This window comes from Pseudomonas sp. B37(2017), from assembly GCF_002112885.1.
Classification (GTDB): Bacteria; Pseudomonadota; Gammaproteobacteria; order Pseudomonadales; family Pseudomonadaceae; genus Aquipseudomonas; species Aquipseudomonas paraglycinae.
On the sequence record NZ_NEIX01000006.1, the window covers coordinates 1 to 406,246 of the forward strand.

Here is a 406,246-nt window from a genome sequence, read left to right on the forward strand (position 1 = left end):
AAAGGACTCAGGCAAGAAACACAGTCCTCGCCACTTGAGCAAAAAAGGTGACGGGGAATTACGGCGTCTTGCACACAATGCAGCTATGGCAGCTTGTCGGTCCCCTGTTTGGAAACCGTTCTATGAATCCTATCTGGCAAGAGGTCTAGCCAGAACCCAGGCTTTGGTCATCCTCGCCCGTAAGCTTTGCCGGGTGGCATTCGCCCTTATGAAAAATCAGAGCGAATACCAACCCAATTTAAGGTTGCAGGGTTCCCCTGCAACATAGAATCTCCCACAGGTATCGAGTCGCGCCACAGATCTGTGAGCGCCACAAAACACTGTGGGAGCGAGCTTGCTCGCGAAGGGGCCGGAACGGTCATCGACCAAGCCAATCACTGCATCGGAACAAGCGATTGGACGCAATTTTCCCTGCCCCGTAGCCTGAACTCACTTCAGCGCTTCGGGGACTTTTCAAGATGCTGTGCCAAGTTGAACAACTCATCGAACCGGGCGACGCCAACGCCCCCGCGCCACAACCGGCGCAAGTGGCCTACCGCGAATACCTCGACGACGCGCCGGTGTCCCACGCGGCGCTGGCGGCCGAAATCGCTTTGGCCATCAGCTACAACGGACTGAATCAGGCCGTGATGATGGTCTCGCCAGGCAACATCGAGGACTTCATTCGCGGCTTCAGCCTGAGCAACGCCATCGTCGACCGCCTCGACGATATCCACGACATCCGCCTGACCCATTTCGACCAGGCCTGCCAGGCCGACGTACAGATTTCCAGCCGTGCGTTCTGGGCCCTGAAGGATCATCGCCGGCAAATGGCGGGCACCAGCGGCTGCGGCCTCTGCGGCGTGGAAGCCCTTGAGCAGGCGCTGCCGCAACTGGAGATCCTGACCCCGACACCGTTGCCACCCGCCGCGCACTTCGACGGTATCCGCCAGCGCATCGAACAGGCCCAGCAACTGGCCCGCAGCAGCGGCGCCCTGCACGCGGCGTTGTACTTCGACGCCGACGGCGAAGCGCTGCTGTGCCGCGAAGACATCGGCCGCCACAACGCCCTCGACAAACTGATCGGCGCTTTGCAATTCGAAGGCCTCGATGCGCGTCAGGGCTTCGTCGTGGTCACCAGCCGTTGCAGCCTCGAACTGATCCACAAAGCCGTGCGCGCCCGCCTCGGCACCCTCGTCAGCCTGTCCGCCCCCACCGCGCTGACCGTGCGCTGGGCGCTCAAACACCACTTGAACCTGATCCACGTCCCGCACCGCAACGCCCCGCGAATCTACAGCCCGATCCAGGAGCCCACCGCATGAGCAACACCCTCACCCACCTCGACGATCAGGGCCGCGCCAACATGGTCGACGTCAGCGAAAAAGCCGCGACCCGCCGTGAAGCCACCGCTCAGGCCTGGGTGCAGATGCGCCCGGAAACCCTGCAAATGATCCAGTCCAACGGCCACCCCAAGGGCGACGTGTTCGCCGTGGCGCGGATCGCCGGGATCCAGGCGGCCAAGCGCACCCACGAGTTGATTCCACTGTGTCATGCGCTGCTGCTCAGCTCGATCCACGTCGAGCTCAAGGCCTGCGAACCGGACCGCGTGCAGATCACCAGCACCTGCCGCCTCACCGGCCAGACCGGCGTCGAACTCGAAGCCCTGACCGCAGCCAGCGTCGCCGCACTGACCATCTACGACATGTGCAAAGCGGTGGACCGGGCGATGGTCATCGGCGACATCCGCCTGCTGAGCAAACAGGGCGGCCGCTCCGGCCACTTTCAATGGGAGAACCCGCAATGATTCTGATCAACTACTTCGCCAGCTACCGTGACCGGCTCAATCTGGGCGGTGAAAAGATTCCGGCCAGCGACACCCTTGCTTGTGTCGAGGACGTGCGGCAGATGCTGATGCAACGCGGCGATGTGTGGCGTGAAGTGCTTGGTGCCGGCAACCTGATGTGCGCGGTGAATCAGGAGCTGTGTCAGCCGGATCAGGTGATCGAGGATTTCGACGAGATCGCGTTTTTTCCACCGGTCACGGGGGGTTGAGGCATGGGCGTTCGAGTCCAGCGTAAAGGCTTCGATGCCGGTCAGTTGATTGCCGACCTGCATGCGCGCAATCCACGGGTCGGTGCAGTAGTGAATTTCATTGGTTATGTGCGGGATCTGAACGTCGGCCAAACCGTAAACGAACTGTTTCTGGAGCACTATCCGGGCATGACCGAGAAGGCTCTGGAGCAGATTGCCGAGCAGGCCCGCGAACGTTGGCCGCTGATGGCGGTGGAGATTGTGCATCGGGTCGGCGCGCTGTCGGTGACCGAGCCGATCGTGTTTGTTGGCGTGAGCAGCAAGCATCGGCATGCGGCGTTCGAGGCCTGCGCGTTCATCATGGACGTGCTGAAGACGCGTGCGCCGTTCTGGAAGCGGGAGACCACGCCTGAGGGTTCGCATTGGGTCGAGGCGCGGGAGAGTGATCAGGATGCGGCGGTTCGCTGGAGTCTGGCGCATGCCTGACCGGGTACTGTCGAATGCGACAAAAGCCTGATTAGATAGCAGCTCCCGCCGATTCGAACGTGGAGCCACACTTGAGCCAGACGCCAAAAGACTTGCCCCGTCCTCAATCCATCACCTTGCGCCAGGCCTGGCCGTTCTGGCTCAAACTCGGCTGCATCGGCTTCGGCGGCCCCGCCGGGCAGATCGCGATCATGCATCAGGAACTGGTGGAGCGTCGGCGCTGGATCTCCGAGCGACGCTTCCTGCATGCGCTCAACTACTGCATGTTGCTGCCCGGCCCGGAGGCCCAGCAACTGGCGACTTACATCGGCTGGCTGCTGCACCGAACCCGTGGCGGGGTGCTGGCCGGTGCACTGTTTGTGTTGCCTTCGCTGCTGATCCTGATCGCTTTGTCCTGGGTGTACATCGCGTTCGGCGACGTGCCAGCGGTGGCCGGGGTGTTTTACGGGATCAAACCGGCGGTGACCGCGATTGTGTTGCACGCGGCCCATCGCATCGGCTCGCGAGCGTTGAAGAACAGCTGGCTATGGGCAATTGCCGGGGCCGCGTTCGTGGCAATTTTCGCCTTCAACGTGCCGTTCCCGCTGATCGTACTCGGCGCGGCATTGATCGGCTATTTCGGCGGACGCTGGGCGCCGCAGCGGTTCAGCAACAGCGGTCATCGCGGCAGCGAAAAGTCCTTCGGCCCGGCCCTGATCGATGACGACACCCCGCCGCCCGAGCATGCGCGGTTCAGCCTCCCGAGGCTGCTGCGTCTGCTGCTGATCGGTGCGTTACTGTGGAGTCTGCCGATGGCGCTGCTGACGGCGCTGTTCGGCTGGGGCGGCACTTTTACGCAGATGGGCTGGTTCTTCACCAAAGCGGCGCTGCTCACCTTCGGCGGCGCTTACGCTGTGCTGCCTTACGTGTATCAAGGCGCGGTCGGGCAATACGGCTGGCTGACGCCGACGCAGATGATCGACGGCCTGGCCCTGGGCGAGACCACGCCGGGGCCGTTGATCATGGTGGTGGCGTTTGTCGGGTTTGTCGGCGCTTACGTGCAACCGACATTCGGACCGGAACACGCGTTCGCCGCCGGCGCGCTGGCCGCGACGCTGGTGACCTGGTTCACCTTCCTGCCTTCGTTCCTGTTCATCCTCGCCGGTGGACCGTTGGTGGAGTCGACGCACAACGAACTGAAATTCACCGCACCGCTGACGGCGATCACGGCAGCGGTGGTCGGGGTGATCCTCAATCTGGCGTGTTTCTTTGCTTACCACGTGTTCTGGCCCGACGGTTTTGCCGGTCAGCCCGATGCTTTCTCGATCCTGCTGGCGTTGGTGGCCGCCCTCGCCCTGTTCTTTTTCAAGCGCGGCGTGATCGAGGTGTTGATCGTTTGCGCCCTCGTCGGGCTGGGGTTTTACCTGCTGCGCTGAACCGGGGGGCACGCCACCGCTCGCGGAATCAGGCGTTTACTTATCCGGGGATTCCCCCTTACTATCCAGCCACACCGGCATGGCGGGACTCTCCCGCCGCCGACGTTTTCCGCCAACGGAAACACGCGTCATGAGCACGTCACTACAACAATCAGAATCGTTGAACGTCTCTGCACTGTGCGCCCTCCTTCACAGGGGCCGCGCATGAATCGCATCGTCAATCTCCCCATGGCCTTGAGCCGTTCCAAGCTGCGTCACTCCGCACGCCCGCCGGATATCTGCCTGCCCGTCTGATCGCGCCGTTAAAAACCGCGACAGCTCCCCCTCTTTTTTCGATATCCCTGCCAGGACGCCCGCGCCTTTTGCCGAGCTGCGTCCGGCCCGAATCTGCGCGCCTGTGCGGCGCCATCGTGAGTGATTGATTATGAAATTCGCAGCCATTGAAGACGCCCGTCATTTCCTCGAGCAGAACCCCGACATCGACATGATCGAGCTGTTCATCCTCGACGCCAACGGCGTGCCGCGCGGCAAGCTGTTGCACCGCGAAGAACTGCTCGCCGTGTACGAAAGCGGCCGCCCGCTGCCGAGCACCATTCTCGGCCTGACCGTGCACGGCGAGGACGTGGAAAACTCCGGTCTGGTCTGGGACGTCGGCGACATCGACTGCCGCGCCTACCCGCTGGAAGGCAGTCTGGTGCGCCTGCCGTGGCGGCAGATTCCGACCGCGGCGGTGCAGGTCAGCATGCATCCGGAACAAGGCATGCCGGCGAGCATCGCCGACCCGCGCCACCTGTTGATCAAGATCATCGACCGCTTGAAAGCCGAGGGTTACCACCCGGTGATGGCCTGCGAGCTGGAGTTCTATCTGCTCGACGCCAAACGCGATCACAACGGTCGCCCGCAACCGGCGCTGGATGCCGACGGCGGTCGACCGAGACACACCCAGGTCTACGGTTTGCGTGAGCTGGAGCAGATCGAACCGTTCCTCGCCGATCTTTATAGCGCCTGCAAACTGCACGGCATTCCGGCACGCACGGCGATCTCGGAATACGCACCGGGCCAGGTGGAAATCACCCTCGAACACGGCGATGCGCTGGAGGCGATGGACCAGGCCGTACGCTACAAACGGCTGGTCAAAGCCGTGGCGCACAAGCACGGGATGCAGGCGACGTTCATGGCCAAGCCGTTCGATCACCTGGCCGGCACCGGCATGCACATGCACGTCAGCCTCGCCGATACCGAAGGGCGCAATCTGTTTGCCTCCGAGGACCCGGCAGGCACCCCGCTGCTGCGCACGGCGATTGGCGGGATGCTCGCTTCCCTGCTCGATTCGCTGCTGTTGTTCTGCCCGAACGCCAACTCCTACCGGCGTTTCCAGGCCAATAGCTACGCGCCGCTGGCGCCGACCTGGGGCGTCGACAACCGCACCGTCAGCCTGCGCGTGCCCGGCGGCCCGGCCAACACCCGGCACATCGAACACCGCATCTGCGGCGCCGATGCCAACCCGTACCTGGCAGCGGCGGCGATCCTGGCGGGCATTCATCGCGGGATAAAAGACGACATCGATCCGGGCGAGCCGGTGGAAGGCAACGGCTATGCCCAAGCGAAAGAATTGCTGCCGACCGACTGGCTGACCTCGCTGACCGCGTTGGAAAATTCGGTGTGGGCGCGGGATGCGCTGGGACAGGAATTTCTTGGGGTGTATCTGGCGGTGAAACGCGCGGAATACCGGCAGTTCATGGCCGAAGTGGGCGAGCAGGACTGGCGCTGGTACCTCACAGAAGCCTGATAAATCACTCCGCCCCCTTGTGGGAGCGGGCTTGCCCGCGAAGGCGTCGTCACATTCAACACTTCAGGTGACTGACACATCGCTTTCGCGAGCAAGCCCGCTCCCACAGGGTCCGTGCACCGACTCCCGAATCTGGACACTGAAATGACTGAACGCAGCAATTCCTACTACACCGCTACCCTCAACCGCGACACCGATTACCCGACCCTGGAAGGTCGGCACAAGGTTGATGTGGTGATCATCGGCGGAGGTTTCACCGGCGTCGCCACAGCCGTCGAGCTGGCCGAAAAAGGCCTGAAAGTCGCCATCGTCGAAAGCCACAAGATCGGCTGGGGCGCCACCGGGCGCAATGGCGGTCAGGTCACCGGCAGCCTGTCCGGCGACGGTGCGATGCGCAAACAGATGCGCAACACCTTGGGCGATGAGGTCGACGATTTCATCTGGCACCTGCGCTGGCGCGGCCACGAAATCATCAAGCAGCGGGTCGAGAAATACGCCATCGATTGCGACCTCAAGCACGGCCATTTGCACGCCGCGTACAAGCCGAGCCACATGGCCGGTTTGCGCAGCGACTACGATGAAGCCGTGCGTCGCGGCATGGGTGATGAAGTCAGCCTGCTCGACCGCAGCCAGGTGCGCGACCTGTTGCAAAGCGAGCTCTATCACGGCGCAATCAAGAACACCCGCAACATGCACCTGCACCCGCTCAACCTGTGCATCGGCGAGGCGCGGGCGGCGGAAAGCCTCGGCGCGCTGATCTTCGAAAACAGTGAAGTGCTGGAGATCATTCACGGCGACAGCCCCGGCGTGCGCACGGCCCATGGCCGGATCGACGCCAATCAGGTGCTGCTGGCCGGCGACGTCTACCACAAGCTCGAACCGGGTCAACTCAAGGGCAAGATTTTCCCGGCCATGGGCGGCATCGTCACCACCGAACCGCTGGGGGATCTGGCAAAGCAGATCAACCCCGAAGACCTCGCCGTTTACGACTGCCGCTTCGTCCTCGATTACTACCGCCTCACCGCCGACGGCCGCCTGCTGTTCGGCGGCGGCGCCAACTACAGCGGCAAGGATTCACGGGACATCGCTGGCGAACTGCGGCCGTGCATCGAACAGACCTTCCCGGCGCTCAAAGGGGTGAAGATCGATTACCAGTGGAGCTGCGCGATGGGCATCGTCATCAACCGCATTCCGCAACTGGGCAAGCTCTCGGACAACGTCTGGTATTGCCAGGGCTACTCCGGCCACGGCATCGCCACGACCCACATCATGGGCGAGATCATGAGCCGGGCGATTACCGGGCAGATGCAGCAGTTCGACACGTTCGCCGCGTGCTCGCACATTCGCGTGCCGATGGGCGATCTGCTGGGGAATCCGATGCTAGCGGCCGGTATGTGGTACTACCAGATGCTGGAAAAACTGCGCTAATTAATCCCTCAGCCGCATGCCGGTTTATGCATTGGGGCGACTGGCCTCTTCGCGGGCAAGCCCGCTCCCACAGGTTTTGGGGTGTACCTGAGTTTTGAGTACGCCTCGGACACTGTGGGAGCGAGCTTGCTCGCGAAGAGGCCTTTAAATTCACCACAAAACTCAATCCTGCAGTTGTTCGACCTCAATCCCCAACCGCCGATAATCCTCGACACTCCCCGACGCCACATGCCGTTCGGTGATCAGCGTGTGCAAGCGCTCGCACGGCGCCACCACAAACGGTTCGACCGCGCCAAGCTTGTCCGCCGTGGTCACGGCTATCACCCGCGCCGCACAGTCCAGCAGCGCCTGCTTGACCGGCACTTCATCGAAATGCAGCGAGGTGATGCCCACCTCCGGATGAATCGCACAGACGCCGGTGATCGCCAGATCCGCCTTGATCCCCGACAGCAGCCGCAGTGCCTCATGACCACCGGCGGACATGGTTTTCGGGTTCAACTGCCCGCCCGCCAGAATCACCTTGATGCCCGGATATTCGGACAACGCAATCGCCGTCATCGGCGACGCCGTGACCGCCGTGAGGCTGATATCCCTGGGCAACGACCGCGCCACTTGCAACGTGGTCGAGCCGGAGTCGAACATCACCGTCTGCCCGTTCTGTACCTGCTGCGCCGCCAACTGCGCCAGACGAATCTTCACCTCGTCGATCTCGTCCAGCCGGGTGAAGTAATCCTTGCCGGTGTCCTTGGGCCTCGGCAGCGCGCCGCCGTGCACCCGCTGCACCAGTCCGGCGTTATCCAGCTCGGCGAGATCACGGCGGATGGTGTCTTCCGACACCGCAAAATGCTGGCTCAACTCGGACGCCATGACCTTGCCGTCACGTTCGAGGATCAGAAGGATTTTCTGCCGGCGCAGGGAAGGAAGCTCGGAAGCGGAATGATCGTGCATGGTTTTGCCTGTTTGTGCTTTTAATTGCAGGTTTGCGCGAGCTTAGCCAAGCAAACCTGCAAACACAACGCCGGTATCAATGGCTTCGATCATTGGAATCACGAAGCCGAATTTTTTCTTTTGACCCGCCCCCGGCAGAATGGCCCCACTTTCAAAAGGACCAGGATGAACACCCCATGAACCTCAATTTCGCTTTCGCCTGCATGGTCGTTGTGTCGTTTGCCATCGCGCTTGGGCATGCCTGATCGAAATCAATGCTCGATCGGCGATCACTCCGCCACCACCCGCGCCTTGCGCACGAACAGCGCATGCACCTTGTCCCAGAAATTGCCGCCCAGCACGAAAAAGCTGCCGACGAACATCAAGTCGCCCAGCGCCTGCATCTGCCAGAGGTTGGGCCGCACGCCCGGGAAGAAGTTGTCGAAATACGGTTCCAGGAAGGACGACAGCAGCGGCAGGCAGAACATCACCACGCCGATCTTGTGGCGCATCGGGCTGACTTCGGCCACCGGGGTCGGAATCACGCCGGAAATATAGTGGCCGATCGTGCGCTTGAGTTCGGCGAACCCGGCCTTGCCCATCACCGCGATCACCAGCAGCAACAGCACTTTATTGCTGATGAACAACACCCCGGTGAGCGCCGCGACTTTCGAGCCCGGCACATCGAGGGCGGCGGCAATCGGCACCATCAGCCACGAACCGAGCATCAGGCAGATGATTGCCACGCCGACCTTGAAACGCCAGCTGGCGCTGGTGGGGGCAAGCGGTTCTTGAGCAGTGTCCATGGCTTCCTACCTTTTCGTCGGGGGCGGTTCAGGGGAGTTCGCCTGAAAAAGCGTAGCAGCTGATTGCTTCGATCAACCCGCAATCTGCGGTCTATGCTCCAGTGACATTTCCCGCTGGGGCCTCCCGGTATGCCTGCAACGCCAGCCCTGCTGATCCGTCCCGGCCACCTGCTGCTGCTCGGTGTGCTGAGCCTTGGCGGCTGCCTGCGGCTGGGCCCGGATTTCCAGCCGCCGGCGGAGGACTGGAGCAAGCAATGGCAAAGTCCGGCACTGGAGCAGGCCAGCGAACGCGGCACGCTGCCGGACCTGCGCCAGTGGTGGCAGGTATTTTCCGATCCGGTGCTCGACCGCTTGATCAGCGACGCCGAAGCCCGCAACAGCAGCCTGAAGATCGCCGGCCTGCGGGTGCTCGAAGCCCGCGCGCAACTGGGCATCGCCGACAGCGGTCGCTACCCGCAACTGCAACAGGCCAGCGCCGACAGCCTGTACATCGACCGCCATCAGTCCGGCGGCAGCAATCCGCAGGACTTGCACTTCTGGCAGCACAGCGCTGCGTTCGATGTCGGCTGGGAGCTGGATTTCTGGGGCCGTTTCAGCCGCGCCATCGAATCCGCCGACGCCAGCTACTTCGCCGCCCAGGCCAACTACGAAGACGCCCTCGTGCTGCTGCGCGCTCAAGTGGCCGACACCTACTTTGCCCTGCGCACCACCGAAGCCCGGCTGCGAGTCGCACGGGAAAACGCCGCCCAGCAAAAACGCAATTTCGAGATCACCGAAAAACTCTTTCGCAGCGGCCAGACCGCCGAACTCGACCTGCAACAGGCCAGAACCCAGTACCTCGGCACCCTGAGCAGCATTCCGGCGTTCGAAGACCAATTGCTGCGCACCCGCAATGCGCTGGCGGTGCTGGTCGGCCAGCCACCCGGTGGTGCGGCGTTTCTGGCCGAACAACCGGGGCTGATTCCACTGGTGGATCGCGCCGTGTTGCAGGACGTCCCGGCCAACCTGCTGCTGCGCCGTCCCGATGTGCGCGCGGCGGAGCTGAACGTGGCCGCGCAATCGGCGCTGGTCGGCGTGGCCGAAACCGATCTGTACCCCTCGCTGACCTTGCTCGGCAGCATCGTCTGGTCCAGCGACACCCTCGGCGCCACCCCGCGCAGCCTCGACCTGATCGGCGGCCCGAGCCTGCGCTGGAACCTGTTCGACTACGGCCGCATTCACAACAACATTCGCGTGCAGGATGCGCGCTTGCAGCAACTGATCGAAGCCTATCGCGACAAGGTCCGCCAGGCTGCCCGCGAGGCCGACGATGCCGCCAGCGGCCTGACCAAAGCGCTGGAACGCGAACGCATTCTCGGCGAGGCCGAAGGTGCAGCGCGGCGTTCGCTGGTGCTGGCCAACACTCAATATCGCGAAGGCTATTCGGATTTTCAGCGGGTGCTCGACGCCCAGCGTGCGTTGCTGGAGCTACAGGACAACTATCTGGTCAGCCGCAGCAACGCCGTGAGCAACCTGATCGCGCTTTACCGCGCCGTGGGCGGCGGCTGGCAAAGCGCCGGGCCGCAGATTGATTCAGCGACCCGGCAACAGATGCAGCAGCGCACCGATTGGGGCGATCTGCTGAGCGCCCCGCCGCCCCAACCGACTTATCCGATTCCCTCGCAGGTAGACCGCCATGAGTGATGAAGCGCCGCCGGATCCGGCGAAAAAAGGCATCCGCTGGGTGCTGCTGGTGATTGTGCTGAGCCTGGTCTGGTATCTGCTGGCCGACCGCTTTACGCCGTATACCCAGCAGGCGCGGGTCGGCGCATTCGTGATCCCGGTGGCGGCAGAGGTCGCGGGCCGGGTGATCAAGGTCAACGTGCGCAACAATCAGGATGTGCAGGCCGGCGACATCCTCTTCGAGCTCGATCCGCAGCCGCTGCAGATCGCCGTCGACCGGGCCCGCGCCGATCTGGAAAACACCCGGCGCACGGTCGGCGCCAGCACCGCCGGCATCGCTTCGGCCCAGGCGTCGTTGCGGGCCGCGCAAGCCAATGAACTCAAGGCGCGCCAGGACAATCGACGGCTGGAAGGTTTATATAAAGAAGATCCGGGCACGGTGTCCGTACGGCTTCTGGAAGTCTCCCGGGCCAACCACGAAGCGGCGGTCAGCAAGGTCGCCGCCGCCAAGGCCGAAGTGCTGCGCGCGCAGGAGCAGGAAGGCGGCAACACCGACACCAACGCCAAACTGCTCAGCGCCGCCGCCACGCTGGCCAAGGCCGAACTGGATCTGGCCAACACCCGCATCGGCGCGCGTTCGGCGGGCCTGATCACCGACCTGCGCACCGACGTCGGCCAGTTCGCCGCTGTCGGCAGTCCGGTGATGACACTGATCACGATCCAGGATGTGTGGGTCAGCGCCGACCTCACCGAAAACAACCTCGGCCGGATCAAGCCCGGCACGCCGGTGTCGATCATCCTCGACGCCCTGCCCGGCGAAGTGCTCGACGGCCGGGTGCGCAGCGTCGGGTATGGCGTCAGCGTCGGCCAGACGTCGCCGCCCGGCACCCTGCCGACGATCCAGAACAGCCGCGACTGGCTGCGTCCGGCCCAGCGTTTTCCGGTGATCATCGAGTTCAGCGAAGAGGCGAAGAAACGTCTGTTCGAGAGCCGTTCGATTCGCGCCGGTGGGCAGGCGGAAGTCATGGCGTTTCCCAGTGAGGGCAATCTGCTCAATCCGTTGGGCCGGGTGTTTGTCTGGCTGATGAGTTGGCTGTCGTATGCCTATTGAGCGCAGTGTCCCGGCGCAACGGGCCTTGCGCCTGGCCTGCGGCACGGCGTTGTGCACCGCCGCCAGTTACGGCCTCGCCTTGCCGCTGTCGTTTTTGTCGCCGGTGCTCGCAGTGTTGCTGCTGGCCAGCATGCCTCGACCGTTGCCAGTCAAAATGGCGCTGGTACTGACGTTGGTCGCCGCATTCACCACCAGCATCGGCCTGCTGCTGGTGCCGTTGCTGCGTTATTACCCGGTGTGCGGCGTGCTGCTGATCGGTGTCGGACTGTTTCTGGTGTTCACCTACGGCTTGCGCGGCGGCAACGTGCTGATCATGACGTTTCTGGTGATCGGCATGACCATGATTTCCGCCGCAGGCTTCGCCTCATTCGAGCTGGCGATGGCGGTGATCGGCGCGCTGGTCAAAGGCCTGTTGCTGGCCGTCGTCATGGTCGGCCTGAGCCACGTCCTGTTCCCGGAATCGGCCAACAGCCCCGCGCCACCACCCGCTCCCGCCCTGCCCGCCGAAGACGTGCCCCGCGTAGCGATGCGCGCAACATTGATCGTGTTGCCGACCTTCCTGCTGGTGCTGATCGACCCGGTCAGCTACCTGCCGATCATCCTCAAAGCCGTCAGCCTCGGCCAGCAAAGCACCACCACCCGCACCCATCACGCCGGACGCGAACTGCTCGGCTCGACCTTATTGGGCGGACTGCTGGCGGTGCTGTTCTGGTGTGCGTTGAGTCTGTTCGTGCACCTGTGGATGTTCTTTCTGTGGATGCTGCTGTTCGGGCTGTTTGTAGCGCGCAAACTCTATCGGCTGCACCCGACGCAACTGACGCCGGGGTTCTGGCTCAACACCCTGATCACCATGATCATCCTGCTCGGCCAGTCCGTTGAGGACAGCGCGGCGGGCAAGGACGTCTACACCGCGTTCGCGGTGCGCATGGGCTTGTTCATACTGGTGACGCTCTACAGCGGCGTGATGATGCACCTGCTCGTCGCGCACCGGGAAAACCTCAGGGCGTGACCTGATAACCCCGCCCTTGCAGGCAACCGGTGTAGGCGCTTGAACTGGCTGAAGCATCGGTCCGCCGCTGCTCGCGCCGATCCTGCCGCTGCCGCGCACCGCCGACTACCGCACCGGCGGCAGCGGTCTCTTTGGCTCGGTTCTGGCGATAATCCTGCTTGCGATCATCGTCCACAGCTTCGTAGAACTCGTCGTGCTGACGACCGCGCACTTCCGCGGCGGTGGCGCCGGCAGCGGCACCCACGGCAGCGCCCTTCAACCGACCGCCGGCCTGGGGTGTCGACGTGGTTGAAGTGGACGCGATGGAATGGCAGTCGTTGATGTCGATCTGGGTTTGCTGGGAAGTCTGGCCCTTGAGCGGGACGACGGATTCAGCGCTGGCCTGTGTGGCGCACAGGCACGCTGCGATGAACAGTGAATGGCGGAACATGATGACCTCCGACGCGGCGGGGTTGCCTGTGGGGCGGGGTAATCTGGGAGTGTAGTTCACGACCGATCCAGCAACGCCCAGCGAATGATGGCCAAGAGATATCAAATTAAGTATAAACGTTCGGTTCTGTCATTCATTCGGAATGCAGCGCTGGAAAGGATGAGCAAGGATGTACGTATATAAAATGGTTCAAGTCCCGCCAAACATTGAAGTTCGTGCCAAAGAGCACCGTGGGAATGAAGCCGCAGTCTATCTTCAGAACGTAGTGAACTCCCACGCAGAAGACGGTTGGGAGTTCTACCGAATCGATACCATTGGGGTTTCTGTCAAACCAGGGTGCTTCGATGCGCTGCTCGGTAAGAAAAACGTGCTGACCGAGTATTACGTCATTTCCCTACGCAAGCCTGCATGATGGTCCCCATCGCCATATTGGCAATCCGTTGCTATCAGAAAATGGCGCCTGAAAGGCTGAGATCGGCATGTAGATTCGAACCTAGCTGTTCGAACTACTCGATTTTGGCCTTTCAGAAATATGGCTTTTTCAAAGGGGTCGATCTAACCGCCCGGCGAATTTGCAGATGCCGTTATCCAAACGGTGGCACTGATTATCCATAAAAGTCAGTACCACCTGGATCACGCCCCTTCCCGCACCCGCCGTACCTGCACCAGCAACGCCGGCGCAAAGTGCAGCACCACCATTCGCGCCAGATGGTGAGTCAGGATAAACACCACATTCAGCCCGCCGGCGAACGCGACAATGGCGATGGTTTCGATGGCCCCCGGCATGTACGCCAGCCACAGCGACAACGCATCGCTGCCCAGCAACCGTGCCGCCGCCAATGCAAAAACCGCCGCGACCAGAATCATCAAACCGACCGATACCAACGCCGTGCGGCCATGACGTCCCAGTTCCGCGAGGCCAAGTCCCTGGAATCGCGAACCGATCCGCACACCGAGAATCAGCGCCGCCAGATTCAAACTCCAGTCCGGCATGTGAAAGCCCTGCAGCCACCCTGATTTTACAAACACGGCGGTGATGATGATTGCCGTCAACATGAACGGCGCCGGCACGCCAACAACCGGCAGCAAACGCCCGACCACCACGCTCAAACCGATCACCGACAGCACGGTCAACGCCATGCCCGTCGACAGCGGCTCGACCTCGGCCACCGCAACCGGCGCCGTTCCGGGAATCAGCAAACTCACCAGCACCGTGATCAGCAGCAGCCGCATCAAGTGCACGATGATCACCTTGCTTGAAGCCTGATGTGATTCCAGCAAATCGAACACCGCCGCCAGCGCGCCCGGATACACCGCCAGCAAGGCATCCGTGCGATTCCATCCCGCCCCGCGCGACAGCCACCAAGCAGCCAGCGCGACCTGCACTGCCAGGCACAGCAACAACACGCCAAGGCTCGGCAACATTGTCGAGACCGTCGCGCTGTCCCACGCTTCGAACATCAACCCGGTGGCGATGCCCAGCGTAACCTGGATGTAGCCCAGGCCATAGGGCGTCGCTGGCGCGAATTTGAATTTGGTGACGACCAGTGCCGTCACAAGAATCGAGCCCAACAGCAACCCGTGGGGCACACCTTCGAACTGCAACAGCGCGCCGAATCCGGCAGCAATCAACAAACACAGAATGGATTTCATGGTCGCCTTCCTGGCTATTCAAGGTGCTTTTCAGTTAAGTCAGGCGCGCAACCGTCCAATCGCCCGCCGATATTTTTCGATCCGCTCCAGATCCTCCCAACTCGGCGAGGCAATCCGCGACAGGTCGCTGTTTTCTTCCAGATCCGCCAGCTTCACCACCCGCCCGATCGGGTTCTGTGCCGCACGCTCGACGAAATCCTCGTAGGATTCGCCGGGCACTTTGGTCACCGATTCGATGGCCGACAAAACGGCTTCGCTGAAGCCTTCCTTGCGCAAATCATCCAGGCTGATGCCGCAGTCCTCGACCACATCGTGCAGCACCGCGACGATGCGTTCTTCCAGGCTGCTCATGCGCAACATGACCTTTAGCGGATGCAAAATATACGGCGCGCCGCCCTTGTCCACCTGCCCCGCGTGGGCTGTGGCGGCAATCGCGATGGCGCGTTCCAGAGTCTGAGTCATGGGGGTTTCCTCGGGTCAGACGCCGTACCGGCCGCCAATATAGAAGTGGCGCTTGAACCAGCGCCCAATCGCCTGAAAACGCCCGGTCGGCTGCGCCGGCTCGGCGTACCGCTGGAGAATCAGCGAGACCAGATCAGCCTGACTCTCCCCCGAACGCGCGTCCAGCAACTCGCCCACCCAGGCACATCCGGCCTTCTTCAAATGCTCACGCCATTCACCGGGCCAGCCATCCAGCTCATCCAGTGCCAACCACCGCGCACCGCCCTGCTCGACATGCCCGCCGCCAATCGATTGCTCGAAACAGAACGGCGTCGCCGGGCGGGACAGGTCGATGCTGAAGATGTAGATGTCCTGGGTTTTGTGCTGCGGCGTGGGGGCGTTGTTGCGGCTGCCGATGTGAATCATGAGCACTGCTCCAATCCCTGGGTGCTAAGTGTGTCCGATTGTTTCTCACTCTGTGCGCCAGGCGCAAATCAAAATCCTGATGGAACCTCCCGAGCCCGCCCAATCTCGAAACCATAAGCGCCCCGCTCACGATCAAACACGGGGCCATGGGAGAGTTCCGCGATGAACATCCGACTGTTGCTCCTGATCGCCACCTTCAGCGTCATCCCCACCTGCGTCATGGCCGAGGGCTGCGACGTCAAGACCCGCTCCTCCAGCACCTCGGTGCCCGCCGTCGAGACGCACAGCTGCTATGAATACGAAGGCATGCCGGTCAACGCTATCGACTGGTCATGCAGCAACGAAAGCAAGGACATGCTCAACAGCAGCAAAACCAAAGTCGAACACTGCGCCGACCACTATCAGGCCTCGTGTATCGCCACCCTCACCCAGGAATCCCTGGCCAATCCACACTCCACCAGCAAGGACAAAAACGCCAAGGCCCTGAACATTCCGGACAGCGCGCAAGTGACCACGTATTACTATGACGTAGAGCATCTGGCGCAGGCGCGGATTGATTGCGAGAACGGGGGTGGGCATTGGAAGGCGAAATAGCGGCGTTCAAGCGCGCATGAAAAAGGGACATCGATGAGTGTCCCTTTTGGTTCTAGATGGCGGGTGGATTCAGCGCTTCATGGCTTCACACTGACTGCGCAGATCATGATCGCCGATTGACGAACAACTACTGCCCTTTTTGGCTTCGCAAAAGGCACGTTGGTCATGATCACCGATGCTTGAACATGAACTGCCCTTCTCCGCTTCACAGGCCGCGCGCAGGTCGTGATCGCCGATGGAGGAACAACTGCTGCCCTTTTTGGCTTCGCAATAAGCGCGCTGGTCATGATCGCCAATGCTTGAGCACGAACTGCCTTTCTCCGCTTCGCAGGCCGAACGCAAATCGTGGTCGCCGATGGAAGAACAACTGCTGCCTTCCTCCCTGGCCTGGCAGTAACTGCGTTTGTCGTGATCACTGATGCTGGAACAACTGGCGGAAACGTAACCGCTGAACAGCAACAACATCGCAAGAATCAGTTTCATCTCACACTTCCTTGGGCTTGCCGGGAAACAGCCTGGCACTGGGTGACTCGTTAGACATGAGCGTCGCGACACGCCATCAAATTGACATCGGCCTTGAGGAAAGTTCCGGAGTGGGGATGGGTGCTGGATTTTGGGATCTGAAAACCGCGTAGGAAATGACTGCGCGTAATGAGAGAGATTGTTTCTACTGGACTGAGAAGCTGCACCAAACTCGGCAGGTCATTCTTTCCAGACACATCGCAAGCCTTGATTTACGTCGGTTCCGCCGCCGAACTGAAGTCAAGTCTTTGGCCAAACGTGGTGGTTTCGCGTCCTACAGGCTGATTGCGGCGGTGGAGATCGGTGCCTAGAGTGGGTCTGTCGCTGAGCGAATTTGGCGATAGGGTTTCGCAGCCCTAGCGAGCGAAGTCCACACCCGGCACAATGCGGCCCGGCAACTTGCCTGTGCTTCATTTTCATGGCGGTTGTGCGTGGGAGATCTTCGGGTCTGCCGGGTCTTAGCTCCTCGGTCTGCGAACCCGCGCATAACTGCCACCCAACTCGTTTCGCAGCAAGCGGTGGTTATTAATTTTCCGAGCTAAGGATCTTTACCCATGACAAGTAAGTCACCGCAGTGCAACTACGCTCCAATGTCCCACCCCGCCGCTGACCACCCCGTTCTGTTCACCGATGCCGACGCGCCACTGAGTGACCTCCACGCCTGCGCCAACGAACGCTTGAGCGCAGTGCTTAAATACCTCGACCTCATGGCCTGCATCCAACTCCCCGACCACGCCGAACAAGACATCAACACAGTTACCACTACAGCCACAATCCTGGTTCAGGACGTGCGCGATGTATTTAGAGTATTTGAACGACGCAGAGTAGCGATCACGTAATCAACTACGAAACGCATCAGTTAGATAGTTTAAAACCCAAATTTTCCCGCATAGATCCAAACCCAATATGCAGCCGACCAAAAACAATTCCGATTCAAACATCATGAATACTATTTCCTTAAACCTGGCAACTTCCATACTGACTGCGATAGTCACAGCATCCCTGGGCGCGTATTACACTGCTTCAGAATCAGCGAAAGCCAACGAACGGTCTGATCGGCAACGGTTTGTAGATGGCGCTCAGCAAACTGCCCAAGAAACGACACAACTTCTTATAAAAAGCTATGAGGAGCTTCAACGTTTTAATGATGCGGCGAGAAAGTCCGAGAAAGGCTGGGATGATTTTCTGGCGTCCGAGGGTTTCACAAAATTCTCGGCCTTTGAACAAGAATGGCACAAAAACCTTATAGCCCTTTACTTCAAAGTTAGTCGGTATTACGGAAAAGCAACAGCCCAACAACTTTTATTACTTGCAAATTTCAAACTTAACTCACCTGACAGCCAATCCAAAGAAAGTCGCGATCAAGAAAGCAGTTTGATGCTAGCTTGGGGTGAAGCCTTTAGAGCAAATGCGTCAACCGTTATGCTACAAGGGGAAGCAACCAAGTTCTTCAATAACAAAAGCAGCGTATTTGATAATCTTGGCTCAGTCATGAAAGAAACTAACGAGGCAAAAACAAACTCACAGAGAGCGACTGAAATCTATGGGCAGCAGGTTATCAACTTTCTTGGAATACTCGACTCAAACCTGACGCAGCTAGGAGCTCTTGAAGTCAAAGTAGCCTCCACTCCCTCCACCACAGTCGAAAAATAGAGTTCTCAAGTGGACGGCGCTTCAGTCGAGAAACGCCCTCCATCAAAAATACTTAATCTCCAGCGGCTGCACGCTAAAAATTCGCCGGCGTATTCGCACTGATAATCTCCGCCTCATCCGCCCCGATATTCCGGAACTTGTGCGGCAGCGTCGTCGGAAAATAATACCCGTCCCCCGCACTCAACACGCTCACTTGCCCGTCCACCGTCAACTCCACGGTGCCGCGTGTCACCAGCCCACACTCCTCACCTTCCGAGTGAACAATCGGCTCTTCCCCCGAACTCGCGCCCGGCGCGTATTGTTCGCGCAGCAAGCGCATCTGGCGGCTGGGAACCGAGGCGCCGATCAGCAGCAGGCGCAGGCCGTGGCGGCCGAGGTCGGGTTGTTCGTTGGCGCGGAAGACGTATTGGTGTTCGCGAGGGGGCTGGTCGAAGGTGAAGAAGTCGGCCAGGGACATCGGGATGCCTTCGAGCAGCTTTTTCAGTGAGCTGACGGAAGGACTGACACGATTCTGTTCGATCAGGGAGATGGTGGCATTGGTCACGCCGCTACGCCGGGCCAGCTCGCGCTGGGAGAGTTTGTAGCTTTCGCGTACTAGTTTGAGTCGAGAACCCGTATCCATGACAGCCTTATGTGAGAACGACTTAAGGGTAATGGGGGTGGGTGGCGGGTGCCGCGCAGGTCGCGCGGATCACGTTGCTCCCGTGTCCCGGAACCGTGAAAGGCGGCTATTAAATCACGTTTGTTGGTGTTGCTCAGCAGGTTCGATGGACGGCACATGAAAAAGCCGGCAGCGCCCTTTTTGGGGGCGCCGCCGGCGAGGTTAATCAGATGCCGAAACGGTCGCGCAGCGAGTAGTACACGGCGCCGAGGGCGGTCAGTGGCGCGGAGAAGGTGCGGCCGCCGAGCATCGGCATGTGTGGCAGGGAGGCGAAGGCGTCGAAGCGTTCGGCGTCGCCGCGGATCATTTCCGAGATCAGTTTGCCGGCCAGGTGCGAACAGGTGACGCCGTGGCCGCTGTAGCCCTGCATGTAGTAGGCGTTTTTCTCGATGCGGCCGAATTGCGGCATGCGTGACATGGTCAGCAGGAAGTTGCCGGTCCAGCGGTAGTCGATTTTCACGTCCTTGAGCTGCGGGAAGGTCTTGAGGATCTTCGGGCGGATCAGGGTTTCGATGTCGTCCGGTTCACGGGCGCCGTAGACCACGCCGCCGCCGTAGAGCAGACGGTTGTCGGCGGTGAGGCGGTAGTAGTCGAGCAGGTAGTTGCAGTCTTCGACGCAGTAGTTGTTGGTGATCAGGCTGCGGGCCTGCTTCTCGGTCAACGGTTCGGTGACGCAGATCTGCGAGCCGCACGGCATGCTCTTGGCCGTCACGCGGTTGTCGAGGCCTTGTGGCAGGTAGGCGTTGCCGGCGATCAGCAGGTACTTGGCGCGGACCTGGCCCTTGGCGGTGCGCACGACATTGGGCTCGCCGTATTTGATTTCCACCGCAGCAGACTGCTCGTAGATCTTGCCGCCCAGACGCACGATGGCCGCGGCTTCGCCGAGAGCCAGGTTCAGCGGGTGAATGTGGCCGCCCTGCATGTCCAGCAGACCGCCGACGTAGGCGTCGGAACCGACTTCGCGGCGAATGTCCGCAGCGTCGAGCATCTTCAGGTTTTTATTGCCGTAGCGTTCCCAGCTACGTTTTTGTTCGGCCAGGCCGTTCAATTGTTTCTTGTTCATCGCCGCGAAAATGCCGCCCGGGCGGTAGTCGCATTTGATGTCGTATTCCTTGATGCGCGAACGGATGATGTCGGCGCCTTCGAAGATCATGCTGCCGAGGATTTCGGCGGTCTTGTCGCCGTAGCGCGCTTCGATCACGTCGACGTCGCGGCTGTAGGAGTTGACCAGTTGGCCGCCATTGCGACCACTGGCACCGTAGCCGACTTTCGCCGCTTCCAGCACCGTCACCTTGTAGCCGGCTTCGCTCAGGAACAGTGCCGAGGACAGACCGGTGTAGCCGGCGCCGATGATGCAGACATCGCACTCCACCGACTCTTCGAGGATCGGAAAATCGATCACTTCGTTGCGGGTGGCGGCGTAGTAGCTGTTCACGTGTTGTTGTTTCATTTTTTTATTCTCCGAGGGTCGCCGGTTGCAGGCGACCACCGCTGTAAAAGAGTCAGAGCTTGATCCAGGTCGCTTTCAGCTCGGTGTACTTGTCGAACGCGTGCAGCGATTTGTCGCGACCGTTGCCCGACTGTTTGAAGCCACCGAACGGCGCGGTCATGTCGCCACCGTCATACTGGTTGACCCACACGCTGCCGGCGCGCAAACCACGGGCGAAGGTGTGGGCCTTGCTCAGGTTGCTGGTCCAGACCCCGGCGGCGAGGCCGAAGATGCTGTCGTTGGCGATGTGCAGCGCTTCTTCAACGGTGTCGAAGGTGATCAGCGACAGCACCGGGCCGAATATTTCTTCCTTGGCGATGGTCATCGCGTTGGTCACGCCGTCGAAAATCGTCGGCTCGATGTAGGTGCCGCCGGTTTCTTCGAGAGTGCGTCGGCCGCCGGCGATCAGCTCGGCGCCCTGCTCCCGGCCGATGCTGATGTAGCGCAGCACGTTGTCCAGTTGACGCTGATCGACCACGGCACCGACGGTGGTCGCCGGATCCAGGGCGTGACCCGGTTTCCACGCTTGCAGCGCTTCCACCAGCAGCGGGATGAATTGCTCGCGGATCGAACGCTCCACCAGCAGGCGCGAGCCGGCGGTGCAGACTTCGCCCTGGTTGAACGCAATGGCGCCGGCCGCCGCTTGTGCTGCCGCGCGCAAGTCCGGTGCGTCGGCAAACACCACGTTCGGGCTCTTGCCCCCTGCTTCGAGCCAGACGCGTTTCATGTTGCTTTGGCCGGCATAAATCATCAGTTGCTTGGCAATCGCCGTGGAGCCGGTGAAGGCCAGCACGTCGACGTCCATGTGCAGCGCCAGCGCCTTGCCGACGGTGTGGCCGAAGCCTGGCAGGACGTTGAACACGCCTTTCGGAATGCCCGCGTCGAGCGCCAGCTGAGCGATGCGGATCGCGGTCAGCGGGGATTTTTCCGAAGGCTTGAGGATGAACGAGTTACCCGCCGCCAGCGCCGGGGCGAATTTCCAGCTGGCCATGATCAGCGGGAAGTTCCACGGCACGATCGCAGCAACTACGCCGGACGGCTCGCGGGTGACCAGACCGAGTTGATCGTGCGGGGTGGCGGCGACTTCGTCGTAGATCTTGTCGATCGCTTCGGCGCTCCAGCGGATCGCGTTGGCGGTCGCCGGAATGTCGATGCTCATCGAGTCGCTGATCGGTTTGCCCATGTCGAGGGTTTCGAGCAGCGCCAGTTCTTCCTGGTGTTGCAGGATCAGATCGGCGAAGCGGATCAGGATGCGCTTGCGCTCGGCCGGGGCCTTGTTGGCCCACACGCCGGAGTTGAAGGATTGGCGTGCGGCTTCGACGGCGAGATTGGCGTCGGCTTCATCGGTGCTGGCGACGGAGGCCAGGAAACGGCCGTCGACGGGGCTCAGGCATTCGAAGGTTTCGCCGCTGATGGCCGGGCGGTATTCGCCGTTGATGAAGGCACGGGATTCGAGGGTCAGGGACTGGAAGCGTTGTTCCCAGTCGTTGCGGGTCATGGTCATGGGGGTGACTCACACAGAATAATTGGTGAAAGGCGAGCAGATGCCCGCCCATCAAAACTTTGGTAATACGACCCCCTGTGGGAGCGAGCCTGCTCGCGATAGCGGTGCATCAGATAACAACGATGTCGGCTGACACTCCGTAATCGCGAGCAGGCTCGCTCCCACAAGGTTTTCAATTAGCCCTTAGACGGTATGCAGATACCAGTTGTACTCAAGATCAGAGATCGAGTTTTCGAACTCGGCCAGTTCGCTTTCCTTGCACGCGACGAACACGTCGATGTACATCGGGTCGATGTAGCGGGCCATGACTTCGCTGTCGTCCAGCTCACGCAGGGCGTCGCGCAGGTTGTTCGGCAGGCTCTGTTCGTTCTGCTCGTAGCTGTTGCCTTCGACCGGGGCGCCCGGCTCGATTTCGTTGGTCAGGCCGTGGTGAATACCGGCCAGCACGGAAGCCATCAGCAGGTACGGGTTGGCGTCGGCACCGGCTACGCGATGCTCGATGCGCACGGCATCCGGCGAACCGGTCGGCACGCGGACGGCCACGGTACGGTTGTCGATACCCCAGCTCGGCGAGTTCGGCACGTAGAACTGTGCGCCGAAGCGGCGGTACGAGTTGACGTTCGGGCACAGGAAGGCCATTTGCGCAGGCAGGGTCTCCAGCACACCGCCGATCGCGTGGCGTAGCGCGGCGTTCTGCTCGGGATCCTCGCTGGCGAAGATGTTGTTGCCTTCTTTGTCCAGAATCGAAATGTGCACGTGCAGACCGTTGCCCGCCTGGCCCGGATACGGCTTGGCCATGAAGGTGGTGTCCATCTCGTGGTCGTAGGCGATGTTCTTCACCAGACGCTTGAGCAGGACGGCGTAGTCGCACGCCTTGATCGGGTCGGACACGTGGTGCAGGTTGACTTCGAACTGCGCCGGGGCGCTTTCCTTGACGATGGCGTCGGCAGGAATGCCCTGCTCTTTCGCGCCTTCGAGGATGTCTTGCAGGCAGTCGACGTACTCGTCGAGGTCGTCGATCAGATAAACCTGGGTCGACACCGGACGCTTGCCCGAAACCGGCGAACGCGGCGATTGCGGACGGCCGTTCACGTTGTCCTGGTCGATCAGGTAGAACTCGAGTTCGAACGCGGCGCAGATGGTCAGGCCCATTTCGTCGAACTTGCGCACCACGTTGGCCAACACTTCACGCGGGTCGGCAAAGAACGGCTCGCCTTCCAGTTCGTGCATGGTCATCAGCAGTTGTGCGGTCGGGCGCTTCTGCCAAGGCTCGATGCTCAGGGTGCCCGGGATCGGGTAGCAGATACGGTCGGAGTCGCCGATGTCCAGGCCCAGACCGGTGCTTTCCACCGTGGAGCCATTGATGTCGAGGGCAAAGAGCGAGGCCGGCAGATTGATGCCTTTCTCGTAAACCTTATGAAGACTGGTGCGCTCGATGCGCTTGCCGCGCACCACACCGTTCATGTCTGCAATCAGAAGGTCGACGTACAAAACCTCAGGATGTTTCTTAAGGAATGCGTTTGCTTCGTTGAGTTGAACGGCACGCAGAGGGACCGACATGATGCACCTATTTAGCTGTTAATTATTATGTTCACTGCTGTTTCGCCGAGCCAGTCAACCCGAACGGCAAAGTGAAGTCAATAGCGAACACAGGGCCGCTCAGCGTTTATTTTTCGGGCTTTTTTTAACACTCTCGTGCCAATGCAGACGCCAGAGCCCCGGTCTTGATGAAGATTTGATGAACGGCGTTTAGAATTTTTTACATGGGAGTTGTTAATTAAAATCAACGAGGCTAAGCTCCGGAAAAGCTCGTTCAAGTGTCAAACTTCGAGGTGAATAAAAATGGCATTCAAGCCATTGATCGGCGTTACTGCGTGCGTCAAACAGATTGGCCTGCACCCCTATCACATCAGCGGCGACAAGTACGTTCGCGCTGTCAGCGTTGCGGCGCTGGGGTTGCCCGTCGTCATTCCTTCCCTTGGCAAACTGACTGAAATCGAAGACCTGCTGGGTCAGCTCGACGGTCTGTTGCTGACCGGCTCGCCGTCCAACGTGGAACCTTTCCACTATCAGGGCCCGGACAGCGCTCCCGGCACGGATCACGATCCGGCGCGGGATGCCACCACCCTTCCTCTATTGCGTGCAGCCATCGCGGCGGGCGTTCCGGTACTCGGCATTTGCCGCGGCTTCCAGGAAATGAACGTGGCGTTCGGCGGCAGCCTGCACCAGAAGGTGCATGAGCTGCCGGGCATGCTCGATCACCGCGAAGCCGACAGCCCGGATGTCGCCGTGCAGTACGCCCCGGCCCATGCCGTGACGGTGCTGGCCGGTGGCGTATTCGAAGCGCTGGAGCTGCCGGGTGAATTCCAGGTCAACTCGATTCACAGTCAGGGCATCGACCGCCTCGCTCCCGGCCTGCGCGCCGAAGCCGTGGCGCCGGACGGCCTGATCGAGGCGGTCTCGGTGGAGCACAGCCCGACCTTCGCCCTCGGCGTGCAATGGCACCCGGAATGGCAAGTGCTGGACAACCCGAACTACCTGCGGATTTTCCAGGCATTCGGCGAGGCTTGCCGCCAACGTGCGGCGCGACGCAACCAGCGCTGACGCCACCCAACGATTGCAAAACCATTTACTGCCCACGCGGGGTCGGCGGCTGCGCGTTTGCGCATCCGTCATCCGCGATCAGCAACACACCGCGAAAACAAAAAGCACCACCCGGCAGCCAGGACGGCGGCGCCGAACAACCCGCACGGTGCGGGTCTGCAATCCACTCTTAAGCCAGGCCGCGTTGGCCCGGCGACTGAAACCTGTTGGGAGTTTCACATGGCAAACGCCTCCAGCACTTACAGGAAGGCTCTTGAAGGTCATCAGCAACCGAAAAAGGTTCTGGTGAAGGTCGATCGAGTCACCAAGAAGTTCGACGAAACCACTGCGGTGGACGATGTGTCCCTGGAGATCCATCAGGGCGAAATCTTCGCCCTGCTCGGCGGCTCCGGCTCGGGCAAATCGACCCTGCTGCGCATGCTCGCCGGTTTCGAACGGCCGACTGAAGGACGCATTCTGCTTGACGGTGTCGATATCACCGACATGCCGCCGTACGAGCGGCCGATCAACATGATGTTCCAGTCCTACGCCCTGTTCCCGCACATGACTGTCGCGCAGAACATCGCCTTCGGCCTCAAGCAGGACCGTTTGCCGGCCAGCGAAATCGACGCCCGTGTCGAAGAAATGCTGCGCCTCGTCCACATGACCCAATACGCCAAGCGCCGCCCGCATCAACTGTCCGGCGGCCAGCGTCAGCGCGTGGCCCTCGCCCGCTCCCTGGCCAAGCGTCCGAAGCTGTTGCTGCTCGACGAACCGATGGGCGCACTGGATAAAAAGCTACGCTCGCAGATGCAGCTGGAACTGGTGGAAATCATCGAGCGCGTCGGCGTGACCTGCGTGATGGTGACCCACGACCAGGAAGAGGCCATGACCATGGCCGAGCGCATCGCGATCATGCACCTGGGCTGGATCGCCCAGATCGGCAGCCCGGTCGACATCTATGAAGCGCCGGTCAGCCGCATGGTCTGCGAATTCATCGGCAACGTGAACGCCTTCGACGGCACCGTGGTCGAGGACCTTGAAGGTCACGCGATCATCCACAGCCCGGACTTGCAGCAAAAGATCTACGTCGGTCATGGCGTCAGCACTTCGGTGCAGGACAAGTCGATCACCTACGCGATCCGCCCGGAAAAAATGCTCGTCAGCACGATCAAGCCGGAGACCCGCTACAACTGGTCCGAAGGCAAGGTGCATGACATCGCCTACCTCGGCGGTCACTCGGTGTTCTACGTCGAATTGCCGAGCGGCAAGATCGTCCAGTCGTTCATGGCCAACGCCGAACGCCGTGGCGCGCGGCCGACCTGGGACGACAAGGTCTACGTCTGGTGGGAAGACGACAGCGGCGTGGTACTGCGCTCATGAGAACCTTCAATCAGCAATTCCTGCGCCTGGTGCCCAGCGGGCGAAAGTTCGTCATCGGCATCCCGTTCATCTGGCTGTTCCTGTTCTTCATGCTGCCGTTCTTTTTGGTGATGAAGATCAGCTTCTCGGAAGCCGCGCTGTCGATCCCGCCGTACTCGGAGATCTACACCTACGCCGAACAGAAATTTCAGCTGTTCCTGAACATCGGCAACTACACCATGCTCGGCGAAGACGAGCTGTACCTGTCGGCCTACCTCGGTTCGCTGAAAGTGGCGCTGCTCAGCACGCTGATGTGCCTGGTGATCGGTTTCCCGATGGCCTACGCGATCACCAAGACCGGCAAGGAAACGCAAAACGTCCTGCTGCTGTTGATCATGATGCCGACCTGGACCGCGATCCTGATCCGCGTTTACGCGTGGATGGGCATCCTCAGCAACAACGGTCTGCTCAATGCGTTCCTGATGTGGACCGGGCTCACCGATCACCCGATCGAGATCCTCAACACCAACACGGCCGTGTATATCGGCGTGGTCTACGCCTACCTGCCGTTCATGGTGCTGCCGCTCTACGCCAACCTGGTGAAGCACGACGGCAGCCTGCTGGAAGCCGCGCAGGACCTGGGTTCGAGCAACTTCAACAACTTCTGGAAAATCACCGTGCCGCTGGCCAAGAACGGCATCATCGCCGGCTGCATGCTGGTGTTCATTCCGGTGGTGGGCGAGTTCGTGATTCCGGAACTGCTGGGTGGCCCGGAGACCCTGATGATCGGTCGCGTGCTGTGGCAAGAGTTCTTCAATAACCGCGACTGGCCGGTGGCGTCTGCTCTGGCGGTGGTGATGCTGTTGATCCTGATTGTGCCGATTCTGCTGTTCAACCGCAGCCAGGCCAAAGAGATGGAGGCACGGGGATGAAACGCTTCGGTTTTGCAAAGTTCATGTTGATCTTCGGCCTGACGTTCATTTATCTGCCGATGCTGATTCTGGTGATCTACTCGTTCAACGCATCCAAACTGGTGACGGTCTGGGGCGGCTGGTCGGTGAAATGGTACGTCGGCCTGCTCGACAACACTCAACTGATGGGCTCGGTGGTGCGCTCGCTGGAAATTGCCTGCTACACCGCGATTGCCGCCGTGGCGCTGGGCACCCTCGCCGCCTTCGTGCTGACTCGTGTAACGCGCTTCAAGGGTCGCACGCTGTTCGGTGGTCTGGTCACGGCGCCGCTGGTGATGCCTGAGGTGATCACCGGTCTGTCGCTGTTGCTGCTGTTCGTGGCGATGGCGCAACTGATCGGCTGGCCGCAGGAGCGTGGCATCGTCACGATCTGGATCGCTCACACCACGTTTTGTGCCGCTTATGTGGCGGTGGTAGTCTCCGCCCGCTTGCGCGAGCTGGACCTGTCGATCGAAGAAGCGGCGATGGATCTGGGCGCGAAACCGTTCAAGGTGTTTTTCCTGATCACCATCCCGATGATCGCGCCGTCGCTGGCGGCGGGCGGCATGATGTCGTTCGCCCTGTCGCTGGACGATCTGGTGCTGGCGAGCTTCGTGTCCGGGCCGGGCTCCACCACCCTGCCGATGGAAGTGTTCTCGGCCGTGCGTCTGGGCGTGAAGCCCGAGATCAACGCCGTGGCCAGCCTGATTCTGCTGGCAGTGTCGCTGGTGACCTTCCTGGTCTGGTACTTCGGCCGCAAGGCAGAAGCCAACCGCAAGCGTGCGATTCAGGAAGCGATGGATCAGACCGCCAACGAATCGTGGCAGCAACCGCAACCTCAACGAGTGGCAGCGACGGCCTAGGGCCGTCGCGTTTTACGGCTTTGCGCTTTGCTTAAAAGCTTTTGAATAAAAAGAATGGAGTTTCACCGATGAAAATGTTTGGCAGGACTCTGCTGACACTGTCCTTATTGGGCGCAATCGCCACGGGCGCCCAGGCCAACGACAAGGTACTGCGCGTTTACAACTGGTCGGATTACATCGCTCCGGACACCGTCAAGAAGTTCGAGGACGAGACCGGCATCCGCGTGACCTATGATGTGTTCGACAGCAATGAAACCCTCGAAGCACGTTTGCTCGCGGGTAAATCCGGCTACGACATCGTGGTGCCGTCCAACAGTTTCCTGGCCAAGCAGATCAAGGCCGGGGTCTATCAGACCCTGGACAAATCGAAGCTGCCAAACTGGAAAAACCTCAACCCGGTGCTGCTGAAAAACGCCTCCGCCAGTGATCCGGACAACGCCCACGCGTTCCCGTATATGTGGGGCTCGATCGGCATCGGCTTCAACCCGGACAAGGTTCGCGAAGTGCTCGGCAAGAATGCGCCGACCAATTCCTGGGACCTGCTGTTCAAACCGGAGAACGCCGAGAAGCTGAAGGCTTGCGGTATCAGCTTCCTCGATTCGCCGACCGAAATGCTCCCGGCCGCCCTGCACTACCTGGGCTACCCTGTGAACGACAAGGACGTGAAGCACATCGCCGAAGCCGAAGCGCTGTTCATGAAGATCCGGCCGTCGGTGGCGTATTTCCATTCGTCCAAGTACATCTCCGATCTGGCCAACGGCAACATCTGCGTGGCGGTCGGTTACTCGGGTGACGTGCTGCAGGCCAAGGCCCGCGCGGTGGAATCGGGCAACAAGGTCGAGATCGACTACAGCATTCCCAAGGAAGGCGCCGGCAGTTTCTACGACATGGTCGCCATCCCGCGCGATGCCGCCAACGTCGAGAACGCCTACCTGTTCATGAACTTCCTGATGCGCCCGGACATCATCGCCGAAGTCACCAACAGCATCGGTTACAGCAACGCCAACGAAGCCGCGACGCCGCTGGTAGACGAAGCGATCCGCAACGACCCGGGCTCATACCCGCCGCAAGCGGTGATGGCCACGCTGTATGCGGTGCCGGATCAGCCGATTGCCACGCAACGGATCATGACCCGGGGCTGGACACGCGTGAAACTCGGCAAATAAACCTGGAGTACTCGCGGTGATCGTTCCCACGTCGAGGCGTCGAACCGTCCGCGTGGGAATGCCTCAATGGACGCTCTGCGTCCGCTTTGGGACGCGGAGCGTCCCGGGCTGCATTCCCACGCAGAGCGTGGGAACGATCAGGCAGTCAGCGATCAGAATCACAAGTTTCCGTTCATGCAGCGCCTTACCACCGCTGCCCCCTGCTCTGAACGGCCTCACCTGGCTTCCTCGGTTCAGGTGAATTCAGGCGCCCTCGGGCGCCTTTTTTTGTGGGCTCAGATCAGTGGCCAGTCGGCCAGCGAGCGATAGCGGCCCTTGTGGGACTCGAACAGCGCAAAGCGTTCAGCCCGCAGGAAGAATTCCGGCGGCGTGGCGGATTCCGGTTCCGGCGCGCGATAGTCCCGGGCCAGCGTCAGGTGCGGACGATACTCACGCGTCGCCTCTTCAAACCCGAACGGCAACATCGCCTGTTCCAGCGCATACACCAGCCGCAACAATCCCTGCGGTGCCTGCTCAGGCGCCAGCGACAATACCCCGGCGCGCCGCCAGACCTGCAACCGATCCAGTGAAATCCTCAGCGCCTCACCCGGCGTGCGCACTTTCGCCGCCGCCTCGCAGACTTCGCCAATCTGCGCCAACGGCACCGCACCGAGAAACAGCAGCGTCAGGTGAAAGTTGTCCGCCGGCACCGGTTTGCCGGTACGCAAACCCAGTTCGCTGCGCCACTGGGCAATCGCCTTGCGCTGCGCCGGCGGGCAGTCCAGGGCGAAAAACAGGCGCTTGACCGGTTGATCCCCGCGCGTTTCGTCCGTCATGGCCACGCTCCTTCGTTCGTCGAGATCCCTGGATTCTACACGCCCGTTTCTGGCGACTCTCGGCATGGGGTTTATAGTTCAACGATTGCCATCAACCGGAGGACGTCATGCGCGAGATCCTCAGCAAAGAACCCTGGTGGGCCCGACCGCCGAATCCCGGACAGGATGAGAGCGAACTGGAATGGGGCTGGCTGGTGCATTACAGCGAAGGTGAGCCGCGTTTCGAATTCGTCCGCGAGCGGCCGACGGACGAGCAGATCCGCAACCGCAAAGGCTGCCGGATCACCCCGTCGGCGGAGTGACCCGGCAACGCGGCATCAAGGCTCGAGAATGTCCTTGAAGCCACCGAAGATCATCCGCTGCCCATCGAACGGCATCGGATTGACGTCCGGCTGCATGCGCGGGTCTTCCATCATTTTCCCCATGCCGGCGTCGCGGGAGTCCTTGTCCGGCCAGACCAGCCAACCAGCCGATACGGTTTCGCCTTCCTTGAGTTTTACGGCCATCGGGAATGAAGTGACCTTGCCGTCCGGCACGTCATCGCCCCAGCCCTGAATCACCTCCAGCGCGCCGTATTCCTTGAACAGCTTCGCGGCGATTTCGCAGTGTTTTTTGTACTGTTCGCGGTTGGCATTCGGCACGGGCGCCACGAAAACATCGATGTAAGCCATGATCATTCTCCTTGCAGGGTGGGTTCGATCTGCTGAGTAGTCGACTCGGGCGGCCGCCATTCGACACGGTTGACGCCCAACCCGACCGACGGCTCGTCCCGCCCGCCCAGATTGCCCTCGACCTGCGCCGCCATGTGCAGCGTGCCGGCCATCACGCCGGTGGTCGGGTTCTGCAGCAGTTTCAGCCAGGCCTTGTCGAAGGTGTTGCCCAGGCTGCTGCGGATCAGGGCTTCGCTGTCGGGGCGGTCGTTGGCCTGAATGATCGCGCGGATACCCGCCACACCGACCGAAATCAGCGCCCCGGCCAGTTTGCCGGCCGCTGCCGCCACCGCGCTCGCGGCGCCGCGCGGGGCCATTTCCGCCTCCATGCGCTGACTGGCGCGCTTGGCCACCGGCGCCATCGCCGTATCGGTCGAGGCCACGCCTTTCGAGCCGCCGTCGGTATGGATCTTGTCGATCAGCGCGGCGTAGGCCGGCAGAGTGTTCAACGGTTCAGTGCTGACAACCTGGTACAACGAGGCATCCCGGGCTGGCGGCGGGCCAAGGGCGATGGCGGGGATTTTCTGCAACCGCCCGTTGAGCTGGGCGATGGGCACGCCGTGGCGCTGGGCGATGACCGGCATCTGCTGCGCCATCAGCTGCGCGTAGAACGCGGTGGACTGGCCGAGGATCGCGTCCGGGTCGATCTCCACCGCCACCGGCGCCAGCACCCGTTCCTGATATTGCTCCAGCAGATAGGCCGCCAGGCGTTTGGCCGAGGCATCCTGCTCACCGCTGGCACTGATCGTGTACCAGCTGACCTTCATCGACAGCCATTCCTGGGTCCAGTAACTGCTGAACCACGGGATGAAATTTTCTTCAGTTTGCTCATAGACCCGAATGCGCCAATGTTCCATCGAGCCACGGGCGAATAGCTTGACCTGCTCGGTGGCCTGCTTCGAGGCGCTGACGATTTCCCGGTCGATCTGCTGCCAGGTAGCCGGCGAGACCACCACTGCCGGCGCGGTCACCGGGGCCCGCGCCGTGGTGGCGCAGCCGGCCAGCAACACCAGTGCGGCGACGAGCAGCGCACGCAGGTTCACGGTGGCGGTCCTTATCTGTTCCTCGGTCGCAAGACCGGAAGAATCCGGGGGAGATGACATGAGTATAGGTGCGTGCGGTGCGCCGTTTATCCGCTGGTCAGGGCTGCGTCAGTCCAACCATCAATGGCGTCGATATTCACCATCGCGACGATTGCCTTCCGCCGACCGCTCGTCAAAGGCACGATTAACCCATCCGAAACACACAGCACGAGGAGTTCACATCATGATCAGTACCGTCACCCTCGCCGTGAGTTTCCCGGTCTTCGGCAGCAACTACTACGATCAGCACGCCGTGTCGCGCAAGACACAAGCGCTGGTGTTCGACGAAGCCTTCGAAGATCTGTTGATGCCCGCCGCCAGCAATCATTTCAGCAATGAAGTGGTCGGCCTCAACGATCAGTTCCGTTTTCTGAGCGACATTCTCGCCACCCATTTGCTGGACATCGAGGCCTCTGTGCCTGCGCGATCCAGCGTCCGGGCGAGCGCTCATTTTTAATGCCAGAGGGCGTTCCCGTCGGGGAACGCCCTCTTCGTTTCAATCAGTCATCATCCCGGTCGCGGTGATAACGACGCCCGTCGCGGCGATCGTCGTCGCGGTCGTCCCAGCGTCGGTCATGATCGTAATAACGGCCATGATCGCGGTCGTAATGCCGGCCATGGCGATGGTCATCATCGAAATCCGCCACACAGCCGCCCAGCAATACGGCGGCGGAAACAGTCAGCAGCAGGCTTGTTGCACGCATCATTCAGAATTTCCCTAAAACCAAGGTCTTGACGTCGGAAACGGTCAGCGCGGGTGCGCGCTGGCGCAGATACGACCGGGGAAAACGACGATGATTCACCGACCGCCGATGACCGTTGATCGCCTCGCCCGCCTCGCCCGAGCGGCGGCCAAATGCCACCTATACTGCTTGCAACGCGCAAAGGATCTGCCCCTCAAAAACAACAAGTAGAGGTGCGACATGGTCTGGCAACAAGTCTATGACCCGTTCGGCAATCCGGTGATTTCCACGATCATGGCCGCCGTTCCAGTGGTGGTGATGCTGGCGGCGCTGGCCTTCTTTCATGTGAAGGCGCATCTGGCCGCACTGCTGGCGCTGGCCTCGGCGCTGCTGATCTCGATCTTCGCCTTCGGCATGCCTGCGAACATGGCCGGTTCTGCGGCGCTGTTCGGGGCGGCCAACGGGCTGCTGCCGATTGGCTGGATCGTGCTCAACATCATTTTTCTGCATCGCCTGACCACCGAGAACGGCTCGTTCAAGGTGTTGCAGGACTCGCTCGCCCGCATCACCGACGACCGGCGCCTGCAATTGCTGCTGATCGCCTTCTGTTTTGGCGCCTTCTTTGAAGGTGCCGCCGGATTCGGTACCCCGGTGGCAGTGACTGGCGCCATTCTGATCGGTCTTGGTTTTTCGCCACTGGCAGCGTCCGGTCTGGCGCTGATCGCCAACACTGCGCCCGTGGCCTTCGGCGCCCTGGGCACGCCGATCATTACGCTGGCCAAGGTCACCGGGCTGGATGAAATGGAGCTCTCGATGATGGTGGGACGGCAGCTGCCGTTTTTTTCGGTACTGGTGCCGTTCTGGCTGATCTGGGCATTCGCCGGGTGGCGCAAGATGCTGGAAGTATGGCCGGCGATTCTGGTGGCTGGCGTCAGTTTCGCCATCCCGCAGTTTCTGGTTTCGAACTACCACGGGCCGATGCTGGTGGACGTGATCGCCGCGCTGATTTCCATGGCCTGCCTGACGTTGTTCCTCAAAGTCTGGAAACCGGCAACCGTCCACACCTCGGCCGCGCTGTCGGGGCGGCATGACGACTCGAAGGTAGACGAAGAAAAGGTCACGGCCAGCGCCGCATTCAGCGATCAGGCGCGCCCGGCAGTGATGCGCGCGTGGATGCCGTGGATCATCCTCACGGTGTTCGTGTTTGCGTGGGGCACCCAGGGTTTCAAGAACATGTTCGACACTCGTCCGGCGTTTGATCCCGTTACCCAATCGGCCAAGCTTGATCCGCAGGGCAAACCGCTGCGCGAGGCCAATCCGGTGTTCGCCCCGGCCGTGACTTTCAGCTCCCTGCATCTGCAGATCGAAAAAGTCCCGCCGGTGGTCGCCGCGCCGAAAGCTGAAGAGGCGGTGTACAAGTTCACCTGGTTCACTGCCACCGGCAGCGGCATCCTGCTCGCGGCGATTGTCGGTGGATTGCTGATGGGCTACTCGATCCCGCAACTGATCAAACAGTACCTTCGCACACTGTGGGTGGTGCGCTTCTCGCTGATCACAATTGCCGCGATGCTGGCGCTGGGATTCCTGACCCGCTACTCGGGGCTGGACGCGACCATGGGCCTGGCATTCGCTGCCACGGGGATTTTCTACCCGATGTTCGGCACCTTGCTCGGCTGGCTTGGCGTAGCACTGACCGGGTCGGATACCGCGTCCAACGTGCTGTTTGGCGGCCTGCAACGGGTGACGTCGGAGCAGCTGGGCATCAGCCCGGTCCTGATGGCGGCGGCCAACAGCTCCGGCGGAGTGATGGGCAAAATGGTCGACGCGCAGTCGATCGTGGTCGCCTCGACCGCGACTCGCTGGTACGGGCATGAAGGGGAAATCCTGCGTTACGTGTTCTTCCATTCCATCGTGCTGGCAATCCTGGTCGGCGGCCTGGTGACGTTGCAGGCATATGTGGCGCCGTTTACGTCCATGGTGGTCGGCGCGCATTGAGATCGCGGGTGCCTCGGTTGTGAGAGCGATCTGACTCACAGCCAAGGCACCCGCGTTCCTTCTGTCGATTCATGAACCGGCGCGCATGAGGCCATGCGCAAATCAAAGAAAACCTTTTCCTCTCCAGCGTGGTCACTCCTAGAACAGAGCGAGACTGGCAACCACGCCAGCGTACCCGTGCGGGTCTTTCACACCCTGCCGACCTGATAGAGGAAGCCAAGCCAATGAACGACCATCCGCCAATGGCGATCTCCCGACGCCGTTTCCTGATTCTCGGTGCCGTGACCGCAACCGCGTTCGCGATGCCCCCTTTCATCAGCCTCAAGGCCTACGCGGCCAGCCTGGAGCAACCGGCCATGGCCAAAGTAACCATCGAAGTCAACGGCAAGCCACAGGCGCTGGAGGTTGATACTCGCACCACCCTGCTCGACGCCCTGCGCGAACACCTGCAGCTGACCGGCAGCAAAAAGGGCTGCGACCACGGCCAGTGCGGCGCCTGCACGGTGATCGTCGATGGCCGGCGAATCAATTCCTGCCTGACCCTGGCGGTAATGCAGGACGGCGCCAAAGTCACCACCATCGAAGGCCTCGGCATGCCGGACCACCTGCACCCGATGCAGGCCGCGTTCATCAAGCATGACGGCTATCAATGCGGCTACTGCACGCCGGGGCAGATCTGCTCGGCGGTCGCCGTGCTCCAGGAAATCCGCGACGGCATCCCCAGCCACGCCAGCGCCAGCCTCACCGACGCACCGCAACTGATCGCCAGCGAATTGCAGGAACGCATGAGCGGCAACATCTGCCGATGCGGCGCCTATTCGAACATCATCGAAGCCATCAGCGAAGTCGCGGAGGTGCCAGCATGAGAGCGTTCAATTACAGCCGCGCCGACTCTCCCGCCGCAGCCGCCGCTCAAGCTGCACAAATCGAAGGTGCGCGTTTCATCGCCGGCGGCACCAACCTGCTGGACTTGATGAAACTCGACATCGAAACGCCGCAGCAGTTGATCGACGTCAATCACCTGGGCCTCGACCGGATCGAAGCCACCGAAGACGGCGGCTTGCGCATCGGCGCACTGGTGCGCAACACCGATCTGGCCGCCGACAGCCGCGTCCGGAAAGACTATGCGCTGCTGTCCCGCGCCTTGCTCGCCGGTGCATCGGGCCAGTTGCGCAACATGGCGACCACCGCCGGCAATCTGCTCCAACGCACGCGCTGCCCGTATTTCTACGACACCAATCAGGCCTGCAATAAACGCAAACCCGGCAGTGGCTGCGCGGCGATTGGCGGGGTCAGTCGACAACTCGGCATTATCGGCGTCAGCGATGCTTGCATCGCGACCCATCCGAGTGACATGGCGATTGCGATGCGGGCGCTGGATGCCCAGGTCGAAACGCTCAAAGCCGACGGCAGCACCCGGCGCATCGCCATGGCGGATTTCCATCAATTACCCGGCACCACGCCGAATGTCGAAACCAGTCTGACACCCGGCGAGCTGATTACCGCCGTCACCCTGCCCGCGCCAGTGGGCGGCACCCATGTCTATCACAAGGTGCGCGACCGCTCGTCGTACGCCTTCGCGCTGGTCTCCGTCGGCCTGATCCTGCAGAAGGATGGCAGCGGCCGCATCGCCGTCGGTGGCATCGCGCCGAAACCCTGGCGGGTCGAAGCGGCGGAAGCGCTGCTGCCGCAAGGCGCGAAAGCCGTCACCGCACGCCTGCTCGACGGCGCCACGCCTACTTCTGACAACCAGTTCAAAGTGACATTGGTCGAGCGCACGATTGCCTCGGTGCTGGCCCAAGCGAGGGACGAAGCATGAAATTCGACACGCCCGCCACGACCAACCCGATTGATCAGTTGAACGTCATCGGCAAACCCACCGACCGCATCGAAGGCCCGCTGAAAACCAGCGGCCAGGCGCCTTACGCCTACGAGCAACATGAGGCGGTCAAGAATCAGGCCTATGGCGTGATGGTCGGTTCGGCCATTGCCAAGGGTCGCATCACCCGCATCGATCTGGAGGCCGCCCGCGCCGCGCCGGGCGTGCTGACCATCGTCACCGCCGCCAATGCCGGCAAGCTCGGCAAAGGCCAATACAACGCCGCGCACCTGCTGGCCGGGCCGCAAGTGCAGCACTATCACCAGGCAGTAGCGCTGGTGGTCGCCGAAACCTTCGAACAGGCGCGGGCTGCCGCGCAACTGGTCAACGTCGAATACGCGCAAGACAAAGGCCAGTTTGATCTGGCCAGCGTGCGCGACCAGGGCGTGGAACCGAAAGACGATCTGCCGGACGTCAAGCACGGCGATTTCGCCAGCGCCTTCGCCGCCGCACCCGTGCAGTTCGATCAGACCTACACCACGCCGGATCAATCCCACGCGATGATGGAGCCCCACGCGACACTTGCCGCGTGGAAAGGCGATCAACTGACGCTCTGGACCTCCAACCAGATGATCGCCTGGAGCGTCGGCGACATTGCCGCCACCCTCGGCCTGCCCAAGGAAAACGTGCGGCTGATCTCGCCTTATATTGGCGGCGGTTTCGGCGGCAAGCTGTTCATTCGTGCCGACGCGATCCTCGCCGCCCTTGGCGCACGGCTGGCGAACCGGCCAGTGAAGGTCGCCCTCGCCCGCCCGCAGATCGCCAACAACACCACCCACCGACCCGCCACCATTCAACGCATTCGCATGGGCGCCACGGCTGACGGCAAACTCACCGCCATCGCCCATGAAGGCTGGTCGGGCAACCTCGCCGACGGCAAGGTCGAAGTCGCGGCGCAGCCGAGTCAGTTGCTCTACGCCGCAGAAAATCGCCTGGTGACCATGCGCCTGGCGCCGCTCGATCTGCCGGAAGGCAACGCCATGCGCGCACCGGGTGAAACGCCGGGGCTGATGGCGCTGGAGATCGCCATGGACGAGATGGCCGAACAGCTCAAACTCGATCCGATCCAGTTCCGCATCCTCAACGACACGCAGGTCGATCCGGTGAAAACCGAGCGGCCGTTCTCCCAGCGGCGACTGATCGAATGCCTGCAAACCGGCGCCGAACGTTTTGGCTGGGATAAGCGCAATGCGACGCCCGGCACCCGTCGCGAAGGTCGCTGGCTGATCGGCATGGGCGTTGCGGCAGCGATTCGCAACAACCTGCTGGTGAAGTCCGGCGCACGGGTACGACTGGAGCGCGACGGCAAGATCACCGTTGAAACCGACATGACCGACATTGGCACCGGCAGCTATACGATCATTGGTCAGACTGCAGCGGAAATGATGGGGGTCAGCCTGGACGATGTGGTGGTGCGACTCGGCGATTCGAATTTCCCAGTGTCGGCCGGCTCCGGCGGCCAGTTCGGCGCCAACTGCTCGACCGCCGGGGTCTACGCAGCTTGCATGAAGATGCGCGAAGCGGTCGCGGCCAAACTGGGCATGAACGCGGGTGAAGCGCAGTTTGTCGACGGCCACGTGCGGTTGGGCAACCAGAACGTGCCGTTGCGTGACGCCGCGCAACACGCCGCGATCGAAGCCGAGGACAGCATCGAATTCGCCGACCTCGCCAAGCAGTACCAGCAATCGACCTTCGGCGCGCACTTCGTCGAAGTCGCCGTCGATGCCGCCACCGGCGAAGTCCGCGTAAGGCGCATGCTCGCGGTCTGTGCCGCCGGGCGGATTCTCAATCCGAAATCGGCCCGCAGCCAGGTGATCGGCGCCATGACCATGGGCGTCGGCGCAGCATTGATGGAAGAACTCGCGGTGGACAAGCGCCAGGGCTTTTTCGTCAACCATGACCTGGCAGGCTACGAGGTGCCGGTGCATGCCGACATCCCGCATCAGGAGGTGATTTTCCTCGATGAAACCGACCCGATTTCCTCGCCGATGAAAGCCAAGGGGGTCGGTGAACTGGGGATTTGCGGCGTGAGTGCGGCGGTGGCGAATGCGATCTACAACGCCACGGGCGCGCGGGTGCGGGAGTACCCGATTACCCTGGACAAGATTCTCGCGTCACTGCCGGAGATGATTTGATTTGTGGACTGGCCCCACGGTGAAGACGTTCGGTCTCACCGTGGGCGACTTGTTGATTATCGGACGTCGGGATACTCCGACTCTCCCACCTGCTCCATCCAGTCCACCACTTTGCCATCCAGCATTTCAGCAATGGCGATATGCGTCATGGCCGTGGTCGGCGCCGCACCGTGCCAATGCTTCACGTCGGGCGCGATCCACACGGTGTCGCCTGGCCGAATCACCCGCACCGGCTGCCCCCATTCCTGCACGAAGCCTGACCCAGCGGTAACAATCAGCGTTTGCCCCAACGGATGGGTGTGCCACGCCGTACGCGCTCCCGGCTCAAAGGTCACGGTGGCGCCGCTTATCCGCGCCGCATCGCTGCCCTTGAACGGCGCATCGACCCGTACCGTCCCGGTAAACCAGTCGCTCGGGCCTTTGGCCGACGGTTGTGAGCCGTTGAGGGTAACGGTCACGCGAGATGTTTCGCTGGCCTGGACTTCGCCCGCCAGCAGGGAAAGGGTCAGCGCCGAAGCGGCGATCGGATTCATGTTGAGGCTCTCCAGAAAAGGGACAGCCTCCACTTTAACCAGCCCGACTCTTCAGATAATCGACTAGAATTCAAAAAAACTTATGCAGGTTACTCATTAATGCTTCGGGAAAATGCCAGTGATCTGCTCGCTTTCCTCGCCGTGGCGCGTGAGCGCAGTTTCACCAAAGCAGCTGCCAAACTTGGCGTTTCGCAGTCGGCGCTCAGTCATACGATCCGCAGCCTTGAAACCCGGCTGGGCCTGCGCCTGCTGATCCGCACCACCCGTAGTGTCTCTCCCACCGAGGCTGGTGAGCACTTGCTGCAAACCATCGGCCCGCGCTTCGAAGAGATCGAATCGGAACTGGCCGCCCTCAGCAACCTGCGGGAAACGCCCGCCGGCAAGATCCGTCTCAGCGCCACCGATCACTCGCTGAACTGGCTGTTGCGACCGGTCCTCAAAGAATTTCTTATGCAATACCCGGACATCTCCGTCGAAGTCAGCTGCGACTACAGTTTCGTCGACATCGCAGGTCAGGGTTTCGATGCCGGCGTACGGCTGGGCGAGGATGTCGCACAAGGCATGATCGCCACTCGTATCGGCCCGGACATGCGCATGGCGGTGGTCGGCTCGCCCGCCTATTTCGCCAGACGTTCCGTACCGAAAACCCCGCGTGATCTGACCGACCACGCTTGCAATAACTTGCGCCTGCCTACCAACGGCGGTCTATACGCCTGGGAGTTCGAGAAGAATGGCGAACGCTTGAAGGTGCGAGTCTGCGGACAGGTCACCCTCAACGGCGTCTATCCATTACTGGACGCCGCACTCGACGGTTTCGGCCTGAGTTACATCCCGGAGAACATCGTCGCCCCCTGTCTGGCTGAAGGTCGCCTGATACAAGTACTGGAGGATTGGTGCCCGGTGTTTTCCGGATATCACCTCTACTACCCGAGCCGGCGCCAGACAGCGCCGGCTTTTGCATTGTTGCTGGCGGCGCTGCGCTATCAAGGCTGAAACCGTCTAGTCCACCAGCGCAATCAACTGCTGACGCTGCGCATCGGTGAGCATCAGCCCGAACCCGGCGCCGGCATTGTCGGCCATGTACAACGGGTTGCTGGTTCCGGGAATCACACAAGTCACCGCCGGGTGCGCCAGCAGGAATTTCAGCGCCAGTTGCGGCCAGCTCTTCGCCCCCACCTGAGCCGCCCAGCCCGGCAGCGGTTTGCCCTTGAGCCGCGCGAGCAGGTCGCCGCCGCCGAACGGCCGATTGCAGATCACCGCCACCCCGCGTTCGCGGCACAGCGGCAGGATGCGCTTCTCGACCCCGCGATCATCCAGGGCGTAATTGATTTGCAGGAAATCCAGCGGCTCGGCCTTGAGCACCGCCTCCACCTCCTCATAGGCCGACGGCGTGTAGTGGGTGATGCCGATGTAGCGGATGCGGCCCCGCTCTTTCCAGTCGCGCAGGGTCGGCAGATGGGTTTGCCAGTCGAGCAGGTTGTGGATTTGCATCAGGTCGATGCGCTCGGTGCGCAGCAGGCTGAAGGACTGCTCCATCTGCGCGATACCCTCCTCGCGGCCACGGGTCCAGACCTTGGTCGCCAGAAACGCCGGCGAGCGCGGTTCGTGGATCGACAGCAATTCACCGGTGGTTTCTTCCGCTCGGCCGTACATGGGCGAGCTGTCGATTACCGTGCCGCCCTTTTTGAACAGCTCGCCGAGCACCGCCGGCAATTGTTTGTAGACCGGATCGCCGGGGGCGACGTCGAAACCGCGATAAGTGCCCAACCCCACCAGCGGCAGTGGCTCGGAGCTCGAAGGGATGGCGCGGGTCTGCATGGTCTGGGCTCCTGTGGCGTTCGGCGACGTAATGGCGGCCAGCGCCCGGTCAAAGGTGAAAACCGCTGACACCCCGGCTGCCAGTGTCAGCAACCGGCGGCGGGAATATCCCTCAGTGTGGTTCATGCTGGCGCCCTTGCCCTGTGGATCTGTTGCACCTTGTGTTTTGACGCAGCCCGCAAAACCGTTGGACTACACTGCGACAGCCAACCTGCGCGCCCGGTTAAAGTTAGTCGAATGTCCAGAACCCTGTTGTCACTCGTCGCATTGATCGTCGCCGTGTACCTGATCCTGTGCGCGGCGCTGTTCGTGTTTCAGCGGGCGCTGATCTATTTTCCCCAGCCCGCCAGCGTGGAATCACCGGACACACGGATGACGCTGGCCATGCCCGACGCCGAGATCCGCGTGACGGTGCGCGAGCGCGCCGGGCCCAGAGCGCTGATCTATTTCGGCGGCAATGCCGAGGACGTTTCGCGCAATCTGCCGGAGTTTTCCGAGGCGTTTCCCGAGTATTCTTTGTATTTGCTGCATTACCGGGGCTTTGGCGGCAGCGGTGGTTCGCCCTCCGAAGAAGCGATTGCCGAGGACGCGCTGGCGCTGTTCGATCAGGTATATGCCAGTCATCCGCAGGTCGCACTGCTGGGGCGCAGCCTTGGTTCCGGGGTCGCGGTGCGGCTGGCCAGCCAGCGTCCGGTGGCGCGGCTGATTCTGGTCACGCCCTACAACAGCCTCGAAGAAATCGCCGCTCGCCAGTACCCGTGGGTGCCGGTGCAGTGGTTGCTCAAGGATCGTTTCCGGTCCGGCCAGTACGCGGCGCACATCCGCGTCCCTACGCTGCTGCTGGCGGCGAGCGATGATGAGGTGATTCCACGGGCCAGCACCGAACGCTTGCTGCACAGTTTTCCCGACGGTGTGGCCACGCTCAAAGTGGTGAACGACTCGGCACACAATTCGATTTCCGAGCGGCCGCAATATCTGCAATGGATCGAAGATGTGTTGAATCGCTGAGCACTTCGTCGGCGACCGTTGAAACCCGGCGCTGCTTCGTGAACCAAGTGCAAAAAGGCCAGTCCTACCCGCGCCGCGTTCTGCGGTTCACTCCCCTTCTGTGTTGTCCTTTTTCAGAGCTTTGCGTCCCATGCGCCACGCCGTTCGTTCGTCTCGCCTCGTTTCGCTGTGCCTGCTGATCCTTTCTCCCCTGCTCTCTCCCTCTGCCCACGCCGGCGCCGAGCGGCAACTGGTGGCCGCCATCAACGACTACCGCGCCCATCCGCAACGCTGCGACCGACGCCCGGCCCAACGGCTGGCGCCGCTGACGCTGAAGTCGAACCTGGCGTTGCCGGTCGGCTATGGCTACGGCGGTGGATTGCGCGAACGATTGAAAGATTCCGGCTATGCGGCCGTGGCGGTGCGCAGCATCCGGATCGTCGGCGCGCAGGACGCCGAAGAGGCGTTCGAAATGCTGCAAGACGATTACTGCGGTGCGCTGCTCGACGGTCAATACGCCGACATCGGCATCAGCCGCGCCCGCAGCGAATGGCAAGTGGTGCTGGCGCGGCCAGTGCTCGACAGTCGCGTCGGCGACAACCGCAGTGTCGGCAAGGCCTTGCTGGCCGAGGTCAACGCCGCCCGCGCCCGACCGCGCATGTGCGGTCGCCAGCGCTTTGCCGCCGCCCCGCCCTTGAGCTGGAACCCGGCGCTCGGCGCCGCCGCTCAGGGGCACAGCAAGGCCATGGCCTACGGCAATTATTTCGCCCACCGCGACCCGGACGGCGACGGCCCGGCCGATCGCGCCCGTGCGGCCGGCTACCGTGGCCGGCAAATCGGCGAAAACATCGCCGCCGGGCAAAGCTCACCGGGCAAAGCCATGGCCGGCTGGCTGGCCAGCCCCGGACACTGCGCCAACCTGATGAACCCGATGTTCACCCAGGTCGGCGCCGGGTTTGCCAGTGAGGCGCGCAGTGATGAAGGGGTTTACTGGACGATGCTGTTCGGGGCGCAATGACCCCGGCCGTCAGCCCAGCATCTTGACGCTCTCGAGCAGCGCCGCCAGACCGACAGGCACCAGCGGCGACTGCTCCGTGAAGCTTGAACTGTCCTGCCAGCTCACGGTGAACGGTGAACCATCGCTTTCGTGGCCGTCGATCTGCAGTTGCTCGTAAACCTGCGCGTCTTCGAAGTGGGCGTCATACACCTGGACAATTTCATGCCCCGGCTTGCCGTTGTAGACGAAGAGGCTTTCAAGCGTGCCGAGCAGGCGCAGATCCTTCATTGCAAGACCCAGCTCCTCCTGCACTTCGCGCACGATTGCCTCGCGGCTGGTTTCGCCAAACTCTATGCCGCCACCGATAGGCCGGTAGAAGGATTTGTCTGCGACCGGGTCGTGGAACCGGTTAACCAGAATCTTGCCCTGGTGGTGAAAGACACACAGTGCAAGTGCGCGAATACGCTGCTCGGCCATGGGGTGAAATCCGTTTGCTGGAAAAAAGGCCGGCGATTAGATCACACCCCACAGGGATCGCGCTTGCGCTGGTCTCAGACCGGAGAAATCGTGGCAAGGACGCCAATCATGATGGTCAACACAAGAAAGCCGCCGAGGAAAATCGCCATCTTAGCCATGAAGGCCTCCTGAATACTGAATGTCCGGCGCACCGGGCGCTCCGGAATGAAGCGCGTCGCGTATGGCCGAACGGCAGGGGTATTTTGGGCGCATGGCTGAGATGGTTACAGATGCAGATTCGACAGGAAAAAGCGGATCAGATGGATCGGGCTGGCGCATGGGTCGATATTCAGATCGGTACAGATGGTTTCCATTGCGCCGCTTTGATCTAGAGTCATGGGCGCCGCGCAAAGAACAACAAAAATACAGGAGTGAAACCATGTCCGACCTGAACCTGCACCCCAACGCCGCCGAATCCCTGAACCGCTGGCACGAGATGATCCGCACCGGCAACCTCAAGGCCCTGCCCGAACTGCTCGATTCCAAAGCGGTATTCCGCTCACCGATGGCCCACACGCCTTACCCGGGCGCGCCGGTGGTCTCGATGATCCTCAACACCGTGTTCGAAGTGTTTGAAGACTTCAAATACCACCGTGAATTGGGGACGGCCGATGGCTTGAATGTGGTGCTGGAATTCAGCGCCAAAGTGGGGGCGAAAGAGCTCAAGGGTATCGACATGATCCGGTTCGATGAACAGGGGAAAATTGTCGAGTTTGAGGTGATGGTAAGGCCGTTGAGTGGGTTGCAGGCGTTGGGGGAGGAAATGGGGCGGCGGCTTGGAAAATATCTCGCAGCTGCTAAAGCTTGATAGAAGCGCCTCTTGATTAACAGTGACCAATCTTACGTGAGGGGCATAGGATTTTTTTACCGCAGACCAAGTGATGGCATTTTGATTTTTCGCAGTGTACAGTTTCCTGTATCAAAATCACGGCTGATTGATGAGACTCAAATGAACAACTACTTCCAAAAAACAATATCAAAAATTTATGGTGACGATGATGACTTTATCGTCATCGGACTAACCGGGCGAACCGGAAGTGGATGCTCCACAGTATCAAATATACTATCAAGCAAAAAACCGGAAATAAAACATTCGCTATACAGCGGCAACACCCCCACAACAAACAACGAGCGAAAACAAAAAGTAATTCTAAAGTGCTTTGAGAAAAACTGGACTCCTTTTATAACCATTCAAGCCAGCACTATACTAACGCTAATGCTTGCGGAGTTAGGAGTCGAAAAATACTCTACATTCATAGGAAGCATCGAAGGATTAGACACGGATAGAAAACCTGAGATAAACAACGTACTCAAAACAATTCAAGAAAAAAGGGTTTGTAAACAGGACATTGAAGCACTAAGGTTGTTTTATACCAAATTTTTGCCTGAAAAAAACACGGAACTTAAAGAAATAATCGGCAGCGCTGGTTACGTAAAACTGTTCCAGAAGCTTGGGAACAATTTAAGAGACTCAGGAAGCGTCGACTCAGACAAAGTTGAAAGCGGTAGCTTCTTCTCTCTTGCCGAAAAAATAAATCAAATTATAAAAGACGTACGCGACGCGAGAAAGCCCGGCGACAAAACATTTATAGTCATCGATGCGATAAGAAACCCATTTGAAGCTATCTACTTCCAAGACCGCTACTCCTCTTTTTATCTGATGGCCGTCTCTTGCAATGACGATGAGCGCAAGCGGAGATTGAGGGGATTGGGTTACACTGACACAGAGATAGACAAAATAGATTCGGAAGAGTACGGCGACCTAAAGTTAACCGAACAAAAAACATACGTAAAACAGGACATCCAAGCCTGTCTCCAACGTGCTGACTTGCATTTAAGCAATCCAGACTCCGGCAATGCTGTTTCACACTTTAAGTACCTAGCCGACCAACTACTCACCTTTGTCTCTCTAATGATTCGACCAGGCTTGGTAACACCCACACCACTAGAAAGATGTATGCAAATAGCATACACCGCAAAACTTAATTCTGGCTGTATTTCAAGACAAGTTGGAGCCGTGGTTACGGATAACAATTTCTCTGTCCAAGCGGTCGGCTGGAACGACACACCGTTTGGGCAAGTACCATGCAGCCTCCGAAACAGATTTGACCTCGTAAACGGATTTGATCAGATTGCTTACTCGGCATATGAAAAAACCGATCCGAAGTACCTTGAAGCCTTCAGCTCGGAAAATAGTAAATTTATAAAAATAGTTGAATCCGGCAGAAACATCTCCTATTGCTTTAAAGATGAATACAAACGTCTCACTGGAGATAAAAACCAAATCCACACTCGCTCACTTCACGCAGAAGAAAATGCCTTCTTACAACTATCTAAATACGGAAGCAGAGGCATTGAACACGGTAAGCTTTTTACAACTGCCAGTCCATGTGAGCTATGTTCAAAAAAAGCTTACCAACTTGGAATAAAAGAGATCTACTACATAGATCCTTACCCTGGAATTGCAATGAGCCATATTTTAATGGGCGGAAGCAGAAACCCAGAGCTTATTATTTTCTCTGGTGCAATTGGCAAGGCATTCCATAATCTGTACTCACCCAAAATGTCTTACAAAGACGAATTAAACGCTTTAATCTCATAGCACTTAAGAGAAGCAGCTCACTACTCCCAAGCCTGAGCATTGAGCTGCAAAACAACAACCTTGACACAAACCAGAAAACTCAAACTCACATCTTAATTAAAAATAAAACCACATTACACTTTTAGCACTGCGTAACAAACCACTATACCTTCGAGACAAATCATGACGGCCAACACCCCAACTACCTGCGTGGGCTGCGGAGTTCCCATACAAGAATCAATCGCCCACATCGAACATTTCCATCCAAAACACTATTCAAGTCGCTTCCAAAATAACAATCTATTTCTCTGGTGCAACAACTGCAACTCTATAAATAACGCACAACCGCCAGAAACAGAGTTTGTTGCATTCCTCACACAGCTAATAAACAACAACAAGCATTACACCAAGGTCATGGAGAATGCGGTTCTTGGCCGTGAAGTACGGCATAGAGCAGATATCATTGCCACCCGCATAAACAGCACCAAAACTACGACATTGCTGATTGAGTGCAAATCATCTCGCTTCGCTTCGTTCAATCGAATCGAATCCGTCATCGATCAACTTAAAAAATATAAAAACCTGTATGGCGAATGTCAAATGGTATTCGCAATCATGGCATCGCTGAACACTAAAGAAAAAGCCTTATTGAAAGCAGAAAACATTGAACTTTGGGATTTGGATTTCCTGGTGCAAAATTTTTCCGCTCAAATAGAACAATCTCCGAGCAGCCACTTCAAATCGCTTTTATCATCAAGAATACAAAGGGGAAATAAAAGAACAAGAGAAGATGAGTTGCGCGAATCTCTAAAGGCTTGTGAACCTGGCAAGCGTGACTGGAGTATCTATCAGAGTCTTGTTGGTGACATCCTCGAACATTTATTCTGCCCCATTCTAGCCAAACCTCTTCCAGAGCACTCTGACAGTACAAAAACCAATCGAAGAGACTTCATACTTCCAAATTACGCAGAATCAGGCTTCTGGAGTTTCATACGCCATAAATACATAGCGGACTACCTAGTGGTTGACGCTAAAAATTACAGTCGAAAAGTTAGTAAAGCTGAAATTCTACAAGTATCAAACTACTTAAAACCTCATGGCGCCGGTTGTTTTGGAGCAATTTTTTCGAGAAAAGGTGGAGATTCCGCAGGCTGCGCCCATACGCTTCGAGAACAATGGCTAATCAACCAAAAAATGATTCTCGTTTTTGATGACGAAGAAGTCTATTCCATGTTGACTGCTAAAGAAGATGAAAGATCACCCGAAGAGCTAATTGGAAAAAAAATTGAACAGTTTCGACTATCAATGTAGAAAGCTCATATCATCTGCTGTTCAAAAAACTCTATCCTTTTCAACTTTCCACAAAAAAGCCCACTGACCGTCGCCGGTTCAGTGGGCTTAGTGTGTCAGGCGTCTAGTTACAGAGCCATGTCACGTGCAGCGCTTTCTTTCGGAGCCGGGGCTTTTTCAGCCGAGGCGTCCGCCGCTGGAGCTGCAACCTGACCAATCACCGGAGGGGTTGGCAGTTGCAGGATCTTGGCGGTGTAAGCCCACTCTTCAGCCACTTTGGCTGGATCGTTGTTCAGCTGGGTGCCGTAGCTTGGAACGATCTGGTGCAGCTTGGCTTGCCACTCTGGGCTGGCGACTTTGTCTTTGAAGACTTTCTGCAGCACGCTCAGCATGATCGGTGCAGCGGTCGATGCGCCTGGGGATGCGCCCAGCAGACCGGCGATGGAGCCGTCTTTCGAAGCAACGATTTCGGTACCCAGTTTCAGCACGCCGCCAGCGGCTTCATCACGCTTGATGATTTGCACGCGCTGGCCGGCTTGCCACAGGCGCCAGTCTTCGGCCTTGGCGTTCGGGAAGTATTCCTTCAGCGCGTTCAGACGGTCTTCATCCGACAGCATCAGTTGACCGGCCAGGTACTCGACCAGCGGGTATTCCTTGATGCCGACCTTGGTCATAGGCCAGATGTTGTGGGTGGTGGTGCTGGTCAGCAGGTCCAGGTACGAACCTTCTTTCAGGAACTTGGTGCTGAAAGTCGCGAACGGGCCAAACAGGATGACGCGCTTGCCGTCCAGGACACGGGTGTCCAGGTGCGGAACGGACATCGGAGGCGCGCCAACCGAAGCTTTACCGTAGGCCTTAGCCAGGTGCTGTTCGGCGATGGCCGGGTTATCGGTCACCAGGAACGAGCCGCCTACCGGGAAGCCAGCGTATTCCTTGGCTTCTTCGATACCGGATTTCTGCAGCAGGTGCAGTGCACCGCCGCCGGCGCCGATGAACACAAACTTGGCGTCGGTTTCAGTCTTGGTGCCGTCTTTCAGGTTCTTGTAGCTGACGCGCCAGGTGCCATCGGCATTCTTGGTGATGTCCTGTACTTCGCTGGACAGCTTCATGCTGAAGTTAGGCTTGGTCTGCAGGTAACCGGCGAACTGGCGGGTGATTTCGCCGAAGTTCATGTCGGTACCCAGCGGGCTCCAGGTGGCCGCGATTTTCTGGTTCGGGTCACGCCCTTCCATCATCAGCGGGACCCACTTCTTGATCACAGCCGGGTCTTCGGAGTACTGCATGCCGGCGAACAGCGGGCTCGCTTGCAGGGCTTCGTAGCGTTTTTTCAGGAACTTGATGTTGTCATCGCCCCACACGAAGCTCATGTGCGGAGTGGTGTTGATGAACGAACGAGGGTCCTTCAGGACGCCTTGACGAACCTGCCAGGCCCAGAACTGACGGGAGACCTGGAACGCTTCGTTGATCTCGACCGCTTTCGGGATCGTGACGTTGCCCTTGTCGTCTTCCGGGGTGTAGTTCAGCTCGGCCAGGGCGGAGTGACCGGTACCGGCGTTGTTCCAGCCGTTGGAGCTTTCCAGGGCGACGCCGTCGAGGCGCTCGACCATTTCCATCGACCAGGTCGGTTCCAGCTCATTGATCCACACACCCAGGGTGGTGCTCATGATGCCGCCGCCGATCAGCAGGACGTCGACTTTCTTTGCTTCTTCGGCATTGGCGGAAGACATCCCCATCGCCAAAGCCAGCCCCAACAAGGCTGTGTTCACTTTTTTAAACATCTGTTGCACCTATGATAAAACGCCTTCCGCCCGCCGCTGTTGTACGTATGAGGTCCCCTTTTTCGCGACACTCAGGCCAGCGTCGCGGGTTCCGGCACACTTCAATTTTGACGGGTGGGCACACAAGGCCGACAGGCTGCGTCGACCTCAGTTATATGTCCCTTCTGAACTGACTTCTTATCATTATTGGCTTCAGCTACTTGAGCGACAGGGGTTCTGTCTGGCCCGCCGAAAAGCGCGCCAGACTGAATTAGGTCAAACCAAGTGGGGCGAAGAATATCACGTCATGGCAAACCCGCGCGTCTGTTCGCGACCGGATAGTTTTCAATAGGTTCCTCGAGCACTTTCTAACTCCAGCGCATTCCTGCTAAGTTGTACGACGACTGACAAATCAATCAGTCGTCTTCAATACCTACAACAACAAGGAATACTCATGAACAAATCCAGACTGCTGCTCGGTCTCGCCTGCCTCTTCAGCGCGTACGTCACCGCCGCCCCCGCGGAACAGGACGTCGCCCAGGCCGTCGACCACCTGACCCAGGCGATGCTGCACAAGGACATCGCCGAACTGAACGCGCTGACCGCAGACAACCTCACCTACGGCCACTCCAGCGGCAAGATCCAGGACAAGAAAGCCTTCATTGCCGATATCGAAACCGGCAAGAGCGCGTTCAAGACCCTGGAGATGCAAAACCAGACCATCACCCTGTCCGGGGACACCGCGCTGGTGCGCCATCATTTTTCAGCACAGGCCCTCAAAGGCACCGAGGTCGTGCCGACGGAAATCGAGAACTTCCAGATCTGGCAGAAGCAGGCTGGCAAGTGGTTGCTGGTGGGGCGTCAGGCGTACAAGTTCTGATGCATGAGCTCTGCCGCCAATGCGGCGGCAGAGCTTGTTTTCACAACCGAAATCGATCCACCGACTGCGCCAGCCGCCCCGCCAGACTCGACAGCTCATCCGTGGTATTGGCCGTCTGACCGATCACCTTGCTGTTGCCCTCCGACATGCCCGCGATCATCTCCACCTGATGGGCAATCTCGTTGCTCGCCTGGCTCTGTTCGCCGATGGTACGGGTGATGTCGTTGACCAGTTGCGTGGTGCTGAGGGTGGCGTCGAGGATTTCGCGGATGGCGCGTTCGACGTCGGCGGTGACCGCCATGCCCTTGTCGACCTGGGCGACACCGGCTTCCATGCTGCTGACGGCCTCGCGGGTGCTGTTCTGGATGCGCGCGACCATCGCGGCGATTTCCTGAGTCGAGGCGCTGGTGCGCGCCGCCAGGCTACGCACCTCATCGGCCACCACCGCGAAGCCCCTGCCCTGTTCGCCCGCCCGGGCTGCCTCGATGGCTGCATTGAGCGCCAGCAGGTTGGTCTGGTCGGCGATGCTCTTGATCACCTGAATGATGTTGAAGATGCCCTCGGACTCCTGATCCAGGGTACGTATCACCTGCGCCGACTGCTGGGCGGAACGGGCGATGTCGTCCATGTCGCTGACCACCTGATGGATCACCTGTCCGCCGTTTTTCGCCAGTGACTCGGCCTGGCTGGCCATGTTCAGTGCACGCTCGGCATGACGGGTGATTTCCTCGATGCTCGCGGTCATCTGGCTCGCGGCGGCGGCCATGGTGCCGGCGGCGGTGCTTTGCTGCTGACTGCTGTCGGCCACCTGATGGCAGCCGTGGCTCAGTTGTTCGCTCATGCCGCTGACGCCATGGGCGTTGCGTCGCACCACGTCGATCATGTCCCGCAGGTCGCGCTGCATGGTGGCCAGCGTGCGGATCAGCGCACTGGCTTCGTCCTTGCCGGACGGTTCGGCGATCGGTTCGCTGAGGTTGCCGTGGGCGATGCTTTCGGCGATGCGGCTGGCGGATTTCAGCGGCCCCATGATGCTCAGGATCACCCAGCGACCCTGGGCCAACAGCAGCAACAGGCTGGCGATCAGAACGATGCCGAGCGCGACATTGGCGTTGTGGATCGCCGCTTCTGTGCCTTCGCTGGTCTGCCGGGTATTGGTTTCGATCAGCTCGCTGAGGGCGGCCATCTGTTCTTCGAGCTGGCTGAACGCGGTGCTGAAGGTGCCAAGATGCTGCTGGGCGCTGTCCGGATTTTCCAGTGCAAGACCGACGATCTGCTCGCCGGCGCTGATGTAGGTATCGAGGCTTGGCTTGATCTGCTCGAGCGCGGACCTGATCGTCGGGTTCACCGGCAGCTTGAGGTTTTCACCCAGCACCTCGCGAAAATGCGCCGCATGCTCTTCGACCGAACGGCGCACCTCGTCCGCCGTGCTCGTGCTTTTGCCCAGCCCCACCAGCATTGCCGAATACACGTCGGCACGCAGGGCGTCGTGCATCATGTCGGCTTCCATGTGGTTGCGCAGCGCGCTCATGCTGACCGCGTTATCACTGACCGCCGAAGCCATCCGCTGGTTGCCCACATAACTGACTAGGCTCACGATCAGCGCCGTCAGCAGGCTGGTCGCAATCAGCAACACCAAACGCAGTTTGATCGACACCGTGATTTCCTCCCAGGTCGCGCCACGCGGCGCCATTCAACGCTTCAGTTAAGCCTATTTCCATGAACCCGTTGCGTTAGAGCGTCTCAGCGTGTTTCGTTACATCCAGTAAAAATGCCGCACTGTGCGGCGGTTCTCATTCCGCCCCCTACCGCCTGAGCCGACTTATGGAACTCCCGTGCCCGCCGACACCTCTCACATTATGTGGTACTTCCTTTTCGCTTTACGCTGCTGGAGGAACACCGTCATGCGCCGTTTATTACTCGTTTCGTCTCTCATGCTGTGCCTGCCGTTCGGCTCGGCCCTTGCCCGCGTGGACGCAGGGGATGTCGCCACTTCGGCGGGGGTTTCGGCCTCGCTGTACTCGACCTTCAAGGATCACAAAATGGTGATTCCGGCCCGTGACGACTTGTCCGCATTCGTCGCCAGCGGCGGAACGATCCGTGGCGTGTACCTGGAATCGGTGCTGCAACAGGTGCGTCAGGAAAATCCCGGCCTGAACGCCAGCGATGAAGAGTTGGCCAATGCCATCCTGGTTCACTACGAAGGTCTGTCGCAGTAACCACGGCACGTTCGATGATGGTGGCTGACGGACTCGCCACCGTTGTGCCCTGCCGATGGACGGCTGGCGAACGACCATGGGCAAAACCGTCGAACGGCCTCTATGATGGAGGCCATGACGATTTCCGCCTCCCTTCGCTCCCCTTGCCCGCCGGGTCTTTGCATCTGCGGGCGTGATCCGCTGCTGGATACACCCGGCGCGGACGTGCGCATCCTGCTGCTGACCCGCGAGGAGGAAAAGCGTCTGCTCGAGCGTCTGGAAAACCTGAAAGACCTCGCCGACCTCGAGCGTCTGCAAGGCAAGATGTTCGATCAACTAGGGATTCGCGTGCTGATCGCCCCGAAGTTCGGTGAAGTGCGGACCGTGCGCGGAGGCATCGAAATCGAGGTTCAGGACCTGCCGGGACTCTGCCGCAAAACCCGCAAAACCATCCCGGCTGCCATCCGCCGTGGCCTGGAAAACAACCCGCAAGTCGCCTTCGACCTGCTCAACGCCCACGACTTGCTGCGCGGCACCTGATCATTTCTTCATGCCCACCCGCTTGCGCATCTCGGCTGTGATGCTCTGCCGGGTTTTCTTCATGTCCGCCCAAGGCTCATCGCCCACTTCCGCCAGCCGTTCGTGAACGTTGTGCACGTTCCATTGATCGGCGCCTTTGATCTCGCCGACCTCTTCCCGAAACAACGGCACCGACACCGGTAACCCTTCGCGGGTACGCGCTGCGTAGGCACAAATGGTGGTGGCGCCCAGACCGTTGCGCAGGTAATCGATGAAGATCCGCCCCACCCGATTTTTCGGCCCGGACACCGCAGAAAAACGCTCCGGCAAAAGTTTCGCCATGTGAGTGACGATGGCGTGGCTGAAATCCTTGACCTCGTCCCAGCCATGCTTGCGGGTCAGCGGCACCACCAGATGAATGCCCTTGCCGCCGCTGGTCTTGAGAAACGCCTTCAGTCCCAACTCGTCCAGCACGGTCAGGGTCAGCGCCGTGGCTTCGACCATGCTTTTCCAGGGCAGCGCCGGATCCGGGTCGAGGTCGAGGACAAAGCGGTCGGGCTTGTCCAGATCCGTCGTGGTGGCGTTCCAGGTGTGCAGTTCGACCGTGCTCATCTGCACCGCGCCGATCAAGGCTTCGGCGTTGTTGATCAGCATCACCGGCTGGCCGGTCAGCTCCTTGTCGAGCGTGCGGATGCCGGGGATCGCCAGGTTTTCGGCGTTCTTCTGGAAGAACAAATCACCGGCGATTCCGTCCGGCGCGCGCACCAGCGCCACCGGGCGATCCTTGAGCTGCGGCAGAATCCATTCGGCGACACTGGCGTAATACTCGGCCAGCTGCATTTTGGTGGTGCCACTGCTGGCGTCGATCACTCGGTCGGGATGAGTGATCCGCACCTTGCCGTCGGCCAGATCGGTTTGGGACGGCGCAGTAGTTTGAGCCTTTGAAGTCTTCATCGGTTTGGCACGCTCCTCGGTGATGTCCTTGGCCGGTTTGTCCTCGCGCAGGCCATGGAACACGGCGTGGCGCACCGAGCCGTCCTGGGTCATTTCGGCAAACGCCACTTCCGCCAGCAGACTCGGCTTGAGCCAGTGCACACCCTTGGCCTCGAACCCCGTGGGAGGATTGACCACCGCCGGTTTCTTCACCCGCAACGGTTTGAGCTGCGCGAGGATGCTCTTGAGGGTGGTTTCATTGAATCCGGTGCCGACCTTGCCGGCGTAACGCAACTCGCCGCTGTCACGATCATGCAGGCCCAACAACAGCGCGCCGAACGAACTGCGCGCGCCTTTCGGATCGGTGTAGCCGACGATCACGAATTCCTGGCGATGCTTGCACTTGAGCTTGATCCAGTCGCTGCTGCGGCGCGACACGTAAGGCGAGCCGAGGCGTTTGCCGATCAGCCCCTCCATGCGCATCTGGCAGGCGCTGTTGAGGAGTGCCTGCGGGGTTTCGTCGAACGCTTCGGAAAAACGCAGCAGCGGATCTTCATGGGCTTTCAACACCGTGGCCAGCGCCGCGCGCCGTTCCTGCACAGGGACTTCACGCAGATCGACACCGTTGAGATATGGCAGATCGAACAGGTAATAGAGGATGTTTTCACTGCGGCCCGCATCAAACGTGTTTTGCAGGGCCTGGAAATCCGGCACGCCGTCCGCGTCGGCGACGACCATCTCACCGTCAAGCCACGCCGACTCCAGGCCCAGTGCCGCCAAGGCTTGCGCCTGCTTCGGCAATTTGTGCGTCCAGTCATGACCATTGCGGGTGAACAACTGCACCTCGTCCTGATCGATGCGCGCCATGATCCGATAGCCGTCGAACTTGATTTCGTATTGCCAATCCCCTGCCGGCGCACTCTCCACCAGGGTGGCCAGTTGCGGTTTGAGTTGCGCGGGAATCCTGGCCTTGTGCGCCCCGGCAAGTTTGCCCGAGGCCGGCTTGCGCGGTGCTTTCGGCGAGGCTTTCAGCGGTTTGACTTGCTTCGCACTGAGGCTGGGTTTGTCGACGATAGTACGTTCACTGAGCACGCTGTCGGGCTCGGCGACCAGCACGTCGTAATCGCTTTGCGGGCGCGCGGCGCTGTCCTGATGCTTGATCAGAAACCACTGCTCTTTCTTGCCCGGCATGTGGGTGCGCACCAGATTCCACACCCCGGCGAGCTTCTCGCCTTGCAGTTCGAATTTGAGTTTGCCCTTGGCGTAGGCTTTCTCCGGGTCTTCCAACGGAATCCACACGCCGCGATCCCAGACGATCACATCGCCGGCGCCGTAATGCCCCTCGGGAATGCTGCCCTCGAACGTTGCGTAGTCCAGCGGATGGTCTTCGACGTGCACGGCCAGGCGCTTGACCTTGGGATCCAGCGACGGGCCCTTGGGCACCGCCCAGCTCTTGAGCGCGCCGTCGAGTTCCAGGCGAAAGTCATAGTGCAGGTGCGAGGCATCGTGTTTTTGAATGCAGAACTGCAGGGCGTGGTCGCCGGCGGATTTCTTGCCCCGACGGCGTTCTGCCGCCGGTTCAGAGGTGGCCGAAAAGTCGCGCATCCGGTTGTAGTCGTCGAGATTCCTGCTCATCCTGCACCTGCCTTGTTTCAGCCTGTTCGAGTCACAGTCAGTGCGACCACGGCAATCCGGTCGACGCGCTGATAACCTGGATTCAGCAACTCCTCACCAAACACATCGGGGTCGAGTTCTCGGTAGGTCCAGCCGAAGCGTTTTTCATCCAGCCGTGGCAATACCGTATCGAGGAAGGGATCGCGGCCATCGACCATCGCCACGCCGGTGTACAGCAGCAACGAGCCGCCGGGTGTCAGGCGATTGAGCGCCTGTTCGACGATCCGCAGCGACAGCCCCGCTCCCAGCGTCCCGCCACCGTGGCGGTAAGCTCGCCCGGCCGGATCGGCCATGTAGGGCGGGTTGGCGACGATCAGGTCGAATTCGCCGTCGACGCCTTGGAGCACATCACTGGCACTCACTTCGACATTGGCCACTTCAGCCAACGCCGCGTTGATCGTGGTCAGGCGCAACGCGGCGGGATTGATATCCACCGCCAGCACTTGCGCATCTCGCCTGGCACGGCCAATCAGGATCGCGCCCACTCCGGCGCCACAACCGATGTCCACCGCCCGGTGGATGGGCGCAAAGTTCTGCTGCAAATGGCTGTGTATCAGTTGAGCAAAGCGATAGGTGTCCGGGCCGAAGAACACCGAATCGGCCGCATCGGTGGGAAATCCGGAATGCACGAAAAGCAGGTCATCCAGGCTCGACCAGCGCACCCGGCTCTTCAAGCGCCCGTCGAACTCATCGATCACCTGGGCTTCCTGCAATTGCCGCTGTTCATCGGCAGACAGCAGGCCCGGTTCGAACGGCCGCGACCATCCGAACACATCCCGGAGACAATCTGCAGCCTGCCCTTCGTCGCGCTGGTTGACCCGTTGATGGGTCAGCGGCGTCGGGGTGATGAAACGATAGCCGTCGGCCTGCAAGCGCCGCCCCAGTTGCAGCAGCACGAGATCGTTGGCAGACAGTTGTTCTTCCTGATTCATTGATGACTTCCTTAGCGCAGGCCGGATTTGAGTTGGATGAATCGGCGAGTGGCGAGCAGCCCGGCCGGATGCGCATGGCGTGCCGGTGCGAGCCAAGGGATCAACGTTGCGATTTGGGTGTGAGCGTCCTGCCGTTGCAGTGCCGCATTCAGGCGCTGCACATCGGGGTCCTGTTCGGGCACCTCGATCGGTGCAGGGTCCGAGGGGCGGCGGCGGAACGCGACGGGTTTGTCTGCAGAAACCCAGTCGCCGGCAATCCAGTCGTGCACCAGTTGCTTTTCATAGGCGCTGAACACGCCGAACATCGCCGCACCATCGCCATCGATCAATTGCCAAAAGCGGCTGCCCTGCGGGTCTGCGTTGCGCTTGATCCAGCCCTTGTCCTGCAGGGCTTGCAGGAACCCGGGCAACTGCTGCGGATCGGCCAGCCATTGATTGACGGTCTTGCCTTCGAAGCGGCAATAGTCGGAGTGCATGTGCTGAGCGAACGGACACTTGCGTTCAAGCATCGCCAACAATTCGCGCTCCAGATCGAACCCCTCGATGATTGCGCGGCTGCCCTGCCCCAGGTCATTGAGCCGATAACCCAGCGATACCCGGCGCAGAAAATCGCTGCGATCGGCCTCCAGAGGCAGAAGATCAAGAACGGCCTGAACGGCTTTTTGCGCATGGCCCGTACTGGCGTTGTCGATGGTCACGTGCAGGGTGAAATAGTAAGGATCGATCCCCAGCTCACTCAGCTCGTAACTGCTGATCAGCAGGTGCAAGGGCAGTTGCTCGTAACCCAGGTTGTAACCGATCACCTCCGGCAAAAAATCCATGCCGCCGGCACCGAGGGCCAATTGCAGCGCACCTTGCAGATAGCGCTCATCGGGCAGCGGGCTGCCGGGCTCCAGACCGTGTTCGGCGAGCAGTTGTCGGTAAATCACGACGTGGTTCTGCGCCGGATTGCCCTCGCCCAGTTCTTCCAGATAGGTGCTGATCAGACTGCTGAAGCGCGGATCGCGCCATTGGGCCAGCAAGCCGTAAAGCCAGGCGCCATCAACCAGTTTGGTGGGCGCCACCGCTTGCAGGAAATACAACGCATGAGCCTTGCAACTGAAGAACTGCCGCGCTCCTCCCGCCTTGCGTTGTTGCAGGTAGTCGGCATATTGCCGGGCGACGTCGGCGCAGTGCTGTGCCACCCAGGCATGCCACAGCGCTGGATTTGACGGCAGTTCTTCCTTCAATTGCGCGGCGTGCTGGAGATGGTGTTGCAGAAAGGCGCTTGCCAGCGGTTGCGGATGCTCGTCGGATAAAAGCGCTGCATGTATGCGCCTCAACTCACCGAGTGAATCGAGCGGTTGCGATTGGGCAGGTGCACCTTGCAGGCGTGTCAGGACAGTCATGGCAATATTCTCGGTCGATTGGCAGGACGCTCAGTCCCTCGCCTCTAATGCAGCAGAGAGGCGGCGCCTGCCGAAAATTCAATCGACGTTAAATTTGCCCGGACGGACGGAGCCTTCGGCACGCCGGTGCCGTAAGTACAAGCGGTCGAAGGCTGCGAGGTTTTGCGGTCAGGCCGTGCCCTTGGCCTGCTGCTCGAGGTGAACCTGCAAGTCGGGGTCGATCTGCAACGCTGCCGCCAGTTCATCCAGATAACTGCGCTCCGCGTCCTGCTGATCGTCCACCAGCATCACGCTGGCCAGGTACATTTCGGCGGCCATGGCCGGATCGTTCTGCGCCGCCTGGGCCACTTCTGTGGGATCCAGCGGTTTGGCGACTTCATCGTCGAGCCATTGCTGCAGGTTCGGGTCATTGGTGTGCTTGCCGATTTCGCTGCTGATCAGGTGTTTTTCCGACTCGTCGATCCGACCGTCAGCCTTGGCCGCCGCGATCAATGCCCGCAGGACAGCGTGGCTGTGTTCTTCGACTTGCGGGCCGGACAGCAGATCCGCGGTTTGCGGGGTTTGCTGCGGCGCGGCGGACGCCTGACTGCGTTGCCAGGCTTGATACGCCTGGAAAGCCATCATGCCCAGCGAGGCCAATGCCGCGTAATTGGTACCGCCGGAACGACGCTGCGTACCGCCACCCAGCGCCCCGCCACCGCCGAGCAATCCGCCGAGCAGCCCGCCCAGACCACCGAGCCCGCCAGCGGGAGAACCGCCGCCGCTGGTGCCGCCACCGCCCAGCAGCCCCCCGAGCAATCCACCCAGCCCGCCCAGTCCCCCGCCGGCCGACGCGCCACCTTGTTGTCCCGCCGAGGCCTGGCCTCGCAGCAGTTGTTCGAGCAGATCACTGGTGTTCATGACGTCGTCCTCAGGCAAAGGGGTATGACTGCGTCAGGCAACGATAGTCCTCTTGATGCGATGTGCCAGCACCGTTGGGCTGACGTGGCGATGGGCGAGTGATTCTCCAGAGAAATTTTTCCCCGGCCAGCTAATCTTCACGAATGGGTGAACCTTGACCCGGCCCGACCGGTCGATAGCTGCAACCCCGACCCGGTTGGTCGCCGCCCTTGCTGCCCAAGGGTTTACGCGGCTTGCTGCACTTTCTGGAGAACGCCTTCGTGATATCGACCGTCCACATCGCCAGGCTCAAGGCCTGGGGCGCCCATGGTTTCACCGCGACCGGCGTGGTCACCGCCTTCCTGGCCACCCTTGCCCTGCTGGAAAACCAGCCAATCCACTGCCTGATGTGGCTGGGCGTGGCGCTGATCGTCGACGGCCTCGACGGGGCGCTGGCGCGCAAGGTCAACGTGCAGTCGGTGCTGCCGAGTTTCGACGGATCGATCCTCGATCTGGTGATCGATTACCTGACCTACGTGTTCATCCCGGCGCTGTTCATCTATCGCTACATTCCCCTGCCCGACTACACCCTGCTGCTGACCGTGTCGCTGATTCTGGTGTCATCGCTGTTCTGCTTCTGCAACGTCAACATGAAGAGCAAGGACAACTATTTCGTAGGCTTCCCTGCTGCCTGGAACGTGGTCGCGTTGTGTCTGTACATCATCGATCCGGGGCCGTGGCTCACCTTCCTGACGGTGATTGGCCTGGCGCTGCTGACCGTGACCCGCATGAAATTCCTGCACCCGTTCCGGGTACGCCGGTTCATGCCGATCAACATTGCGGTAACGGCGATCTGGCTGCTGTGCAGTCTGTCGCTGGTGCTGAACCACCCGGTGATCAACCCGCTGGTGATGGGCCTTTGGCTGCTGGCGTCGGCGTACTTCCTCGGCATCTGCATCTGGCGCACGGCGCTGGAGTGGTTTGACAGTGCGCACCTGAAATAGAAAAACCTGTGGGAGCGAGCCTGCTCGCGATAGCGGTCGCCCGGCCACCGAACATAGTGACTGGAAAACCGCCATCGCGAGCAGGCTCGCTCCCACAGTTGATTTTGCATGACGCTTAACGTTTGGTAATCACCACCTCCAGATACTCACTCGGCAGCACCATCGATTCCGCCCCCGCACGATTCAGCCCGTCGATCAGTAGCGTCAAATCCCCTTCCAGCGCCAACCCGCTCTCCGGCGGCAACGCCGCGAACGCCTTGTGCACCGGGCCGTACCAGTGGCGAAACACATCAATGAAATGCGCCGCCGAGCGATAGCGAAAGTTGAAGTGGCGGCGAGTCACCTGCACCTGGAACTGGCGATCGTCGAAGTGCGAATGCAGCCAGGCTTCCGCGCCCCAGTTCGAGGGGGGTTGCGCAACGGGTGGCGGTGGCAGGTAGCGACCGAGGGTCTTGAACATCTGGCCGACGAAACCTTCCGGTGTCCAGTTGGCCAGGCCGATCCGTCCGCCACGGCGGCAGACCCGCGCCAGCTCCTTGGCCGCCTTCGCCTGATCCGGGGCGAACATCACGCCGAAGGTCGACAGCACCGCGTCGAAACTGGAATCGGCAAACGGCAGCGCTTCGGCATCGGCGACCTGAAAGGTCACCTCCAGATGCTCGGCGCGCGCCCGGTCCTGGCCGCGTTCCAGCAACGCCGCGACATAGTCGGTGGACGTCACCAGACAACCACGGCGTGCCGCCGCCAGCGTGGCATTGCCGTTGCCGGCGGCGACATCCAGCACTTCTTCATCGCAGCGCAGGTCGCAGGCTTCGGCGAGGGTTTCGCCGACGATCTGCAGCGTGGTGCCGATCACGGCGTAGTCGCCACTGGCCCAGGCGACTTTCTGGCGTTCCTTCAGGGCAGTGAGATCAATGGGGGTACTCATGAACGGGTGCTCCACGGCAAAGGGTCAAGCATCAATCGGCGGTCGTCGGGTCGATGATGCTCGTCACCCGGGACACGCTGTTGGCCGGAAATCCCCCACGCTTGGCGTGTTCGCGCACCAGCTCTTCGTTGGGTGCGATGTACACGCAATAGATCTTGTCGGCCGTCACATAACTCTCCAGCCACTGCACCTCTGGCCCGAGCTCACGCAGCACGTTGCAGGACGTTTGCGATACGGCCTTGAGTTCTTGCTCCGATAGCTTTCCGGCTCCTGGAATCTCGCGTTCAATCACGAACTTCGGCATGGCAACCTCGCTTTCTTTTTATGGATGTCAGGGCCGTGGCGGCCCTGCTCGCCCACTATCGCGCGGGCGCTGTGCGGCGTCCCTGCCAATCGTCCGGAGAGCCCGTAAAACCGGGCGCTGGCCGATGAATGGCGGGATTATGTAAAGCCCCCGAAACACTGTCGGGGGGTTGCCAACGCGCCGGCTGATCGGCTCTCATGCAGGCCCTCCCCCGGAACGGAATTCGATCATGTCCTTGCGCTTCGAATGGCTCGCCGATCACATGCAACACAGCGACACTTACGCGGCGTGGATCCACCGTCAGTTTCACTACGAATATGCCGAGCAACCCCTGCCCGAATGGCAGCGCGAATTTGCCGAGGGCCAGACCAATGGCGACTGGCGTTGCCTGATTGCGCTGGACGGGGATCGACTGCTGGGCGGTGCGGCACTGGCCCGGGCGGACCTTGCCCTTCGACCGGATCTGGGGCCGTGGCTGGCCTGTGTGCTGGTCAGCCCTGAGTCACGCGGCCAGGGTCTGGCAGAAAGGCTGATCGAGGGAGTTGCTGAAGAAGCGAAACATCGGGGCCTGCCGCGTTTCTACCTGCACACCCAAAGCAAACAGGACTATTACGCCAAACGCGGCTGGACGGTGCTGGAGCGTTTTCACGCCTGGGGCAACGAACAATGGCTCATGGTGCGCGACCTGTGAGCCATTGAGTTTCGCGGTTTACGCAGCAGGTGCCTTGGCCTCTTTGAGCAGCTGTTGAATCATCTGCTCCTGCGCCTGATAACTGCCTTCGCCAAAGTGGGTGTAACGCACCTGCCCCTTGGCGTCGACCAGGTAATGCGCCGGCCAGTACTGGTTATCGAAGTTGCGCCAGATCGCGTAGTTATTGTCGATGGCCACCGGGTAAGTGATGCCGAGCTTCTTCACCTGATCCTTGACGTTGTCGATGATCCGCTCGTAACCGTATTCCGGGGTGTGCACGCCGATCACCACCAGACCGTCCTTGCCGTACTTTTTCTCCCACTCCTTCACATACGGCAGGGTGTGCTGGCAGTTGATGCAGTCGTAGGTCCAGAAGTCTACCAGCACCACTTTGCCGCGCAGGGACTCAGCCGTCAGTTCCGGCGAGTTCAGCCATTGCACCGCGCCGGACAGCGACGGCATCGCGCCTTTGCCGGCCTCATCTTCGGTCGAGTCCGCACGGACTTTGCTGACGAAGTAGTCCACCACCTTCGGCACGTTTTCCAGCACGCTTTTCTCGACCGACGCCACGCCTTGCGACGAGGTGTTGGCCAGCAGCAGGTTGTCGGCACCGGTGGCGATCACCGCCGCCGTCGCCAGCACCGCGACGCCCGCACCGCGACGGAACCAGCCGGTGAACGGAATCGACGGTTTCAGCCGATTGACCAGGCCGCGACCGGCGAAGATCAGCGTCCCCAGCGACAGCGCACTGCCCGCGCCGTAGGCCAGCAGCAACAGACTGGTCTGGGCGTTGGCGCCTTGCAGCATGGCGCCGGTAAGGATCACGCCGAGGATCGGCCCGGCGCACGGCGCCCACAACAGACCGGTGGCGACACCGATCATGATCGACGCCATCGGGCCGGCCTTTTTCCGGCTGTCCGGGTCGAGGCGATTGCCCAGCAGCACGAAGGGCCGGGCCAGCCAGTCACCGATGCGCGCAGAAATCAGCGACAGCGCAAACAGCACCATCACCGCCAGCGCAATGTGGCGACCGGTGTTGCTGGCCTCGATCACCCACTCGCTGCTGACCACCGCCAGGCTGGAGATCAGAGCAAAGGTCAGGGCCATGCCGCCGAGGGTCAGCAGGATCGAAGAACGGGTGCGGTCGGCACCGGCGAACAGAAACGGCACCACCGGCAGAATGCACGGACTGAGGACAGTCAACAGACCGCCCAGGAAAGCGATGAGAAACATGAGGTTCACCTTTTGAATGAGGGGTGGTCTGTCGACTGGATCGGGGGCCGTCTGTTACAGGCAGCCCCCTTCGATCCTCAAGCCGTCTGGCTGTCCAGCCATTGGCTTTGTGGCGTACGGCTGGCACCGTTTTCAGCCACCATCTGGCCTTGCGGCGTATGGCTGGAACCGTCGGCGGCCAGTGTCTGGCCCTGTGGCGTGCGGCTGGAGCCGTCGGCAGCCAGTGTTTGGCCTTGTGGCGTACGATTGGAACCGTCGGCGGCGATTAGGCCGTCGCTGCCCGGCTTGGCCACCGGAGCCAGTTGGAAGCAGGTGCTGCTGCCACAGCTGTTCTGTTCGACGGCAGCGTTGGCGTGGGCTGCGACGCCGGCGAGGGAGAAGGCAACAGCGGTCAGATAGCGCGATACGTTGTTCATGGCGATGTTCCTTTTATAGAGGTGGGTAATCAGTTGTCTTCGTTGCAGCCGTCGGCGAATTTGCGGTAGTCGAGCACCTGGGTCTTGCCGGCCGAGTCGAGGTAGGTCAGGCGGGCGTCGACGATGCCGCAGGTCATCGAGTTGTCCTGTTTCAGCGACACCACTTTCTGGATGTCCAGGTGGCTGCCGTAGGAGTAGGTTTGCGGGGTGACATCGGCTTCGGCGCGGGCCGACAGGGTGCAGATGTTCAAAGCGGCAAACAGGCAAGCGGCAGCGATCGATTTGGTCTTGGTGTTCATGGCGTTTTCCTCGGGGCTTCAATGGTTGAATCGTTGATTTGGCCGAGGCGTTCTGTGTGTGCCTCGATGGAGCTCATTTAAAGCTCGCGAGGTATCGCGCATGTGTCGGCAAATGCCGTGTATAAATCGCTACGTATCCGCACGCGCCCGGGATACACAGCGATACAAAACCCTGTAAAAATCCGCTTTTTGCGTCGGCGTGTATCCGTCACAGCGCTGGATACACTGCAATACAAAGGCAGGCAGGCGGCCTCGCGCAGGCTCGATAGACTGCCCGGCAATCCCCTTTGATTGAGGTTTGGCCCCATGGAACATGTCGATCACATCCTGATCGTCGACGACGACCGCGAGATTCGCGAACTGGTCGGCAATTACCTGAAGAAGAACGGCCTGCGCACCACAGTGGTTGCCGATGGCCGGCAGATGCGCAGTTTTCTGGAAGCCAACACCGTCGACCTGATCGTGCTCGACATCATGATGCCCGGCGACGACGGCTTGCTGCTGTGCCGCGAATTACGCTCGGGCAAACACAGGGCCACGCCGATCCTGATGCTCACCGCGCGCAACGATGAAACCGACCGCATCCTCGGTCTGGAAATGGGCGCCGACGACTACCTGACCAAACCCTTCGCCGCACGCGAGCTGCTCGCGCGGATCAATGCCGTGCTGCGGCGCACACGGATGCTGCCGCCGAATCTGGTGGTCACCGAAAGCGGTCGGCTGCTGGCGTTCGGTCGCTGGCAGCTCGACACGTCGGCCCGGCATCTGCTGGACACCGACGGCACCATGGTCGCGCTCAGTGGCGCGGAATACCGTTTGTTGCGGGTGTTCCTCGACCATCCGCAACGGGTGCTGAGCCGCGATCAGTTGCTCAACCTGACCCAGGGCCGCGACGCCGATCTGTTCGACCGTTCCATCGATCTGCTGGTCAGCCGTCTGCGCCAGCGCCTGCTGGATGACGCCCGCGAACCGGCCTACATCAAGACCGTGCGCAGCGAAGGCTATGTGTTTTCGCTGCCGGTCGAAGTCCTCGGAGCCCCCGCATGAATGTCGCCCTGCGCTGGCCGCGCACCCTCGCCTCCCGCTTGTCGCTGATTTTCCTGATCGGCCTGATCCTCGCTCAGGCGCTGTCGTTCGGCGCGCAATATTACGAGCGCTACGAAAGCGCGAAGAACACCATGCTCGGCAACCTCGAAACCGACGTCTCGACCTCGATTGCCATCCTCGACCGCCTGCCCGCCGAAGAGCGCCCGATGTGGCTCAAGCGCCTGGCCCGCAAGAATTACGGCTATCTGCTGAGCGAGGGTGAACCGGGCACACCGCTGGATCCGCAGGACGTGCCGATTGCCGTCACCTCGATCACCGATGCGATCGGCGAAGCGTACCCGCTGACCTTTACCGACATTCCCGGCCCGAAAAAACACTTTCAGGGCCACCTGCGCCTGAGCGACGGCAGCCCGGTGACCATCGATGTACGTCCGTCGATGGTGCCGCTGTCGCCATGGCTGCCGGTGGTATTGCTCGGGCAACTGGCGCTGATGCTCGCCTGCACCTGGCTGGCGGTGCGCATCGCCATCCGCCCCCTCACCCGCCTCGCCAACGCGGTGGAAACCCTCGACCCCAACGCCCACCCGATCAACCTCGACGAAAAAGGCCCGAACGAAGTGGCCTACGCCGCCCGCGCCTTCAACTCGATGCAGGCGCGCATCGCCGCGTACCTGAAAGAGCGCATGCAACTGCTCGCAGCGATCTCCCACGACCTGCAAACCCCGATCACCCGCATGAAGCTGCGGGCGGAGTTCATGGACGATTCGGTCGAGAAAGACAAACTGTGGAACGACCTCGGCGAGATGGAACATCTGGTGCGCGAGGGCGTGGCCTATGCCCGCAGCATCCACGGTTCGACCGAAGAAAGCCGGCGCACCAATCTGGATTCGTTCCTCGACAGCCTGGTGTTCGACTACCAGGACATGGGCAAGGAAGTGCAGTTGAGCGGCAAGAGTGAGGCGGTCATCGACACCCGCCCCCACGCCTTGCGCCGGGTGCTGGTCAACCTGACCGACAACGCGCTGAAGTTCGCCGGGGCTGCCGAGCTGCTGATTCAACGGGACAAAAGCGGCCTGTCGATCAAGGTCATGGATCGCGGCCCGGGCATCGCCGAAGAAGAACTGGCCCAGGTGATGGAGCCGTTCTACCGCGTGGAAAACTCGCGCAACCGCAGCACCGGCGGCACCGGGCTGGGGCTGGCGATTGCCCAGCAACTGGCGATGGCGTTGGGCGGTTCGTTGACGCTGAGCAATCGCGACGGTGGCGGGTTGTGTGCTGAACTGAAGCTGCCACTGCACACCTAAAGCAAACATAAATTCCTGTGGGAGCGGGCTTGCCCGCGAAGGCGTCTGTTCAGTCGATGAATACATTGACTGTACCGGCCTCTTCGTCGGATCGCCGCCCGGACCAAGCCCGCTCCCACAGGATTTGCGGTGTTTGCGAAATCAGGTAATGCCTAACACACCGTCCTCATGCATCTGCCGCAACAACGCCAGACCGCTGTCCATGAACGATGCCGTTACCGGCAAACCCGCCTCCATCGCCAGCCCTTCCAGTTGTTCATGACCGTTCAGCGCAGGGAACTCGCCAATGCGCTGCAACAACCGCCAGGCCAGCGGACTCAGCTCGGAAAACTTCACGTTCCAGTCCGTCGTGCGCCGTACCAACAAAAGCGTCGGCTGGGCTGGTGGCGTGGCCGGTTGATGATCCGGCCCGAGCATTTGCACCGGCCAGGTGTACGCCAAGGGCCAGGCGAGTGCCGAAACCTGCAACGGCCGCTCCAGCAACTGCGCCGGATCGCTCGCGGGCAAGGCTTCGGCGTCGGACTGCTGCAACACCATTTCCACCCATTCGTAATGCGCCAACTCCACCAGAAAAGCCGGCCATTTAAGGTCGCCCAATACGGCCGGCTCCGAGGCGAGGTAACCGACGAACTCCTCGGCGATCTCGCCGAATTTCGGCGTCTGCGCGCGGTAGTCCCGCAGGAAGCCGCGGATCAACGTGCGCCAGCGTTCCTGGCCGATGATCCGGATCAGCACCGGAAACGTACCGCCCAGCAGTTGCGAGACATTGTTGAACACCAGGTCGCGATAGACATTGACCCGCGCAGCGTTCATGTCGGCGGGTGGCGCTTCATGTTCTGGATCGCGCAAATAGCGGGTCAGGGCCTGTTGTTGCAGTAGCAGATTATCCACGCGGGCCTCCTTCGGTTTGCAGGCGGCGGATGGTTTGCAGCTCGGCTACCAGCTCAGAAAACGCCGGGAAATTGAAATCCCGTTCCAGCAAGGTTGGCTGCGCACCGAATCGGCCATAAGCGTCGGCCAGCAACGACCAGACCACCGGTTTGACCGAGGCACCATGGGTGTCGATCTTCAACGTGTCGGACTCGTCGAAATGCCCCGCCACGTGCATCCCGACCACCCGGCCCGGCTCGATGGCAGCCAGAAATGTCTGCGGATCGAAACCGTGGTTGATCGAATTGACGTAGACGTTGTTGACGTCCAGCAGCAGATCGCAATCGGCCTCGCGCAGCACGGCGTTGGTGAAGGTCACTTCGTCCATGTCCTGCCGGGGCGCGGCGTAGTAGGAAACGTTTTCCACCGCCAGCCGCCGGCCGAGAATGTCCTGGGCCTGGCGGATCCGCGCGGCGACGTGGTGTACCGCCTCTTCGGTGAACGGCAACGGCAGCAGGTCGTAGAGATGACCGTCGTCGCTGCAATAACTCAGGTGCTCGCTGTACAGCGGCACTTTGTGATGATCGAGAAAAGCCCGCACTTCCCGGAGGAAACCAACGTCCAGCGGCGCCGAGCCACCGAGCGACAACGACAGCCCGTGGCAGGACAACGGATATCGCTCGGCCAGCTCGCGCAACGCAGCGCCATGGGCACCGCCGACGCCGATCCAGTTTTCCGGGGCGACTTCCAGAAAATCGAAATCGCCGGTGCGGGCGGCTTGCAGGTCTTTCATCAGGCCGCGACGCAGGCCGAGCCCGACACTGGCCTGCAAGGTGGGGTGGGGAATCTGCATGGGCAAGATCTCTGCTGAGGAGCCGCCGGGTGTGGCGACTGACAGGCTCAGTTAAACCGGCGGGTGTATCGCGGCTATGTGGCCAATGCGCGGGAAGTGGCGGGTTTTGTATCGGCGGTGAGCCTGTACACAGTGGGATACAGACTCGCTGCCTCCTTCCTGAACGGCGAGTTCATCGGTTTAAACCAACTCAAAAACTGCACATACAACCCTGTATATCCAGAGCTTACGGATGACACCTACAGATGCAGACGAAATGCCCTACCTTCGCACGAGAACCAGCTGCGACATCAGGTACTGAAAACACTGCCCAAGATCTCAAACTCACCTGCTCATGGTGGGTAAAAATTGCATTGCAAGGACAGAAAAAGCTCAATAACATGCCTTCCACGCCAGTGCTTCCGGTCAGACGCACTAAGCCTCAGCCGCAATCTGAGGCTTGCTAAAAAACCGCCCCGCAAAGCGGTTTTTTTTCGCCCATCATTTGCTCCAGGCGGACATGGGCCGGCGCTTTGTCTTGGCCTCTTGGCGGAATCAAATTCGGGAGCCCACGCTAAGGTGGAAGAGCGCACCGTCGCGATACACAACGATTCACAGCCTCGAAATCAACGCAACCCGCTCCCACCGGCGCCAACAGCGGCTAGACTCAATCAGTACCCAGTCGAGGGGGACGCAGGACAGCAGTGTCGCCCTGCCCGTTTCCACGACCACCGCCCGGTGGTGAATGCCTCGACCCCCAACGCCACCGGACTGTGATCCTGTCAAAGGAGCACATGAAATGGACGAGGCCAGACTCAACGAGTTCATGGGCAAACTGGTCAACGACATGGGCGGCGCGGCGATGCTGGCCAATGTCATTGTCGGCGAAGAACTCGGCCTGTATCGGGCGATGGCCGACAGCCAGCCGGTCAGCCCCGAATCCCTCGCAGCAAAAACCACCTGCAACCCGCGACTGGTGCGCGAATGGCTGAGCGCCCACGCGGCGTCCGGCTACATGGAACACCACGACGGCAAGTTTCGTCTGCCGGAAGAACAGGCGCTGGCCCTGGCCAAGGAAGATTCGCCGGTGTACGTGGCCGGCGGCCTCGGGGTGGTGGCGTCGTTTTTCCATGACAAGGACAAACTGGTCAAAGCCATGCGCGGCAACGGCGCCCTGCCCTGGGGCGATCACCATCCGTGCATGTTCACCGGCACCGAACGATTCTTCCGCCCCGGCTACAAGGGGCATTTGATCGCCGAGTGGCTGCCGGCGCTGGACGGTGTGGTGGCCAAACTCGAAGAAGGCGCCAAGGTCGCCGACATCGGCTGCGGTCACGGTGCGTCCACGGTGATCATGGCTCAGGCCTATCCCAACTCGCGGTTCGTCGGCTTCGACTATCACGCGCCTTCGATCACCGTCGCCACCCAACGGGCCGAAGAAGGCGGCGTTAGCAGTCGCGCGCGGTTCTTCCAGGGCACCGCGAAAAGCTATCCCGGCGATGACTATGACCTGATTTGCTATTTCGACTGTCTGCACGACATGGGCGATCCGGTCGGTGCGGCGAAGCATGCGTTTGAATCATTGAAAGACGACGGCACGGTGCTGCTGGTCGAACCCTTTGCCAACGACACCCTGGACGAAAACATCACGCCGGTCGGGCGCTTGTTCTATGCCGCGTCGACGTTCATCTGCACGCCAAACTCGCTGTCCCAGGAAGTGGGACTCGGTCTCGGTGCCCAGGCGGGCGAGTCGCGCTTGCGCAAAGTGTTTACCGAAGCGGGTTTCAAACACTTTCGGCGGGCGACGCAGACGCCGTTCAACCTGATCCTGGAGGCTCGCAAGTAACCTCGGGCAGCGGACGCCTCTGAAAAGAGGCGTCCGTCGGTGCTAACCTGCAAGGCACTTACAGCCTGCGGAGCGCTGATCATGCTCGACCGTCCCCTCCCCGACCCGCTCGACTATCTGCAACAGGTCATGGCCGACGGCGACTTCATTGTGCTGACCGGCGCCGGCATCAGCACGCCGTCAGGCATCCCGGACTACCGCGACACCGACGGCGTACGCCGTGGCCGGCAGCCGATGATGTACCAGGAATTCCTCGCTGCCCCGGAATCGCGCCGCCGCTATTGGGCCCGGGCCATGCTCGGCTGGACGCGCGTACGTCAGGCGCGGCCGAACGCCGCCCATGAGGCGCTGGCCAGTCTGCAAAGCCACGGGCGGATTGGCGGCCTGATTACCCAGAATGTCGACACCCTGCACGATCAGGCCGGCAGTCACGACGTCATCGAACTGCACGGCAGCCTGCACCGGGTGCTGTGTCTGGATTGCGGCCAGCGCAGCGAGCGGGATTCGATCCAGCACTTGATGGAAACGCAGAATCCGTATCTGGCGGGTGTCGATGCCGTGCAGGCACCGGACGGCGACACTCTGCTCGACCCGGCCTTCGAAGCACGCTTTCAGGTGCCGCATTGCCCGCATTGCGCTGGCGAGCGGATGAAACCGGATGTGGTGTTTTTTGGTGAGAACGTGGCGCAACCGACGGCGGCGCGGGCCATGGCGCTGGCGGAAAATGCCGCCGGGATGCTGGTGGTCGGTTCGTCGTTGATGGCGTATTCGGCGTTTCGCCTGTGCCGGGTGATTGCGGATCGGGGCAAGCCGCTGATTGCGATCAATCTGGGGAAGACGCGGGCGGATGAGTTGCTGGATTTGAAGATTGAGGGGTCGTGCGAACAGCTATTGCCGCTACTGACACAACGCCTGACCTCATGACCTGCCGAGGTCAGTGTTCAGCCTTGAGAATGTCAAAAAGCGCCTGCGCCGCCGCCGACAATTCATTCCCCGGATCCGTCAGCACGCCAATCGCCCGCTCCACCACCGGCTCGTGCAAGGTCAGGCAATGCGCGCCCAGTTCGCGCATCTGCCCGGCACACAACGCCGGCACCGCACTCACGCCCAGCCCGCTCGCCACCATCCGCCCGACCGTCGCCAGTTGATGGCTTTCAAATTCCACCGGCAGTTTCATCCCTCGGGCCTGCAAGTGTTCCTCCAGCATCACCCGCACCGTGGACGGTCGTTGCAGGGTGATGAACGGTTCCTGCAGCAAGGTCTGCCAATCGATGTCGCTACGGGCGGCCAGCGGCGAATCCTGCGGCACCACCGCAACGAAGCGATCCTTATAAAGAGGCGTGAAGGTCAGCGAGGTGTTCTGCATCGGCTCGAAGGCCACGCCGAGTTCGACCTGGCGATCGCGGACCATCTCCAGCACTTGCTCATTGATCACGTCATTGACCGTGACGTTGACGTTCGGATAACGCGCGCGGAAGGTCTTGAGGATCGGCGGCAGCAGGTTGCCGGCAAACGATGGCATCGCCGCCAGCGTCACCCGCCCGCGCTGAAGGCTGAAGCGCTGGCGCATTTCGTCTTCGGCGTTGTCCCAGTCGGCGATCAGGCGCCGGGCCAGCGGCAGCAGCGATTCGCCCTCCGGGGTCAACGCCACGTTGCGCGTGTTGCGGCTGAACAGGCGCCCGCCCAGGCCTTCTTCCAGCGCCTTGATGGTCAGGCTCAGCGCCGATTGCGAGAGGTGCAGGCGCTCGCAGGCCACGGCGAAGCTCAGGCTCTGGGCCACGGCAAGAAAGGCGCGGATCTGCTTGATGGTCATGAACGATTCACTCAAGGGACTAAGCTGAACACCTCATTGATCGTTCCCACGCTCTGCGTGGTAACGCAGCCCGTGACGCTCCGCGTCACTGGGACGCGGAGCGTCCCTAGAGGCATTCCCACGCAGAGCGTGGGAACGATCAACGAGGTCAATTATTGAGCTTTATCAATCAATCAACCTTAAAAATCAACTTAACAAATATATCCTTCAGCGCGACACTCCAGTCATTCGGCTAGCCAGCCGCCCGACAAACAATAAAAGAGGTGCATATGGCAGGTTTCGACAAGCGCGTGTATTCCTACGAGGAAGCCATGGCAGGTCTTGAAGACGGCATGACCGTGATCGCCGGCGGCTTCGGCCTGTGCGGCATTCCGGAAAACCTGATCGCCGAGATCAAGCGCAAGGGCACCCGCGACCTCACCGTCGTCTCCAACAACTGCGGCGTTGATGGCTTCGGCCTCGGCGTGCTGCTGACCGACCGCCAGATCAGCAAGGTGGTCGCCTCCTACGTCGGCGAAAACAAACTGTTCGAAGAGCAACTGCTCAAAGGCGACATCGAAGTCGTCCTGACTCCGCAAGGCACCCTCGCCGAAAAAATGCGCGCAGGCGGCGCCGGCATCCCGGCCTTTTTCACCGCAACCGGCGTCGGCACTCCGGTTGCCGAAGGCAAGGAAGTGCGTGAATTCCACGGTCGCAAGTACCTGATGGAAGAGTCCATCACCGGCGACTTCGCCATCGTCAAAGGCTGGAAAGCCGACCACTTCGGCAACGTCATCTACCGCCACACCGCCCAGAACTTCAACCCGCTGGCCGCCACCGCCGGCAAGATCACCGTGGTCGAAGTCGAAGAAATCGTCGAACCCGGCGAGCTGGATCCGGCACACATCCACACGCCCGGCATCTACGTCGACCGGGTCATTTGCGGCACGTTCGAAAAACGCATCGAACAACGCACCATCCGCAAATAATCCAGGCTGACGGAGAACAAGAACATGGCACTTACCCGCGAACAAATGGCTCAACGCGTCGCCCGCGAAATGCAGGACGGCTACTACGTGAACCTCGGCATCGGCATTCCGACCCTGGTCGCCAACTACATCCCCGAAGGCATGGAAGTCATGCTGCAATCGGAAAACGGCCTGCTCGGCATGGGCCCTTTCCCGACTGAAGACACCATCGATGCCGACATGATCAACGCCGGCAAGCAGACCGTGACCGCGCGTATCGGCGCTTCGATCTTCAGCTCCGCCGAATCATTCGCAATGATCCGCGGCGGCCACGTCGACCTGACCGTACTTGGCGCCTTCGAAGTGGACGTGCAAGGCAACATCGCCTCATGGATGATCCCCGGCAAACTGGTCAAGGGCATGGGCGGTGCGATGGACCTCGTAGCCGGCGCCGACAACATCATCGTCATCATGACCCACGCCTCCAAGGACGGTGAGTCCAAGTTGCTGAGCCAGTGCAGCCTGCCGCTGACCGGCGCCGGTTGCATCAAGCGCGTCCTGACCGACCTCGCCTACCTGGAAATCGAAAATGGCGCTTTTGTCCTCAAGGAACGCGCACCTGGCGTCAGCGTCGAGGAAATCGTCGCCAAAACCGCTGGTAAACTGATCGTCCCGGATCACGTACCGGAAATGCAGTTCGCTGCCGAGTGAGGAATTCGAAAATGCAAGACGTCGTCATTGTTGCCGCCACGCGTACCGCGATCGGCAGTTTCCAGGGATCGCTGGCCACCGTCTCCGCCGTGGATCTGGGCGCAGCGGTCATCCGCCAGTTGCTTGAGCAGACCGGTCTGGACGGTGCTCAGGTCGATGAAGTGATCATGGGCCAGGTGCTGACCGCCGGCGCCGGCCAGAACCCGGCGCGCCAGTCGGCGATCAAGGCCGGCCTGCCCCACGCCGTACCGGCCATGACCCTGAACAAGGTTTGCGGTTCGGGCCTCAAGGCCCTGCACCTCGGTGCCCAGGCAATCCGTTGCGGCGACGCGGACGTGATCATCGCTGGCGGCCAGGAAAACATGAGCCTGGCCAATTACGTGATGCCGGGCGCGCGCACCGGTCTGCGCATGGGTCACGCACAAATCGTCGACACCATGATCAGCGATGGCCTGTGGGATGCGTTCAACGATTACCACATGGGCATCACCGCCGAGAATCTGGTCGAGAAGTACGAGATCAGCCGCGAGCAGCAGGACGCCTTCGCTGCCGCGTCGCAACAGAAAGCTGCCGCTGCCATCGAGGCCGGTCGTTTTGTCGATGAGATCACCCCGATCCTGATCCCGCAGCGCAAAGGCGATCCGGTGGCGTTCAAGGTCGACGAGCTGCCACGCGGCGACACTACCGCCGAATCCCTGGCCAAACTGCGCCCTGCTTTCAAAAAGGACGGCAGCGTCACCGCTGGCAACGCTTCTTCGCTGAATGACGGCGCGGCTGCCGTGATTCTGATGAGCGCCGAAAAAGCCAAGGCCCTGGGCCTGCCGGTTCTGGCGAAAATCGCCGCTTACGCCAACGCGGGCGTTGACCCGGCAATCATGGGCATCGGCCCGGTGTCAGCCACTCGCCGCTGCCTGGACAAGGCCGGCTGGAGCATCGGCCAGCTGGATCTGATCGAAGCCAACGAAGCTTTCGCTGCGCAATCGCTGGCGGTGGCCAAGGATCTGCAATGGGATCTGGACAAGGTCAACGTCAACGGCGGCGCCATCGCTCTCGGTCATCCGATCGGTGCATCGGGCTGCCGTGTGCTGGTGACTCTGCTGCATGAAATGATCAAGCGTGACGCGAAAAAGGGTCTGGCGACCCTGTGCATCGGCGGCGGTCAAGGCGTGGCCCTGGCGCTGGAACGCGCTTAAGAGCAAAGAGGTTCAACAGCGGGCGGCGGATCCACGACATCCACTGCCCGTTGGCAACAAACCCGGTACGACTCACGTCGCACCGGGTATTTTTTTGCCTGAAGGTCAGGCGAACTTCACCAGATTCAGCACCGGCAACGGGCCGCCCGGGAACTGCACCAATCGTGCCCCCACGCTCAACTCGCCCAGATCGATACCGAAGAAGCCGAGCTGATCAATCAGCGCGCCGACTTCTGCCTTGGCCTGCGCATCATCCCCGGACAGGAACAACACACGCTTGCCGCCCTCCGACGCCGGATCCGCTTCCAGCAAACGCGCCAGCAAGTGGTTGAACGCCTTGACCACCCGCGCGCCCGGCACCCATTCGGCGAACACTTCGCTGGACGGCCGCCCCTGCAAATCCACCGGTTTGAACGATGGCGCTTCAATCGAGTTGTTGGCATCGATGACGATCCGCCCGGTAAAGTCCGGCAGCCCGGCCAGTGCCGTCGGCAATTTCGACCAGTTCACCGCGACCAGCACAATGTCCTGGGCGGCGGCTTCTTCACGGGTAACGGCGCGGGCGGTCGGGCCGAGTTCTGCGACCAGTTCCGACAAGGTGTCCGGCCCGCGACTGTTGGCGATGACCAACGGGATGCCCTGACGTGACAAGGCTTTGGCAAACGCTGAACCGATGGCGCCAGCGCCGATGATTCCGATAGTGCTCATGGTGCTCTCCTCAAAGTGGGGTAAGACTCGAAACGAATCTTGCGCTTGCCATTCCCACTTGATTAGCCGGTAATGCCTTGAATTATCTTCAAGCATCGCTATCAGGTCGACCCCATGGAAACCCTCGCCAATCTTGAATCCTTCGTCAGCAGCGCCGAGACCGGCAGCTTCTCGGCCGCCGCTCGGTTGCTGGCGCTGACTCCGGCGGCGGTCAGCCGCAACGTGGCGATTCTTGAACGCAACCTCGGCGTGCGGCTGTTTCAGCGCTCGACCCGCAAGCTGTCGCTAACCGAGGCCGGTGAAGGCTTTCTGGCAAGTATCGGCGGCAATCTCGATGCCTTGCAGGCAGCGATTGCGACGGTGGCGACCGAGCGCGGCGAGCCGGCGGGTGTGCTCAAGATCAGCCTGCCGCCGACGTTTGGCATCGATCATATGCTGCCGCTGCTGCCGGAGTTTCTGGCGCGCTATCCGCTGATTCGCCCGGAATGGCACTTCGAGAATCGTCAGGTGGATTTGATCGCCGAGGGCTACGACGTGGCGATCGGCGGCGGATTCGAACTGACACCCGGCGTGGTCGCCCGGCCATTGTCGTCCGCCGAAGTGCTGGCGGTGGCGTCACCGGCGTATCTGGCCGGACGCGCCCTGCCGCAACATCCGGCCGATCTCGCCGATCACCACGGCATCGTCATGCGCGGCCTGCGCACCGGGCGCCTGCGCCAATGGCAGATGCACAACGAAACAGGCGAACAGGCCAGCGCCCTGCTCAACCCGAACATCGTGCTGAATGACCCGATGGCCATGCGCACCGCTGCGCTGCTGGGTCTGGGCGTGACGATGCTGGTGCTGCCGGATGTCAGCGCGCAGATCGAACGCGGTGAGCTGGTGCGGCTGCTGCCCGACTGGCAGTGCGATGCCGGGGCGATTTCGCTGTACTACCCGAGCCGCACTTTGCTTCCGGCCAAGACCCGGGTGTTCATTGATTTTGTGGTTGAGGCGTTTGGCTCATGATCGTAATGATCGCCCCACGCTTCATGCATGATCGTTCCCACGCTCTGCGTGGGAATGCAGCCGGGGACGCTCTGCGTCCCATTGGAGCGCGGAGTGTCGGGCCGATCACACCGGCTACGCGGCCAGTTGCAGAATCAGCCAGGCATTCGCCCCACTGATCACTACAAACAACCCCCACGCGAGAACCTTGGTTGGCAACCGATTCACAAACGGCCCCATCAGCCGATTGTCGTTGGTCATGCGAATCAGCGGATACAGCGCAAACGGCAGTTGCAGGCTCAACACCACCTGGCTCAGCACCAGCAACTTGCCCACCGCGCCGTCGCCCATCAGCCACACGCCGATGAATGCCGGGATCAGCGCCAGCCCGCGGGTGATCAGGCGCCGCTGCCAGCAAGGGATTCGCAGGTTCAGATAGCCTTCCATGATCACTTGCCCGGCGATGGTGCCGGTGAAGGTCGAACTCTGCCCCGACGCCAGCAGCGCCACGCCGAACAGCACGCTGGCCAGCGCGCCGCCCACCAGTGGGTCGAGCAAGTGATAGGCGTCCTGGATGTCGACCACGTCGGTGTGTCCGGACTGATGAAAGGCTGCCGCCGCGAGAATCAGGATCGCCGCGTTGACCAGCAACGCCAGCGCCAGCGAACCAATGGTGTCGATGCGCGCCAGTTTCACCGCGTCTTGCTTGCTGGCCAGATCCTTGCCGATCAGTCGCGTCTGTACGATCGAAGTGTGCAGGTAAAGATTGTGCGGCATCACCGTGGCCCCGAGGATGCCAATGGCCAGATACAACGGCGCGGCATCGCTGATCGCCGACAGCGACGGTTTGAAGCCTTGGGCGACGTCCGGCCAGTACGGTTTGATCAGCAACAGCTCGACGAAGAAACACGCGCCGATGGTGCCCACCAGCACCAGCATGATCGCCTCGAGCCGGCGGAAACCACGGTTTTGCAGGGCCAGCACCAGCAACGTATCGAATGCGGTCAGGGCGATGCCGAACGTCAGCGAACAGCCCAGCAACAGGTGAAACGCCAGCGCACAGCCGAGCACTTCAGCCAGGTCAGTGGCAATGATCGAGATTTCCGCCAGCACCCATTGCAGCCGCGCCGTCGGAGTGCTGTAGCGTTCGCGGGACAACTGCGCCAGATCGCGTCCGGTGGCGATGCCCAATCGCGAGCACAGGCATTGCACGACCATGCCCGCCAGACTCGCCAGCAACACCACGAACAACAGGCTGTAGCCGAAGCGCGAACCGGCCTCGATGGCGGTGGCCCAGTTGCCCGGATCCATGTAGCCGATCGACACCAGCAAACCGGGGCCGGCAAAGCGCAGCACGCGTTTGAAGAACGAGGCGTTGGGATCGACCGGGACACTGCCGGCCACCTCCGGCGGGCAGAACGGCGCCGTGGCAATTTTGGGCAAGCTGAATTTCACGCACACATCCAGAAACAAGTCGAAAGACGCAGCTTAGACGTTTCAGTCGACGTGCCCAAGCGCAGATGTGCTGCGATCAGGGTTTGGCAGTACCCAGCAGTTGCTGGCGCAGCTCGGGACTGCGCGTGCGCGGGTCGAGCCAGATGTCGAAAAACGCCCGGGCAAACTGCGGATCATCGATTTCATGCTGCAACTGTTGGCCGACAAAGAACCGCGCGCCTTGCCCCGGCAGAAACACCCCGGTGATCCGTGTGCCGGCCTGCACGTCGACGAACGATTGCTGCATCTGGGTTTGCCACACGGCCAGTTGCACCGGGCTGAGGGAAGCACCGGCCAGACGCCTGATCTCATCGACGCTGGCCTTCACCAGGTCATCGCGGGAAATGGAGCGCCGGTAGATCAGCTCAAGGGCAAAGGGCTGTCCGTCGGCCAGCGGTCGCGCCGCGCTCCACAACCGGGCGTTGTAGACGTCGAAACCGAACACGCTGAAATCGCCGGTGCCGATGATCTGTGCGCCGGGCACCGCGTCCTGCCAACTGGCCCAGGTGGGGGTCAGCAACAAGGCCCACAAGCCGATCCCGCAGCATCCACGCAACACCTTCGGTGTACTGCTCATCGCGGCATCGACTCCGGTAAACCCTGAGACTCAGAGCATAGTCCGCTATCGCTCCCGGCATTTTGTATACATGTTTTGCATGCATATGCAGCAATCCGCTAACGACAATGCTAACGTGGCCCTCATTCAACCCCACGGAGACACCTGCGTGCTGATCCTCAAACTGCTGCTGATTCCCGGTTTTTTGCTGCTGATTTCCCTGGCCGGGAAGCGTTGGGGCCCCAGCGTTGCCGGTTGGCTGTCGGGATTGCCGGTGGTGGTCGGGCCGATTCTGTTTTTCCTCGCCATCGAGCAAGGGCCGGCGTTTGCCGCGCAATCGGCGGTCGCGGCGCTGTCGGCCATGTTTGCGATGATCGCGTTTTGCGTCACTTATGCGCAGGTGGCGCAGCGGGCGAACTGGCCGCTGGCATTGGTGGTTTCCTTATCGGTCTGGGCCGTGCTGGCGCTGATTCTGTCGCTGATTCCGGCCTCTCTGCCGTTCTCGATTGCCGCCGCTGCGACTGCCCTTCTTGCTGCGCCGTACCTGTTTCCCAAGGTCCAACCGGTGGTCAGCGGCCCGGCGCCGAAGTCCGACAAACTGGTGTGGCGGATGATCGCCGGGGCGGCGTTGACGCTGGTGGTAACCATGCTGGCCAGCACCGTCGGCGAGCGCTGGAGTGGATTGCTCGCGGTATTCCCGGTTCTGGGCAGCGTGATGGCGGTGTTTTCCCAACAGACCCGTGGTCCGGCGTTCACCGCTGCGTTGTTGCGGGCAACGGCGACGGGGATGTATTCGTTTTCGGCGTTCTGCCTGGTGTTGGCGCTGACAGTCCCAAGCCTGGGCTTCGGCGGTTTCGTGGTGGCCGTGGCCGTTTCGGTGGCGATGCTGGGCGTCACCAGGCAGTTGCTGGCCAAACCCGCGCCGGCACCGTCGCCGAACTGAGCCCGCCCGGACAAACCGCTCTGGAGTGCCGGGTGTGCTCCGTGGGATGATCGCCGCCCAAGCGCGACCATCCCTCGGAGATTCGAATGTCATTGCTTAGCAAGAAAGTCATCGTCCTGTTGCTGGCGGCGGTGGCCGGTTTCGGCGCCATCAATGCTCAGGCAGCCAAGGCCAAAGAGAAGGCTGTCACCGAGAAAGTCTCGATGCTCGACGGCAAATTCAGTTTTGTCCTGCCCAAGGGCTTTGTCGGCGACCCGCTAGCGGCCGGCCCGACCGGTGCCAAGGGCACCATGTACAGCAACGATGCCACCAAGACTGTGGTCATCGTCGCCGAAAACCAGATTCCCGAAGGCAACAACGTCAAGGACAACGACAGTACGTTCCTCGACGGCACCGTCTCCGATTTCATCGACGCCCAGCGCAAAGCCCTGCCGGACTTCAACAAACTCAGCGAAAAGAGCCTGACCCAGAAAGGCAATGGCCTGGGCCTGCGTCAGGTCGACAGCACCGCCACCCAGGGCGGCGGCCAGACTCTCAATACCACGTTGCTGGCCGGTTCCGGCACGCGCATGGCGCTGGTCCAGGTGATTTCCCGGGCCAGCGACAAGAGCGGTCACGAGGCATTGGTGAAAACCATCCTCAAGGAAAAGTGATTTTCAGGGATTGAGTTTCTGCAACCAGTCGTTCAAATCCCGAAGCTCGGCCGCGCTGATGCTGTGGCCGACGCCGGGATAGGCATGAAATTGCGGTTTGTACGACAGCTTCTGCAACAACGCATCGGCCTCGGTGCCACCGCTGTACGGCACCCGGTCATCCGCCGTGCCGTGACCGATGAAGATTTCCAGCGGCGGATGCTGTTGCTCTGACTTCAGCTCGCCCTTGAGCACCGGCAACACCCGCCCGCTCAACGCGGCAATGCCACCCACTGCCGCCGGCTGCCGCAGCCCGACCTCGTAGGTCATCATCGCGCCCTGGCTGAAACCGATCAGGTACACCTTCTCCGGTTGCGCGTGATATTTCTGCGCCGCAGCGGCGATAAAGGCCCGCAGTTTCTGGCTGCTGGCCTTCAGATCGTCGGTCTCGCCGTTGTAGGCCCCTTCGCCTTTCTTGCGAAACCACTGAAAACGCCCTTCCCCCAACGCCATCGGTGCCTGCACCGACAGGTAGTTGTACTGCTTGGGCAGCTGAAATTTCATACCGATCAAGTCTGCTTCGTTGCTGCCATAGCCATGCAGGAAAATCACCAGCGGACGCTGTTCGGCGTCCGGGTGCACCTGGGCCAGGTAGTTGAGCGGCAGATCGTTTTGCAACGAGGTCTGAGCCTGAACGGCAGTGGACGCGAGCAGCGTCAACAGCGCAAACACCTTCAACATAAGCTTTCCTTCACACTGTGCAGGGTTCGGGGCAGAGCCTAACACTGTGATCCGGAGGATGGGGTGTCAGTCGTTGATCAGCTTTCCAACTCGAATCGGCTCGCGCCCCGCCACTTTCGCCTGCCAGATACCCGGCTGGGTGTAGCGTCCGCGATCGATGGCGAACAACACACCGCTGGTGCCGGCACGCACGGTGGTCACGCGGTCGTTCAGCGGATCGACCACTTCGAACAGCGCATCGCCGCGCTCGACCCATTCACCGGCATCGCGCAGGAAACTCACCACGCCATGATGCGGTGCGAACAGGTATTCGGTGCCTTCGAACGGCATGCCTTCACAGCATTCGTCCGGCGCTTTCGGCCAATCGCCGCTGATGAAACCCTGCTCGGCCAAAAAGCCCAGGATCGCCTCGCAATTGGCCTGGGCCTGATCGACGCGGGTGTCGCCCATGCTGCCCAACTCAAGGGTGGTGGCGAGGTTGGCCGGCGGAATCGCCGCGTTCGGGAAGGCCCGAGCCAGGCGCAACCACGGCGAGGAGCAGGATTCGTCGAACGAGCTGCCGCCGGAATCTTCACACAGCAGCGCCACGCCAGCCTTCAGGCGTGCGGCGAGGGATTGCCACTGCGGCCAGTGCTGCGGCAGTGCGTAAATATGAATCGCGGCGTCGAAATCGCAATGCAGATCGAGGGTGAAGTCGGCCTCGCAGGCGTGGCGCAGCAACAGGCGGTGCAGCGCTTCCAGTTGCGAGGCCGGGGCTGGCAGTTCGTCGAGGACCTGGCCCATGGTCTGGCGGATCAACGCAATGTTGGCTTGGGCATCACCACCCAACTGACTCCCGATGCGCTCGGCCACCGGCGCACTGAGTTCGACGAAGGAGCGGTTGAAGTTCTTGCCGCTGCCCAGCTCGAAACGCCCCATGTGGCTGCCTTGCAGGTGCTGATCGAGGCCGATCGGGTTGGCCACCGGCACCAGTTCGATCACGCCTTGCAACTGACCGTTGCTTTCCAGCTCGGCCAGGCGCTTTTTCAGTTCCCACGCGGTGCGCATGCCCGGCAGTTCATCGGCGTGCAGGCTGGCCTGGATGTAGACCTTGCGCGGGCCGGCGCCGTAACGGAACACGCTCAGGGAACGTTCGCTGCCCAAGTGGCTCCAGGGCAGAAGATGGTCGATGCGTTGCATGGGGTACTCCGGGAATTCTGTGGTCGTTGCCGGGGCAATGACTGCATTGAAAATGTGCTGACAGGATAAATCACGGGCGAAAAAAAAGTGGCCACCGCGCAAACGGGGCCACTTTTTTCTACGGCGTATTAATGGCCGTACACGTCAAAGTCGAAGTACTTGTCCTGCACTTGCTTGTACTTGCCGTTGGCGCGGATTTCGTTGATGGCGGTGTTGAATTTCTCCGCCAGCTCGGTATCGCCTTTACGCACCGCAATACCGGCGCCACCGCCGAAGTACTTGGCGTCTTCGTAGGTCGGGCCGACGAATTCGAAGCCTTTGCCGGCGTCGGTTTTCAGGAAACCGTCGCTCAGGTTGACCGAGTCGGCCAGCATCGCGTCGATACGACCGGACACCATGTCCAGGTTGGCTTCCTGCTGCGAGCCGTAACGCACCAGTTCGATCCCGGCCGGCACCAGCACTTCGGTGGCGTAACGGTCGTGGGTACTGGCACGCAGCACGCCGACTTTCTTGCCTTTGAGTTCGACCAGCGGGTCTTTCACGCCCGAGCCTGCCTTCATCACGAAGCGCGCCGGGGTATGGTAGTACTTGATGGTGAAATCGACGTTTTTCTTGCGGTCGTCAGTGATGGTCATCGAGGACAGGATCGCGTCGATCTTCTTCACTTTCAGCGCCGGGATCAGGCCGTCGAATTCTTGCTCGACCCAGGTGCATTTGACTTTCATCTGCTCACACAGCGCATCGCCGATGTCCACGTCGAAACCGGCCAGTTTGCCGTCAGGGGTTTTCATCGAGAATGGCGGGTAACCGGCTTCGATACCGATACGGATCGGTTTGGCGTCTTCGGCCACGGCGGTCAGGGACAACATCGACAGTGCCAGGGCACCGAACATAACCAGCTTTTTCATTTATTACTCCCGTGTGCGGAGGCTTTTATTGGCAGCTTTCGATTGTCAGGTTCGGCCTTGGGCTGTGTAGCGCAAAGAAACCGAAGTGGCCGGCAGTCTATGGCGGCGCGCACGGGGCAAATTGTGTTTAAGCGACAAATACTTACAGAAAATCGGCGAGTGCCATCACGTGCGAAGAGTGTGCGCCAGAGCGGTGCAAGGGTTGTAGGACAAAGCCGACAAAAGGTGCCGCCGAAGCGGCAACCCTCCGGCTATCAGCAATCGCAGGCGATCGGCGCGGCGGCGACGCGCGGTGTCGCAACACTCAGCTGAAAGCCTTCATCGAGCCAGCCGGTCACCCCGCCGATCATCTCCTTGACCGGATAACCCAGCGCCGCCAGCTTCACCGCGGCCTTGTTGGCGCCATTGCAGTGAGGGCCGGCGCAATAGACCACGAACAGGGTGTTTTTCGGGTAGTCCGCCAGCCCTTCCGCCGTCAGCAACCGCCCCGGAATATTGATCGCCCCCGGCACGTGACCGCGCTCGAAGGCCAGCGGCCCGCGCACGTCCACCAGCACAAAGTCGACTTCGCCGGATTCCTGGCTGCTGAAGACGTCGGAACAATCGGTTTCGAAGGTCAGACGGTTGCTGAAATGCATCAGGGCAATCGCCGAAGGGGCGGCAGGAATTTCGCGAACCAGGCTGGGCATGTTGAATCACTCCTTTGTCTGTGGGGATGAACAGACTTTATCGAGCCGCCGCTTGCCGCTACAGTGGCGCACAAGACACTCACCGGGAATTTTCCGCCAAATGCCTGATTCACCTGGATTGGTCGCGATTCTGGCCTACGACGGCCTCTGCACATTCGAGTTCGGCATCGCCGTGGAGATCTTCGGCCTGGCCCGGCCGGAGTTTGATTTCCCGTGGTACGAGCACTGCATCGCCGCCGTCGATCAAGGCCCGATGCGCGCCATGGGCGGGATTCAGGTGCTGGCCGATGGCGGTCTTGAGCTGTTGGCGGATGCACGCACCATCATCATTCCCGGCTGGCGCGACCGCAGTGCGCCAGTGCCGGAGGCCTTGCTCGAAGCATTGCGTGATGCCCATTCACGCGGTGCCCGGTTGCTGTCGATCTGCTCGGGCGTGTTTGTGCTGGCGGCCAGCGGCCTGCTCGACGGGCACGGCGCCACCACTCACTGGCGCTACACCTCGGAGCTGGCCGAGCGCTTCCCGGCCATCGATGTCGACCCGGACGTGCTTTACGTCGATTCCGGCCAATTGATTACTTCGGCCGGCAGCGCGGCCGGGATCGACGCCTGCCTGCACCTGGTGGCGCGGGACTTCGGCACCCAGATCGCCAACTCGGTCGCGCGACGGCTGGTGATGTCGCCGCAGCGCACCGGCGGTCAGGCGCAATTCATTCCGACACCGGTCAGCCCAACGCCGCGCAGCGACCTGTCGCGCGTGATGCAGTGGGCCCGCGAGCGCCTGCACGAACCGCTGGAAGTGCGCGATCTGGCCAGCGAAGCGGCGATGAGCGAACGCACCTTCCTGCGCAAATTTACCGAAGCCAGCGGCCAGTCACCCAAGGCCTGGCTGCAACACGAGCGTCTGGCCCGGGCCCGGGAATTACTGGAAAGCACACCGCAGAACACCGAGCAGATCGCCCTGCGCTGTGGCTATCGCTCGGTGGAAAGCTTTCGTGTGGCGTTTCGCAGCGTGGTCGGGGTGCCGCCGTCGGTGTATCGCGAGCGCTTCGGTCGCGAGATCAAGGCTTGCGCAACAGATAAGTGTCCATGATCCAGCCATGCTCGGCCCGGGCAGCCTTGCGCACCCGTTCGATCTCATCGGCAACGTCGCCGAGCTTGCCATGGATGAGGATTTCGTCCGGCGTGCCGAGGTAGGCACCCCAGTAAATCTCTGTCTCCTGATCCGCCACCTGGTGGTAGGAATCTTCAGCGTCGAGCATCACCACCAGACTGTCCGTGTCACTCACCTGCCCCGCCGCCAGGCGCCGGCCGGTGGTGATTTCAATCGAGCGGCCGATGGTGTTCAACGGCACCTTGTGTTGTGCCGCCAGGGCCTGAACGCTGGTGATGCCGGGAATGACTTCGAATTCAAACGCACATCGCCCCGAGGCCAGAATCGCCTGCAGAATACGAATCGTGCTGTCGTACAACGCAGGATCCCCCCACACCAGAAAACCGCCGCACTGCCCGTCAGCCAATTCGTCATTGATCAGCCGTTCGAAGGTTTGTTGCTTGGCGCGGTTCAGATCATCGACGCTTGCGCTGTAGTCCACACCGCGCTCGCGCTCAGGGCTGTGGGCTTCGGCGAAACGGTAGGTACGATCGGTGATGTAGCGCTCACAGATTTCTCGCCGCAGGTCGATCAGCTTGTCCTTGCTCTGGCCCTTGTCCATCAGGAAAAACACGTCCACCCGGTTCAACGCCTTCACCGCCTGCATCGTGATGTAGTCCGGGTTGCCGGCACCGATGCCGATCACCAGCAATCGCTTCATTACTCTGCTCCTTCCAGATTCATGCCGGACAAGCGTAGCCGCCAGCGCCCGGTAAACCGCAGATCGACCACCGCCAGCGGCTCGACGTCGATGCTGTGAAACGCCTCGCCCTGCACGACCTGCATCAACGCAGCACGAATCACGAACGGATGGGTGATCGCCACCACGTGTCCCTGCGTGGCTTGCAGTGAAACCAGCCACGCAGCCACCCGTTCACGCAGTTGCGCCACCGACTCACCGCCATGGGGTGCGGCGTGCGGATCTTCGAGCCAGGCTTGCAATGCCTCGGGTTCGTTTCGTTGCAAATCCTTGATCGACTGACCCTGCCAGCGTCCCCAGTCGCAATCACGCAGGGCCTCGTCGATGCGTACCTCAGGGCCAAACCACGCCGCCGTCTGGCGGGTGCGCAGCTCCGGGCCGCAAATCAGGCGCGAAGCGGAGTCGAAACGCGAAGCCAGCGAGCAGGACGCCAGCGCCGTTTCTTCAACAGCTTCGTTCGTAGGAAAACACGCCAATTTTTGTGCGACTGTTCTGGCATGGCAGATCAATGTCAAACGGGTGGTCTGCACGGGAAGTCACTCGGCTGGAAAACAGGACGGTCATCGGCGTAATCGCGGATAGAGCGGCAATTGTGCCGTAAACCGGGATGCTCCGGGCAAGTCGATTGGGTGATCCGAGCGTGTGAAAGCGGCAATGTCTGACACCGTAATGGGCAATGGACTACAAGACTGATCGACATCCGTGTAACCCTTGCGTTACGGGCTTCCCGCCCCATTTTGGGGCTTGGTTTAAACGCCGAAAAATTCGCTAGACATGTAGCGTCAGTTACATAAATACTGTTTTAACGGATTGTGAAGCGAATTCAACACCCCATCCAGCAGGATCCCGGATGCCCCCTTTAAGAGACCTGATCACCGACCCCGGCCTTGACCTGACGCCGTCGGAGCGCAAAGTCGTTCGCGCCTTGCTCGATCAGTATCCACGCAATGGGCTTGGCCCGATGGCGCGCCTGGCCGAACATGCCGGCGTCAGCGATCCGACCATCGTGCGGCTTGTGAAAAAGCTCGGCTTCGGTGGTTACGCCGAATTCCAGGACGCCCTGCTCAGCGACATGGACCATCGCCTGCGCTCGCCTCGCACGCTGTTGCAGCCACGCTCGCATCAGAATAAAGACGATGCCTGGAGCCATTATCTGGCTCACAGCCACAACCTGCTGGCCGAAACCCAGGCCCTGACCCAACCGGAAGACGTGCGAATTCTGGCCGACTGGCTGCTCGACACCCGGCATCAGGTCTACTGCTTCGGCGGGCGCTTCAGCAGTCTGATGGCGACTTACCTGCTCAATCATTTGCGCTTGCTGCGCCCCGGTTGCTTTGCACTGGAAGACAACGCGCAACTGCCGGATCGCCTGTTCGACCTGCAACGCCAGGACGTGGTGCTGGTGTTCGACTATCGCCGCTACCAGACCCAGGCCTTGCGCGTGGCGAGCGCGGCGAAGAACAGCAACGCTCGCGTCGTGTTGTTCACCGACATCTATGCCTCGCCGCTGCGCGAACTGGCCGACATGATCATCAGCGCTCCGGTGGAGTCGGCCTCGCCGTTCGACACCATGGTCCCGGCGCTGGCCCAGGTCGAGGCATTGATTGCCTGCCTGACCCTGCGTTGCCCGGACCTGGCCGATCGCCTGGAAGGCATCGATGCCCTGCGCAACGACTTCGACACCCATTTGCTGGAGGATAAATAAGGATGTTCAGCCTTCCCCATCGCTCGCCACGGGACCTGCCGTTTGTCACCGATCACACCGCCCTGTTGCTGGTGGACATGCAGCGCGCCTGGCTCGAACCACAGTTCGACCCGCACCTCGAAGGCCCGGATGCCGCGTACTTCCTCAACCGCACGCGCTCGCAAGTGGTGCCCAATCAAGTCCGACTGCTCAACGCCTTCCGCGATGCACGGCAGAACGTGCTGCACACCCTGATCGAAAGCCTGACCGCCGACGGCCGTGACCGCTCGCTGGATCACAAGCTGTCGGACATGCACCTGCCCAAGGGCAGCCCGCAGGCACAGGTCATCGCCGAACTGACCCCGGTGGAAAACGAAATCGTGCTGCCGAAGACTTCGTCCGGGGTCTTCAACTCGACCAACATCGACTACGTGCTGCGCAACCTTGAAACCCGTCACCTGATCATCGCCGGCATCGTCACCGACCAATGCGTGGACATGGCCGTGCGTGACGCCGCTGACCGTGGCTACCTCGTCACTCTGGTGGCGGACGCCTGCGCGACCTACACCGAAGCACGCCACGACGCCTGTCTGAATGCGATCAAGGGCTACTGCTGGATCACCGACACCGACACCGTGCTCGGCCGGTTGCAGGAGATGCAGCCATGAGCGAACGCCTGTCGCCGTTGCCGATGACCACCATCGTCACAACCGACCTGATCGGCATCACCCGTGGCCGTTCGTTTCCCACCGATGAGCTGGAGCATTATCAGGCCGCCGGTTGTGGTTGGGTGCCGGCCAACAGCGCGCTGACGCCGCAGGACATCATCGCTTCGACCAGTCCGTGGGGCGCTTATGGCGACCTGCGGCTGATTCCCGATCTGGCCAGCCGCGTCACCGTCGGCAACGGTCCGGACGCCGCAGCGCCAGCGCTGGATTTCATCCACGGTGACATCCGCGAGACCGATGGCCGGCCATGGGCAGCCTGCCCGCGCACCCTGTTGCGCAACGAGGTCGAGCGCTATCGTGATGAACTCGGCTTGCAGGTCAACGCCGCGTTCGAACACGAATTCAATCTGCACGCCGGGTTTGCCGAACACCTGGCGTTTTCGCTGGAAGCCCAGCGCCAGGGCGCCGAATTCGGTGGCTGGCTGCTCAGCGCGTTGCGCGCCGGTGGCGTCGAGCCGGAAATGTTCCTGCCCGAATACGGCAAGCATCAATACGAAATCACCTGCCGCCCAACCCTAGGCGTGGCGGCGGCGGATCGCGCGGTCAACGTGCGCGAGATCACCCGCGAAATCGCCCGGCAGATGGGTCTGGATCTGAGCTTTGCGCCAAAAACCGCTGCCGACGCGGTGTGCAACGGCGTGCACCTGCACATCAGCCTCCTCGATCTGGCCGGTCAGCCAATGCTTTACGACGCCGGCACCAGCAATGGTCTGTCGACCCTCGGCCAGCACTGGGCGGCGGGCGTGCTGCATTACTTGCCGGCACTGTGTGCGTTCACTGCACCGACGCCGGTGTCGTATGAGCGTTTGCAACCGCATCACTGGAGCGCGTCCTACGCCTGCCTCGGACAACAGAATCGCGAAGCGGCGCTGCGCATCTGCCCGACCGTGAGCCTGGGCAACAAGCCCGTGGCGAAGCAATACAACCTGGAATTCCGCGCCATGGACGCCACCGCCTCGCCGCATCTGGCAATGGCCGCGCTGCTGATCGCCGGACGCCTGGGGATCGAGCAACGTCTGGCGCTGAACGCGATCACCGATGAAATCCCTGATTCACTCAACGACGAACAACGCAAGGCCCGGGGCATCGTTGCCCTGCCCGCCTCCCTGGCCCAGGCACTGGATTGCCTGCGTCGCAGTGAAGCGCTGGTCGAAGCGCTGCCAAGCGCGTTGCTCGAAACCTTTTTCGCCCTTAAAACCGAGGAACTGGCGCTGACGGAACAGCTCTCGCCCGCTGATCTATGTGAGCACTATGCACGCCTGTACTGAATCCGCCGAGCTTGGGTTGTACACCCGACCGGTCTACAACCTGAGCCGTGAAGATTCGACGCACCCGCTGATTCTGGTGTGCGAACACGCCAGCCGCTACATCCCCGAGGCCCTGAACAATCTGGGCCTGGATGACACGGCCGCGCGCGAACACATCGCCTGGGACATCGGTGCCCTGGCGCTGGCCGAGCAACTGTCGGAGCAACTGGGTGCGACGCTGCTGAGCGCCAACTATTCGCGCTTGCTGATCGACCTCAACCGCCCCCGGCATGCGCCCGACAGCATCCCGGCCCAGAGCGAGATCTATCAGGTGCCGGGCAACCGCGAGCTCGACGAAGCCACCCGCGAATACCGTCGCCAGTGCCTGTTCAAGCCGTTTCACACGCGGCTGCAACAACTGATCGATGCACGTCTGGCCGAAGGTCGGCCGGTGCGGGTGGTAGGGATTCACAGTTTTACCCCGGTGTACTACGGCCAGCCACGTGAGCTGGAAGTCGGCGTGCTGTTCGGTCAGGCCCGGGCCTACGCCCAGCGGATGCTCGACGGTCTGGAACGACACCCGCTGAAAGTCGCCGGCAACCAGCCGTACAAGATCGACCCGCTGGGCGACATGACCGTGCCGGTGCACGGCGATGCCCGGGGCCTGGAGTCGGTGTTGATCGAAGTGCGCAACGACCTGTTGCGTAGCCCGGAAGCGGTAACCCGCTGGGCGGATTATCTGGCTCCATTGCTGTAAGGATTGTTGTAACCACTGCTGACGCTGTAAACGACGGACCGATATAACAACTAAAACGACCGATTGGCTGACAAGGAGTTGCGCTTCATGGAAATAGAAGAGTTCGGCTACAAACAGGAGTTGAAACGTAGCCTGACACTGACCGATCTGGTGGTGTACGGGATGATCTTCATGATCCCCATCGCCCCGTTCGGCGTGTATGGCTACGTCAACGCGGAGGCACCGGGGATGGTGCCTCTGGCGTACATCATCGGCATGGTGGCGATGGTCTTCACCGCGCTGAGTTACGGCAGCATGGCCCGGGCCTTTCCGATTGCCGGATCGGTGTATTCCTACGCGCAACGGGGCCTGAATCAACACGTCGGTTTCATCGCCGGCTGGCTGATGCTGCTCGATTACCTGCTGATTCCGCCGCTGCTTTATGTATATGCGGCGATGGCGCTCAACCATTTGTATCCGGACATCCCGAAAGTCGGATTCATCCTGGCGTTCCTGGTCAGCGCGACCTTCGTCAACCTGCGTGGCATCACCTTTACCGCTCGCATGAACATTGTGTTCCTGCTGGCGCAGCTTGTTGTCCTGGGGATTTTCCTGTTCTACGCCTGGAATGCCCTGCACAACGGTGGCGGCAACGGCCAACTGACCTTGGCGCCGCTGTATCACCCGGAAACCTTCAACTTCGCCCTGCTGATGCAAGCGGTGTCGATTGCGGTGCTGTCGTTCCTCGGTTTCGATGCAATCTCCACCCTCGCCGAAGAGATCAAGGGTGATCCGGGCCGCAGCGTCGGCAAAGCGGCACTGATCACGCTGGTGGTGATGGGTGTGATTTTCGTCGCGCAAACCTGGATCGCTACCGATCTGGCAGCCGGCATGGGCTTCAAGTCCGCCGACACCGCGTTCTATGAAATTGCCGAAATCGCCGCTGGCAGCTGGCTGGCAACCTTGACCGGCGTGGCCACGGCTCTGGCCTGGGGCGTGGCGGTGGCGATCACTTCACAAGCGGCGGTCTCGCGCCTGCTGTTCGGCATGGCCCGCGACGGCAAGCTGCCGAAAGTGCTGGCCAAGGTGCACCCGAAACACAACACGCCGTACCTGAGCATTTATCTGGTGGCCGTGCTGTCGCTGGTGATCTGCTACCTGTTCATCAATTCGGTGGACACCCTGACTTCGCTGGTCAACTTCGGCGCCCTGAGCGGCTTCATGCTGCTGCACCTGACCGTGATCAACTACTACTGGCGTCGGCAGAAGTCCGGCCAGGTGATCCGTCACCTGATCTGCCCGGTGATCGGCTTCATCATCGTCGCGGCCATCATGTACAACATGGGCGTCGATGCACAGAAACTCGGCCTGATCTGGATCGCACTGGGTCTGGTGTACCTGTTCTTCCTGAACAAGCTCGGCGCCAGTACCGCGCTGCCTGACCCGAGCAATGGCTGACAAGAAAAAGAGCGGCGTCTGACAACAAATCAGGCGACCGCCGCTTTAACGCGTGGAAACCGACAGTGATAGTCAGGTTCGGCGAATGGGCCGAACCTTTTGATACAGGAGTGCATCCATGCTGGTCTTACGTCCAGTCGAGCCAAACGACCTGCCTCAATTGCAACAATTGGCGCGCGACAGCCTGGTGGGCGTCACATCCCTGCCGGACGACAGCGAACGCCTGGGCGAAAAAATCGCCGCGTCCTGCGCCTCGTTCGACAGCGATGCGGCGGCTCAGGGCCCGGAGAACTACTTCTTCGTGCTGGAAGACATCGACAGCCATCGACTGGTCGGCTGCTCGGAAATCCTCGCCACCGCAGGTTTCAACGAGCCGTTCTACAGCCTGCGCAACCGCCACTTCACCAGCGCCTCGCGGGAGCTGAACATCGAGCACGGCGTGCCGGCGCTGTCGCTGTGCCACGACCTCAGCGGGCATACGCTGCTGCGCGGTTTTCACATCGACGCAGCGCTGGTGCGCACGCCGTTTTCCGAATTGCTGTCGCGGGCACGGCTGCTGTTCATCGCCGCCCACGCGCCGCGATTTGCCGAAGCGGTGATCACCGAAATCGTCGGTTACAGCGACGAGCAAGGGCATTCACCGTTCTGGGATGCGCTGGGCAAACATTTCTTCGACCTGCCCTACGTCGAGGCCGAACGCCTGTGCGGTTTGCAGAGCCGTACGTTTCTCGCCGAACTGATGCCGCAATACCCGATCTACGTGCCGATGCTGCCGCAAGCCGCGCAGGACTGCATCGGTCGCATCCACCCGGACGGCCAGGAAGCCTTCGACATCCTTGAGCGCGAGGGTTTTGAAACCAACAGCTACATCGATCTGTTCGATGCCGGCCCGACCTTGTATGCACGCACCGCCAACATCCGTTCGATCGCGCAGAGCCAGACAGTCACGGTTCAGGAGGAACCCCTGATCGATGCTCGCGGTCGCTATCTGGTGAGCAACGATGCTCTGCATGGCTTTCGGGCGGTGGTCACCGAGCTGGATTTCCAGCCCGGTCAGCCCCTGGGGCTTGACCCGGCCCTATGCGCGGCGCTCAACGTCCGCGCTGGCGGCACGATCCGGTTGATCGCCCTGTGAACCGCGCCCCTACCCAACGACAGTGCCCGAGCAGGCGCGCAAAAGGAGTTGCAGCATGATTGTCCGTCCGGTTCAAGTCAGCGACCTGCCAGCGTTGATGACGCTGGTGCAACAGGCCGGGCCGGGGTTCACCACCCTGCCCGCCAACGAAGATCGCCTGGCCCACCGGGTACGCTGGGCTCAACGCGCCTTCGCCGAACAGGTCGAGCGGGCCGATGCCGATTACCTGTTCGTGCTTGAAGACGACGAGCAGCGAGTGGTCGGGGTCAGCGCCCTGGCCGGGGCCGTCGGCCTGCGTGAGCCCTGGTACAACTATCGGGTCGGGCTGACCGTCAGCTCGGCGCCGGACCTGGGTATTCAACGGCAGATCCCGACGCTGTTCCTCAACAACGAACTGACCGGCCAATCGGAACTGTGCTCGCTGTTCCTGCGCCACGACCAGCGCCACGGCAGCAATGGGCGTCTGCTATCGCTGGGGCGTTTGCTGTTTGTTGCCGAATTCCCGCACCTGTTCGGCGAGAAGATGATCGCCGAACTGCGCGGCAGTGCCGACGAGCAAGGCTGTTCACCGTTCTGGGACAGTCTGGGCCGGCACTTCTTCCAGATGGATTTCAGCCATGCTGACCATCTGTCCGGGCTGGGCAATAAAGCGTTTATCGCCGAACTGATGCCACGTCAGCCGCTGTACACCTGCCTGCTCACCGAACAGGCCCAGGCCGTGATCGGCCAGGCCCATCCCAACACCGAACCGGCCCTGAAAATTCTTCAGTCCGAGGGTTTCGCTCACAAAGGCTACATCGACATCTTCGACGGCGGCCCGGTGATCGAAGCACCGATCCGCAGCATCCGCACCGTGCGCGACAGCCTGGAACTGACCCTGAGCATCGGCACCCCGGACGATCAGGCGCCGCTGTGGTTGATCCACAATCGGCGCCTGGAAAACTGCCGCATCACCGTCGCGCCGGGCCGTCGGGTCGGCAGCAGTCTGGTGATCGACCGCCTCACCGCCAAACGCCTGCAATTGCAGCCGGGCAACTCGGTGCGGGCGGTGCCGCTGCCCAATCAACAGCAGCAGGCGGTGGCGGCCTGAGCGCCTCTGCCTGCAACAAGAAAGCCTGAACAGGATTTTCCTGGTTAACTTCCTCGTTAATTCGTCATGATCCTTGACCCATTGGCGTGATAGCCTTTTCACCTTCGGCGTTGACACCTTTGCTCAAGCCTTTCCATTCCTTTGTATTGGTGGAACTCGTATGACCAGGCTTTCTCATCAAGATTTGCGCCGTAACTTCCGTCAGCTGCTGGCTTCCGACACCTGCTATCACACCGCCTCGGTGTTCGATCCGATGTCCGCCCGCATCGCCGCTGACCTGGGTTTTGAAGTAGGGATTCTCGGCGGCTCGGTCGCCTCGTTGCAGGTCCTGGGCGCTCCGGACTTTGCCCTGATCACCCTCAGCGAATTCGCTGAACAGGCCACCCGCATCGGCCGCGTGGCCCAATTGCCGGTGATCGCCGACGCCGACCACGGCTACGGCAACGCGCTCAACGTGATGCGCACCATCGTCGAACTGGAACGCGCCGGCGTCGCCGCGCTGACCATCGAAGACACCCTGCTGCCGGCACAATTCGGCCGTAAATCCACCGACCTGATCACCGTCGCCGAAGGCGTCGGCAAGATCCGCGCGGCACTGGAAGCACGGGTCGATTCGGAGATGGCAATCATCGCCCGGACTAACGCCGGCATCCTGCCGAACCAGGAAATCATCAGCCGCACCAAGCAATACCAGGCCGCCGGTGCCGACGGTATCTGCATGGTCGGGATTCAGGATTTCGATCAGCTCGAGCAGATCGCCGAACACCTGACCGTCCCGCTGATGCTGGTGACCTACGGCAACCCGGCGCTGCGCGACGACAAACGCCTGGCCGAACTGGGTGTGCGCGTGACCATCGACGGCCACGGTGCTTATTTCGCGGCGATCAAGGCGACTTACGACAGCCTGCGCGAACAACGCCAGATCTTCACCCAGGCCTCGGACCTGAGCGCCACCGAACTGACCCACACTTACACCCAGCCTGAGGAATACATCCTCTGGGCCAAGGAATACATGAGCGTCAAAGAGTAACCTCGCAACACGCTACAAAGAGGCAGAGCGGCCCGACGCCATCACGAGTCCACTCGCATGGCGCCCGCCGCGAAACCGCTACACCGCTGCCTTGAAGCCTTCCTCCCGCTGTAATGCTCGCGTCTGAATCACGTTCAGAATGGCGCAGCCCTCTCGCATCAGCAGATGCACCGCGCTGGTAATGCGCGTCAGATCACAATCGGAAATGCCCTTGAGGTCGAGACTGGAAAACGTGTCTGCCAGATCGCGCACGACCACAAAACGGTGCATCGCACACGCGGCCATGTCGCTGAGTTCTTTTTGAGTATTGATGAAGAGCACCGGGGATTCGGCGTCGTAGGTGTCGATGGGGAGGTAGCGGGGGATTACTTGATCGGTCATGGTGTAACTCCAATAGAGCAACCACCGTTCGCGGCCAAGCGAAGAAGGTGGCGGCTGTGTGCGGGTTGGCCGACCGGGCAGACCACATCCGGCACACCCGAAGGTGTCCCGCGCACAGCTGCCATAAAGCGAATCCAGGCACGAGAATGTCTGGACGATGACGCTGTAGCGTTTTGCCTGCCCGACCGGCCAAGGTCGTTCGCGGAGTTTTTCCGCGAGCCCAGACTATAGGGGTCGGCACCGAAACGCGGCAACAGGGTACGTTGTAGGAAAGGTCTTGGAAAGTTGTGCGCAAAAAAGACAAGGGCTTAAGGGTTCGAAGAGCCCAAAGCACCTACATCCACGACCGCTCAGACTACGCACCAATTCACACCTTGTTTTCCAAGACTCCTTGATCTACAGTCCGAGTCATGCCAGTGACTAGGAGCATCTCCAGTCATCAAATCTGGCCTCTACAGGTGTCTAGTCTCCTTTTACGTTTGTGTGCCTTTTAGCGTTGAGCTAAGAGGCACACAAATAGTAAAACCTCCTACGCAAGCAGACAGTTTCTTGTCGTCTCATCCTCTGTCGTCAAAATAGATACGTACTTCTTTTGATCGATTACAGCTACAGATCGATTCTTTTCATCCGTACCTGATCCGAAATTTCCTACCCATCACGTCCTTAGGAAACATTTTTCCTACGTCAGGAACTCCTTCTTCTCTTTTTTTAGAAACGATTGTTTCACACGATACTTTGCGGCATATTTTGTCGAAGTCGTATTCTCGCTGCGGCAGTCTTCCCAAGGCGTAAAAAATGAACAAAAGACCTCTAAAAGAGCTGTTAGTCGCAATGCATCAGGGGAAATTCGAATTTCCTGAGTTAGACACAGGCGAGATAACCAGTCTTTACGAAACAAAAAAATACAATGATCGAGAAGTACACGTACCAAACAAAAAACTAAGAACCTTTCACTCCTTCATAAAACTGATACTTCTTGATCATCTAGATACAAATGAAGACGTTGTTTTTTCATACAGAAAAGGGGTAAATGCCGTAGATGCAGTATCTAAGCATTCCCGTAGCAAATATTTCTTTCAGACCGACATAAAAAACTTCTTCAACAGCATTGACGAAGACATGGTAAAAGAAACAATTCTCAAAAATATCGAACAATGTCCAATATCTGATATTCAAGATCACATTGAAAAAATAGTAAAAACCTTGACAGTCAACAACTCAGTACCTGTGGGTTTCTCAACCTCACCAACTCTCAGCAATGCATGCCTTATTACTTTCGACAACACTCTTCAAGAATACTGCAAAAACAACTCATTAGTTTTTTCTAGATACTCTGACGACATAATCATTTCCTCCATGGAAAAAAGCTCAATATTTGAGGCTGAAAAATACATATCGCAAAAGTTATCCGAAATTACAAAAAACAAACTCTCGATCAATGATGCAAAAAGCAAACACACTCAGACAGGGAACAAAATCAAGCTACTAGGAATGGTAATCCTTCCAAACGGAAAAGTATCCATAGACATAAAATTCAAAAAAGATACAGAAATCAAACTTCACTATTACCTCACCAACAAAGAGACATTCAAAAAAATCGTAGGATCAGACTTCGATGGCGCTATAGAAAAAATATCGGGACATCTTAACTACTACAACACAGTCGACCCCAGCTATCTCGACAAGTTAAGAAAGAAATACGGCACAACTACCGTGGATATGTTCCTTCATAAGTCGGACAAACTATAATGCTACTATCAGTCGAGCTAAAAAACATACAGCATGTTAAGAGTTTGACTTTTGGCGTTGACTTGAGTGAAAACAAGCTCACATGCATTGTAGGAAAGAACGGAATAGGAAAAACAACGCTCATCAAAGCAATCCTTAATTTCCGATCTGCGGACACCTTCTCCAAGACCACCTCATCAGGCATATTCAAAGCCGATAGCGAGGTAACATACAGGTTCGGCACTAACGAATTTCAGTTCACTTTCGACACATCGATCAACAGCCTTAACTGTAAATCAGCCATCCCTGAAGAAATAAAAAAAACTATCGATGTCGAGCTGCCAATGCCGTGTGGCCAACGATTCAACCATTTCCAAAGTATCAGCACTGCGGACAAGGACATACGAACAGCGATCATATTAGGAAGGTTTACGTACCCTCACGAACTCATTGAGTTTCTAAGCGACATCTATTCCAGTGACAAATTCAAAAATCTTGTTGAAATAAAAATAAAAAACACGAAATATTACTGCATACCACTTGAGGGTGACAGATATGTTAGAGAAGACCACCTAAGCTCAGGTGAATTCTTCCTGATCAGTTTGTACAGAAAAATCACCAACCACTGTAAGCTAATCGTAATTGATGAGATAGATATTTCGCTAGATGCGGCGACCCAAGCCCATTTAATACGGCGACTCCGCGCATTCTGCGAAACATACAAAGTAAATATTGTATGTACTACCCATTCACTCGCCCTAATGAGAACATTAAAAAACAAAGAGCTTTTCTACATGACAAACATTCATGGTGAAGGCGATATCACACCCGCCTCCTACAACTATATTAAAAGCATAATGTTTGGATTTATTGGCTGGGACAAATACATCCTGACAGAAGATGAGATGCTAAAAAATTTTCTCATCTTCATGATTTCAAAGTACTGCCCAGCTAATTTTTCCCAGTACAAAATCGTACCAATTGGAGGGGGATCAAATGTAATAAAACTACTATTGCTCAACGCAAAAGAACATTTTCTTTCCAGTCCAGAAAACGTAATCTCAATCCTGGACGGGGATCAAAAAATATACAAACACATCAAAAACTGCCCTAACACTTACTTCTTACCCTTCGATAGCGTTGAGAAGAAAATTTTCGAAGACCATAAAATCTCTGAGTTTCTACCGGACTTTAAATGTGCTGATCATATCACCACAGACAAGCACTTCTACAAAGCTATCACAGAAAACAAGTTTATTAACGACCTTGCTATATTTGAGTACCTGTGTAACACATCGGAAGAAAACATAATTCTTCTAAGCAAAGAAATTGCTTGCTTCCTATCTCAAAAACCTGACTAACATGAACACTTTATGATTCGGCTTATTACAAACAAAGCAAGCAGCCTACGTTCACGACGACTGCTTAACTCTGATATATCAAACTACTATTTCGCCAACTCCATAATCATCCGCGACAACAGATAAATCCGCGGTGCCACACTCTCCACCTCCGCGTATTCCTCCGGCGTATGAATGTTGCCGCCAACAATCCCGAACCCATCCAGCGTCGGCGTCCCAACCCCGGCCGACAAACTCGCATCCGCCGCCCCACCGCTGCCTTCTTCGGTCAACTTGCGGCCAATCTCACCGTAAATCCCCTGGGCCATCGCCATCAAACGATCCGACTCCGCCGTCTGCGGCATCGGCGGCAAGCCGCGCTGCAATGAAGTTTTCACCTCGGTGTCAGGAATCAACTTGTCCTGCGACACCCGCGCCAGATCCTTCTCGATCCGGTCGAACTCTTCCGGCACTGCCGCCCGCACGTCAGCCTTGGCCGTGGCCTGATCCGGGATCACGTTGGTGCGGTCGCCGGCCTTGAGCACGGTGAAGTTGATGGTGGTTTTCTTGGCCTCGTCGCCGAGCTTGCCCAGTTGCAGGATCTGGTGCGCCGCCTCCATCGCCGCGTTGCGCCCCAGTTCCGGTGCGACGCCGGCGTGGGCCGCCTTGCCCTTGACCTCGACCAGCGCGGTCGCGCTGCCCTTGCGCCACACCACCAGACCATCGGCCGGGCGGCCCGGTTCGAGGTTGAGGGTAACGTCATGAAGCTTGGCGGTTTTCTTGATCAGGTCGGTGGCGACGTCCGAGCCGGTTTCCTCGCTGGCATCGAGCAGGAAGGTGATTTGCGCGTAGTCCTTGAAATCGAGGTTCTTGAGGATTTTCAGCGCGTAGATGCTGGCGACGATCCCGCCCTTGTCGTCCATCACGCCCGGCCCGTAGGCGCGGCCGTCCTTGATGTGGAACGGTCGCTCGGCGGCGGAGCCTTCCTTGAACACCGTGTCCATGTGTGCCATCAGCAGGATTTTCGCCTTGCCGGTGCCTTTGAGCGTAGCGAGTACGTGGTTGGTTTTTTCCGGGGTGTTGGGCACCAGCTCGATGGTGGCGCCGAGCTTTTTCAGCTCATCGATGGCGATGTCGCTGACTTGCTTGAGCCCCGGCTCATAGCCGGAACCGGAGTCGATATTGACCAGGCGTTCGAGCAGCTTCAGGGCTTCGGGTTTGTACTGTTCTGCGTAGGCCAGCACCTGTTTGTGCGGTTCGGCGAACGCGCCAGCGGTGGCGAAAGACAGGGTCAGGCCGAGACCGGCGGCCAGCAGGGAACGAGGGAATTTGAACGTCATGAATCAATCCTTGTTTCGTGTCGGGTACTGAACCGTACCTGACATCGCGCCAAGGCTCTATCCCGGATGCGACACCCAATCCGTTCAAACCGAATCGAATACCTCGCGCCGTGGCTTGTCGTCGCTGCAGCAGATCACCCGGTTACGCCCGCCGGCCTTGGCTTCGTACAGCGCCTGATCGGCGTCATCCAGCCAGCGTGTCGCGTCGCCGTGAGCCGGATCGAGCGCCGCCAGACCAATGCTCAGGCTGACTTTCAGCGCCGGGTTCTGTTCGTACACCAGAAAGGAAAAACGCTCACGCAACGCTTCCATCGCCTGCGCCGCGTTGAACAGCGGCAAGTCCGGCAGGATCACGCAAAACTCGTCGCCGCCGTAGCGCCCCGCCACATCGGCCATACGCAGGTTCTGCTTGAGCATCTTGCTCAGCTGGCGCAGGACGATATCGCCGGCCACGTGGCCGTAGGTGTCGTTGATTGCCTTGAAGTGGTCGATGTCGATCAGCGCAATCGCCGCGCCTGTCTGCTGGCGTTTGCAGCGTTCGAATTCGACTTCCAGTTGATCCTTCCAGGCGCCGTGATTGAGCAGACCGGTGAGGCTGTCGGTGCGGCTCAGGGCCAGCAATTCGCGTTTATGCAGGCCGAGGGTGTAGGCCTGGCGAAAGCAGATCCAGCCCAGCGCCAGCGGATACAGCATCAACAACGGCAGACAGGCATAGAGTTGCGCCGGTGTGGTCATCGGGACAAACGCGGGGGCAAACACCACCAGTCCAACGCCGACGCCGAGCAACTGCGCCGCCGCCCCGGCCAGCAGAAAACGCAGGCCGCCGATGGCGACGTTGTTCATCGCCATCATCGAAATGGTCGTGGCGCTGGGCAAGGGATTGAAGTGCATGGCGGCGACCCAGAAGCCACCGAGGAAGGCGTCGATCAACAGGTTGCGGTGTTCGGCGTGGTACGGAACCTTCGCCCGGCGGGCCCATTGATACGCGAGGTGCGGCCAGACCAGACCGTTAAACAGCATCAGCGCCCAGACCCAGGCCGGCGGGTCGAGCGGATACATCGCGACGCTCACGCACAAAAGCCCCAAGACCAAGCCGAGGGTTCGCGATGTATAAAGCCTCCTGGCCAGTGAAAGTCCCTTTCCTCCCGTTCTTCCCATAGGGGCCTCGACCACTCAACGGCACTGCGCAGGCCGCAGACCGGATGTGCTGAGAGTCTATCAGGGCGACGTTAAATAGCCATCACCGGCCAGCGGGCCGAATACCCCGTCATTACCGCCATACGGCAGGCAAATGTTTGGCTATACATGAAAGTAGGAAAATGGAAAAAAGACTCTAAGAAGGAGGCCCATGCAAACCTACCAAGTGTTGATCATCGGCAGCGGTTTTGGCGGCCAGTGCGCGGCGGTCAATCTGCTCAAGGCCGGTATCGACGACTTTCGCTTGCTGGAACGCCGGGACTTTTTCGGCGGCACCTGGTGCCAGAACACCTACCCCGGTGCAGCGGTGGATGTACCGTCGCCGCTGTATTCCCTGTCCTTTGCGCCTTACCGCTGGACCCAGATGTTCGCCGAACAGGCTGAACTGCACCGCTACACCGACCATGTGGTCGAACGCTTCGGCCTGCGTGATCGGGTGGAACTGCAGGCCAACGTCGAACGCGTCGAATGGGACGACACCGAAAAACGCTGGGCCGTACACACCGGCACCAAAGGTATTTTTTATGCGCAGTTCCTGATCAATGCCACCGGGCCACTGAGCCAACCGGTTATCCCACACTTCCCCGGCCAGGATCGCTTTCAGGGCAAGACCTTTCATACAAACAATTGGGACCACAGCTACGACTATCACAGTAAACGGGTGGCGATTGTCGGCAGCGGTGCCAGTGCGGCCCAGGTGATTCCGGCGATTGCACCGAAGGTCGCCCGATTGCACGTGTTTCAGCGCACCGCGCACTGGGTGCTGCCCCGGGCCGACCGTACGTTCGGTCGGTTCCAGCGCTGGCTGCTGGGTCTGAAACCCGCCTACAAACTGCTGCGCTGGATGATCTACTGGCAATTCGAAACCCGGGTCATCGCCTTCAAATACTCGAAACCGGCGATTCACATGGTGCAGAGCCAGGCCCTGAAGTTTCTCAAACGCCAGGTGACTGACCCTGAGTTGCGGAAAAAACTGACACCGGACTTCACCATCGGCTGCAAACGGGTGCTGCTCTCCAGCACCTATTACCCGGCGCTGACCCTGCCCAACGTCACGCTGCACAGCCGCGAACAGGGAATCGCCAGCCTCGACGAAACCGGCATCGTCACCACAGACGGCCGGCACATCGACGTCGATCTGATCGTCTGGTCGACCGGTTACGACGCCACCGACGGCGTGATTTCCTACCCGGTCAGCGGAAAAAACGCCGTACAACTGCGCGACATCTGGGCGCAATACCCGCGCGCCTACCTCGGCACCAGCCTGCCGGACTTTCCCAACCTGTTTATCGTCACCGGGCCGAACACCGGCATCGGCCACACCTCGGCGCTGTTCATCATCGAATCGCAGATGAACTACATCCTCGACTGCATCCGCACCTTGCAGGCCAAAGGTCTGCGCAGCATCGAAGTTCGCCCCGAAGCAGAACGTACCTACACTCAGATGATTCACCGGGAGATGGAACGCACGGTCTGGAAAACCGGCGGCTGCCACAGTTGGTATCAAAGCAGGAGCGGTCACGTGATCGCGATGTTCCCCGGCTTCAGTTTCAGCTACCACCGGTTGACCCGGACGCTGAAACCGGCTGACCACATTCTGTCTTGAACAAGGAAGACCCACGATGCTTTTGCTGTTTGTCGCCCTCGCGGTTTTCGTGGCCTGGAGCTGGTTGAGTTACCCGGCGGTCGGCCATTGGCTCTACGATCTGAGCGCGGCCCTGGAGGCCAGGCTGTACCGGTTGCACAAGATTGAAGTTCCGATTGCCGAAATGACCGTGTCGACCTGGCAAGGCGGGCCTTATGAAGCGTCAAGCAGCATTTTGATGCTGCACGGCTACAGTGCCGAAAAGAACTTGTGGCTACGCTTTGCCCGGCATTTTGTCGGGCAGTATCGGGTGATCATCCCGGACCTGGCCGGCCACGGCGAGACCGGCTTCAAGGCCGGCGGTGGCTACGACATTCCGGTGCAGGCCAAGCGCATGATTCAGTTGCTCGACGTCTGCGGCGTCGAGAAGGTCCATGTGATCGGCAACTCCATGGGCGGTTACATCGCCGCGTGGCTGGCGGCGACCTACCCGGACCGCATCGCTTCGGTGGCGCTGATCGACCCGGCCGGCGTCACTGCGCCCGAAGCCAGCGACATGGAGCGCCACCTGGCCCGCGGGCACAATCCGTTTCTGATCAACTCCCGGGAAGAATTCCGACGCTTCTATGCGATGACCATGGCCTCACCACCGTGGGTACCCGGTCTGGTGCTCGACGCGATCGCCCAGCGATACGAGCAATGTCGCGATGAACTGGAAGAGATCTTCCGGGATTTTCGCGCCAGCCCGCCGATGGAGCCGAAACTGCCGGACATCAAATGCCCGGCGCTGTTGCTCTGGGGCCGCAAGGACCGGTTGATCGACGTCAGCAGCGTGCCGGTCTGGAGCAAAGGCATCAGCAATTTGCGAGTCGATGTCTGGGACGGCGTCGGCCATATGCCGATGGTCGAGCAACCGTCGAATACGGCACGTCTGTATCGGGAATTTCTGGGGGAGAATTCGCGTCAGGACAGGTAAACGGTCAGTCGTTGGCAGAATGAAGTTCGTAGGATTCTTCGTTTGCCCGCGTCGGCGAAGGCTGCGATCTTTTCCGACATCCTTTACGTGACCGTGCCAGGAATTTTTTTCATGACCGTGCAGCCTTTCGTCAGCCCCGACCTGATCCGCCAACGCTTCTCCAAAGCGATGTCCGACATGTACCGCGAAGAAGTGCCGCTGTACGGCGCGTTGATGGAACTGGTGGAACAGACCAACCGCGACGTGCTGGCACGCGAACCGCAGATCGCCAGTCAACTGCACAGCACCGGCGAAATCGAACGGCTGGACATGGAGCGCCACGGCGCAATCCGCGTCGGCACCGCCGCTGAACTGGCCACCCTCGCCCGCCTGTTCGCGGTGATGGGCATGCAACCGGTAGGCTATTACGACCTGACACCTGCCGGGGTGCCGGTGCATTCCACGGCATTTCGCGCGGTGCATGAAGAGGCGCTGCAGGTCAGCCCGTTCCGGGTGTTCACTTCGTTGCTGCGACTGGAATTGATTGAAGACCCCGAGCTGCGAGCCTTTGCTCAATCAGTGCTGGATAAGCGTTCGATCTTTACGCCTTCGGCGCTAAGGCTGATCGAACAGGCAGAAGCCGCTGGCGGCCTGAATGAATCCGAGGCCGGGGAATTTGTCCTGCAAGCGCTGGAGACTTTTCGCTGGCACCACAGCGCCACCGTCACCGCTGCGCAATACCAGACCCTCAGCGCTCAGCATCGCTTGATCGCCGATGTCGTGGCCTTCAAGGGTCCGCATATCAACCACCTGACCCCGCGCACGCTGGACATCGACATCGTCCAGGCGCAGATGCCGCAGCACGGCATCACGCCCAAGGCGGTGATCGAAGGCCCACCGCGTCGGCAGCACCCGATCCTGTTGCGTCAGACCAGTTTCAAGGCGCTGGACGAGCCGATCGCCTTCACCGACCAGACGCAAACCCGAGGCAGCCACAGCGCACGCTTCGGTGAAATCGAACAACGCGGCGCGGCGCTGACACCCAAAGGCCGCGCGCTGTACGACCGCCTGCTGAACGCGGCGCGCGATGAACTCGGCGATTTCTCCAACGAAGCCAATGCCTCACGCTACAACGCGCTGATGACCCAGCATTTCAGCGAATTCCCTGACAGCCTCGAGGGCATGCGCGAGCAGGAACTGGCGTACTTCCGTTATTTCCTGACAGACAAAGGGCTGGCGGCGGGTCATCCCGCTGATGTTTCGCTGCAGGCATTGTTGCGCGACGGCTATGTGAAAGCCGAACCGCTGGTGTACGAAGACTTCCTGCCGGTGAGTGCAGCGGGGATTTTTCAGTCGAACCTGGGAGACGCAGCGCAGACGCACTATGGCGAGCATTCCAACCGACAGGCGTTCGAGCTGGCGTTGGGGCGTTCGACCATTGATGAGTTGGGGTTGTATGCCGAAACCCAGCAACGCTCGATCGAGGAATGCCTCGCTTCAATCGCCCGCTCCGCGTGAAAAGCGGCGATTGGCCATACTGCGCAAGAAGTTGCGCACTTGCTCCCTGAAAACGCTCACCGATTCCGCTGGAGGCCATGTGTTTCAAGGCCTCCAGCCAAGTGCGCAAGAAGTTGCGCAGTACTGCGCAACTTCTTGCGCACTTCCAGCCACGTCGCTGTTTAAAAAACGCTCAAAACCGCGAAGCAGAGCGGCGAAGTCCCCAGCTCCCGGGTATGTGCCAAAAGCTGGCACGCTCCTTGATAACAGTCAGGCACCCACCGGGCGATTTCGCCTCCCGGGCACCCTAACTTTATCCGCAAGGAGCACCTCCCATGGCAACACCAGCGTACATGTCGGTTACCGGCGAAAAACAAGGCCTGATCACTGCCGGCGCCTTCACCGCCGACTCCGTTGGCAACACCTACCAGGAAGGTCACGAAGACCAGGTCATGGTTCAGGCGTTCAGCCACGACGTGATCATCCCGCGTGACCCGCAATCCGGTCAGCCAACCGGTCAGCGCGTTCACAAGCCAGTGATCATCACCAAGGTCTACGACAAGGCTTCGCCACTGCTGCAAGCTGCTCTGACCTCCGGCGAGCGCATGAGCGAAATCGTTATCCAGTGGTACCGCACTTCGGCTCAAGGTACCCAAGAGCACTACTACACCACCAAACTGGAAGACGCGATCATCGTCGCCATCAACAACAAAATGCACAACTGCCAGGATCCAGGCAACTCGCACTTCACCCACCTGGAAGAAGTGCAGTTCACCTACCGCAAAATCACCTGGACCCACGAAGTCTCCGGTACTTCGGGTTCCGATGACTGGCGTGCTCCAGTCGTTTAATTACGGCTGATCGTTTCAAGCATCGGCCAGCTCTGCTGGTCGATGTTGTTTACGCCCCTCCAGAATTTCGCGTGCGTTGAACCGCCTGGCGGTCGTCGACACACGCCGCATGCAGCACGAGGAACAAGGGATGTTCGCGCCGGCCAATGAAACCCACTTTGCCCTGACCATCGAAGGTCTTTCCGCCGATTTCCAGGTGTTTACCCTTACCGGTCGGGAAGCCGTCAGCCAGCCTTTCGTATTCGAGGTGGAGCTGGTCAGTGAGCAGCCGTCGCTGGACCTCGAAACCCTGCTGCACAAACCGGCCTTCCTGCAACTGTCGCCCGACGGCAGCGGCATCCACGCCCTGATCTACCGCGCCGCGCAAGGCGATTCCGGCAAGCGCCTGACGCGCTACTCCGTGACCCTGCGCCCGCAACTCGCGTACCTCGCCCACCGGATCAACCAGCGGATCTTCCAGAACCTCAGCGTGCCGAAAATCATCGGCAAGGTGCTCGAAGAACACGGCATCCAGGGCAACGCCTATGAGTTTCAGACCGGTTCGATCTACCCCGATCGCATCTACTGCGTGCAGTACGACGAATCGGACCTGCATTTCATCCAGCGCCTGTGCGAAGAAGAAGGCATTCACTACCACTTCCAGCACACCGCGACGGCGCACAAACTGGTGTTCGGCGATGACCAGACGGTGTTTAAGAAACTGGCGCCGGTGGCCTATCAGCAGGACTCCGGCATGGTCGCCAGCGACCCGGTGATCAAGCGCTTCGACCTTCGCCTGGAAACCCGCACCAGCCGCACCACCCGCCGCGATTACGACTTCGAAAAACCGCGGATCACCCTCGAAAGCGAAAACCGTGGCGACGCCCTGCCCGACCTCGAGGACTACGATTACCCGGGCCGTTTCGTCGACCGCGAACGCGGCAAACACCTGGCCAAACGCGCCCTCGAACGTCATCGCAGCGACTTCCAGCTCGCCGAAGGCAAGAGCGACCAGCCGTTGCTGGTCAGCGGCCATTTCCTCGCGCTGAAAGAACACCCGAAGGCCAAGTGGAATGACCTGTGGCTGCTCACCGAAGTCCATCACGAAGGCAAGCAGCCGCAAGTGCTGGAAGAGTCGGTCACCAGTGACACCACCGCGCTCAAAGACGATTTCCATCAGGGTTACCGCAACCGCTTCCAGGCCACCCCGTGGGACGTGCCGAACCGCCCGCCCCTCAATCATCCAAAGCCGCGCATCCTCGGCAGCCAGAGCGCCGTGGTCACCGGCCCGAAAGGTGAAGAAATCCACTGCGACGAATACGGCCGCGTGAAAGTCCAGTTCTACTGGGACCGCGACGGCCTCGCCGACGACAAGACCAGTTGCTGGCTGCGCGTCTCCAGCGCCTGGGCCGGCGCCCAGTACGGCGGCATCGCCATCCCGCGCATCGGCATGGAAGTGCTGGTCACCTTCCTCGAAGGCGACCCCGACCAGCCGCTGATCAGCGGCTGCCTGTACCACAAGGAAAACACCGTCCCCTACGCCCTGCCGGCGAACAAGACGCGCACCACCTTCAAGACCCTGAGCTCGATGGGTGGCGGCGGCTTCAACGAACTGCGCATCGAAGACAAGAAAGGCCAGGAACAGATCTTCCTCCACGCCCAGCGCGACTGGGACGAGAACATCGAACACGACCAGAAAATCCGCGTAGGCAACGAACGCCACGACGTTGTGGAAAAGAACAGCTACACGGAATTCAAGGCCGAAGAACACCACACCGTTTACGCAGACCGCAAAGTCGAAGCACGCGCCAACGACCACCTGACCGTGGGCGTGAACCAGCACATCAAGATCGGCACCGGGCAATTCATCGACGCCGGCCAGGAAATTCACCTGAGCAGTGGCATGAAGGTGGTGCTGGAGGCTGGGGCTGAACTGACGCTGGTCGGCGGTGGCAGCTTCATAAAGATCGATGGCGGCGGCGTGACCATGAGCGGGCCGGCGATCAACATCAACTCAGGCGGCGGACCGGGCAGCGGCACTGGTGCTGCGCCATTGATGCCGGGCGTGCTGAAACAGGCGGATGCCGACAAGGCTGGCGCCGTACTGACGCCGGCGCAAATCAACACCCTCAAACGTAATGCGCCGTTCTGCGAAGAGTGTGAAAAATGCAAGGCAGGTGCCTGTGCCATCTAATCGACTGACACCCAAAGACTGGCTGGGGCAACAGCCGCTGCAGAAAGACGAGCGGCTGTATCTGGTCATCAGCGCCGCCAGCGATGCCGAAGCGCTCAAAGCCCTGTATCAGAGCGAACCGTCCGTACAGGCCATTCCCGTCTGGGGCGGAACGCCCTACTCCACCTGGCAACCGGTGATGCCTTACGTCGCCGAACTCAAGGCCAACTCGGCCTTCCTGCCCTGGATCACCGAAACCGACGCCCTCGACTGGGGCTGGCTGGCGGTCTCCCGCTCGGACCCCAACGAAGTTTTCGAACATCTGCGCAGTTTGACCCAAGTGAAGATGCCGGACGGGACCGAAGTGTTTTTCCGGTTTTGGGATGGGCGGCATATCTATCCGATTCTTGAGGGGTTGGGTGAGACGGCGGGGGAAGTGTTGCCGGTTTTTGAGCGGTATCTGATTAATGGGCGAAGCCTGGAAGTCGGGCCGAGGGTGGTGCCGAAGGCGAAGGATTGGCCGTGGTGGGAGGTGCCGAAGAAGTTGCTGGATCAGTTGGCGAAAGAGGATCACACGACCCTGATCGGCAACTTGATGCAATGGCTCGAAGAAGCACGCCCGGACCTCTACAGCGCGTGGCCCGAGAACAACCTGAAACTGAAAATCACCCGTTTCGTGCGTCGCCCGGATGCTCCGGACAACCTTAAAGAAGCACTGTTAAACCACCTGATTCTGGAGCAAGGCTAAATGATCGCGAAGGAACGCATTGCTTTCATTGACAAACAACTCAACACCTTCAAAGACAGCTTGACGCTTTATCAGGAGCAAACAAAAACCTGGTATGCACAACTTGCTGACAAAGGCAGCCGAACTGCAGACTTGCCTTCACTGTTGGGCATGGAACGCATCATAAAGGTCGGAAGTACCAGCAAATCGGTGAGCATGACCGACGGCGACTTCACGTCGAACGTGGCTCGGTGCCCGCTGAAAGGCCCCCTGCTGATCGAAAGCAAATTCGAATCGGTTTATGACATTCCACTGGGCAATATCGACGTTGAAATCATTGCTGTGGAAGGTGGGGCAATCAGCAAGGTCAAGCTCGACGCCCAAGGTAAGGCAAGCTGGACTGGCGGCATTCCCGGCAAGTTTTACAAAATCCGCGTTCACAACGAAGTGACGCCTGGCCAGATCGATACATTGTTCAATTCCTACAAAGGAATCACGGCTGATCTGGAAGGCTTCCTGCGCAAAGAATGGGCCGGGTTCAAACCGCAATGGTCGAATTTGTCCGCATCCGGCATGGCTATGGCTGTTGGCAGCGGGATTCTTGAGGGTGGCTGGGAAGCCATCAAAGGGGTGTGGGATGGCATCAGCCTAGTGCTCGACATCCTTCAGGATCCGGGAAAGTTTGCCAAAGATTTGGGAGCGGGCACCCAAAAGTTGATTGATCTGGCCAAACAATCTCCAGACGTCATGAAAAAGGCGATGTTACTGGCCAGCGACGAAGCTGCATTGTTCTTGATGGTACGCAGTGCCGTGATCTGGTTGGCAGGTTTACCACCAACGAAACTGGCAGGTGAATCAGCAAAGATGACAACTGCGGTGGTGGTCGGCATCGCCATCGACATCGTGATTGGTATCGTGCTGACCATTGCTGCCGAAGGTACGGGCGTAATCTATCTCGCCGCCCGCCTGAAAAAATACGGCCAAATCATCATCAAGGCTGTCACTGGTTTTGTGGAGTCGGTATTCAAGATCATCAAAGGATTCATGGAATACGTCGCCAAATACACCGCCGTTGCGGCGCGTGGGGTGACGGCAAAGGTGAGAAACGGCATCTCGGAATTGCGTTTTGACGGTAAGCGAGTGACAACCGTCGAAGCACCAAAAGCCCATCACGACGCGCCTGCACAATCCAAGACGCCTGACGAAAAAAGTGCAACTTGCGCTAAAAACACATGCACGAATGGTTGCCCGGTTTCGATGGTGACCGGCGAAGAACTGCTGACACTGACTGATGGGGAACTGGATGGTACTTTGCCTTTTTCCTGGACTCGTCTTTATCGCACTAGCGCAGCAGAAATCGATTGCGGCCTTGGCTATGGCTGGAGTCATGCGCTGGCACAACGGGTTGACGTCAACAATGATGAAGTAGTCTGGACTGACCACGAAAATCGAGTTATCACATTCCCGCTGCCGAGCCTGCAACGTCCAGCAATAACAAACAGCCTTTCTGAAGCCGCAATTTTTATTGGTGATGATCCCTCTGAGCTCATCCTTGCTCAGGCTGGCGAACGCTCCCAGTTTTATCATTTCCGCTACAACCGTACCGGCGCAACACTGATTGCTGTCAGCGACGCGTATGGCAACAGGCTGCATATCACTCGCGATATCCATGGCCGCATCAAGCGAGTCGATAACGGCGCAGGTCGTGCGTTGCTTCTGAGGTATGACCGCAAACACATCGTAGCCATCGAATATCAGCAATTCATCCCAGCAGACACTCTGGAAGATGCATGGAGCACAATCCAGACCATAGTTGCTTATAGCTACGACTCAGAACATCGACTGATCGCGGCAAAAAACGCAGCAGGTGAAACGGAGCACTACGCATACAACGCTCAGAACGTAATCCTAGAACGGCGCCTGGCTGGTGGTGCCATCTTTTACTGGGAATGGGAGAAGGAAGGTAAATCTGCCAGGTGCATCCATCACTGGGCTAACTTTTCGCAAATGGACACGCACTACGCTTGGGATGATAAAGGTAGTGTCACTGTCACCAATGCGGACGGCAGTGAAGAGGTCTACACCCACGATGACAAAGCACGACTGGTCGCCAAAGTTGACCCTGACGGTGCTGAAAATCTCAAAGCCTATGATGACAAGGGTCGTTTGGTCGCAGAGCAAGATCCTTTAGGTGCAATTACTGAATTCCATTACAACGAAACCGGGCGACTGATTGCGGTTATTCCACCAGAAGACGAACCCACCGGCTATGAGTACAGCCGTGGATTCGTGAGCAAGGTCAGTCGCGGAAAAGCCACTTGGAAGTACCAACGCAACAACCAGGGCGATGTAACGCAGCAGACTGATCCAGATGGCAACACGACCCACTACAGCTACGACAACCGGGGACGACTGCTGGAAATCAGTTACGCCGACGGTGGCCGTCATCAATTGGGCTGGAACAACCTTGGCCAATTGTTGGAGGAGCGCCTCCCCGACGGCGGTAAGCGTAAATATCGCTACGACGCACTCGGCCGGCAAATCACGCGCCAAGATGAGTCCGGCCAGATTACCCAGTATCAGTGGGATGCCGCTAACCGTCTCTCGCAAATCACCCTGCCAGGCGGAGCCACTCGCGCTTACACCTACAACCCATATGGGCGCGTGACTGCCGAACGCGACGAACTCGGCCGCGTCACCCGTTACGAATATGCCGACAACCTGCACCTTGTCAGCCGTCGCATCAATCCTGACGGCAGCCAGCTGCGCTATCGCTACGACAACTCGCGCCTGCTGCTGACCGAAATCGAAAACGAACGCGGCGAGCATTACCACCTCGATTACTTCCCGAATGGCCTGATCCAGCAAGAAACCGGCTTCGACGGTCGTCGCACTGCATACGAATACGACCTAAATGGCCAGTTGCTGAAGAAAACCGAATTCGGCGATGACGGCAGCGAGTTGGTGACTGAATACCAACGCGATGCCGCAGGCAGGCTTCTGGTGAAAACTCTTCCCGATGGCGAAGAAATTCACTACAGCTACGACGCCCTCGGCCGCCTGGTCAACGTCGACGACGGACACTGGCCGCTCGCCTACGAATACGACCTGCAAGATCGCCTCGTCACCGAACACCAAGGCTGGGGCACCTTGCGCTATGAGTACGACAGCGTCGGCCAGCTCAAGCACTGTCGCTTGCCCGATGGCAGCAAACTCGATTACCGCCATCAACCCGGCGGCCTGCTCAGCGGCATCGATCTCAACGGCTCGCGCCTGACGTCTCACCAGTTCAGCGGTGGTCGCGAACAGCAGCGCCAGCAGGGCCTGCTGCTCAGCCAGTATCAATATGACGAACAGGGCCGCTTGCAGGCTCACAGTGTCAGCCAACGCGACAAAAACCTGCTCCAGCGCCGCTACAACTACGACGCAAACGGCAACCTCGCCGGTATCGACGACAGCCGCAAAGGTAGCCGCAGCTACCACTACGACCCGCTTGATCGCTTGATCAGCGTTCGTGGCTCGACACCGGAAAGCTTTGCTCATGATCCGGCCGGTAACCTGCTCGGCCAGAACAACGAAGGCACAGCCAACCTCGCCAACGTCAAAGGCAACCGTCTGCTGATGCAGGGCGACCGCCACTACGACTACGACGCCTTTGGCAACCTGATTCGCGAACGCCGTGGCGCTGGCCAGAAACTCGTCACTGAATACCGCTACGACTCCCAGCATCGACTGATCGGCGCGAGCCTGCCGGGTGGCAGCACCGCGTCCTACAAGTACGACGCTTTCGGTCGTCGCATCGAGAAAACTGTCGATGGCCATACCACCGAATTCTTGTGGCAAGGCGAACGTCTGATTGCCGAAAGCGGTGACAATCGTTATCGCACTTATATCTACGAACCCGGCAGCTTCCGCCCGCTGGCAATGCTCGACGGCGAAGGCCCGCGCAAGGCAACGCCGTTCTACTACCAGCTCGACCATCTCGGCACACCGCAGGAGCTCACCGACTACAGTGGCGAGATCATGTGGTCCGCGAAGTACCGCGCCTACGGCAACCTCGCGGCGCTGGACGTCAGTGAAATCGATAACCCGTTGCGCTTCCAGGGTCAGTACTTCGATGCGGAGACAGGCCTACACTACAACCGTCATCGCTACTACAATCCAGAGTCTGGACGTTTTCTGACCCCTGACCCGATCAAGCTTGCGGGTGGGTTGAACAGCTATCAGTATGTGCCCAACCCTACCGGATGGGTCGATCCATTAGGTCTGAGCTGCACACCTGGCGCTTGTCCAAAAGTTCAATCCATAGACCCTAATGAGATACGCTTCTCCCAAAATAGCGTTTCCTATAACAAAGTGGATAGAGGAACCGGTGCAAACTTCAACTATGATGATCTTGTCAGCTCGATGAAGAAAAATGGATGGCAGGGCGATCCTATTGATGTAGTCCGCATGCCAGATGGAAAGCTTACCAGCATGGATAACACCCGTGTTAGAGCTGCACGAGAGGCAGGTATAAAAGTTGAGGCGAGAGAGTGGAAGCCAAACGATCCACTATCAGAAAGTAACAGAGAGCGATTTGAGGTAAACGATGTGATGCCCGACACGTGGGGTGAGGCATTGCAACTTAGAATTCAAAAACAAAAGCCGAAAAGATTTGGCAATGAAAACCCACATGGCTCTGACGACTTGCCAAAACTAACAGGAAAAAAATGAAGATCTTTCTCGATATTGAACAAATAGAAAACTATAACTTCCCAAGCGAATTTATAGAATTCGCAACCATGGAGCCTAAACCAGACATTGAGCCTTGGTGGCTATTAGTATACAAAGAAGGAAAAATAAACAATTGGCACAACACACTAAAAAAACTTTACCCAAAACGCACTCTAGTGCCTTTCGCAAAATTCAGCGCGAATGATGACATTGCTTGTTTTGAGGGCGAAGATTTATCTGGAAATCCAAAAGTTTTAATAATACACGCCTATGCTTCGGAAGGATGGGAGCTTCATGGAGAATATCCTGATTTTTGCACTTGGCTAAAAACAGCCATTGAGACCCATGCAGAATGGAACGAAGAAAATTGAAAAAATAACTATTAAATTTTATCTAAATACTCAGGGGGCACTGAGGATATCAACCAAACATTATTCTCTGCCCTAAAAAAAACGAACCCATCAAGAAACATTTCATGACTTTTCACGCGTAGAACAACGGATGACCCATACCGCTGACCAACGTCAAAAGCTAAGTCCTTATTTTCAGTCAAGTGCACGTAATGCCTAGCCCCAGCTTGCAACCCTTCTTTAAAAATTGAGTCAACAAAGCGATAGGCAGTACCATGATATAAATAACAAGGAGGCTGAACGACAGGGTAATCACGAGTTACCAATTTTGACGAATGCCCTTGTACAGCACGAACATACACCCCATCCTCTGAGATCTCAAATCGTCGCTTATCGCTTCCCAACACTACCCTCTTCACAACCTCATCATCCGCCACCACCCCTAACTTTTGCATCCCTATCAGAAGACTGTCGAGCCTTGCCCAACCCTCTGAATCTAAATGCAGCCCAACAGATTCAGGTTTATGACGCAGCAGAAAACTCATGGTTTTACTTAGACGATCAACTTCACCAGTCATAACAATTTCCTAATAGCAAAGAGCACGAATAACAACCATACAAAAATATATAACAATTAAAACATGAAAACAAATCACCAATTAAAGGCTACAAATTTATTTTCCGCCAAAGAAAACAAATCCAACCTTTCTCACCAGCCAATTTTTCATGACAAAAATAATCGTCTGACTTTCGGAAAGATCAATGTTAGAAAACAATAAAACAATAGAAATCAATGGAGAGGACGCCCTTGAGGTTCTAGAGGAAATTGAATTTATCTTGATTTCGCTGCACAAAATGGGAAGCTACTATTGCGACAAGCCTGTCAACGATTATCAAAAAGCGACTACCGATTTTATTGACAACGAGAAGGTGACTCAAAGACTTGCGAAGGTGAGAAAAATCATCTCTACAAAATTTGATTCAACCCTCGGAGAGGATGACATGGACGATATTGAGCGTCATATGGAAGGAATCCAATTTTGGAAGCCTTAGACAACCTTTCTCTGCTATTCCAATAATTCGGGATTAACTCTAAAAACCATTTGGCATTTTTTTAGATTTTCCAATCAAAGAAAAACCTCATCAAAAACCCTCCGACTAATAATCTCATGAAAACCACTATATCGCGCATAGTTAAAATCCACACAGAAAAGACCCTTGTTGAATTCTCCACCCTTTATGGAGAAGGTCTTTCAAGCTTATTCACTCTAGAGGCAAGAGAAAACCGTCCCTATGACGTCGAAATAAATATTGATGATGATTTTTATTGGGGTAAAAACATCTTCACCTCAATGAGCAACACACCCTCAATTCGCCACGAAGCCGAAATAACCTATATAACAGCAGAGCTAATTTCTATTACCGAAGATGGATGCGGTTCGCTGAGACTTGGCAATTCCATCATCTTCATCTCACTAAAAAACGACAATAAAGATCTTATATTTCCGAGTTTTGTTGAGATCTTAGCTATTCAAATCACCCTTTACCCAACTAACATCTGAGCAGTGCTCAACCCCCCCTCAAATACCTCTGGATATAACTAAATGAACACAAGCAAAATCATCACCCTCGGAGGCAAAATAACTCTCGATGACATTTCCCAGCTTGATCAAACAATCGACATTTCTCTCGAAATAGAAAACTTGAAGGAAGACCTTTTTCAAGCGACTTTCCCATGCGGCCAAATACTCGATATCGGATGGTATCCAGAATTCAGCACATACGGTTCCTTTGTAATCTCTCTAATCCGCAATCAAGACTGGCAAAATCCTACTCATTGTGAAAAAGCCAAAAACTGGGCAGAGCTGAAAATCGCGCTAGAGAACATATTAAAAAACCTGGAAAGCTAGAATCGACAAACGCTTCCGATATATGGAGTAAACCAACTGTCCGAGACAACATGACCGCTATCCCCCCTCAATCATCCCCTCCAAAACCTCATACTTAACCACCACCCGATTCCCATACAACCGCTCCCTCTCCATCAACGCTCCCACCTGCCCCTTCTCCCTCACCTCCCGCCAAATCTCATTCTCCCGATACACCCGCTCCCCCTCCCGCACAAACCGGTGCCCCACTTCAAACACGTGATACCGATACGCCCGCTCCCGATCGCACAACAACTCCCCCTCCAACTGCGTCTCCCCCACCTTCAACTTCAGCTGAAAGCTGCGATCCGTCGGGTTGTGCAGTACCAGGTCGATGTAGTTGTAGAAGATCGCCGCGCCGGAGCCGAATGGCAGGACGCGGCCGTCGTCCGGGAAGGGGTCGAAGCTGTGGTTGGCGCGTTCGATGACGACCAGGGGTGAGTGAATGGCCATCCAGTGGATGAGGTTGCTGAGTTGGCAGATGCCGCCGCCGATGCCGGTGCGGGCTTCGCCGAATGAGAGTTCCATGCCTTCGACATAGCCGCGTTGGCGGCTCGGGCGGCCGACGAGGCGGCAGAAGGAGAAATATTCGCCGGGGGCGATGGTGACGCCATCGATGGCGGCGACGGCGAGTTTGAGGTTGATGACTTTGTTGTGTTGCAGCGCGAGGTCGGAGTCGCCGAGTTTGCGGATCAGTTTTGAGGTGTGTTTGAGGTAGCGGTAAGGCAAGCGCTCGGACGTCGCGGCAGGCCGCGCGTAGCGCTTGCTCGAGCAGTGCCAGGCGATGTGGCGGAACAGTCTTTTTTGCCACACGCGCAGCCAGTAAAGGGCCGGGTGGTAGAGGGAAAGTGGTTTCATCCGTGGCGAACGGCGCGGGCCGTTGTCTTCCTTGAGCTTTAAAGGGCGGCGCATCTTACCGTGGAACCGCGCTTGATCGCCAAGCGCCTCGGCGGTGTCGCAAGCCGTAACAAGTCGCACGGCCCGGGCGCTTAGAAATTAAGCTTGAACTAAGGTTGCGTCCCTACCATCCGGGCCACAAAGCAGCGGTTCTGTGTGCTGATTGCCGTCAGCAGAACCCTTCAACTTGAAGTGAGCCCGGACCATGAGTGCGATCGATTCCACCTCTAAACAACTGCCCGCCTTCAGTCTTGTATTGGTCAATTACAAGACGCCGGAAATAACCCGGATGTGCCTGGAGTTTCTCCAGCAGTACGTCAAGGAGCATCAAGTTCCGGTGTGGGTGGTGGACAACGATTCCGCCGATGAAAGCCTTATCTACTTGCGGTCTCTGGACTGGATCAACTTGATCGAGCGCCCTTCACCCGGCAAGGAAGCGGGGCATATCGCTCATGGCAAGGCACTTGATCTGGCACTTGCGAAAGTTGAAACCGATTACCTGTTTTTGCTGCACACCGACACTTTCGTTTTTGACAGTACTGTCTTTTCGATGATGATGAATGAGTGCATGCAATCTTTGGATACAGCGGCGGTAGGTTGCGTCGAGCAATTGGATCGCGGCGTGCTTAGAGACACCTGGCGTTTGTCTTCGCGTTACTTCAAACACTATTTCCGCCGGGCAAAACAGCAATTGGGATTGCCGTCCAGAGATCCAAAACCCTACCGGGAAACTCACCTGAAAAGCTTCTGCACCTTGTGGAATGCACGGCTGATCAAGGTTCACGGGCTGCATTTTTCGATGGACGACCGGGTCCCGGGATACACGCTGCAGGATCGTTTAAGCAGCCTTGGCTACGGCATCAAATGTCTCCCGCCGCGGACGATCTTCCGCTACCTCGATCACATCCAGGCCGGCACCGTGGCAGCTATCGGTGGATACGGCACACAGCACCGCCGCACCACCATGTATCAGGAAACGCTCAAGCGCCTGCAGTTACAACAAGGCATGCGACCTGCAAAATAGTAAGACAATAAAAAAGGGCGACTTCAAAGTCGCCCTTTTTGCATCTGAATTCTTTGGCCTCCACTCCGAGGAGGTGTTCGCCCAGTGTAATGGCCTGGCAATCCATGCACCGGTAAAGAGCCCTGACACTGGGCGAACGCGAAGGATTTTAATGGAAATTGGCGGATATGTCGTCCTGCTTCAACATGAAATTTATGTACTGAAAAGTTAAAGAAAATATTCGTCGATATTTCCCGACAAACTTTCTGACATCACCACCTCGAATACTTCATATGACTGTTCTCATACAATTACTTGTACAAGAACAGTCATTATGTAGAGTCAATACTCAACTTTCATGCTGACTGGTCACTTTTAATACATCGGTGTAAGTGACTACGACGCTCTGTCCGACTTTCAGGTTTTTCAGTTTGGCCTGAATCTCGGGCTTTTCGACGTTGAGGGTTTTCGACTGGCCCGACGGGTTTTCCAGGGTGACCTGGTTTTTCGCCAAATCAATTTTGGTGATTTTCAGTTGTACCTGAACCTGGCGAAAGGCCTCGCCACCGGGGTTGCTGCTGCCCACGGCGTTGCGCAGTTCACCGGTGCGCTCGGTGGAGCCAGGCAGACCTTTATCCACGTCGGTGTCCAGATAAGCGGCGACCGAACGTGTCACCTCGATCTGGACCAGATCCCCCACCTTGAGATTTCCGAGGTTTTTCGCCTTGTCGCTGAGCTGAATGTGCACCTGGCGACCTTCCGCGCCTTCCAGAACCACTTGATGATTGGCCGGGTCAACCGCCAGCACTTTGGTGGTGACCCGGTCGGCCTCGACAGCGGCCGAAAGCGGTATATCGGCGGCCACCGCCGAAAAGCTGGCAGTAGAAAGGACAGTGGCAAGTGCAATGGCGTGCGTCAGTGCTTGGAGCTTCATAAGCGGTACTTTCCCTGTGATGGATGGCAACACCCGGCGCCAACGTGGTCAGCGACGGATGTGCCAGTGAGCATAGACGCGCTTCAGGGTTTGTTCCGCGATCGTTGCGCAGTGTCCTGCGCCGTGGACTCGCCACTGGGGGTGCCTTTACCGGAGCTCTGCCGCTGTTTGGGATCGGTGGGGCGCAGCGCGTCGTTGTCGCGCTCGGTTTCACCCGGCGGACGAGGCTCGTCGGGGTGCTCGTTATCAGGGACAGTGTTCATTCCAGGCCTCCTCAGGCTTCCGGATCATCGAGTTCCCGCGCAACGTTCACAGCAGGTGAGTCCTTGTGCAGGTCATCGGCTTTGGCTCTGAGGATCTGCCACTGCTCAAGATCGATTGCACCTTGACCAAGCAAATCGTCAGCAATGCGCTGCAGATCGAAGTAATGGGCATCCGGGGATTGTTGCCAGTACGTCTGATCGTCAAACATTTGCTGCCAAGTCGTCAGGTCTGGAGATTTCAGTTCCTCGCTCATGGATCGGATCCTCGGCCATGTTCCTCGGTAGAGGTGGCATCCCAGACAGAGTTCCAATCGATTCCTTCGCGGCACGGCGCGCGGAATCAATACCCGGTCATCTCCAGATAACCCTGCCCGCTCCGATTGCCGCTCAGGCGCACCGGCCCTTCCCAATAGGGGATGCGCAGGTTCATCCAGGCGTCGGGGTTGATTGCATTGAGGGTGATCTGCAGGTTTTTTTCCGGAATGTCGATCGACCAGCGCACCGGCATCGAACGTCCGGCCACCTTCGCAGTGTCCTGCGAGGTCAGCTTGATCTGCTCGGCGTGCAGGGTTTCGGTCTGGCCATCGGCAGCAATCCACGTGCCGGTGAGATACGGCGCCCCTTCCTTCTGGCGCATGCGGTAGAGCATGACGTGTTCGCCGCTGTCCAGATGCAAGGAGAACCAGTCCCAGCCCGTCTGATTGGCGGTCAGAGGTTGACTGCTCCATTCGCGGTCGAGCCATGCCGGGCCGTTGACGGTGTAGGTCTGGCCATCGATCTGCAGGGTGCCGCTGGCCTGGAAAAACGGTTGGCTGTAGTAATACGACGCCTGGCCCTGTTCGGATTTCTGGCTGAAACCCTTGTCGCCTTGCAACACCAGCGGGCGGCTGGAGGTCAGGCGCAGTTGATAGCTGAAGTTCTTGTCCCGGGCGCTGAGTTGCAGGTCGGCCAGCGGATCGCTCGCCTGACTGACGAAACGCCAGTCATCGATCCACGCCTCGAACGGCGCTGCATGCACGCCGGCCTGCCCGACGCCGCCACGAGCGTAACGCTCGGCGGCGTGGTGGACGCTGGCCGAAGTCACCGCCGCATGCCCGAGCCAGATCGTCTGGTTTGCCCAGCCCGGCTGCTGCGGTGAGGCGTTCAGAGCGCTGCGAAACAACGTCCACTGCACGCCGAAATCGTTACCCTGCGCATCCTTGAGATTGGCCGTCACGTACCACCATTCAATGCGAAAACCGTCATGGGCGCCGTGATCCGCCGGAAAGCTGAATACCCGTCCCGGCACCACCGGCGTGAAGGCCTGTGCCTGAGCGCCCATCCCGGCGAAACCCTTCTGCTCCGGTGCGGGGTTGTCGCAACCACTCAACAACAACGCCAGAAACACCAGCGCAAACCTAGTCCTCATGGGCAAACGTCCTCAGCAGGTCCGCCGGTTGCGTGCGGTACAGCGAATACAGCGGCCACGCCGAGGCCAGCAACGTCGCCAGCAGCGCCAGCCCCATCAGTTGCAGCAACTGCAATGGAAACACCCGCAGCGGCAGACGCCAGCCAAAGGCCTGAACGTTAATAACCGCGTCCAGGCACCACGCCAGGCCGATGCCCAACGGCAAGGCCAGCACCAGCGTCAGCAGCGCCAACAGCCACGTTTGCCCGAGATTGAGCAACATCAACTGCCGTCGCGTCACGCCCAGGGCCCACAACGGTGCGAGCTGGCCGAGACGGCTCTGGCTCTGGGTCAGCAGGCTGATGAACAGCGCCACGCCGGCGACGGCAAGCGTCAGGCTATTCAGCGCGGCGGTCGCGGCGAAGGTGCGTTCGAAGACTTGCACCGACCAACCCTTGAGCCGCGCCTGATCGACGATCCGGCTGTCATCGAGTTGGAAACGTGCCTGCAAGGCCGTGAGCAACGCCGGGATGTTCGGGGGGTCGATGCGCAGGTTGAAGCGGTTCGGCGTCAGCTGCGGCCAGCCGCGCAACAGGTGATTGCTGTTGACCAGCACATGACCCTTGGGATTGCCGTAATCGGCGTAGATCCCGACGATGCGCGGCGACCACGACCCGCCCGGCGTGGGAATCGTCAGGTGATCGCCCGGCGTCACTTTCAAGCGCCGCGCCAGTTGTTCGCTGAGCATCACCGCATCGTCCTTGGCCAGCGCCGCCCACGGGTCGTCTCCTCGAGATTCGAGCAACGGCCAGTGCTGGCGATAGTGCGGATGATCGATGATCCCGAACACGTCCGCCGGCCAGCCTTGCAGCGTCACCGAAACCTGCCAGTTGGGCATGATCGCGGTGACGCTCGGTTGCTGTTTGAGCCACGTGTACAGCTCTCGCGCCTGCGCCGGGTTGCTCGGGTTCAGATAAAGCTCGGCTGTGAGCCGTTGTTCGAGCCAGTCGTTGAAGGTCTGGCGAAAACCGGCGGTCATGCTGCCGGCGCCGATGTTCGCCGCCATCGCCAGCAGCAGCGCCATCAAGGCCAGGCTCAGCGCCGGCAATTGCTGGCGGCAATCGGCGAGAAACCATTGCCCGAGCACCGAGCGGCTGCGCCCGAGCAAACCGTTGAGCAGCGCGCTGAGCAACACCGGCAACGCCAGTGCGGCGCCGAGCAACAGCCCCGCCATCAACACAAAACCGCTGGCCAGGCTGTTGCCCCACACCAGCGCGGCCAAGGCAATCACTGCACATACGCCGGCCACCCAACCCTGACGCCGCAACCAGCGCGCATGTTGCTGATGCCAGGCCTGCGGATCCGCCACCGCCAGCAATGGCAGTCGCGCTGCACGCAGCAAACTGTTGGCCCCGGCCAGCAACGCGCCGAGCAGGCTCAAGCCGATACCGCTGAACCACCACCAAGGACTCAGGCGCAACTGCCCCGCCACTTCCGCGCCGTACAGACCGCGCAGGCTGGCCGCGACGTCCGGCAACAGCACGCTCGCCAGCCAGTAACCGCTGACCACGCCGAACAATCCGCCGATCAACGCCAACGCGCCAAGCTCAACGATCAGGCAAGCGATCAGCATCCGCGCGCTGACCCCGCAGGCCCTCAAGGTGCGCAGCAATCCCCGGCGTTGCTCCAGCGCGAGACCGATAGCCGCGTGAACAATGAACAAGCCGACGATGAACGAGAGAAACCCGAGCGCATCAAGGTTGAGGTGGAAGCTTTCCGTCAGTCGCGCAAGGTTGTTTTCTTCGCCACTGCTTTTGAGCTGTAACTGGCCTTTGAACGCGGCCGGCACCTCGGCGTGAAAATCCTTCGGCAACAGCAGACGTGACAGTTGATCGGGCTGTTCGAGCACGCGCTGAGCGACGCCAATGTCCACTAGCAGCACGCCGGGTGCCATGTCGGTTTGCGCGCGCAGCGGCGGCAGCGTCTGAGCGGTTTCGGTGGCCGGGGTCGCGCCCTCGGCGAGGTTCAGCGCCCGCAAGGTTTCGGGAGAAATCCAGGTGCTGCCCGGCGGACTGAAGAACTCGACGATGCGCTCGATCGGCATCGCCTGCCCGGCCACCGCGCTGTCGCCGGGTAACGACACCGGCTCGATGCCCATCAATTGCAGACGCTGGTTTTCGTGGCCTTTAAGAATCAGGCGCCCTTGCAGCACCGGCGACACCGGCCAGCCCAGGCGCCGCAGATCAACGAACCATTGTTGCGGGAACGTCGCGCCGTTTGGCGTGCTGAGGCTGGCCTGGGGTTCGCCGCCAACCAACTGGCTGGCCCGGGCGTAACTGTCCCGCGCCTGACTGTTGAGCGCTTCGACTCCGGTCAACAGACTGGTGGCCAACCACAACCCGGTCAGCACGCTGAAAAACTGCACCGGATGGCGCCGCCAGTGACTGAGCAGCGCCATCAACGCGTGGCGGAAAACCTTCACGTCAAGCGACCGCTGGACAGCACCACGCGCTCCGCCAGCCGCGCCGCCACGCGTTGACTGTGGGTGACCATCAGCAAGGTGGTCGGAGTGTCATCGAGCAATTCCAGCAACAGCCGCAACACTTCGTCGCTGGTGGCTTCGTCGAGGCTGCCCGTGGGCTCGTCGGCCAGCAACAGTTTCGGTTGCGCCGCCAGCGCCCGGCCGAGCGCAACCCGCTGTTGCTGGCCGCCGGAGAGTTGTTCGGGATAGCGCTTGAGTAATTCGCCCAGCCCCAGACGCTGCACCAGATGATGCTGCCAGCGCGGGTCATGCCGCCCGGCCAGCCGCGCCTGAAACGCCAGGTTGTCTTCGATGCGCAGGCTGCCGATCAGGTTGTACTGCTGGAACACCAGACCGATTTCGGTGCGCCGCCAGTTGGCCAGTTGCGCCTCGTTCATCCGGTCCAGCCGATGTTCGCCGCTGCTGATGCTGCCGCTGTCGACTTTGTCGAGCCCGGCGATCAGGTGCAGCAGCGTGCTCTTGCCGCTGCCCGACTCGCCCATCAGCGCCAGACTGCTGCCGGGCTTGAGCGTCAGGTCGATGCCTTGCAGCACCGGCAACGGGCCTTGCGGGGTGAGGTAGCTTTTGAAGACGTTTTGAACCTGGAGCATGCCGCCATCCGATCGATCCGTGTCGGCCAAGGATAGCGGATACCGACGCGTTACTGACCTACCGCCACACTCGTCGGCGCCTCACCCGGCGTGACGATGCTGTTCAGGTCGATGTGTTTCCACTCGGGTTTGGCCCCCAGCCGTGCGTTGAAGCGGTAGTTGAAGGTGAATTCATCTGCCGTCGCCACGCTCAGCGGTTTGCCGTACACCGACTCGATTCCCGGCAGGTCGTAGCCCATCAACTGCAACAGGGTCGGGAAGATGTTGTAGTGACTGGAGCGATCCTTGTTGGCCGCCAGTTGCGCCGACCAGTCGAGCGTCTGCAACTGATCGCCCTGAATCACCACCAGTGGCACCAGCCCCTCTTCCTCCACCGGGTCGCCGCCGCAGTGGGTGTTGAGTCCCGGATTACCGCGCTCGTGCAAATCCTGGCCGTGATCCGAGGTGTAGATCAGCAGCGCGTTGTTCAGATTGGCCTGGGCAAACACCCGCGAGAAGAACTCGCCGACGTTCCACAGCACGGTGTTCTTGTAGGCATTGCGATACAGCACCCAGTCATCCGGCTGGCCGTTGAAACCGGTGCGTTCACCGGTGTCGGCGACTTCCGTGAACTGTCCGCGGGGCAAGGTCGGGCGGTAGGCTATGAAGGCGTCCGGGTATTTGTCGTGCACCGGAAAATGCGCGCCGACCTTGTTGATCAGCACCAGCTCCGGTTTGTCGTCGTTGAGCAGTTCGATCAGCTTGGCGGCGGCGGCCATGTCGCGGTCGCGCACGCTGGTCTGGTCGAATTGCACGAATTCGTCGATGTCCTTTTTCTCGGCATCGTTCATCAGGTTCTGCAGGTTGCCGCCGGTGCGCTGAGCGTCGATGTAGACCGTGCGCATGCCGGCCTTCTTGGCGTACTGCCAGATCGACGGCAGCGTGCTGTTGATCCGCATGTAGTCGGCGCGGGTGCCGCCGTAGCGCAGGGTGATGTTGGTGTCGGCGCTGCAATTGGCGATGGACGCCGCGTAGCCGTAATTGAAGATTTCGACGCCCGGACGGGCCTGCTTGAGGTTGCTGTGCACGCCGAACGGCGCGTTGATGTCCAGGTAATTGCCGGAAATGCTTTCGTCGATGATCAGCACAATGTCGTGGCCGACCGCCGGACCATTGCGCGCCAGGGTCACCGGCTCACGCGGGCCGACGGTGTTGTGCAGTGCTTCGTAACCGAACAGGTTCAGATAGGCCAGCGGCGTGTACATGATCGGCAACCCGCGTGCGCCCTCGCCGGCGCGCACGAACAACACGGCGCTGAGCAGCAACACACCGCACAACGGCGCGGCGATCCGCAAGGCATTCGGTATCGGGATCGCGTGTCGTGGCTTGAGACCGATCCCGAACAGCAGCAACAACCCGTTGAGCAGCCCGTGGATGATCGCCCCCCGGTACTGATACGCCGCCTCCTGGATGAAGCCGCCGGAGTACACCAGCGAGACGAAACTGCTGTAGGTCAGGTAATCGGCGGTCACCCTCGTATAAACATCGAAGAACACTGCCGAAACAAACAGGGTTAATGCGAACAAATGCCGAATGAAAGTCTGACGTATATAGGCTGTTAGTAATAATGCGAAAGTCAGCGTCAAAAACATCGCGCCAAAAAGAAGTACTGCCAACCCCATACCCATCGCATTTAAGCGGTCAAGGTAATATTCGAAATAAAGCAGCAGATAAATAATTAAAAGCAGTTCTTTCAGGTATCGAAACATGGCAATTCCGGGGCGCGTCCGACGAGACATGGTCAATCATTTGTCGGTCAAAATCTGACACTAGCACCGGGCCATCAAAGCGCAAGAAATGTCGGACATAATGCAAAAGCGTCAAAAAACTGTTGACTCAAATCTGACACACCCAAGTCGTTAAAACCCTTGAATTTCGCGGCCTACGACCGTTTATCGTTTTCTTCGGAATGTGAAAAACCCGTCAAGAACGGGACAAATCCATCTACAGCAAGCACTTGATGGCCTTTCGCCCCCAAAAATGGGGGTGTTATACCCTTGCAACATGTCATTTTGCTGACACGCTTTCCCCACGCTGCGCTATACCCCTTTTGACAGTTCCATTTCGATCTTCCATCACCGTCTTACGAGGCACGCCAATATGGACGTGAGCGTATTTGGTACGGGCTATGTTGGCCTGATACAAGCAGCCGCACTTGCCGATGTCGGACATCGCGTATTGTGCGTCGATATTGACCCGAACAAGATTAAACAACTGCAACAGGCAGTACCGCCTATTAGCGAACCGGGTCTTTCTGCAACTTTGGAAGAAAACATCAAGGCCGGGCGTTTGTTGTTCAGCACCCAGGCCAGCGATGCGGTGGAACATGCCGCACTGATCTTCATCGCCGTGGGCACGCCGGCCGACGAAGACGGCTCCGCCGACCTCAGCCATGTACTCAACGTGGCGCGGCAGATCGCCAGCTTCATGGAGGACGATCGCACGCTGATCATCAAATCCACGGTGCCGGTCGGCACGGCGGATCAGGTGCTGCACACCGCTGAAGAAGAACTGCAGCGGCGCGGCAAAAGCGCCCTGGCGGTGCGGGTGGTGTCCAACCCCGAGTTTCTCAAGGAGGGCAGCGCCCTCGCCGACTGCATGCGGCCGGACCGGATCATCGTCGGCACTCAGGACGATGAGGCACGGGCGCAGATGAGCGAGCTGTACGCGCCGTTCTGCCGCAACCACGAAAAACTGATGTTCATGGACAACCGCAGCGCCGAGCTGACCAAGTACGCGGCCAACGCGATGCTCGCCACCCGCATCAGTTTCATGAACGAGCTGGCCAACCTCACCGAACTGCTCGGCGCCGACATCGAAGCGGTGCGCAAGGGTATCGGTTCCGACCCGCGCATCGGCTATCACTTCATCTACCCGGGCTGCGGCTTCGGTGGCTCGTGCTTTCCCAAGGACCTGCGCGCCCTGCTGCACACCGCCGAACACAACGGCATGCCGCTGAAACTGCTGCGCAGCGTCACCGACGTCAACGACGCGCAGCGGCACATCCTGTTCAGCAAACTCAGGGCGCAATTCCCCCAAGGCCTGGCCGGCAAGTCGATCGCGATCTGGGGCCTGGCGTTCAAGCCGAACACCGATGACATGCGCGAAGCCCCCAGCCGCTATCTGATGGATGCGCTGTGGGCCGAAGGCGCCAGCGTGCAGGCCTACGATCCGGAAGCCATGTCCGAGTGCCGGCGCATTTACGGTTACCGCAATGACCTGCACCTGTGCGCCACCCGCGACGACACCCTGGAAGACGCCGACGCCCTGGTGATCTGCACCGAGTGGAAGAATTTCCGCGTGGTGGATTTCGAGCTGCTGGCCAGCAAGCTGCGCTCGAAAGTCATCATCGACGGACGCAACCTCTACAACCCGGAACAAGTGGCGGCCGCCGGCCTGCACTACAGCGGCATCGGTCTGCGCCACATCGCGCCTGACGGGTTGCGGCCATGAAAATCCTCGTCACCGGTGCGGCCGGCTTCATTGGTGCTCATGGCGTGCTGCGGCTGGTGCGCGACGGGCATCAGGTGATCGGCCTGGACAACTTCAACGGCTACTACGACCCGCAGCTCAAGCACGATCGGGTGGACTGGGTGCGCGAGCAGGTCGGGGATTTCCAGCTCGCCACGATTGATCTGGCAGACGCCTCGGCGCTGGAAGCGTTGTTCGTTCGCGAACGGCCGCAAGTCGTGGTGCACCTCGCGGCGCAAGCCGGGGTGCGCTACTCGCTGGAAAATCCACGGGCCTATCTGCACAGCAACCTCGATGGTTTCCTCAACATTCTGGAGTGCTGCCGCCAGTACCCGGTCGCGCACCTTATCTACGCCTCGTCCAGTTCGGTGTACGGCGCCAACCAGCGCACACCGTATTCGGTGCAGGACGGCGTCAATCACCCGCTGTCGCTGTACGCCGCGACCAAGAAAGCCAATGAATTGATGGCCCACAGCTACAGCCACCTGTTCGGCATCCCTTGCACCGGGCTGCGGTTTTTCACGGTCTACGGGCCGTGGGGCCGGCCGGACATGTCGCCGATCCAGTTCGCCAAGGCGATCAGCGAAGGCTCGCCACTGAAGCTGTTCAACTACGGCGAGCATCAGCGCGATTTCACCTACATCGACGACATCATCGAAAGCATCGCACGCCTGATCGAGCGGGCGCCCCGGGCCAGTCCCGAGTGGAACCGCGAACAACCCGACCCGGCCAGCAGCATGGCGCCGTGGCGCTTGTTCAACATCGGCGGCCAGCACCCGGTGGCGCTGAAAACCTATCTCGCCCTGCTGGAAAAACACCTCGGCCAGAAAGCCGTGGTCGAGCTGCTGCCGCTGCAGCCGGGCGACGTACTCAATACCTGCGCCGAGGCCAGCGACCTGGCCCAGGCCACCGGGTTTCAGCCCCGGATAGAGCTGGATGAGGGACTGGGGCGGTTCATCGCCTGGTTCCGCGATTACTACCCCACTGCCTATCGCCCACGCGCCGTTCGCGGCTGAACATCAGCGGAGGACTCCATGACTGGACTTGAGAAAGGTATACCGATCCAACAACTGGTGCGTGACAAACGCATGGATCCGGAACAGCGAATGCGCCTGGACGCGGCAATCCACCGCCAGGGCCAGGGCTGGATGACCGGTCGAGAAGGTGGCCGGCCGTGGCAACTGTCGCGCACCAATCGGGTGGTGGCCTGTCTCGGCGCCCTGATGATTCTGCTGATGATTTCGCCGCTGCTGATCGGTCTGGCGCTGGCCATCAAGTTCACCAGCAAAGGCCCGGTGATGTTCGTGCAGAAACGCACCGGCTATCGCGGCCGCAAGTTCGGCATGTACAAGTTCCGGACCATGGTCGCCAACGCCGAAGAGCTCAAGGAGTCGCTGCGCCACCTGAACAAGCACGGTGCCGACGCCATCGACTTCAAGATCGACCAGGACCCGCGCATCACCGGGATCGGCGGCTTCCTGCGGCGCACCAGCCTCGACGAGTTGCCCAACCTGATCAACGTAGTGACCGGCGACATGCGCCTGGTCGGCCCTCGTCCGACCTCGTTCAACACCTACCGCTACAAGGACAGTCACCTCGCGCGTCTGGCGATCTACCCCGGCATGACCGGCCTGTGGCAGATCTCCGGACGCAGCAATATCGACTTCGACCAGCGCGTTGAGTTGGACCTCAGCTACATCGCCGAGCAGAGCCTTCTGCTTGATCTGAAGATTCTGTTGAAAACCCCCTTCAAAGTATTCAGCGGCCACGGAGCAAGCTAATGGACGGTTCAACCAACAAAAGCCTGAGCATTGCCAGCCCCAGCGAGTCGAACCTGACCTCGACCGTGCTGGACCTGGATCTGCGGATCCTGTTTCTGACCGCCGCCAACCCCGGCGCCGGCACCACCACCAGCGCCCTGGCCATGGCCAGCCAACTGGCACAGATGAGCAGCGGCCAGGTGCTGTATGTCGACGCCAGCCAGTCGGCGAGCAACCTCACCCAGCAACTGAACCTGAGCAAGGAGCGCGGCCTGCGCGACCTGTTGTTCAACCAGGAAACCCCGCCGCTGTTGCAGGACTGCGTGGTGCAGGTGTCGAGCCTGCCGTTTCATGTGCTGCCCAACGGCCGGCCGATCCGCACTACTGAACACCTGACTGCCGAGCGTCTGAGCCCACTGCTGGATCAACTGGGCGCTCAGTACCGCTTTGTGGTGATCGATGGCGACGCGGTGTATTCGGCCGCCGACACGTTGGTCATCAGCACCCAGGTCGACGGTGTGGTGTTCGTGGTACGTGCCGAAGACACCCGCTGGGAAGTCGCGCAGGCAGCCGTGCAGCGGTTGACCCAGGCCGGGGCCAAAGTGGTCGGCAGCGTGTTCAACCGACGCAAGTACTACATGCCTAAATGGCTCTACAAAAACCTGTAAGCAACCGCAAAGGATGACGCCATGAACGCCAGGATTCTTGTGCTGCTGATGCTGCCGCTTGCAGGCTGCTCGAGCACCTCCGAAACCCAGAACATGCCGGTGAACATTCTCACCGCCACCCCGGCCAACGCCCAGGCCACCGACATGCCGAAGGTCGAGCAGACCCTGCGCCCGCAGGATGTGCTGGACGTGATCTTCCACATCAGCACCAGCGGCTCGGACGCTTACCGCGTGCAGTCGGGTGACCAGATCGGCCTGAACTTCACCGCCGCCAGCCAGCTAAACGGCAATCAGTTGGTGCTGCCGGACGGCACCATCGAACTGCCGGGTGCCAATACCTCGGTGAAAATCGCCGGGCTGACCAGCGAAGAAGCGCGCCAGGAAATCCAGCGCGCCTACCAGCGCAAACAACTGTTCCAGCCCAACCGCAATCAGTTGACGGTGCAAATCATCAGCCCGCTGACCAACGAGCAGAACCTGAAAAGCGCCCTCAACCACCCGGCCACCGGCATGAGCCGCGAGATCACCGTCGGTACCGACGGCTACGCGAGCTTCCCGGAAATCGGCGCGGTGCCGCTGCAAGGCATGACCATCAACCAGCTCGAAACCTTCCTCAACAAGAAGTACGCGCAACTGCCGGGCCGGATGACCGTGGACGTGCTGCTCAAGTCCACCGCCGGCAACGAGATCTACGTGCTGGGCGAAGTCGGTCAGCCGGGTTCCTACCCGATCCGCCGGCCGGTGTCGGTGCTTGAGGCGCTGACCCTGGCGCGCGGCACCAACGTCAAGGCGCGGCTCGATTCGGTGGTGATCATGCGGCGCAACGGCAATCAGGTGCAGGCCGTGCGTTATGACGTCGAGAAAGCGTTGTCGGGCGAGGCGCCGCAAATCGCCTACCTGCAACCGGACGACATGCTGTACGTGCCGAAAACCAAACTGGCCAGCGCCGGCGAACTCGCCCGGCAACTGGCCGACGTGGTGCTGTTCCAGGGCGTGGGCTTCAGCTTCGGCTACCGCGTCGACAACAAAGACAGTGACAGCAACTGACTCTCAGGTGACCGACATGAATCCAAAGGAAAACTACCTGCATGAGTTCTTCAGGATCTTCTTCGCCAACAAGCAACTGGTGAAACGGGTCTTCCTGATCTTTGCAGTGATCGCGCTGGTGCTGCCGCTGTTGCTCAAACAGAGCTTCGATATCACCGCTCAGGTGATCGTGCAGTCGAAAAAACTTTCACAGGGCGACGCCACCACGTCGCTCACCGTGGACAACGCCACCTTCATCCCGCCGTCGCTGGCGGACATGGAAACCGAGAGCAACATCCTGCGCTCGCCGGCGCTGATCCGTCAGACCATCAGCGAGCTGCGCGACAAGGGCGAATACACCCCGTCACCCGGGATGTTCAGCAAACTGGTGAGCGAGCCGTTCAAACGCTACATCAGCTCGCCGCTGCGCCAGTATGTGATCAACCCCGTGCGCAACGCTCTGGGGCTTGAGACCGATCCGGTGCGCGACACCGCGCTCGATGCACTGACCCAGCAAGCCATCGACAGCCTGAAAATCGAGACCCTGCCCGGCTCCAACGTGATCTCGATCGTCTACAGCTTCCCCGATCCGCATCAAGGCACGACCTTCGTCGCCGCCCTGTTGCAGAACTATCTGGTGAGCCGTCAGGCGCTGCAATCGATCGACCTGCCGCAATCGTTCTACGAGTCCAAGAAACAGCTTTATCAAGTGCGCCTCGATGGCCTGGAAGGCAACCGTCAGGCACTGCTGGAAAGTGTCGGCTCGTCGGATCCGAAGGAGGAAATCACCTTCCGCCTGAACGCGATCAACACCGAAGAACAGGCACTGAACCTGTACCAGGATCGCCTGCTGCAAAGCCAACGCTGGCTGGAGTACCTGAAAACCAGCCTGGCCGCCGCCAGCAACAACAAGCTCAATGACTACACCTTCCCCTACACCTTCACCACCACCGTCGACAACGTGGCGTTCGAGGACCGGGAAATCAAACAGCTCGGCGAGCAACTGACCACTCAGGTCAGCCGCTACATGAACGATCTGGCGGTGTTCCAGCCCGGCAGCGAGCCGATGCTGCTGACCCGCGAGCAGATCGCCCGCACCCGCCAGCAGTTCCTCAAAGTGGTCAGCAACCGCATCCAGGAACGCACCAACGACCTGGCCGTGGTGAAACAGGTGATCGATCAGAAAACCGCGCGCATCGCCGAGTTCAAGAACCGCATCCACGAGCTGCAGCAAACCCAGAGCAAGCTGCGGCAGATGGACACCGAGATCGACGCCATGCACGCCGCGTTCTCGACCTACGCCCAGCGTTTTGCCGAAAGCAGCACCACCCGCTCGCTGAACGACGACTTGTCCAACGCCCGGGTCTTGAGCCCGCCGTTCGAACCGACCGAAGCGGCGTTCCCCAAACCGATGCTGATCATTCCGTTCGGGCTGTTCACCGGTCTGTTGCTGGCGATTGCACTGGTCTATGTGCGTGAGTTCTTCGATCACCGCTTCAAACACCCGGCGCAAATCAGCCACGAGCTGGGCCTGCCGGTGCTGCTGGTGATCAACGACCAGAACGCGCTGCCGAGCAACCCGCACAAGAACTGGACCGTACCGAGCTTCCTGCACTGGGTGCGCAATTGAACACGCCCTCCACCCAGAACGCCGCGCTGCCGATCATGCATTTGCTCAGCAGTGGCGGGTTCTACGGGGCCGAGCGGATGTTGCTCGATCATTGCCTGGCGACGCCGGGGCAGCACCAGGTGCTGTTCCTCGATGCGCCGCCGGAACTGATCGCGCGCTTTCGCGAGGCCGGCGTCGATGCACAAGGCTGCGCAGGGCTTGCTGCCCTGCTGCGGCACTTGGGTCATCGGCGCGGTGAACGGCCATTGATCAACACCCACAATTTCAAAGGCCTGTTGTTCGGCTGGGTCGGCGCCACGCTGTTGCGCCTGCCGCTGGTGATCACTCAACACGGTTTCACCCCGCGCAGCCGCAAGCAGAAGTTCTACACCTGGCTGAGCCTGCAACTGTGCCGCACGGCGTCGGTGGATCGAGTGGTGTGCGTCGCCGAGAGCATCGCGGTGTTGCACCGTCAGGCCAGCGTACGTGCGGAAAAATTGCAGGTGATCCCCAACGGATTGCCGGCCGCCGCCGCGCTGCTTTCCGATGCGCCAAGACAACGCTGGCTCGCCGGCTACGTCGGGCGCTTGAGCAGTGAGAAAGGCCCGGATCTGTTTCTCGACGCGCTGATCCCGCTGTGTCACCAGCACCCGCAACTCGACGCGGTAATGCTCGGCGACGGCCCGGAACGCGAAGACTTGCAGGCACGGATCGACGCCGCCGGTTTGCAGCAGCGCATCCGCTTGCCGGGTTATCAGACCGACATGCGTCACTGGTGGCAGCAACTTGATGCGCTGGTGATCAGCTCGCGCACCGAAGGCACGCCAATGATCCTGCTGGAAGCGATGCAGGCCGGGGTGCCGGTGGTGGCATTCGGTGTCGGCGGCATTCCCGATGTGCTGGAGAACCGTCACAACGGCTTGCTCGCCGCCCCGACCGACAGCGCCGCCCTCGCCCATCAGCTCGACACGTTGCTGTCAGAGCCGGGACTGGCGCGGCAACTGCGCGACAACGCAAAACGCACGCAACAGGACCGCTACGACCTCAAGGCCCTGGCCGAACGCTGGTCGCAGCTGTACATCCGCACGGCACGGGAGGCACGCGCATGATTTTCCCGCTCTCGATCGTCAGTCTGCTGGGCCTGGCCTGCATCGCTCTGCTGGCCAGTCCCTGGCCCTACCTCGCGCCGGGTGCAGTGCTCGGTCTGGTGGGGTTCGCGGTGCTGTACCGCAAACCGACCTGGGGCCTGCTCGGCATTGCCGCGCTGGTGCCGTTCGAGGGCTTCTTCAAGGACAGTTCGCTGTCAGGCAGCAAACTGATCGGCGCTTCGCTGGCGGTAATCCTGATGCTGCAACTGGCGATGCACCAGATTCCCTCGGATCGCCTGCGCAGCAATATCTGGCGCTTTCTGATCGCCTTCATGACCCTGTACTTTCTGAGCCTGCTGAACACCGATGACATGGGCATGTCGCTCGGTCACCTGCGGGAAATCAGCGTCGGCCTGATCCTGTTTGTCATCACCCTGCTGATCGGCCGCGAACTGAACCTCGACCTGTTCGCCCGGCTGGTGACCCTTGCCGTCAGCACGACCTGCGCCATGGCCATGTTCTCCACCAAATTCCAGGATCAGGGCCGCGCCGCCGGCCTGCTCGAAGACCCCAACGCCTTCGCCCTGCTGATCGCGTTCGCCATTCCGCTGGGCCTGCTGCTGGTGATCCGCAGCCCGAACCTGTTGCATCGGCTGTTCTGGGGCGGTTGCTGCCTGCTGTTGCTCGGCGGCATGACCAAGACCGAATCACGCTCCGGGCTGGTGGTGCTGGCCTTGAGTCTGGTGATCGGTTGCTGGCACTACCGCGCGCAACTGGCGCGGATTCGTCCGCGTCACCTCGGCTTTGCCATGCTCGGCGCGGCGATCGTGATTCCGCTGGCGATCTACGCGATGCCTGCCGGTTACATCGCCCGTATCCAGTCGCTCAGCGTATTGAGCGCCGGCGCCAAGGGGCACAACGACGAATCCCTCGGCCGCCGCGCTTCGTACATCGTGGTCGGCAGCCAGATGATCCGCGAGAACCCGCTGCTCGGCTCCGGCCCCGGCACCTTCCCGCTGCACTACGCCACCACCGGCTACGCCAAGGCGTTTTCCGCCAACCGCAAGATCGGCGACCTGTACCGTCGGGCGCACAACACCTACCTGGAAATCTTCAGCGAACTGGGGGTTCCCGCCGGTTTGATGTTCGTCGGCATGCTTGGGTTGGGCCTGTACAACCTGGCGCGCGCGCGCAAGGAATGGATGCTGCGCCGCAACTGGCAGCAGGCGGATCTGATGACCCACCTTGGGGTGAGTTTTCTGTCGCTGACATTGTTCCTGATGTTCCTCAGCGCGCCGAACCAGAAATACCTGTGGATCATGCTCGCGCTGACCAGCGTTCTGCGCCTGAAAGCCGAGCAGGCGCCGATGACGGAGGCCAAAGCATGAGCCGGATCAGTATCGTCATCCCGATGTACAACGAGGCCCGGCACATTGGCCGCACCCTGCTGGCCGCGCAAAAAGCGGCGCATGCGGCGGATGTCGAATGTGAGCTGATCGTGGTCGACAACGGCTCGAGTGACGAAGGTCCGCAGATCGCCCGGCAGTTCGGCGCCCAGGTGCTGGTGATGCCCGGCCTGCTGATCGGCGCCCTGCGCAACCGCGGCACGGCGATCGCCACCGGGGAATGGCTGGCATTCATCGACGCCGACATCGAAATGCCCGAAGACTGGCTCACCCAACTGTTCACTCTGGAAGCCGAAGGCCAGGCCGATGTCTTCGGGCTCGACCTGCACACCCCCGCCGCCGCGCCGTGGTACGCCACCGCCTGGCAGCGCCGCACCTTGCGGCCGACCACCCATACCAGCCATGTCGTCGACTGGCTGCCCAGTGCCAACCTGTTGATGCGCAAGCGCTGGTTCGACAAGGTCGGCGGTTTCAACGAAACCCTGCGCACCGGCGAGGACAAGGAGTTCACCTTGCGCCTGAGAGAACACGGCGCGCGGCTGCTCTCGATCAATGAAAGCGTGGCCCTGCACTGGGGCTACGAAATGAACTGGCGCGAGTGGATGGGCAAGGAACTGTGGCGCCAGGGCAGTCATCTGCAATTGCTGCGCAGCCACGGTTTCAGCCTGCGGCTGCTGCGATTTCCAATGTTGTCGATCTTCGTCTGGATTCTCGATTTCCTGGCGATTTCCGCCCTGCTCGACGGTTTTCCCCATCACGCCGCGATCATGGTGATGTTGACGCTGGTGCCGGGGCTGGTGCTCAGCGTGCGTCAGAGCGCCAAGCACCACAACGTCTGCCTGACCCTGCAACTGTGGGGCCTGCACTGGGTGCGCCTGCACCTGGCGGGGGCCGCGTTCATTCTCAGTCTGTGTCATTGGAACGCCAGGAGGCCTGCCCGTGGCTGAATTCATTTTCTGGATGTGCCTGCTGCTGCCGGCGTACGCCTATGTCGGCTACCCGCTGCTACTGACGCTGCTGGCGCCGCTGTTCCCGGCGTGGCGCCACAGCCCGGCACCGCCGCTGAACATCAGCATCGTCATCGCCGCTCACAACGAAGCGCGGCACATCGAGCACAAGCTGCGCTCGCTGCTGTCCCAGGATTATCAGCCGGCGACCCTGCAAATCATCCTGGCCAGCGACGGTTCCACCGACGACACCGTGGCCTGTGCGCACAAGGTCGACGACCCGCGCATCACCGTGCTCGACCTGCCCCGCCAGGGCAAGGCCGCCACGCTGAACGCAGGTACGGCGCTGGCCACGGGCGACATTCTGGTGTTTACCGACGCCGACAACCAATGGTCGCGGGAAACCCTCGGCTACCTGCTGGCGCCGCTGAGCGATCCGCAGGTCGGCGCCTGCGCCGGGCACATGGTGATCCCGGTCACCGGCGGCGGTTTGAGCATCGGCGACAGCCTTTATCGACACTACGAAGGCTGGCTGCGCCGGGTCGAAAATCGCACCGGTTGCATGGTCTCCGCCGACGGCGCCCTGCTTGCCCTGCGCCGGGAACTGTTCGAGAACGTGCCGGCCGAGGTCAACGACGATTTCTTCATCAGCACCTGCGCGCCAGTGAAATTCAAACGCATCGTCTACGTGCCCGAAGCGCAAGTGATCGACCACGGCGTGGACGAAGCGGACAAGCAATTCCGCCGTCGCCAGCGGGTCACCGTCGGCGGCCTGCAAAGCCTGGCGCAACGTAGCGAACTGCTCAATCCGTTCAAGCATGGCCTGTATTCGATAGCGTTGATCAGCCACAAGCTGATCCGCCGCCTGGCGCCGATCCTGTTGCTGCCGCTGCTGCTGAGCAATTTCTGGCTGTGGGAAGAACACGGTTTCTATCGCCTCTGCCTGATCGCGCAACTGATCGGCTACGCCATCGCGATTGCCGGCCTGCTGGATTCGCAACACCGCTTACCCAAACCGTTCCGCCTTGCGGCATTCCTGCTGGTGACACTGGCGGGCATGAGCATCGGCCTGTGGCAGTTCCTGCGCGGCCAGCGTTACGCCCAGTGGAACCCTGACCAAAACCGTTGAGAGGGACAGAGCCATGGCGATCAAACAACTGATTAAACGCACCAGCGGCTGGCTCTATCTCAACTCGTCCGTGGGACGAAACCAGTTACACGGCGCCGGCGTGATCCTGATGTTGCACCGGGTGCTGGCCAACGACCGCGCCGCCGACCTGCCGCACCGCAACGAACTGTGCGTCGGGCCCAAGGCCTTCGAGCATCTGCTGGTGTGGCTGCGCAAGCATTTCGATTGCGTGCCGCTGATGGAAATCCTCCAGCCCAACGCCTTGCGCACCGAGCGCCCGCGAGTGGCACTGACCTTCGACGACGGCTGGCGCGACAACGCCGCCAACGCCTTCCCGTTGCTGCAGAAGCATCAGGTGCCGGCGAGCATTTTTCTCTCCACCGATTTCATCGGCAGCCGTCAGCGCTTCTGGTGGGAAAGCATCGGCGAAACCCTGTGGGGCAGCCATGGCGAAAAACCGCGCATGCACCTGATCGAATATTTGCAATCGATCCATCATCCCGTGCCGGTGCTGCTGGATGACATCGACGTGGACCGGCGCAGTCTGACCCTGTTGCATTACCTGCAAGGGCTCAAAGCGCTTGACCCGATGATGCTCGAACGCCTGACCGACGAGTGCCCGCAAGAGTCGCAGCCTCAGGCACTGGACTGGCATCAGGTGCGGGCAATGGAGTCTTCCGGCCTGGTGCGGTTCGGCCCCCACGGCGCCAGTCACGCCATCCTCACCGGCCTTGACGATGTGCGCCTGGGCGAAGAAATCAGCCGCAGTCGCGATGCCATGCTCAACGGCTGCAACCGGCCGCTGCCGGTGTATTGCTACCCCAACGGCGACAACGACGAGCGGGTGCGCGAACAGATCGCCCATCACGATTACCCCTTCGCGCTCGGCACTGGCAGCGGCATCTATCGCTGCACCGGTGATCCGCTGAACCTGCCACGCTTCGGCGTCAGCCAGCGCACCGCGCGCAATCCGCAACTGCTGTCGTGGCGGATCTATCGCGGGGCGCGACCATGAGTCGAGGCAGTTACCTCAAGCATCTGGCGCTGAGCATGGGCACCAAACTGGCGATGATCGCCCTGCGCCTGCTGAGGAATGTGCTGCTGGCGCGAATTCTCGGGCCCAGTGAGCGCGGGCTGTTCGCCCTGCTCAGCACCCTGCCCGATCTGATCAGCGCGGCCACCAGCGGCGGCTTGAATTCTGCTGTTGGTTATCAAGCGGCCAAGCAACGGCCGATGGGTTTGTTACTCGCGCAGGTGCTGGTGTTCGGTTGTCTGCTGGCGGGTCTGCTGACCTTGTTGGTTGTGGCGCTGGTGCGCGAGTTCGGCAGTGAACTGGACGTGACGATGCAACTCGGGCTGCTGGCGTGGCTGTTGCTGCTGGCGGTGCCGTTGACTGTGCTCAAAAGCGGTCTGCTGACCTTGCACAATGCGTCCGGCGGCGTGGTCGCGTTCAATGCCTTGCGGCTGGTGGAATCCCTGGCGCCGCTGTTGCTGTTTCTCGCGTTGTTCTGGATGTGGAAAGAAGCGGCCCTCGAAGCCGCGCTGATCAGTTGGCTAGCCGGCATCAGTCTGGTGGTGCTGGTCGGCTGGTTGTGGCTCAAACGCGCGCAGCCGTTGCAGCTGCAATGGGATCGCGCCAGCCAGAACGAACTGCTGCGCTTCAGTGCGCGCAGCCATCCGGATCTGCTGTTCCAGCAAGTGATCCTGCGTTCCGATTACCTGTTCATTGGCGCCCTGCTCGGCAGCACCGCCCTCGGGCATTACGCGATGGCCAGCGCCGCCGCCGAGTTGCTGCTGATCGTTCCGGAAGCGGTGACCACGCCGCTGATGAAACGCCTGCTGCAACAGGACGAAGGCATGGACAAGGTCACGCCGCTGGCCCTGCGCCTGACCGCCACGGTGATGCTCGGCGCCTGCCTGACCATGGCCGTGATCGGCGAATGGCTGATCGTCACCCTGTTCGGCGTCGCCTACCAACCGGCGTATCCGGCGCTGCTCGCATTGCTGCCGGGGCTGCTGGGCCTGTGCTACGCGAGCATCCTGCGCCTGGACCTGATCGGCAAGAATCGTCCCGGCACGGTGTCGCTGCTGATGGGGATCGGCGCCCTGCTCAATCTTGCGCTGAACCTGCTGCTGATTCCGGCCTACGGCATCGTCGGCGCGGCGGCTGTTTCGTCGATTGCCTATCTGGCGGTGACCGTGGCGATGCTGGTGCTGTACTGCCGGTTGAGCGGCGTGGCGTTCTGGCAAACCCTGATCATTCTGCCCAGCGACCTCACGCCGATGTGGCTAATGTTGCAGCGTCGCTTTTTACAACGGAAGTCCGCATGAAAGGCCTGGCCCTGCTGTTCGGTCTCGGCCTGTCGCTGGACGCCTTCGCGGCGTCGATGCGCTGGGGCGACATTCGCGACGGCAGCCTGTACCTGCAAGCGGATCGCCCCGACACGGTGACCGTGCGCTGGGCGCCGGCGTGGCAGGCGGAGGCCAACGAAGAGCACATCTTCCTGCTCGACGGCCGGGGTAAATTGCAGGGCGAGCGCTTCATCAAGGCCAGTGAAACCCGTGGCAGTCAGAGCTGGCCATTGGCGCCGGGGGCCGCGAGTTATCAGCTGGAAATCCCCGGCTACAGCTTCCGCAGTTATCGGATCGAGCACGACGAAAACACCGTGGCCCTGTTCGCCCCGGCCAAGGTGCATTTCAGTGCAGAAACCCGTAACGGCGATGAGCTGTATTTCAAGGTCGCCGCCGGTGAGCACGCGATATTGGCGGGCAAGTTCCACGGCGGGGTCAGCGCCCTGCAAGCGCAACGGGTTGGTGACGGGCAGCCCCTGACATTGGCGCTGAAACCCTATCGCGCCTATTGGCAGTTCGATCAGGTGGCGTTGCCGGTCAGCGAACGCGAACAGGTCTGGTGCCTGCGTCTGCAAGGCAGCGGCAAAGCGGCGTTCTGGCTCGACGGCACGGCCAATCTGTTCGCACAGACCCCGCAACAGCTCAAACCGCTGCGCGAAGACGACGGCCAGACGCGCCTGACCCTGCACGACAAAGTCCTCGGCCGCACCCCGGATCTGGGCATCGCCCTGCCCTACGTGATGCCGCCGCCCGCCAGCCATCCGGTGCTCGACGCGCTGAAACCGACGGCTGCCAGTTACTACAGTTTCGTCGACGTGACGGCGAAGAAGCCGCACTTCGAAGATGCGTTTCGCCAGGTCTATCAGGATCGCTTCGGCATTCGTCAGGACATCACCTTGCTCGCCGGCAGCCAGCGTCAGGCCGATCTGCGCGCCGACGTGCAAAGCAACAGCGGCCTCGACGCCTGGCTCGCCGGCACCCGTGCACTCGGCGGCAAAGGCACGCACTACATCGGGTTCGCCGACGAGCCCAACCTGAATTATTCGAGTTACGAGCAATACCGTTCGATCTTCACCAGCATGGCCCGGCAAGTGCGCAGCGATCCGGCCAATGCCAAGGCCGGCGTGCGCATCGCAATGCCGGCCAGTTCGCGATTGGTCAACGGGCCGTTCGCCGACAACGCGGCGAACAAGCGTGGCATCGACTGGGCCCGGCGCCTGCTCAGCGAATCCGCCGATCAGGTCGATGCGCTGGCCTGGCACGAGTGGATGATTCGCGACCTGCTCGCCACTCGCGTGTACCGCGACAGCGTGCGCCGCGCTGCCGATCTGGTCGGCCTCGATGCCAAGGGTCAGCCGCGCAAGGCGTTGCTGCTGGACCAGACCAACCTGTCCAGCGGTTCGAGCCTGAGCCCCTACGATCAGGAAACCCATTTCACCTCGCTGTGGTGGGCCTCGGTGGTGATCAACGCCTCCCAGGACGGTTTGTTGACCATGCTCAACTGGTTCCAGGCCGCCGATGAGCCGCAATACCCCAAAGGCATGTTGCGGGTGCTGGGCGATGACCGCTTCGAATTGAAACCGGTGGGCCTGGCCCAGCAGTTCATCCAGCAGCACTGGCTGCAAAAGGTGCTGTGGCTGGAGAACGATGCGTTCGAAGTCGATGTGCTGGCAATGGCCGGCGACGATCAGCGTAGCCTGCTCGGCGTGAACAAGGGCACGCGCTTGCAGCGTGTCGATCTGGCGGGCGCCAAATGCCCATTGAACAACGGCGCGCTGCGCTACTTCGGCGCCGACAACCGCAGCCGCGACGCGCCTTTTCGCTGTCAGGACGGTCGCGTGCGCTTCGAGCTGCCGGGACAGACCCTGTTTGCCCTGAGCTGGAGTGCCTCATGACCGCCCTGTTGATGTCCGGCCGCGCTGGCCTTTGGCTGCGCGATGACTCGTCATCAGGAGCAACGACCATGAACATGCTGCGCAAACTGACTGAAAACCTACGGCAGAAAGGACTCACTGCCACCGTGAAAAAGATCTGGAAGCACTGCATTTTTTCTCACCAGGAACTGCTGTGGATGGAGCGCGATCTGGTCAGTCCGGTGCCACCTCACAGCCTCAAACCCTACCCGCCGCTGCGGGTGGTGAAGATCACCCCGGACAAAGTCAGCGCCTTCGCCCGCCACTTCGGTGACCGCGTCGGCACCATGGCGGAACTGGCTCGGGAAAATCACACCGGGCACATGCACCTGGACGACCAGGGTCATGCGGTGGCCTTCATCTGGGGCAGCGCCCGGGACTACTTCGACCGCCACTATTACGGCTGCATGTTCCCGGTGAAACCCGGCGAGTTCTTCGAGTTCGGCGGCGAGTTGACCCGCTCGTACTGGGGCACCGAACTGTCGGTGGATCTGCAACTGGAACTGTGGAAAGCCATGGCCGCCCAGGGCTGCGACAAGGTCGTGGACGTCTGCGAGTTCCACAACATCCCGGCGCTCAAGCTGCACTTGCGCATGGGCTATACCGAACAGGGCCGGATCATGAACATCTACAAACTGTTCGGTCGCTGGCGCTTCTACCGCGAAACCCGCTACAGCGGATCGCGCCTGGAGGCGCTGCGCAAACCTTCCCGTCCACCTGTCACAGCAACGGCGACCTGAGCCTATGGCGCGATTCGAATGGCGCACCTCGTTGTGCGCACCTGACTTCCCGGCGGCGGCCTATGAAGCGCTGCGCCTGCGGGTGACGGATCACACGCCGTTCAACAGCCTCGACTGGCTGTGTGCGGCAGAGCAGGCGCTCGACGCGCACGAGCGGCTGCATGTATTGCTGGGTTGGGAAGCAGACGAATTGCGCCTGTGCCTGCCACTGGTGGCGAGCCGTGAACGGTTTTTCGGTTTGCCGTTCCGGGTGGTGCATCACCTGGGTTATCCGCTGGCCGATCGCCTGGCGTTGTTATCACAGCTTGACGCCGAAGACATGCGCCAGGCCCTGCGGCTGATTCGCCAGCGAGTGCCCCACGCCCTGCTGCAACTCAACGAAATCGCCGAGCCGGTCGGCGACGAAAGCGTGCTCACCGAATGGATGGCCCACAGTTCCACCGGCGAACGTCGCTTGAGCTGTCGGGTGCCGGTGCACCTGATCAGCGACGCCGACCGCCAGGAAGTCTCGGGCGATCCCCGCTACAAACTGCGCCGAGCCCGCAAGCGGATTGCCGCGTGCGGTGCCGAAGTCCGGCGGATCATTCCCGACGCAGCCACCATGGGCCCGTTGCTGCAGGCCATCAGCGAAGTCGAAGCAGTCAGCTGGAAAGGCGACGAAGGCGTCGGGATCTTTGCCAGTGAAGGCAGCCGCCGCTGCATGGAAAACGCCTTCACCGCCCTCGCCGCTTCGGATCGGGTGCGCGTGGTGATGCTGGAACTGGACGGGCGTTGCATCAGCTATCGGCTCGGCCTGTTCGAACAGGGCCGGCTCTACGATTACAACCTCGCTTTCCTGCCGCAATACGCCGATCTGGGCAGCGGCCGGGTGTTGCTGGAGGAATGGATTCGCTGGGGGCTGGATGACAACTGGCGCTGGATCGATGCCTCCCGGGTCAGCCTGGAAAACTCCAGCCATCAACTGCACGAACGCATGACCGGGCAACTGGAACACTGGCGCTGGAGTTTCTACTCGTGGCGCCCCAGCGGTCTGTTGCTGGGGCTGGGATTGCGCGTCTGGCACCGGCTCAAGCCTGGGTTGCAACAATGGCGGGCGAAGCGTGCGGCGGCCAAAGCGGCAGTCATTGCGACACCTGTGATCAACCCCACCAAGGAGGGCGAACATGCCTCGCCAAGTCATAGTCAACGCTGACGATTTCGGCCTGAGCCCGAACGAAAACGCGGTGATCCTCGGTGCGTTCCAGGCCGGGGTCATCAGTTCCGCCACCGCCATGGCCAACATGCCGGCGTTCGAAGCGGCCTGCGCCATGGCCCGGCTGCCGCTGCTGGAAGGCCGGATCGGCCTGCACTTCAACCTGACCTACGGCCGGCCGTTGAGCCGGGCCATTCTCGAACGTCGCACCTTCTGCGACAGCCACGGCGTGTTCGACCTCAGCCTGCCTCGCCACAGCCTGTGGCTGGGCCGCGAAGATCGCGAGGCGGTACAGGAAGAATTGCAGGCGCAGTGGCAGCGCTGCGTCGATCACGGCGTGCGTCCCAGCCACCTCGATTCGCATCAGCACGTGCACAACATCTGGCCGATCGGCGAGATCGTCGCGCGCTTCGCTGCCCATCAAGGTGTGCCGGTGCGGCTGGCGCGCAATCTGGGGCAAAACCTCAGCCTGCCCAAACGCGTGTTCAAGGGTTTGCTCAACCGTCGGTTGCAAGGTCTGGCCGGGGCCACGGCGGATTACGTCTGCACGCCGGTGGACCTGCGCAACGCTGCTGCGCCGACCGACGGCGTGCTGGAAATCGTCGCCCATCCGAACCAGCTCGGTGCGGATTTCGGCGACGCGTATCTGCAACCGGGAGAGTCCCTGAGCCGCGTGCTAGAGCAGCGGCTGGCGGGCGTCCCACGGGTTTCCTATGCCGATCTGAACAAGGATTTTCTACGCGGTGCTGAGGCACTCTGAACCGTTACACAACTTGCAATACATTCAAAGCTGGCGCTTTGACATGGACTTGCAGGGGTGATCTATACCCACAAAAGCGTCATCCACAACACCCGGGCTTCGGCCACGGAGGGCATCATGAGCGTCATTGAAAAGCTGCGCGAACGTATCAAGCAAAAAGGCCTGGGCCGCACCCTCGGCACGTTGTGGAAACGCTACGTGTTCTTCCATTGGGAACTGTTGTGGATGGAGCGCGACCTGGTCAGCCCGATACCGCCGCACAAGCTGCGCCCCTACGACGGCCTGCGCAAAGTCGACATCACCGCCGAGAATGCCGGCGCGTTCGCCAAGCACTTCGGGGATCGCGTTGAGACCATGGCCGAACTGGCCAACGAGGGCCACACCGGGCACATGTACCTGGACGCCGACGGCCATGCGGTCGGGTTTATCTGGGGCAGCATTCGCGACTACCACGACCGCCACTATTACGGCTGCACCTTCCCGGTCAAACCCGGCGAGTTCTTCGAATTCGGCGGCGAAATGATTCGCGCCTACTTCGGCAGCAGCCTGTCGGTGGACGTCCAGGTCGCCCTCTGGGAAGCCATGGCCGCCCAGGGTTGCAACAAAGTGGTGGACGTCTGCGAGACCCACAACATCCCGGCGCTGAAACTGCACATCCGCATGGGCTACCACGAACAGGGCCGCGTCATGCACGTCTATTGCCTGTTCGGCAAATGGCGCTTCTTCCGCGAAACCCGCTACGAAGGCTCACGCCTGGACCCACTGCGCAAACCGGGACGGCCGGTGGTGACGGCGGCTGCGCAGGCTTGAGGGGTTTAACCTGCGGCGGCCGGGACGGCGCCGCAGAATCTTCCTACGCTCGTACAGGAACCAGCGACATTCAGTTTCGGCTCCATCTGGCTGCTCGCAATCATGTGAATGAATACATTCATGCAGAAACGCAGAGACAAACCGATGGAACAAAACACATCCGATTTTGAAATGACGGCACTTCTGGTTGATCTGAATACCATCCGTGAGTACCTCTCTCAGGTACTGGCAGAAGGTGACGATGAAGAGTTGTTTCGAGCAATCGGATACGTGACGCAAGCCCGTATCCGACTCACCGAAAAAGAGACAGCGCCTCTCGCCTCCCCCTCTTGTACTTGCCTCAGCGTTTCACCCCCACCCACGTAAAACACATCGGCATCTGCGCCCCGCGGTTCTGGTACTGGTCATAGACTTCTTCCCGGTTCGAGTGCGGGTATTCCTTGAAGTGCGTGATGTTCAGGCCGGCCTCGATGGCGGCGGTGAAGATCGCGCCGAGGTTGTGCACGAACCAGTAGGACTTCGCCGCTGGCTGTTCGATCTTGCCGACGTAGACGATCGGTTTTTCCAGCACGAAAGGTTCTTCCCGGAAGTAAGAGGTGGCGAGGCGAAAAGGGTCTTCGGCCTCGGGGTCGACCATTTCCAGGAACGGGTGGGTTTCGTAGATCACCAGTTGACCGCCCGGTTTCAGGGTCGAGGCGACGTGGCGAAAGAACTCGCCGATGTCGGGCATCCAGCCAAAGACGCCGATGGTGATCAGCGCGACGTCGAAACGGGCGCGCAGTGATTCGGGCAAATGATAAATATCGGCTTCTATGAATTCGGCGTTGTGCGGCGAACGCTTGTTCAGTTCGCGGGCCTGTTCGAGAAACGCCCTCGACTGATCGATGCCAACCACGCTCCGTGCGCCGAGGGCAAACAGCGATAGGCTTTCGCGGCCGTTGTTGCAACACAGCTGCGCGACGTCTTTGCCATCGACACCGACCTGCTCGAGCAAGCCGCGAAGGGTGTCGTCGAGGCAGGAAAAGTCAGCCTGCGTGACTTCGGTCAGCAAGGCCTGCCAGTCGGGCGAATCCTGGTGATGACGGGCGGAATCATTCCACGCCTGACGATTGCTCTCGACGGCGTTTTTATTATTTGGCACTTCCATGGCGCACTCCGGGCGATGCTCACAATTGAGCGGGCCCGAGTCTAGTTCAGCCTCGCGCAACAGGTTGTTGCGAACTTGTAAGCCGACGACACTTGCACCAACGCCTGCACCAACGCCTGCACCGCGGGCAGCTATAGTTAATAGCCTTGGGGAAATCCGCTTCCACAGGTGCTGCCATGGGAATGTTCAATCGACTGCTGTTGTCCGCCTGTCTGCTCGCCGCCGCCCAGGCGCAGGCGCTGGACAGCAACTTCAACTACTACGGGGCGGACCAGCCTTTTGCCCACCCTGCTCCGCCGTCGCTGTCCGCTCAGCCGCCCCGGCCGTTCGATGACACGGCGCCGCAGGATTTCATCGTCATCCCGGATCGCCACGTGTTCCATGACTCGCAACTGCCCACTGTGGCCGATGCGACGGTGCGGGTGTTTATCCGCACCTACGATGCCGAACGCGGCATCTACGTCAACGACGAAGTGCTGGACCCGACGTGCGTGCTGGAATGCCTCGGCACACCGAGTCCGCGCAGCAACGCGGTCTACCACTGACGCTTGTCCGGACGGGCCAGGCCGAGCTTTTCGATGCGGTAGCGCAGCATGTCGCGGCTCAGGCCCAGCAGGCGCGCCGATTTGGTGACGTTCCAGTCGGTCTTGTCGAGCATCTTGCGCACCATGTCGCGCTCGACCTCCGGCAGGTTCATCGATTCGGTGTTGCTCGCCGGGCGCGGTTCGAAGTGCGTGTGCGGCACCTCGTGCTGATGCTGCGGTGGCAGCTCATCGCACAGGCTCATGCACACGTTCAGTTGATGCGCGGCGATGGTGTCGCTCGGCGCCAGCAGCACGGTCTGTTCGAGCATGTTGCGCAGTTCGCGCACGTTGCCCGGCCAGGTGTAGCTGAGCAGCAGCTCTTCGGCCTGATCGCTGAAATGCAGGTTCGGTTTGCCGTAGCGCTTGCCGTGGCTGGCGAGGAAGTGCCGGGCCAGCAGCAAGATGTCTTCGCCACGGGCGTACAGGCGCGGCACCTTGATCGAGATGATCCGCAAACGGAAAAACAGATCGCGGCGGAACTTGCCCTGCTGGACCATCTGCTCAAGGTTGCAATTGGTGGCGCTGATCACCCGCAGGTTGACCTTGCGTTCCTTCACCGAGCCGACCCGGCGAATAGTGCGATCTTCCAATAGCTTGAGCAGTTTGGCCTGCAACAGCAGGTCCATTTCGCCGATCTCGTCGAGAAACAACGTGCCGCCGTCCGCCGCTTCCACCAGCCCGACCCGGCGATCCTTGGCGTCGGTGAATGCGCCTTTCTCGTGGCCGAACAATTCCGATTCCACGAGGTTGGACGGAATCGACGCGCAGTTGAATTCAATGAACGGGCCTTTGCTGCGCGGGCCGTCGAAGTGCAGCGCGCGGGCCACCAGTTCCTTGCCGGTTCCGGTTTCGCCCTCCACCAGTACGGGCGGCAGATCGGTGTTGGCCATGCGCCGCTCGGCGTCGAGCAACTGGCCGATGGTGTTTTTCAGGTACTGCATCGGCGACGACTCGCCGATCAGCGCCTGCACCCCGGACTTCTGCGCCTCGCGCTCCTGATAGAACGACAGCGTGCGTTCCATCCGTTCGGTGGCCAGGGCCTTGTCCAGCAGCAGTTTGAGTTCCGGCAGCGCGACCGGTTTGGTGACGTAATGAAAGGCGCCCTCCTTCATTGCGACCACCGCGTCTTCGACGTTGCCGTAGCCGGTCATCATGATCACTTTCAGTTCCGGCGCGCTGATGCGCAGCTTCTGGATCAGATCGTGACCGCTCATGCCCGGCAGCGAGTTGTCGGTCAGGACGATGTCCGGCATGAAGCTTTCCAGTTGCCCCAGCGCGTCCTCGGCCGAGTGGCAGACCGTCACCTCGAAGTCTTTGCGCTCCAGGTAGGTCTGAATATTCTCGGCCAGCAGTTCGTCATCCTCGACCAGCAGAATGCTGTGTTCCATATTCCCCTCCCGATGCCACTCTAAAGTTGAGACTGACGCGGGTTCCTTCCTGCTCCCGGCTGGTCAGAATGACCGAACCCTGAAACCGCTCCATGATTCTTTTGACCAGCGCGAGGCCAACCCCGAGGCCGCCCTGCTTGGTGGTGAAAAACGGTTTGAACACCAGCTGTTGCTGCTGCGCGCTCATGCCTTTGCCGGTGTCGCTCAGAGTCATGCGCACATGACCGGTGTGCGGTGTTTCAATCTCGACACTCAGTACGCCCCCCTTGGGCATCGCTTCCAGGGCGTTGGCAAACAGGCTATTGAGTATTTGCGTCAGCAGCACCTTTTGACTGACGACCGGCGGGCAATTTTGTGGCGTGAATCGCACTTCGACGCCATTGCGCCGGATCAGCGCGTCAAACGCCCCCAGGGTGTCCTCGACCGCCGCCAGCAATTCCACCGCCTCGCCGTCGTCACTCATCGGGCGCAACGACACCAGCAGCTCGCGCACCCAGCGCGACATCCGGTCAACCTGGCTGATGATGTCGCCGATATTGCGCTGCGCACCCGGGCTGGCAATTTCCTGGGCCAGTTCGGCGCTGGAGCGAACGGTAGCCAACGGATTGCGCAGGCTGTGGGCCACCGCCGAGGACATCTCGCCCAGGGCGACAAAGGTTTCGTTGCTGATCAATTGCTGTTGCTGGCTCTGCAGCAGGGTCGAGGCGCGCCGCACGATCCAGAACAAGCCGAGATAAATCGCCGCACCACCGAGGATCGTTGCGGCCCAGATCGAGGCGAACCCGCGGTCGATGCGGTCCACCAGATCCGCCGGTTCCTTGTAAACCTCGACCATGGCGACGACTTTGCTTTTGTCGGCGTTGAACATCGGAATGTAGTTTTCGATGAACAGGTATTTCGGTTCGCGGGACAGCCGCTGCTCGGGTTTTTCGTCGTCGATCTTGTGGTAGCTGGAGGACACCGGCACCTTCATTTCGAACGACTCGTCCAGCTCGTCGTCGTCTTCGATCCTGACGTTGATCAGCTCTGGGTTGGTCGACCAGATAATCGTGCGGTCCAGGGCGTACACCGTGGCCAGCAACACGTCGGGCAAGTGTTCGACATGATCGAGAAACTCGGCGCGGGCCGACGCATGGGCCAGCGGGTCGACGTCGGGGTAGTTCCCGTCCTGGCGCGGGTCGAGCATCTCGCCCATGGTTCGTTGCGGCGTGATGTTGGCGTGGCGCATTTCCGCATCGCCGATGGCCTGCACGAATTGCGCGGTGAGCAGCGCATCGCGCTCCACGCTTTCGGTGACCACGAAGCGCGTGGAGATATACCCCAACCCCAGCGCCACGGCCGCGATGATGAAAAAACTGGCCAGCGAGAACCAGCGCAGCAGATTGAACTGCCCGCCCCAACTCTTGATGGCTGCCAACGCCACGTTCGGCGCTGCTGTTTTTTGTTCTTCCAGTCGCTGCATGGGAATGCCCTGGCGTTTTTGTGTCGAGCCCGTAACAGCCGCCTTCTCGAATGAGTGTAGGTGGCAATGACCGTGACACACGGTTCAATGATGCTATTTAGCCGCTACTGCATACGACTCACCGCGTCGCTCGCAGAACCCGGTTTTACTGGCGTCAACGCCCCGTCGGCCAAGGGTTGCACCGACGGATGCTGACGTTCGGTTTCGGCACTCAAAAAGTCGATGATCGATTGCGCTGAAGCTTCATCCAGACGCAGATTCGGCATCGGGATGTGCTCGTATTGCTCGAACAGCTGCAATGCGATCGGGTCTTTCTCCGCCAGCACCCGATCCGGTTCGCGGATCCAGCGATTGAGCCAGGCTGGGTCACGCTGGCGGGTCACGCCGATCAGATCCGGGCCGATGTTGCGCATGCCGATGCCTTCGCCATCCTGCGGGCCGAGGCTGTGACATGAGGCGCAGCGGGTACGGAACAGTTCTTCGCCATTGCTCGGCGGACGAATCTGCGGAGCGTCGGCGTAGCTTTCTTCGGTGCTGGCCTGTTTCCAGTTCTGCAGCGTGTTGGCGAGCTGGTCGGCGAGGATCCACGGGTTCTCGAACGGCGAGGCTTTCATCCAGCGCCCGGTGCTCTGGTTGCCGACGATCAGGCTCAGGTTGTGATCCTTGGTGCGGCCGTTGTCGACGCCTTCGATAAACAGCCCGAGCTTCTTGCGCAAGTCGGTGACGTCTTCGAACTCGCCGGTAAGGAATTTCCAGCCGGGGCCGACCTTGAAGCGTTGCGCATAGGCCTTGAGCACCTCGGGGGTGTCGCTCAGCGGATCGATGGTGATCGAGTAGAAGAAGATGTCTTTCCCGACCCGGTCTCCCAGCAGTTTCTGCACCTGGCGCAGGCGCGCGGTTTCCAGCGGGCAGGAGTCGCTGCACGAGGTGAAGATGAAGTTGATCACCACCACCTTGTCTTTGATCAGGTCATCGAAAAAACGCACCTGCCGACCGTCCTGATCGGTCAGCAGGGTGTTGGGGAAATAGTCGCCACCCCACGGGGTGGCGGATTCGCTGGCGCCTTCGGGCTGCGCCTGATGGGCGATGAGCACCTGACTGCCGAGCAGGCAGGTGACCAGCACCAGAATCAGGTGCATGCCCAGGGCGCGGGAGCGCGGCGTTGGCTGGGTCATGTCGGCTCCCTCCCTGCTCATGGTTTCACGGTCACTTGCGGGCCGAAGCCGTCGCCAGTGCGGAAGGTTGGCAGTGCGGCGGAGTTGACGTAGCGCACGCCATCCCAGCTCGGCAGCGGTGTCGGCATCAACTGCAGTTGCCCGGGTTTTTCCAGGTCCCAACGCAGCAGCATCGAGTTGTCCTCATGCTGGGTGTTGTGGCAGTGCTCCATGTAAGTCCCGGCAAACTCGCGGAAGTTGATCGCCATCTCGACGCTGTCCAGCCCGTCTGCTTCCGAGCCGATGCGGTAGACGTCCTTGCGCGCCCATTTTTCCCACTCTGGCGGGGCCTTGCCGCCACGGCTGAGGATGATCCCCTCCTCGAAGTGCACGTGTACCGGATGGCTCCAGCCCGTGCCGCCGGCCTTGATGTTCCACACCTCCAGGGTGCCGATGCCGCTGACCCCGGCGTCGGTCGGACCGCTGGCCAGTTTGGTCGAGGCATTCAACCGGCGCGGGTCCATGTGGAAACCGAAGCCGCCATCGGTCTTGATCGTCCACGGCGCTTCATCGGTGCCGTCGGAGCGGCCGAAGATGAAGGTCCGGTGCAGCGCTTTGGCGAGCAAGGCCTTGTCGGCAGCGTTGTCGCGGTGAATCTTCAGCGGAATCATCACCATGCCTTCGGCCTTGCCCGGTTTGGCCGGTTCGTAGGCCGCCGGGTTCATCGACAGATCCTGACCGGTATAAGCCTTGACGTTGAGTTGCAGAACCTTGCCTACCACCGGGTCGCCCCGGTCCCATTGCGGGCCTTTGCTGGTCTGCTTGATGACCGCCAGGTATTTCTCCGACAGCACGTCGGCCAGCGGGATCACTTCTTTCGGGCCCTTGCCGTCGTCCTGGGCCTGCAGGTTGACGAAGAACAGCTTGTCGCCCGGTTTGATGCCGTTTTTCGCAAAGTTGACGATGATGTCGAACCGCTCGGCGATGCCCTGAGTCGGCAGAATCGCGTTGTGGTTCTGTTTGTCGCCGTCGGCATCCAGGTCCATAGAGCCGTCGAACGGCACGCTGTGTTCCATGATGTTGCCGTCGTTGGCAATCATGTGGAACGGCACGCGGCTGTAGGACACACCGGAGTTTCTCGGTCCCTGGAACTCACCACTGGTGCCTTTGACTTCACGCACCAGCGCAAGCTTGAAGTAGCGCGACACCGAACCATTGAGGAGGCGGAAGCGATAACTGCGCGCCCGCACGTCGAGGGTCGGTTTCCACTGCCAGTTGACCAGCACCTGATCGCCGATGAAGCCGTCGGTGTTGAACGGGTTGAACCACAGCTGACCTTGCTGATCCCAGGCCTTGTCGGCGAACACCAGGTTGACGTCGTAGTCGCGATTGCCCCACGGCAAGGCGCTGCCACTGGGGAAACGCAGGTTGACGCCGTCGTTCACCGATTCGTTGCCACGGTCCAGGGCGCTGTAGTAATTCATCATCGCCGCGTTGCCCTTGTAGACGTTCTGCGCGGTGAAATCGAGCATGTGGTCGTGGAACCAGTGGGTGCTCATGGTTTCGCGCCAGTCGCCGCGAATCTTGATGGTGCCGTGGTCGCAGGTCTTTTTCGCAGGCTGCAGGTCGTTGACCCACAGGGTTTCCCCCGGTGCGCACGGGAATGCGGCGCGCGGATCTTCGGCCTTGGTGTTGATGCTGTCGTAACCGGCGAGCTGGATCGGCCAGCGATAGTCGTAAAACTGGCCGGGGAAGAAGAACGCGTTGGCATAACCGTCGCTTTCCGCTGGCGCATGGCCGTTGTGCTCGTGGGTGGTGATGGTGTGCAGACCGAAACCGCGGTTGGCCGAAGGGTCGATCGGCAAACCGTTGTAGTGACGCATCAGCACCGGCTGGCCGTAGCGCACCATCAACAGTTTCGGCGGCAGCGTGCCGTCGAAGGTCCACACCGAATTGTGGTCCTGCACCGGCATCGCCGGGTGGAACCGTGGGTCGACACCCTTGGCCGTGCCATCGGTCGCCGGCACGCCCGCGACGTTGTGGTACAGACCACCAGGGCCGAACTCGCCGACGGCATAACCGTGCATCTGCCGACTGTCACGCAGGCCGCCGTTCAGCCGCGCACCGGTCTGCACGGTCTTGTAGGCGACTTGCGGGTAGAACTCGTTCCAGCGCTGATGGGCCCAGCCTTTTCCCGGTGGGCGGCCTTCGGCGGAGGAACCGATATGACGGTTGAGAAACAGTTCGATCTGCGCCTGCCAAGGGTTGCGGTCAACCACGTTGGCGTACTGGCTCGGAAATGGCGTGAGCCCCGGTTGACGCAGGAATGCATCCAGCGCCGTGCCGGGTGGCGCGCTGCGGGCGATGTTGTTCGGGTCTTGCGCCGGCGCCGGGCCGATGGCCGCAGGCGGGAAGCTCAACGGCGCGGCCGGTGTGGTCGGGTCGAGTTTTTCCGGGCCGAACTCTTCGAACAGCACCAGTTGCTGAGTGAACGGCTGCGCACCGTACAGCGGGCTCGGCTTGCCGTTGGTGGGGTAATTGAAACTGGTCTGGACGGTGGGCGGCAGGATGTTTTCCGTGCGCGTCGTGTTGCGCGTGCCTTTGACCCCGTCGGGCAGATCGAAAGAGTCTTCGTTGGCCTCGGGCATGGTCAGGATGGCGTTGAGCGCGCCGGCGCGGTCTGCGGGCTCGTCGTAATAGGCCGACGGGTCGGAGGCCTCCGGCTGATTTTCGTCGTCGATCGGGCTCGCTCGGACCGCGGTCATCTGGCCGAGGGTCAACATCAGAAAGACGCTCAGGGGCGTCAACAGGAACAGCTTTTTGGGGTCACGCATTGCTCTGTCCATCACCAGCCGCCTCATCTAAGGAAGGGGTGATGGTGTTTTGCAATTACCTCGCCAAAAAATCATTTCCAGTTGTAACAGGGACTTGGGAGCGCTGTTGCATTCCCCACTCCCCGGTGACCGGGGCCTGACACCCACTGCTGGGGGAAAGTTCACCCCAATTTACTGAATGAGCTGAAACGCCAGACGAACGGTGGTGCCCTCGCCTTCGCGGCTGTCCAGGCTCACGCCCCCGCCGAAGCGTTCCATGATCCGTTTGACCAGCACCAGCCCCACGCCGAGGCCGCCCTGCTTGGTGGTGAAGAACGGCCGGAAGGCCATGCTGCGCTGTTCCTCGTTCATGCCTTTACCGGTGTCGCTGAGCATCACGCTCACGCCACGGCTGTCGCTCGGTTCGAGGGTGATGGTCAGCGTGCCGCCCTTGTCCATGGCCTCCAGCGCGTTGGCCAGCAGGCTGTTGAGGATTTGCGTGAGCTGGATGGGCTGGCTCAGCACCATCGGCGTCTGCTGGGGATGAAACACCACATGCACGCCGGCCTTGGCGATCTGCTGCTCGAAGGCCATCAGGCTGTCGTGCAGCGCCGCCACCAGGTTCACCGGTTCCGGGTCGTCATTGAGCGGTCGCAACGATTGCAGCAGTTCGCGCACCCACTTCGACATGCGGTCGACCTGGCCGATGATGTCCTTGATGTTCTTCTGCGCCGGCCCCGCATCGAATTCCAGCGCCAGCTCGGCGCTGGAACGGATGGTCGCCAGCGGGTTGCGCAGGCTGTGAGCCACCGCCGATGACATCTCGCCCAGCGCGACAAAGGTTTCGTTGGCGATCAGTTGTTTTTGCTGGGCCGCCAGCAGAATCGCTGCCCGCCGCACGATCCAGTACAGCCCCAAATAAATCAGCCCGCCGCCCAGCGCGGTGGCCAGCCAGATCAGCGTCAGCCCGCGCTCCATGCGGGCGATCAGGTCTTTGGGCTCTTTATAGATCTCGACCATCGCCGTGACATTCTTGCCCTCGGCGTCGAAGAGCGGGATGTAGTTTTCGATGAAGATGTATTCCGGCGGCACCACGAACTTCTGTTCTTCACGGCCCTTGTCCACATCGTGATAACTCGCCGACACCGGAATCTTTTCATCGAACGCCCGGTCGAGGTCTTCGTCGGCATGAATACGCGTGTTGACCAGCGCGGGGTTGGTCGACCAGATCACGGTACGATCCGGCGCATAAATGTTGGCGAGGATCACGTCCGGCAAATGCTCGATGTGATCGAGAAATTCGCCCCGGGCGCTGGCTCGGGCTTGCGGGTCGACGTCGGGAAAGTTCTTGTCCTGGCGCGGGTCGAGCAATTCGCCCATGGTGCGGATATTGGGGATCGAGACGTGGCGCACTTCCGCCGACGCGATGGCCTGAATGAACTGCGCGGTCAGCAAGGCATCACGCTGCACGCTTTCTTCGATCACGAACCGTGTCGACACCGCCCCGAGCGCCACGGCCACGGTGCCGATCACTGCCATGCTGATCAATGAAAACCAGCGCAACAGGTTGAACGGCTGCTTGCGCGAGTTCAGCCGCTGGCTGCTCTCCTCGATCGGTAGCGATTTTGACTGCATGTTCATGGCGGCGACTTCCCGATACGTCCCTATAGGGTTATAGCCCACGGTTGGGTGTTTGCCCGGATCCGGGGGGTGAACGGCCCCACGCTCGGCCGATTTCCCGGTCAGGCAAAAACCGCCAGGCGTTCATGCCCCCACAATCCCCAATGCTGGGGACAGTCGCCCTATCCGGGCTTGCGCCCTTTCCCCCCACGCCAAGCCGCGAACCCTTGCGCCACGGGCGTTTGCGGCCGGTTGGCCCGTCGTTGGTATGGAAGTTGTAAAGCCCTCTGCAACTGACCCATCCCCAAGGGGCAGGTACTTTGATAGAGGGATTAACTCATGCACCCTTTACTGTCCAAAACCGCGACCGTCCTGGTCGTGAGCGCCTTGGCCCAGGGCATTGCCCAGGCCGCTCTGTTCGCCGTCGATCCGGGTCCCTACACACCGGCCAATGGCGGTTTCGCCAGCTGGTATCAGGACACCCACGGTCGCACCCTGGATCTGTGCCTGTCCAAAGCGCTCAGCTCCCGCGTGCCGAGCACACCGGGCGCCCCGTCGTACATGTGCTCGCTGCTGCCGACCCCCGGCGTGTTCGATGACACGCAGCCGATCGTGTTCCCCACCAACTTCCCCGATGAAGCGTTCTGGTTCACCGGCGAGACCTCGCTGGTGGATGCCGCGCGCGGAATCAACCTCGGTTACGTGAGCGCCGTCGAAGCCGCGTTCGCCGCCGAAGAGCCGGTGGAAGGCGATCAGGTGAGCTTTGCGCGGATTCGCATTCGCGTGGATGTGCCCACCGCTGGCACCTACGTCATCACCCACCCGTACGGCGTCGATGTGTTCAACGTCGATACCCCCGGTCGCCGCGCCATCAACATGACCCGCGACATCGGCATCGGCACTCCGAAAACCTACGACGGCGCGCTCAAGGGCGACATCGGTCCGTTCCTGCGCAGCGTCAACGGGCCGTACACCGAGACCAACCCGGTGAGTGGCGCGGCCGAGCAGTTTGTCGGCGACCCGAACCTCAACGAAGCCGTGACCGGCAGCCCGTTCAACACCAACTACGTGCGCATCGAAGGCCCGGGCGGCATTGACCTGCGCACCACGACCTTCGCCGTGTCCGGCAAGTTGTCGACGGTGGTGCGGCCAACGCCTCTGATCACCGAGCGCAGCACCTACTCGCGCAAGCCCGGCGAAAGCGCACCAGTGGCCCAACAAGACGTGTTCGTCAAAGCCCCGCCCGCGCCGGGCACCGCCGCCATCACCAGCAGCACGCCCGTGGTGAACATGACAGAAGCCGACAGTACCGGCAGCTGGTACGCGCAATCGGCGGTCAACCCGACCCTGCCGACCGTGCTGCAAGTGACCGCCGACAACCACCTGGCGATCGCCACCAGCTCGCCGACCACCCTGCCCATGACCCTGACCGACCTGGTGGTGATCCAGCGCGCCGAGTACAGCCTCAGTTCCGGGCAATTGACTGTGGTGGCCTCAACCAGTGACGAAACCTCGCCACCGGTGCTCACCGCCACCTCCGGTACCGGCGCCGCCATTGGTGCGCTGGGCGGTGACGGCGCGGTGAAAACCCTGGCCACCGGGATCACGCCGATTCCACCGGCCAAGGTTCGGGTGACGTCGTCCAACGGCGGCAGCGATACCGAAGAAGTGGTCATCGTGCAATGAACGCTCACATGCCCAGATCCGCATCAGGAGGCATCATGAACAAGTGGCCACGCTTCGCGCTCAACGCGCTCGGGCTGACAATCTCGCTGACCGGCAGTGCGTTCGCGCAACTGGCCGCCGTCGATCCCGGCCCCTACACCTTCGCCACCGGGAAATTCCCGATGTGGTACCAGGACAACAACCTGCTGTCGATGGAGCTCTGCCAATCGCGCGCCGCCAGTTCGCGGGTGCCGGTCAGCACCCCGCCGGCGTACATGTGCACCCTGCTGCCGGAGCCGGGCGTGTTCGATGACAGCCTGCCGATGGTGTTCCCCGACAACTGGCCGCCGGAAGCTTTCTGGTTCCTGGCTGAAACCGCGATCCCAAACAACGGTGCCGGTTTCGGCGTAGACGCCTACGTCGCAGGCATCGAAGCGGCGTTCGCCTCGGAGAATCCGGTCGATGGCGATCAGCAAAGCTTCGCGCGGATTCGTATCCGGGTGAACGTCCCGGTGGCCGGCACCTACACCATCACCCACCCGTATGGTGTTGAAACCGTCAACGTCACCACACCGGGGCGGCGGGCGATCAACATCACCAAGGACATCGGCATCGGCGCGCCGGGCAACTTCAGCGGTGCGCTCAACGGCGCCATCGGCCCGTTCCTGCGCAGCATCAACGGCCCGTACACCGAAGTGAACCCGGACACCGGCGGCATCGAAACCTTCGTCGGCGACCCGAACCTCACCGAAGCGGTGACCGGCAGCCCGTTCAACACCAACTTCCTGCGGATCGATGGTCCGTCGGGTGCCGGCTCGATTCAGACCAACCTGTTCACCGTCGCCGGCAAGGTCCTCGACAACCGTCAACAGACCCACGTCGCCATCGACCGCGCCACCTATCGCCGGACGTCGGCCGGTGTGCGTGCCGAGGTGTTCGCCAAGGCTGACAGCAGCACGACCCTGTGCTTCCGCGAAACCCTGGCGTTGCTGCCCGGCCCACCGCCAACGCCGTGCCAGACCAGTCTGCTGGGTGACAACAACGGGCTGTTCTTCGGCCAGCGCCTGGGCAACGGCACCCTGCCGTCGGTGGTGGTCGTGACCGCGACCAACCCGGCCGGCACCACCCGTCCGACCGCCGTCTCGGCCAAGCTCACCGACGTGGTGAAAATCCAGACCGCCCGCTACAGCTGGGCCAACCACAGCATGCTGATCGAAGCCACCTCGACCGATGAAGTCGCGGTGCCGGACATGGTTGCCCAGGGCTACGGACGTCTGTCGAAAACCGGCACCCTGCAAAAAATCACCGTCGCCGACCTGACTCAGCCTCCAGCCACCGTCACGGTGAAATCCGCCGCCGGCGGCAGCGATACCGAGCCCGTCGTAGTGGTCGGTGCTGCACCGGACACCGGTGAGAACCAGGCGCCACTGGCCGTCGCCGACACCGGCAGCACCAGCTTCGGTGTGCCGATCACCCTCAGCCTGTTGACCAACGACAGCGACCCGGACAACAACGTGCCGCTGACGATCACCGCGCTGACTCAACCGGCCGCCGGCCAAGGCACCGTCGCGCTGAGCGGCACCACTTCGGTGGTCTACACCCCGCCAGCCGTGGTGACCACACCGTTGACCACGACCTTTACCTACAAGGCGCAAGACAGCAAAGGTCTGGCCTCGGCCAACCCGGCGACCGTGACGGTAACCGTCGCGCCTAACCGGCCACCGACCGCCGTCGCCGACAGCGTCGCCACTCTGGGTGTTGCAATACCGATCAACGTCCTGGCCAACGACACCGATCCGGAAGGCAACACACCGCTGGGCGTCGCCAGCCTGACCCAACCGCCGGCAGGACGCGGCACGGTCAGCACTGACGGCACGGTGATCACCTACACCCCACCGGCCACCGTGACCACGGCCTTCACCACGACCTTCACCTACATCGCCCGGGACAGCTTCAACGCCCAGTCGACGCCGGCGACCGTCACGGTGCAAGTATCGCCACGGCCAGCGGCGGAAACCTTCACGATCACCACCTCGACCGTGCAGGCCCGTTCCGGCGGCCGCTTCAACTGGGACTTCGCCGGCACCTCGTCGGTGACCACCGGCAACACCATCACCGTGCAGGTCACCACCCCGACCGGGCTGGTAACGCTGGGCACCACCACGGTACCGGTGACCGGACGCTGGCGGCTGACGCTGAATAACACGCTGGTCGTGCCATCAGCCAACCCGACCGCCACCATCCGTTCGTCCCAGGGCACCGTTCGCACCATCTCGGTGACCACGCTCTGAGCCCACGCCCCACCCAACCCACACCGCCAGGCGCGGGGTGGGTGGGGCTGACTCAGCCGCGATTCCGGATTTGAGCAACACACAACACAGGACAACGCCATGAACACGCCGACCGCCGCCCTGCTTTGCCTGCTCGCCCTGTGCGTCAGTGCGGGCGTGCGCGCCGACGACCTGATGGAAAACGATGACCTGGCGCCCAACAGCGCCGACCTCGGCGAACTGCCGCCCCCCGTGGGCCAGCAAGCCCTGATCGACCAGAACGGCCAGGTCAACCTCGCCCTGCTCTCGCAGAACGGTCAGTCGCTGCTGGGCAAGATCGTGCAGTCGGGCAGCAATCAGGAGGCGTACATCCTGCAACAAGGCAGCGACCTGATGGCCTTGATCACACAAAACGGCTCCGGCAACGCCGCGTCCATCACGCAAACCGGCAGCCACAACCGTGCGCAGATTTCGCAAAACGGCAACAACAACGACGCCAGCATCGAGCAGGCCGGCACGGGGCTGCAAAGCGCCGTGACCCAGTCGGGCAACGGCATGAGCGTTTCGGTCAAGCAATATCGCTAAGCACTGCAATCATCGGAGAGTTCATCATGTTCAAACTGACGCCCCTCACCGCCGCCATCCTGGTCATGATCAGTGCCCAGGCCATGGCCGACGACAGCATTTCCACCCAGAGCCAGCTCGGCACCGCCAACATCGCCAACGTCAAGCAGACGCAGGCGCCGTTCAGCACCGCCACCCAGACCCAACTGGGCCAGGGCAACGACGCCGCCGCCGTGCAAGACACCGCCACCAGCGTCATCACCCAGGACGCGGTCGGCGACTACAACGCCGGTTACGCCGAGCAGCTTTACGAAGACAACAGCACCATCACCCAGCAACAGGTCGGTGCCTTCAACACCACCCATGCCAGCCAGTCCCTCGGCTTCGGCGCCGGCAATCAGGCCCTGCAACAACAGCAAGGCACCGGCAACTTCTCGTTCGTCTATCAAGACTCGCAGAACGGCAGCGAAGGCAAGACCTTCCAGTTCGGCGACAGCAACGAAGCCAACATCGAGCAACTGTACGAAGGCACCGGCAACAGCTCGGTGATCACCCAGTACGGCACCGCCAACTACGGCACCGCCGAACAGGTACTGCACAACGGCGGCCAGATCGGTATCAACCAGGCCGGCGAAAACAACTACGCCTACGGCGACCAGCGCAACGGCACTGGCGGCAACATCACCATCAACCAGTTCGGCAACCTCAACGGCACCGAAATCTGGCAAGACTCGCAACTGGCCAGCCAGGCCACCGTCAACCAGTACGGCGACAGCAACGAAACCGTGGTCGACCAGAGCTTCGGCGAAAACAACACCGCCGCCGTCACCCAGGTCGGCAACACCAACGCCATCTATGCCGACCAGTTCGAATCGGTCAACTCGACCCTGGCGCTGTACCAGGTCGGCAACGGCAACGTGCACTTCACCTACCAGAACGGCGACAGCCACACCCTCAACGCCACCTCGGTGGGCAATGACAACAAGGTCTACGCCAGCAACTGGAAAGGCCCGCAACTGGGCGGCCAGTTCGGCAGCAGCCAGCGCGCCACCGTCACCCAGGCCGGCAACGGCAACATCGCCAGCTTCAAACAGGACGGCATCGGCCACATCATGACCACCAACCAGACCGGCACTGGCAACAAGACCACGGTCAGCCAGGTGGATTCCTACAACGAGCTGTACTTCGATCAGAACGGCAGCGACAACATCCTCATCGCCGACCAACGCGGCACCACCAACCTGGTTCAGGGCTCCTCGAACGGCTCGGGCAACAGCGCCGAATTCGATCAATCCGGCACCGGCAACCAGGCCTACACCGCGCAGTTGTATGGCAGCGACAACATGATCACCGTGAAACAGGCTGACACCATGAACGTGGCGTATGTAACCCAGGGCGGCACCGGGAACATTGCCAATGTGGATCAGAGCGGGATGACGCAGACTGCGACCATTCAACAGTTCGGGTCGGCTAACCAGGCGACGGTGTTGCAGCAGTAAGTGTTGGGTAAAAAAAACCGCGATCCCCGGGTGAGGGATCGCGGCTTTTTTATGCCAGCAGGACGATTCAGCCTTCGCTGCTCTTCACGACAGAAAACATCATGCCTGTGTGATCACCCGTCCTCGCCGAGTATTTGAGGTCGCCTACCCGACGCTCGACTGAATCTTCAGAATTGAACTTCACAATGGATTCATGGAATACCTCCATCACCATCTTTTTGTTCTCCTCCACCGGAATGTCAGGATTGAGTGCCTCGGTGGTCGCCAACAGAACAGTCAACATACGAAGCTGCTCCGCCTCCTCCTCGTTTGGAGAGATATTGATGATGATCAAGTCGACGTTGCCGTCATCCTTGTCAAGGGTTCCCATCATCGTCAGGTCCTGGCTGAAAATGTAATTGAACACTCCCGTAACGCCGGTTGTGTCGACATCAAAGTCGGCGGCTTTGTATTCTTTTTTGTATCGACCAATAGCGGCGTTGAACGCGTCATGAAACTCGTCGACGCTCAATCCCATGGAAGTCGCAGAAGGTGAAGCGTCGCGGTTGGCGCTGGCGGAGACGCCGCCCGACCCGCCAAAGCCTGCGGCCTGCTGAACCTTGGTGGAGGTATAGGTGAGAAGAGCGAAAGACGCTCCACTCATGACCAACCCTGCCAGGAACAGGCTGAACCGGCTGGGGATCCGACCGGTTTTTCTGTCCCTGAAAAGCTTCGGCGCTATCACACCAACCACCCCAATCAAGGCGAACGTCACGGTAAACAACAGCGCCAGCGCGAACAGTATGAGCACTTATTCATTCCTTTTGATTTGCACACTGAAAGTGATGGCATTCTAACGTCACTCATGGGTAAAAGCCCATGGTCGCGTCCTACGGAAAAACGGAACGTTTTCAGAAGCTTCGGGAATTTTCTGACGAGTTCTGGCGGTTGGCCGTCGGAAGTGCAGGCTCTAGGATTTGCCGGGACAACTTGATCCCCATGGAGCTTGGCCCACATGCAATTCATCCAGACAGCGACGACAGCGATACCTTTCGACCCACTGTGCCCGGTGGTTTCGGATCTTGATCCCGAGGAGCAGGCTGCGAGTTATGACCGTTGGTTTCGGGCCGAAGTACAGGCTTCTCTCGATGATCCGCGTCCGAGCATTCCGCATGACCAGGTGATGGCCGAGATATATGCCTTGATGGAATCGATGCGCAAAAGGGCTGATGCTAATTGAGATGAAATATACGACTTATAGCGGCTCGAGCCTTCTTGCCGTCCGCCTCGTACAGCCCCTGTAACAAAGCCTGATCGGTTAACCGATGGAGGCGAAAGTGGTTGTAGAAGGCTTGCCCCAATCGCTGGTTATCAAAAGAGCCCATTTCCCACAGACCCAAGAATTCTGCATAAGCTGTGCTGTCGATTTCCAGTGGTGGTGAAAGGTCCATGCGCTTCTCAAAAATAGTTAGTCGTCAGGAAGCAGTAGAGTAGCCAAAATCGGCATTGCGCTTTTCTACTTTTCACCTTGCCAACGCAAAGCACTCACCCCGCCTCATGCTTTCTTCGTTTGTCCTCCATCAGGGCCGACATTTCAGCCATCACCTGGTCATGCGGAATGCTCGGACGCGGGTCATCGATTGAAGCCTGTATTTTGGCAATCAACCAGCGGTCGTAGCTGGCGGCCTGCTCTTCGCTTTCAAAGTCTGAAACGATTGTGGATATCAGGGGATCCATGGTGACTCCAGTTTGAATGTGAAAAACGCGACCCGTTGCTGGGCCGCGTTTTTTATTGGGGATGTGCTGGATCAGCCCTTCAGTTCGACGTGATCCAAGGCCTGATTTACGGCCAATTCACCCAGCATGAGGATCTGTGCGATGCCCAGGGCGGTCTTGCGGTGGGCGGGGTCTAGGGTGGCGGCGAAGTTGTTGAGCATTTCGCTGGCCGAGCCCAGAGATTCGCAGGCGTTGGCGAGCAGGGATTCGGTGTTGTAGGCCGGGTTGGCGAGGTACATCGGGGCGGGTTCGTTGGCGCTGCCCATGATGTGGGCGCCGGGGCAGAGGTAATGATCGAGGGCGCGTTCGGCGGCTTCGTGGAGTTTTTTGGAGTGGGTGGAGGTGTATGGGGAGGTTGGGTCGGTTTCGGGGTTGGCTTGGGTTTCGGGTGGGTTGGGTGTTGGTTTTTTCATGGTCATTTCGTCCTCATTGATGGTTGCAGCCGGCCCAATCGACTTCCAGGAAGAATGGGTGGCAGCTGTACGCGGGCTGGAAATCCGGGGAGAACGCGACCCGGCAGACATAAATGTCTCCCGCGCACAGCCGCCATAACAGCGTGCACACAATGAAGGTGCGCAAGCATACGTTATGAAAAGCGATTTCGCTTTCTCACACATCCGGGTTTCCAGACCCGATCGCTGAATTGGCAGCGACCGAAACAGGCTAGAGCCCGCGCTTCCGACGGACAACCTGAAAACCTTGTGGGAAGGATCGGCAAAACAGACACAACTTTTAAACATTCGAGAATGGAACGCGGAGCGTCCCGGGCTGCATTCCCACGCGGAGCGTGGGAACGATCAAAGCAAAAGCAGTCCGCTTTTCGCTTTTCGCTTTTCGCTTTTCGCTTTTCGCTTCTCACCACTCAACACAATGAGCGTTAGCTCGAGTAAAGCTTTTGACGTGCCGGCCCCTTCGGCAGGCTGAGTGGAGGGATTTATCCGGGGGTGGGAGCGAAGCGACCGTTTGGCGAAGCCAAACACATCGAGAGGAGGTGCAGCGAAGCAAACCGGAGGCGATGCCCCCGGATGAATCCCGGAGCGAAGGAACCCCGAGCCCCAGCGAGGGGCCGAACGCCGGGGCCCAGACCTTTGGTTACTTTGGGGCGTTTGCCAAAGTGACCCGCCGTAAGGGCGGAACCGTCAGCGGCCGCATCCAAAGAAACGGATATTCACACCCCCCCAAAGGAACCTGGTCGGCCCAAAGGCCGCCAAGTTCACTCAGCCTCCGGATCCACCTTGTTCTGAGTCAGGTACCGATTCAAAACATCATCCTGCGAAGGCGTAGAAGCATCCCCCGCCACCTGCCACAACCGCCGCTCAATCCCCTGCGCCACCATATGCCCCACCGCCGCCTCAATCGCCGACAACACACACAACTGCGCCGGCTCATTAGTCGTATACCCGACCTCAGCCTCAAGCAACTTCTTGAACTCGATAAACTTGAAAATCCCCGCACTGCGCGCCACCGAATAAATCGTCTTGCTCGTCATCACATTCGCCAACACCTGCCCGCTACGCACATCCACCGCGCGCAAATTCACCGTCACCTGATCCACCCGGTACTCACGGGACAAATCAATCCCCAGATACCGCGCCCCTTCCCCACCGCTACGCACGTTGGTGTCATAAGCGATGATCCCGCCCTCGAGCATCATGTTCGCCGCCTGCAACGGCGGCAGCTCACCCTGAATGTTCACCGGCGTATTCGGCTTCTTCTGCGAAGCCCGAATGATCTTGCGTTCAGTCAGCAGGTTCTGCAGCCCTTCCCGCTCGAGCACCACAAACCAGCCGCTGGCCTGCATCGCGTCCATCAACATCGACGCCGCGCCCTGGGTGACGCTGGTGGAAAAGGAACTGGCCGGCGTCGGTTTGTACTGTCCGGTCTGGTCACGGAAACCGTACACCACCGCCATCAGCCGGCCCTTGGGTCGCGGCATTTTCAGCAAGTCGTAGTAGGTCGAGGCCCTGGGGGTCAGGGTCGGGGTATCGGTGTCCTGCTCGGCCGGCATCGGCTCGCGCAGACTGCACCCTTGTAATGCTGCCAACATCAGCCCTAGCGCTATTATTTTTTTCATGTCCATCACTCCCCGGAACCGTCATCCCGTCATGGGTTGAGGCCGTTCACCTGAATTTCGGAAACTTCGCCGCTCGCTCGGTCGGTCACTTCAATCGTGAGTGCCCCCGAGTCATCAACGACGTTGACGATAAAAGCGTCGGTGGACAGGCTCCCCGTGTTGCCGGTGGAGATGTTGTCCAGCAGTTGCCCCAGCAGCCGCGACTGCAATTGACTGGTGAAACGTTCGAGCGCCGAAGTGCCGGCCACCGTCGAGCGTTTCTTGAGATCCGGATCGTCGTGGTCGTTTTGCGCCTGGGCGTTGTTGAGCAGCCAGGTGCCGTTGAGCGGGTTGCCGCCGAACGACGGGTTGACCGGCGTGTAGACCAGTTCGGTGGCCTGGACGGCAGCGGCGCTGGCAAGCCCGATCAACAACCCCGAAATCCAGAATCCGCTGCGCCGTGAGAACGTTGTCGTGTTCATAGTTCGTCCTTCTCAAGGTCGGTGGTGTCCTGCAACAAGGCTTCCAGCTTGCGCCGGACGACCTCCAGTCGAACCGAATCGGCGGCCTCGTAGGCCTCGTCCTTCAGTTCCACGGTGTTCGGCGGCAGGAAGCGCCGATACACCAGGCGTTGTTGATATTCGACGGTCACAAGGCTGCCCCAGCGTGCGTCGGGGCGCTCGCGCACCACCAGGTTGAAATCCATGCGGCTGGTGTCGCGCAGGCGCTCGCTGAACGAGTAGTAAAAGTCGTGGCCGATGTGCGAGATCGTGTCGTCGACGATGAAGCCCATCATTTCGTCTTCTTCGCTGGCGCTGGCGAAAGACGCCACGGCCGCGAAGATCAACGCGCACCACACGTGGCGGCTCATGGCTGCAACGCCTGTGGCAGCGCTGACTGGCCTTTTGCAGGGCCGTTGGTGCCATCGAGAAAGGCTTTTTCGGCCACGAACTGCCAGTCCGAATACCGCTGCATGCCTTCGAAATCCGACCACTGCGACGGGAAGTCCGCCTGCTTCAACGGCACCTCGGTGGAGGCACTGTTGATGCCGGTGATGCGTCCGTCGAAACCTCGTTGCAGCGCCCATTCGCCACCGCCGATCGGGTCCGGGTAGAGCTGACGCAAATGGTGGCGGGCTTCCGGAAAACGCTCGTCCTGCAGCAGGTCGACCAGCTCTTTCGGGTACTGCGCCAGCCCCGGCGAACTGCGGTAGTAGCTGCGCAGCGCCTGGGCGTACTGGGTGCCGACCCACAGCAGTTGCTTCTCGCGATCGCGGCGCGACACGGTCGACCACAGCTCGCCGGCGCTGGCCAGGCCCATGCCCATGATCACGATCAGGAACAGCACGCCCAGGTAGGTGAACCCACCCTGCTCCACGTGCTTACCACTCGGAATACTGGCTGCCATCACGCGCCCTCCCGGTAGCTCCGCTCTTGATGTCGGCAACGCCGCCCGCCACGCCGTCCGGCGGAGCGATCAGCACCCATTGGTCATTGCGTTCGGTGATCGGGTCCAGTGGCGCGTTGCGCAGGTAACGGGTTTCCACCAGTTGTTCGATGGAATCGGGATAGCGCCCGGTGTCGCCGTAGTAGTGATCCAGCGCCTCGCGCATGGCCGACAGGCTCTGGTGCAACGTGGTCTCTTTCGAGGCCTCGAGGCTGTTGAAGTAGCGTGGCAAGGCGATGGTCATCAGCGTCGCGATGATCGCCATCACCACCATCAGCTCGAGCAAGGTAAAACCCTTTTCCCGGCGCATGAGAATCACCACTCGCGGTACGCGATGCCGTTGAGGCCCTTGCCCCGGGCATGGGAGTAGACGTCGAACACGTCCTCGCCATCGCGCGGGTTCTGGGCCGAACTGTTGTAGGCCCGCAGGCCCCAACCGCCGTTGTCGTCACGTTTTGCCGGCACCAGCGGATCCCGCGGTATCCGGCGCAGAAAGTAGAACTTCGCACCCTTGGCACTGCGCACGTCGCGCACGCCTTCGACCAGCACTTTCAGGTTCGGCGGATAGCCGCTGCTGTTCAGGGATTTCTCGATGTAGCCGGCATCGAAGGCACGCTTGTAGGCGTCGATGCCATCGCGAATCTGATACAGCGCGGTGCGCAGTTCCTGCTCCTTGCCACGCCGTACCAGGGTCTCGGTCAGCGGCGCGGCCATGCCGGCCAGCAGGCCGATCAGGGCCAGCGTCACTACGACTTCGATCAAGGTAAAACCGCGCTGGGAGGCGTTCATGATCAAGGCTTCTCGACGGTAACGTGAGTGGTTGCCACGGCCGCTTCACCGACTGCACGAGGCTGCGCGGCAGGCGCTGGCATCGTGTAGTTCTGCGAACGGTCCGGCGCCTGGATGTGCATGCTGGTTTCGGTGCCGGTCGGGAATTCCATGTCCGACGGGCTCTGGTACGGCAGGTTGCGCACGATCCGTGGGGTGATCGAGAGCACCAGTTCCGATTTGCCGATGGTGTCCTTGTTGCTGCCGAACAACCGGCCCAGACCCGGAATGTCGCCGAGGCCCGGGATCTTGTTGCCGGTAGCGCCGTGGTCGTTGCGCATCAGGCCGGCGAGGATCTGGGTTTCGCCGTCATGCAGGCGCAGCGAGGTCTGGGCGTTGCGGGTGTCGACCTGCACCGGAATCGTCCCTTGGCGAGTCGGCTCCAGCGGCGTGGCGTTACTCACTTCCAGGGCGATCTTGATCGCCACTTCGTTGTTCAGGTGTACGGTCGGTTGCACTTCGAGCTTCAGACCGACGTCGAGGTAGGTCACGCTTTCAGTGATCACCGGGCCCTGGGTCGAAGGCACCGAGGTGGCGCTGATGATCGGCACCCGCTGACCGATGTGGATGCGCGCCTGTTCGCGGTTGCTGACGCGGATCACCGGGCTGGCCAGGGTGTTGATGTCGTTGTCCTGCGCGTTGATCTTGGCCTGCGGCGACGGCGAGATCGAAATCCGGCTGGAGTTGATGCCTTTCAGTTGATCGAGAATGGTCACCGCCGAACCGTCGCTGTTGACCACACCGAAGGTGTTCGGCCATTGCAGGCCGAGGTCGAGAATGCGCTGGGTGGCGACTTCCATCACTTCCACTTCCAGCACCACTTCGGGGTTGGACTGATCTTGCGATTGCAGGAGTTTCTCGGCCATGCGCACGGCGTCTTCGGTATCGCGCATGGTCAGGGTGTTCAGGCGCTCGTCGACGAACACGTCGCGGGTCTTGAGCATGGTCTTGATCATGTTCAGCGCGGTGTTGGCGTCGATGCTGGTCAAGTAGAAGGTGCGCATCACCAGCTCTTGATAATCCTTCAGCTTCTGCGGCGAGTCCGGAAAGATCAGCAAGGTGTTTTCGTTCACCACTTTCTGGTGCAGCTGGTTCTGTTGCAGCAGCAGTTGCACGGCGTCTTCGATGCGCACGTCACGCACGAAGATCGTGGCTTTCATGTCTGGGCGCAGATCCTTGTCGAAGATGAAATTCAGGCCGGCGACCTGCGACAGCACTTCGAAAATGGTCTTGAGGTTGGCGTCGCGAAATTCCAGGGTCACCGGGCGGTCGAGCCGGGTGCGCAGTTGCGGGTACTGGATCACGTTGCGGCTCTGCACCAGACGGATGTTGCCTTGCAGTTCCAGCGCGCCGTCGTTTTTCGGGTCGAGTTCGAGGATCTGCTTGACCTGGCGGTCGGCGCCGTAGATGTCGCCCCGGCGCAGGTCGCCACGGGCCAGCTCCAGTTTCTCGTCCATGCTGCGCAGGTAGTCGAGCTGGCGCAGGGCATCCTGGGCACGGCGGTTGTTCGGCTCGATGGTCAGCACCCGGCTGTAGGCGGTGCGGGCCGAAGCGAAATCGCGGCGGGCGCGGTCGGTGTCACCGGAGGTCAGCAGCGCGGTGATCGCCTTGGCCCGGCCACTGTTGAGCAGCAGGTGCAGCTCGGTGTCGCGCGGATTTTCCCGCAAGCCTTCCTCGATCCGGGCCAGGCCCGCCTCGTACTGCCCCTGATCGATCAGGTCGGCGGCTTCCTTGTTGGCGACCTGCGCGGAACTGCACGCGGCCAGCCCGGCACACAGGCCGAGGCTCATCAGCAAACGGGATCTGTTCATTGCGTACTCCCCACAGACAAGGTCTGCGACAAATGCAAAGGCAGGTAGACCAGGCTCAGTTCCACATCGGAAATCGCCGCAATCTTCCAGGTGTCGTCGATCACATCCCCGCTGCGCACGACGTAGATTTTCTCGCCGTCCTGCAAGAAAACCTGCAGATCGCTGCGGTCATGCAGCCTGCCGACGAACTGAAACGGCACCGGTGGCAGGCTCGGGGCTTGCACCACCGGGGTCGGGTTGATCGCTTGTTCGGTGACCGTCGCCAAGGTCGGCGCGGCCTTCCAGGATTTGCTCGCAAACAGGTCGCCGGCCGGGCTCAGGTCCTTGATCGGCGCCGCATTCGCCTTGGCGCTGCTGGCGGGCAAGGCGCCACGGGCGCTGGCTTTGGCCGGGCTGGCCACGGCGACCTCGGTCGAGTCCGCCTCGTCGCTCGGCGAGAAATATTCCGGCAACCAGGCCAGCGCCGCCGCCACGCCGAAGAACGCCACCCAGCCGGTTATGCGTTTGGTGTCCATCACGACCTCGACAGGTAGAGGGTCATACGGATCCGGCCGCTGAGGTCGGTGTCGGCAATCTTCTTGCGTTGAAACTCGACGTCTTCCACCACCACCGCCGGCAACTGGCCGAGCAAGGCGTGCAGGAAACGGCGCAGTTGCGGGTAGCTGCCGCGCACCGGCAACAGGATCTGGTAGCGCGCCAGATGGGTCTTGGGATCGACGCCGAGGGCGTATTCGCCGCGCGCCAGGGTGATGTGCTCCTGCGCAGCCAACGCATAGATGCGATCGATGGCGACGGTGGCTTGCGGCTGGGCCGGCAGCTTGTTGCGGAAATCATCGAGCTGACGCTGCGGCACCACCGGCGGCGCGATGCTGCCGTCCTCGACCTTGGTCAGGTATTCGGTGGCTTCCTGGGTTTGTTGGCTGAGCTGTTGCAGCGATTGCCAGCCCGGCAGCAAACCGCCGAGTGCCCAGGCAACCGTGACCAGCAGCAGCGCCAGACCGGCCAGGCCCGGAACACCGAGGCCTTGCAGGTATTCGTGAACGATCAGTCTAGGGATTCGCATCGCCTATCTCCCAGGTCGCCGACAGGTTGAATTGCACCGGTTGCTCCGGCGATTTGACGACGATTTCGTGGCTCAGCAGCGACACGTCGGACAGCTCGTCACTGGCCTCCAGCCGTTTGTGGAAATCCAGCATCGCTTGCAGATCCCGCGCCTCGGCGCTGATCCGCACCTGGCCCTTGCGGGCATCCGGGGTCAGGGTCAGCAAGGCTATGTCGTCGCGCGGCATGGCTTCGAGCATGGCGAACAGGCGTTCCCAGGGGCGGCGCAGTTGCTGCGAGACCTTGCGCATTTCGGCGAGGTTCTGCGCCTGCTCGCGGGTTTCCGCCGGGCTCAGCGTTGTCTTGCTGCCGCTGTCGCCGGTGAGCTGGCGCTGGGTGTGCTGCAAGTGACCTTGCTGTTGTTCGGCCTGATCGCCGAGGTGCTGCTGCACGCCGAAGCACACCAGCGCGAGCAACACACCGCCGCCGAGCAGGCTCCAGCCCAACGGGCCGGAACGCGGGCGTGGCTGGAAGTCGAGGTTCAAGGCGCGCATGTCAGGCCACCGCCCGGGACATGACGTACAAGGCGTCACGCACGGTCATCGAGTTGTCTTCGAGGGTGCGCAGGTGCACCCCCGCTACATCCGGTTGCGCATCGAGGCGCGCCGGGGCGTGCAGATAAACGTTGAAGGCGCGTTCGCTGGTGGAGGCCTGCAGTTGCCGCTCACGACCGATCAGCGCGCTGAGTGCCGCGTCGCTGTCGCTGCCGCCCACCGAACGCACCGACGACCAGCGCCCTTCCCTTGCCAGCAGCAACACGCTGCGTTGCGGTTCGGCGACGATGAACAGGAAGTCGCCGGCATCGAGGCTTTTGTCGAAGCGGTTGAACGCGGTCATCAGGTACGGCTGCACCGAGCGCAGGCGCAGGCCGCGACCCGTGACCAGCGTGCGCAGGCGTTCCAGCAAATCCTGCGGCAAGGCACTGGCGATCCGGTCATGCCCGGCCGGCTCGGCCGAAAGCACCAGGCTCCACGGTTGGGTCGGGGCGCCGAACAGGTCTTCGAAGCACAGTTGGGCGAAACCGCGCAGTTCGTCAGGGCTGCTGATCTGCTCGCTCCATGGCACCAGACAGAAGCGGCTGAAGTGGCCGGAGATCACCACGCTCAGCTCGGCACCGGCACGGGTGTGTTCGCCGAGCAGGCGGTCGAGGGTGTCCAGCGCCACCGCGTAGCTCTGGAAGCCTTCGTCGATGTAGCCGACGCTGCCCAGCCACAGGGTGTCGCTGCCCCGGCGCTGGCCGAGGCCGACACCGCTGGCGCCGAGCACGGCGATAAATTGATCACGCGATAAAAGTGACACGATTGATCTCCTCCAGCGTGGTCCGACCGTGCTCCACCAGCTCCAGCGCCGATTCGCGCAACAGGCGCAAACCACGGGCGCAGGCCAGGGCTTTGATCTGGGTGATGGGTTGGCGCTCGACGATCATCTGCCGCAGTTCGTCGTCCAGGTGCAGCAGCTCGGCAATCGCCGTGCGTCCGCGATAGCCGCTGCCCCGGCAGTGGCCGCAGCCCTTGCCGTGGACGAAGTGGTAGTGATCGACTTTCTGTGGATCGAGGCCCGAAGCGCGCAGCTCTTCATCGCTCGGGTTGACCGGCGTGCTGCAACTGCTGCACACCAGCCGGATCAGGCGCTGGGCGAGAATCGCGTTGAGCGCCGAGACCAGGCTGTAGGGGTCGATTTCCATCTGGGTGAAGCGGCCGATCACGTCGAACACGTTGTTGGCGTGAATGGTGGTGAATACGAGGTGACCGGTGAGCGCCGATTGCACGGCGATCTGCGCGGTGTCCGGGTCACGGATCTCGCCGACCATGATCTTGTCCGGGTCGTGGCGCAGGATCGAGCGCAGGCCACGGGCGAAGGTCAGGCCTTTTTTCTCGTTGACCGGGATTTGCAGCACGCCGGGCAGCTGATATTCCACCGGGTCTTCGATGGTGATGATCTTGTCCACGCCGTGGTTGATCTCGGTGATCATCGCGTACAGCGTGGTGGTCTTGCCGCTGCCGGTGGGGCCGGTCACCAGCACCATGCCATAGGGTTCGGCGGCGAGGCGACGCAGTTGACGCAGGGTTTCGTCTTCAAAGCCCAGCGCTTGCAGTTGCACGCCGCAGACCTTGTCGGCCAGGTCCTGTTTGTCCAGCACCCGCAGCACCGCGTCTTCGCCGAAGATGCTCGGCATGATCGACACCCGGAAGTCGATCTGCCGGCCGCTGATGCCGATCTTGAAGCGACCGTCCTGCGGTACGCGTTTTTCGCCGATGTCCAGTTCGGCCATGACCTTGACTCGCGAGATCACCTGCTCGGCGAACTCGCTGCCCTGGATCTTGCCGATGTTGTTCAGCACGCCGTCGATCCGGTACTTGATCACCAGACCCTGGCCGGTGGTGCCGAGGTGGATGTCGCTGGCGTGCATTTTCAGCGCGTCGTACAGGGTCGAGTTGACCAGTTTCACCACCACGCTCGAGTCTTCGCTGATGCTGGTCAGCGACAGGCTTTGCAGGGTATCGGTCTCGCTGCCGGCGTCGGCCTGGGCGTTGAGCGATTCGACGGCGTGGAAGCTTTCTTCGTGGCGGGCCAGATAGGCCTTGAGGTCATCGGCGTGTACCAGATACAGCGGCGCGCCGTGCAGGCATTCGTCGATCCAGGCCAGACGCGACGTGTCGAAGGGGTCGGCGAACACGCCGATGACTTCGTCGTTGTGGCGCAGCAGGATGAATTCACGTTTGAGGCATTGCGCGAGGGTGACCCGGTCAAACACCGGGGTCGCCAGAAACAGCGTGTCGGTGTCGAGCACCGGGTAATGCAGGGTCGCGCCGAGGCTGGCAATGAACGGCATCGGCGCCAGTTCGCAGAGCACGGCCAGTGCATCGAGCACCCGTTCCCCGGAAGTGGTAGCCCGTGCCCGAGCCTGGGCCAGTTGCTCACTGGAAAAGCGTGGCGGGGTCTGTGCCTCCTGTGGAGGATTGACCGACAGCGGTTCGACGACAACGGACAGACGATCCATGGCTTGCTCTCCAACACCCGGGGCTTGAGGCCCTGACGGCGCGGGAGGCGAATTCGGCGAATGCCGGAACGTCTATCGCGCCATTACTCCCCGGTGAGCATTTGATCGTCGTCCGGTGCCATGGCCTCCGACCTGTTTCGTCGGCGGTCCGCCAGCACCCAACTGCCATCGTACAACTGCAACGGGAAGCTCTCGGTCCTGCTCTGGCGTCGTTCGACAAAGCCTTCGGATGGGCTCGCACCGGGTTTCGCTTCGCGCTGGATCCCCAGAAGGTCGCAGACAGCTCGGGCAAGTTCCGCCAAAGGAAACGGTTTGAACAGGATGTGACTGACCCCCAGTTGCCGCGCCCGCTCACAGACTTCAGCGGTCGGGTGACCCGTTATCAGCACGAAATGACACGTCCTGTTCTGGCGAACCGCGTCGAGCACCTCGAACCCTTCCATATCGGGCAAGCGGTAATCGAACACCAGCACGTCGGGGGCGAAAGTCTCGGCCTGGCCGATTCCGTCTGCGCCGTCATGTGCAATCCGGACTTCCAGCCCTTGCGCCGACAGATAATCCTGAAGGTTCTGTGCAAGCAGCTGTTCGTCTTCGACAACCAGTACTTTGTTAACCAAGGTGAACTCCTTGCAGCTACAGATCCCGAAAGCGGAGCCTGCTGGAGTGCGCCTCACAAGAGGTAACGCACACTTCATGCCAGGCTGAGTGCCGGTAATTTTTTGTCTTCATGTCCTTGAATTGAATGGTAATGCCCGCTCGTCCCGGTACCCCGTTCCCCAGAAACGGGGAAGCACCTGAATGGGCATCGAAGCCATTCCCCACTATTGGGGGGGAACCTTCAGTCGTCGTCAATTCGTTCGATCCTGTTCTCTGCCCGTAATTGCGCGAGCACCTGACGACGAGCCTGGGTCTGTTGCTGTCGGGCGAGGTACGCCCTGACTGTTTCCAGCCCTTGCTCCTCTGGGACATCGGCCGCCTCCTTGTGGTTCTCGACAAAAATCAAATGCCAGCCGAACGGTGTGCGCACCGCCGCACTGACTTCGCCAGGCTTGAGAGCAAAGGCCGCCGTTTCGAAGGCCGGCACCATTTGCCCACGGGCGAAATACCCCAGGTCCCCGCCCTGGCTGGCGGTGACATCTTCCGATCCCGATTGAGCGACGCTAGCAAAGGTTTGCCCCCCTGCGATAGCCGCACGCATCTGCATCAAGCGTAGTCGCGCCGCTTCAACCGTGGCGGCATCGGCATCGCCGGCAACCTTGATCAGAATGTGCCGGGCCTGCACCTGCTCCGGCGCGCCCATTTCAGCACGGTGTTCTGCAAAAAACGCCCGCACCGTTTGCTCGTCCGGGGCCTGGACTTTAGTCAGCTCGGCGAACATCCGCTGCGCCGCCAGTTCGCGGTGGGTGTACTCGGTGAACGAGGCCTCATCGAAACCGGCGTCCTGCAGACGCTGGAGGAATTTATCGGTGCCGCCGATGGCGGTGCGGGTCTGCTCGACCTGTTCGCGCACGGCTTGCGCATCGATTTTCACCCCGCGCTTGCGCGATTCCTGCCAGAGCAGTTCCTTGTCGATCAGCGTGTCCAGTGCGGCCTGACGCAGTTGCTTATAGGCCTTGGGGTTGCGGATGCTCGCCACGGCGCGGCCCTGATCTTCCAGGTATTCGGCGAAAAAGCGTTCCAGGCGAAACTCGGAAATCGCCTCGCCGTTGACCCGGGCGGCCACCGGTTCATTGTTCGCCAGCGCCAGCGCCACCGGCAACCAGCATGTCAGCAGCAAACACAGGGTTTTGAGCTTCATGATCAGGGCCTCCGGTCAGGGCGTGGCAATAATCGGTTTGTAGGGAGCGACCAGATAAAAACGCTGGTCGGGCAAGTCAACGGTGACCACGTGCGCCCCGCTCAGGCCCAATCGTCGGCCGGGACCGAAGCTCAGGCGCGGGGTCAGGCCGGTGTCGAAGTCGTGCAGGCCTTCGAGCGCCGCCACCAGTTTTTCGCGGCTGGCGTCGCGGCCCGCCTGCTTCATGCCTTCGCTGAACAACAGCATCGAGGCGTAGGCGCCGACTTGCAGCACCGCGTGCTGGGCGCCGAGGCCTTGATGCTCGCGCAACAGCGTCAGCGCCATGCGCCCGGCCTGGGTCCAGTCGCTGGGCACGAACGGATACGCCAGAAACACCCGCCGGGAAAAACCCTCCGGCACCTGCAACAGATCCCCCGCCACCTGGCTCGATGCGGCAAACAGGTACGGCACCTGCCCGGCATTCTGCAACCCGGTCGCCAGCCGGCTGAAACCACCGCCGTTGCCCAGGTAGAACACCGAGCGCGAGCCCAGCGGCAAGCTGTCCGCCGTCGGGTCGTAGGCCTGCAAATGGACTTTTTGCCAGCCGTGATCCTGCAGATAGCGGCCAAGGGTCTGTGCCGCCAGCACCTGGGCCGGGTCATCGGGATAGGCAATCAGCGTCGGCCCTTGCAGCACCCGCAAACTGGCGGTGGCGTAGTCGGCCAGCGCGATCAGTTGCTCGCGCAGGCCCGGCAGCGGTTCGAAAATCTGCGGGCTGGCCTGCACCGGGCCGAGCAGCGACATGGCCCCGATCAGCGGCACGCCGGACTGCTCCAGACGCGGCGCCAGTTCGCTGTCCAGCGCCGGGGCCAGCGGTGCGATCAGGGCGAAGACTTGCTCTTCCTCGATCAGCTGTTGCAGGGCCTGTTCGGCGCTGGCGCGATCCGGGCCGGGATCGGCCACGGTCAGGCGCAACTGCCGGCCGTGAATGCCGCCGGCCTGATTGATCCGCGCAACACTGCCGTTGAGCACCGCCGCGATGGTGGCGCCCTCCTCGGCCAGCGGCCCCTGGCTGGGCAGCAAGGTGCCCAGGTGCAAGGTCTGGTCATCGAGCCCCGGATCGCGGTCATCGGCCAGACGCTTGAGGTACGCGGTGAGGTTGCGCTGATCCTTCATCGACAGCAGGAAGCGCGGCATGCTCGGGTCGAGGCGATTGTTGCCGGGGTCGCGCCCCTGCTGGATCACCCGCGCCAGACTGCTTTCGGTGTAGGCCGGATAGTTGCGGCCGTTGACCTGTTGCTGCCCATGGATGCTGGTCAGCCGCGACCAGTTGAGCTGCGGCGGACGCACCCCGCCTTCGGGCCGTCCAAGGCCATCGGCGCCGTGGCAGTTGGCGCACGGCAGGCTGGTGGCCGGCAGCAACACATCCGCCGCGCCGACCCGCGCCATGATCGGCTCGCCGCTGGCGGACAGGCCTTCGCGGTACAGGCGCTTGCCGGCGCTTTCTTCATCAGTCAGCGGCAACGCGGCTGCGCCGAGGCTGACGCCAGCGAGCAGGATCAGGGCGAGGACGCGGCCGAGGTTCATGGCGCGGACTCAGCGGCCGGCCACGGGCATTGTCAGCAGCTGCAAGCGCTGGGCAATGGCGGCGGCCGGGGCGTCGGGACGGATTTTGCTCCAGCGTTTGTTGGCCACATCGCCGACGATCAACTGGGTCGAGTGCTGCTCGGGCGTCGGCACGATCTGGCCGATCCGGCCCAGCACCAGGTCCATCTGCGCCTTGTCGCCGGTGAGGAAAAGCCAGTGAGGGTCATCGGCACCCTGCTTCAAGGTGTAAGCCTTGAGCACCGCCGGCGTGTCGCGCAGCGGATCACTGGTAAGGGAAATGAAGGTGATGCCGTCGGCCTTGTCGCCCAGCAGCTCGCGGACTTCCTTGAGCTTGCGGGTGATCAGCGGGCAGGCGTCATTGCAACTGGTGAAGATCACGTTGAGCAGCACCACGCGGTTGTGCAGCGCATCGCTGTAGAAACGCTGGACGTCGCCGTGCTGGTCGAGCAACGGGGTGTCGGTGAACCAGGTTTTCGCGTCGTGAGTGCCTTTGGCCGGTGCGGGCGCAGTGCTGGTCGTTGTCGTTGCTGGTGCCGGTTGTTCGTGGCCTTCGTGAGCCAGGGCCATGGCGCTGAAAATCCAGAAACAAACCGTCAGGGTGATCCAGTCCAGGGTTCTCATGGTTGTTGCTCCATGGCAATCGCGGTGTGTTTGGCGTGGGTACGCAGGCCGCTGAGCTTCTCGACTTCCTTGGCCAGCAGTGCCGGATCGGTGAAGCCGTAATAACGCGTCCAGTGGCGACTGTTGCCGTCACCGACGAGGATCAGCGGCTGGTGATTCTTGAAGTCGCCGCTGAAACTGCCGAGGCCCTTGAGGGTGGCGGTGATCGATTGCGGCGAACCGGTCAGCCAGCTCCAGCCCGGGCCTTTCTGGAAGGTGCGGGCGTAATCCTGCAAGCGTTTCGGGTCGTCGCGCTGCGGGTCGATGCTGATCGATACCAGTTGCACTTCCGCGCCGACCCGGGCACCGAGCTGTTTCTGCACCTTGCCCATGATCGACGAGACCACCGGGCAGACCGTGGTGCAGCTGGTGTAGATGAAACTCATGACCACGATTTTGTTGTGCACCAGATCCTGCTCCAGATGCACGGTCTTGCCGTTCTGGTCGAGCAGCGGCACGTCGGCGAATTTGACCTGGGCATGCTCCTGGCTGTTGGCGGCCGGTGCCGTGTGCCCGGCATGCTCATCCGCCGAGTGGGCGCTGGCCTGCTGGATACCAACGGCCAACAGGCACAGGGTCAGCAGGCCACGGGATGCAAATCGGTTCATGGTCTTTTCCTCGTCACTGAGTCTGGCCGGGCAGCACCCGGACACTGGCAAATGTCTTGTCGTCGAAACCGGCGCCCAGCGATGCCGCGCGCACATGCAGGTACCAGGCGCCGCTGCGGTCGAGAGTCACCGGCGCTTCGTACACGCCGTCGGCGACTTCCCGTGCGGCCACTTCGCGGGGGCGGGAAGTCGGCGCGAGGAAGTAGCGCAACTGCACGTCGGTCACGCCGCTGCGCTGGATCTTCTGTTTGCCCTGGACGATGCGAAAGCGCACCACGTACGGGTCGTTGAGGGCCACGGCGGTCTTGTCCAGCAGGAACTCGACTTTTGCCGCGCCCAGGTGTTTTTCCGGCGCGCCATCGGACACCACCTGGGCGCTGAAGCAATGAATGATGTTCGGCTGGTTGAGCAGGAATGCCACGTCGAAGCGCCCCGCCGCCGGCAGCTTGACCCGGGCGCTGTAGAGCCCCGGCGACACTTCGCGCAGGCTGCGGTCGATCACCAGCGCAGCGCGGGCGATCTGCCCGCGGTTGGGGTAACCGGACATCGGCGCGTTCATGCCTTCGGCGTAGAAATAGGTGGTGTTGTCCACCGGGTTGACCACGAACACCGCGTTGTCGTCGCGCGATACCGCGAGGCTTGACGCCAGCGGCAGGTCCCCGGCCAGCCGTGGCGGCTGCGGCCCGGCCTCGAAACCCTGGGTAATCGGCTGACGCCCTTCGCCGAGCGAAGACAGGTTGATCATGGTGACTTTCGGCGAGGCCAGTCCGCGCACGTAGGCATAGGCCTGGGTGAACACCACTTGATAGGGTTCGGCTGAAACCTCCAGGTCATGGATCGCCGAATCGTTGGCCGCGTCGATGACCGTGGCGCGGTTTTCCACCGTGTTCAGCACCACGCCAAAACGGCCGTCGGCGCTGAAGCCCATCGGGCCGAGGCCCTGTTGCAGCTTGATCACCCGGCGTACGGCGCGGCTGTTGCTGTCGATCACCGTGACGGTGCCGTCCTTGCCATCGGCCACGTACACCGCGCCGGACAGCGGCGAGTACGCCACCGACAACGGGCTGGCACCGGTTTTGACCTGTTGCAGCAGGCTCAGGCTGGCGATGTCGATAACGCTCAGAGTGCCGTCGTCGCGGTTGCTGACGAAGGCGAAACGGCTGTCCTTGCTGAAGGTGATTTCGTGGTGGCCGCGCCCGGTTGCCAGGTGTTTGAGCGGTTTGAGGCTCTGGGTGTCGATCACCGTTACGCCGGATTCTTCAGCCTTGCTCGCGTTGTTGCCGACCCACAGCAGGCGCTCGTCCGGTTGCAGCGCGACCCGCACCGGTTGGCTGCCAGCGGCCACCGAGTCGATCACCTTGAATTGCTCGCTGTCGATCACCGCCACTTCCCCCGCCGTCGGCATCGACACAAAGACCTTTTTATTGTCCCTGGGCGTGACCCAGTCCATCGGCGACTGCTTGAGTTCGATCCGCGCCAAAGTACTGGTAATGCCGCCGACCGACACTGACGGATCGACCACCGAAACGCTGGCATCGCGGTTCATCACCAGCAGGAAATAGCTGTTGAGGTCGAGCAACGGCCGCGCGCCGATATTGGATTTGAGGAACGTGCCGACCCGCGACTTGCAGCTCTGGTCACGGCCCTGGGCCTGGTCGGCGGCAACGGCTTGCGGATCGATCCACGCCCCCGGCGCTACACCGGACAACGGCTGGCCGGACGCACCGTCGGTGACGCGAAACTGCACGTCGGCGAACTCGCCCTCACGCAGCTGGCCGTCGCTGGCCAGCGGCTTCAGATCGAAGGCGATCGACACGCCGTCGCGGGTCAGCACCTGCCCGGCGCCGGTTTGCGCCAGGGCAATCTCGCTCAGCGTGAGCAGCGCGCCGGCCATCGCCAGCAGGCAGACGCCAATGATGTTGATGATCCTGTTCATACCTCTCTCCCCTGACACGTTTTCCGAAACACCACCGCCCCTGTGGGAGCGAGCTTGGTCCGGGCGGCGTTCCGACGAAGGCGTCAGACGCCTCACCCCTCGAAACCGAGTTGCTTTCATTCGCGAGCAAGCTCGCTCCCACAGTTTTTGCATCCACCGATCCATCGCATTTCAGCTACTGAGCAGGCGGCGCCGGCTCCGGCTCATTGGTCACCCGCAGCAATCCCCACAGTCCCGAGGTGTTGCCATAGGCGGCGTAATCGCGGAACAGGTAGTCCCCCGGTATCGCGTTGCTGCCCCCGGCGCTCGGGATCATGAAGCTGAAGTGCGCCGCCGGCAGGATGCTTTCGTGAGCGCCGATGTACATCGACATCGGGTTGTAGCCGAAGCGCACCGAACCCACGCCCGGCGTACCCATCGGGTAGCCGCCGGTGTCGCTCTTCTCGGCCTGGAACGGGTTGAGCGACCAGACGTGCCCGTCAAGCTGGAACGTCGTGCCGCGACTGCCGCCGCTCGGCATCAGGATGTGCGTACGGAATGGCTGACCCGGTTTGGCATACAGCACCGGCGTCTGCGGATCGCCTCCCACCAGCGCATTGCTGTAGGCCATGTGCGCGTTGGTCATGTCGCCGTAACCCGCGCCATCGGCACGACCGAACGGCGCATCCGGGGCGAGGCCGAAGCGATACCACAGCGGTTCGGTCTTGTAGTTGATCGCCATGCTCGAGTTGTCCTGCGGATCGGTCGGCACGCCGAAGCCCTCCGCAGCGATGCCTTCGACCGGCCGGCCATTGGCCCAGCGGGTGTTCAGCGCCTTGTGCCAGACCATCGCGAAGTCGCGGTAAGTCGTCTGCCCCGGTGCGGTGACCGTTGCGTTGACCTTGCGCGCATCGTCGACCCAGGTCGCGCCGATCGGCAGGATGCTCATCGCACCACCCAGGCCTTTTTGCGGTTGCTTGATCACATCCGCCGGGGTGAAGTTCAGGCCACCGAACTCCACGGCCGTGGCGTTGATGTTGTCGACACTGCGGCCCAGTTGCGTGACCGGTTTGCCTTCACGCTCCAGGTGCCCGGCGTAGTACTGATAGGTACGGGTCGGGTAGGCGCCGCTGCTGCCAACCCGTGGTGGCACGGTCTGGGTCGGGTTGGCGCCGACGTTGGTGCCGTCGGATTTGGTGATGTCGTAGGCCAGCAGTTGGGCGTGCAGCCCCACGTGGCTGGACGGCCGCATCAGGTTGTTGCTGAAGGTGGTCGAGCCCAGGCCGCTGTTGCGGTCGCGCTTGACCATGCCTTGCATCACCGCGGTCTGGGTCAGGTCCGGCATCACGCTCGGCAGACGGTTTTCCAGGGTGATGTTGATGCAGTCCCCGGCCGCTGCGCGCAGCACCAGCGGTTCGACCGGAATGCCGGGTTTGAGCTTGCCGCTGACCGGATCGAGGTCGGATTTGCGCACATAGAGGATCGCCGTCGGATCATGCAGCGGCCCGCTCTGGCCACCAATGGTGATGGTCTCGCCGTCCTCAGGATCAGTGACCGTGACCTGCGGAATGCTGACCGTGCGCGAGTTCAGCACCAGGGTGCCGCCCGCCGGATTCAGCGGCCCGCCGACATGCTGACCGAGCCCGGCCGAATCGCCGATGCTCAAGCCCAGCGAATTGCCAAGGATGTCGTTGGCCAGCGCCGCCACCACGTCATAGTTGCGCTGCACCGTTGGCCGGGTGCCGATGCCGTTGGGGTTGGCGCTGATCCGTGGGCAACTGCCTTCGAACGCCACGGTGTTGCGCATTCCCGCCGGACTCGGGTTGTTGGGGATGGCGAACAGGTCATTGCGTTTGGCCGTGTAGTTGCGCATCACGCCCCAGATCCCGCTCCAGTAGCCTTCGATCGAAGCGTCCATCGAGTACAGATAGTCACCGGTGGTCGCCGCAGAGCTGGACAGCATCGACACAGGTGCGATGAAGCCCATCTGTTCGGAGATGCCGATCATCTGCGAGGCGCGCCAGCCTGAGTTGGAGCTGTTGCCGAAACCGGAACCGCTCTGCAGCCATTTCACGCCGTGCAGGGTGACGTTGTGCTCTTCCTCGTGGCCGCCGGCATGCACCCGCAGCCGCACGTTGTCGCCGGTATAGGTACGCAGCATCGGGGTGAACGGGTCGCCCGGCTCGCTGCCGCCCTTGTTGATGTGCGGCGGGAACAGCGTGGTGCCGCCAGTCGGGCCGGTGGCGGCCGTGACCAGGTTCGGCGCCAGGTTCATCGCCGGAATCGCGCGGTCGGTACGGCTTTGCATGGCATAGGCCAGATCGCCGCCGAGGCCGTCAGCCTGCATGCCGCGCTTGCCGTCAGGGCCGACCTTGTTCGGGTCGTAGACCCGCAGGGCCAGCGGCTCGTTGCGATAGTTGACGACGAACATGCCCGGATCATCCACGGAGATCGCTTGCGGGCAAGGCCGGCTCGGGCAGCCCGGCACCTGACCGCCCTGCACTTCCAGCACGCCTTCGAGCAGGGTGCTGGCGTTGTTGCGCACCGGCGGGTTGATCGCGTAGCGGAAGCTGTCGGCGGTGGCCGGGAAGGCTTGCGGATTAGGCACGCCGTTAGGGCCGGCGCCCACGTACACACCGGCTTCATAGGCGTGCTGGAAGTCGCTGTATTCGAGGAAGAACTCACGGAAGCTGTCGTTCTTGCCGTCGCCGTCGAGGTCGCCGGTGTTGATCACCGCCTGCCATGAAGTCGGCCCGCCGTCCTGGCGCGCGCCGCTGTACAGAGGCTCGCCGGTTTCGGCGTGGAACCAGGTGGAACCGGCCGGTTCCGCCAGCACCGTGGCATACAGCCCGATCTGCTGGTGAGTCGATGGGCCGAGGTGGTCGTGGGTGAAGATGGTGCCCAGCCCACGATCCACGCCCTTGGCGTTGACCACCGGGTCGACGAACCAGCGTTGCATGGCCGTGCGCGCGCCCATCCAGTCACTGCGCCCGAACTGACCGAAGAACGGATGCGCCTTGGCTTTCGGGCACGCCTGGGTACCGTCGCGCGGGTCGGTGCCCTCGCACTGGTTGAATTCGCGGATCGCGTGAATACGTTCCTGAACGGCACCCGGGGAGAGCACGCCGTCCTCGTAGTTCCAGCCGTTGGAAGAACCGTCGGCAGCTGTCAGGTCCCACTTCGGCAGGTGAATGTGCTGGCCGATCACGTCGGTCGGCGTGCGCACCTGATAGTCATCCATCTCGTAGGTGGCGGGTACCAGGTTGGTTTGCTGGTATTGCACGCAGTCGAAGGTGTTCATGCGCATCACCAGAGGCTCTGGCGGACGCTGCTTGGTGATCACCGGCCAGGCGTCTTCCCACAGTGCCAGAATCCGGGCTTGCGGGAAGTGATAGCCGACCTTGTTGTAGACCGCGTCGAACTGAATGTTGGCGGCTTTGTAGATCCGTGGCCGGTCGGCGGTGAAGGTCGAGGCGCCGACGAAGGACATGCCGTCCAGCCGGTCGCCGCTGGCGAATTCACCGGTGCCGGCGCTGCTGGTCAGGCGTTTTTGCCGGTCGTCCATGCACGGTTCGTAGTACGGTGCGCCGGCAATCGGCAAGGCGCCGTTGGTGCGGAAGGCCTTGGCCACGATCTGGTTGCCGGGCAGCAAGGCAAAACTTGGGTGATCCTTTTTCGCGTGGAACGCCATCGCGGCCTGTTCCACTTCAGTGCCCTCTTCGGGCAGGTAAATCGGTTTGGCGCGGGTGACTTCCTTGGAGAAGTCCAGCGAGGTGGTCACGGTGTGCGCCGCGCCTCCGGCCGACACCCCGTCGAGGGTGTGACGCTGCAAGCCACCGTCCCAGCCGCCGGACTGATTCGGGTCGAGGTTCGCCCACAGCGCTTTGCCGCTGGCTTTCAACGATTGCGCGGTGGCGGCGTCGAGCATGTCCAGCGGTGGGGTTGGCGGACGCTGACCGACCGAACTTTCCATGCCGCCGATCCAGAATGGATAGCCAGGGTTTTTCAGGCTGCCGTCGGCGTTGCGGTTGGCTTCGCTGCGATCGACCAGTGCCAGGGAACCGATGGCTTGCGATCCACCGTTACCGCCATGGTGTTCGCCGTCGTCATCGCCCTCTTCTTCCTCATCGTCGTCATCGTGGCCGGCGACCAGGGTTTCGCCGATTTTCGGCACCACCACCACTTTGCCCGGCATCGGCGCCATGGCTTTGCCGGGCAGCGGCACCACGGCAGGAATCGGCGTGCCGGCGATGATCTCGCCATCCGGCAAGGCGCGGGCACCGGCGGCGGGTTTGCCGCTGCGCAGGGCGTAAGGTTCGCTGTGATAACCATCGGCGCCCTGTTGCGAGACTTCCAGCCGGGTGCCTTCCTCGAACACATCGTGCACCCGCCACATGGACCACATGCCCTGGGCGAAATGCGGGTAGAAGTGGCAGTGATAGATCGCATCACCGGCCACCCGGTTGCGGTTGCCGGAGCCGCCGTTGGCGATTTCGTAGGTATAGCCGGCGCCCGGACCGATGCCTTGGGCATCGACGTAATCGGAGTTGTCGTCGTTGGGGTTGAACAGCCACTGATGACCGTGCAGGTGGAAGATGTGCTGCTCATGCCCGTTGTGGGTGTTGCGAAATTTGACGAAGTCACCGATGTAGCTGTGGTTGACGTTCGACGGCTCCGACGGATACAGAGCCATGGTGGCCTTGACGCCGATTTGATCGGCGCTCGGTGTCTGGCCGGGGGCGATGTTCTCGAGCCCGGTGTTGGCCGGCACGTCCACCAGCATCGCCACGTCGCCGACGGTGTGCGAGCTGAGGAAGAATTCTTCGTAGGCGCACGACAGGCAGTCGTGCATCGGGCCCACGCCGAGACGGTTGGCGACCACTTCAGCGCCCATGCCGCCGGAACCGTAGTTGATCATGAACGAGTCGCGGGTTGGCTCCAGCACATGGGCCATGACCGGGTCAGCCCAGTAGGCGGGGAATGCCTGGGTGGCGGCGGTTTCGTCCTGGAACTGCGAGGCGAAATCGCGAAACGGCTCGAGGCGGTTGGGGATCGCCGGGTTGCGTTTGCCCACCGATTCCAGCGGATAGGTGCTGGGCGCAAAACTGCCATCGGCGTTGCTGCCCATGACGATCGCGTCGCTTTCGCTGGAGATGATTTCGTTGCCGTCGACCATGCTGATGATCGGCGTGCCGGCCTTGCCTTCACGCAACCACGGTTCGCGCTGCGGGTAACGGGCCTGGTAATCGACGATGGGGTGACCGGCCGGTGTGCGGCCGGTGGTTGCCAGGCGCATTTCTTCTTCGGTGAGGGTGTTGCGATAGGTGCGTCCCGATTTCGGCACCACCACGACCTGGCCGAACAGGCCATTGGCGACGTTGCCGGCCGCGCCCTCCCCGCCGAATGTCGCGCCACGGCTGCTGACGGCAAACGCCCCTTCGCGCTCGGCGTACAGCACATACGAACGACTCGCGCCCGGCGGTACCAGGGTGTTGGCGTTACGCCCGGTGTAGGAGGAAATGTCGTCGATGCTGTTCACCGCTTGCAGGCCGTTGACCTGGAAACCGACATGGCGGTCGGCGACCTGCTCGTCGACCTTGAAGTCTTCCGCGCCGCCGGCGTTCTCGATGCCCTCCTCGCCTTCTTCTTCGCCCTCAGGCCCTTCGAAGTGCTTGTTGGGGTTGGCCTGGTAATCGAGCAGGTTCTGCAGATTGATCGTCAGGCAATCACCGGCGGCCACCCGCAGCACCAATGGCCGTGGACGCTTGTCAGCACGCAGCGACACTTTGCCCGGCACCGCACTGCCGCCATAGGCCAGCGAGACGTCATGGTCATCGACCACATCGCGGCGCAACGCGAACATCATCCCGTTGACGTTCTGCGCACCGAGGCGGTTGAACATCAGCGGTTGATCGAAGGCGACCACATTGGCCACCAGATTGCGCTCGCAGCGCACGGCGGCGCTGGCCAGTTCGACGCTAAGCATCGAAGCCAGCAACAGCAGCCAGTTCAACAGGGACGGTGCGTGGTGAATGCCAACCATGATCGGAAACCTCGTAGTGGGTGCTCACAGGGAACGATTCTCGATAAACCCCTTGGAGCAATCCGCGTGCCACAAAAAATTTCTTTCCATCTCAACCAGTTACACAAACCACTTGAGAATCCGGGGGATATTCCCCACCCGATTCCCCACTTTTTCCGGGGCCATCGGTTTGCCCCGATAGTGGGGAAACCGGGGACATCCTTTACAACGGCGCGTCCACCGCCAGCCCCTGCAGGCGCCGGTACTGACGCAGCACGCTCGGGACATAACGCTGGGTTTCGGCGAACGGCGGGATCACCCGGCCCCGGCTGAGCACCGCGTCAGGCCCGGCGTTGTAAGCGGCCACGGCCAGGGCGATGTCGTTGTCGAACATCGTCATCAGGCGTTTGAGGTACTTGGCCCCGCCCTGGATGTTGGCCTTGGGGTCGTAGACGTCGGTGACGCCCATGTCCCGCGCGGTGCCGGGCATCAACTGCATCAGGCCGCCGGCACCCTTGGGTGAGGTGGCGCCGGGGTTGTAGTTGGATTCGGACTTGATCACCGCATGCAGCAAAGCTTCGGGCAGCTGATTGGCGGTGGCGGCGGCTGACACCAGCTCGGCGTAGGGCTGGTTGGCGATCAATTGCGGTTGCCGGTCAAGGCTGACCAGCGGCGCATCGGCTTCGCGGATCACCCGCTCGTAGGTGCGTCCGGGACGGTGGACGTTGGACAGCACGTAGCTGCCCTTGGCGTCCACGGATACGAAGACATCGGCTTGCGCGACACCGCTTAACAGCACGCAGCCGAGCAGTCCTGCAGTGAATGAATGGATCATTGGGCCTCCCCTGACAGGCCCCGAAAAATTGGGGGAAATGCCCCACTGACCCGTCGTCAATCAGCCGTACGCAAGCACTGTGCCGACTCTTGAAAAGCCCGTAATACAAGGGCTTCAGCCTGACCGCCGAAATTATCGGGGGCTGAGCATGGCAATTGCATAAGCCCTTTCGGCGACACGGCTGCCACTCACGGGAGGTCATCATGAAGCTGCATTTTCGTCCGCGTGCCCAACGCGGTTTCACCCTGCTCGAATTGCTCGTGGTGCTGGTGGTGCTCGGCCTGTTGGCCGGGATCGTCGCGCCTAAATATTTCGCCCAGCTGGGGCGTTCCGAGGTGAAGGTCGCCAAGGCGCAGATCGAAGGCCTGAGCAAAGCACTGGATCTGTATCGGCTGGAAGTCGGCCATTACCCGTCCACCGAACAGGGCTTGCAGGCGCTGGTGACCGCACCGAGCGACGAAGCCAAATGGACCGGCCCGTACTTGCAGAAAAAACTGCCGCAGGATCCGTGGGGGCGTAACTACACCTACCGCTATCCCGGCGAAAACAGCGAGTACGACCTGCTCTCGATGGGCAAGGACGGCCAGCCTGGCGGCGAAGGCGAAAACGCCGAAGTCACCAACTGGCAATAAGCGGAGCACACGGCATGCGATTTCAACTCAAAGCAGTGGGCAAGGCCGGAGTGGTGTCGCTGAGCGTCGAGGCGCCGGGTCAGAGCGAAGCGCGGCGCATCGCCGAGGATCAGGGCTTGCGCGTGGTCAGCCTGCACGCCGAGAGGCACTGGCGTTCGTTGCGCCTGAGCAAGCGTGAAACCTTCAACCTGGTGTTGTTCAGCCAGGAACTGACCACCCTGCTCAACGCCGGCCTGCCGCTGATCGATGCGCTGGAAAGCCTCGCCGAAAAAGAAACCGCCCCCGCCGCCCGCAAAACCTTGAGCGAGCTGGTGCGACTGCTGTACGAGGGCAAATCCTTCTCCCAGGCGTTGGGCCAGTTGTCGGCGGTTTTCCCGCCCTTGTACGTTGCGCTGGTACAGTCCAGCGAGAAGACCGGCGCGGTCGGCGATGCACTGGGCCGTTACGTGAGCTATCGCCAGCGCATGGACGAGGTGCGGCAGAAGATCGTCAGCGCCTCGATCTACCCGCTGTTGCTGCTGGTAGTCGGCGGTGGCGTGGTGCTGTTTTTGATGGGCTACGTAGTGCCGCGCTTCAGTCTGGTATTCGAAGGACTGGGCTCGAACCTGCCGTGGCTGTCGCAGATCCTGATGAGCAGCGGCATGTTTCTGCACGCCCATCAGGGTGAGTTTTTCGGCCTGTTGGCGGTGATCGTCACTGCCCTTGCCGTGTTGCAGAAACAACCGGCGTTTCGCCGTGGGCTGGATCGGCTGGTGGAGAAACTGCCCGCCGTGCACCAGCGGATTTTCATGTATGAGCTGGCGCGGTTTTACCGGTCTCTGGGGATTCTGCTGCAAGGCGGGATTCCGCTGGTGACAGCCATGGGCATGGTGCGCGGCCTGCTCACCGTGGCCTCGCGAGCACGCCTTGATCAGGCCTGCGAGCGGGTGCGCGAGGGGCAGTCGCTGTCCACTGCGCTGGAGCTCAACCGTCTGGTGACACCCGTGTCCCTGCGACTGCTGCGCGCCGGCGAACAGTCCGGCAACCTGGGGCAAATGATGGAACGCAGCGCCGATTTCTACGACGAGGAAATCAGCCGCTGGATCGAGTGGTTCGTGCGTCTGTTCGAACCGCTGCTCATGACCTTCATCGGCCTGTTGATCGGGGTGATCGTGATCCTGATGTACATCCCGATCTTCGAACTGGCTTCGAGTATCCACTGACCTCGGGAACGGGTCGGATCACACGCAAAAACAAGGCACATCCACGTTCCCAATCAAGACAACAAAGACGGAGAACGATATGCACATTAAAAAGCTCGTGCTCGCAATGGCCATCGGCGCAGTCCTGTCGGCGTCTACCGTATTGATTCCGGACAGCCTGTCCGGGGTGTCGAGTGTTCAGGCCAAGGATGGGGGAAGTGGTGGTGGCGGCGGTGGTGGAGGTAGTGGCGGAGGCGGAGGCGGTAACGGCGGGGGCGGCAATGGAGGCGGCGGTGGCGGCAATGGAGGCGGCGGCAGCGGTGGTGGCGGCGGTAATGGAGGTGGCGGCGGCAGCGGTGGCAATGGTGGTGGTCACGGCGGCAGCGGCAGTGGCGGCAACAGTGGCAGTGGCGGCGGTGGCAACAGTGGCCACAGCGGCAGTGACCACGGCTCGGGCCATTCCGGCAACACGGCGTCATCGGGCCGCAGCGGCACGCATTCGGAGCCTGGCGACGACCATGGTGTGCATCGGTCCGGAGAGATCGGTGATGACCACGGTGTGCATCGCGCCGGTGAAATCGGTGATGACCATGGCGTACATCGTGCCGGTGAGATCGGTGATGACCGAGGCCTGCATGCCGCGGGCGAACCGGGTGATGATCGCGGCGTACATGTCGGTGGCGAGCCTGGCGATGACAAGCGCGCCAACTGATTCAGCCTGAAATACATTTCCCCTGTGGGAGCTAGCCTGCTAGCGATTGCGATATGCCAGTCACCTTCTTCATTGACTGCCCCACCGCAATCGCTAGCAGGCTAGCTCCCACAATGTTTTTCAGTGACTACAAAATCGCTTGTGCCTTATCCAGCCGCTCCCGCAAAAACTCGATCAACGCCTGCACCGGCCGCGACGCCTGACGATGCTGCGGATACACCGCCGACAACGTCAGCGGTTCCGGCCGAAACTCATCCAGCACCGGCACCAGCCGCCCATCCTTCAGCGCCGCGCCGACAATGAACGTCGGCAGATAGGTAATCCCCATTCCCGCTACCGCCGCATCCCGCAGCAACTCACCGTTGTTGACGCGCATCCGCCCGGTGACATTCACCAGCAGCGGCTTGCCCTGCCCCGCGTTGAACCGCCACTGCACCGAACGCCCATGGCCGTAAGGCAGGCAGTCGTGGCCGAGCAAGTCTTCCGGTTTGACCGGCGTACCGCGTTCGGCCAGATACGCCGGACTGGCGCAATACACCCGCTCGATTGACGCAATCCGTCGGGCGATCAGGGTCGAGTCCTCCAGCACACCGATGCGCAGCGCCAGGTCGTAACCCTCGCCCAGCAGATCCACTGGCCGGTCGCTCAGGTCCACCTCCACCGTGACCTCGCGATAACGCTGCAGAAACGGCGGCAGCAAGCAGCCCAGATGCGCCAGCGCAAACGACAGCGGCGCACTCACGCGAATCGCCCCGCGCGGCTCGGCGGTCTGCCCGGCAATGCCCTGCTCCACCGATTCCACTTCGCCGAGCAAGCGCAGCGCCGATTCGTAATAACTCTGGCCCAGCGGCGTAACGTCCAGGCGCCGGGTTGAACGGTTGAGCAATCGCACGCCGAGGCGCTCCTCCAGTTGCATCAACCGACGGCTGACGAACTGTTTGGACAGCCCCAACTGATCGGCCGCCGCCGTGAAGCTGCCGGAGTCCATCACCTGGCAAAAAATACGCATGTCTTCGAACGGGTTCATTGTCACTCTCTGGTTGACAGTTAAACGCTTTATAGCCGCTTTTTCACTTTCCGGCACCTCATTAATCTGTGCTCACGGTGTTGCTGAGGCCTGAAGCCCAGCGCCACAGCAGCCCGATCCCAAGGCATACAAAAACTCAAACGACTTAAAAAGGAATTGCACATGAACATCAAGAAAACCCTCGCCGCTTCCCTCCTCGCCCTGTCCATCGGCAACGCATTCGCCGCCGAGGGCACTGGGGTCGAACACAACACTCAGGCCTTCCTCGACGCCCTCGCCGCCGGCGGTGGCAAACCGCTTGAGCAACTGAGCCCGAAAGACGCCCGTGCATTGCTGACCGGCGCTCAGGCTTCGGTGAAGGTTGACCTGTCCGGCGTTGAAGTCAGCGACAAGGCAATCAAGGTCGATGGCCAGACGATCAACCTGAAAGTGGTGCGTCCGGCCAAGGTCAAGGGTGAGCTGCCGGTGTTCATGTTCTTCCACGGTGGCGGCTGGGTGCTGGGTGACTTCCCGACGCACCAACGCTTGATTCGTGATCTGGTGGTGGGTTCTGGCGCGGTCGCGGTGTATGTCGATTACACGCCGTCGCCGGAAGCGCAGTACCCGACTGCGATCAATCAGGCTTACGCGGCAACCAAATGGGTGGCCGAGCACGGCAAGGACATCGGAGTCGACGGCAAACGTCTGGCGGTGGCCGGCAACAGCGTCGGCGGCAACATGGCGGCAGTCGTGGCGTTGATGGCCAAGGAACAGAAAACCCCGGCCCTGCGCTTCCAGTTGCTGATGTGGCCGGTGACCAACGCCGGGTTCGATAACGGCTCGTACCAGCAATTTGCCGAGGGCCATTTCCTGACCAAAGGCATGATGCAGTGGTTCTGGGACAACTACACCACCAACCCGGCCGAGCGTGCGCAGATCCATGCCTCGCCGCTCAACGCCAGCGCCGAACAGCTCAAGGGCCTGCCCGCCGCGCTGGTGCAGACCGCCGAGTTCGACGTGCTGCGTGACGAAGGCGAAGGCTACGCCCGCCACCTCGACGCGGCCGGTGTACCGGTGACCTCGGTGCGCTACAACGGGATGATTCACGACTTCGGCCTGCTCAACCCGCTGAACGGAATTCCTGAAGTGAAAGCCGCCGTGCGCCAGGCAGCGGCAGAACTCAAGACCCATCTGAACTGAGTGCAACCCCTCGCCACACCTTCGGGTGTGGCGTTTTCTTTTGTGCCCGCCGGAGTTCACCTCATGAGCCTTTTTTCTGCCCACCTGCTGTCCTGGAGTGCCCTGCTGCTGGTGCTCGATACCCTGCTCTGGCATCTCGCGCCGTTCAAACATCGCGCGCAACGGGTCGCTGTGCGACTGGTGTTGTTTCTGGCCTTCAACGCGCTGGCCATCAACGCCGGTGTCAGCCCGTTGCAGGCGCCGTTGTTCGCCGATGACCCGGTGGCGCAACTCGGGGCGACGGCACTGGGGATTCTCTGGTGGCTGTACGCCGCGCGGGTGCTGACCGAAGTCATCGGCCTGATCCTGATGCGTCGCATCGGCCACAGTGGCCGGCTGTTGCAGGACGTGATCGGGGCGCTGGTGTTTCTCGCGGCCATCGTCGCGGCGGCCGGTTATGTGCTGGATCTGCCGGTCAAAGGTCTGCTCGCGACTTCCGGCGTGGTGGCGATCGTCATCGGTCTCGCGCTGCAAAGCACCTTGGCCGACGTGTTTTCCGGCATCGTGCTGAACACCACCAAGCCGTATCAGGTGGATGATCTGGTGGTCATCGACGGCGTCGAGGGCAAGGTGCTCGACATCAACTGGCGCGCCACGCACCTGCTGACCAGCACCGGCACCCTGGCCGTGGTGCCGAATTCGGTGGCGGCCAAGGCCAAGATCGTCAACCTCAGCCGGCCGAACAACCTGCACGGCGTGTCGATCAGCATCAAGGTGCCGAACCACATCCGCCCGCGCCGGGTACTCGACGCCCTCGACCGCACGCTGCAAGGCAGCAGCAGCCTGTTGCTGTCGCCTGCGCCGAAAGCGGTGCTGAAAGAGGCCGGCGACGAGATGTCGGAATACGTGGCCAGCGGTTTCATCGCCGAATTGGGCAAGAAAAGCGACGTGCGCAATCAACTGTTTGACCTCGCCCACCGCCATCTCGAAGCGGCCGGCATTTCTCGGCACCCGGACGGCGTGATCGAACCTTCGACCCGCGCCCGTACGTTGCTCGATGAAGTGAAAATCTTCCGCTCGCTGAGCCATGAGGAACGCGATCGTCTCGCCGAGTCGATGGTCGCGCAGCAGTACAGCGCCGGGCAAGTGGTGCTCGATCTGGAGGAAGTCCCGGACAGCCTGTTCGTGATCGCCACCGGCGTGGTCAGCGCCAGCGTGCCGGACGGCAACGGCTTCACCGAGGCCGGGCGCATGGGGCCGAGTGAGGTCATGGGTGAGCAGAGCATCCTCGCGGATACGCCTTCGCAGGCGACGTTCACAGCACTCACCTCTTCGATCATTTATCGCCTCGACAAGAACCTGACTCGCGCTTGTATGGAGCAGCGCAGTGAAGTGGGTCGGGCGTTGAACAAGTTGCAGGCGGTGCGTCAGCAGAACAGTCGGTTGGCGTTGATGGCCAAGCCTGTGCCGGTTCGCAAGGGTGGTTTTCTGGGGTGGTTGCAAAAGCGCTGAGCCCTTTGTGACAGGCAAAAAAATGCCCGCTCTTCAGCGGGCATTTTTTCAACCAATCACTGGGCAGTGAACTTGGTGTAGCTGTTGATCAGGTTGCGATAGTTAGGCAGACGCTGCGACAGCAGATTCGCCAACCCTTCCATATCGTTGCGCCAGTCACCCTGCAGCTCACAAGCCACAGCAAACCAGTTCAGCAAGTGCGCGCCGGCAGCCGACATACGCGCCCACGCCGCTTGTTGCACGGTGGTGTTGAAAGTGCCGGAAGCGTCAGTCACCACGAACACTTCAAAACCTTCAGCGATGGCCGACAGGGTCGGGAACGCCACACACACGTCAGTCACCACACCGGCGATGATCAGTTGCTTGCGGCCGGTGGCCTTGATGGCCTTGACGAAGTCTTCGTTGTCCCAGGCGTTGATCTGGCCTGGACGGGCAATGAACGGTGCGTCCGGAAATTGCTCTTTCAGCTCAGGCACGATCGGGCCGTTCGGGCCGGAATCGAAGCTGGTGGTGAGGATAGTTGGCAGGTTGAAGAACTTGGCGATGTCGCCCAGCGCCAGCACGTTGTTCTTGAATTCGTTCGGCGAGAAATCCTGTACCAGCGAGATCAGACCGGTCTGGTGGTCGACCAACAGTACAACGGCATCGTCTTTGTTCAGGCGGCTGTAAGGAACGTTGCTCATGTGAAACTCCTCGATGGATGGTTGTTGCGGGGAGCGCCGCTCACACAGAGCGGCGCTTTTTCAAAAGCATCAGAACGCGAAGCAGGAGCAACCGAACGCGCCCCAGAAACCGGCGAAATCGCTGACCGGCGCATTCGACATCCGCGCTTTTTCATGGCTGTGGGTATGCACTGCGCACGGGCCGCTGCACTGGTGAACCTGGGCCTGCAAGGGCGAATTCGGGCGCCAGTGGCCCGGGACTTTCACCACTGGCGACCAGTCCGGCAGCACCGGCACGCTGGCCGGCCCGAGTTTTTCGAAGTCACCGGCGGCGTAAACGATCTTGCCGCCGACCACGGTCAGCACCGACTCGATCCACTTGATCGCTTCTTCCTCGACATGGAAGAAGTCCGCGCTCAGCGCTGCCAGATCCGCCAATTGCCCGACCTTGATCTGGCCCTTCTTGCCCTGCTCGGACGAGAACCAGGCGCTGCCGTGGGTGAACAGTTCCAGCGCGGTGGTACGCGGCAAACCTTCTTCGTACAGCGCCAGACCGCCGACGGTGCGACCGCTGACCATCCAGTACAGCGAGGTCCACGGGTTGTAGCTCGACACCCGCGTGGCATCGGTGCCCGCGCCGACCGGCACGCCTTCGGCGAGCATGCGCTTGATCGGTGGCGTGGCTTCGGCGGCCTGCTTGCCGTAGCGGTCGACGAAGTATTCACCCTGGAACGCCATGCGATCCTGAATCGCGATGCCGCCGCCCAGCGCTTTCACCCGCTCGATGTTCTGCGGGGTGATGGTTTCGGCGTGGTCGAAGAACCACGGCAAGCCGTTGAACGGGATGTCGCGGTTGACCTTCTCGAACACATCCAGCATGCGGCTGATCGATTCGTTATAGGTGGCGTGCAGACGGAACGGCCAGCGCTGCTCGACCAGGTGGCGCACCACCGGCTCCAGCTCCTGTTCCATGGTCTGCGGCAGGTCCGGGCGCGGTTCGAGGAAGTCTTCGAAGTCCGCCGCCGAGAACACCAGCATTTCGCCGGCGCCGTTGTGACGCAGGAAGTCATCGCCCTGATGCAACTTGACGCTGCCGGTCCAGTTCTGGAAATCGGTCAGTTCTTCTTTCGGCTTCTGGGTGAACAGGTTGTAGGCGATGCGCACGGTCAACTGGTCGTCTTTGGCCAGTTGTTCGATCACCTGATAATCGTCCGGGTAGTTCTGGAAACCGCCGCCGGCATCGATGGCGCTGGTCAGGCCCAGGCGGTTGAGTTCGCGCATGAACTGGCGGGTCGAGTTGACCTGATATTCCAGCGGCAGCTTCGGCCCCTTGGCCAGTGTCGAGTACAGAATCATCGCGTTCGGTCGCGCCACCAGCATGCCGGTCGGGTTGCCGTTGGCATCGCGAACGATCTCGCCACCCGGCGGGTTCGGCGTGTCGCGGGTGTAGCCGGCGACGCGCAACGCGGCGCGGTTGAGCAACGCACGGTCATACAGGTGCAGGATGAACACCGGGGTGTCCGGCGCGGCCTGGTTGATTTCTTCGAGGGTCGGCATGCGTTTTTCGGCGAACTGGAATTCGTTCCAGCCACCGACCACGCGCACCCATTGCGGGGTTGGCGTGCGGTCGGCCTGATCCTTGAGCATGCGCAGCGCATCGGCCAGCGACGGCACGCCTTCCCAACGCAGTTCGAGGTTGTAGTTCAGACCGCCACGGATCAAGTGCAAGTGCGAGTCATTGAGGCCGGGAATCACGCAGCGGCCCTTGAGGTCGACCACTTGCGTACCGGCGCCGCGCAGGGCCATGGCTTGCGTATCGTTGCCGACGACGACAAAGCGGCCGTCCTTGATCGCCACGGCACTGGCGAGGGGTTTTTCGCGGTCTACCGTATGAAATTGGCCATTGAACAGAATCAGATCGGCGTTCATCGCAGTTCCTTCGAGATAAGTGAAACGGAGCGAAACCCGCCGGCTCAGCGCGGCGGGTTGGCGTTGGATTCGGGGTGTTTGTGTGACTGACCGGCTTCCAGCCACGGCGCGAACAGACGGGTCACCGGCGGCATGAACACGTAGACCACCGACACCACGATGGTCAGGGTGATCAGGAACGTGGCGACCACGTAGTTGGAGAGAAAGGCGTTGAGTTGCAGCAACGGCCCCCAGATCAGCGGCACCAGCAAGGTGTGCGGCAGGATCACCAGCAGCGTGACCACGGCCTGCTTCCAGCGCGGTGGCGGCGAACCGGCCTCGGCCGTCGGTGTGAACCAGAATTCGTTGGCCGCGTTGACTTCGGTCTGGTCGCCATCGGCGAGCATCGGCGCCGCTTCATCGATCAGCTTCTGACGCTGCGGCGAATCGAGCCAGCGCTGCATCGCGTCGGTCGAGCAATAACGCAGCACGCAGGTGAACAGCGCGAGCCCGCCCTGCTGGCTGCGCATCACGTCCACACCCAGATGCCCTTCTTCGCGCCCCGCCACGCTGACGATATTGCGCAGCCAGGCTTCGTAAGGCGCTTCAAAACCGGCCTTGACCCGGTGCTTGACGATCAGCGTCACGGTTTCTTCGGGTCCCGGTTTTTTCAGGGTCTGGGCATCAGGCATAACGGAATACTCCGGGCAAACGAACATTGAGCGCCAGCCGTCCGGGCCCGGCGATCAGAACAGTGGTGAATAGGATCAACAGCAACCAGCCGAACTGCCCTTCGGCCACACTCCATTGCGGATGCACAAGCAGCAGCGCCACCAGCAGCACAAAGAGAATAGGCAAGCACGCCAGACGCGCCAGCACCCCGGCGACGATCATCAGCGGACAGAGGACTTCGGCGAAGATCGCCAGAATCAAAGTGAGGTGGGCCCCGAGGTGGAACGGGTCTTCGATCAGTTGCAACTGCGCGGTGAAATCCAGCAGCTTGGGCAAGCCGTGGACGAACAGCAGGAACAACCCGCCGGTCACCCGCAGGAACAGCAGGCCGAGGTTTTGCGCCTGGTCATCGCGTTGTACAGCGTTCATGGACCCACCCTTGATCAATCATTGCAGGGAATAGTGCAATGATTGATCGGGGGGAAATTGGATGGGTGTGCTCTTTTTGGGAGAGCCTGATCAGGAAGGAACCGAGGTGATGACTCGCATTTTTTGTACGGTGCTTCCCCAAGGCGAGTACGCACCCGCCAATGCCTTGCCCTCCCAAATCCTGAACGCCATGCCCAACTGTTGGATTTCGTTAAATCGATAACTAAGCGGATCAGGATAAATTCGGTTATCGAAAACATCTCGAGCCCAATTCGCCAAGTAAACGATCTGCATAATTGCGACGGTAGCGTCGACATTGCCATTGACAGCGAGTGTCCATGCCCTGGCCTCATCGGCAGTCATCAACGTGTTGTTGATCACCGTTTGATAAACACCGGAGACCCGAACAGTGTAGAAACCACTCCGACCCGTAGCGTCCGTCACCGTGATGGTAGTCGTCCCGCTCCTTACGGCAATCACCTTGCCGTTTCCGTCAACCGTTGCGATATTCAGATTTCCCGAAACGTAGCTATGTGGAGTTACGCCACCGGTCGCGGGACGAGTCTCACTGCTCTCATTCTCGGGTCCGTAGGGCCAGCCATAGTTGTTGAAAAATGTTGGTTTATCGAGGGTCATCGGTGATGGATCGATCACCGGCGCAGGCGCCCCGGCCGCCTGAATATTCATAAACGTCGTTGCCGACTGGTTACGGTTGCCTAACTGGTCGGTCACGACGCATCTGACCGGCGTGTTGGGGTTGTCACCTATCAGCTTGAAATCGGCGGCTGTCAGGGTGACCGTGATGGGTTTGGTTGGATCAGTGACCTTGATCGTTGTTTTCCACACCCCAACAGTCAAAACAACCTCGTCGTGCTGTCGTGCAAAGCTGACGTTGAAGAGAAACACCACCCCCGCCGCCGCTTCCGTCGGACCGACAAAGGCCGGATGGGCGGTGGTAATACCGGCCGGCGCCGGATAACCGGGGGCCGGGTCGTGATACAGCACATTCAGTATCGGAGCCGAATCTTCGTAATTACCGCTGGGGCGAGTTACCCGATAAAACAGATCGTTCTGGCCGTCCACCAGCCATCCCAGCGGCAAATCCATTTCAATCCGGTCGTTCTCTTCTCCCTTCTTGATGTTCTTGATTACCCCTGTTGGCTGGCCGTTGTGCCACAGCTCCACAGAGTCACCAACGGCCAGCGTGGTGGACAACGTTGTGAACGGGTCGATCACCATGTACAGGCCACTGGGTGGCTGATAGATCGACCGGGGAATTCCCCCGTGGAAGAATCCGGCGGGAAGAACAGGCGTTCTCCATCCCGGGATAAACATGGGTACCAACAAAAGTCCCGCCGTGACCTGCGGAGAATAAGGATTGATCTGCATTATTTAACCCCTCGGTTGCCGGACCTGAGCCGTTTCTGAAGAGACCCCATCACACCGCGAAAGGACAAATGTGTCACCTGTCAGATCTGACAGGTTAACGTGACTTAAAGACCAACGGTCGCTGCTAGAGAGGCATTCAGTGATTTCACCCGGGCACAAAAAAACGGCCCTTTAAAGGGCCGTTCTGATTGCTCTCGCTCAAACGCTCGCATCAGCCTTCAGTTCAAGATTATCCAGCGCCCGATTCACCGCCAGTTCACCCAGCATGATTAGCTGCGCAATCCCCAGCAGCACATGCCGATGCGAACCGTCCACCAGCCCGGCGAAATCAGTGGCCATAGTTTTGGCACAGGTCAGGGTTTCAGAAGCGTCGGCCAGCAGTTCTTCGCTATCGATACCGGGAGCGATGAGGTATCGGGTATTGGGTTTGAGCAGAGGTTATCTGGGGAGCAGCGGGTTGAGGTAATGATCGAGGGCGCGCTCGGCGGCTTCGTGGAATTTCTTGGAGTCGAGAGTTTCGTAAGGCGAGGTTGTATCGGTTTCAGGTGGGTTTGGCGTTGGTTTGATCATGGTTGCATCTCCAGAGTCATTGAGCTGCCACGATTCGCTGCGATACGAAGGGGTGGCAGCCATACGCAGGTCGCAGACCGGGACTCTAGAACCGGCAGACCCGAAGGTCTCCCACGTACAGCCGCCATAAAACCGGAGGATGTTGTGCGTCCAGAGATCGCGGGCTGCGAGACCCGATCGCTGATTCGTCAGCGACCCGGAAACGATAAGACCCAGCCCCAAGGCGCACAAGCCGGCGGATTCTGGCTTATGCGTAGGCAACGGCGCAAGGCACTGTAGCTTTCATCAAATAACGATCAACGCCTTTAAACACCTCACGTTAAACCTAAGACCTTACCCCCTCCTCCGGTCACCGCGTGTCCACGATGGTGTACCGACGCGGTTCGAAAACCGTGACTGCCGTCGAGCTTGGCACTTGATCCGTTCTCACTGTGAACAGGATGCTCACCAATGTCCCGACCCTAAGTGACAGCAGATAGTCGACCGGGAGTCGGAAGGTGTAGCCTCGATTCGTGACCCAGGCCTGATGAACCGCATTGCGATCGGGTGTCCAGATACTTCGATTGTTCACGGCGCCATTGGCCGCGAAGCCCTCTAGGGTGAGTTCCAGCCGTTGGCCTCTCGCCATGTGTATCCAGCCGCCGAACGTCAGATTCGCTCCGGCCACGATGTCCTTCTTGTCCAGTTCAAGGGTGCCTTTTGCCTCGTCGATGACGGGGGATATGAGCAAGTTGCTCGGGATCGGCAGCACGGATAGCGCCAAGGGTTGCAACTGCACCGCAGGTGCACCGCCGCGTACGTAGGAGGCGGTGGCTTCAACGGTTTTACCGATACTGAAAGCCACCAGAGAGACAGGCGCCGATAGTTCTCTGGGCGTGGCACCCACCGCGACAGGCAGCGATATATAAGAACCCGCCGTCGGCGTGCCCGGCGCCGCGGTCCAACTCACGATAACCAGGTCGGCAGACTGACTCGAATAATTAAGCACAAATGTCAGCGCATCAGTCGCTGCAGGCGGATTCAATTGGATGTTGCCGGTTGATTCCTTGATCCGCACTTCGCGGTTTTCCAGAACGTCGATCGTCCAGGGTCTGGAGACCCCTCCAGCGGCGTACCGACATGTGAAGACGTGAAGGCCCGTGGTCAATCCTCTGACCGAGTATTCCCACGCCCCCGTAATCACCGGGGCCGTACCAAGCCGTGTTTCCCCATCAAAAACAATCACTGGCTCTGTAGCTACGCCGGACAAGCTGACGCGGGTGAACAGCGTGTCAGCGCCATCGCCGATCTCCTGATCGTCCGGACCTTTGACCAACAATATCCTCGGCGCACGTGGGGGCGGTCCGAACGATGTAGTTACGATGAGCGAAAGCTTGGGCAAGAGACAAATCCTGACTGCCTTGCAACCCGACCATCAGAATCAGGCTCAGTACGCTGTTGTCCTTGAGGCCCAGCAAATCCGTGACGAGCTCAATCGTCTCGTAGAAACCAAAACGGTTGAACTCATTGGCTATCACATTTCCCGGTGGACGCCAGTACGGCTTGTTGAAAATACTGCCGTCGGCATTGACCCCAAGTAACCACAACCATAGGAACTGACCTGGAGTGTTTAGAGTCCATGCGTCGATGTGCAGAGTAAAATTGCTGAGGCCATCAAGTTTCAGAAACCGACCCTGGCCAATCTGATCTGCCTCAGCAATCAAAGGCACGGATAGTTCACGTTGCGCCAACGTCAAGACATACAGCACCAGCGGATCGGAAGTCACCGGGGCAGTGCTGCCGCGAGTGATCGTGTAAGTCACGGTTACCGTGTGACCCAGATTGAAGGTTGTCAGCGTGAACGGCAGTCGAATCAGCATTGGCCGAACGGTGCCGGCGCTGACGCCAGAGGTGGTATGCGAGCCATTGCTTCCGGTAGCCGGGTCGCCGGTAAACGTCACACTCACGATGTCGCCGGATTACAGCGACGGGTCCGTCACCTCGACCGTCAGTGTGTTGCGCACATTTTGCGGGTCCAGCAGGAATGTGCTCGGGTTTTCCTGAATGGTCGGAGGCGGTGGAGCGGCGGCATTTGCGTTGGGGCTGTTGGCGGTCATCGTTCTGTCCCGGTGCGGGTGTGACATGGCCCTCGAAAGGCATTGGATCAATCACACACCCACACACGGGCCAGCGCTACTGTCAGAACTTACAGGTGGAGCGATATTCCGGACAAACGGCGCATTTACACCGCCGGAATATCCAGCGACACCGACATGAACTGACTGATCCGCGAACGCAGCCATTTCTCCGCCGGATCGTTGTCATGCACCCCGCTCCAGGCCATCGACAGTTGCGCCGCATCAATCGGAAACGGCGGATCCTCAGCTCGCAACGCACAGCCATCGACCAACGCACACGCCGCGTAATCCGGCACAGTCGCGATCATCTCGGTGCCCGCCAGCAGCGCGCGCAAACCACTGAATTGCGGCACGCCAAGCACCACCCGGCGGCTGCGACCGACCTTGGCCAGGTCCACGTCGATGTTGCCGCTCAGATCCCCCGAGAACGACACCATCGCATGAGGCCGCTCACAGTACTCGTCGAGGGTCAGCGGATCCGGGCGGCTGTCACCGCGCAGGACCTTGCAGGGAATGTCGCGCAGTTTCTTGCGTTTGGCGTTGGCCGGCAGATCGGTGGTGTAACTCACGCCGACGGAGATTTCCCCCGACGCCAACAAGGTCGGCATCAGCAGGTAGTTGGCGCGGCGCACCACGACCACGATCCCCGGCGCCTCTTCCTGCAACTGGCGCAATAGCGGCGGGAACAGGCCGAACTCCGCGTCATCCGACAGGCCGATGCGGAACACGTCGCAACTGGTGGCCGGATCGAATTCCTTGGCCCGGCTGACCGCGCCGGAAATCACGTCCATCGCCGGTTGCAGTTCCCGCAGAATCGCCAGCGCCCGCGCCGTCGGTTCCATGCCGCGACCGTTGCGCAGCAACAGCGGGTCGTCGAACAGATCGCGCAAGCGGCCCAGCGCCGCGCTCACCGCCGGTTGGCCCATGAACAGTTTTTCGGCGACGCGGGTCAGGTTCTTTTCGAACATCAGCGCTTCGAAAATCACCAGCAGGTTCATGTCGACGCGGCGCAGATCGTTTCGGTTCATGGGGCACGTTTTCCTTGTTTGAGCCTGACGTGAAAGGTGGGCACTTTACTCGATGAGCGGTACTTTGGCCGCGCGTTTGTAGGGACCGTATTCGACCGGCACCCACTGGAAGTGTTTGTCGACCGCGGTGATATGGCCGATGCCCGGGAACGGCAAGTGCGCAGCCGTTACCCAGGTCTTGCTGGCCGCCGCTGCACTGAACACCGCATTACGACTCTTGATCGCTTGCTGGCTGTTGACGTCGAAGCTGATCGCTACCTCAGGATGATCGAACTGCACCGCGAGGTTGTGCACCAGATCCCCCATAAACACGATGCTCTGATTCTGTGAAGTAAAACGGTAAGTGGTACTGCCCGGCGTGTGCCCGGCTTCCAGCGTGGCTTCGACCAAGCCCGGCAACGGCGACTGGCCCGCCGCGAATGTCTTGAAGCGCCCGGCGGAGACGTATGGCGCGGTAGAGTCCTGAGCGATCTTGAAGAACTCCCGCGCGCCGGCTGGTGCCTTGGCGAGGGCCTTCGGGTCGAGCCAGTAATCGGCTTCTGCCTTGGCGGCGTAAACCGTCGCATTGGCGAAGATCGGTTGTTGCTGGCCGTCGACCAGTCCACAGACGTGATCCAGGTGCAGGTGAGTCAGCAGAATCGCATCGACCTGTTCCGGCTTGTAGCCCGCCGCCCGCATGTTCGCCGAGAGCTGGCCGGCAGTGGCGCCGATGCACTGGCCCGCGCCGGTATCCACCAGAATCAATTGTTTGCCGGTGTTGACCAGGAACGCATTGAACGCGGTCTGCACACCCGGCGTTTCAATCGAGCGGCGGGCCAGCAAGGCGCGAATCTGGCTCTGGCTCATGCCCTGCAGCAGCTTCGGCGACAAATCGTTGTAGCCGTCGAACAGCGCCGTCACTTCGTAATCGCCCATCGCCAGTCGAAAATAGCCTGGCGCCTGCGTGCCGACCTGCGGCGCCTGCGCCATGGCGGTGGACATCACACCGACCAACGCCACGCCGATTGCGCCGTTGAACAAACCTTTCATATTCATCCCCTCGAACGAGCCCGATTCTGCGGCCCTTATGGCCCGCTCCCCATCGTCGCCATCCTGCCCGGTTCCCGTCATGGGGACTTGCAGCGGTGTGCTGAGTTGGAGCTGACAGTGGAATTAACAACGTTTAACTCGTCAGCCTTCGCCCCTCGCCAAACAATGAATCCCTCTGCGCAGCGTTGTTTTATTGACCTGAGGGAAAGCGCTGACCGTGCGTTCCCCACCGACACGGACCTTGGCCATGGCTCACTTACAGCAAACCGTCGCCCGCGCCCCTGCCAGCGAACCCCGCAAGACCAACACCGGCGGCCTCAGCCCGCAACGTGAGCGGCTGGTGAAACAGCTGATCCTCGAACGCCTCGGCGACAGCCTTGAAGTCACCGAACTGGCCAGCGCCTGCTCACTCTCACGCAGCCATTTTTCCCGGGCGTTCAAGTGCAGCACCGGGTACTCGCCGCAAGACTGGATCCGCACTCAGCGCATTGCCCGGGCCAAGCTGTTGATCCAGCACACCAACCACAGCCTCACGCAGATCAGCCTCGAATGCGGCTTCTGCGATCAGGCGCACTTCTGCCACATCTTCACCCGCAGCGAAGGGATCAATCCGTTTGCGTGGCGTTGTCAGGTCATGAAAAACCGCTGAGGCGGTTCATCCGCGAGCCATCCGCTGAGCCAATCGTGCCACCCGCTCGCCCAGGTGCGCGGCGGTTTGCTGGTCTTCCAAAGGAGGTGCCTGTTCGGGCGGTTGCTCGACGCAGGATTGGGACATGGCGCCGAGGGAGCTGCCGAGGCGATTCAACTGGCCGTCGAACACACCTTCACACGCACGGGCCGGCAGCAGATCGAGCCCGACCCAAATCATCGAGTGCTGGGCAGCGAACACTGCCATTTGCAGCAAGGTATTGAGCTTGTCGCCGCACAGGCTGCCGGAGTTGGTGAAGCCCGCCGCAAGTTTGTCGCGCCACGGCCGGGCGAGGTAGAACGAGGCCGTGGCCTCCATGAATTGCTTGAACGCCGCCGAGGCGCTGCCCATGTAGGTCGGCGCGCCGAAGATGATGGCGTCGGCGCGGTGCAAGTCATCCCAGTGGGCTTCCACGTCTTCCACCGCCAGCAACAGGCAAGTGCTGCCCAAATGGCGTTCCACACCTTGGGCCACTGCCTGCGCAATGACGCGGGTGTGCCCGTAGCCACTGTGATAGACCACCACTACCTTGCTCATCGCAGCGTCCTCCGGACGTATGCATTCCATTGCCCCGGAGTTTTGGCTCTGACGCGGGCGCGGACGAGTTAATCGTTGTTAATTTTTCCCGGCTGTCGGGTGAACCGGCACAGGTTCCGGCCTTTAAATACAGTGGTGACGGCACTGGATGCCGAGCGATGCCGGGGCGCGTGCATTGCGCGCACGTTGCACTGGCGACAAATCCTGAGGAATATGCCCGGATACTGCGGATTAGACGGCTTGCGTGACCCTCGAGTCGCTCCCCGCCCTGCCCGTCACGGATTCTTCACCGAGGCGGACCAGGATCATAAAAAACGTCGAAGGAGTGAGCGGTTGAGTCTTTCCCCGAATCAGGCCATCGGTTTCGGCCCCTATCGGATCCACCCCGGCCAGCGGCTGGTGCTTGAAGGCGACCAGCCTTTGCGCCTGGGCCGCCGCGCCATGGACATTCTGCTGATCCTGCTGGCCCACGCCGGCGAGGTGGTGAGCAAGCAGCAGTTGATCGCCGGGGTCTGGCCGGACAGCGTGGTGGAAGACATCAATCTGCGGGTACACATGGCCGCGCTGCGCAAGGCCCTCGGCGACGGTCAGGCCGGGCAACGCTACATCGTCACGGTGGCGCAGCGCGGCTACAGTTTCGTCGCGCCGGTCGTGCTGCAATCGATTGAGCAACGCCCCACCGCCGCCAACCTCGGCCGGCATAACTTGCCATTGCGCCGTACGCGGATGATCGGGCGCCAGTCGGTGGTCGACAGCCTGATGACGCAGCTGCCGCGCCAGCGCTGCATCACCCTGGTCGGCCCGGGCGGCATAGGCAAGACCACCGTGGCCCTGCGCGTTGCCGAACAGTTGATTGGCCGTTATCGCGACGGGATTCGTCTGCTGGATCTGGCACCGCTCAACGATCCGGGCTCGATCTGCTCGCACCTCGCCGCCCTGCTGGACCTTTCGCTGCACGACAGTGAACCGATGGCCTGCCTGATCAACAGCCTGCGCGAGCGGCAGATGCTGCTGGTGATCGATAACTGCGAGCACTTGATCGACGCCGTCGCGCTGCTCAGCGAAAGCATTCTGCGTGGCGCGCCGCAAGTGCACATTCTGGCCACCAGCCGCGAAAGCCTGCGCGCCGAGGGCGAGTATGTGCAGCGTCTGGAATCTCTTGATTGTCCGCCACCGATTGCAGTGCTCGACCGCGATCAGGCGATGGGATTCTCTGCGCTGCAACTGTTCGTCGAACGGGCGATGGCGGCCCACGAACACTTTGAGCCGGGCAACGCTGATCTGCCGTTGATCATCGACATCTGTCGACGGCTGGACGGCATCCCGCTGGCACTGGAACTGGCCGCCGCGCAGGTCGCGGGCCTCGGGCTGGACGGTTTGCTGAGTCAGCTTCAGGGGCGTTTGCCGGCGGGCAATCAGACTCGCCTCGGTCGGCATGAAACCTTGCGCGCTACGCTGGACTGGAGTTTCAATCTGCTCAACGCCTGCGAACAGACCGGCCTGCGCCGACTGGGCGTGTTTCGTGGCGCATTCACGCTGGAATCTGCGGCGGCGGTTATCGTCGGTCAGCACATCGAGTCGAACGAAGTGTTTGCCTCGATCACGCAACTGGTCGCCAAGTCGCTGCTCAACGTCGAGGTTGGCGATGAAGAAGTGTTTTATCGCCTGCTCGACACGACTCGTCGCTATGCATTGGAAAAACTCGACCAGGCCGCCGAGCTCGGCGAAACCCGCGAGCGTCATGCCGAACGCAGCCTGGCGCTGATGCATCAGGCTCAGGCCGATTGGGAGAACACGGCGACCGAAGTCTGGATCGAGCGTTACGCCCGTGGTCTTGAAGACCTGCGCGCGGCGCTGGACTGGACGCTGAACGACGAAGGCTCGCGCGCGCTCGGCGTGCGCCTGACGGCGACGTCGGCGCCGTTGTGGCAGGAGCTGTCCTTGCTGAAAGAGTACGGCGTGCATGTGCGCCGGGCACTCGCGTTGCTGGCGTCATCCGACGCGCCCTGCCCGCGACTGGAAATCGCCTTGAAACTGGCCCTCGGCAGCGCCTGCTACCACACCTGGGGTGGCACACCGGAAACCATCGAAGCCTTTGCCAGTGCCCGTCTCTTGGCGCAAAGGCACGACGACAAGGCCGGACAATTGCGCGCCGTGTCGGGGCACATGGCGGTCAATCTCAGTTGCGGGCATTACCAGATGGCGCTGGAGCAGAGCGAGCAATTCGAAAGCCTCGGCGTGCACGGCGATGCGCAGCTGTCCCTGAGTACCCATCGCTTGCGGGTGCTCGCGCTGCATTACGCCGGCGATCAGCATCAGGCGCGAATCCACGCCGAGCAGGTCATTCAGCGCATGGCCCACAGCGGCCACCTCAACCGCTTCACTCACGGTTTCGGCGTGCAATACGATCAGAGCGTCGCCTCGCTGACCGTTCTCGCCCGAGTGCTGTGGCTGCAAGGTTTTCCCGAGCAGGCCTGGCGCACGGCGCGGCAAGCACTGGACATCGCGGTGCAGATCAACCACGGCACCTCGATCTGCTACACGTTGGCACTCGCCTCGTGCCTGATCGCCCATTACAACGGCGACGTACAGAACGCCCGCGCGCTGCTGCAACTGCTGCTCGAACAGGCGCAGAAGCATTCGGTGCTGCTGTTCTACACGTGGGCGCGGCACTACGCGCAGGTGATCGACGCCGACAAGGCCCCCGCCATCCCGCCCGCCGACAGCGGTCTGGTCAGGGAAATCATGGTCACGCTGGATCCGGGTTTCGTCGATGATGCTTTGCTCGAACGAGCGGAAAGTGGTGCGGCCGGCTGGAGCACGGCGGAGATCTTGCGGGCTCGGGCCGAGCGATTGCTGGCGGCTGAATCGCCCTGTCATCACACGGTCGAAAGCGCTTTGCAGCAATCGCTTGAAATTGCGCGGACACAAGGCGCCCTGGCCTGGGAACTGCGCAGCGCGACGTCGCTGGCGCAGTTGTGGCAGCGTCAGTCGCGCTACCGTGAGGCACTCGAATTGCTGACACCGATCTACCAGCGCTTCACCGAAGGCTATGCCACCCCGGACTTGCGCAAGGTGCGGTTACTGCTCGACGAACTGCGCGGTCAATCGGCCGCTTGAGGCTGGCCGGGTGCGGCCCAGGTAACGCGCGTGCCGACGCTCGACATCACTCAGTTCGCCGCCCTGCTCCAGCTGTTCGCGGGCATAGCGGCGTGTGGTGTTGAGCATTCGATAGCGCAGTGTTCCGCTGGATCGGTCCGTTGTCAGCAATGACCTGGCCGCCAACTGTTCAACCACTGCCACCAGTGTCGAGGGTGGTAGTTGCGCGCAACTGATCACACCGATGGCGGCGTCGAGGGTGAATGCCATCTTGAACACCGACAAGCGTTGCAGCACGCGTTGTTCCTGCTCGCTCAAGCGCTGATAGCTCCAGTCCAGCGCAGCCTTCATCGACTGGTGGCGTGTCACGGCAGTGCGGCGACCGTGACTCAGGACTTGCAGGCCTTGGTCCAGCTGGGTCTGAAGGCCGACCAGCGCCAGCGCATCGATCTGCGCGGCTGCCAGTTCGATCGCCAATGGCAGACCGTCGAGCCGCCGACAGATATCGCGCACCGTTTCCAGATCCTGCTCACGCAGACTGAAGCCGTGTTGACGCGCACGGGCGCGACTGACAAACAGCTGCACCGCCGAATAGCCCATGACCTCGGCGACACTGTTGAGGGCCGAGGCTTTGGGAAGGGTCAGGGGCGGCAGCGGCTGGAGGACTTCCAGACCGAGACGCAACGGTTCGCGGCTGGTGGCCAGGATCGAAAGACGGGGCGCGGCGTCGAGGAGTGTTTGCAGCAGGTTCCGGCAGGCTTCGTGCAGATGCTCGCAGTTGTCCAGCACCAGCAAGGCGTGGCGCGCTGCCAAGGTGGGGAAATCGATATCGAGGGTTTTCAGCAGGTGATTGAGGAGCGGAGTGTCTCCGTCGATAAGCGACAGATCCACCTGCCACACGCCGTCACGGAAATGTTGCAGCAGCAGTTCTGCTGCGCGCAGTGCCACGGTGCTTTTGCCGACACCGGCAGGCCCGGTCACCGTCAGGAGCCGGGACAGCGGCAGTTGCCGCACCAGACCACCGACCAGTGAGTCGCGCCCGGTGACCGGCGTCAGCCGCGCGGGCAAATTGTGTTGGGGCGCTTGCAGGTTTTCGAACACCACGTGAGCAGCGCTGTCGCCCTGCACCGGGGCCACGAAGCTGTACCCGCGCTGCGGCACATTGACGATGTAGCGCTGGCCTTTTTCGCCGTCGCCAAGGGCCCGGCGCAGCGCGGCGATGTGCACCCGCAGGTTGATCTCCTCGACCACCGACGTCGGCCACACCAGCGAAATCAGTTGCTCTTTGCTGACCACCCGCCCGGCGCGCTCGACCAGCACTTGCAGAATGTCCAGCGCACGACCGCCCATGCGCAATTGCCGATCCCCTTCGAGGATCAGCCGTTGACGCAAATGGAACGCGTACGGTCCGAAACGCAGGACCGACGCCGAGTTCAATTCGTTGAGGCTGTTCATGTCCGTTATCTTCGCAGGCCTCGATGACGATACAACCACCACGCGGGGTCCAGCACGGACATCCGGATGCCCGTAACGGACAGAACCGCTCTAGCTGAACTGTTCGCGATATTGCGTCGGGGTCAGCCCGAGCTTTTCGCCGAACAGAAAACGCATGTGCCGCACGCTGCCGAAACCGCTTTTGTAGGCGACGGTTTTCAGCGGCAGATCGCTGGTTTCCAGCAGATTTCGCGCGCAATCGATACGCGCACTTTGCAGGAATTCCATGGGCGTCATGTTGACCTCGCGAGCGAACACCCGGGCGAAGTGCCGTGCACTCATGTTCGCAAGACCTGCCATGCGCTCGACGGTGAAGGCTTCCTCCAGATGCTCCAGCACATGATTCTGCACCCGGGTGATCGGGGTTTCCTGGGGCGCCACTGCCGCCATCAACGGGCTGAACTGCGCTTGCCCGCCCTGACGTTTCATCACCACCAGCAACACCTTGGCCACGTCCTGGGCAACCTTTTTGCCATGATCGCGGGCGACCACCGCCAACGCCATATCGATGCCGGCCGTGACGCCTCCGGAGGTGATCAGGTTGCGATCCTCGACAAAAATCTGGTCGGTGGCGACGTTTGCCTTCGGAAAACCCTTGATCAGGCGCTCGGTGTAATTCCAGTGAGTGGTCACACGATAGCCGTCGAGCAAGCCGGCGTGACCCAGCACGAAGGCGCCGGTACAGATCGAGCCGTATTGCCCGGCACGCGTGACCGCGCCTTGCAGCCAGGCGAGCAACGGCGGGTGTTTTTCGTTGTAGGCGCCAGGGCCGCCCGGCACCAGCAGCAAGTCGTAGCGCTCATCGGCTTCGTCGATATGCCGATCGGTGTGCACGAGGACGCCATTGGACGCACGCAATGGCCCGCGCTCGGTGCCCAGGGTGGTCAGGTGATAGTGGGCTTGCGGTTTCAGGTAGCGGTTGGCAACCGAAAAGACCTCCAGCGGCCCGGCCATGTCGAGCAGCAGAAATTCCGGAAACAGCACCATTGCCACGGTCTTCATGGGGGTATCACCAAAATCTATGTGGAATCATAAGTCTGCGCATTATGGCCAGATACGGTGGAACCGTTGGAAAAGAATGCGTGATCCAGTGCTCACAACTGTCAACTAAAAACGGACAGTATTTCAATTTTCATCTACTTATTGCATCGCAGGGTAACCAGTAACCTTCTCCTCACTCGGACGAATCAACGTCCTGAAAGGAGATTTCATCATGCTGACCCTTCGTAAAGCTTCCGACCGTGGTCTGGCCAATCATGGCTGGTTGAAGTCGTTCCACACCTTTTCCTTCGCCAGCTACCGTGACCCGCGTGAACAGGGTTTTTCCGACCTGCTGGTGATCAACGATGACCGCGTTGCCGCCGGCAAGGGCTTCGGCCAGCACCCGCACCGTGACATGGAGATTTTCTCCTATGTGCTCGAAGGCGCCCTGGAACACAAGGACACCCTCGGCACCGGTTCGGTGATCCGCCCCGGCGACGTGCAACTGATGAGCGCTGGTAGTGGCGTGGCCCACAGTGAGTTCAACCATTCGGCGACCAAGCCTGTGCACTTCCTGCAGATCTGGATCGTGCCGGACGTCAGCGGCGCGAAACCGCGTTACCAGCAAGAGCACTTCAGCGAACAGAAAAAACGCGGTCGCCTGCAACTGATCATTTCGCCCGAAGGTAGCCACGGCTCGCTGAAAGTACGCCAGGATGCACGAGTGTATGCCGGACTGTTCGATGGTGAGGAAAGCGCCACCCTCAAGCTGCCTGCCAACCGCTATGCCTACGTGCACGTTGCTCGCGGCAGCGTTGAACTGAACGGCGTGCAGTTGAAGGAAGGCGACGGCGTGCGGGTTCGTGAAGAACAGGCACTGACCCTGAGCAATGGCCATGATGCCGAGGTCCTGGTGTTTGACCTGCGCCCGCAGGAATTGCCGGAAATGCCATAAGCCCGTGGTTTTCATCGCTCGAAAAAACGGCCTTCGTTGAAGGCCGTTTTTCATTCAGCAGGCAAGGTCATCAGCACTGCCGGCGCAGGGTTTCCAGCCTCTTTCACCGATTGAATCATGGCCAGGGTGGTCTGCATCGTGACAAGCACGTTTGACTGGTTCGCGTAGTAGGAGCCGACGAGAATGGCAACCATCCCCAGAAAATGTACGGTGGTCGCGGCCCAGTAGTTCGCCTTGTTCGTCGAGACCATTCTCATTGCTTCGTCTATACGCTCCAGGGATCGATCCATACGAGCCGTCATCAACGCATAACGCTTGTCGCGCTCCTGATGAACCTTTTCCTGTGCCAGACGAATTCTTCGCTCAATCTTCTCTCGCTCCAGCCAGGCTTTTTCATTGGCCTTTTCCCTTCCCAACCGAATCCTTTCTTGCTCCTGGCGAAGGTTCTCCAGATACCGCTCCCGAGTCAGGCGGACTTCTTCCTGAGCCCTCTCTCGCTCCAGCCGAGCCTCTTTCCGAGCCTTCTCCTGTTCCAGTCGAACCTTTTCCTGAGAGCGCTCTCGCTCCAGCCGAGCGGCTTCCTGAGACCGCTCTCGCTCCAGTCGAGCCTCTTCCTGAGAGCGCTCTCGCTCCAGTCGAGTTGCTTCCAACTCCAATCGAGCAGCTTCCTGAGACTGCTCCTGCTCCAGCCTCACCTTGTCCCGCTCGGCCTGCTGGGTCAGAAAGCCATCGATCTTGGCGGACATGGATTCGATCCGTGCATCGATTCTTGTCTCGATGACCTCGATCCTGGCGCTGAATTCGTCTCGCGTTATGTAGGTCATAGACTCAGTTCTATCCGTTTGCCCGGCCATGTCGCTTGCTTGAAATTGGCTGACTTCCCTTGCAATCAATTCCACACCTCTGACGTTTATCAATACTTCCCTGGATTGATCACCTCGGAGCATTTCACCTTTTCACTCCGGGCGTGAGAAACGATAGGGCCCGGCCAAAAAACTCACAAGCCAGCGGATTCTGGCGCTGTTGTAGGCAAGATCGTCAGCTGATGTAGCCGTCCTACACGGCATCAAGGACTACTCATTCTCCAGCGCAAACGCTTCGACAATCTGCTCGATCACCGCCCTGACCCGCGCGGTATGGCGCAGATCCGCGTGGGTCACAAGCCACACTTCATAAGGCAACGGCCGCGTACGCTCCGGCCACAGTCTGAGCAGACCATCGCGCTCGCCCATGTAGACCGGAATTTCTCCTACACCCAGACCGGCGGCAATCGAGCGTCGGACCAGCAGACTGGAGCTCAGACCGGCGACGATCCGCCCGCGAGTCACGGGCTCGGTCACCAGGGTCAGGTCCTTGTTGCCTTGCAGATATGGCTGGTACACCACCAGATCATGGCCCTCAAACGCACTGCCCGGCGCCGGCACACCATGCCTGTCGACATAGTCCTGCGAGGCAAACAGCCCCACGGGCCAACGCGCGATGCGCCGGGCGATCAGGTCCGGGTTGTCCGGGCGGGTATTGCGTACGGCGATGTCAGCTTCGCGTTTGGCCAGGCTGAGGATCTGCGTGGAGGCGTCCAGTTGCACGCGCACGTCCGGATGCCGTTCGTGCAACTGCGCGATGGCCGGGATCAGGAAATCGATGGCCAGCGAATCGGTGGTGCTGACCCGCACACTGCCGGTCAGACGGTCGTCCAGGCCCTGGATTCGCCGCTCCAGCTCCAGCGCCGAATGCTCCATTTTTTCCACCGACTTGAGCGCCGCTTCGCCGACGGCCGTCAGTGCATAGCCCTCGGAGGTGCGCAGGAACAAGGTCGCGCCCAGCGACTTTTCCAGTGCGGTGATGCGTCGCCCGACTGTCGCCTGATCCACGCCCAGCACGCGCGCGGCGCCGCGTAACGTCGACTCGCGACAAACCGCAAGAAACACCCGTGCGTCATCCCAATTCATACCGTTCTCCATTGATGCATAAACGCATCACTACAACGCAAACTTGCTGCATTAACGCAGCAACAATAGCCGATATGCTGGACGCCATAAACCTTTCCACAGGATTGCCGTCATGCGCACTTCAACTGCTTCGCCCGAACGTCCGGACACGAGTGTCTGGCTGGCGATCTTCGCCGGACTCTGCGCCAGCCTGGTCAGCATCGGTCTGGCGCGTTTCGCCTACACGCCGCTGATCCCTTCGCTGATTCAGGCGCAGTGGTTTTCCGCCCATGATGTGGTCTATCTCGGCGCGGCCAACCTGGTCGGTTACCTGATCGGCGCCCTCCTCGGCCGACCGCTGGCACGCCGGCTTACCCAGAGAAACGCCTTGCGGCTGATGATGCTGGCGGTGACCGTGGCGTTTTTCGCCTGTGCGTACCCGGTGTCGGTGAGCTGGTATTTCGGTTGGCGCCTGCTGTCCGGCATCGCGGGCGGCGCGATCATGGTGCTGGTGGCCGCGACGGTGCTGCCCCACGTACCGGCCGCGCGCAAAGGCCTGGCCAGCGGGGCAATTTTCCTCGGCATCGGTCTGGGTATCGCCGGCTCGGGCACGATTGTTCCGCTGCTGTTAAGTCTGGGTTTGGAGGCGACCTGGCTGGGATTGGGCGTATTGTCGCTTGCACTGACGGCTTTGAGCTGGTTCGGCTGGCCCTCGGAATTGCCCCATGCAACCACCGCAACGGCTCAGGTGGATCCGGTCGAATCGACACCGCCTGCTGTTTATCTGCTGTTTGCCCAGTACGCGTTCATGGCCGCCGGGCTGGTACCGGCCATGGTTTTCCTGGTGGATTACGTCGCCCGTGGACTGGGCGCCGGGGCGCACGTCGGCGCGCTGGTCTGGATCATGTACGGTCTGGGCGCCATCGTCGGCCCGGTGAGTTATGGCTTCCTCGCCGATCATCTCGGCGCGCGGACCGGCATTCGTCTGGTGCTGGTGGTGCAGGCGATCACCCTTGGCTTGCTGGCCATTTCGCATTCGTTCCTCGCCTTGGCGCTGCTGGCGGTGATCCTCGGTTCGTTTCCACCGGGCATTGTCCCGCTGGCATTGGCCCGGGTGCATGAGCTGGTGCCGGATCATCATCGCCAACAGGTGGCGTGGAGCCGCGCCACGGTGTCGTTCGCCACGTTTCAGGCACTGGCCGGCTTCGCCTATTCGGCGCTGTTCAACGCCACGGGCGGACAGCATGTCCTGCTCTTTGTGATTGCCGGCGGTGCCATCGTGATCGCGCTGATACTTGAGCACGCCATGAAACTGCTGTCCTCCTCCGTCGAACAACGCTGCTGCGCCCAATGAGGGGAATCATTGCGCCCTGCCTGTGCTCCCATCTACTGATCACTTGTTTCAAGAGGAATCGAAAATGACACTGCCCATCGAAATGACCCGAATCGAAATCACCAAACCGGGCGGGCCCGAGGTTCTGCAACCCCGACGTGTGCCGCTGCCAATCGCCGCAGAAGGCGAAATACTGATCCGCGTGCACGCCGCCGGCATCAATCGCCCCGACGCCCTGCAACGCGCCGGCAAATACCCGATGAAGCCCGGCATGAACCCGATTCCGGGCCTTGAAGTGGCCGGCGAGGTCGTGGCAACTGGCAGCGGCGTCAGCACATTCGCGGTCGGTGACCGGGTCTGCGCGCTGACCAATGGCGGAGGTTACGCCGAATACTGCACGGTCCCGGCCGGCCAGGCCCTGCCGATTCCCGATGGGCTGGACTGGATTCAGGCTGCGGCCATTCCGGAAACCTTTTTCACGGTGTGGGCCAACCTGTTCGGACTCGGCGGCGCCAGCCGTGGCCAGCGCGCCTTGATTCACGGCGGTACCAGCGGCATCGGCACCACCGCATTGATGCTGTGCCGCGAGTTTGGCATCGAAGCCTTTGCCACCGCCGGCAGCGCCGATAAATGCGCAGCGATCCGCAAACTGGGCGGCGAAGCGATCAACTACCGGGAACAGGATTTCGTGGCTGTCATCGCCGAGAAAACCGCCGGCCAAGGCGTCAATGTGATCCTCGACATCATGGGCGGCTCGTACCTCAACGGGAACATCAGCGCCTTGGGGATGGATGGTCGGTTGGTGATGCTCGGGTTCCTCGGTGGCGCGCGGGCCAATGACATCGATCTGCTGGCGATCCTAGGCAAGCGCGCGGTGGTTACCGGTTCCCTGCTTCGCGCCCGTACCTCGGTGGAAAAAGCCGCCATCGCCGATCATTTGCGCGAACACGTCTGGCCGGTGCTGGCCGCCGGGCGCTGCCTGCCGATCATCGACAAGGTCTATCCGCTCACCGACGCAGCCAAGGCCCATGCGCACATGGAAGCGGGCGACCACATCGGCAAGATCGTGCTGAAGATCGACTGAGTCGTTGCAGCATTTTGTAATCGTTGCAGGCGTGCGGTGGTCGAAAATGTCACGCACGGGTCAAGGCATCTGGTAAAAAGCTTTCTTTGTCCGCGCCGTGGTGAAACGTTTAATGTTCCTTGCCTTCATGACCCGACTTCGACGCCGCCGTCTGGCGTTCGCCTGCATGGCCGCCCTGATTATCGGCGTGCCGGCGAGTTGTGCCGTGCTGGAACACACCGAACGCAAGCTGTTGTTTCGCATCGAACCGGGCACCGCCGGCTGGTATCACGGATTGCCCGGCAGCGTGCAGGAACTCGACCTGCAACCGAAAAGCTTCAAGGCCGGGCAAAACATTCACGCCTGGTGGTGGCCGGCGGAGCGCGCCGATGCACCGGCCATTCTTTATCTGCACGGCGTACGCTGGAACCTCACCGGGCAACTGTTTCGTATCGAGCAATTGCGCGCAGCAGGTTATTCGGTACTGGCCATCGACTATCGCGGCTTCGGCCAGAGCCATGGCGACCTGCCGTCGGAAAGCACGGTGTACGAGGATGCGCGGGTGGCCTGGGAACGCTTCCAGCTGTTGCAACCGGCCCCGAACAAACGCCTGATCTACGGGCATTCGCTGGGGGGCGCGGTCGCCATCGATCTGGCTGCCGAACTCGGCCGCGATGCTGCCAGAAATCACACCCCACTGCCGGTGCGGGGACTGGTTATCGAATCTACATTCACCTCATTGGCGGATGTCGCGGCTGCCGTAGCCAACACCTCTCTTCCGGTGCGTTGGTTGCTGTCGCAGAAATTCGATTCCATCGACAAGATCGCCGAGATCCACATGCCGCTGCTGGTGGTGCACGGCCTGGCCGACGCATTCGTGCCGTCACGCTTCAGCGAGCAACTGTTCGCCGCTGCCCGACAACCGAAACGCCTGTTGCTGGTGCCGGGCGCAACGCACAACAACAGCATGGCGCTGGGCGGACAGAACTATCGCAAGGCCATCGATGCGCTGATGCAAACCCGACCTGCCGCCCGGGTGGCGGGCGCCGCGGTACAGAAGAACCCGCGCGACTCCTGACGCCCCTCCCCGCAGACCATCGGTCACCCCGAAAGGAAATTCTTGCAGCATCGGCTGGCAATCCGGCGTTCTAACGCTTTGCTGGATGGAGTCAATCCATGACGCTGCTTCGGCACACCCGGCCGCGCCGCGTCTAACTGCCTATTCGGGAGCACCCCCATGAAAATCAACCCGTACCTGATCTTCAACGGCGACTGCCGCGCAGCCTTCACGTTTTACGAGCAATGCCTGCAAGGCAAACTCGAAGCGATGATGACCTTCGGCGAAACCCCAGCCGCCGAACATGTCCCCAAAGAGCATCACAACCTGATCATCCATACCTGCCTGAAAGTCGGCGATCAGATGCTCATGGCGTCGGACACCACCCCCGACCGCCCGACCCAAGGCATGAGCGGTTGCTCGATTTCCCTGAATGTCGACAGCATCGCTGAGGCCGAACGGGTGTTTAACGCCCTGGCCAGGGACGGTCGTGTCGACATGCCGCTGGAAACCACCTTCTGGGCCGCGCGCTTCGGCATGCTGGTGGATCGTTTTGGCGTGTCGTGGATGGTCAATTGCGAAAGTGACAAGTGACGCTCTCATTGCACCGGACATGAAAAAGCCCGACCTCTTCAGGTAGGGCTTTTTCATTCAACGCTGGGCCAGCTCGTGCCGAACGCACTGTTCGTAGTAGGTCTGCTTGACGGCCGCCGGCTTGAGCCGCGAGGCGCTGTCGTAGGTCTGCTCGGTGATGCCCATGGCGGTCATGCGCATCCACGGTTGCTGGAACTTGCGCGCCTGCAAGCGCTTTCGCGCACCATAAAGAGAAATGCCCGAAAACTTCGATTGTTGCGCACCGGCGGCAATATCCGAACCCCAGGTACACGCAAAACGATGGCTCTTGCTCAGTTCCCTGGCCTGGGCCTCCAACGCGAACAGAGCGAGGGAAAGCGTTGCTACGGTGATGACAATCGTCCGCATATAGCCCACCTAACCTTTTGAAAAAAGGCGAGTTTGCCGGGACTTGAAACATTCGGGGGCCAGCAATTTGCCGCCTGTTGCAGCCATGCTCGACCGGAGGCTCTCCACACAGATGCGCGGCTACACAGCCACCCGTCTCCCACCTCTCCCGCCCGTCAGCCGCTCGGCACTTTGTTTCGCCTCTGATTTTCCAAGGTAAATCCACCCGACGCGGAAGCCCCGACGATGAACAGAACCATTGCAGCCCTCATGCTTGGAAGTCTTTTGTCTGCCACCGCACCGCTTGCAATGGCGGGAAGCAGCGTCCCGCCAACCGGCATTCCTGGAGTCAATCAGGGAGGCACCGAATCCAAGGAAGACAAGGCCGACAAAAAGGGTGAGGAAGCCTCGGGGTCGAACTCCGGTGCAGAGACCCATGAGACAGAGAAGGATGCGCAAACATCCAGCGAATCAAAGAATGGGATGGAAGAAAAGAAACCCTGAACGACTTTGCCGCCTCTGCAGTTTTCGCAGACACAAAAAAGCCGATCTTCCGATCGGCTTGACTGTTTTACGCGCATCCCTTTTCCAAGGCCGGGATGATGGACTTCAGCGTTTGAGCTTGCGCTTGTTGCGGTATTGGTCGATCACCACCGCGACCACGATGATCAGTCCCTTGATGATGTCCTGGATGTAAGCATCGACCCCGACAAACGTGAACCCGCTGGCCATCACCCCCAGGATCAGTGCGCCGATTACCGTGCCGGTGATGCGCCCCACCCCGCCCGCCAGACTGGTACCACCGATAACTGCGGCGGCAATCGCATCCAGCTCATAGGACATGCCCATCCCGGCCTGTCCGGTGGCGGCGCGAGCCGAAGCCACCACGCCGGCCAGCCCCGCCAGCAACCCGGCGATGCTGTAGACGATGACCAGATGGCGTTTGACGTTGATGCCTGAGGTGCGCGCCGCCTGCATGTTGCCGCCGATGGCGTAGGTGTATTTGCCGTACTTGGTGTAGCGCAGCGCAATGTGGAAGATCACCGCCACCACCAGAAAGATGATCACCGGCATCGCGCCGTGGCCGATCGCCGTGTAGGAATCCGAGAGCATGCTCACCGGCTGGCCTTCGGTGTAGTAACGCGCCAGGCCACGGGCCGAAACCATCATGCCCAGCGTGGCAATGAACGGCGGAATCCCGGTGATGGCGATGATACTGCCGTTGATCGCCCCCGCCAGCAGCCCGACGCCGAGCCCGGCAATCACCGGAATCCAGACCGGCAAATCGGTCAGTGACGGGAACACCGCCCGGGCGAAATCCGAGGTCTGCGCCAGACTGGCCGCGATCATCGCCGACAACGCGAGTACCGAGCCCGACGACAGGTCGATACCGGTGGTGATGATCACCTGGGTCACGCCAATCGCCAGCAGGCCGATGATCGACACTTGCAGGATCATCAACACCAGCCGCTGGGAGTTCATCAGAAAGCTCTGATCGCGCACGATCCAGCCGAACAGTTCGAATACCAGGCCAATGCCGATCAGCACCAGGAAAATACTCAGCTCCGTCGGAAAGCGCCGGCGACTCTTGACCGGTGCCGTGGCCGGTTTGTTTTCCAGTATCGCGTTCATAACCACTCACCTTTCTATCGCATCATCGACGGCGGCCTCGGCCACCAGCGGTATCCATTAATGAACCGAGGACAGGCCCGAAGCCAGTTGCATCACCCGCTCCTGAGTCGCCTCGCTGCGGTCGAGGGTGCCCATCAGGTCGCCCTCGTGCATGACCATCACACGGTCGCTCATGCCGAGCACTTCCGGCAGCTCCGAAGAAATCATGATCACCGCCATGCCCTCGCTGGCGAGGTAGGCGATGAGCCGGTAAATCTCGGCCTTGGCGCCGACGTCGATGCCACGGGTCGGCTCGTCGAGAATCAGGATTCGCGGGTTGGTCATCAGCCAGCGAGCCAGCAAGGCTTTCTGCTGATTGCCACCCGACAGGGTGTCGATGCACTGCTCCAGCGACGGGGTTTTCACCCGCAGCTTCTTGCACATGTCTTCGCACAAGGCGCGCAAGGCTTTTTGCTGGATGAACCCGTGGCCGGCGTAATGCGGCAGGACCGCCATTTCCATGTTCTCCAGCACCGAGAGACACGGGAACAGACCACTGAGCTTGCGATCCTCGGTCAACAGCGCGAAGCCCTTCTCGATCGCCATGTGCGGATCACTGATGCGCACCACCTCGCCATCGAGGCGGATCTCGCCACCGTCGCTGGGCGTGATGCCGAAGATCGCCTCAGCCACATTGGTCCGGCCCGAGCCCATCAACCCGGCGATGCCCAGGATTTCCCCGGCGTGCAGGTCGAAGGACACACCCTTGAAAATGCCATCGAGCTTGAGGTCGCGCACCGACAGCAACAGATCGCCGATCGGCTTTTCCCGCACCGGAAACAACTGGCTCAACTCGCGACCGACCATCATCGAAATCAGGCTGTCGCTGTCCATGGAATCGGCCCGCTGCAGGCCGATGTAGGCCCCGTCGCGAAACACCGCCACTTCATCGGCGATCGCGAACACTTCGTTCATTTTGTGGGTGATGTAGATGATGCCTTTGCCCTGGTTTTTCAGGTCGGCAATGATCGAGAACAGATGGGCGACTTCCTTGTCGGTGATGGCCGACGTCGGTTCGTCCATGATCAGGATGTCGGAGTCGTAAGACACGGCTTTGGCGATCTCGACCATCTGCCGCTCGGCGATACTCAGGTTGCCGACCAGTTCTTCGGGGTCAAGGTTGATCCGCAGGCGCTCCAGCAGTTTCGCCGTGCAGCGGTGCATTTCCCGGTGGTCGATCATGTGAAAGCCGTTGAGCTGCTCGCGGCCGATCCAGATGTTTTCGGCGATGCTCATGTGCGGCATCAGGTTGAGTTCCTGGTGGATCATCGCGATCCCGGCCTGAAGCGCTGCCAGTGGCGTTTCGAACACCACCGGCTTGCCCCGCAGGCGCAGCTCGCCGGCGTCTGGCTGGTAAATGCCGGCGATGATTTTCATCAGGGTAGATTTGCCCGCGCCATTCTCGCCCATGAGCGCCAGCACGGAACCGGGGCGTACCCGCAGTTGCACATCGGACAACGCCACCACACCGGGGAAACCCTTGCTGACGTTGAGGATCTCCAGCAGGTACGGCTCTTCGACAGGTAGTGCAGTGGGCGGGCTCCCCGTCACAGGGGTGCTCGAAGCAGTCGCTGAAGCGAACATGATCAGGTACTCCATCAGCAAGGTCGCGGTCGCCACCTTGCGGGCTTATTGTTGTTATTGAACGGACGGACTATTTGAACTGGTCAACGTTTTGCGGCGTGATCAGGCGGAACGGCACCCAGACCGCCGGCTCGACCGGCTCGTTCTTCGCCATTCTCACCGCCGTATCGATGGAACCGTCGGCCTGACCCTTGGCGTCCTGGAACACGGAAGCGGCCAGCGAGCCCTTCTTCACAGCGTTCAAGCCGTCCGGCGTGCCGTCGACACCCGCGATCAACACGCTGCCTTTGGCGACGCCGGCCTGTTGCAGGGCCATGGCGGCACCGATGGCCATTTCGTCGTTGTTGGAGACGACCGCGTCGAACTTGCGGCCCTGGGTCAGCCAGTCATTGACCAGGGTCATGCCCTTATCCCGCAGCCAGACGCCGCTCTGCTCCTGCTCGACCTTGATGTCCGGGTATTTGGCCAGCACCTCTTTGACGCCCTTGGTGCGGTTGGTGGTGGAGTTGTTCGCCAGATCGCCCAGCAAAATCACGATGTCGCCCTTGCCGCCCATTTTGTCGGCGAGGTACTGCATCTGCATCTCGCCGGCTTCCAGGTCGTTGGAAGCAACGGTTACCACGCCTTTGGGCAGGTTCAGGTCATCGGGGCGGCGGTTGACGTAGACCAGCGGAATGCCTGCCTTCACTGCGGCTTCGGTGATCTTTTTGGTGGCGGCGGTATCCACCGGATTGACCACGATGGCGTCGACCTTCTGGCTGATGAAGCTTTCGACCTGGCTCAGTTGCTTGACCACGTCGCTACGGGCGTCTTCGAACTGCAGCTTGACGCCGTCGGGATAGGACTTGGCTTTCTTGTCCATGGATTCGCGCAGGTAGGTCAGCCAGGTGTCATCGAACTGGGACATGCTGACGCCGATCTTCATATCGGCCAGCGCAGCGCCGCTGGCGAACATCAGGGACAAGGCCAGTGAGGCAAAACGGGTCTTGGTCTTCATGAAAAGTCTTTCTCCACATTCTTGTTGGTTTTATGGATGAGGCATGACGATTTCAGTAAGCGGACAAGCAGTCGAAGCGTTGAAACTGTATCCCGAGACAGTGAATCTGGAATCGACTTTATTGGAAAATATTTTCCATATCAACCTGTTTTAGAATTTTATTATGATTTTATTCCATGACTTGCAAACTCGCTCAGCTCCACCACCTGATGACGCTTGAAACTCAGGCGCGCAGCGTCTAGCACGCGGGTTGTCGCCAGTGCATCACGGGCGTCCACGGGCAGTGGGCCACCGTTTTGCAACGCGATTTGTAGCTGCAAATAGAACTGACTCCAGCAGCCGCGCTCAGACGGAACCCGCTCACGCTCGTCTCCGTGTTCGAACCAGCCCCAACGGCGATGCTCCTCGACGCCCCAGCGCTCGCCTTCGGTTTTCGGCGAGAGCCCGGCCAGTGCCTGGGCCTCTTGCCCGTCCAGTCCCTCGACGCTGTAACAACCCAGCGTGCCGCTCACCCGAAAACGCGGGCCGGGGCTGTTTTGCAGGCAACTGCCACCCAGGTGCGAGGTCACGCCGTTGGCGTGGGTCAGGGACATGAAGAAGCCGTGATCGAAGGTCTGGTCTTTTTCCAGGTAATCCAGTTCGGCGTAAACCCGTGTCACCGGGCCGAACAGCAACAACGCCTGGTCGACCAGATGACTGCCCAGATCACGCAGGAAGCCACCACCGCTGCCGTTGTTAACCGACGACGGCGAGTAACGCTCGATCCGCGACTCGAACCGGCTGACCTGGCCCAGCGCGCCGGATTCGATGAGTTTGCGCACGGTTAAAAAGTCCGAGTCCCAGCGCCGGTTCTGATAGACGCTGAGCGGTACGTTCTGGCGCTCGGCCATGGTGATCAGGGTTTGCGCCTGCTGCCGGTCGGCGGCGAACGGCTTGTCGCTGACCACCGCTACGCCGTGTTCGATGCCGTCGAGCACCAGTGCCGGTCGGCCCTTGAGGGGCGTCGATACCACCAGCACATCGATTCCGGCTTCCACCAACTGGCCGATGCTGTCGAAGGCCGGCACACCCGGATGCTCCGCCGCCAGCAACTGTCGGCGCTCCGCTGAACGGGTGACCACGCCGACGAACGTCGCCGCCGGCAGGCTGCTGATCTGCGGAGCATGAAAAAACCGGCCGCCATGGCCGTAACCGACAAGTCCGATGCGCATGTTTGAACTCCTTCTTATTGTTATGTCACCGCGTCTCGGGAAAAGCGGTGGTTGTGGGAGCAGCGTTAACCGTAGAACCTCGGGCGATCAGGCAGTGCAACGTTGACGATCGCTCCGCTGTTCTGCGCTTCGATGCACGCATCGGCGGCAACAGCAGCGGCGAAGCCATCCCACGCCGAAGGCCCACCGACCTGCCCTGCCCGCACGCCATCGATGAACGCCTGCAACTCGACGTCATAGGCCGCGATAAAGCGATCCTTCCAGTCCATCAAAATCGCGTTGGACAGCTTGGCCCCACTGCGCAATTGAACCTGGGACGGCTCCGGCAGTTTGGCGATGCCGGTCTCCCCCACCACTTCGCACTGGATGTCGTAGCCATACTGGCAATTGACGAAAACCTCCACGTCGATGCGCGTGCCCTTGGCGGTTTCCAACAGCACGATCTGCGGATCCTTCAGGTGAGCGAGGGCTTTGCTGCTCTTGCGCGGGAACACCACCTGCACCGAGACGTAATCGTCGTCGAGCAACCAGCGCAGCACGTCCAGCTCATGGATCAGCGTGTCGGTGATCGCCATGTCGGTCTTGTAGTTTTCACCCACGCTCGGATTACGGTGGGCGCAGTGCAGCATCAACGGTTCGCCGATCTGGCCGCTGTCGATCACCGACTTCAACGCGCGATAACCTTCATCGTACGGACGCATGAAACCGACCTGCACCAGCCGTTTGCCGTGGGCTACTTCAGCCTCGACGATCTTGCGGCAGCCTTCGGCGGTGACCGCAAGTGGTTTCTCGCAGAACACCGGTTTGCCCGCCGCAATCGCGGCCAGCACGAACTCTTCGTGGCTCGGGCCCCAGGAGGTGACGAGGATCGCGTCGACGTCCGGCGCCTGGATCAGCGCGTGGCCGTCGGGATAGACCTCGGCGGTCAGTTTCAGGTCAGCGACGACTTTGGCCGCCTGCTGCAGATTGATGTCGGTGACCGCCACGACCTGACTGTTGAGCAAGGTCTGGCTGCAACGACGGATGTGGTCCTGGCCGATGGCCCCGGTGCCGATGACGCCTAGCCGCAACGCTTGGGAAAGCAGTGACATGAAAGGATTCCTTGTGGTTGTTCAATTCAGGGCAATCAGTACTGACGGGCCTTGGCCAGTCGTTCGTTCAGGGTTTTGGCCACCGCGTCGGTGCGGGCGCTGGTGGAGACTTGCGCCACGCCGACCCGCCACCACGACAGGTAACCGTGAATCATGGTCTTGGGCAGAACCTTGATGTCGATCAGGGTCGAGACCGTCTGCCAGCGCGCATCGGCCAGCGCCGCCTGCAGCTCTTCAACGGTGTTCACCTTGTAGGTCTTGCAGCCGTAGGCCGCCGCGCTCATGGCGAAATCCACCGGCACGAAAGCGCCGTCGAGCTTGCCGCTCTGCGGGTTGCGGAAGCGGAACTCCGTGGCAAAGCTGTCCATGCCGTTGCCCATCTGCAGGTTGTTGATGCAACCGAAGGTCATGTTGTCGAACAGCACCACGTTGATCTTGCGTCGCTCCTGGATCGAGGTGGCGAGCTCCGAGTGCAGCATCATGTAAGAGCCGTCGCCTACCAGCGCATAGACCTCGCGCTCAGGCTCGGCGAGCTTCACGCCCAGCGCGGCATTCACCTCATAGCCCATGCACGAATAGCCGTACTCGACGTGATAGGTGTTAACGCCATTGCTGCGCCAGCTGCGCTGCAAGTCGCCGGGCAGACTGCCGGCGGCGGCGACGATCACTGCGTCATCGGCAAGAGTTTCATTGAGCACGCCGAGCACGCGACTCTGGGTCAGGCAGGAACCGGTCAGCTCGATGAATTCGCGCAACACCGCCGGATCGAGGTGGTCGTTGATTTCCGGGATGAAATCCCGGGCCTGGTAGTCGATCTGATACAGGCGATCCACTTCCTCATCCAGTTGCGCCCGTGCCTGACGGGGTTGATCGCCCCAGCCGGAACGGTAGTCACCCAGCGCTTCGGCCAGCGCCGACAAACCTGTCCGGGCATCCGCCAGCAGTTGCACGCCGTCGAGTTTCAGTGCATCGCACGGGCTGATGTTGAGGTTGAGAAATTGCACGTCAGGGTGCTGGAACAAGGATTTCGACGCCGTGGTGAAATCGCTGTAGCGAGTGCCGACCCCGATGACCAGATCCGCCTCCCTGGCCAGCAGGTTTGCCGCCAGGCAACCGGTTTCGCCAATGCCGCCGACGTTCAGCGGATGGCTGGACACCAGCGCGCTCTTGCCGGCCTGTGTTTCGGCGAAGGGAATATCGAAGCGCTCGGCAAACGCCTGCAACGCCGCGTTGGCGCCCGAGTATTTGACGCCGCCGCCACAGATGATCAGCGGTTTGCGTTTGCCTTTGAACAACGCCACGGCATCGCCGAGCATCGCTTCAGTGGCCGGGCGACGCTCGATGCGGTGCACGCGTTTTTGCAGGAAGTAATCGGGATAGTCGTACGCCTCGGCCTGCACGTCCTGCGGCAAGGCCAGGGTCACGGCGCCCGTTTCGGCGGGGTCGGTGAGCACGCGCATGGCGTGGATCGCTGCGGTCATCAATTGTTCGGGACGGTTGATGCGATCCCAGTATTTGCTCACGGCCTTGAACGCATCGTTGGTGCTGATGCTCAGGTCGTGGAACTGCTCGATCTGTTGCAACACCGGGTCCGGTTGACGGCAGGCATAGACGTCACCCGGCAACAGCAGCAAGGGAATCCGGTTGGCGGTCGCGGTGGCGGCAGCGGTCAGCATGTTCGCCGCGCCCGGCCCCACGGACGAGGTGCAGGCGTAGATCTTGCGCCGCAGATGCTGCTTGGCGAAACCGATCGCCGCATGGGCCATGCCTTGTTCGTTGCGGCCCTGATGGACGATCAGGTCACCGCTGTCCTGCTCCAGCGCCTGCCCCAGACCCAGCACGTTGCCGTGGCCAAAAATGGTAAAGATCCCGGCGATGAATTTGCTCTGAACGCCATCGACCTCGATGTACTGGTTGTCGAGGAATTTCACCAGGGCCTGGGCCATGGTCAGTCTTGTTGTGGTCATAACCGCACCTTTCAAATTCAGATCCGATCCCTGCGAGGGGCACTGTCAACTCAGGGATTTGCTCAGGTGGTCCATGCTCGCGCCGATCGCCGTCTGGATATCCGCCAGGCCATGGACGCTGTCGGCGAACGGCTCAAACGACAGGTATCCGCTATAGCCGCCAGCGAGCAGGCTGTTGATTTGTGCCGCGTTGCCGAGAATGTCGTCCGCGCCCACCAGCACCCGGTGGCCGTCGCCAAGGGTCGCCAGCGGCGTTTCGGTTTCCTCGACACCGGAGATGTGCACCAGCCCGGTCAGCTCGGGGAAAAACTCTTGTTCACCGGCCAGGTGGTGGTGAAAGGTGTCGTGCACCAGGCGAAACACATCCAGCCCGCCGACCGCCTTGATCGCCTCCACCGCCGTGCGTTTGCGGCGCAGCGAGCAGGCTTTGAAACCCAGCGGTTCGATGAATCCGAGAAGGCCGTGATCACGCAGGATCGGCGCCAGCTCACTCAACGCGGTGCGCAGGCCCGACGCACGTTCGGCGACGCTGCGCGGATCGGCGCGATCGTTCAACGGGCACATCACCAGCCCCCGCGCACCACAATCGCGGGCATAGACAGCCAGCTTCAAGGCCTGCGCGCGGCGCTCGTCATTCCACACATCAAACGGATACAGCGCGTTGATCGACAGCACGCTGATCCCGTGGGCCGCGCACAACTCACGCACGTGTCCGGGTGCGGTGCCGTCCTCGATCTCGATGCCTTTGAGGTCGTTGCGGATCTCGATGGCGTCGGCCTTGAGGGTCACCGCCAATTCGATGAACGCCGGCAGGGACAAACGTGGAGCGACCATTCGGTTCAGGGCAAAACGCAGTGGAGTACTCATTCTTGTTGTTCTCCGCGCAGATGATTTATTTGGCCGTCGGCATGCTGAATTCCGGGCCCTTGGCAATGCTGTCGGGCCAGCGCTGCATCACGCTTTTGTAGCGACTGTAGAAACGAATGCCTTCCTCCCCGTAGGCGTGGTGATCGCCGAACAGCGAGCGCTTCCAGCCTCCGAACGAATGCCAGGCCATGGGCACCGGAATCGGCACGTTGATGCCGACCATGCCGACCTTGATGCTGCGGGCGAAGGCGCGGGCGATCCCGCCATCGCTGGTAAAGCACGACACGCCATTGCCGAATTCATGGGCGTTGATCAACACCACGGCACTGGCGAAATCCGGCACGCGCACGATGCCCAGCACCGGGCCGAAGATTTCCTGCTGATAGATGCTCATGTCGGTGGTGACGTGATCGAACAGCGTCGCGCCGACGAAAAAGCCCGCCTCGGCCCCCGGCACCTTGAAGTGGCGGCCGTCGACAATCAGCTGCGCGCCCTGTGCCACGCCCTGATCGATAAAGCCTTCCACCCTGGCCTTGTGTTCGGCGGTGACCAGCGGCCCCATGTCGCTGTCGCCTTGCAGACCGTTGCCGACTTTCAACTGATCGATGCGCGGCAACAGTTTGGCGATCAACTGATCGCCGACTTCACCGACCGCGACCGCAATCGAAATCGCCATGCAGCGCTCACCGGCCGAACCGTAAGCCGCGCCGATCAAGGCATCCGCCGCCTGATCCAGATCCGCGTCAGGCATGACGATCATGTGATTCTTCGCGCCGCCCAGCGCCTGCACCCGCTTGCCGCGCGCGGTGGCCTGCTGGTGGATGTACTCGGCAATCGGCGTCGAACCGACAAACGAAATCGCCTCGATGTCCGGGTGCTGCAGCAAGGCGTCGACCGCCGTCTTGTCACCCTGCACCACGTTGAACACGCCGTCCGGCAAACCGGCTTCGGTCAACAAGCGAGCCATCAGCAAACTGGCGGACGGATCGCGCTCGGACGGTTTGAGGATGAAGCAGTTGCCGGTGACCAGCGCCAGCGGAATCATCCACAGCGGCACCATCACCGGGAAGTTGAACGGCGTGACCCCGGCGCAGACGCCGAGTGGCTGACGCAGGTTCCAGTTGTCGATGCCACCGCCGATGTTGTCGCTGAACTCGGTCTTCAACAGGTTCGGCGCACCACAGGCGTACTCGACGATTTCAATGCCTCGGGTGACTTCGCCCTTGGCGTCGGAAAACACCTTGCCGTGTTCGCGGCTGATGATTTCAGCCAGTTCGTCGTGATGACGATCGAGCAACTCCTTGAACTTGAACATCACCCGCGAACGGCGCAGGGACGATTGCTCGGACCAGGCCGGGAATGCCTTCAACGCCGATGCGACGGCAGTGTCCACGGTCTTCTGACTGGCCAGCCCGACCCGCGCCTGAACGCCGCCAGTGGCCGGATTGAAGACATCGCTGAATCGTTCGCTACCGCTGTCCTGCACCTGACCATCGATGTAGTGGCCTATGACCGGGGCGTCGCTCATTGTTCTTGTTCTCCGTGCGAAAGTTGGAATTCAGAGATCCAGCAGCCAGCTGTGCTGCGGGTCGTTATGGAACTGCCAGACGCGTTTCGGCCCGGCCATCACGTTCAGGTAATAAGACTCGTAGCCATACGGCACGCTGACCGGGTGATAGCCCTTGGGCACGACGACGAGGTCGCTGTTTTCCACGGCCATGGCCTGATCGATGCTGCGGTCGTCGGTGTAGACCCGCTGGAACACGAAGCCCTGGGGCGGGTTGATCTGGTGGTAGTAGGTTTCTTCGAGAAAGCTCTGGTGCGGCAGGTCGTCGGTGTCGTGCTTGTGCGGCGGGTAGCTCGACGAGTGCCCTGACGGCGTGCGCACTTCCACCACCAGCAGCGAATGCGCCGGCTCGCTGTCCGGCAGGATGTCGCAGACATAGCGGGTGTTGGCGCCCTTGCCGCGCACGCTGCGCTTCATGGTTTCAGGCCTGATCAGGCGCGGGCCGAGGTCCGTGGTGGTCGAACCGGGAGCGGCGCAAACCGCCACTTGCGCATCACTCAATGCCACCACCTGCGCCTGACTGCCGGGTGGCAGGTACGCGGCGAACGGGGATTTGTCTTCGAACACCGACTGGCGATCACCGAGGTTGTCCCAGTTGAATGCCCCCTGCCCCGGCGCTTCGCCGTGGATGCCGACCCGACCGCTGAGCAGCACCAGGCACAACTCTTTGTCACCCGCTGCGACTGGCAAGGTTTCACCCAGGCTCAATCGGTAGGCGGCGAAACCCACGTATTGCAGTTCACCTTCAGCCAGCTCGACCATGGTCCGGCCACGGGCATTGCTTTTGACCAGCAGGCTCATCGCGCAGTCCTCTCGTCGAGCAACGCACGCAAGGTGTCGAAGCCTTTTTTCGCGTAGACATAACTCGGCGCCACTGCTGGATCCTGCTCGGCCTCGACCACCAGCCAGCCGTGGTAGTCGGCCGCCAGCAGCACGTCCAGCAACTCGGCGAAGTCGATGTCACCATCCCCTGGCACGGTGAAGGTGCCGTTGATGATGCAGTCGGGGAAGCTCCACAGGTTGTTGCGCGCCAGTTGCACCACCGGTTTGCGCACGTCCTTGAAATGCACGTGGCAGATGCGCGACAGGTGTTTGCGCAGCACCTGCAAGGGCTCGCCGCCGCCCATGTAGCAATGGCCCGAATCGAACAACAGCCCGACTTCATTACCGGTCAACGCCATCAGGGTGTCGATGTCCGACGGCGATTCGACGTAGGCGCCCATATGGTGGTGATACGCCAAACGCACGCCTTGGGACAGAGTGAAGCGCGCCAGTTCGGTCAGCTTGTCGGCGTATTGCTGCCACGCCTGCTCGGTGTGAAAACGCGGGCGCTCGACCAGCGGAATTCGCTGGCCCTGAATGGAGTCGGCCACTTCACCGTAAACCAGCACGTTCGCGCCGTTCTTCGCCAGCAGCTCGACATGGCTGGCAATCGCGTCGATTTCCTCGGCCACCGAACGCCGCGCCAGGCGACTGGAATACCAGCCGGACACCAGCGCCAGGTCATACGGACGCAGCACGTCGCCAACGCCTTTGGCGTCCTTGGGAAACTTGCCGTTGAGTTCGAAGCCTTCATAACCGATGGCCTTGCCTTCGCTGAGGGCGGTGCTCAGCGGTGTTTCACCGCCGAGGGACGGCAGGTCGTCGTTGCTCCAGGAAATCGGGTTGATGCCAATTCGGATAGCGGGCATGGCTGCACCTTTTATTGTTATTTCTAGAATGTTCAACCGCGGCTCAGGCCCGGGCCGTACGCCAGGCATCGATCAGTTCGACAAAGGTGCTCTGTACCTGGCGGATCAGCGTCTCGTCGTCGATTTCCCCGGCCAGCCAGGCGCGGCTCGGCTCCTGGAAAATCGTCCGGCCCACGGCGAACCCGCGGCAGGTCTGGCTCTGACTGGCCTGTTGAAAGCCTTCGGCCAACGCTGACGCCGGGGCATTCAGGCCCAGAAGCACCACGCCTCGGCAATAGGGATCGCGTGCCTGGATCAGTTCGTCGAGCTGTTGCCATTCCTCGGCGCTTTGCGCTTCGATCTTCCACCACGCCGGATAGATGCCCAGGTTGTAGAGGCGTTTGAGCGCGCGATACAACACGTCGGGATGCGGTGAGGGGTGATCCTTGGGCGGGATGATTTCCAGCAGCAGTTCGTGACCGCTGACTTGTGACGCCTGATACAGCGCCTTGATCTGCGCTTCCTGCTCCAGCCGCAGCATCGGTTCGTCGTCCGGGTGGAATTGCACCAGGCATTTGATGATTTGTTCTTGCGGCCAGGCGATCAGGTTGCTGCCGATCGAGCGCCCGTGTTCGAAGGCCAGCGGCCGCGAACCCTGCACCTCGACCGGCCGCGCCACCCACCAGCCACGGCCGGTCGCGGCGTTCAGCGAGTCCTGGCCGAAACGCTGATCCGCCAGCAGCCCGACATCGGCTTCGATGCCCTGCTCGCGCAAATCGCTTTCGACCCGCTCCACGGCCTTGATGAACAGTTGCTTGAGTTCGCCGATGGCGCCGAGGTCGCGTCCGCCCTTCTGGGCCAGTTCCACCAATTGCCCGCGATGGTCGAAGGCAAAGATGAACAATTGCTTCCACTGTTTGCGCGGCACACTGACCTGATGCAGGCGTTGCAGGGTGACGTCCTGATCCGGACGGGTAATCGGCACCGGGCTGCTGAACAGGTAATCCAGTTCGGCACGGGTCGGCATCGCCGGCGCGCAGGCATGACGCGACACCACCAGTCCACCGCAGGCATTGGCCAACTGGCAGCAACGCTCGTCGCTTGCGTCCTCCAGCCAACCGCTGAGGAAACCCGACATGAACGCATCGCCGGCGCCCAGCACGTTCAGCACTTCGACTCGCACGCCGGGATAAATCGCGCCGTCTTCAAGACGTTGTGGAATCTCCCCGTGGATCACTGTGCAACCTTGCGGGCCGAGCTTGACCACCAGGGTTGCCGCGCTCAATCGTCGGACATTGCGCAGCGCGGTGAGCAAATCCTCTGAACCGCCGGCCATCAGAAACTCTTCCTCCGTCCCGACCACAAGGTCGAAGCGCGGGAGGATTTGTTGCACATGTTGGGTGACGTTCTGATCGGCAACGAAACGGGTTTCGCCGTCCGCCTTGCCGGCGAGCCCCCACAGGACCGGACGGTAGTCGATGTCCAGCACCCGTTTGACGTTGTGCTTTTCGGCGTAGTCCAGCGCCTGGGTGCTCGCCTTGTAGACGCCGTCGGCGGAGAAATGGGTGCCGGTGATCAGCAAGGCTTTGCTGGAGGCGATAAAGGCTTCGCTGATGTCTTCGGCCCGCAACGCCATGTCGGCGCAATTTTCACGGTAGAAAACCAGGGGAAAGGTTTCCCGATCCTTGAGACCGAGCAGCACCATGGCGGTCAGACGCTCCGGATCGACCTTGATGCCGCTGACATCACAGCCTTCACGGGCCAGCGACTCGATCAGGAAACGCCCCATGTGATCGTCGCCGGTCCGGCTCAGCATCGCCGACCTGAGCCCCAGCCGGGCGGTGCCGAACGCGATGTTGGCGGAGGAGCCGCCAAGGTATTTGGCGAAGCTGCTCACATCCTCCAGCCGTGCCCCGACTTGCTGCGCATAGAGGTCGACGCCGAGGCGCCCGAGGCAAATCAGATCCAATTGACGTCCACTGGCAAAACGAGTCTGGCCCATGCTGGCTCCTGTTATTTTTATCAGCCCGTGCCCAACGCGATGACCGCGCCGGACACTCTTGGTGGATGCAGACTAAAACGAGCCGGATCGAACAATCAATAAATATTCCAATTATTTTTCACGTGGAATATTTTTTCCAATAAGCTTCAGTGCGGGCGCTCCAGACGCAGTGCATCGTTTCAGCAGGCATCGCGCTGGCGCAAGCCCAAGATTTTGTCGGGGCCGAGCCTGTAGACTGCGCACAGCCAAACTATTGTCAGGGGACGAGACGTAACCGTTCCTATAAGAACAAGCCAGAAGGATTATTTATGTCCCGCACCGATCAGCCGGCTACCGCCGAGAGCACGCCCGAGAGCGATCTTGCCAGCCCCCCGATCAATGCCGAGCGTCTGCTGCAGCTCATCACCACTGAATACGAAAGCCTGCCGCGCCAGCTCAAACGCATCGCCAGTTACATGAGCCAGCAAAGCGACCGGATCATGGTCGACCGCATCAGCGACATCGCCCGCGAGTGCGAAGTGCATCCGTCGGCCATCGTGCGGTTTTCCCAGCGTTTCGGTTTCAGCGGATTCAGTGAAATGCAGGCGCTGTTCCGCGAGGCGTATACCCACAAAGCCACGCCGGTACAGAACTACCAGCAGCGCATTCGCAGCATGATCGCCAACAAGTCGCAGAAAGCCAGCGGCGGCGACCTGGCCCGCGAGTGCATCGACGCCACCCTGTCGGGCATCGAACGCCTGGGCCAGGAACTGGATGACCAGGCCTTCGAAAAAGCCGTGGATCTGGTGGTCAATGCCGACAATATCTACGTGGTCGGCGTGCGCCGCTCGTTCGCGGTGGCTGATTATCTGGTCTACAACCTGCAACATACCAACAAGCGCATCCACCTGGTCTCGGGCCTCGGCGGCAGCTATCGCGAGCAGATGCGCAGCGTGCGTGCCAATGACCTGGTGATCGCCATCAGCTTCACGCCGTATGGCAAGGAAACCCAGCACTGCCTGCGCATCGCCCAACACCATCAGGCGAAAACCCTGATCATCACTGACAGCAATCTCTCGCCCTTGGCCAAACGCGCCAACACCCTGCTGCTGGTCAACGAAGGCAGTTCGTTTGCGTTCCGTTCTCTGAGTGCGACCTTGTGCCTGTGCCAGGCGCTGTTTATCGCCGTGGCCTATCGACTGGAGTTGAAGGTGGACGAGATTCACGAGCAAGTCGGGTTCGAGGACTGACCGGAACACCGTCATCCCCGCAAACGCGCAATTCAAAATATTTATTCCATTATTTGAACGCAGGGAATATTTATTCTATAAACAGGATCTCTGAAAACAAGAACTCAAAGGATCCTGTCATGCGTGAACTCGGAATCGGCCTTATCGGCACGGGCTTCATGGGGCGCGCCCACGCCCTGGCCTTTCGCAATGTCGGCGGGGCATTCGAACTGCCCTTCACCCTTCGCCTGGCCGCCCTGGCTGACGCCGATCCCGCACGCGCACAAGCCTGCGCCACCGCCTGGGGTTTTGAGCAGGCCCATGGCGACTGGCAGCGATTGATCGATGACCCCAAGGTCAACCTCATCGCCATCACCACACCCAATCACCTGCACTACCCGATGGCCATGGCCGCTCTTGCTGCCGGCAAACCGGTTTACTGCGAAAAGCCATTGGCGGTGAATCTTGAACAAGCTCATGCCATGCACGTGGCGGCGAAGCATGCCGGCGTCGTCACCCGGGTCGGCTACAACTACCAACACAACCCGCTCATCGGCCTGGCACGCGAGCTGATCCTGAGTGGCGAACTCGGCGAGATCATCAGCTTTCAAGGTGAATTCAGCGAAGATTTCATGGCGGATCCAGCCTCCCCCTGGTCGTGGCGCTGCGAACCCGAACATGCCGGTGGAGCCCTGGCAGATCTGGGCAGTCACCTGCTCGCCATGGCGCGCTATCTAATGGGTGATGTCGAAGCGGTGTGTGCCGACTCCCAGACCGTCCATGGCCAACGCCCGGCCACAACCGGCAGCCAGGAACAACGCCGCATTGCGGTCGACGATCAGGCCCATGCGTTGCTGCGCTTTGCCAGCGGCGCGCGCGGCACCTTCAGCAGCAGTTGGCTCAAGCATGGCTACAAGAATCATCTGAGCTTCGAAATCAGCGGCACCCGAGGCACCCTGGCGTTCGATCAGGAGCGTTTGAACGAGCTACGCCTGTGTCGCGCCGGCCAGGGTGGTTTCCAGCGTTTACTCGCAGGACCGGACTTGCCCGGCTACGCAGCATTCAGCCCGGCGCCGGGACATCAGCTGGGTTACAACGAGCTGAAAACGCTGGAAGCGCATGAGCTGATCATGGCGTTGGCCGGGAACGGGCGAACGGGGACTGATTTCGAGGAGGCGTTTGAAGTTGAGAGGCTGGCGACGGCGATTCGGGTCGCGGCTGAGGAGCGGCGCTGGGTGTCTGTCAGTGAAATCAGCGGGTAGTTTTGTGCGGGCGCAAAAAAGCCGATCGGGGTGATCGGCTTGAGTGTCTGACTTTATTGAAGAGGAAATGTGAGTTAGCAGCGGATTTGGCACCAACCGGGCCACGGTAAAAGGTTTGGGATCAGACCGCTGGAGCCAAGGCTGGTGAGCCTTTCCTGGGACCAGGTCAATCAAGAAGGTGCCAACTACCTGCAAAATGGTTTGTCACCAAAACAGCAAGAAGTCGGGTGAATTTGCGGTCTGTTTGGCACTGCGGTTTGGGCCCAAAAACGTCGAATTTGGAGGTATGAGGCAAGCTCTCGGACGCGATGGTTTGATTCCAAATCGGCCCCTGGGCCTTGTAATCAACGGGTCTTCAGGAGGCCCACAGCCCGTCAGCAATCAATTCGAATAGATGCGCCCTCCCCGCGCTCTGTTCCGTTTCCCTAGCGCACATTCGGAAGTCCGGCTTTCGCTGCTTCCGTTTGTCTTCAAAGGCACGGCCCGCGTGACTTACAGCCGGTTTCGCTGATTTGGGATGGTGACCTTTAAGAACGAATAATCGGAACTGAGCTTCCAGGATTTAGCGCCGCGGCGCGGGTGAGGGAAAACGCCCTAATTCCCCGGGAACAAGGCATTAGGCAAGGCTATCTGACATGCGAAAAAGCTGAGAAAGAAGATAAATATCAAACAGGATTGGTGCCAAAGGCAGCGCGAAAAAGGGCCAAAAACGGCGTGAACTCACAGGAAACTGGATCCCCCTGCAAAATTCACTGCGCATGAAAAAGCCCAACTCGCTAAAGTTGGGCTAAGTCATTGAATTATATGGTCGGGACGGAGTGATTCGAACACTCGCCCCCTAGCACCCCATCTCTTTTTTCGTACTTCTTGAAAGCTTTCAAAATTTTACTCTGGAATATTCAGAGCTAGTATTTACTTGAATTTCAGCGGAGTTCTGCTCCACAAAGGTCCAGTAACGTCCATAAGAGCCGACGTTTTTGTTGGGGGGAAAAGTACGGGGAACCGATTTTATGGCCAAAATCACCATAAAAGAACTCGAGTCGCTGACCGCCAATGATGCCGGCCGGATTCTCCGGGAGGATGGCAATCTCGCCGGTCGAGTTTCCGTGCTTAGAGACGGCGTTTCGGTCAGCTTTTTCTATCGCTATCGGTGGGGCGACCAGAACAAAGAATACGCCTGCGGGTCCTGGGCAAACAAATCCCTGACGGACATCCGCAAGGCGCGTAACCAAGCTCGGGCGCTCATCGCTCAGCAAATCAATCCCAACGAGCAAAAGAAAACCGCCAAGGCACAGGCACGTGGTAAATCGCGGCGCTCACCGGCAAGCCATCAGTTTCTTCGCCGACCTCACTCAGATGTTCAGCTGGGCCAGAAAGCATAAGCCTTGGCGGGCCTGATTGATCGAGGGTGACTCAACCTCCTCCCTTCGCCGCTGCAGCTTGCCGCAGGTGAAGGTGCGATCGCGGTTGTTGATCACGGAGGCCACAAGCGCTTCAGAGAAAGGCCAGCTGCTGACACAGCACCACGACCTGCCTACAACGGTTCAAGGAAATTTATATAAGGTCTGAGCAATGAAGCTACGCTGGAAAGGGCTGCACCCCATGAACAGATTCGTAGCGCTCAAACCTGCATGCCCTGGAGGGACCCATGATTTTTTTAGCATCGAACCTACAACTTTTTTTAGTCAGAAACCCGCGCAGCGGACTCTTTATCAGTGCCACAGCTGGGTTTATCGTAAGTTTATCTGGCTGTGGGTCTTTGCCTGACGCTCACGTTTCTTACTACCAGGCTAAATCGCAAGTAACAGTTAAGGTGACCCGCACTGTGCTTTGCGATGCGAAGAAGCAGCCGCTCGTTGCAAACACCGTCGCTCCCAACGTGTTGCATAGCGCCGACTTAGCAAAACCACAATCGGTGGACCTAGCTGACTTGCGCGGTACTTTCACCGACTCAGATATCAAATTTGACCTTTACGAGGACGGTCGATTGAAAGGCGTCAACACGACCCAGACGGGCCAAGGGGAGGCGGTATTAAAAGCAGCGACCGTCCTCGCGTCTACGCTGGCCGCTTTCGCCACAGCTCCGGACTACTCTACGGAATGCGACTACATCAAAGATGCAGGAGGAGGCAAGCCGCTAACCCTTACATACGAAGGCCCGGTTGACCCCTCGACAACGGACCCACAATCGATTGCACCTGATGCCGCGAGTAACGGATATGCGAAGAAACTCGAACGTGCGCTCGGAAACATTTGCGTGGTGGCGAAAGGTGTCGACAATCCGGTATTGCCGGTCAAATACGATTCGGAAGAGGGAGATGTGCTCATCACTGCCCGCCAGCCTGCACTGCTCAAACTTGAAGTTGGCATATCGACTATTGGAAATGGGTGCGGAGGCCAACTTTGGCAGGGACGGGTACCGGTTGCTCAATTGGGCAATGAGTATCAGCTACCCGTCCCACGGCCTGCTGTATTCGGCAAACAGACCTTTGGTGCAACATTTAGCGAGTCTGGAGCCCTTACAAGCATCCAGTATGTCAGTGGATCCGGCGCCTCAGGTGCTCTAGCAGCGACCAACTCGCTTGCCACGATTGTTCAAGGCGAGACCGCATCTGCAAAAATTGCTGAGGTAAAAAACGAGGCAGATTTGATCCTACAGCAGCAGCGTTTAATTCAATGCAAGGCTGACCGAAGTCCTGCAAATAGATCATGACCATCGCTCCAGGAGGCCACGTGCATGACAGCTGGCGCAACGTCTCTGGTTTCAATACTCGGTTTAGTCTCAGCAGTCGTACAGGCGAGTCAGGTCGAGCTGAACCTAATACCAGACGGATCCGATACGGCTCAATCTGGAGCTGGGTCGGCAATAGTTGTTCGCTGGGGAAACCCCTCCCCTCCAGCGCAGGCAACAGACAGCAAGCAAATTAAAACCTGTCAGGCTTACAACAGGTGGTGCTCTTGCAGTGGCCACCCTACCGCCACGGCATGGACGGCAAATCCGCTGGCTACGTTGAGTTATCGATTAGACATATTCGCCGCAGGTTATGGTGCGCCCCATACATCCGGAAAGTGCCTGAATAGTCCCCACATCAACCTCACCAGAAATAGTATTGAGACTGCAATTCAGAAGACTACAACCTCAGTGGTCAGAATCCACTTCAACGGAGGCAGGCCTAATGTGCCGTACTTCGTCAAAATATCGCAATCGAGAAATGGCGTGCTTCGCGACAACGAGCTTACAGGTCCAGACGGAAAAAAAATCCCGCTTGGCCATCCGGACTCCCCTTATCCAGTAATCCTGAGTACGCCAGGACAGGACTATTTTCTCCGCACGAGAATTGCCACCGCTACTGGTAACACGGGCGACTGGCGCAGTGACCTGTCGTCGGTGAGTTCAGACTTGAGCGTTTCGGTGGAGTTAGCACCGCTGTTGTACTCGGGCCTCATGAAACCATACATATCAGGAGGAGTAAGAACCGAGAGCTATTTGAATGTGGCTGTGATACTGCTTGATGGATTGCCGCACTGCACCGCTACGCTCGTATCTCCTAATGTCCTTGTGACCGCCGCCCATTGCGTAGATGGCTATATGACCAAAGATAGGCTGTCTTCCGAAAAAGTAACCGCAGCGTTTGGCTCTGATTACTCAAAGCCGTTGTTCCAAACGATAGTGATCACGCATGCAGCCTATCCCAATGACGAGGAGCGGGCCTTCGACCCCGTAACGTTGCGCCATGACATCGCAGTACTCTATTTGAAAAATCCTGTGAGCTTCCGAGGGATATTGCCAGCGGAACTGCATGATGGAACGCCGAGCTGGCAGCAAATCAAATCGCTAGGAACGATTCTTGTCTTCGTAGGATTCGGATACGACGCTTTGGCCGGAGAGAAGAAGGTACTCGGTATTAAACGAAGAGCATCTTGGGCAATTTCTGGTTACGACAAGTATGCTGTTTCATTCTCCACACCTGGGACAAACACCTGCAATGGAGACTCCGGTGGGCCAGCATTTTTAGAGGACAGCAAATCGCGCGTTTTAGCTGCTATCACCTCCGGAGGAGATGACCTGGCATGCACCTATGGATTTGACACGCGCATAGATGCCTATCTCGATTGGCTAAAGCCTCGTATCTCTCAGTAGGACGTCCCACTAAAGACCAGTTTCTAAACTTCTCTCACGTATAACTGCCCGTCAGGTAAAATTTCTCTCCATGTAACGACTGAATCGTCCCATGCTTCGTGGAGGCCTCAACTCTTGAGAAGATGAGGCCATGAAGAATAACGACCTACTCCCTTGAAGTCCGTTTGCTCGCCTATAGCATGGAACGAGTCATTAAAATATCGGGTAGCAAAGCGCTGCTGGGCGCGATAACAGCCTAAGGCGTAATGCCTAGATTCTCCGTAGTATGTGAGTACCGTTAATGGCTGGCTGAAAGTTTTACCCGAGCACAGAGGCTTTGCCCGCAAATTCTCTCTGCAACTCCAAAAGACGAATGCGGGAAGCTTCGCGATTTGCAGATAAGTGTCGGGCACGCGTCCACAGACCGTCTTCGATAACTGCACTGAAATCACCGAAATCACTGACTTCCGAAAGATTGAGGTCTGCCGGGAGAAGTGAGCGCTTTGCTACCAGCAGAACGAAACTCGACAGGATCACATCCTGAGCTGTACGTTCCCCAAATACTGCGTCCAGCAAATTCTCTCTGTGAGCGATCGGCTGATTCGGATCGTAGATGATGGCATAAACCGGTAGGTTGCTGCTTTTCGATAGATCCAGCGCATCTTCCACAGAATGCGTAAGCCGATCCTTCAACACATGACGTCCTAAAAACTCCGGGGTGAGATCAAGGGGTTCATTGCGTAACACTCTTACCATATCAGGCTCTACAGCCTGCTCGATGAACGCAGTGCCGGATTGTTCGCTCAAATTGGTACCGATTGCCGTGCGATATACCTCCCCCAAACTGGTATACCAAACCAGCTCGCCGCCAATTTCCTCCACCCAAACGTAGGTGCACAAGCGGTACTGACTGTATAAGTCCCATCGAATCCGAACGAACCCAGGTTCAGATCCGCTATCAATGAAAACCTGCTGTGCAAGCACATTTCCATTGGTCTTTTCTCGAACACTCCCATACCACCGCACGGCCCAGCTCAGCGCCTCTTGCACTCGAGATGATCGCTCACCACGCATTTTGAATATAGGATCTTCAAGCATGTCATGGAGAAGCCCCTTCACATCGGTAACCTCTGGCGGCGAGCGATCGGACAGGATTTTCAAAAGCTCAGACCTCATGCTTTGCGGAGTCTGAAACCGGTCATGAGTTCTCGCTTGGAAAGCCCTGTCAAAGAATCTCAGAAGACCGCTTAGTTCAAAACCGACCAATCGAGTTTTTGCTTTCTCTCTCTGATGTGGGTGGTTGCCATCACCGTCCCGCAGCTGAGTTGGATTAAGTTTCGTCACGAGGTAAAAAAAGATACCTGCAATCGAGGTAAGATCAGCGACGGGACTGCGCTTATCCGCACTTCCCGCATAAAGCTCCGGCAGATTCAGGAATCTGTTCCCCAATTGATTCCCGTCATTGGTGATAGACTTGGGAAGATCGTGATTGTGGTTGAAGGCAATGCCAAAATCGACCAGAACAGGGCACGGTGCATCGCCGTCGCGCATAATGATGTTTTCTGGCTTGATATCCCTATGCAGAACACCTGCTGCGTGAGCCTGAGCTACAGTATCCAGTAGCTTGAGGGTGATATCGATAGCAGCTTCAAGGCTCACATGACCAGCAGCGCTACGCCAGTCTCGCAAGTTCTTCCCTTCAATGAACTCCGTCGCGATGTAAAGCTCTACGGCACCGTCACGGTGTTGGCGTGCGTTGGATTCGATCAACCTAGGGACATTCAGGCCTTCCAGCGACGCGTAAGCCATAGCTTCTCCGTAGCATCGCGCACGTCTCTCTGATGTGAGTCCCTCGAACACTTTTACAAAAGCTATCTTCTGGTCGCACTTGCGCTGGCCTTTATGCCCATATCCTTGCCCTCCAACCCCAACTCTGTTGGCGATGACATCCCAACGCTCGTGGTAGCTCACAGCGTAAACCCACGGCTTGCTCGACAACTCAGACATCACTCTCAATGCTCCTGACGTACATAGCGCTATGGTACTCGACACAGTAGGAGGCGGGCTGCCAAAGTTCTCAACCCAAAGCTGACGCCGCGACAGGCAAAAAATCGGCCGAAAGCAGTCAGTCGCGCCCTGCAGGCAAGGTTGTATGTCATTGCCGGATACCGCTTGGGCAGAGGGCCTAGAAATCAGTAGAGCGAGTCGACATATTATTACTGCGTGTGAGGACACAATCTACATGGCCAAGGAAGCTAAACAATGAGTATCGACGTAACTGTGCCAGCGCTGGGGGCTTTTTCAGAAAGCGACACGCGTACGATTGAGATTTCACCCTCCGTCTACCTAGAGCAGATACTTGATCGAGAGCTCAAGCTCACGCTCCACGGCATCGAACTGGGGTCCGAGCGAGATGACTCCATGCGTCAACTCACCGACACTGCAGCGACGCTTTACGATGGCCGCATTCTGCGCGAGCTCATACAGAACGCTTACGACGGAGCTGGTGGAGGTCTCGATGCCCATATCCTGGTGAAGCTTGATCTTTCCACCGCGCCGCACGCTATGCTGGACGTCTGCAACACTGGCAGCGGTTTCTCCCGGGCCGATGTCGATTCAATCGTGAATCCGGCAAGAAGCAGAAAGCAACCGGGAAACTCCATTGGCCACAAAGGGCTTGGATTTCGCAGTGTTACATTGATCAGCCATGATCCCCAGATCTACTCCATCTACTCCTCACAGGCTGACAATTCGGCAGCAAAATTCGATGGGTTCTGTTTTCGATTTGCTGATGAGCAGGCCCAACGCGAACGACTGCTGCAACTGGCGGAACCTGACCTTGCGGAAAGGGCCGTCGGCAAGACTCACAGCTTGCAACTCCCACTCGTAATAAATAACTTCCCCGACGACATACAGAGCTATGCATCGGACGGGTTTGCGACAGTGATAAGACTGCCGTTAACCAATAATATGGCCGTCTCTCGCATGGAAAAGGAATGGCAGTCACTTTTCGATGAGCGCGCCCCGCTAAATCTCTTTTTACCTAAGCTTACGAAGCTCGTGTTCGAAAAAATTGACCCGGACGGCACTGCTTCGCGTCGCGTGCTGACACGTCGTCGGTACTCTCTGAATCGCCCGCTGAAAATTGACAATCTTGAGATAGAAGAAATCGTTGCTGACGATCGCTCGTACTTATTCATCAGCCGAGCCGTTGATCAGCCGCGGTTTTTAAGGGCGGTGGACGCAGCTGTCGAACAACGCCACAAGGTAGAGAGGTGGCGCAATTGGACGGGAGCGCCCACGGTCAGCATCGCGATTCCCCTAGGGTTCGAGGTTCCCGAAGGTCGCTACTATGCTTTTTTGCCAATGGAAACCCCCTGCCCTTTTAACGGTCATTTGGATGCTCCGTTTTTTCCAGACCCCGACCGTAAGGGCTTAAGTCTGGATAACGCCCTCAATCAAGAGTTGGTCAAGGTTGCAGCGGAGATGTGCCTTGACCTGATATATGGTGTAGCTGCTGCCAATATCAATCTTTCCTCATACGTACACGCCGCTGTAGACGCCATCACATGGGGACCCGCAGACCATGTCTTGACTGCATTTCGGGCTAAAGGGCTGGCATATAAAACGCTCCCACTTCCAACGATGAGCGCGCCTGGCAGCGATGCAAGATGGGCAACCCTTGATCATGTTTTTGACTGGCAAGACGACCAATACAAATCTCTGCGTGCGACTTGGATTGCCAAGGTTACAGGCGAATTTTTGCTGCGACGCAAACTGGGAGCCAGGCGAGTTGCCGCCTTGCGCAGCCTTGCTGATGATGTGGGGCTTCCGCTTGAGCCGGAGAACGACCGCCTCGCAAAGTGGGTACCGTTACTCGCTGCCGACCTTGAACGCCAACGCAAAGCAACAGCCGCGAATTGGGAGGATTTCTATACCGACCTGAGCGAGCGCAAGGACATCCTCGAGCAGCTTCGAGGCAAACCCATTTTTAGAAACGAAGCTCGCAAACTCGTACGAGCCGAAGGCGCTAAATCCGTAGCAGGCGAACCGCTTCAGTTTTTCATCAATGCCGATCCAGGGCGTGTCACCAAGAAGAAAAAACGCCTGGATGACGCAGGTGTTTTTCCTCCGAGCTGCATAACCAAGGGGCTCGAATTCGCTGACCCGACGCTTGCTTGGTCCGCTGATGTGGTCGCGGCGTTCGTCAACGCAGGGCTCGCTTCCGAGTTTCGCCTCATTAACTTGGTTTCAAGATTGGGGACGCTCCTCGGAACACGACCTCGCACACGCGACGCTTTGTCAGTACTCACGTGGGCATTCAGAACATGGAAGCAAAATCGCACCCCGGACTTCGACGAGGCCCTTCAGACTGCGGGACTCTGGGTTCCCTTGGCCAGCGGCGGAATTGGCAAAGCGAGCCTTGCTTATTTCTCAGCAGGATGGCGCGACACGCTAGGTAATTTGCTCACTGACCTCTGTAAAGAGGCAAGCCACGACAAGCAGATTGCCGGGATCGCAAAGACGATGCTTCCTGATTGGAACGAATGGAATACCGGCCCGGGGCAAAGTGCTCAAGACTGGCGGGACTTTTTGAAAATCGCTGGCGTACGGGACGGACTTCCCTGGAGCAAAGGCGCCGCTGTACGAATGGACTCACCAGCCTGGCAAAGCTTGAGGTATGGTTTTTTACCAACACAGAATTTCGAGCTGGAGCTGGGTATTTGCTGGCGCAAAGCCGTCGCTCGGTCACGAGACCTCGGCTACCAAAGCGGTGACTACGTTACGAATGGCGTACCCTACCTATACGGCCAGGCGAGCTACGACACAATGAACGGGGCTGCCCGCTTGGCATACGGGCGACTGATTATCCACGCGCTCACAAAGATCCCAGCAGAAGCTATGGTGACAACGCTCTCTCGCCGCGGCGCCCGTTCCGACTACATTAACTGGCCTAGCGCCATCACCGCTTTTCTGAAGTCGACTGCTTGGATTCCCGCGTCGGCGGGCGACGATTTCGAAGGGTTAACTTTAGGCCAGTGCTGGTTAGGCAGCAGGAGTGACATACCTCGTTTCGTACCGCGGCCGGAGCGCATGGTTCGAGAGCTGATAGAAAACAACCGCTACCTTCAAGAGATGTTGTCCGGCAAATTGAATGTACCTGCTTGGTCGGACCCAAAAAGTGCACCCCGACGTATTGCCGCACTTGGCGAGCTATTAGAGCGCGGTATATCAGAGGCCTTTCTTGATGACTTTCGAAAAGCCTACCGCGAAGCATGGACAGAGTACGCTCAGCTCGACTTGCGCCCGGCTCTGCCTTCGACACTCGTAATCCCTAAAGACTCTATTGATGGCTTGACGGCCGTGACGCTTCACAAAAGCGCTCCACTCGTTGAAACGATCTACATTGACGACGGTTCGCGGCCAACTTTTCAACAAATTTTGGCTTCTTTTGGTCGCATCACAATTGATGTGGGCGGTACAGCGACTGCAAGCTGCATCAGAGCGCTAGCAACGTATCTGGGTTGTAAGGCCCAGCCAATGCATGAGGACTCGATATCCGTCACCACAGACGGCGTTCCTTTTTTTCCGAGTGCAGCGGATGAGCTGCTCGTAAGCAAAGATTGTGAATGGATCGCCGACCTCGCTGTTCTGGTACTGGAAGTAAGCTCAAATCTAAGCAACCAAAACACCCTTCGAGCTCGCCAGGCGCTGGGAGGGGCTATCCGTCGAGTACGGCTGCGTTTTGTCCGAGAAATCACGGTCTCGATAGATGGAAGCTCAAGCACTCTGCCAGAGGAGCTTGACGGCATACTTCCGGTTGCCAACGAAGAATATCCAACAGTCCTGTGTGAGGGGCAGTTTTTGAATTGGTCTACCCTGTCCATGATCGCGTCGGCCGTGCCCGCGGCGATAGGCAGACCGGGATTAACGGACGCTTTTCGCCTGACATTTTCTGCGTTTGGAAACGAGATGTCGCGGGACGGTCATGAGCTGAAAGCACCCTCGGATTTGCAACTCGCTCGAGCACTTGGACGACCCGTCTCTCGGATCACCGAGCTGAGGCGATCGCTTCGTGCGACCACACCGCGTTTATTGGAGTATTTGATCCCGTCCGTCCACGCCATGGGGCATACCGACCTGGCTGCAATATTGATCGAGCGGACCGACGAATTCAGAGATGATTCCGACGTGATGGCCGTTATTTCTGGTTACGGTATACCCTCCGACCAAGCAGAAAGAATCGTCAGCGCCTGCCGAGACGCCGACACACTTAGCAGCCTACGGCATGAACTAGGGCTTGAGTTCAACGTACTGAACGCGAGCCTAGTTGCGCTGGGTCGGTCTCCACTGCAGTTCAAGAAAAGGTTAACGGAGCGTTTCTCCTCCCGCGTTGAGCATCGGCGTGCTGAAGTTGAGCGAGCCGTACGGGATGCGTGCACTCAATCCATTGAAGCAGACGGAGCCCTTCAGGCCTATCGCGAAGCAGTCGCTTTGAAATGGCTCCACCTGCCAGATGATTGGTTTGAACGATTCGATGATATTGATACACAGCAGGTAGATGAGGAAATCGATAGACAAGTAACCCTCCGCCTTGGTGCAGGCCCTTTTCCCAACGGCAGTCCCATCGACGGCGTCCGCCAGCACAACCGCCAGCTACTCACGCGGATTGCGGAACATTTGCAACGTTTGGTCAGAGCTTGGGCGAAGCGCAATTCGGCGCCACTTGATGAACTCTGGTTGCAAGGACCTGAACGCCTGATTCGAGCTGCACTGTCATCCGGTACGCTTGACTTCGAGTCCCTCGACGAGAGATCAGTCCCCCCCGCACTTCGCCGAGCGAGCCTCTGGCCAAATCAAATGCCGGAAAGCATGAATACTGTTGCGCTCGGCCTTTCGGACAGTGATCTGGCATTCGAAGCATTAGAGGAGCGTGAACGCGAAACGCGCAGACAGACAGAACGTCGTAGCCTGCAGTTTGGGGAATTAGAAATCGATGGTGGTGCTCAGGGTTGGCATGATGCAGTTGCGCAAGCCATGCAAGAGACACTTGCGAGTGGAGGATTCAAAACGCGGTCCGGTCCTGCGGCATTGCAAGTCTTTGGCCCCCGAACTGCCCCTAGACCGACTAAGCGCGGTACAAGCAATCGAGGTGATGATCCTCAGTATTTGAGTCAAGAACAACGCGACCTCATCGGTTTCGCCGGGGAGCTCGCCGCCTATCAATATTTGCGCAATAAACATCGAAATATGCGGCCCGAATATTGGGTATCTTCGATGGGCCGCAGGTATCTAGGGCTTCCGCCAGAAAGTGATCAAGGATTCGATTTCAAAGTATCGGACGCGAAAGGCTTCATTCATTACGAGGTTAAGGCGCATGTCGCAGATCCAGGACACATCGACTTAGAGCGCTCTCAGGTAACTGCGGCGGTAACGATGCGCCATGACGGAACCAACCGCTGGCGTATTCTCTATGTCGCGTACGTACGAGGTCCAAGCGTCGGAGTTTATGAGCTGCCTAATCCATACTCCCTAGGTGCAAGTCGGCTATTCCGAGAAAGTCATCAGCAGGGTGTCCGTTTCACTGTCATGCGTGAATAGCAATTGCCCGTCAGCAGCAGGAATTTCTCATCCAGGGCCCTCTGGATCGAAACCAGCGCCAACGCGGTGTAAGGTGGCATTGAATGCCCCGGTGCAGTCTCCCAATAGCTCACATAACGGACGTCCTCCACCTCGCTGCCGCTCAACCCCAGACCGCCATACCATCGGGCCTCAATAGCCCGGCGTCGACAAGATAGCGTTTGAGTATGAGCAACGACGGCGTGCACTCGGGCTGTGCGAGAAACTCATTGCCCAGCGCGGACGTGTACAGGCGCAGCCAATTGCGGGCGGGCACCCTTGGCAAGAATGCGGCCAAACCAGCGAAATTATCGCTGGAAAACACCAGACGCAGCGTACGCAGGATCGGCTGGTAATCCGGCGCGGAAAGCAGCGCAGCGAGGGTGTCGTCGAGCAGGTGGGTAATCACGACTTTATTCAGCCGCTCCTCGACCTTGGCGTCCGCGAGCGCCACCCGTGGGTCAATTGCCACCGGGTAAATCGACTGAAACGACTTCGCGCCACTGAGCATGGACTCGTAGAGCACCTTGTCCGCCGTCGAACCGGTTACCAATACATCGTCGCCAAAGATCACATGCACCCCACTCCAGCGGTAGAAGTTCTCTGCGGGGATGACATGGTCCTGGACCAGGTTGACGCGCTCACGTTCTTCGGTGCTCAAGCTGGCGTAGTTCTCACAAGGCGGCGCGATCCGTGGAAGCTTGACGTTGATGATCGTGGGCAAATGCATATGAGCCAGTTTGACATTGATCTCGCTGACCACGATCTCATAGAGCACGTTCGCCGTGGACGGCACGTTGCGCCAGCCGGTGGTCATCAACACCACGTTGTCACCACTGGCCTTGGCGCTGAGAAACAGCCGGGCCCAATGGGAGTAGGGGTCGTCCAATTGCGTGCACCAGTAGTCAATGACCAACCAGGCCAGGTGGCGAATATCCTCAATGCTTCCATACTTGGCGCGGCTGTAGATCGCCACCAGCGCCGAGGCATCCGTCCCGGTCGTCATGTCGCGGAACGAGCCCGCGCCATCCTGCGTCAGGCAGTGCAAAGCATGACCGCCAAGTACCGAGACATAGCGGGGCATGCTGATCAGCCCGCGGGCCAGCAGGTCGGCAGCGAAAGCGCGGAAACCCCGTTTCGCATCCTCGAAGCGGGTCGATGCCAGCGCCTGTTCAAACTGATCCAACTGGGTTTCTACGGGAGCGCTGGCTATCTCACGCCAGCAGGTCGGGAGCGGTGCTTCGGTCATCATGTTCACGGTTGAATCAATCCATCGGAAATAGCCACGGTCGCAGTCAAGGTTCCCAGGGGGACATCGACTCGGCGGCGGCTCTCGTAGTAGCAAATGCTCTGTAAGCCAAGCGGTTGCAGGCTCTGGAGTAGTTCACGGATGCCAGCACCGGCATCTCGCGGGTCATGGGTATCAGAGCCGACGGTGAACGCCGCCTGGTGCTCGATCAGGTGAGGCAACAGGGCGCGCGACGGATAGGACCAGCGCCCATGCACCTCACGCCCCGATGCGTTGTCCAGGCTCGATTTGCGGATGCCCGAAGCGTTTAGCTCATACGCCACGCCATTGCGCGCAAACAGCGGCAGTAAAGGCTCGAAATGGCGCAGTACGACCTCTTCGTCGACACCGCGCAACAGGGTGTCCGCATGCCCCACGGCATCAAACAGGCCGCTCCTCAGCAGTGCTTCCAGGTCCGCGAAATAACGATCCAGGAAGTTTTTGGCAGCCAGGCGCGGCAGCTCCCACACCTTTACCATTGGTTCGCCGGGCACTTCGACGTAGTGAATGGAGCCAATCACAAAGTCCAGTTCGTGGCGCGCCAGCAAGGCCCGGTTATAGATATCGGAGCCCGGCATATAGTCGAACTCAAGGCCACGCAAGATCTTGATTTCACCCCGGTACGCCGCCTGCGCCCGCTGGATATCGGCAAAGTAACTGTCGAGTTCGGACTCCAGCAGACGGTTATCGGAGTCCACCGGAAAAGGTGCGTGGTCGGTGATGGTCAATACCCTCACACCGGCTTTGATTGAAGCCCGGACAAGTTCGTCGACCGTGCCAATGGCATGTTTGGAATAGAAGGTATGGCTGTGGGAGTCGATCATGGGCACACCATCTGTTCAAGCAGGCCATCATGGTTCGCCAACTCCTTGACCAGCCAGTAAGGGTTGTTCGCTTTCGCCATAATCGCCTGCACCAACTCGCGGTCATCAAACCGTGCCAGCAGGTCGGTCAGCGGCTGGGTATACAGCGCCCGGGCCAAAGGGGTTTCACTGATATGGCTGGCCAGGTGCTCCCAGCGTACGTGATCAAAATGGATGTTGCCCAGACGCTGATTCTCAATACCGTAGAGATATAAATCACCGTTGGGCTTTACCGTCAGGTCCATGCCATTGGCAAGCGGCGGTTTGTTCAGGCTGCCAAAGGTAAAGCGCTTTTTGACCTTGATCTCGATGGCCTGGATGTAGTCGAGCAGATCCAGATAGCCTTCGGGTGTGCCTGGCGCGGGATGGACGAGGTTTTTGTAGTCGATGCCGAATGATTCGCCGTCCACCTTCAACACATCCTCCAGCGCATTGCAGGGTTCAATGGTTGCGTGAATACCCCAGCGCGCCAATTCGGCGACCAGAAAGTCACGGGTGAATACCCGGTCCGTGTCGATGGAGCGAAACGAAAAGCTCAAGCCCCCCGGACGCCGCGTGCGCAGGTAATCCAGACTCAGCCCATGGGCGCGCCATTTGACTTTCTCGATGTGGTGACTGTCGGCGCTCAAGCGGATGTTGCAGGTGTCGCCGTGGCTCAACACGATCTGGTCGGTGGTGTCATAAAAATCGAGCATTTTGTCATGGGGAAAGAACCCGCTGGTGATGAACTCGAACGCCTTCCCACCATTAGAAAGGTGCAGGATTTCGTGGAATACCTTGATGTTATTGAGCGGCTCGCCTTCCCCGCTGATAGAGATGCGCTTGACCTGCGGGGCATTGATTAGGGCCGCCAGGTTCTCCCGGGCGAGCGTCGAAAGTTCCATGTCGATGCCGGTCTTGTGCTTGTCGGCATACATGCAGAATGCACAGCCGATTCCGCATATCTGGGTGATGTCGATGTAAAGGAGATGACCTTGCAGATCCATGCCTGAATTGCCTTATACGTATGAAGAGCAAAATGAAGTCAAGGGCGCCGTGGCCCCTGGATGTGTGTCGCCCGGCGCCCGACCTTGCGGAAATCTATCTCTGCGTTGAGTTTCTGCTCATACACCCACTGGCTTGTCTGGTGGCGCAGGTAGCGCTCGGTTGCACAGTCGCCACAGTTGGCCTTGAAGCCGGCCGGCTGCTGGAATACCAGCCGCACGGACGACCCGCAGACCGGGCAGGCCTGCAGCGCCACGAGTTCCTGCTGACGCAGCCCCAGGGCCTCGGCCTGCTGACCGGCGTTCGCAGCGGTCAGTGCCTGTTGCAACTGAGCCAGGTGTTTTTCCGACAAGACCTCGCGAAGCACCATCTGGGCCGACCCCGTCTCCAGGCTGAGGGCGCTCATCGCCCCCCCCGCCCCGCGCATCACGGTGCCCGGCACCTTGGTAATCGGCGTGCCATAGGCCTGCAGCAGCGGCTGCCAGAGAATCGCATCAACCAGATGGCCAAAGCGCTCCACGCCGTAGAGATCAAAGGGCGAAAGCGCTATCCAACCCGCCTCCAGCGCCGCCTCGTTGTTCACCTGCCCCAATGCGGGCCAGGCAATGACCCTCTGGGGCAGGCCAGGAGTATGGTCCGGGCGCTCGGTAAAGCTGAACCAGGGCACCACCGTCAGCAACACCTTGGCGTCCGTACCCATGATGGAACTCACCAGTTCCCACTCCAGGCCTGAACTGCGAAGGCTCAGGATTCGTCCCGCCCATTGCGCCTCATCCTTGCCATCCAGGTAAGGGGCCAGGGCGTGGCGCAACATTAGCCCCGCATAGCGTGAGTAAGCACTCGCCAACTGGCGATTTTGCTGAAGGCGCTCCTGGGGGGGCTTGCCTGCACGCCCCTGTACCTTGCGTAGTTCCTCCCACAAGACCGCCACATGACGATAGTGCGCGTCGTGACTGAGGATATTGGTCAAGTGCAGGCCACCGCTGGCTTGCGCCGACCGAGGCACCAGCGGATACAACCCAGTCTGTTTCAACCCGGCTATCGCCTTGGAGGCCGCCTTCAATTGCCGCAGGGTTTCACCCAGTAAATGTGAAGCTTCGCTGGTCATTTCCTGGTTACTGAAGGTTTGCCCCCAGAGTGCGCAAATGGCAATGGCCAGGCGATGATCAAGGCCATCGGCCCCATAGAATTCCAGCGCCTTGCTCAGGGTGCCCTGGATCTGCTCCAAGGTCGCGATGCGTCGCCACAGATGCCGCTCGATACGGTCCAGCAGGCGCGCATACACACGGTTTTCGTAAGTGTTGTAGTCGTCCTCGCTGAAACGCGCCAACACTTTCCTTGGGATGACACCGCTCAAGGTCTGCCGCTGCCAGCACTCCGAGTGAGACGCCAGGTGCACCAGCGCGCCTTTGGCCATGCGCTTGGCTCGGGCTACATCCGTGACCTCATCTTCGTAGTGAAGATCCAGGCGCGGGCGCAGTGATACCTGGTGCAAGTGGCCCTTGCTGATCACGTCCAGCAGCGACACCTCGAACGGCAACAGATGGCTTTGCTCATTGATCACCTCGGCCGGCATCAACGGCGACCTCAAGGTTGCCTGCCGCGAAAACTCTGCATCTAGGGACTCAAGCGCACTGGCAAACAGCTCGGCCTGAGGAGACAGCAGGGCGTTCGACGGCACGAACCCATGCAGCGCTTCGTCCAGCAGGCAGCGGTCGCTGCCATCGGGCACCAGGATGTCTTGCCGCAGTAGGGTGTGGCCGTTGATCGTCACGCCGGATTTGCCGGCCCAGCAGAAGCGCCCGGGCTCGACCAGCCCGGGCAGCGTGGCCACGGGCTCGCCCAGCAGTCGGTCAAACCAGTTCAACGATGCCCTTCCCGGCGTTTGATGTCCGCCGTCAGCAGGTCCAGGGATTTGACCGGGTCGCCCTTGAGGTTCGCCTTGATCCAGAAGCTTTCAAGCGCGCTCATCAACTCCGTTACATCTGTGGTGCCAACGTCATAGCGCCCAGTCACCTTGCCCTTGCGCATCACACGGGTGGACAGCAGATGGTCTAGGGCCTGCCCCTCACTCGCTCCGGTCTCCAGCATGACCGGAATAAACCGCAGTGCCTGTTTCTCAAAGCGGTTGCCCCAACCTAGGTCAAAATGGCTGGCCAGTTGCTGGGTAAATTCATCGCGGGTCAGCCTACCGAGCAGGTCCTTTACAGGCATCTCATGGAGCAAGCACGCCCGATTGAAGGCTTTTTGCAACGAAAAGAATGAGTACCGCTTCTTCTCGTATGGCTGGATGACAAACCCCGCATCCTGCTTGGGCAGGGTCATCACGTGGGCACGGTCGTAGGTCTTGTCGGCCAACTCGCTGGTGGATTCATCATGGTTGGCGGTACCGATAAACCAGACGTTATTCGGCACCAGTATTTCCCGGCCGTTCTTGAGGTTGAGCGGCGCACCCGACAGCGCGACTTCCGACAGGCTGATCAGGCGCTCCCTTGGATCATTCTTCTCCAGCGCCGAAAGGAACTCGGAGAAATACTGCTCGGGTCTGGACAGGTTCATCTCGTCCAACAGCACCACGTTGCAGGCGTCGTCCCAGCGAGGGGTCTGCGCCTTGTACAAGGCTTGCAGACAATCCTTCTCATAGAAACGCCGCTCAAAGGCGTTGTAATGGCCCAGCAGGTCATCCCGGTCACGCCAACCCGCTTGTACGGCGATATCCGTGCAGAAGCCGCCCATGGCCTTGGCGAACGCCTTGGCCAAGCTAGTCTTGCCTGTGCCGCTAATGCCCTGGAACACATGAAGCTGGCTCATGGCCAAGCCGCCCAACAACACCCGGATGTCTTCAATGGGATAGTACAGTTTGACCGAGGCTTCTGCAGTGGCGATGCGGTGCTGCAATTCAACCGCGAACAGCCCGAGGTCCTGCACCTCCTCCAACTCAGCGCCAGCACGGTAGTCCTTGTGAGTGTCCATCAAGGACATGGCAGGGAATGGCGTCTGGGTTTTCTGTGCGTTGGTCAGTTGCTCAACGGTGGTGGCCAGGTCATTGATCCTGGCGTCCAGGACGGTTGCATGAGTCTCCAGCACGCGTCTTTTTCGCTCGCTCCATTCAAGGTCAGTGGCCGCGACACGCGTCATGCCAACTTCGCGATTGGCCTTCTCGTATTTGGGCATGATGTCGGCAATCTGCATGCCCAGGTCCGCCACCTGCTGGCGAAGCTTATCGTTTTCGCCCTGCAGCTCTGCGACATCGGATTGTTCCAGCCGGGTAAGCAGCGCCCTGTTGTCTTCACGCAGTGCACTCAGTTCGTCGAGCAGGACCGTCGCCGGCTGATCCCCCAACTGAGCTTTCAACAACTGCAACTCGGACAGCTCGTTTGCACTCTTATCAACCATTGCCCAGGCCTTGCGCTCGCGCGTTTCCACGCGTTCCACCTCGCGTGCGAAGCCGTTGCGCTCCTGCTCCATCTCGCGCGCAACCTGATCCTGCTGGGTCGCCTTGGCCTCCTTGACGGCGGCCCACTCCCGGTCTAGGCGGCGCGTGCGGTCCTCCACCTGCTGCTCGCGTTGTGCAAGCGCATCTTCACGGGTATCCAACACATCGGCACGGGCAGCCTCGGCTTCAGTGCAACGGAATTTCACATCGGCGAGCTGCCTGGCGAGCTGGCGCAATTCCTGGTTCAGGGCCTGTTTTTCTTCCTGAAGCAGCCCAATTTCGCTGTCATGCTGTTCGCCCAACATGCGCTGGCGCTCTTCGAGGACCACCAGCGCCTGGCGGTTCTGCTCGGCAAACCCGGCCTCGGCATTGACCTCACGCAGCTTGACCTCACGCTCGCGCTGCGCCAATTCGCCATCGGCTTGCGCCTGTCGCTGCCGCACGCGTTCAAACTCGGCCTGGCGAAGAGCCTGGGCCTCATGCTGTACCTCAAGGACGGCCTGGCGTTCATCCAGCTGTTGCATCCGCGCATCACATTCCCGGCCGGCCTGGTTGGTCAGTTCCCAGCGCTCCTCATACTCTTCGAGCAGTGTATCTGCGCGCTTGCCCAGGTCCTTGCAGAACTGGGCGAAGCGCTCGATCCAGGTCGAAAACGCCTTGCTGTCGTCATCGCTGATGTGGGCGACCAGCTTGCTCAAGAAGGCTTCATCCACCGAAAAATCAGGGGCCAGGGACACACCGGAATACAGCTTGGAGGCATTCCCGAAGGAGGCGCTCCACATTGGCACCTGCTTCTCCAATTGCACGCGATTGGCAGTCTTGGCAGGTGCGGATACGCCGCCTATTGGGGCGCTGTAAGGGGCGTTGCGATTATTTTTGGCCATTACATCCATTCCTTGAAACGTTCGGTAAAGCCCAGGGCGTATTGAATATGTTGCTGCGCCATCGGCACGGTCACGGGGGTGACTTTCTTGCCGGTAAATTTGCTGTGGGCGTGGCTGCCCTGGTTACGCAGGGTGGCCAGCGCTAGGAGCTGTTCCAGTTGCAGCTGCTCTTCGGTCAGCGTCTTGAAGGGATGCCCGGCATGGCTGCTGGCGCCCCAACCGGCGGCAAAGAGCAGTGCCTTGAGGGAGCTGCTGGGGCTGGAGCACGCCGAGATGACCTGATCCAATTTTTGCCGGGCCAATTGCCCAACGACCTCGGCGTTGAACGCGGGCAACCGAAACGACGTCAGGATTTGGCGAGTGACGCGATAGTCAGCACGCTGCTCTCCCCTGGGCATCAGGGCAGGATCGACCGGGAACGTGCCGATCAGCCATTGCATCACCACCTCCAACAGTTTCTGGCACTCGGTCATGGCTGCTTCAAGCTCATTCTCGGCGGTATCGCCCTGGGCCAGTTTTTCCTGGCGGGACAGCAGCGCTGCCAGGTAACGTTTGATATCCGTCTGGCGCTCGACCCAGGGAAACTCGGTTAACACCCGAAGATCCGCCTGCTTTTGCAGATCGGCCAGCCACTGTTCGACGCTCTGCTCGTCGCCGCGAGGTGCCTCCACCAGGCTGGACAGGTACTTGAGCAGCCCCTGGTTTGCCTTCACCAACGGCAACAAGCGGCTGTCCATCCACCAGGCCTGGTCACGCAGGTCGAACGGGTCCCTGATTGCCCACAACTGCCCACCATCCGGGTCTGGCGTAATCCACACCAGTACATGAGCGAGCCGGGCCTGGGCGTCCTGGCGCTCCACCCCTTGCAGCTTGATCTGCTCGGGCAGGTCGGCCTTGCCATACAGCTGCAGCGTTGCCCGGTAGTCCTCGCGATAATCCCGATAGGCTTTCATCAACGCTGGCGTGCTGCAGGCCGGCTGCACACACTGGTTGGGCAGAAGCAGAAAAGGTGCAGTCGTTTGACCGGTTTTCCTGTTCAGGGCAAAGACCGGGAACTGTCCACGTGTTTCGATCGGGACGATGTCCTTGAGCTGTGCCTCGAAGCGCGGCCATAGTTCACCGCCGAGCGCGTCCTGGAAGAGGTACCCGGATTTGAGATTGGCACTGGCCTCCTCCTCGTCCAGCAGCATGCGCAAGCCCTTAGGGGTAACGGCATCCGCACGGGTCACCAGCCAGCCATTGCTGACAGCTTGGGCGAGGATCAGCTTGACCAGGTCTTCATGCAGGTTGGTCAGCTCGGCAATCGCCTCTGCCCGCACCACTTGGGCCCTGATCAGGCCCAATACGGCACGTTGGAACAGGTTCAACCGTGCACGCGTGACTTCGGGGTACAGCACCCGATGCACCCACACCGGCCACAACACGGCGCGAGCGCTGCCATGGGGCCTTTCGCCGAACTTGAGGTAGGTTCCCGATTCACCGAAGGCTGCCATGCGCACCTCCACAGAGTTGGTGCAGTGCCACCAGGGCAGGCACGGCTTCCTCTGCATCGACATGGGTCGCCAGCGCCGCATCACCGACGCAGATCAGCATCTGGCGCTGGCGACTCATGGCCACGTTCATCCGGTTGGGTAACCGCAGGAAGCCGTATCGCTCATTGAGCAGGGTCTCCCGGGACTTCTCCGGGCTATCTTCGGCACGCCCGGCCGGCCCGCGCCGACCTTGCGGGCCGGTGCGTACACAGGACAACAGCACCACATCAAACTCCTTGCCCTGGAAGGCATCCACCGAACCAACCCGTAGCCGCTCTTCTGAGTACTCAGACCCATCACTGCGGACTTTTTTCGCCCACTTGAATTGCTCATGGGGCTCGATGCCGGTGCTCTTGCGTTCCATCAAGGGCACACCATCGATCTGCACCTGGGTCAGTTTTTCCATGATCAGGTCACGCTGTGCGGCATAAAACGTGATCACCCCCACGGAGAGGGCTTCACCGCCCGCGATCATCAAACGCTTAACCTCTTCCACGACCCGCTCGGCTTCGGCCTCGCGCATGGGGCTAGTCCCTCCGAGACGTTGCGCAAGGCCCGCGCTGGCCGGCACATCGATCCACTGGCAGACCTTGTTTTCGTAATGCCCACTGTCGTTGCTCAAGGCCCGGATAAAGTCCGGCGCAAACGCAAACTCATCATCCTTGCGCGTGGTCTTGACCGCCTCTAACCCGACTTTTTCATAAAACTGTGCACTGACAAAATCCCCCAGCACGCGGTGCATGCGAAACTGTGTGTCGAGCATCACCACGCGGCGAATGCCGTCTTTTTTCTCCAGGTCCTGCAACATCAGGCGCATCCTCTGGAAAAGACTCGAGTGCAAGGCCTCCAGCTGCAACGCGGTGAGTGCATGCTCCTCCTGCAACTGGCTCTCGACTTCTGGCTCCAGCATGTGCGGCAACTGGCGGTCATCGCCGACCAGCACGATGCGCCGCTTGGCCATGGCCATGGGCACGAACAGGTCCAGCGGGTTGGCACGCGCGGCCTCATCAACGATGACGGTGTCGAACTCGATGTCCATGCTGTCCAGGTCTGACACGGCCTTGAGGCTGGCCATCTGGCGACCGGCCGCCTGCTGGCAGGTGGCGCCCACCACCATGGAGTATTCCTGGGCCGCCGCCATGGCGGCGGCACGGTCCATTTCCAAACTGCCAGCCAGTTGCTCCAGTACCCAGGCCACCCCCAGCTTGCGCTGGGAAATCTTGTCTTGCAGATGCTGTTCCAATTGGTCGATCAAGCTGACGCCCAGGGCATCGAGTTGGTGCTTGAGTTGCGCAGGTCGGTAATCCGGCAGGAAGCGATCCAACAAGCGGTTCTTGCCCTCGACCAGGCGCTGCAATAAATCCTGCGAGGCCTGCCGGCAATCGGCGGCTTGTTCCAGCAACTCGCGCATTCCCTCACCGAGGGCTACATCGTGGCGCTTCAACCAACTGAGCAAGTCCCACGCACGGTCGGCACCGTCATCACTGAAGGCGCCAGGCTTAACCCGCAGGGCGCGAATGCGGCGCAGGGTTGCGCTGTCGACTGCGTCGGTGCCGCTTCCGGGAGGCAAAGGGTTGATCTGATCGATATAGTCCTGCAACGCCTGTTCCAGCCGCGCAGGCAGGAGCAGGCCGTGTTGCGCCATTGAACGGGCCGTCGCCAACATGCCCTTGAATGCATCGGCCCGTTCTGCTGGTGAAAGGCTTGAGACACGGGTCATCAACAAGGCCTGTGACAAGCGGCTGACGGGCTCCAATTCCGGATAGCGTTCGTACTCCTGGGCAATTTTGCCCTGGACATGCTCGACTTGGCGTTCAAGCCAGGGATCGATGCGATTGTCTTCTTCAACATCTCGACGCCTGCCGCCGATGCGTGTGGCCGGCAACTTGAACACGTCGCTGCGCTCCAGGGCGTTGTCCACGGCATCATGCTGATAGCTGCTGATCAGCACCTGTCCGGCAATGTTCTGCTCGCGCGTTTCTTCCGCCAGCCTGCGCTGCAAGGCCGCGATCACCTGGGTTTTGCCGGTACCGGGAGGGCCGATGATGATCGCCAGTTCCGGCGTATTGAGTGCCTTGTCCAACGCATCGATCTGTTTGTCGGTGGGTTGACCACCTTTAAACGACTCCTTGGCGTAGGCTGTTAGGCCCTTGAGCGTGCGGCGCCGCTCCGCCGGTATGGCCAAACCTTCGAGCAACCACCTGAGTGACGGCAGGCGCCTGCCGGAATCAATGGACTGCTTGGCGATAAGGCGTCGTTTGCCAACTGTGCGGTTACCGGCAACGGACAGGTACAGCCAGCCATCGGGGCTCTTGGGTTTAACGTCGTTATGGGTCGACACCGGCGTGAACACCAGACACTGTGCTTCAAAGCGGATCCGCCCACGGGGTGTCGGGGCAAACGAGGCGGACGGCGCTTCATTGCTCAATTCTTCCGACCAGTCCGGCGGCGCGTCTCCCAGGTCGAACTGGGTATCGCGGGACAAGTCCAGGCCCTTGTGACGCTCGCAGAACAGTTGGTAAGCCTCTGGGGACTTGGGCCACAAGCGCCAGGCGTTTTCTCGGCCGTTCTGGAAACTTTCATAGCGCACGAACCGCAACGCCTTGAGGGTCTGGGCCTGCTGCAGCGCGCGTTGCCACTCCTTGTCGTTGTACAGGTTCCACAATTCCAGGTAGCCCGCATTGTCGCGCAGCATAGCGTTGAGCAACACTTGCTGGGCGGGGCTATTGAGCTGCGCCGCGACCGACGCATCCCGAAAGGCAAAGTCACCCACCAGTAACGAAAACGAATCGCTGCGCCGCACATGGCGAGCCACGCGTTTTACCAGCAGCGCACCGTCGGCGGTGCGCTCGATATCAGCGCGCCACCCCATGCCCAACACCTGGAAGCTGCCCTTGGCTGCGGTGTTGTTGAAACGCGAAAGGGCCAGCCAATCACCTTCGAGCGCACCTTTGACGACAAACTGCTCCTGCATCCACTGGCAGGCCTGTTCGACATCGTTCTGGCCGATTTCCTGATGGGTATACAGGCCGTCAGCAATCAGCCCGTCGACCCTGAACTCCAGGTTCATGGCCGATACATCGGCAGGTGCGCAGTACTGCACCTGCAATTGGTTTTTTTTGCACGCTGCCAGCATCCAGCGCACCTGGTCCCGTGACGCCAAAGGGCCGAACAGGGTGCTTTGCGACGGATTGCAGGTCACCACGATACGTTCGTCGCCCTGCACCACCAGCCAATCATCCTGGTAGCGCTGAACGGTGATCGCTTCGTTCACGCGCAAAGACTGGGTTTCCTCAGTCGTCGAGAGGCTCAACACATCCGCGCAAAACAATGGGAATTCTTGAATGTTCATCGTTCATCACCACCGGAATTGCCAGACGACATGAGTTTCCCCGGGAGGGCCGATATGCAACTGGTACGGCTGGTCATACTGGCCACGACGTGCCGCCTTGAGCCCCTGGAATTTCCCCAGTTGCTTGGGATCACCCTCGCCTTGCAGGTACAGCTCGCCGTCTGGCAACTGGTGGATCTCCAGGCCCTTGCCGGTGTATTCGAGGCGTACATGGTCGGTGGGCCAACGGTCATAACTGAACGAGGGCAACAACCGCTTGAGCTCTTGGTTTGCCCCCGGTTGCAGGTACACACGGCGGCCGGTAGCGATGCGGTGGTCAGGCAGTTCGGCGTCCCTTTCTTCCGGCGACAGGCAGATGAACTCCTCGAACACCACCAGGTTGGCGTCGACCGGTGCATCGCAAAAAAAGCAGGCCATGTGCGCAGGGTCAACGCCAGTGCCCGGCATTAACGAGGTGGCGGTGCATTCGGCGCACTCAACCATGCGTTCGTCGATCTCCACCAGGGCTTCCAACCATTCGGCGATACCCGGGCGGGCGATTGCATCGTGCTTGCCCTGCTCGAAGCAGCGTCTGAACAGCGCGGGCAAGCGGCTGTGTTCGGCCAATTGCAACGGCAAGTTGGCAAAGCAGACATTGTCGGGGTTATCCGAATCATTGATCCATGGATGTTCCCCCCGCAATGCCGCGTCCTCTTCCTCCGGCTCACCCAGTTCGACCAGTTCGCCCTTAAAGGGATGGTTGTGGGTCAACACGCGATAGGCGATGACGGCAAAGCTCCAGCAGTCCGTCAGGCTCGACAGCATGGCCTCGCCGCGTACAACTTCCGGCGCGCCATAGTCGGGGGTGTGAAGGGTCAGGCCGCTGTGGGCCTGCGGGCTGATGTTGTCGCAGTCGATCAGCCAGATTTCGGCAAACCCGGGATCATCCGACACAAAAATATTGGCCGGGGACAGGTCTCCGTAGAGCATGCCGCGCCCATGCAGCTGGTTCAAGGTCCTGGCCAACTGGCACAGAATACGCACCCGCCGACGCAGGCCGCCCTGGGCCAGGTAATCACTGGCGGCATCGTCCTCGGCGGCGACAAAACTGTCCAACAGGCTTTGCAATGGAACCAGCCCGTCCATCAGCTCCATGACATAGCCAAAGCGCGGCGGCTTGAGCAGTGCCAGCGGTCGCGCCAGTTTCAGGTCGCTGAGGTCCTGTCGGATCAACCATTCCATATGACGATGCCAGCGTTGCTTGGCATCGAGGTCAGTATGGATAAAGCCCTTGACCAGGACAGTGGGCAATTGTGTGCGATACACCACACCTTGCCCGCCACGGCTCATCTCGCTCACCAAGTCGTAGCGAGTGCCCTTCTCATCCAGGACATGCTTGGTACTGCGCTGGGTAGCGGTCATTGTTTGTGATCCGTTCGAAAGATACCGGCGATGCTCTTGTCATCACCGTGAAGTGGCGTGGACCAGGCGTGCATTTCTCGCTCCAGCCAGGTGCGCATGCGGCGTCTGTTGCTGCGGGCAAGGCGGCGGTAAACCACATCGAAAAAAGGTTCCAACTGCTCGGGGATCAGATCGTCACTGATGCCGTCCGTCATCAGCAACACGCCATCGCCGGGCAGTACCAGTTCGAATTCGCAGGTCTGCCACAGCCCCTCGCCTGCCTGGGCCAGGGTGTCGGTCTGGTTGCCGAACCCCTGGCGCGCCGCGCTGACCACTCGGAAGGCACCTCGGCTCTTGAGCAGCAGCAGCCCATCCCCTACCTGCCCGGCCTGCCCGCGGCCGCGGGCATCGACCCGGGCCCACAGACAGGTGGTTTCGTAATCGCGATAGCGGGTGCCGAAATGCTCAAGCCAGGACAAGCGAATGGCCTGGCCCAGTGTTTGTGCAGACACGGCGAAGGCCTGCCTGGCATGTTGCTTGACCAGGCGTACCGCCTTGCTGGAGCCGATGTGGCTCAGGCGCCGGCTGCCCAGGCCGTCGCAGACCGCGATGCACCACCCCTGACTCACGCCATAGACCCCCATGGCATCCTGGTTGACCACGCCGTCCTGCAGGTGCCCCGGCCCGATGACCCTGGCACCCGACGCTGCCAGGCGCATCAGAATTCCCAGTCTTGATCGTCGGCAGGCGGCAGCTCCAACGGGAGCGTTTGATTGGGGGTCGACGACTGGCTACGGGCGCTGACGCTCATGGTCACGGCACGGAAGAAGCGATGAATATCCCGTGCCTCGGAGGCTTGAAACAGCGGCGCTTCCGGATCATTGGCGAAGTCGGCCAGCATGCTCACATCTGCATCGGCACCGATGCCCATGGCGAAGCGCGTGGCCTTGGAGGAGCGCTCACCATTTTGCAATTGCGCAAAAGGTGTCTCCCACTCGTCATTGGGGTAACCATCGGAGACCAACACAATCACGGGTTTGTAGGCGCGGGACGGTACGATGTCTTTATCTTCGATCAGTTGGCTGGCCAGGCGCAATGCGCCGCCCAACGGCGTGGCGCCATCCGCCGTGAGCTGGCTGAAACTTTGGATTTGATGGGCCGGGGTCAAGGGCAGGTTCAACTCTGCGCTGCGACCGCCAAAGGTGATCACGCTCACCTGGATTTCAGCGCGCAGGCGGCTTTCATGGGCAAAGGTGGCGATCATGTCCTGGAGCGCGCTGTTCAACGCCTCGATCTTGCCGCCCTCCGACATGCTGCCACTGGTGTCCGCCAGCACAATCACAGGCAAAGGGCGGGCAGCTTGGATCTGGAATTTCTTGAGCTCTGACATTTCAACGGTTCCTTGGTAATCAGTAAGTGACGTCCTGGTTATAGCGAGCTTCGTGCCAGAATAATTTATTTGTTTAAAAACAATAACTTACGAAATACAAGGATCAATAACGCCCGACAAAAAATAATATTCATTACTTCAAAGTAATTTTTCTTACCCTCGCTTGTTATTCGACACAGTGCTTTTCGATCCACTTGCTCAGGGTCTGCTGGCTCTTGAGCCCCAGGAGCAAGGCGGCTCTGGTTTTGTTCTGGCCCGTTGCGGCCAATGCGCCACGCACGTAGTGGCTCACGACTTTGGAAATGATGTGGTTGATGTCCACCCCTTGGGACACATCCATCGCCATCAGGTCGTTGTCCTGCGCCGGCAGTTTGAACAACGCCTGGTCAATATCGCCCCGGGTAATCAGCGAGTCCTGGCACCAGAGCGCAGCGCGCAGCAAGGTGGCGTGTAACTCCCTAACGTTGCCGCGCCACGGGTGCCGTTGGATGAGTTCCCTGGCCTCCAGCGAAACCTTTTTGTCCTTCAGGCTGGAATCTTGGCTGCCGATACCGGCCAGCAGCGCGTCGGTCAAGAGCCACAGGTCACCCTCGCGCTCGCGCAGCGCCGGCAGATGCAGGACACCTACAGCGATGCGATAAAACAGGTCCTCACGGAAACTGCCCTGTGCGACGTCTGCCATCAGATTGCGGTGAGTGGCGGTGATCAGGCGCACATTCACCTGCACTTCACGACTGGCACCGACCGGCGTGAAGGTGCCCTCTTGCAGTACACGCAATAGCCGCACCTGCACGGCCAAGGTCAGTTCACCGAACTCATCAAGAAATAGCGTCCCGCCATGAGCCTGCTCGAACACCCCAAGCCGATCTGCAATCGCGCCGGTAAACGCACCTTTTTTGTGGCCGAAGAGCACGGAATCAACCAGTTCAGAGGGAATTGCACCGCAGTTGACAGTGACGAACGGCTGGCTAGCGCGCGTTCCTGCGTTGTGGATGGCTCGGGCAAACAACTCTTTGCCGGTACCCGTCTCTCCATAGATAAGGACCGGCACGCCTTTCTCAGCAAGCACGTGGGCCTGTGCCTTGATGGCCAGCATGCGACCACTTTCCGCGACGATGCTGTCAAACGCGGCATCCACCGGCACTTGCTGCTCAGCCAGTTTGGCCAACTGGTTGCCGCTGATTGCGCTGGCCGCTGGAATATACTCGGCAGCGATTTCGAAGGGGATATCAACCTGCTGGACACCTTGTTCCAACGAAGATTGATAGAACACTGCGGGGTAACGGGTTTTGCCCAACAGGATCCACACCGCCTGCATCGCAGGTGTTCCGGGGCTCAGCAAGATGGAAAGCTGTACCCCTTCTCCCACCAACCGCTGCAGATGCCGATTGGCCGCGTGATAAATCTCGCCGAAATGCACAGGGGAAGATAACGGCTCGACATAGGCCGTGACGGGAATATCGACTTGCTCGCGGAGCCAGCGAAGATAACGCTCAACCTGCTCCGCAGGGTACGCACATAAGAGTTCGACGCCATCGAAATCGACAGTAGCGAGGGCCGAACGGACAGGCCCCGCCGCCTCGCCGATCACCGCTTTCAAATCGTTAGCGCCGATCCAACTGACCAAAACCTTATGCTTTACCGCAACCATCCCAGGGCTCCAACAAATCCTTTTGCTAACGAAGGCCCTCATCACGATCAAGGACTATCGCTACCAGATATCAAATCAAATGCCTTTATACTTAAAAAGTGGCCATTTAACATCTATCCGTTAGTAGGCACCCACGTGATCCTATTTACTTCGATTTAGCATCAGGCTGATGCGGCAGGCTACACACACTCTCCACCACGATGGAGGCGGCTCCAATCAGTGCTTATGCAATCCGCCAGATTTTGAATCTTGAATGCCTTGGAAGCAGAGCTACGTGCAAGAGTCGATTAACGAAATGACCAATCTTCTCGTTCGAGATGCGAAACTCGCCTAGCACAGGTATGACGCTCTGGAAATTTACCAGCTGCAATTCGCCACTAAGGTGGCAAGGTTTTTACTTCTTTGGGCTGGGCTTCTTCTTGGAGCGTGAGGGATTGAACGATGTCGTCCATGCGCACCCATCCTTTGTCGTTATGCCCAATGGAGTGCCGGAATTGGTAAGCCAGGAGGACACTCTCGAGCTGATAGCAGGATGAAAGCTCTTCTAGTGAGAGCCGCAATGTCCCTTTGTCGTTACTGATTTCTCGTCTCATCATCGAATGGCCGCTACGTAAACCGAAGCGAGCCGCCTGCTAAAAGCTCCTAGAGCAAAATTCGATATTGGTAACACATGCGAAAAATCCACTCAGCGCTGACCGTTTTGTGGGGGTAAAAACGCGGAAAAATAAAAAAGGGTCGCGAGATAAAATCTCGCAACCCTTTGAATTATATGGTCGGGACGGAGTGATTCGAACACTCGACCCCTAGCACCCCATGCTAGTGCGCTACCGGACTGCGCTACGCCCCGACTAGGTTTGAAACTCGTTCTCCATCTCGAAGAACGCTCAAGAATATATCGCAAGCTTTTGAAAACTGGAAGTATTTAAAAGCAGGAAATTATTTCTTGAGAACCACCAGAACATCTTCGAGCTCGGCGATCATCTGGCGGATCATTTGCTTGTATTGAGTGGTGTCGTCTTTGGCTTCATCGCCGGACAGGCGCAGGCGCGCGCCGCCGATGGTGAACCCCTGATCGTAAAGGAGCGCGCGGATCTGCCGGATCATCAGCACGTCCTGGCGCTGATAATACCGGCGGTTTCCGCGGCGTTTGACGGGGTTGAGTTGAGGAAACTCCTGCTCCCAGTAGCGCAGCACGTGTGGTTTTACCGCACACAGCTCGCTGACTTCACCGATGGTGAAGTAGCGTTTGCCCGGGATAACGGGTAGTTCGTCGTTATGACTTGGTTCCAGCATAAGCCTCAACTCGGGCCTTCAACTTCTGCCCTGGACGAAAGGTGACCACACGGCGAGCCGTGATCGGGATTTCTTCCCCCGTTTTCGGGTTGCGGCCAGGCCGCTGGCGTTTGTCCCGAAGGTCGAAATTGCCGAAACCCGACAATTTGACCTGCTCGTTGTCTTCAAGAGCGTGCCTGATTTCCTCGAAAAACAGTTCAACCAATTCCTTGGCTTCCCGCTTGTTCAGGCCCAGCTCTTCATACAGACGTTCCGCCATCTCAGCTTTCGTCAAAGCCCCCATACGTCACTTCCTTAACGTGGCGTTCAACCTTTGTTCGAGCGAGGTGAGGATATTTTGCGTCGTCGAATTCACCTCATCGTCATTAAGAGTGCGCGATGGATGCTGCCAGGTCAAGCCGACTGCGAGGCTTTTTCTATCAGGATCAATGCCTTTACCCTGATACACGTCAAATAGCCTGAGGTCTGTCAGCCATTCGCCTGCATTTTCACGGATTACGTCCAGTACAGCCGAGGCTGCAACGTCTTTGTGCGCAATCAGTGCCAGGTCACGACGCACTTCAGGAAAGCGCGACAACTCGTGGAATTTCGGCATTTTACCCAGAGCGACTTCAGCCAGGACCAGCTCAAAGACGAAGACCGGACGGTCCAGACCCAGGGATTTCGACAGCTCAGGGTGAATCGCGCCGATAAAGCCGACTTCACGCCCTTCCCGTTCGATGCGCGCGGTCTGACCCGGATGCAGTGCAGGGTGTTTGCCCGGTGCAAAAGTGAACTGATCCAGCGCACCGGCAAAGCCCAGCACCGCTTCTACGTCAGCCTTGACGTCGAAGAAGTCCACGGTATCGCGACCTTGCGCCCAGCCTTCCGGCAGACGGCTGCCGCATACCACACCGGCGATCATCGGCTCTTGCTTCAGACCTTCCAGCTGACCGACAAAGCGCAGACCGCTCTCGAACAGACGAACACGATCCTGCTGACGGTTGAGGTTGTGCTGCAACGCCTTGACCAGACCCGGCCACAGCGACGAACGCATGGCGGCCATGTCATTGGAGATAGGGTTCGCCAACAGCAGCGGCTCCACGCCCGGGTTGAACAGCTCGAACTGCTTCGGATCGATGAAACTGTAAGTGATCGCTTCCTGGTAACCACGAGCAACCAGCAGACGACGCAGTTCCGGCAGATCGCTGCGCGCTTCGGCCTTGGCCTGTGGCGCCAGACGAGCTTGCGGGTAACGAACCGGCAAGCGGTTGTAACCGTACAGACGTGCCAGCTCTTCGATCAGATCGACTTCCAGGCTGATATCGAAGCGATGGCTCGGCACTTCTACGCGCCACTGTCCTGCTCCGTCGGCGGAAACTTTCAGACCCAAAGCGTTGAGCAGACGCTCGACTTCGGCCGAATCCATTTCCATGCCCAGCATCTGGGTAATGCGCTGAGCACGCAGGGTGATCGGCGCGATCGACGGCAAGTGCTGCTCGCTGACGGTCTCGATGATCGGGCCGGCTTCGCCGCCGGTGATTTCCAGCAGCAGGCCAGTGGCGCGCTCCATGGCTTCACGAGCCAGTTGCCAGTCCACGCCACGCTCGTAGCGGTGCGAAGCGTCGGTGTGCAGACCGTAGGAACGAGCCTTGCCCGCGACAGCGATCTGGTCGAAGAACGCACTTTCAAGGAATACGTCGCGAGTGGTCGCGGAAACACCGCTGTGCTCGCCACCCATCACGCCTGCAATGGCCAAAGCGCGAGTGTGGTCGGCGATCACCAGCGTATCGCTACGCAGGCTGACTTCCTGACCGTCGAGCAGTACGAGCTTCTCGCCCTCTTCCGCCATGCGCACACGGATGCCACCATTGATTTCGGCGAGATCGAAGGCGTGCAGCGGCTGGCCCAGCTCGAGCATCACGTAGTTAGTGATGTCGACGGCGGCGTCGATGCTGCGGACTTCGGCGCGACGCAGACGCTCAACCATCCACAGCGGCGTCGGCCTGGACAGGTCAACGTTACGGATGACACGGCCCAGGTAACGCGGGCAGGCAGCAGGTGCCAGGACTTCTACCGAGCGCACTTCATCGTGCACAGCCGGAACGGTCATCACTACCGGGCGAGTGACCGGAGCGTCGTACAGCGCGCCGACTTCACGGGCCAGACCGGCCAGGGACAGGCAATCGCCGCGGTTCGGAGTCAGATCGACTTCGATGCTGGCGTCTTCCAGGTCCAGATAAACACGGAAATCTTCACCTACCGGCGCATCGGCCGGCAGCTCCATCAGACCGTCATTGCCTTCACCGACCTGCAGCTCGGATTGCGAGCACAGCATGCCGTTGGACTCGACGCCGCGCAGCTTGGCCTTCTTGATCTTGAAGTCGCCCGGCAGCTCGGCACCGATCATCGCGAACGGAATCTTCAGGCCCGGACGCACGTTTGGCGCACCGCACACGACCTGGAAGGTTTCCGCGCCGTTGCTGACCTGGCATACGCGCAATTTGTCGGCATCGGGGTGCTGCTCGGTGCTCAGCACCTCGCCCACGACCACGCCACTGAAAACACCGGCGGCCGGCGTAACGCTATCGACCTCAAGACCGGCCATCGACAGACGTGCAACCAGCGCGTCGCGATCTACCTGCGGGCTGACCCAGCCACGCAGCCATTGTTCACTGAATTTCATCCTGCTCTCCTAAGAATTCGTTACGACTAGCGAAATTGCGCGAGGAACCGCAAGTCGTTGTCGAAGAACAGACGCAAGTCGTTCACGCCGTAACGCAGCATGGCCAGACGCTCAACGCCCATGCCGAAGGCAAAGCCCGAGAACTCTTCCGGATCGATCCCGGACATGCGCAGCACGTTCGGATGAACCATGCCGCAGCCCATCACTTCCAGCCAGCCAGTCTGTTTGCAGACACGGCAGCCTTTACCGCTGCACATGACGCATTCCATGTCGACTTCGGCGGAAGGCTCGGTGAACGGGAAGTACGAAGGACGGAAACGCACGGCCAGTTCTTTTTCGAAGAACACCCGCAGGAACTCTTCGATCGTGCCTTTGAGGTCGGCGAAGTTGATATCGCGATCGACCAGCAGGCCTTCGACCTGGTGGAACATCGGCGAATGGGTGATATCGGAGTCGCTGCGGTACACACGGCCTGGGCAGACGATGCGGATCGGCGGCTTTTTCGATTCCATGGTGCGGACCTGTACCGGCGAGGTATGGGTGCGCAGCAACATGTTGGCGTTGAAATAGAAGGTGTCATGCATCGACCGGGCCGGGTGGTGGCCTGGGATGTTGAGCGCCTCGAAGTTGTGATAGTCGTCTTCGACCTCAGGGCCTTCGGCAATGCCGTAGCCGATATGAGTGAAGAACTGTTCGATACGTTCCAGAGTCCGGGTTACCGGATGCAGACCACCGGAGGTCTGACCACGGCCCGGCAGGGTCACGTCAATGGATTCGGCAGACAGTTTGGCAGCCAGTTCGGCTTCCTCAAACAGAGCCATGCGCGCATTGAGAACGCCTGTAACACGTTCCTTGGCAACGTTGATCAGGGCGCCGACCTGCGGACGCTCTTCTGCCGGCAAATTCCCCAGGGTCTTCATCACCTGAGTCAATTCACCCTTTTTGCCAAGGTATTGAACCCGGATTTGCTCCAGGGCATTGATATCTTCAGCGCTTTGCACAGCCTCTAGTGCTTGAGAGACCAGCGCATCCAGGTTTTCCATGTACAGACTCCAGATACAAAATAGGGGAAGAGCTTGAAGGCTCTTCCCCTATTTAAGACGTTTACCACCTGGCCCCACGGAGGTGGGGCCGGGTGATTGTCGGGGGTACTTAAGCCAAGGTGGCTTTAGCTTTCTCGACAATCGCAGCAAACACCGCTTTTTCGTTCACTGCCAGATCAGCCAGAACCTTACGGTCGATCTCGATGGACGCTTTTTTCAGGCCAGCGATGAAACGGCTGTAGGACAGACCGTTAACACGAGCACCAGCGTTGATACGAGCGATCCACAGAGCGCGGAACTGACGTTTTTTCTGACGACGGTCACGGTAGGCGTATTGGCCTGCCTTGATTACCGCTTGCTTGGCAACACGGAATACGCGGGAGCGTGCGCCGTAGTAGCCTTTAGCAAGTTTCAGAATTTTTTTGTGACGTTTACGGGCAATGACGCCACGCTTTACACGAGCCATGAGTTACTTCCTCTATTCTTGATCCAAAAATTAACGAAGGCGCAGCATGCGCTCGACTTTTGCCACGTCAGACGGATGCAGCAAGCTGCTACCGCGCAGTTGACGCTTACGCTTGGTCGACATTTTGGTCAGGATGTGGCTCTTGAAAGCGTGCTTGTGCTTGATACCGTTAGCAGTTTTCAGAAACCGCTTAGCAGCACCACTTTTGGTTTTCATCTTTGGCATGTTCGGATACTCCGCATTCAGTTGATAAACATAATCAGAAGGCCTGCCGTGCCCTGTTGATTACTTCTTCTTTTTCGGGGCGATGACCATGATCAGCTGGCGTCCTTCCATCTTAGGATGCTGTTCGACCGAACCGTACTCGAGCAGGTCAGCTTCAACCCGCTTGAGGAGTTCCATCCCCAGCTCCTGGTGGGCCATCTCACGGCCGCGGAATCGCAAGGATACCTTGGCCCTGTCCCCGTCACTCAGGAAACGTACCAGGTTGCGCAGTTTTACCTGGTAATCCCCTTCCTCCGTCCCTGGACGAAACTTGATTTCTTTTACCTGAATCTGCTTCTGGTTTTTCTTCGCCGCAGCAATCTGCTTCTTCTTTTCGAAGATCGATTTGCCGTAGTCCATCACCCGGCAAACCGGTGGGACTGCGTCTGCAGAGATTTCTACCAGATCAAGCTTTGCTTCTTCAGCAATACGAAGCGCTTCATCAATCGAGACGATGCCAATCTGCTCGCCATCAGCGCCAATTAACCGAACCTCGCGTGCCGAGATATTCTCGTTGATCGGGGCTTTCGGTGCAGCTCGTTTATCTTGTCTCATTTCACGCTTAATAATAATTACTCCGAATCTGGGCGACCACGCCGGGAAACCGCTTGCGCGAGAAACTCAGCGAACTGGGCGACGGGCATCGAGCCCAGGTCAGCACCTTCACGAGTACGCACAGCGACAGTCTGCATCTCGACTTCCTTATCCCCAATAACCAAGAGATATGGAACCTTGAGCAAAGTATGCTCGCGGATTTTAAAGCCGATCTTTTCATTTCTCAAGTCGGACTTGGCACGAAACCCGCTTTCGTTGAGAGTTTTTTCGACCTGAGCGACGAAATCTGCCTGTTTATCAGTGATATTCATGATCACTGCCTGGGTTGGCGCCAGCCACGCAGGGAATGCACCTTCGTAGTGCTCGATCAGAATCCCGACGAAACGCTCGAACGAACCGAGTATCGCACGGTGCAACATCACCGGATGCTTGCGGCTGTTGTCTTCGGAGACGTATTCGACCCCCAGACGCACAGGCAGGTTGAAATCGAGCTGCAAGGTACCACACTGCCACACGCGGCCGAGGCAATCTTTCAGCGAGAATTCAATCTTCGGACCGTAGAACGCACCCTCACCCGGCTGCAGATCGTACGGCAGGCCAGCGCTATCAAGGGCTGCAGCCAGGGCTGCTTCGGCGCGATCCCACAGCTCGTCGGAACCGACGCGCTTTTCCGGACGAGTGGACAGTTTCATCTCGACATCGGTAAAGCCGAAGTCGCGGTAAACATCCATGGTCAGCTTGATGAACGCAGCGGATTCAGCCTGCATCTGCTCTTCGGTACAGAAGATGTGGGCGTCGTCCTGAGTGAACGCGCGCACACGCATGATGCCGTGCAACGCACCCGACGGCTCGTTACGGTGGCAGGCACCGAACTCAGCCAGACGCATCGGCAGCTCACGGTAGCTCTTCAGGCCCTGGTTGAACACTTGCACGTGGCAAGGGCAGTTCATCGGCTTGATGGCGTAGTCGCGACTTTCCGACTCAGTGGTGAACATGTTGTCGGCGTAGTTGGCCCAGTGCCCGGATTTCTCCCACAGGCTGCGGTCAACGACTTGCGGCGTCTTGATCTCGAGATAGCCGTTGTCGCGCTGCACCTTGCGCATGTACTGCTCGAGTACCTGGTACAGCGTCCAGCCATTCGGGTGCCAGAACACCATGCCCGGCGCTTCTTCCTGAGTGTGAAACAGGCCCAGGCGCTTGCCGATCTTACGGTGATCGCGCTTTTCAGCTTCTTCGATACGCTGGATGTAAGCAGCCAGTTGCTTCTTGTCCGCCCACGCGGTGCCGTAAACGCGCTGCAATTGCTCGTTCTTGGCATCACCGCGCCAGTAGGCACCGGACAGCTTGGTCAGCTTGAAAGATTTCAGGAAGCGGGTGTTCGGCACGTGCGGACCGCGGCACATGTCGACGTATTCTTCGTGATAGTACAGGCCCATGGCCTGCTCGTTCGGCATGTCTTCGACCAGACGCAGCTTGTAGTCTTCGCCACGGGCCTTGAACACTTCGATCACTTCGGCACGCGGAGTGACTTTCTTGATGACGTCATATTCTGTATCGATCAGCTGTTGCATGCGCTGTTCGATGGCCGCCATGTCGTCCGGAGTAAAAGGACGCTCGAAGGCGATGTCGTAATAGAAGCCTTCGTCGATAACCGGCCCGATGACCATTTTTGCAGTCGGATACAACTGTTTGACCGCATGGCCGACCAGGTGGGCGCAAGAGTGGCGAATGATCTCCAGCCCCTCTTCATCCTTTGGCGTGATGATTTGCAGCGTCGCGTCGCTGTCGATGATGTCGCAGGCGTCGACCAGCTTGCCGTTGACCTTGCCGGCCACGGTGGCCTTGGCCAGACCTGCACCAATGGATGCGGCGACCTCGGCTACGGAAACCGGGTGATCGAATGAACGTTGACTGCCGTCGGGAAGAGTAATAGTTGGCATGGCGCCTCCTCTCCTAGTGGTGACCCCTACCAAAGGTCACGTGGGTTGGGATGAGCCAGTACAAGATCCGATCCAGGCCATTCAATGACGAACGCCTGCCTTACAGCGGCAGGAGCCTTGCGGCCAACCGGAAAACCGAACCAGAGTGACTGGGATTCAAATCAGAAAATTCGTGCACTGCCGCTACCGGGACTGAAGGTCATCCGGAGCCTGCGAACGCCCGAGCCAGGCATGCTAGCACAGATGAACGGTCACCGATGCACTCTGGTTTTTACCGAGAGGCAAATCGTCTGTTTTATGCCAGAGTGCTGAACTTGATCGGCCTTTGAGCCCTCAGATAACAAGACATTGACCCACAAGGAGCATCCTCGCATGCGTCTTAATACCCTGCTTGCTGCAGTCGTCCCCCTCGTTTTGCTGCTGCCGCTGAGCGCCCACGCTGACTGGCCAAAGGGCGAGCGTGAGAAATACATGGCTCAGTGCACCCAGGCGGCCACTCCGCAAATCGGTGCCGCTGCCGCAAAATCCCACTGCGCGTGCGGTGCCGATGCCATCAAGTCCTACCCGGCCAGCGACATTCAGGCATTGATGGACAACAAGGCCACGCCTGAACTGCAACAGAAAGCCTTGGGGCAAATTGCCAAATGCAAGGCCAATACCCCGGCGAAAAAATGATGAAACAGGCCTTTTCACTGCCCCCAGCACTGCTGAAAAGCATCTGAATCAGGCCTTTTCGTACGATTTATGCAGGTTTTACAGGTTTTTTTGTTGTCTTTATTTTTCGCTCGAGGCCTTATAAACCGGGGCCTCCAGCCGAAACAGGCAGTAAAGAAAACACGACTGATTGGCAAACAGCACGTCCGGGGGGCTACCAAAGCGAACATTTCGACTATGATACCCCGGTGTGCCCAGTTGGCCTGAGCAGCACAGTACTACTGAAAATATATGTTTCTTGGAGATACACCATGTCTAATCGCCAAACCGGCACCGTTAAATGGTTCAACGATGAAAAAGGCTTCGGCTTCATCACTCCTCAAGGTGGCGGTGACGACCTGTTCGTACACTTCAAAGCTATCGAAACTGACGGTTTCAAAAGCCTGAAAGAAGGCCAGACCGTTTCCTTCGTGGCTGAGAAAGGCCAAAAGGGTATGCAAGCTGCACAAGTTCGCCCAGAGTAATTTCCCGGCGCACTAAAAAAACCCCGTCCATGTGACGGGGTTTTTTATGGGTGAAACAAAAGCCCGAAGGCTCAGCCGCAGTTGACGCGGGTGATCACCAGGTTCTGATCGGTATTCAGGTTAAGGCGATCGGAACGGTACTCCAAAGTAATCATGTCATTAGGCTTGAGGAAGCGGGCGTTCTGCGCACCGGCTTTCTTGCGTGCCTGCTCCAACAGCTCCGGCGAAGCTTTCTTGCCGAGAGCGAACTCCGCTGCCGATGCTTCACAACGACCATGTCCGGCCTCAGTCGCCACGGGTTCCTTCTGCGACTCGCTGGAGGTCGTAGAGCAACCAGCCAACAGAGCAACGGCCATCAGTGCACCCAGTGACGCGAACTTCCAAGGCATTGAAGCCTCCTTATTTCAATTTTGAGCAGAAATCGTGCGACCGCCAATACGGCGTTTGGTTTCACGGTGAGTGCTATCGCCCTGCCCCACGATCGGAAAAACGCCGAGTGTGCCTGAGCAACACCTGAAGCATCACCCCGTAAAACGTCACTGAATATTAATGACGCTCAGTAGACATCAATGTAGTCGTAAGGCGGATTCGGCCAGTTGTCCTTGAGCGCATTAAAAATCTGCATGACCCAGACTTCGTCGCTGGCTGCGACATTTCCCACGTATCCCGAGCCTTTTGCCCAGGTCTCCAGACGAAACAGCAGGCCATCGATGTCCTGACCGCCAGTGACACCCGAAGAGATATAGGCAATCCCGCCCTTGGTCACGCGCAGTTGGGTGTGTTCGTCATCACTGGCCGACGCCAGCATCCGGCGGACAGCATCAAGGGTCAGGCCGTCGGGACTATTCAAATCGATCTGCACAGCGCAATCCTTGTTTTTTTTGCGGAAACGACCAAGTGTCGCATAGCCCTGCGCTCATGCCTAAGTCGCAGTGCCAAACGCTCGGCAAAGTGGTTAACTCAAAACTCCGATCCCGCGACCGAGCCTTGCCATGACCACCGTAAGCATTACCGCCGACATCAAGGCCACCTGGCCACAAGGGCACAGTTCTTACAGTCCGGGCAGTCCGGAGGAATTGGCATTGATCAGCATTGACTTGCTGGTGAAGACGCTGGGAACGCAAGGCGCGCAGTCATTCATCGCCCAGTTGTTCGAGAAGTATCCAGATGACTTCAAAGGAACATCGGACACCGAGAGGGAGTAAAAGCCCGCAAGCTGGCACCTGCGGGCATATGGCTTACTTCAGACGTTTGAGACGTTCGGTCAGCAGATCGAAGAAGCCCTGGGCATCGCCGTTCTCCACCCAGAAGGCGTTCTTCGGCGCCTTGAGGCCGTCATACCAGTCGACAATGGTCTGGCCGAAGGTCGGGCCTTCGCGGCTGTCGACCACCACATTTACCGACCGGCCAGTGAACAGCTCAGGCTTGAGCAGATAAGCCACGACGGTGGCGTCATGCACCGGGCCACCCGGAATGCCGTAGTGCTCCATATCGCCTTTGATGTACTCGTTGAGGATGTCGCCGACAATCTTGCTCGCATTGTTGTTCAGCGCCGCAATCTGCTTCAGGCGCGCATCGCTGGTCAGGATCTTGTGGGTCACGTCCAGCGGCAGGTAAGTCAGTTTCACGCCACTTTTGAGCACCACTTCCGCTGCTTGCGGATCGGCGTACAGGTTGAATTCGGCCACTGGCGTGATGTTGCCGCCATTGAAGTGGGCGCCACCCATGATCACCACTTCCTTGATCCCCTGAACGATCTCCGGCTCCTGGATCAGCGCCAGAGCCAGATTGGTCTGCGGGCCGAGCATCGCGATGGTGATGCTGTGCGGCTTGGCTTTTTTCAGGGTGTCGATCAGGTAGTTGACCGCATTGCCTTTGGCCAGGCCTTTTTTCGGCTCGTGCACGGTGACACCCGACAGGCCTTCCTTGCCATGGATGTTTTCGGCGTAGATCGGCGTGCGCATCAGCGGTTTCGGCGCGCCGGCGTACACCGGAATCTCTTCCCGCCCTGCCCACTCACGGGCCAACCGCGCATTGCGCGAAGTCTTGTCCAGACGCACATTGCCGGCCACGGTGGTCAACGCGCGAATGTTCAGTTCTTCCGGTGAGGCCAGGGCAAACAACAGGGCGACCACGTCGTCGGCGCCCGGATCGGTGTCGATGATCAGGTCGATTTTTTCCGCCGCCTGGGCGCCGGTCGCGGTTATTACGGACAAAAGCAGCAGACTCCGAATCAATTGATGCATTTTTTGAGCATAGCGGTGCATGGCGCATTCCTTGTGCAGATGAAATCAAAAGGGGCGAACCCTGTTTAGAACGTAACTCCAGACACCAGCACGATGTTGCAGTACGGCTGGCATTCGCCCGTACGAACAATCGCTCGTGCCTGTCGACTGAGTACTTTGAATTGCTCGTGACTGAGCAGGTCACGCCGCCCCAGTGAGCCTTCGTCATTCAGCTCGTCCAGCGTGGAAAGCGCGGTCGGTTGCTTGTCGAAAATCTCCTTGGCCAGTGCGTGGCTTTCCACCTGCATCTCGCTGAGCACGACTTTCAGGGTGCTGACGAAATCCGGAACGCCGTGCGTCAACGCCAGGTCGATCAACTCGACACCCGGCGGTACCGGCAGGCCGGCATCGCCGATCACGACCATGTCGCCGTGGCCGAGGGAAGCAATCAGCCGCGACAGGGCGACATTGAGCAAAGGAGTCTTTTTCATGCGGGTTTGAATGCCTGTACGTCGGAGGTAGTGGGAATGGACGGCTGGGCACCTGCCCGGGTAACCGACAGGGCCGCAGCGACCTGCCCGAAACGAATGGCCTCGGCCTCGGTTTTGCCGGCCGCCAGTGCCGCCGCAAATCCGCCGACAAAGGTATCCCCGGCGGCAGTGGTATCGACAGCCTTCACTTTGGGTGCAGGAAAATGCTGGTAACCCGTGCCGTTGGCGAACAATGAGCCTTGAGCCCCCAGCGTGATGATGACCTTGCCGGCGCCCAGTGAAATCAGGTGCGCAGCGGCTTTTTCAGCGCTCTCCAGCGAATCCACCGGCAAACCGCTTAGGGCGGCGGCCTCGCTCTCGTTGGGAATCAGGTAATCGATGGAGGCAAACCAGTCCGCCGGCAGCGGGCGACTGGCCGGCGCCGGGTTGAGGATGACCGTCTTGCCCAGTTCACGTCCGCGTTTCAACGCATGGCCTACCGTGGCATCGGGGATTTCCAGCTGGCAGATGATCACGTCGGCCGCTTGCAGCACGGCGTCGAACCGGTCGATGACCGCCGGAGTCATCGAACCATTGGCACCGGCCACGATGACAATCGCGTTCTGACTGTTGTCATCGACCACGATCAGCGCCACGCCACTGGAATCCTCCACCACGCTGACCGCCCGACAATCGATCTGCTCGGCCAGCAACGCGTCGCGCAACTGCACGCCATAGTCATCGTTGCCGACACAGCCGACCATCGACACCTTCGCACCCAGCCGCGCAGCAGCCACCGCCTGATTGGCACCCTTGCCACCGGACACGGTTGCGAAGGAATGGCCGATCAGCGTCTCACCACCCCGGGGCAAGCGCGGCGCCCGGGTGACCAGATCCATGTTCAGGCTGCCTATTACCACTACATTTGCGGACATACATCACTACTCTTCAATTCGTTTCAGCGGTATTCGGTGAACACGCCGGACAGCGGTGCAGTCGATTCGCGCAGGACAATACTCGGGGTCACGATCCGCTGATCCGTCGCCAGACCCGGCGTAGCAATTCTTCGCAACAAGACTTCCGCCGCCATCTCACCCAACTGAAGGATCGACTGGCCCACAGTCGTCAGCGCTGGATACACGTAACGACTCATCTGGATATCGTCGAAGCCGATCACCGACAGTTCGGCGGGCACGCGCACGTTGCGTTCCGCAGCGGCCCGCAACACACCTATGCCAATCATGTCGTTACCGGCGAAGATCGCGCTCGGAGGGTTACGTTCAAGCAGGATGGAAGCAGCGTTGTAACCACCAGTGCTGGTGAAGTCGCTTTCCAGCATGCGCGACGGGGACACTTCAACACCCGCCTCTTTCAGCGCTCGAGCAAAACCGGCCTGACGCATTTGCGCAACACTGGTGCTGGCCGGACCACCGATCGTGGCGATGTCGCGATGACCAAGCTCAAGCAGATGCCGCGTCGCGAGGTACGCGCCATATTCGTGATCGATGCGCACCAGGTCGGCGTCCACGCCTTCGAGTCCACGGTCGACGATCACCATCGGCGTCTTTACGCCCGCCAGTCCTTGCGCCAGACCGCTGTCGCCACCCGCCGAGGCAACGATCAAGCCGTCGATGCGCTTTTCCAGCAGGACCCGCAGGTAGCTGCGCTGCTTGTCCGGGTTGTCGTCGGAGTTGCAGAGAATCACGCAGTAGCCGTTACGCTCGCAGTAATCCTCGATCCCGCGCGCCAGTTCGGCGAAGTACGGGTTGAGGCTGTTGGGCACCAGCAAGCCAATGGTGGCGGTGGTTTTCGCTTTCAGCGAACGGGCCACCGCGCTCGGCACATAGTCGAGGCTCTTGATTGCCGCCTCGACCTTGAGCCGCACCTCTTCACTCACCGGTCGGGTCTTGTTTACTACATGGGACACGGTCGTGTAGGAAATTCCTGCAAGTGCCGCCACATCCTTGATCGTTGCCATTTATCAGCCCCGTCGGCTTGCGCGTTGACTGCGATAGGTGTCGAGCACCACGGCGATCACGATCACCGCACCGGTGATGATGCGCTTGGTCGGCTCGGTCGCGCCAATCTGCGCCAGACCCGCCGCCAGCACGGAGATGATCAACACACCGAAAAAGGTGCTGATCACCGAACCACGCCCCCCCATCAGGCTGGTGCCGCCGATCACCACGGCAGCGATGACTTGCAGCTCAAGGCCGGAACCAGCATTCGGGTCGGCCGCTTCCAGTCGGGAAATCTGGAACAGCGCTGCGATGCCGGCAAGCAGACCCATGAGGCTGAACACCAGGATCTTGTAGGGCTTTGGATTGATCCCCGCCAGACGCACCGCTTCTTCGTTGGTGCCAATGCCGATCAGGTAGCGACCGAACACGGTACGGGTCAAAACGGCCTGGGCAATGAAGATGACCAGCAAGGCAATGATGAACGACGGCGAAATACCGAAGGCGATCGGGTTCGACAGCCAGGCGAAGGAATCACCGATGTAGGCGGTACGCGAACCGGTCATCTGATAGGCCAGACCACGGGCCATCTCCAGCACACCCAGAGACACGATGAACGACGGAATTCGCCACGCCACGGTAATCGAGCCGGTAACCGTGCCGGCCAACGCGGCAACGGCCATACCCAACAAAGCAGCCGGCAATACGCTCCAGCCCCAGCCGAGGATTGCAACGCTGACAGTGGATGCTGCGAGCGCCAGTACCGAGCCTACCGACAGGTCGATCCCGCCGATGATCAGGACAAACGTCATGCCCACCGCCAGAACCATCAGGTCGGGAATCTGGTTGGCCAGGGTGCTGAAGGTGTTATACGACAGGAAATGGCTGCTCATGACCGAGAACAGCGCAATCATTGCCAGCAACGCGCCGGCCAGGCCCAGGTAAGTGCCGAGGCCGTAGAAATTGCCGCTGGATTTGCCTGCGGAAGATGCAGTTTTCATGGGAGGTCCCTAGGCGCTGCTTCGTTGAGCAACGCATCACGTTTCTGGTAGCCGGCGAACGCGGCGGCAAGCAAGTCATCCTGGGTCCAGCTGTCGCGCTCGAACGTGTCGATCAGGCGCCCTGCCGACAACACACCGATGCGGTCGCAGATCAGCATCAGCTCGCGCAAATCGCTGGACACCACGACCAGCGCCTTGCCCTGACGGGTCAGTTCGCCAAGCAAGGCATAAATATCGAACTTGGCGCCGACATCGATACCGCGAGTCGGCTCGTCGAACAGCAGCACCGAACAGTCGCGCTCGAGCCAGCGACCGATCACGACCTTTTGCTGGTTACCGCCGGACAGCTCGGACACCAACTGCGTCGGGCTGGAACTGCGGATGCGCATGGCATCGATCTGGCGCTGCGCGAGCTTTGTTTCATCGCCGTTGTTGACGAACCCGCCGCTGGAAATTTCCGGCATGTTGCCCAACGCAATGTTGGCACTGATCGACTGGCTCAGCAGCAGGCCTTCGCCCTTGCGATCCTCGGTGATCAAGGCGATGCCGTTGCGCACGGCGTCGACTGGCGAACGGATGCTCACCGTTTTTGCCGGCGAACCGAGTGCCACCGTGCCGCTGTCCGCGACATCGGCGCCGAAGATCAGCCGCAAAAGTTCGGTGCGCCCTGCCCCGATCAGACCCGAGATGCCAAAAATCTCACCGGCGCGAACCTCAAAGGACACGTCGCGCACCTTGTCGGAGCGGGTCAGGCCTTTGACCGTCAGGGCCGGCGCGCCGATATTACGAGCCCCGAGATCGATATGCTCGCCCAGCTCGCGACCGACCATCAGGGTGACCAGTTGCTCGCTGTTGTAATTGGCCATCGGCTCGACGCACACTAGGTTGCCGTCACGCAGCACGGCAATGCGCTGAGCGACCCGGGCCAGTTCTTCGAGGCGATGGGAGATGTAGATGATCGAGACGCCACGCGCCTGCAGCCGGGTGATCTGCTCAAAGAGCATCTCGACCTCACGGGCGGTCAGCATCGCGGTCGGTTCGTCGAGGATCAGCACGTGGCAATCGCCGATCAGGTTACGGGCGATTTCGACCATTTGCTGGTGACCGATACCCAGCTCGCCGACCAGTGTGTCCGGATCGATGGCATCGAGGCCGACTTGAGCCATGGCTTCGATCGCGGCCTTGCGCAGCTGCTTGCGGCTGATCCAGCCACCGTTGCTCGGCAGATTGTCGAGGAACAGGTTCTCGGCCACCGACAGCGTCGGCAGCAGATTGAGCTCTTGCATGACCATGCGCACACCCAGCTCTTCAGCCTGCGTGCGACTGCCGGGGCGATACTCCTTGCCCTGGAATTGCATCTGGCCGGTGGTGGGTGTGACCAGCCCGCCGATGATCTTCGACAGGGTGCTTTTGCCGGCACCGTTCTCACCGGTCAGCGCCAGCACTTCACCGCGCATCAACGTCAGGTCGATGCCGGTCAGAACCGGTTGCGCATAGGTCTTGCCGATACCGCTGACCGAGAGGACAGCGTTCGGAGCGGAAACTGACATAAAAATCTCCATGCGCTCGCCCGGACGGACGAGCGCCATTGTGTCGCCAGTGGACTTACTTGGTGACCAGCTCGACCGGCGTTTCGATCACACCGTTCGCACCACTGTCGACTTTCTCGCCCTTGATGATTTTCAGCGCGGTCTCGATGCCAAACACCGCTTGCTTCGCGGCGAACTGGTCAGCAGTCGCCAGAACACGGCCGTCCTTCAGCATGGGTTTGATGGCATTTATGTTGTCGTAACCGACAACCTTCACCTGACCGGCCTTGCCGGCAGCGCGCACGGCGGAAACGGCGCCCACGGCCATGCTGTCGTTACCGGCCAGCAGCGCCTTGACGTCCGGGTATTCGCTGAGAATCGAAGCGGCCACCTTGTTGCCCTTGTCGATTTCCCAGTCACCGGACTGCAGGGAGACAACCTTGATCTGTGCAGCCTCCATCGCATCCTTGAAGCCAGCGGTACGCTGCTGGGCGTTGGTCGTCGTGGAGACACCTTCAATGATGCCGACTTCGTCACCGGCCTTCAGTTGCTTGGCCAGGTACTCACCCACCAGACGCGCGCCTTTGCGGTTGTCCGGGCCTACGAACGGAACGCTGATGTTCTTGCTTTTGATCACAGCCGGATCGAGTTGGTTATCGATGTTGATCACGGTGATACCGGCATCGACCGCCTTCTTGATCACTGGCACCATCGCCTTGGAATCAGACGGTGCGATGACCAGTGCGTTGACCTTCGCCAGAATCATCTGCTCGACGATGCGCGTCTGCCCCGCCGTGTCGGTTTCGTCCTTGATGCCGTTGGAGATCAGGTCGAAATCGGCGGAATGTTCTTTCTGGTAGGCCTTGGCGCCATCTTCCATGGTCAGGAAGAACTCGTTGGCCAGGGATTTCATGACCAGGGCGACTTTTGGTTTTTCAGGGGATTCGGCGAAAGCCGAAGAGACAGGCAGTGCGGCGGATGCGGCAGCCAGCATGGCGACAGCAAGAAGACGTCCAGCGAATGGCAGCTTCATGGGTTCACTCCGATCTTATGATTATTGTGAGCAACGCTTGCACTGGCGTAAGCTCGCTGCACCCCACGACAATTCAATCTATCGCGAAGGCCGCGCAAACGTTTGCGTAGACCGAACTATGCGAATCCTGCCGACATTTGTCAACGACTGAAGATCTGCTTTTTTTGTAGGGCGAATAACCGTCATCGCCCCTTTTCCTACGCGGTCGTGTTGATCACACCGCCGCTGCCAGAACCCTTGGCCATCTCACGAACCAGGTTGCCGGCCACTTCCATGAGGGCTGCGTTGGTGTCTGCGATCTGCCCCTGAATCGACATCACAACAGTCGTCTTGGCTTCTTCGGTCGGATAACTCGCTGCCTGCGCGGCAGCCAATTGCTGCTGCTGCTCCTGCAATTGCTGCTGCAATTCCTTCATGCGCTTGAGCAGTATTTTTATCGTGATGCTTTGATTGCCACTGCTCTCGGCCGGCGCCTCTTCCTGCACGGGGCCGCCACCGGTTCTGACTTCCTTGGTTTCGCCCGCGTCTTTACCCAGCGCCTCGGCCGATGCTTGCTCGTTCGCCTCGCTCAGGGCATTGATCGTCGCGGCCGTTTTTCCGCCGATAGTGACCGCGCCGGGATTTGGCAAACCGATAGTCAATGACATTTGAACTCCTGAAAAATTGGATCCCTATCAAGGCGCATCGGCCAGCGCGCCGTTTTCTTTAGCAGAGATCTGGAAAGCGGCCAGTTCAGTTTACGGACGAGGTGCGTAGTCCTTTTCGGTGAGCCGAACGAGAAAACATCCCGTGTTCGGAAACCCGGATGAGCGAGGGAAGCTCACAGCCACTCTTCGAATAAATCTTGATTTAAATCATAAGGTTAAACATTTCTCTCAAGCACAGTACGACTGGTACAGATCCTGCTCCCTCCCTGCACCCCTGGCATTCAGATCGGCCCGGGGCGCATCTAGATGAACCTGCATCAGCACCGTCTCACTACTAGAGAGAAAAATAATGACATCTGCTTTGAAGAGTTTCGTTCCGGGCGCTTTGGCCCTCCTCCTGCTCCTGCCAACCGCCCTCCAGGCAAAAGAAGCTGAAACCCAGGCCAAACTGGCCAACGTGGTGGTCTTGGCCACCGGCGGCACCATTGCTGGCGCGGGCGCCAGCGCTGCCAACAGCGCGACCTATCAGGCCGCGAAAGTGGGCATCGAGCAATTGATCGCCGGCATTCCCGAGCTGAGCACGCTGGCCAATGTGCGTGGCGAACAGGTCATGCAAATCGCCTCGGAAAGCATCACCAACGAAAACCTCCTGCAACTGGGTCGTCGTGTTTCCGAACTGGCCGACAGCAAAGACGTCGATGGCATCGTCATTACCCACGGCACCGACACCCTGGAAGAGACCGCGTACTTCCTGAACCTGGTGGAAAAAACCGACAAGCCGATCATCGTCGTCGGCTCCATGCGCCCGGGCACCGCCATGTCGGCGGACGGCATGCTGAACCTGTACAACGCCGTGGCCGTCGCCAGCAGCAAAGAAGCTCGCGGCAAAGGCGTACTGGTCACCCTGAACGATGAAATCCAGTCGGGTCGCGATGTCAGCAAGATGATCAACATCAAGACCGAAGCCTTCAAAAGCGCCTGGGGCCCGCTCGGCATGGTGGTAGAAGGCAAATCCTACTGGTTCCGCCTGCCAGCCAAGCGCCACACCATGGATTCGGAGTTCGACATCAAAAACATCAAGAGCCTTCCTGATGTAGAAATCGCCTATTCCTACGGCAATGTCAGCGACACGGCCTACAAGGCCCTCGCCCAGTCCGGCGCCAAGGCGATCATCCATGCCGGTACCGGCAACGGTTCTGTTTCCTCCCGCGTGGTTCCGACCCTGCAAGCGCTGCGCAAGGACGGCGTGCAGATCATTCGCTCGTCTCACGTCAATGCCGGTGGTTTTGTCCTGCGCAACGCCGAACAGCCTGACGACAAATACGACTGGGTGGTTGCTCACGACTTGAACCCACAGAAAGCCCGCATCCTGGCCATGGTCGCGTTGACCAAGACTAACGACAGCAAAGAGCTGCAACGGATGTTCTGGGAATACTGATTTGACCTCGCCTGATCTTTTCCTGATCGGGCACTGACTTCACCCTTCGTCAACTTGACGAAGGGTGAAGCTTGCGCCTCCTCCAAAGAAAAATTTCACCTGAGTGACATCAAAACCGGAAAACCGCTGTCAGAGGATTTTCTTGAATTTTAAGCAGTTGCGAAAATGCCTACAGTTAAATACTGTATGCACGTACAGCTTAATAAGGATAACCTCGTGGCCACTTCCCCTGATGCTCCTGACGCTTACGAACGCATGGGCATGCGCGTTCAAAAAATCATCAACTCCCCCACCGCACAAAAAGCCAAAGCCGCACTGATCTTCCGCCTTCCGGACGAGCCGGTGGATGACTGGGAGCGCTTGCTGGAAGAGATCGACGAGAACGACAACGTCACCCTCGCCTACCGCGACGATGGCGGCGTACAGATTTTCTGGGTTGTGCCGAAGGAAGATTGATTCAATGATTCTGCGTTTTGCTGCTGTACTGTTGCTTTTCATTTCCCTGGGTGCGCACGCCGGCGCACCGCGTACATTCACCGAGGCCAAGAAGGTCGCCTGGAAGCTGTACGCACCACAATCCACCGAGTTCTATTGCGGGTGCAAATACACCGGCAACAAGGTCGATCTAGCCGCGTGCGGCTATGTCCCACGCAAGAACGCCAAGCGGGCGTCCCGCATCGAATGGGAGCACATCGTTCCCGCGTGGCAGTTCGGCCATCAGCGTCAATGCTGGCAGGAAGGCGGTCGCAAGAATTGCACCCGCTACGACCCGAGTTATCAGAAAGCCGAAGCCGACCTTCACAACCTGGTGCCGAGCATCGGCGAGGTGAATGGCGACCGCAGCAATTTCAGCTACGGCTGGCTGCCGGTCGAAAAGGGTCAGTACGGCTCCTGCCTGACTCAAGTCGACTTCAAGGCGAAGAAGGTCATGCCCCGCCCTTCGATCCGCGGCATGATCGCCCGCACCTACTTTTACATGAGCAAACAATACGGCTTGCGCTTGTCGAAGCAGGATCGGCAACTGTACGAAGCCTGGGACAAGACTTATCCGGTGCAAGACTGGGAACGTCAGCGTAACCAGAGCGTGGCGTGCGTGATGGGACGCGGCAACGAATTTGTCGGCCCGGTGAACCTGAAAGCCTGCGGTTGATATCCTGATCAAAAGAAAAGGCCTTGAGCGACAAACTCAAGGCCTTTTTTGTGCTCAGCCGCCGGACTTGTTGTAACGCCAGTAGCCCATCAGATTGAGCGACTCGCGCGGGATGCCACGCTCCTTGATCAAGTACTTGCGCAGACTCATGACAGCGGTGGATTCTCCAGCGATCCAGCCATAGAATCCCTCGCTGGCCGTTTCGGCGATCTCCCACAGAATCTCTTCTTCAATGTCGACATCCGCCAGCTCGACCGCCTGCCCCGCCGGCGATGCATCGACAGGCAACGTCGCCTGCCGCACGGCTTCCACCATCAACGTGCCGGCAGCTGCGTGATCGCGGATCAGCCATTGCACCGAAAGCCCGGGCCAGTCAGGAACCGCCAATATGTCTTCACGACTGTCGACCTCAAAAAACGCCTGAGCCTGCGGCGGTTCAGCCAGTGCCGCCAGTTCTTCCAGAATTCCCATGGCGGCCGGCAACGCTGTGGCATCGGCGACCAGAAGAAGTTGCTTGAGCGTTTGCGGAGGTTTCCATTCAAATCCCCCCGCCTCTTGTGCAGAGAATCGGCTGTCGGGCGCCAGAATCTGCATCGACTCGCCAGGTTGCGCTCGCAACGCCCAACGGGAGGCGGGGCCGGTTTCGCCATGCAGGACAAAATCGATATCGACTTCACCTGACTCTGCGCGCAAATGACGGATGGTGTAGGTGCGCATCGCCGGGCGACGATCGATCAGCATCGAGCGGAAACGGGCGTACCACCCCTCGCCCTGAGAAAGCTTGGCGGGTGAGCCGTCTGCGGCAGGAAAAAACAGCTTCACTCGCTGATCCGGCGCCCAGGTCGCCATCTCGGTGACCGTGGGGCTTGAGAGCGTGATCCGCATGAGATGCGGGCTCAACTGCTGCTTGTGACGCAAAACGACGTCGAACAATTTGTAAGGATTGGCGGAGGCCATGCGGAGCTCCTTCTGGCTATCTTCAGTGACTCCTTGAAAAACGAATCACGCGGGACACCCTTTAGTCAGCTCCGCCGAATGGATCCTTATTGTGTCGCCGTGCGCTCGATCACCAGCGTTTCGATGTTCTGCTTCTTCGCCTTGACCAGCGCCGCATTCACATCCGCCTGACGCGCCTCGGCGTCAGCCTTCGAATTGAAAGGGCCGAGCAGGATCCGGGTCTTGCCGCTGGCGTCCTTGATGACACTGGCCACAAAACCATGCTCGATCAGCCAGCCGCTGAGGTCGCTGACGGCCTGAGGGGTTTCACCGCGCACTTCCAGATCCCACTGCGGGCCCACCGCAGCAGGCGCCGTTACCACCGCCGGTTTCGGCTTTTGCGCATCCACGCTCTTGCCTTCGCCACATCCTGCCAATGCCAGTGCCGCGACTACCCAGACCAATTTGCGCACAACGCTTCCCTCTGAATTCTCAAAGCGGCGATCTTAACATTCGAGAATACTTTCCGAGCCCCGCAAATTGCGGCATAAAACTACGAGATTGATGCCGACGGCCCCTGTATAGTTACGCGCTGGGAATTAATGCCGCTGCTGCGCGTCAGAAAGAGGCACCCAAACTGTAAGACTTCGCACTAATCTATACGTACCACCGACCTCTGCACTGTCTGAATCAGGTGCCCTACAAAGCAATCAAGGAGAAGACCATGCTGATACTCACCCGCAAAGTCGGTGAAAGCATAAACATTGGTGATGACATCACGATCACCATTCTCGGCGTCAGCGGCCAGCAAGTTCGAATCGGCATCAATGCTCCGAAGAACGTTGCAGTGCATCGTGAAGAAATCTACCAGCGCATCCAGGCTGGCCTGACCGCACCGGACAAGCCACAAACGCCCTGAGCCCTATCGCAGTCAGTAGCCAGTTCGTTTGCCTGCGCGCAATGACTGGCTAAAGATTCAAGCGCCGTATTGCCATTCCCCCACCTCCCTGGTGACGGCGCGTGCCACGCCCCTTCCTGCCTCAACCCTTCTCGCAACCGATACTAACCGTCATTCAACGGGCTGGCTGTCGGACGTTTCCGAATAGCGGCCGGGAATCTCGCCCGCCTAGCCGAATGTAACGCCACGCGCCATCCCGGTGGCCGCCACGACCATCAATATCAACAGCAGCGCTTCGGCATGACTGATCCGCGCGAATACCTTCGCACGTCCTGTATCAGGAGCAGCGCCACGCGCCTTGGCCATGCGCCACTTGATCAGGGTGATCATCGGCACGAGCTCCAGAAGCAGAATCAACACAAACAGCGTCATCTTCAGATGAAACAGTGGCTGATGCAGGTAATAGTCGGTTCCCTTCTCATAGCCTCCGAAGGCGCGCATGCCGCCGGTGATGAGCAAGACCAGCGCCGAAAGCCCCCAAAGATTGTCGGCAAGCAATACGCGCCCGACCTCACCGGAGCCGGACGCCAGGCGGCTGAAGGCCGTTCCGCGCGTCAACACCGCCCAGAAGCCTATGGCAAACGCCAGTAAATGAATCGCTGCAAGAAACCAATGAACCAGCATCGATGAACTCCTGTCCGGCAGAGTTGAAATCAGCCAAACAGTAGTAGTCGAAAAAATGTGGGGTTGCCTGCCACCCTTCCCGTAAAACAGAAGCGGGCGAGACGAGAGAGTGGGCAGAGGTGCGGGAAAGGCAAATCGCGGGCAAAAAAAATCCCAAGCAGCTGATGGAAGCTTGGGATTTAAAAATGCATAAACCGTGGTGGTGAACGCGGGGCGGATATTACTGATTTTTCCAGTATGTAACAACGTATTTTTGATAACCGGATGGTTAATAAAATCCGTAACCCCTTAAATATCCACACTATTTAAAAGGTCGCTCGCGACGGTCGGCGACGAATGGATCAAAATCCATCACGATCAATACGCGCCTGGCTCAAGAATTTTACAAAAATGAGCTCAGGATCCCCCGGATCAAGATTCTCCACCATGCCGCTGTGCTGATATCCAAGATTGGTCAGCATCTGTCGCATCGGCGAGTTGGACGTATTGGTCGACGTGAAGATCTTTTCTGCACCGGCATGCTGCTCCAGACCGCTCACGATCTGCCGTCCCACGCCGGAACGCCTGTTCGCACTGGAAACGACCACGAGAGGTATGAACCACTCTCCAAAAAAGCTTCGATCCAGACATCCGTAGCCGAGGGGAGCGCCAGGATCGTCCGCCTCGCAGACAACCCAGCACGCCTCTGCCCTAACGGCCCTCGTGATGTACTCGCGACGGCAGCTATCTTTTTCAGCGACAGGATCAATCTTCAACAGGCTTTCGATATCGCCTGGACCGGCGCGCCTGAATTGGCGCCTCATGAATACACCCCTGCAAATGTACCGAAGTGTAGCTGCGGTCGACCAAACCGAAATTTTGCAAAGGTTCTGAAATCGCAGACAACAAAAAAGGGCTCACCTTTCGGTGAGCCCTTCCAGACCGCCCAGCAGAGCGGATTTTGTTTGGTAGGCGCGATTGGACTCGAACCAACGACCCCCACCATGTCAAGGTGGTGCTCTAACCAACTGAGCTACGTGCCTGCTGTGAGGCGGCATTCTACGGAATTCCGGAGGGGTGTCAACACCTTTTTTTCACCTAACCCTATGAATATGCAAAATATTTAATTTCGACCCGACGCAAGAAGATTTCCCGGTGGCTGGCGGAGGTTTTTCAACTGGGGTAGGATCGCTGCACTCGTAAAATATATTAAACAGAGGCTGCAGGATGGCGAACACCCCTTACCCAGAGTCTTATTACGCTGCGTCGGCCAACGCCGTACCACCACGCCCTGCCCTTCAGGATGACGTGGAGACGGATGTCTGTGTGATCGGCGCTGGTTATACGGGACTTTCCTCGGCCCTGTTCCTGCTGGAGAACGGTTTTCGCGTGACCGTGCTGGAAGCCGCCAAGGTCGGCTTCGGCGCTTCGGGGCGCAATGGCGGGCAGATCGTCAACAGCTACAGCCGTGACATCGACGTGATCGAACGCAGCGTCGGCCCGAAACAGGCGCAACTGCTCGGACAGATGGCGTTCGAGGGCGGCCGGATCATTCGTGAGCGCGTCAGCAAGTACAACATTCAGTGCGACTTGAAAGACGGCGGTGTATTCGCTGCCATTACTGCCAGGCAGATGGGTCACCTGGAATCGCAGAAGCGCCTGTGGGAGCGCTTCGGCCATACCCAACTGGAACTGCTCGATCAACGCCGCATCCGCGAAGTGGTCGCCTGCGATCAATACGTCGGCGGCATGCTCGACATGAGCGGCGGCCACATCCACCCGCTCAACCTGGCGCTGGGCGAAGCCGCCGCCGTGGAATCCCTGGGCGGCACCATCTATGAACAGTCACCGGCGGTGCGCATCGAACGCGGCGCCAACCCGGTCGTGCATACGCCGCAGGGCAAGGTCAGGGCCAAATTCATCATCGTTGCCGGCAACGCCTATCTCGGCAATCTGGTGCCAGAACTGGCGGCCAAATCGATGCCATGCGGCACACAGGTCATCACCACCGAGCCACTGGGCGATGAGCTGGCGAAATCCCTGCTGCCGCAGGACTACTGCGTCGAAGACTGCAATTACCTGCTCGACTACTACCGCCTCACTGGCGACAAGCGTCTGATCTTCGGCGGCGGCGTGGTGTATGGCGCGCGGGATCCGGCAAACATCGAAGCAATCATCCGCCCGAAAATGCTCAAGGCCTTCCCGCAACTCAAGGATGTGAAAATCGACTACGCCTGGACCGGCAATTTCCTGCTGACCCTGTCGCGCCTGCCTCAGGTCGGACGCCTGGGCGACAACATCTATTACTCCCAGGGCTGCAGCGGCCACGGCGTGACTTACACGCATCTGGCCGGCAAGGTATTGGCCGAGGCACTGCGCGGACAAGCCGAGCGCTTCGATGCGTTTGCCGACCTGCCGCACTACCCGTTCCCTGGCGGGCAACTGCTGCGCACACCGTTTGCCGCGCTCGGCGCGTGGTACTACGGACTGCGCGACAAGCTCGGTTTCTGATGAGCGAAAAAAAGGGCCGCTGAAAAGCGGCCCTTTTTACATCCAGCATCAATCACAACTGATCCCGCGCAATCCCGCTGCGAATCCGCAGGATATCCGCGAGCACTGCCAAAGCAATTTCCGACGGTGTCTTGCTGCCCAGGTTAAGGCCGATCGGTGCATGAATCCGCGCCAGCTCGCTCTCCCCCAGACCACCAATCCGACGCAAACGCTCGAAGCGCTTCTGTGACGTCTGTAACGACCCCATCACGCCGATGTAGAACGCCTCGGTGCGCACGGCTTCCATCATCGCCAGATCGTCGATACGCGGATCGTGGGTCAACGCCACCACCGCCGTATCACGGTGGCAACCGCCATCGGCGATAAACACCGACGGCAATTGCCGGCGGATCTCCACGCCATTGAGCACCACGCCTTCCAGCACCTCATCGCGCGGGTCGCAGAGAATGACTTCGAAGCCGAGACCGACCGCGAATTCCGCACAGGCCTGCGCCACGCTGGAATACCCCGCCAGCAACAAACGTTGGGCGGCGCCGATGCGAATCCGTACCCGGTCGATCTCACGCTCGATCCGGGCACCTTGTTCGCGATCGGCAAACAGGCTGCGCGCTCCGGTGGTCAGATCGACCTCGCGAATCAACCGGCGCTGCCCCAGCAACGCCGATTCGAGTTCACGCAGGTGCGCCTGCACATCGCAGCCGGCGTCAAATTTCTCTACCAGCACATCGAGAATGCCGCCGCACGGCAGGCTGACCCGCGAACGCGGATCATCACCTTCGCCATAACGCACCACGTTGATCGCATCGAGAAACGCACCTTCGGCGACACGCTCGAGAAAGTCTTCCTCGACGCAACCACCGGACAGCGACCCGATCCACTGCCCGCCATCGTTCACCGCCAGCAGCGAACCCGGCGCGCGCGGCGCCGAGCCGTAGGTGGTCAGCACGGTGCAGAGCCAGATGCGCTGCCCCGCCGTCGACCACTCCAATGCCCGCCGAACCACTTGCAGATCGAGATGCTGCATGATCAGTGCGCCTTGTGCTCGATGGACGGGGCATCAGCCTGAAGCTTCTGCACATCGCCGACCGCCAGCTCGGCCGACTGACCACCCCAACCCTGACGCAGGTAGTTCAGCAGATCGGTCAGTTGTTCGGCACTGAGCTTGTCGGCAAAACCCGGCATCGGCTGCATGTGTTCGAACCCGGCGAATTTCTGTTCGCCGATGCCATCCTCGATCACTCGCAACAGGTTGCGCGGGTCTTCCAGACGCAGCGTGGTGTTGCCACGCATGGCCACCGCAATGTGCGGCTTACCCTCGCCACCGGCCGCGTGACAACCGGCGCAGACGTTCAAGTATTCCTGACGGCCGCGTTGAGCGCTGGCACTGAGTTTTTCCACCGGCACTTCGGTCAGCTCTTTCGCCGCCGGAGGCTTGTCGCCCAGCAGGAAAGTCGCCATCGCCGCCAGATCCGGATCATTCAGGCCCTGGGTGCTGTTGTGGAACACCGGGAACATCTCGTTGAACATCGTGCCCTGGGCGCTCATGCCGTGCTTGAGGAACGTGCTCAGGTCCTGATGATTCCAGCCGCGCGCCGCCAGATCCGTCGCCAGCAGGCTCGGCGCCAGATAGCCGTTGAGGATGCCGCCGGTCAGGCGTTTGTCCAACTGCATCGCGCCCGGCAGGCCGCGTGGCGTATGGCATTCGCCGCAATGGCCGAGCACTTCGACCATGTACTGGCCGCGTTTCCAGGCCTCGCTTTTGCCTTCGGCAGATTCGAGCTTCAAGGCTTTGCCGTACATCATGTTCCAGCCGATCAGGCCCGGACGCACGTTGAACGGAAAGCTCAGGCTCGTCACCGGCGCGGCACGCTCGATTGGCTCGATGGTTTTCAGATACGCGTGAATCGCATCCGAATCCGCACGCGGCATCAAGTGATACGAGGTGTACGGCATCGCCGGATAGAGGTTCGCGCCGTCACGACGCTTGCCTTCAGTCAGCGCAGCGAAAAACTCGTCGTCGTTGTACAAACCGATGCCGTGCTCTTTGCTTGGAGTGATGTTGGTGCCATAGATCGTGCCGAACGGCGACACGATCGGCAGGCCGCCGGCAAACGGCGCGCCGCCTGGTGCCGTGTGGCACGCCATGCAGTCAGCCGCGCGGGCGAGGTATTCGCCGCGCTTGACCTGATCATCCGCGTGCACCGCCAACACAGGCGCAGCCAGCCCGACCGCCAGGGTCAGGCGGGTCAGTAATTGCTTCATGCTTAGCCCTCCTTGACCAGGCCGAGATCGGTCAGCACGTTGCGGGTGGCGTTGTAGTAACGCACGTACCCGGTACAACGGCAGACGTGATGGCCGAGGCTGTCCTCGATGACTTGCTCCAGTTTGCTTTTGACGATTGGCTGGCGTTGCAGCTTTTCCACCAGCACGGTCGCGGCGTTGACGAAGCCCGGCGCGCAGTAGCTGCACTGGAAGGCGAATTCGTCGACGAAACGCTGCTGGATCGGGTTCAGCTCGGTGACCTGGCCTTGCTCGTCACGCTTGGCGTGGCCTTCGATGGTGCGGACATTCTTGCCCTCGAAGTAATGCGCGCCAGTGATGCAGGTGCGCACTTCTTCGCTGGTGCCGTCCGGGTTGTCGACGATCACCACACATGCGTGGCAGATGCCTTGGCCGCAGCCCAGGCGCGAGCCCGTGAGGTTCTTGTATTCGTGCAGGTAATCGATCATCGGCAGGTCATCAGGGATGTCCACCGGACCGACGGATTGACCGTTGAGGGTCAGTTGAAGCGGACGGTTAGCCATTGAGGGCCTCCTTGATGCGCGCAGCAGTGATTGGCAGATCGCGAACACGTTTACCGATGGCGTGGGCCACGGCGTTACCGATGGCACCGACCACCGGGATCATCACCACTTCGGCGATGCCTTTGGACGGGTCGCTTGGGGACAGCGGCGGCAGGATTTCCGACGTCTGTTTCCACACCGCCACATGCCGCGCCATCGGCAGGCGATAACGGTTGAAGTTCCAGTCACCCTCCCCCGGCCCGCCTTCGTACAGCGGCATCTCTTCCATCAAGGCGTGACCGATGCCCATGGCGATTCCGCCTTCGAGCTGGCCACGAACCAGTTCTTCGACCAGCACCCGGCCGCATTCCAGCCACGAGTGATGGTTGAGCACTTCGACTTCTGCCGAACCTTTGTTGACCTTCAACTCGACCAGCGTTGCGACCGGGCTGTAGTAAGTCACGGCGGCGTTGTTCAACTGAACTACCGGATAGGCGATATTCTGCCGATCCAGCAGGTGGAAACCGGCGCTGGTCATCTGCGCTTTCTTCGCCTTAGGGGCGCCGTCACCGTACTTCACCGCCAGACCGTCGAGCGGCAGACGCTCGCGCACGCCGTCGATGCTGTATTCGGCTTCGGCCCAGCTCCAGCGGTTAAAACCGTGAACCGTGGCGCCAGTGACCAGACCGCGGTCGTGAGCACGCTTGGCCAGCTCTTCGAAGGTCAGTGGCTGCATGCCATTGGCGGTCAGTTTGCCGTCGACCCAATGCGCATCTTCGCGACGCACCACGTAAGGGTTGGCCTGGCCGCCGTAAGGGCCCTGACGCCAGATCTCCAGCGCCGCCGGCCACAGACCGTGGTTGAACAACACGCGCGCCGCTTCACGGGTGGCGTGGCTGAAGTAATAGGCGGAGTTGGTCGCGGACGAGGCCGATGCCAGCTTGCCGACCCAGCGTGGGTTGCGCAGGAAGTTGTCCTGCTCGGCCTGGCTCATGATGTAAGGGTTGCCGGCGGTCACCAGCTGCATCTCATCCCACTCGGTTTCGCCGGTCTTCACGTCGTGAGCCGCGCTGCCGAGGAAATCAGCCACCACCAACGCTTGCGAGGTGGACATGCCGGTGCCGATCTCGATGCCGATGTGACGCAGGGAGATGCGCCCGTCAGCGGTGAACTCGATGCTGGCCATCGGCGCTTCGGAACCGGTGCCGAAGTCTTTCTGGCAAATGGCGAAACCCACGCCATACCAGTTGTCCGGGTCTGCTGCTTCGCGCTGCTTCTTGATCGCGTCGCGGTTTTTCCACACTTCGTGCAGCGAAGCCTTGTCGAGAATCTCGTGCAGGCGCAACGCACCGGCCGGGATCGCGCCCTGGGTGTTTTTCATCCCCGAGCGCAGCGCGTTCTTGCGGCGCAGATCGATGGCATCGACACCAAGGCGATCGGCGATTTCGTCGACCATCATCTCGGTGGATGCCATGCTCTGCAGCGTGCCGTAGCCGCGCATCGAACCCGCTTCAACGGCGCGGGAATGGTAAGCGGTGACCTGCAGGTCGTTCTGCGGCATGTAGTAGATCGACTGCGCCGCAGTAGCGCCAACGGCGGCCACCGACGGGCTGTAGTTGATCCGACCGCCACCGTCGACGCTCATCTCGGCACGGAAAATCTTGAAGCTGTGATCGGTCTTGTCCACCGCCAACTGATAGCGGATGTCGAACGGGTGGCGCTTGATGCCGCTCTGAAATTGCTCGTAACGGTCGTTGGCCAGGCGAATCGGCACACCTGCGCCGTACAACGCCGCCAGGGCCGCGTAGTAGACGAAAATATTGTGGTCCTTGGAACCGTAACCGACGGTATAACCCGGGTGCATGTTCAGGTTCGCCAGGCCGAAACGCGACGGCCCGATCATCTTCGCGGTCTCGGTGGCGGTTTCCAGCGGGCACTGAGTGGCGACGACGAAATGCAGGGTCTTGGTCGCCGGGTCGTACCAGCCGTTGCCGTTGTCCGGCTCCATCGCAGCAGGTTCGATCGACGGAGTTTTGTAGCGCTCGTCGAACACCAGCCAGTTGTCCGGCGGGGTGTCGATCTCTTTTTTCATGCGGTCGGCGTAGAACAGGCCGCGTTCGGTCAGGTTGCCGTGCAGGTTCGGTTGGGAATTCCACACCGGACGACGGTTCTTCAGCATCGGGAACAGGATCGAGTCCTTGAGGCTGGCGAACTCGTCTTCGTCCGCCGACGTCGGGCCACCGACGCGCACGTAGCGGAAGCTGCCATAGGGATCGCCTTCGTAGAACGGAACTTGCGCACCGTAACGAATCGCTTTGTCATTGAATTTGAGTTTGTTCTTGGCCTGACGGAAACGCTCGAAGTCGTTCCAGATCAGGATCGCGACCGGGTGGCCGATGAACATCGGCACTTTGCCTTCCGGCAGCAGAGGATCCGGTGCGTGCTCTTCAGGGAACACGATGCCGTCCTTGTCCAGGTCGGCGGCGGTAACGATACGATCAGGCTGCAGATCGGCGCCGAGCCACGACAGGTCGTAACCGTCGTAGATGCGGTCGGCCTTGATGGTTTTCAGCAACATGGCGTGGCCTTGCTGCTGGGGCCAGCCCGGCATGTCCTTGGAACGGATGTCGCGGGCAAACACTTTGCTGCCGCAGACCTTGGACAAGGCATCGTTACGCTGGCGCGCCTTGCCGTTGTTGCCGAGCCACTGCTCGGACGGCACAGTCACGCTGTTTTCCATCAAGGCAGCCAGCGCCTGACTGCTGAGCGGCGTGAGCGTAACGCTCACACCCGCCACCAGCCCGCCCTGAAGGAACGAGCGCCGGGATATTTCACGGTTGGACATGGATCATCCTCTGGGCGGTTATGGATCCGCCCTTCTGGTTATCTACTGGGAATCTCGAGTCTTGCAGAAGCCCTTTTTGGCTAAACAAAGGGCATGATGACAGTGCAAAGCTGACCGAAAGGTTAACTTTAAAGGTTTCTGCGCTCGCAGCAAACAACCAGTTACAAAAATTTGACCAAAGAATCAAAAATCAATGCGGCATCGCATCGCAGCGACCCATGGACGCAGGGGAGATTGCCGGGCGGCATCGAACGAGCCACGACTGACGATCATCGCTGGATTTCAGAGGAGGAATGTGGGGAAGGTCAAATTTCAGACACAAAAAACCCCGGTCTTTCGACCAGGGTCTTTGCTATCGATGCCGAATCAACCAGAGGTTGCTTTCGGTGTTTCAAGGCGTTCAGTGGTCCTTGAAACAGATATGGCGCAGCGGACGGGACTCGAACCCGCGACCCCCGGCGTGACAGGCCGGTATTCTAACCGACTGAACTACCGCTGCGTATCGCTTTGAGCTGACGCTCAAGTAACTCGTTTGACTGAAAGCTTCGGTGCTTTTCAATCGCGAACCAAACAGTGTCTGACTCGTTAAATATGGCGCAGCGGACGGGACTCGAACCCGCGACCCCCGGCGTGACAGGCCGGTATTCTAACCGACTGAACTACCGCTGCGCGTCGGTGCAGGCACTTTCAGCCTACGTTCTTGCTTACGCAAGTATCTCGGGAGTGGTGGGTGATGACGGGATCGAACCGCCGACATTCTGCTTGTAAGGCAGACGCTCTCCCAGCTGAGCTAATCACCCGTTTGCATCTCCGAGGCCGCGAAATTTACGCAGGTAGCGAACCTAAGTCAATAGCAGGATTGAAGTTTTTCTAAAAAAGACGAAATTGCTTCATTCCGTATAAATCATCTTCTTGGTCATGCCGCCATCGACCACGAATTCCTGCCCCGTCACAAACCCTGCATTCTTCGACAGCAACCACGCCACCATCGCCGCCACATCCTCGACCGTCCCTACCCTGCCCGCAGGATGCTGGGCATGATCGGTATCGGTCAGCGGCTCCGCGCGCCGGGCGGATGGATCCCGCGCATCGATCCAGCCCGGACTGACCGCATTGACGCGAATCTCCGGCCCCAAGCTGATCGCTAGCGCGTGAGTCAACGCCAGCAAACCACCCTTGCTCGCCGCATAGGCTTCCGTATCAGGTTCCGACTGCGCCGCACGGGTCGAGGCCAGATTGACGATCGCCCCGTTGTGCGCACGCAGATACGGCGCGCAGTGCTTGGCCAGCAACATCGGCCCACCAAGGTTCACCGCCAGCACCCGATTCCAGTAAGCCAGATCGAGGCTTTCCAGCGTGATGTTGTGCGGATCGGCCACGGCGGCATTGCACACCAACGCATCCAGACGACCGAACTGTCCCAGCACCTCAGCGACACCCAACGCCACCTGGCTTTCGTCCGCAACGTCCATGGCGATGAACCAGGCGTTTTCGCCCAGCACTTTCGCCACTTTCGAACCCCGCGCACGGTCCAGATCCGTCAACACCACCTGCCAGCCTTCGCTGATCAGCCATGCCGCGATACCCAGACCGATCCCGCGCGCGGCACCCGTGACCAATGCAACGCGGCCATGGGTGCCAATCTTTGGCGTAGACAACTCGATCACAACGCCGCCAGACCGCGCGACAGGTCGGCTTGCAGGTCAGCCACGTCTTCCAGACCGACCGCAATGCGGATCAGGCTGTCACGAATACCTGCGGCCTCACGCTCCTGCGGCGCCAGACGGCCGTGAGACGTGGTGCTCGGGTGGGTGATGGTGGTTTTGCTGTCACCCAGGTTGGCGGTGATCGAGATCAAACGGGTCGCATCGATGAAGCGCCAGGCGCCCTCTTTGCCGCCCTTGACCTCAAAGCTCACCACGGCGCCGAAGCCCTTCTGCTGACGCTGAGCCAGCTCGTGCTGCGGATGGCTCTTGAGGCCGGCGTAATGCACCTTCTCGATACCGTCCTGCTGCTCCAGCCATTCGGCCAGTTGTTGGGCGTTGGCGCAGTGCGCCTTCATCCGCAGGTTCAGGGTTTCCAGACCCTTGAGGAAGATCCAGGCGTTGAACGGGCTCAGGGTCGGCCCGGCGGTACGCAGGAAACCGACGATTTCTTTCATCTGCTCGCTGCGACCGGCAACCACGCCGCCCATGCAACGGCCCTGGCCATCGATGAACTTGGTGGCAGAGTGCACGACGATGTCTGCGCCGAGTTTCAGCGGTTGCTGCAACGCTGGCGTGCAGAAGCAGTTGTCGACCACCAGCATCGCACCCTTGGCGTGCGCGATTTCCGACAGCGCGGTGATATCCACCAGCTCAGCCAACGGATTGGACGGCGACTCGACGAACAGCAATTTGGTGCTGGACTTGATCGCTGCATCCCAGGCCGACAGATCGGCCAGCGGCACGTAATCGACTTCCACGCCAAAACGCTTGAAGTACTTCTCGAACAGGCTGATGGTCGAGCCGAACACGCTGCGCGACACCAGCACATGGTCGCCGGCGCTGCACAGGCTCATCACCACCGCCATGATCGCGGCCATGCCGGTCGCCGTGGCCACCGCTTGCTCGGCGCTTTCCAGCGCGGCGATGCGCTCTTCGAAGGCGCGAACGGTCGGGTTGGTGTAACGCGAGTAAACGTTGCCCGGCACTTCCCCGGCAAACCGTGCAGCCGCGTCAGCGGCGGTACGGAACACGTAGCTGGAAGTGAAGAACATCGGATCACCGTGCTCGCCTTCCGGCGTACGGTGCTGACCGGCACGTACGGCCAGGGTATCGAACGCTACGCCTTCGAGGTCGCTGTCCAGCCGACCGGCATCCCATTCCTGACTCATGCTGTCACTCCTTGCCCTGTTCTCGATAAATAAAAGTCTTTTGCCAGATACAAAACCGGCCCCTAAGGGCCGGTTGAAACTCAGTTGTTGTACAGATCGATGATCGCACTGACCGCCTGGGTCTTGACCTTCGAGGCATCGTTGCGTGCCTGTTCGATCTTGTTCAGGTAAGCCTCGTCGACGTCGCCGGTGACGTACTTGCCGTCAAACACTGCGCAATCGAAGTTTTCGATCTTGATCTTGCCGCCACCGACCGCCTCGATCAAGTCAGGCAGGTCCTGATAGATCAGCCAGTCAGCGCCGATCAGGTCAGCGACATCCTGAGTCGAACGGTTGTGCGCGATCAGCTCGTGAGCGCTCGGCATATCGATGCCGTACACGTTCGGGAAGCGCACAGCCGGAGCCGCCGAGCAGAAGTAGACGTTTTTCGCGCCAGCTTCGCGGGCCATCTGGATGATCTGCTTGCAGGTGGTGCCGCGAACGATCGAGTCGTCCACCAGCATCACGTTCTTGCCGCGGAATTCCAGTTCGATGGCGTTGAGCTTCTGGCGTACCGATTTCTTGCGCGCGGCCTGGCCGGGCATGATGAAGGTACGGCCGATATAACGGTTCTTGACGAAACCTTCGCGGAATTTCACGCCCAGATGGTTGGCCAGCTCCAGCGCGGCAGTGCGGCTGGTGTCCGGAATCGGGATGACCACGTCGATGTCGTGCTCAGGACGCTCGCGCAGGATCTTCTCCGCCAGCTTCTCACCCATGCGCAGACGGGCCTTGTAGACCGACACGCCGTCGATGATCGAGTCCGGACGCGCCAGGTAGACGTGTTCGAAAATGCACGGGGTCAGGGACGGATTGGTCGCGCACTGACGGGTGTGCAGCTTGCCGTCTTCAGTGATGTAGACCGCTTCGCCCGGCGCCAGGTCGCGGATCAGGGTGAAACCGAGCACGTCAAGCGAAACGCTTTCGGAAGCGATCATGTACTCGACGCCTTCGTCGGTGTGACGCTGGCCGAACACGATCGGGCGGATGCCGTGCGGGTCACGGAAACCGACGATGCCGTAACCGGTCACCATCGCCACGACCGCGTAACCACCGACGCAACGGTTATGCACGTCGGTCACGGCGGCAAACACGTCTTCTTCGGTCGGTTGCAGCTTGCCGCGCTGGGCCAGCTCGTGAGCGAACACGTTCAGCAGCACTTCCGAGTCGGAACTGGTGTTGACGTGACGCAGATCGGATTCGTAGATCTCTTTGGCCAACTGTTCAACGTTGGTCAGGTTACCGTTGTGCGCCAGGGTGATGCCGTACGGCGAGTTGACGTAGAACGGCTGAGCCTCGGCCGAGGTCGAGCTGCCGGCAGTCGGGTAACGGACGTGGCCGATACCCATGTGGCCGACCAGGCGCTGCATGTGACGCTGTTGAAACACGTCACGCACCAGGCCATTGTCCTTGCGCAAGAACAACCGGCCATCATGGCTGGTCACGATACCGGCAGCGTCCTGGCCGCGGTGCTGGAGCACGGTTAGCGCGTCATACAGCGCCTGATTGACGTTCGACTTACCGACGATACCGACGATGCCACACATGCGACGCAACCCCTACTTAATGGATCTGAACTGAACAACACTCACTGAGGCGTTTTGGCCGACGGCAAGAGTTGCTCCTTGAACGGAATATCAGCGGGTACGCTGATTCCGCTGGCAAGCCACTGACTGCTCCACCCGAGAATCAGGTTCTTGGACCAGTCTGCGACCAATAGAAACTTTGGCACGAGCTGTGATTCTTTCCACCACCCGTCCTGCTGTACCGGCCCCAGGCTCAACAGCCCGACCGCCACAACCACAAGCAACACGCCACGCGCAGCGCCGAAGGCCATGCCGAGGAATCGATCGGTCCCGGACAACCCGGTGACGCGAACCAACTCGCCGATAAGATAATTGATCATTGCGCCCACGATCAGTGTGGCGACAAACATGATGGCACAGCCCGTGATCACACGAGCCGACGGTGTTTGAATGTATCCGGCGAGGTACTCGGACAGTGAACCACCGAACATCCAGGCAACGGCTCCTGCGATGATCCAGGTCACCAGCGACAATGCTTCTTTGACGAAGCCGCGGCTCAAACTGATCAAAGCGGAGATGGCGATGATTGCAACGATCGCCCAGTCAACCCAGGTAAATGGCACAGTGCAGCCTACAGACGGATAAGGCGGCGCATTTTAGCAGAGCGCAGGGCTGTCGGTAAGCTGCGAATGTCAGTGCATTTCAATCGGGGCGATAGATTTCAGCCACGCTCGGGCTGGAAGCGCACCACAAACCCCTTGAGGTTCTGCTGGCGGCTCAACAGATCGCGCAGACGATCGGCTTCGGCGCGCTCGATCAGCGGGCCGACGAACACCCGGTTCTTGCCATCGGCGGAACGGATGTAAGCGTTATAGCCCTGGCTGCGCAGGGTTTTCTGCAGGCTTTCAGCGCTGGCACGGCTCGACAGACTGGCCAGTTGCACCGACCAGCTCACCGACAGGCCATTGGCATCGACGCGGCTTTGAGTGGTATCGGGTTTGGCAGACAGCGCAGCGATCGGCTGGGCCGGGGCCGTGGTTGGCTTGACCACGGGAGCTGGAGCAGGCGTCGGTGCAACCGGTTTGGCTACAGGCGCCGGAGCCGGGGCTGGCGCGGTGGAAGCAATCGGTGCCGCTGGCGCAGCCTGCTCGGCGACTTCGTCATCGCTCGGCACTGGCTCTTGCGGCAGAACCCGCGGCTCGGGCACGGCCACGGTTTCCATCTGGATCTGCGCCACGGCAGGCGCCTGCGGTGCGGCCGGCGCATCGACGGTTACCTGACGCTGCTCATCCTGACGGGAAAACAGCATCGGCAGGAAAATCACCGCCAGCGCCACCAGCACCAGGGCACCGACCATGCGCTGTTTGTACGCTTTATCCAGCAAAGCCATTTGCCGCTTCCTCCGTGGAGCGCCGAGACAGCCATTCGAGGGCCTCGGCGACACAATAAAATGATCCGAACAGCAAGATCTCGTCGTCGCTGGTGGCCACTGCACACTGCCCTTCCAGCGCAGCCGCCACACTGTCATAAGACGTGACCGACGCGCCAAGGTTCTGCAGTGCAACATTCAATTCAGCCACCGGACGCGCACGCGGCGAATCCAGCGGCGCCACCGCCCAATGCTGGACGCTGGCATTCAATTCACCGATGACACCGTCCAGATCCTTGTCCGCCAACAGGCCGAACACCGCCAGACGCTTGCCGACCGGTGGACGCGCAGCCAGACGCCGCGCCAGATACTCCGCCGCATGCGGGTTATGGCCAACGTCCAGCAGCAGGTTCAAGCGCTTGCCGTTCCATTCGAACAAACGACGATCCAGGCGACCGACCACGCGAGTCGCCTGCAACGCCGCAACAATCTGTTTGGCATCCCATGGCAAACCGAGCAGCAGATAAGCCTGCAACGCCAGCGCGGCGTTCTCCATCGGCAGATCAAGCAGCGGCAAATCACGCAACTCGACGACCTGACCGTCAGCATCAGTGCCGCGCCACTGCCAGAATTGATCCGTGATACCCAGATCGAAATCACGCCCGCGCAGGAAGAACGGGCAAGCAAGCTCGCGCGCCTTGTCCAGCAGGGGTTGTGGAGGATTCAGATCGCCGCACAGCGCAGGTTTGCCCTGACGGAAAATCCCGGCCTTCTCGAAGGCCACCGATTCGCGGGTATTGCCCAGGTAGTCGGCGTGATCGACACCGATGCTGGTGACCAGCGCGATATCGGCATCGACCACGTTGACCGTGTCCAGACGCCCGCCCAGCCCGACTTCCAGCACCACCGCATCGAGCCCGGCCTGTTGAAACAGCCAGAACGCCGCCAGGGTGCCCATTTCGAAGTAAGTCAGGGAAGTGTCGCCGCGCCCCGCTTCGACCGCCGCGAAGGCTTCGCACAGCTGCGCGTCAGTGGCTTCGACGCCATTGAGCTGCACCCGCTCGTTGTAACGCAGCAGGTGCGGAGAATTGTAGACACCGACGCTCAGGCCCTGCGCCCGCAGCAATGAAGCCACGAAAGCGCAGGTCGAACCCTTGCCGTTGGTGCCGGTGACCGTAATCACCCGAGGCGCCGGCTGGCCCAGTCCCATGCGGGACGCTACCTGTTGCGAACGCTCCAGCCCCATGTCGATGGCCGATGGATGCAACTGTTCAAGGTAGGCGAGCCACTCGCCAAGGGTGCGCTCGGTCATACGTTGGCAGGCACCGGCGGAACGACGATCGGCTCGATCGGCGCGGCAACGAAGGTCGGGGTCGGCTTGCCGGTCAGTTGCGCCAGCAGGTTACCCAGACGCGGACGCAGTTCGCGACGGTCGATGATCAGGTCGATTGCACCGTGCTCCAGCAGGAACTCGCTGCGCTGGAAGCCTTCCGGCAGTTTTTCGCGCACGGTCTGCTCGATCACGCGTGGACCGGCGAAGCCGATCAGGGCTTTAGGCTCGCCGACGATCACGTCGCCCAGCATCGCCAGACTGGCGGAAACGCCGCCGTAGACCGGGTCGGTCAGCACGGAGATGAACGGAATGCCTTCTTCACGCAGACGCGCCAGCACAGCCGAAGTCTTGGCCATCTGCATCAGCGAGATCAGGGCTTCCTGCATCCGCGCGCCACCGGAGGCGGAGAAGCAGACCATCGGGCAACGGTTTTCCAGCGCGTAGTTGGCGGCGCGTACGAAGCGCTCACCGACGATGGCGCCCATGGATCCGCCCATGAAGCTGAATTCGAACGCCGAAACCACGACAGGCATGCCCAGCAGGGTGCCGCTCATGGAAACCAGTGCGTCTTTCTCGCCGGTCTGCTTCTGGGCAGCGACCAGACGGTCCTTGTACTTCTTGCCGTCGCGGAATTTCAGACGGTCAACCGGCTCCAGGTCGGCGCCCAGTTCGGCACGGCCTTCGGCGTCCAGGAAGATGTCGATGCGCGCACGTGCACCGATGCGCATGTGGTGGTTGCACTTAGGGCAAACGTCCAGGGTCTTTTCCAGCTCCGGACGATACAGCACAGCCTCGCAGGACGGGCATTTGTGCCACAGACCTTCAGGGACCGAGCTCTTCTTGACCTCGGAACGCATGATCGAAGGGATCAGCTTGTCTACCAACCAGTTGCTCATGCTTTCTTTCTCCAGTACCGGCGGCCCGAACGCTCTGGTTCGCGGCCCCGCGTATGCCCTTCAGCTAAATTCATGTGTGGCGATGATCGGCCGGGCTGCCGGGTCAGCGGAACTGACCTGCGTACACCCCGAAAAGACCCTCAGCCTCTTTTCTACAGAGCTGTGGACGGCGGCAGTCTGCCAGCCGTCACATCAGCGTACGGCGTTGATGAATGCACGAATCTTTGCGTGATCCTTGATGCCCTTGCTCGCCTCTACCCCGCCGCTGACATCCACGGCATACGGCCGCACCCGGGCGATCGCATCGGCGACGTTCTCCGGCGTCAGGCCGCCGGCCAGAATCAACGGTTTGCTCAAGCCTTGCGGAATCAATGACCAGTCGAACGCCTCGCCGGTTCCGCCGGGCACGCCTTCGACATAAGTGTCGAGCAGCACGCCGCTGGCGCTCGGGTAGGCATTGCAAGCGGCGGCGATGTCATCGCCGGCCTTGACCCGCAGGGCCTTGATGTACGGCCGGTGCCAGCCTTCGCAGTCGGCGGCGGTTTCGTCGCCGTGAAATTGCAGCAGATCCAGCGGCACGGCATCGAGGATTTCCCCGAGTTCGCAGCGGCTGGCATTGACGAACAGCCCGACCGTGGTCACGAACGGCGGCAATGCGGCGATGATCGCCCGCGCCTGCTGCACGGTCACGGCCCGCGGACTTTTAGCGTAGAACACAAAACCGATGGCATCGGCCCCGGCCTCGACGGCTGCCAACGCATCTTCTATGCGGGTAATCCCGCAAATCTTGCTGCGAACGGCTGACATGTCGATAAAAACCCCAAGGCAAATCCGAGAAAGTCCCGGATGGTAACAAATGCGTTCGAGGGCGTCAGCCGTCAAGTTCCGAGAAACCCGTAAGGAAATGTGGCCCGATGAAACGCTCGGGCAACGGGAACTCGTCGTGGTACTCGACCTGCACCAGATACAGGCCGAACGGATGCGCCGTGACCCCGCCGGAACGCCGCTCGCGGCTCTCCAGCACTTCTTTCATCCACTCCACGGGCCGCTCGCCGGCGCCAATAGTCATCAGCACACCGGCGATGTTGCGCACCATGTGATGCAGGAACGCGTTGGCGCGGATGTCCAGAACGATCATTTTGCCGTGCCGGGTCACGCGCAGGTGGTGCATCTTCTTGATCGGCGACTTGGCCTGGCACTGGCCGGCACGGAAGGCACTGAAATCATGGGTACCGATCAGGTACTGCGCGGCTTCGGCCATGCGCTCGACGTCCAGCGGACGGTGATTCCAGGTGATTTCTTCGTTGAGATGCGCCGGGCGGATCTGATCGTTGTAGATCACGTAGCGATATCGCCGGGCAATCGCCTTGAATCGCGCATGGAAATGCGCCGGCATGACCTTCGCCCAACTGACGCTGATGTCGTGGGGCAGATTGATGTTGGCGCCCATGACCCAGGCTTTCAGCGAACGGTCGACCTGAGTATCGAAATGCACCACTTGCCCGCAGGCATGCACACCGGCATCGGTGCGCCCGGCACATTGCAGCGAGATCGGCGAGTCGGCGACCTTCGACAGGGCTTTTTCCAGGGTTTCCTGCACGGTGAGCACACCGGTGGACTGGCGCTGCCAGCCGCTGTAGCGCGAGCCCTTGTATTCAACGCCCAACGCGACGCGGAAAAAGCCTTCGGGTGCCATTTCGGCGGCCGGGTTATCTATGTTTGCCAAGTCGGTACAGCCTGCTGATCTACAAAGGCGGGCATTATAAGGCGGCGGGACGGGGAAACCAGACCCAAACAAAAACGGCAGCCTCATGGGCTGCCGTTTTGTTTACCGCTGAATGCCGACTCAGGCCAGATGCGAAAGCATTTCGCTCGCTTCGCTCTTCTGCTTGTCGTTCCCCTCGCTGATGACTTCATTGAGGATGTCGCGCGCGCCGTCGTTGTCGCCCATGTCGATGTAGGCCTGAGCCAGATCGAGCTTGGTCGCGGCTTCGTCGGTCCCGGACAGGAAGTCGAAGTCATCCTCACCCAGATCATCGCCCAACGCGGCATCAGCTTCGGTGAAGCTTGGCTCGTTGATACTGCTCGACAGACGATCCAGTTCGGCGTTGACGTCGTCCAGTTCGGCGGCGAACGCATCCGGCTCGGCAGGCGCCGCGTCCATTTCGTCAGCCAGGGACAGGTCGAAATCGGCTGGCAGCTCCAGATCGTCCTGCGGCACGTCGGCCACGGTTGGGGTTTCGACCAGCGGCAGATCCTTCACGCCCTCGTCCAGATCCAGCAGGAAGTCATCGTCTGCCAACTCGACCGGCGCAGGCGCCGGATCGGCGCCGAGGTCCAGATCCAGGTCGAAGTCCGACAGGTCGTCGAGGTTTTCCTTGATGTCGGTCTGCTGTTGCAGCACCGACTCGAAGCTCAGGTCGTCGTCAGTCGGGAACGCGTCCAGCTCGACCGGTGCTTCCGGCTCGACAGCCGCCACAGGCTCAACCGGCGTGATGTTGTCGAGATCGTCGAGGCTCAGGTCGAAAGCGCTGTCCAGTTCGTCATCTGCCGCAACAGGAGCCTCAGGCTCGTCGAGCAACAGCTCCTTGACGTAATCCTCGTCCAGCTCGGCGGCAATCGCCGCTGCCGCCAGACCGCTGGCCGCAACGACCGCCATGGCCGGGAAGCGGCTTTTCAGCTCTTCGACCTTGGCGAAGTTGTCGCCATTGGCAACCAGTTGACGCTCCTGACCGACGAAGGCATCGCGATCACCCTGGCGACCGTAGACTTCCATCAGCTTCAGACGCAGATCGCTGCGCTGCGGCTCCAGGCTCACGCCCTCCTCCAGCAACGCGGCGGCTTGATTCAGACGACCGCCATCGATGTGCGACTGCGCCTTGTCCAGCACGTCGTCGGAACGCTCGGCGGCAGGTGCCACCAGCGGCGCGGCGATCGGCTCGGCCATCACGACTGGAGCAACTACAGCAGCAGCGGCGGCAGGCGCCGGAGCCGGGGCCGGGGCCGGGGCCGGGGTCAGCTTGACGCTGGCGGCTGGCACTTCCAGACCTTCAAAGCTGCTTTCCGGCAGATCGAGGTCCTGGGAGAAGGATTGCTCCTCCAGCGCACGGGCCATGCGCAGGTGTTTTTCGGCTTCCTGTTGCGCCTTGCGGCGACGGGCCAGCAGCAACAGCAGGAGCAGCAGAACCACTGCGCCGCCACCGACCAGACCCAGCAGGATCGGATTGGTCAGCAGTTCGTTGAAGGTTTTCTCGTCATCGGCGGCGGACGTCGTTTCAACCACAGGCTCGACAACCGGCTCGACCGGTGCCGGAGCAGCAGCCTCAGGCGCAGGTGCGGCCGGGGCCGCCTCTGCCGGAGTAGCCGGCGGCGTGGCCGCCAGTTCCGCGGTGATCGCCGGCACTACTGGCGCAGTCGCGGTGGCTGGAGCAGCGCCCGAACCTTCGGCCTGCATTTTCGCCAGTTGATTGTTCTTCAGCTCGATCAGGCGTTGCAGCTTGTCCAGCTGGCTTTGCAGATCGGCCATGCGGCTTTTCAGTTCTTCGTTGTCACGACGGGTGGTGTCGAGACTTTCCTGAGTGACCGCCAGTTTGTTGCTCAGGGCCTTGGCATCGCCGGCCGGGCCCTTGCCACGCGCCTTGGCGCTTTCGGCGGACACCAGGCTCAGGTTGTCCTTGGCGTTTTGCGCAGCAGCGGTATTGGCGCGACCACGATTGGTCGCATCGAGTTGCTGCTGACCGGTGCCCGGCTTGGCCACATAACGACGGCCCTGACGCCAGGCTTCGTTCTGCGCCGCCACTTCGGCAATCGCCTTGGACTGCGGCAGTGCGGTGCTTTGCACCTGATCCGGAAGACGCAGCACCTGACCGGTTTTCAGGCGGTTGATGTTGCCGCCGATGAACGCGTCCGGGTTCAAAGCCTGGATCGCCAGCATGGTCTGCTGCACCGAACCGCCAGTGCGCGCCTTGGCGGCGATTTCCCACAGGGTGTCGCGCGGCGTGGTGGTGTGGGTCGAATGCGTGGCGCCGGTGGTCGGTGCGGTGATGGTTTGCGCTGGCGCTGGTTGAGCGGCGGCGTCAGCGGTCTGCGGCGAGAACTTCGACGGATCCAGCAGCACGCTGTAATCACGCAGCAGACGGCCGTTCGGCCACATCACCTGCACGAGGAATTTCACCATCGGTTCCGACAGCGGCTTGCTCGACGTTACGCGCAGCACGCTTTTGCCGCTGGCGTTGAGCACCGGGGTGAAAGTCAGATCATTGAGGAAGGCCTGGCGATCGACGCCGGCCTTGGCGAAATCTTCGGGCGAGGCCAGGTTCGGCACCACTTCGGCAGCGGTCAGATCCTTGACATCGAGCAGCTCGATTTCCGCCACCAGCGGCTGGTTCAGGGTCGACTTCAGGGTCAGCTCCCCGAGCCCGAGGGCATGCGCCATACCGGAGGACAGCGCCGAGGCGGCCGCTATTGCTAACACCAGTTTGCGAACTTGAACCATAGCCTCTTCCTTTGTTTGAACGTTCCTCGGCCAGCGAGAAGATATTGATTGTCGCTGCCGTAAGGCATTGCGCGCGACGACGACAGCATGCCGCGCGCGATCATTTCTTTGATGCCCCGGAAAGTCCCGGAGGGTGACACGTCATCGAGTGCTCCGGCCAAGCATAGCGCTCGCCTAGAATCAGTCGACAAATTGTTGCCAAGTATCTTTTACAGCAGGTCTTTTATCAACAACTCGGCGACCTGCACGGCGTTGAGGGCCGCACCTTTGCGTACGTTATCTGACGTCAGCCACAGATTAAGTTCCGACGGTTCGTCGACACCGGCACGCACGCGCCCGACGTAGACCACGTCCTGCCCCACCGCGTCACCGACGGCGGTTGGATAATCGCCGGCCTCGACCAGCTCGATACCCTCGGCCTCTTCAAGCGCAGCATTGACCTTTTCCAGGTCGACCGCGCTCGCTGACTGCAAGGTCACGCTAAAGCTATCGCCAAAAAACACCGGGGCTTGAACGCAAGTTGCGGAAATCTTTAATAAAGGCTTGGCCAGCACCTGACGCAGCTCGCGAACCAGACGTTTTTCCAGCAGCGTGTGGCCTTGCGCGTCCGGCGTGCCGACCTGAGCCAGCAGGTTGAAAGCCATTTGCCGGTCGAAGAATGTCGGCTCCAGCGGACGCATGTTCAGCAGTTCGGCGGTCTGGCGCGCCAGCTCGGTCACGGCTTCGCGGCCTTGGGCGGAAACCGCCAGATTGGCGGTGACATGCACGTATTGCAGCTCGATCAGATCGAGCAGCGGCGCCAGCACCACAGCCAACGTAGTAGCCGACGGGCTCGGGCTGCTGACCTGGAACGGTACTTTCAAACCGGCCAGCACATCGGCATTGGCTTCCGGCACCACTTGCGGCGCCTGATCCGCCGGCAAGGCGCCAGACAAATCAACCAGCGAGCAACCTGCCGCATGCGCACGGGCGGCGTAACTCAAAGTGATGGCAGGGCCGGCGGCAAAGAACGCAAGCTTGACCTTGCTGAAATCGAACTCGTCGACTTCGCGCACGCGCACGTTCTTGTTGCGAAACAGCACCGAGCTGCCCGCGGATTCGCTGCTGGCCAGCAGGTGCAACGTGCCGACCGGGAAATCGCGCTCTTCGAGAATCTGCACGAGGGTTTCGCCGACAGTACCGGTGGCGCCGATCACGGCAATATCAAGGGTCTGGGTCATGTTGCTACCTCTGGCGAAACGGGGGGAGCGGCACTTTACCGGGTGAGTCGCACACAGGCAATTCGCGCCCGCCACGAAGAGCGGACGCGGAGCGTCCATGGCTGCATTCCCACGCAGAGCGTGGGAACGATCAACAGGTACAAAAAAACCCGCGCCTCTTGCAAGGCGCGGGTTCTTTCATTGCATCAAGCGATCAACGCTCAAGCAGGATCCGCAGCATGCGGCGCAGCGGTTCGGCCGCGCCCCACAGCAGTTGGTCGCCGACGGTGAAAGCACCGACGAACTGCGAACCCATGTTCAGCTTGCGCAGACGACCGACCGGTACGTTCAGGGTGCCGGTGACTTTCGTCGGGCTCAGCTCCTGCATGCTGATTTCGCGCTGGTTAGGCACCAGTTTGACCCAAGGGTTGTGCTGGCTGATCAGCCCTTCGATGTCGGCGATCGGCACGTCTTTGTTCAGCTTGATGGTCAGCGCCTGGCTGTGGCAACGCATGGCGCCGATGCGCACGCAGATGCCGTCGACCGGGATCGGGCTCTTGAAGCGACCGAGGATCTTGTTGGTCTCGGCCTGGGCCTTCCACTCTTCACGGCTCTGGCCGTTCGGCAGCTCCTTGTCGATCCACGGGATCAGGCTGCCGGCCAGCGGTACGCCGAAGTTTTCGGTCGGGTACGCGTCGCTGCGCATGGCGTCGGCCACACGACGGTCGATGTCGAGGATCGCGCTGGCAGGATCAGCCAGTTGATCGGCGACAGCGGCGTGGGTCGCACCCATCTGCTTGATCAGTTCACGCATGTTCTGCGCGCCGGCACCGGAGGCCGCCTGATAGGTCATGGCGCTCATCCACTCCACCAGACCGGCCTCGAACAGACCGCCCAGGCCCATCAGCATCAGGCTGACGGTGCAGTTGCCGCCGATGTAGTTCTTGGTGCCCGCGTCGAGCTGCTGGTCGATGACCTTGCGGTTGACCGGATCGAGGATGATGACGGCGTCGTCGTTCATCCGCAGGCTCGAGGCCGCGTCGATCCAGTAACCCTGCCAGCCGGCTTCGCGCAGCTTCGGGAACACTTCGCTGGTGTAGTCGCCGCCCTGGCAGGTCAGGATCACGTCGAGGGTCTTCAGCTCTTCAATGCTGTAAGCGTCCTTGAGCGGAGCAATGTCCTTGCCCACGGACGGGCCTTGGCCACCGACATTGGAAGTGGTGAAAAACACCGGCTCGATAAGATCGAAATCCTGCTCTTCCAGCATCCGCTGCATGAGCACGGAACCGACCATGCCGCGCCAACCGATCAGACCTACACGTTTCATCGCAACTACACCTTCTTGAAAAGTGGGCCGCTGCTTTGTATTGAATTTCGCAGCGGGCCCGAGAGATTACAGATTCCGCAGCGCGGCGACTACTGCGTCACCCATTTCCTGCGTACCGACTTTAGTGCAACCGGTCGAAAAGATGTCGCCGGTGCGCAGACCTTGATCCAGCACCACGCTGACCGCTTTCTCGATGGCATCCGCCGCTTGGTGCAGATTGAAGCTGTAACGCAGCATCATCGACACCGACAGAATGGTCGCCAGCGGGTTGGCGATGCCTTTGCCGGCGATGTCCGGCGCCGAACCGTGGCAAGGCTCGTACATGCCCTTGTTGTTGGCGTCCAGCGAGGCCGACGGCAGCATGCCGATGGAACCGGTGAGCATCGACGCTTCGTCGGACAGGATGTCGCCGAACATGTTGTCGGTGACGATCACGTCGAACTGCTTCGGCGCACGCACCAGTTGCATGGCGGCGTTGTCGACGTACATGTGGCTCAGCTCGACGTCCGGGTAATCCTTGGCGACCTGCTCGACCACTTCACGCCACAGTTGGCTGGACGCCAGTACGTTGGCCTTGTCCACCGAGCACAGCTTCTTGCCACGCACGCGGGCCATGTCGAAACCGACACGGGCGATACGGCGGATTTCGCTTTCGCTGTACGGCAGCGTGTCGTAGGACTGACGCTCGCCGTTTTCCAGGGTACGGGTGCCACGCGGCGCGCCGAAATAGATGCCGCCGGTCAGCTCACGGACGATCAGGATGTCCAGGCCGGCAACGATTTCCGGCTTCAGGCTCGAAGCGTCAGCCAGTTGCGGGTACAGGATCGCCGGACGCAGGTTGCCGAACAGGCCCAGTTGCGCACGGATTTTCAGCAGGCCGCGCTCAGGGCGGATGTCACGCTCGATGGTGTCCCATTTCGGGCCGCCCACGGCGCCCAGCAGCACAGCGTCGGCTGCGCGGGCACGCTCGAGGGTTTCGTCGGCCAGCGGCACGCCGTGCTTGTCGATGGCGGCGCCACCGATCACGTCATGGCTCAGCTCGAAGCCCAGGCTGTACTTGTCGTTGGCCAGTTCCAGCACCTTGACCGCTTCGGCCATGATTTCCGGACCAATACCGTCGCCTGGGAGAATCAGAATCTGCTTGCTCATGCTTTCCTCGTGTCTTCAGTCGGTGCGCCATCGACTGGCGCGCCCGGAAAAATACTTATCGTTCCAAAATTACTTTTCAGCCCAGAGCACCAGTACATCTGTACTGAACGAACCATCGGCCTCAATCTCAAAATATTCGCGCACTTCGTTGCCCATCGATTGCTGCAACTGGCGGATCGCGGCGCGCATCACTTCGGGTGTGCGCATGCGCTCGACCCAGCTGTTGTACTCCAGACGCAGGCGCTGACGCGTGGTGCTGCGGGTGTGCAGCCCCGATTCGCTGACCTGGCGCATCCACTCACTGGCCGAATAATCGCGCACATGGCTGGTGTCACGCAGCACTTCGACGCTCTGCAAATAGGTATCGAACAGCGGACTGCCCGGCGACAGCACATCGATGAACGCCGCCACGCCGCCCGGTTTCAGCACCCGGCGCACTTCGCGCAAGGCCACGCCGAGATCGCTCCAATGGTGCGCCGAATAGCGGCTGAACACGAAGTCGAATTCGCCATCGGCAAACGGCAGACGCTCGGCGGCGCCATTGACCGTGGACACATTGCTCAAGCCGCGATCAACGGCCGCGGCGGCAACCACGTCGAGCATCTGTTGCGACAGGTCGTACGCCACCACTTCTTTCACCAACGGGGCAACGTGAAAACTCACGTGCCCGGCGCCGCAACCCAGATCCAGCACCCGCGCCTCGCCCTGCCCCGCCAGTTCAGCCTGCAGCAGCGCAAATTCAGTGCCTTGAGCGTGAACGGCGCTGCTCAGGTAGGCGGCGGCCTGTTCACCGAATTGCTTTTGTACAACCTGACTGTGGGCGGTGCTGGTCATGGTCACATCCTGATAGCTGTGTTGTTTGAACTGCCCCTTCGCGAGCAAGCTCGCTCCCACAAGGGAATGCATTTCAAATGTGGGAGCGAGCTTGCTCGCGAAGGGGCCAGCCCTGACTACATCAATCTCACGCGTCGCGGAACAACCATGGCTGGCTCGCGCGATGCTTGGCTTCGAACGCGGCAATCGCATCGCCGTCCTGCAAGGTCAGGCCGATATCGTCCAGACCGTTGAGCAGGCAATGCTTGCGGAACGCGTCGATCTCGAAGCGGTAGACCTTGCCGTTCGGGCTGGTCACGGTCTGCTCGTGCAGATCGATCTGCAACTGATAGCCCGGCGCGGCCTCGACTTGCTTGAACAGCTCGTCGACTTCGGCGTCGCTCAAGATGATCGGCAGCAAACCGTTCTTGAAGCTGTTGTTGAAGAAAATGTCGGCATAACTCGGCGCGATGATGCTGCGGAAACCGTACTCTTCCAGCGCCCACGGCGCGTGTTCACGGCTGGAGCCGCAACCGAAGTTCTCGCGGGCCAGCAACACGCTGGCGCCTTGATAACGCTCGGCGTTGAGCACGAATTCCTTGTTCAGCGGACGCTTGGAGTTGTCCTGATACGGCTGACCCACATCGAGGTAACGCCACTCGTCGAACAGGTTCGGGCCGAAACCGGTGCGCTTGATCGACTTCAGAAACTGCTTCGGAATGATCTGGTCAGTGTCGACGTTGGCACGATCCAGAGGCGCGACGAGACCAGTGTGCTGGGTAAAAGCTTTCATGCTGCGCTCCTTTAGATCAATTCACGAACGTCGATGAAACGACCGTTCACCGCCGCCGCAGCGGCCATGGCCGGGCTGACGAGGTGGGTACGGCCACCGGCGCCCTGACGGCCTTCGAAGTTACGGTTGGAGGTCGAGGCGCAATGCTCGCCGGACTCCAAACGGTCCGGGTTCATCGCCAGACACATCGAGCAACCCGGCTCGCGCCATTCGAAACCGGCTTCGAGGAAGATCTTGTCCAGACCTTCGGCTTCAGCCTGCGCCTTCACCAGACCCGAGCCCGGCACCACGATGGCCTGCTTGATGGTCGAAGCGACCTTGCGGCCCTTGGCGATCACAGCGGCAGCACGCAAGTCTTCGATCCGCGAGTTGGTGCAGGAACCGATGAATACGCGGTCGAGCTGAATGTCGGTGATCGCCTGATTGGCGGTCAAACCCATGTATTTCAAGGCACGGACGATCGAGTCGCGCTTGACCAGATCCATTTCCTTGGCCGGGTCCGGCACGTTCTGATCAACGGCCAGCACCATTTCCGGCGAAGTGCCCCAGCTGACTTGCGGCTTGATCTGCGCGGCGTCGAGCTCGACCACGGTGTCGAAATGCGCGTCGGCGTCGGACACCAGGTCTTTCCAGGACTCGACCGCCAGATCCCACTCGGCGCCTTTCGGAGCGAACGGACGACCGTTGACGTAATCCACAGTCTTCTGGTCCGCCGCCACCAGGCCCACGCGGGCGCCGGCTTCGATGGACATGTTGCAGATGGTCATGCGGCCTTCGATCGACAAATCGCGAATCGCGCTGCCGGCGAACTCAATGGCATGGCCGTTACCGCCGGCAGTGCCGATCTTGCCGATCACCGCGAGGACGATGTCCTTGGCGGTCACGCCGAACGGCAACTGGCCTTCGACGCGCACCAGCATGTTCTTCATTTTCTTGGCGACCAGGCACTGGGTGGCGAGCACGTGCTCGACCTCGGAAGTGCCGATCCCGTGAGCCAAGGCGCCGAACGCGCCGTGGGTCGAGGTGTGCGAGTCGCCGCAGACCACGGTCATGCCCGGCAAGGTCGCGCCCTGCTCCGGGCTGATCACGTGAACGATGCCCTGACGCACGTCGTTCATCTTGAATTCGACGATGCCGTATTCATCGCAGTTGTCGTCGAGGGTCTGAACCTGCAAACGCGAGACCTGGTCGGCAATGGCTTCGATGCCGCCCTTGCGCTCCGGGGTGGTCGGTACGTTGTGGTCCGGGGTGGCGATGTTGGCATCGATGCGCCACGGCTTGCGCCCGGCCAGACGCAGACCTTCGAAGGCTTGCGGCGAGGTCACTTCGTGGATGATGTGACGATCGATATAGATCAGCGCCGAGCCATCGTCGCGCTGCTTGACCAAATGCGAATCCCAGAGCTTGTCGTAGAGCGTTTTGCCGGCCATCAGACGGTTCCTCATCAGCTTGTTTCTATGCCCTGGGCTTATCAATAACCCTTTGGCTTGTGAGGCCGATCCTATGGGGTTAGATTAAATAACTCAAATTCATATTTTTTATGCTTTGGATAACCAACTGGAATACGAACATGGACCTGGCCAACCTCAATGCTTTTATCGCGATTGCCGAGACCGGAAGCTTCTCCGGCGCCGGCGAACGGCTGCACCTGACGCAACCGGCGATCAGCAAACGCATCGCCGGGCTGGAGCAGCAATTGAATGTGCGGCTGTTCGACCGGCTCGGTCGTGAAGTGGGCCTGACCGAGGCCGGCCGGGCCCTGCTGCCACGGGCTTATCAGATTCTCAACGTGCTGGACGATACGCGCCGCGCCCTGACCAACCTGACCGGCGAAGTCACGGGCCGCCTGACCCTGGCCACCAGTCACCACATCGGCCTGCACCGTTTGCCGCCCTTATTAAGGGAATACACCCGACGCTACCCACAGGTGGCGCTGGATATTCAGTTCCTCGATTCGGAAGTGGCCTACGAGGAAATTCTCCATGGCCGCGCTGAGCTGGCGGTCATCACTCTGGCGCCGGAGCCGCATACGCTGGTCAAAGCCACGCCGGTCTGGGATGACCCGCTGGACTTCGTGGTCGCCCCGGAACATTCATTGATCAGCAATGGCGCCGTCACATTGGCGGACATTGCCGGTCATCCGGCGGTTTTCCCCGGCGGCAACACCTTTACCCACCATATTGTCCAACGGCTGTTCGAGGCTCAGGGCCTGACGCCGAACATCGCCATGAGCACCAACTACCTGGAAACCATCAAGATGATGGTGTCGATCGGCCTGGCCTGGAGCGTTTTGCCGCGCACGATGCTCGATGAACAGGTGGCGCGCATACCTTTACCGGGCATACAGCTCAGTCGCCAGCTAGGCTATATCCTGCACACTGAAAGGACGCTGTCGAATGCTGCACGGGCGTTTATGGCCCTGCTGGACGCTCAAATCGATCTGCCAGGGACTCTCGGCTAACTTGTGCTACTCCTATAGAGCTGCCGTCCCTGTGCCAAACGCCCACATCAGCTCAAGGCTTCTCGACAATGCCGAAATCTGTTGACCGTATTCCGCCGATGCCGCGTATTCAGGCCATTGATCCACGGCGTTCCGAGCAGAGCTGGGAGAGCGCGCCGCAATTGCTCGCGGCGCTCAACGGCGCCCGCCTCGGCGCCTGGTATTGGGACATCGAGCGCGGGCAGATCAGCTGGTCGCGGGGCACTCAGGCCTTGTTCGGCTTCGACCCGCGGCAACCGCTGCCCGAAGACCTGGAATACCTCGACCTGCTGCCGCCGGAAGACCGGGCGAAAACCATCCGCGCCTTTCACGCGGTGATTGCCGGCGCGCCGCTGGAACAGGCGATGCACCACCGCATCCGCTGGCCCGACGGCAGCCTGCACTGGCTGGAAATCAACGGCAGCCTGCTGCCGGACAAACACGGCCGGCCCCGAATGATCGGGGTGATCCGCGAAATCACCCACCAGCGGCAACGGGAACAGGCCCTCAGCAGCTCCGAAAAACGTTTCGCCACGCTGTTTCACCTGTGCCCGAACATGGTGCTGCTGACCCGTCAGGAAGACGGCCTGATCAGCGAGGCCAACCAGTATTTCGAAAGTCTGTTCGGCTGGCCGGTGCAGAGCGCCATCGGTCGCACCACCCTGGAACTGGGCCTGTGGGTGCATCCCGAGCAACGGGCGGAGCTGGTCAAGAAGACCAAGGCCAAGGGCGAACTGATCAGCATGGAGGTGCAGTTCCGCGCCAGCAACGGCCAGATCCACGACGGCATCCTCAGTGCGCAAAAGGTCGAACTCGAAGGCCAGCCGTACCTGCTCAGCACCTTCCTCGACACCACCGAGCGCAAAGCCGCCGAACATGCCCTGAAAGACAGCCAGGAACGCCTCGACCTGGCGCTGGATTCGGCGCAGCTCGGCACCTGGGACTGGCACATTCCCAGCGGCATGCTCTACGGCTCGGCCCGCGCTGCGCAATTACACGGCCTGGAGCCGAAACCGTTCCATGAATCGTTCGAAGAATTTTTCGAGGGCGTCCCCGGCGAAGAGCGCGACAGCATGCGCGATGCCTATCGCAGCCTGCGCGAAGGCCCGGCCGGCAATTATCAGCTGACTTACCGCGTGCAACTGCCGGACGGCAGCTCGCGTTATCTGGAAAGCCGCGCCCGCCTCTATCGTGACGACAACGGCGTGCCGCTGCGGATGGCCGGTACTCTTCTGGACATCACCGATCAGGTCGAACGCGAACAACGGCTGGTGGCTTCGGAAGAGAAATTCGCCACGCTGTTCCAGGTCAGTCCCGACCCGATCTGCGTGACGCGCCAGGAAACCGGGGAATTCATCGAGATCAACTCCAGTTTTTCCCAGACCTTCGGCTGGAGCGCCAGCGATGTGATCGGCCATACCGCCGAAGAAATCGGCCTGTGGGACGCTTCGGCGAAAAGCCTGCAACGCATCGAGCGGGTGATCCGCGAACAGGGCCTGAGCAATGTCGCGATCATCGTCCAGCACAAGGACGGCCAGTCGCTGACCTGCGTGATTTCCAGCCGCCAGATCAGTGTCGGCAACCAGCCGTGCATCGTCACCACGCTGCGCGATATCACCCAGCAACAGCGCTCGGAAGCGGCGCTCAAGGCCAGCGAAGAGAAATTCGCCAAGGCGTTTCACTCCAGCCCCGACGCGATCACCATCACCGAGCGCGACACCGGGCGCTATCTGGAGGTCAACGACGGTTTCTGCCGCCTCACCGGCTATCGCGCCGACGAAGTGGTGGGCAAAACCGTGTATCAGGTCGGCATCTGGGCCGAAGAAAAACAGCGTTCGGCACTGCTCGCCGAGCTACAGATCAAGGGCCGCGTACATCATCAGGAAATGCTCGGGCGCAACAAGCGCGGCGAGATCCTGACGGTGGAAGTCTCGGTCGAGCCGATCACCCTCAACGAAACCGCGTGCCTGTTGCTGACCGCACGGGACGTCAGCCTGCTGAAGAACGCCGAAGCGCAGATCCGCCACCTGGCCTATCACGACCCGCTGACCAACCTGCCCAACCGCGCACTGTTGATGGACCGCCTGAGCCAGCAGATCGCCCTGCTCAAGCGCCACAATTTGCGCGGTGCGCTGCTGTTTCTCGATCTGGATCACTTCAAGCACATCAACGACTCGCTGGGTCACCCGGTCGGCGACACGGTGCTGAAAATCATCACCGCACGGCTTGAGGCCAGCGTGCGCATGGAAGACACGGTTGCGCGGCTCGGTGGCGATGAGTTCGTGGTGTTGCTCAGCGGTCTGGAGGGGACGCGCAACGAAGTCAGCGCGCAAGTACGCGAGTTGGCCGACACCATTCGCGAGTTGCTGTCGGAGCCGATGTTCCTTGACGGCCAGCGCCTGCAAGTGACACCGAGCATCGGCGTGGCGCTGATTCCCGATCACGGCTCGACCCCGACCGACCTGCTCAAACGCGCCGACATCGCGCTGTACCGCGCCAAGGATTCCGGGCGCAACACCACGCAGATGTATCACAACACCATGCAGAAAGCGGCCAGCGAACGTTTGCGTATGGAGACCGACCTGCGCCTGGCGCTGTCCCGGGGCGAATTCGACGTGCATTACCAACCGCAGATCGACGCCCAGGACAACCGCATCATCGGCGCCGAAGCCCTGGTGCGCTGGAATCACCCGGAACTCGGCGCGCAATCGCCCACCGAATTCATCAAGGTCCTGGAGGACAGCGGGCTGATTCTGGAGGTCGGCACCTGGATCCTCGATGAAGCGTGCGAAGCCTTCAAGCAGTTGATCGCCGAAAAGCTGATCGATCCTCTGGCCTTCAGCCTGTGCGTGAACATCAGTCCCCGGCAGTTCCGCCAGAACGACTTCGTCGAGCGCATCGAGCGCAGCATGAGCAGCCACGGCCTGCCCTGCTCCTTGCTGAAACTGGAAATCACCGAAGGCATCGTCATTCAGAACCTGGAAGACACCATCAGCAAAATGCGTCGCCTGAAAAAACTCGGCGTGAGTTTTGCCATGGACGATTTCGGTACCGGTTATTCATCGCTGACCTATCTGAAACGACTGCCGGTGGACACGCTGAAGATCGACCAGTCGTTCATCCGCGACGCCACCACCGACCCCAACGACGCCGAGATCATCCGCGCCATCGTCGCCATGGCCCGCAGTCTGGAACTGGAAGTGATCGCCGAAGGCGTGGAAACCCCGGAGCAACTGGAGTTCCTGCAAGGGCTGGGTTGCCATTTGTATCAGGGCTATCTGCACAGTCGGCCGGTTGCGTTGGAGGTGTTAAAAGGTTTGCTTGAATGACGGGCACAAAAAAGGGCGCCTTTCGGCGCCCTTCTTCTCGGTCGGCTTATTGCAGAGCCGGCTTCTGCACCCCGTTAATCGGGATGCGCTTGGCTTTCGCCTCTTCCGGGATTACACGCAACAGGTCGATGCTCAACAGACCGTTGCTCAGGCCGGCGGCCTTGATCTCGATGTGATCGGCCAGGCGGAAAGACAACTTGAATGCACGCTGGGCGATGCCCTGGTGCAGGAAAGTGACGCCTTCGTTGGCATCACGCTTGCCGCCACTGATGGTCAACACGCCTTTCTCGACTTGCAGGTCCAGGTCTTCTTCCTGGAAACCGGCCGCCGCCACGACGATGCGGTATTGATCGTCACCGTGTTTTTCGACGTTGTAAGGCGGATAGGTGCTGCCTGGCTCGTTGCGCAGGGCGGTTTCGAACAGGTCGTTGAAACGGTCGAAACCTACCGAGGAACGGAACAGTGGAGCGAGGGAAAATGCGGTACTCATGGTTCAAATCTCCTGAAAACAATCAGCAAGGTTTTTTGTCTCCGCGACCCGAATTCGGCATCGCGTAACCCTTAGATAGGGACCTGCGTTTTGTTTTCAAGAGATCGTTTGAAGATTTTTTCAGGCGGCTTCGGCGACCGGCAAACCCAGCAAACGCGAGACCTGATCCGGCTCGGTCTCCCGGCGCAGCACGGTAAACAGCTCGACAGCTTCGGGATAATTGCGGGTCAGCATGGCCAGCCATTGCTTCAAACGGCCCGGCGATTGGCGTGGCGTCATCTGCGCTTTGGCCTGCAGCCAGAAGTCCTGGATCAGCGGCATCAGTTCGGCCCAGGTCATCTCGACGACTTCCTCGCCGGCACGAGCGGCGGCGATCTGACGGGCCAGATCCGGACGCGACACCAGACCACGACCGAGCATGATGTCTTCGACGCCGCTGATTTCCCGGCAGCGGCGCCAGTCTTCGACGCTCCAGATATCGCCGTTGGCGAACACCGGCACCTTGACCACGTCCTGCACACGCGGAATCCACTCCCAATGCGCCGGCGGCTTGTAGCCGTCGACCTTGGTCCGGGCGTGAACCACGATGTGCTCGGCACCGCCCTCGGCCAGCGCCGTGGCGCAGACCAGCGAGCCGTCCGGGCTGTCGAAACCCAGGCGCATCTTGGCGGTGACCGGAATGTGTGCAGGTACGGCGCGACGCACGTGTTCGACAATCTGATTGAGCAGCTCCGGCTCCTTGAGCAGCACCGCACCACCACGGGACTTGTTGACGGTCTTGGCCGGGCAGCCGAAGTTCAGGTCGATGACTTCAGAACCGAGCTCGCAGGCCAGCGCAGCGTTTTCCGCCAGGCACACCGGGTCGGAACCCAGCAACTGCACGCGCAGTGGCACGCCGGAAGCGGTGCGCGCACCGTTGAGCAGTTCAGGGCCGAACTTGTGGAAATAGGCCGGGGTCAGCAACTGATCGTTGACCCGAATGAACTCGGTCACGCACCAGTCAATACCGCCGACACGGGTCAGGACATCGCGCAGGATGTCGTCGACCAACCCTTCCATCGGCGCCAGAGCAATTTGCATGGGAAACACACACTCAAGGAAAAACGTGCGGCAGTTTACTGGGTTTCGCGGGTTAAACCCATGTCCGCCGTCTGTATGGCCGGGCCGTAGCCTTCGATGAACTCGGCGGGCATGCGCTTGGGCCTGCCGGTGGACAGTTCGATGCAGACGAAGGTGGTCTGGGCGCGCAGCAGCGTGGCGTTGTCGCTGGGGCGAATCAACTGGAAGTGACGGGTCATTTTCAGACGCTGATCCCAATCAACGATCCACGTCGCCAATTGCAGCTCGTCGCCTTCGTAGGCGGCGGCCAGGTAATCGATTTCGTGGCGCACAACGGCCATTGCCCGATCCAGACGCCGATACTCGACCAGATCCAGACCCAGGCGCTGCGAGTGGCGCCAGGCGCAGCGCTCGAGCCAGGTCACGTAGACCGCGTTGTTCGCGTGGCCCAGCCCGTCGATGTCCTCGGCGCCCACTTGCAGATCAATGGTAAACGGCGTTGCCCGATCCCAGCCCATGCCCTACTCCCGGTCAAATGATTCAACCGGGGCAGTGTAACGGATGACTACGCCGATTGCCGCGCCTGAAGGCTGCGCCCGGCCAGCAGTGATAACACGCCATCAATCACCCGAGGGTCGGCCAGTACGCGCTGGTGACCGCCGGCTTCCAGACGCAACAGGCGACTGTCGAACCAGGATTCGTGGATCAGTTGGGATTCCTTGACCGAAACGAAGGTGTCGTCCTCGGCATGCACGATCAGGCCTGGCATATCCAGTTGATAGTGCGCGACATCAAGGGTGGCGGCGCGCATCCCGACGTCCTGCTCGACTTGCCGAATGAACGCCGAGCGAGCTCTGGGCGGCATGCCGACATAACGGGCAAACCCGCGCAACACCCCGAGAATCCGCGCCGGAGCGGCAATGCTCACGAGGGTTTCGGTGCGCAATCCTAATTGCACAGCCAGCATGGCGCTGGCGCCGCCCATGGAGTGACCGATGACAGCCTGCAACGGAGGCAATTCGGCAGCAGCTTCAAGCATCGCCCGGGCGAACAGCACCACATTGGCTTCACGCCCCGGAGAGCGACCGTGGGCCGGGCCATCAAGCGCGACAACGGTGTAACCCGCTTCAACCAGCGCGGTGATCAACGCGGCAAACTGGGTGGGCCGCCCTTCCCAGCCGTGCATCAGCAAAACAGTCGGGCCTTGCCCCCAGCGCAGGGCCGAAAGACCGAAGCGCAAGGTGATGCGTTCGGATTTCGCCAGCAGCGGCAATTCCCAGTCCCTCGGTTTATTCGCGCGCGGCGTCATGAACGCCAACCGCATTTTGCTCGCCACCAGTTTCGGTGCGAACCAGCCCAAGGTGCCATTAACGCCGCGAACCCACTTCAACGTGCTCATCGCTCTCTCCCCGGGCTTGTAGCCTTCAGGTCAACGCACCGCCGACTTGGCGGCGCGCAGCAATCGATCGGATAAATCACCAGGTCCCAACGCCCTTGAGAGCGCCAGACCACCTACCATCAGGGCCACGTCGGCCAACGCTTTATCGATGTCTTCAGGGCTTGAAGCCAACTGCGCAATCATCAGTTCCAGGTGCTCGTTCAGCGCTATGCGGAATTCTTCCGGCAACCGCCCAAGCTCGCCGATGGAGGCCGGAATCGGGCAGGCCGAATCGCTGGAATCGCGATGCTTGCGCGACAGATAGAACGCAGCCACCAGGGCGCGGCGCTCTTCACCGGTCAGCTCGCTGTCCATGTCGGCAATCAGGTCGCGACGGCGACCGAGCAATTGCTTGAACGCCTCAAGCATCATGGCGTCCTTGCTTTCGAAGTGGGCATAGAAGCCGCCGACGGTCAGGCCGGCCGCCCCCATCACTTCGCCCACGCTCGGTTCAGCCGGACCGCGCTGGATCAGTGCAGCACTGGCGGCCTTGAGAATGCGTTCGCGGGTTTGAGCTTTCTTGTCGTTCATCGTCGCCTCCGAATATTACGATAGCAATATTATTCTCATAATAATATTCCGCAAGTCACACGCGTGACCGCTGGTCTGAAGCACAGTGTTAAGGAAAAAGAGGATTTGGCCAAACGCCAGACAAACAAAAGGGCCATTCAATAATTGAATGACCCTTATAAAATCCCGCAGAGCGGGTAATCGTGGCGTCCCCTAGGGGACTCGAACCCCTGTTACCGCCGTGAAAGGGCGGTGTCCTAGGCCACTAGACGAAGGGGACACAAACCTTCTATACAACTGATCAGTGCTGAGTACTGATCGATTCAAGGCCGGTGTGGCCAGACCTTGAACTGTAAATTGGTGGAGCTAAGCGGGATCGAACCGCTGACCTCCTGCATGCCATGCAGGCGCTCTCCCAGCTGAGCTATAGCCCCGGATTTTTCGCCTCTCGGCGGAGCGACATCTTGCAACATCGCTTCTGTAAAACTGGCGTCCCCTAGGGGACTCGAACCCCTGTTACCGCCGTGAAAGGGCGGTGTCCTAGGCCACTAGACGAAGGGGACGCAAACCCTTCTATACAACTGATCAACGCTGAGTGTTGATCGCTTCGAAGCCAGCGTGGCCAGGCTTCGAAGTGTAAATTGGTGGAGCTAGACGGGATCGAACCGTCGACCTCTTGCATGCCATGCAAGCGCTCTCCCAGCTGAGCTATAGCCCCTCATCGTTGATGTCATCGCTGAGGACGGGGCGAATCTTAAGGGCGTATCGAAAGGCTGTCAAACTTATTTTTGAAAAAATTCAAAATTTTTTGTCGGCATTACAATCACTTACCGCCCTCCCCCCGTAAATTCGGGGGAAAACACCGAAGGACAGGATCAAAAGATCCTGACCTTCGGCGCGTCCTGCAGAGTCAAACGCAATCAGGCGATGGCGCCCAACAGCTTTTCCCACTCTTTGTTTTCTTTCTTCGACACGCCGCCCAGCAGGTCAATCGCCTGGCGCAGACGGAAACGGGTCAGGTCCGGCCCGAGGATTTCCATCGCATCGAGCACCGACACCGAACTCGCCTGCCCTGTGATCGCGGCAAACATCAGCGGCATCGCGTCACGCAGCTTCAGCTCGAGGGATTCGACCACCGCCTGAATCGTCGCGGTGATGCTGTCCTTCTCCCACTGACGCAGACTTTCCAGCTTCCACAGGATCAGTTGCATCAACTGACGAACCTGATCGCCCGAGAGCTTTTTCGATTCGAACAGCTTGGCATCCGGATTCACGCCACCGGCGAAGAAGAACCCGGCCAACGGTGCGACCTGACTGAAAGTCTCAACGCGGCCCTGAACGTGCGGCGCGATCTTCATCATGTATTCGGAATTGAACGCCCACTTCTGTACGCGAGCGGCGAACTCTTCCACCGGCAGATCACGCAGCCACTGGCCGTTGAGCCACGACAGCTTCTCGATATCGAAAATCGGCCCACCCAGCGACACACGCTTGAGATCGAAGTTGTCGACCATTTCCTGCAGCGAGAACTTCTCGCGCTCATCCGGCATCGACCAGCCCATGCGGCCCAGGTAGTTGAGCATCGCCTCAGGCATGAAACCCATGCGCTCGTAGAACGTCACCGAGGTCGGGTTCTTGCGCTTGGACAGCTTGCTCTTGTCCGGGTTACGCAGCAGCGGCATGTAGCACAGCTCCGGTTGTTCCCAGCCGAAGTACTCATAAAGCAGGATCAGTTTCGGCGCCGACGGTAACCATTCTTCGCCGCGCAGCACGTGGGTGATGCCCATCAGGTGATCGTCGACCACGTTGGCCAGGAAGTACGTCGGCAGGCCGTCGGTCTTCATCAGCACTTGCATGTCCATGCGATCCCACGGGATCTCGACGTCGCCACGCAGCATGTCCGGCACCACGCAGACGCCTTCGCTCGGCACTTTCATGCGGATCACGTGCGGCTCGCCGGCAGCCAGTCGACGGGCGACTTCTTCCTTGGACAGCAGCAGTGCACGGCCGTCGTAACGCGGGGTTTCGCCGCGGGCCATTTGCTCGGCGCGCATCTGGTCCAGCTCTTCGGCGGTGCAGAAGCACGGGAAGGCGTGGCCCATGTCGACCAGTTGCTGGCAGTACTTCTGGTAGATGTCGCCGCGCTCGCTCTGACGGTACGGGCCGTGCGGGCCGCCGACGTCCGGGCCTTCGCTCCAGTCGATGCCCAGCCAGCGCAGGGCGTCGAAGATCTGCTGTTCGGACTCGCGGGTCGAACGCAACTGATCGGTGTCTTCGATCCGCAGGATGAACTCACCGCCGTGCTGCTTGGCAAAGCAGTAGTTGAACAGTGCGATGTAAGCGGTACCTACGTGGGGATCCCCGGTAGGCGATGGCGCGATGCGAGTGCGGACGGTGGTCATGGCATGTCTCGAAAAGAATGAAAAGCAAAGAACGATCAAGCGGCGAATGGTAACAGGCGACACCCGCCCCGCTCCAGCGGGCAGGGCATTTAAGCCAAGGTTGCGTCTGTAACGCCCGTTGGCCGCGGTGAATGGCCGAATATCAACAGACGGCATTTACCGTTCATCGGCTGTATGCCAGATTCGCCTGCTGATAACTTTCCTTACAATTCCTCGACTACAGTTTGCCCATGCCTGCCCAACTCAAGCGTCGCCTGTTCATTTTCCTGCTGCTCGTCCTGCTGATAGCCGGGGGCTTTTTTGCTCATTGGTTTTTCAAGGGACGCTTTTATGAAAGCACCGACAACGCCTATGTCCAGGGTGAAATCACCCGCGTGTCGAGCCAGTTGAGCGCACGCATCGACGAAGTCCTGGTGCAGGACAACCAGCACGTGGAAAAAGGCCAGTTGCTGATCCGTCTCGAAGGCGACGACTTCCGCCTCGCCGTCGATCGCGCCAACGCCGCCCTCGCCACTCGCGAAGCCGAACGCCTGCAAGCCCAAAGCAAACTGACCCAGCAAGCCAGCCTGATCGCCGCCAGCGACGCGCAGGTCGCCACTACCCAGGCGACGCTCGGCCGCTCGCAGGTGGATTTGTCGCGGGCAGAAACCCTGCGTAAACCCGGCTACGTCTCCGAGGAACGGGTCACTACCCTCTCCGCCGACGCCCACATCGCCCGCTCGCAAGTGGCCAAGGCCCAGGCCGATGCCCAGAGCCAGCGCCAGCAGGTCAACGCGCTGACCGCCGAAATCAAACGCCTCGATGCGCAGATCGCCAACGCCCGCGCCGACCTCGCCCAGGCCGAACTGAACCTGACCCGCAGCGAAATCCACGCGCCGATCAGCGGTTTGATCGGCCAGCGCGCCGCCCGTAATGGTCAAGTGGTACAGGCCGGCGCCTATCTTTTGTCGATCGTTCCGGACGAAGACATCTGGGTACAGGCCAACTTCAAGGAAACCCAGATCGGTCACATGCAACCGGGCCAGAAGGCCGAGCTGCTCTTCGACGCCTATGGCGATACGCCGATCGAAGCCCGGGTCGACAGCCTGTTCGCCGCCTCCGGCGCGCAATTCAGCCTGTTGCCGCCGGACAACGCCACCGGCAACTTCACCAAGGTCGTGCAGCGGATTCCGGTGAAACTGACGTTCAAGGCCGATAACCCGCTGCACGGCAAGATCCGTCCGGGCATGTCCGTCACCGCTACCGTGAACATCAAAGACGCCCCTGACAATGGCCGGTGATTCGCTGATCCGCCCGGTCGGCGAACCGACCCGGCGGGACTGGATAGCGGTGATGAGCGTGATGCTCGGCGCCTTCATGGCGGTGCTCGACATCCAGATCACCAACTCGTCGCTCAAGGATATTCAGGGCGCCCTGTCGGCGACCCTGGAAGAAGGCTCGTGGATTTCCACCTCTTATCTGGTGGCGGAAATCATCATGATCCCGCTGACCGCGTGGCTGGTGCAGTTGCTGTCGGCACGGCGGCTCGCGGTGTGGGTGTCGCTGGGGTTTCTGATTTCGTCGCTGCTGTGCTCGATGGCCTGGAGCCTGGAGAGCATGATCGTGTTTCGCGCCATGCAGGGTTTTACCGGCGGTGCGCTGATCCCGCTGGCGTTCACCCTGACCCTGATCAAACTCCCCGAACATCACCGCGCCAAAGGCATGGCGATGTTCGCCATGACCGCCACCTTTGCCCCGTCCATCGGCCCGACCCTCGGCGGCTGGCTCACGGAAAACTGGGGCTGGGAGTACATCTTCTATATCAACATCCCGCCGGGGCTGATCATGATCGCCGGGCTGATGTACGGGCTGGAGAAGAAAGAAGCGCACTGGGAACTGCTGAAGAGCACCGATTACACCGGCATTCTCACGCTGGGCGTCGGCCTCGGTTGCTTGCAGGTTTTTCTTGAGGAAGGCCATCGCAAGGACTGGCTGGAATCGAGCCTGATCGTGACACTGGGCAGCATCGCCCTGCTGAGTCTGATCACCTTTGTGATCGTGCAGATTTCAAAGCCCAATCCGCTGATCAACCTCGGCATCCTGCGCAATCGCAACTTCGGGCTGTCGAGTATTTCAAGTCTCGGCATGGGCGTCGGGCTGTACGGTTCGATCTATCTGCTGCCGCTGTACCTGGCGCAGATCCAGAATTACAACGCCCTGCAGATCGGCGAAGTGATCATGTGGATGGGCGTGCCGCAGCTGTTCCTGATTCCGCTGGTGCCGAAGCTGATGAAATTCGTCTCGCCAAAATGGCTGTGCACGATCGGTTTCGGCCTGTTCGGGCTGGCGAGTTTTTCATCCGGCGTGCTCAACCCGGATTTCGCCGGGCCGCAGTTCAATCAGATCCAGATTATCCGGGCACTGGGTCAGCCGCTGATCATGGTGACCATCTCGCTGATCGCCACGGCGTACATCCTGCCGCAGGACGCGGGCTCGGCGTCGAGCCTGTTCAACATTTTGCGCAACCTCGGCGGCGCCATCGGCATCGCCCTGCTCGCCACCCTGCTGGACGCGCGCACCAAAACCTACTTCGATTACCTGCGCGAAGCGGTGGTACCGACCAACCCGCAGGTGGCCGAACGTCTGGCGTCGATGACCGATCGGCTCGGCAATGACACGGCGGCGTTGGGCAAGTTGAGCGAGATCGTGCATCAGCAGGCGCTGATCATGGCCTACAACGATGCGTTTCATTTTGTCGGGATTGCGCTGGGGGTCAGCATGTTGGCGATTTTGCTGACCAAGAAATTGCCTGCCGGACTGAAGGCCGGCGAGGCGCATTAACCTTGAGCGGACGCAGAGCGTCCAGGGCTGCATTCCCACGCGGAGCGTGGGAACGATCTGTTAAACGGCCAACAGCCGCTCACGCAGCTTGGCGATTTCGTCGCGCATCTGCGCTGCTGCTTCGAATTCCAGGTCGCGGGCCAACTGGTACATCTTCTCTTCCAGTTGGCGGATGCGCTTGGTGATCTCGCTCGGCGAGCGCAGTTCGGCTTCGTACTTGGCGTTCTCTTCGGCGGCCTTGGCCATGCCCTTGCGCTTCTTGCTGCGCGAACCGGGCACGGTGGCGCCTTCCATGATGTCGGCGACGTCCTTGAACACGCCCTTCGGTGTGATGCCGTTGGCCAGGTTGAAGGCGATCTGCTTGTCTCGACGGCGCTCGGTTTCGCCAATCGCCCGCTCCATCGACCCGGTGATGCGATCCGCGTAAAGAATCGCCCGGCCATTGAGGTTACGCGCCGCGCGGCCGATGGTCTGGATCAGCGAACGCTCGGAACGCAGGAAGCCTTCCTTGTCCGCGTCGAGAATCGCCACCAGCGAGACTTCCGGCATGTCCAGGCCTTCACGCAGCAGGTTGATCCCCACCAGCACGTCGAAGGTGCCAAGGCGTAGGTCGCGGATGATTTCGACCCGCTCGACGGTATCGATGTCCGAGTGCAGATAACGCACACGCACGCCGTGATCGGCCAGGTAATCGGTCAAGTCTTCGGCCATGCGCTTGGTCAGCGTGGTGACCAGCACCCGCTCCTCCACCGCCACGCGCTTGGTGATTTCCGACAATAGATCGTCGACCTGGGTCAGCGCCGGGCGCACTTCAACCTGCGGGTCGACGAGACCGGTCGGGCGCACCACCTGCTCGATCACCCGGCCAGCGTGTTCGGCTTCGTAGTTGCCGGGTGTGGCCGAGACGAAAATCGTCTGCGGACTCACCCCTTCCCACTCGTCGAAGCGCATCGGCCGGTTATCCAGCGCCGATGGCAAGCGGAAGCCGTACTCCACCAGGGTTTCCTTGCGCGAACGGTCGCCCTTATACATCGCGCCGACTTGCGGGACGCTGACGTGGGATTCGTCGATCACCAGCAGCGCATCCGCCGGCAGGTAATCGTAGAGCGTCGGCGGCGCTGCGCCAGCCGGACGGCCCGACAGATAGCGCGAGTAGTTTTCGATGCCGTTGCAGTAGCCGAGCTCGAGGATCATCTCCAGGTCGAACCGGGTGCGCTGCTCCAGACGCTGGGCTTCGACCAGTTTGTTGTTGTTGCGCAGGTATTCGAGGCGCTCCTGCAACTCGACCTTGATCCCCTCGATGGCGTCGAGCAAGGTTTCCCGGGGCGTCACGTAGTGACTCTTCGGGTAGAAGGTGAAGCGCGGCAGCTTGCGGATGACTTCGCCGGTCAGCGGGTCGAACGCGGAAATGCTCTCCACTTCGTCATCGAACAGCTCGATACGGATCGCTTCGAGGTCGGATTCCGCCGGGTAGATGTCGATCACATCGCCACGCACCCGGAAGGTCGCACGGGCGAAATCCATGTCGTTGCGGGTGTATTGCAGGTCGGCCAGGCGCCGCACCAGCGCACGCTGGTCGAGCTTGTCGCCGCGATCAACGTGCAAGACCATTTTCAGATAGGTTTCCGGGCTGCCCAGACCGTAGATGCACGACACCGTGGTGACGATGATCGCGTCCTTGCGCTCGAGCAATGCCTTGGTCGCTGACAGACGCATCTGCTCGATGTGGTCGTTGATCGACGCATCCTTCTCGATGAAGGTGTCGGACGACGGCACGTAGGCTTCGGGCTGGTAGTAGTCGTAGTAGGAAACGAAGTACTCGACAGCGTTGTTCGGGAAGAACGACTTGAACTCGCCGTACAACTGCGCGGCCAGGGTCTTGTTCGGTGCCAGCACCAGGGTCGGACGCTGCACCTGGGCGATCACGTTGGCGATGCTGAAGGTCTTGCCCGACCCGGTCACCCCGAGCAGCGTCTGGTGCGACAAACCGGCTTCGATGCCTTCGACCATCTGGCGAATGGCTTCGGGTTGATCGCCGGCGGGGTCGAAACGGGTGACGAGCTGGAATTCAGACATAAACACCTCTGGAATCGCGCCGCTGCGGGTAAACCGCAGCACCACGAGAAAGACCGCAAACGACCAATGTCGCGCAAGAAAAAACGAAGATTGTGCTGAATGTGGAGCCGATTGCCTCGCCTTTCAAGGCAAACGTCCTACATCCGGTAAAGTCTCGGACAGGTTCATTCGACTAACGGTCGAGAAATAATCGGAAAAACTTACCTTAAAAGCCGATTCGCCTGTCGCCATTGATCGATGATGGCCTCTATACTAGCTCCCCGTTTGTGCACCGCTCTAGTGCATTCGGCTGGAGCGCCACACGTCCCTCCACTCTCCATTAGAGCTGCCGCAAAAATGAGCCTGTTCTCCGCTGTCGAAATGGCACCCCGCGATCCAATCCTGGGCCTCAACGAAGCATTCAACGCCGATACCCGGACCAATAAGGTCAACCTCGGGGTGGGTGTGTACTGCAACGAAGAGGGGCGAATTCCACTCCTGCGCGCCGTCATCGAAGCCGAAACCATTCGCGCCGCTCAGCACGCCTCGCGCGGCTACCTGCCAATCGACGGCATCGCGGCCTACGACCAGGCCGTGCAAAAGCTGCTGTTCGGCAATGATTCGCCATTGCTGGCAGCTGGCCGCGTTGTCACCACTCAGGCCGTCGGCGGTACCGGCGCACTGAAAATCGGTGCCGACTTCCTCAAGCAACTGCTGCCCAATGCCGTTGTGGCGATCAGCGACCCGAGCTGGGAAAACCACCGCGCGCTGTTCGAAACCGCCGGTTTCCCGGTGCAGAACTACCGTTACTACGACGCCGCCACCCACGACGTGAACCGCGCCGGCCTGCTGGAAGACCTGAACGCCCTGCCGAATGGCTCGATCGTCGTGCTGCACGCCTGCTGCCACAACCCGACCGGCGTCGACCTGAGCCCGGCGGACTGGAACAACGTGCTGGAAGCGGTCAAGGCCAAAGGTCACGTGCCGTTCCTCGACATGGCTTACCAGGGTTTCGGTGACGGCATCGCCGAAGACGCCGCTGCCGTGCGTCTGTTCGCTGAATCCGGCCTGACCTTCTTCGTGTCGAGCTCGTTCTCCAAGTCGTTCTCGCTGTACGGCGAGCGCGTCGGCGCCCTGTCGATCATCAGCGAATCGAAAGAAGAAAGCGCCCGCGTCCTGTCGCAAGTCAAACGCGTGATCCGCACCAACTACTCCAACCCGCCGACCCACGGTGCAAGCGTCGTCGCCGCCGTGCTGAACAGCCCGGAGCTGCGCGCGCAGTGGGAAGACGAACTGGCTGAAATGCGCCTGCGCATTCGTGGCATGCGCGAGCAGATGGTTGCTCTGCTGGCGAAGAAAGCCCCGCAGCGTGACTTCAGCTTCGTCGGTCGTCAGCGCGGCATGTTCTCCTACTCCGGCCTGACCACCGAACAGGTTCACCGCCTGCGCAACGAGTTCGGCATCTACGCCCTGGACACCGGCCGCATCTGCGTCGCTGCGCTGAACCAGAGCAACATCGAAGCCGTGACAGACGCCATCGTTCAGGTCATCTGATCCGGCGCTGCACTGAAAACGGGAAGCCTTCGGGCTTCCCGTTTTTATTTGTCTGAAGAAAAGCCGCTACACCCTCTAGACTGCACCCAAACGATATTTCAGAGAGACGACATGAAAAACGATGACCTGCGCGCCGACCGCGACGATCTGGATGACTTCATCCCCCGCGCCCCGGCCAAGCGCGGAAATAATCTGGTGCTGCAAGTCGCGGCCGGGGTGTTTCTCGGCGGGCTGGCGCTGTGGCTGGTGCAACTGGGCGCAACGATGCTGTACGCCAAACTGATGCTCGGCACCTTCACGTTCGGCGGCTAAGCCAGTTCCGCTGCACGCTGAGTCGCCGCATCGTCATAAACGACGTAGAGCGATTCGGCGACCTGGCTCTTGATGGCCTTGGTGCTTTCCAGACCAAGGACAAAACCCTCGGCCTTGCCGCCTGCGCGGTTCAACTCTTCAGCCGTGGCGGCCTGAGTGATCGCGTCGAAAAGTTTTTCAGCGTGTGGGCCGACGCCTTTGGGCAGGCTGATTTGTGCGGTGCTCATGCGAACACCTCGACAGGACGACGGGTGAGGATGGGGCTATTCATGGCGCGTACCTTTTCGGCGAATGGCCGGCAGCGCGTGTGACCACTTCCGGGCGGCCATGGTAGACCTCTGCTACGGTTCTGGTAACCGCCAATCGCTGATAGATCGCCGTCCGTGCTGATATTTCCAGAAAATTTACAACTGGCGCTTGACTAGTCTTTTTAAATCAGTAACATACGCACCAATTCCGCAATAGCTCAGTTGGTAGAGCAAGTGACTGTTAATCACTGGGTCCCTGGTTCGAGTCCAGGTTGTGGAGCCAAATACAGAGCCCCTGAATCGAAAGATTCAGGGGCTTTTTTGTGGGCGCTGAAAAAAGCGACGCCATAGAAAAAGGGCCGATCAGTTTCGCAACTGATCGGCCCTTTTTCATTCAGCTATAGCGGTCAGACGTGCTCGCTGCTCTTGGCATGTGCCTTCGGTGCGCCGTGACCGTGATCCGCATCCGGATCGATCACCGGCACTTCGTTGCCGTCGCAGTCGTGCAGCTTGCCGTCGCTGAAGTAGTCGCCTTCACGCAGCGCGGCCAGATCGCGATAACGCAGGGTCCGCTCTTCTGCCGCCGCAAACACCGACTGCTGATCCGAGTTACCCGCCGTAAAGTGGTTGAACGCCAGGTTCAGCAGGATCGCCATGATCGCCGACGAACTGATGCCCGAATGGAAAATGGTCGCGAACCAGCTCGGGAAGTGATCGTAGAAGTTCGGCGCGGCAATCGGGATCATGCCGAAGCCGATCGAGGTGGCGACGATGATCAGGTTGACGTTGTTGCGGTAGTCGACCTTGGACAGCGTACGAATACCACTCGCTGCCACTGTGCCGAACAGCACGATACCGGCGCCGCCAAGTACCGAGGTCGGCACGGCTGCGATGACCCGACCCATGAACGGCAGCAGGCCGAGGATCACCAGGAAGATACCGCCGGTCGCCACCACATAGCGGCTCTTGATCCCGGTCACCGCCACCAGCCCGACGTTCTGGGCGAAAGCGCTTTGGGTGAACGAGCCGAAGATCGGCGCAAACATGCTCGACAGCATGTCCGCCCGCAGGCCATTGCCCAGACGCTTGGAGTCGACCTTGGTGCCGATGATTTCACCGACCGCCAGAATGTCCGCCGAGGTTTCCACCAGGGTCACCATGACCACGATGCACATCGACAGGATCGCAGCGAAGTGGAAGGTCGGCATGCCGAAATGGAACGGCGTCGGGAAGCCGAACATCGGGCCCTGGGTGACATTGGAGAAATCTGCCATGCCGAGGAACACCGCCAACACCGTGCCGATCACCATGGCCAACAGGATCGACAGACGCGAGATGGTGGAACTGCCGACCTTGCTCAACAGAAGTACCAGCACCAGCGTGACCGCCGCCAGACCGATGTTCTGCATGCTGCCGAAGTCAGGCGCGTGGCTGTTGCCGCCCATGGCCCAGCGTGCGGCCACCGGCATCAGCGTCAGGCCGATGGTGGTGATCACAATGCCGGTGACCAGTGGCGGGAAGAACTTGGTGATTCGCGAGAACACCGGCGTGATCAGCAAGCCGATCAGCGACGCCGCAATCACCGCGCCGAGCACCGACTGGAAGCCGCCCTCCCCGCCACTGCTGACAATCGCCACCATCGTAGCAACGCCGGAGAACGACACGCCCTGTACCAGCGGCAACTGACAGCCGAAAAACGGTAAACCCAGGGTTTGCAGCAACGTGGCCAGCCCCCCCGCAAACAATGAAGCAGCAATCAACAGACCGATGTCCGCCGGCGAAAGCCCGGCGGCCTGACCGATGATCAGTGGCACCGCGACGATACCGCCATACATGGTCAGAACGTGTTGCAGGCCGTAAGCCATATTCGCGCCGACCCCGAGATTCTCGTCCTCGGGCCGTTGGTGTGAAACATGGGGCGTTTTCATGGTGGGGGAGTTCCCTGGTTTTTGTTATGCGCACACTGTATGCAAGAGTCACGACAAATGTCCATAGACTTGTATACAACTTATCAGTCACATAATGGTTAGCTAGCCACCCAACCTTCTATCCCGCTGCTTTCATCCCCCACAAATCCGGCAACACATCCCCAATCGAGTCCACGTTTTATCCGCCTAGGCTGAAGTGTTCATGGCGACCGACGGCGCGGCCGCACCCTTTTTTTATACATATAAAGTATGCATAATGAAGTCATTCAAGATTCAGTTCGACAAAGCAAGAATGCTGCCAACAAACTCAAGCACAGAGGGATCAGCCTCGCCGAGGCCGAACCGGTCTTCCACGATGAGCGAGCATTGACGATTGAGGATAACGACCATGACGAACAACGCTGGATCACTCTCGGCAACGACGGCAAGGGACGTTTGCTGGTCGTCGTGTACAGCTATCGGGAGCCGAATTTGGTTCGAATCATTTCCGCACGTATCGCTACACCGAGTGAACGTCGCGAATATTTTCTGGAGGTTTGACCCATGAAAGACGAATACGACTTTTCTCAGGGAAAACGCGGCGCATTGGCGTCCAACAAGGGTAAAACGCGCATCACCATCATGCTTGATGATGCGGTCATCGAAGCGGCACGTACGGTCGCCGAAGAGGAAGGGTTTGGCTATCAGACGGTAATCAACAACACCCTGCGCCACGCATTGCTTAACAGCCGTGGTGCAACCGAGGAACTCGAGCATTCCAGCGGGCAATTCAAGCAAGGCATCACCGCCACCGACCTCAAGAGCCTTGAGAAAAAACTGTCGGCGGCCGTGAACGAGATCCGGCGGGTGCTGGAGCCGGAGGCAAAACCTTAGGTTTCAGACCGGCTGAATCAAGCGCGCCAGCGCCAGACGTGCACCGGGCTGGTGCGGCAAGCGCAGGCCGAATTCCCGTTCCAACAATTCGATCAGTTCATCGACGTCCGTCACTTCACGCCGCTCGCTCTCGGCGCCCATGCGGTGGATCGCGAAACTGCCGTTGTTCAGTGTGCGCCGCCAGCCGTCGCCGGTACGCGCAACCATCAGGCGCTGGGCAAATGGCGAGTCCGGGTGAGTCGAGACATACCAGTTGCCGAGGGTGTAATCGATGTCTTCCTGGCGTTGCAGGTCGAACAGGTACATCGGCCGCCATTCGCCGGCGACTTTGGCCCGCAGCATGTAGCCATCGGCCTGCGCTTCGATGCGATACGGTTCGTGCGGCGTGGATTGCTCGGCGTCGGTATCGAGCACCAGCGGCGCAGTCGGCACCATGCCGCCGAAGCCGACGTCGGTGATGTAGCGCACGTCGTCAATGGTCACCAGACTCAGGCGGTGGGTGCGCGCCGTCCAGCTGCCCTCGGGCTGATTCATGACCACTCGCCCGCTGATGCCCCGTGCGTCGAACCCCAACTCCAGTAACAACGCCAGAAACAGATTGTTCAGCTCGTAGCAGTAACCACCACGGGCGTCGTTCAAGACTTTGCGTTCGATGGACGGCAGATCGATCAGGACGGGTTCGCCACTGAGCGTCGACAGGTTTTCGAATGGAAAGGCGCCGGTATGGCGCAGTTGCAACAGGCGCAGGGTTTCAAGGGTCGGTGCCGGGGGCGCATCGAATCCCAGGCGTTGCAGGTACTGTTTCAGATTCGTCAGGCGTGGCTCGCTCATGGCTGGGTCCTTTTGCATGGGGGCGCGGATTGTTCCGCCGATGGTCGCCATGTATACGGGATCCGGGCATCGAATCGACAATTGAATTAACCAATCACCTGCTAGCGTCTTTTACGCGAATCGATGCGAATCCACGTCGGCGCGTGGTCACTGGCATGCGGTTCGTTGCGCACCCAGGCATCCACACCGGCCTCGTGCAGATAGGGGCTCAGCGGCGGATTGAGCAGCAGATGGTCGATCCGCAACCCGGAGTTCTTCTGCCAGTGCTGACGGAAGTAATCCCAGAACGTGTACAGCCGATCTTCGGGATACAGATGCCGCAACGAATCGGTCCAGCCCTGATCCAGCAGGCGCTGATAGCACTCGCGGCTTTGCGGTTGCAACAGCGCATCCTTGAGCCACGAACGGGTGTTGTAGATATCCAGATCGGTGGGCACCACGTTGTAATCGCCGGCCAGCACCACCGGGTGGTCGCTGCTTTGCAGATCCTGGGCGTATTTGATCAGACGCTCGAACCAGGCCAGTTTGTAGTCGAATTTCGGCCCCGGCTGCGGATTGCCATTGGGCAGGTACAGGCACCCCACCAACACCCCGTGCACCGCCGCTTCGAGGTAGCGGCTGTGTTTGTCGTCAGGATCGCCGGGCAGACCGCGCCGGCTCTCCAGCGGTTGCGCATCGCGGGCAAGAATCGCCACGCCGTTCCATGACGCCTGACCGTGCCAGATGGCGCCATAACCGGCGGCCTCCAGATCGGCGGCAGGAAATGCGCTGTCCACCAGTTTCAGCTCCTGCAAGCAGACGATGTCCGGCTGCTCGCGCCTGAGCCATTCCAGCAGGTTCGGCAGTCGGGCCCGCAGGCCGTTGACGTTGAACGTGGCAATGCGCATTTTTTTCATCGTCCGATTTCCTGCCATTGACCGATAAAAACTGTGACATCCGCCGACCGCGACGGTTGCGTCGGATCCTTCCCGTACGGCGTAATAGGCCCTCGCCTGAACCGCCGAGAATCCCCACATGCAAACCACGCTGCAAGGCCAGGGAATCATCCTGCGCCCGCTTCAATACACCGACGCCGACGCCCTGCTCCATGCTGCCGCCGACGGTGAACTGTGGAATCTCACGGTCACCGTGGTGCCGTCGACTACCACCGTCGACGCTTATCTGAAAAAGGCCCTCGACGGCCGTGAGGCAGGCACGGTCATGCCGTTTGTCATCGTGCTGAAGGAAACCGGCGAAGTGATCGGCTCGACCCGGTTCTGGAAGATCGACCCGCTCAATCGCAAGCTGGAGATCGGCAGCAGCTGGATTTCGGCACGCTTTCAGAAAACCTTCGTCAACACCGAGGCCAAATACCTGATGCTGCGCCACGCCTTCGAGGTGCTCGATTGCGTGCGGGTGCAGTTCACCACCGACGAAAACAACCAGAAGTCGCGCAACGCGATCCTGCGGCTCGGCGCGCAGCAGGAAGGCATCGTCCGCCACGAACGCATCATGCCGGACGGCCGCAAGCGCAACTCGGTGCGCTTCAGCATCATCGATGATGAATGGCCGCAAGTACGCCTGAACCTGGAACGCAAACTGGCGGATTACGGCCTGCGCTGAACGGTCAGACGCGGTTGCGCAGCCATTGCAGGAAGCCTTTCTTCGGCGCCGCTACCGGCGTTTCCTCCGTCAGGGATTGCGCCTTGTGCAGGCGGAAATCGAGCAACGCCTGCATCGCATCGTTGATGTCGTGACGGGCATCCAGGCACGGTTTGAGGTAAGACTTCTCGATGCGGTACAGCGCGCAAAAGGTCTTGGCTGAGAAGTCGGCCGGCAGTGAGGTATCGGACAGAATCCCCGCCTCGCCAATCACTTCGCCAGGCCCCATCCGCCCGGACTCGAATGGCGTGCCGTGGCGCTTGAGCGTCACCGAGACCACGCCGGACTCGATGATGAACAGATGATCGCTGACCTCGCCGCCCGCAAGAATCATCTCGCCGGCACGGAAGGTCTGCAGGGTCATGTTCTGGCTGAAGGTTTCCTTCTCCTCCTGACGCAGCGTGGAGAAAATCGGCGAGCTGTCGAGCAACGCCCGCGGTCGCGAGAGATTGCTCAGCATACCCGGCTCATCGCTCGACAGCAGATTGACCCCGGACGCCTGCAGATGCCGGTACGCCAGGTCGAACAGCTGATTGCGCACCACACGTTTTTCGCTCATTGAGGCGACAAACCCGCTGATTTCATATTCGGCGCCGGCGCTGCTGGAGCTCTTCAGTGCGACACTCGGCGCGGGGCTCTCCAGCAATTGGCGACAACCCTGCATCGCCCGCTCCAGGGCATCGATCACCGAACTGGGCCGCGCATGCGGACTGACCTGCACGCTGACGGCCACCCCGAACATATTGCTCGGCCGGCTGAAGTTGATGATCTTGGCCTTGGCCGCCAGCGAGTTGGGAATCACCGCCATGCTGCCCTGACTGGTTTGCAGGCGCGTGGCGCGCCAGTCGATGTCGGTGACCCGGCCTTCGGTGCCGTCGATGGAAATCCAGTCATCCAGTTGATAAGGCTTGGTGGTGTTGAGCACGATCCCGGAAAACACGTCACTCAAGGTGCTCTGCAACGCCAGACCGACGATGATCGCCAACGCCCCGGACGTCGCCAGCACGCCTTTGACCGGAAGATCCAGCACGTAGGCCAGCGCCGCGATGATCGCAATCAGGAAGATCACCGCACCCAGCAGATCCTGCAACAACCGCCCGGTGTGCCCGACCCGCTGCATCATCACCGCGCCGATCAACACCGTCAGGGTGCGCGCGCCGAACAGCCACCAACCGATCTGCAAACCGGTCGCCGCCAGATGCAACGGCACATTGTCGGCCCACGGCGCAGGCTCCATCGGGTTGAGCCCTTCGTTGAACAGCAGGATGCTGAACAGGGCAAAAATCAGCACCCGCACCAACAGTTTCCACGCGCTGCCGTGGGAGCTGATCAGACGCCACAGACCGAGATCGATCAGGATCAGGATCAAGGCGCAAAACAACGGATGATCGGTGAGCAGAGACAGCATCAAACAACTCCGACAGGGGCCAGTCGCGAGAAGATCGCACAGATTGGGCTCAGTGTAGGAGGAATTGATTTGGCGGGATGAGCGCCACGGCGCGCGCTCAAAAAAAACCGGCAGGCGCACGTGGCGCCTGCCGGTTTTTTTAGCTGTGCATCTGGCCGAAGCGGCCGGACTGGAAGTCGGCGAAGGCCTGATGGATTTCTTGCTCGGTGTTCATCACGAACGGGCCGTGGCCGACGATCGGCTCGTCAATCGGCTCGCCGCTGAGCAGCAGCACTACCGCGTCCTGGCTGGCTTCGAGGGTGATGCGATCGCCATCACGCTCGAACAGCGCCAACTGCCCTTCGCGCATCGACTCCACACCGTTGATCTGTACCGAACCTTTCAACACCACCAGCGCGGTGTTGCGGCCTTCGTGCAGATCCAGCGAAAGCAACTTGCCGCTGTTCAGCCGCAGATCCCAGACATCGATAGGCGTGAACGTGCGGGACGGGCCCTTGTGGCCGTCGAACTCACCGGCGATCAGACGCAGGCTGCCGGCACCGTCCTTGAGCGCAATTTGCGGGATATCACTGTCCAGAATGGTCTGGTACCCCGGCTCGGCCATTTTGTCCTTGGCCGGCAGATTCACCCACAACTGCACCATTTCCAGGTTGCCGCCGGTTCGGGCGAAGTTTTCCGAGTGGAATTCTTCATGCAGGATTCCGGAAGCCGCCGTCATCCACTGCACATCGCCCGGGCCGATGGTGCCGCCGCTGCCGGTGGAATCGCGGTGCTGCACTTCTCCTTCGTAAACGATGGTCACGGTCTCGAAGCCACGGTGCGGATGCTGACCCACGCCACGGCGTTCGGTGGTCGGAGTGAATTGCGCGGGCCCGGCGTGATCCAGCAGCAGGAACGGGCTGATGTGCTTGCCCAAATTGTCGTAGGAAAACAGGGTATGCACCGGAAACCCATCGCCGACCCAGTGGCCGCGAGGGCTGGTGTAGATACCGATCAGGTTTTTCATGGTGGACTCCGCAATCAGATTGATCATGGACCGATCATAAATTCGCCACGTATTTAGTACTAGTCAGCCAAAACCGTCCTCATCGTTCTACTGATGGAACGATACCGATCGCGGTGATTCGTGACTTCCAGTCAACAGTACTTTGCCCCGACAGCGGTTTTTCCCGAGGAATCAGACGCGGATACTCCTGCCCATTCCCACTGCAACCCTGGAGTCTCTGCATGTCTGTTCCCGCTTTCGGTCTTGGTACGTTTCGCCTGCAAGGCCAGGTGGTCATCGATTCGGTGAGCACTGCCCTTGAGCTCGGTTACCGGGTCATCGACACCGCGCAGATCTACGAAAACGAAGCCGACGTTGGCGAGGCCATCGCTGCCAGCGGCATCGCCCGTGAAGAACTGTTCATCACCAGCAAGATCTGGATCGCCAACTTCGCCAAAGACCGGCTGATTGAAAGCCTCAAAGAGAGCCTGCAAAAACTGCAGACCGACTACCTCGACCTGACGCTGATCCACTGGCCATCGCCGGAAGATCAGGTGCCGGTCGAAGAATTCATGGGCGCGCTGCTGGAAGCCAAACGCCTGGGCCTGACCCGGCAGATCGGCGTGTCCAACTTCACCATCGACTTGATGAAACAGGCGATTGCTGCGGTCGGCGCGGAAAACATCGCCACCAACCAGATCGAACTGCACCCGTACCTGCAAAACCGCAAGGTTGTCGAGTTCGCGCAAAGTCAGGGCATTCAGATCACGTCGTACATGACCCTGGCCTATGGCGAAGTGCTGAAGGATCCGCTGATCGTGCAGATCGCCGAGCGTCTGCACGCCACCCCGGCGCAGGTCACTCTGGCGTGGGCGATGCAATCGGGTTACGCGGTGATTCCGTCGTCGACCAAACGCGCCAACCTGCAAGGCAACCTCGGCGCCACAGCGCTGACCCTGAGCGACGCCGACATGGCGCTGATCGCCACGCTGGATCGCGGCCATCGCCTGACCAGCCCCAAAGGCATCGCGCCGCAGTGGGACTGACCGCTCAAGCCTGAAGCTGCTGCGCGAGGTCGTGCATGGCCACGCGCAGCAACTCGATGGCGGTCGTCAATGCCGCTTCGGGCTCATCGTCACGGCAAGCCTGTTCGAGTACCCGGCACGCCGAGACCACGCGCTCGGCACCGATCATGTGCGCCCCGCCTGTGACGTGATGCGCCAGATCACGTAAATCTGCGCGATCACTTTTACGGCCCGATTCCTCCAGACGCTTCAGGTCGATGCGCAGACTACTCAGTACTTCCTCACGCAATTGCCCGATCAGCGGGTTGTCCGCGCCTGCCAGTTGCAACAGTGCGCTCAGATCGAACTCGGCCACTGCCGGATCATCCACGCTTTCGATCTGCGCGCCTTCGGATGTTGCGGCCATCAGGGCCTGGCTCAATTCACGCAGCAGAACCGGTTTGAACAGACAATCGTCCATCCCGGCTGCCCGGCATCGCTGCTTCTCTTCCATCTGCGCATTGGCGGTAAATCCGAGGATCAGACAGGGCGCTCTACCCGTCGCGGCTTCTTCCTGACGTACCGCGCGCGTCAGCTCGTAACCGTTGAGCCCCGGCATGTTGCAGTCAGTGATCAGTGCATCGAAGGCGTGCCCGCGCCAAAGCGCCAGCCCCTCCTCACCGCCACCGGCGTCAACGGCACGATGCCCGAGCTCACTCAACTGCCGACACAGCAGCAGGCGATTCACCGGATGGTCATCCACCACCAGCACGTTCAGCGAATTAACCATCGTCGCCGCTGGCACCGGTACAGCCTCTTGCACCAGCGGCGCCAGCACCGGCAGTTCCATTCGCAGCATGACCTGAGTGCCCCTGCCCGGTTCGCTGCTCATCCACAAATCGCCGCCCATCATCCGGCACAGATTGCGGCTGATCACCAGCCCCAGGCCAGAACCGCCGTGCGTCACAGATTGATGATCGCCGACCTGCACAAACGGTCTGAACAACCGCTGCTGATCCTCGGCGCTGATCCCCCGGCCACTGTCTTCAATGGCCACGCCCACTTCAATCAGCCCGTCCTGTTCGCCGAACACGCGCAGGCGCAGGCTCACCTCGCCGTCCTCGGTGAACTTGATTGCATTGCTCAGCAGGTTCGACAGCACTTGTTTGAACCGCAGGGGATCGAGCATCACCACGACGTTGCTGCGCTCATCCATTTCTACATGCCACAACAATTGTTTCTGCCGGGCCAGGCCTTCGAAAATCCGACACACCGACGCCACCACTTCATGCAGATTGACGCGCTCGGGGGCCAGCGACAGATGCCCGGACTCGATGCGTGCGATGTCGAGAATATCGCCGATCAATGCCAGCAGTTGCTGCCCGGCGCTGGACGCCACCTCGATCGCCTGGCGATCGGTCACGCCTTCATCGGCACGTTTGAGGGCCAGTTCGAGCATGCCGATCAGGGCGTTCATCGGTGTGCGGATTTCATGGCTCATGGTCGCCAGAAACGTGCTCTTGGCGCGATTGGCTTCATCGGCTGCGTCCTTGGCCTCCTGCAACTGCTGAAGCCATTGCTGGCGCTGGCGGATCTGCCGACGCTGAAAGCCGATCCAGCCCAACGCCAACAGCAACAGCCCTGCCGCCACTGCAAACCCGCGCAGTATTTGCGTTTGATGACGCTGCCAATAGCTGTCTTGCAGCACCACGTTACGACTCCAACGCGTGACCAGACCGTCAATTTCCTGGGGGGCGATGCTCAGCAGTGCCTTGTTCAGAATCGATTGCAACTGCGGGGCGTCGAGCGCTGTCGCCATGGCAACCCGCGCCGGCAAATCGCCCAGCGTGGAGACAATCCGCAAGCGATCGCGGTATTGGTGATCGATCTGGTAGCGCGCCACCAGCAACGAGCTCAATGTCGCATCGGCCTTGCCGTCGAGCAGCGCCTGCGTGCCGTCGGCCGGGCTTGGCAACTCGATCAGGCGGATCTGCGGTACGTTCTCCAGCAGATAATCGTGCAACGGATTACCGCCATAAAGCGCCAGACGTTTGCCCGCCATGTCTTCAAGGCTGCGCGGCGCGTGTGCCTTTGAATCGGCAATCAGCACAAAGGGGCTGTTGACGTACGATCGGGTGAACAGCATTTTGGTTTCGCGCTCGCGGCTCGGTGTCAACACCGGCAACAGATCCAGCGCACCGCTTTTGAGTTGCTCGACCTGACGATCCAGCGACCGACCGCGCACCACCTCGAATGTCAGGCCACTGCGCTGACTGATCAGATTGAGCAATTGGGCGGCCAGCCCACTGAAACGGCCATCGGCGTCAAAGAATGTCAGCGGTGCAAAATCATCGATAGCGCCGACCCGCACCACCGGATGCTGATCCAGCCATTGTTGCTCGCTGTCGCTCAGGCTCACCTGCGACTGCGCAGCCACGTCCGCGCGACCGGCGCTCCAGCGCAGCTCGATGGCCAGGCGCTGTTCCATGGGAATGGCCAGCAGGGCTTTGTCGACCAGACCTTTCAAACGCGTATTGCTGCGGGCCAGGGCAAAGCCGAACGGGTTGGCGTCAAGGCCCGAAGGCCCGGCCAGTTGCAGGTCGTTGTGAAAGATCGTGTTGAGCAGATAGCTGGCGCTGATGAAGTCGCCAACGTAAACCGCATCCGTGCCGTACGCCACGGCGCCGAGGGCATCGAAAATCGACCTGTAACGCTGCAGGGAGGCTTGCGGGTAAGCCTCCTGGATGGTCGAGGCTGGCAGGTAGTCGTCCACCATGGCGATGCGTTTGCCAGCCAGATCGCCAGGCAACGGTTCGTCGATCCGAGTCACCCACATCGGCTGATCCTCGGCGTAGGCACGGGACAGCATGAGGTCGGAATCAGCTTCTTCGAACTTGTTCGACGTGCCCAGCAGGTCTACCTCACCGGCCTTGAGCGCAGCCATGGCGCTTGCGCGGTCGGAATAGCACCAGACTTCAACGGCTATGTTCAAAATCTGTGCAATTGCGTTGGCGTAATCGGCCGTAAGGCCTTCCTGTTCATGACGCTTGCGGGTCAGCTCGAAGGGCGGGTAATCCGGCCAGGAGGCACCGATGCGCAATACCGGATGCGCACGGAGCCACTGCCGATCCTGCTCATCCAGTTGAATCTGCACACCCTCAAAGCGGGTGCGGGAGACGATTTCCAGCCGTTGCGCCTCGGTCGCGTGCACCAGGCTTGCAAGCATCAGTATCGACAGAGAAACCAACCGCAGAAGACACATCATGGGGCGGCCTATGGAAACAGGCCGTTGCGTTGGACAAACTCTCGCAACACCACCAGCGAGCTTACCCCGAGTTTCAGCATCAAGCGGGTCTTGTAGGTGCTGATGGTTTTGTGACTGAGGTTCATCTTCAGAGCAATATGCTTGTTGGATTCACCTCTGGCCAGCTTCAGCATGATCTCCATTTCGCGGGTGGACAGAAGTGCAATCAACTCTCGCTCATCGCGGTGCGCTTCGGATTGCCCGGCATTGACCACAGGCATTTCGGGAAAGTAGGTATAACCCGAACGGACGGCCTTGATTGCATTTTGCAAATGCTGCATCGAGGCGGATTTGGCGACAAAAGCCATCGCCCCCGCACGCCGGCAACGCATCAGATAGTGTTCAGGGTCGGCCGCGGTGAAGATCAACACTTTGCAGACCAGCCCGATGGCCCTGATGCGCGCCAACACCTCCAGGCCGCCGAAGCCATCGAGTTTCAAGTCGAGCACGACCAGCTCCGGCGCGTGTTCACGTAGCATCGACACCACATCGACACCTTTGCCAGTCACATGGATCGGTTCGTAACCTGCGGACTCCAGAACCATACGAACGGCACCCACCACCACTGGGTGATCATCAACAATCAATGCTGAACCCATGACCACTCCCGGGGCGAATACCTGACATGGCGCCACCGATCTTGCATGAACGGGACTATTGGTAGCTGCGCTACTACTGTTGCACGCTGTGCACGCTGAATCACCTGTCAGATCTGACAGTTGTGCGCCAGACCGATCTGTGATCGAACACGCGATGGGCGCCCGAACGAAGCCTCGACCGAGGTCATCAACTGTTCGATGGCGCGGATTGAAGGCAAAGGCGCAGGGCTGGTGATGATCTTTGCCCCGAAATGCCCGGGAACACCGGAGGAGTCCACCGGCTCACCATAGACCAGCGCCCGCCGGATTTGCGGATGATCAAACAGAAAACCGCGAAGATCCGCCATTCCGGCCGCCAGTTCGGCATTGATCACCAGGACATCGAACGGCTGACCGCCGTAATCGACCAGCGTCAGCAGTTCGGCAAGGTTCTGCACCGGTGCAATACGGTAGTAATCGAGGCCGTTGAACATCCGCTCGATCTTCATCCGGTGAAAATGCTGCAAGTCGGCGATCAGAATGCGCAGGGTTTTGTCGGTCAATGTGAAAGTCCGGGTATTCGCTTGAAGTGACGGCAAGACTACCCAAGCATCGGGATACGCTCTGTAGGACTTTTCCGAAAAAAACCGTCACTCATCCGGATTAAAAAAGTTACTCCGTCGTGCTCGGACTCCAGAACGCCTGCACCACCAGGCTTGAAGTGGAAATCCGCTTCACCAGTGCATCCAGCTCATCGCCGTCCACCGAAGTGGTCGCCAGCGTCGCTTCGATCTCGATTTCATCGGCCCCGAAGGCGTGCACATCGACGTCACTGGCCGGGTAGTTGCTGCGTTCGAGCTCGGCTTCAAGCAAGGCGAACACGGCGGTCTGCTGCGAACGCCGGGCGATGACGTAGACGATGTTGGTGACTTCCGCCGAGACCACATCCAGCGGCTGACGGTTGATGTTGTTGACGATCGGCCGCAGCAAGGTATTGGCGGCGAGTACGAACAAGGTCCCCAGCACCGCTTCGGCCAGCAGGTCGGCACCGGCGCAGGCACCGACCGCTGCCGAGGTCCAGAGCGTGGCGGCGGTGTTGAGCCCGCGCACGTTGCCTTCTTCGCGCATGATCACGCCGGCACCGAGAAAACCGATGCCGGAAACCACATACGCGACCACCCGGACCGCGCCTTCGGCACCGGCGAGACGGTTGGCCATGTCGACGAAAATCGCCGCGCCGACCGCCACCAGAACATTGGTGCGCAAGCCCGCCGTGCGTTGCCGGTATTGGCGTTCGAAGCCGATCAGGCCGCCGAGGATGAACGCCGCGCTGAGGCTGACCAAAGTGTCGAGCAATGAGGTGAGGTTGAGATTGTTGATCGCTTGCATGTCGAACTCCTTGAAACCGCCCCCCTTGCTCCCACAAGGGGGGAATTCTTGCCTGTTACTGCCAGCCGAACCGGCGGATGTAGAAGCCTTTGACGGCTTGAGTCAGCGCCATGTACGCCAGCAGGATCACCGGCAGGAACACGAAGTACATCGACGGCAGTGCCTGCAATTTGAAGTAGTGCGCCAGCGGCCCCATCGGCAGGAAGATGCCCACGGCCATGATGATTCCGGTCATCACCAGCAACGGCATGGCCGCGCGGCTTTGCAGGAACGGAATCTTCGGCGTGCGGATCATGTGCACGATCAGCGTCTGGGTCAGCAGCCCCACCACGAACCAGCCGGACTGGAACAGGGTCTGGTGATCCGGGGTGTTGGCATCGAACACGTACCACATCAAGGCGAACGTTGTGATGTCGAAGATCGAACTGATCGGGCCGAAGAACAGCATGAAGCGCCCGACGTCCCCTGGCTGCCAGCGTTGCGGCTGTTTCAGCATCTCGTCGTCGACGTTGTCGAACGGGATCGCGATCTGCGAAATGTCATACAGCAGGTTCTGCACCAGCAGGTGCATCGGCAGCATCGGCAGGAACGGAATGAACGCGCTGGCCACCAGCACCGAGAACACGTTGCCGAAGTTCGAGCTGGCGGTCATCTTGATGTACTTGAGCATGTTGGCGAAGGTCCGGCGCCCTTCCAGCACACCCTCCTCCAGCACCATCAGGCTCTTTTCCAGCAGGATGATGTCGGCCGCTTCCTTGGCGATGTCCACCGCGCTGTCCACGGAAATCCCGATGTCTGCGGTGCGCAGCGCCGGGGCGTCGTTGATGCCGTCGCCCATGAACCCGACCACGTGGCCGTTGCCCTTGAGGATGCGCACGATGCGTTCCTTGTGCGACGGCGTCAGCTTGGCGAACACGTTGGTGGTTTCCACTGCCACGGCCAGTTCGGCGTCGCTCATGCGTTCGATGTCGTTGCCCATCAGCAGGCCTTGCTGGGCCAGGCCCACTTCGCGGCAGATCTTGGCGGTCACCAGCTCGTTGTCGCCGGTCAGCACTTTCACGGCCACGCCGTGTTCGGCCAGGGCCTTCAGCGCTGGTGCGGTGCTTTCCTTCGGTGGATCGAGGAACGCCACATAACCGATCAGCGTCAGTTCCTGCTCGTCACCCAGGCTGTAAGTGTCGCGTCCTTCAGGCATCGACCGTGCCGCCACCGCGACCACGCGCAAGCCTTCAGCGTTGAATGCTGCAGTGACCTGACGGATTTTCGCCAGCAATTCATCGCTCAAGGCTTCGTCGACTTCACCGTGACGAACCCGGCTGCACACCGCCAGCACTTCTTCAACCGCGCCTTTGCAGATCAGTTGATGCGGCTGGCCGCGCCCTTCGACGACCACCGACATGCGCCGACGATTGAAGTCGAACGGGATCTCGTCGACCTTGCGAAACGCCGTGCCGACCTTCAGCTCGCGGTGGATTTCCACGTGTTCCAGCACCGCCACGTCGAGCAGGTTTTTCAGGCCGGTCTGGTAGTAGCTGTTGAGGTAGGCCATTTCCAGCACGTCATCGGAGTCTTCGCCCCAAACGTCGACGTTACGCGCCAGGAAGATCTTGTCCTGGGTCAAAGTGCCGGTCTTGTCGGTGCACAGCACGTCCATGGCGCCGAAGTTCTGGATCGCATCCAGACGTTTGACGATGACTTTCTTGCGCGACAGGAACACCGCGCCCTTGGCCAGCGTCGAGGTGACGATCATCGGCAGCATTTCCGGGGTCAGGCCCACGGCAATCGACAGCGCGAACAGCAGTGCTTCGGTCCAGTCGCCCTTGGTGAAACCGTTGATGAACAACACCAGCGGCGCCATGACGAACATGAAGCGGATCAGCAGCCAGCTGACTTTGTTCACGCCTTGCTGAAACGAAGTCACCGCGCGATCAGTCGCCCCGACCCGCTGCGCCAGCGCACCGAAATAGGTGCTGTTGCCGGTGGTGAGAATCACCGCCACCGCCGTACCGGACACCACGTTGGTGCCCATGAACAGGATGTTGTCGAGTTCCAGCGGATTGCGCGTGTCGCGATCGGCCTGACGCGGGAATTTTTCCACCGGCATCGATTCGCCGGTCATCGCCGCCTGGCTGACGAACAGGTCCTTGGCGCTGAGCACCCGGCAATCGGCAGGAATCATGTCGCCGGCCGACAGCACGATCAGATCGCCGGGCACCAATTGCTTGATCGGCAATTCAGCGCGCGGCGCATCCCGGCGCAGCACCGTGGCGGTGTTGCTGACCATCGCTTTGAGCGCGTCGGCGGCCTGGTTGGATTTGCTTTCCTGCCAGAAGCGCAGCAGCGTCGACAGCACCACCATCGAGAAAATCACGATGGCGGCCTTGAGGTCTTCGGTCAGCCACGAGATCACCGCAAGCAAGGTCAGCAGCAGGTTGAACGGGTTTTTGTAGCAGTGCCACAGGTGGGTCCACCACGGCAGCGGTTGCTCGTGTTCGACTTCGTTGAGGCCATGCTGCGCACGCAGCACATCGACTTCGAAATCGGTGAGGCCGTCGGTGTGAGTGCCGAGGTTCGACAGCAGCACGCCGCTGTCGCAATGGGCGGCGTCCACCAGTGTATTGGCGAGAGTCGGCGGCACTTCACGGCTGACCGTGGTGTCGCTGAGGGTTTCCAGCAAGGCCAGGCGACGGAAGTGCCGGGCGATGTGGCGGGTCCGCAGGAAGCCTGCGAAAAATTCCTTGAGCGTAAGTTTCATGGCTGTTGCCCCTATGGTCAGCCGGGAAACCGTCGAGCAGGTACGTCCTCGTCCTGGGCACCGCAAAACCGGCACGGCAAGGCGTGGCGCGCCGGTCAGAAAAGACAGGCGTGTCGATAGGGCTGCAATGACGACGATGAAGTCGACTTCACAGGCTTTTCAGTGTCGATGAGAAGGACGTCGGGACATGACCGGGACCGGTCATGATCGGGATGCCGCTGCTCGCTGTTCGGCGAGACAACGGCACAAAGGAATGCGCGTTATCTTGCCGAGAATCTGCCGGTTACAAGGACCGGCCGACAACTGTCACTCGAACAAGTACCCACTGTGGGTCTCCGCTATTGATGAAAACGCGCGAAGCTTACGCCCCGATGTCTGGAGAGTAAACCCGCAAAAGGAAGTGTGTCGGGGAATGTGGCGGGTGTTCAGGAAGGGTTCAGGATTGCCCCCGAGATCGCCGAGATCGTTCCCACGCTCTGCGTGGGAACGATCAACGGTCTGGTTTAGCTGGCAGTCGCCAACAACAGATCCATCACCGAACGGCTGTGCCCACGGTTCTTGCCATGCTCATACAGCGAGCCGGCGATCTCGTCCGCGCGGATCGGCAGGATCGACAGCAGCGTATCGCTCAGACCGTGGCTGGCCTGGCAGAAGCCCTGCATGTACAGACCGGCCTTGCAGCGCTCGTCGGTGATCAACCGGTAATTGCGATCGACCTCGAAATCGCCCAGGTACTCTTCCAGCGGCGCCAGCAGTTTGCGGTGCATCTGGCGCTCGTAACCGGTGGCCAGCACGACCGCGTCGTAGGCACGCACGGTGACTTCGCCGGTGGCGTTGTTGCGCACGGTCAGTTCGATACCGCGTTCGGTGGCGGTGGCTTTCTCGACCGTGGTCAGGGTGCGGAACGCATGGCGTGCGACACCGGAAACCTTCTGGCGATAGAAGATGCCGTAGATGCGCTCGATCAGGTCGATGTCGACCACCGAGTAGTTGGTGTTGTGGTACTCGTTGACCAGACGCTCACGCTCGCTGCTCTTCTGCTGGAAGATCAGGTCGGTGAATTCCGGCGAGAACACTTCGTTGACGAACGGGCTGTCGTCCGCCGGCTTCAGGGCCGAGCCGCGCAGGATCATGTCGACCTGCACCGACGGGAACGAGTCGTTCAGGTCGATGAAGGCTTCCGCCGCGCTCTGGCCGCCACCGATGATTGCGATGCTCATCGGCTGGTTGTTGATGCACGGCTGCTTGGCCATCTCGGCCAGGTACTGCGAGTGATGGAACACCCGACCGTCGCCTTTCAGCGCCTTGAAGGCCTCGGGAATGCGCGGCGTGCCGCCGGCGCTGACCACCACCGAACGCGCAGTACGCACGAACTGCTGGCCGTCCGTACCACGGGAAATCACCCGCAGCGCTTCGACCTGATGGTTGTGCAGCACCGGCTCGATGGTCAGCACTTCTTCGCCGTAACGGCTTTGCTCGGTGAACTGCGCAGCCACCCAGCGCAGGTAGTCGTTGTACTCCATGCGGCACGGGTAGAAGGTGCCGAGGTTGATGAAGTCCACCAGACGACCATGGTGCTTGAGGTAGTTGACGAACGAGTACGGGCTGGTCGGATTGCGCAGGGTCACCAGATCCTTGAGGAAGGAAATCTGCAACTCGCTCTGGGTCGACAGGGTGTTGCCGTGCCAGCTGTAGTTGGGTTGTTTGTCGAGAAACAGAACATCCAGTTCCCCCTGGGTCGGGCCGCGCTCTTGCAGAGCGATGGCCAGCGCCAGGTTCGAAGGGCCGAAACCGACGCCGATCAGGTCGTGAACGATGGGCGATGCAATTGCCTGTGTCATTTCCAGTGTCCTCTGGACGAAAAGCCTGAGTGACCTGACCGGCCTTGAGCAGGACAGCAGATCGTCTGTTGAGTAGGAACGAGGACAGTGAAATAAAATTTAACGACGACGGCTCAATGGGCGTCCCATTGTTTGATGCGCAGGCGGCAATGCTTCATGGCGTTGACGATGTGCTTTTCCACCAGAGCCTTGGAAATCCCTAGGTGTTCGGCAATCTCGGGATGCGACAGACCTTCGATCTTGCGCAACAGAAAACTTTCGCGACACAGCGGCGAAAGTTCAGCCAGGGCACGCTGGAGCATCTCCAGTCGCTGGCCGTGATCGAAGGTATTGTGGGGCGACGGGGTGAAATAGCGCTCTTCGCTGTCGAGCACTTCCAGCGATTCGACCTGACGCAGGGCATTGCGCCGATGGTCGTCGATCACCAGATTCAAGGCTGTGCGATAGAGAAATGCCCGAGGCTGCTCGATCGGCGTTTCGCTGGATCGCTCCAGCACCCGCAGATAAGCGTCATGCACCACGTCTTCGGCCACCTGACGGTTGCCGAGCCTGGCGTTCAGGAAACACACCAACTCGCGATAGTAGTTTTCCAACATGATTCCCCGCCGCAGCGTGCGGTTTCGATCCTTGAGCCAGATCCGCGACTGTCGAAACAGGCAGTGGCACGGTAGTGGCAATTTCAGGTGCGTAATTTATAGTAATTCTCATATAGATTTAAAGCGCTGTTTCGGTTTGCCCGACAAATTGTTCTCGCCTATACCTGTTACCGCGTTTTTCAGCGCTTAAATTCGCCGCCCCTTCTCTCGTTTAACCAACAGCCCTCCCGTGTCTGTCGTGCCCTGCGACAGCATTCGGCCGTGCCCGCTTGCGGTGCCCGCCGGATGACGGGCCGATTCACACTGGCCGGAACCCCGCATGAAACGTCCCCGCCCCGCCCGACGCGCCCTGCTCATCGCTCTTTGCCTGATCCCCGTGATTGCCGTTGCGGCGTGGCAAGTCCTGCCGCCCGGTCGCGATCAGTTCGCCACCGTTTCCGTCAGCCGTGGCGACATCGAAAGCAGCGTCACCGCGCTGGGCACGCTCCAGCCGCGGCGCTATGTGGACGTCGGCGCCCAGGCGTCGGGGCAGATCCAGAAAATCCACGTCGAGGTCGGTGATGTGGTCAAGGAAGGCCAGTTGCTGGTGGAAATCGACCCGTCCACGCAAAAAGCCAAACTCGACGCCGGGCGTTTCTCCATCGAAAACCTCAAGGCCCAATTGCAGGAGCAAAAAGCCCAGCACGAACTGGCGCAGCAGAAATATCAGCGTCAGCAGAATCTCGCCGCCGGCGGCGCGACCCGCGAAGAAGACGTGCAGACCGCCCGCGCCGAACTGAAAGCCACCCAGGCGCGCATCGACATGTTCCAGGCCCAGATCCGTCAGGCCGAAGCCAGCCTGCGCAGCGATCAGGCCGAACTCGGCTACACCCGCATCTACGCGCCAATGGCCGGCACAGTGGTCGCGCTCGATGCGCGCGAAGGCCAGACCCTCAACGCCCAGCAGCAGACGCCGCTGATCCTGCGTATCGCCAAACTGTCGCCGATGACCGTGTGGGCCGAGGTCTCCGAAGCCGACATCGGCCACGTCAAACCCGGCATGACCGCCTACTTCACCACCCTCAGCGGCGGCAACCGGCGCTGGAGCAGCACCGTACGGCAGATCCTGCCGGTCCCGCCAAAACCGCTGGACCAGACCAGCCAGGGCGGCGGCAGCCCCGCCAGCACCAGCAAAAGCGGCAGTGCCCGCGTGGTGCTGTACACCGTGTTGCTGGACGTCGACAACGCCGACAACGCGCTGATGGCGGAAATGACCACGCAAGTCTTCTTCGTCGCCCACCAGGCGCAAAACGTGCTTACCGCACCGGTTGCCGCGCTGCAGGGCAGCACCACCGCCAACGTGCAGACCGCGCAGGTAATCGCCGCCAACGGCAAGATCGAAACCCGCGAAGTGCGCACCGGCATCAGCGACCGCTTGAAAGTGCAGATTCTCGAAGGCCTCAACGAGGGCGATCATTTGGTGATCGGCCCGGCCACCGGCAGCGGAGGTTGAATGCAAACGCCTCTGATCGACCTGCAGGACATCCGCAAATCCTACGGCGGCGGCGACGCGCCCGAGGTTCATGTCCTGCGCGGTATCGACCTGTCGATCCACGCCGGCGAATTCGTGGCGATCGTCGGCGCCTCCGGCTCCGGCAAATCGACACTGATGAACATTCTCGGCTGCCTCGACCGGCCGACCACCGGCGAGTACCGCTTCGCCGGGGAAAACGTCGCCGGCCTGGACACCGACGAACTGGCCTGGCTACGCCGCGAGGCCTTTGGTTTCGTGTTCCAGGGTTATCACCTGATTCCGTCCGGCTCGGCCCAGGAAAACGTCGAGATGCCGGCGATCTACGCCGGCACACCCGCCGCCGAGCGCCATGCTCGTGCCGCCGCCCTGCTCGACCGCCTCGGCCTGGCCTCGCGCACCGGCAACCGTCCACATCAACTTTCCGGCGGCCAGCAACAACGGGTGTCGATTGCCCGGGCCTTGATGAACGGCGGGCACATCATTCTTGCCGACGAGCCCACCGGCGCCCTCGACAGCCACAGCGGCAAGGAAGTCATGGCGCTGCTCGACGAACTGGCGAGCCAGGGCCACGTGGTCATTCTGATCACCCACGACCGCGAAGTGGCCGCACGAGCCAAACGCATCATTGAAATCAGCGACGGCCTGATCGTCAGCGACAGCGCCCGCCACAACCCCGAGGCCCAGACCAGCGCCAACCCCGGCGCCTTGCAGGCGGTGGATCTGCGCAAGCGCCTGACTGAAGGCGCCGAAGCGACAGGCGCCTGGAAAGGCGAACTGATCGACGCACTGCACGCCGCCTGGCGAGTGATGTGGATCAACCGCTTCCGCACCGCGCTGACCCTGTTGGGGATCATCATTGGCGTGGCCTCGGTGGTGGTCATGCTCGCGGTCGGCGAAGGCAGCAAGCGCCAGGTCATGGCGCAAATGGGCGCCTTCGGCTCGAACATCATTTACCTCAGCGGCTCGTCACCCAACCCGCGCACACCGCAAGGCATCGTCACCCTCGATGACGTGGCGGCACTGGCCAGCCTGCCGCAGGTCATGCGAATCATGCCGGTCAACGGCGCCGAAGCCGGTGTGCGGTTTGGCAATGCCGATTACCTGAGTTACGTCGGCGGCAACGACACCAACTTCCCGGCAATCTTCAACTGGCCTGTGGTGCAGGGCAGCTACTTCACCGAAGCCGATGAACGCAATGCCGCCGCAGTTGCGGTTATCGGCCACAAGGTCCGCACCAAACTGCTCAAGGATGTCGCCAACCCCATCGGCCAATACATCCTGATCGAGAACGTGCCGTTCCAGGTGGTGGGCGTGTTGGCGGAGAAAGGCGCCAGCTCCGGCGACTCCGACAGCGACAACCGCATCGCCGTGCCCTACTCCGCCGCCAGCGTCCGTTTGTTCGGCACGCGCAATCCGGAATACGTGGCGATCGCCGCCGCCGATGCGCGCAAGGTCAAGGAAGCCGAACACGCCATCGAGCAACTGATGCTGCGCCTGCACAACGGCAAGAAGGATTTCGAACTGACCAACAACGCCGCGATGATCCAGGCCGAAGCCCGCACGCAAAACACCCTGTCGCTGATGCTCGGCTCGATTGCCGCGATTTCGCTGCTGGTGGGCGGGATCGGGGTGATGAACATCATGCTGATGACCGTGCGCGAGCGCACCCGCGAGATCGGGATTCGCATGGCTACCGGTGCCCGTCAGCGCGACATCCTGCGCCAGTTCCTCACCGAAGCGGTAATGCTCTCGGTGGTCGGAGGGATCGCCGGCATCGCCCTGGCACTGATCGTCGGCGGCGTGCTGATCCTCAGCGAAGTCGCCGTGGCGTTTTCCTTGATGGCGGTGCTCGGTGCCTTTGGCTGCGCCCTTGTGACCGGTGTTGTCTTCGGCTTCATGCCGGCCCGCAAAGCCGCCCGACTCGACCCGGTGACGGCCCTTACCAGTGAATGATCGATCTATGAAATCGCGCCTCAGCCTGTTGACCGTGTGCCTGATGCTCAGCGCCTGCGGCAATCCCGTCCAGCGTCCCGACAGCGGCTTGCAGCCACCGGCGACCTGGCAGTCGCCCCACGGCGCCAGCGTCGCCCGCATCGATCCGCAATGGTGGAAGCAGTTCGGCAGCCCCGAACTCGACCGCCTGATCGAACAGGCCCGCCTCGGCAGTTTCGACCTCGCGGCCGCCATGGCGCGGGTACGTCAGGCCCAGGCCGGCACCGTGATTGCCGGCGGCTCGCAGTTGCCTGAAGTGAAAGCCGGGGCCAATGCCAATCGGCAGAAATTGCTGCGCGGTAACGGCTACAGCCAGCTCGACGCCGACAACAGCAACAAGGCGGTGGATTATTTCGACGCCAGCCTGACCGCTACTTACGAAATCGATTTCTGGGGCGGCAAACGCGCCTCCCGCGACAGTGCCCGGCTTGCCCTGCAAGCCAGCGAGTTCGATCGGGCGACCGTGGAACTGACCTTGCTCAGCGGCGTGGCCAACACCTATGCGCAGGCCTTGTCCCTGCGCGAGCAAAGTCGTATCGCCGAGCTGAATCTGGCGAACGCGCAGAACGTGCTGAAACTGGTGCAGACCCGCTTCGATTCAGGCTCGGCCACCGCACTGGAACTGGCCCAGCAGAAAAGCCTGGTGGCCGCGCAACAACGGCAATTGCCGCTGGTGCAACAACAGGCCCAGGACGCTTTGATCAGCCTCGCAGCCCTGCTCGGCCGGCCGGTGCAGGATCTGCAAACCGGCGCGGAGCCGTTCGACCGACTGCAATGGCCGACCATCTCCGCCGGCGTGCCTAGCGACCTGCTCAGCCACCGTCCGGACATCGCCCGCGCCGAGGCGCAACTGGCGGCGGCCGAAGCCGACGTCAAGGTCGCCCGCGCCGCCATGCTGCCGAGCGTGACCCTGTCTGCCCAGCTCGGCTCCGGCGCCAACCAGTTTGACGACATCATCCGCAGCCCGTTCTACAACCTCACCGCCGGACTGCTCGCCCCCGTCTTCAACAACGGGCGGCTGAGCGCCGAGCGCGACAAGGCCAGAGCCCGCCAGGAAGAACTGCTGGAAACCTATCGCGCCGCCATCATCAACGGTTTCGCCGACGTCGAAAAAGCCCTGAACAGCATTCGCGGGCTCGACGCGCAGCGGCAGTGGCAAAGTGAAGAGTTGAATCAGGCGCAGACCGCGTTCGACATCGCTCAGAGCCGCTATCAGGCAGGCGCCGAAGACTTGCTGACGGTGCTGGAAACCCAGCGCACGCTGTATGCGGCGCAGGATCTGAATGTGCAACTGCGCCTGTCGCGATTGCAGGCGAGTATCGGGTTGTACAAGGCACTGGGCGGCGGGTGGCAGGCGCTGTAATCGCAGCAAACTCAAGACCGCTTTCGCGAGCAAGCTCGCTCCCACAGCGACCGCATTCCATCTGAATGGACACGATCACTGTGGGAGCGAGTTTGCTACATAGGGCGATCCGGCTAACGACAACGCGATCCTCAGACCGCGTCGGTTTTGGCCTTCAGATTGCGCGCATACCACGGCCGCTTCGGCACTCGCCGGAACAATCCTTCCAGCTTCTTCTCATCCGAACCGAACACGATTCGCAGCGCAAGCTTCATGACTTCCGGATCCATCTCGACCGACTTGCCGACCTGCAACCCCGGCGTAGTGCTGCAACCGTGAGTCGTCGGGCCGAGCCACGGGTCAGCGACTTCGACCCAACGCCCAGGCGCAAACCATTTCACACCATTGACTTCAAGCCGCGTGACCTGACCCGGATGGAAACGCTCGTGGGCGCGGAACCAGTCTTCCACGCGGTCATCGATCCAGCCGTGGAAATGCCAGAACACCGGGTTCACATGAGATGAAAACGGATCGCCGAGGAAGTCGTTTTCCGGGGCGAACCAGCGTGCGGCAAAATCGTCCAGATCCCGGGCCAGCGGCACCGGCTGACCGTTGGACGGATCGCGCGGCACCGAAGCCCAGCGCATGTGCAGCCAGTCGTGCAGCCCCAGTTCGACTTCGGAGCCGAACTGACCGAGGGTCATCTTCGACAGATACTGTGGATCGCGGTACTGCGACTCCCAGACCTCGAAGTTGCTCTGATAGGTCTCGGCGGTCTTGATGTCGCTGACCCACTGGCTGAATTCATCGTCGCCATCGGCCAGCCAGGTCGGCGGCAGCGCGGTGCCGTCGTGATTATCGAAGTAGCGGGCAAAACCCTGACGGTCGCGCACCAGTTCCGGCTGCGGCAGCGGGAAGAACTCCCACGACGGCAAATCCTGCAGCGAACGCGCCGTCCCGAGCATGTGCCGGTGCATGAAAAAGAAATCGATGCCCGAACCGTTGCGATCCTTGCGCGGACCACGGGCATCACGCTCCTGATCCCGAGGGCCGGGCTGCCAGCCGAGGCCGCGCAAGGCGTTGCGCTTGTCCTCGGACAGCGTGTGCCATTTGTCCCGCGTCGCGTGCCACACCTGGTGGAACAGTCGATGCTCGGGTGACACCAGCCAGGCCAGCAAAGGCGCATTGAGCGGCGTGCGCTGGCGGGCTTCGGGGAACAGGCATTTGACCGCGATGAAGCGGTGATCCTGCGCCGGCAAGGCCAGCGCGCGATCGAGGCGCTGGACACTGCCACTGAGGGTGCCGCTGCCGGCGTTGCCGAAATCCGCCCAGACCTCGTCGAGGGTCATGTTCAGTTCGTAGTCGACGCTGCCGCCGGTGCCCAGCAGGCGCCAGCTGAGCTTCGAAGCCTCGGCCCCGGCAAGATCGCCGAGTATTCGGTAACGAGGGGTGTCGGCAGAGCGCAGACGCTCCGGCGTATCGAGAAAACCGCACACGCCCCGGCCTTTCTGACCGATGTCGATGAACACTTCCAGGCCCTGGGCCGGCAAGCCGTCCAGGCCCGCATCACGCCCGACGAAGCGGATCTTCCAGACCCCGCGCAACGCATTCGCCAGGCGTTGCCCGGCCACGTCGGCGACATCGAAAGACGCCTCACCGGGGGTGATCGTCGGGTCGGGCTTCGTCCATTCGCGATGCCCGAAATAAGCTGCAGGTACGGCAGCGCCGGTCAGCGCCAGGCCTGCCATGAACCATCGTCGAGAAATCCTCATTGCCCTACCTGTGTTCAGCCCTGAAGCAGGCTTTATCCAAGCTAGAACGTTTGCTGAGCGAACAAATTTAAGCGCCCTCGGGGCGGACTAATTTTCTCCCGCGCCCGCTCGTTCTTCCCAGATAGCAAAGGCCTCTGTGCCTGCACCTCGACGGCGAACCTGACTGAGATGGCAATGACAAAACCACGTTCGAAAAAGGCTCTTTACATCGGCCTGCCGCTGGCCCTGGCGATCAGCGCCGGTGCCGGTTTCGCGGTCTGGGATATCTGGTTCAAGGACAATCCCGGCTACCCTCGCAAAGTCATGCAGCAGGCCGAAGAGCTGCACGAACACATGCTCTCGTTCGACAGCCACATCACCATCACCCAGAACTTCGGCACCACCGGCCACGAAGTCGACAAGGACGGCAGTGACCAGTTCGACCTGGTCAAGGCCAATCGCGGACGCCTGTCCGGCGCGGCGCTGACGATCTTCGGCTGGCCGGAAATCTGGAACGGCGCCAATGCCCCGCACAAGCCCACCGCCGGCTTCGTCGACGAGGCGCGCAACCAGCAGGAAATCCGCTACAAGATCATTTCCGGAATGGTCCGCGACTTCCCCAACCAGGTCGGCATTGCCTACACCGCCGACGACTTCCGGCGCCTGCACGGCGAAGGCAAGTTCGCGATCTTCATCAGCATGCTCAACGCCTACCCGCTGGGCCACGACCTGAACCTGCTGGACCTGTGGACGGCGCGCGGCATGCGCATGTTCGGCTTCAGTTACATCGGCAATAACGACTGGGCCGACTCGTCGCGCCCGCTGCCGTTCTTCAATGATTCGCCGGACGCCCTCGACGGTCTTTCGGACCTGGGCAAGCAAGCGGTGAAACGCTTGAACGACCTGGGCGTAATCATCGACGTGTCGCAGATGTCGACCAAGGCCCTGGAGCAGGTCGCGCAACTGAGCCGCACCCCGCTGGTGGCGTCGCACTCGGCGCCGCGCGCCATGGTCGATATCCCGCGCAACCTCAGCGACAAGGAAATGCAGCTGATCAAGAACAGCGGCGGCGTGGTGCAGATCGTCGGCTTCTCGCAATACCTGCGCCCACTGACCCAGGGCACTCAGGACAAGCTGAATGAACTGCGCAAACGCTACGATCTGCCGCCGCTGCCGAACCTGGCCGTGGCCCTGATGCCGGGCGATCCGATCATCTCGGCGTGGTCGGAGCAGAAGTTCGGCGAGTACGCCGGCCAGCTCTACGCGATCCTCGAAGGCGAACCCAAGGCCAGCCTCAAGGATCTGGGCGACGCCATCGATTACACGGTCAGAAAGATCGGTATCGACCACGTCGGCATCAGCTCGGACTTCAATGAAGGTGGCGGCGTCAAAGGCTGGGAGAACGTCAGTGAGATTCGCAACGTGACCGCTGAACTGCTGTCGCGCGGTTACACCGAAGCCGATATCGCCAAGCTCTGGGGCGGCAATTTCCTGCGGGTCTGGGACCAGGTGGAAAAATCCGCCAAACCGACACTGGCCACTGCCCGGGAAGCCGCCAAGCCATGAGCAACCGTCGCGACTTTCTCAAGCAGGCCGGGATCCTCGCCGCCGCATTGCCATTGGGTGCGAGCCTGCCGAACATCGCCAACGCTTCGACCGCCGCCGCCTCGCTGCCACGCAACAAGTGGGCGCAGTTGCAGCAATTGTTCGATCAGGATCCGTCGTGGCTGCACTTCTCCAACTTCCTGATCACCACCCACCCGCGCCCGGTGCGCGAGGCGATCGAAATGCACCGCGCCGCCCTCGACAAGAACCCCGGGCTGGCGATGGACTGGGACCACGGCGTCACCGAAAAACGCGAGGAAGCCGTGCGCGTGCTGGCCGGCCAATACGTGCAGGCCGATGCCCGGCAGATTGCGCTCACCGGCAGCACCACCGAAGGTCTGGCGATGATTTACGGTGGCGTGCAGGTACGCGCCGATCAGGAAATCCTCACCACGGCCCACGAGCATTACGCAATGCACACCATCCTCGAGCTGCGCACCCAGCGTGACGGCACCAAGGTGCGCAAGATCCGTCTGTTCAAGGATCCTTACCGGATCAGCAAAGATGAAATCCTGACCAGCATCGATCGTGCCATCCGCCCCGAAACCCGCGTGCTGGGCATGTGCTGGGTGCATTCGGGCAGCGGCGTGAAACTGCCGCTCGCCGAAATCGGTGCGCTGGTCGACAAACACAACCGCGGGCGCAGCGAAGCCGATCGCATCATCTACGTGGTGGACGGCGTGCACGGTTTCGGCGTGGAAGACCTGAGCTTCCCGGCCATGAACTGCGACTTCTTCATCGCCGGCACCCACAAGTGGATGTTCGGCCCGCGCGGCACCGGGATCGTGGTCAGCCGTACGCCGGAAGTGAAATACGTTACGCCGATCATTCCGACCTTTTCCGAGGCCGAGCACTTCTCCACCACCATGACCCCTGGCGGTTATCACGCTTTCGAACACCGCTGGGCGCTGACCGAGGCGTTCAAGTTGCACCTGCAACTGGGCAAGGCCGACGTGCAGGCGCGCATTCATGAACTCAACAGCTACCTGAAAAAACGCCTGCTGCAACGCCCGCAGATTGAGCTGGTCACGCCGTTGAGCCCTGAGTTTTCCGCCGGCTTCACCTTCTTCCGGGTCACTGGCAAGAACAGCGACAAGATCGCCGCGCACCTGATGGCCAACAAAGTCGTGGCTGACGCCGTCGAGCGCGATGTCGGGCCAGTGATCCGCACCGCGCCGGGCCTGCTCAACGATGAAGCCCAGATCGACCGCCTGCTGGCCGTGCTGGATCAGGCGCTGTGAGCCGAACCTTTTTCCTTTTGACGAGACTCGAAATGAACAGTGAACTGCCTCGTTTTGCCTTGAAAAGCCTGTCGGCGCTGACGCTCGCCGCCCTCGCCGCCTACCTGCTGCCGACCACCGCCCAGGCTGCCACCCCACCGGCACCGGGCAAGGTGTTCAAGGACTGCAAGGACTGTCCGGAAATGGTCGTGCTGCCCACCGGCACGTTCACCATGGGCACGCCTGAAGACGAAGTCGGCCGCGAGCCCGACGAAGGCCCGATGCACCCGGTGACGTTCGCCAAACCGCTGGCAATCAGCCGTTTCCAGGTGCTCAAGGGCGAATGGTTTGCCTACCTCAAGGACACCGGTTACGTCATGCCCGACGGCGATACCCGCCCGGGCCGCGCGTGCAAGGCCGGGATCCCGGATTACGCCGGCAGCGACCCGCGCAAGCAGTACACCGACAAGCACCCGGCAGTGTGCATGGACTTCGCCGAGGCCAACGCCTACGTGGCCTGGCTGTCGAAAAAGACCGGCAAGCAGTACCGCCTGGTCAGTGAGTCCCTGCGCGAATACGCCGCCCGTGGCGGCACCATCGGGCCGTTCCCCTTCCCGTTCGATGAGGGCAAGGAATACAGCATCGCCAAGCACGCCAATACCTACGGTGCGGCCGATGGCTACAACTTCACCGCGCCGGCCGGCAGCTTCCCGCCCAACGCCTTCGGTGTGTACGACATGCACGGCAACGTCTACGAATGGACCGCCGATTGCTACAACGAAAACTACGAAGGCGCGCCGAGTGACGGCAGTGCGTGGGAGACCGGCAAGTGCCAGTTCAAGCGCATTCGCGGCAACGACTGGGGCGAAGCGCCGGTGTTCTCCCGCTCCGGCAACCGCAATGCGCTGGTGCCGACCGAGCGTGGCGACTGGATCGGTTTTCGCGTGGCGCGCGACCTCTAACCGCGAGCACCGCAGCGGCACCCGCCGCTCGCTCGTCGCTTGAGTCCTCGATAAACCCGCGGGCGGCTAAATCGCTGCCCGCGGGTTTCGTCTTTTAACCAGCCCTACCCTTGAACCAATGCCTTGACCGGCACCAAAAGCGGAAACCTCCATGACCACAAAATCGCGCGGAGCCATCAGTGAAGTCCTCGGCCTGCTCAAGCCTTACCGGGTCGTCGTGGCGCTGTCGATCCTGCTCGGCATGCTCGGTGGCGTCAGCGTCACCGCCCTGCTGGCGACCATCAACAAAGCCCTGAACGGCGCCGGCAGCCCTTCGGCCACGGTATTGGCGACGTTTGCCGGCCTCTGCGCCTTTGCCCTGTTGACCTCGATTCTGTCGGACATCGGCACCAACCACGTCGGCCAGCACATCATTGCCGGGCTGCGTAAATCCCTGGGTGAAAAGGTCCTGCTGGCGCCCATCGAACAGATTGAACGGTTCCGCAGCCACCGCCTGATTCCGGTGCTGACCCACGACGTCGACACGGTCAGCGATTTCGCCTTTTCCTTCGCGCCGCTGGCCATCGCCTTTACCGTGACGCTCGGTTGCCTGGGCTATCTGGCGTTCCTGTCGCTGCCGATGTTCATCCTGCTGCTGGTGGCCCTGGTGGTCGGTATCGCGGTGCAATACGTCGCCCGCAACAAAGGCATCAAAGGCTTCGAAACCGCTCGCGAAGCCGAAGATGAGCTGCAAAAGCACTACAGCGCGATTGCCGCCGGCGCCAAGGAGTTGCGCATTCATCGGCCGCGTCGCCAGCGCATGTTCAGCCAGCGCATCGAAGGCACCGCCGATTTCATCTGCCGGACCCACATTCGTTCGGTCAACATTTTCGTGATGGCCAAGACGTTCGGCTCGATGCTGTTTTTCGTGGTCATCGGCCTGGTGCTGGCGCTCCAGTCCTTGTGGCTGGGCACTGACAAAGCGGTGCTCAGCGGTTTCGTGCTGGTGCTGCTGTACATGAAAGGCCCGCTGGAATACCTGATAACCACCCTGCCGGTGATCAGCCGCGCGAACATCGCGTTCAAGCGCATCAACGATCTGGCGGAGCAATTTTCCTCGCCGGAGCCGCACCTGCTGTTGAGCGAATCCGCGCCGGTGAGCAAAACCCCGGTCCAGCAGTTGCAAATGCACAACGTGCATTACGCCTTTCCACCGGTCAAAGGCAGCGCCGCCTTCGAACTGGGCCCGGTCAATCTGAACATCGCTCAGGGCGACATCGTGTTCATCGTCGGCGAGAACGGCGGCGGCAAGACCACCCTGATCAAACTGCTGCTGGGGCTGTATGCGCCACAGCGCGGTGAAGTCCTGCTCAACGGTCAGGTGGTCGATGCCCGGGCCCGCGATGACTACCGCCAGCTGTTCACCACGATTTTTGCCGACTACTACCTGTTCGATGAGCTGGTACAGGGCGATCAACAGGTTCCTGCCGATGCCGGCCGTTATCTGGAGCGCCTGGAAATCGCGCACAAGGTGAGCATTCAGGACGGCGTGTTCAGCACCACCGATCTGTCCACCGGCCAGCGCAAGCGTCTGGCCCTGATCAACGCCTGGCTGGAGGAACGTCCGGTGCTGGTGTTCGACGAATGGGCCGCCGACCAGGACCCGGCATTCCGGCGGATCTTCTACACCGAGTTGCTGCCGGAACTGAAACAGATGGGCAAGACCATCATCGTGATCTCCCACGACGACCGCTATTTCGACGTCGCCGATCAACTGGTGCGCATGGAGGGTGGCCGGGTCGTCACCCACAAAAAGCCCCTCGAAACCGCCTGAGCGAAAGCGCCCTTTCAGCCGCCAGCGCCTGTGCGCTGTCGGCCTTCAACCTGAATGTTTATCGCCGTGGACCCGACTGTCGGCAACGCCGTCAGCGACCACGGCGCTGCCAACCACGAGAGACCGATGAACGACTTACTCGATGATGAAGTGCTGGCGCTGCTGATGGCTGATGCCGGCGTGCAACTTCAAGGCATCCCGGCCCGCCCTCACCCAGTGCCGGCGCCGCTCTCCTTCGCCCAGCAACGCTTGTGGTTCGTGCAACAGCTGACGCCCGACAGTGCCGCCTACAACCTGCCCCGCGCTGTGCGCCTGAACGGCGTTGTGCAAGCCCGGCATCTGCAAGCGGCGCTGAACAAAGTCATCGCACGTCACGACGTGCTGCGCAGCGCGATCGTCGAGATCGACGGCGTGGCGATGCAGGTCGTCGATGAACACGCGACACTCAAACTGGCCTTCGAAGACCTGCGCCACCTGAGCGCCGAAACACGCGACCCCGAACTTGCCCGACGCATCGCCGTCGAGGCCGGTCTGCCCTTCGATCTGAAAACCGCGCCGCTGATGCGCGCGACGCTGCTGCAGACCGCTGACGATCAACACCTGCTGCTGATGAACATGCACCACATCGCCTCCGATGCCTGGTCCAACGCCATTCTCATGCAGGATCTGATGCAGGCCTATGAACAGGTCATGGCGGGCGATCCTTCGCCGCTGCGCCGACCGGCCATCCAGTACGCCGACTACGCCGACTGGCAACGCGGCGAATACCTCGGCAGCGCCGCGTGTGCCGCCAGTGCCGACTATTGGCGCAACTACCTCGGGCAGACCCTGCCGCCGCTGGAACTGCCGACCGACTTTCCTCGTCACGAGCAGCAGACTCACCCGGCCGGCAAACACGACTTCAGCCTGCCGACGGCGCTGACACAGAATTTGAACCGCTTCTGCCAACAGTGGGGACTGACGCCGTTTGTGGTGGCGCTCGGCGCCTGGCAATTGCTGCTGAGCCGCTACAGCAACCAGCAGGACTTCACGGTCGGCGTGCCGAATGCGAGCCGCAATCGCAGCGAAACCCAGGAACTGGTGGGCTTCTTTGTCAGCGCCCAGGTCTACCGCGTGCGCATCGATCCACAGCTGCCGTGCCAGGATTTTCTCCAGCGCCTGCGCCGCGAAACCCTCGCCGCGCTGGATCATGCCGACTACCCGCTGGAGCTGAGCTTCGACGACCTGCAACTGCGGGCGAACGGGCAGATCAACCCGCTGTTTCAAACGCTGTTCAACTGGCGCACCGAAGCCTCCGGCGAGGGCCCGCTGATGTTGGGCGACCTGGCGCTGGACTTCCTCCCGGCGGACACGACCCAGGCCAAATTCGACCTGTCGCTGGACATCGCCTATTCGCTGGAGCGCATCGACGCCAGCCTCGAATACAGCCGCGACCTGTACACCCCCGCGACCCTCCAACGCCTGGCGGGTCACTGGCAGAACCTGCTGCACGCCATCACCGAAGATCCGGGCCGCGCGCTGAGCGAACTGCCGCTGCTGAGCCGCGATGAACGCCACGTGCAGCTCGAACAATGGAACCCGCCCGCCTCGGCCTTGCCCGACGAAGGCGTGCACCAGTTGTTCGAGCGTCAGGCGCTGGCCACACCGGACGCGGTAGCGCTGATCGTCAATGACCTGCACGTGAGTTATGCCCGGCTCAATTCGGCGGCCAATCGACTGGCAAACACCCTGATCGCGTGCGTCGTCGGCCCGGAAGTCCGCGTGGGCATCGCCGTCGAGCGCTCGGCGCACATGATCATCAGCCTGCTGGCGGTGCTCAAGGCCGGCGGGGTCTATGTCCCGCTCGACCCCGACTACCCGCAGGAACGCCTGACCTGGATGATCGAAGACAGCGGCCTGGATGTATTGCTGACGCAGGATTCGCTGCTTGAGCGCCTGCCCTCGCCGCCGTCGGTCAAGGTGATGTGCGTCGATGAGGTTGATCCTCTCGATGACCGACCTGTCGACAACCCGCCCTGCCGCACCTTCGCCAGCAATCTGGCGTACGTGATGTTCACCTCGGGCTCCACCGGTCGCCCGAAAGGCGTGGGCATCACTCACGGCGCCCTGACCCGTCACGCGCAAATCGGTCGGGAGTTCCACGGTCTGACGCCTGCCGACCGTTTGCTGCAGTACGGCACGTTCAATTTCGATGCGTTTGTCGATCAGCTCTACCCGGCGCTGATTTGCGGCGCTTCGGTGGTGCTGCGCGGGCAGGACATCTGGGACAGCGAAACCTGGTATCAGCAGCTGCTGGAGAAAAAATTCACCGTCAGCGAACTGACCACGACGTACTGGAACTTGCTGGCCAAGGACTTCGCGGCCGCCGGCCCACGGGACTACGGATCGCTGCGTCAGGTGGTGGTCGGCGGCGAAGCCATGCCACCGGAAGCGGTCGCGGCCTGGGGCCAGGCCGGTCTCGGTCACGTGCGTCTGCTCAATGTCTACGGCCCGACGGAAGCGACCGTCGACTCCACGCTGCTCGATTGCAGCGACTACGTCACCGGGCGCACGCCCCTGCCCAAAGCCATGCCGATTGGTCGACCGCTGGCCGGTCGTGCCGTGTACCTGCTCGACAGCGGCGGTCAGCCGGTGCCCGTCGGCACCGTGGGCGAACTGATGATTGCCGGCGACCTGCTCGCGCGGGGCTATTTCAATCGACCGGAGCTGACCGCCGAACGCTTCATCCCGGACCCGTTCAGCACCCGGGGCGGACGCCTCTATCGCACCGGTGATCTGGCACGCTATGGCGCCGACGGCGTGATCGAATATGTCGGGCGCCTCGACCACCAGGTGAAAATTCGTGGTTTCCGCATCGAACTCGGCGAAATCGAGTCCTGCCTGCTGCAATGGCCCGCCGTACGTGAAGCCGTGGTCGTCGCCCACGAAGGCGTGACCGGCACGCAGTTGATCGGCTATGTCGTGCCGCATGCAAGCGAGCCACCCGAGGACGAACTGCGCGAAGCCCTCAAGGCAGAATTGAAGGTGCGCCTGCCCAACTACATGGTCCCTGCTCACCTGGTGGTGCTGAGTGCATTGCCACTGAGCCCCAACGGCAAACTGGATCGCAAAGCCCTGCCACTGCCCGATCTGCATCAGGCACACCGGCCGTTTCGTGCGCCGCAAACGCCCCTCGAAACAGCGCTGGCCGAACTCTGGCACGAGGCGCTGCACGTCGAGCGCGTGAGCCTGGACGACAATTTCTTCGAACTGGGCGGCCATTCGATTCTGGCCATTCAGTTCATTTCCGCCTTGAACGCGCGCCTGGGGATCAAACTGGCCCTGCAACAAATGCTCGCGCACCCCACGGTCGAAGTACTGGCCCGGTTCATCGGCATGGAACATCAACAGCAGGTGCAATGCGTGGTCGAGCTGACCGGCGCCACGTCAACCGCTACACCGCTGTTCTGCCTGCACCCGAGCGGCGGCATCGTCTTCTGTTACCAGCCGCTGGCCAAGCGTCTGAGCAAGCACGCTCGCACCTTCGGCATCATGCACAAAGGCTTCGCCGACAAGGACGCCAGCACCCAGACCTGGCCCGAGATGATTGCCGAATACACCGAACAGATTGTCGAAAAGCATCCCGACGGCCCTTACCGCCTGATGGGCTGGTCGCTGGGTGGCGCGATCGCCATGGACGTGGCTGCTGCACTGGAGCGCCAGGGCAAACAGGTGACGTTCCTGGGCCTGGTCGACACCACCCTGCCGGAAAGCATCTTCCCTGCGGACCTGCCACGCAAACCGCTGGAGGAAGACAACCCCGAGTACCTCAGCGCAGACAACGAACTGTCCGTTGCCGTGGAAATGTTCAGCCTGATGTTTGCCCATCTGGAAGAGCCGGCGGCGCGTTACATCGCCGAGAACCCGACAACCAGCCTCAAGGCCTTTTATCAGTGGGCCAGCCAGCAAGCCGCCACCGACGAACAGGAAATGATCGCCACGCTGGAGGCCATCAAGCAGGAAATCATGAACGCCCAGGCGTTCGACATCCACGAGCGGCTGGTCAAGAGTTTCGATGCGTTCTCGCTGCCAACTCTCAAGGTCAAGGCCAGCTGCTGGTGGTCGTTGCAGCACAAGACCCTGGAGCAAGTGCTGCACTCGGAGCAGGTGCTGCGCCAGTACAACCTCAGCGGACAGTTGCAAGGTTCCGTCCATTCGCCATTGCCGCACCGCAGCATGATCTATGGCGAAAGCCTGCTGGACTCGTTTGAATCCGTGCTCCTCGCCTGCGAGGGCGTGACGCGGGACTGATCCTTCGGCAACACAAAAAACGCAGACGCTTCGGCCTCTGCGTTTTTTCATGCCTGCTGTTTTGTTCGGGTGTGCCTTGTTTCAGCAAGGTGCCGGCGAGAAAGTCCGGGCATAAAAAAACCGGCCCACCCTCCTTGTTCAGGAGCGTGGGCCGGTTCGGTGTCCCGTCAGTGCATCAGAACTGCGGGGTGTACTTCACGGAGAACATCACGTTGCGTGGATCACCGAAGTTGTTGTTACCACTGAGCTGGTTGTACGCCGCGTTTACGTAGTTCTTGTCGAACAGGTTATTCGCGTTGACCGCCAGACCGATCTCCGGCGTCAGCTGGTAAGCGATACGGGCGTTCCACACGGTGTAACCCGCCACCTCGTAATTGCCTTCGTAGCCCAGGGTGTGGTTTTGAGCGGTGAAACCAAGCCCGGTGCTCAGACGGTTCAAATCACCGGTGAACTGGTAGTTACCCCACACGCGCAGCATGTGTTTCGGCGTCCAGGTGCTGAACGTGCGACCTTCCATGTCCGGGTCGTCGAGGTACTTGGTGGTGTTGTAGGTGTAACCGGCAAACAGTTGCAGGTTGTCGGTCACAGCACCACTGATCTCGGCGTCCAGACCCTGGCTGCGCACTTTGCCCGCCGCCGTGGAGCAGTACCAGCCGTCACATTCCATACCGCCGGAAACATCATCGACCGCACGGTTTTTCTGGTCGTAGCGGAACAGCGCCAGGGAGGTGTTGACCCGGCCGTCCATCAGCTCGCCCTTGAGGCCGATTTCGTAGTTGCTGCCGATGATCGGCTTGAGCATCGAGCCATTGGCATCGCGCACCGTCTGCGGCTGGAACACGTCGGTGTAGCTGGCATACACCGCCCACTCGCGGCTCAGGTCATAGACGATACCGGCGTAAGGGGTGACTTCCCCGGTTTCGTTCGATTTGCTCGGGTCGGCGGTGACGTATTCATCGCTGAAGGCCGCGCGGTTCTTGGATTTGTAGCTGAAGTCATACCAGCTGACACGCGAACCCAGCACCAGCGTCAGGTCATCGACCGGTTTGACGCGCCAGGTGCCATACAGACCTTTCTGACGAATATCGTACTTGCTGTCGGTGGCACGGCCGCCGGCGGTGTTGAGCAGACTGTCGTAGCTGATGTCCGGACGATCGTTATTGACGTTGAAGATCGTGTCGGTGGCGTTGTTGTTGAAGGTACGGGCGAGCTGGTCATCCGTCTCCAGCTGGGAGTAGTTGCCGCCGATCATGACTTCCTGCTGCATCGACAAGGCTTCGAACTTGCCGGTCAGGTTCATGTCGAGACCGACCTTGGTGGAGTCGAAGTCGGTGATGAAGTCGGCGTACTGAATACCGCTGCCATCCGGCTTCAGACCGGCACCGGAGCTTTGCAGACGCTGGCTTTTCGACTCGTTGGTTTCGGTCATCTGCACGGCACCGACCTTGAACGCCCAGTCGTCGTTGAAACGGTGTTCGAGGTCAGCGTAAAGCGTGGTGACGTTGATCTGCGAGTGGTTCCATTTGGCACCGCCGTAGGTCGAGCGCGAAATGTCCGGCATTCTGCCGTCGGCGTAACGCGGCAGGCCACGGATCATCGGGCGCGACTCGGCCTCGGTGCGGCTGGCCGCCAGGCCCAGGGTGGTGTCTTCACTCAGGTCGAAGTCCAGCGAGCCGTACAGCGAGTGGGTCTTGCTCCATTCGTAGTCGACGAAGGAATCGCTCTGGTCTTCATCGGCAACGAGACGGCCACGGATCGTGCCGGCCTGGTTCAGCGGGCCGCCCGCGTCCAGTTGCAGACCGTAGTGATCCCACGAGCCGGCCTTGCCGGTAATGCTCACGGTCGGTGCCGCCTGACCGCGTTTGCGCACCAGGTTGATGGCACCGCCAGGGCTGCCGGTCCCTTGCAACAGGCCGGATGCACCGCGCAGGATTTCCAGACGGTCGAAGAAGATCAGGTCCTGGGTCGCCCAGTTGCCCAGCGAGTAGGTGTTACGTGGAATCGGCACGCCGTCGTACTGCCAGTCGTCGATCTGGAAACCGCGCGACGACACGATGATGCCCTTGCCGACGCCCTGCAGGCCGACAATGCCGGTGGTCTGGTTCAGCGCGTCCTTGAGGTCGACCAGGTCCTGATCATCCATCTGCTTGCGGGTCATCACGGTGACCGACTGCGGAATTTCCTTGAGGGTGTGAGTGCCCTTGCCGATCGTGACGGCGTTGGAGGTGTACGAGTTGCTGCCTTCGGTGGTTGCCCCGACCTGCTGCGCACTGATGTTGGTCGCGCCCAGTTCCAGACCCTGTGTGGCCGTGCCGCGCACCAGCATCAGGGTGTTGCCCTCGATGCTGTAACGCACGCCGGTGCCGCGGAGCAATTCGGCGATGGCCGCCTGCGGACTCATCTTGCCGCTGACCGCGTGGCTCTTGAGTCCGGCCATGTCGTCAGCGTTGTAGATCACTTGCTGGTTGGTCTGCTGACCGAACGCCTGCAATGCCTGCGGCAGCGATTGGGCCGGGATATTGATGCTGACGTCTTCAGCCATCACTTGAGCGCTGAGCGGCAATACGCAGACCAGCCCCAGACCGGTCAACACTCGGCGCGAACGCAGGCCGCGGGACATGACGAGTGCCTTGAACAGAGGTTTCAACTCATGAATTGCTGACATCGTGCTCTCTATTATTGGTAGAAGTGGAAATCCATTGGGCCGAAGGGCCCGCCGCTGTCTGCACAAGTGAGCCGCGCACTCGATGGCCCTCGGGCGATCTGTCAGTGCGCGGTCGACCGGCCCCTCCCCGGGCACGGTCATCTGGCTGGACAACGGCGAAATTTTTCGCTGAACAAATCCGGTGACCTGGCTGCCCTGCCCGACCCGATTTGCCCACATACCTTAGTAAGACGCAGCACCTCCAAAAAACCGGAATGAGTTTATTTATCATTAGCGCGAAAAGTTAAAAAAAAGGCCGACGCTGTTGGGCGACGGCCTTTTGTTTCATGCCATGTCAGCTGCCTTGCGCAGCCTTGGCGGCTTGCAGCTGCCGCGCCTGCTCGGCCAGGCGGGCCTTTTCCTCGGGGCTCATCGCGTCCATGCGCAGGCGTACCTGGGCCATTTTTTCCAACTGGCCCGGGGTGCTTTCCACCGCCCGCAACGCCATTGCAAGCGATGCCACGGTCGGATGATCGAAGACCAGCCCCGGATGAACTTCGCACTGCAGCAACTTGCGAATCCCGGCCACCAGCTTGATCACCAGCAACGAATGGCCACCGACGGCAAAGAAATCGCGATCAACGCCCAGCCGCTCGAGCCCGAGCAACTGCGCCATGCGCGAGGCCAGCAATTGCTCGAGTGCATCGCGCGGCGCGACACCTTCGTCATCCGCCGCCCTGCCCGCCAGCTGCTGCAATGCCTTGCGGTCGATCTTGCCGTTGGCCAACCGTGGGAAACGGTCGATCAATTGCAGATGCTGCGGCACCATCACGCCGGGCAGACGAGCGCTCAGTTCGGCGCGTGCAGCGTCCAGCAACCCCGCCGACAGGCCCTGATGCGCGACGACAAAGGCCAGCAATCCCTGCTCGGCGGACGCGGCCGGCAGCACCAGCGCTTCGGCCACCGGCGCAAGGCGCAGCAGCTCGGCTTCGATCTCCGCCAGTTCAATGCGGAAGCCACGCACCTTGACCTGCTGATCGCGCCGACCGTGCAACTGAATGCCGCCGTCCACGCGATAGCGCGCCAGGTCGCCGCTGCGATACAGACGCTGCGCCGGATCAAACGGGCTCTGAATGAACGTCTGCTCATCAGCTTCGGCATTCAGGTAGCCACGGCACAACTGCGCACCGCCCAGGAACAGCTCGCCCAGCACACCGACCGGCGCCAGACGCAACTGCGCGTCCAGCACGTAAACCTGGTTGTTGCCCAGCACCTGCGTCAGCGCCGAACAGTCGCCGGCAGTACCGTGCAGATCCAGCGGATGAACCATGACCCCGACCGTCGCTTCGGTAGGACCGTAGTGGTTGAACACGCGGCAGTCACTGCGCAACCGCGCAATGCGCTCGATCAGCGTCTTGGCAATCGGCTCGCCGCCGAGCACCAGCGTGCGCGGCAAGGTTGCCCGCTCGCTGTCGAGCAGCGCGGCGAGGTGCGACGGCACGATCTTCAGGCAGTCGATCTGCTGCTGTTGCAGGTACTCGGCGAACAGCGCGCCGTCCTGCATCTGCTCATCGCTGGCAACGTGCAGCGTGGCCCCGTTGAACAACGCACCGAACAACGCGGTGTTGCCCAGGTCCGCCGCCACCGTCGAACTGAAACCGACGTTGCGGCACTGTTCCAGCCCCAGGGCCTGACTGGCCTGAGCCGTGTAGTTCAGCAATTGCCGATGCTCGATCACCACGCCTTTCGGCACACCGGTGGAGCCGGAGGTAAACAGTACATACGCGATGTCGTGGCCTTGGGTGGCGAGCGCCGGCAATTCTGCACTCGACTGGCTGACATCTGCCAGGGTCAACGCCTTGTGCGGCTGCCCCTGCCAGGCCGGCAGATGCGCGGCGTCGGTCAGCAACAGTGCGGCGCCAGCCTGTTCCAGCATCAAGGCCTGACGTGCCTGCGGCCATTGCACATCCAGCGGCAGATAGGCCGCACCGATGCGCCAGCTCGCCAGCATGACGATCACCAGATCCGCCGAGCGCGGCAGCGCCAGCGCGACAATCGAACCTTCACCCAGCCCCTGCACCTTGAGACCTTGCGCGACGCTGTCCACGCGGACTTGCAACTGGCCGTAGCTCAATGACTGCCCGGCATCGGTCAGGGCGATGGCATCCGGGGTGCGCAGCATCAGATCGGCGATGCGCTGCGGCAGAAAACGGCTGTCGGCCAATGGCTGCGCTGACGGATTGATGGCCAGCAAACGCTGCTCTTCGGCATGACCGAGCAGGTTGAGCTGCGTCAGCGGGGTGTGCGGTGCGGCGAGGATCGAATCCAGCAGAACGCCGAACTGCTCCAGCACCACGTTCGCGGCTGCCGGCGAATAACGCGAGCTCGCGTACCGCAGTTCCACCGCCGCCGGTTGCTGTGCGTCGTCCAGTTGCACCTGCAACAAGCATTCAAAGGCATCGGGCTGCACCGGCAAGGCATCCGACATCGTCCAGCGCAAACCGCCGCTGTTGCCGCTGCGACCGGCCTGGCCAAGCGTAAAGCCGTAGGCCGGGCGCGCCGCGTCGGGAGCCAGATCCGGGGTCCAGTATTCCTGCCAGGTGCGGTGTTCTTCGAGGCCTGCGGCCAGTTCCACCAGCCAGTCGCTGAAGGCTGCGCCGGCCGGCAACGACACCGACAGCGGCAAGGTTTTCTCGAAAACACCCACGGCGCTGGCGAAGTATTCATAGTCGCTGCGGCTGTCGTGGCGTACACCGACCAGCACCTGCTCAAGCCCACTCAAGCGGCCCAGCAACACCCACCAGGCACCTTGCAACAGCGTGGCGACAGGCTGGCCGAGCTGCTCGGCCAGGGCCTGCAAACCTGCGCGTTGCGCCGGTTGCAGCACCAGTGACAGGCGCGAGTCGGCGCCGGCCGTCGTCTGGCTGACGCTGCGGGCGGCCAGCCAGGGCGTGGCGATGTCGACCTGAGCACCTTGCAGCTGTTGCTGCCAATAAGCCCGCGCCGTGGTCGCGTCTTCGTCGAGCACCACTTCGCTGCGCCATTCCAGGTATTGGCTGAACTCGCCCGGCGCCTCATCTTCGGCAGACTCGGCACCGGCGTAGGCTTGCTGCACCTGCTCCAGCAGCAGATTCAGCGATTGCGCATCGGCGCTGTGGCGAGCGATACCGATCAGGCACTGCCATTGCTGCGGCGCCAGTCGATAAAGCATCGCCTGGACACCCGCCGATTCGCCGACCACAAAAGCGCGGCCCATCGATTCGTCGATCTGAGCCTGAACGTCCTCGGCACCCTGCTCGGTTGCCTGAATCGTCAGCGGAAAACGGGCGGCCGGGATCGCGCTCTGGCGCAAGCCATGGAAACCGGCGACCTTGTTCAATTGCGCCAGCAACATAGGCTGTTGCGCCAGCAGCGTATCGAAAGCGGCCTGCAAGCGTTGCGGATCGAGGTCGCCCTCCAGGGTCACGCTCAACCAGCGCAAGGCCTCACCGCAGGTCGCCGTGTTCGACAGTTGCTCCAGCAGCGCCTGTTGCTCGGGCGTCAGGGCGAATCCGCTTTCCTGCGTGTCCATCATGACTTCGTTCATGCTCCGGTTTCCTCGGTGTTCACTGCGCCCGGGGCGGTTTGCCCGGCGGCCGGCGCACGTTCAAGACTGCTGTGGTCGTACATGTCGCCCATCGCCACGACAATCTTGCGCGGCCCCTCGAACGGATCGCGGGCGTGGGCCACCAGCATGTTGTCGAGCAGGATCGCGTCGCCTTTCTGCCAGTCGAAACGCACGGCGCACTCTTCGTACAGATCGCCGATGCGCTGCATCACTTCGTCTTCGATCGGGGTACCGTCGCCGTAGTACACGTGACGCGGCATGCGCTCGGGCCCGAACATCGACAACAGGTCCTCACGCACATCCGGCTCCAGCCAGTAGATGTGGTGCAACTGCACCTGATTGAAGAACGACTTGGCGCCCGTGATCGGGTGACGAATGATCGCCGGCCCCGGTGTGCGGGTTTGCAGTTCGTTGTTCTCCAGCCAGCGCCACTCGATACCGCCGGCCCGGCAACGGGCTTCGACTTCGGCGCGGTCCTCGGTTTTGAAGAAGTGCTGCCACGACACATCGAGGTTGTCGGTGAACGTACGCACGTACAGCAGGCCCTTGGACTCGAACTTGTCACGCAGGTCGGCCGGCAGTTTTTCGTACATCAACCGGCAATCCACCACCGGCGTCGCACCGCCAACCGGCGCGGCCACCTCGCAATAGAACATCTGCTTGCGCGGCCAGCGGTCCTGGTGGGAGCTCTCGTTGTGGAACAGGATCATCTTGCGTTCCGGGTACGGCGTTGAGCGGTAGGTGTTCTTGCCGCCCTCCTTCTTCGGCAGGTCGCCGTACTGGCCGTACAGGCCCGGTTGAATCGCTTCGGCGAACGCCTCGAAACCCTGAATGCCATCGAGTTCGAAACCACGGAACAGGATGCCGGCGTGGGTGGCGAGTTTTTCTTCGATCAGCGGCCGGTTGTTCTTGATCCATTCGATCAAGTCCAGTTGCGGCTCGTTCGGCTCCACCAGCAGCGGGAACGGCTGGGGTGCGGCGATCAGCGATTCGCGTACCGGGGCCGGGCGAACCTTGGCCACCGGCGCTGCGCCGCGCTTGAGGAACTTGCCCAGTTTGTCGGCCTTGGGTCCGGGCGCAGCGGGTTTGGCGGCCACTGCGAAATTGTCGACTGGCATGCTGATAGCTCCCAATTGAATGTCCTGATCAGCGACGATCTGTTCCAACAGGGCTATCCAGGCCTTCACCAGGTACTGAATGCGCTCGTGTCCGAACAAGGTTGTGGCGAATTGCCAATTACCCATCAATTGCCCTTCTTCTTCGTCAACGAACAATGCCATGTCGAATTTAGAATGGGTCTGCAACGCCGCCAGCGGTTCAACGCTCAAGCCACCCATCGATTGCGTGCGCCCCGGCAGGTTGTTCATCACGAACAACACCTGCACCAGCGGGTTCATGCCCTTGTGACGCGGCACGCCGCAGCTTTCGACGATCATGTCCAGCGGCAGGTCCTGATGCTCCAGCGCACCGAGCAGGTTGTCCTGCGTGCGGGCGAGGAAGTTCGAAAACGCGCTGTCCGCCTCGAAGCGCGAACGCAGCGGCAACACGTTGACGAAGAAGCCGATCAGACGCTCCAGCGCCGGCTGCTCACGCCCGGCAACGTCCGCGCCGACCAGCACATCGTCACCGCCGCTGAACTGATGCAACAGCACCTGGAACGACGCCAGCAGCGTGCTGTACAGCGTCACCCCGGCGTCGGTGGCCACCTTGCGCAAGCCCTGGCTCAGATCCGCCGGCAGGCGGAACTGCACGGCATCGCCGTCGTACGACGCCACCGCCCCGCGCGGCTTGTCCAGTGGCAGGTTCAGCTGCCCGCTGTAACCGTCGAGCCGGTCTTTCCAGTAAGCCGCCTGCTGACCGAGAACGCCTGCGCGCTCCAGTTCCTGTTGCCACAGGGCGAAGTCGGAGTACTGCACGTCCAGCGCCGGCAACGGCGTGTGGTCGCCCGCCTTGCTCAGCTCGTAGATTTGCACCAGCTCGTTGACCAGCACGCCCATCGACCAGCCGTCGGAGATGATGTGGTGCATCGAGAACAGCAGCACATGCTCGGTCGGCGAGAGGTGCAGGATGCGCCCGCGCCACAGCGGCGCCTGCTCCAGGTCGATCGGCGTGTGCGCATTGTCCAGCACCGCCTGCGCCACCTGCTCTTCCTGGGCACTGCGCGACAGACCGGACAGATCGAGCACCGGAAAATCGACGTCGACCTGCTCGGCGATCAAGGCGATCGGATCACCTTCATCGTCCTGGGAATACGCGGTACGCAGCACCTCATGACGGCGCACCACATCGGCGAAGCTGCTGATGAACCGCTCGGTAGACAGCTCGCCGCGCAAGCGCAAAGCCAGCGGCATGCCGTACGCCGAACTGCCGCCGGACAACTGCTCGGCGACCCACAAGCGGCGCTGCACCAGCGACAACGGTGCCGTCGACTTGGCGCCAAAGGCCTTGAGCGGCAAGGCCTGGCTGCCAGCGTCGGTAGCCGTCGGCGCCTGAGCCTGACTCATCCACGCCGCCAGATCCTTGAGGCGCGGATGGTTGAACAGATCCCGCAGACCCAGCGTGCCGGTGGTCAACTGGCGCAAACGCGACACCGCCTGCGTGGCCAGCAACGAATGCCCGCCCAGCTCGAAGAAGTGGTCTTCGCGGCTTACCTGATCGAGCTCCAGCACGTTCTGCCAGATCGCTGCGATCTGCTGTTCCAGCTCACCGATCGGTGCCACAAAGTCTCCGGCCGAAACCACACTCTCGACACTCGGCAAGGCCTTGCGATCGATCTTGCCGTTCGGCGTCAGCGGCAGGCTGGCGAGGAACAACAGGTGCGCCGGGATCATATAGTCCGGCAGGTTCGCCTTGAGCTGCGTCTTCAAGTCTTCGCGCAGTAACGTTTGCGCGGCGGCATCGGCGTTCGCCACGGCCGCATCGTCCATCACCACGTACGCCACCAGTTGATGGCTGGAGGCGATCGGTTGCGCCACCACCAATGCCTGGCTGACACGCTCGATCTGTAACAGACGGGCCTCGATTTCACCCAGCTCGATACGGAAACCGCGCACCTTCACCTGATGGTCGATACGCCCGACGTACTGCAAGGTGCCGTCGGCCTGATAACGGGTCAGGTCGCCGGTGCGGTACATGCGCTCGCCATGGCCGGCGAACGGGTTGGGCACGAACTTCTCGGCGGTCATCGCCGCCCGGCCCAGATAGCCTCGGCTGAGACCGGCACCGGCCAGGTAAAGCTCGGCCGACACGCCCAGTGGCGCCGGTTGCAGATCGCCGCCCAGCACGTAACTCGCGGTGCGCGCCATCGCCCGGCCAATGTTGGCCGTGCCACCCGCCTCACGACGGGTCCAGGTGGAATAAACGGTGTCTTCCGACGGGCCATACAGGTCGATGACGTCTTCGATACTCGCCTGTTTGTAAAGCAGGTCCACCAGATTCTGCTTCAGCGCTTCGCCGCACAGGTTGATGAGCCGCACACCCGCCGGAATGTCGCCGGCGTCCTGCAAGGCATTGATCGCCGACGGCACGGTATTGATCAGGCGCACCTGATCGCGGGCCGGCAACTGCGGCAGCTCAAGGGCGTTGCGGGCGATGATCAGCGAGCCGCCGTTGGCCAGGGTGACAAACAGCTCCCAAACCGACAGGTCGAAGCACACCGAGGTCGAAGCCAGTACGCCTTGAATGTCATCGCGGCTGTAGGTGTTTTTCGACCAGTCGCTCAGCGCCATCACGTTGCTGTGGGTGATCGAAACGCCCTTCGGCTTGCCGGTAGAACCGGAGGTGTAGATCACGTAAGCGAGATTGTCCGCGCACACGTCCGTGACCGGCGCAATTGCGCTGTTGGTCGACAGGTCGAGTTGATCCAGAAGCAACACTTGCGTATCGCCACCGACCGTCAGAATCGCGGCCACCTCGGTTTCAGTCAGCAGCACCCGGGCGCGGCTGTCTTCGAGCATGTAAGCGACGCGATCCGCCGGGTAATCAGGGTCCAGCGGCACGTAGGTGCCGCCGGCCTTGAGCACCGCCAGCAGCGCCACCAACAGTTGATCGGAACGCTGCATGGCCACGCCGACCCGCACTTCCGGGCCGACCCCGCAGTCGATCAAACGGTGAGCCAGGCGATTGGCCCGGGTGTCGATGTCGGCATAAGTAAATGACTGATGACCGAAGGTCACGGCCCGCGCGTCCGGCTGGGCAGCCACCTGACGCTCGATGGCCTGGTGGATGCACAGCGCCTCGAGGGGGTTGGCCTCGACCGGATTCCAGTCATGCACGATCCGTTGCTCGTCCGCCGCTTCCAGCAGGTTCCATTCGCCCAGGCAGCCTTCGACGCTGAGGTCGAGGCGCGTCAGCAGCTGTTGCAGCTGCGCGGCCAGTTTGACCACGGTCTCGGCGGCAAAGCTTGTGCGCTGATAGCTGAAATGCACGGTCAGTTGCTGGTCGAGGTTGACCATCAACGTCAGCGGATAGTTGGTCTGCTCATAGCGGTCGACCTCGCCGAAACGCAGGTCATCCGATGCGGCCTGTTGCAAGGCTTCGGCAATCGGGTAGTTCTCGAATACCAGAATGTTGTCGAACAACGCCTCCCCGCTCTGCCCGGCCCAGCGCTGAATGTCGAACAGCGGCGTGTGTTCCTGCTCGCGCAGCAACAGGTTCTGCGCCTGCACCTGTTGCAGCCATTGCGACAACGGTTGTTCGGCACGGGGGCTGGCGATGATCGGCAAGGTGTTGATGAACAGGCCGATCTGACCTTCGACGCCGCTCAACTGCGCCGGACGACCCGAGACCGTGGCGCCGAACGCGACCGTGGCCTGCCCGGTGTAGCGCTGCAACAGCAACAGCCACGCGGCCTGCACCAGGGTGTTGACCGTGACCTTTTGCACGCGGGCAAAACGGTTGAGTTCAGCGGTCGCGCGACTGTCGAGCGTGAGCAGGTGCTCGCCCTGGCCTGCCACCGAGCTGTCCGCGCTGTGCGGCACCGCATCGGCCAGATAGGTCGGCATGTCGAAATCGGCCAGTTGGCCCTTCCAGAAGTGCTCCGTGACCTGCGCGTCCTGCTGCGCCAGCCACTGGATGTAATCGCGATAGCGCCCGGCCCCGCTCACCGGCGCCTGGCCGTGGTAGCGCTGCAGGACTTCGCCGAGCAACTGCGAGTTGCTCCAGCCGTCCATCAGAATGTGGTGCGAGGTGTAAATCAGATGGAAGCGCTCGGCTGCCACCCGCACCACCACCAACCGCAGCAACGGGGCCGCGTGCAGGTCAAAACCCTGCTGACGCTGCGCACGTTCCAGCTCGCTCAGGGCCTGTTCCAGGTCGCTGCGCTCACGCCAGTCGAGCACGCTGAACGGCACCTGCAACCCCTTGTGCACCACTTGCAGCGCATGGGGCAGATCACCTTCCCAGACGAAACCGCTGCGCAGCACGTCATGGCTGTCCATCGCCGCTTGCCAGGCCTCGCGGAAACGCTCGACCTGCAAACCGTCCACGGCCACGCACATCTGGTTGATGTAATCGCCCGACTGCTGCGCGTAGAGGGTGTGGAACAACATGCCCTGCTGCATCGGCGACAGTGGATAAATGTCTTCGACCAGACGCGGCGCAGTCGGCAAACCGTCGAGCTGAGCCTGAGTCAGACCCGCCAGCGGGAAGTCCGACGGGGTCAGGCCTTCCACGCCCGGCGTCAGGCAGTGAGCGATCAGCGCGGCGAGCTCATCGGCGTAGTCGCGGGCCAGCGCTTCAATGGTGGCGCTGTCGAAGCGTTCTTCGCTGAAGGTCCAGCCGACGCTCAACTCACCGCCATACACCTGACCATTGAGGGTCAGCCAGTTGCCCAGCGGCGCGTCCGGGCTTTGCTCCAGACCAGCGTTGTCCGGGGCCGGCGCGAACAGCGCGCCGTCATCGGCTTCGAAACTGCCGTCGAACTGACCGAGGTAGTTGAAGGTGATGCGCGGGGTCGGCAACGCCTTCAGGCTGCTTTGCGCGTCGGCATCACCGAGGTGACGCAGCGCGCCGAAACCGATGCCCTTGTTCGGGATCGAGCGCAGCTGTTCCTTGATCCGCTTGATCGAATCGCCCGCGCCTTCGGCCGGGGTCAGACGCACCGGGAACAGGCTGGTGAACCAGCCCACAGTGCGGGTCAGGTCGACGCCGTCGAACAGCTCTTCGCGACCATGACCTTCCAGTTGAATCAGCGTCGACGGCTGCCCGCTCCAGCGCCCGATTACCCGGGCCAGCGCGGTCAGCAGCAGGTCGTTGACCTGGGTGCGATAGGCCGCCGGGGCTTCCTGCAGCAGTTGCCGGGTCAGCTCCGCGCTGAGGCGAGTCTGCACGGTTTGCGCCAGACGGTTCTGCTGGCCGGCGTCGAGACGCTTGCACGGCAGATCGGTGCTGACGTCGCTCAGGCACGCCTGCCAGTACGCCAACTCTTCCTGCAACGCCGGGCTGTTGGCGTAGCGTTGCAAGTGTTCGCTCCAGTCCTTGAAGGCACTGGTCTTGGCCGGCAGGCTCAGGGCCTGACCGTTGATGGCTTGCTGATACGCGGTTTGCAGGTCTTCCAGCAGAATCCGCCACGACACGCCGTCCACCGCCAGGTGATGAATCACCAGCAACAGGCGTTGGCTGCCATCGGCCAGATTCGCCAGCACCGCACGCAGCAACGGGCCGTTCTGCAGGTCGAGGCTGCGCTGGGCGCGGTTGCCCAAGGCTTCAAGATCCGCGATGTCGGCAATGGTTTCCTGCCAAAGCAGGTCTTGCGACAAGGCGTCGACCGCCAGATGTTCGGCCTGCCAGACGTTGCCCTGCTGGCTGAAACTCAGGCGCAAGGCATCGTGATGGATGACCAGCGCGCGCAACGCTTGCTCGACCTTTTCGGCCACCAGCGGCTGACGCGGTTTGAGCAGCACCGACTGGTTCCAGTGATGACGCTCGGGGATTTCGTCTTCGAAGAACTGCTGCTGGATCGGCAGCAGCAATGCCTCGCCGGTGACCGGTTGTTGATCGATGGTCGACTCGCTGTCACCGATCTGCGCGACCAGCGCCAGACGCTGCACGGTCTGGTGCTGGAACAGGTCTTTGGGGTTCAGACGGATGCCGGCCTGACGGGCGCGGCTGACCACTTGAATCGAGATGATCGAATCGCCGCCCAGCTCGAAGAAGTTGTCGTTCAGACCGACTTGCGGCAGCTTCAGCACGTCCTGCCAGATCTCGGCCAGACGCTGTTCCAGTTCGCTTTGCGGTGCCTGATAAGCCTGCTGCGCCTGACTCGCATCCGGCGACGGCAACGCACTGCGGTTGAGTTTGCCATTGGCGGTCAGCGGCAATTGTTCGAGCAACAGCAAGTGCGCCGGGATCATGTGATCCGGCAGGTTTTCCTTGAGCGCGGCCCGCACGCTGTCACGCCACTGGCCCTGTTCGGCAGCGTCGGCATCGAGCAATGCAGCCTCGCTCGGCACCAGGTACGCCACCAGTTGCTGACCACTGAGGCCAGGTTGCGCCAACACCACGGCCTGACGCACGGCGGACTGTTCGAGCAACTGCGCTTCGATCTCGCCGAGTTCGATGCGGAAGCCGCGAATCTTCACTTGATGGTCGATCCGGCCGATGTATTCGATCACGCCGTCGGCGCGATAGCGCGCCAGGTCACCGGTGCGGTACAGACGCCCGCCATCGGCGGCAAACGGATCGGGAATGAAGCGCAGCGTGGTCAGGTCCGGACGGTTCAGATAACCCCGGGCCAGACCGGCGCGACCGACGTACAGCTCGCCGATACAACCCTTGGCCACCGGATTCAGGTTGCCGTCGAGCAAGTACCAGGACAAGTCCGGAATCGGCTCGCCGATCGGGCTGCTGGCGTCGCGTTGCAGATCGGCCAGTGAGATCGGCCGGTAGGTCACGTGGACCGTGGTTTCGGTGATGCCGTACATGTTGATCAGTTGCGGGGCCTGATCGCCGAAGCGCTCGAACCATGGGCGCAGGCTCTTGACCTCCAGCGCCTCGCCGCCGAACACCACGTAACGCAGGGCCGGTTGCGCCGCCGCGTGTTCCGGGGCGCACGCCACTTGCATCAGTTGCTTGAACGCCGACGGCGTCTGGTTGAGGACGGTGATCCCTTCACGGCACAGCAGGCCGTAGAAATCTTCCGGCGACCGGCTGGTCTCGTACGGCACGACCACCAGTTTGCCGCCGTACAGCAGCGCTCCGAAGATCTCCCAGACCGAGAAGTCGAACGCGTAGGAATGGAACAGGCTCCAGACATCCTGCGGGCCGAAATCGAACCAGGCATCGGTGGCCTTGAACAGGCGCAGCACGTTGTGATGGGCGAGCAAGGTGCCTTTTGGCTGGCCGGTTGAACCGGAGGTGTAAATCACGTAAGCCAGGTTGTCCGGGCTCATGCACACCTGCGGGTTGGCGTCGCTGTAACCTTCGAGGCCGTCGCGCTCCTGATCGAGCATCACGCTGCGCACCGAATCCGGCACCGGCAGACGGCCGAGCAGATGACTCTGGGTCAGCAGCAGGCCGATACCGCTGTCGCCGATCATGTAGGCCAGACGATCTTCCGGATACGTCGGGTCGAGCGGCACATAGGCGCCGCCGGCCTTGAGAATCGCCAGCAGGCCGACGAGCATTTCCAGGCTGCGCTCCACCGCCAGACCGACACGTACGTCCGGCCCGACACCGCTGGCAATCAGCTTGTGGGCCAACTGGTTGGCGCGGCTGTTGAGCTCAAAGTAGCTCAGGCTCTGTTCGCCGTAGGTCACAGCCACCGCTTGCGGCGCACGCGCGGCCTGCGCTTCGATCAATTGATGCAGGCACGCCTCGCTCGGGAAATCGGCCACAGCCGGGTTCCATTGCAACAGCGTGGCCTCACGTTCGGCCGCCTCGTGCAACGGCAGCTCGGCGATGCGCTGGGCGCAATCGGCGACGATACCGTGCAGCAGATTCGTCCAGTGTTGCGCCAGACGTTCCATGGTCACCGCGTCGAACAGGTCGGTGGCGTAGGTCAGTTCGGCCCAGACGTTGTCCGCCGATTCGAACGTGTCGAGGGTCAGGTCGAACTGCGCGGTGTGCGACACCCAGCTCAGGCCTTCGATCTCGATCTTCGACAGACGCGTCGCGCCTTCGGCCTGACGGGCCTGGCTCTGGTGGTTGTGCAGCACCTGGAACAGTGGGCTGTGGCTCAGGCTGCGTTCCGGTTGCAGCGCATCGACCAGTTGCTCGAACGGCAGGTCTTGATGGGCCTGAGCACCGAGCACGGTGTTTTTCACTTGCTGCAACAGGCTGCGGAACGTCTGCTGGCTGTCGAACTCGGCCTTCAGCACTTGAGTGTTGACGAAGAAGCCGATCAGGCCTTCGGTCTCGACCCGGTTGCGGTTGGCCACCGGCACGCCGACACGAATGTCGGCCTGACCGCTGTAGCGGTGCAGCAGGGTCTGGAACGACGCCAGCAGCAGCGCGAACAGGGTGACGTTTTCCCGCTGTGCGACCTGCTTGAGGCCGGCGGCCAGTTCGGCGCTCAGCGGGATGTCCTGACGCGCGCCCCGGTAGCTTTGCTCCGGCGGACGCGGACGGTCGGTCGGCAGCTCCAGCAACGGCTGGTCGCCGTCGCCCAGTTGCGCAGTCCAGTAACTCAGTTGACGCTCGCGCTCACCGGCATCCATCCACTGGCGCTGCCACACGGCGTAGTCGGCGTACTGCACCGGCAATGCCGGCAACGGCGCGGTCTTGCCTTCGCTGTGCGCGGCATACAACGCCACCAGCTCGTTGACCATGATGCCCATCGACCAGCCGTCGGAGACGATGTGGTGCAAGGTGATGATCAGCGCGTGGTCATCGGCCGCCAGACGCAGCAGTTTGACCCGCAGCAGCGGGCCTTTCTGCAAATCGAACAGGTGCAGGGTTTCGGCAGCGACCAGGGCTTGCAGCGCGGAGTCATCCAGCTGGCTGTCGATGCTTTCGACGGCGATGTCCAGCGATGCTTGAGCCTGGATCACTTGCAGGGTCTGGCCCTGCTCCTCGACAAAGCAGGTGCGCAGGGATTCGTGGCGGGCGATCAGCGCATCAAAGCTGCGCTGCAACGCCGGCAGGTCCAGTTCACCGCGCAGGCGCAGTGCGGCCGGCACGTGGTAAGCGGTGCTGGTCGGCTCCAGTTGCCAGAGGAACCACTGACGTTCCTGAGCGTAAGACAGCGTCAGCGGTTGCAGACGCGGCAACGCAACAATCGGCGGCTCTTGATGTGCCTGCTCGACGCCGAGGGCGGCGACGAAATCCACCAGCGTGCTGTGTTCGAACAGGGTGCGCAGCGGCACCTGAACATTGAGCGCCTGACGCACTCGCGAGACGACCTGGGTCACCAGCAACGAATGGCCGCCGAGTTCGAAGAAGTTGTCGCCCAGCCCCACCTGCTCCAGTTTCAGCACCGCTTGCCAGATTTCGGCGACGGTGTGCTGGGTGGCGGTCTGCGGTGCGATATAGGTCGATTGCAGTTGGCTGGCGTCGGGCGCCGGCAAGGCCTTTCGGTCGACTTTGCCATTGGGGGTCAGCGGCAGTTGCGCAAGGAACAGCAAGTGCGCCGGCACCATGTACTCCGGCAATTCAGCCTTGAGGCTGGCCTTGAGCGCTGCGCGCAACGCGGCTTCACCATCGGCATCCAGCGCTTCGCCGGACGCCGGCACCACGAAGCCCACCAGTTGCGGGCCGGTCGGGCCGTCCTGGGCGACGACAACGGTTTCGCGCACGCTGTCGAGCGCCAGCAAGCGCGCTTCGATTTCGCCCAGCTCGATGCGGAAACCACGGATTTTCACCTGATGGTCGATCCGCCCGATGTATTCGATCACGCCTTCGGCGCGGTAACGGGTCAGGTCGCCGGTGCGATACAGACGCTCGCCGGTGGTCGAGAACGGATCCGGCACAAAGCGTTCGGCGGTCAGTGCAGGCCGCTGGAAGTAACCCCGCGCCAGACCATCGCCACCGATCAGCAGCTCGCCCGGCGCGCCGAGCGGATTGAGTTCCAGATCGCTGCCGAGGATGTACAACGCCGTGTTATCGATCGGTTTGCCGAGGAATGGACGGCTGTTGTCCACGCTCAGCGGATGCAGCGCCGACCAGATCGTGGTTTCGGTCGGGCCGTAAAGGTTCCAGACTTTCGGCGAGCGCGCCAGCATGCGTTGCGCCAGTTCCTGAGTCAGCGCTTCACCGCCACACAGGAAGGTGCGGCCGTCGAGAATCGCGGCGTGTTCGTTGTCCAGCAGCATGCGCCAGGTCGAAGGTGTGGCTTGCAGCATGGTCACGCCGTGGCGGTCGATCAGTTCGAGCACCGCTTGCGGGTCCTGATGCACGTCCTTGCCGGTCAACACCACAGCGGCGCCGGCCAGCAACGGGCCGTAGATTTCCAGGCCGAAAATATCGAACGAGAAGGTGGTCAGCGACAGCATGCGATCCGCCGCAGCGATGCCCGGTTGCTCGACCATGCTCGCGACGAAGTTGCTCAGGGCTGCGTGACGGACCATCACGCCTTTAGGCTTGCCGGTCGAGCCGGAGGTGTAAATCGTGTAGGCCAGATGCTCGCCGTTCACGGCCACGTCAGGCGCGGTGGTCGGGTACGCCGCCAGCCAGTCCTGCGGCTGATCCAGCAGCACCGTGGCAAGGCCGGACGGAATCGGCAACAGCGTCTGCAAGTGCGCTTGAGTCAGCAGCAACGCGATGCCGCTGTCCTCGATCATGTAGGCCAGACGATCTTCCGGATACGCCGGGTCCAGCGGCACATAAGCGCCGCCGGCCTTGAGGATCGCCAGCAAGCCGACAATCATTTCGACGCTGCGCTCGACGGCGATGCCGACCAATCGATCCGGGCCGACGCCCAGCTCGATCAGCTTGTGCGCGAGCTGGTTGGCGCGCGCATTCAACTGGCCGTAAGTCAGCACGTTCTCGCCGATGATCAACGCGGTGGCGTCAGGCGTTTTCTCGGCCTGCAAGGCGATGCGTTGCTGCATGCACGGCGCCGGCGCTGCGTGATCGACCACGCGTTTCCAGTCCTGCAACAGCACTTGATGTTCGGTGGTTTCCAGCAGCGGTAGTTCGCCGACACGCTGGCTCGGCGCGGCAACGATGCCGTGCAGCAGGTTCAGCCAGTGGCGTGCCAGACGCTCGATGGTTTCGGGCTTGAACAGGTCGGTGGCGTAAGTCAGTTCCGCCGCCACGCCTTCGCTGGATTCGTAGGTGCCGAGGGTCAGGTCGAACTGCGCAGTGCGGCCTTCCCAGACGATGTCCTCGACGCTCAGTTGCGGCAGTTGCACCTGGCTCTGACGCTGGGTCTGGTCGTTGACCGCCTGGTGGTTGTACATCACCTGGAACACCGGGCTGTGGCTCAGGCTGCGTTCCGGTTGCAGGGCTTCGATCAGTTGCTCGAACGGCAGATCCTGATGGGCCTGGGCGGCCATCGCCGATTGCTTGACCTGGGCCAGCAATTGATTGAACGGCAGTTGCCCGTGGACGTCCGCGCTCAGCACCTGGGTGTTGACGAAGAAGCCGATCAGGCCTTCGGTTTCCACCCGGTTACGGTTGGCGGTCGGCACACCGACGCGGATCTGTGACTGGCCGCTGTAGCGGTGCAGCAAAGCCTGGAACGATGCCAGCAGCACCATGAACAGGCTCGCGCCCTCGCGCTGGGCCAGTTGCTTGAGGGCATCGCCCAGTGCGGTCGGCAGGTTCAGATCGAGGCGCGCGCCACGGAAGCTTTGCACCGCCGGGCGCGGATGATCGATCGGCAACTCCAGCACCGGCTGTTCGCCGCCGAGGGTGTCGATCCAGTACTTCAGCTGCCGCTCACGCTCGCCGGCCTCCAGCCAGTGGCGCTGCCAGATCGCGTAGTCGGCGTATTGCACGTCCAGCGGCGGCAGGCTCAGGGACTGACCGCTGGTGTCGGCGGCGTAATGCTTGATCAGCTCGCCGACCAGCACTTGCATCGACCAGCCATCGGAGATGATGTGGTGCTGGATCAGCGCCAGCACGTGGTCGTCTTCGCCGACCTTGAGCAACGACACCCGCAGCAACGGGCCCTGTTGCAGATTGAACGGACGCGCGGTTTCCTGTTCGACGAAAGCCTTGATCGCAGCGTCGGCGTCCAGACCGGACGCCAGCGTCTCGACCGTGATGCTCAACGGCATCTGCGCGTGAACCTTCTGGCAGAAGGTTTCACCCTGCTCGACGAACGTGGTGCGCAGGCTTTCGTGGCGGGCGACCACGGCGTTGAAACTGCGCTCCAGCGCCGCGACATCCAGCCGGCCCTTCAACCGCAGGGCGCTGGGAATGTGGTACGCGGTGCTGTGCGGGTCCATCTGCCACAGGAACAACTGGCGTTCCTGGGCGTAGGACAGCGGGATCGCCTCGAAGCTTGAGCGAGTTTCCGGAATCGGCAGGTTGGCCGGCGAGACGCCCTCTTCGAGCATCTTTTCCAGGTAGAGCTTACGTTTGTCCAGCGGCAGAGTGATAAAGCGCTTGGCAATCCTCAAAGCAACACTCGTGTCCATCAGAACTCCTCCATATCGTCAAGCAGGGCTTCCAGCTTGTTCAGTTTCTGTTCGTTGATTGCCCCGCCTCCTGTATGGAGGTGAGCGACAAAGTCGCTCAGGACGGGGTGCTGGAATAGCAGTTGCGGCGTCAGCGTCAGGCCCAGTTCCAGGGCGATGCGCGACACGACATTGACCGCCAGCAGCGAGTGCCCGCCGAGTTCGAAGAAGTGATCGTTCAGACCGATGCGTTCCACGGTGAGCACTTGCTGCCAGATTGCCGCGACCTGTTGCTCGAGCTCCGATTGCGGCGCGACATACGCGGCCTGCATCTGGCTGGCATCCACCGCCGGCAGCGCCTTGCGGTCGAGCTTGCCGTTGGGGGTCAGGGGCAACTGCTCAAGGAACAGCAGGTGCGCGGGAATCATGTAGTCAGGTAACGAAGACTTGAGGCCAGTCTTTAGTCCGTCGCGCAGTTGGCGCTGCGCTTCACCGTCGTACACGTCCAGTTGTGGAGCGACCACGTAGGCCACCAGTTGCGCGCCGCCCTCGGCCTCGACAGCCAGCACGGCCGCCTCGCTGATGCCCGGTTGCGCCAGCAGTCGCGCTTCGATTTCGCCGAGTTCGATACGGAAACCACGGATTTTCACCTGATGGTCGATCCGGCCCATGTACTCCAACTCGCCGTCCTCGCGCTGACGAATCAAGTCGCCGGTGCGGTAGAGACGCTCGCCGTTGCGGGCGAACGGATTGGGCACGAACTTCTCGGCGGTCATCGCCGCTTTGCCCAGGTAACCGCGAGTGACACCGGCACCGGACAGGTACAACTCGGCCGACACGCCGTGCGGCACCGCTTGCAGATCGGCATCGAGCAAGTGACTGCCGGAGTGATCCAGCGCCCGACCAATACGCGCCTGACCACCGGCGGTGCGGCGGGTCCAGGTCGAGTAAGTGGTGTCTTCCGACGGGCCGTACAGGTCGTAGACATGCTCGACCGTCGACTGCTGATAAAGCGCGTCCACCAGCCCTTGCTTGAGCGGCTCGCCCGCCAGGTTGATGATCCGCACACCCGGCGGAATCTGCCCGGCGCGCTGCAACGCGTTGATCGCCGACGGCACGGTGTTGATCAGGCGCACCTGATCGCGGGCCGGTAGTTGCGGCAGTTCCAGCGCGTTGCGGGCGATGATCAGCGAACCGCCGTTGGCCAGGGTCACAAACAGCTCCCACACCGACAGGTCGAAGCACACCGAGGTCGAGGCCAGCACGCCTTGAATGTCTTCGCGGCGGTAGACCTTCGCCGACCAGTCGATCAACGCCATGACGTTGCGATGGGCAATCGCCACGCCTTTCGGCTTGCCGGTGGAACCGGAGGTGTAGATCACGTAGGCGAGGTTGTCCGGGGTCACGGCGGTTTGCGGTGCCTGAACCGGATAGGCATCCAGCGCGATCTGATCCAGCAACAACACTTGAGTCTCGGACGGCACGGTCAACGTGACAGCCAGTTCCTGCTCAGTCAGCAACACTCGCGCACGGCTGTCTTCGAGCATGTAGGCCACGCGATCGGCCGGGTAATCCGGGTCCAGCGGCACGTAGGCGCCACCGGCCTTGAGCACCGCCAGCAGCGCAATCAGCAACTGCTCGGAACGCGGCAACGCCACGCCTACCCGCACTTCCGGGCCGACGCCGAGTTCGATCAACTTGTGCGCCAGACGGTTGGCCCGGGCATCCAGTTCGGCGTAGGTCAGCTTCGTATCGGCGAAGGTCACGGCCCGTGCATCCGGAGTTGTCGCCACTTGACGGGCGATGCTCTGGTGGACGCACAGTTCGGTGACGAAATCGGTGTGAACCGGCGCCGTCTCGATCAGGTGCAATTGGCTGAGCGAACGCTCACCCGCCTCGGTCATCTGCTCAAGCAAGCGCTGCAAATGCGCGCCCAGTTGCGCCACACCGACGTCGGCAAAACGGTCGCGCTGATAGCTGAAGTGCACCGACAGCTCGGCGCCCAGATGCACCAGCAACGTCAACGGATAGTTGGTCTGCTCGTGGTTCTCCACCGGACCGAATCGCAGGCCCTGCGGCGCGCCTTGCTCCAATGCCTCGGCAATCGGGTAGTTCTCGAACACCATCAGGCTGTCGAACAGCGCATCACCGCCCTGCCCGGCCCACCGCTGGATCTGCGCCAGCGGCGTGTGCTCGAACTCGCGCAGCGCCAGGTTCTGCGCCTGCACGCCTTGCAGCCAACTGGCCAGGCTCTGCTGCGCTTGTGGCGCGGCGATCACCGGCAAGGTGTTGATGAACAGACCGACCTGCTGCTCGGCCCCCGGCAGATCCGCCGGACGCCCGGCGACGGTGGCGCCGAACGCCACGCAATCCTTGCCGGTGTAGCGCTGCAACAGCAGCAGCCACGCGGCTTGCACCAGGGTGTTGACGGTGACTTTCGAGGCCCGGGCAAACTCGCCCAGACGCTGGGTCAGACCGGCATCGAGCACCTGGAAATGATCGCCGTAACCGACGCTCGGCAAACCGGCACTCGGCCGCGCGATGGCATCGGCCAGACGCGTCGGCTCTTGCAAATTGCCCAGCGCCGCCAGCCAGTAGGCTTCGGCGGTCGCGGCGTCCTGACGCTGCAGCCAGGCGATGTAATCGCGGTAACGCCCGGTCGGACGCGGCACTGCTTCGCCGCTGTAATGCTGCAACACTTCGCCGAGCAACTGCGCGCTGCTCCAGCCATCCATCAGGATGTGATGGTTGGTGTAGATCAGGTGATGACGGTTTTCAGCGATGCGTACCAGCACCAGCCGCAGCAACGGTGCGCGGGTCAGATCCAGGCCTTGGGCACGTTCTTCATCGGCAAGTTTTTTCAGCGCGGCATCGAGGTCGGGCTGGCCGTTCCAGTCGAGTACGCGGAACGGCACGTCGAGCTGACGCTGCACCACTTGCACCGGCTGCTCCAGATCGCCCTGCCAGACGAAACCGGTACGCAGGATGTCATGGGCATCCACCACCGCTTGCCACGCGGCGCGGAAACGCTGCGGGTCGACGCCATCGACGTCCAGACGCATCTGGTTGATGTAGTCGCCGTTGCCGTGTTCGAGCAAGGTGTGGAACAGCATGCCCTGCTGCATCGGCGACAGCGGGTAGATGTCGTCGATGGTCTGCGGTTGCGGCGCCAGCACGTCGAGCTGGGCCTGGGTCAGGTTGGCCAGCGGGAAGTCCGACGGGGTCACGCCACGGTTGGTGCAGTCGCAGCAATGGGCGATCAGCGCGGTCAGTTCTTGCAGGTAGTCGTCGGCCAGACGCTGAATGGTCGCCGGTTCGAACATCTCGCGGCTGTAGGTCCAGCTCAGGTCCAGCTCACCATTGAACACCTTGCCATCGAGGGCCAGCGGGCTGCCCAGCGGGCCCTGCAGGTTGACTTCTTCGCCGCCGGATTCGCTGGTCGGCACGAACAGCGCTGCGTCGCCGGCATCGAAACTGCCGTCGAACTGGCCCAAATAGTTGAAGGTCAGGCGCGGCGTCGGCAGCGCTTGCAGGGTGGCCCGGGCGTGGTCGTCGCCCAGGTGCGCCAGCGCACCAAAACCGATGCCTTTGTTCGGGATCGCCCGCAGCTGTTCCTTGATCTGTTTCAGCGAGGCGCCGAGGTCGGCGGTCGGGGTCAGTTTTGCCGGGAACAGGCTGGTGAACCAGCCCACGGTGCGGGTCAGGTCGACGTGATCGAACAGGTCTTCACGACCGTGCCCTTCCAGTTGCACCAGCACATTGTCGTCACCGGTCCAGCGCACCATCACCCGCGCCAGGGCGGTCAGCAGCAGATCGTTGACCTGGGTGCGGTAGGCCGCCGGGGCCTCTTGCAGCAGTTGGCGGGTCAGGGTCTTGTCCAGCGGCGTGCGGATCGCCAGTGCCTGGCAATGTTGCTGGCCACCCTGAGGGTTGTCGCACGGCAATGCGTTCGACGCACCTTGCAGTTGTTGCTGCCAGAAGTCCAGTTCGGCTTGCAATGGGGCGCTGCCGGCGTAGTCCTGCAACGCTTCGGTCCAGGCTTTCACGGCGCTGGTCTTGGCTGGCAGTTGCACCGCCGCCCCCGACTGGATCTGCCGATAAGCGCTTTGCAGGTCTTCGAACAGAATCCGCCACGACACGCCGTCCACCACCAGGTGATGGACCACCAGCAGCAGGCGCTGGCTGCCATCGGCCAGATTCGCCAGCACTGCACGGATCAGCGAACCGCCGCTCAGTTGCAGGCTGCGCTGGGCCTGATTGCCGAGCGCTTCGAGTGCCGCCAGATCAGCGACCTCGACTTGCCACAGCACGGTTTCGCCGGCCTGGGTTTCGACGTCGCGGTACTGCGCCGTCCAGCCCTGCGTTTGCTCGGCAAAGTCCAGGCGCAGGCTGTCGTGATGCACGACCAGCGCATTCAGTGCCTGCTCAAGCACAACAGCATCCAACGGCTGAGCCGTCTTGAGCATCACCGACTGGTTCCAGTGATGACGGTCGGGAATCGGCTGAGCGAAGAACCACTGATGAATCGGCAACAACGCGGTCTCACCGGTCACCGGTTGCTGATCGATCTGCTGCACCGGCTCGCCGGTCTGCACCACATTCGCCAACGCCTGAATGGTCTGGTGCTGGAACAGGTCTTTCGGGGTGAAGCGCAAACCGGCCTGACGGGCGCGGCTGACCACCTGGATCGAAATGATCGAATCGCCGCCCAGCTCGAAGAAGTTGTCGGTCAGGCCGACGCGTTCCAGCTTCAGCACGTCCTGCCAGATCGTCGCCAGTTGCTGCTCCAATGCGCTTTGCGGTGCCACGTAGGTTTGCTGCAACTGACTGACGTCAGGTTTGGGCAGGTTCTTGCGATCGAGCTTGCCGTTCGGCGTCAGCGGCATGCGCTCAAGGGTCAGCACGTAAGCCGGCACCATGTGCGCCGGCAAGCTGGCCTTGAGTTGCGCCCGCAATTGCTCGGCGAAATCCGCCTGTTGCGAATCACCGACCACGTACGCCACCAGCCGTTTGCTGCCGGCGCTTTCCTGGGCCACGACCACCGCTTCGCGCACGCCGTCGAGGGCTTGCAGGCTGGCTTCGATTTCACCCAGTTCGATGCGGAAACCACGGATCTTCACCTGGTTGTCGATGCGCTCCAGGTAGTCGAAAGTGCCGTCGGCACGCTGGCGCACCAGGTCGCCGGTGCGGTACAGCACGCCACCGGTTGTGCTGAACGGGTCCGCGACAAAGCGCTCGGCGGTCATCGCCGGACGATTCAGGTAACCACGGGCCACGCCGCTGCCACCCAGATACAGCTCGCCGGCCATGCCTTGCGGCAGCAGGTTCAGATCGGCGTCGAGCACGTAGGCGCTGCGGTCGCCGATGCGGCTGCCGATCGGCGCATAGGCGGCGCCGCACGGCACATCGCGACCGGCCTTCCAGATCAGCGGCGTGACTACCGTTTCGGTCGGGCCGTAGCCGTTGATGATGTATTCCGGATTCAGCGCACGTTTGACTCGCTCGAAACTCGCATTCGGTACCGCATCGCCGCCGAAGCAGTAGATGCGCACCTTCGGCGGATTGCCCACGCGTTCGGCGTGCTCGGCCAGTTGTTGCAGGTACACCGGCGGGAACGCGACCACGGTCACGCCGTGCTCGATCATCGCGTTGTAGGTCTGCTCCGGCGTCCACAGGCTGTCGTCGCGGATCAGCAGCGAGCCGCCGTGGGTCAAGCTGGTCAGCCAGCGTTCATGGGCGCCGTCGAAGGCGAACGACATGAAGTGGAATTCGCAATCGCTGTCGCGCATCTCATAGCGCTCACCGATGGCCAGGCAGTGCATCGCCAGTGGCCCGTGGGTGACACTGACGCCTTTCGGATTGCCGGTGGAGCCGGAGGTGTAAATCACGTAGGCCAGATTGTCCGGATCGATCGTCACCACCGGCGCCTGCGCCGAATGGCCGCTGAGGTCGAGTCGATCCAGTTCCAGCACGCTCATGGCGTCGTCGATCGGCAGTTGCGCCGACACGCGGGAATCGGTCAGCAGCAGCGCCAGCCCGGAATCCTGCATCAGGTACGCCAGACGCTCGCGCGGGTAGCTGGTGTCCAGCGGCACATAGGCGCCGCCGGACTTGAGCACCGCCAGCAAGGCAACGATCAGCCCTTCGCCGCGCGGCATCGCTACGCCGACCCGCACTTCGGCGCGCACGCCACGGGCCACCAGCTCATGGGCCAGACGGTTGGCCCGGGCATCGAGTTCGCCGTAGCTGTAATGCTTGCCATCGAAGATGACCGCCGTGCGATCCGGTTGCCGCGCGGCCAAGCGGGAATAACGCTGGTGCACGGCGATACCGGTCGGGTACGCCTGCGGATGGTTCTGCGCCTGTTGCCGCGCATGTTCGTCGGCCGTGGCCAAAGCGATTTCACCGAGACGACGCTCGGCGGATTCGGCGAACTGTTCCAGCAGATGCAGCAGTTGCGCGCTCAGGCGTTCGACGGTGGCGACACTGAAATGCGCCTGGTCGAAGCTCATGTGCAGAGCCAGGGTTTCGCCCAGCGTCACGCCGAGGGTCAGCGGATAGTGGGTCTGATCCTGGTTGGCGACTTCGCCGAACATCACGCCCTGGGCGGTGCCGTGTTGCAGCGCTTCGGAAATCGGGAAGTTCTCGAACACCAGCAGCGTGTCGAACAGCGACTCGCCGCCCTGCCCGGCCCAGCGCTGAATGCTCGCCAGCGGCGTGTGTTCGAACTCGCGCAGCGACAGGTTCTGCGCCTGCACCGCCGCCAGCCACGCGGCCACGGTCTGGTCCGGACGACTGCCGGCGATCACCGGCAAGGTGTTGATGAACAGACCGACCTGCTGCTCGATCCCCACCAGTTCCGCCGGACGCCCGGCCACGGTGGTGCCGAACGCCACGCAGGCGCTGCCGGTGTAGCGCTGCAACAGCAACAGCCACGCGGCTTGCACCAGTGTGTTGACGGTGACTTTCTGCTCACGGGCAAACGCGTTCAAGCGACGGGTGCGCGACGCATCGAGGTCGTAATGTTTGAGCAGATGACCGACTTCACTGCGCACCTCGCCACCGCCGGCAGCGGCCTGCGCCAGCACGGTCGGCTCGTGGAAGTCCGCCAGTTGTTGCAGCCAGAACGCCTCGCTGACCGCCGCGTCCTGACGTTGCAGCCACTGGATGTAATCCGAGTAACGGCTGACCGGACGCGGTGGTTGCTGGCCGGCATAACGTTGCAGGACTTCGCCGAGCATCTGCGCGCTGCTCCACCCGTCCATCAGGATGTGGTGGTTGGTGAAGATCAGGTGATGACGCTGGTCGCTGATGCGAATCAGGGTCACGCGCAGCAGTCCGGCCCGGGTCAGGTCGAACCCTTCGGCCAGATCGGCAGCGGTGAAATCCTTGAGCGCCTGGGCGATGTCGCTGCGCTCGCGCCAGTCGAGCAGCGTGTACGGCAGCGCCAGTTGGCGATGGATGATTTGCAGTTGCTCCTGCAATTCGCCCTGCCAGATGAACCCGCTGCGCAGGATGTCATGGGCGTCCATGGTCGCTTGCCATGCCGCGCGGAAACGCTCGGGATCGAGGCCGTCGACATCGACGCACAACTGGTTGATGTAAGTGCCGGTGCCCTGTTCGTACAAGGTGTGGAACAGCATGCCCTGCTGCATCGGCGACAGCGGATAGATGTCTTCGATGCCGGCGGCCGGCACCGGGATCGCGTCCAGTTGCGCCTGATCGATATGCGCCAGCGGGAAGTCCGACGGCGTCACGCCCATCGAATCCGCGTCGCAGCAATGGCTGATCAACGCTTGCAGTTCACGCTCGTAGTCTTCTGCCAGACGGGCGATGGTCGCCTCGTTGAATTGCTCGCGGCTGAAGGTCCAGCGCAGGTCGAGTTCGCCGTCGTAGACCTGGCCTTCGACGCCCAGCCAGTTGTCCAGCGGCGCGTCGAGGCTTTGCTCGAGCCCGGCGCTTTCACCGGCCGGGCTGAACAGTGCACCGTCCTCGGCATCGAAGCTGCCGTCGAACTGGCCGAGGTAGTTGAAGGTGATACGCGGCATCGCCAGCGCCTTGAGGCTGGCCTGGGTGGACGCGTCGCCGAGATGGCGCAGCACACCGAAACCGATGCCTTTGTTCGGAATGGCGCGCAGTTGTTCCTTGATCTGCTTGATCGCTGCCGCGACGGAATCCGCCGGGGTCAGGCGCACCGGGAACAGGCTGGTGAACCAGCCGACGGTGCGGGTCAGGTCGACGTCGTCGAACAGGTCTTCGCGGCCGTGGCCTTCCAGCTGAATCAGGGTGTCGGCGTGGCCGGTCCAGCGGCTGATGACTCGCGCCAGCGCGGTCAGCAACAGATCGTTGACCTGCGTGCGGTAAGCCGCCGGGGCCTGTTGCAGCAATTGCTGGGTGAAAGTCTTGTCGAGGCGGCTGTGCAGCACCAGGGCGTGACGACTTTGCAGACTGCCTTGCGGGTTGTCGCAGGGCAGATCCAGTGCCGCGCCATCGAGTTGTTGCTTCCAGAATCCGAGTTCGGCCTGCAGCGCTTCGGTCGCGGCATAGGCTTGCAGATGCTCGCCCCAGGCCTTGTAGGCGCTGGTTTTCGCCGGCAGCTTGATGGCGGTTTTTTGCGCAGCCTGTTGATAAGCCAGTTGCAGGTCTTCCAGCAGAATCCGCCACGAAACACCGTCCACCACCAGGTGATGCACCGCCAGCAGCAGACGCTGACTGCCATCGGCGACGGTCGCCAGCACCGCGCGCAGCAGCGGGCCGTTTTGCAGGTTCAGGCTTTGCTGGGCCTTGGCGTACAGCGCTTGCAGTTCGCTGTCGGCCAGCTTGTCGGCGGTCCACAACAGTTCCGGATCGTGCGCAATTGGCGCGACTTCGCCACGCCAGCCTTCGGCGCTTTCGACGAAGCGCGAACGCAGGCCGTCGTGATGCGCGATCAACGCGTTCAGCGCTTGCAACAGTGCCTCGGCGTTCAGGGTTTGATGGCTGCGCAGCAGCACCGCCTGGTTCCAGTGGTGGCGCTGGGGAATCGGGTCTTCGAAGAACACTTGCTGGATCGGCAGCAACGGCAGCTCGCCGGTGACCGGGCCCTGATCGATGCTCACGCCACCACTGCCCTGCTGCGCCACGCTGGCCAGACCTTGCACGGTCTGGTGCTGGAACAGGTCGCGGGGGCTGAAATGAATCCCGGCCTGACGCGAGCGGCTGACCACCTGAATCGAGATGATCGAGTCGCCGCCCAGCTCGAAGAAGTTATCGGTGAGGCCGACCTGTTCGAGCTTGAGCACGTCCTGCCAGATGCCGGCGATTTTCTGTTCCAGCTCGCTGCGCGGCGCGACGAACGCCTGCTGCATCTGGCTGGCGTCCGGCGCTGGCAGGGCCTTGCGGTCCAGTTTGCCGTTCGGGCTCAGGGGCAGTTCGGCGAGGAACAACAGCTGCGTCGGCACCATGTAGTCCGGCAGGCTGTCCTTGAGCTGCGCCTTGATCGCTTCCCGCGCCGCGCCTTGTTCGTCGGCGGACGCCGCGACCACGGACGCATCCTTCGGCACCACATAAGCCACCAGTTGCAGGCTACTGCCGCCCTGCACCGCCAGCACCACGGCTTCGCTGACGTCGTTCAGTTCCAGCAGGCGCGCTTCGACTTCGCCCAGCTCGATACGGAAACCACGGATCTTCACTTGATGGTCAACGCGGCCGACGTATTCGATCTGGCCGAGGGCGTTGTAACGCGCCAGGTCGCCGGTGCGGTACAGGCGCGCGCCGCTGGTGGAAAACGGATCGGGAATGAAGCGTTCGGCAGTCAGATCGGCGCGCTGGAAGTAACCGCGTGCGAGCAATTCACCACCGATCAACAGTTCACCGACCACACCGACCGGGGTCGGTTGGCCGTCAGCATCCAGCAGATAAGTGTGACGGCCCGGCAGCGGCTGGCCGATCGGCAGGGTCAGCGGCAACGGCTGACGACCGAACACGTAGTCGCTGCAATCGAGGGTGGTCGCTGTGACGGTGGCTTCGGTCGGGCCGTAGGTGTTGAGCAATTTGACGTGTTCCAGCCCGGCCTGACGCCAGGCCTGCACGCCTTCCGGCGGCATCGCTTCACCGCCGCTGTGCACCTGACGCAGCGCCGCGTAATCACGCGGGCCGGCGGCGGCGAATTCCTTGGCGATCATGTTCCAGTAAGCGGTGGTCAGGTCCATGACCGTGATGCCGTGTTCAACAATGTTCCGGTACAGGGTTTCGCTGTCCCACACTTCGTTGCCGCGCAGCACCACCGAAGCGCCGCAGGTCAGCGGGCCGAACAGTTGCTCGCCGAAGGCATCGAAGTTGAAGGTCGCAAATTGCAGCGCGCAATCGGCGGCGCTCAGGTCGTAGTAATGCTGCGAGGCGAATGCGTGTTTGCTCAGGGCACCGTGGCTGATGCCGACGCCTTTCGGGCGACCGGTGGAGCCCGAGGTGAACATCACGTAGGCCAGGTTGTCAGCCCACACGGTGCGTTGCGGATTGCTTTCATCGGTGTGGGCCCAGACTTCGGCCTGGTCCAGGCACAGGCTCTGGACGTTCTGCGGCACCGGCAAACGGCCGAGCAAATGGCTTTGGGTCAGCAGCAAACGGCTGCCGCTGTCTTCGATCATGCACAGCAGGCGATCACGCGGGTATTGCGGGTCCAGCGGCACATAAGCGCCGCCGGCCTTGAGCACGGCGAGAATCGCGACGATCAGCTCCAGTCCGCGATCCACCGCAACGCCCACCAGCACGTCCGGGCCTACACCTTGCGCCAGCAGCGTGCGCGCCAGGCGATTGGCCCGGGCGTTGAGCTGGGCATAGGTCAGGCGCTGGCCGTCGAAAATCAGCGCGACGGCATCGGGTGTCAGTTCAGCCTGAGCTTCGAACAGTTGATGCACCGGGCGCTCGCTCGGCCACTGGGTGTCGTGGCGGCCCCACTTCTGAGTCAGTTGTTCCAGCTCGGCCGTTTCCAACAACGCGATGTCACCGACGCGCTGCTGCGGATCGCTGACGAGGCTGCGCAGCAAGTTCGTCCAGTGACGCGCCATGCGCTCGATGGTTTCAGGCTCGAACAGATCCGTGGCGTAGGTGAACGCCGCGTGCAGTTGCCCGCCCTTCTCGTAGGTATCCAGACTCAGGTCGAACTGGGTGCTGCGGCTTTCCCACTCGATGACGCCCAGTTCCAGACCGCTGCCGACCTTGAGTGTGGTGACGTCGGCGACTTCCGGCTGGTGGTTGTACATCACCTGGAACAGCGGGTTGTAGCTGAGGCTGCGCTCCAGTTTCAGCGCCTCGACCAGACGCTCGAACGGCAAGTCCTGATGCGCCTGGGCACCGAGAGCGGTTTCCTTGAGGTCACGCAGCAGATCGGCAATGGAGGTCTGGCCGTCCAGTTCGACGCGCAGCACCTGGGTGTTGACGAAGAAGCCGATCAACCCTTCGATTTCCCGGCGGTTGCGGTTGGCGATCGGCACGCCGACGCGCAGGTCGGTCTGCCCGGTGTAACGGTGCAGCAGAATATTGAAGGTGCCGAGCAACAGCATGAACAGCGTCACCCCGTGCTGACGGGCGATGCCGCGCAATTGCTCGACCAGTGCAGCGTCCACCACGCTTTCCAGACGCTGCCCCTGATTGCTCGGCAGCACCGGACGCGGGTGGTCCACCGGCAATTCCAGCACCGGGTGTTCGTCGCCCATCTGCGCCAGCCAGTAGTCGAGTTGACGTTGTTGCTCGCCCGCCTCCAGCCAGCGGCGCTGCCACAGGGCGTAGTCGCTGTATTGCACCGCCAGCGGCGGCAATTCGGCAGCGCGGCCCTGATCGTAGGCGTCATAGAAACGGCAGAATTCGTCGATCAACACGTTCATCGACCAACCATCGGAGACGATGTGATGCAGGGTCAGCAGCAACACATGTTCCTGCTCGGCCAGTTGCAACAGGCGCACCCGCAGCAGCGGGCCGTTGGCCAGGTCGAACGGCAGCAGCGATTGCTCCTGCGCAGCGGCGGCTACTCGGGCTTCACGTTCGGCGGCGGGCAAATCGCTGAGATCGATGCGCTGGATGTCCAGCGGTTGTTGCAGCGGCACTTGCAGCAGGCTGTCGTCGGGCTGCTGCTGGAACACCGTGCGCAGGGTTTCGTGACGCTCGATCAGGCTGGCGAAGGCTTGTTCCAGCGCCGCCTGGTTCAGGCGACCGGTCAGGCGCACCGCCGCCGGCAGGTTGTAGGCGCCGCTCTGCGGGTCCAGATGCCAGAGGAACCACATGCGTTGCTGGGCATAAGACAGCGCCTGCCGATCCTCGGCCTCGACGCCTGCGGGAATCGGGAACCGGGAAAAATCCACCCCTTCTTTCGCCAGGGCAGCCAGGAACATCTGGCGCTTTTCCAGGGGCAACCCGATAAACCGGCGAGCGAGTTTCAGGGAGTCTTCTGCATTCATTTCTTGGCATCCGGATCAGTAGGCAGGCAGCACAAAGGCACGTCGTCCCTATAAAACGAATGCAGACCGGAAAAATTAGCGATTGAGAAGAAGTGTCAGAAAGGAGGTAAAGCGCGGATTTTCTGGTTTTCCAAATACCCCTGTGGGAGCGAGCTTGCTCGCTCCCACAGGTAAAGCCTCAGGCCGAGACGGCCAGCGCATGCCGCCGGTGATGCACCTCAAGTTGATCCTTGATCACCTTGAGCACTCGGGCTTCGTGCTCATGAATGAAGAAGTGCCCGCCGGCCAGCATGTCCACCGAGAAGCTGCCTGAGGTTTCCTTGCTCCAGCCGATCAATTGCTCGGTGGTGGCCTTGTCGGCCTTGCCGCCGAGCACATGCACCGGGCACTTGAGCAACGGGCGCTGCAACGGCTGGAACTTGCCACAGAGCAGGAAATCCGCGCGCAGGATCGGCAGGGTCAGGCTCATCAACTCTTCGTTGGCCAGCACTTCTTCGCTGGTGCCGTTGAGCGTGCGCAACTGATCGATCAGCTCGGCGTCGGTCTTCGGGTCGGCGAAACCACGGTCGTAATCGGCGCGCATGGTCGGCGCAGCGGTGCCCGAAGCAAATAGTGCCACCGGCTCCGGGCAACCCAGCGCCCGCAGTGCATGAGCGATTTCGCAGGCCATCAGCGCGCCCAGGCTGTGGCCGAACAGCGCATAAGGGGTCTTGAGCGTCGGGCGCAATTCCCTGGCCAGTTGCATCGCCAATACGCGCATGTCGGTGTGCAGCGGTTCGTCGAACCGTGCGCCGCGCCCCGGCAGCTCCACCGGTTGCAGTTGCAGCCATTGCGGCAGCTTCGGCCGCCAGCGGCTGTAGACCATGGCACTGGCGCCGGAGTACGGCAGGCACAGCAGGGTCAACTTGGTCACCACGCTTCCCTCGAAAAAATGTCTCTTCAAGAGGGTACGGATCAACGACCCGGAGAATTAGTCGGCGGTGGCTAAATTTCCCCCACAAACCCTCGTTAACCGTTCAGGCCAAAACAACAACGAGGATTCACCGTGGACCTGCAGACCATCCTGGGCAAGCTGTTCGCCAATGCCGGTGCCGTCGGCATCGAAGGCGTTTTCCAATTCGTGCTGGGTCCACAGCTGGCGTGCTGGTCCGAGGTCAAGGCCAGCACCCGTACCGAGGCGGGTCGACACCCGAACCCGGACGTGACCATTGAAGTGGCGCCGAACGATTTCGCCGGGATCATGAGCGGCACCGCCAACGTCGAAGAACTGTTCGCCAGCGGGCGGCTGAAGATCGGCGGCAACATGGGCCTGGCGACGATGCTGCCGCAGATCATCGACCAGGCCCGCTACGGTGGTGCGCCGGCGCAAAAGGTCGACATGAACAAACGCTACCCGACCCCGCCGCGCCGCAGTGAAACCATCACCGCCACACGACCGGTGCAGACCGTCGTCGAGCGCCGGCCGCGCAGCGAGTTGTCACTTCAGGAGTTCAAGGAACGCTACCTGCCCTTCGGCACGCCGGTGGTCATCAGCAATGCCCTGCATGACTGGCCGCTGTTCAAGCTGAGCCGCGAAGAGTCGCTGGTGCATTTCGCCGAACTGCAAGGCATCACCCGCCACGGCGACTACGTGAAGAAAACCTTCTCCACCGAACGGGATTTCCGCTCCACCTCGATGGCCGATTTCATCGCCTCGCTGGACAGCCCGGCGGTCAAGGGCGCGGACGGCGAGCCGCCGGCGTATATGGGCAACAACATCCTGCCGGCCGCGCTGATGCAGCAGATTAAATACCCGCCCTACTTCGATGGCTCGCTGTTCATCCCGCCACGGATCTGGATCGGCCCCAAGGGCACGCTGACGCCGCTGCACCGCGACGACTCCGACAACCTGTTCGCCCAGGTCTGGGGCCAGAAGAAATTCACCCTCGCTGCGCCCCACCATCGCGAAGCGCTGGGCACCTGGTCCACTGCGCCGGAAGGTGGGCTGGACGGCTGCGATTTCAACCCGGATGCGCCGGACTATGAGCGCTTCCCCGCCGCACGCGACGTGACGTTCCTGCGCGTGACGCTGGAGGCCGGCGACCTGCTGTTCCTGCCAGAAGGCTGGTTCCATCAGGTGGAGTCGGTCTCGACGTCGCTGTCGGTCAACTTCTGGGTGAACTCGGGCCGGGGCTGGTAACCGGCATTATTTGAGGTGACGAAAGCTCTGCACCGCCGAGCCCAGCACCACCGCCCCGGCGGCAATCGCCAGCCAGAAGCCGCTGCGGGCGCCGAACGCATCCACCAGTGCGCCGGAACCGGCGGCGCCGATGGCCACGCCGATGCTCAGGCCGGTCACCAGCCAGGTCAGGCCTTCGGTGAGTTTGGCCGGCGGCACGATGCGCTCGATCAACGCCATCGCCACGATCAGGGTTGGCGAGAAGAACAGCCCGGCGATGAACACCGCGACGGCCAAACCGAAAATGTTGGTCGCCAGCAACAACGGCAGCGTGGTTACCGCTGTGGCCAGACCGCCGTAGAGAAACAGCCGCGGCAACGGCAATTTCGAGCGCATTGCGCCAAAGGCAATGCCGGCCAGACAGGAACCGATGGCGTACACCGACAGCACGATGCTCGCCGCCGCCGGCTGCCCCTGCTGCTGGGCGAACGCGACACTGACCACATCCACCACGCCGACAATCACGCCCATGGCGAGCATCAACGCCAGCAGCCATTGCACGTCGGTCGAACGAATGATCGAGCCTTGATGCTGCGATTCGTGCGGATGCACCGGCGGCTCGGTGCTGCGCTGGGCGACGAACGCCGTGACGCCGATGGCCAACATCAACAGCGCCGCCAGCGGCCCGGCCTCGGGAAACACGCCGACGCACAAGCCCACCGACAACGGCGGGCCGACGATGAAGCAGACTTCGTCGAGCACCGACTCCAGCGCATAAGCGGTCTGCAATTGCGGCTGGCCACGATAGATTTCGGTCCAGCGCGCCCGCGCCATCGCCGACATGCTCGGCATGCAACCGGACAGTGCGGCGCAGACAAACAGGGTCCAGATCGGCGCCTGCAAACGGGTGCACAACAGCAACATCAGCAGCGCGCCCCCGCCGATCAGCGCCGCCACCGGCAACACTCGCCCCTGGCCGAAACGGTCCACCAGCCGTGACACCTGCGGCGCGCAAAACGCCGTCGCCAGCGCAAACGTCGCCGCCACCCCGCCCGCCAACGCATAGCCGCCGGTCAATTGCGAAAGCATGGTGATCACGCCGATGCCAGTCATGGAAATCGGCATGCGCGCGATCATCGCGGCAATCACAAAAGCTCGGGCGCCGGGGGCGTTGAACAGTTCGCGGTAAGGGTTTGCCATCGGATGCAGCCTCATCAGGGGCGGCCAAGTTGCCACAAAGCCTGAGGGCCGGGGAAGCGAGGAATTGTTGGTGGAATGTGAAGTCCCCAATGCCCGCAAGGCCATCGCTGCCGCATGATGATCGCTCCCACGCCGAGGCGTCGAACCGTCCGCGCGTTGATCGTTCCCACGCTCCGCGTGGGAATGCAGCCCGGGACGCTCCGCGTCCCATGCGAACTCGGGAACGCCGAAGAACCTGTCGATCTTTTCATGAACCCCGATGAACTCTCGCCGCCGCCCATCAGTCAGCTAAATAAGCCCTCAACCCAAGGCGCGACCCTGCATGCAGATTTCCCTCGCCCGCCAAGTAGCGCTCGTCACCGGCGCCAGTTCCGGTATCGGCCACGGTGCCGCCAAAGCCCTGGCCGCTGCCGGTGCTGCCGTGGTCATCAACTACAACCGTCAGGCCGAGCCGGCCGAAGCGCTGGCCCGGCAGATTGTCGCCGACGGTGGACAGGCCATCGCCATTGGCGCGGATGTCTCGAAGGAAGAAGACGTAGAGCGACTGTTCCAGCACACGCTCGACACCTTCGGCACGCTGGACATTCTGGTAGCCAATTCCGGCCTGCAAAAAGACGCGGCGGCTGTGGATATGTCGCTGGCCGACTGGAACGCGGTGATCGGCGTCAACCTCACCGGCCAGTTCCTCTGCGCCCGCGCCGCCCTGCGAATCTTCAATCGCCAGGGCGTGCGCGAAGGCGTGTCCCGGGCTGCGGGCAAGATCATCCACATGAGTTCGGTGCATCAACGTATTCCCTGGGCCGGGCACGTGAACTACGCAGCGTCCAAGGGCGGCGTCGATCAGTTGATGCAGACCCTGGCCCAGGAAGTCAGCCACCAGCGCATCCGCATCAACGGCATCGCGCCGGGGGCGATCCGCACGGCCATCAATAAGGACGCCACCGAAGGCGACGCCGGGCAAGCCCTGCTCAAACTCATCCCTTACGGGCGTATCGGCGATGTCGAGGACGTGGCCAACGCGGTGGTGTTTCTCGCCTCCGATGCCTCCGACTACATCGTCGGCACCACCCTGTTCATCGACGGCGGCATGAGCCTCTATCCGGAGTTCCGTGGCAATGGCTGAGCATCATCCCGAACGACAAAGCCCCATCGACGCCCACGGCATCATCGGCGACATGCGCAGCGCGGCGCTGGTTAATGACAAGGGCAGCGTGGATTTCTTCTGCTGGCCGGAGTTCGACAGCCCGTCGATCTTCTGTTCGCTGCTCGATACCCCCGACGCGGGGATTTTTCAGCTCGCGCCGGACCTGCCCGATGCCCGGCGCGAACAGATTTACCTGCCCGATACCAACGTCCTGCAAACCCGCTGGCTCAGCGATCAAGCCGTGGTGGAAATCACCGATCTGCTGCCGATTGGCGACAACGACGATGCCCTGCCGCTGTTGATGCGCCGGGTGCGGGTGGTCAGCGGGCAGGCGACGTTTCATCTGCGCTGCGCCGTTCGGCATGACTATGCCCGCGCTGAAACCCGCGCTGTCATCGACAAAAAGGATGTGCTGTTCAGCGCCAGCGGGCAGCCGACATTGCGGCTGGCCTCGGATCAAACCTTGAGCGTTGATGACGATGCGGCAGTCGCACAGTTCACCCTCAAGCAGGATCAAACCGCCGCCTTCATGCTCGGCGCCAGCGACGATCCGCGCTTCGCCGAAGGCGCCGCGCAACTGTGCATCGAGCGCACCCTGAAGTTCTGGCGCGACTGGATCGGCCAGTCCAACTATCGCGGTCGCTGGCGCGAAATGGTCAACCGCTCGGCCCTGGCCCTGAAGCTGCTGACCTCGCGCCAGCACGGGGCAATCCTCGCCGCCGCCACCTTCGGCCTGCCGGAAACCCCCGGCGGCGAACGCAACTGGGACTATCGCTACACCTGGATCCGCGACGCTTCCTTTACCGTTTACGCCTTCATGCGCCTGGGTTTTGTCGACGAAGCCAACGGCTACATGCGCTGGCTGCGCGGGCGGGTCAGCGATTGCAGCGGCCAATCGATGAAACTGAACATCCTTTACGCCATCGACGGCCGCCAGGAACTGCCGGAAACCGAACTGGCGCATTTATCCGGCCACGGCGGCGCGAAACCGGTGCGGATCGGCAATGGCGCCTACGACCAGATTCAACTGGATATCTTCGGCGAACTGATGGACGCCGTTTATCTGGTCAACAAATACGGCGACGCGATTTCCCACGAAGGCTGGAAACATGTGATGGAAGTGGTCGATCAGGTCTGTGAGACCTGGCAGACCAAGGATGTAGGCATCTGGGAAATGCGCGGTGAGCAACATCACTTCCTGCACTCACGGCTGATGTGCTGGGTGGCGCTGGACCGCGCCATCCGCCTGGCCTCGAAACGCTCGCTGCCGGCGCCCTTTGCCCGCTGGGACCAGACCCGTCAGGCGATTCATGCCGACATCTGGGACAACTTCTGGAACGAAGAGCGCGGGCATTTTGTGCAATACCAGGGCGGCACGGCGCTGGATGGCTCGATGTTGCTGATGCCGCTGGTGCGCTTTGTCAGTGCCAAGGATCCGAAGTGGCTGGCGACGCTGGAGGCCATCGAAAAAAATCTGGTGCGTGACGGCATGGTTTACCGCTATCGCAACGACGATGCGGGTATCGACGGTTTGTCCGGCACTGAAGGCGCCTTCGCCGCGTGCTCGTTCTGGTACGTGGAATGTCTTGCCCGCGCCGGACAAGTGGAAAAGGCTCACCTGGAATTCGAACAACTGCTGCGTTACGCCAATCCGTTGGGGCTGTACGCGGAGGAATTCGACAACCGTGGCCGGCATCTGGGCAACACACCACAGGCGCTGACGCATCTGGCACTGATCAGTGCAGCGAGTTTTCTGGATCGCAAGTTGAGTGGGGAGAAGAATTACTGGCAGCCGTAGTCATCCATCTTCGCCAGAGCCTGTAGGAAAGATCTCAACTTCAATCGCCGCTTGTAGGAAGGCTACCTACGAGCGGTAAACACCCCCGAGCCTTGTAGTTGAAGGGCTCGCCCACACAATCGATTCCTTTCGATACAACTGGTTGATGGCACGGCCTACAGAAACCTGCCAACCCCGTGTAACGCTTGGCCCGCAACTCGCACTTACACCCCGAAATACCTTGTTGCCAGCTGTTACATCCCCCCCTACCATCCACCGCAACGGGCACAGCGGAGCTGTCCAATAAAAACCCGATTCAAGGAACCAGAATGAGCCAACGCATCCACCGCCAGATCGACACCCCACTGCGCACCGGCCTCAAGCGCGATGAACTGTGGGACGCCGCCGACAAGGGCCTGATCAAATGCTGGGAAATCGGCCGCCAGCGCGCCACCCGCTTCCCCGACCTCGCTCAACGCTGCATCGCCGATGAACTACCGGTGCTGGGCTGGAAAGGCGGGGTCAGTCGCAGCCTGAAGAAGAATGAAAAATACGGATCACTGAAATACCTGGCCCAGTGGCAGGGTTTGCGTGGGGAAGATCTGGATATTGATCTGAGTGCCGAACGGGTCATGACCTGCTCGCGGACGAAAATGGTGGTGACGTTTACGCCGGATCGCAGCAAGTATCTCAATCAGGTGGCGGAAGCTGAAGCTTAAGGAGAAGCGCAATGGTCGATCTGCATCAGGAGTATCAGAACAGCAGTTTCTTTCATCAGGCCCGAATCGACCGTCGCTCCGTCGACGCGCTGACTGGAATCGCCGCCGGGCTTGCAGCAGACGGCAAGATCAATCAGCAGGAAGCCGAATTTCTCAAAAACTGGATCGAATCGCACTTGATCCATCTGAATGATCCGGTCGTCAACATCCTTTATAAGCGTCTCGCCGACATGCTCAGTGACGGCGTTCTTGATGCAGAAGAGTCAGCCGAACTGCTGGAAATGCTTCACCAGTTCGCAGGTCTTCCAGTCGGCGTACAGCAACCCTTCGTTGCCTCAACCTCTCTGCCTCTGGACAACCCTGCTCCGGCATTGAGCTGCGCTGATCGTGTCTTTCTGTTCACTGGCGTTATGGCCTACGGCCCCCGCAAGAACTGTGAAGCGCTGATTGTCGAGCGCGGTGGACTGATCGGCGGCTCGGTCAGCAAAAAGATTCATTATCTGGTGGTGGGCAGCATCGGTAATGATCAATGGCTTCACAGCAGCTACGGCACCAAGATCAAGAAAGCCGTTGAGCTTCGCGACAGTGGCGTGCCGATTGCCATCATCAGCGAAGACCATTGGCAGAAGGTGCTATTCGGATAACGGGAGAGTGAGATGACCCAAGCCGTGATGCAGTTTTGCAAGACTGAAAGCCTGACCATCGCGTATGAGCATCACGGCCCGGAAAATGGCACGCCGGTCATCCTCCTTCACGGCTTCCCCTACTCTCCCCGCGCCTACGATGAAATCGCCCCGCACCTCGCCGCCAAGGGTTACCGGGTGATCGTGCCGTACCTGCGTGGTTACGGCCCGACCCGTTTCAACAGCCCGGACACGCTGCGCTCCGGCCAGCAAGCGGCGTTGGCGCAGGATCTGCTGGACCTGATGGATGCACTGGGCATCGAGCAAGCGACTTTGTGCGGTTACGACTGGGGCGGTCGGGCGGCTTGCATCGTTGCGGCGTTGTTCCCCGAGAGGGTGCGCGGTTTGGTGACGGGCGATGGCTACAACCTGCAAGACATTCCGAATTCGGTCCAGCCGCTGGATCCGCAAAGCGAGCATCGCTACTGGTATCAGTATTACTTTCACACACCCCGTGGCGTTGAAGGGTTGACGCAGAATCGTCGGGCACTGTGCGAGTTGCTGTGGCAGTTGTGGTCGCCGACCTGGGCGCGGAACGCCGAGCGTTATCCGCTGAGTGCATCGGCCTTCGACAACCGGGATTTCGTCGAGGTGGTGATTCACTCCTACCGCCATCGCTACATGTATGCGCCGGGCGATCCGGCGCGGGAAGGGATGGAGCAGGCGCTGGAGAAACTACCGGCGATCGGCGTTCCGACGATTTCGCTGTGCGGTGCGGATGATGGCGTCGGTCCAGCGCCGGTGGAGGATGAAGATGCACCTCACTTCACCGGGGTTTACGAGCGGCGAGTGCTGGCGGGAGTCGGGCATAACATTCCCGAGGAAGCGCCGGGCGAGACGCTCAAGGCATTACTGGATCTGCTCCAGCGCTGACCGAAAACCGCTCCCGATAAGCCTGCGGCGTCACACCCATGGCCCGCAGGAAGCTGCGTCTTAACGTCTCTTCACTGCCAAATCCACAATTGGCCGCGACCCGTTTGATTGGCAAACCGGTATCGCTCAACAACCGGCGGGCGGTTTCAACGCGAATCAGTTCAATCGCCCGGGCCGGGGTCTGGCCGGTGTCGGCGCGGTAGTGGCGCACGAAACTGCGTTCGCTCATGCCGGCCTGTTCGGCGAGGGTTGGAATACCCAGATCGCAAGTCAGGTGTTCGGCAATCCACGCGTGCAAATCGTCGAAGCGGTTGCCCTGCTTTTGCAGCGACAGCGTCACGCTGAATTGCGACTGCCCGCCCGGTCGCTTGAGGAACACCACCAGCTGCCGGGCGACGTCCAGGGCCATGTCACGACCGAGGTCGTCTTCGACCATGGCCAGCGCCAGGTCGATGCCGGCGGTGACGCCTGCCGAGGTCCAGACCGGGCCGTCGTTGATGAAGATCGGATTGGGCTCGACCTGCAATTGCGGGTGTTGCTGCGCCAGTTGTTCGCAGCGGGTCCAATGGGTGACGACCCGGCGACCGTCGAGCCAGCCGCTGGCCGCCAGTAGAAATGCGCCCGTACAGACCGAAGCCACACGCCGGCAGTCATTTGCGTGTTCACGCACCCAACCCACCAATTCGACATCTTCGGCAGCGGCGTAAACGCCCCAGCCGCCGGCGATGATCAGCGTGTCGCTGGGCTGTTCCGGCAGCGGCTCGGCCAGCATCGCCAACCCGGCGGAAGAGTTGACCGCCCCGCCACCGCTGGCAATCACCGTTGGCGCATAGGGCGCAGGCAAACCTTGCTGGCGGGCGATGTCGTTGGCCGAGGCGAAGACCTGCAACGGCCCGGTGACATCGAGCAATTGCACATTGGCGAACGCGAGTACGTGGATGGTTTTCGGCATTTGGCGTAATTCGTGGGCTGATTGGCGTATGCGCCAAAACCTACGCGCCTACAGTGAAGCCGTCTACCCCCCTTTTCACGGAGAAGAACCATGGCGTTGCAGATCGGTTTTCTGTTGTTTCCACAAGTGCAGCAACTCGACCTGACCGGCCCGTATGACGTGCTGGCCTCGTTGCCGGACGTGCAGGTGCACCTGATCTGGAAGGATCTGGTGCCGGTCACCGCCAGCACCGGGCTGGTGCTGAAACCGACCACCACGTTCGAGGACTGCCCGGATCTGGATGTGATCTGCGTACCCGGAGGCGCCGGGGTCGGGCCGTTGATGGAGGACGAGCAGACGCTGGCGTTCATCAGGTCGCAAGCGGCTCAGGCGCGTTACGTGACGTCGGTGTGCACCGGTTCGCTGGTGCTTGGGGCGGCGGGTCTGTTGCAGGGCAAGCGGGCGACCACGCACTGGGCTTATCACGATCTGCTGCCGACACTGGGCGCGATTGCGGTGAAGGATCGGGTGGTGCGTGACGGCAATCTGTTTACCGGGGGCGGCATCACGGCGGGGATCGATTTTGCCCTGACACTGGCGCAAGAACTGGTAGGTGTCGATACGGCGCAACTGGTGCAGTTGCAGCTGGAATATGCGCCGGCGCCGCCGTTTGATTCCGGCAGCCCGGAGACGGCGCCGGGTGCGGTTGTTGAAGAAGCCCGCAAGCGTGCAGCGCCGTCGTTGAAGCTGCGCACTGAAATCACCGAGCGCGCGGCGGCGAAACTCAACCTGCGCTGATCCTTCAGCCAAACACAAAATCCCTGGTGGAATATAAATCCCCTGTGGGAGCGGGCTTGCTCCGGGCGGCGATCCGACGAATGCGGTGTGTCAGCTAACAGATTTGCTGAATGTTACTTCGCCTTCGCGAGCAAGCCCGCTTGTGTCTAGGTAAGGGAATAGACTCTGGGGTGAGAGGGGTGAATGGCAAGCTGTGAGTCCGCGGTGCTTTAAGCACGAGTGGGAGCAA

At 60.8% G+C, this 406,246-nt stretch carries 338 protein-coding genes, 10 tRNA genes and 5 pseudogenes; 149 read left to right on the forward strand and 204 right to left on the reverse strand.

What is annotated here, in order from left to right; translation table 11 throughout:
- The 8 genes from CAF90_RS16260 to CAF90_RS16295 all read left to right on the forward strand — a co-directional run.
- Window positions 1–268: transposase (locus tag CAF90_RS16260; RefSeq protein WP_139834477.1), on the forward strand; the 268-nt coding region annotated here is incomplete at its 5' end.
- A gap of 190 nt (window positions 269–458) precedes the next feature.
- Window positions 459–1,301 (forward strand): formate dehydrogenase accessory sulfurtransferase FdhD, encoded by an 843-nt coding sequence (fdhD, locus tag CAF90_RS16265; RefSeq protein ID WP_085607475.1) that lies wholly within the window; start codon window positions 459–461, stop codon window positions 1,299–1,301.
- Complete coding sequence (gene moaC, locus CAF90_RS16270; RefSeq protein ID WP_007957031.1) at window positions 1,298–1,783, forward strand: cyclic pyranopterin monophosphate synthase MoaC; 486 nt, start codon at window positions 1,298–1,300, stop codon at window positions 1,781–1,783. The genes fdhD and moaC overlap by 4 nt, the downstream gene beginning before the upstream one ends.
- Entirely contained in the window at window positions 1,780–2,031 is a 252-nt protein-coding gene (locus CAF90_RS16275; protein WP_064595439.1) for a MoaD/ThiS family protein, read from the forward strand. Before moaC ends, CAF90_RS16275 begins: the two co-directional genes overlap by 4 nt.
- A gap of 3 nt (window positions 2,032–2,034) precedes the next feature.
- Window positions 2,035–2,496, forward strand: a complete 462-nt coding sequence (moaE, locus tag CAF90_RS16280; RefSeq protein ID WP_085607477.1) for a molybdopterin synthase catalytic subunit MoaE — start codon at window positions 2,035–2,037, stop codon at window positions 2,494–2,496.
- 71 nt (window positions 2,497–2,567) lie between these two features.
- The gene (gene chrA / locus CAF90_RS16285; protein ID WP_085607479.1) at window positions 2,568–3,911 is read left to right on the forward strand and encodes a chromate efflux transporter; all 1,344 of its coding nucleotides are present in this window, start codon (window positions 2,568–2,570) and stop codon (window positions 3,909–3,911) included.
- Between the two features lie 424 nt (window positions 3,912–4,335).
- A complete protein-coding gene (locus CAF90_RS16290) occupies window positions 4,336–5,700 on the forward strand; it encodes a glutamine synthetase family protein (protein ID WP_085607481.1) in 1,365 nt (454 codons plus the stop codon).
- Between the two features lie 144 nt (window positions 5,701–5,844).
- Window positions 5,845–7,128: an FAD-binding oxidoreductase gene (locus tag CAF90_RS16295; protein ID WP_085607483.1), complete on the forward strand. Its 1,284-nt coding sequence runs from the start codon at window positions 5,845–5,847 to the stop codon at window positions 7,126–7,128.
- Window positions 7,129–7,290: 162 nt separating this feature from the next.
- On the opposite strand, the gene CAF90_RS16300 is transcribed toward CAF90_RS16295, so the two are convergent.
- Together CAF90_RS16300 and CAF90_RS16305 are read right to left on the reverse strand one after the other, a co-directional pair.
- A complete protein-coding gene (locus tag CAF90_RS16300) occupies window positions 7,291–8,076 on the reverse strand; it encodes a DeoR/GlpR family DNA-binding transcription regulator (RefSeq protein WP_085607485.1) in 786 nt (261 codons plus the stop codon).
- Window positions 8,077–8,345: 269 nt separating this feature from the next.
- The gene (locus CAF90_RS16305; protein WP_011333574.1) at window positions 8,346–8,861 is read right to left on the reverse strand and encodes a transporter suffix domain-containing protein; all 516 of its coding nucleotides are present in this window, start codon (window positions 8,859–8,861) and stop codon (window positions 8,346–8,348) included.
- Between the two features lie 129 nt (window positions 8,862–8,990).
- On the opposite strand from CAF90_RS16305, the gene CAF90_RS16310 reads away from it, so the two are divergent.
- The 3 genes from CAF90_RS16310 to CAF90_RS16320 are packed head-to-tail and all read left to right on the forward strand — an operon-like array spanning window position 8,991 to window position 12,643.
- Window positions 8,991–10,544: an efflux transporter outer membrane subunit gene (locus CAF90_RS16310; RefSeq protein WP_085607487.1), complete on the forward strand. Its 1,554-nt coding sequence runs from the start codon at window positions 8,991–8,993 to the stop codon at window positions 10,542–10,544.
- On the forward strand, window positions 10,537–11,634 hold the full coding sequence (locus CAF90_RS16315) for an HlyD family secretion protein (RefSeq protein ID WP_085607490.1): 1,098 nt from the start codon (window positions 10,537–10,539) through the stop codon (window positions 11,632–11,634). Before CAF90_RS16310 ends, CAF90_RS16315 begins: the two co-directional genes overlap by 8 nt.
- Window positions 11,624–12,643: a DUF2955 domain-containing protein gene (locus CAF90_RS16320; protein ID WP_085607492.1), complete on the forward strand. Its 1,020-nt coding sequence runs from the start codon at window positions 11,624–11,626 to the stop codon at window positions 12,641–12,643. Before CAF90_RS16315 ends, CAF90_RS16320 begins: the two co-directional genes overlap by 11 nt.
- Here CAF90_RS16320 and CAF90_RS16325 read toward each other — a convergent pair.
- Window positions 12,633–13,073, reverse strand: coding sequence for a YMGG-like glycine zipper-containing protein (locus CAF90_RS16325; protein ID WP_007957067.1), 441 nt, complete (start codon window positions 13,071–13,073; stop codon window positions 12,633–12,635). The two genes, CAF90_RS16320 and CAF90_RS16325, sit on opposite strands and share 11 nt — an antisense overlap.
- 169 nt (window positions 13,074–13,242) lie before the next feature.
- On the opposite strand from CAF90_RS16325, the gene CAF90_RS16330 reads away from it, so the two are divergent.
- Entirely contained in the window at window positions 13,243–13,485 is a 243-nt protein-coding gene (locus CAF90_RS16330; protein WP_085607494.1) for a DUF4177 domain-containing protein, read from the forward strand.
- Entirely contained in the window at window positions 13,485–13,688 is a 204-nt protein-coding gene (gene yidD / locus CAF90_RS16335; protein ID WP_084777083.1) for a membrane protein insertion efficiency factor YidD, read from the forward strand. Before CAF90_RS16330 ends, yidD begins: the two co-directional genes overlap by 1 nt.
- An 18-nt stretch (window positions 13,689–13,706) precedes the next feature.
- Here the strand turns inward: yidD and CAF90_RS16340 are convergent, their stop codons facing one another.
- Genes CAF90_RS16340 through CAF90_RS16350 form a run of 3 tightly spaced genes read right to left on the reverse strand, consistent with a single transcriptional unit; the run spans window position 13,707 to window position 15,593 of the window.
- Window positions 13,707–14,726 carry an AbrB family transcriptional regulator gene (locus CAF90_RS16340; protein ID WP_085607496.1) on the reverse strand — a complete coding sequence of 340 codons (1,020 nt, stop codon included), beginning with the start codon at window positions 14,724–14,726 and terminating at the stop codon, window positions 13,707–13,709.
- A gap of 39 nt (window positions 14,727–14,765) precedes the next feature.
- Complete coding sequence (locus tag CAF90_RS16345) at window positions 14,766–15,188, reverse strand: HD domain-containing protein (RefSeq protein WP_085607498.1); 423 nt, start codon at window positions 15,186–15,188, stop codon at window positions 14,766–14,768.
- A gap of 15 nt (window positions 15,189–15,203) precedes the next feature.
- Complete coding sequence (locus CAF90_RS16350) at window positions 15,204–15,593, reverse strand: hypothetical protein (RefSeq protein ID WP_085607500.1); 390 nt, start codon at window positions 15,591–15,593, stop codon at window positions 15,204–15,206.
- A 162-nt stretch (window positions 15,594–15,755) separates the two neighbouring features.
- Between CAF90_RS16350 and CAF90_RS16355 the strand changes: the two genes are divergently transcribed.
- The 4 genes from CAF90_RS16355 (at window position 15,756) to CAF90_RS16370 (ending at window position 18,362) form a co-directional block, all read left to right on the forward strand.
- Entirely contained in the window at window positions 15,756–16,187 is a 432-nt protein-coding gene (locus tag CAF90_RS16355; protein ID WP_085607502.1) for a hypothetical protein, read from the forward strand.
- Between the two features lie 225 nt (window positions 16,188–16,412).
- A complete protein-coding gene (locus CAF90_RS29920; RefSeq protein ID WP_127800848.1) occupies window positions 16,413–16,490 on the forward strand; it encodes a VPDSG-CTERM sorting domain-containing protein in 78 nt (25 codons plus the stop codon).
- Window positions 16,491–17,263: 773 nt separating this feature from the next.
- On the forward strand, window positions 17,264–17,548 hold the full coding sequence (locus CAF90_RS29745; protein ID WP_085607504.1) for a fructose-bisphosphate aldolase: 285 nt from the start codon (window positions 17,264–17,266) through the stop codon (window positions 17,546–17,548).
- 67 nt (window positions 17,549–17,615) lie between these two features.
- Window positions 17,616–18,362 (forward strand): hypothetical protein, encoded by a 747-nt coding sequence (locus CAF90_RS16370; RefSeq protein WP_085607506.1) that lies wholly within the window; start codon window positions 17,616–17,618, stop codon window positions 18,360–18,362.
- A gap of 73 nt (window positions 18,363–18,435) precedes the next feature.
- Here CAF90_RS16370 and CAF90_RS16375 read toward each other — a convergent pair whose 3' ends face one another.
- The 4 genes from CAF90_RS16375 to CAF90_RS16390 all read right to left on the reverse strand — a co-directional run bounded on the left by CAF90_RS16375 (window position 18,436) and on the right by CAF90_RS16390 (window position 23,576).
- The gene (locus CAF90_RS16375; protein ID WP_007957093.1) at window positions 18,436–18,984 is read right to left on the reverse strand and encodes a cupin domain-containing protein; all 549 of its coding nucleotides are present in this window, start codon (window positions 18,982–18,984) and stop codon (window positions 18,436–18,438) included.
- A gap of 205 nt (window positions 18,985–19,189) precedes the next feature.
- A complete protein-coding gene (locus CAF90_RS16380) occupies window positions 19,190–20,473 on the reverse strand; it encodes an FAD-binding oxidoreductase (protein WP_085607508.1) in 1,284 nt (427 codons plus the stop codon).
- 52 nt (window positions 20,474–20,525) lie between these two features.
- Entirely contained in the window at window positions 20,526–22,016 is a 1,491-nt protein-coding gene (locus tag CAF90_RS16385; protein ID WP_007957097.1) for an aldehyde dehydrogenase, read from the reverse strand.
- 183 nt (window positions 22,017–22,199) lie between these two features.
- Window positions 22,200–23,576, reverse strand: coding sequence for a glutamine synthetase family protein (locus CAF90_RS16390; RefSeq protein ID WP_007957099.1), 1,377 nt, complete (start codon window positions 23,574–23,576; stop codon window positions 22,200–22,202).
- Window positions 23,577–23,858: 282 nt separating this feature from the next.
- On the opposite strand from CAF90_RS16390, the gene CAF90_RS16395 reads away from it, so the two are divergent.
- The 5 genes from CAF90_RS16395 (at window position 23,859) to CAF90_RS16415 (ending at window position 28,940) form a co-directional block, all read left to right on the forward strand.
- The gene (locus tag CAF90_RS16395) at window positions 23,859–24,620 is read left to right on the forward strand and encodes a gamma-glutamyl-gamma-aminobutyrate hydrolase family protein (RefSeq protein WP_007957108.1); all 762 of its coding nucleotides are present in this window, start codon (window positions 23,859–23,861) and stop codon (window positions 24,618–24,620) included.
- A 219-nt stretch (window positions 24,621–24,839) separates the two neighbouring features.
- Entirely contained in the window at window positions 24,840–25,982 is a 1,143-nt protein-coding gene (potA, locus tag CAF90_RS16400) for a polyamine ABC transporter ATP-binding protein (protein WP_007957110.1), read from the forward strand.
- A complete protein-coding gene (locus tag CAF90_RS16405) occupies window positions 25,979–26,893 on the forward strand; it encodes an ABC transporter permease subunit (protein ID WP_007957117.1) in 915 nt (304 codons plus the stop codon). Before potA ends, CAF90_RS16405 begins: the two co-directional genes overlap by 4 nt.
- Window positions 26,890–27,774, forward strand: coding sequence for an ABC transporter permease subunit (locus CAF90_RS16410; RefSeq protein WP_007957119.1), 885 nt, complete (start codon window positions 26,890–26,892; stop codon window positions 27,772–27,774). The genes CAF90_RS16405 and CAF90_RS16410 overlap by 4 nt, the downstream gene beginning before the upstream one ends.
- Before the next feature lie 68 nt (window positions 27,775–27,842).
- Window positions 27,843–28,940, forward strand: coding sequence for a polyamine ABC transporter substrate-binding protein (locus CAF90_RS16415; protein WP_007957121.1), 1,098 nt, complete (start codon window positions 27,843–27,845; stop codon window positions 28,938–28,940).
- 275 nt (window positions 28,941–29,215) lie between these two features.
- On the opposite strand, the gene thpR is transcribed toward CAF90_RS16415, so the two are convergent.
- Window positions 29,216–29,755, reverse strand: coding sequence for an RNA 2',3'-cyclic phosphodiesterase (gene thpR / locus CAF90_RS16420; RefSeq protein WP_007957123.1), 540 nt, complete (start codon window positions 29,753–29,755; stop codon window positions 29,216–29,218).
- A 107-nt stretch (window positions 29,756–29,862) separates the two neighbouring features.
- Between thpR and CAF90_RS16425 the strand changes: the two genes are divergently transcribed.
- On the forward strand, window positions 29,863–30,057 hold the full coding sequence (locus tag CAF90_RS16425) for a hypothetical protein (RefSeq protein ID WP_007957125.1): 195 nt from the start codon (window positions 29,863–29,865) through the stop codon (window positions 30,055–30,057).
- Window positions 30,058–30,072: 15 nt separating this feature from the next.
- On the opposite strand, the gene CAF90_RS16430 is transcribed toward CAF90_RS16425, so the two are convergent.
- Both CAF90_RS16430 and CAF90_RS16435 read right to left on the reverse strand, forming a co-directional pair.
- Window positions 30,073–30,426, reverse strand: coding sequence for a DUF1428 domain-containing protein (locus CAF90_RS16430; protein ID WP_085607510.1), 354 nt, complete (start codon window positions 30,424–30,426; stop codon window positions 30,073–30,075).
- Between the two features lie 2 nt (window positions 30,427–30,428).
- A complete protein-coding gene (locus CAF90_RS16435; RefSeq protein WP_085607512.1) occupies window positions 30,429–31,508 on the reverse strand; it encodes a hypothetical protein in 1,080 nt (359 codons plus the stop codon).
- 223 nt (window positions 31,509–31,731) lie between these two features.
- On the opposite strand from CAF90_RS16435, the gene CAF90_RS16440 reads away from it, so the two are divergent.
- The gene (locus CAF90_RS16440; protein ID WP_085607515.1) at window positions 31,732–32,004 is read left to right on the forward strand and encodes a hypothetical protein; all 273 of its coding nucleotides are present in this window, start codon (window positions 31,732–31,734) and stop codon (window positions 32,002–32,004) included.
- A 43-nt stretch (window positions 32,005–32,047) separates the two neighbouring features.
- On the opposite strand, the gene CAF90_RS16445 is transcribed toward CAF90_RS16440, so the two are convergent.
- Window positions 32,048–32,254: a hypothetical protein gene (locus tag CAF90_RS16445; RefSeq protein ID WP_064382340.1), complete on the reverse strand. Its 207-nt coding sequence runs from the start codon at window positions 32,252–32,254 to the stop codon at window positions 32,048–32,050.
- 216 nt (window positions 32,255–32,470) lie between these two features.
- On the opposite strand from CAF90_RS16445, the gene CAF90_RS16450 reads away from it, so the two are divergent.
- The 4 genes from CAF90_RS16450 to paoC all read left to right on the forward strand — a co-directional run bounded on the left by CAF90_RS16450 (window position 32,471) and on the right by paoC (window position 38,239).
- On the forward strand, window positions 32,471–34,225 hold the full coding sequence (locus tag CAF90_RS16450; RefSeq protein WP_085607517.1) for an L-lactate permease: 1,755 nt from the start codon (window positions 32,471–32,473) through the stop codon (window positions 34,223–34,225).
- Between the two features lie 242 nt (window positions 34,226–34,467).
- Entirely contained in the window at window positions 34,468–35,091 is a 624-nt protein-coding gene (gene paoA, locus CAF90_RS16455; RefSeq protein ID WP_236190697.1) for an aldehyde dehydrogenase iron-sulfur subunit PaoA, read from the forward strand.
- Window positions 35,088–36,044 carry a xanthine dehydrogenase family protein subunit M gene (locus CAF90_RS16460; RefSeq protein ID WP_085607521.1) on the forward strand — a complete coding sequence of 319 codons (957 nt, stop codon included), beginning with the start codon at window positions 35,088–35,090 and terminating at the stop codon, window positions 36,042–36,044. The genes paoA and CAF90_RS16460 overlap by 4 nt, the downstream gene beginning before the upstream one ends.
- Entirely contained in the window at window positions 36,041–38,239 is a 2,199-nt protein-coding gene (paoC, locus tag CAF90_RS16465) for an aldehyde oxidoreductase molybdenum-binding subunit PaoC (protein ID WP_085607523.1), read from the forward strand. Before CAF90_RS16460 ends, paoC begins: the two co-directional genes overlap by 4 nt.
- Window positions 38,240–38,295: 56 nt before the next feature.
- Here the strand turns inward: paoC and CAF90_RS16470 are convergent, their stop codons facing one another.
- Window positions 38,296–38,772, reverse strand: a complete 477-nt coding sequence (locus CAF90_RS16470) for a cupin domain-containing protein (protein ID WP_085607525.1) — start codon at window positions 38,770–38,772, stop codon at window positions 38,296–38,298.
- Between the two features lie 99 nt (window positions 38,773–38,871).
- Here CAF90_RS16470 and CAF90_RS16475 point away from each other — a divergent pair, with 99 nt between their 5' ends.
- Window positions 38,872–39,765, forward strand: coding sequence for a LysR family transcriptional regulator (locus CAF90_RS16475; protein WP_085607527.1), 894 nt, complete (start codon window positions 38,872–38,874; stop codon window positions 39,763–39,765).
- Between the two features lie 6 nt (window positions 39,766–39,771).
- Here the strand turns inward: CAF90_RS16475 and CAF90_RS16480 are convergent, their stop codons facing one another.
- The gene (locus tag CAF90_RS16480; protein WP_085607529.1) at window positions 39,772–40,716 is read right to left on the reverse strand and encodes an aldo/keto reductase; all 945 of its coding nucleotides are present in this window, start codon (window positions 40,714–40,716) and stop codon (window positions 39,772–39,774) included.
- A gap of 111 nt (window positions 40,717–40,827) precedes the next feature.
- On the opposite strand from CAF90_RS16480, the gene CAF90_RS16485 reads away from it, so the two are divergent.
- Complete coding sequence (locus CAF90_RS16485) at window positions 40,828–41,598, forward strand: alpha/beta hydrolase (RefSeq protein WP_085607531.1); 771 nt, start codon at window positions 40,828–40,830, stop codon at window positions 41,596–41,598.
- 130 nt (window positions 41,599–41,728) lie between these two features.
- The gene (locus CAF90_RS16490; protein ID WP_085607533.1) at window positions 41,729–42,595 is read left to right on the forward strand and encodes a CAP domain-containing protein; all 867 of its coding nucleotides are present in this window, start codon (window positions 41,729–41,731) and stop codon (window positions 42,593–42,595) included.
- Between the two features lie 9 nt (window positions 42,596–42,604).
- On the opposite strand, the gene CAF90_RS16495 is transcribed toward CAF90_RS16490, so the two are convergent.
- A complete protein-coding gene (locus CAF90_RS16495; protein ID WP_085607535.1) occupies window positions 42,605–43,051 on the reverse strand; it encodes an NUDIX hydrolase in 447 nt (148 codons plus the stop codon).
- A 418-nt stretch (window positions 43,052–43,469) separates the two neighbouring features.
- Between CAF90_RS16495 and CAF90_RS16505 the strand changes: the two genes are divergently transcribed.
- From CAF90_RS16505 to CAF90_RS29280, 3 genes are all read left to right on the forward strand, one after another.
- Window positions 43,470–43,898 (forward strand): nuclear transport factor 2 family protein, encoded by a 429-nt coding sequence (locus CAF90_RS16505; protein ID WP_085607537.1) that lies wholly within the window; start codon window positions 43,470–43,472, stop codon window positions 43,896–43,898.
- A gap of 141 nt (window positions 43,899–44,039) precedes the next feature.
- The gene (locus CAF90_RS29630) at window positions 44,040–45,692 is read left to right on the forward strand and encodes a deoxycytidylate deaminase (protein WP_218191710.1); all 1,653 of its coding nucleotides are present in this window, start codon (window positions 44,040–44,042) and stop codon (window positions 45,690–45,692) included.
- A 162-nt stretch (window positions 45,693–45,854) separates the two neighbouring features.
- Complete coding sequence (locus CAF90_RS29280; protein ID WP_139834534.1) at window positions 45,855–46,982, forward strand: HNH endonuclease; 1,128 nt, start codon at window positions 45,855–45,857, stop codon at window positions 46,980–46,982.
- Window positions 46,983–47,089: 107 nt separating this feature from the next.
- Here the strand turns inward: CAF90_RS29280 and mqo are convergent, their stop codons facing one another.
- Window positions 47,090–48,739, reverse strand: a complete 1,650-nt coding sequence (gene mqo, locus CAF90_RS16515; protein WP_085607539.1) for a malate dehydrogenase (quinone) — start codon at window positions 48,737–48,739, stop codon at window positions 47,090–47,092.
- Window positions 48,740–49,172: 433 nt separating this feature from the next.
- Here mqo and CAF90_RS16520 point away from each other — a divergent pair, with 433 nt between their 5' ends.
- Window positions 49,173–49,598 (forward strand): nuclear transport factor 2 family protein, encoded by a 426-nt coding sequence (locus tag CAF90_RS16520; protein ID WP_085607541.1) that lies wholly within the window; start codon window positions 49,173–49,175, stop codon window positions 49,596–49,598.
- Between the two features lie 40 nt (window positions 49,599–49,638).
- Here CAF90_RS16520 and CAF90_RS29925 read toward each other — a convergent pair whose 3' ends face one another.
- The gene (locus CAF90_RS29925) at window positions 49,639–50,502 is read right to left on the reverse strand and encodes a methyl-accepting chemotaxis protein (RefSeq protein ID WP_371915880.1); all 864 of its coding nucleotides are present in this window, start codon (window positions 50,500–50,502) and stop codon (window positions 49,639–49,641) included.
- Window positions 50,494–51,288 (reverse strand): annotated as a pseudogene (locus tag CAF90_RS29930) (MCP four helix bundle domain-containing protein); the annotation flags it as partial. The gene CAF90_RS29925 and the pseudogene CAF90_RS29930, both read right to left, overlap by 9 nt.
- 211 nt (window positions 51,289–51,499) lie before the next feature.
- Here CAF90_RS29930 and CAF90_RS16530 point away from each other — a divergent pair.
- Together CAF90_RS16530 and CAF90_RS16535 are read left to right on the forward strand one after the other, a co-directional pair.
- Window positions 51,500–51,814: a DUF2388 domain-containing protein gene (locus CAF90_RS16530; RefSeq protein ID WP_007957157.1), complete on the forward strand. Its 315-nt coding sequence runs from the start codon at window positions 51,500–51,502 to the stop codon at window positions 51,812–51,814.
- A 114-nt stretch (window positions 51,815–51,928) separates the two neighbouring features.
- Window positions 51,929–52,333, forward strand: coding sequence for a hypothetical protein (locus CAF90_RS16535; protein WP_170929433.1), 405 nt, complete (start codon window positions 51,929–51,931; stop codon window positions 52,331–52,333).
- Here CAF90_RS16535 and ligD read toward each other — a convergent pair whose 3' ends face one another.
- From ligD to CAF90_RS16555, 4 genes are all read right to left on the reverse strand, one after another.
- Window positions 52,334–54,880: a DNA ligase D gene (ligD, locus tag CAF90_RS16540; protein WP_085607545.1), complete on the reverse strand. Its 2,547-nt coding sequence runs from the start codon at window positions 54,878–54,880 to the stop codon at window positions 52,334–52,336.
- A 17-nt stretch (window positions 54,881–54,897) separates the two neighbouring features.
- Complete coding sequence (locus CAF90_RS16545) at window positions 54,898–55,851, reverse strand: class I SAM-dependent methyltransferase (RefSeq protein WP_085607547.1); 954 nt, start codon at window positions 55,849–55,851, stop codon at window positions 54,898–54,900.
- A gap of 11 nt (window positions 55,852–55,862) precedes the next feature.
- Complete coding sequence (locus tag CAF90_RS16550; protein ID WP_085607549.1) at window positions 55,863–57,239, reverse strand: iron-containing redox enzyme family protein; 1,377 nt, start codon at window positions 57,237–57,239, stop codon at window positions 55,863–55,865.
- A 168-nt stretch (window positions 57,240–57,407) separates the two neighbouring features.
- Complete coding sequence (locus CAF90_RS16555; RefSeq protein ID WP_085607551.1) at window positions 57,408–58,139, reverse strand: tellurite resistance TerB family protein; 732 nt, start codon at window positions 58,137–58,139, stop codon at window positions 57,408–57,410.
- 260 nt (window positions 58,140–58,399) lie between these two features.
- On the opposite strand from CAF90_RS16555, the gene pcsA reads away from it, so the two are divergent.
- Window positions 58,400–59,122: a phosphatidylcholine synthase gene (pcsA, locus tag CAF90_RS16560; protein ID WP_039767868.1), complete on the forward strand. Its 723-nt coding sequence runs from the start codon at window positions 58,400–58,402 to the stop codon at window positions 59,120–59,122.
- 115 nt (window positions 59,123–59,237) lie between these two features.
- Here the strand turns inward: pcsA and CAF90_RS16565 are convergent, their stop codons facing one another.
- On the reverse strand, window positions 59,238–60,050 hold the full coding sequence (locus CAF90_RS16565) for a class I SAM-dependent methyltransferase (protein WP_085607553.1): 813 nt from the start codon (window positions 60,048–60,050) through the stop codon (window positions 59,238–59,240).
- A 31-nt stretch (window positions 60,051–60,081) separates the two neighbouring features.
- Window positions 60,082–60,354, reverse strand: coding sequence for a DUF4242 domain-containing protein (locus tag CAF90_RS16570; RefSeq protein WP_085607555.1), 273 nt, complete (start codon window positions 60,352–60,354; stop codon window positions 60,082–60,084).
- 229 nt (window positions 60,355–60,583) lie between these two features.
- Here CAF90_RS16570 and CAF90_RS16575 point away from each other — a divergent pair, with 229 nt between their 5' ends.
- Complete coding sequence (locus tag CAF90_RS16575; RefSeq protein ID WP_085607557.1) at window positions 60,584–61,045, forward strand: GNAT family N-acetyltransferase; 462 nt, start codon at window positions 60,584–60,586, stop codon at window positions 61,043–61,045.
- Between the two features lie 18 nt (window positions 61,046–61,063).
- Here the strand turns inward: CAF90_RS16575 and CAF90_RS16580 are convergent, their stop codons facing one another.
- From CAF90_RS16580 to CAF90_RS16590, 3 genes are all read right to left on the reverse strand, one after another.
- Window positions 61,064–62,278: a cytochrome c biogenesis protein DipZ gene (locus tag CAF90_RS16580; RefSeq protein WP_085607559.1), complete on the reverse strand. Its 1,215-nt coding sequence runs from the start codon at window positions 62,276–62,278 to the stop codon at window positions 61,064–61,066.
- A 77-nt stretch (window positions 62,279–62,355) separates the two neighbouring features.
- Complete coding sequence (locus CAF90_RS16585) at window positions 62,356–62,694, reverse strand: hypothetical protein (RefSeq protein WP_085607561.1); 339 nt, start codon at window positions 62,692–62,694, stop codon at window positions 62,356–62,358.
- Window positions 62,695–62,723: 29 nt separating this feature from the next.
- Window positions 62,724–62,993: a DUF2790 domain-containing protein gene (locus CAF90_RS16590; protein WP_007956290.1), complete on the reverse strand. Its 270-nt coding sequence runs from the start codon at window positions 62,991–62,993 to the stop codon at window positions 62,724–62,726.
- A 306-nt stretch (window positions 62,994–63,299) separates the two neighbouring features.
- Here CAF90_RS16590 and CAF90_RS16595 point away from each other — a divergent pair, with 306 nt between their 5' ends.
- Entirely contained in the window at window positions 63,300–64,040 is a 741-nt protein-coding gene (locus CAF90_RS16595; RefSeq protein ID WP_085607563.1) for a response regulator, read from the forward strand.
- Window positions 64,037–65,344: an ATP-binding protein gene (locus tag CAF90_RS16600; protein ID WP_085607565.1), complete on the forward strand. Its 1,308-nt coding sequence runs from the start codon at window positions 64,037–64,039 to the stop codon at window positions 65,342–65,344. Before CAF90_RS16595 ends, CAF90_RS16600 begins: the two co-directional genes overlap by 4 nt.
- Before the next feature lie 141 nt (window positions 65,345–65,485).
- On the opposite strand, the gene CAF90_RS16605 is transcribed toward CAF90_RS16600, so the two are convergent.
- Complete coding sequence (locus tag CAF90_RS16605) at window positions 65,486–66,235, reverse strand: DUF2063 domain-containing protein (protein ID WP_085607567.1); 750 nt, start codon at window positions 66,233–66,235, stop codon at window positions 65,486–65,488.
- Window positions 66,228–67,067, reverse strand: coding sequence for a DUF692 domain-containing protein (locus CAF90_RS16610; RefSeq protein WP_085607569.1), 840 nt, complete (start codon window positions 67,065–67,067; stop codon window positions 66,228–66,230). Before CAF90_RS16610 ends, CAF90_RS16605 begins: the two co-directional genes overlap by 8 nt.
- Window positions 67,068–67,845: 778 nt before the next feature.
- On the opposite strand from CAF90_RS16610, the gene CAF90_RS16615 reads away from it, so the two are divergent.
- Together CAF90_RS16615 and CAF90_RS16620 are read left to right on the forward strand one after the other, a co-directional pair.
- Complete coding sequence (locus tag CAF90_RS16615) at window positions 67,846–68,892, forward strand: class I SAM-dependent methyltransferase (RefSeq protein WP_085607571.1); 1,047 nt, start codon at window positions 67,846–67,848, stop codon at window positions 68,890–68,892.
- An 81-nt stretch (window positions 68,893–68,973) separates the two neighbouring features.
- The gene (locus CAF90_RS16620; protein WP_085607573.1) at window positions 68,974–69,816 is read left to right on the forward strand and encodes an NAD-dependent protein deacetylase; all 843 of its coding nucleotides are present in this window, start codon (window positions 68,974–68,976) and stop codon (window positions 69,814–69,816) included.
- Window positions 69,817–69,826: 10 nt separating this feature from the next.
- On the opposite strand, the gene CAF90_RS16625 is transcribed toward CAF90_RS16620, so the two are convergent.
- Window positions 69,827–70,705: a LysR family transcriptional regulator gene (locus CAF90_RS16625; protein WP_085607575.1), complete on the reverse strand. Its 879-nt coding sequence runs from the start codon at window positions 70,703–70,705 to the stop codon at window positions 69,827–69,829.
- A gap of 269 nt (window positions 70,706–70,974) precedes the next feature.
- Here CAF90_RS16625 and CAF90_RS16630 point away from each other — a divergent pair, with 269 nt between their 5' ends.
- Genes CAF90_RS16630 through CAF90_RS16640 form a run of 3 tightly spaced genes read left to right on the forward strand, consistent with a single transcriptional unit; the run spans window position 70,975 to window position 73,556 of the window.
- On the forward strand, window positions 70,975–71,673 hold the full coding sequence (locus CAF90_RS16630; protein WP_007956274.1) for a CoA transferase subunit A: 699 nt from the start codon (window positions 70,975–70,977) through the stop codon (window positions 71,671–71,673).
- Between the two features lie 24 nt (window positions 71,674–71,697).
- Window positions 71,698–72,363, forward strand: a complete 666-nt coding sequence (locus CAF90_RS16635) for a CoA transferase subunit B (RefSeq protein ID WP_007956272.1) — start codon at window positions 71,698–71,700, stop codon at window positions 72,361–72,363.
- Between the two features lie 11 nt (window positions 72,364–72,374).
- Window positions 72,375–73,556 carry an acetyl-CoA C-acetyltransferase gene (locus CAF90_RS16640; RefSeq protein ID WP_085607577.1) on the forward strand — a complete coding sequence of 394 codons (1,182 nt, stop codon included), beginning with the start codon at window positions 72,375–72,377 and terminating at the stop codon, window positions 73,554–73,556.
- A 105-nt stretch (window positions 73,557–73,661) separates the two neighbouring features.
- Here CAF90_RS16640 and CAF90_RS16645 read toward each other — a convergent pair whose 3' ends face one another.
- Window positions 73,662–74,264, reverse strand: coding sequence for an NADPH-dependent F420 reductase (locus CAF90_RS16645; protein WP_085607579.1), 603 nt, complete (start codon window positions 74,262–74,264; stop codon window positions 73,662–73,664).
- A gap of 114 nt (window positions 74,265–74,378) precedes the next feature.
- Here CAF90_RS16645 and CAF90_RS16650 point away from each other — a divergent pair, with 114 nt between their 5' ends.
- Window positions 74,379–75,272, forward strand: a complete 894-nt coding sequence (locus tag CAF90_RS16650) for a LysR family transcriptional regulator (RefSeq protein ID WP_085607581.1) — start codon at window positions 74,379–74,381, stop codon at window positions 75,270–75,272.
- A gap of 114 nt (window positions 75,273–75,386) precedes the next feature.
- On the opposite strand, the gene CAF90_RS16655 is transcribed toward CAF90_RS16650, so the two are convergent.
- Both CAF90_RS16655 and CAF90_RS16660 read right to left on the reverse strand, forming a co-directional pair.
- Entirely contained in the window at window positions 75,387–76,706 is a 1,320-nt protein-coding gene (locus CAF90_RS16655) for an Nramp family divalent metal transporter (protein WP_085607583.1), read from the reverse strand.
- A gap of 76 nt (window positions 76,707–76,782) precedes the next feature.
- On the reverse strand, window positions 76,783–77,322 hold the full coding sequence (locus CAF90_RS16660) for a chalcone isomerase family protein (RefSeq protein WP_085607585.1): 540 nt from the start codon (window positions 77,320–77,322) through the stop codon (window positions 76,783–76,785).
- A 148-nt stretch (window positions 77,323–77,470) separates the two neighbouring features.
- On the opposite strand from CAF90_RS16660, the gene CAF90_RS16665 reads away from it, so the two are divergent.
- Both CAF90_RS16665 and CAF90_RS16670 read left to right on the forward strand, forming a co-directional pair.
- The gene (locus tag CAF90_RS16665; RefSeq protein WP_085607588.1) at window positions 77,471–78,244 is read left to right on the forward strand and encodes a hypothetical protein; all 774 of its coding nucleotides are present in this window, start codon (window positions 77,471–77,473) and stop codon (window positions 78,242–78,244) included.
- A gap of 86 nt (window positions 78,245–78,330) precedes the next feature.
- Window positions 78,331–78,897, forward strand: coding sequence for a hypothetical protein (locus CAF90_RS16670; protein ID WP_085607590.1), 567 nt, complete (start codon window positions 78,331–78,333; stop codon window positions 78,895–78,897).
- A 3-nt stretch (window positions 78,898–78,900) separates the two neighbouring features.
- Here CAF90_RS16670 and CAF90_RS16675 read toward each other — a convergent pair whose 3' ends face one another.
- The 4 genes from CAF90_RS16675 to CAF90_RS16690 all read right to left on the reverse strand — a co-directional run bounded on the left by CAF90_RS16675 (window position 78,901) and on the right by CAF90_RS16690 (window position 82,393).
- On the reverse strand, window positions 78,901–79,617 hold the full coding sequence (locus CAF90_RS16675) for an alpha/beta hydrolase (protein WP_085607591.1): 717 nt from the start codon (window positions 79,615–79,617) through the stop codon (window positions 78,901–78,903).
- 66 nt (window positions 79,618–79,683) lie between these two features.
- A complete protein-coding gene (locus tag CAF90_RS16680; protein ID WP_085607593.1) occupies window positions 79,684–80,796 on the reverse strand; it encodes a succinylglutamate desuccinylase/aspartoacylase family protein in 1,113 nt (370 codons plus the stop codon).
- A 128-nt stretch (window positions 80,797–80,924) separates the two neighbouring features.
- The gene (locus tag CAF90_RS16685; RefSeq protein ID WP_007956251.1) at window positions 80,925–81,704 is read right to left on the reverse strand and encodes an ABC transporter substrate-binding protein; all 780 of its coding nucleotides are present in this window, start codon (window positions 81,702–81,704) and stop codon (window positions 80,925–80,927) included.
- 254 nt (window positions 81,705–81,958) lie between these two features.
- Entirely contained in the window at window positions 81,959–82,393 is a 435-nt protein-coding gene (locus CAF90_RS16690) for a rhodanese-like domain-containing protein (RefSeq protein WP_085607595.1), read from the reverse strand.
- Between the two features lie 100 nt (window positions 82,394–82,493).
- Here CAF90_RS16690 and ftrA point away from each other — a divergent pair, with 100 nt between their 5' ends.
- Window positions 82,494–83,483, forward strand: coding sequence for a transcriptional regulator FtrA (gene ftrA, locus CAF90_RS16695; protein WP_085607597.1), 990 nt, complete (start codon window positions 82,494–82,496; stop codon window positions 83,481–83,483).
- Here the strand turns inward: ftrA and cobF are convergent.
- A complete protein-coding gene (gene cobF, locus CAF90_RS16700) occupies window positions 83,452–84,204 on the reverse strand; it encodes a precorrin-6A synthase (deacetylating) (protein ID WP_085607599.1) in 753 nt (250 codons plus the stop codon). The genes ftrA and cobF overlap by 32 nt on opposite strands.
- Window positions 84,204–84,773, reverse strand: coding sequence for a histidine phosphatase family protein (locus tag CAF90_RS16705; protein ID WP_085607601.1), 570 nt, complete (start codon window positions 84,771–84,773; stop codon window positions 84,204–84,206). The genes cobF and CAF90_RS16705 overlap by 1 nt, the downstream gene beginning before the upstream one ends.
- 320 nt (window positions 84,774–85,093) lie before the next feature.
- Between CAF90_RS16705 and CAF90_RS16710 the strand changes: the two genes are divergently transcribed.
- The 8 genes from CAF90_RS16710 to CAF90_RS16745 all read left to right on the forward strand — a co-directional run bounded on the left by CAF90_RS16710 (window position 85,094) and on the right by CAF90_RS16745 (window position 93,351).
- A complete protein-coding gene (locus CAF90_RS16710; protein ID WP_085607603.1) occupies window positions 85,094–85,948 on the forward strand; it encodes a MurR/RpiR family transcriptional regulator in 855 nt (284 codons plus the stop codon).
- 2 nt (window positions 85,949–85,950) lie between these two features.
- Window positions 85,951–86,595, forward strand: a complete 645-nt coding sequence (locus tag CAF90_RS16715; protein WP_085607605.1) for an isochorismatase family cysteine hydrolase — start codon at window positions 85,951–85,953, stop codon at window positions 86,593–86,595.
- Window positions 86,592–87,923: a glutamine synthetase gene (locus tag CAF90_RS16720; RefSeq protein WP_085607607.1), complete on the forward strand. Its 1,332-nt coding sequence runs from the start codon at window positions 86,592–86,594 to the stop codon at window positions 87,921–87,923. The genes CAF90_RS16715 and CAF90_RS16720 overlap by 4 nt, the downstream gene beginning before the upstream one ends.
- Window positions 87,907–88,659: an N-formylglutamate amidohydrolase gene (locus tag CAF90_RS16725; protein WP_085607609.1), complete on the forward strand. Its 753-nt coding sequence runs from the start codon at window positions 87,907–87,909 to the stop codon at window positions 88,657–88,659. The genes CAF90_RS16720 and CAF90_RS16725 overlap by 17 nt, the downstream gene beginning before the upstream one ends.
- Before the next feature lie 87 nt (window positions 88,660–88,746).
- Window positions 88,747–90,096 carry an APC family permease gene (locus tag CAF90_RS16730; RefSeq protein WP_011333496.1) on the forward strand — a complete coding sequence of 450 codons (1,350 nt, stop codon included), beginning with the start codon at window positions 88,747–88,749 and terminating at the stop codon, window positions 90,094–90,096.
- A gap of 118 nt (window positions 90,097–90,214) precedes the next feature.
- Entirely contained in the window at window positions 90,215–91,231 is a 1,017-nt protein-coding gene (locus CAF90_RS16735) for an arginine N-succinyltransferase (RefSeq protein WP_085607611.1), read from the forward strand.
- 55 nt (window positions 91,232–91,286) lie between these two features.
- Complete coding sequence (gene astA / locus CAF90_RS16740) at window positions 91,287–92,321, forward strand: arginine N-succinyltransferase (protein WP_007956239.1); 1,035 nt, start codon at window positions 91,287–91,289, stop codon at window positions 92,319–92,321.
- A gap of 160 nt (window positions 92,322–92,481) precedes the next feature.
- Window positions 92,482–93,351 carry an oxaloacetate decarboxylase gene (locus tag CAF90_RS16745; protein ID WP_007956238.1) on the forward strand — a complete coding sequence of 290 codons (870 nt, stop codon included), beginning with the start codon at window positions 92,482–92,484 and terminating at the stop codon, window positions 93,349–93,351.
- A 78-nt stretch (window positions 93,352–93,429) separates the two neighbouring features.
- On the opposite strand, the gene CAF90_RS16750 is transcribed toward CAF90_RS16745, so the two are convergent.
- Window positions 93,430–93,732, reverse strand: coding sequence for a hypothetical protein (locus CAF90_RS16750; RefSeq protein WP_064595275.1), 303 nt, complete (start codon window positions 93,730–93,732; stop codon window positions 93,430–93,432).
- A gap of 795 nt (window positions 93,733–94,527) precedes the next feature.
- Here CAF90_RS16750 and CAF90_RS16755 point away from each other — a divergent pair.
- Window positions 94,528–95,481, forward strand: coding sequence for a reverse transcriptase domain-containing protein (locus CAF90_RS16755; RefSeq protein WP_085607613.1), 954 nt, complete (start codon window positions 94,528–94,530; stop codon window positions 95,479–95,481).
- The gene (locus tag CAF90_RS16760; RefSeq protein ID WP_085607615.1) at window positions 95,481–96,821 is read left to right on the forward strand and encodes an AAA family ATPase; all 1,341 of its coding nucleotides are present in this window, start codon (window positions 95,481–95,483) and stop codon (window positions 96,819–96,821) included. The genes CAF90_RS16755 and CAF90_RS16760 overlap by 1 nt, the downstream gene beginning before the upstream one ends.
- 86 nt (window positions 96,822–96,907) lie before the next feature.
- Here CAF90_RS16760 and CAF90_RS16765 read toward each other — a convergent pair whose 3' ends face one another.
- Entirely contained in the window at window positions 96,908–98,140 is a 1,233-nt protein-coding gene (locus CAF90_RS16765) for a M20/M25/M40 family metallo-hydrolase (RefSeq protein WP_085607617.1), read from the reverse strand.
- A gap of 84 nt (window positions 98,141–98,224) precedes the next feature.
- Window positions 98,225–99,298, reverse strand: coding sequence for a diguanylate cyclase (locus CAF90_RS16770; RefSeq protein ID WP_085607619.1), 1,074 nt, complete (start codon window positions 99,296–99,298; stop codon window positions 98,225–98,227).
- Between the two features lie 190 nt (window positions 99,299–99,488).
- Here CAF90_RS16770 and CAF90_RS16775 point away from each other — a divergent pair, with 190 nt between their 5' ends.
- The 8 genes from CAF90_RS16775 (at window position 99,489) to CAF90_RS16810 (ending at window position 112,191) form a co-directional block, all read left to right on the forward strand.
- A complete protein-coding gene (locus tag CAF90_RS16775; RefSeq protein ID WP_085607621.1) occupies window positions 99,489–100,943 on the forward strand; it encodes an NAD(P)/FAD-dependent oxidoreductase in 1,455 nt (484 codons plus the stop codon).
- Between the two features lie 16 nt (window positions 100,944–100,959).
- Entirely contained in the window at window positions 100,960–101,898 is a 939-nt protein-coding gene (locus CAF90_RS16780; protein ID WP_007956226.1) for an alpha/beta fold hydrolase, read from the forward strand.
- A 111-nt stretch (window positions 101,899–102,009) separates the two neighbouring features.
- Entirely contained in the window at window positions 102,010–103,395 is a 1,386-nt protein-coding gene (locus CAF90_RS16785; RefSeq protein WP_085607624.1) for a VOC family protein, read from the forward strand.
- Between the two features lie 314 nt (window positions 103,396–103,709).
- Window positions 103,710–104,225, forward strand: a complete 516-nt coding sequence (locus CAF90_RS16790; protein ID WP_003226246.1) for an Hcp family type VI secretion system effector — start codon at window positions 103,710–103,712, stop codon at window positions 104,223–104,225.
- Window positions 104,226–104,355: 130 nt separating this feature from the next.
- Entirely contained in the window at window positions 104,356–106,398 is a 2,043-nt protein-coding gene (tssI, locus tag CAF90_RS16795) for a type VI secretion system tip protein TssI/VgrG (RefSeq protein ID WP_085607626.1), read from the forward strand.
- Window positions 106,388–107,125: a DUF4123 domain-containing protein gene (locus CAF90_RS16800; RefSeq protein WP_085607628.1), complete on the forward strand. Its 738-nt coding sequence runs from the start codon at window positions 106,388–106,390 to the stop codon at window positions 107,123–107,125. The genes tssI and CAF90_RS16800 overlap by 11 nt, the downstream gene beginning before the upstream one ends.
- Window positions 107,126–111,820, forward strand: coding sequence for an RHS repeat-associated core domain-containing protein (locus CAF90_RS16805; RefSeq protein WP_085607630.1), 4,695 nt, complete (start codon window positions 107,126–107,128; stop codon window positions 111,818–111,820).
- Complete coding sequence (locus tag CAF90_RS16810) at window positions 111,817–112,191, forward strand: hypothetical protein (RefSeq protein WP_074687771.1); 375 nt, start codon at window positions 111,817–111,819, stop codon at window positions 112,189–112,191. The genes CAF90_RS16805 and CAF90_RS16810 overlap by 4 nt, the downstream gene beginning before the upstream one ends.
- A gap of 11 nt (window positions 112,192–112,202) precedes the next feature.
- Here the strand turns inward: CAF90_RS16810 and CAF90_RS16815 are convergent, their stop codons facing one another.
- Window positions 112,203–112,748, reverse strand: coding sequence for an RNA 2'-phosphotransferase (locus CAF90_RS16815; RefSeq protein WP_085607632.1), 546 nt, complete (start codon window positions 112,746–112,748; stop codon window positions 112,203–112,205).
- 184 nt (window positions 112,749–112,932) lie between these two features.
- Here CAF90_RS16815 and CAF90_RS16820 point away from each other — a divergent pair, with 184 nt between their 5' ends.
- The 3 genes from CAF90_RS16820 to CAF90_RS16830 all read left to right on the forward strand — a co-directional run bounded on the left by CAF90_RS16820 (window position 112,933) and on the right by CAF90_RS16830 (window position 114,080).
- On the forward strand, window positions 112,933–113,223 hold the full coding sequence (locus CAF90_RS16820) for a hypothetical protein (RefSeq protein ID WP_085607634.1): 291 nt from the start codon (window positions 112,933–112,935) through the stop codon (window positions 113,221–113,223).
- Window positions 113,224–113,339: 116 nt separating this feature from the next.
- A complete protein-coding gene (locus CAF90_RS16825; RefSeq protein WP_085607636.1) occupies window positions 113,340–113,732 on the forward strand; it encodes a hypothetical protein in 393 nt (130 codons plus the stop codon).
- Between the two features lie 42 nt (window positions 113,733–113,774).
- Window positions 113,775–114,080, forward strand: coding sequence for a hypothetical protein (locus CAF90_RS16830; protein WP_085607638.1), 306 nt, complete (start codon window positions 113,775–113,777; stop codon window positions 114,078–114,080).
- Window positions 114,081–114,137: 57 nt separating this feature from the next.
- Here CAF90_RS16830 and CAF90_RS16835 read toward each other — a convergent pair whose 3' ends face one another.
- Window positions 114,138–114,956: a VanW family protein gene (locus CAF90_RS16835; RefSeq protein ID WP_085607640.1), complete on the reverse strand. Its 819-nt coding sequence runs from the start codon at window positions 114,954–114,956 to the stop codon at window positions 114,138–114,140.
- A gap of 244 nt (window positions 114,957–115,200) precedes the next feature.
- Between CAF90_RS16835 and CAF90_RS16840 the strand changes: the two genes are divergently transcribed.
- Entirely contained in the window at window positions 115,201–116,019 is an 819-nt protein-coding gene (locus CAF90_RS16840) for a glycosyltransferase family 2 protein (RefSeq protein WP_085607642.1), read from the forward strand.
- Between the two features lie 328 nt (window positions 116,020–116,347).
- On the opposite strand, the gene CAF90_RS16845 is transcribed toward CAF90_RS16840, so the two are convergent.
- The 7 genes from CAF90_RS16845 to CAF90_RS16875 all read right to left on the reverse strand — a co-directional run bounded on the left by CAF90_RS16845 (window position 116,348) and on the right by CAF90_RS16875 (window position 123,462).
- Window positions 116,348–116,932 (reverse strand): hypothetical protein, encoded by a 585-nt coding sequence (locus tag CAF90_RS16845; protein WP_085607644.1) that lies wholly within the window; start codon window positions 116,930–116,932, stop codon window positions 116,348–116,350.
- A gap of 83 nt (window positions 116,933–117,015) precedes the next feature.
- Window positions 117,016–117,195, reverse strand: a complete 180-nt coding sequence (locus tag CAF90_RS16850) for a hypothetical protein (protein WP_007956200.1) — start codon at window positions 117,193–117,195, stop codon at window positions 117,016–117,018.
- 11 nt (window positions 117,196–117,206) lie between these two features.
- A complete protein-coding gene (locus CAF90_RS16855; protein WP_007956199.1) occupies window positions 117,207–117,449 on the reverse strand; it encodes a hypothetical protein in 243 nt (80 codons plus the stop codon).
- An 86-nt stretch (window positions 117,450–117,535) separates the two neighbouring features.
- Window positions 117,536–118,603: a lipocalin-like domain-containing protein gene (locus tag CAF90_RS16860; protein WP_085607646.1), complete on the reverse strand. Its 1,068-nt coding sequence runs from the start codon at window positions 118,601–118,603 to the stop codon at window positions 117,536–117,538.
- Window positions 118,593–121,064 carry an FtsX-like permease family protein gene (locus tag CAF90_RS16865; protein ID WP_085607648.1) on the reverse strand — a complete coding sequence of 824 codons (2,472 nt, stop codon included), beginning with the start codon at window positions 121,062–121,064 and terminating at the stop codon, window positions 118,593–118,595. The genes CAF90_RS16860 and CAF90_RS16865 overlap by 11 nt, the downstream gene beginning before the upstream one ends.
- Window positions 121,061–121,714, reverse strand: coding sequence for an ABC transporter ATP-binding protein (locus CAF90_RS16870; RefSeq protein WP_007956196.1), 654 nt, complete (start codon window positions 121,712–121,714; stop codon window positions 121,061–121,063). Before CAF90_RS16870 ends, CAF90_RS16865 begins: the two co-directional genes overlap by 4 nt.
- 50 nt (window positions 121,715–121,764) lie before the next feature.
- Window positions 121,765–123,462, reverse strand: coding sequence for a sulfatase-like hydrolase/transferase (locus CAF90_RS16875; protein ID WP_085607650.1), 1,698 nt, complete (start codon window positions 123,460–123,462; stop codon window positions 121,765–121,767).
- A gap of 391 nt (window positions 123,463–123,853) precedes the next feature.
- Between CAF90_RS16875 and CAF90_RS16880 the strand changes: the two genes are divergently transcribed.
- The 18 genes from CAF90_RS16880 (at window position 123,854) to CAF90_RS29935 (ending at window position 142,990) form a co-directional block, all read left to right on the forward strand.
- Entirely contained in the window at window positions 123,854–125,206 is a 1,353-nt protein-coding gene (locus CAF90_RS16880; RefSeq protein ID WP_085607653.1) for a UDP-glucose/GDP-mannose dehydrogenase family protein, read from the forward strand.
- Entirely contained in the window at window positions 125,203–126,240 is a 1,038-nt protein-coding gene (locus tag CAF90_RS16885) for an NAD-dependent epimerase (RefSeq protein ID WP_085607654.1), read from the forward strand. Before CAF90_RS16880 ends, CAF90_RS16885 begins: the two co-directional genes overlap by 4 nt.
- Window positions 126,241–126,258: 18 nt before the next feature.
- Window positions 126,259–127,005 (forward strand): sugar transferase, encoded by a 747-nt coding sequence (locus CAF90_RS16890; RefSeq protein WP_039767766.1) that lies wholly within the window; start codon window positions 126,259–126,261, stop codon window positions 127,003–127,005.
- Window positions 127,005–127,652, forward strand: a complete 648-nt coding sequence (locus CAF90_RS16895) for a CpsD/CapB family tyrosine-protein kinase (RefSeq protein WP_085607656.1) — start codon at window positions 127,005–127,007, stop codon at window positions 127,650–127,652. The genes CAF90_RS16890 and CAF90_RS16895 overlap by 1 nt, the downstream gene beginning before the upstream one ends.
- A 21-nt stretch (window positions 127,653–127,673) precedes the next feature.
- Window positions 127,674–128,699 carry a polysaccharide biosynthesis/export family protein gene (locus CAF90_RS16900; RefSeq protein ID WP_085607658.1) on the forward strand — a complete coding sequence of 342 codons (1,026 nt, stop codon included), beginning with the start codon at window positions 127,674–127,676 and terminating at the stop codon, window positions 128,697–128,699.
- 16 nt (window positions 128,700–128,715) lie between these two features.
- A complete protein-coding gene (locus tag CAF90_RS16905) occupies window positions 128,716–130,308 on the forward strand; it encodes a Wzz/FepE/Etk N-terminal domain-containing protein (RefSeq protein ID WP_085607660.1) in 1,593 nt (530 codons plus the stop codon).
- Window positions 130,293–131,396 (forward strand): glycosyltransferase family 4 protein, encoded by a 1,104-nt coding sequence (locus CAF90_RS16910; protein ID WP_371915865.1) that lies wholly within the window; start codon window positions 130,293–130,295, stop codon window positions 131,394–131,396. Before CAF90_RS16905 ends, CAF90_RS16910 begins: the two co-directional genes overlap by 16 nt.
- Complete coding sequence (locus CAF90_RS16915; RefSeq protein ID WP_085607664.1) at window positions 131,393–132,763, forward strand: O-antigen ligase; 1,371 nt, start codon at window positions 131,393–131,395, stop codon at window positions 132,761–132,763. Before CAF90_RS16910 ends, CAF90_RS16915 begins: the two co-directional genes overlap by 4 nt.
- The gene (locus tag CAF90_RS16920) at window positions 132,760–133,728 is read left to right on the forward strand and encodes a glycosyltransferase (RefSeq protein ID WP_085607666.1); all 969 of its coding nucleotides are present in this window, start codon (window positions 132,760–132,762) and stop codon (window positions 133,726–133,728) included. The genes CAF90_RS16915 and CAF90_RS16920 overlap by 4 nt, the downstream gene beginning before the upstream one ends.
- On the forward strand, window positions 133,721–134,857 hold the full coding sequence (locus CAF90_RS16925) for a glycosyltransferase (RefSeq protein ID WP_085607668.1): 1,137 nt from the start codon (window positions 133,721–133,723) through the stop codon (window positions 134,855–134,857). The genes CAF90_RS16920 and CAF90_RS16925 overlap by 8 nt, the downstream gene beginning before the upstream one ends.
- Window positions 134,858–134,870: 13 nt before the next feature.
- On the forward strand, window positions 134,871–135,872 hold the full coding sequence (locus CAF90_RS16930) for a polysaccharide deacetylase family protein (protein WP_085607670.1): 1,002 nt from the start codon (window positions 134,871–134,873) through the stop codon (window positions 135,870–135,872).
- Complete coding sequence (locus CAF90_RS16935) at window positions 135,869–137,188, forward strand: lipopolysaccharide biosynthesis protein (RefSeq protein ID WP_085607672.1); 1,320 nt, start codon at window positions 135,869–135,871, stop codon at window positions 137,186–137,188. The genes CAF90_RS16930 and CAF90_RS16935 overlap by 4 nt, the downstream gene beginning before the upstream one ends.
- The gene (locus CAF90_RS16940; RefSeq protein WP_085607674.1) at window positions 137,185–139,104 is read left to right on the forward strand and encodes a hypothetical protein; all 1,920 of its coding nucleotides are present in this window, start codon (window positions 137,185–137,187) and stop codon (window positions 139,102–139,104) included. The genes CAF90_RS16935 and CAF90_RS16940 overlap by 4 nt, the downstream gene beginning before the upstream one ends.
- A gap of 68 nt (window positions 139,105–139,172) precedes the next feature.
- Window positions 139,173–139,862, forward strand: coding sequence for a GNAT family N-acetyltransferase (locus tag CAF90_RS16945; RefSeq protein ID WP_085607676.1), 690 nt, complete (start codon window positions 139,173–139,175; stop codon window positions 139,860–139,862).
- Window positions 139,863–139,866: 4 nt separating this feature from the next.
- Complete coding sequence (locus CAF90_RS16950; protein ID WP_085607678.1) at window positions 139,867–141,054, forward strand: GNAT family N-acetyltransferase; 1,188 nt, start codon at window positions 139,867–139,869, stop codon at window positions 141,052–141,054.
- The gene (locus CAF90_RS16955) at window positions 141,026–141,814 is read left to right on the forward strand and encodes a ChbG/HpnK family deacetylase (protein ID WP_085607952.1); all 789 of its coding nucleotides are present in this window, start codon (window positions 141,026–141,028) and stop codon (window positions 141,812–141,814) included. Before CAF90_RS16950 ends, CAF90_RS16955 begins: the two co-directional genes overlap by 29 nt.
- Before the next feature lie 117 nt (window positions 141,815–141,931).
- Entirely contained in the window at window positions 141,932–142,624 is a 693-nt protein-coding gene (locus CAF90_RS16960) for an N-acetyltransferase (protein WP_085607954.1), read from the forward strand.
- A 144-nt stretch (window positions 142,625–142,768) separates the two neighbouring features.
- A complete protein-coding gene (locus CAF90_RS29935; protein ID WP_371915866.1) occupies window positions 142,769–142,990 on the forward strand; it encodes a hypothetical protein in 222 nt (73 codons plus the stop codon).
- On the opposite strand, the gene CAF90_RS16965 is transcribed toward CAF90_RS29935, so the two are convergent.
- On the reverse strand, window positions 142,965–143,771 hold the full coding sequence (locus CAF90_RS16965) for a class I SAM-dependent methyltransferase (protein ID WP_085607680.1): 807 nt from the start codon (window positions 143,769–143,771) through the stop codon (window positions 142,965–142,967). The genes CAF90_RS29935 and CAF90_RS16965 overlap by 26 nt on opposite strands.
- 176 nt (window positions 143,772–143,947) lie before the next feature.
- On the opposite strand from CAF90_RS16965, the gene CAF90_RS16970 reads away from it, so the two are divergent.
- The gene (locus CAF90_RS16970; protein ID WP_085607681.1) at window positions 143,948–144,316 is read left to right on the forward strand and encodes a hypothetical protein; all 369 of its coding nucleotides are present in this window, start codon (window positions 143,948–143,950) and stop codon (window positions 144,314–144,316) included.
- Here the strand turns inward: CAF90_RS16970 and CAF90_RS16975 are convergent.
- From CAF90_RS16975 to CAF90_RS16995, 5 genes are all read right to left on the reverse strand, one after another.
- Window positions 144,307–145,743, reverse strand: coding sequence for a sigma-54 dependent transcriptional regulator (locus CAF90_RS16975; protein WP_085607683.1), 1,437 nt, complete (start codon window positions 145,741–145,743; stop codon window positions 144,307–144,309). The genes CAF90_RS16970 and CAF90_RS16975 overlap by 10 nt on opposite strands.
- Window positions 145,712–147,205, reverse strand: coding sequence for a HAMP domain-containing sensor histidine kinase (locus tag CAF90_RS16980; RefSeq protein WP_085607685.1), 1,494 nt, complete (start codon window positions 147,203–147,205; stop codon window positions 145,712–145,714). Before CAF90_RS16980 ends, CAF90_RS16975 begins: the two co-directional genes overlap by 32 nt.
- Before the next feature lie 104 nt (window positions 147,206–147,309).
- The gene (locus tag CAF90_RS16985; RefSeq protein WP_371915864.1) at window positions 147,310–148,380 is read right to left on the reverse strand and encodes an SCO family protein; all 1,071 of its coding nucleotides are present in this window, start codon (window positions 148,378–148,380) and stop codon (window positions 147,310–147,312) included.
- 17 nt (window positions 148,381–148,397) lie between these two features.
- Entirely contained in the window at window positions 148,398–151,205 is a 2,808-nt protein-coding gene (locus CAF90_RS16990; RefSeq protein ID WP_085607689.1) for a multicopper oxidase domain-containing protein, read from the reverse strand.
- A 159-nt stretch (window positions 151,206–151,364) separates the two neighbouring features.
- Entirely contained in the window at window positions 151,365–152,813 is a 1,449-nt protein-coding gene (locus tag CAF90_RS16995) for an ATP-binding protein (protein WP_085607691.1), read from the reverse strand.
- 318 nt (window positions 152,814–153,131) lie between these two features.
- On the opposite strand from CAF90_RS16995, the gene CAF90_RS17000 reads away from it, so the two are divergent.
- The 4 genes from CAF90_RS17000 to CAF90_RS17015 all read left to right on the forward strand — a co-directional run bounded on the left by CAF90_RS17000 (window position 153,132) and on the right by CAF90_RS17015 (window position 158,790).
- A complete protein-coding gene (locus tag CAF90_RS17000; protein WP_085607693.1) occupies window positions 153,132–154,478 on the forward strand; it encodes a hypothetical protein in 1,347 nt (448 codons plus the stop codon).
- A gap of 35 nt (window positions 154,479–154,513) precedes the next feature.
- Window positions 154,514–156,748, forward strand: a complete 2,235-nt coding sequence (locus CAF90_RS17005) for an Ig-like domain-containing protein (RefSeq protein WP_085607695.1) — start codon at window positions 154,514–154,516, stop codon at window positions 156,746–156,748.
- 99 nt (window positions 156,749–156,847) lie between these two features.
- A complete protein-coding gene (locus CAF90_RS17010; RefSeq protein ID WP_007956150.1) occupies window positions 156,848–157,312 on the forward strand; it encodes a curlin in 465 nt (154 codons plus the stop codon).
- 26 nt (window positions 157,313–157,338) lie between these two features.
- Window positions 157,339–158,790: a curlin gene (locus tag CAF90_RS17015; RefSeq protein WP_085607697.1), complete on the forward strand. Its 1,452-nt coding sequence runs from the start codon at window positions 157,339–157,341 to the stop codon at window positions 158,788–158,790.
- Between the two features lie 67 nt (window positions 158,791–158,857).
- On the opposite strand, the gene CAF90_RS17020 is transcribed toward CAF90_RS17015, so the two are convergent.
- Complete coding sequence (locus CAF90_RS17020) at window positions 158,858–159,580, reverse strand: hypothetical protein (RefSeq protein WP_007956147.1); 723 nt, start codon at window positions 159,578–159,580, stop codon at window positions 158,858–158,860.
- Window positions 159,581–159,784: 204 nt separating this feature from the next.
- Between CAF90_RS17020 and CAF90_RS17025 the strand changes: the two genes are divergently transcribed.
- Window positions 159,785–160,009, forward strand: coding sequence for an antitoxin (locus tag CAF90_RS17025; RefSeq protein WP_085607698.1), 225 nt, complete (start codon window positions 159,785–159,787; stop codon window positions 160,007–160,009).
- Here the strand turns inward: CAF90_RS17025 and CAF90_RS29750 are convergent.
- The 23 genes from CAF90_RS29750 to CAF90_RS17140 all read right to left on the reverse strand — a co-directional run bounded on the left by CAF90_RS29750 (window position 160,002) and on the right by CAF90_RS17140 (window position 184,210).
- The gene (locus tag CAF90_RS29750; RefSeq protein ID WP_085607700.1) at window positions 160,002–160,220 is read right to left on the reverse strand and encodes a hypothetical protein; all 219 of its coding nucleotides are present in this window, start codon (window positions 160,218–160,220) and stop codon (window positions 160,002–160,004) included. The two genes, CAF90_RS17025 and CAF90_RS29750, sit on opposite strands and share 8 nt — an antisense overlap.
- Window positions 160,221–160,314: 94 nt before the next feature.
- The gene (locus CAF90_RS17035; RefSeq protein ID WP_085607702.1) at window positions 160,315–160,506 is read right to left on the reverse strand and encodes an antitoxin; all 192 of its coding nucleotides are present in this window, start codon (window positions 160,504–160,506) and stop codon (window positions 160,315–160,317) included.
- Between the two features lie 71 nt (window positions 160,507–160,577).
- A complete protein-coding gene (locus tag CAF90_RS17040; protein WP_085607957.1) occupies window positions 160,578–160,958 on the reverse strand; it encodes a DUF6124 family protein in 381 nt (126 codons plus the stop codon).
- Window positions 160,959–161,758: 800 nt separating this feature from the next.
- Complete coding sequence (locus CAF90_RS17045) at window positions 161,759–162,619, reverse strand: CsgG/HfaB family protein (protein ID WP_085607704.1); 861 nt, start codon at window positions 162,617–162,619, stop codon at window positions 161,759–161,761.
- 29 nt (window positions 162,620–162,648) lie between these two features.
- The gene (locus CAF90_RS17050) at window positions 162,649–163,080 is read right to left on the reverse strand and encodes a curli assembly protein CsgF (RefSeq protein ID WP_007956141.1); all 432 of its coding nucleotides are present in this window, start codon (window positions 163,078–163,080) and stop codon (window positions 162,649–162,651) included.
- Window positions 163,077–163,469 (reverse strand): curli production assembly/transport protein CsgE, encoded by a 393-nt coding sequence (csgE, locus tag CAF90_RS17055; RefSeq protein ID WP_085607706.1) that lies wholly within the window; start codon window positions 163,467–163,469, stop codon window positions 163,077–163,079. The genes CAF90_RS17050 and csgE overlap by 4 nt, the downstream gene beginning before the upstream one ends.
- The gene (locus CAF90_RS17060) at window positions 163,466–164,005 is read right to left on the reverse strand and encodes a type II secretion system protein (protein ID WP_007956138.1); all 540 of its coding nucleotides are present in this window, start codon (window positions 164,003–164,005) and stop codon (window positions 163,466–163,468) included. The genes csgE and CAF90_RS17060 overlap by 4 nt, the downstream gene beginning before the upstream one ends.
- Window positions 163,980–164,354: a type II secretion system protein gene (locus CAF90_RS17065; RefSeq protein WP_007956137.1), complete on the reverse strand. Its 375-nt coding sequence runs from the start codon at window positions 164,352–164,354 to the stop codon at window positions 163,980–163,982. Before CAF90_RS17065 ends, CAF90_RS17060 begins: the two co-directional genes overlap by 26 nt.
- A 5-nt stretch (window positions 164,355–164,359) precedes the next feature.
- A complete protein-coding gene (locus CAF90_RS17070; protein ID WP_007956136.1) occupies window positions 164,360–164,833 on the reverse strand; it encodes a type II secretion system protein in 474 nt (157 codons plus the stop codon).
- Between the two features lie 2 nt (window positions 164,834–164,835).
- Complete coding sequence (locus CAF90_RS17075) at window positions 164,836–166,683, reverse strand: secretin N-terminal domain-containing protein (protein ID WP_085607708.1); 1,848 nt, start codon at window positions 166,681–166,683, stop codon at window positions 164,836–164,838.
- Complete coding sequence (locus tag CAF90_RS17080) at window positions 166,680–167,198, reverse strand: hypothetical protein (RefSeq protein ID WP_007956134.1); 519 nt, start codon at window positions 167,196–167,198, stop codon at window positions 166,680–166,682. The genes CAF90_RS17075 and CAF90_RS17080 overlap by 4 nt, the downstream gene beginning before the upstream one ends.
- On the reverse strand, window positions 167,198–167,746 hold the full coding sequence (locus CAF90_RS17085) for a GspMb/PilO family protein (protein WP_085607710.1): 549 nt from the start codon (window positions 167,744–167,746) through the stop codon (window positions 167,198–167,200). The genes CAF90_RS17080 and CAF90_RS17085 overlap by 1 nt, the downstream gene beginning before the upstream one ends.
- The gene (locus CAF90_RS17090; protein WP_007956129.1) at window positions 167,733–168,278 is read right to left on the reverse strand and encodes a PilN domain-containing protein; all 546 of its coding nucleotides are present in this window, start codon (window positions 168,276–168,278) and stop codon (window positions 167,733–167,735) included. The genes CAF90_RS17085 and CAF90_RS17090 overlap by 14 nt, the downstream gene beginning before the upstream one ends.
- Before the next feature lies 1 nt (window position 168,279).
- Window positions 168,280–169,083 carry a hypothetical protein gene (locus tag CAF90_RS17095; RefSeq protein ID WP_085607712.1) on the reverse strand — a complete coding sequence of 268 codons (804 nt, stop codon included), beginning with the start codon at window positions 169,081–169,083 and terminating at the stop codon, window positions 168,280–168,282.
- On the reverse strand, window positions 169,064–170,785 hold the full coding sequence (locus tag CAF90_RS17100; protein ID WP_011333429.1) for a GspE/PulE family protein: 1,722 nt from the start codon (window positions 170,783–170,785) through the stop codon (window positions 169,064–169,066). The genes CAF90_RS17095 and CAF90_RS17100 overlap by 20 nt, the downstream gene beginning before the upstream one ends.
- Before the next feature lie 83 nt (window positions 170,786–170,868).
- Window positions 170,869–171,402, reverse strand: coding sequence for a response regulator (locus tag CAF90_RS17105; protein WP_085607714.1), 534 nt, complete (start codon window positions 171,400–171,402; stop codon window positions 170,869–170,871).
- A 221-nt stretch (window positions 171,403–171,623) separates the two neighbouring features.
- Complete coding sequence (locus CAF90_RS17110) at window positions 171,624–172,583, reverse strand: peptidylprolyl isomerase (protein ID WP_085607716.1); 960 nt, start codon at window positions 172,581–172,583, stop codon at window positions 171,624–171,626.
- A 15-nt stretch (window positions 172,584–172,598) separates the two neighbouring features.
- Window positions 172,599–174,149 carry an ABC transporter substrate-binding protein gene (locus CAF90_RS17115; RefSeq protein WP_085607718.1) on the reverse strand — a complete coding sequence of 517 codons (1,551 nt, stop codon included), beginning with the start codon at window positions 174,147–174,149 and terminating at the stop codon, window positions 172,599–172,601.
- Between the two features lie 9 nt (window positions 174,150–174,158).
- The gene (locus CAF90_RS17120; RefSeq protein WP_085607720.1) at window positions 174,159–174,791 is read right to left on the reverse strand and encodes an SCO family protein; all 633 of its coding nucleotides are present in this window, start codon (window positions 174,789–174,791) and stop codon (window positions 174,159–174,161) included.
- Window positions 174,788–175,438: an SCO family protein gene (locus CAF90_RS17125; RefSeq protein ID WP_007956112.1), complete on the reverse strand. Its 651-nt coding sequence runs from the start codon at window positions 175,436–175,438 to the stop codon at window positions 174,788–174,790. Before CAF90_RS17125 ends, CAF90_RS17120 begins: the two co-directional genes overlap by 4 nt.
- 13 nt (window positions 175,439–175,451) lie before the next feature.
- The gene (locus tag CAF90_RS17130; protein ID WP_085607722.1) at window positions 175,452–177,374 is read right to left on the reverse strand and encodes a YncE family protein; all 1,923 of its coding nucleotides are present in this window, start codon (window positions 177,372–177,374) and stop codon (window positions 175,452–175,454) included.
- 175 nt (window positions 177,375–177,549) lie between these two features.
- Window positions 177,550–183,396 (reverse strand): manganese-oxidizing multicopper oxidase MnxG, encoded by a 5,847-nt coding sequence (gene mnxG / locus CAF90_RS17135; protein ID WP_085607724.1) that lies wholly within the window; start codon window positions 183,394–183,396, stop codon window positions 177,550–177,552.
- A 202-nt stretch (window positions 183,397–183,598) separates the two neighbouring features.
- Window positions 183,599–184,210: a lytic transglycosylase domain-containing protein gene (locus tag CAF90_RS17140; protein ID WP_085607726.1), complete on the reverse strand. Its 612-nt coding sequence runs from the start codon at window positions 184,208–184,210 to the stop codon at window positions 183,599–183,601.
- A gap of 203 nt (window positions 184,211–184,413) precedes the next feature.
- Between CAF90_RS17140 and gspG the strand changes: the two genes are divergently transcribed.
- The 3 genes from gspG to CAF90_RS17155 all read left to right on the forward strand — a co-directional run bounded on the left by gspG (window position 184,414) and on the right by CAF90_RS17155 (window position 186,735).
- Window positions 184,414–184,842 carry a type II secretion system major pseudopilin GspG gene (gene gspG, locus CAF90_RS17145; protein WP_007956107.1) on the forward strand — a complete coding sequence of 143 codons (429 nt, stop codon included), beginning with the start codon at window positions 184,414–184,416 and terminating at the stop codon, window positions 184,840–184,842.
- A gap of 14 nt (window positions 184,843–184,856) precedes the next feature.
- On the forward strand, window positions 184,857–186,044 hold the full coding sequence (locus CAF90_RS17150) for a type II secretion system F family protein (protein ID WP_085607728.1): 1,188 nt from the start codon (window positions 184,857–184,859) through the stop codon (window positions 186,042–186,044).
- Window positions 186,045–186,123: 79 nt separating this feature from the next.
- A complete protein-coding gene (locus CAF90_RS17155; protein WP_085607730.1) occupies window positions 186,124–186,735 on the forward strand; it encodes a hypothetical protein in 612 nt (203 codons plus the stop codon).
- A gap of 127 nt (window positions 186,736–186,862) precedes the next feature.
- Here CAF90_RS17155 and CAF90_RS17160 read toward each other — a convergent pair whose 3' ends face one another.
- Complete coding sequence (locus CAF90_RS17160; protein WP_085607732.1) at window positions 186,863–187,762, reverse strand: LysR family transcriptional regulator; 900 nt, start codon at window positions 187,760–187,762, stop codon at window positions 186,863–186,865.
- Between the two features lie 162 nt (window positions 187,763–187,924).
- Between CAF90_RS17160 and CAF90_RS17165 the strand changes: the two genes are divergently transcribed.
- Together CAF90_RS17165 and CAF90_RS17170 are read left to right on the forward strand one after the other, a co-directional pair.
- Window positions 187,925–188,941 (forward strand): alpha/beta hydrolase, encoded by a 1,017-nt coding sequence (locus CAF90_RS17165; protein ID WP_085607734.1) that lies wholly within the window; start codon window positions 187,925–187,927, stop codon window positions 188,939–188,941.
- Between the two features lie 63 nt (window positions 188,942–189,004).
- Entirely contained in the window at window positions 189,005–190,432 is a 1,428-nt protein-coding gene (locus CAF90_RS17170; protein WP_085607736.1) for a mechanosensitive ion channel family protein, read from the forward strand.
- 56 nt (window positions 190,433–190,488) lie between these two features.
- Here the strand turns inward: CAF90_RS17170 and ycaC are convergent, their stop codons facing one another.
- From ycaC to CAF90_RS17220, 11 genes and pseudogenes are all read right to left on the reverse strand, one after another.
- Window positions 190,489–191,115 carry an isochorismate family cysteine hydrolase YcaC gene (gene ycaC / locus CAF90_RS17175; protein WP_064595127.1) on the reverse strand — a complete coding sequence of 209 codons (627 nt, stop codon included), beginning with the start codon at window positions 191,113–191,115 and terminating at the stop codon, window positions 190,489–190,491.
- A 69-nt stretch (window positions 191,116–191,184) separates the two neighbouring features.
- A complete protein-coding gene (locus tag CAF90_RS17180; RefSeq protein WP_007956093.1) occupies window positions 191,185–193,023 on the reverse strand; it encodes an amidohydrolase in 1,839 nt (612 codons plus the stop codon).
- Between the two features lie 44 nt (window positions 193,024–193,067).
- A complete protein-coding gene (locus CAF90_RS17185; protein ID WP_085607738.1) occupies window positions 193,068–193,694 on the reverse strand; it encodes an antibiotic biosynthesis monooxygenase in 627 nt (208 codons plus the stop codon).
- Entirely contained in the window at window positions 193,687–194,103 is a 417-nt protein-coding gene (locus CAF90_RS17190; protein ID WP_085607740.1) for a DoxX family protein, read from the reverse strand. The genes CAF90_RS17185 and CAF90_RS17190 overlap by 8 nt, the downstream gene beginning before the upstream one ends.
- Window positions 194,104–194,193: 90 nt before the next feature.
- Entirely contained in the window at window positions 194,194–195,492 is a 1,299-nt protein-coding gene (locus CAF90_RS17195) for an Ig-like domain-containing protein (protein WP_085607742.1), read from the reverse strand.
- 198 nt (window positions 195,493–195,690) lie between these two features.
- Window positions 195,691–196,062, reverse strand: a pseudogene (locus CAF90_RS17200) (DUF6124 family protein).
- 349 nt (window positions 196,063–196,411) lie between these two features.
- Entirely contained in the window at window positions 196,412–197,377 is a 966-nt protein-coding gene (locus tag CAF90_RS17205) for a hypothetical protein (protein WP_085607744.1), read from the reverse strand.
- Window positions 197,334–198,008 (reverse strand): hypothetical protein, encoded by a 675-nt coding sequence (locus tag CAF90_RS17210; protein WP_139834503.1) that lies wholly within the window; start codon window positions 198,006–198,008, stop codon window positions 197,334–197,336. The genes CAF90_RS17205 and CAF90_RS17210 overlap by 44 nt, the downstream gene beginning before the upstream one ends.
- A gap of 12 nt (window positions 198,009–198,020) precedes the next feature.
- Window positions 198,021–198,158: a hypothetical protein gene (locus tag CAF90_RS29585; RefSeq protein WP_170929407.1), complete on the reverse strand. Its 138-nt coding sequence runs from the start codon at window positions 198,156–198,158 to the stop codon at window positions 198,021–198,023.
- 125 nt (window positions 198,159–198,283) lie between these two features.
- Window positions 198,284–199,207 (reverse strand): LysR family transcriptional regulator, encoded by a 924-nt coding sequence (locus CAF90_RS17215; protein WP_085607748.1) that lies wholly within the window; start codon window positions 199,205–199,207, stop codon window positions 198,284–198,286.
- Window positions 199,208–199,252: 45 nt separating this feature from the next.
- Window positions 199,253–200,236, reverse strand: a complete 984-nt coding sequence (locus CAF90_RS17220) for an MBL fold metallo-hydrolase (RefSeq protein WP_085607750.1) — start codon at window positions 200,234–200,236, stop codon at window positions 199,253–199,255.
- Between the two features lie 247 nt (window positions 200,237–200,483).
- Between CAF90_RS17220 and CAF90_RS17225 the strand changes: the two genes are divergently transcribed.
- Window positions 200,484–200,885: a helix-turn-helix domain-containing protein gene (locus CAF90_RS17225; protein ID WP_085607752.1), complete on the forward strand. Its 402-nt coding sequence runs from the start codon at window positions 200,484–200,486 to the stop codon at window positions 200,883–200,885.
- A 6-nt stretch (window positions 200,886–200,891) separates the two neighbouring features.
- Here the strand turns inward: CAF90_RS17225 and CAF90_RS17230 are convergent, their stop codons facing one another.
- Window positions 200,892–201,461 carry a flavodoxin family protein gene (locus CAF90_RS17230; RefSeq protein ID WP_039771521.1) on the reverse strand — a complete coding sequence of 190 codons (570 nt, stop codon included), beginning with the start codon at window positions 201,459–201,461 and terminating at the stop codon, window positions 200,892–200,894.
- A gap of 333 nt (window positions 201,462–201,794) precedes the next feature.
- On the opposite strand from CAF90_RS17230, the gene CAF90_RS17235 reads away from it, so the two are divergent.
- Window positions 201,795–204,581, forward strand: a complete 2,787-nt coding sequence (locus CAF90_RS17235; protein ID WP_085607754.1) for a winged helix-turn-helix domain-containing protein — start codon at window positions 201,795–201,797, stop codon at window positions 204,579–204,581.
- Here CAF90_RS17235 and CAF90_RS17240 read toward each other — a convergent pair.
- Window positions 204,543–206,015, reverse strand: coding sequence for a winged helix-turn-helix domain-containing protein (locus tag CAF90_RS17240; RefSeq protein WP_085607756.1), 1,473 nt, complete (start codon window positions 206,013–206,015; stop codon window positions 204,543–204,545). The genes CAF90_RS17235 and CAF90_RS17240 overlap by 39 nt on opposite strands.
- A 90-nt stretch (window positions 206,016–206,105) precedes the next feature.
- Window positions 206,106–207,056: a GlxA family transcriptional regulator gene (locus tag CAF90_RS17245; RefSeq protein WP_085607758.1), complete on the reverse strand. Its 951-nt coding sequence runs from the start codon at window positions 207,054–207,056 to the stop codon at window positions 206,106–206,108.
- A gap of 211 nt (window positions 207,057–207,267) precedes the next feature.
- On the opposite strand from CAF90_RS17245, the gene CAF90_RS17250 reads away from it, so the two are divergent.
- Window positions 207,268–207,990, forward strand: coding sequence for a pirin family protein (locus tag CAF90_RS17250; protein ID WP_085607760.1), 723 nt, complete (start codon window positions 207,268–207,270; stop codon window positions 207,988–207,990).
- A gap of 50 nt (window positions 207,991–208,040) precedes the next feature.
- On the opposite strand, the gene CAF90_RS17255 is transcribed toward CAF90_RS17250, so the two are convergent.
- Entirely contained in the window at window positions 208,041–208,814 is a 774-nt protein-coding gene (locus CAF90_RS17255) for a hypothetical protein (protein WP_139834504.1), read from the reverse strand.
- A 249-nt stretch (window positions 208,815–209,063) separates the two neighbouring features.
- Window positions 209,064–209,939: a LysR family transcriptional regulator gene (locus CAF90_RS17260; protein WP_085607764.1), complete on the reverse strand. Its 876-nt coding sequence runs from the start codon at window positions 209,937–209,939 to the stop codon at window positions 209,064–209,066.
- Window positions 209,940–210,051: 112 nt separating this feature from the next.
- On the opposite strand from CAF90_RS17260, the gene CAF90_RS17265 reads away from it, so the two are divergent.
- From CAF90_RS17265 to CAF90_RS17280, 4 genes are all read left to right on the forward strand, one after another.
- Entirely contained in the window at window positions 210,052–211,272 is a 1,221-nt protein-coding gene (locus tag CAF90_RS17265; protein WP_085607766.1) for a YbfB/YjiJ family MFS transporter, read from the forward strand.
- Between the two features lie 64 nt (window positions 211,273–211,336).
- A complete protein-coding gene (locus CAF90_RS17270) occupies window positions 211,337–212,335 on the forward strand; it encodes an NAD(P)H-quinone oxidoreductase (protein ID WP_085607768.1) in 999 nt (332 codons plus the stop codon).
- A 112-nt stretch (window positions 212,336–212,447) separates the two neighbouring features.
- Window positions 212,448–213,392 carry an alpha/beta hydrolase gene (locus CAF90_RS17275; RefSeq protein WP_085607770.1) on the forward strand — a complete coding sequence of 315 codons (945 nt, stop codon included), beginning with the start codon at window positions 212,448–212,450 and terminating at the stop codon, window positions 213,390–213,392.
- Window positions 213,393–213,551: 159 nt separating this feature from the next.
- Window positions 213,552–213,965, forward strand: a complete 414-nt coding sequence (locus CAF90_RS17280) for a VOC family protein (RefSeq protein WP_085607772.1) — start codon at window positions 213,552–213,554, stop codon at window positions 213,963–213,965.
- Window positions 213,966–214,022: 57 nt separating this feature from the next.
- Here CAF90_RS17280 and CAF90_RS17285 read toward each other — a convergent pair whose 3' ends face one another.
- On the reverse strand, window positions 214,023–214,352 hold the full coding sequence (locus CAF90_RS17285; RefSeq protein ID WP_085607774.1) for a hypothetical protein: 330 nt from the start codon (window positions 214,350–214,352) through the stop codon (window positions 214,023–214,025).
- A 225-nt stretch (window positions 214,353–214,577) separates the two neighbouring features.
- Here CAF90_RS17285 and CAF90_RS17290 point away from each other — a divergent pair, with 225 nt between their 5' ends.
- Complete coding sequence (locus CAF90_RS17290; RefSeq protein ID WP_085607776.1) at window positions 214,578–214,835, forward strand: hypothetical protein; 258 nt, start codon at window positions 214,578–214,580, stop codon at window positions 214,833–214,835.
- 105 nt (window positions 214,836–214,940) lie between these two features.
- On the opposite strand, the gene CAF90_RS17295 is transcribed toward CAF90_RS17290, so the two are convergent.
- The 11 genes from CAF90_RS17295 to iolC form a co-directional block, all read right to left on the reverse strand.
- Window positions 214,941–215,963 (reverse strand): ABC transporter permease, encoded by a 1,023-nt coding sequence (locus CAF90_RS17295; RefSeq protein WP_007956055.1) that lies wholly within the window; start codon window positions 215,961–215,963, stop codon window positions 214,941–214,943.
- A gap of 57 nt (window positions 215,964–216,020) precedes the next feature.
- Entirely contained in the window at window positions 216,021–217,586 is a 1,566-nt protein-coding gene (locus CAF90_RS17300) for a sugar ABC transporter ATP-binding protein (RefSeq protein ID WP_085607959.1), read from the reverse strand.
- Between the two features lie 70 nt (window positions 217,587–217,656).
- On the reverse strand, window positions 217,657–218,583 hold the full coding sequence (locus CAF90_RS17305; protein ID WP_007956051.1) for a sugar ABC transporter substrate-binding protein: 927 nt from the start codon (window positions 218,581–218,583) through the stop codon (window positions 217,657–217,659).
- 161 nt (window positions 218,584–218,744) lie between these two features.
- Entirely contained in the window at window positions 218,745–219,794 is a 1,050-nt protein-coding gene (locus CAF90_RS17310) for a Gfo/Idh/MocA family protein (RefSeq protein WP_085607778.1), read from the reverse strand.
- Window positions 219,795–219,859: 65 nt separating this feature from the next.
- Window positions 219,860–220,885, reverse strand: a complete 1,026-nt coding sequence (locus tag CAF90_RS17315; protein ID WP_085607781.1) for a Gfo/Idh/MocA family protein — start codon at window positions 220,883–220,885, stop codon at window positions 219,860–219,862.
- 35 nt (window positions 220,886–220,920) lie between these two features.
- Window positions 220,921–222,852 carry a 3D-(3,5/4)-trihydroxycyclohexane-1,2-dione acylhydrolase (decyclizing) gene (gene iolD, locus CAF90_RS17320; protein ID WP_085607783.1) on the reverse strand — a complete coding sequence of 644 codons (1,932 nt, stop codon included), beginning with the start codon at window positions 222,850–222,852 and terminating at the stop codon, window positions 220,921–220,923.
- A gap of 45 nt (window positions 222,853–222,897) precedes the next feature.
- Entirely contained in the window at window positions 222,898–223,719 is an 822-nt protein-coding gene (locus CAF90_RS17325) for a TIM barrel protein (RefSeq protein WP_085607785.1), read from the reverse strand.
- Between the two features lie 25 nt (window positions 223,720–223,744).
- A complete protein-coding gene (locus CAF90_RS17330; protein WP_085607787.1) occupies window positions 223,745–225,247 on the reverse strand; it encodes a CoA-acylating methylmalonate-semialdehyde dehydrogenase in 1,503 nt (500 codons plus the stop codon).
- 30 nt (window positions 225,248–225,277) lie between these two features.
- Window positions 225,278–226,087: a 5-deoxy-glucuronate isomerase gene (iolB, locus tag CAF90_RS17335; protein ID WP_085607789.1), complete on the reverse strand. Its 810-nt coding sequence runs from the start codon at window positions 226,085–226,087 to the stop codon at window positions 225,278–225,280.
- Window positions 226,084–226,977: a myo-inosose-2 dehydratase gene (gene iolE, locus CAF90_RS17340; RefSeq protein WP_007956043.1), complete on the reverse strand. Its 894-nt coding sequence runs from the start codon at window positions 226,975–226,977 to the stop codon at window positions 226,084–226,086. Before iolE ends, iolB begins: the two co-directional genes overlap by 4 nt.
- Before the next feature lie 43 nt (window positions 226,978–227,020).
- Window positions 227,021–228,958: a 5-dehydro-2-deoxygluconokinase gene (iolC, locus tag CAF90_RS17345; RefSeq protein WP_085607791.1), complete on the reverse strand. Its 1,938-nt coding sequence runs from the start codon at window positions 228,956–228,958 to the stop codon at window positions 227,021–227,023.
- Window positions 228,959–229,266: 308 nt separating this feature from the next.
- Here iolC and CAF90_RS17350 point away from each other — a divergent pair, with 308 nt between their 5' ends.
- The 3 genes and pseudogenes from CAF90_RS17350 to CAF90_RS17360 form a co-directional block, all read left to right on the forward strand.
- Entirely contained in the window at window positions 229,267–230,187 is a 921-nt protein-coding gene (locus tag CAF90_RS17350) for a MurR/RpiR family transcriptional regulator (RefSeq protein ID WP_085607793.1), read from the forward strand.
- Window positions 230,188–230,306: 119 nt separating this feature from the next.
- The gene (locus CAF90_RS17355) at window positions 230,307–231,428 is read left to right on the forward strand and encodes a Gfo/Idh/MocA family protein (protein WP_085607795.1); all 1,122 of its coding nucleotides are present in this window, start codon (window positions 230,307–230,309) and stop codon (window positions 231,426–231,428) included.
- A 1,010-nt stretch (window positions 231,429–232,438) separates the two neighbouring features.
- Window positions 232,439–232,823 (forward strand): annotated as a pseudogene (locus tag CAF90_RS17360) (Arm DNA-binding domain-containing protein); the annotation flags it as partial.
- On the opposite strand, the pseudogene CAF90_RS29755 reads toward CAF90_RS17360, so the two are convergent.
- Window positions 232,823–232,967, reverse strand: a pseudogene (locus tag CAF90_RS29755) (IS5/IS1182 family transposase); the annotation flags it as partial. The pseudogenes CAF90_RS17360 and CAF90_RS29755 sit on opposite strands and share 1 nt — an antisense overlap.
- A 109-nt stretch (window positions 232,968–233,076) precedes the next feature.
- Between CAF90_RS29755 and CAF90_RS17365 the strand changes: the two are divergent.
- Window positions 233,077–234,141: a hypothetical protein gene (locus CAF90_RS17365; protein WP_085607797.1), complete on the forward strand. Its 1,065-nt coding sequence runs from the start codon at window positions 233,077–233,079 to the stop codon at window positions 234,139–234,141.
- A gap of 465 nt (window positions 234,142–234,606) precedes the next feature.
- Window positions 234,607–235,569 (forward strand): trypsin-like serine protease, encoded by a 963-nt coding sequence (locus tag CAF90_RS17370; RefSeq protein ID WP_170929408.1) that lies wholly within the window; start codon window positions 234,607–234,609, stop codon window positions 235,567–235,569.
- A 297-nt stretch (window positions 235,570–235,866) separates the two neighbouring features.
- Here CAF90_RS17370 and CAF90_RS17375 read toward each other — a convergent pair whose 3' ends face one another.
- A complete protein-coding gene (locus tag CAF90_RS17375; RefSeq protein ID WP_085607801.1) occupies window positions 235,867–237,555 on the reverse strand; it encodes a protein kinase in 1,689 nt (562 codons plus the stop codon).
- Window positions 237,556–237,810: 255 nt separating this feature from the next.
- On the opposite strand from CAF90_RS17375, the gene CAF90_RS17380 reads away from it, so the two are divergent.
- Complete coding sequence (locus CAF90_RS17380; protein WP_085607803.1) at window positions 237,811–243,150, forward strand: ATP-binding protein; 5,340 nt, start codon at window positions 237,811–237,813, stop codon at window positions 243,148–243,150.
- A gap of 142 nt (window positions 243,151–243,292) precedes the next feature.
- On the opposite strand, the gene CAF90_RS17390 is transcribed toward CAF90_RS17380, so the two are convergent.
- The 20 genes from CAF90_RS17390 to thrS all read right to left on the reverse strand — a co-directional run bounded on the left by CAF90_RS17390 (window position 243,293) and on the right by thrS (window position 268,154).
- Entirely contained in the window at window positions 243,293–244,417 is a 1,125-nt protein-coding gene (locus CAF90_RS17390) for a hypothetical protein (protein ID WP_085607961.1), read from the reverse strand.
- Between the two features lie 5 nt (window positions 244,418–244,422).
- On the reverse strand, window positions 244,423–245,280 hold the full coding sequence (locus CAF90_RS17395) for a histidinol-phosphatase (protein WP_085607807.1): 858 nt from the start codon (window positions 245,278–245,280) through the stop codon (window positions 244,423–244,425).
- Window positions 245,277–246,305, reverse strand: coding sequence for a radical SAM protein (locus CAF90_RS17400; RefSeq protein ID WP_085607809.1), 1,029 nt, complete (start codon window positions 246,303–246,305; stop codon window positions 245,277–245,279). Before CAF90_RS17400 ends, CAF90_RS17395 begins: the two co-directional genes overlap by 4 nt.
- Window positions 246,306–246,343: 38 nt before the next feature.
- A complete protein-coding gene (locus CAF90_RS17405; protein WP_085607811.1) occupies window positions 246,344–248,170 on the reverse strand; it encodes a hypothetical protein in 1,827 nt (608 codons plus the stop codon).
- The gene (locus CAF90_RS17410) at window positions 248,167–250,623 is read right to left on the reverse strand and encodes an AAA family ATPase (RefSeq protein ID WP_256578448.1); all 2,457 of its coding nucleotides are present in this window, start codon (window positions 250,621–250,623) and stop codon (window positions 248,167–248,169) included. Before CAF90_RS17410 ends, CAF90_RS17405 begins: the two co-directional genes overlap by 4 nt.
- The gene (locus CAF90_RS17415) at window positions 250,623–252,116 is read right to left on the reverse strand and encodes a hypothetical protein (RefSeq protein ID WP_085607813.1); all 1,494 of its coding nucleotides are present in this window, start codon (window positions 252,114–252,116) and stop codon (window positions 250,623–250,625) included. Before CAF90_RS17415 ends, CAF90_RS17410 begins: the two co-directional genes overlap by 1 nt.
- Entirely contained in the window at window positions 252,100–255,507 is a 3,408-nt protein-coding gene (locus CAF90_RS17420; protein ID WP_085607815.1) for a DEAD/DEAH box helicase, read from the reverse strand. The genes CAF90_RS17415 and CAF90_RS17420 overlap by 17 nt, the downstream gene beginning before the upstream one ends.
- 6 nt (window positions 255,508–255,513) lie before the next feature.
- The gene (locus CAF90_RS17425) at window positions 255,514–256,908 is read right to left on the reverse strand and encodes a protein kinase (protein WP_085607817.1); all 1,395 of its coding nucleotides are present in this window, start codon (window positions 256,906–256,908) and stop codon (window positions 255,514–255,516) included.
- On the reverse strand, window positions 256,905–257,606 hold the full coding sequence (locus CAF90_RS17430) for a PP2C family serine/threonine-protein phosphatase (RefSeq protein ID WP_085607819.1): 702 nt from the start codon (window positions 257,604–257,606) through the stop codon (window positions 256,905–256,907). Before CAF90_RS17430 ends, CAF90_RS17425 begins: the two co-directional genes overlap by 4 nt.
- The gene (locus CAF90_RS17435) at window positions 257,606–258,277 is read right to left on the reverse strand and encodes a VWA domain-containing protein (protein ID WP_085607821.1); all 672 of its coding nucleotides are present in this window, start codon (window positions 258,275–258,277) and stop codon (window positions 257,606–257,608) included. Before CAF90_RS17435 ends, CAF90_RS17430 begins: the two co-directional genes overlap by 1 nt.
- Before the next feature lie 166 nt (window positions 258,278–258,443).
- Window positions 258,444–259,928: a sigma-54-dependent Fis family transcriptional regulator gene (locus CAF90_RS17440; RefSeq protein WP_256578449.1), complete on the reverse strand. Its 1,485-nt coding sequence runs from the start codon at window positions 259,926–259,928 to the stop codon at window positions 258,444–258,446.
- 770 nt (window positions 259,929–260,698) lie between these two features.
- Window positions 260,699–260,775: transfer RNA gene (locus CAF90_RS17450), tRNA-Pro, on the reverse strand.
- Window positions 260,776–260,864: 89 nt separating this feature from the next.
- Window positions 260,865–261,221 (reverse strand): MerR family transcriptional regulator, encoded by a 357-nt coding sequence (locus CAF90_RS17455; RefSeq protein ID WP_003179985.1) that lies wholly within the window; start codon window positions 261,219–261,221, stop codon window positions 260,865–260,867.
- Entirely contained in the window at window positions 261,202–261,504 is a 303-nt protein-coding gene (gene ihfA, locus CAF90_RS17460; RefSeq protein WP_002553164.1) for an integration host factor subunit alpha, read from the reverse strand. The genes CAF90_RS17455 and ihfA overlap by 20 nt, the downstream gene beginning before the upstream one ends.
- Window positions 261,505–261,507: 3 nt before the next feature.
- Window positions 261,508–263,886: a phenylalanine--tRNA ligase subunit beta gene (pheT, locus tag CAF90_RS17465; RefSeq protein ID WP_085607825.1), complete on the reverse strand. Its 2,379-nt coding sequence runs from the start codon at window positions 263,884–263,886 to the stop codon at window positions 261,508–261,510.
- A 26-nt stretch (window positions 263,887–263,912) separates the two neighbouring features.
- Window positions 263,913–264,929 (reverse strand): phenylalanine--tRNA ligase subunit alpha, encoded by a 1,017-nt coding sequence (gene pheS / locus CAF90_RS17470; RefSeq protein WP_011333387.1) that lies wholly within the window; start codon window positions 264,927–264,929, stop codon window positions 263,913–263,915.
- Between the two features lie 109 nt (window positions 264,930–265,038).
- Window positions 265,039–265,395, reverse strand: a complete 357-nt coding sequence (gene rplT, locus CAF90_RS17475) for a 50S ribosomal protein L20 (protein ID WP_007913489.1) — start codon at window positions 265,393–265,395, stop codon at window positions 265,039–265,041.
- Window positions 265,396–265,425: 30 nt separating this feature from the next.
- Window positions 265,426–265,620, reverse strand: a complete 195-nt coding sequence (rpmI, locus tag CAF90_RS17480) for a 50S ribosomal protein L35 (protein WP_002553160.1) — start codon at window positions 265,618–265,620, stop codon at window positions 265,426–265,428.
- Between the two features lie 60 nt (window positions 265,621–265,680).
- Entirely contained in the window at window positions 265,681–266,232 is a 552-nt protein-coding gene (gene infC / locus CAF90_RS17485) for a translation initiation factor IF-3 (RefSeq protein WP_170929410.1), read from the reverse strand.
- Window positions 266,232–268,154 carry a threonine--tRNA ligase gene (gene thrS, locus CAF90_RS17490; protein ID WP_085607827.1) on the reverse strand — a complete coding sequence of 641 codons (1,923 nt, stop codon included), beginning with the start codon at window positions 268,152–268,154 and terminating at the stop codon, window positions 266,232–266,234. The genes infC and thrS overlap by 1 nt, the downstream gene beginning before the upstream one ends.
- A 372-nt stretch (window positions 268,155–268,526) precedes the next feature.
- Between thrS and CAF90_RS17495 the strand changes: the two genes are divergently transcribed.
- Together CAF90_RS17495 and CAF90_RS17500 are read left to right on the forward strand one after the other, a co-directional pair.
- On the forward strand, window positions 268,527–268,829 hold the full coding sequence (locus tag CAF90_RS17495; RefSeq protein WP_085607829.1) for a hypothetical protein: 303 nt from the start codon (window positions 268,527–268,529) through the stop codon (window positions 268,827–268,829).
- A gap of 290 nt (window positions 268,830–269,119) precedes the next feature.
- Window positions 269,120–269,332, forward strand: coding sequence for a cold-shock protein (locus tag CAF90_RS17500; RefSeq protein WP_007956027.1), 213 nt, complete (start codon window positions 269,120–269,122; stop codon window positions 269,330–269,332).
- A gap of 71 nt (window positions 269,333–269,403) precedes the next feature.
- On the opposite strand, the gene CAF90_RS17505 is transcribed toward CAF90_RS17500, so the two are convergent.
- Both CAF90_RS17505 and CAF90_RS17510 read right to left on the reverse strand, forming a co-directional pair.
- Entirely contained in the window at window positions 269,404–269,721 is a 318-nt protein-coding gene (locus tag CAF90_RS17505) for an I78 family peptidase inhibitor (RefSeq protein WP_007956025.1), read from the reverse strand.
- Window positions 269,722–269,888: 167 nt separating this feature from the next.
- Window positions 269,889–270,194: a hypothetical protein gene (locus CAF90_RS17510; RefSeq protein ID WP_007956024.1), complete on the reverse strand. Its 306-nt coding sequence runs from the start codon at window positions 270,192–270,194 to the stop codon at window positions 269,889–269,891.
- 130 nt (window positions 270,195–270,324) lie between these two features.
- On the opposite strand from CAF90_RS17510, the gene CAF90_RS17515 reads away from it, so the two are divergent.
- On the forward strand, window positions 270,325–270,537 hold the full coding sequence (locus CAF90_RS17515; RefSeq protein ID WP_007956023.1) for a hypothetical protein: 213 nt from the start codon (window positions 270,325–270,327) through the stop codon (window positions 270,535–270,537).
- Window positions 270,538–270,570: 33 nt separating this feature from the next.
- Here CAF90_RS17515 and CAF90_RS17520 read toward each other — a convergent pair whose 3' ends face one another.
- From CAF90_RS17520 to CAF90_RS17555, 8 genes are all read right to left on the reverse strand, one after another.
- A complete protein-coding gene (locus CAF90_RS17520; protein WP_085607831.1) occupies window positions 270,571–271,599 on the reverse strand; it encodes a nucleoside hydrolase in 1,029 nt (342 codons plus the stop codon).
- Window positions 271,600–271,643: 44 nt separating this feature from the next.
- Window positions 271,644–272,048 carry a D-ribose pyranase gene (gene rbsD / locus CAF90_RS17525; protein WP_007956017.1) on the reverse strand — a complete coding sequence of 135 codons (405 nt, stop codon included), beginning with the start codon at window positions 272,046–272,048 and terminating at the stop codon, window positions 271,644–271,646.
- Complete coding sequence (gene rbsK / locus CAF90_RS17530) at window positions 272,045–272,962, reverse strand: ribokinase (protein ID WP_085607833.1); 918 nt, start codon at window positions 272,960–272,962, stop codon at window positions 272,045–272,047. The genes rbsD and rbsK overlap by 4 nt, the downstream gene beginning before the upstream one ends.
- Before the next feature lie 23 nt (window positions 272,963–272,985).
- Window positions 272,986–274,005, reverse strand: coding sequence for a LacI family DNA-binding transcriptional regulator (locus CAF90_RS17535; RefSeq protein ID WP_007956014.1), 1,020 nt, complete (start codon window positions 274,003–274,005; stop codon window positions 272,986–272,988).
- 3 nt (window positions 274,006–274,008) lie between these two features.
- A complete protein-coding gene (locus tag CAF90_RS17540) occupies window positions 274,009–274,986 on the reverse strand; it encodes an ABC transporter permease (protein WP_007956013.1) in 978 nt (325 codons plus the stop codon).
- Window positions 274,983–276,536 (reverse strand): sugar ABC transporter ATP-binding protein, encoded by a 1,554-nt coding sequence (locus CAF90_RS17545; protein ID WP_085607835.1) that lies wholly within the window; start codon window positions 276,534–276,536, stop codon window positions 274,983–274,985. The genes CAF90_RS17540 and CAF90_RS17545 overlap by 4 nt, the downstream gene beginning before the upstream one ends.
- 55 nt (window positions 276,537–276,591) lie before the next feature.
- Window positions 276,592–277,548, reverse strand: a complete 957-nt coding sequence (locus CAF90_RS17550; RefSeq protein WP_085607837.1) for a sugar ABC transporter substrate-binding protein — start codon at window positions 277,546–277,548, stop codon at window positions 276,592–276,594.
- Between the two features lie 197 nt (window positions 277,549–277,745).
- The gene (locus tag CAF90_RS17555) at window positions 277,746–278,195 is read right to left on the reverse strand and encodes a hypothetical protein (RefSeq protein WP_085607839.1); all 450 of its coding nucleotides are present in this window, start codon (window positions 278,193–278,195) and stop codon (window positions 277,746–277,748) included.
- Between the two features lie 349 nt (window positions 278,196–278,544).
- On the opposite strand from CAF90_RS17555, the gene CAF90_RS17560 reads away from it, so the two are divergent.
- The 3 genes from CAF90_RS17560 (at window position 278,545) to CAF90_RS17570 (ending at window position 280,783) form a co-directional block, all read left to right on the forward strand.
- Complete coding sequence (locus CAF90_RS17560) at window positions 278,545–279,633, forward strand: asparaginase (protein ID WP_007956004.1); 1,089 nt, start codon at window positions 278,545–278,547, stop codon at window positions 279,631–279,633.
- 186 nt (window positions 279,634–279,819) lie between these two features.
- A complete protein-coding gene (locus tag CAF90_RS17565) occupies window positions 279,820–280,089 on the forward strand; it encodes a DUF1654 domain-containing protein (RefSeq protein WP_371857356.1) in 270 nt (89 codons plus the stop codon).
- Window positions 280,090–280,093: 4 nt separating this feature from the next.
- Complete coding sequence (locus CAF90_RS17570) at window positions 280,094–280,783, forward strand: endonuclease (RefSeq protein ID WP_007956001.1); 690 nt, start codon at window positions 280,094–280,096, stop codon at window positions 280,781–280,783.
- Between the two features lie 54 nt (window positions 280,784–280,837).
- Here the strand turns inward: CAF90_RS17570 and CAF90_RS17575 are convergent, their stop codons facing one another.
- Both CAF90_RS17575 and CAF90_RS17580 read right to left on the reverse strand, forming a co-directional pair.
- Window positions 280,838–281,740: a siderophore-interacting protein gene (locus CAF90_RS17575; protein ID WP_085607840.1), complete on the reverse strand. Its 903-nt coding sequence runs from the start codon at window positions 281,738–281,740 to the stop codon at window positions 280,838–280,840.
- 86 nt (window positions 281,741–281,826) lie between these two features.
- Window positions 281,827–282,192 carry an SPOR domain-containing protein gene (locus tag CAF90_RS17580; protein ID WP_007955999.1) on the reverse strand — a complete coding sequence of 122 codons (366 nt, stop codon included), beginning with the start codon at window positions 282,190–282,192 and terminating at the stop codon, window positions 281,827–281,829.
- A 251-nt stretch (window positions 282,193–282,443) separates the two neighbouring features.
- On the opposite strand from CAF90_RS17580, the gene csrA reads away from it, so the two are divergent.
- Window positions 282,444–282,638, forward strand: a complete 195-nt coding sequence (gene csrA / locus CAF90_RS17585; RefSeq protein ID WP_003179932.1) for a carbon storage regulator CsrA — start codon at window positions 282,444–282,446, stop codon at window positions 282,636–282,638.
- A gap of 207 nt (window positions 282,639–282,845) precedes the next feature.
- Here the strand turns inward: csrA and CAF90_RS17590 are convergent, their stop codons facing one another.
- The 3 genes from CAF90_RS17590 to CAF90_RS17600 form a co-directional block, all read right to left on the reverse strand.
- Window positions 282,846–283,301, reverse strand: a complete 456-nt coding sequence (locus CAF90_RS17590) for a DUF2214 family protein (RefSeq protein WP_085607842.1) — start codon at window positions 283,299–283,301, stop codon at window positions 282,846–282,848.
- A gap of 341 nt (window positions 283,302–283,642) precedes the next feature.
- Window positions 283,643–284,104, reverse strand: coding sequence for a GNAT family N-acetyltransferase (locus tag CAF90_RS17595; protein WP_085607844.1), 462 nt, complete (start codon window positions 284,102–284,104; stop codon window positions 283,643–283,645).
- Between the two features lie 142 nt (window positions 284,105–284,246).
- Window positions 284,247–284,323 (reverse strand) — tRNA-Val (locus tag CAF90_RS17600).
- Between the two features lie 184 nt (window positions 284,324–284,507).
- Here CAF90_RS17600 and CAF90_RS17605 point away from each other — a divergent pair.
- Complete coding sequence (locus CAF90_RS17605) at window positions 284,508–285,791, forward strand: FAD-binding oxidoreductase (RefSeq protein ID WP_085607846.1); 1,284 nt, start codon at window positions 284,508–284,510, stop codon at window positions 285,789–285,791.
- Between the two features lie 52 nt (window positions 285,792–285,843).
- Here CAF90_RS17605 and CAF90_RS17610 read toward each other — a convergent pair whose 3' ends face one another.
- From CAF90_RS17610 to leuC, 23 genes are all read right to left on the reverse strand, one after another.
- Window positions 285,844–286,815, reverse strand: coding sequence for an XdhC family protein (locus CAF90_RS17610; RefSeq protein WP_085607848.1), 972 nt, complete (start codon window positions 286,813–286,815; stop codon window positions 285,844–285,846).
- Window positions 286,816–286,817: 2 nt separating this feature from the next.
- On the reverse strand, window positions 286,818–288,053 hold the full coding sequence (locus CAF90_RS17615) for a cytochrome c (RefSeq protein ID WP_085607850.1): 1,236 nt from the start codon (window positions 288,051–288,053) through the stop codon (window positions 286,818–286,820).
- 2 nt (window positions 288,054–288,055) lie between these two features.
- Complete coding sequence (locus CAF90_RS17620) at window positions 288,056–288,595, reverse strand: (2Fe-2S)-binding protein (protein WP_085607852.1); 540 nt, start codon at window positions 288,593–288,595, stop codon at window positions 288,056–288,058.
- On the reverse strand, window positions 288,588–291,419 hold the full coding sequence (locus CAF90_RS17625; protein ID WP_085607854.1) for a xanthine dehydrogenase family protein molybdopterin-binding subunit: 2,832 nt from the start codon (window positions 291,417–291,419) through the stop codon (window positions 288,588–288,590). Before CAF90_RS17625 ends, CAF90_RS17620 begins: the two co-directional genes overlap by 8 nt.
- A 422-nt stretch (window positions 291,420–291,841) precedes the next feature.
- A tRNA-Asp gene (locus CAF90_RS17630) sits at window positions 291,842–291,918 on the reverse strand.
- A 93-nt stretch (window positions 291,919–292,011) separates the two neighbouring features.
- Window positions 292,012–292,088 (reverse strand) — tRNA-Asp (locus CAF90_RS17635).
- A 55-nt stretch (window positions 292,089–292,143) separates the two neighbouring features.
- Window positions 292,144–292,219, reverse strand: a tRNA-Val gene (locus tag CAF90_RS17640).
- 90 nt (window positions 292,220–292,309) lie between these two features.
- Window positions 292,310–293,086 (reverse strand): SDR family oxidoreductase, encoded by a 777-nt coding sequence (locus CAF90_RS17645; RefSeq protein ID WP_007956470.1) that lies wholly within the window; start codon window positions 293,084–293,086, stop codon window positions 292,310–292,312.
- Complete coding sequence (locus CAF90_RS17650) at window positions 293,083–294,294, reverse strand: O-succinylhomoserine sulfhydrylase (protein WP_085607856.1); 1,212 nt, start codon at window positions 294,292–294,294, stop codon at window positions 293,083–293,085. The genes CAF90_RS17645 and CAF90_RS17650 overlap by 4 nt, the downstream gene beginning before the upstream one ends.
- Before the next feature lie 80 nt (window positions 294,295–294,374).
- A complete protein-coding gene (purF, locus tag CAF90_RS17655) occupies window positions 294,375–295,880 on the reverse strand; it encodes an amidophosphoribosyltransferase (RefSeq protein ID WP_007956466.1) in 1,506 nt (501 codons plus the stop codon).
- A 41-nt stretch (window positions 295,881–295,921) separates the two neighbouring features.
- The gene (locus CAF90_RS17660) at window positions 295,922–296,482 is read right to left on the reverse strand and encodes a CvpA family protein (protein WP_007956464.1); all 561 of its coding nucleotides are present in this window, start codon (window positions 296,480–296,482) and stop codon (window positions 295,922–295,924) included.
- 98 nt (window positions 296,483–296,580) lie between these two features.
- Complete coding sequence (locus CAF90_RS17665; RefSeq protein ID WP_085607858.1) at window positions 296,581–297,249, reverse strand: SPOR domain-containing protein; 669 nt, start codon at window positions 297,247–297,249, stop codon at window positions 296,581–296,583.
- Complete coding sequence (gene folC / locus CAF90_RS17670) at window positions 297,233–298,540, reverse strand: bifunctional tetrahydrofolate synthase/dihydrofolate synthase (RefSeq protein WP_085607860.1); 1,308 nt, start codon at window positions 298,538–298,540, stop codon at window positions 297,233–297,235. The genes CAF90_RS17665 and folC overlap by 17 nt, the downstream gene beginning before the upstream one ends.
- Complete coding sequence (accD, locus tag CAF90_RS17675) at window positions 298,537–299,457, reverse strand: acetyl-CoA carboxylase, carboxyltransferase subunit beta (protein ID WP_007956457.1); 921 nt, start codon at window positions 299,455–299,457, stop codon at window positions 298,537–298,539. The genes folC and accD overlap by 4 nt, the downstream gene beginning before the upstream one ends.
- Window positions 299,458–299,649: 192 nt before the next feature.
- Window positions 299,650–300,264, reverse strand: coding sequence for a phosphoribosylanthranilate isomerase (locus CAF90_RS17680; protein ID WP_007956456.1), 615 nt, complete (start codon window positions 300,262–300,264; stop codon window positions 299,650–299,652).
- 64 nt (window positions 300,265–300,328) lie between these two features.
- Window positions 300,329–301,153 carry a tRNA pseudouridine(38-40) synthase TruA gene (gene truA, locus CAF90_RS17685; RefSeq protein ID WP_085607862.1) on the reverse strand — a complete coding sequence of 275 codons (825 nt, stop codon included), beginning with the start codon at window positions 301,151–301,153 and terminating at the stop codon, window positions 300,329–300,331.
- A gap of 150 nt (window positions 301,154–301,303) precedes the next feature.
- Complete coding sequence (locus tag CAF90_RS17690) at window positions 301,304–303,952, reverse strand: FimV/HubP family polar landmark protein (RefSeq protein ID WP_085607864.1); 2,649 nt, start codon at window positions 303,950–303,952, stop codon at window positions 301,304–301,306.
- 209 nt (window positions 303,953–304,161) lie between these two features.
- A complete protein-coding gene (locus tag CAF90_RS17695) occupies window positions 304,162–305,172 on the reverse strand; it encodes an aspartate-semialdehyde dehydrogenase (RefSeq protein ID WP_007956453.1) in 1,011 nt (336 codons plus the stop codon).
- 193 nt (window positions 305,173–305,365) lie between these two features.
- Window positions 305,366–306,478, reverse strand: a complete 1,113-nt coding sequence (asd, locus tag CAF90_RS17700; RefSeq protein ID WP_085607866.1) for an aspartate-semialdehyde dehydrogenase — start codon at window positions 306,476–306,478, stop codon at window positions 305,366–305,368.
- 66 nt (window positions 306,479–306,544) lie between these two features.
- Window positions 306,545–307,627: a 3-isopropylmalate dehydrogenase gene (leuB, locus tag CAF90_RS17705; protein WP_085607868.1), complete on the reverse strand. Its 1,083-nt coding sequence runs from the start codon at window positions 307,625–307,627 to the stop codon at window positions 306,545–306,547.
- Window positions 307,628–307,696: 69 nt separating this feature from the next.
- Window positions 307,697–308,461 (reverse strand): class I SAM-dependent methyltransferase, encoded by a 765-nt coding sequence (locus tag CAF90_RS17710; protein WP_085607965.1) that lies wholly within the window; start codon window positions 308,459–308,461, stop codon window positions 307,697–307,699.
- Window positions 308,462–308,588: 127 nt separating this feature from the next.
- Complete coding sequence (gene leuD / locus CAF90_RS17715; protein WP_007956446.1) at window positions 308,589–309,233, reverse strand: 3-isopropylmalate dehydratase small subunit; 645 nt, start codon at window positions 309,231–309,233, stop codon at window positions 308,589–308,591.
- Window positions 309,234–309,244: 11 nt separating this feature from the next.
- On the reverse strand, window positions 309,245–310,663 hold the full coding sequence (gene leuC, locus CAF90_RS17720) for a 3-isopropylmalate dehydratase large subunit (RefSeq protein WP_007956445.1): 1,419 nt from the start codon (window positions 310,661–310,663) through the stop codon (window positions 309,245–309,247).
- A 140-nt stretch (window positions 310,664–310,803) separates the two neighbouring features.
- On the opposite strand from leuC, the gene CAF90_RS17725 reads away from it, so the two are divergent.
- Both CAF90_RS17725 and CAF90_RS17730 read left to right on the forward strand, forming a co-directional pair.
- Complete coding sequence (locus CAF90_RS17725; RefSeq protein ID WP_007956444.1) at window positions 310,804–311,694, forward strand: LysR family transcriptional regulator; 891 nt, start codon at window positions 310,804–310,806, stop codon at window positions 311,692–311,694.
- Window positions 311,695–311,762: 68 nt separating this feature from the next.
- Complete coding sequence (locus tag CAF90_RS17730) at window positions 311,763–315,041, forward strand: bifunctional diguanylate cyclase/phosphodiesterase (RefSeq protein ID WP_085607870.1); 3,279 nt, start codon at window positions 311,763–311,765, stop codon at window positions 315,039–315,041.
- 46 nt (window positions 315,042–315,087) lie between these two features.
- Here CAF90_RS17730 and CAF90_RS17735 read toward each other — a convergent pair whose 3' ends face one another.
- The 10 genes from CAF90_RS17735 to gltX form a co-directional block, all read right to left on the reverse strand.
- On the reverse strand, window positions 315,088–315,531 hold the full coding sequence (locus CAF90_RS17735) for an Hsp20 family protein (protein ID WP_007956437.1): 444 nt from the start codon (window positions 315,529–315,531) through the stop codon (window positions 315,088–315,090).
- A 120-nt stretch (window positions 315,532–315,651) separates the two neighbouring features.
- Window positions 315,652–316,611, reverse strand: a complete 960-nt coding sequence (locus CAF90_RS17740; RefSeq protein ID WP_085607872.1) for a tRNA-dihydrouridine synthase — start codon at window positions 316,609–316,611, stop codon at window positions 315,652–315,654.
- A gap of 35 nt (window positions 316,612–316,646) precedes the next feature.
- Window positions 316,647–317,108 carry a thioesterase family protein gene (locus CAF90_RS17745; protein ID WP_011333342.1) on the reverse strand — a complete coding sequence of 154 codons (462 nt, stop codon included), beginning with the start codon at window positions 317,106–317,108 and terminating at the stop codon, window positions 316,647–316,649.
- 47 nt (window positions 317,109–317,155) lie between these two features.
- Entirely contained in the window at window positions 317,156–317,989 is an 834-nt protein-coding gene (locus CAF90_RS17750; protein ID WP_085607874.1) for an alpha/beta fold hydrolase, read from the reverse strand.
- A gap of 30 nt (window positions 317,990–318,019) precedes the next feature.
- Window positions 318,020–318,559 (reverse strand): TetR/AcrR family transcriptional regulator, encoded by a 540-nt coding sequence (locus CAF90_RS17755; protein ID WP_007956432.1) that lies wholly within the window; start codon window positions 318,557–318,559, stop codon window positions 318,020–318,022.
- 183 nt (window positions 318,560–318,742) lie between these two features.
- Window positions 318,743–318,818, reverse strand: a tRNA-Glu gene (locus CAF90_RS17760).
- 78 nt (window positions 318,819–318,896) lie between these two features.
- Window positions 318,897–318,972 (reverse strand) — tRNA-Ala (locus CAF90_RS17765).
- Between the two features lie 53 nt (window positions 318,973–319,025).
- Window positions 319,026–319,101: transfer RNA gene (locus tag CAF90_RS17770), tRNA-Glu, on the reverse strand.
- A gap of 79 nt (window positions 319,102–319,180) precedes the next feature.
- Window positions 319,181–319,256, reverse strand: a tRNA-Ala gene (locus CAF90_RS17775).
- A gap of 202 nt (window positions 319,257–319,458) precedes the next feature.
- Window positions 319,459–320,940, reverse strand: a complete 1,482-nt coding sequence (gene gltX, locus CAF90_RS17780; RefSeq protein ID WP_007956429.1) for a glutamate--tRNA ligase — start codon at window positions 320,938–320,940, stop codon at window positions 319,459–319,461.
- 230 nt (window positions 320,941–321,170) lie between these two features.
- Between gltX and CAF90_RS17785 the strand changes: the two genes are divergently transcribed.
- Both CAF90_RS17785 and CAF90_RS17790 read left to right on the forward strand, forming a co-directional pair.
- Window positions 321,171–322,220 (forward strand): HlyD family secretion protein, encoded by a 1,050-nt coding sequence (locus CAF90_RS17785; RefSeq protein ID WP_085607876.1) that lies wholly within the window; start codon window positions 321,171–321,173, stop codon window positions 322,218–322,220.
- Window positions 322,221–322,269: 49 nt separating this feature from the next.
- Window positions 322,270–323,760 carry an MDR family MFS transporter gene (locus CAF90_RS17790; RefSeq protein WP_170929411.1) on the forward strand — a complete coding sequence of 497 codons (1,491 nt, stop codon included), beginning with the start codon at window positions 322,270–322,272 and terminating at the stop codon, window positions 323,758–323,760.
- A 60-nt stretch (window positions 323,761–323,820) separates the two neighbouring features.
- Here CAF90_RS17790 and uvrB read toward each other — a convergent pair whose 3' ends face one another.
- Window positions 323,821–325,836, reverse strand: a complete 2,016-nt coding sequence (gene uvrB / locus CAF90_RS17795; RefSeq protein WP_085607880.1) for an excinuclease ABC subunit UvrB — start codon at window positions 325,834–325,836, stop codon at window positions 323,821–323,823.
- A gap of 336 nt (window positions 325,837–326,172) precedes the next feature.
- On the opposite strand from uvrB, the gene CAF90_RS17800 reads away from it, so the two are divergent.
- Both CAF90_RS17800 and CAF90_RS17805 read left to right on the forward strand, forming a co-directional pair.
- Entirely contained in the window at window positions 326,173–327,369 is a 1,197-nt protein-coding gene (locus CAF90_RS17800; protein WP_085607881.1) for an amino acid aminotransferase, read from the forward strand.
- Window positions 327,370–327,480: 111 nt separating this feature from the next.
- Window positions 327,481–327,681, forward strand: coding sequence for a hypothetical protein (locus tag CAF90_RS17805; protein ID WP_007956421.1), 201 nt, complete (start codon window positions 327,481–327,483; stop codon window positions 327,679–327,681).
- Here CAF90_RS17805 and CAF90_RS17810 read toward each other — a convergent pair.
- Window positions 327,678–327,908, reverse strand: a complete 231-nt coding sequence (locus CAF90_RS17810) for a hypothetical protein (RefSeq protein ID WP_007956420.1) — start codon at window positions 327,906–327,908, stop codon at window positions 327,678–327,680. The two genes, CAF90_RS17805 and CAF90_RS17810, sit on opposite strands and share 4 nt — an antisense overlap.
- Window positions 327,909–328,136: 228 nt before the next feature.
- Between CAF90_RS17810 and CAF90_RS17815 the strand changes: the two genes are divergently transcribed.
- Window positions 328,137–328,212: transfer RNA gene (locus tag CAF90_RS17815), tRNA-Asn, on the forward strand.
- Window positions 328,213–328,336: 124 nt separating this feature from the next.
- Here the strand turns inward: CAF90_RS17815 and CAF90_RS17820 are convergent.
- Entirely contained in the window at window positions 328,337–329,857 is a 1,521-nt protein-coding gene (locus CAF90_RS17820; RefSeq protein ID WP_007956419.1) for a nucleobase:cation symporter-2 family protein, read from the reverse strand.
- Between the two features lie 256 nt (window positions 329,858–330,113).
- Between CAF90_RS17820 and CAF90_RS17825 the strand changes: the two are divergent.
- A pseudogene (locus tag CAF90_RS17825) lies at window positions 330,114–330,397 on the forward strand (BrnT family toxin).
- A 3-nt stretch (window positions 330,398–330,400) separates the two neighbouring features.
- Window positions 330,401–330,730, forward strand: a complete 330-nt coding sequence (locus tag CAF90_RS17830) for a BrnA antitoxin family protein (protein ID WP_085607883.1) — start codon at window positions 330,401–330,403, stop codon at window positions 330,728–330,730.
- A 3-nt stretch (window positions 330,731–330,733) separates the two neighbouring features.
- Here the strand turns inward: CAF90_RS17830 and CAF90_RS17835 are convergent, their stop codons facing one another.
- The gene (locus CAF90_RS17835) at window positions 330,734–331,561 is read right to left on the reverse strand and encodes an arylamine N-acetyltransferase (RefSeq protein ID WP_085607885.1); all 828 of its coding nucleotides are present in this window, start codon (window positions 331,559–331,561) and stop codon (window positions 330,734–330,736) included.
- A 101-nt stretch (window positions 331,562–331,662) separates the two neighbouring features.
- Complete coding sequence (locus CAF90_RS17840; RefSeq protein WP_085607887.1) at window positions 331,663–332,457, reverse strand: exodeoxyribonuclease III; 795 nt, start codon at window positions 332,455–332,457, stop codon at window positions 331,663–331,665.
- A gap of 118 nt (window positions 332,458–332,575) precedes the next feature.
- On the opposite strand from CAF90_RS17840, the gene CAF90_RS17845 reads away from it, so the two are divergent.
- Window positions 332,576–333,163 (forward strand): GNAT family N-acetyltransferase, encoded by a 588-nt coding sequence (locus CAF90_RS17845; RefSeq protein WP_085607889.1) that lies wholly within the window; start codon window positions 332,576–332,578, stop codon window positions 333,161–333,163.
- A gap of 4 nt (window positions 333,164–333,167) precedes the next feature.
- Here CAF90_RS17845 and CAF90_RS17850 read toward each other — a convergent pair whose 3' ends face one another.
- Together CAF90_RS17850 and CAF90_RS17855 are read right to left on the reverse strand one after the other, a co-directional pair.
- A complete protein-coding gene (locus CAF90_RS17850; RefSeq protein ID WP_085607891.1) occupies window positions 333,168–334,610 on the reverse strand; it encodes a mechanosensitive ion channel family protein in 1,443 nt (480 codons plus the stop codon).
- Between the two features lie 139 nt (window positions 334,611–334,749).
- A complete protein-coding gene (locus tag CAF90_RS17855; RefSeq protein WP_085607968.1) occupies window positions 334,750–335,616 on the reverse strand; it encodes a pirin family protein in 867 nt (288 codons plus the stop codon).
- Window positions 335,617–335,837: 221 nt separating this feature from the next.
- Here CAF90_RS17855 and dkgB point away from each other — a divergent pair, with 221 nt between their 5' ends.
- Entirely contained in the window at window positions 335,838–336,641 is an 804-nt protein-coding gene (dkgB, locus tag CAF90_RS17860) for a 2,5-didehydrogluconate reductase DkgB (RefSeq protein ID WP_085607893.1), read from the forward strand.
- 4 nt (window positions 336,642–336,645) lie between these two features.
- On the opposite strand, the gene CAF90_RS17865 is transcribed toward dkgB, so the two are convergent.
- From CAF90_RS17865 to CAF90_RS17895, 7 genes are all read right to left on the reverse strand, one after another.
- The gene (locus CAF90_RS17865) at window positions 336,646–339,864 is read right to left on the reverse strand and encodes an ATP-binding protein (protein ID WP_085607895.1); all 3,219 of its coding nucleotides are present in this window, start codon (window positions 339,862–339,864) and stop codon (window positions 336,646–336,648) included.
- Between the two features lie 8 nt (window positions 339,865–339,872).
- On the reverse strand, window positions 339,873–340,502 hold the full coding sequence (locus tag CAF90_RS17870; RefSeq protein ID WP_085607897.1) for a response regulator transcription factor: 630 nt from the start codon (window positions 340,500–340,502) through the stop codon (window positions 339,873–339,875).
- Window positions 340,503–340,609: 107 nt separating this feature from the next.
- Window positions 340,610–341,044 (reverse strand): hypothetical protein, encoded by a 435-nt coding sequence (locus CAF90_RS17875; protein ID WP_007956400.1) that lies wholly within the window; start codon window positions 341,042–341,044, stop codon window positions 340,610–340,612.
- Between the two features lie 109 nt (window positions 341,045–341,153).
- Entirely contained in the window at window positions 341,154–341,870 is a 717-nt protein-coding gene (locus CAF90_RS17880; protein ID WP_085607898.1) for an MgtC/SapB family protein, read from the reverse strand.
- Between the two features lie 55 nt (window positions 341,871–341,925).
- Window positions 341,926–344,625, reverse strand: coding sequence for a magnesium-translocating P-type ATPase (gene mgtA, locus CAF90_RS17885; RefSeq protein ID WP_007956391.1), 2,700 nt, complete (start codon window positions 344,623–344,625; stop codon window positions 341,926–341,928).
- Between the two features lie 503 nt (window positions 344,626–345,128).
- Window positions 345,129–346,466: a lysine N(6)-hydroxylase/L-ornithine N(5)-oxygenase family protein gene (locus tag CAF90_RS17890; protein WP_085607901.1), complete on the reverse strand. Its 1,338-nt coding sequence runs from the start codon at window positions 346,464–346,466 to the stop codon at window positions 345,129–345,131.
- 113 nt (window positions 346,467–346,579) lie between these two features.
- Window positions 346,580–347,062 (reverse strand): sigma-70 family RNA polymerase sigma factor, encoded by a 483-nt coding sequence (locus tag CAF90_RS17895; protein ID WP_007956380.1) that lies wholly within the window; start codon window positions 347,060–347,062, stop codon window positions 346,580–346,582.
- A 319-nt stretch (window positions 347,063–347,381) separates the two neighbouring features.
- Between CAF90_RS17895 and CAF90_RS17900 the strand changes: the two genes are divergently transcribed.
- The 3 genes from CAF90_RS17900 to CAF90_RS17910 are packed head-to-tail and all read left to right on the forward strand — an operon-like array spanning window position 347,382 to window position 351,930.
- Entirely contained in the window at window positions 347,382–348,554 is a 1,173-nt protein-coding gene (locus tag CAF90_RS17900; RefSeq protein WP_085607903.1) for an efflux RND transporter periplasmic adaptor subunit, read from the forward strand.
- Window positions 348,555–350,528, forward strand: a complete 1,974-nt coding sequence (locus CAF90_RS17905; RefSeq protein ID WP_085607905.1) for a MacB family efflux pump subunit — start codon at window positions 348,555–348,557, stop codon at window positions 350,526–350,528.
- Between the two features lie 7 nt (window positions 350,529–350,535).
- The gene (locus tag CAF90_RS17910) at window positions 350,536–351,930 is read left to right on the forward strand and encodes an efflux transporter outer membrane subunit (protein ID WP_085607907.1); all 1,395 of its coding nucleotides are present in this window, start codon (window positions 350,536–350,538) and stop codon (window positions 351,928–351,930) included.
- Window positions 351,931–352,061: 131 nt separating this feature from the next.
- Here CAF90_RS17910 and CAF90_RS17915 read toward each other — a convergent pair whose 3' ends face one another.
- Complete coding sequence (locus CAF90_RS17915) at window positions 352,062–353,681, reverse strand: PvdJ/PvdD/PvdP-like protein (RefSeq protein WP_085607909.1); 1,620 nt, start codon at window positions 353,679–353,681, stop codon at window positions 352,062–352,064.
- Between the two features lie 174 nt (window positions 353,682–353,855).
- Between CAF90_RS17915 and pvdM the strand changes: the two genes are divergently transcribed.
- The 5 genes from pvdM (at window position 353,856) to CAF90_RS17940 (ending at window position 363,550) form a co-directional block, all read left to right on the forward strand.
- Window positions 353,856–355,226: a pyoverdine-tailoring dipeptidase-like protein PvdM gene (pvdM, locus tag CAF90_RS17920; RefSeq protein ID WP_085607911.1), complete on the forward strand. Its 1,371-nt coding sequence runs from the start codon at window positions 353,856–353,858 to the stop codon at window positions 355,224–355,226.
- Window positions 355,223–356,506 (forward strand): aminotransferase class V-fold PLP-dependent enzyme, encoded by a 1,284-nt coding sequence (locus tag CAF90_RS17925; protein WP_085607913.1) that lies wholly within the window; start codon window positions 355,223–355,225, stop codon window positions 356,504–356,506. The genes pvdM and CAF90_RS17925 overlap by 4 nt, the downstream gene beginning before the upstream one ends.
- Before the next feature lie 32 nt (window positions 356,507–356,538).
- Window positions 356,539–357,447: a formylglycine-generating enzyme family protein gene (locus CAF90_RS17930; protein ID WP_085607915.1), complete on the forward strand. Its 909-nt coding sequence runs from the start codon at window positions 356,539–356,541 to the stop codon at window positions 357,445–357,447.
- A gap of 151 nt (window positions 357,448–357,598) precedes the next feature.
- The gene (locus CAF90_RS17935; protein WP_007956365.1) at window positions 357,599–359,260 is read left to right on the forward strand and encodes a cyclic peptide export ABC transporter; all 1,662 of its coding nucleotides are present in this window, start codon (window positions 357,599–357,601) and stop codon (window positions 359,258–359,260) included.
- A gap of 126 nt (window positions 359,261–359,386) precedes the next feature.
- A complete protein-coding gene (locus tag CAF90_RS17940) occupies window positions 359,387–363,550 on the forward strand; it encodes a non-ribosomal peptide synthetase (protein WP_085607917.1) in 4,164 nt (1,387 codons plus the stop codon).
- Between the two features lie 175 nt (window positions 363,551–363,725).
- Here CAF90_RS17940 and CAF90_RS17945 read toward each other — a convergent pair whose 3' ends face one another.
- From CAF90_RS17945 to CAF90_RS17965, 5 genes are all read right to left on the reverse strand, one after another.
- On the reverse strand, window positions 363,726–366,215 hold the full coding sequence (locus tag CAF90_RS17945; protein WP_085607919.1) for a TonB-dependent siderophore receptor: 2,490 nt from the start codon (window positions 366,213–366,215) through the stop codon (window positions 363,726–363,728).
- A gap of 334 nt (window positions 366,216–366,549) precedes the next feature.
- Window positions 366,550–369,780, reverse strand: a complete 3,231-nt coding sequence (locus CAF90_RS17950; protein ID WP_085607921.1) for a non-ribosomal peptide synthetase — start codon at window positions 369,778–369,780, stop codon at window positions 366,550–366,552.
- Window positions 369,777–383,324: a non-ribosomal peptide synthetase gene (locus CAF90_RS17955; RefSeq protein WP_085607923.1), complete on the reverse strand. Its 13,548-nt coding sequence runs from the start codon at window positions 383,322–383,324 to the stop codon at window positions 369,777–369,779. Before CAF90_RS17955 ends, CAF90_RS17950 begins: the two co-directional genes overlap by 4 nt.
- Window positions 383,324–395,734 carry a non-ribosomal peptide synthetase gene (locus CAF90_RS17960; RefSeq protein ID WP_085607925.1) on the reverse strand — a complete coding sequence of 4,137 codons (12,411 nt, stop codon included), beginning with the start codon at window positions 395,732–395,734 and terminating at the stop codon, window positions 383,324–383,326. Before CAF90_RS17960 ends, CAF90_RS17955 begins: the two co-directional genes overlap by 1 nt.
- 178 nt (window positions 395,735–395,912) lie before the next feature.
- Window positions 395,913–396,650: a thioesterase II family protein gene (locus CAF90_RS17965; protein ID WP_085607927.1), complete on the reverse strand. Its 738-nt coding sequence runs from the start codon at window positions 396,648–396,650 to the stop codon at window positions 395,913–395,915.
- Between the two features lie 129 nt (window positions 396,651–396,779).
- On the opposite strand from CAF90_RS17965, the gene CAF90_RS17970 reads away from it, so the two are divergent.
- Complete coding sequence (locus CAF90_RS17970; RefSeq protein WP_085607929.1) at window positions 396,780–397,913, forward strand: cupin-like domain-containing protein; 1,134 nt, start codon at window positions 396,780–396,782, stop codon at window positions 397,911–397,913.
- A gap of 6 nt (window positions 397,914–397,919) precedes the next feature.
- On the opposite strand, the gene CAF90_RS17975 is transcribed toward CAF90_RS17970, so the two are convergent.
- Window positions 397,920–399,092 carry an MFS transporter gene (locus tag CAF90_RS17975; RefSeq protein ID WP_085607931.1) on the reverse strand — a complete coding sequence of 391 codons (1,173 nt, stop codon included), beginning with the start codon at window positions 399,090–399,092 and terminating at the stop codon, window positions 397,920–397,922.
- A 322-nt stretch (window positions 399,093–399,414) separates the two neighbouring features.
- Here CAF90_RS17975 and CAF90_RS17980 point away from each other — a divergent pair, with 322 nt between their 5' ends.
- From CAF90_RS17980 to CAF90_RS18000, 5 genes are all read left to right on the forward strand, one after another.
- Entirely contained in the window at window positions 399,415–400,215 is an 801-nt protein-coding gene (locus tag CAF90_RS17980; RefSeq protein ID WP_085607933.1) for a glucose 1-dehydrogenase, read from the forward strand.
- On the forward strand, window positions 400,208–402,034 hold the full coding sequence (locus tag CAF90_RS17985) for a glycoside hydrolase family 15 protein (protein WP_085607935.1): 1,827 nt from the start codon (window positions 400,208–400,210) through the stop codon (window positions 402,032–402,034). The genes CAF90_RS17980 and CAF90_RS17985 overlap by 8 nt, the downstream gene beginning before the upstream one ends.
- A gap of 308 nt (window positions 402,035–402,342) precedes the next feature.
- The gene (locus CAF90_RS17990) at window positions 402,343–402,732 is read left to right on the forward strand and encodes a hypothetical protein (protein WP_085607937.1); all 390 of its coding nucleotides are present in this window, start codon (window positions 402,343–402,345) and stop codon (window positions 402,730–402,732) included.
- A gap of 11 nt (window positions 402,733–402,743) precedes the next feature.
- Window positions 402,744–403,376, forward strand: a complete 633-nt coding sequence (locus CAF90_RS17995) for a BRCT domain-containing protein (RefSeq protein WP_085607940.1) — start codon at window positions 402,744–402,746, stop codon at window positions 403,374–403,376.
- A 12-nt stretch (window positions 403,377–403,388) separates the two neighbouring features.
- Window positions 403,389–404,288, forward strand: coding sequence for an alpha/beta fold hydrolase (locus tag CAF90_RS18000; protein WP_085607942.1), 900 nt, complete (start codon window positions 403,389–403,391; stop codon window positions 404,286–404,288).
- On the opposite strand, the gene CAF90_RS18005 is transcribed toward CAF90_RS18000, so the two are convergent.
- On the reverse strand, window positions 404,257–405,240 hold the full coding sequence (locus CAF90_RS18005) for a GlxA family transcriptional regulator (RefSeq protein WP_085607944.1): 984 nt from the start codon (window positions 405,238–405,240) through the stop codon (window positions 404,257–404,259). The genes CAF90_RS18000 and CAF90_RS18005 overlap by 32 nt on opposite strands.
- Before the next feature lie 90 nt (window positions 405,241–405,330).
- Between CAF90_RS18005 and inhA the strand changes: the two genes are divergently transcribed.
- Window positions 405,331–406,017 (forward strand): isonitrile hydratase, encoded by a 687-nt coding sequence (gene inhA / locus CAF90_RS18010; RefSeq protein ID WP_085607946.1) that lies wholly within the window; start codon window positions 405,331–405,333, stop codon window positions 406,015–406,017.
- Window positions 406,018–406,246 lie beyond the last annotated feature (229 nt).

Bases quoted from the DNA above. Each gene is read 5' to 3' on its own strand.
- fdhD (WP_085607475.1), top strand. From the start codon at position 459: ATGCTGTGCCAAGTTGAACAACTCATCGAACCGGGCGACGCCAACGCC.
- moaC (WP_007957031.1), top strand. From the start codon at position 1,298: ATGAGCAACACCCTCACCCACCTCGACGATCAGGGCCGCGCCAACATG.
- CAF90_RS16275 (WP_064595439.1), top strand. From the start codon at position 1,780: ATGATTCTGATCAACTACTTCGCCAGCTACCGTGACCGGCTCAATCTG.
- moaE (WP_085607477.1), top strand. From the start codon at position 2,035: ATGGGCGTTCGAGTCCAGCGTAAAGGCTTCGATGCCGGTCAGTTGATT.
- CAF90_RS16290 (WP_085607481.1), top strand. From the start codon at position 4,336: ATGAAATTCGCAGCCATTGAAGACGCCCGTCATTTCCTCGAGCAGAAC.
- CAF90_RS16295 (WP_085607483.1), top strand. From the start codon at position 5,845: ATGACTGAACGCAGCAATTCCTACTACACCGCTACCCTCAACCGCGAC.
- CAF90_RS16300 (WP_085607485.1), bottom strand. From the start codon at position 8,076: ATGCACGATCATTCCGCTTCCGAGCTTCCTTCCCTGCGCCGGCAGAAA.
- CAF90_RS16305 (WP_011333574.1), bottom strand. From the start codon at position 8,861: ATGGACACTGCTCAAGAACCGCTTGCCCCCACCAGCGCCAGCTGGCGT.
- CAF90_RS16310 (WP_085607487.1), top strand. From the start codon at position 8,991: ATGCCTGCAACGCCAGCCCTGCTGATCCGTCCCGGCCACCTGCTGCTG.
- CAF90_RS16315 (WP_085607490.1), top strand. From the start codon at position 10,537: ATGAGTGATGAAGCGCCGCCGGATCCGGCGAAAAAAGGCATCCGCTGG.
- CAF90_RS16320 (WP_085607492.1), top strand. From the start codon at position 11,624: ATGCCTATTGAGCGCAGTGTCCCGGCGCAACGGGCCTTGCGCCTGGCC.
- CAF90_RS16325 (WP_007957067.1), bottom strand. From the start codon at position 13,073: ATGTTCCGCCATTCACTGTTCATCGCAGCGTGCCTGTGCGCCACACAG.
- CAF90_RS16330 (WP_085607494.1), top strand. From the start codon at position 13,243: ATGTACGTATATAAAATGGTTCAAGTCCCGCCAAACATTGAAGTTCGT.
- yidD (WP_084777083.1), top strand. From the start codon at position 13,485: ATGGTCCCCATCGCCATATTGGCAATCCGTTGCTATCAGAAAATGGCG.
- CAF90_RS16340 (WP_085607496.1), bottom strand. From the start codon at position 14,726: ATGAAATCCATTCTGTGTTTGTTGATTGCTGCCGGATTCGGCGCGCTG.
- CAF90_RS16345 (WP_085607498.1), bottom strand. From the start codon at position 15,188: ATGACTCAGACTCTGGAACGCGCCATCGCGATTGCCGCCACAGCCCAC.
- CAF90_RS16350 (WP_085607500.1), bottom strand. From the start codon at position 15,593: ATGATTCACATCGGCAGCCGCAACAACGCCCCCACGCCGCAGCACAAA.
- CAF90_RS16355 (WP_085607502.1), top strand. From the start codon at position 15,756: ATGAACATCCGACTGTTGCTCCTGATCGCCACCTTCAGCGTCATCCCC.
- CAF90_RS29745 (WP_085607504.1), top strand. From the start codon at position 17,264: ATGACAAGTAAGTCACCGCAGTGCAACTACGCTCCAATGTCCCACCCC.
- CAF90_RS16370 (WP_085607506.1), top strand. From the start codon at position 17,616: ATGCAGCCGACCAAAAACAATTCCGATTCAAACATCATGAATACTATT.
- CAF90_RS16375 (WP_007957093.1), bottom strand. From the start codon at position 18,984: ATGGATACGGGTTCTCGACTCAAACTAGTACGCGAAAGCTACAAACTC.
- CAF90_RS16380 (WP_085607508.1), bottom strand. From the start codon at position 20,473: ATGAAACAACAACACGTGAACAGCTACTACGCCGCCACCCGCAACGAA.
- CAF90_RS16385 (WP_007957097.1), bottom strand. From the start codon at position 22,016: ATGACCATGACCCGCAACGACTGGGAACAACGCTTCCAGTCCCTGACC.
- CAF90_RS16390 (WP_007957099.1), bottom strand. From the start codon at position 23,576: ATGTCGGTCCCTCTGCGTGCCGTTCAACTCAACGAAGCAAACGCATTC.
- CAF90_RS16395 (WP_007957108.1), top strand. From the start codon at position 23,859: ATGGCATTCAAGCCATTGATCGGCGTTACTGCGTGCGTCAAACAGATT.
- potA (WP_007957110.1), top strand. From the start codon at position 24,840: ATGGCAAACGCCTCCAGCACTTACAGGAAGGCTCTTGAAGGTCATCAG.
- CAF90_RS16405 (WP_007957117.1), top strand. From the start codon at position 25,979: ATGAGAACCTTCAATCAGCAATTCCTGCGCCTGGTGCCCAGCGGGCGA.
- CAF90_RS16410 (WP_007957119.1), top strand. From the start codon at position 26,890: ATGAAACGCTTCGGTTTTGCAAAGTTCATGTTGATCTTCGGCCTGACG.
- CAF90_RS16415 (WP_007957121.1), top strand. From the start codon at position 27,843: ATGAAAATGTTTGGCAGGACTCTGCTGACACTGTCCTTATTGGGCGCA.
- thpR (WP_007957123.1), bottom strand. From the start codon at position 29,755: ATGACGGACGAAACGCGCGGGGATCAACCGGTCAAGCGCCTGTTTTTC.
- CAF90_RS16425 (WP_007957125.1), top strand. From the start codon at position 29,863: ATGCGCGAGATCCTCAGCAAAGAACCCTGGTGGGCCCGACCGCCGAAT.
- CAF90_RS16430 (WP_085607510.1), bottom strand. From the start codon at position 30,426: ATGGCTTACATCGATGTTTTCGTGGCGCCCGTGCCGAATGCCAACCGC.
- CAF90_RS16440 (WP_085607515.1), top strand. From the start codon at position 31,732: ATGATCAGTACCGTCACCCTCGCCGTGAGTTTCCCGGTCTTCGGCAGC.
- CAF90_RS16445 (WP_064382340.1), bottom strand. From the start codon at position 32,254: ATGATGCGTGCAACAAGCCTGCTGCTGACTGTTTCCGCCGCCGTATTG.
- CAF90_RS16450 (WP_085607517.1), top strand. From the start codon at position 32,471: ATGGTCTGGCAACAAGTCTATGACCCGTTCGGCAATCCGGTGATTTCC.
- paoA (WP_236190697.1), top strand. From the start codon at position 34,468: ATGGCGATCTCCCGACGCCGTTTCCTGATTCTCGGTGCCGTGACCGCA.
- CAF90_RS16460 (WP_085607521.1), top strand. From the start codon at position 35,088: ATGAGAGCGTTCAATTACAGCCGCGCCGACTCTCCCGCCGCAGCCGCC.
- paoC (WP_085607523.1), top strand. From the start codon at position 36,041: ATGAAATTCGACACGCCCGCCACGACCAACCCGATTGATCAGTTGAAC.
- CAF90_RS16470 (WP_085607525.1), bottom strand. From the start codon at position 38,772: ATGAATCCGATCGCCGCTTCGGCGCTGACCCTTTCCCTGCTGGCGGGC.
- CAF90_RS16475 (WP_085607527.1), top strand. From the start codon at position 38,872: ATGCTTCGGGAAAATGCCAGTGATCTGCTCGCTTTCCTCGCCGTGGCG.
- CAF90_RS16480 (WP_085607529.1), bottom strand. From the start codon at position 40,716: ATGAACCACACTGAGGGATATTCCCGCCGCCGGTTGCTGACACTGGCA.
- CAF90_RS16485 (WP_085607531.1), top strand. From the start codon at position 40,828: ATGTCCAGAACCCTGTTGTCACTCGTCGCATTGATCGTCGCCGTGTAC.
- CAF90_RS16490 (WP_085607533.1), top strand. From the start codon at position 41,729: ATGCGCCACGCCGTTCGTTCGTCTCGCCTCGTTTCGCTGTGCCTGCTG.
- CAF90_RS16495 (WP_085607535.1), bottom strand. From the start codon at position 43,051: ATGGCCGAGCAGCGTATTCGCGCACTTGCACTGTGTGTCTTTCACCAC.
- CAF90_RS16505 (WP_085607537.1), top strand. From the start codon at position 43,470: ATGTCCGACCTGAACCTGCACCCCAACGCCGCCGAATCCCTGAACCGC.
- CAF90_RS29630 (WP_218191710.1), top strand. From the start codon at position 44,040: ATGAACAACTACTTCCAAAAAACAATATCAAAAATTTATGGTGACGAT.
- CAF90_RS29280 (WP_139834534.1), top strand. From the start codon at position 45,855: ATGACGGCCAACACCCCAACTACCTGCGTGGGCTGCGGAGTTCCCATA.
- mqo (WP_085607539.1), bottom strand. From the start codon at position 48,739: ATGTTTAAAAAAGTGAACACAGCCTTGTTGGGGCTGGCTTTGGCGATG.
- CAF90_RS16520 (WP_085607541.1), top strand. From the start codon at position 49,173: ATGAACAAATCCAGACTGCTGCTCGGTCTCGCCTGCCTCTTCAGCGCG.
- CAF90_RS29925 (WP_371915880.1), bottom strand. From the start codon at position 50,502: ATGCAGCGCGACCTGCGGGACATGATCGACGTGGTGCGACGCAACGCC.
- CAF90_RS16530 (WP_007957157.1), top strand. From the start codon at position 51,500: ATGCGCCGTTTATTACTCGTTTCGTCTCTCATGCTGTGCCTGCCGTTC.
- CAF90_RS16535 (WP_170929433.1), top strand. From the start codon at position 51,929: ATGACGATTTCCGCCTCCCTTCGCTCCCCTTGCCCGCCGGGTCTTTGC.
- ligD (WP_085607545.1), bottom strand. From the start codon at position 54,880: ATGAGCAGGAATCTCGACGACTACAACCGGATGCGCGACTTTTCGGCC.
- CAF90_RS16545 (WP_085607547.1), bottom strand. From the start codon at position 55,851: ATGAATCAGGAAGAACAACTGTCTGCCAACGATCTCGTGCTGCTGCAA.
- CAF90_RS16550 (WP_085607549.1), bottom strand. From the start codon at position 57,239: ATGACTGTCCTGACACGCCTGCAAGGTGCACCTGCCCAATCGCAACCG.
- CAF90_RS16555 (WP_085607551.1), bottom strand. From the start codon at position 58,139: ATGAACACCAGTGATCTGCTCGAACAACTGCTGCGAGGCCAGGCCTCG.
- CAF90_RS16565 (WP_085607553.1), bottom strand. From the start codon at position 60,050: ATGAGTACCCCCATTGATCTCACTGCCCTGAAGGAACGCCAGAAAGTC.
- CAF90_RS16570 (WP_085607555.1), bottom strand. From the start codon at position 60,354: ATGCCGAAGTTCGTGATTGAACGCGAGATTCCAGGAGCCGGAAAGCTA.
- CAF90_RS16575 (WP_085607557.1), top strand. From the start codon at position 60,584: ATGTCCTTGCGCTTCGAATGGCTCGCCGATCACATGCAACACAGCGAC.
- CAF90_RS16580 (WP_085607559.1), bottom strand. From the start codon at position 62,278: ATGTTTCTCATCGCTTTCCTGGGCGGTCTGTTGACTGTCCTCAGTCCG.
- CAF90_RS16585 (WP_085607561.1), bottom strand. From the start codon at position 62,694: ATGAACAACGTATCGCGCTATCTGACCGCTGTTGCCTTCTCCCTCGCC.
- CAF90_RS16590 (WP_007956290.1), bottom strand. From the start codon at position 62,993: ATGAACACCAAGACCAAATCGATCGCTGCCGCTTGCCTGTTTGCCGCT.
- CAF90_RS16595 (WP_085607563.1), top strand. From the start codon at position 63,300: ATGGAACATGTCGATCACATCCTGATCGTCGACGACGACCGCGAGATT.
- CAF90_RS16600 (WP_085607565.1), top strand. From the start codon at position 64,037: ATGAATGTCGCCCTGCGCTGGCCGCGCACCCTCGCCTCCCGCTTGTCG.
- CAF90_RS16610 (WP_085607569.1), bottom strand. From the start codon at position 67,067: ATGCAGATTCCCCACCCCACCTTGCAGGCCAGTGTCGGGCTCGGCCTG.
- CAF90_RS16615 (WP_085607571.1), top strand. From the start codon at position 67,846: ATGGACGAGGCCAGACTCAACGAGTTCATGGGCAAACTGGTCAACGAC.
- CAF90_RS16620 (WP_085607573.1), top strand. From the start codon at position 68,974: ATGCTCGACCGTCCCCTCCCCGACCCGCTCGACTATCTGCAACAGGTC.
- CAF90_RS16625 (WP_085607575.1), bottom strand. From the start codon at position 70,705: ATGACCATCAAGCAGATCCGCGCCTTTCTTGCCGTGGCCCAGAGCCTG.
- CAF90_RS16630 (WP_007956274.1), top strand. From the start codon at position 70,975: ATGGCAGGTTTCGACAAGCGCGTGTATTCCTACGAGGAAGCCATGGCA.
- CAF90_RS16635 (WP_007956272.1), top strand. From the start codon at position 71,698: ATGGCACTTACCCGCGAACAAATGGCTCAACGCGTCGCCCGCGAAATG.
- CAF90_RS16640 (WP_085607577.1), top strand. From the start codon at position 72,375: ATGCAAGACGTCGTCATTGTTGCCGCCACGCGTACCGCGATCGGCAGT.
- CAF90_RS16645 (WP_085607579.1), bottom strand. From the start codon at position 74,264: ATGAGCACTATCGGAATCATCGGCGCTGGCGCCATCGGTTCAGCGTTT.
- CAF90_RS16650 (WP_085607581.1), top strand. From the start codon at position 74,379: ATGGAAACCCTCGCCAATCTTGAATCCTTCGTCAGCAGCGCCGAGACC.
- CAF90_RS16660 (WP_085607585.1), bottom strand. From the start codon at position 77,322: ATGAGCAGTACACCGAAGGTGTTGCGTGGATGCTGCGGGATCGGCTTG.
- CAF90_RS16670 (WP_085607590.1), top strand. From the start codon at position 78,331: ATGTCATTGCTTAGCAAGAAAGTCATCGTCCTGTTGCTGGCGGCGGTG.
- CAF90_RS16675 (WP_085607591.1), bottom strand. From the start codon at position 79,617: ATGTTGAAGGTGTTTGCGCTGTTGACGCTGCTCGCGTCCACTGCCGTT.
- CAF90_RS16680 (WP_085607593.1), bottom strand. From the start codon at position 80,796: ATGCAACGCATCGACCATCTTCTGCCCTGGAGCCACTTGGGCAGCGAA.
- CAF90_RS16685 (WP_007956251.1), bottom strand. From the start codon at position 81,704: ATGAAAAAGCTGGTTATGTTCGGTGCCCTGGCACTGTCGATGTTGTCC.
- CAF90_RS16690 (WP_085607595.1), bottom strand. From the start codon at position 82,393: ATGCCCAGCCTGGTTCGCGAAATTCCTGCCGCCCCTTCGGCGATTGCC.
- ftrA (WP_085607597.1), top strand. From the start codon at position 82,494: ATGCCTGATTCACCTGGATTGGTCGCGATTCTGGCCTACGACGGCCTC.
- cobF (WP_085607599.1), bottom strand. From the start codon at position 84,204: ATGAAGCGATTGCTGGTGATCGGCATCGGTGCCGGCAACCCGGACTAC.
- CAF90_RS16710 (WP_085607603.1), top strand. From the start codon at position 85,094: ATGCCCCCTTTAAGAGACCTGATCACCGACCCCGGCCTTGACCTGACG.
- CAF90_RS16715 (WP_085607605.1), top strand. From the start codon at position 85,951: ATGTTCAGCCTTCCCCATCGCTCGCCACGGGACCTGCCGTTTGTCACC.
- CAF90_RS16720 (WP_085607607.1), top strand. From the start codon at position 86,592: ATGAGCGAACGCCTGTCGCCGTTGCCGATGACCACCATCGTCACAACC.
- CAF90_RS16725 (WP_085607609.1), top strand. From the start codon at position 87,907: ATGCACGCCTGTACTGAATCCGCCGAGCTTGGGTTGTACACCCGACCG.
- CAF90_RS16730 (WP_011333496.1), top strand. From the start codon at position 88,747: ATGGAAATAGAAGAGTTCGGCTACAAACAGGAGTTGAAACGTAGCCTG.
- CAF90_RS16735 (WP_085607611.1), top strand. From the start codon at position 90,215: ATGCTGGTCTTACGTCCAGTCGAGCCAAACGACCTGCCTCAATTGCAA.
- astA (WP_007956239.1), top strand. From the start codon at position 91,287: ATGATTGTCCGTCCGGTTCAAGTCAGCGACCTGCCAGCGTTGATGACG.
- CAF90_RS16745 (WP_007956238.1), top strand. From the start codon at position 92,482: ATGACCAGGCTTTCTCATCAAGATTTGCGCCGTAACTTCCGTCAGCTG.
- CAF90_RS16750 (WP_064595275.1), bottom strand. From the start codon at position 93,732: ATGACCGATCAAGTAATCCCCCGCTACCTCCCCATCGACACCTACGAC.
- CAF90_RS16755 (WP_085607613.1), top strand. From the start codon at position 94,528: ATGAACAAAAGACCTCTAAAAGAGCTGTTAGTCGCAATGCATCAGGGG.
- CAF90_RS16760 (WP_085607615.1), top strand. From the start codon at position 95,481: ATGCTACTATCAGTCGAGCTAAAAAACATACAGCATGTTAAGAGTTTG.
- CAF90_RS16765 (WP_085607617.1), bottom strand. From the start codon at position 98,140: ATGACGTTCAAATTCCCTCGTTCCCTGCTGGCCGCCGGTCTCGGCCTG.
- CAF90_RS16770 (WP_085607619.1), bottom strand. From the start codon at position 99,298: ATGGGAAGAACGGGAGGAAAGGGACTTTCACTGGCCAGGAGGCTTTAT.
- CAF90_RS16775 (WP_085607621.1), top strand. From the start codon at position 99,489: ATGCAAACCTACCAAGTGTTGATCATCGGCAGCGGTTTTGGCGGCCAG.
- CAF90_RS16780 (WP_007956226.1), top strand. From the start codon at position 100,960: ATGCTTTTGCTGTTTGTCGCCCTCGCGGTTTTCGTGGCCTGGAGCTGG.
- CAF90_RS16785 (WP_085607624.1), top strand. From the start codon at position 102,010: ATGACCGTGCAGCCTTTCGTCAGCCCCGACCTGATCCGCCAACGCTTC.
- CAF90_RS16790 (WP_003226246.1), top strand. From the start codon at position 103,710: ATGGCAACACCAGCGTACATGTCGGTTACCGGCGAAAAACAAGGCCTG.
- tssI (WP_085607626.1), top strand. From the start codon at position 104,356: ATGTTCGCGCCGGCCAATGAAACCCACTTTGCCCTGACCATCGAAGGT.
- CAF90_RS16805 (WP_085607630.1), top strand. From the start codon at position 107,126: ATGATCGCGAAGGAACGCATTGCTTTCATTGACAAACAACTCAACACC.
- CAF90_RS16810 (WP_074687771.1), top strand. From the start codon at position 111,817: ATGAAGATCTTTCTCGATATTGAACAAATAGAAAACTATAACTTCCCA.
- CAF90_RS16815 (WP_085607632.1), bottom strand. From the start codon at position 112,748: ATGACTGGTGAAGTTGATCGTCTAAGTAAAACCATGAGTTTTCTGCTG.
- CAF90_RS16820 (WP_085607634.1), top strand. From the start codon at position 112,933: ATGTTAGAAAACAATAAAACAATAGAAATCAATGGAGAGGACGCCCTT.
- CAF90_RS16825 (WP_085607636.1), top strand. From the start codon at position 113,340: ATGAAAACCACTATATCGCGCATAGTTAAAATCCACACAGAAAAGACC.
- CAF90_RS16830 (WP_085607638.1), top strand. From the start codon at position 113,775: ATGAACACAAGCAAAATCATCACCCTCGGAGGCAAAATAACTCTCGAT.
- CAF90_RS16835 (WP_085607640.1), bottom strand. From the start codon at position 114,956: ATGAAACCACTTTCCCTCTACCACCCGGCCCTTTACTGGCTGCGCGTG.
- CAF90_RS16840 (WP_085607642.1), top strand. From the start codon at position 115,201: ATGAGTGCGATCGATTCCACCTCTAAACAACTGCCCGCCTTCAGTCTT.
- CAF90_RS16845 (WP_085607644.1), bottom strand. From the start codon at position 116,932: ATGAAGCTCCAAGCACTGACGCACGCCATTGCACTTGCCACTGTCCTT.
- CAF90_RS16850 (WP_007956200.1), bottom strand. From the start codon at position 117,195: ATGAACACTGTCCCTGATAACGAGCACCCCGACGAGCCTCGTCCGCCG.
- CAF90_RS16855 (WP_007956199.1), bottom strand. From the start codon at position 117,449: ATGAGCGAGGAACTGAAATCTCCAGACCTGACGACTTGGCAGCAAATG.
- CAF90_RS16860 (WP_085607646.1), bottom strand. From the start codon at position 118,603: ATGAGGACTAGGTTTGCGCTGGTGTTTCTGGCGTTGTTGTTGAGTGGT.
- CAF90_RS16870 (WP_007956196.1), bottom strand. From the start codon at position 121,714: ATGCTCCAGGTTCAAAACGTCTTCAAAAGCTACCTCACCCCGCAAGGC.
- CAF90_RS16875 (WP_085607650.1), bottom strand. From the start codon at position 123,462: ATGTTTCGATACCTGAAAGAACTGCTTTTAATTATTTATCTGCTGCTT.
- CAF90_RS16880 (WP_085607653.1), top strand. From the start codon at position 123,854: ATGGACGTGAGCGTATTTGGTACGGGCTATGTTGGCCTGATACAAGCA.
- CAF90_RS16885 (WP_085607654.1), top strand. From the start codon at position 125,203: ATGAAAATCCTCGTCACCGGTGCGGCCGGCTTCATTGGTGCTCATGGC.
- CAF90_RS16890 (WP_039767766.1), top strand. From the start codon at position 126,259: ATGACTGGACTTGAGAAAGGTATACCGATCCAACAACTGGTGCGTGAC.
- CAF90_RS16895 (WP_085607656.1), top strand. From the start codon at position 127,005: ATGGACGGTTCAACCAACAAAAGCCTGAGCATTGCCAGCCCCAGCGAG.
- CAF90_RS16900 (WP_085607658.1), top strand. From the start codon at position 127,674: ATGAACGCCAGGATTCTTGTGCTGCTGATGCTGCCGCTTGCAGGCTGC.
- CAF90_RS16905 (WP_085607660.1), top strand. From the start codon at position 128,716: ATGAATCCAAAGGAAAACTACCTGCATGAGTTCTTCAGGATCTTCTTC.
- CAF90_RS16915 (WP_085607664.1), top strand. From the start codon at position 131,393: ATGATTTTCCCGCTCTCGATCGTCAGTCTGCTGGGCCTGGCCTGCATC.
- CAF90_RS16920 (WP_085607666.1), top strand. From the start codon at position 132,760: ATGAGCCGGATCAGTATCGTCATCCCGATGTACAACGAGGCCCGGCAC.
- CAF90_RS16930 (WP_085607670.1), top strand. From the start codon at position 134,871: ATGGCGATCAAACAACTGATTAAACGCACCAGCGGCTGGCTCTATCTC.
- CAF90_RS16935 (WP_085607672.1), top strand. From the start codon at position 135,869: ATGAGTCGAGGCAGTTACCTCAAGCATCTGGCGCTGAGCATGGGCACC.
- CAF90_RS16940 (WP_085607674.1), top strand. From the start codon at position 137,185: ATGAAAGGCCTGGCCCTGCTGTTCGGTCTCGGCCTGTCGCTGGACGCC.
- CAF90_RS16945 (WP_085607676.1), top strand. From the start codon at position 139,173: ATGAACATGCTGCGCAAACTGACTGAAAACCTACGGCAGAAAGGACTC.
- CAF90_RS16950 (WP_085607678.1), top strand. From the start codon at position 139,867: ATGGCGCGATTCGAATGGCGCACCTCGTTGTGCGCACCTGACTTCCCG.
- CAF90_RS16955 (WP_085607952.1), top strand. From the start codon at position 141,026: ATGCCTCGCCAAGTCATAGTCAACGCTGACGATTTCGGCCTGAGCCCG.
- CAF90_RS16960 (WP_085607954.1), top strand. From the start codon at position 141,932: ATGAGCGTCATTGAAAAGCTGCGCGAACGTATCAAGCAAAAAGGCCTG.
- CAF90_RS29935 (WP_371915866.1), top strand. From the start codon at position 142,769: ATGGAACAAAACACATCCGATTTTGAAATGACGGCACTTCTGGTTGAT.
- CAF90_RS16965 (WP_085607680.1), bottom strand. From the start codon at position 143,771: ATGGAAGTGCCAAATAATAAAAACGCCGTCGAGAGCAATCGTCAGGCG.
- CAF90_RS16970 (WP_085607681.1), top strand. From the start codon at position 143,948: ATGGGAATGTTCAATCGACTGCTGTTGTCCGCCTGTCTGCTCGCCGCC.
- CAF90_RS16975 (WP_085607683.1), bottom strand. From the start codon at position 145,743: ATGGAACACAGCATTCTGCTGGTCGAGGATGACGAACTGCTGGCCGAG.
- CAF90_RS16980 (WP_085607685.1), bottom strand. From the start codon at position 147,205: ATGCAGCGACTGGAAGAACAAAAAACAGCAGCGCCGAACGTGGCGTTG.
- CAF90_RS16985 (WP_371915864.1), bottom strand. From the start codon at position 148,380: ATGACCCAGCCAACGCCGCGCTCCCGCGCCCTGGGCATGCACCTGATT.
- CAF90_RS16990 (WP_085607689.1), bottom strand. From the start codon at position 151,205: ATGGACAGAGCAATGCGTGACCCCAAAAAGCTGTTCCTGTTGACGCCC.
- CAF90_RS16995 (WP_085607691.1), bottom strand. From the start codon at position 152,813: ATGAACATGCAGTCAAAATCGCTACCGATCGAGGAGAGCAGCCAGCGG.
- CAF90_RS17000 (WP_085607693.1), top strand. From the start codon at position 153,132: ATGCACCCTTTACTGTCCAAAACCGCGACCGTCCTGGTCGTGAGCGCC.
- CAF90_RS17005 (WP_085607695.1), top strand. From the start codon at position 154,514: ATGAACAAGTGGCCACGCTTCGCGCTCAACGCGCTCGGGCTGACAATC.
- CAF90_RS17010 (WP_007956150.1), top strand. From the start codon at position 156,848: ATGAACACGCCGACCGCCGCCCTGCTTTGCCTGCTCGCCCTGTGCGTC.
- CAF90_RS17015 (WP_085607697.1), top strand. From the start codon at position 157,339: ATGTTCAAACTGACGCCCCTCACCGCCGCCATCCTGGTCATGATCAGT.
- CAF90_RS17025 (WP_085607698.1), top strand. From the start codon at position 159,785: ATGCAATTCATCCAGACAGCGACGACAGCGATACCTTTCGACCCACTG.
- CAF90_RS29750 (WP_085607700.1), bottom strand. From the start codon at position 160,220: ATGGACCTTTCACCACCACTGGAAATCGACAGCACAGCTTATGCAGAA.
- CAF90_RS17035 (WP_085607702.1), bottom strand. From the start codon at position 160,506: ATGGATCCCCTGATATCCACAATCGTTTCAGACTTTGAAAGCGAAGAG.
- CAF90_RS17040 (WP_085607957.1), bottom strand. From the start codon at position 160,958: ATGAAAAAACCAACACCCAACCCACCCGAAACCCAAGCCAACCCCGAA.
- CAF90_RS17045 (WP_085607704.1), bottom strand. From the start codon at position 162,619: ATGAAAAAAATAATAGCGCTAGGGCTGATGTTGGCAGCATTACAAGGG.
- CAF90_RS17050 (WP_007956141.1), bottom strand. From the start codon at position 163,080: ATGAACACGACAACGTTCTCACGGCGCAGCGGATTCTGGATTTCGGGG.
- csgE (WP_085607706.1), bottom strand. From the start codon at position 163,469: ATGAGCCGCCACGTGTGGTGCGCGTTGATCTTCGCGGCCGTGGCGTCT.
- CAF90_RS17060 (WP_007956138.1), bottom strand. From the start codon at position 164,005: ATGGCAGCCAGTATTCCGAGTGGTAAGCACGTGGAGCAGGGTGGGTTC.
- CAF90_RS17065 (WP_007956137.1), bottom strand. From the start codon at position 164,354: ATGCGCCGGGAAAAGGGTTTTACCTTGCTCGAGCTGATGGTGGTGATG.
- CAF90_RS17070 (WP_007956136.1), bottom strand. From the start codon at position 164,833: ATGAACGCCTCCCAGCGCGGTTTTACCTTGATCGAAGTCGTAGTGACG.
- CAF90_RS17075 (WP_085607708.1), bottom strand. From the start codon at position 166,683: ATGAACAGATCCCGTTTGCTGATGAGCCTCGGCCTGTGTGCCGGGCTG.
- CAF90_RS17080 (WP_007956134.1), bottom strand. From the start codon at position 167,198: ATGGACACCAAACGCATAACCGGCTGGGTGGCGTTCTTCGGCGTGGCG.
- CAF90_RS17085 (WP_085607710.1), bottom strand. From the start codon at position 167,746: ATGCGAATCCCTAGACTGATCGTTCACGAATACCTGCAAGGCCTCGGT.
- CAF90_RS17090 (WP_007956129.1), bottom strand. From the start codon at position 168,278: ATGCGCGCCTTGAACCTCGACTTCCAGCCACGCCCGCGTTCCGGCCCG.
- CAF90_RS17100 (WP_011333429.1), bottom strand. From the start codon at position 170,785: ATGGATCGTCTGTCCGTTGTCGTCGAACCGCTGTCGGTCAATCCTCCA.
- CAF90_RS17110 (WP_085607716.1), bottom strand. From the start codon at position 172,583: ATGAAGCTCAAAACCCTGTGTTTGCTGCTGACATGCTGGTTGCCGGTG.
- CAF90_RS17115 (WP_085607718.1), bottom strand. From the start codon at position 174,149: ATGAACCTCGGCCGCGTCCTCGCCCTGATCCTGCTCGCTGGCGTCAGC.
- CAF90_RS17120 (WP_085607720.1), bottom strand. From the start codon at position 174,791: ATGAGAACCCTGGACTGGATCACCCTGACGGTTTGTTTCTGGATTTTC.
- CAF90_RS17125 (WP_007956112.1), bottom strand. From the start codon at position 175,438: ATGAACCGATTTGCATCCCGTGGCCTGCTGACCCTGTGCCTGTTGGCC.
- CAF90_RS17130 (WP_085607722.1), bottom strand. From the start codon at position 177,374: ATGAACAGGATCATCAACATCATTGGCGTCTGCCTGCTGGCGATGGCC.
- mnxG (WP_085607724.1), bottom strand. From the start codon at position 183,396: ATGGTTGGCATTCACCACGCACCGTCCCTGTTGAACTGGCTGCTGTTG.
- CAF90_RS17140 (WP_085607726.1), bottom strand. From the start codon at position 184,210: ATGATCCATTCATTCACTGCAGGACTGCTCGGCTGCGTGCTGTTAAGC.
- gspG (WP_007956107.1), top strand. From the start codon at position 184,414: ATGAAGCTGCATTTTCGTCCGCGTGCCCAACGCGGTTTCACCCTGCTC.
- CAF90_RS17150 (WP_085607728.1), top strand. From the start codon at position 184,857: ATGCGATTTCAACTCAAAGCAGTGGGCAAGGCCGGAGTGGTGTCGCTG.
- CAF90_RS17155 (WP_085607730.1), top strand. From the start codon at position 186,124: ATGCACATTAAAAAGCTCGTGCTCGCAATGGCCATCGGCGCAGTCCTG.
- CAF90_RS17160 (WP_085607732.1), bottom strand. From the start codon at position 187,762: ATGAACCCGTTCGAAGACATGCGTATTTTTTGCCAGGTGATGGACTCC.
- CAF90_RS17165 (WP_085607734.1), top strand. From the start codon at position 187,925: ATGAACATCAAGAAAACCCTCGCCGCTTCCCTCCTCGCCCTGTCCATC.
- CAF90_RS17170 (WP_085607736.1), top strand. From the start codon at position 189,005: ATGAGCCTTTTTTCTGCCCACCTGCTGTCCTGGAGTGCCCTGCTGCTG.
- ycaC (WP_064595127.1), bottom strand. From the start codon at position 191,115: ATGAGCAACGTTCCTTACAGCCGCCTGAACAAAGACGATGCCGTTGTA.
- CAF90_RS17180 (WP_007956093.1), bottom strand. From the start codon at position 193,023: ATGAACGCCGATCTGATTCTGTTCAATGGCCAATTTCATACGGTAGAC.
- CAF90_RS17185 (WP_085607738.1), bottom strand. From the start codon at position 193,694: ATGCCTGATGCCCAGACCCTGAAAAAACCGGGACCCGAAGAAACCGTG.
- CAF90_RS17190 (WP_085607740.1), bottom strand. From the start codon at position 194,103: ATGAACGCTGTACAACGCGATGACCAGGCGCAAAACCTCGGCCTGCTG.
- CAF90_RS17195 (WP_085607742.1), bottom strand. From the start codon at position 195,492: ATGCAGATCAATCCTTATTCTCCGCAGGTCACGGCGGGACTTTTGTTG.
- CAF90_RS29585 (WP_170929407.1), bottom strand. From the start codon at position 198,158: ATGACCGCCAACAGCCCCAACGCAAATGCCGCCGCTCCACCGCCTCCG.
- CAF90_RS17215 (WP_085607748.1), bottom strand. From the start codon at position 199,207: ATGAACCGAAACGATCTGCGCCGCGTCGACATGAACCTGCTGGTGATT.
- CAF90_RS17220 (WP_085607750.1), bottom strand. From the start codon at position 200,236: ATGAAAGGTTTGTTCAACGGCGCAATCGGCGTGGCGTTGGTCGGTGTG.
- CAF90_RS17225 (WP_085607752.1), top strand. From the start codon at position 200,484: ATGGCTCACTTACAGCAAACCGTCGCCCGCGCCCCTGCCAGCGAACCC.
- CAF90_RS17230 (WP_039771521.1), bottom strand. From the start codon at position 201,461: ATGAGCAAGGTAGTGGTGGTCTATCACAGTGGCTACGGGCACACCCGC.
- CAF90_RS17240 (WP_085607756.1), bottom strand. From the start codon at position 206,015: ATGAACAGCCTCAACGAATTGAACTCGGCGTCGGTCCTGCGTTTCGGA.
- CAF90_RS17245 (WP_085607758.1), bottom strand. From the start codon at position 207,056: ATGAAGACCGTGGCAATGGTGCTGTTTCCGGAATTTCTGCTGCTCGAC.
- CAF90_RS17250 (WP_085607760.1), top strand. From the start codon at position 207,268: ATGCTGACCCTTCGTAAAGCTTCCGACCGTGGTCTGGCCAATCATGGC.
- CAF90_RS17255 (WP_139834504.1), bottom strand. From the start codon at position 208,814: ATGACCTACATAACGCGAGACGAATTCAGCGCCAGGATCGAGGTCATC.
- CAF90_RS17260 (WP_085607764.1), bottom strand. From the start codon at position 209,939: ATGAATTGGGATGACGCACGGGTGTTTCTTGCGGTTTGTCGCGAGTCG.
- CAF90_RS17265 (WP_085607766.1), top strand. From the start codon at position 210,052: ATGCGCACTTCAACTGCTTCGCCCGAACGTCCGGACACGAGTGTCTGG.
- CAF90_RS17270 (WP_085607768.1), top strand. From the start codon at position 211,337: ATGACACTGCCCATCGAAATGACCCGAATCGAAATCACCAAACCGGGC.
- CAF90_RS17275 (WP_085607770.1), top strand. From the start codon at position 212,448: ATGTTCCTTGCCTTCATGACCCGACTTCGACGCCGCCGTCTGGCGTTC.
- CAF90_RS17280 (WP_085607772.1), top strand. From the start codon at position 213,552: ATGAAAATCAACCCGTACCTGATCTTCAACGGCGACTGCCGCGCAGCC.
- CAF90_RS17285 (WP_085607774.1), bottom strand. From the start codon at position 214,352: ATGCGGACGATTGTCATCACCGTAGCAACGCTTTCCCTCGCTCTGTTC.
- CAF90_RS17290 (WP_085607776.1), top strand. From the start codon at position 214,578: ATGAACAGAACCATTGCAGCCCTCATGCTTGGAAGTCTTTTGTCTGCC.
- CAF90_RS17295 (WP_007956055.1), bottom strand. From the start codon at position 215,963: ATGAACGCGATACTGGAAAACAAACCGGCCACGGCACCGGTCAAGAGT.
- CAF90_RS17300 (WP_085607959.1), bottom strand. From the start codon at position 217,586: ATGTTCGCTTCAGCGACTGCTTCGAGCACCCCTGTGACGGGGAGCCCG.
- CAF90_RS17305 (WP_007956051.1), bottom strand. From the start codon at position 218,583: ATGAAGACCAAGACCCGTTTTGCCTCACTGGCCTTGTCCCTGATGTTC.
- CAF90_RS17310 (WP_085607778.1), bottom strand. From the start codon at position 219,794: ATGCGCATCGGACTTGTCGGTTACGGCCATGGCGGCCGGTTTTTTCAT.
- CAF90_RS17315 (WP_085607781.1), bottom strand. From the start codon at position 220,885: ATGTCACTGCTTTCCCAAGCGTTGCGGCTAGGCGTCATCGGCACCGGG.
- iolD (WP_085607783.1), bottom strand. From the start codon at position 222,852: ATGACCACAACAAGACTGACCATGGCCCAGGCCCTGGTGAAATTCCTC.
- CAF90_RS17325 (WP_085607785.1), bottom strand. From the start codon at position 223,719: ATGAGTACTCCACTGCGTTTTGCCCTGAACCGAATGGTCGCTCCACGT.
- CAF90_RS17330 (WP_085607787.1), bottom strand. From the start codon at position 225,247: ATGAGCGACGCCCCGGTCATAGGCCACTACATCGATGGTCAGGTGCAG.
- iolB (WP_085607789.1), bottom strand. From the start codon at position 226,087: ATGAGCCTGCTGGTCAAAAGCAATGCCCGTGGCCGGACCATGGTCGAG.
- iolE (WP_007956043.1), bottom strand. From the start codon at position 226,977: ATGCCCGCTATCCGAATTGGCATCAACCCGATTTCCTGGAGCAACGAC.
- iolC (WP_085607791.1), bottom strand. From the start codon at position 228,958: ATGGGCCAGACTCGTTTTGCCAGTGGACGTCAATTGGATCTGATTTGC.
- CAF90_RS17350 (WP_085607793.1), top strand. From the start codon at position 229,267: ATGTCCCGCACCGATCAGCCGGCTACCGCCGAGAGCACGCCCGAGAGC.
- CAF90_RS17355 (WP_085607795.1), top strand. From the start codon at position 230,307: ATGCGTGAACTCGGAATCGGCCTTATCGGCACGGGCTTCATGGGGCGC.
- CAF90_RS17365 (WP_085607797.1), top strand. From the start codon at position 233,077: ATGATTTTTTTAGCATCGAACCTACAACTTTTTTTAGTCAGAAACCCG.
- CAF90_RS17375 (WP_085607801.1), bottom strand. From the start codon at position 237,555: ATGTCTGAGTTGTCGAGCAAGCCGTGGGTTTACGCTGTGAGCTACCAC.
- CAF90_RS17380 (WP_085607803.1), top strand. From the start codon at position 237,811: ATGAGTATCGACGTAACTGTGCCAGCGCTGGGGGCTTTTTCAGAAAGC.
- CAF90_RS17390 (WP_085607961.1), bottom strand. From the start codon at position 244,417: ATGACCGAAGCACCGCTCCCGACCTGCTGGCGTGAGATAGCCAGCGCT.
- CAF90_RS17395 (WP_085607807.1), bottom strand. From the start codon at position 245,280: ATGATCGACTCCCACAGCCATACCTTCTATTCCAAACATGCCATTGGC.
- CAF90_RS17400 (WP_085607809.1), bottom strand. From the start codon at position 246,305: ATGGATCTGCAAGGTCATCTCCTTTACATCGACATCACCCAGATATGC.
- CAF90_RS17410 (WP_256578448.1), bottom strand. From the start codon at position 250,623: ATGGCCAAAAATAATCGCAACGCCCCTTACAGCGCCCCAATAGGCGGC.
- CAF90_RS17415 (WP_085607813.1), bottom strand. From the start codon at position 252,116: ATGGCAGCCTTCGGTGAATCGGGAACCTACCTCAAGTTCGGCGAAAGG.
- CAF90_RS17420 (WP_085607815.1), bottom strand. From the start codon at position 255,507: ATGAACATTCAAGAATTCCCATTGTTTTGCGCGGATGTGTTGAGCCTC.
- CAF90_RS17425 (WP_085607817.1), bottom strand. From the start codon at position 256,908: ATGACCGCTACCCAGCGCAGTACCAAGCATGTCCTGGATGAGAAGGGC.
- CAF90_RS17430 (WP_085607819.1), bottom strand. From the start codon at position 257,606: ATGCGCCTGGCAGCGTCGGGTGCCAGGGTCATCGGGCCGGGGCACCTG.
- CAF90_RS17435 (WP_085607821.1), bottom strand. From the start codon at position 258,277: ATGTCAGAGCTCAAGAAATTCCAGATCCAAGCTGCCCGCCCTTTGCCT.
- CAF90_RS17440 (WP_256578449.1), bottom strand. From the start codon at position 259,928: ATGGTTGCGGTAAAGCATAAGGTTTTGGTCAGTTGGATCGGCGCTAAC.
- CAF90_RS17455 (WP_003179985.1), bottom strand. From the start codon at position 261,221: ATGCTGGAACCAAGTCATAACGACGAACTACCCGTTATCCCGGGCAAA.
- ihfA (WP_002553164.1), bottom strand. From the start codon at position 261,504: ATGGGGGCTTTGACGAAAGCTGAGATGGCGGAACGTCTGTATGAAGAG.
- pheT (WP_085607825.1), bottom strand. From the start codon at position 263,886: ATGAAATTCAGTGAACAATGGCTGCGTGGCTGGGTCAGCCCGCAGGTA.
- pheS (WP_011333387.1), bottom strand. From the start codon at position 264,929: ATGGAAAACCTGGATGCGCTGGTCTCTCAAGCACTAGAGGCTGTGCAA.
- rplT (WP_007913489.1), bottom strand. From the start codon at position 265,395: ATGGCTCGTGTAAAGCGTGGCGTCATTGCCCGTAAACGTCACAAAAAA.
- rpmI (WP_002553160.1), bottom strand. From the start codon at position 265,620: ATGCCAAAGATGAAAACCAAAAGTGGTGCTGCTAAGCGGTTTCTGAAA.
- thrS (WP_085607827.1), bottom strand. From the start codon at position 268,154: ATGCCAACTATTACTCTTCCCGACGGCAGTCAACGTTCATTCGATCAC.
- CAF90_RS17495 (WP_085607829.1), top strand. From the start codon at position 268,527: ATGCGTCTTAATACCCTGCTTGCTGCAGTCGTCCCCCTCGTTTTGCTG.
- CAF90_RS17500 (WP_007956027.1), top strand. From the start codon at position 269,120: ATGTCTAATCGCCAAACCGGCACCGTTAAATGGTTCAACGATGAAAAA.
- CAF90_RS17505 (WP_007956025.1), bottom strand. From the start codon at position 269,721: ATGCCTTGGAAGTTCGCGTCACTGGGTGCACTGATGGCCGTTGCTCTG.
- CAF90_RS17515 (WP_007956023.1), top strand. From the start codon at position 270,325: ATGACCACCGTAAGCATTACCGCCGACATCAAGGCCACCTGGCCACAA.
- CAF90_RS17520 (WP_085607831.1), bottom strand. From the start codon at position 271,599: ATGCACCGCTATGCTCAAAAAATGCATCAATTGATTCGGAGTCTGCTG.
- rbsD (WP_007956017.1), bottom strand. From the start codon at position 272,048: ATGAAAAAGACTCCTTTGCTCAATGTCGCCCTGTCGCGGCTGATTGCT.
- rbsK (WP_085607833.1), bottom strand. From the start codon at position 272,962: ATGTCCGCAAATGTAGTGGTAATAGGCAGCCTGAACATGGATCTGGTC.
- CAF90_RS17535 (WP_007956014.1), bottom strand. From the start codon at position 274,005: ATGGCAACGATCAAGGATGTGGCGGCACTTGCAGGAATTTCCTACACG.
- CAF90_RS17540 (WP_007956013.1), bottom strand. From the start codon at position 274,986: ATGAAAACTGCATCTTCCGCAGGCAAATCCAGCGGCAATTTCTACGGC.
- CAF90_RS17545 (WP_085607835.1), bottom strand. From the start codon at position 276,536: ATGTCAGTTTCCGCTCCGAACGCTGTCCTCTCGGTCAGCGGTATCGGC.
- CAF90_RS17550 (WP_085607837.1), bottom strand. From the start codon at position 277,548: ATGAAGCTGCCATTCGCTGGACGTCTTCTTGCTGTCGCCATGCTGGCT.
- CAF90_RS17555 (WP_085607839.1), bottom strand. From the start codon at position 278,195: ATGTCATTGACTATCGGTTTGCCAAATCCCGGCGCGGTCACTATCGGC.
- CAF90_RS17560 (WP_007956004.1), top strand. From the start codon at position 278,545: ATGACATCTGCTTTGAAGAGTTTCGTTCCGGGCGCTTTGGCCCTCCTC.
- CAF90_RS17565 (WP_371857356.1), top strand. From the start codon at position 279,820: ATGCACGTACAGCTTAATAAGGATAACCTCGTGGCCACTTCCCCTGAT.
- CAF90_RS17570 (WP_007956001.1), top strand. From the start codon at position 280,094: ATGATTCTGCGTTTTGCTGCTGTACTGTTGCTTTTCATTTCCCTGGGT.
- CAF90_RS17575 (WP_085607840.1), bottom strand. From the start codon at position 281,740: ATGGCCTCCGCCAATCCTTACAAATTGTTCGACGTCGTTTTGCGTCAC.
- csrA (WP_003179932.1), top strand. From the start codon at position 282,444: ATGCTGATACTCACCCGCAAAGTCGGTGAAAGCATAAACATTGGTGAT.
- CAF90_RS17590 (WP_085607842.1), bottom strand. From the start codon at position 283,301: ATGCTGGTTCATTGGTTTCTTGCAGCGATTCATTTACTGGCGTTTGCC.
- CAF90_RS17595 (WP_085607844.1), bottom strand. From the start codon at position 284,104: ATGAGGCGCCAATTCAGGCGCGCCGGTCCAGGCGATATCGAAAGCCTG.
- CAF90_RS17605 (WP_085607846.1), top strand. From the start codon at position 284,508: ATGGCGAACACCCCTTACCCAGAGTCTTATTACGCTGCGTCGGCCAAC.
- CAF90_RS17610 (WP_085607848.1), bottom strand. From the start codon at position 286,815: ATGCAGCATCTCGATCTGCAAGTGGTTCGGCGGGCATTGGAGTGGTCG.
- CAF90_RS17615 (WP_085607850.1), bottom strand. From the start codon at position 288,053: ATGAAGCAATTACTGACCCGCCTGACCCTGGCGGTCGGGCTGGCTGCG.
- CAF90_RS17620 (WP_085607852.1), bottom strand. From the start codon at position 288,595: ATGGCTAACCGTCCGCTTCAACTGACCCTCAACGGTCAATCCGTCGGT.
- CAF90_RS17625 (WP_085607854.1), bottom strand. From the start codon at position 291,419: ATGTCCAACCGTGAAATATCCCGGCGCTCGTTCCTTCAGGGCGGGCTG.
- CAF90_RS17650 (WP_085607856.1), bottom strand. From the start codon at position 294,294: ATGAGTCAGGAATGGGATGCCGGTCGGCTGGACAGCGACCTCGAAGGC.
- purF (WP_007956466.1), bottom strand. From the start codon at position 295,880: ATGTGTGGCATCGTCGGTATCGTCGGTAAGTCGAACGTCAATCAGGCG.
- CAF90_RS17665 (WP_085607858.1), bottom strand. From the start codon at position 297,249: ATGGCTTTGCTGGATAAAGCGTACAAACAGCGCATGGTCGGTGCCCTG.
- folC (WP_085607860.1), bottom strand. From the start codon at position 298,540: ATGACCGAGCGCACCCTTGGCGAGTGGCTCGCCTACCTTGAACAGTTG.
- accD (WP_007956457.1), bottom strand. From the start codon at position 299,457: ATGAGCAACTGGTTGGTAGACAAGCTGATCCCTTCGATCATGCGTTCC.
- CAF90_RS17680 (WP_007956456.1), bottom strand. From the start codon at position 300,264: ATGTCAGCCGTTCGCAGCAAGATTTGCGGGATTACCCGCATAGAAGAT.
- truA (WP_085607862.1), bottom strand. From the start codon at position 301,153: ATGGCACCCGAAGGCTTTTTCCGCGTCGCGTTGGGCGTTGAATACAAG.
- CAF90_RS17690 (WP_085607864.1), bottom strand. From the start codon at position 303,952: ATGGTTCAAGTTCGCAAACTGGTGTTAGCAATAGCGGCCGCCTCGGCG.
- CAF90_RS17695 (WP_007956453.1), bottom strand. From the start codon at position 305,172: ATGACCCAGACCCTTGATATTGCCGTGATCGGCGCCACCGGTACTGTC.
- asd (WP_085607866.1), bottom strand. From the start codon at position 306,478: ATGAAACGTGTAGGTCTGATCGGTTGGCGCGGCATGGTCGGTTCCGTG.
- leuB (WP_085607868.1), bottom strand. From the start codon at position 307,627: ATGAGCAAGCAGATTCTGATTCTCCCAGGCGACGGTATTGGTCCGGAA.
- CAF90_RS17710 (WP_085607965.1), bottom strand. From the start codon at position 308,461: ATGACCAGCACCGCCCACAGTCAGGTTGTACAAAAGCAATTCGGTGAA.
- leuD (WP_007956446.1), bottom strand. From the start codon at position 309,233: ATGAAAGCTTTTACCCAGCACACTGGTCTCGTCGCGCCTCTGGATCGT.
- leuC (WP_007956445.1), bottom strand. From the start codon at position 310,663: ATGGCCGGCAAAACGCTCTACGACAAGCTCTGGGATTCGCATTTGGTC.
- CAF90_RS17725 (WP_007956444.1), top strand. From the start codon at position 310,804: ATGGACCTGGCCAACCTCAATGCTTTTATCGCGATTGCCGAGACCGGA.
- CAF90_RS17730 (WP_085607870.1), top strand. From the start codon at position 311,763: ATGCCGAAATCTGTTGACCGTATTCCGCCGATGCCGCGTATTCAGGCC.
- CAF90_RS17735 (WP_007956437.1), bottom strand. From the start codon at position 315,531: ATGAGTACCGCATTTTCCCTCGCTCCACTGTTCCGTTCCTCGGTAGGT.
- CAF90_RS17740 (WP_085607872.1), bottom strand. From the start codon at position 316,611: ATGCAAATTGCTCTGGCGCCGATGGAAGGGTTGGTCGACGACATCCTG.
- CAF90_RS17745 (WP_011333342.1), bottom strand. From the start codon at position 317,108: ATGGGCTGGGATCGGGCAACGCCGTTTACCATTGATCTGCAAGTGGGC.
- CAF90_RS17750 (WP_085607874.1), bottom strand. From the start codon at position 317,989: ATGAGCACGTTGAAGTGGGTTCGCGGCGTTAATGGCACCTTGGGCTGG.
- CAF90_RS17755 (WP_007956432.1), bottom strand. From the start codon at position 318,559: ATGAACGACAAGAAAGCTCAAACCCGCGAACGCATTCTCAAGGCCGCC.
- gltX (WP_007956429.1), bottom strand. From the start codon at position 320,940: ATGACCACCGTCCGCACTCGCATCGCGCCATCGCCTACCGGGGATCCC.
- CAF90_RS17785 (WP_085607876.1), top strand. From the start codon at position 321,171: ATGCCTGCCCAACTCAAGCGTCGCCTGTTCATTTTCCTGCTGCTCGTC.
- uvrB (WP_085607880.1), bottom strand. From the start codon at position 325,836: ATGTCTGAATTCCAGCTCGTCACCCGTTTCGACCCCGCCGGCGATCAA.
- CAF90_RS17800 (WP_085607881.1), top strand. From the start codon at position 326,173: ATGAGCCTGTTCTCCGCTGTCGAAATGGCACCCCGCGATCCAATCCTG.
- CAF90_RS17805 (WP_007956421.1), top strand. From the start codon at position 327,481: ATGAAAAACGATGACCTGCGCGCCGACCGCGACGATCTGGATGACTTC.
- CAF90_RS17810 (WP_007956420.1), bottom strand. From the start codon at position 327,908: ATGAGCACCGCACAAATCAGCCTGCCCAAAGGCGTCGGCCCACACGCT.
- CAF90_RS17820 (WP_007956419.1), bottom strand. From the start codon at position 329,857: ATGAAAACGCCCCATGTTTCACACCAACGGCCCGAGGACGAGAATCTC.
- CAF90_RS17830 (WP_085607883.1), top strand. From the start codon at position 330,401: ATGAAAGACGAATACGACTTTTCTCAGGGAAAACGCGGCGCATTGGCG.
- CAF90_RS17835 (WP_085607885.1), bottom strand. From the start codon at position 331,561: ATGAGCGAGCCACGCCTGACGAATCTGAAACAGTACCTGCAACGCCTG.
- CAF90_RS17840 (WP_085607887.1), bottom strand. From the start codon at position 332,457: ATGAAAAAAATGCGCATTGCCACGTTCAACGTCAACGGCCTGCGGGCC.
- CAF90_RS17845 (WP_085607889.1), top strand. From the start codon at position 332,576: ATGCAAACCACGCTGCAAGGCCAGGGAATCATCCTGCGCCCGCTTCAA.
- CAF90_RS17850 (WP_085607891.1), bottom strand. From the start codon at position 334,610: ATGCTGTCTCTGCTCACCGATCATCCGTTGTTTTGCGCCTTGATCCTG.
- CAF90_RS17855 (WP_085607968.1), bottom strand. From the start codon at position 335,616: ATGAAAAACCTGATCGGTATCTACACCAGCCCTCGCGGCCACTGGGTC.
- dkgB (WP_085607893.1), top strand. From the start codon at position 335,838: ATGTCTGTTCCCGCTTTCGGTCTTGGTACGTTTCGCCTGCAAGGCCAG.
- CAF90_RS17865 (WP_085607895.1), bottom strand. From the start codon at position 339,864: ATGATGTGTCTTCTGCGGTTGGTTTCTCTGTCGATACTGATGCTTGCA.
- CAF90_RS17870 (WP_085607897.1), bottom strand. From the start codon at position 340,502: ATGGGTTCAGCATTGATTGTTGATGATCACCCAGTGGTGGTGGGTGCC.
- CAF90_RS17880 (WP_085607898.1), bottom strand. From the start codon at position 341,870: ATGCAAGCGATCAACAATCTCAACCTCACCTCATTGCTCGACACTTTG.
- mgtA (WP_007956391.1), bottom strand. From the start codon at position 344,625: ATGAAACTTACGCTCAAGGAATTTTTCGCAGGCTTCCTGCGGACCCGC.
- CAF90_RS17890 (WP_085607901.1), bottom strand. From the start codon at position 346,466: ATGACACAGGCAATTGCATCGCCCATCGTTCACGACCTGATCGGCGTC.
- CAF90_RS17895 (WP_007956380.1), bottom strand. From the start codon at position 347,062: ATGTTGGAAAACTACTATCGCGAGTTGGTGTGTTTCCTGAACGCCAGG.
- CAF90_RS17900 (WP_085607903.1), top strand. From the start codon at position 347,382: ATGAAACGTCCCCGCCCCGCCCGACGCGCCCTGCTCATCGCTCTTTGC.
- CAF90_RS17905 (WP_085607905.1), top strand. From the start codon at position 348,555: ATGCAAACGCCTCTGATCGACCTGCAGGACATCCGCAAATCCTACGGC.
- CAF90_RS17910 (WP_085607907.1), top strand. From the start codon at position 350,536: ATGAAATCGCGCCTCAGCCTGTTGACCGTGTGCCTGATGCTCAGCGCC.
- CAF90_RS17915 (WP_085607909.1), bottom strand. From the start codon at position 353,681: ATGAGGATTTCTCGACGATGGTTCATGGCAGGCCTGGCGCTGACCGGC.
- pvdM (WP_085607911.1), top strand. From the start codon at position 353,856: ATGACAAAACCACGTTCGAAAAAGGCTCTTTACATCGGCCTGCCGCTG.
- CAF90_RS17925 (WP_085607913.1), top strand. From the start codon at position 355,223: ATGAGCAACCGTCGCGACTTTCTCAAGCAGGCCGGGATCCTCGCCGCC.
- CAF90_RS17930 (WP_085607915.1), top strand. From the start codon at position 356,539: ATGAACAGTGAACTGCCTCGTTTTGCCTTGAAAAGCCTGTCGGCGCTG.
- CAF90_RS17935 (WP_007956365.1), top strand. From the start codon at position 357,599: ATGACCACAAAATCGCGCGGAGCCATCAGTGAAGTCCTCGGCCTGCTC.
- CAF90_RS17940 (WP_085607917.1), top strand. From the start codon at position 359,387: ATGAACGACTTACTCGATGATGAAGTGCTGGCGCTGCTGATGGCTGAT.
- CAF90_RS17945 (WP_085607919.1), bottom strand. From the start codon at position 366,215: ATGTCAGCAATTCATGAGTTGAAACCTCTGTTCAAGGCACTCGTCATG.
- CAF90_RS17950 (WP_085607921.1), bottom strand. From the start codon at position 369,780: ATGAACGAAGTCATGATGGACACGCAGGAAAGCGGATTCGCCCTGACG.
- CAF90_RS17955 (WP_085607923.1), bottom strand. From the start codon at position 383,324: ATGGACACGAGTGTTGCTTTGAGGATTGCCAAGCGCTTTATCACTCTG.
- CAF90_RS17960 (WP_085607925.1), bottom strand. From the start codon at position 395,734: ATGAATGCAGAAGACTCCCTGAAACTCGCTCGCCGGTTTATCGGGTTG.
- CAF90_RS17975 (WP_085607931.1), bottom strand. From the start codon at position 399,092: ATGGCAAACCCTTACCGCGAACTGTTCAACGCCCCCGGCGCCCGAGCT.
- CAF90_RS17980 (WP_085607933.1), top strand. From the start codon at position 399,415: ATGCAGATTTCCCTCGCCCGCCAAGTAGCGCTCGTCACCGGCGCCAGT.
- CAF90_RS17985 (WP_085607935.1), top strand. From the start codon at position 400,208: ATGGCTGAGCATCATCCCGAACGACAAAGCCCCATCGACGCCCACGGC.
- CAF90_RS17990 (WP_085607937.1), top strand. From the start codon at position 402,343: ATGAGCCAACGCATCCACCGCCAGATCGACACCCCACTGCGCACCGGC.
- CAF90_RS17995 (WP_085607940.1), top strand. From the start codon at position 402,744: ATGGTCGATCTGCATCAGGAGTATCAGAACAGCAGTTTCTTTCATCAG.
- CAF90_RS18000 (WP_085607942.1), top strand. From the start codon at position 403,389: ATGACCCAAGCCGTGATGCAGTTTTGCAAGACTGAAAGCCTGACCATC.
- CAF90_RS18005 (WP_085607944.1), bottom strand. From the start codon at position 405,240: ATGCCGAAAACCATCCACGTACTCGCGTTCGCCAATGTGCAATTGCTC.
- inhA (WP_085607946.1), top strand. From the start codon at position 405,331: ATGGCGTTGCAGATCGGTTTTCTGTTGTTTCCACAAGTGCAGCAACTC.